The organism is Eubacterium sp. BL-380-WT-2B (assembly GCF_009696115.1).
Classification (GTDB): domain Bacteria; phylum Bacillota; class Clostridia; order Eubacteriales; family Eubacteriaceae; genus Eubacterium; species Eubacterium callanderi.
Genome location: NZ_VUMP01000002.1, coordinates 57,672 through 519,044 on the forward strand (window position 1 = coordinate 57,672; position 461,373 = coordinate 519,044).

At 46.2% G+C, this 461,373-nt stretch carries 430 protein-coding genes, 9 tRNA genes, 1 other RNA gene, 2 pseudogenes, 4 riboswitches and 2 other annotated features (2 of these 448 running past the window's edge); of the genes and pseudogenes, 343 read left to right on the forward strand and 99 right to left on the reverse strand.

All coding sequences use genetic code 11. From position 1 onward, the window contains the following. Positions 1-562, forward strand: the 3' portion of a protein-coding gene (locus FYJ53_RS03175; RefSeq protein ID WP_154556974.1) for a lysophospholipid acyltransferase family protein. 140 nt of this gene lie to the left of the window's left edge; only the last 562 of its 702 coding nucleotides appear in the window; the start codon falls outside the window, past its left edge; it ends in the stop codon at positions 560-562. A gap of 45 nt (positions 563-607) precedes the next feature. On the opposite strand, the gene FYJ53_RS03180 is transcribed toward FYJ53_RS03175, so the two are convergent. Beyond that, positions 608-994, reverse strand: coding sequence for a desulfoferrodoxin family protein (locus FYJ53_RS03180; RefSeq protein WP_058693561.1), 387 nt, complete (start codon positions 992-994; stop codon positions 608-610). A gap of 161 nt (positions 995-1,155) precedes the next feature. On the opposite strand from FYJ53_RS03180, the gene FYJ53_RS03185 reads away from it, so the two are divergent. From FYJ53_RS03185 to FYJ53_RS03195, 3 genes are all read left to right on the forward strand, one after another. Then, positions 1,156-1,773 carry an NUDIX hydrolase gene (locus tag FYJ53_RS03185; RefSeq protein WP_013382070.1) on the forward strand — a complete coding sequence of 206 codons (618 nt, stop codon included), beginning with the start codon at positions 1,156-1,158 and terminating at the stop codon, positions 1,771-1,773. Between the two features lie 117 nt (positions 1,774-1,890). Then, on the forward strand, positions 1,891-2,430 hold the full coding sequence (gene rbr, locus FYJ53_RS03190) for a rubrerythrin (protein WP_013382069.1): 540 nt from the start codon (positions 1,891-1,893) through the stop codon (positions 2,428-2,430). A 116-nt stretch (positions 2,431-2,546) separates the two neighbouring features. Continuing rightward, positions 2,547-2,849, forward strand: a complete 303-nt coding sequence (locus FYJ53_RS03195; RefSeq protein ID WP_013382068.1) for a hypothetical protein — start codon at positions 2,547-2,549, stop codon at positions 2,847-2,849. 15 nt (positions 2,850-2,864) lie between these two features. Here the strand turns inward: FYJ53_RS03195 and FYJ53_RS03200 are convergent, their stop codons facing one another. Further along, complete coding sequence (locus tag FYJ53_RS03200; protein WP_154556975.1) at positions 2,865-3,434, reverse strand: NUDIX hydrolase; 570 nt, start codon at positions 3,432-3,434, stop codon at positions 2,865-2,867. A 9-nt stretch (positions 3,435-3,443) separates the two neighbouring features. Further along, positions 3,444-3,755, reverse strand: coding sequence for an arsenic metallochaperone ArsD family protein (locus FYJ53_RS03205; protein WP_013382066.1), 312 nt, complete (start codon positions 3,753-3,755; stop codon positions 3,444-3,446). 137 nt (positions 3,756-3,892) lie between these two features. On the opposite strand from FYJ53_RS03205, the gene FYJ53_RS03210 reads away from it, so the two are divergent. Beyond that, positions 3,893-3,968 (forward strand) — tRNA-Ala (locus FYJ53_RS03210). A 46-nt stretch (positions 3,969-4,014) separates the two neighbouring features. Here the strand turns inward: FYJ53_RS03210 and FYJ53_RS03215 are convergent. Then, a complete protein-coding gene (locus FYJ53_RS03215; RefSeq protein ID WP_073382136.1) occupies positions 4,015-4,260 on the reverse strand; it encodes a hypothetical protein in 246 nt (81 codons plus the stop codon). A gap of 179 nt (positions 4,261-4,439) precedes the next feature. Here FYJ53_RS03215 and FYJ53_RS03220 point away from each other — a divergent pair, with 179 nt between their 5' ends. Beyond that, on the forward strand, positions 4,440-5,375 hold the full coding sequence (locus FYJ53_RS03220; protein WP_154556976.1) for a DUF1848 domain-containing protein: 936 nt from the start codon (positions 4,440-4,442) through the stop codon (positions 5,373-5,375). Between the two features lie 32 nt (positions 5,376-5,407). Here FYJ53_RS03220 and FYJ53_RS03225 read toward each other — a convergent pair whose 3' ends face one another. The 4 genes from FYJ53_RS03225 to murC all read right to left on the reverse strand — a co-directional run bounded on the left by FYJ53_RS03225 (position 5,408) and on the right by murC (position 9,752). Beyond that, the gene (locus FYJ53_RS03225) at positions 5,408-6,745 is read right to left on the reverse strand and encodes a patatin-like phospholipase family protein (RefSeq protein WP_154556977.1); all 1,338 of its coding nucleotides are present in this window, start codon (positions 6,743-6,745) and stop codon (positions 5,408-5,410) included. 18 nt (positions 6,746-6,763) lie between these two features. Beyond that, positions 6,764-7,636: a hypothetical protein gene (locus FYJ53_RS03230; RefSeq protein ID WP_154556978.1), complete on the reverse strand. Its 873-nt coding sequence runs from the start codon at positions 7,634-7,636 to the stop codon at positions 6,764-6,766. Positions 7,637-7,746: 110 nt separating this feature from the next. Next, positions 7,747-8,238 carry a hypothetical protein gene (locus tag FYJ53_RS03235; protein WP_073382131.1) on the reverse strand — a complete coding sequence of 164 codons (492 nt, stop codon included), beginning with the start codon at positions 8,236-8,238 and terminating at the stop codon, positions 7,747-7,749. 98 nt (positions 8,239-8,336) lie between these two features. Then, complete coding sequence (gene murC, locus FYJ53_RS03240; RefSeq protein ID WP_154556979.1) at positions 8,337-9,752, reverse strand: UDP-N-acetylmuramate--L-alanine ligase; 1,416 nt, start codon at positions 9,750-9,752, stop codon at positions 8,337-8,339. A 178-nt stretch (positions 9,753-9,930) separates the two neighbouring features. On the opposite strand from murC, the gene purR reads away from it, so the two are divergent. From purR to FYJ53_RS03420, 36 genes are all read left to right on the forward strand, one after another. After that, positions 9,931-10,734 (forward strand): pur operon repressor, encoded by an 804-nt coding sequence (gene purR / locus FYJ53_RS03245; RefSeq protein WP_013382059.1) that lies wholly within the window; start codon positions 9,931-9,933, stop codon positions 10,732-10,734. Positions 10,735-10,870: 136 nt separating this feature from the next. Beyond that, entirely contained in the window at positions 10,871-11,197 is a 327-nt protein-coding gene (gene spoVG, locus FYJ53_RS03250; RefSeq protein ID WP_013382058.1) for a septation regulator SpoVG, read from the forward strand. A 205-nt stretch (positions 11,198-11,402) separates the two neighbouring features. After that, the gene (gene glmU / locus FYJ53_RS03255; protein ID WP_154556980.1) at positions 11,403-12,785 is read left to right on the forward strand and encodes a bifunctional UDP-N-acetylglucosamine diphosphorylase/glucosamine-1-phosphate N-acetyltransferase GlmU; all 1,383 of its coding nucleotides are present in this window, start codon (positions 11,403-11,405) and stop codon (positions 12,783-12,785) included. A gap of 34 nt (positions 12,786-12,819) precedes the next feature. Continuing rightward, the gene (locus FYJ53_RS03260; protein ID WP_013382056.1) at positions 12,820-13,779 is read left to right on the forward strand and encodes a ribose-phosphate pyrophosphokinase; all 960 of its coding nucleotides are present in this window, start codon (positions 12,820-12,822) and stop codon (positions 13,777-13,779) included. 6 nt (positions 13,780-13,785) lie between these two features. Next, positions 13,786-14,397, forward strand: coding sequence for an aminoacyl-tRNA hydrolase (pth, locus tag FYJ53_RS03265; RefSeq protein WP_013382055.1), 612 nt, complete (start codon positions 13,786-13,788; stop codon positions 14,395-14,397). Between the two features lie 60 nt (positions 14,398-14,457). After that, positions 14,458-17,880 carry a transcription-repair coupling factor gene (mfd, locus tag FYJ53_RS03270; RefSeq protein ID WP_154556981.1) on the forward strand — a complete coding sequence of 1,141 codons (3,423 nt, stop codon included), beginning with the start codon at positions 14,458-14,460 and terminating at the stop codon, positions 17,878-17,880. Between the two features lie 63 nt (positions 17,881-17,943). Continuing rightward, positions 17,944-19,437, forward strand: a complete 1,494-nt coding sequence (locus FYJ53_RS03275) for a peptidyl-prolyl cis-trans isomerase (protein ID WP_154556982.1) — start codon at positions 17,944-17,946, stop codon at positions 19,435-19,437. A gap of 102 nt (positions 19,438-19,539) precedes the next feature. Then, complete coding sequence (locus tag FYJ53_RS03280; RefSeq protein ID WP_320074936.1) at positions 19,540-21,150, forward strand: polysaccharide biosynthesis protein; 1,611 nt, start codon at positions 19,540-19,542, stop codon at positions 21,148-21,150. 15 nt (positions 21,151-21,165) lie between these two features. After that, positions 21,166-22,623 (forward strand): nucleoside triphosphate pyrophosphohydrolase, encoded by a 1,458-nt coding sequence (gene mazG, locus FYJ53_RS03285; RefSeq protein WP_154556983.1) that lies wholly within the window; start codon positions 21,166-21,168, stop codon positions 22,621-22,623. 109 nt (positions 22,624-22,732) lie between these two features. After that, positions 22,733-23,008, forward strand: a complete 276-nt coding sequence (locus FYJ53_RS03290; protein WP_013382050.1) for an HU family DNA-binding protein — start codon at positions 22,733-22,735, stop codon at positions 23,006-23,008. A gap of 60 nt (positions 23,009-23,068) precedes the next feature. After that, entirely contained in the window at positions 23,069-23,308 is a 240-nt protein-coding gene (locus FYJ53_RS03295; RefSeq protein ID WP_154556984.1) for an RNA-binding S4 domain-containing protein, read from the forward strand. A gap of 89 nt (positions 23,309-23,397) precedes the next feature. Further along, on the forward strand, positions 23,398-23,820 hold the full coding sequence (locus FYJ53_RS03300) for a septum formation initiator family protein (protein WP_159435599.1): 423 nt from the start codon (positions 23,398-23,400) through the stop codon (positions 23,818-23,820). After that, positions 23,817-24,770, forward strand: a complete 954-nt coding sequence (locus FYJ53_RS03305; protein ID WP_090413075.1) for a Ppx/GppA phosphatase family protein — start codon at positions 23,817-23,819, stop codon at positions 24,768-24,770. The genes FYJ53_RS03300 and FYJ53_RS03305 overlap by 4 nt, the downstream gene beginning before the upstream one ends. A gap of 89 nt (positions 24,771-24,859) precedes the next feature. Continuing rightward, positions 24,860-24,948, forward strand: a tRNA-Leu gene (locus tag FYJ53_RS03310). A 35-nt stretch (positions 24,949-24,983) separates the two neighbouring features. After that, a tRNA-Met gene (locus FYJ53_RS03315) sits at positions 24,984-25,060 on the forward strand. Positions 25,061-25,074: 14 nt separating this feature from the next. Then, positions 25,075-25,151, forward strand: a tRNA-Met gene (locus tag FYJ53_RS03320). A gap of 33 nt (positions 25,152-25,184) precedes the next feature. After that, positions 25,185-25,259, forward strand: a tRNA-Glu gene (locus tag FYJ53_RS03325). Positions 25,260-25,296: 37 nt separating this feature from the next. Continuing rightward, a tRNA-Val gene (locus tag FYJ53_RS03330) sits at positions 25,297-25,372 on the forward strand. 48 nt (positions 25,373-25,420) lie between these two features. Then, complete coding sequence (gene tilS, locus FYJ53_RS03335; RefSeq protein ID WP_154556985.1) at positions 25,421-26,833, forward strand: tRNA lysidine(34) synthetase TilS; 1,413 nt, start codon at positions 25,421-25,423, stop codon at positions 26,831-26,833. Next, the gene (gene hpt, locus FYJ53_RS03340; RefSeq protein WP_013382045.1) at positions 26,823-27,356 is read left to right on the forward strand and encodes a hypoxanthine phosphoribosyltransferase; all 534 of its coding nucleotides are present in this window, start codon (positions 26,823-26,825) and stop codon (positions 27,354-27,356) included. The genes tilS and hpt overlap by 11 nt, the downstream gene beginning before the upstream one ends. Before the next feature lie 56 nt (positions 27,357-27,412). Beyond that, positions 27,413-29,296 carry an ATP-dependent zinc metalloprotease FtsH gene (gene ftsH / locus FYJ53_RS03345; protein ID WP_013382044.1) on the forward strand — a complete coding sequence of 628 codons (1,884 nt, stop codon included), beginning with the start codon at positions 27,413-27,415 and terminating at the stop codon, positions 29,294-29,296. 81 nt (positions 29,297-29,377) lie between these two features. Further along, on the forward strand, positions 29,378-29,776 hold the full coding sequence (locus FYJ53_RS03350; protein WP_013382043.1) for a thioesterase family protein: 399 nt from the start codon (positions 29,378-29,380) through the stop codon (positions 29,774-29,776). 18 nt (positions 29,777-29,794) lie between these two features. After that, the gene (locus FYJ53_RS03355) at positions 29,795-30,580 is read left to right on the forward strand and encodes a type III pantothenate kinase (RefSeq protein ID WP_013382042.1); all 786 of its coding nucleotides are present in this window, start codon (positions 29,795-29,797) and stop codon (positions 30,578-30,580) included. Further along, positions 30,581-31,555 carry a tRNA dihydrouridine synthase DusB gene (dusB, locus tag FYJ53_RS03360; RefSeq protein WP_073382108.1) on the forward strand — a complete coding sequence of 325 codons (975 nt, stop codon included), beginning with the start codon at positions 30,581-30,583 and terminating at the stop codon, positions 31,553-31,555. Then, complete coding sequence (locus FYJ53_RS03365; protein ID WP_154556986.1) at positions 31,548-32,282, forward strand: UPF0489 family protein; 735 nt, start codon at positions 31,548-31,550, stop codon at positions 32,280-32,282. Before dusB ends, FYJ53_RS03365 begins: the two co-directional genes overlap by 8 nt. A 103-nt stretch (positions 32,283-32,385) precedes the next feature. Then, entirely contained in the window at positions 32,386-33,207 is an 822-nt protein-coding gene (locus tag FYJ53_RS03370; protein WP_013382039.1) for a hypothetical protein, read from the forward strand. A gap of 101 nt (positions 33,208-33,308) precedes the next feature. Beyond that, a complete protein-coding gene (locus tag FYJ53_RS03375) occupies positions 33,309-33,938 on the forward strand; it encodes a stage II sporulation protein M (RefSeq protein ID WP_154556987.1) in 630 nt (209 codons plus the stop codon). Between the two features lie 694 nt (positions 33,939-34,632). After that, positions 34,633-35,409 carry an enoyl-CoA hydratase-related protein gene (locus tag FYJ53_RS03380; protein ID WP_013382036.1) on the forward strand — a complete coding sequence of 259 codons (777 nt, stop codon included), beginning with the start codon at positions 34,633-34,635 and terminating at the stop codon, positions 35,407-35,409. 9 nt (positions 35,410-35,418) lie between these two features. Further along, positions 35,419-36,975, forward strand: a complete 1,557-nt coding sequence (locus tag FYJ53_RS03385) for an acyl CoA:acetate/3-ketoacid CoA transferase (RefSeq protein WP_073382101.1) — start codon at positions 35,419-35,421, stop codon at positions 36,973-36,975. A gap of 42 nt (positions 36,976-37,017) precedes the next feature. Continuing rightward, positions 37,018-38,157, forward strand: coding sequence for an acyl-CoA dehydrogenase family protein (locus tag FYJ53_RS03390; protein WP_013382034.1), 1,140 nt, complete (start codon positions 37,018-37,020; stop codon positions 38,155-38,157). A 209-nt stretch (positions 38,158-38,366) separates the two neighbouring features. Next, complete coding sequence (locus FYJ53_RS03395; protein WP_013382032.1) at positions 38,367-38,789, forward strand: MarR family winged helix-turn-helix transcriptional regulator; 423 nt, start codon at positions 38,367-38,369, stop codon at positions 38,787-38,789. A 167-nt stretch (positions 38,790-38,956) separates the two neighbouring features. Further along, positions 38,957-40,315, forward strand: coding sequence for a sodium-dependent transporter (locus FYJ53_RS03400; RefSeq protein WP_013382030.1), 1,359 nt, complete (start codon positions 38,957-38,959; stop codon positions 40,313-40,315). 14 nt (positions 40,316-40,329) lie between these two features. Continuing rightward, complete coding sequence (locus tag FYJ53_RS03405; RefSeq protein WP_013382029.1) at positions 40,330-40,974, forward strand: nuclease-related domain-containing protein; 645 nt, start codon at positions 40,330-40,332, stop codon at positions 40,972-40,974. A 114-nt stretch (positions 40,975-41,088) separates the two neighbouring features. Continuing rightward, on the forward strand, positions 41,089-42,096 hold the full coding sequence (locus FYJ53_RS03410) for an NERD domain-containing protein (RefSeq protein ID WP_154556989.1): 1,008 nt from the start codon (positions 41,089-41,091) through the stop codon (positions 42,094-42,096). A gap of 176 nt (positions 42,097-42,272) precedes the next feature. Beyond that, on the forward strand, positions 42,273-42,974 hold the full coding sequence (locus FYJ53_RS03415) for an ABC transporter ATP-binding protein (RefSeq protein ID WP_154556990.1): 702 nt from the start codon (positions 42,273-42,275) through the stop codon (positions 42,972-42,974). Next, positions 42,974-45,250: an FtsX-like permease family protein gene (locus tag FYJ53_RS03420; RefSeq protein WP_195840229.1), complete on the forward strand. Its 2,277-nt coding sequence runs from the start codon at positions 42,974-42,976 to the stop codon at positions 45,248-45,250. Before FYJ53_RS03415 ends, FYJ53_RS03420 begins: the two co-directional genes overlap by 1 nt. Before the next feature lie 7 nt (positions 45,251-45,257). On the opposite strand, the gene FYJ53_RS03425 is transcribed toward FYJ53_RS03420, so the two are convergent. Next, positions 45,258-45,839: a TetR/AcrR family transcriptional regulator gene (locus FYJ53_RS03425; RefSeq protein WP_154556992.1), complete on the reverse strand. Its 582-nt coding sequence runs from the start codon at positions 45,837-45,839 to the stop codon at positions 45,258-45,260. Positions 45,840-46,146: 307 nt separating this feature from the next. Between FYJ53_RS03425 and FYJ53_RS03430 the strand changes: the two genes are divergently transcribed. The 5 genes from FYJ53_RS03430 (at position 46,147) to FYJ53_RS03450 (ending at position 49,131) form a co-directional block, all read left to right on the forward strand. Beyond that, positions 46,147-46,464 (forward strand): rhodanese-like domain-containing protein, encoded by a 318-nt coding sequence (locus FYJ53_RS03430; protein ID WP_238054361.1) that lies wholly within the window; start codon positions 46,147-46,149, stop codon positions 46,462-46,464. Further along, positions 46,461-46,886: an Rrf2 family transcriptional regulator gene (locus FYJ53_RS03435; protein ID WP_371720295.1), complete on the forward strand. Its 426-nt coding sequence runs from the start codon at positions 46,461-46,463 to the stop codon at positions 46,884-46,886. The genes FYJ53_RS03430 and FYJ53_RS03435 overlap by 4 nt, the downstream gene beginning before the upstream one ends. Positions 46,887-46,906: 20 nt before the next feature. Then, positions 46,907-48,271 carry an FAD-dependent oxidoreductase gene (locus FYJ53_RS03440; protein WP_154556994.1) on the forward strand — a complete coding sequence of 455 codons (1,365 nt, stop codon included), beginning with the start codon at positions 46,907-46,909 and terminating at the stop codon, positions 48,269-48,271. A 37-nt stretch (positions 48,272-48,308) separates the two neighbouring features. Then, complete coding sequence (trxA, locus tag FYJ53_RS03445) at positions 48,309-48,626, forward strand: thioredoxin (protein ID WP_013382020.1); 318 nt, start codon at positions 48,309-48,311, stop codon at positions 48,624-48,626. Between the two features lie 154 nt (positions 48,627-48,780). After that, positions 48,781-49,131, forward strand: a complete 351-nt coding sequence (locus FYJ53_RS03450; RefSeq protein WP_013382019.1) for an Hpt domain-containing protein — start codon at positions 48,781-48,783, stop codon at positions 49,129-49,131. 65 nt (positions 49,132-49,196) lie between these two features. On the opposite strand, the gene def is transcribed toward FYJ53_RS03450, so the two are convergent. Together def and FYJ53_RS03460 are read right to left on the reverse strand one after the other, a co-directional pair. Next, positions 49,197-49,652 carry a peptide deformylase gene (def, locus tag FYJ53_RS03455; protein WP_013382018.1) on the reverse strand — a complete coding sequence of 152 codons (456 nt, stop codon included), beginning with the start codon at positions 49,650-49,652 and terminating at the stop codon, positions 49,197-49,199. Positions 49,653-49,782: 130 nt separating this feature from the next. Continuing rightward, positions 49,783-50,640, reverse strand: coding sequence for an AraC family transcriptional regulator (locus FYJ53_RS03460; protein WP_154556995.1), 858 nt, complete (start codon positions 50,638-50,640; stop codon positions 49,783-49,785). Between the two features lie 204 nt (positions 50,641-50,844). On the opposite strand from FYJ53_RS03460, the gene FYJ53_RS03465 reads away from it, so the two are divergent. The 35 genes from FYJ53_RS03465 (at position 50,845) to FYJ53_RS03635 (ending at position 85,507) form a co-directional block, all read left to right on the forward strand. After that, positions 50,845-51,525, forward strand: coding sequence for a response regulator transcription factor (locus tag FYJ53_RS03465; RefSeq protein ID WP_154556996.1), 681 nt, complete (start codon positions 50,845-50,847; stop codon positions 51,523-51,525). Next, entirely contained in the window at positions 51,518-52,564 is a 1,047-nt protein-coding gene (locus FYJ53_RS03470; RefSeq protein WP_243143940.1) for a sensor histidine kinase KdpD, read from the forward strand. The genes FYJ53_RS03465 and FYJ53_RS03470 overlap by 8 nt, the downstream gene beginning before the upstream one ends. A gap of 99 nt (positions 52,565-52,663) precedes the next feature. Then, positions 52,664-53,335: an ABC transporter ATP-binding protein gene (locus tag FYJ53_RS03475; RefSeq protein ID WP_154556998.1), complete on the forward strand. Its 672-nt coding sequence runs from the start codon at positions 52,664-52,666 to the stop codon at positions 53,333-53,335. A gap of 5 nt (positions 53,336-53,340) precedes the next feature. Beyond that, positions 53,341-55,737, forward strand: coding sequence for an ABC transporter permease (locus FYJ53_RS03480; RefSeq protein ID WP_195840230.1), 2,397 nt, complete (start codon positions 53,341-53,343; stop codon positions 55,735-55,737). Positions 55,738-55,915: 178 nt separating this feature from the next. Beyond that, entirely contained in the window at positions 55,916-56,323 is a 408-nt protein-coding gene (locus FYJ53_RS03485; RefSeq protein WP_013382011.1) for an Rrf2 family transcriptional regulator, read from the forward strand. Between the two features lie 14 nt (positions 56,324-56,337). Continuing rightward, positions 56,338-57,546 carry a cysteine desulfurase NifS gene (nifS, locus tag FYJ53_RS03490; protein WP_013382010.1) on the forward strand — a complete coding sequence of 403 codons (1,209 nt, stop codon included), beginning with the start codon at positions 56,338-56,340 and terminating at the stop codon, positions 57,544-57,546. Between the two features lie 45 nt (positions 57,547-57,591). Next, the gene (nifU, locus tag FYJ53_RS03495; protein WP_041690419.1) at positions 57,592-57,969 is read left to right on the forward strand and encodes a Fe-S cluster assembly scaffold protein NifU; all 378 of its coding nucleotides are present in this window, start codon (positions 57,592-57,594) and stop codon (positions 57,967-57,969) included. Positions 57,970-58,121: 152 nt separating this feature from the next. Next, positions 58,122-59,303, forward strand: coding sequence for an AI-2E family transporter (locus tag FYJ53_RS03500; protein ID WP_154557000.1), 1,182 nt, complete (start codon positions 58,122-58,124; stop codon positions 59,301-59,303). 109 nt (positions 59,304-59,412) lie between these two features. After that, complete coding sequence (locus tag FYJ53_RS03505) at positions 59,413-59,958, forward strand: hypothetical protein (RefSeq protein ID WP_013382007.1); 546 nt, start codon at positions 59,413-59,415, stop codon at positions 59,956-59,958. Continuing rightward, complete coding sequence (locus tag FYJ53_RS03510; protein WP_013382006.1) at positions 59,939-61,006, forward strand: AI-2E family transporter; 1,068 nt, start codon at positions 59,939-59,941, stop codon at positions 61,004-61,006. The genes FYJ53_RS03505 and FYJ53_RS03510 overlap by 20 nt, the downstream gene beginning before the upstream one ends. Before the next feature lie 76 nt (positions 61,007-61,082). After that, positions 61,083-61,301: a binding site (T-box leader), on the forward strand. Positions 61,302-61,380: 79 nt separating this feature from the next. Beyond that, on the forward strand, positions 61,381-64,020 hold the full coding sequence (gene alaS, locus FYJ53_RS03515; protein WP_013382005.1) for an alanine--tRNA ligase: 2,640 nt from the start codon (positions 61,381-61,383) through the stop codon (positions 64,018-64,020). A gap of 82 nt (positions 64,021-64,102) precedes the next feature. Next, positions 64,103-64,375, forward strand: a complete 273-nt coding sequence (locus FYJ53_RS03520) for an IreB family regulatory phosphoprotein (RefSeq protein WP_013382004.1) — start codon at positions 64,103-64,105, stop codon at positions 64,373-64,375. 125 nt (positions 64,376-64,500) lie between these two features. Beyond that, entirely contained in the window at positions 64,501-65,445 is a 945-nt protein-coding gene (locus FYJ53_RS03525; RefSeq protein WP_041690417.1) for an aldo/keto reductase, read from the forward strand. 47 nt (positions 65,446-65,492) lie between these two features. After that, positions 65,493-65,921 (forward strand): Holliday junction resolvase RuvX, encoded by a 429-nt coding sequence (ruvX, locus tag FYJ53_RS03530; RefSeq protein ID WP_041689933.1) that lies wholly within the window; start codon positions 65,493-65,495, stop codon positions 65,919-65,921. A gap of 65 nt (positions 65,922-65,986) precedes the next feature. Further along, positions 65,987-66,289, forward strand: a complete 303-nt coding sequence (locus FYJ53_RS03535; protein ID WP_013382001.1) for a DUF1292 domain-containing protein — start codon at positions 65,987-65,989, stop codon at positions 66,287-66,289. Between the two features lie 2 nt (positions 66,290-66,291). Then, on the forward strand, positions 66,292-66,999 hold the full coding sequence (gene sfsA, locus FYJ53_RS03540; RefSeq protein ID WP_013382000.1) for a DNA/RNA nuclease SfsA: 708 nt from the start codon (positions 66,292-66,294) through the stop codon (positions 66,997-66,999). Between the two features lie 20 nt (positions 67,000-67,019). Beyond that, the gene (locus FYJ53_RS03545) at positions 67,020-68,765 is read left to right on the forward strand and encodes a ribonuclease J (protein WP_013381999.1); all 1,746 of its coding nucleotides are present in this window, start codon (positions 67,020-67,022) and stop codon (positions 68,763-68,765) included. A 176-nt stretch (positions 68,766-68,941) separates the two neighbouring features. After that, positions 68,942-69,307, forward strand: a complete 366-nt coding sequence (locus tag FYJ53_RS03550) for a YlbF family regulator (protein WP_013381998.1) — start codon at positions 68,942-68,944, stop codon at positions 69,305-69,307. A 79-nt stretch (positions 69,308-69,386) separates the two neighbouring features. Beyond that, a complete protein-coding gene (mltG, locus tag FYJ53_RS03555; protein WP_073381968.1) occupies positions 69,387-70,868 on the forward strand; it encodes an endolytic transglycosylase MltG in 1,482 nt (493 codons plus the stop codon). 15 nt (positions 70,869-70,883) lie between these two features. Further along, complete coding sequence (locus FYJ53_RS03560; protein ID WP_073381965.1) at positions 70,884-71,534, forward strand: O-methyltransferase; 651 nt, start codon at positions 70,884-70,886, stop codon at positions 71,532-71,534. A gap of 91 nt (positions 71,535-71,625) precedes the next feature. After that, entirely contained in the window at positions 71,626-72,861 is a 1,236-nt protein-coding gene (locus FYJ53_RS03565; RefSeq protein WP_013381995.1) for a U32 family peptidase, read from the forward strand. A 107-nt stretch (positions 72,862-72,968) separates the two neighbouring features. Further along, positions 72,969-73,883, forward strand: coding sequence for a site-specific integrase (locus FYJ53_RS03570; protein ID WP_013381994.1), 915 nt, complete (start codon positions 72,969-72,971; stop codon positions 73,881-73,883). A gap of 319 nt (positions 73,884-74,202) precedes the next feature. Continuing rightward, a complete protein-coding gene (locus tag FYJ53_RS03575; RefSeq protein ID WP_041689932.1) occupies positions 74,203-74,739 on the forward strand; it encodes an HD-GYP domain-containing protein in 537 nt (178 codons plus the stop codon). Positions 74,740-74,824: 85 nt separating this feature from the next. Then, positions 74,825-75,592: a hypothetical protein gene (locus tag FYJ53_RS03580; protein WP_013381992.1), complete on the forward strand. Its 768-nt coding sequence runs from the start codon at positions 74,825-74,827 to the stop codon at positions 75,590-75,592. A 30-nt stretch (positions 75,593-75,622) separates the two neighbouring features. Beyond that, positions 75,623-80,266, forward strand: a complete 4,644-nt coding sequence (locus FYJ53_RS03585; RefSeq protein ID WP_073381963.1) for a hypothetical protein — start codon at positions 75,623-75,625, stop codon at positions 80,264-80,266. Between the two features lie 69 nt (positions 80,267-80,335). Beyond that, entirely contained in the window at positions 80,336-80,905 is a 570-nt protein-coding gene (locus FYJ53_RS03590; protein WP_073381960.1) for a hypothetical protein, read from the forward strand. Between the two features lie 76 nt (positions 80,906-80,981). Further along, on the forward strand, positions 80,982-81,656 hold the full coding sequence (locus FYJ53_RS03595) for a hypothetical protein (protein WP_073381958.1): 675 nt from the start codon (positions 80,982-80,984) through the stop codon (positions 81,654-81,656). A gap of 107 nt (positions 81,657-81,763) precedes the next feature. After that, complete coding sequence (locus FYJ53_RS03600; protein ID WP_073381955.1) at positions 81,764-82,312, forward strand: hypothetical protein; 549 nt, start codon at positions 81,764-81,766, stop codon at positions 82,310-82,312. Between the two features lie 144 nt (positions 82,313-82,456). After that, entirely contained in the window at positions 82,457-82,834 is a 378-nt protein-coding gene (locus tag FYJ53_RS03605) for a phage antirepressor KilAC domain-containing protein (RefSeq protein WP_073381953.1), read from the forward strand. After that, positions 82,831-83,442, forward strand: coding sequence for a restriction endonuclease subunit S (locus FYJ53_RS03610; protein ID WP_073381951.1), 612 nt, complete (start codon positions 82,831-82,833; stop codon positions 83,440-83,442). The genes FYJ53_RS03605 and FYJ53_RS03610 overlap by 4 nt, the downstream gene beginning before the upstream one ends. Further along, entirely contained in the window at positions 83,439-83,639 is a 201-nt protein-coding gene (locus FYJ53_RS03615) for a hypothetical protein (protein WP_073381950.1), read from the forward strand. Before FYJ53_RS03610 ends, FYJ53_RS03615 begins: the two co-directional genes overlap by 4 nt. A gap of 9 nt (positions 83,640-83,648) precedes the next feature. Then, positions 83,649-84,278: a sigma-70 family RNA polymerase sigma factor gene (locus FYJ53_RS03620; RefSeq protein WP_073381947.1), complete on the forward strand. Its 630-nt coding sequence runs from the start codon at positions 83,649-83,651 to the stop codon at positions 84,276-84,278. Positions 84,279-84,366: 88 nt separating this feature from the next. Next, positions 84,367-84,591, forward strand: a complete 225-nt coding sequence (locus FYJ53_RS03625) for a hypothetical protein (RefSeq protein ID WP_013381983.1) — start codon at positions 84,367-84,369, stop codon at positions 84,589-84,591. Positions 84,592-84,650: 59 nt separating this feature from the next. Next, the gene (locus tag FYJ53_RS03630) at positions 84,651-84,881 is read left to right on the forward strand and encodes a DUF2922 domain-containing protein (protein ID WP_013381982.1); all 231 of its coding nucleotides are present in this window, start codon (positions 84,651-84,653) and stop codon (positions 84,879-84,881) included. Positions 84,882-84,952: 71 nt separating this feature from the next. Then, the gene (locus tag FYJ53_RS03635; protein WP_073381945.1) at positions 84,953-85,507 is read left to right on the forward strand and encodes a D-Ala-D-Ala carboxypeptidase family metallohydrolase; all 555 of its coding nucleotides are present in this window, start codon (positions 84,953-84,955) and stop codon (positions 85,505-85,507) included. A gap of 36 nt (positions 85,508-85,543) precedes the next feature. Here FYJ53_RS03635 and FYJ53_RS03640 read toward each other — a convergent pair whose 3' ends face one another. Then, entirely contained in the window at positions 85,544-86,416 is an 873-nt protein-coding gene (locus FYJ53_RS03640) for a DMT family transporter (RefSeq protein ID WP_013381980.1), read from the reverse strand. A gap of 349 nt (positions 86,417-86,765) precedes the next feature. On the opposite strand from FYJ53_RS03640, the gene FYJ53_RS03645 reads away from it, so the two are divergent. The 8 genes from FYJ53_RS03645 to FYJ53_RS03680 all read left to right on the forward strand — a co-directional run bounded on the left by FYJ53_RS03645 (position 86,766) and on the right by FYJ53_RS03680 (position 96,588). Beyond that, positions 86,766-88,028 (forward strand): PocR ligand-binding domain-containing protein, encoded by a 1,263-nt coding sequence (locus tag FYJ53_RS03645; RefSeq protein WP_073381942.1) that lies wholly within the window; start codon positions 86,766-86,768, stop codon positions 88,026-88,028. 35 nt (positions 88,029-88,063) lie between these two features. Beyond that, positions 88,064-88,711, forward strand: a complete 648-nt coding sequence (locus FYJ53_RS03650; protein ID WP_013381977.1) for a corrinoid protein — start codon at positions 88,064-88,066, stop codon at positions 88,709-88,711. 145 nt (positions 88,712-88,856) lie between these two features. Continuing rightward, on the forward strand, positions 88,857-89,654 hold the full coding sequence (locus tag FYJ53_RS03655) for a dihydropteroate synthase (protein WP_073381940.1): 798 nt from the start codon (positions 88,857-88,859) through the stop codon (positions 89,652-89,654). A 29-nt stretch (positions 89,655-89,683) separates the two neighbouring features. Then, positions 89,684-90,310: a B12-binding domain-containing protein gene (locus FYJ53_RS03660; protein WP_073381938.1), complete on the forward strand. Its 627-nt coding sequence runs from the start codon at positions 89,684-89,686 to the stop codon at positions 90,308-90,310. A gap of 11 nt (positions 90,311-90,321) precedes the next feature. Then, complete coding sequence (locus FYJ53_RS03665) at positions 90,322-91,761, forward strand: trimethylamine methyltransferase family protein (RefSeq protein WP_073381936.1); 1,440 nt, start codon at positions 90,322-90,324, stop codon at positions 91,759-91,761. Between the two features lie 6 nt (positions 91,762-91,767). Beyond that, the gene (locus FYJ53_RS03670) at positions 91,768-92,712 is read left to right on the forward strand and encodes a DMT family transporter (protein ID WP_227930052.1); all 945 of its coding nucleotides are present in this window, start codon (positions 91,768-91,770) and stop codon (positions 92,710-92,712) included. Positions 92,713-92,843: 131 nt separating this feature from the next. Next, a complete protein-coding gene (locus tag FYJ53_RS03675; RefSeq protein WP_073381933.1) occupies positions 92,844-93,233 on the forward strand; it encodes a winged helix-turn-helix domain-containing protein in 390 nt (129 codons plus the stop codon). 79 nt (positions 93,234-93,312) lie between these two features. Further along, the gene (locus tag FYJ53_RS03680) at positions 93,313-96,588 is read left to right on the forward strand and encodes a PAS domain-containing hybrid sensor histidine kinase/response regulator (protein WP_083591067.1); all 3,276 of its coding nucleotides are present in this window, start codon (positions 93,313-93,315) and stop codon (positions 96,586-96,588) included. 40 nt (positions 96,589-96,628) lie between these two features. Here the strand turns inward: FYJ53_RS03680 and FYJ53_RS03685 are convergent, their stop codons facing one another. Beyond that, positions 96,629-97,786: a glycosyltransferase gene (locus FYJ53_RS03685; RefSeq protein ID WP_154557001.1), complete on the reverse strand. Its 1,158-nt coding sequence runs from the start codon at positions 97,784-97,786 to the stop codon at positions 96,629-96,631. 132 nt (positions 97,787-97,918) lie between these two features. After that, positions 97,919-98,695 (reverse strand): PP2C family protein-serine/threonine phosphatase, encoded by a 777-nt coding sequence (locus FYJ53_RS03690; RefSeq protein WP_227930054.1) that lies wholly within the window; start codon positions 98,693-98,695, stop codon positions 97,919-97,921. Positions 98,696-99,131: 436 nt separating this feature from the next. Here FYJ53_RS03690 and FYJ53_RS03695 point away from each other — a divergent pair, with 436 nt between their 5' ends. The 9 genes from FYJ53_RS03695 to FYJ53_RS03735 all read left to right on the forward strand — a co-directional run bounded on the left by FYJ53_RS03695 (position 99,132) and on the right by FYJ53_RS03735 (position 107,701). Continuing rightward, positions 99,132-99,542: a hypothetical protein gene (locus FYJ53_RS03695; protein ID WP_013381967.1), complete on the forward strand. Its 411-nt coding sequence runs from the start codon at positions 99,132-99,134 to the stop codon at positions 99,540-99,542. Between the two features lie 80 nt (positions 99,543-99,622). Then, the gene (locus tag FYJ53_RS03700) at positions 99,623-100,591 is read left to right on the forward strand and encodes a TIGR01212 family radical SAM protein (RefSeq protein ID WP_073381925.1); all 969 of its coding nucleotides are present in this window, start codon (positions 99,623-99,625) and stop codon (positions 100,589-100,591) included. Positions 100,592-100,661: 70 nt separating this feature from the next. Beyond that, positions 100,662-101,510, forward strand: a complete 849-nt coding sequence (locus FYJ53_RS03705; protein ID WP_371720318.1) for a GTP pyrophosphokinase family protein — start codon at positions 100,662-100,664, stop codon at positions 101,508-101,510. 312 nt (positions 101,511-101,822) lie between these two features. Further along, a complete protein-coding gene (locus tag FYJ53_RS03710; RefSeq protein ID WP_013381964.1) occupies positions 101,823-102,362 on the forward strand; it encodes a Uma2 family endonuclease in 540 nt (179 codons plus the stop codon). 142 nt (positions 102,363-102,504) lie between these two features. Beyond that, positions 102,505-103,518, forward strand: coding sequence for a tetratricopeptide repeat protein (locus FYJ53_RS03715; protein WP_013381963.1), 1,014 nt, complete (start codon positions 102,505-102,507; stop codon positions 103,516-103,518). 231 nt (positions 103,519-103,749) lie between these two features. Beyond that, the gene (locus FYJ53_RS03720; RefSeq protein WP_073381922.1) at positions 103,750-104,196 is read left to right on the forward strand and encodes a hypothetical protein; all 447 of its coding nucleotides are present in this window, start codon (positions 103,750-103,752) and stop codon (positions 104,194-104,196) included. Further along, complete coding sequence (locus FYJ53_RS03725; protein WP_083591063.1) at positions 104,193-105,905, forward strand: bifunctional lysylphosphatidylglycerol flippase/synthetase MprF; 1,713 nt, start codon at positions 104,193-104,195, stop codon at positions 105,903-105,905. The genes FYJ53_RS03720 and FYJ53_RS03725 overlap by 4 nt, the downstream gene beginning before the upstream one ends. Next, on the forward strand, positions 105,895-106,617 hold the full coding sequence (locus tag FYJ53_RS03730) for an alpha/beta fold hydrolase (RefSeq protein WP_073381919.1): 723 nt from the start codon (positions 105,895-105,897) through the stop codon (positions 106,615-106,617). The genes FYJ53_RS03725 and FYJ53_RS03730 overlap by 11 nt, the downstream gene beginning before the upstream one ends. A 19-nt stretch (positions 106,618-106,636) precedes the next feature. Then, complete coding sequence (locus tag FYJ53_RS03735; RefSeq protein ID WP_227162865.1) at positions 106,637-107,701, forward strand: alpha/beta fold hydrolase; 1,065 nt, start codon at positions 106,637-106,639, stop codon at positions 107,699-107,701. Between the two features lie 58 nt (positions 107,702-107,759). On the opposite strand, the gene FYJ53_RS03740 is transcribed toward FYJ53_RS03735, so the two are convergent. From FYJ53_RS03740 to FYJ53_RS03755, 4 genes are all read right to left on the reverse strand, one after another. Then, positions 107,760-109,205 carry a sigma-54-dependent Fis family transcriptional regulator gene (locus FYJ53_RS03740; RefSeq protein WP_013381958.1) on the reverse strand — a complete coding sequence of 482 codons (1,446 nt, stop codon included), beginning with the start codon at positions 109,203-109,205 and terminating at the stop codon, positions 107,760-107,762. Positions 109,206-109,325: 120 nt separating this feature from the next. Next, the gene (locus FYJ53_RS03745; protein WP_013381957.1) at positions 109,326-110,741 is read right to left on the reverse strand and encodes a trimethylamine methyltransferase family protein; all 1,416 of its coding nucleotides are present in this window, start codon (positions 110,739-110,741) and stop codon (positions 109,326-109,328) included. Between the two features lie 27 nt (positions 110,742-110,768). Beyond that, positions 110,769-112,199 carry a trimethylamine methyltransferase family protein gene (locus FYJ53_RS03750; protein WP_041689928.1) on the reverse strand — a complete coding sequence of 477 codons (1,431 nt, stop codon included), beginning with the start codon at positions 112,197-112,199 and terminating at the stop codon, positions 110,769-110,771. Between the two features lie 134 nt (positions 112,200-112,333). Further along, the gene (locus tag FYJ53_RS03755) at positions 112,334-113,113 is read right to left on the reverse strand and encodes an aspartate/glutamate racemase family protein (protein ID WP_013381955.1); all 780 of its coding nucleotides are present in this window, start codon (positions 113,111-113,113) and stop codon (positions 112,334-112,336) included. A 609-nt stretch (positions 113,114-113,722) separates the two neighbouring features. Here FYJ53_RS03755 and FYJ53_RS03760 point away from each other — a divergent pair. Next, a complete protein-coding gene (locus FYJ53_RS03760; RefSeq protein ID WP_013381954.1) occupies positions 113,723-115,372 on the forward strand; it encodes a BCCT family transporter in 1,650 nt (549 codons plus the stop codon). A gap of 108 nt (positions 115,373-115,480) precedes the next feature. Here FYJ53_RS03760 and FYJ53_RS03765 read toward each other — a convergent pair whose 3' ends face one another. Further along, positions 115,481-116,926, reverse strand: a complete 1,446-nt coding sequence (locus tag FYJ53_RS03765; protein ID WP_154557002.1) for a sigma-54-dependent Fis family transcriptional regulator — start codon at positions 116,924-116,926, stop codon at positions 115,481-115,483. Between the two features lie 327 nt (positions 116,927-117,253). On the opposite strand from FYJ53_RS03765, the gene FYJ53_RS03770 reads away from it, so the two are divergent. Then, a complete protein-coding gene (locus FYJ53_RS03770) occupies positions 117,254-118,891 on the forward strand; it encodes a BCCT family transporter (protein WP_013381951.1) in 1,638 nt (545 codons plus the stop codon). Positions 118,892-118,924: 33 nt separating this feature from the next. Beyond that, complete coding sequence (locus tag FYJ53_RS03775; protein ID WP_013381950.1) at positions 118,925-120,328, forward strand: trimethylamine methyltransferase family protein; 1,404 nt, start codon at positions 118,925-118,927, stop codon at positions 120,326-120,328. 176 nt (positions 120,329-120,504) lie between these two features. On the opposite strand, the gene FYJ53_RS03780 is transcribed toward FYJ53_RS03775, so the two are convergent. Then, a complete protein-coding gene (locus tag FYJ53_RS03780; protein ID WP_013381949.1) occupies positions 120,505-120,900 on the reverse strand; it encodes a 4Fe-4S binding protein in 396 nt (131 codons plus the stop codon). Between the two features lie 634 nt (positions 120,901-121,534). Here FYJ53_RS03780 and FYJ53_RS03785 point away from each other — a divergent pair. The 5 genes from FYJ53_RS03785 to FYJ53_RS03805 all read left to right on the forward strand — a co-directional run bounded on the left by FYJ53_RS03785 (position 121,535) and on the right by FYJ53_RS03805 (position 126,124). Then, the gene (locus FYJ53_RS03785) at positions 121,535-122,749 is read left to right on the forward strand and encodes an NAD/NADP octopine/nopaline dehydrogenase family protein (protein ID WP_013381947.1); all 1,215 of its coding nucleotides are present in this window, start codon (positions 121,535-121,537) and stop codon (positions 122,747-122,749) included. A 170-nt stretch (positions 122,750-122,919) separates the two neighbouring features. Next, entirely contained in the window at positions 122,920-123,771 is an 852-nt protein-coding gene (gene panB, locus FYJ53_RS03790) for a 3-methyl-2-oxobutanoate hydroxymethyltransferase (protein ID WP_013381946.1), read from the forward strand. 38 nt (positions 123,772-123,809) lie between these two features. Next, positions 123,810-124,436 carry a B12-binding domain-containing protein gene (locus FYJ53_RS03795; RefSeq protein WP_073381914.1) on the forward strand — a complete coding sequence of 209 codons (627 nt, stop codon included), beginning with the start codon at positions 123,810-123,812 and terminating at the stop codon, positions 124,434-124,436. Between the two features lie 136 nt (positions 124,437-124,572). After that, positions 124,573-125,457, forward strand: coding sequence for a DMT family transporter (locus FYJ53_RS03800; RefSeq protein WP_013381944.1), 885 nt, complete (start codon positions 124,573-124,575; stop codon positions 125,455-125,457). A gap of 28 nt (positions 125,458-125,485) precedes the next feature. Next, positions 125,486-126,124, forward strand: a complete 639-nt coding sequence (locus FYJ53_RS03805) for a 5-methyltetrahydrofolate--homocysteine methyltransferase (protein ID WP_013381943.1) — start codon at positions 125,486-125,488, stop codon at positions 126,122-126,124. Positions 126,125-126,215: 91 nt separating this feature from the next. Here the strand turns inward: FYJ53_RS03805 and FYJ53_RS03810 are convergent, their stop codons facing one another. Next, positions 126,216-126,860, reverse strand: coding sequence for a VWA domain-containing protein (locus FYJ53_RS03810; RefSeq protein WP_073381911.1), 645 nt, complete (start codon positions 126,858-126,860; stop codon positions 126,216-126,218). An 85-nt stretch (positions 126,861-126,945) separates the two neighbouring features. Between FYJ53_RS03810 and FYJ53_RS03815 the strand changes: the two genes are divergently transcribed. Beyond that, a complete protein-coding gene (locus FYJ53_RS03815; RefSeq protein WP_013381940.1) occupies positions 126,946-127,527 on the forward strand; it encodes a hypothetical protein in 582 nt (193 codons plus the stop codon). Positions 127,528-127,538: 11 nt separating this feature from the next. On the opposite strand, the gene FYJ53_RS03820 is transcribed toward FYJ53_RS03815, so the two are convergent. From FYJ53_RS03820 to FYJ53_RS03835, 4 genes are all read right to left on the reverse strand, one after another. Further along, positions 127,539-128,801 (reverse strand): helix-turn-helix domain-containing protein, encoded by a 1,263-nt coding sequence (locus tag FYJ53_RS03820; RefSeq protein ID WP_013381939.1) that lies wholly within the window; start codon positions 128,799-128,801, stop codon positions 127,539-127,541. Positions 128,802-129,102: 301 nt separating this feature from the next. Continuing rightward, positions 129,103-130,560, reverse strand: a complete 1,458-nt coding sequence (locus tag FYJ53_RS03825; RefSeq protein WP_073381909.1) for a trimethylamine methyltransferase family protein — start codon at positions 130,558-130,560, stop codon at positions 129,103-129,105. Positions 130,561-130,709: 149 nt separating this feature from the next. After that, a complete protein-coding gene (locus FYJ53_RS03830) occupies positions 130,710-131,330 on the reverse strand; it encodes a corrinoid protein (protein WP_013381935.1) in 621 nt (206 codons plus the stop codon). Positions 131,331-131,371: 41 nt separating this feature from the next. Continuing rightward, positions 131,372-132,415, reverse strand: coding sequence for an ornithine cyclodeaminase family protein (locus FYJ53_RS03835; RefSeq protein WP_013381934.1), 1,044 nt, complete (start codon positions 132,413-132,415; stop codon positions 131,372-131,374). A 549-nt stretch (positions 132,416-132,964) separates the two neighbouring features. On the opposite strand from FYJ53_RS03835, the gene FYJ53_RS03840 reads away from it, so the two are divergent. The 30 genes from FYJ53_RS03840 to FYJ53_RS03985 all read left to right on the forward strand — a co-directional run bounded on the left by FYJ53_RS03840 (position 132,965) and on the right by FYJ53_RS03985 (position 166,315). After that, positions 132,965-134,467: a trimethylamine methyltransferase family protein gene (locus FYJ53_RS03840; protein ID WP_081474251.1), complete on the forward strand. Its 1,503-nt coding sequence runs from the start codon at positions 132,965-132,967 to the stop codon at positions 134,465-134,467. A gap of 98 nt (positions 134,468-134,565) precedes the next feature. Next, positions 134,566-136,227, forward strand: coding sequence for a BCCT family transporter (locus FYJ53_RS03845; RefSeq protein WP_013381932.1), 1,662 nt, complete (start codon positions 134,566-134,568; stop codon positions 136,225-136,227). Positions 136,228-136,332: 105 nt separating this feature from the next. Further along, positions 136,333-138,090, forward strand: coding sequence for a sigma-54-dependent Fis family transcriptional regulator (locus tag FYJ53_RS03850; protein ID WP_154557003.1), 1,758 nt, complete (start codon positions 136,333-136,335; stop codon positions 138,088-138,090). A 38-nt stretch (positions 138,091-138,128) separates the two neighbouring features. Continuing rightward, entirely contained in the window at positions 138,129-139,028 is a 900-nt protein-coding gene (locus FYJ53_RS03855; RefSeq protein WP_090413172.1) for a DMT family transporter, read from the forward strand. Further along, positions 139,018-139,509, forward strand: coding sequence for a prolyl-tRNA synthetase associated domain-containing protein (locus tag FYJ53_RS03860; RefSeq protein ID WP_013381929.1), 492 nt, complete (start codon positions 139,018-139,020; stop codon positions 139,507-139,509). The genes FYJ53_RS03855 and FYJ53_RS03860 overlap by 11 nt, the downstream gene beginning before the upstream one ends. A 20-nt stretch (positions 139,510-139,529) precedes the next feature. After that, positions 139,530-140,183: a hypothetical protein gene (locus tag FYJ53_RS03865; RefSeq protein WP_013381928.1), complete on the forward strand. Its 654-nt coding sequence runs from the start codon at positions 139,530-139,532 to the stop codon at positions 140,181-140,183. Positions 140,184-140,416: 233 nt separating this feature from the next. After that, entirely contained in the window at positions 140,417-141,496 is a 1,080-nt protein-coding gene (locus tag FYJ53_RS03870; protein ID WP_013381927.1) for a GTP-binding protein, read from the forward strand. A 198-nt stretch (positions 141,497-141,694) separates the two neighbouring features. Then, positions 141,695-143,044 carry a uroporphyrinogen decarboxylase family protein gene (locus FYJ53_RS03875; protein ID WP_013381926.1) on the forward strand — a complete coding sequence of 450 codons (1,350 nt, stop codon included), beginning with the start codon at positions 141,695-141,697 and terminating at the stop codon, positions 143,042-143,044. 58 nt (positions 143,045-143,102) lie between these two features. Then, positions 143,103-144,023 carry a GTP-binding protein gene (locus FYJ53_RS03880; RefSeq protein WP_154557004.1) on the forward strand — a complete coding sequence of 307 codons (921 nt, stop codon included), beginning with the start codon at positions 143,103-143,105 and terminating at the stop codon, positions 144,021-144,023. A gap of 9 nt (positions 144,024-144,032) precedes the next feature. Continuing rightward, the gene (locus tag FYJ53_RS03885; protein WP_073381897.1) at positions 144,033-144,674 is read left to right on the forward strand and encodes an acetolactate decarboxylase; all 642 of its coding nucleotides are present in this window, start codon (positions 144,033-144,035) and stop codon (positions 144,672-144,674) included. A gap of 267 nt (positions 144,675-144,941) precedes the next feature. Continuing rightward, positions 144,942-145,991: a PTS transporter subunit IIC gene (locus tag FYJ53_RS03890; protein WP_013381923.1), complete on the forward strand. Its 1,050-nt coding sequence runs from the start codon at positions 144,942-144,944 to the stop codon at positions 145,989-145,991. Between the two features lie 68 nt (positions 145,992-146,059). Beyond that, on the forward strand, positions 146,060-146,545 hold the full coding sequence (locus FYJ53_RS03895; protein ID WP_013381922.1) for a VanZ family protein: 486 nt from the start codon (positions 146,060-146,062) through the stop codon (positions 146,543-146,545). 10 nt (positions 146,546-146,555) lie between these two features. Next, positions 146,556-147,917, forward strand: coding sequence for a DNA repair protein RadA (gene radA / locus FYJ53_RS03900; protein ID WP_154557005.1), 1,362 nt, complete (start codon positions 146,556-146,558; stop codon positions 147,915-147,917). A 121-nt stretch (positions 147,918-148,038) separates the two neighbouring features. Next, a non-coding RNA gene (ssrS, locus tag FYJ53_RS03905) (6S RNA) lies at positions 148,039-148,217 on the forward strand. Between the two features lie 102 nt (positions 148,218-148,319). After that, the gene (gene ruvA, locus FYJ53_RS03910) at positions 148,320-148,931 is read left to right on the forward strand and encodes a Holliday junction branch migration protein RuvA (protein WP_013381920.1); all 612 of its coding nucleotides are present in this window, start codon (positions 148,320-148,322) and stop codon (positions 148,929-148,931) included. A gap of 11 nt (positions 148,932-148,942) precedes the next feature. Next, positions 148,943-149,971 carry a Holliday junction branch migration DNA helicase RuvB gene (gene ruvB, locus FYJ53_RS03915; RefSeq protein WP_013381919.1) on the forward strand — a complete coding sequence of 343 codons (1,029 nt, stop codon included), beginning with the start codon at positions 148,943-148,945 and terminating at the stop codon, positions 149,969-149,971. A gap of 10 nt (positions 149,972-149,981) precedes the next feature. Next, the gene (queA, locus tag FYJ53_RS03920; protein WP_090413185.1) at positions 149,982-151,016 is read left to right on the forward strand and encodes a tRNA preQ1(34) S-adenosylmethionine ribosyltransferase-isomerase QueA; all 1,035 of its coding nucleotides are present in this window, start codon (positions 149,982-149,984) and stop codon (positions 151,014-151,016) included. A gap of 12 nt (positions 151,017-151,028) precedes the next feature. Beyond that, the gene (gene tgt / locus FYJ53_RS03925) at positions 151,029-152,138 is read left to right on the forward strand and encodes a tRNA guanosine(34) transglycosylase Tgt (protein WP_013381917.1); all 1,110 of its coding nucleotides are present in this window, start codon (positions 151,029-151,031) and stop codon (positions 152,136-152,138) included. 18 nt (positions 152,139-152,156) lie between these two features. After that, complete coding sequence (gene yajC, locus FYJ53_RS03930; RefSeq protein WP_013381916.1) at positions 152,157-152,600, forward strand: preprotein translocase subunit YajC; 444 nt, start codon at positions 152,157-152,159, stop codon at positions 152,598-152,600. A gap of 25 nt (positions 152,601-152,625) precedes the next feature. Beyond that, complete coding sequence (gene scfA / locus FYJ53_RS03935) at positions 152,626-152,766, forward strand: six-cysteine ranthipeptide SCIFF (RefSeq protein ID WP_013381915.1); 141 nt, start codon at positions 152,626-152,628, stop codon at positions 152,764-152,766. 88 nt (positions 152,767-152,854) lie between these two features. Then, complete coding sequence (gene scfB / locus FYJ53_RS03940) at positions 152,855-154,204, forward strand: thioether cross-link-forming SCIFF peptide maturase (protein WP_090413187.1); 1,350 nt, start codon at positions 152,855-152,857, stop codon at positions 154,202-154,204. 228 nt (positions 154,205-154,432) lie between these two features. Further along, positions 154,433-154,600, forward strand: a complete 168-nt coding sequence (locus FYJ53_RS03945) for a hypothetical protein (RefSeq protein WP_013381913.1) — start codon at positions 154,433-154,435, stop codon at positions 154,598-154,600. Between the two features lie 462 nt (positions 154,601-155,062). Continuing rightward, complete coding sequence (gene hpf, locus FYJ53_RS03950; RefSeq protein ID WP_013381912.1) at positions 155,063-155,596, forward strand: ribosome hibernation-promoting factor, HPF/YfiA family; 534 nt, start codon at positions 155,063-155,065, stop codon at positions 155,594-155,596. A 148-nt stretch (positions 155,597-155,744) separates the two neighbouring features. Beyond that, complete coding sequence (locus FYJ53_RS03955) at positions 155,745-157,463, forward strand: DUF5317 family protein (protein ID WP_143074424.1); 1,719 nt, start codon at positions 155,745-155,747, stop codon at positions 157,461-157,463. 148 nt (positions 157,464-157,611) lie between these two features. Further along, positions 157,612-160,167: a preprotein translocase subunit SecA gene (secA, locus tag FYJ53_RS03960; RefSeq protein ID WP_090413190.1), complete on the forward strand. Its 2,556-nt coding sequence runs from the start codon at positions 157,612-157,614 to the stop codon at positions 160,165-160,167. Between the two features lie 18 nt (positions 160,168-160,185). Beyond that, a protein-coding gene (gene prfB / locus FYJ53_RS03965) for a peptide chain release factor 2 (protein ID WP_371720340.1) occupies positions 160,186-161,287 on the forward strand; the annotation gives its coding sequence in 2 pieces (ribosomal slippage) (positions 160,186-160,248 and positions 160,250-161,287; 1,101 coding nt in all). Between the two features lie 197 nt (positions 161,288-161,484). Next, positions 161,485-161,588, forward strand: a riboswitch (SAM riboswitch). A gap of 61 nt (positions 161,589-161,649) precedes the next feature. Beyond that, complete coding sequence (locus FYJ53_RS03970; protein WP_041690402.1) at positions 161,650-162,810, forward strand: homocysteine biosynthesis protein; 1,161 nt, start codon at positions 161,650-161,652, stop codon at positions 162,808-162,810. After that, on the forward strand, positions 162,810-163,211 hold the full coding sequence (locus tag FYJ53_RS03975) for an NIL domain-containing protein (RefSeq protein WP_013381906.1): 402 nt from the start codon (positions 162,810-162,812) through the stop codon (positions 163,209-163,211). The genes FYJ53_RS03970 and FYJ53_RS03975 overlap by 1 nt, the downstream gene beginning before the upstream one ends. A 4-nt stretch (positions 163,212-163,215) precedes the next feature. After that, positions 163,216-163,929 (forward strand): UPF0280 family protein, encoded by a 714-nt coding sequence (locus FYJ53_RS03980; protein ID WP_013381905.1) that lies wholly within the window; start codon positions 163,216-163,218, stop codon positions 163,927-163,929. A gap of 10 nt (positions 163,930-163,939) precedes the next feature. Continuing rightward, the gene (locus tag FYJ53_RS03985; RefSeq protein ID WP_090413192.1) at positions 163,940-166,315 is read left to right on the forward strand and encodes a homocysteine S-methyltransferase family protein; all 2,376 of its coding nucleotides are present in this window, start codon (positions 163,940-163,942) and stop codon (positions 166,313-166,315) included. Between the two features lie 330 nt (positions 166,316-166,645). On the opposite strand, the gene FYJ53_RS03990 is transcribed toward FYJ53_RS03985, so the two are convergent. From FYJ53_RS03990 to FYJ53_RS04010, 5 genes are all read right to left on the reverse strand, one after another. Beyond that, positions 166,646-167,017 carry a helix-turn-helix domain-containing protein gene (locus tag FYJ53_RS03990; protein WP_013381903.1) on the reverse strand — a complete coding sequence of 124 codons (372 nt, stop codon included), beginning with the start codon at positions 167,015-167,017 and terminating at the stop codon, positions 166,646-166,648. Between the two features lie 140 nt (positions 167,018-167,157). Beyond that, on the reverse strand, positions 167,158-167,958 hold the full coding sequence (locus FYJ53_RS03995) for an FMN-binding domain-containing protein (RefSeq protein ID WP_013381902.1): 801 nt from the start codon (positions 167,956-167,958) through the stop codon (positions 167,158-167,160). A gap of 104 nt (positions 167,959-168,062) precedes the next feature. Continuing rightward, on the reverse strand, positions 168,063-169,685 hold the full coding sequence (locus tag FYJ53_RS04000) for a putative manganese-dependent inorganic diphosphatase (RefSeq protein WP_073381861.1): 1,623 nt from the start codon (positions 169,683-169,685) through the stop codon (positions 168,063-168,065). 188 nt (positions 169,686-169,873) lie between these two features. Further along, positions 169,874-171,049: a MalY/PatB family protein gene (locus tag FYJ53_RS04005; RefSeq protein WP_090413196.1), complete on the reverse strand. Its 1,176-nt coding sequence runs from the start codon at positions 171,047-171,049 to the stop codon at positions 169,874-169,876. Positions 171,050-171,058: 9 nt separating this feature from the next. Further along, positions 171,059-172,192, reverse strand: a complete 1,134-nt coding sequence (locus FYJ53_RS04010) for a PLP-dependent aspartate aminotransferase family protein (RefSeq protein ID WP_090413198.1) — start codon at positions 172,190-172,192, stop codon at positions 171,059-171,061. 225 nt (positions 172,193-172,417) lie between these two features. Between FYJ53_RS04010 and cysK the strand changes: the two genes are divergently transcribed. Continuing rightward, entirely contained in the window at positions 172,418-173,350 is a 933-nt protein-coding gene (cysK, locus tag FYJ53_RS04015; RefSeq protein WP_013381898.1) for a cysteine synthase A, read from the forward strand. 51 nt (positions 173,351-173,401) lie between these two features. On the opposite strand, the gene nrdG is transcribed toward cysK, so the two are convergent. The 6 genes from nrdG to malQ form a co-directional block, all read right to left on the reverse strand. Beyond that, positions 173,402-173,866 (reverse strand): anaerobic ribonucleoside-triphosphate reductase activating protein, encoded by a 465-nt coding sequence (gene nrdG / locus FYJ53_RS04020; protein ID WP_013381897.1) that lies wholly within the window; start codon positions 173,864-173,866, stop codon positions 173,402-173,404. Next, the gene (locus tag FYJ53_RS04025) at positions 173,844-176,168 is read right to left on the reverse strand and encodes an anaerobic ribonucleoside triphosphate reductase (protein WP_013381896.1); all 2,325 of its coding nucleotides are present in this window, start codon (positions 176,166-176,168) and stop codon (positions 173,844-173,846) included. Before FYJ53_RS04025 ends, nrdG begins: the two co-directional genes overlap by 23 nt. A gap of 316 nt (positions 176,169-176,484) precedes the next feature. After that, positions 176,485-178,116, reverse strand: a complete 1,632-nt coding sequence (locus FYJ53_RS04030) for a fibronectin type III domain-containing protein (RefSeq protein WP_090413202.1) — start codon at positions 178,114-178,116, stop codon at positions 176,485-176,487. Between the two features lie 180 nt (positions 178,117-178,296). Then, positions 178,297-179,571, reverse strand: coding sequence for a nickel-dependent lactate racemase (larA, locus tag FYJ53_RS04035; protein WP_013381892.1), 1,275 nt, complete (start codon positions 179,569-179,571; stop codon positions 178,297-178,299). 228 nt (positions 179,572-179,799) lie between these two features. Further along, on the reverse strand, positions 179,800-181,374 hold the full coding sequence (locus tag FYJ53_RS04040; protein ID WP_090413204.1) for an ABC transporter substrate-binding protein: 1,575 nt from the start codon (positions 181,372-181,374) through the stop codon (positions 179,800-179,802). A 116-nt stretch (positions 181,375-181,490) separates the two neighbouring features. Continuing rightward, positions 181,491-183,014 carry a 4-alpha-glucanotransferase gene (gene malQ / locus FYJ53_RS04045; RefSeq protein ID WP_090413206.1) on the reverse strand — a complete coding sequence of 508 codons (1,524 nt, stop codon included), beginning with the start codon at positions 183,012-183,014 and terminating at the stop codon, positions 181,491-181,493. Positions 183,015-183,343: 329 nt separating this feature from the next. Between malQ and fsa the strand changes: the two genes are divergently transcribed. Then, positions 183,344-184,000, forward strand: a complete 657-nt coding sequence (gene fsa / locus FYJ53_RS04050; protein WP_013381888.1) for a fructose-6-phosphate aldolase — start codon at positions 183,344-183,346, stop codon at positions 183,998-184,000. An 83-nt stretch (positions 184,001-184,083) separates the two neighbouring features. Here fsa and FYJ53_RS04055 read toward each other — a convergent pair whose 3' ends face one another. The 3 genes from FYJ53_RS04055 to FYJ53_RS04065 form a co-directional block, all read right to left on the reverse strand. After that, complete coding sequence (locus FYJ53_RS04055; RefSeq protein ID WP_073381841.1) at positions 184,084-185,148, reverse strand: DUF2776 domain-containing protein; 1,065 nt, start codon at positions 185,146-185,148, stop codon at positions 184,084-184,086. A 93-nt stretch (positions 185,149-185,241) separates the two neighbouring features. Next, positions 185,242-185,898 (reverse strand): HAD hydrolase-like protein, encoded by a 657-nt coding sequence (locus FYJ53_RS04060; protein WP_090413207.1) that lies wholly within the window; start codon positions 185,896-185,898, stop codon positions 185,242-185,244. A gap of 141 nt (positions 185,899-186,039) precedes the next feature. Further along, positions 186,040-186,294 carry a hypothetical protein gene (locus FYJ53_RS04065; protein ID WP_013381885.1) on the reverse strand — a complete coding sequence of 85 codons (255 nt, stop codon included), beginning with the start codon at positions 186,292-186,294 and terminating at the stop codon, positions 186,040-186,042. A 125-nt stretch (positions 186,295-186,419) separates the two neighbouring features. Between FYJ53_RS04065 and uvrC the strand changes: the two genes are divergently transcribed. The 8 genes from uvrC (at position 186,420) to FYJ53_RS04105 (ending at position 195,742) form a co-directional block, all read left to right on the forward strand. Further along, on the forward strand, positions 186,420-188,318 hold the full coding sequence (uvrC, locus tag FYJ53_RS04070) for an excinuclease ABC subunit UvrC (protein WP_154557006.1): 1,899 nt from the start codon (positions 186,420-186,422) through the stop codon (positions 188,316-188,318). Beyond that, a complete protein-coding gene (hprK, locus tag FYJ53_RS04075; protein WP_013381883.1) occupies positions 188,315-189,310 on the forward strand; it encodes an HPr(Ser) kinase/phosphatase in 996 nt (331 codons plus the stop codon). The genes uvrC and hprK overlap by 4 nt, the downstream gene beginning before the upstream one ends. Then, a complete protein-coding gene (locus tag FYJ53_RS04080; protein WP_090413212.1) occupies positions 189,307-190,062 on the forward strand; it encodes a phosphatase in 756 nt (251 codons plus the stop codon). Before hprK ends, FYJ53_RS04080 begins: the two co-directional genes overlap by 4 nt. Positions 190,063-190,208: 146 nt before the next feature. After that, complete coding sequence (locus FYJ53_RS04085) at positions 190,209-191,069, forward strand: DegV family protein (protein WP_013381880.1); 861 nt, start codon at positions 190,209-190,211, stop codon at positions 191,067-191,069. 29 nt (positions 191,070-191,098) lie between these two features. Further along, positions 191,099-192,172, forward strand: a complete 1,074-nt coding sequence (gene prfA, locus FYJ53_RS04090) for a peptide chain release factor 1 (RefSeq protein WP_013381879.1) — start codon at positions 191,099-191,101, stop codon at positions 192,170-192,172. 64 nt (positions 192,173-192,236) lie between these two features. Continuing rightward, entirely contained in the window at positions 192,237-193,454 is a 1,218-nt protein-coding gene (pepT, locus tag FYJ53_RS04095) for a peptidase T (RefSeq protein ID WP_013381878.1), read from the forward strand. Positions 193,455-193,590: 136 nt separating this feature from the next. Continuing rightward, positions 193,591-194,457 carry a dTDP-4-dehydrorhamnose reductase gene (gene rfbD, locus FYJ53_RS04100; RefSeq protein ID WP_013381877.1) on the forward strand — a complete coding sequence of 289 codons (867 nt, stop codon included), beginning with the start codon at positions 193,591-193,593 and terminating at the stop codon, positions 194,455-194,457. Positions 194,458-194,470: 13 nt separating this feature from the next. Then, the gene (locus FYJ53_RS04105) at positions 194,471-195,742 is read left to right on the forward strand and encodes a dicarboxylate/amino acid:cation symporter (RefSeq protein WP_073381828.1); all 1,272 of its coding nucleotides are present in this window, start codon (positions 194,471-194,473) and stop codon (positions 195,740-195,742) included. 42 nt (positions 195,743-195,784) lie between these two features. On the opposite strand, the gene cls is transcribed toward FYJ53_RS04105, so the two are convergent. Then, positions 195,785-197,263 carry a cardiolipin synthase gene (gene cls / locus FYJ53_RS04110; protein ID WP_090413214.1) on the reverse strand — a complete coding sequence of 493 codons (1,479 nt, stop codon included), beginning with the start codon at positions 197,261-197,263 and terminating at the stop codon, positions 195,785-195,787. A 350-nt stretch (positions 197,264-197,613) separates the two neighbouring features. Between cls and FYJ53_RS04115 the strand changes: the two genes are divergently transcribed. The 53 genes from FYJ53_RS04115 (at position 197,614) to FYJ53_RS04375 (ending at position 236,166) form a co-directional block, all read left to right on the forward strand. Beyond that, positions 197,614-198,384 (forward strand): AAA family ATPase, encoded by a 771-nt coding sequence (locus FYJ53_RS04115; protein ID WP_013381874.1) that lies wholly within the window; start codon positions 197,614-197,616, stop codon positions 198,382-198,384. Between the two features lie 121 nt (positions 198,385-198,505). Further along, a complete protein-coding gene (gene acsV, locus FYJ53_RS04120) occupies positions 198,506-200,431 on the forward strand; it encodes a corrinoid activation/regeneration protein AcsV (RefSeq protein ID WP_090413215.1) in 1,926 nt (641 codons plus the stop codon). Positions 200,432-200,444: 13 nt separating this feature from the next. Then, complete coding sequence (locus tag FYJ53_RS04125; RefSeq protein WP_090413217.1) at positions 200,445-201,092, forward strand: DUF3786 domain-containing protein; 648 nt, start codon at positions 200,445-200,447, stop codon at positions 201,090-201,092. Between the two features lie 320 nt (positions 201,093-201,412). Further along, complete coding sequence (gene acsD, locus FYJ53_RS04130; RefSeq protein WP_013381871.1) at positions 201,413-202,348, forward strand: acetyl-CoA decarbonylase/synthase complex subunit delta; 936 nt, start codon at positions 201,413-201,415, stop codon at positions 202,346-202,348. Positions 202,349-202,367: 19 nt separating this feature from the next. Then, entirely contained in the window at positions 202,368-203,714 is a 1,347-nt protein-coding gene (gene acsC, locus FYJ53_RS04135; protein WP_038352891.1) for an acetyl-CoA decarbonylase/synthase complex subunit gamma, read from the forward strand. A 122-nt stretch (positions 203,715-203,836) separates the two neighbouring features. Next, positions 203,837-204,622, forward strand: coding sequence for a carbon monoxide dehydrogenase/acetyl-CoA synthase methytransferase subunit (acsE, locus tag FYJ53_RS04140; protein WP_013381869.1), 786 nt, complete (start codon positions 203,837-203,839; stop codon positions 204,620-204,622). 206 nt (positions 204,623-204,828) lie between these two features. Further along, positions 204,829-206,724 carry an anaerobic carbon-monoxide dehydrogenase catalytic subunit gene (cooS, locus tag FYJ53_RS04145; RefSeq protein ID WP_038352890.1) on the forward strand — a complete coding sequence of 632 codons (1,896 nt, stop codon included), beginning with the start codon at positions 204,829-204,831 and terminating at the stop codon, positions 206,722-206,724. Positions 206,725-206,764: 40 nt separating this feature from the next. Then, complete coding sequence (locus FYJ53_RS04150) at positions 206,765-207,547, forward strand: AAA family ATPase (RefSeq protein ID WP_038352889.1); 783 nt, start codon at positions 206,765-206,767, stop codon at positions 207,545-207,547. 63 nt (positions 207,548-207,610) lie between these two features. Then, a complete protein-coding gene (gene acsB / locus FYJ53_RS04155) occupies positions 207,611-209,758 on the forward strand; it encodes an acetyl-CoA decarbonylase/synthase complex subunit alpha/beta (protein WP_038352888.1) in 2,148 nt (715 codons plus the stop codon). Between the two features lie 129 nt (positions 209,759-209,887). Continuing rightward, positions 209,888-210,274, forward strand: a complete 387-nt coding sequence (locus FYJ53_RS21715) for a zinc transporter (RefSeq protein ID WP_276327244.1) — start codon at positions 209,888-209,890, stop codon at positions 210,272-210,274. 163 nt (positions 210,275-210,437) lie between these two features. Beyond that, positions 210,438-210,638, forward strand: coding sequence for a CooT family nickel-binding protein (locus FYJ53_RS04165; protein WP_013381863.1), 201 nt, complete (start codon positions 210,438-210,440; stop codon positions 210,636-210,638). Between the two features lies 1 nt (position 210,639). After that, positions 210,640-211,053: a DUF3842 family protein gene (locus FYJ53_RS04170; RefSeq protein ID WP_013381862.1), complete on the forward strand. Its 414-nt coding sequence runs from the start codon at positions 210,640-210,642 to the stop codon at positions 211,051-211,053. Positions 211,054-211,079: 26 nt separating this feature from the next. Further along, complete coding sequence (locus FYJ53_RS04175; protein ID WP_013381861.1) at positions 211,080-211,298, forward strand: hypothetical protein; 219 nt, start codon at positions 211,080-211,082, stop codon at positions 211,296-211,298. A 178-nt stretch (positions 211,299-211,476) separates the two neighbouring features. Beyond that, positions 211,477-212,265, forward strand: coding sequence for a M15 family metallopeptidase (locus FYJ53_RS04180; protein WP_090413218.1), 789 nt, complete (start codon positions 211,477-211,479; stop codon positions 212,263-212,265). A gap of 46 nt (positions 212,266-212,311) precedes the next feature. Beyond that, positions 212,312-213,067, forward strand: a complete 756-nt coding sequence (locus FYJ53_RS04185) for an AIR synthase related protein (protein WP_090413220.1) — start codon at positions 212,312-212,314, stop codon at positions 213,065-213,067. A 52-nt stretch (positions 213,068-213,119) separates the two neighbouring features. Continuing rightward, positions 213,120-213,196 (forward strand) — tRNA-Arg (locus FYJ53_RS04190). An 81-nt stretch (positions 213,197-213,277) separates the two neighbouring features. Further along, positions 213,278-214,138, forward strand: coding sequence for an NAD(P)-dependent oxidoreductase (locus FYJ53_RS04195; RefSeq protein WP_090413221.1), 861 nt, complete (start codon positions 213,278-213,280; stop codon positions 214,136-214,138). A 23-nt stretch (positions 214,139-214,161) separates the two neighbouring features. Further along, positions 214,162-214,707 carry a hypothetical protein gene (locus tag FYJ53_RS04200; protein ID WP_090413223.1) on the forward strand — a complete coding sequence of 182 codons (546 nt, stop codon included), beginning with the start codon at positions 214,162-214,164 and terminating at the stop codon, positions 214,705-214,707. A 91-nt stretch (positions 214,708-214,798) separates the two neighbouring features. Beyond that, complete coding sequence (locus FYJ53_RS04205) at positions 214,799-214,984, forward strand: hypothetical protein (RefSeq protein WP_013381856.1); 186 nt, start codon at positions 214,799-214,801, stop codon at positions 214,982-214,984. A gap of 11 nt (positions 214,985-214,995) precedes the next feature. Then, positions 214,996-215,520 (forward strand): GNAT family N-acetyltransferase, encoded by a 525-nt coding sequence (locus tag FYJ53_RS04210; RefSeq protein WP_090413224.1) that lies wholly within the window; start codon positions 214,996-214,998, stop codon positions 215,518-215,520. A gap of 203 nt (positions 215,521-215,723) precedes the next feature. Continuing rightward, the gene (gene rpmG / locus FYJ53_RS04215) at positions 215,724-215,873 is read left to right on the forward strand and encodes a 50S ribosomal protein L33 (RefSeq protein WP_013381854.1); all 150 of its coding nucleotides are present in this window, start codon (positions 215,724-215,726) and stop codon (positions 215,871-215,873) included. Positions 215,874-215,895: 22 nt separating this feature from the next. After that, positions 215,896-216,270 (forward strand): preprotein translocase subunit SecE, encoded by a 375-nt coding sequence (secE, locus tag FYJ53_RS04220; protein WP_013381853.1) that lies wholly within the window; start codon positions 215,896-215,898, stop codon positions 216,268-216,270. 15 nt (positions 216,271-216,285) lie between these two features. Continuing rightward, positions 216,286-216,825: a transcription termination/antitermination protein NusG gene (gene nusG, locus FYJ53_RS04225; RefSeq protein WP_013381852.1), complete on the forward strand. Its 540-nt coding sequence runs from the start codon at positions 216,286-216,288 to the stop codon at positions 216,823-216,825. Positions 216,826-216,870: 45 nt separating this feature from the next. Further along, positions 216,871-217,296 (forward strand): 50S ribosomal protein L11, encoded by a 426-nt coding sequence (rplK, locus tag FYJ53_RS04230; RefSeq protein WP_013381851.1) that lies wholly within the window; start codon positions 216,871-216,873, stop codon positions 217,294-217,296. A gap of 62 nt (positions 217,297-217,358) precedes the next feature. Further along, entirely contained in the window at positions 217,359-218,048 is a 690-nt protein-coding gene (gene rplA, locus FYJ53_RS04235) for a 50S ribosomal protein L1 (RefSeq protein WP_013381850.1), read from the forward strand. 46 nt (positions 218,049-218,094) lie between these two features. Then, positions 218,095-218,231, forward strand: a sequence feature (ribosomal protein L10 leader region). 32 nt (positions 218,232-218,263) lie between these two features. Then, positions 218,264-218,791: a 50S ribosomal protein L10 gene (rplJ, locus tag FYJ53_RS04240; protein ID WP_013381849.1), complete on the forward strand. Its 528-nt coding sequence runs from the start codon at positions 218,264-218,266 to the stop codon at positions 218,789-218,791. A 170-nt stretch (positions 218,792-218,961) separates the two neighbouring features. Then, positions 218,962-219,342 carry a 50S ribosomal protein L7/L12 gene (gene rplL, locus FYJ53_RS04245; protein ID WP_013381848.1) on the forward strand — a complete coding sequence of 127 codons (381 nt, stop codon included), beginning with the start codon at positions 218,962-218,964 and terminating at the stop codon, positions 219,340-219,342. Positions 219,343-219,477: 135 nt separating this feature from the next. After that, positions 219,478-220,929 carry a proline--tRNA ligase gene (proS, locus tag FYJ53_RS04250; RefSeq protein WP_013381847.1) on the forward strand — a complete coding sequence of 484 codons (1,452 nt, stop codon included), beginning with the start codon at positions 219,478-219,480 and terminating at the stop codon, positions 220,927-220,929. Between the two features lies 1 nt (position 220,930). Continuing rightward, entirely contained in the window at positions 220,931-221,515 is a 585-nt protein-coding gene (locus FYJ53_RS04255) for a hypothetical protein (protein WP_013381846.1), read from the forward strand. A gap of 2 nt (positions 221,516-221,517) precedes the next feature. After that, positions 221,518-222,825, forward strand: coding sequence for a hypothetical protein (locus tag FYJ53_RS04260; RefSeq protein WP_154557007.1), 1,308 nt, complete (start codon positions 221,518-221,520; stop codon positions 222,823-222,825). Positions 222,826-222,848: 23 nt separating this feature from the next. Next, positions 222,849-223,565: a hypothetical protein gene (locus FYJ53_RS04265; protein ID WP_090413227.1), complete on the forward strand. Its 717-nt coding sequence runs from the start codon at positions 222,849-222,851 to the stop codon at positions 223,563-223,565. Between the two features lie 12 nt (positions 223,566-223,577). Next, entirely contained in the window at positions 223,578-224,117 is a 540-nt protein-coding gene (locus FYJ53_RS04270; RefSeq protein ID WP_013381843.1) for a DUF2284 domain-containing protein, read from the forward strand. A gap of 76 nt (positions 224,118-224,193) precedes the next feature. Further along, entirely contained in the window at positions 224,194-224,727 is a 534-nt protein-coding gene (locus tag FYJ53_RS04275) for a hypothetical protein (RefSeq protein ID WP_013381842.1), read from the forward strand. Between the two features lie 274 nt (positions 224,728-225,001). Then, complete coding sequence (locus tag FYJ53_RS04280) at positions 225,002-225,265, forward strand: hypothetical protein (protein ID WP_013381841.1); 264 nt, start codon at positions 225,002-225,004, stop codon at positions 225,263-225,265. Between the two features lie 81 nt (positions 225,266-225,346). Next, entirely contained in the window at positions 225,347-225,592 is a 246-nt protein-coding gene (locus FYJ53_RS04285; protein ID WP_090413229.1) for a hypothetical protein, read from the forward strand. Positions 225,593-225,629: 37 nt separating this feature from the next. Beyond that, positions 225,630-226,034, forward strand: a complete 405-nt coding sequence (locus FYJ53_RS04290; RefSeq protein WP_090413232.1) for a hypothetical protein — start codon at positions 225,630-225,632, stop codon at positions 226,032-226,034. A gap of 1 nt (position 226,035) precedes the next feature. Continuing rightward, a complete protein-coding gene (locus FYJ53_RS04295; RefSeq protein WP_154557008.1) occupies positions 226,036-226,212 on the forward strand; it encodes a hypothetical protein in 177 nt (58 codons plus the stop codon). A gap of 10 nt (positions 226,213-226,222) precedes the next feature. Beyond that, entirely contained in the window at positions 226,223-226,726 is a 504-nt protein-coding gene (locus FYJ53_RS04300) for a hypothetical protein (protein ID WP_090413234.1), read from the forward strand. 35 nt (positions 226,727-226,761) lie between these two features. Further along, entirely contained in the window at positions 226,762-227,034 is a 273-nt protein-coding gene (locus FYJ53_RS04305; protein ID WP_090413236.1) for a hypothetical protein, read from the forward strand. A 55-nt stretch (positions 227,035-227,089) separates the two neighbouring features. Then, positions 227,090-227,611 (forward strand): hypothetical protein, encoded by a 522-nt coding sequence (locus tag FYJ53_RS04310; protein ID WP_090413238.1) that lies wholly within the window; start codon positions 227,090-227,092, stop codon positions 227,609-227,611. Positions 227,612-227,683: 72 nt separating this feature from the next. After that, the gene (locus tag FYJ53_RS04315; RefSeq protein ID WP_013381834.1) at positions 227,684-228,070 is read left to right on the forward strand and encodes a hypothetical protein; all 387 of its coding nucleotides are present in this window, start codon (positions 227,684-227,686) and stop codon (positions 228,068-228,070) included. Positions 228,071-228,329: 259 nt separating this feature from the next. Further along, a complete protein-coding gene (locus FYJ53_RS04320) occupies positions 228,330-228,833 on the forward strand; it encodes a hypothetical protein (protein ID WP_090413240.1) in 504 nt (167 codons plus the stop codon). Positions 228,834-228,992: 159 nt separating this feature from the next. After that, positions 228,993-229,709, forward strand: coding sequence for a LytTR family DNA-binding domain-containing protein (locus FYJ53_RS04325; RefSeq protein ID WP_090413243.1), 717 nt, complete (start codon positions 228,993-228,995; stop codon positions 229,707-229,709). Then, positions 229,706-231,016, forward strand: coding sequence for a sensor histidine kinase (locus FYJ53_RS04330; protein WP_154557009.1), 1,311 nt, complete (start codon positions 229,706-229,708; stop codon positions 231,014-231,016). Before FYJ53_RS04325 ends, FYJ53_RS04330 begins: the two co-directional genes overlap by 4 nt. 120 nt (positions 231,017-231,136) lie before the next feature. Next, complete coding sequence (locus FYJ53_RS04335) at positions 231,137-231,289, forward strand: cyclic lactone autoinducer peptide (protein ID WP_090413248.1); 153 nt, start codon at positions 231,137-231,139, stop codon at positions 231,287-231,289. A gap of 98 nt (positions 231,290-231,387) precedes the next feature. Continuing rightward, positions 231,388-231,717, forward strand: a complete 330-nt coding sequence (locus tag FYJ53_RS04340) for a hypothetical protein (protein WP_090413249.1) — start codon at positions 231,388-231,390, stop codon at positions 231,715-231,717. Between the two features lie 317 nt (positions 231,718-232,034). Beyond that, positions 232,035-232,619 carry an accessory gene regulator ArgB-like protein gene (locus FYJ53_RS04345; protein WP_090413251.1) on the forward strand — a complete coding sequence of 195 codons (585 nt, stop codon included), beginning with the start codon at positions 232,035-232,037 and terminating at the stop codon, positions 232,617-232,619. A 197-nt stretch (positions 232,620-232,816) separates the two neighbouring features. Beyond that, positions 232,817-233,161: a hypothetical protein gene (locus FYJ53_RS04350; RefSeq protein ID WP_154557010.1), complete on the forward strand. Its 345-nt coding sequence runs from the start codon at positions 232,817-232,819 to the stop codon at positions 233,159-233,161. Between the two features lie 327 nt (positions 233,162-233,488). Beyond that, complete coding sequence (locus tag FYJ53_RS04355; protein WP_090413259.1) at positions 233,489-233,977, forward strand: hypothetical protein; 489 nt, start codon at positions 233,489-233,491, stop codon at positions 233,975-233,977. Next, positions 233,970-234,500 (forward strand): hypothetical protein, encoded by a 531-nt coding sequence (locus tag FYJ53_RS04360; protein WP_090413262.1) that lies wholly within the window; start codon positions 233,970-233,972, stop codon positions 234,498-234,500. Before FYJ53_RS04355 ends, FYJ53_RS04360 begins: the two co-directional genes overlap by 8 nt. Then, positions 234,490-234,972 carry a hypothetical protein gene (locus tag FYJ53_RS04365; protein ID WP_013381817.1) on the forward strand — a complete coding sequence of 161 codons (483 nt, stop codon included), beginning with the start codon at positions 234,490-234,492 and terminating at the stop codon, positions 234,970-234,972. Before FYJ53_RS04360 ends, FYJ53_RS04365 begins: the two co-directional genes overlap by 11 nt. Beyond that, positions 234,969-235,541 carry a replicative helicase loader/inhibitor gene (locus tag FYJ53_RS04370; protein ID WP_154557011.1) on the forward strand — a complete coding sequence of 191 codons (573 nt, stop codon included), beginning with the start codon at positions 234,969-234,971 and terminating at the stop codon, positions 235,539-235,541. The genes FYJ53_RS04365 and FYJ53_RS04370 overlap by 4 nt, the downstream gene beginning before the upstream one ends. After that, on the forward strand, positions 235,525-236,166 hold the full coding sequence (locus tag FYJ53_RS04375; protein ID WP_177190768.1) for an RNA polymerase sigma factor: 642 nt from the start codon (positions 235,525-235,527) through the stop codon (positions 236,164-236,166). Before FYJ53_RS04370 ends, FYJ53_RS04375 begins: the two co-directional genes overlap by 17 nt. A 17-nt stretch (positions 236,167-236,183) precedes the next feature. Here FYJ53_RS04375 and FYJ53_RS04380 read toward each other — a convergent pair whose 3' ends face one another. Next, positions 236,184-237,077 carry a YafY family protein gene (locus FYJ53_RS04380; protein ID WP_013381814.1) on the reverse strand — a complete coding sequence of 298 codons (894 nt, stop codon included), beginning with the start codon at positions 237,075-237,077 and terminating at the stop codon, positions 236,184-236,186. 50 nt (positions 237,078-237,127) lie between these two features. Then, positions 237,128-238,096, reverse strand: coding sequence for a tyrosine-protein phosphatase (locus tag FYJ53_RS04385; RefSeq protein ID WP_090413267.1), 969 nt, complete (start codon positions 238,094-238,096; stop codon positions 237,128-237,130). A 119-nt stretch (positions 238,097-238,215) separates the two neighbouring features. On the opposite strand from FYJ53_RS04385, the gene hemW reads away from it, so the two are divergent. The 6 genes from hemW (at position 238,216) to dhaS (ending at position 245,036) form a co-directional block, all read left to right on the forward strand. Then, positions 238,216-239,367, forward strand: coding sequence for a radical SAM family heme chaperone HemW (hemW, locus tag FYJ53_RS04390; RefSeq protein ID WP_090413269.1), 1,152 nt, complete (start codon positions 238,216-238,218; stop codon positions 239,365-239,367). 176 nt (positions 239,368-239,543) lie between these two features. Beyond that, positions 239,544-240,578: a heat-inducible transcriptional repressor HrcA gene (gene hrcA / locus FYJ53_RS04395; RefSeq protein ID WP_090413270.1), complete on the forward strand. Its 1,035-nt coding sequence runs from the start codon at positions 239,544-239,546 to the stop codon at positions 240,576-240,578. Between the two features lie 8 nt (positions 240,579-240,586). Further along, positions 240,587-241,162, forward strand: a complete 576-nt coding sequence (gene grpE, locus FYJ53_RS04400) for a nucleotide exchange factor GrpE (protein ID WP_013381810.1) — start codon at positions 240,587-240,589, stop codon at positions 241,160-241,162. Between the two features lie 105 nt (positions 241,163-241,267). Next, positions 241,268-243,103 (forward strand): molecular chaperone DnaK, encoded by a 1,836-nt coding sequence (gene dnaK / locus FYJ53_RS04405; RefSeq protein WP_013381809.1) that lies wholly within the window; start codon positions 241,268-241,270, stop codon positions 243,101-243,103. 130 nt (positions 243,104-243,233) lie between these two features. Next, positions 243,234-244,403, forward strand: coding sequence for a molecular chaperone DnaJ (gene dnaJ / locus FYJ53_RS04410; protein ID WP_013381808.1), 1,170 nt, complete (start codon positions 243,234-243,236; stop codon positions 244,401-244,403). Positions 244,404-244,469: 66 nt separating this feature from the next. After that, positions 244,470-245,036, forward strand: a complete 567-nt coding sequence (gene dhaS, locus FYJ53_RS04415) for a dihydroxyacetone kinase transcriptional activator DhaS (RefSeq protein ID WP_013381807.1) — start codon at positions 244,470-244,472, stop codon at positions 245,034-245,036. Here the strand turns inward: dhaS and FYJ53_RS04420 are convergent. After that, positions 245,033-245,281: a hypothetical protein gene (locus FYJ53_RS04420; protein WP_013381806.1), complete on the reverse strand. Its 249-nt coding sequence runs from the start codon at positions 245,279-245,281 to the stop codon at positions 245,033-245,035. The two genes, dhaS and FYJ53_RS04420, sit on opposite strands and share 4 nt — an antisense overlap. Positions 245,282-245,528: 247 nt before the next feature. Here FYJ53_RS04420 and FYJ53_RS04425 point away from each other — a divergent pair, with 247 nt between their 5' ends. The 34 genes and pseudogenes from FYJ53_RS04425 to FYJ53_RS04590 all read left to right on the forward strand — a co-directional run bounded on the left by FYJ53_RS04425 (position 245,529) and on the right by FYJ53_RS04590 (position 281,784). Continuing rightward, complete coding sequence (locus FYJ53_RS04425) at positions 245,529-248,039, forward strand: YhgE/Pip domain-containing protein (RefSeq protein ID WP_090413272.1); 2,511 nt, start codon at positions 245,529-245,531, stop codon at positions 248,037-248,039. A gap of 108 nt (positions 248,040-248,147) precedes the next feature. Next, positions 248,148-248,618: a MarR family winged helix-turn-helix transcriptional regulator gene (locus FYJ53_RS04430; protein WP_013381804.1), complete on the forward strand. Its 471-nt coding sequence runs from the start codon at positions 248,148-248,150 to the stop codon at positions 248,616-248,618. 140 nt (positions 248,619-248,758) lie between these two features. After that, positions 248,759-249,463, forward strand: coding sequence for a DNA repair protein RadC (gene radC / locus FYJ53_RS04435; protein WP_090413274.1), 705 nt, complete (start codon positions 248,759-248,761; stop codon positions 249,461-249,463). 118 nt (positions 249,464-249,581) lie between these two features. Next, on the forward strand, positions 249,582-250,496 hold the full coding sequence (locus tag FYJ53_RS04440; protein WP_090413277.1) for an RluA family pseudouridine synthase: 915 nt from the start codon (positions 249,582-249,584) through the stop codon (positions 250,494-250,496). A gap of 15 nt (positions 250,497-250,511) precedes the next feature. Continuing rightward, complete coding sequence (locus tag FYJ53_RS04445; RefSeq protein ID WP_013381801.1) at positions 250,512-252,674, forward strand: transglycosylase domain-containing protein; 2,163 nt, start codon at positions 250,512-250,514, stop codon at positions 252,672-252,674. A gap of 13 nt (positions 252,675-252,687) precedes the next feature. Then, on the forward strand, positions 252,688-253,050 hold the full coding sequence (locus FYJ53_RS04450; RefSeq protein WP_013381800.1) for a cupin domain-containing protein: 363 nt from the start codon (positions 252,688-252,690) through the stop codon (positions 253,048-253,050). Then, positions 253,043-253,684: an endonuclease III gene (nth, locus tag FYJ53_RS04455; RefSeq protein ID WP_013381799.1), complete on the forward strand. Its 642-nt coding sequence runs from the start codon at positions 253,043-253,045 to the stop codon at positions 253,682-253,684. Before FYJ53_RS04450 ends, nth begins: the two co-directional genes overlap by 8 nt. 98 nt (positions 253,685-253,782) lie before the next feature. Continuing rightward, entirely contained in the window at positions 253,783-254,949 is a 1,167-nt protein-coding gene (locus FYJ53_RS04460) for an ABC transporter substrate-binding protein (protein ID WP_154557012.1), read from the forward strand. 109 nt (positions 254,950-255,058) lie between these two features. Further along, positions 255,059-255,934, forward strand: a complete 876-nt coding sequence (locus FYJ53_RS04465) for a branched-chain amino acid ABC transporter permease (RefSeq protein WP_013381797.1) — start codon at positions 255,059-255,061, stop codon at positions 255,932-255,934. 3 nt (positions 255,935-255,937) lie between these two features. Beyond that, positions 255,938-256,945 carry a branched-chain amino acid ABC transporter permease gene (locus FYJ53_RS04470; protein ID WP_013381796.1) on the forward strand — a complete coding sequence of 336 codons (1,008 nt, stop codon included), beginning with the start codon at positions 255,938-255,940 and terminating at the stop codon, positions 256,943-256,945. Beyond that, positions 256,945-257,703: an ABC transporter ATP-binding protein gene (locus FYJ53_RS04475; protein WP_013381795.1), complete on the forward strand. Its 759-nt coding sequence runs from the start codon at positions 256,945-256,947 to the stop codon at positions 257,701-257,703. Before FYJ53_RS04470 ends, FYJ53_RS04475 begins: the two co-directional genes overlap by 1 nt. Positions 257,704-257,713: 10 nt before the next feature. Further along, complete coding sequence (locus tag FYJ53_RS04480; protein ID WP_013381794.1) at positions 257,714-258,418, forward strand: ABC transporter ATP-binding protein; 705 nt, start codon at positions 257,714-257,716, stop codon at positions 258,416-258,418. A gap of 258 nt (positions 258,419-258,676) precedes the next feature. Continuing rightward, positions 258,677-259,963, forward strand: coding sequence for a trigger factor (gene tig, locus FYJ53_RS04485; protein WP_090413282.1), 1,287 nt, complete (start codon positions 258,677-258,679; stop codon positions 259,961-259,963). A 19-nt stretch (positions 259,964-259,982) separates the two neighbouring features. Next, complete coding sequence (gene clpP, locus FYJ53_RS04490) at positions 259,983-260,564, forward strand: ATP-dependent Clp endopeptidase proteolytic subunit ClpP (protein WP_038353137.1); 582 nt, start codon at positions 259,983-259,985, stop codon at positions 260,562-260,564. A gap of 11 nt (positions 260,565-260,575) precedes the next feature. Further along, positions 260,576-261,841 (forward strand): ATP-dependent Clp protease ATP-binding subunit ClpX, encoded by a 1,266-nt coding sequence (gene clpX / locus FYJ53_RS04495; protein WP_090413284.1) that lies wholly within the window; start codon positions 260,576-260,578, stop codon positions 261,839-261,841. A gap of 86 nt (positions 261,842-261,927) precedes the next feature. Next, positions 261,928-264,312, forward strand: a complete 2,385-nt coding sequence (gene lon / locus FYJ53_RS04500) for an endopeptidase La (RefSeq protein WP_090413285.1) — start codon at positions 261,928-261,930, stop codon at positions 264,310-264,312. Then, on the forward strand, positions 264,309-264,890 hold the full coding sequence (yihA, locus tag FYJ53_RS04505; protein ID WP_013381789.1) for a ribosome biogenesis GTP-binding protein YihA/YsxC: 582 nt from the start codon (positions 264,309-264,311) through the stop codon (positions 264,888-264,890). Before lon ends, yihA begins: the two co-directional genes overlap by 4 nt. Before the next feature lie 66 nt (positions 264,891-264,956). Next, entirely contained in the window at positions 264,957-265,904 is a 948-nt protein-coding gene (gene queG, locus FYJ53_RS04510; protein ID WP_090413287.1) for a tRNA epoxyqueuosine(34) reductase QueG, read from the forward strand. Positions 265,905-265,972: 68 nt separating this feature from the next. Next, entirely contained in the window at positions 265,973-267,457 is a 1,485-nt protein-coding gene (gene gltX, locus FYJ53_RS04515; protein ID WP_090413289.1) for a glutamate--tRNA ligase, read from the forward strand. A gap of 34 nt (positions 267,458-267,491) precedes the next feature. Then, entirely contained in the window at positions 267,492-268,751 is a 1,260-nt protein-coding gene (gene secD / locus FYJ53_RS04520; protein WP_090413290.1) for a protein translocase subunit SecD, read from the forward strand. Positions 268,752-268,766: 15 nt separating this feature from the next. Next, entirely contained in the window at positions 268,767-269,711 is a 945-nt protein-coding gene (secF, locus tag FYJ53_RS04525) for a protein translocase subunit SecF (protein ID WP_013381785.1), read from the forward strand. 63 nt (positions 269,712-269,774) lie between these two features. Further along, positions 269,775-271,847: a single-stranded-DNA-specific exonuclease RecJ gene (gene recJ / locus FYJ53_RS04530; RefSeq protein WP_090413292.1), complete on the forward strand. Its 2,073-nt coding sequence runs from the start codon at positions 269,775-269,777 to the stop codon at positions 271,845-271,847. A gap of 26 nt (positions 271,848-271,873) precedes the next feature. After that, the gene (locus FYJ53_RS04535; protein WP_013381783.1) at positions 271,874-272,392 is read left to right on the forward strand and encodes an adenine phosphoribosyltransferase; all 519 of its coding nucleotides are present in this window, start codon (positions 271,874-271,876) and stop codon (positions 272,390-272,392) included. 84 nt (positions 272,393-272,476) lie between these two features. Continuing rightward, positions 272,477-274,654: a bifunctional (p)ppGpp synthetase/guanosine-3',5'-bis(diphosphate) 3'-pyrophosphohydrolase gene (locus tag FYJ53_RS04540; RefSeq protein ID WP_013381782.1), complete on the forward strand. Its 2,178-nt coding sequence runs from the start codon at positions 272,477-272,479 to the stop codon at positions 274,652-274,654. Between the two features lie 8 nt (positions 274,655-274,662). Beyond that, on the forward strand, positions 274,663-275,115 hold the full coding sequence (gene dtd / locus FYJ53_RS04545; protein ID WP_090413297.1) for a D-aminoacyl-tRNA deacylase: 453 nt from the start codon (positions 274,663-274,665) through the stop codon (positions 275,113-275,115). Positions 275,116-275,126: 11 nt separating this feature from the next. Continuing rightward, positions 275,127-275,756 carry an MBL fold metallo-hydrolase gene (locus FYJ53_RS04550; protein ID WP_013381780.1) on the forward strand — a complete coding sequence of 210 codons (630 nt, stop codon included), beginning with the start codon at positions 275,127-275,129 and terminating at the stop codon, positions 275,754-275,756. A 3-nt stretch (positions 275,757-275,759) separates the two neighbouring features. After that, positions 275,760-277,205, forward strand: coding sequence for a coproporphyrinogen dehydrogenase HemZ (gene hemZ, locus FYJ53_RS04555; RefSeq protein ID WP_090413300.1), 1,446 nt, complete (start codon positions 275,760-275,762; stop codon positions 277,203-277,205). Between the two features lie 26 nt (positions 277,206-277,231). Beyond that, the gene (locus FYJ53_RS04560) at positions 277,232-277,672 is read left to right on the forward strand and encodes a GNAT family N-acetyltransferase (protein ID WP_090413302.1); all 441 of its coding nucleotides are present in this window, start codon (positions 277,232-277,234) and stop codon (positions 277,670-277,672) included. Positions 277,673-277,797: 125 nt separating this feature from the next. After that, positions 277,798-278,400, forward strand: coding sequence for a TetR/AcrR family transcriptional regulator (locus FYJ53_RS04565; RefSeq protein WP_013381777.1), 603 nt, complete (start codon positions 277,798-277,800; stop codon positions 278,398-278,400). Further along, positions 278,393-279,238 carry an ABC transporter ATP-binding protein gene (locus FYJ53_RS04570; protein ID WP_090413303.1) on the forward strand — a complete coding sequence of 282 codons (846 nt, stop codon included), beginning with the start codon at positions 278,393-278,395 and terminating at the stop codon, positions 279,236-279,238. The genes FYJ53_RS04565 and FYJ53_RS04570 overlap by 8 nt, the downstream gene beginning before the upstream one ends. Beyond that, positions 279,235-279,909 carry a hypothetical protein gene (locus FYJ53_RS04575; RefSeq protein WP_013381775.1) on the forward strand — a complete coding sequence of 225 codons (675 nt, stop codon included), beginning with the start codon at positions 279,235-279,237 and terminating at the stop codon, positions 279,907-279,909. Before FYJ53_RS04570 ends, FYJ53_RS04575 begins: the two co-directional genes overlap by 4 nt. Beyond that, a complete protein-coding gene (locus FYJ53_RS04580; protein WP_013381774.1) occupies positions 279,906-280,613 on the forward strand; it encodes a hypothetical protein in 708 nt (235 codons plus the stop codon). The genes FYJ53_RS04575 and FYJ53_RS04580 overlap by 4 nt, the downstream gene beginning before the upstream one ends. Positions 280,614-280,777: 164 nt before the next feature. Beyond that, positions 280,778-281,362, forward strand: a pseudogene (locus FYJ53_RS04585) (nitroreductase family protein); the annotation flags it as partial. A gap of 170 nt (positions 281,363-281,532) precedes the next feature. Further along, a complete protein-coding gene (locus tag FYJ53_RS04590; RefSeq protein WP_013381772.1) occupies positions 281,533-281,784 on the forward strand; it encodes a TfoX/Sxy family protein in 252 nt (83 codons plus the stop codon). A gap of 63 nt (positions 281,785-281,847) precedes the next feature. Here the strand turns inward: FYJ53_RS04590 and FYJ53_RS04595 are convergent, their stop codons facing one another. Both FYJ53_RS04595 and FYJ53_RS04600 read right to left on the reverse strand, forming a co-directional pair. Continuing rightward, entirely contained in the window at positions 281,848-283,227 is a 1,380-nt protein-coding gene (locus tag FYJ53_RS04595; RefSeq protein ID WP_090413305.1) for a uroporphyrinogen decarboxylase family protein, read from the reverse strand. Between the two features lie 157 nt (positions 283,228-283,384). Continuing rightward, positions 283,385-284,041, reverse strand: coding sequence for a Crp/Fnr family transcriptional regulator (locus FYJ53_RS04600; RefSeq protein ID WP_090413307.1), 657 nt, complete (start codon positions 284,039-284,041; stop codon positions 283,385-283,387). Positions 284,042-284,249: 208 nt separating this feature from the next. Here FYJ53_RS04600 and aspS point away from each other — a divergent pair, with 208 nt between their 5' ends. Both aspS and FYJ53_RS04610 read left to right on the forward strand, forming a co-directional pair. Next, on the forward strand, positions 284,250-286,025 hold the full coding sequence (gene aspS / locus FYJ53_RS04605) for an aspartate--tRNA ligase (RefSeq protein WP_090413309.1): 1,776 nt from the start codon (positions 284,250-284,252) through the stop codon (positions 286,023-286,025). Positions 286,026-286,088: 63 nt separating this feature from the next. After that, positions 286,089-286,538 (forward strand): SoxR reducing system RseC family protein, encoded by a 450-nt coding sequence (locus tag FYJ53_RS04610; RefSeq protein WP_154557013.1) that lies wholly within the window; start codon positions 286,089-286,091, stop codon positions 286,536-286,538. A gap of 47 nt (positions 286,539-286,585) precedes the next feature. Here the strand turns inward: FYJ53_RS04610 and FYJ53_RS04615 are convergent, their stop codons facing one another. From FYJ53_RS04615 to FYJ53_RS04625, 3 genes are all read right to left on the reverse strand, one after another. After that, positions 286,586-287,362 carry a class II glutamine amidotransferase gene (locus FYJ53_RS04615; RefSeq protein WP_013381767.1) on the reverse strand — a complete coding sequence of 259 codons (777 nt, stop codon included), beginning with the start codon at positions 287,360-287,362 and terminating at the stop codon, positions 286,586-286,588. Between the two features lie 127 nt (positions 287,363-287,489). Further along, positions 287,490-288,419, reverse strand: a complete 930-nt coding sequence (locus FYJ53_RS04620; protein ID WP_154557014.1) for an alpha/beta hydrolase — start codon at positions 288,417-288,419, stop codon at positions 287,490-287,492. Then, complete coding sequence (locus FYJ53_RS04625; RefSeq protein ID WP_154557015.1) at positions 288,416-289,651, reverse strand: patatin-like phospholipase family protein; 1,236 nt, start codon at positions 289,649-289,651, stop codon at positions 288,416-288,418. The genes FYJ53_RS04620 and FYJ53_RS04625 overlap by 4 nt, the downstream gene beginning before the upstream one ends. A 146-nt stretch (positions 289,652-289,797) precedes the next feature. Between FYJ53_RS04625 and FYJ53_RS04630 the strand changes: the two genes are divergently transcribed. Genes FYJ53_RS04630 through holA form a run of 3 tightly spaced genes read left to right on the forward strand, consistent with a single transcriptional unit; the run spans position 289,798 to position 293,905 of the window. Further along, entirely contained in the window at positions 289,798-290,508 is a 711-nt protein-coding gene (locus tag FYJ53_RS04630; RefSeq protein WP_090413319.1) for an MBL fold metallo-hydrolase, read from the forward strand. 46 nt (positions 290,509-290,554) lie between these two features. Then, positions 290,555-292,870: a DNA internalization-related competence protein ComEC/Rec2 gene (locus tag FYJ53_RS04635; RefSeq protein WP_154557016.1), complete on the forward strand. Its 2,316-nt coding sequence runs from the start codon at positions 290,555-290,557 to the stop codon at positions 292,868-292,870. A gap of 21 nt (positions 292,871-292,891) precedes the next feature. Then, entirely contained in the window at positions 292,892-293,905 is a 1,014-nt protein-coding gene (gene holA / locus FYJ53_RS04640; RefSeq protein WP_154557017.1) for a DNA polymerase III subunit delta, read from the forward strand. Positions 293,906-294,038: 133 nt separating this feature from the next. Here holA and rpsT read toward each other — a convergent pair whose 3' ends face one another. After that, entirely contained in the window at positions 294,039-294,305 is a 267-nt protein-coding gene (rpsT, locus tag FYJ53_RS04645) for a 30S ribosomal protein S20 (RefSeq protein WP_013381760.1), read from the reverse strand. A 169-nt stretch (positions 294,306-294,474) separates the two neighbouring features. Here rpsT and lepA point away from each other — a divergent pair, with 169 nt between their 5' ends. The 12 genes from lepA (at position 294,475) to FYJ53_RS04705 (ending at position 304,837) form a co-directional block, all read left to right on the forward strand. Then, complete coding sequence (gene lepA, locus FYJ53_RS04650; RefSeq protein ID WP_013381759.1) at positions 294,475-296,280, forward strand: translation elongation factor 4; 1,806 nt, start codon at positions 294,475-294,477, stop codon at positions 296,278-296,280. Positions 296,281-296,462: 182 nt separating this feature from the next. After that, on the forward strand, positions 296,463-298,316 hold the full coding sequence (rho, locus tag FYJ53_RS04655; protein WP_013381758.1) for a transcription termination factor Rho: 1,854 nt from the start codon (positions 296,463-296,465) through the stop codon (positions 298,314-298,316). Positions 298,317-298,420: 104 nt separating this feature from the next. Further along, on the forward strand, positions 298,421-298,627 hold the full coding sequence (gene rpmE / locus FYJ53_RS04660) for a 50S ribosomal protein L31 (RefSeq protein ID WP_013381757.1): 207 nt from the start codon (positions 298,421-298,423) through the stop codon (positions 298,625-298,627). Then, positions 298,627-299,541: a peptide chain release factor N(5)-glutamine methyltransferase gene (prmC, locus tag FYJ53_RS04665; protein WP_154557018.1), complete on the forward strand. Its 915-nt coding sequence runs from the start codon at positions 298,627-298,629 to the stop codon at positions 299,539-299,541. The genes rpmE and prmC overlap by 1 nt, the downstream gene beginning before the upstream one ends. A 105-nt stretch (positions 299,542-299,646) precedes the next feature. Continuing rightward, positions 299,647-300,204 carry an elongation factor P gene (efp, locus tag FYJ53_RS04670; RefSeq protein WP_013381755.1) on the forward strand — a complete coding sequence of 186 codons (558 nt, stop codon included), beginning with the start codon at positions 299,647-299,649 and terminating at the stop codon, positions 300,202-300,204. Next, positions 300,204-300,665: a CD1247 N-terminal domain-containing protein gene (locus tag FYJ53_RS04675; RefSeq protein ID WP_154557019.1), complete on the forward strand. Its 462-nt coding sequence runs from the start codon at positions 300,204-300,206 to the stop codon at positions 300,663-300,665. The genes efp and FYJ53_RS04675 overlap by 1 nt, the downstream gene beginning before the upstream one ends. A gap of 12 nt (positions 300,666-300,677) precedes the next feature. Next, on the forward strand, positions 300,678-301,022 hold the full coding sequence (locus FYJ53_RS04680; protein WP_013381753.1) for an Asp23/Gls24 family envelope stress response protein: 345 nt from the start codon (positions 300,678-300,680) through the stop codon (positions 301,020-301,022). 76 nt (positions 301,023-301,098) lie between these two features. Beyond that, a complete protein-coding gene (nusB, locus tag FYJ53_RS04685) occupies positions 301,099-301,545 on the forward strand; it encodes a transcription antitermination factor NusB (RefSeq protein ID WP_167495272.1) in 447 nt (148 codons plus the stop codon). 6 nt (positions 301,546-301,551) lie between these two features. After that, positions 301,552-302,511 carry a peptidase M22 gene (locus tag FYJ53_RS04690; RefSeq protein ID WP_154557020.1) on the forward strand — a complete coding sequence of 320 codons (960 nt, stop codon included), beginning with the start codon at positions 301,552-301,554 and terminating at the stop codon, positions 302,509-302,511. A gap of 12 nt (positions 302,512-302,523) precedes the next feature. Next, positions 302,524-303,744, forward strand: a complete 1,221-nt coding sequence (xseA, locus tag FYJ53_RS04695) for an exodeoxyribonuclease VII large subunit (RefSeq protein ID WP_013381750.1) — start codon at positions 302,524-302,526, stop codon at positions 303,742-303,744. Next, positions 303,726-303,947: an exodeoxyribonuclease VII small subunit gene (gene xseB, locus FYJ53_RS04700; RefSeq protein WP_013381749.1), complete on the forward strand. Its 222-nt coding sequence runs from the start codon at positions 303,726-303,728 to the stop codon at positions 303,945-303,947. Before xseA ends, xseB begins: the two co-directional genes overlap by 19 nt. Next, positions 303,944-304,837, forward strand: a complete 894-nt coding sequence (locus FYJ53_RS04705; protein WP_013381748.1) for a polyprenyl synthetase family protein — start codon at positions 303,944-303,946, stop codon at positions 304,835-304,837. The genes xseB and FYJ53_RS04705 overlap by 4 nt, the downstream gene beginning before the upstream one ends. A gap of 44 nt (positions 304,838-304,881) precedes the next feature. Here the strand turns inward: FYJ53_RS04705 and FYJ53_RS04710 are convergent, their stop codons facing one another. The 4 genes from FYJ53_RS04710 to FYJ53_RS04725 form a co-directional block, all read right to left on the reverse strand. Continuing rightward, positions 304,882-306,897: an FtsX-like permease family protein gene (locus FYJ53_RS04710; protein ID WP_195840231.1), complete on the reverse strand. Its 2,016-nt coding sequence runs from the start codon at positions 306,895-306,897 to the stop codon at positions 304,882-304,884. Then, positions 306,887-307,663: an ABC transporter ATP-binding protein gene (locus FYJ53_RS04715; RefSeq protein WP_154557022.1), complete on the reverse strand. Its 777-nt coding sequence runs from the start codon at positions 307,661-307,663 to the stop codon at positions 306,887-306,889. The genes FYJ53_RS04710 and FYJ53_RS04715 overlap by 11 nt, the downstream gene beginning before the upstream one ends. A gap of 108 nt (positions 307,664-307,771) precedes the next feature. Continuing rightward, positions 307,772-308,788 carry a HAMP domain-containing sensor histidine kinase gene (locus FYJ53_RS04720; protein ID WP_154557023.1) on the reverse strand — a complete coding sequence of 339 codons (1,017 nt, stop codon included), beginning with the start codon at positions 308,786-308,788 and terminating at the stop codon, positions 307,772-307,774. A gap of 3 nt (positions 308,789-308,791) precedes the next feature. Then, complete coding sequence (locus FYJ53_RS04725) at positions 308,792-309,454, reverse strand: response regulator transcription factor (protein ID WP_090413338.1); 663 nt, start codon at positions 309,452-309,454, stop codon at positions 308,792-308,794. A 253-nt stretch (positions 309,455-309,707) separates the two neighbouring features. On the opposite strand from FYJ53_RS04725, the gene FYJ53_RS04730 reads away from it, so the two are divergent. Then, positions 309,708-311,390 (forward strand): FAD-dependent oxidoreductase, encoded by a 1,683-nt coding sequence (locus FYJ53_RS04730; protein ID WP_154557024.1) that lies wholly within the window; start codon positions 309,708-309,710, stop codon positions 311,388-311,390. 40 nt (positions 311,391-311,430) lie between these two features. Further along, positions 311,431-311,709, forward strand: coding sequence for a TfoX/Sxy family DNA transformation protein (locus tag FYJ53_RS04735; RefSeq protein WP_013381742.1), 279 nt, complete (start codon positions 311,431-311,433; stop codon positions 311,707-311,709). Between the two features lie 40 nt (positions 311,710-311,749). On the opposite strand, the gene FYJ53_RS04740 is transcribed toward FYJ53_RS04735, so the two are convergent. Next, positions 311,750-313,135, reverse strand: a complete 1,386-nt coding sequence (locus FYJ53_RS04740; RefSeq protein WP_013381741.1) for a glycine--tRNA ligase — start codon at positions 313,133-313,135, stop codon at positions 311,750-311,752. A 187-nt stretch (positions 313,136-313,322) separates the two neighbouring features. On the opposite strand from FYJ53_RS04740, the gene FYJ53_RS04745 reads away from it, so the two are divergent. The 6 genes from FYJ53_RS04745 (at position 313,323) to FYJ53_RS04770 (ending at position 321,388) form a co-directional block, all read left to right on the forward strand. Further along, positions 313,323-315,038, forward strand: coding sequence for a Na/Pi cotransporter family protein (locus FYJ53_RS04745; RefSeq protein ID WP_013381740.1), 1,716 nt, complete (start codon positions 313,323-313,325; stop codon positions 315,036-315,038). After that, positions 315,038-315,970 (forward strand): thioredoxin-disulfide reductase, encoded by a 933-nt coding sequence (trxB, locus tag FYJ53_RS04750; protein ID WP_013381739.1) that lies wholly within the window; start codon positions 315,038-315,040, stop codon positions 315,968-315,970. Before FYJ53_RS04745 ends, trxB begins: the two co-directional genes overlap by 1 nt. Continuing rightward, positions 315,967-317,013 carry a BMP family protein gene (locus FYJ53_RS04755; RefSeq protein WP_154557025.1) on the forward strand — a complete coding sequence of 349 codons (1,047 nt, stop codon included), beginning with the start codon at positions 315,967-315,969 and terminating at the stop codon, positions 317,011-317,013. The genes trxB and FYJ53_RS04755 overlap by 4 nt, the downstream gene beginning before the upstream one ends. Before the next feature lie 119 nt (positions 317,014-317,132). Next, a complete protein-coding gene (locus FYJ53_RS04760; RefSeq protein WP_154557026.1) occupies positions 317,133-319,040 on the forward strand; it encodes a bifunctional UDP-sugar hydrolase/5'-nucleotidase in 1,908 nt (635 codons plus the stop codon). Positions 319,041-319,228: 188 nt separating this feature from the next. Then, the gene (locus FYJ53_RS04765; protein WP_013381736.1) at positions 319,229-320,323 is read left to right on the forward strand and encodes a glycerol dehydrogenase; all 1,095 of its coding nucleotides are present in this window, start codon (positions 319,229-319,231) and stop codon (positions 320,321-320,323) included. Positions 320,324-320,500: 177 nt separating this feature from the next. Beyond that, entirely contained in the window at positions 320,501-321,388 is an 888-nt protein-coding gene (locus FYJ53_RS04770; protein WP_154557027.1) for a fructose bisphosphate aldolase, read from the forward strand. A gap of 78 nt (positions 321,389-321,466) precedes the next feature. Here FYJ53_RS04770 and FYJ53_RS21095 read toward each other — a convergent pair whose 3' ends face one another. Together FYJ53_RS21095 and FYJ53_RS04775 are read right to left on the reverse strand one after the other, a co-directional pair. After that, complete coding sequence (locus FYJ53_RS21095; RefSeq protein ID WP_167495274.1) at positions 321,467-321,613, reverse strand: hypothetical protein; 147 nt, start codon at positions 321,611-321,613, stop codon at positions 321,467-321,469. Positions 321,614-321,625: 12 nt separating this feature from the next. After that, positions 321,626-322,783 carry a uroporphyrinogen decarboxylase family protein gene (locus tag FYJ53_RS04775; protein WP_154557028.1) on the reverse strand — a complete coding sequence of 386 codons (1,158 nt, stop codon included), beginning with the start codon at positions 322,781-322,783 and terminating at the stop codon, positions 321,626-321,628. A 196-nt stretch (positions 322,784-322,979) separates the two neighbouring features. Here FYJ53_RS04775 and FYJ53_RS04780 point away from each other — a divergent pair, with 196 nt between their 5' ends. From FYJ53_RS04780 to FYJ53_RS04880, 21 genes are all read left to right on the forward strand, one after another. Next, positions 322,980-323,681, forward strand: a complete 702-nt coding sequence (locus tag FYJ53_RS04780; RefSeq protein ID WP_013381732.1) for a TetR/AcrR family transcriptional regulator — start codon at positions 322,980-322,982, stop codon at positions 323,679-323,681. Between the two features lie 253 nt (positions 323,682-323,934). After that, positions 323,935-324,432: a MarR family winged helix-turn-helix transcriptional regulator gene (locus FYJ53_RS04785; RefSeq protein ID WP_013381731.1), complete on the forward strand. Its 498-nt coding sequence runs from the start codon at positions 323,935-323,937 to the stop codon at positions 324,430-324,432. 33 nt (positions 324,433-324,465) lie between these two features. Further along, complete coding sequence (locus FYJ53_RS04790; protein WP_154557030.1) at positions 324,466-326,703, forward strand: ABC transporter ATP-binding protein; 2,238 nt, start codon at positions 324,466-324,468, stop codon at positions 326,701-326,703. Beyond that, complete coding sequence (locus tag FYJ53_RS04795; RefSeq protein WP_013381729.1) at positions 326,696-328,567, forward strand: ABC transporter ATP-binding protein; 1,872 nt, start codon at positions 326,696-326,698, stop codon at positions 328,565-328,567. The genes FYJ53_RS04790 and FYJ53_RS04795 overlap by 8 nt, the downstream gene beginning before the upstream one ends. Before the next feature lie 10 nt (positions 328,568-328,577). Next, positions 328,578-329,177, forward strand: coding sequence for an AAA family ATPase (locus tag FYJ53_RS04800; RefSeq protein ID WP_041689919.1), 600 nt, complete (start codon positions 328,578-328,580; stop codon positions 329,175-329,177). Between the two features lie 234 nt (positions 329,178-329,411). Continuing rightward, positions 329,412-330,110 (forward strand): helix-turn-helix domain-containing protein, encoded by a 699-nt coding sequence (locus FYJ53_RS04805; protein ID WP_038352786.1) that lies wholly within the window; start codon positions 329,412-329,414, stop codon positions 330,108-330,110. A gap of 398 nt (positions 330,111-330,508) precedes the next feature. Continuing rightward, positions 330,509-331,843, forward strand: coding sequence for a branched-chain amino acid transport system II carrier protein (gene brnQ / locus FYJ53_RS04810; protein WP_013381726.1), 1,335 nt, complete (start codon positions 330,509-330,511; stop codon positions 331,841-331,843). 81 nt (positions 331,844-331,924) lie between these two features. Then, positions 331,925-332,968 carry a Glu/Leu/Phe/Val dehydrogenase gene (locus FYJ53_RS04815; RefSeq protein ID WP_041689918.1) on the forward strand — a complete coding sequence of 348 codons (1,044 nt, stop codon included), beginning with the start codon at positions 331,925-331,927 and terminating at the stop codon, positions 332,966-332,968. 127 nt (positions 332,969-333,095) lie between these two features. Continuing rightward, positions 333,096-333,770 carry an ATP-binding protein gene (locus FYJ53_RS04820; RefSeq protein ID WP_096920767.1) on the forward strand — a complete coding sequence of 225 codons (675 nt, stop codon included), beginning with the start codon at positions 333,096-333,098 and terminating at the stop codon, positions 333,768-333,770. 24 nt (positions 333,771-333,794) lie between these two features. Next, positions 333,795-334,019 (forward strand): 4Fe-4S dicluster domain-containing protein, encoded by a 225-nt coding sequence (locus FYJ53_RS04825; protein ID WP_013381722.1) that lies wholly within the window; start codon positions 333,795-333,797, stop codon positions 334,017-334,019. A gap of 12 nt (positions 334,020-334,031) precedes the next feature. Beyond that, positions 334,032-335,099, forward strand: a complete 1,068-nt coding sequence (locus FYJ53_RS04830) for a 3-methyl-2-oxobutanoate dehydrogenase subunit VorB (RefSeq protein WP_302822260.1) — start codon at positions 334,032-334,034, stop codon at positions 335,097-335,099. After that, a complete protein-coding gene (locus tag FYJ53_RS04835) occupies positions 335,083-335,835 on the forward strand; it encodes a thiamine pyrophosphate-dependent enzyme (protein WP_013381720.1) in 753 nt (250 codons plus the stop codon). Before FYJ53_RS04830 ends, FYJ53_RS04835 begins: the two co-directional genes overlap by 17 nt. Before the next feature lies 1 nt (position 335,836). Next, complete coding sequence (locus tag FYJ53_RS04840) at positions 335,837-336,388, forward strand: 2-oxoacid:acceptor oxidoreductase family protein (protein WP_013381719.1); 552 nt, start codon at positions 335,837-335,839, stop codon at positions 336,386-336,388. Positions 336,389-336,421: 33 nt separating this feature from the next. Then, a complete protein-coding gene (locus FYJ53_RS04845; protein ID WP_058695326.1) occupies positions 336,422-337,723 on the forward strand; it encodes an acetyl-CoA hydrolase/transferase family protein in 1,302 nt (433 codons plus the stop codon). Between the two features lie 369 nt (positions 337,724-338,092). Further along, entirely contained in the window at positions 338,093-339,319 is a 1,227-nt protein-coding gene (locus tag FYJ53_RS04850) for a site-specific integrase (RefSeq protein WP_154557031.1), read from the forward strand. Between the two features lie 278 nt (positions 339,320-339,597). Further along, positions 339,598-341,652, forward strand: a complete 2,055-nt coding sequence (locus FYJ53_RS04855; protein WP_154557032.1) for a vWA domain-containing protein — start codon at positions 339,598-339,600, stop codon at positions 341,650-341,652. Continuing rightward, entirely contained in the window at positions 341,653-342,156 is a 504-nt protein-coding gene (locus tag FYJ53_RS04860) for a signal peptidase I (RefSeq protein ID WP_096920629.1), read from the forward strand. A gap of 14 nt (positions 342,157-342,170) precedes the next feature. Beyond that, the gene (locus FYJ53_RS04865; protein ID WP_090413364.1) at positions 342,171-342,806 is read left to right on the forward strand and encodes a hypothetical protein; all 636 of its coding nucleotides are present in this window, start codon (positions 342,171-342,173) and stop codon (positions 342,804-342,806) included. A 45-nt stretch (positions 342,807-342,851) separates the two neighbouring features. Continuing rightward, the gene (locus FYJ53_RS04870) at positions 342,852-343,487 is read left to right on the forward strand and encodes a spore coat-associated protein (RefSeq protein WP_013381712.1); all 636 of its coding nucleotides are present in this window, start codon (positions 342,852-342,854) and stop codon (positions 343,485-343,487) included. 33 nt (positions 343,488-343,520) lie between these two features. Beyond that, entirely contained in the window at positions 343,521-344,081 is a 561-nt protein-coding gene (locus FYJ53_RS04875; RefSeq protein WP_154557033.1) for a SipW-dependent-type signal peptide-containing protein, read from the forward strand. 46 nt (positions 344,082-344,127) lie between these two features. After that, positions 344,128-344,844, forward strand: a complete 717-nt coding sequence (locus FYJ53_RS04880; RefSeq protein WP_096920627.1) for a hypothetical protein — start codon at positions 344,128-344,130, stop codon at positions 344,842-344,844. Between the two features lie 253 nt (positions 344,845-345,097). On the opposite strand, the gene FYJ53_RS04885 is transcribed toward FYJ53_RS04880, so the two are convergent. The 3 genes from FYJ53_RS04885 to FYJ53_RS04895 all read right to left on the reverse strand — a co-directional run bounded on the left by FYJ53_RS04885 (position 345,098) and on the right by FYJ53_RS04895 (position 348,849). Then, complete coding sequence (locus tag FYJ53_RS04885; protein ID WP_096920626.1) at positions 345,098-346,408, reverse strand: M18 family aminopeptidase; 1,311 nt, start codon at positions 346,406-346,408, stop codon at positions 345,098-345,100. 15 nt (positions 346,409-346,423) lie between these two features. After that, positions 346,424-347,854: an APC family permease gene (locus FYJ53_RS04890; RefSeq protein WP_013381707.1), complete on the reverse strand. Its 1,431-nt coding sequence runs from the start codon at positions 347,852-347,854 to the stop codon at positions 346,424-346,426. Positions 347,855-348,117: 263 nt separating this feature from the next. After that, positions 348,118-348,849 carry a LytTR family DNA-binding domain-containing protein gene (locus FYJ53_RS04895; protein WP_013381705.1) on the reverse strand — a complete coding sequence of 244 codons (732 nt, stop codon included), beginning with the start codon at positions 348,847-348,849 and terminating at the stop codon, positions 348,118-348,120. Between the two features lie 320 nt (positions 348,850-349,169). Between FYJ53_RS04895 and FYJ53_RS04900 the strand changes: the two genes are divergently transcribed. The 12 genes from FYJ53_RS04900 (at position 349,170) to FYJ53_RS04955 (ending at position 357,116) form a co-directional block, all read left to right on the forward strand. After that, a complete protein-coding gene (locus FYJ53_RS04900) occupies positions 349,170-349,523 on the forward strand; it encodes a hypothetical protein (protein WP_154557034.1) in 354 nt (117 codons plus the stop codon). Beyond that, the gene (locus FYJ53_RS04905) at positions 349,498-349,659 is read left to right on the forward strand and encodes a hypothetical protein (RefSeq protein WP_013381703.1); all 162 of its coding nucleotides are present in this window, start codon (positions 349,498-349,500) and stop codon (positions 349,657-349,659) included. Before FYJ53_RS04900 ends, FYJ53_RS04905 begins: the two co-directional genes overlap by 26 nt. A 227-nt stretch (positions 349,660-349,886) precedes the next feature. Next, positions 349,887-350,357, forward strand: a complete 471-nt coding sequence (locus tag FYJ53_RS04910; protein WP_013381701.1) for a hypothetical protein — start codon at positions 349,887-349,889, stop codon at positions 350,355-350,357. Next, positions 350,350-351,270, forward strand: coding sequence for a phage antirepressor KilAC domain-containing protein (locus FYJ53_RS04915; RefSeq protein WP_195840232.1), 921 nt, complete (start codon positions 350,350-350,352; stop codon positions 351,268-351,270). The genes FYJ53_RS04910 and FYJ53_RS04915 overlap by 8 nt, the downstream gene beginning before the upstream one ends. Continuing rightward, entirely contained in the window at positions 351,267-351,878 is a 612-nt protein-coding gene (locus FYJ53_RS04920) for a hypothetical protein (protein ID WP_013381699.1), read from the forward strand. The genes FYJ53_RS04915 and FYJ53_RS04920 overlap by 4 nt, the downstream gene beginning before the upstream one ends. Positions 351,879-351,880: 2 nt before the next feature. Continuing rightward, a complete protein-coding gene (locus tag FYJ53_RS04925; RefSeq protein WP_154557036.1) occupies positions 351,881-352,081 on the forward strand; it encodes a hypothetical protein in 201 nt (66 codons plus the stop codon). 9 nt (positions 352,082-352,090) lie between these two features. Then, the gene (locus FYJ53_RS04930; RefSeq protein WP_148427945.1) at positions 352,091-352,723 is read left to right on the forward strand and encodes a sigma-70 family RNA polymerase sigma factor; all 633 of its coding nucleotides are present in this window, start codon (positions 352,091-352,093) and stop codon (positions 352,721-352,723) included. A gap of 85 nt (positions 352,724-352,808) precedes the next feature. After that, the gene (locus FYJ53_RS04935) at positions 352,809-353,033 is read left to right on the forward strand and encodes a hypothetical protein (RefSeq protein WP_154557037.1); all 225 of its coding nucleotides are present in this window, start codon (positions 352,809-352,811) and stop codon (positions 353,031-353,033) included. Positions 353,034-353,109: 76 nt separating this feature from the next. Continuing rightward, on the forward strand, positions 353,110-353,337 hold the full coding sequence (locus tag FYJ53_RS04940) for a DUF2922 domain-containing protein (RefSeq protein ID WP_154557038.1): 228 nt from the start codon (positions 353,110-353,112) through the stop codon (positions 353,335-353,337). Between the two features lie 106 nt (positions 353,338-353,443). Continuing rightward, positions 353,444-353,989 (forward strand): D-Ala-D-Ala carboxypeptidase family metallohydrolase, encoded by a 546-nt coding sequence (locus tag FYJ53_RS04945; RefSeq protein WP_154557039.1) that lies wholly within the window; start codon positions 353,444-353,446, stop codon positions 353,987-353,989. Positions 353,990-354,261: 272 nt separating this feature from the next. Then, positions 354,262-356,748, forward strand: coding sequence for a ferrous iron transporter B (locus FYJ53_RS04950; RefSeq protein WP_154557040.1), 2,487 nt, complete (start codon positions 354,262-354,264; stop codon positions 356,746-356,748). Next, entirely contained in the window at positions 356,745-357,116 is a 372-nt protein-coding gene (locus tag FYJ53_RS04955) for a heavy-metal-associated domain-containing protein (RefSeq protein ID WP_074617175.1), read from the forward strand. Before FYJ53_RS04950 ends, FYJ53_RS04955 begins: the two co-directional genes overlap by 4 nt. Positions 357,117-357,163: 47 nt before the next feature. On the opposite strand, the gene FYJ53_RS04960 is transcribed toward FYJ53_RS04955, so the two are convergent. From FYJ53_RS04960 to FYJ53_RS04970, 3 genes are all read right to left on the reverse strand, one after another. Beyond that, on the reverse strand, positions 357,164-357,715 hold the full coding sequence (locus FYJ53_RS04960) for a flavodoxin family protein (protein WP_195840233.1): 552 nt from the start codon (positions 357,713-357,715) through the stop codon (positions 357,164-357,166). Positions 357,716-357,776: 61 nt separating this feature from the next. Beyond that, positions 357,777-358,280, reverse strand: a complete 504-nt coding sequence (locus FYJ53_RS04965; protein WP_038350633.1) for a GNAT family N-acetyltransferase — start codon at positions 358,278-358,280, stop codon at positions 357,777-357,779. 11 nt (positions 358,281-358,291) lie between these two features. Continuing rightward, complete coding sequence (locus FYJ53_RS04970) at positions 358,292-359,257, reverse strand: sugar-binding transcriptional regulator (protein WP_154557042.1); 966 nt, start codon at positions 359,255-359,257, stop codon at positions 358,292-358,294. A 271-nt stretch (positions 359,258-359,528) separates the two neighbouring features. Between FYJ53_RS04970 and FYJ53_RS04975 the strand changes: the two genes are divergently transcribed. The 3 genes from FYJ53_RS04975 to FYJ53_RS04985 all read left to right on the forward strand — a co-directional run bounded on the left by FYJ53_RS04975 (position 359,529) and on the right by FYJ53_RS04985 (position 363,766). Next, positions 359,529-360,569: an NAD(P)-binding domain-containing protein gene (locus FYJ53_RS04975; RefSeq protein ID WP_154557043.1), complete on the forward strand. Its 1,041-nt coding sequence runs from the start codon at positions 359,529-359,531 to the stop codon at positions 360,567-360,569. Positions 360,570-360,745: 176 nt separating this feature from the next. After that, complete coding sequence (gene xylB / locus FYJ53_RS04980) at positions 360,746-362,251, forward strand: xylulokinase (RefSeq protein WP_154557160.1); 1,506 nt, start codon at positions 360,746-360,748, stop codon at positions 362,249-362,251. 150 nt (positions 362,252-362,401) lie between these two features. Continuing rightward, positions 362,402-363,766 (forward strand): radical SAM protein, encoded by a 1,365-nt coding sequence (locus FYJ53_RS04985; protein WP_154557044.1) that lies wholly within the window; start codon positions 362,402-362,404, stop codon positions 363,764-363,766. A gap of 54 nt (positions 363,767-363,820) precedes the next feature. On the opposite strand, the gene FYJ53_RS04990 is transcribed toward FYJ53_RS04985, so the two are convergent. Next, entirely contained in the window at positions 363,821-364,237 is a 417-nt protein-coding gene (locus tag FYJ53_RS04990; RefSeq protein ID WP_013381688.1) for a YjdF family protein, read from the reverse strand. A 324-nt stretch (positions 364,238-364,561) separates the two neighbouring features. On the opposite strand from FYJ53_RS04990, the gene FYJ53_RS21765 reads away from it, so the two are divergent. Beyond that, positions 364,562-364,675 (forward strand): peptidoglycan-binding protein, encoded by a 114-nt coding sequence (locus FYJ53_RS21765; protein WP_013381687.1) that lies wholly within the window; start codon positions 364,562-364,564, stop codon positions 364,673-364,675. A gap of 596 nt (positions 364,676-365,271) precedes the next feature. Here FYJ53_RS21765 and FYJ53_RS04995 read toward each other — a convergent pair. From FYJ53_RS04995 to FYJ53_RS05010, 4 genes are all read right to left on the reverse strand, one after another. Then, a complete protein-coding gene (locus FYJ53_RS04995; RefSeq protein WP_154557045.1) occupies positions 365,272-365,625 on the reverse strand; it encodes an Hpt domain-containing protein in 354 nt (117 codons plus the stop codon). A 3-nt stretch (positions 365,626-365,628) separates the two neighbouring features. After that, positions 365,629-369,216, reverse strand: coding sequence for a response regulator (locus FYJ53_RS05000; protein ID WP_154557046.1), 3,588 nt, complete (start codon positions 369,214-369,216; stop codon positions 365,629-365,631). Between the two features lie 66 nt (positions 369,217-369,282). Next, the gene (locus tag FYJ53_RS05005) at positions 369,283-374,280 is read right to left on the reverse strand and encodes a diguanylate cyclase (protein ID WP_243143953.1); all 4,998 of its coding nucleotides are present in this window, start codon (positions 374,278-374,280) and stop codon (positions 369,283-369,285) included. A gap of 7 nt (positions 374,281-374,287) precedes the next feature. Next, positions 374,288-376,864, reverse strand: coding sequence for an EAL domain-containing protein (locus FYJ53_RS05010; RefSeq protein WP_154557048.1), 2,577 nt, complete (start codon positions 376,862-376,864; stop codon positions 374,288-374,290). Between the two features lie 255 nt (positions 376,865-377,119). Between FYJ53_RS05010 and FYJ53_RS05015 the strand changes: the two genes are divergently transcribed. Continuing rightward, positions 377,120-378,622, forward strand: a complete 1,503-nt coding sequence (locus FYJ53_RS05015; protein WP_270657799.1) for a hypothetical protein — start codon at positions 377,120-377,122, stop codon at positions 378,620-378,622. 319 nt (positions 378,623-378,941) lie between these two features. On the opposite strand, the gene FYJ53_RS05020 is transcribed toward FYJ53_RS05015, so the two are convergent. Continuing rightward, on the reverse strand, positions 378,942-379,211 hold the full coding sequence (locus FYJ53_RS05020) for a hypothetical protein (RefSeq protein ID WP_154557050.1): 270 nt from the start codon (positions 379,209-379,211) through the stop codon (positions 378,942-378,944). A 1,134-nt stretch (positions 379,212-380,345) separates the two neighbouring features. Between FYJ53_RS05020 and FYJ53_RS05030 the strand changes: the two are divergent. The 6 genes and pseudogenes from FYJ53_RS05030 (at position 380,346) to FYJ53_RS05055 (ending at position 392,896) form a co-directional block, all read left to right on the forward strand. After that, positions 380,346-380,522 (forward strand): annotated as a pseudogene (locus FYJ53_RS05030) (cysteine-rich KTR domain-containing protein). A gap of 501 nt (positions 380,523-381,023) precedes the next feature. Then, on the forward strand, positions 381,024-381,806 hold the full coding sequence (locus FYJ53_RS05035) for a Fic family protein (RefSeq protein ID WP_243143941.1): 783 nt from the start codon (positions 381,024-381,026) through the stop codon (positions 381,804-381,806). A 787-nt stretch (positions 381,807-382,593) separates the two neighbouring features. Further along, the gene (locus FYJ53_RS05040) at positions 382,594-383,388 is read left to right on the forward strand and encodes a hypothetical protein (protein WP_154557051.1); all 795 of its coding nucleotides are present in this window, start codon (positions 382,594-382,596) and stop codon (positions 383,386-383,388) included. A gap of 33 nt (positions 383,389-383,421) precedes the next feature. Next, the gene (locus FYJ53_RS05045) at positions 383,422-384,216 is read left to right on the forward strand and encodes a hypothetical protein (protein ID WP_154557052.1); all 795 of its coding nucleotides are present in this window, start codon (positions 383,422-383,424) and stop codon (positions 384,214-384,216) included. 140 nt (positions 384,217-384,356) lie between these two features. Continuing rightward, positions 384,357-388,283, forward strand: coding sequence for a hypothetical protein (locus FYJ53_RS05050; RefSeq protein WP_154557053.1), 3,927 nt, complete (start codon positions 384,357-384,359; stop codon positions 388,281-388,283). Between the two features lie 1,082 nt (positions 388,284-389,365). Next, positions 389,366-392,896, forward strand: a complete 3,531-nt coding sequence (locus FYJ53_RS05055) for an InlB B-repeat-containing protein (protein WP_195840235.1) — start codon at positions 389,366-389,368, stop codon at positions 392,894-392,896. 1,015 nt (positions 392,897-393,911) lie between these two features. Here FYJ53_RS05055 and FYJ53_RS05060 read toward each other — a convergent pair. Genes FYJ53_RS05060 through FYJ53_RS05085 form a run of 6 tightly spaced genes read right to left on the reverse strand, consistent with a single transcriptional unit; the run spans position 393,912 to position 404,793 of the window. After that, positions 393,912-394,538, reverse strand: coding sequence for a hypothetical protein (locus tag FYJ53_RS05060; protein WP_154557055.1), 627 nt, complete (start codon positions 394,536-394,538; stop codon positions 393,912-393,914). A 10-nt stretch (positions 394,539-394,548) separates the two neighbouring features. Beyond that, positions 394,549-396,207 carry a SpoIIE family protein phosphatase gene (locus tag FYJ53_RS05065; protein ID WP_154557056.1) on the reverse strand — a complete coding sequence of 553 codons (1,659 nt, stop codon included), beginning with the start codon at positions 396,205-396,207 and terminating at the stop codon, positions 394,549-394,551. After that, entirely contained in the window at positions 396,140-396,757 is a 618-nt protein-coding gene (locus FYJ53_RS05070) for a 4'-phosphopantetheinyl transferase superfamily protein (protein WP_154557057.1), read from the reverse strand. Before FYJ53_RS05070 ends, FYJ53_RS05065 begins: the two co-directional genes overlap by 68 nt. After that, positions 396,754-404,082, reverse strand: a complete 7,329-nt coding sequence (locus FYJ53_RS05075) for a non-ribosomal peptide synthetase (RefSeq protein ID WP_154557058.1) — start codon at positions 404,080-404,082, stop codon at positions 396,754-396,756. The genes FYJ53_RS05070 and FYJ53_RS05075 overlap by 4 nt, the downstream gene beginning before the upstream one ends. Beyond that, the gene (locus tag FYJ53_RS05080) at positions 404,079-404,489 is read right to left on the reverse strand and encodes an ATP-binding protein (RefSeq protein ID WP_154557059.1); all 411 of its coding nucleotides are present in this window, start codon (positions 404,487-404,489) and stop codon (positions 404,079-404,081) included. The genes FYJ53_RS05075 and FYJ53_RS05080 overlap by 4 nt, the downstream gene beginning before the upstream one ends. Positions 404,490-404,493: 4 nt before the next feature. Then, a complete protein-coding gene (locus tag FYJ53_RS05085) occupies positions 404,494-404,793 on the reverse strand; it encodes an STAS domain-containing protein (RefSeq protein WP_013381666.1) in 300 nt (99 codons plus the stop codon). 260 nt (positions 404,794-405,053) lie between these two features. On the opposite strand from FYJ53_RS05085, the gene FYJ53_RS05090 reads away from it, so the two are divergent. The 4 genes from FYJ53_RS05090 to FYJ53_RS05105 all read left to right on the forward strand — a co-directional run bounded on the left by FYJ53_RS05090 (position 405,054) and on the right by FYJ53_RS05105 (position 410,046). Continuing rightward, positions 405,054-405,740, forward strand: coding sequence for a response regulator transcription factor (locus FYJ53_RS05090; RefSeq protein WP_013381665.1), 687 nt, complete (start codon positions 405,054-405,056; stop codon positions 405,738-405,740). Beyond that, positions 405,727-406,716, forward strand: a complete 990-nt coding sequence (locus tag FYJ53_RS05095) for a sensor histidine kinase KdpD (protein WP_041689912.1) — start codon at positions 405,727-405,729, stop codon at positions 406,714-406,716. The genes FYJ53_RS05090 and FYJ53_RS05095 overlap by 14 nt, the downstream gene beginning before the upstream one ends. 82 nt (positions 406,717-406,798) lie before the next feature. Then, positions 406,799-407,482 (forward strand): ABC transporter ATP-binding protein, encoded by a 684-nt coding sequence (locus tag FYJ53_RS05100; protein ID WP_013381663.1) that lies wholly within the window; start codon positions 406,799-406,801, stop codon positions 407,480-407,482. Further along, positions 407,479-410,046: an ABC transporter permease gene (locus FYJ53_RS05105; RefSeq protein WP_154557060.1), complete on the forward strand. Its 2,568-nt coding sequence runs from the start codon at positions 407,479-407,481 to the stop codon at positions 410,044-410,046. The genes FYJ53_RS05100 and FYJ53_RS05105 overlap by 4 nt, the downstream gene beginning before the upstream one ends. Before the next feature lie 126 nt (positions 410,047-410,172). Here FYJ53_RS05105 and FYJ53_RS05110 read toward each other — a convergent pair whose 3' ends face one another. After that, entirely contained in the window at positions 410,173-411,396 is a 1,224-nt protein-coding gene (locus FYJ53_RS05110) for a helix-turn-helix domain-containing protein (RefSeq protein WP_143074437.1), read from the reverse strand. Positions 411,397-411,577: 181 nt separating this feature from the next. Here FYJ53_RS05110 and FYJ53_RS05115 point away from each other — a divergent pair, with 181 nt between their 5' ends. From FYJ53_RS05115 to FYJ53_RS05125, 3 genes are read left to right on the forward strand one after another with little or no spacing between them, the layout of a single operon-like run. Continuing rightward, complete coding sequence (locus FYJ53_RS05115; RefSeq protein ID WP_090414566.1) at positions 411,578-412,735, forward strand: iron-containing alcohol dehydrogenase; 1,158 nt, start codon at positions 411,578-411,580, stop codon at positions 412,733-412,735. 19 nt (positions 412,736-412,754) lie between these two features. After that, entirely contained in the window at positions 412,755-414,452 is a 1,698-nt protein-coding gene (locus FYJ53_RS05120) for an aldehyde ferredoxin oxidoreductase C-terminal domain-containing protein (protein WP_195840236.1), read from the forward strand. Then, complete coding sequence (locus FYJ53_RS05125; protein WP_013381658.1) at positions 414,452-414,664, forward strand: hypothetical protein; 213 nt, start codon at positions 414,452-414,454, stop codon at positions 414,662-414,664. The genes FYJ53_RS05120 and FYJ53_RS05125 overlap by 1 nt, the downstream gene beginning before the upstream one ends. A 102-nt stretch (positions 414,665-414,766) precedes the next feature. On the opposite strand, the gene FYJ53_RS05130 is transcribed toward FYJ53_RS05125, so the two are convergent. Together FYJ53_RS05130 and FYJ53_RS05135 are read right to left on the reverse strand one after the other, a co-directional pair. Beyond that, a complete protein-coding gene (locus FYJ53_RS05130; RefSeq protein ID WP_154557062.1) occupies positions 414,767-416,161 on the reverse strand; it encodes a sodium-dependent transporter in 1,395 nt (464 codons plus the stop codon). Between the two features lie 144 nt (positions 416,162-416,305). Continuing rightward, positions 416,306-416,497, reverse strand: a complete 192-nt coding sequence (locus FYJ53_RS05135; RefSeq protein WP_090414570.1) for a hypothetical protein — start codon at positions 416,495-416,497, stop codon at positions 416,306-416,308. A gap of 217 nt (positions 416,498-416,714) precedes the next feature. Between FYJ53_RS05135 and FYJ53_RS05140 the strand changes: the two genes are divergently transcribed. Then, the gene (locus FYJ53_RS05140; RefSeq protein WP_143074438.1) at positions 416,715-417,257 is read left to right on the forward strand and encodes a TetR/AcrR family transcriptional regulator; all 543 of its coding nucleotides are present in this window, start codon (positions 416,715-416,717) and stop codon (positions 417,255-417,257) included. Between the two features lie 61 nt (positions 417,258-417,318). Here FYJ53_RS05140 and FYJ53_RS05145 read toward each other — a convergent pair whose 3' ends face one another. Together FYJ53_RS05145 and FYJ53_RS05150 are read right to left on the reverse strand one after the other, a co-directional pair. Beyond that, positions 417,319-417,963: a class I SAM-dependent methyltransferase gene (locus tag FYJ53_RS05145; RefSeq protein WP_013381653.1), complete on the reverse strand. Its 645-nt coding sequence runs from the start codon at positions 417,961-417,963 to the stop codon at positions 417,319-417,321. A 335-nt stretch (positions 417,964-418,298) separates the two neighbouring features. Continuing rightward, positions 418,299-418,832, reverse strand: a complete 534-nt coding sequence (locus FYJ53_RS05150) for a M48 family metallopeptidase (RefSeq protein WP_154557063.1) — start codon at positions 418,830-418,832, stop codon at positions 418,299-418,301. Between the two features lie 221 nt (positions 418,833-419,053). On the opposite strand from FYJ53_RS05150, the gene thyX reads away from it, so the two are divergent. The 3 genes from thyX (at position 419,054) to FYJ53_RS05165 (ending at position 423,261) form a co-directional block, all read left to right on the forward strand. Further along, complete coding sequence (thyX, locus tag FYJ53_RS05155) at positions 419,054-419,824, forward strand: FAD-dependent thymidylate synthase (protein ID WP_154557064.1); 771 nt, start codon at positions 419,054-419,056, stop codon at positions 419,822-419,824. 40 nt (positions 419,825-419,864) lie between these two features. After that, positions 419,865-420,713: a hypothetical protein gene (locus tag FYJ53_RS05160; RefSeq protein WP_154557065.1), complete on the forward strand. Its 849-nt coding sequence runs from the start codon at positions 419,865-419,867 to the stop codon at positions 420,711-420,713. Positions 420,714-420,990: 277 nt separating this feature from the next. Next, positions 420,991-423,261, forward strand: coding sequence for an EAL domain-containing protein (locus FYJ53_RS05165; RefSeq protein WP_195840237.1), 2,271 nt, complete (start codon positions 420,991-420,993; stop codon positions 423,259-423,261). A gap of 43 nt (positions 423,262-423,304) precedes the next feature. On the opposite strand, the gene hydF is transcribed toward FYJ53_RS05165, so the two are convergent. The 15 genes from hydF to FYJ53_RS05235 form a co-directional block, all read right to left on the reverse strand. Continuing rightward, positions 423,305-424,498 (reverse strand): [FeFe] hydrogenase H-cluster maturation GTPase HydF, encoded by a 1,194-nt coding sequence (gene hydF / locus FYJ53_RS05170; RefSeq protein ID WP_013381648.1) that lies wholly within the window; start codon positions 424,496-424,498, stop codon positions 423,305-423,307. 30 nt (positions 424,499-424,528) lie between these two features. Continuing rightward, a complete protein-coding gene (gene hydG / locus FYJ53_RS05175) occupies positions 424,529-425,947 on the reverse strand; it encodes a [FeFe] hydrogenase H-cluster radical SAM maturase HydG (protein ID WP_154557067.1) in 1,419 nt (472 codons plus the stop codon). 22 nt (positions 425,948-425,969) lie between these two features. Next, entirely contained in the window at positions 425,970-427,010 is a 1,041-nt protein-coding gene (gene hydE / locus FYJ53_RS05180; RefSeq protein WP_195840238.1) for a [FeFe] hydrogenase H-cluster radical SAM maturase HydE, read from the reverse strand. Positions 427,011-427,013: 3 nt separating this feature from the next. Then, complete coding sequence (locus FYJ53_RS21100) at positions 427,014-427,268, reverse strand: TM1266 family iron-only hydrogenase system putative regulator (RefSeq protein WP_013381645.1); 255 nt, start codon at positions 427,266-427,268, stop codon at positions 427,014-427,016. Between the two features lie 346 nt (positions 427,269-427,614). Then, the gene (locus tag FYJ53_RS05185) at positions 427,615-427,818 is read right to left on the reverse strand and encodes a hypothetical protein (protein ID WP_143074439.1); all 204 of its coding nucleotides are present in this window, start codon (positions 427,816-427,818) and stop codon (positions 427,615-427,617) included. 360 nt (positions 427,819-428,178) lie between these two features. Next, positions 428,179-428,658: an S-ribosylhomocysteine lyase gene (locus FYJ53_RS05190; RefSeq protein WP_154557068.1), complete on the reverse strand. Its 480-nt coding sequence runs from the start codon at positions 428,656-428,658 to the stop codon at positions 428,179-428,181. Beyond that, positions 428,655-429,197, reverse strand: a complete 543-nt coding sequence (locus FYJ53_RS05195; protein ID WP_154557069.1) for a Holliday junction resolvase RecU — start codon at positions 429,195-429,197, stop codon at positions 428,655-428,657. Before FYJ53_RS05195 ends, FYJ53_RS05190 begins: the two co-directional genes overlap by 4 nt. Position 429,198: 1 nt before the next feature. Continuing rightward, positions 429,199-430,164 carry an RluA family pseudouridine synthase gene (locus tag FYJ53_RS05200; protein ID WP_090414588.1) on the reverse strand — a complete coding sequence of 322 codons (966 nt, stop codon included), beginning with the start codon at positions 430,162-430,164 and terminating at the stop codon, positions 429,199-429,201. Positions 430,165-430,254: 90 nt separating this feature from the next. Next, the gene (gene fba, locus FYJ53_RS05205) at positions 430,255-431,184 is read right to left on the reverse strand and encodes a class II fructose-1,6-bisphosphate aldolase (RefSeq protein WP_090414590.1); all 930 of its coding nucleotides are present in this window, start codon (positions 431,182-431,184) and stop codon (positions 430,255-430,257) included. A 202-nt stretch (positions 431,185-431,386) separates the two neighbouring features. Further along, entirely contained in the window at positions 431,387-432,211 is an 825-nt protein-coding gene (folK, locus tag FYJ53_RS05210) for a 2-amino-4-hydroxy-6-hydroxymethyldihydropteridine diphosphokinase (protein ID WP_154557070.1), read from the reverse strand. A 2-nt stretch (positions 432,212-432,213) separates the two neighbouring features. Continuing rightward, a complete protein-coding gene (gene folP, locus FYJ53_RS05215) occupies positions 432,214-433,020 on the reverse strand; it encodes a dihydropteroate synthase (protein WP_154557071.1) in 807 nt (268 codons plus the stop codon). A 15-nt stretch (positions 433,021-433,035) separates the two neighbouring features. Further along, positions 433,036-433,521 carry an HD domain-containing protein gene (locus tag FYJ53_RS05220; RefSeq protein WP_154557072.1) on the reverse strand — a complete coding sequence of 162 codons (486 nt, stop codon included), beginning with the start codon at positions 433,519-433,521 and terminating at the stop codon, positions 433,036-433,038. After that, positions 433,518-434,078, reverse strand: coding sequence for a GTP cyclohydrolase I FolE (gene folE, locus FYJ53_RS05225; RefSeq protein WP_090414595.1), 561 nt, complete (start codon positions 434,076-434,078; stop codon positions 433,518-433,520). The genes FYJ53_RS05220 and folE overlap by 4 nt, the downstream gene beginning before the upstream one ends. A 108-nt stretch (positions 434,079-434,186) precedes the next feature. After that, positions 434,187-434,279, reverse strand: a riboswitch (THF riboswitch). Positions 434,280-434,376: 97 nt separating this feature from the next. Next, a complete protein-coding gene (locus FYJ53_RS05230; RefSeq protein WP_013381635.1) occupies positions 434,377-435,132 on the reverse strand; it encodes a folate family ECF transporter S component in 756 nt (251 codons plus the stop codon). 126 nt (positions 435,133-435,258) lie between these two features. Further along, a riboswitch (THF riboswitch) is annotated at positions 435,259-435,350 on the reverse strand. A 207-nt stretch (positions 435,351-435,557) separates the two neighbouring features. Then, a tRNA-Thr gene (locus FYJ53_RS05235) sits at positions 435,558-435,633 on the reverse strand. A 155-nt stretch (positions 435,634-435,788) separates the two neighbouring features. On the opposite strand from FYJ53_RS05235, the gene FYJ53_RS05240 reads away from it, so the two are divergent. The 4 genes from FYJ53_RS05240 (at position 435,789) to FYJ53_RS05255 (ending at position 437,930) form a co-directional block, all read left to right on the forward strand. Next, a complete protein-coding gene (locus FYJ53_RS05240; protein WP_154557073.1) occupies positions 435,789-436,040 on the forward strand; it encodes a hypothetical protein in 252 nt (83 codons plus the stop codon). A 315-nt stretch (positions 436,041-436,355) separates the two neighbouring features. Further along, positions 436,356-436,622: a hypothetical protein gene (locus tag FYJ53_RS05245; protein WP_013381632.1), complete on the forward strand. Its 267-nt coding sequence runs from the start codon at positions 436,356-436,358 to the stop codon at positions 436,620-436,622. A gap of 54 nt (positions 436,623-436,676) precedes the next feature. Next, complete coding sequence (locus FYJ53_RS05250) at positions 436,677-437,084, forward strand: hypothetical protein (protein ID WP_090414600.1); 408 nt, start codon at positions 436,677-436,679, stop codon at positions 437,082-437,084. Positions 437,085-437,195: 111 nt separating this feature from the next. Next, on the forward strand, positions 437,196-437,930 hold the full coding sequence (locus tag FYJ53_RS05255; protein ID WP_041689910.1) for a gamma-glutamyl-gamma-aminobutyrate hydrolase family protein: 735 nt from the start codon (positions 437,196-437,198) through the stop codon (positions 437,928-437,930). A 37-nt stretch (positions 437,931-437,967) separates the two neighbouring features. Here FYJ53_RS05255 and FYJ53_RS05260 read toward each other — a convergent pair whose 3' ends face one another. After that, the gene (locus FYJ53_RS05260) at positions 437,968-438,537 is read right to left on the reverse strand and encodes an Ig-like domain-containing protein (protein ID WP_013381629.1); all 570 of its coding nucleotides are present in this window, start codon (positions 438,535-438,537) and stop codon (positions 437,968-437,970) included. A 132-nt stretch (positions 438,538-438,669) separates the two neighbouring features. Between FYJ53_RS05260 and FYJ53_RS05265 the strand changes: the two genes are divergently transcribed. The 9 genes from FYJ53_RS05265 to FYJ53_RS05305 all read left to right on the forward strand — a co-directional run bounded on the left by FYJ53_RS05265 (position 438,670) and on the right by FYJ53_RS05305 (position 448,367). Then, complete coding sequence (locus FYJ53_RS05265; RefSeq protein ID WP_154557074.1) at positions 438,670-439,524, forward strand: hypothetical protein; 855 nt, start codon at positions 438,670-438,672, stop codon at positions 439,522-439,524. A 370-nt stretch (positions 439,525-439,894) separates the two neighbouring features. Next, a complete protein-coding gene (locus FYJ53_RS05270; protein WP_013381627.1) occupies positions 439,895-440,509 on the forward strand; it encodes a manganese efflux pump in 615 nt (204 codons plus the stop codon). 58 nt (positions 440,510-440,567) lie between these two features. Continuing rightward, positions 440,568-440,668, forward strand: a riboswitch (TPP riboswitch). 57 nt (positions 440,669-440,725) lie between these two features. Further along, positions 440,726-442,060 carry a phosphomethylpyrimidine synthase ThiC gene (gene thiC, locus FYJ53_RS05275; protein WP_090414610.1) on the forward strand — a complete coding sequence of 445 codons (1,335 nt, stop codon included), beginning with the start codon at positions 440,726-440,728 and terminating at the stop codon, positions 442,058-442,060. Positions 442,061-442,133: 73 nt separating this feature from the next. Beyond that, a complete protein-coding gene (thiM, locus tag FYJ53_RS05280) occupies positions 442,134-442,979 on the forward strand; it encodes a hydroxyethylthiazole kinase (RefSeq protein WP_013381625.1) in 846 nt (281 codons plus the stop codon). A 98-nt stretch (positions 442,980-443,077) separates the two neighbouring features. Further along, positions 443,078-443,731, forward strand: a complete 654-nt coding sequence (thiE, locus tag FYJ53_RS05285; protein ID WP_154557075.1) for a thiamine phosphate synthase — start codon at positions 443,078-443,080, stop codon at positions 443,729-443,731. Beyond that, positions 443,724-444,509 (forward strand): bifunctional hydroxymethylpyrimidine kinase/phosphomethylpyrimidine kinase, encoded by a 786-nt coding sequence (gene thiD, locus FYJ53_RS05290; RefSeq protein ID WP_013381622.1) that lies wholly within the window; start codon positions 443,724-443,726, stop codon positions 444,507-444,509. Before thiE ends, thiD begins: the two co-directional genes overlap by 8 nt. Positions 444,510-444,609: 100 nt before the next feature. Then, positions 444,610-445,938, forward strand: a complete 1,329-nt coding sequence (locus FYJ53_RS05295) for an MATE family efflux transporter (protein WP_154557076.1) — start codon at positions 444,610-444,612, stop codon at positions 445,936-445,938. A 36-nt stretch (positions 445,939-445,974) separates the two neighbouring features. After that, positions 445,975-446,256, forward strand: coding sequence for a metal-sensing transcriptional repressor (locus FYJ53_RS05300; protein ID WP_013381620.1), 282 nt, complete (start codon positions 445,975-445,977; stop codon positions 446,254-446,256). Between the two features lie 149 nt (positions 446,257-446,405). Further along, positions 446,406-448,367: an FUSC family protein gene (locus FYJ53_RS05305; RefSeq protein WP_154557077.1), complete on the forward strand. Its 1,962-nt coding sequence runs from the start codon at positions 446,406-446,408 to the stop codon at positions 448,365-448,367. A 31-nt stretch (positions 448,368-448,398) separates the two neighbouring features. Here the strand turns inward: FYJ53_RS05305 and FYJ53_RS05310 are convergent, their stop codons facing one another. From FYJ53_RS05310 to gadC, 3 genes are all read right to left on the reverse strand, one after another. Then, positions 448,399-450,123, reverse strand: a complete 1,725-nt coding sequence (locus FYJ53_RS05310) for a SpoIIE family protein phosphatase (protein ID WP_154557078.1) — start codon at positions 450,121-450,123, stop codon at positions 448,399-448,401. 112 nt (positions 450,124-450,235) lie between these two features. After that, complete coding sequence (locus FYJ53_RS05315) at positions 450,236-451,273, reverse strand: 2-hydroxyacid dehydrogenase (RefSeq protein WP_013381617.1); 1,038 nt, start codon at positions 451,271-451,273, stop codon at positions 450,236-450,238. A 17-nt stretch (positions 451,274-451,290) separates the two neighbouring features. Further along, the gene (gene gadC / locus FYJ53_RS05320; protein WP_154557079.1) at positions 451,291-452,718 is read right to left on the reverse strand and encodes a glutamate:gamma-aminobutyrate antiporter; all 1,428 of its coding nucleotides are present in this window, start codon (positions 452,716-452,718) and stop codon (positions 451,291-451,293) included. 281 nt (positions 452,719-452,999) lie between these two features. On the opposite strand from gadC, the gene FYJ53_RS05325 reads away from it, so the two are divergent. The 9 genes from FYJ53_RS05325 (at position 453,000) to FYJ53_RS05365 (ending at position 459,479) form a co-directional block, all read left to right on the forward strand. Beyond that, a tRNA-Pro gene (locus FYJ53_RS05325) sits at positions 453,000-453,076 on the forward strand. A 180-nt stretch (positions 453,077-453,256) separates the two neighbouring features. Beyond that, positions 453,257-454,378 carry a hypothetical protein gene (locus tag FYJ53_RS05330; protein WP_013381615.1) on the forward strand — a complete coding sequence of 374 codons (1,122 nt, stop codon included), beginning with the start codon at positions 453,257-453,259 and terminating at the stop codon, positions 454,376-454,378. Between the two features lie 26 nt (positions 454,379-454,404). After that, positions 454,405-455,067 (forward strand): YggS family pyridoxal phosphate-dependent enzyme, encoded by a 663-nt coding sequence (locus FYJ53_RS05335; RefSeq protein WP_090414624.1) that lies wholly within the window; start codon positions 454,405-454,407, stop codon positions 455,065-455,067. Positions 455,068-455,077: 10 nt separating this feature from the next. After that, positions 455,078-455,569 carry a cell division protein SepF gene (locus FYJ53_RS05340; RefSeq protein ID WP_013381613.1) on the forward strand — a complete coding sequence of 164 codons (492 nt, stop codon included), beginning with the start codon at positions 455,078-455,080 and terminating at the stop codon, positions 455,567-455,569. Positions 455,570-455,571: 2 nt separating this feature from the next. Then, complete coding sequence (locus FYJ53_RS05345) at positions 455,572-455,841, forward strand: YggT family protein (RefSeq protein ID WP_013381612.1); 270 nt, start codon at positions 455,572-455,574, stop codon at positions 455,839-455,841. 103 nt (positions 455,842-455,944) lie between these two features. Continuing rightward, positions 455,945-456,310 carry a hypothetical protein gene (locus FYJ53_RS05350; RefSeq protein WP_013381611.1) on the forward strand — a complete coding sequence of 122 codons (366 nt, stop codon included), beginning with the start codon at positions 455,945-455,947 and terminating at the stop codon, positions 456,308-456,310. Positions 456,311-456,446: 136 nt separating this feature from the next. After that, positions 456,447-457,790 (forward strand): MATE family efflux transporter, encoded by a 1,344-nt coding sequence (locus tag FYJ53_RS05355; RefSeq protein WP_154557080.1) that lies wholly within the window; start codon positions 456,447-456,449, stop codon positions 457,788-457,790. 9 nt (positions 457,791-457,799) lie between these two features. Further along, complete coding sequence (locus FYJ53_RS05360) at positions 457,800-458,534, forward strand: YlmH/Sll1252 family protein (protein ID WP_154557081.1); 735 nt, start codon at positions 457,800-457,802, stop codon at positions 458,532-458,534. 21 nt (positions 458,535-458,555) lie between these two features. Continuing rightward, positions 458,556-459,479 carry an RluA family pseudouridine synthase gene (locus tag FYJ53_RS05365; protein WP_013381608.1) on the forward strand — a complete coding sequence of 308 codons (924 nt, stop codon included), beginning with the start codon at positions 458,556-458,558 and terminating at the stop codon, positions 459,477-459,479. A gap of 277 nt (positions 459,480-459,756) precedes the next feature. On the opposite strand, the gene FYJ53_RS05370 is transcribed toward FYJ53_RS05365, so the two are convergent. Beyond that, on the reverse strand, positions 459,757-461,373 hold the 3' portion of the coding sequence (locus FYJ53_RS05370; RefSeq protein ID WP_195840239.1) for an NFACT family protein. Its footprint extends 195 nt past the window's final position; 1,617 of the gene's 1,812 nt are visible here — the last part of the coding sequence; its start codon lies off the right edge, out of view; the stop codon is at positions 459,757-459,759.

Genomic DNA, 461,373 nt, shown 5'->3' on the forward strand with positions numbered 1-461,373 from the left:
GTTTGGTCTCACGGTCTCAGGAGAGGATAATTTGGCTGATGTCAGCGGCGGGATGGTAACAATCTGTAACCATGTTCATACGCTGGACTGCACGATGGTAGCAGGTGTTTGCAGGCAGCATCGGATGTATTTTCCAACCTTGGATGAAAATCTGAAAATGCCCTTTGTGGGGCATTTGGTTGATGACCTGGGTGGAATACCGATTCCAGAAAAGCTTTCCGAATTCAGGGGCTTTATGGAAGAAATAGAGGCAACTTTGAGGCAGGGGGATGCCGTCCATCTTTTTCCGGAAGGGAGTCTGGAAGTGTATTGCCCTACTTTACGGCCTTTTCAAAAGGGTGCATTTACGTTTGCGTATGACGCAGAGGTTCCACTGGTACCTATGATATTGACTTACAGATCTGTAAATGGGGTAAGAAGCCTGTTTCGGAAAAAGCCGTTCCTGCATTTAGCAATTTTAAAACCGGTTTATCCAGATGTTAACAATAAAAGAAGCCATGAAATCCAGCGTCTTTTGGAAAAATGCCGTTTAGAAATGCAAAAATCTTTTGAAAAAAAATAACCCCGGAGAAGTTCTCCGGGGTTTTGCTTTTTGCCTGAATATGGATTAAACAGTTGCCATCCATAATCCATGTAGGTTACAATATTCATATGCAGCGATCACTTCATCACCAGGTGTTAAAGCGAAAACAGCTTTTGGCTCGCCGCCGATTTCCAGACATTTACGCTGGCCGCCTTCTTTGGTTTCAAGATAAATCCAGGCGATATGATGTTCTTCGAGCATTGGATGTGGAACACTGCCGACTTCAACAGTGACGGTATTTCCATCAATTTTAATTACTGGAACGTGTTTTTCCTGAGCTGCATCGACGGTATTAGGAGTTAAAACTTCCATCGGATCACCACAGCAAACCGGTGTTACGCCGCTGTCTTCAACAACACCAAAGATGTTGCCGCAATGTCTACAGATATAAAATTTTGGTTTTTTGCACATAATAAAGACCTCCTATAGTCCAAATATAATTTTGAGCAGTCCGTGTAACCCACTTATCCGCTTAATGATATAATTAATTATACCACAATTTTTAAACTTTAAACGGAAAATGCCTATAAAATTTTGTTTGAAATTAGAATAATATCAAGAAAGGAATAACTATGGAAAAGAAATGGTTGGCGTGGGCAAAGCAGCTTCAGTCAATTGCGCAGGCTGGTTTGACTTACTCTACAAATAAATACGACAGAGAACGTTTTGAACAGATTCGAGAGATGTCTGTTGATATTTTAAATAATTATACCGATGCAGGCGAGGAAAAAATAAGAGATCTGTTTTGCTTTGAAACAGGATACCAGACGCCAAAGGTTGATGTGCGGGGTGCGATTTTTAGACAAGATACAATTCTTCTGGTAAAGGAAAGTATTGACGGCTGCTGGTCAATGCCAGGCGGCTGGGCAGATATAGGGTTGTCTGTTAAAGAAAATATCGAGAAGGAAGCCCGTGAGGAGGCTGGCCTGCATGTGGTTGCAAAAAAATTGGTCGGCGTATTCGACTGGGCAAAAAATGTTGATCTGCCCAATCCTTTTGCCATTTACAAAACCGTTATGCTGTGTGATGTCATTGATGGTGCATTCCAGAAGAATATCGAGACTGAAGATGCTCGGTATTTTGATTTGAACCATTTGCCCGAATTATCAAGAGGCCGTACGACGGAAACGTTGATTGAACTTTGCTACGAGGCGTCACAGGACAATGCTTTTATTCCAATTATTGATTAACTTTTTTCAAAATTATCCTTGACAATTTGTTTGATAATTGTTATATTATAATCGTTCCGAATTAAGGAACGTTAGGATTAAATAAAATTTATAAGATTCAAGAGAGGTATTTTGAACATGGAATTAAAAGGATCAAAAACTGAAGCGAATTTATTAACTGCCTTTGCAGGTGAATCACAGGCCCGCAATAAATATACTTATTATGCAGAAAAAGCCAGAGAAGAAGGCTACAGCCAGATTGCCGAATTATTTGAAGAAACAGCTACAAATGAAAAAGAACATGCAAAATTGTGGTTTAAAATTGTACACGGCGATGAAATCCCAGATACAGCTACAAACTTAAAAGACGCAGCAGCAGGCGAAAACTATGAATGGACCGATATGTATGCTACTTTTGCTAAAGAAGCAAAGGAAGAAGGCTTTGATAAAATTGCCTTTTTATTCGAAGCGGTTGCTAATATTGAAAACCGTCACGAACAGCGTTATTTAAAATTATTAAGCAATGTTGAAGAAGGAACTGTTTTTGAAAAATCAGATAAAGTGCTCTGGCAGTGTATGAAGTGCGGTTACGTTTATGAAGGCACAAAAGCTTTAAAAATGTGTCCGGTATGCAAGACAAGTGGAGCGGATTTCCAGATTTTATCTGAAAATTACTAAGAGGAACAATCAGACGGATTTTATACAAAATCTCCCGAAGTATTCGGGAGATTTTTATTTTTAAAAGAGTATAGTATGGTATAATAAAAACGAGAAAACCTTGGAGGAGTTATTTAATGACTGAGTCGGAAATTAAAACCTTGTTTTTAGATATTGTAGGAACTTTAAATCTTTGTCGTGATGTTAATATGGAAACACCGGCCGGAGAGGTGGTCGAATATGGTATGACAATTACGGATACCGCCTTTATCACTTACCGGGAGAGCAACCGGACCCTTCATTTCTATGTTGACGGAAATGAACTGCTTGTTTTGAATGAATCCAGTCCGCTTCTTTACATGATGCGTGAGCTTTTTGTAGAGGTAGAGGATGGAGACCCAAAGGAACTGACAAGAGCACGGTTGAGGGTTCTGGAATAAAATAAAAGGACGAGCCTAGAGAGTCTTCGTCCTTTTTATTATTTTTTGGTAAATGGGGAGCATGTGCTCTTCACGGCTGTATTTTTCGATGCTTTCAAGAGGAAGCCATGCGACAGCACTGTTTTCATCAGGCTTGTTGGTTAATGGAAGACGATCATCAGCAGTGAGTGAAAAAGCAATCGACAAATGAAGATGTGTGCTGACGTAGCTTCGATTTTTGAAGTGGCCAAAAACAGGTAAAACATCCAGGCTGATTATTTTTTCTGAAATAGGTTTTAAATTTGTGATGCCAGTTTCTTCCTCTGCTTCTCTAATCGCTACAGATAAAAGATCAGCACACCCATCAGCGTGGCCGCCGCTCCAGGACCACGACCTGTAAAGATTATGAAAGACCATCAAGCACTTGTCGCGGCCCGGATTAAGAATAAAACCTGAGCCTGTTAGATGTGCCACAGGATTTTTTCTGGTCAGAATCGTGTCCGGATATTTTTCCATTAAGCTTATAAAGATTTTTTTGTCAGCAAATTCCTGTTCAGTGTTGGGGATAAATTCCCTTATTTGTTGATAAAGATTTTTAAAATCCATCTTGTTAGATCAGTTGGTTTCGCCGGAGAACCATTTTACAAACTCAAGGGCAGAGGGATACTCCCGCATTTTAACAATTTTGCCGTTCACCAAAGTAACCGGCAGAACGCTGTTTCCCTTTTCTACCAATAAGGTTCCGATTGTACGGTTTTCCACAAATGCACTGGGGTCCATTGTGAGGTTATGTCTTACAATATCCCAGCCATCATCCGCAAAAGAAGCGACCATATCATTAATCCGTGCCAGATCAGCATTTTCTCCCATTTGGCAGACACCATCAACACAAGTTAATTCAGGTTCAAAAATTTCTATTTTAGCCATTTGATTTCTCCTGTATAATTTAGTATGGTTCTATTTTAAACCATTTTTTTAAAATTGTTAAGAGGAAATAATCGTTTTTTCTAAAAAAGTCATTGACAAAAATAATCAAGTATTGTATTATAGCATAGTCAGCTTATGGGGGCATGGCGCAGTTGGGAGCGCGTCTGACTGGCAGTCAGAAGGTCAGGGGTTCAAGTCCCCTTGTCTCCACCATTTTGTTTTTTAGAACCGTCACAGACGGTTTTTTTATTTTTTGATATTACCATTTACAAAAGCGGGTCATCTGATCGACAAAAAATTGATTGATGATGACATTGCCTTTATTTACTTTAAAATGGAAGAAGTCCTGTAATTCATCAATGTAGTTAAGTGTGTGTGAATCAGTGGCGATATTAATAATGGCCGCTTTATCATCAGGTACATTTTCTTTAATACGATCTCTATATTCAAGGTATAATTTTTTAGCATAGTCTTGGGCACTAGGTGATAATTTTCGGTATTGCATTTCCATTCTCCTTTCAAGTTTAAATCGTCTGTTTTAAGCTAATTATGGGTTTTATGCGGTAAGATAATCAAAATTGATTCGGAGAGCATAAGCGTCTTGTTATACTTTATATCCTGTTTATAACAAGATTAACCCATTTAAGCGAAATTAAGAATTAACCAAGTGTGGAGGAGGATGTTATGATTATCAGTGCCAGCCGTAGGACAGATATTCCTGCTTTTTTCTCAGAGTGGTTCCTTAAAAGACTTGAAGAAGAGTATGTTTATGTTCGAAATCCTTTTAATTCCAAATTGATTTCAAAAATCAGTCTGATGCCTGAAGTCATTGACGGAATTGTTTTCTGGACTAAAAATGCTGTTCCGATGCTTCCCAAACTAAACCGATTAGGGACATTTCCTTTTTATTTTCATTGGACGGTAAATCCTTATGGAAAAGATATTGAGGAACACATTCCTTCGAAAAACGACATTTTAATTCCGGGATTTAAAAAAATGTCAAATCGATTAGGAAATGACAGAGTAATCTGGCGTTATAACCCAATTGTTTTTACAAACAAATACACCGCGGCATATCATCTTTACTATTTTGAAAAACTGGCAAAGAGGCTGAGTGGTTATACGAGACGTTGTATTGTAAGCTTTTTGGATTATTATGAGGATACGAGACAAAACATGCGTGGTCTCGGGCTAACAGACAAAACAGATACGGAGAAAATCGATTTGATCCATAAATTTGCAGACATTGCTCAAAAATATCATATTGATTTGGAAATATGTACAGACAGACAAAAACCTGAAGGGGTCAAAATGGCTTGCTGCATCGATAAGACCATTTTTGAGCGGATACAGGGATATCCCATAACTCTGGGGAAGGATCCGGGACAGAGGCCGGAATGCCGATGTATGGAGAGCATTGATATAGGAATGTATGATACCTGCGGTAATGGTTGCCTTTATTGTTATGCTAACCACAGTAAAAGAAAGCTGTTATATCATCAAAAACACCATCATCCCGAAAGCCCCTTAATCATTGGGGATGTGGAGGCGGATGATATTATTAAGGAGCGAATCGTATCGTCTGATAAAGATTATCAGATGAGATTTTTGATCAATTAAAAAACCTCTGCGCTGGCTTGCGCAGAGGTTTTTTAGGTTGGCGTTTTTATCATTTGATGGATATAAATTAACAGCAGAATTGAGAGCACAAACTCTGGAGTGAATTTTTTTATAAGAGCATTTAAGCGAAAAAGTGGCATATCCTGTCTTGCGCCTACAAACAAAACATAGAAGGTGATAAAATCAAGAATGGTTGTTGGTTTATAGTCGATGGGGCAGTCTTTAAAAGCATCTTTGATGGTGCTTTCTTTTTTGATCAAGGACAGGTTGGCTTTGGTCAACGCATTAAGAGCATTGAGTAAGGCTGGCAGATACTGATCCATTGTGTAATATTCCAATCTTTTTACCCCCAGTGATTTACCAGCAATTTCTAACAATGTCATCAGAAGCGGTTCATCCTCAGGATAATTTGTGCTTCGAATGATGGCGTTAATGGCCGCTAAAATTGACGGTTTATCTGAATCAGCAGGGATACTAAGCAGATGGGCTACCTTTTCACGGGAAATTTCGTCTTGTAGAGGTGTTCCAATAAAGCGGTCAAGCCGGTCATAGAGCTTTCGCTGGCGGCTCATATCAAAGTAATAAAATTTTCCTTTTGCCGCTTTAAAAGTCTTTAAACAGTCGAGATGACCCATTGTAATGTTGTTAAGGATTGTTTTTTGATCAAATTCAAGCGTCATACCAAGATATTCAGAATTATTGATGACCTTGAGGTTGATATCTTTATTTCTTATTTTCTGTTTAACGCCAAGAGCTGGAAATTCAACAGAAATAATATCATTATAGCCATTTTCGGCCATAAAATTTATGGGAACATTATCATAAAAACCGCCGTCAAGATAGGTGGTGCCATCAATTTCCTGCTTCTGGAAAACCGGGAAGGCAGCACTGGCGAGCAAATAATCAAGTAGCTGCCCTTCAGGAATGTCTTCAATCATCAATTTGATGGGTGAAAGTGTATTCAAACGGACAGTTACAAGTCCAAGACGTATTGAGGATTTGCGAATCGTGTCTTCAGATATAAGATTTTGAAGATTTTCACGTAAAGGGGTAATGTCAAATCCGCCATGAAACAAATCATTTAAAAAAGATAATCTAAAAAAGTCAAAACTCGTTTTGGACCATTGCTCAACATATTTATTGGTCATGTGTGTGTTAAGGTTGAGAACTTGATTAATGGTCAGATTTGACCAGAAGTCAAGCGCCTTGTCAAAGTCGTTTTGGGCGATAACTGCAGCGTTTAATGCCCCCACAGAGGTTCCAATCACACAGGGCGTGTGAATTTTCATTTCGCGGAGAGCCTGCCAAACGCCAATTTCAAAAGCACCTTTTGTTCCGCCGCCGCTAAGGACTAAACCATATTTTTTCATGCTGATACTCCTGTTCTGCTATAAAAAAGGGTAACGGGTGCTGTTGGTATACAGGCTGTTAGTAATCCGGTTAATCAAGCTATGGCCTTGAAAAACAGCCAGGCCGATTACTGGAAGTAGAAAGATCATGATGATACCAAGCGCGCCAAAAATAATCCCAAGAATGGCGAACAAAGCAGGGGCGTTTTCCCTTTTTAATTCCTGATAAGACAGGATGCCAAAAATAACCGCACAAACACCAACCCACAAACCACTGCCGGCAAAGCTGGAAAGCATAGAAAGAATCCCGAAGCAAAAGGACAAAACAGCCCGGGGATTTTGACCACAGGGTCTTGTTATTGGAATATCAGTATAATCTGGAGCTTTATCTCTCAAGGAGAACCAGAAAAACGGAATGGTGACCGGAAAAATAATGCTCAGTACCAGATAAAGCGTTGCGTTTTTAGGGTTATAAATTCGGTAAAGCCAGTAATAAGCTGAATATTCATAGATAGCGATCAGAATACCAGCGACAAACAGAAAGATCCACCCGACAAAAGGAATCAATGTTACGGTATTGCTTAAAAGTGTGGATACACCGGATAAAAGGGGCAGTATAATGGCAGCATAGGGGATATGAAGTGAACCGATAGACACTTGATCGTTAATGAGTGCGCCCAGCAGATACCGGTTAGCCATGGGAATCCAGGAAATCCATGGATAGCGCAGATTTCTTTTTTTGGCAAGTGTATAGAGGCTTATCCCTTTAAAAATATAGGCGATAATGGCAAAAATACATGCAAATATTATAATACAAAGACAGATTACAATGATAATGCCAATAAAAGCACCGAGAGCATCATAATTGTAAAAAGAATCACCGAAATCGTAGTAATCATAATAGTAATCCATTGGTGAACCTCCTTTAAATAGGTGTTTAGTTTATTGTAATGTATTTTGAAGATGAATGCAAAAAATAATGTGAATACCCAGAGGATTTCCACTGAGATATTCACATTTTTTTAAGAAAAGCTATACTCATAGGGGTCCCTGTTACGAATGACAAAAGGAAAAATCGAAAGCATAAAAGGGAAAATGATACTGAGTACAAGAAACAGTACTGCAGAATCTGAATAATATAATTTATATAATCGGTAGTATGCTGCATAATTGTACACAGCAATTGCAATTCCAATAATCCAGCCGAAAAAAGGGATTGCAATTAAAGCGCCGCTGCAGATAGACGCAACGGGTAAAATCACTTGTGCATAAGGGATTTTAAGCGAGCTGATTGTCACTTTTTCACCGATGATTTCGCCTAATATAAAGAGCTTAATAATCGGAATCCACGCTAACCACGGATACTCGATATTTTTTTTCAAAGCCATGGTATAGAGCCCAAAGCTCGAGAAAAGGTACAGAGCGATTGGTATAAGGCAGATAAATAGGACGGTAAGGATACCGAGCCCTGCCACAAATGCCACTAAACTGGCGATGAGCGAAGTTTCAAGCATGTTCAACACCTCCTTTATTAACCGTATCATTGTATCCTAGATGAAACAAAATTACAAAGGATGAGTTGTCAATTTTTTGTATCATTTTCTCGAATTATCTATTCATATTTTTCTTTTAATGCATCAACCAGCATATAGGCAACCTTATTGATGGTTTGAGAGCCAGCGACAAGGACTAAATCATCAGATTCCAGATTGTCTGACAGATATTTTACAATGGTGTTAAATTCTGACATAACAATGGTGGGAATATGATATTTTTCCTTAATTCGTTTCGCCAGATCTTCAGAATAGATGTCCCAATCATTTCCCTCACGGTCAGAATAAATATCATTGAGAATGATAAAATCTGCTTTCGCAAAAGCATCTACAAATTCATCAAAAAGATAGAAGGTTCTTGAATAGGTATGGGGCTGGAAAATAACCCACAAATTATTATGCGCATGATTAAGACAAGCGTCAATAACAACCTTCAGCTCAGTTGGATGGTGAGCATAATCTTCATAAACATTAATGCCATTTACTTCTCCGCGAAACTCAAAGCGTCTCTTAGCGCCGTGAAAATTATCAAGCGTTTTTTGGACAGTAGCCTCGTCAATACCTAAAAATTCACTGCATGCAATGCAGGATAAGGCATTTAATACATTGTGCTCACCAGGAATCTTCATGTTAAAATGGCCATAAAATTCATTGTGATGATATGCGTCAAAGGAGGGGTTTCCCATATCATCGTATTGGATATTATGGGCAGTCCAGTCATTTTTTTTCTCAAAACCATAGGTGGTGACTGGACAGCGGAGGCTTTCTACGGTATCCAATACATCTTGAGAATCACCATAAGCGATCATAAGACCATCTGGCGGCAGAATTGCACCAAATTTGTGAAAGGATTCCTTAATTTGTGGAAGACCTTCTGTAAAATAATCAAGATGATCCTCTTCAATATTCGTAATAATACCAATATAATGGGATGTTTTTAAAAAGGAATCGACATATTCGCAGGACTCAATAACAAAGTAGTCACTGTCCCCCAGACAGGCATTACCACCAATTTCGGGCAGTTTTCCTCCGATACTGACACTCGGATCAAAGTCAGCATAGTGCAGTAAGGCGGCGATCATGGAAGAGGTCGTTGTTTTTCCATGTGTACCGGCAACGCCAATGGTTTTATCAAAAGCCAGGGACAGTAGTCCGAGATAATCCGAACGTTCGACTATTGGCAAGTCAAGATCTTTAGCGCGAACCATGTCGGGGTTATCTTCGTGAATTGCTGCTGAATAGACGACCATATCCGTATCTTCCGGGATATTGTTGTAATCATGTCCGATATGAATTTTGACATCGCGGTCTTTCAGTTTTCCGGTATAAGAGGACTCAATCATATCGGAGCCTTCCACTTTAAAGCCCTGGTCCAGGGCCATCCCCGCCAGTCCGCTCATGCTGCTGCCTCCGATACCGATAAAAAATATCTTTTCAATTGGACGATTGAATTTCTTTTTTAATATTTCTTTCAATTTGTTTGCTCCTTATAGTTCTCATGGACTACAAGAATTATATCATAGCTATTTATTAAGATAAAGTCCTATCATTAAGGAATTTTATTAAGGAAAGGCGAAAAAGACTTGCACTTTTTTTGAATATGAATAAAATTATAAATAGACTAAAAAATGTTCGGGTTTTATAGGTGAATAAATGAAAAAGAATGAACGTGTTTGTGCAATTACAAAAATATTGACAGACAACCCCAATAGGGTTTTGACCTATAATTATTTCAGCCAGCTTTTTGAAGCGTCTAAAACAAGTGTCTGTGAAGACGTAGCGATTGTGAAAAGTGCGGTGGAAGTGATGAAAATGGGGAAAATTGAAACAGTATCTGGCGCAGCGGGCGGCGTTAAATATCTTCCTGTCGTTTCAGATGAAGAGGAAAGAGCAATCCTCTTAGAGATAGCCGAAAGGCTTATGGAGCCAGAGCGTAAAATTCAGGGAGGATTTATCTATTACAGCGATATCCTTTCCAGCCCTTATTACGCACAGCGTCTTGGAAAAATTATTGCGGGAAAATACCTGGAGCAGGGCGTAGAGTATGTTGTGACGACAGAAACGAAGGGAATTCCGGTAGCTCTTGAGAGCGCCCGGTTTTTAAATGTTCCCATGACGGTTATCAGAAGGTCGAATAAAGTGACAGAGGGCACTACGACGAGTATGAACTATGTCTCTGGCTCGACGAATAAAATTAATACGATGTATCTGAGCCGGAGAATAAACCTCGAAGGAAAAAAAGTCTTAATTATTGACGACTTTATGAAAGGCGGGGGAACTGCAAAGGGAATGATGAATTTAATGGAGGAAGTTGGCGCTGTCATTATCGGGCCTTGTGTTATATTTGTGACAGAAGAACCAAATGAAAAACTCGTAGATAATTATTTACCACTGCTGCGCATGCACACCTCGTTAAATGACAAAGAAAAAATGCTTGTAGAGTTGACCGTGAAATAGTGTCCATAAAATGGTGATAGAATACAAAATAATCGGGTAAGTTTTTGTTTTAATTTTGTCCGAAATATGATACTATAATGTAAAGGTATAGTAAGATGTGATTTTATTTACTACAATCGAAGGGGAGGCTTACATTATGGTAATTACAGACGTAAGAGTAAGAAAAATTTATCCAACAGGGAAAATGAGAGGAATTGTGTCGGTTACATTTGACGATGAATTTGTCGTGCATGATATTAAGGTAATCGAAGGACAGAATGGTTATTTCATTGCAATGCCTAGTAGAAAAACACCGGACGGAGATTTTAAAGACATCTGTCACCCGATCACCTCCAGTACCCGCAAGGAAATGCAAGGAATCGTTTTGGAAGCCTATGAAAAAGCAGTTTTGGAAAAAGCTGAAGAGACTGAGCCCGAAGAAATTGATCTTGAAGTAGATTTTGAAGATGATTCAGAAGAATAAGGGGTTCTATAATCATTTTAGTACAAATAGAAAAGCATTAAATTGAGAGGAGGGAACATGGTTCCCTCTTTTGACGTTTACAAAAGTAAATTAGCTGTAGACATTTATCACGATAAAGGGTATTATTTTTCATGGTAAAGAGTCCCTTTATATGAATGTTAATATAAAATTCAGGTTTTTAACTGGAATATTGGAGAATTAAAAAATGAAATCAACCAAAACAGTGATTTTGGCTGCCGGTCATGGGACAAGAATGGTTTCTGAAAAACCAAAGGTCCTTCATGAAGTCGGCGGAAAAGCAATGCTGGATTATGTCATTTCCGCCAGTGAAGCTGCTGGCGCAGATGATATTGCCGTAATTGTTGGTTATAAAGCAGATACTGTCAAAGCTGCTCTCCCCGAAAATCTTACAGCGATTGAGCAAAAGGAACAGCTTGGCACAGGGCATGCTGTTCTTCAGGCGCTGCCGTTCTTTGAAAATTTTAATGGCAATGTGCTTGTTTTAGTTGGCGACGCACCTCTGGTCCGTAAAGAGACGCTGGAAGAGCTTGTAAAAGCGCATGAAGATGGCGGTTTTTCAGCAACGGTGTTGACCGCTGTCTTCGACGATCCAACGGGTTATGGAAGAATTGTCAAAAAAGGTGACGAGCTGATTAAAATCGTAGAGCACAAGGATGCGACCAACGAAGAACGCAGTATAAAGGAAATTAATTCTGGAATGTACTGTTTTGATGCACAGGCATTAAAGGCTGCGTTGCAGGCAATTAATTCTGATAATGTTCAGGGTGAATATTATCTCACCGACACCATTGAAATTTTAAGGGGAATGGGTAAAAAGGTAGGCTCCTATCCTACTCCGGATGTGGATGACATAGCGGCTGTAAATTCAAAGGTCCAGCTGGCTGAAATTGGAAAAATTATGCGCCGTCGAATTAATAGTTCTTTGATGGAAGCGGGTGCGATCATTATTGATCCTGAAAACACTTATCTGAGTGTAGAGACAAAGGTTGGAAAAGACACCGTTGTTTATCCTGGCGTTATCACAGAAGGCAGGGTTGTCATTGGTGAAAACTGTATTATCGGCCACAACAGCCGTATTGTAAATTCCACCATTGCAGATGGCGTGGACATCCAGATTTCTACCATATTAGACAGCTTTGTCGATGAGAATACACATGTGGGTCCTTATGCTTACTTACGTCCCAACAGCCATATTGGAAAAAATGTCAAGGTTGGCGATTTTGTCGAGGTTAAGAATTCTGTTATGAAGGATGGTGCAAAGGCATCGCATTTAACCTACATTGGTGATGCTGAGGTTGGAAAAAATGTTAATTTGGGCTGCGGCACTGTTTTTGTAAACTATGATGGTACTAATAAATATCGCACGGTCGTTGAAGATAATTGTTTTATCGGCTGCAACAGCAATCTGGTTTCACCAGTAACCGTAAAAGAAGGCTCTTATGTAGCAGCAGGCTCAACCATTACCAATGATGTGCCGAAAGATACTTTAGCGGTTGCACGTGCTCGTCAGGTAAATAAAGAAGGATATGCCCTTCAGATGAAAAAAATTAAAAAAATAAGTAAATAATTAAATTTAAATAAAATATGAGGTGCAAAAAAAGATGGATGGAAAATTCGGCGGAATTAAGATCATTGCAGGTAATTCCAACAGAAAATTAGCTGAGGATATCGCAGACTATTTAGAAGTACAGCTATGTAATGCAGATATTCTTCATTTCAGTGACGGAGAAATTGGCCTTAATGTATTTGAATCTGTTCGCGGAGCAGATGTTTACGTTATCCAGTCAACAGGGAATCCTTGTAATGATAACTTGATGGAGCTGTTGATTATCATTGATGCGATGCGCAGAGCTTCAGCAGGCCGTATCAACGCGGTTATTCCTTATTACGGTTATGCAAGACAGGATCGTAAGGCAAAATCCAGAGATCCGATCACAGCTAAGCTGGTCGCAAATTTGATTACAACAGCCGGTGCAGACCGTGTCATTACCATGGATCTTCATTCAAATCAGATTCAGGGATTCTTTGATATTCCTTTGGATCATTTATCAGGCGGCGGCTTAATCGCTGAATATTTTAAAAATCTTCGTCTGGATGACATGGTGGTTGTATCCCCAGATGCAGGAAGTGTTAAGCGTTCCAGAAAATTGGCAAGAACGCTGGAATGTCCCTTTGCAATTATAGATAAGCAGCGACCAAGACCAAATGTTACTGAAGTCATGAACGTTATTGGTAATGTTGAAGGAAAAAACTGTATCCTGATTGACGATATGATCGACACTGCTGGAACCATTACCACAGGTGCTGATGCTTTGATGAAGCTGGGAGCAAAATCAGTACGGGCGGCCTGTACCCACGGTGTTTTCTCTGGCCCAGCCATTGACAGAATCCAGAATTCAGCCATTGAAGAGCTGATTACTTTGGATACGCTTGTGGTTCCAGAAGAAAAACGGATTGATAAAATCAAAATCCTTTCTACCGGAACTTTATTTGGCCGTGCCATTGATTACGTTCATTTTGGCCGTTCTCTGAGCAAATTATTCTCAGAAAGATATGTATAAACTTTCATGTATTTGATTATAGGGCTCGGCAATCCAGGCAGAGAGTATGCCTTAACACGTCATAATATTGGCTTCGAGGCGGTGGATTATATTGCAGGCCAGAAAAATGTTCAGATTACAAAGGACGAGCACGAAGGATTGACAGGCGTTTATTTTGAGAATGGCGAAAAGGTAATGCTGGTTAAACCAATGACTTACATGAACAACAGTGGTCTCTGTGTGGAGGAACTGGTATCCTACTATGATGTACCGCTGGAAAACACACTGGTCATTTATGATGATATTGACCTTGATCCGGGTAAAATAAGAATACGGAAAAAGGGAAGTGCAGGAACACATAATGGTATGCGTTCAATTATCTATCAGCTCCAAGATCAAAATTTTCCAAGAATTCGGATAGGAATTGGGAAAAAGCCGCCTCAGTGGGATTTGGCAAACTATGTTCTCAGTAAATTTACACCGGATGAAACAGAAGTAATGCGTGAAGCAGTAAAAAAAACGGCAGAAGCGGTTGAGTTCTATATAAATGAGGATATCGATTTTGCCATGAACCGTTTAAACCGGAAAGAAAAAGCTGAAAAAACAGAAAAAAAAGATTCTGAGGTTCAGAATCAGTAAAATAAATAAGTGCAGAGCCCGGGTCATTTGATCCGGGCTAGTGCTGTATAAGGAGAGGAAATGGATCGACTGTTTAATGACTTAAAAGGAACGCCTAAAATCGAAAAAATATTTGAAGCCATTGAAGAATCCATAGGGGTTAATCTCTCAAATGTCAAGACGGGGCTAAAAGGTTTTTTAACACTTTTGACCTATGAACATTTTGATACGAATGTTTTGTTTATCACCCATTCCGACAGAGATGCTCAAAAAAAGGCTGAAATTTTGAGAAAGTTCAGAGATACCGGGGTGCTATATTATCCATTGGAGCCGGTTCATGATTATTTTTCGGATGCTCATAGTCAGGATATTGCCCATCAGCGTATGACCGTGATCGAAAAACTGTTTTCAGAAAAAAAACATATCATTGTAGCATCAATCGACAGTATTTTGAAAAAAATGGTACCCAAAGAAGCGATGGAAGCGCTGTTTTTCTCAATTAATAACGGTGATACCTTTGATCTGGAAGCATTGGTCGTAAGGCTTGTGAATTTGGGGTATGAGAGAGTTTATCAGGTAGAGTCGAAGGGGCAGTTTGCACTGCGTGGCGGAATTTTAGATATCTATAACGTAACCTCCGAAGATGCTGTCCGTATTGAGTTTTTTGATGATGAAGTGGACTCAATGCGTCTTTTTGATGTTGACAGCCAGCTTTCATATGATCAGATAGAAAATGTTCGGATAGCCCCTGCAAAAGAAATCGTTTTGTCTGAGGAAGAACGGCAGAGAATTTTTAAAATGATCCATAAAAAATATGATGGAAATGAGCTTTATATGGAGCTTGTTGAAAAGCTGGAGCAGGAAGGCGCTCAATATGACGAAACCCTGTTTACCTTTATTAAGGAAAACGACTCCTTTATGGATTATGTGGGGAAAAATATTGTTATTTGGGATGAATATACGCGGATCAAGGAAACCTATGATATTTTTATCAAAAAAACATGGCTGGATTATGAGTCGCTTATAACACAAGGATACATTCTGCCTGAGGAAAAAAACAAGTTTTTTACATTCCACCATATTGAAAAAAGCCTGGAAGGCTGTCCGGCAATTAAAGAATATCTTTTTAACAGCAGAGCAAAAAAAGGAATGAATCTGGATATGAATTCCCGAGATCTTGAAAGCTTTGCGGGCCAGTTTCCATTATTTTTAGATTTTTTAAACCGGCGGCTTACCTTAGGATACCGGATCCATATCTGTTGTAAAACTGATAAGACCCGTGAAACGGTCAAGCAATACCTGGTAGACCAGGAGGTCTTTAATTTTGTTGAGAATGAAGGGCCAGGTGTGCAGCTTTCAGTTGGCGAAATTTCCGAAGGCTTTGAAATGGAAGATGAAAAAGTTGTCTACATTAATGAGTCTGAGATATTTAAAGAAAAGCGCACCTCGCAGAGAAAGAAAAAACACAAAGGAAGAAAGATTGATTCCTTTGCCGAGTTACACGTAGGGGATTATGTTGTCCATGATGTGCATGGTATTGGGATATACCGGGGAATTGAGCAGCTGACAATTGACAATGTAACCAAAGACCTGATGGTAATCGAGTATGCCGGAGATGCCAGGCTTTATATTCCAGTAGAGCAGATGGATTCCGTCCAGGTTTATATAGGTACGGGCGGCGATAAAAAGCCAAAGGTTAACCAGATGGGAAATCCCGATTGGCAGAAGGCTAAAAATAAAGCCCAAAAAGCAGTCGAGGATATGGCCGATGAGCTCATCGCTCTGTATGCCAAAAGACGTTCGATGAAGGGATATGCCTTTAGTCCGGATACTTCCTGGCAAAAAGAGTTTGAGGATGATTTCCCTTATGTTGAAACAGAAGATCAGCTGCGCTGTGTTGAAGAGATCAAGGCGGATATGGAATCGGAAATACCAATGGATCGCCTTTTATGTGGTGATGTTGGATATGGAAAGACTGAGGTAGCCTTGCGGGCCGCTTTCAAAGCTGTCATGGAAGGAAAACAGGTGGCAATGCTGGTTCCGACAACGATTTTGGCACAGCAGCACTACAATACCGTTTTAGAGAGGTTTCGAAAATATCCTATCAGTGTAGAGGTGATCAGCCGTTTCAGAACCTCTGGACAGCAAAAGAAAATTTTGGGGGATTTAGCGCTTGGCAAGCTGGACATGATTATCGGCACACACCGCCTGTTATCCCAGGATGTTCAATTTAAAGACCTTGGGCTGCTTATTATTGATGAGGAGCAGCGCTTTGGGGTACGGTCTAAAGAAAAAATAAAACAGTTAAAGCAGAATGTCGATGTTTTAACCTTAAGCGCAACCCCGATCCCGCGTACACTGCATATGTCGATGACGGGTGTGCGTGATATGAGTGTCATTGAAGAGCCTCCAGAAGGAAGGAGGCCAGTTCAAACTTACGTTATGGCTTATAACCCGCTGATTATCCAGGACGCCATCAACCGCGAGCTTGGCCGTGGAGGACAGGTTTATTATGTTCATAACCGTGTTCACGATATCCATGAGGTTGCCATTGATGTACAGAGCCTTGTGCCAGACGCGAGAATTGTTGTGGCCCATGGACGGATGAGCGGTAGTGAGCTTGAGGATATTATGGTTGATTTTTTGAATCATGATTTTGATATTTTGGTGACAACGACCATTGTTGAGTCTGGATTGGATGTTAAAAACGCCAATACCATGATCATAGACGAGGGGGATCATTTCGGCCTTTCACAGCTTTACCAGCTGAGAGGGCGTGTCGGAAGATCGGATGTTCAGGCTTATGCTTATGTTACCCACAAAAAAGAAATTTTGACCGAAGTTGCACAAAAGCGTTTAAAAGCCATTAAGGATTTTACAGCCTTTGGATCGGGATTTAAGGTAGCCATGCGAGATCTTGAAATACGCGGAGCCGGCAATATTCTGGGAGCAGAGCAGTCGGGGCACTTATTTAAAATTGGTTATGAGCTGTATTGTCGTATTTTGGAAGAAGCTATCAGTAAACGTATGGACGGTGTAGAAGTAGAAACTGAAGAGCCAATTCGTATCAATCTGGACATAGACGGCTATATTCCCGAACGCTATATCAGCAGCGAAGAGCTGAAATATGACATCTATAAAAAACTTACATTTATTAAAACGATTGAGGATTATGATGATTTTGAAGAAGAGCTCCTCGACCGTTTTGGGGATATACCAAATGGTGTTTATAATCTGATGTCTATTGCTATGATTAAAAACATGGCTTCATCCATCGGGATCAAAGAGATTAAACAAAAGGGGCAGTTTATTTATCTCACCTTTAGTGAAAAAAAGGAAGTTTTTGTCCCGGATGCTGAAAAAATGCCGGAATTAATACGTAAATATAAAGTAAAATTTAAAGCGGGAAAAGGCAATGAAGCGTGCTGGAGTTTTAACTTGTCATCAGTCAAGGATAAAGATATTTTAAAAGAAATTATTTCATTTTTTGAGGATTTGAAATAATTAAGATGTCATTAAGATAAAATATGTTAAAATATAAAAATCACAATTTTTAAGGAGAGCAAAATGCATAAAAATAAGATCAGGGGAGTTGTATTGGCTTTAGCGGTTACGCTGGGGATTACAACACTGACAACCGGTTGTTCATTGGTTTCTGTCAATCCAGAAAAGGATAAACAGCAGGTTATAGCAGAGATTGATGGACAGTCTATGACAAAAGAGTCTTTTAACAATTATATGGCGTATTATGACCTGTATTACACGGCAAACGGAAGTACTATGCCCACAGGATCCAAACTGACTGAATTTAAGAAAGATTTGCTGGACAGTCTGGTTCAGGTTGGAGCGATGACTGCTCAGGCAAAAAAGGATAACATTACAATTGATGAGGCGGCGGCTGAAAGCCAGGCTCAAACTGCGCTGGACAGCCTAAAAACATCGGCCGGAAATAAATATGACAGCACTCTGTCTAAATATAACACCAATAATGATTCTTTCACACAATTTATGAAAACCTTCATGGTTGACAACAGCTATGCCAGCGAGTGTTACTCTAAGCATATGGATTATCTTAAAGAGCATCCGGAGGAGGAGCTGGATCAGGTTGTTGGAAAAATCAATGATGAAGAAATTAAACGTGGAATTTACAATTATTATTATATTAACGAGGAAATGACATCCTACTATTCAGGCGGACAAGGACTTCAGACAGACGATGAGAGTGTAAAAGAAACAAATAAATCGATTTTCAACTCAATTGCTCAAAATAAAGCGCTGATTAAGTACTGTGAAGAGTATAATATTGAAATAAAGCAGGAAGAGATTGACAATGCACTTCAGACAAAACAGTCCATCCAGAAAATGATGTTTCAGACAGATGACGAGCTGAATCAATACCTTGAAAACTACTTCCTTACAAAAGAAAAATACGATGAATATCAAAAAGAAGATGCCAGGGGGACCGCTGCGGGCCAAGCCATTCAGGCAAAAGTGACGGAAGATGTCAAAGTCAGTGACACGGATTTGCGGAAATATTATAAAGACCATAAGGATTCTTATGATGAAAGCACCGTTTCAGCAGAGCATATTCTGACGGAGGATGAAGCTCTGGCAAATGAAATTTATGATAAAGCAAAAGACGTAAAGACAAAAGAAGATTTTGAAAAAATTATGAATGAATACAAATCCAATGAAAAAGTAAAAGAAGCAACGGATTTGGGTGCTTTCAATAAAGAAAAGATGGTTAGCGAATTCTCAGACGCAGCTTTTGGAATGGAAAAAAACAGTGTCAGCAAACCTGTAAAAACAGAGTATGGTTACCACATTATCTATGTTTATGATAAAAATGATGCCGGAGAAGCCAGCTTTGAGGACAAAAAGGATGAAATAACCAAGGCTGTAAAAGAAGAAAAGGGTACAGAGGACTATAACAAGTTAAAAGAAGATTTGTTGAAAAAAGAGAAAATTGATATCTATGTTATTAAAACAACGCTCGAAAGCTACATGGATCAGCTGAAATCTGAATTGAATATTCAGGTTTATGAAAAGAAAGTCCAATAGTTATAATAAGTTAAAGGCTTGCTGAGAGGCAGGCCTTTTAAATTTGCGTATCCACTGCAAAAAAGTTATAATGATACTTATTTCGTTGAAAGAGGTTTTCAAGTGAGTAAAAAAGCGAGCAGTTATCTAAAAGGAGCGACAATTCTGGCAGTGGCCGGGATTCTTTCACGCCTTCTTGGGTTGTTCTACAAGGTGCCGGTATACAACCTTGTCGGGAGCTATGGTAATGGCATATACAGCAATGTCACAAATGTTTATAATTTGTTGCTGATGGTTTCAACGGTGGGACTGCCAGTGGCAATTTCGAAGATGATCTCTGAAAATATCGCGGTCAAGGATTATCTGGCGGCTCATAATGTGTTTAAGGTATCGTTCTGGACACTGCTGATTATGGGTGGGCTATCCACTGCTTTTCTTTTTCTGGGCGCAGATTGGCTGATTACCGTTGCAAACTGGCCTGGAGAAAGCTTTCCAGCCATTATGGCCATTGCGATGGCACCGCTTGTTATAGCGGTATGCTCATCCTTCAGAGGCTTTTTTCAGGGCTTTCAAATTATGAATCCCACGGCAATCTCTCAGATTATTGAGCAGATCATTCGTGTGGGATTAGGTGTTTTTTTGTGCTGGTACTTTGTTTCCAGTGGAATGGGCGTTGGAATGGGCGTTGGCGGAGCTGTTTTTGGAGCGACCGCTGGCGGCCTGTTTGCGATGTTATTTCTCTGGTTTTTATACTGGGCTTTTACTGCAGCTAATAAAAAGACTTTAAAACAAACAAGCCGTCCGGTACCTTTGACAAGCAAACAGATATTTAAGCGTCTTGTTATCATTGCAATTCCGGTCACTCTGACTTCTGCCATTGTCTCACTGTTTTCGATGATTGACTCGTTGATCTATATTCCGAGATTGGCGCTGGCAGGAGTTGATGCTCATACAGCAACAACTATGATCGGTGATTTTGCCAATGCCGATACGCTGATCAATATTCCACTCGTTATCAGCGGAACCCTCGCGGTTGCGATGATACCAGCGATTTCAGAGTCTTTTGCACTTCGGGATAAAAGAGCAATGGGACATAAAATCGATGTGGCTATCCGGTTAGTGATCATGGTGGCTTTGCCTTGTTGTATTGGTCTTTCAGTACTTTCACAGGGAATTTTTGACATTCTTTTTCAAGGTTCACCCTATGGGCCGGAAATTTTAAAATATTACGCTTACGCGACCATTTTTATGATGCTCTCCAATACCTTTCAGAGTATCCTTCAGGCCATTGACCGTTTTAGAGTGCCGTTGATTAATCTTGCCATAGCCATTGTTATCCGTTTTGTAACAGGGTGGATATGTCTGGCAGTGCCGGCCTTTAACATTTATGGGATTGTGATCAGCAGTATGATTACATTTGTATACTTAACGATATCCAATTATATCTGCGTCAAACGCTTTACAGGATTTCAGATGGATGCAAAGCAAACGCTTTTCAAACCTCTGGTTTCAGCGATTGTGATGGGGCTTGCCACCTGGGGCGTTTATGCAGTGGTCAGTATGTTCGCTGGGAATTTTATCGCAGTGGTGACGGCGGTGGTGGTCGCTGTTGCTGTGTATTTTTTCCTGATGATTTTGATTGGTGGAATTACGGAAGAAGAGATGGCTATTCTGCCAGCACAGAAAATTATCGAACCGGTTTACAGGAAAATCAGAGGAATTTTATATCGCTAGGATAGAGGAGAAATTATGTCGCAAATTAGTATTGTCGGTCTGGGACCAGGTTCCTTTGGCCAGCTGACTGTAGAAACACTGGAGTTGCTTCAGAATGAAAATAAAAATTATTTCAGAACGGCGGTCCATCCAGTGGTCAAAGAGCTGGAGAAACGTGGAATAGCATATTGCAGCTTTGATGTATTGTATGAAGACTGTGAGTGCTTTGAGGATGTTTATGAAAGCATCGCGGAACAGCTCGTTAAAAAAGCAGAGGCAGGTCAGCCGCTAATCTATGCGGTTCCTGGAAATCCATTGTTTGGAGAACAAAGTGTGATTAATTTGATGCGTAAGTGTCAGGAAAAGGACATAAGCTATCAGATTTATTCGGGAGTAAGTTTTGTTGATATTTCTATGACGGCATTGAAAGAAGATCCGGTTAATGGGCTGAAGATCATTGATGCCTTTGAAATGAATGAACAAATTCCAGATAAGACCATGGGCAATTTGGTTACTCAGGTTTTTAACCGCCATATGGCCTCAGAGGTTAAGCTTTCTCTGCTCGATTATTATCCAGACGATTATCCCGTTGTTTTACTTATAAATGCAGGTATTCCAGGACAGGAGCTCATTAAAGAGGTTCCTTTGTGCCAGATGGACTGGGTTGAGGAAATCAACCATCTGACGACGCTCTATATCCCGCCAGATAAAAATGATTTAAGAAGCTACCAAAAGTTACTTGAAATTATGGGAATTCTCAGAAGTCCAGAAGGCTGCCCATGGGACAGAAAACAAACACATGAGAGCCTCAAAGCATATTTACTGGAAGAAACCTACGAAGTAATGGATGCCATTGAAACAGAGGATACAGAGAATCTTATTGAGGAATTGGGAGATCTGCTTTTTCAGATTGTATTTCACGCACAGCTTGGCAGAGAAGAAGGACTTTTTACATTCAATGATGTTCTGGAGGGAATCAACCAAAAAATGGTGCGCCGCCATCCCCACGTTTTTATGGCGACTGAGGAGATTTCAACTGAAAAGGTCCTGTCTAATTGGGATGAGATTAAAAAAACAGAAAAGCAGACACAAACCATTTCAGATGAAATGGAACGTATTCCAAAAGCGTTTACTGCTTTGATGGAGGCCTGTAAGGTTCAGTCCAAGGCAGCTAAGGTAGGGTTTGATTGGGAAGGTCCTTTGGACGCATTGAAAAAAGTTGCTGAGGAAGAACAAGAAGTAAGAGTGGAAATTTTAAAAAAATGTCCAGATAAATTGGAAGAGGAACTGGGGGATCTGCTGTTTGCCGTTGTCAATGTTGTTCGTCTGGCGAAAATCCAGCCGGAAATTGCATTGCGCAAAGCGACTCAAAAGTTTATTATGCGTTTCAAAGAAATGGAAAAAATTACCCTAAATGAACAAAAAAGTATGCTTGATTACGATCTTGATGGCCTTGAACAACTGTGGCAACTGGTGAAATCCTTAAAAAACTAAGGTTTTTAGCTAAAAATACAGAAAATGCTTGTATTTTTTAGCGAAACGTGATTATAATAATAATCATAAAAATTAAAACATAAAGATCACACTTTACGGAGGGATAAGAATGAACAAATCAGAATTAATTGCCGCTATGGCAGAAAAATCGGGATTATCTAAAAAGGACTCAGAAAAAGCTTTAGGTGCTTTTATGGATACCGTTGTTGACGCCTTAAAGGACGGCGACAAAGTTGCTCTGGTAGGTTTCGGTACTTTTGATGTTCGTGAAAGAGCTGCTAGAACCGGTTTAAATCCAAGAACCAAAGAACCAATTGAAATTGCTGCTTCAAAAGCTCCAGCATTTAAAGCGGGAAAAGCATTTAAGGACGAATTAAACAAATAATCAAAGGGAGAGCCGGAGCAATATTGCTCCGGCTCTTTTGATTTTCAGAAAGGAAAACCAATGCGAGTTGATAAATTTTTAAAAAATGCCCGTTTAATTAAACGACGTACCATGGGAAAAGCTGCATGTGATGGAGGGCGGATCATGATCAATGGAAAAGAAGCCAAGCCTGGAAGCCGTCTGAAGGTGGGGGACATTCTCACAATAGCATACGGTGATGGAGAACAGAAAATTGAGGTTTTGGAGCTGTTAGAACATGCGCCTAAGGATAAAGCAACAGAAATGTACAGGGAGCTTTAGATTAAGAATTGACTGTGTTTTATAGGTTATAATAGCTGAATGAAATGGATTGTGTTACAATAAATAAAAAAACAGGTGGTGAAAAAACAGTGGCAGAAAAGAAAAAAAATGGCCTGCGCAGGCGCTTTAAGCCTAAAATGGGAACAATTATTGTGACACTGGTGCTTTTGATCTTTGTCGGGACCCTGTTTGGAACCAATGCCATGAAAATTCATCAGCTTAACGCTCAAAAGGCAGATATTCAATCCAAGCTGGATGAGGCGGAAAAGAAAAGCAAACAGCTGGATGAAGATATTAAGCAAATTGGAACAAAAAATTACATAGAACTCATTGCACGAAAATATTTGGGACTTTATTATCCAGATGAAAAGATTGTAGTGCCTGTAGAGGGCAAAGATAATAACGGACAGAATAATAGCGGGCAGCCAGCAGAACAGCCGACACCAACAACTGACGAAAGCAGTCAGGATAATTCCAATAGCGATGAGCAGCAAAGTGAGGAAAACGAATGAGTGAATCAAGTGTACCTAAACAACCTAAAATCAATCGAGCTGTGATTGATATCGGAACAAATTCAACGAGGATGCTGATATTTAGAAAAGATAAAAAGGGGCAGCTCTTTCGTGTCAATAAGTCAGTCCGATATACTCGGATGGGTCAGGGTGTTAATAAGACAAAACGCCTTCACCCAGATGCGATCAAGCGAAATATCGAGGCTTTGGAAGAGTACAAGAGCATCGCTGAAGATTATGAAGTTAAGGAAATGTTTATTTTTGGTACAAGTGCGCTCCGGGATGCTGAAAATTCTTCGGAATTTATTGATATGGCCCTACAAAAACTTGGAATGAAGGTAGAGATTATTTCAGGTGAAAAAGAGGCAGAATATGGCTTTATGGGCGTATCACAATGTTTTGACGAGGGTCTGCTTATTTTTGATATTGGCGGCGGAAGCACAGAGCTGATATACGGTAAAGGCCGAGATCTCATGAAAATGAAAAGTCTGAATATTGGCAGCGTCCGTTCCACAGAAGCTTTTATTGAGAATGATCCCCCCGAAGCGGAAGAACTGAATCAATTAAATCAAAATGCTGCTGAAGCGCTTGAGAAAGCGCTTGCTGATTATGAAGGCTATAAGCCTTATAAACTCATTGGTATTGGAGGAACAGCGACAACAGTATCCACAATCAAACAGAAATTGAAAATTTATGACAGCGAACAGGTGCATCAGAGCATTGTCACCAAGGCAGAGCTTGAAACAATTATCCAGAACCTTTCGTCAAAAACAATTGATGAACGCCGCCAGATCGTTGGACTGGAAGCAAAGCGGGCAGATATCATCATCGCGGGTACCAGCATCCTCGATAATATTTTGACGGTTACTAGAAAAGATTCGTTTGTTGTCTGTGACTATGATAATCTGGAAGGCGCAGCATACAGCCGTTTTTTTGCGAATGAAAAATAAACGAAAAAAAAATTAAAAAAGTGTTGACATTAAGTTTCGCAGACTGTATAATAACACTTGTCCTCAGAAATGAGGCAGCCACACTGAGTGCCGGAGTGGCGGAACTGGCAGACGCACAGGACTTAAAATCCTGCGATCCTTTTCGATCGTATCGGTTCGATTCCGATCTCCGGCACCATCATTTGTAAGACGCGAATGCGTCTATTATATTGTCGCGGGGTGGAGCAGCTTGGTAGCTCGTCGGGCTCATAACCCGGAGGTCGTAGGTTCAAATCCTGCCCCCGCAACCAAATTTTTAAATTATGGCGGCGTAGCTCAGTTGGCTAGAGCATACGGTTCATACCCGTAGTGTCAGCGGTTCGACTCCGTTCGCCGCTACCATTAATTTAATAACAAGATGTTAGAATTAGTTCCGGCCCCTTGGTCAAGCGGTTAAGACACCGCCCTTTCACGGCGGTTACGGGGGTTCGAATCCCCCAGGGGTCACCATTTTGTTTTGAAAAGTTAATATCTTAATTTTGTATGTGGTCGCTTAGCTCAGCTGGGAGAGCACCTGCCTTACAAGCAGGGGGTCATAGGTTCGAGCCCTATAGCGACCACCATTTTTTTATTCAGAATTAATTGAACTTTGAGATGAGCGTTAAATTGTCATGGAAGAAAAGCTTTTACAATACATTTCTGATAACGGACTGATAATGGCCGGCGATCGCATTCTAATCGGAGTATCCGGTGGAGCTGATTCGCTGGCCTTGTTGTATTTTTTGAAAAAGTATCAAGGGGTTTTGAATGTTGAAATTGCAGCCGCACATTTGAACCATGAGATCAGGGGGAAGGCGGCAGAAGAAGATCATGCTTTTGTAAAACAATTCTGCATTAAGCAGTCTGTTTTACTTTATGATAAATCTGTAGATGTTATTCAGTTGGCAAAAAAGAATAAAATTTCGCTTGAAGAGGCTGGAAGAGAAGCAAGATATGCTTTTTTTAAAGAACTTCAAAGCTCGGAAGCGTATAATAAACTGGCTTTAGGGCATCATCTTGATGATCAGGCAGAAACAGTTTTAATGCGTCTGATTCGAGGCACCGGTGTAAAAGGAGCGGCAGGAATGCTTTCTGAAACAAAGGGAGAAAGCAACATAATCCGCCCATTACTGTGTGTGGATAAAAAGACGGTTATTTCTTATTGCAAAAAAAATGGTCTGCACTATCGGACCGATAATACTAATTTTGAAACGGATGTTACTCGAAATAAGTTAAGATTGGAAATCGTTCCGATGCTCAGGGAGATCAATCCAAGGGTTGAAGAGCATTTATCAGAATTTGCCATGCTTGCACATGAGTATGAACAGTTTTTGCAAAATTCTATTGCTGAGTTGAGTACATATATGATTACAAAAAAAAGTAATCGGGTATATCTTAATTTAGAAATGTGGCGGTTACAGGTTCCGCTTCTTCAGAAAGAACTTCTTCGTCAGATGGTTTTCCAGTTTAAGGGTAGTTTAAAAGAAATAGAGTACAATCATATCCTATGTGTTAAAGAGCAGCTTTTATCTGAAAAGACTGTCTGGGAGCTTCATTTACCGCATGGTATGCAGGCTGTCAGGCGATATGAGCTTTTTTGGATAGAAGAAAAAAAGGCTGTTGTACCAGAAATTGGCTGCTATGAATTGCTGCCAGATAAAGCGTATTATTTTTCAAAAGAAGGTTTGTGGATCAAATTGACGGTGATTTCCGATGATTCCATAAAAAAATCAAAAGAATTAAAAAATCATAGTGAAAAATATTTTGATTATGGTAAAATAAGAGGAAAGCTTTATTTGAGAAATCGTCGTCCAGGTGATTATTTTAATCCTGTCGGCATAGCAGGTAAAAAAAAGATAAAAGATTATTTCATTGATCGAAAGGTTGAGCGTGAAAAGCGCAATGCAATTCCACTGTTAGCGGTGGGGTCAGAAGTGATCTGGATTTTGGGATATGCGATCAACCGGGAGTATCAGGTAAGCTCTGAAACCAAAAGCATTCTTAAAGTTCAATACCAAATAATAGGAGAGAAGTTTGGCGTTTGATTTTGAAAAAATCTTGATAGAAAAGCATACAATAGAAAAAAGAGTCATCGAGCTTGGAAAAAAGATTTCATCCGATTATACAGACAAAGAGCTTCTGGTAATCTGTATCTTAAAGGGAAGTATCTTATTTTTTGCTGATTTGATAAGGTCCTTGAGTATTCCTGTCAAAATTGATTTTATCAAGGCGTCCAGCTATGGAACGCGTACCAGCACTTCAGGAGAAGTGAAGGTTAATGATCTTTTATCGGAAAAGATAAAGGGCCAAAGCGTGCTTCTGGTAGAGGATATTGTAGACAGCGGCTTTACCATAAAGCGTATCTTGGATTTCTTTATGGAACAAGGTGCTGCCGATGTCAGAGTTTGTACCCTGCTTGACAAACCGGACCGCCGGGCGGCGGATATAAAACCTGATTACTCAGGCTTTACCATTCCGGATGAATTTGTTGTCGGATATGGAATGGACTTTGATCAAAAATATCGAAATTTGCCGTACATCGCTGTTTTGAAAGAAACAGAAAAATAATATTTGAAATTAGAAACTATTCAATGACTTATTTTATATGAAAGGAGTGATAGAATTTGAATAAATATCTAAAAATGATAGGGTTTTATTTAGTGATTTTGTTGATTATTATCGTCGCAGTTACTTTTTTAAATCCAATGCAGTCTGATGTTAAAACTTTAACATATAGTGAACTGTTGAGTAATTTGGACCAAAAACAGGTTTCTGAAATAGAGATTAATCAGTCTTCCGTAAAAGGGAAGCTTGCGAATGGCGACAGCTTTGAAGCCATTGTGCCACAATATCTTATTGATGAACAAATCAGCGACTACATTACAGGAAACCCGGATCAGAACATTGAAAAGAATCCGAATATGAATGTTACGGTTGCAAAACCACAGGATTCCTGGTGGATCTCTTTGATTCCTTCAGCGGTTATTATTATCCTGATGGTTGTTTTCTTTATGATGTTTGCAAACCAGTCTGGCGGAGGCGGAGGAAAGGTTATGTCCTTCGGTAAAAGCAAGGCGAGAATGCATACCGACGCAGATAAGAAGGTTACCTTTGCGAATGTAGCGGGAGCAGATGAAGAAAAAGAAGAGCTGGAGGAAATCGTTGATTTCTTAAAGTCTCCTGAGCGCTATAACAAGCTTGGAGCACGTATTCCTAAGGGAGTTCTTCTGGTGGGCCCTCCGGGAACAGGGAAGACTTTGCTCGCGCGTGCCGTTGCAGGTGAGGCGGGGGTTCCGTTCTATATCATTTCTGGTTCAGATTTTGTTGAGATGTTTGTAGGTGTTGGTGCTTCACGAGTAAGAGATCTGTTTGAAACAGCAAAAAAGAGTGCACCTTGTATTATCTTTATCGATGAAATTGACGCAGTTGGCCGTCATAGAGGCGCAGGCCTGGGTGGTGGGCACGACGAGCGTGAACAGACACTTAACCAGTTACTGGTTGAAATGGATGGTTTTGGCATTAATGAAGGAATTATTGTTATTGCCGCGACAAACCGTCCGGATATCCTTGACCCGGCTTTACTGCGTCCAGGACGTTTTGACCGCCAGGTATTGGTCGGTGTGCCGGATGTTAAAGGCCGTGAAGAAATTCTCAAGGTTCACCAGAAAGATAAACCATTGGATTCTTCTGTCGATTTAGGTGTAATTGCCAAGGGAACACCAGGGTTTACTGGCGCCGATCTTGAAAACTTAATGAATGAAGCAGCTTTGCTGACTGCCCGTAAAAAGGCTAAGGTTATTACGATGGTAGAGCTTGAAGAGGCTATTAAGCGTGTTATTGCAGGCCCTGAAAAGAAGAGCAAGGTAGTTGTTGAGTCAGACCAGAAAATCACAGCTTATCACGAAGCTGGACACGCTATCGTTATGGAATATCTTCATAATGGAGAGGAAGTTCATGAAATTTCCATCATTCCGCGCGGCATGGCTGCAGGGTACACGATTTCGCTCCCGAGTGATGACAGCCAGCATATGAGTAAAGGGAAATTGATGGACAAAATTGCAGGTCTGCTTGGCGGTCGTGCGGCTGAAAAAGTTGCCCTTGATGATATCTGCACAGGTGCCTCCAACGATATTGAACGTGCCACCAGCATTGCCAGAAAGATGGTTACAGAATGGGGTATGAGTGAACATCTTGGCCCAATGACCTTTGGTCATGACGATGGCGGCGAGGTGTTCTTAGGAAGAGATCTTGGACGTTCACGCAATTACAGTGAAGAGGTTGCAGCGGTTATTGATAAGGAAATTAGAAATATTGTCGAGACAGCCTTTGAGAGAGCCTGTTTGATTTTAACCGAGAAAAAGGATAAGCTGGTTGAGATTTCAGAGCATCTTCTGGAAGTTAACACCATTACCGGTGAAGAATTCAGAGCGATGTACAGCCGGTTGCCTTTAGATGATGGCAAACCTTTGGACGAAGGTAATATAGGTGATCCGGTTCCGGAAGTTTAAAAAGTAAATAAACAAAAAAGCCGTTAGCAATAACGGCTTTTTTCGCTAATAGACGACCAATAAAAGAAGGGAACAATTAAGATGCAAGAACTTAAAGTTGGTATGGAGCTTAAAAAAGATTATATGGTAACCCGTACTGAGACAGCTCAGGCAATGGGAAGTGGAGGACTTGAGGTCCTGGCAACTCCGATTTTAGTGGCATGGGCCGAGAATGCGGCCTATGAGATGGCTGAGCTGTGCCTGCCCGATGAGCAGACAACCGTTGGGGTCAACATTAATTTAAACCACATTGCCGCCACACCGGTAGGAATGAAGGTGCGCATAAAGGTAGTGCTTTCCAATATTGAAAGCAGACGTTTGGACTTTACAGTAGAAGCCTGGGATACCGTTCAAAAAATTGGTGAAGGAACACACCAGCGCTTTGTTGTTCAGAAGATGAAGTTTATGGGGAAGGTTCTCCAGAAAAAAAATCCTAAGTAGACAGAGGTAGAATAGCGCATGATTTTAGTCATTGATGTAGGAAACACAAATACAGAAATCGGGGTCTTTAAAGACGACGAAATCCTCTGCTCCTGGCGATTTGTTTCAAAAACGCCCAGGACCTCTGATGAATATGCAGTGATGTTTCAGGGATTTTTTGAAAATGATCATCTGGATTACCATGAAGTCGAAAGTGTGATAGCAGCTTCTGTAGTCCCGAATATTATGTATTCTTTGAATAATGGAGTAAAAAAATTATTTAATGTTGAGCCTTTGGTAGTGGGGCCAGGAATAAAAACAGGGATGCCGATCCAGACCAGTGATCCGGCAGAAGTAGGTGCGGACCGGATTATCGATGCTGTAGCGGCATATAATCTTTATGGCGGACCAGTCATTGTCTTGGATTTTGGTACAGCGACCACGTATGATTATGTTGATAAAAACGGTGCGTTTGTGGCTAAGGTCACTTCACCTGGGATACAGATTTCAGCTGAGGCACTTTTCAGGAACGCCGCCCAGCTTCCCAATATCGCGATTGAAAAGCCCGTTTCGATATTGGGAAAAGACACCGTTACCAGTATGCAGGCTGGTTTGGTTTATGGTTATATTGGCCAGGTCGAGTATATTGTCTCAAGAATGATCGAAGAAATAGGTATAAAAGGGGTTAAGGTGGTTGCAACAGGGGGCTATGGAAGAATGTTCCACGAAGAGACAAGAGCCATCGATATTTTTGATCCCCAGCTTTCACTAAAAGGCCTTAAGATCATTCATGATAAAAACATAAAGACATCCAGAGGAAGATAGATGTTTAAAATAGGAAATATAGAGATAAAAAACCGTATATTTCTAGCACCGATGGCAGGTTATACTAACCTGCCATTTCGTTTGATTGCTAAAAGATATGGAGCAGGTGCTGTTTTCAGTGAAATGATCAGCGGCAAGGGGCTTTATTACAAAGATAAAAAGACCGCTGAATTAATGCTGACCTGTGACGAGGAAGCGCCTGCAGGAATCCAGCTTTTTGGCTCAGAGCCTGAAATATTAAGTGAAGTTGTAGAAAAATATATTAATGCCACTGCGTTTGCGTTTCTAGATTTTAACGCAGGGTGTCCGGCGCCTAAAATTGTTAAAAATGGCGAAGGATCAGCGTTAATGCGAAACCCAGAACGTTTGGGAGCGGTTATCCGGGCAATAAAAAAAGTAAGTGAAAAACCTGTTATTATCAAAACGCGTATCGGCTGGGACGCCCAGAGTGTAAATGTAAGAGAAGTGGCTGAAATTCTTGAGGAAGCAGGAGCCGATGCCCATACCATTCATGGTAGAACGCGAGATGCTTTTTATTCAGGAAAAGCTGACTGGAAAATTATTGAGGAAGTCAAAAAGAACAGCAGAATCCCAATAATTTTGAATGGCGATATAGACAGTGGTGAAAAGGCTGTCCAGGCCTTTGAAACCACTGGATGTGATGCTGTGATGATTGGCCGGGCCTCAGTCGGTAATCCCTTTATTTTTCGTGAGATCAATCATCGGCTCTCTACAGGTGAAACACTGCCGGTACCATCTCCGGAAGAACGGATTCAAACTGCCATTAAGCATGTTGAACTGGTAGGTATGATGAAGCGGCCAGAGGTAGCCATCAAGGAGATGCGAAAGCATTTGGCTGCTTACACAAAGGGCCTGAAGAACGCGACTAATTTGAGAAATGAAATTTTCAAGGTATGTACAAAAGAAGATGTCCTGATACTTTTAAACCAATATATGGAAGAAAATTATGGTTGATGAGTTTTTAAAAAAAGAAAATTTGAGGATTATTCCTTTCCGTGAAAAAAAGATGTATATCGTAGATAACCATCAATATGCATTGCTGGTATGGGCCAGAGAAGTTCTAAAACGCGGAATGCCAGGAGTATTAGTCAGTATTGATTACCATCCTGACACCAATCCGCCTTTTTGGCTGCACGCTTACCAAAAAGCAATGGCCATTGATCCCGAAAGGGAAGAGAAGCTGTTTTCTTTATTTCAGAAAAAAATTTTGGAAGCAGTTAATCCTTTGGAGTTAGAGACTTTAGCTGATAAGATGCCCTTAATGCGAAATGATGAGCATATTAATACGGCCATGGAATTGGGGTATCTTATTGATTATCATATGATTAATTGCATGGAAAAGCATTGTTACGCTACGGGAAAGCATTACCTGGTGCCTGAAAAAAAGTTTGGGACACTAAACGATGAAATGTTTTGTGCAGCAGAATTTGATTTATCAATCTTCAATGGCCGTGAGTCCTTGCCTTTAATTTTGGATATTGACCTTGACTATTTTATGAAGCGGGAGAATTTTAATGCTGTCCCCAATGAAATGACGGTCTTCAGAGAACTGCTGGAAAAAGCTGTTCTTATCACCTGCGCCAGGTCGGCCACTTATTTTGAATATTTGAAAACAGAAAATTTTGCCATTGAAGAGTGTGAGAACGCGCTGATAGCACTGATAAAAGAACTCATAGAATAAAACGGAAAACGCTTAAATATTAAATTCCTTTTGTTTTTTCAGACAGATTAAATCAAGTGTGCTAAAATAGAGAAAAAGTTCTGAAGGAGCGTTTGTATATAGAATGAAAAATCTTTATGAAGAAGAATGGTTCAGCAGACTGTATGCTGTTATTTGCGTATTGATTCTGTTGGTCGGTTTTGGTATACGGAATCTTTTGGTTTTAATGCTTCCGTTTATTTTAGCTGGAGGATATTTCTTTTTTAAATTTAAAAAGGAGGATGAAAACCAATTTTTGTTTCGTATGCTGATCCTTATGGCAGTTTTTCCATTTATTTTGGCGTTCGTGTTTATTCTCTGCGGTGACATGCGAAACGCCTGGTTTAATGCATATCATATCAACCAATGGGTTATGATCTTTACTGGGCTATTAATTTATGCCGGAACATTGACTTTATCGTTCAGTGCATTTTATGTCAACAGAGGATCTGGTGCTGTAAAAAAGAAGGGAAAAGAACCGATCGATGTTGCGAAGCTGTCTTTTATTACGTTGTACCCCAAAAATGGAAAAAAGGTTGAGAGTCTTCCAATGCCAGGAGACTTGGAGCATCATAAACAACTGGTAATTCCAATTAATAAAAAAACAGATTGGGTAAAGATTCCGTGCCATCTTAAAAATGAAAGTGATTTGCCGGTTATCAGCATTGGTCTCGAAGCTTTAAACGAAGAGATAAAGGGAACAAAGAGTATGGATCATGCGTTGCTCATACCGCCGCATAATACTGTTGGAATTGACCTGTACATTCCACTGACTTCAGCGAAGAACGTTGATATTAAATGCAGCTTTAAAAATGTGCTGGGAGAAAAAACAGCGGGCTTTTTACATTTAGATAAGGCAGATGATGTCTATCATGGAATTTATAACTTGAGAATTGTAGAAGCTTAAGTGAAGCACCTCGTTTGGGGTGCTTTTATTGTTTTAAAATCATTGCGCTTTGAAGAAAATGCAAGTATAATGGAGTTAATATAGTCACAAGGAGAAAACTGATGAATTTTGTTAAAGAGCAGTATCTTCAGATAGGGAAATTTTTAAAATCAAAAATCCTTTGGATTTTTATTACTTTAGCACTTGTGTTTGTAGGATTCAGCGTCCTGCTTTATTTTGTGCTGCTGGGGCATCAAGAAGCAGTTGAAGCGCTGTTCAAGGCGTTTACAGAAGCCATTTTAAGTAAAGATATATTGAATGCGGATGGCAGCATAGCATCTGGAAGTCTGTTTTTTAATAATCTCCAGGCCACAACCATATCAATACTGCTGGGCTTTATGCCTTTCTTATTCCTACCGGTATGGGTTGTTCTTATTAACGCGGCTTCATTGTCCGTTGTCTTTGCAATGGTAAAAATGACGGGAGCTGCCTCAGTTGGAAAGATGATTGTGTTTGGAATTTTGCCCCATGGTATTTTTGAGCTGACTGCGTTATTTTTGGGAATTTCTTTGGGGTTCTACATTTGTAAAACACTGTGTCTCGTTGTCTGTAAATCTGATTCAGGTATCCGGTTAAAGGAAGAGCTTATTAATGTGCTGAGAACATATTTGCTGATCATTGTTCCGCTGCTGATTATTGCGGCGCTGATCGAGAGCTACCTTACGCCTCTGTTAATAAATTTTGCCATATAATAAAAGCAGGCCTATTTCGATAATGGACTCTGCTTTAAATTTTCCTCAGATAAAATTTGATTTATATCAGGTTTAATGTTTTAAACAGCACCTGAAAAAGCATTTGAAACACTTATTTTGCCGTATCGTGAGTGATTTTTTTCTGGTCGTTAAAGTATATCTTTTCGTGGAAATTATTATAAAATGAAAATAGTAATTAAAATGTACAAAGGAGTATGTTTTTTTATTTTAGCGATGCTTGAGAGCTATGAGTATATTTTCAGGAAAATGGTAATGTGTGAAGAAAAAAAGATAATTTTAAAAGGGTATTTTATGCATAAAATAAGAACAAGTTTATAAAAAAATGAAATTTGCACTTTTTACATATATCTTTTTTTTCGAATACGGTGTAAAATATAAAATGTATAGGATTTATTCTCTTATAAGTCCCCTCTCTCCACCATCAATGGTCTCCCAATGTATTGATGGTGGTATTTTTTTAAGAATTTTAAAAAAATTTGAAAATATCTTGACAGAAAATGTTATAGGGTGTATATTATAGCCAACGAGTAATTTGCATACAAAGTATTTTTATAAGGAAACGTCGAAAGGCGGTTTTTTATAGCTTATATAATTTGCGTGCTATCTATTTTTATACAAAATATGTACATCCAAGATTTTTACATAAAATAGATTATTTTTAGGGGGTTCTACAATGAACAATTTATTATTTAATGTGGAAAATGAAGTTGGTGTGATTACAATTAATCGTCCAAAAGCGCTCAATGCTCTGAATAGCGAAACCCTTTCAGAATTAAAGCAGCTTGTAAGTGAAATCGAGGAACGTAAAGACATTAAAGTTGTAATCGTAATCGGGTCTGGCGAGAAAGCTTTTGTTGCAGGTGCAGATATTGCAGAAATGGTGAATGGCACTCCGGTGGAAGGTCGGCAGATGTGCCTGCTGGCCCATGAAACGTTTGCTAAGCTTGAAAATATTCCGCAGGTGACCATCGCAGCGGTTAACGGCTACGCTTTAGGGGGCGGTTGTGAGTTGTCTATGGCCTGCGATATTCGTATTGCAGCTGATAATGCGAAGTTTGCCCAGCCTGAGGTAAATCTTGGAATCCTTCCTGGCTTTGGAGGCACTCAACGTTTACCGAGACTTGTAGGAAAAGGAAGAGCGAAAGAACTGATTTTTACAACCGATCAAATTGATGCACAGGAGGCATACCGGATTGGTTTAGCCAATAAAGTTGTTCCAAAAGATGAATTAATGAGCACCTGCTTGAAAATGGCAGAAAAAATCATCAGTAAAGCGAGCTATGCCGTAGCACTGGCAAAATCTGCTATCAATACCGGTATGGATGTTGACTTGGCTTCAGGTTGCAGATTTGAATCAGATCTTTTTGGTCTGGCGTTTTCTACAAATGACAAAAAAGAGGGTATGAGTGCGTTTCTGGAAAAAAGAAAAGCAGCTTTAAAGGACTTTTAGGGTGATGAGATGAAACATATACCTGTTTTAACACCCAAGCAAGCAGCAGATCTGGTTCAAAATAATCAAATTATTGTTACTGGAGGCTTTGTTGGGAGCTGCTGTCCTGAAACGCTGACAAAAGCATTGGAAAAACGCTTTCTGGAAACGGGGGAACCTAAGAACCTTACATTGATTTACGCAGCAGCTCAGGGAAACCGGGATGGCAGCGGGGCTGACCACTTTGCCCATGAGGGCATGGTAAAGCGTGTTATCGGCGGTCATTGGAATATGGTTCCTCAGCTTGGAACCATGGTAATTGATAATAAAATTGAAGGCTACAATCTGCCACAGGGAACCATTTCTCAGCTTTTCAGAGATATTGCGGGGAACCGTGTCGGAACAATTACACATGTTGGTTTAAACACCTTTGTTGACCCCAGAAATCAGGGAGGGAAACTAAATGAGATCACCAAAGATGACATTGTCGAGTTGATTGACATCAATGGGCAGGAAAAATTGCTTTACAAAGCTTTTCCAGTCCACGTTGCTTTTTTAAGGGGAAGCTATGCTGACGAATACGGCAATGTTACAGTCGAAAACGAGGTCGCTTCTCTTGAGGCAACCTCCATCGCTCAGGCAGCTAAAAACAGCGGTGGAAAAGTCGTGGTACAGGTCGAAAAAATTGTAAAGGGCGGTACCCTTGATCCCAGATTGGTGAAAATTCCCCGGATTTATGTTGACGCAGTCGTTGTCGCAGAAGAAGGAGACCATCAGCAGTGTTTTGGACATCCTTTTGATGCTTCATTGACCGGTGCAACACAGTCACCGCTTGGTGATACAAAAGCAGACTGTATGTGTACCAAAAAGATTATTGGAAGGCGGGCCGCCCTTGAGCTTATGGAGGACAGTGTCGTCAATCTTGGAATTGGTATACCCGAGTATATTTCTCGTGTCGCAAATGAAGAAGGAATTGGCGATTATATGACGTTGACTGTTGAGGCTGGTCCGATTGGCGGTGTTCCACAAGGGGGATCACAGTTTGGCGCAGCGCTCAATCCAGAGTGCATTCTGGATCAGGCTTATCAGTTTGATTTTTATGATGGTGGTGGAGTCGACCTGGCATTTCTTGGACTGGCTCAGGCAGATGAAAAAGGAAATATTAACGTTTCCAAATTTGGACCAAGAATTGCAGGGTGTGGTGGCTTTATCAATATTACACAAAACGCAAAGAAGGTTTACTTCTGTGGTACGTTTACCGCTGGAGGGCTAAAGACTGAGATTAAAGACGGAAAAATTAAAATTATCCAGGAAGGCAAATCTAAAAAATTTATAACAGAGGCAGAACAGATTACCTTTAGTGGAGATTACGCTAACAAAACCGGTCAACCGGTCATGTATATTACTGAACGCGCTGTTTTCGAACTGAGAAAAGACGGTGTATATCTCATTGAAATCGCCCCGGGGATTGATTTGCAAAAAGATGTCCTTGATCAAATGGACTTTGCACCTAAAATGGACGGAGAGCCGGCGCTCATGGACTGGCGGATTTTCCGGGACGAGTTAATGGGAATAAAAGGTAATTAAAAAGTTTTTAAATATTAAAAGATATAAAAAGGAGTTTTTTAAATGGATTTTCAGTTAGATGATAAAAGGTTGGCATTGCAGAAGGCTGTACGTGAATTTGCGGAAAAAGAATTATTGCCAGGTGTCCGGGAAAGAGACGAGACAAGTACTTTTCCGGTTGACGCTTATAAAAAAATGGGTGAAATGGGGCTGATTGGCCTTCCTTATCCAAAAGAATACGGCGGACAGGGTGGAGATTACCTTGATTATGCCATTGCCGTTGAAGAAATTGCCAAGGTTGACGGATCTGTTGCTATTTCTTACTCAGTATCAACCTCCCTCTACGGTGGAAGTGTGTCAAACGCTGCTTCGGAAGAACAGAAACGAGAATTTTTACCACCGGTATTATCTGGTCAGAGCTTTGGCGCTTTTGGTCTGACAGAACCTAACGCTGGCTCAGACGCAGGCGGATGTATTACTACAGCTACCAGAGAAGGAGACCACTATATTTTAAATGGTGCTAAGTGTTTTAATACAAACGGGCCTTTAGCAGATTATTTTGCAGTTTACGCTTTAACTCAGCCAGAAAAGAAAGCAAAAGGTTTATCTTGTTTTTTAGTCAAAAAAGGGACTCCAGGATTTTCGATCGGAAAAATTGAAGATAAAATGGGGATTCGTGCAGCCCAGGTATCTGAGCTTATCTTTGATAACTGTAAAATCCCGGCAGAAAATCTGATGGGTGAAGAAGGACAGGGCTTTAAGGTAGCTATGAAAACCCTTGACGGCGGCCGTATTGGCGTTGCAGCACAGGGGCTGGGGCTTGCCGAAGGCGCATTCGAGATTGCCCGAAAGTATTTAATGCAGCGTGAGCAGTTTGGAAAACCATTGTATAAGAACCAGTACCTTGCATTTAAAATGGTCGAACTGGAATGTCAGATTGAGCAGGCGCGATTAATGCTCTACAAAGCAGCGTTGGATAAATCTGAGGGAAGACCTTATACTTTATCAGCTGCAAAAGCAAAACTTCTTTGTACCGATGCTGCGATGCATGTTACAACAGAAGCTGTACAGATGCTTGGTGGTAATGGGTATATGAAAGACTATCATGTCGAACGTATGATGCGGGACGCTAAGATTACTCAGATTTATGAAGGAACCAATGAAATCCAGAAATTGGTTATCAGCGGACAATTGTTCAGATAATAATTCTTATGACACCTCTCTTATAAACTGCTATACGCTTGATGTAAGAATCCTTTATTGCCGATTTTTACATAGAACCCTAAAACTCCTGATGGTTTTAACGGTCAGGAGTTTTTGTGCGAATTCAATTGACAAAAAACAGAGGATAAAATATAATTGTTTAGAATGTAAATATTTCTGTAACAAAAGAATTAGAATAGAGGATTTTTATGGAATTACAAGATTGTATAAATTTTTTATTGACGACAGCCCAGCATAATGTTTTTCAGTACTTAAGCCAAAGGCTGGCGCCTTATGACATTACGCCTTCACAGTATGGCGTGCTGAACTGCTTATGGGGCAGGGAGCATAATACACCCAAGCAGATCGCGGACACCTTATGTCTTGAAACTTCTACGATTTCAGGGGTTCTGGACAGGATGCAGAAAAAAGGACTGATTGACCGTATTGTCAATGTAGAGGATCGCAGAGAAGTCCAGGTGATTGCGACAGAAAAGGGGAATCTTCTGGAAGAACCTGTTTTGAAAATTATTGAAGAGGTCAATATTGAGGCACTAAAGGATTTAGACAGCACACAGCAGGAGCAGCTTAAAGCCTATTTGCGGATTATTGCGAATGGAGATTTTAAATAAAGGTTGATTGTGGATGAAAGCACACAGAGCGATGTCCCTGTGTGCTTTTTTGCTGTACATTAAAGTGGTTTTCGTATATAATAAAAAATTGGTGCGTTCAAAGGCAATAAAACAGCCTTTGAAAATTGAGGCACGTAAATTTAAAAGTGAGGAGCGTTTTTGATTTAGTGGAGAATCGAAAGAGAAGTCAGTTTTCAGGAAAGCTCGGTTTTGTACTGGCTGCTGCGGGTTCAGCAGTTGGGCTTGGCAATATATGGCGCTTTCCATATTACGCTGCAAAGTATGGCGGCGGAGCATTTATTTTAGTTTATATTATTTTAGCATTGACCTTTGGTTATACTTTGATGACAACAGAGATTGCGATTGGGCGAAAAACCCGTCTGAGCCCCATTGGCGCCTATAAAAAATTAAACTCTAAGTCGGCCTTTATTGGTGTTTTTGCAGTTGTGGTTGCTGCGATTATTACGCCGTATTACAGCGTGATTGGCGGATGGGTTATTAAGTATCTGGCTGTTTTTGCGACTGGCGGGATGACAGAGGCCGCAACCGATACTTTCTTTTCAAATTATATCAGTACAAGTGCAGAGCCTATTATCTGGATGGGGCTTTTTATTTTAATCGGAGCCGTTATCCTGTTTGGTGGTGTTAAGGGAGGAATTGAGAGAGCCAGCAAGATACTGATGCCTGTTCTGGTTCTTCTGACGATTTTTCTGGCCGGTTATTCATTTACACTGCCAGGAGCTCTCGATGGCTTTAAATACCTTTTAATCCCTGATTTTTCGAGATTTTCAATTATGGGTGTTGTAGCCGCCATGGGACAGATGTTTTACTCAATGTCTCTGGGGATGGCAATTATGGTTACCTATGGATCATATATGAAAAAGGATGAAAACATTGAGAAGTGTGTCGGTCAAATTGAGATTTTTGACACGGGTATTGCAATACTGGCAGCAATGATGATCGTTCCAGCTGTCTTTGCATTTTCGGGTGGAGATCCAAGTGCGCTGAACGCAGGTCCTGGCCTTATGTTTATCACTTTACCTAAAGTATTTGCTTCCATGCCAATGGGCGGCGCCATCGGTGCGATTTTCTTTGCTTTAGTGCTTTTTGCTGCGCTCACCTCAGTTATTTCCTTAATGGAGGCAATTATCAGCGCTGTATGTGACCAGTTTAAGCTGCCGAGAAAGAATGCTGTTTTTATGGTGGCGCTGCTTTGTTTTGTTGTGGGTATGGCTCCAAGTCTTGGTTTTGGCCTGTGGGACAGTGTTCAGATATTTGGTCTGCAGATCCTTGACTTTATGGACTTTGCATCCAATTATATTCTGATGCCTTTAGGCTCTTGCCTGACATGTGTTTTGGTTGGATGGATTATTAAACCAGATTTTGTTCTGAGTGAGCTTAAATCTTCAGGCGAGTTTAAAAGAGAGAAGCTTTATATTTTTATGCTCAAATACATTGCGCCGGTCTTTACTATTGCCATTATGATCGCCTATATACTGGATACTTTTAAAATAATAAAGCTTTAAAAGATGGAGAAAAGATGCTGTGGCTAATTTTTCTGGTACTGCTTTTTGCTGCGGTGATAAGCTTTAATCAATATATTAAAAATAGAAAGAAATATAAAGCGGGCGAAATGGGCGAAACAGAAATTTACCAGATGCTCAATCAAGCAGCGCCCAGAAGCAGTGTGATTCTACGAAATCTCTATCTGCCTACAGCCAGGGGAACCACAGAGATTGATCTTCTTCTGCTTAGTCGAAAGGGAATATTTGTCTTTGAAATTAAAAATTACCGCGGCAATATCTATGGGGACGAACGGTATAATGAGTGGCTCAAGGTTTTGCGCAATGGGAAAAAGGTTCCTTTCTATAATCCTGTATGGCAAAATGAAGGGCATATCCGGGCATTATTGCGTTTACTTCCAGAAATTAATCCACGGGTTGTTTATTCACGTATTGTGTTCTGTGGCAGCAGTGAAATAAAAAGAGTAAAGATCAAAAATCGCAGGGTTCAGGTTTTAAAGGATACAGATTTAAAAAGGAAACTGAAATGGAAGCTCCGTTTCAGCTTTAATAAGTTTTCTGGAAAAGAGCTGGCACTCTTTGAAAGGCGGCTCCAGGAATTTACCAATATGAACGGCAAGGTAAAGCGAAAACATAAAAAACAGGTTAAGAGTTTAAAATGACAGTACCTAGATTGATAAACTCAAGAACCTGATGAAACAGGCTGCAAAAAAATCCTGTTGCAGCCTGTTTTTTATATGTGAAAGTATAGTATAATAAAAAAAGAGGGGGGATAAATGATGCTAAAGATATTGTTGGGATTTTTTTACCTGCTGGTGCTGGTTGTTTTTGCGTTTGTGATGATAAAGTTTATAAGCCGGCGCATGAAAAGTACGTTTAAGCCGCGTAAATCAGAGGTCAGCTATGCTGTCGAAATCAACCCTAAAATAGCAGCCCCTCAGCTTCTGAACCAAATACTTTTAATGCTTCCAGGTGAGAATAATGAGGTTCTGTCACGCATGTCAATCCTTGCGGAGGATGGAAATCAGGCGGAGCTTGACGTTTTGCTGATCTGCCCAACGGGATTATATTTATTTAATTCTATAAATGAGTCCGGTTATGTTACGGGCGGCGAAGGGGACAGGCAGTGGTATATTTTGAAGGAAGATGGCAATAGAAAGGCGTTTGAAAATCCTCTTAAAGAAAACAAATATACTGTGCGGGCTCTGCTCACACGCTACCCGGAAATTAAGGAAGCATGGGTTCATGACTATGTTGTTTTCAGCAACCGCTGCGGGATAAGCGATTTGCGTCTGGAAACAACAGACACAGTGCTGAACAGGAAGATGCTCTTTGAGAGGCTGCGCAGCCAGATAGCAGAGCAGTCTGTTGTTTTAACACCAGATCGGATTCAGTATCTTTATAATCGGCTGAAGCTCTATACCAGCGGAGAAAGCATAGCCCCGGTATCTGTCCAGAGGAAAACAGCGCAATCCTTTTATCTACCCGAGACAGAGATCCACGAGATTAAGGCCCCGGACCTTACGAAGTTTTCAAGGGAAGACCAATGCCTTAAAAATAAGCTGACAGCTTTCGCGAAAGAGCAAAGTCAGAGAGAGCGGATTGCCGCAGCGGAGGTTTTGGACAGGCGAAGCATTGAAAATCTGGTTAATATGAAGCCTAAAAACCGGATTGAACTGGAAACAGTTCAGGGAATGGATGAAAAACGGTGCGAAAGCTATGGAGATTTCATTATACATATTATAGCGCAGCACTATTATGAAACGATCAGCAAGTGCCAATGAAAAAGACAGTCTTTTCAGGCTGTCTTTTTTGTGGCGTCAAAAATGAACACTTGTTAACTAATGATTTTATATGCGCTGTCAGCATTTACACCAACTGTTTTTTCGCCTATAATCAAACCACCATTATCCTATCAATTACCGTGCGCACGATTGACGATAAAAACTGGAGGTAAAAGATGGGCTTTATTGAATTGGAAAAAATTACAAAAGAATACTTTATGGGTGATCAAAAAATTCTGGCGGTTAATCAAGCCAGCTTTTCGATTGAAAAAGGAGAAATGGTTGTTATCCTTGGGCCCAGCGGTGCAGGGAAAAGCACAATCCTGAATTTGTTAGGGGGAATGGATACCGCGACCAGCGGTCATCTCTTTGTTGATGGGCAGGACATTACAGCGTTTAAGGAGAGCCGGCTGACGGATTATAGAGCCTCTGAGATTGGGTTTGTGTTTCAGTTTTATAATTTAATACCAGCGTTAACGGTTTATGAAAATATTGCATTGATCAAAGAAGCCACATCAAAGGCGCTGAAGCCGGAGCCGGTTTTAAAATCGGTTGGTCTGTGGGAGCGCCGGCACTTGTTTCCCACCCAGATTTCTGGAGGAGAACAGCAGAGGACAGCCATTGCGCGTGCTCTGTGCAAAGATCCTAAGCTTTTATTGTGTGATGAGCCTACCGGAGCCCTGGATTCGGAAACGGGGGTGGTGATTTTATCGCTGCTCCAAAACATGAGCCGGGAAAAAGGGCACACTGTTGTCATTGTAACGCACAATGCGTCGCTTGCCGAGATGGCCGATAAGGTGATCCGGATTAAAAATGGCGGTATCGCAGACATTACACGTAACACTGCGCCAAAAGATGTCAGCGAGGTGAGATGGTAATGCTGTTACGAAAAATGCTGCGCGATTTAAAAAATAACGCGGCTCAGTTTTTAGCCATATTTTTAATGATTTTTTTAGGCGTATTTATTTTTTCAGGAATGACGAGTATTGGACAGGGGATGAAGCAGTCAAGTCAGGATTATTATGATGAAACACACCTTGCAGACGCTATTGTTTACAGCCGTTTTTTTACAGACCAGGATTACGAGCAGTTAAAAAGCAGTTCTGGCATTGAGACCGTAACGAAAAGACTGCAGCTGGATACAACCTATGAGTCAGACAGCGCGGTGACTTTACAGCTCAATGTTATTAACAGCGATGCCTTGTCCGGGTGCCATCTGGTGGAGGGGGAAGCCTTTGACAGTCATATGGATGGTGTTTGGCTGGACAGCGAGTTTGCAGAGGCACACCAGATAAAGACAGGCGACACGATTAATATGACCTGTCAAAACAATGTACTCACCAAAGTGGTAAAAGGCCTTGTGATGCAGCCTGAATATTTATATGCAGTCAAAAATAACAATGAAATTATCCCGGATCATGAGAGGTATGGCTATGCATTTATGCCGGAAGACGCCTGGAGCCTTGGTCCGGTATCTTACACACAGGCGCTGTTAAAAACAGAGGGCCTCTCTAAAAATGATCTGGAGAGCAGGATAACAGAAGCCCTCCCAGGCAGGACAACAATGCTTGTCATGCAGGAGGATATTCCGAGTGTTGCGATGTTCCGAAATGAGATTGATCAGTTGAGAGCCGTGGGATCGGTTTATCCAGTGGTTTTTCTGATAATTGCCATACTCACGACTCTGACGACCATGACCCGGATAACAGCGGACCAGAGAGTCCAGATTGGAACCTTGAAAGCGTTGGGAATACGAAACAGAAAAATTAGGCTGCATTATCTGTCGTTTGGATTTTTGGTGGGAGGCGCCGGCAGTATTCTTGGTGTTTTGACGGGTCCGATTTTTCTGCCGCCTCTGGTTTTTGGATTCCAGAAATCAATGTATACAATGCCATGGTGGAACAGCGCGGTGACACCAACAGTTTATGCTATGGCCTTTTTATGCTTTTTGATCTGCTGCTGCAGCTGCTATGGGGCAAGTCGCAGACAGCTAAAGGGAGCAGCAGCGGAGACCCTTCGGCCAAAAGCCCCAAAGACCAGCCGGCATACAGCGATAGAGAAGAGTCGTTTTTGGAAACGTCTGGGATTTTACAGCCAGTGGAATATCCGGGACGTCCTGAGAAATAAGCTGCGCTCACTGATCACTGTGTTTGGTATTGTGGGCTGTATGATGCTTATTTTGTGCGGCCTGGAAATGCGCGATACGGTCAGTAACCTCGCGGATACCATGTACGGAACACTTCAGACCTATGAGACCAAAGTAAGCTTATCTGAGAAGTGTAACGACGAGCAAATGAAGCAGCTTGAAAAAGAAAAAAACCATCAGTTTTTAGAGGAAGCCATAGTGGAGATTGAAAAAGAAAGCGGCAAGGGGGCTCTCGCTTTATCTGTTTTTGATGAAGGCGCTTATTTTACTTTTCAGGACGAGAAGGGAAACATGCTTTCTCTGCCGGAAGACGGCGCAGCTATTACGCGTAAGACAGCAGAAAGCGAAGGACTTTCCATTGGTGATGTGATCGAATGGCGCAGCTATGGCAGCTCGGGCTGGCATACAGCGCGGATAGAGGAAATCATACAGACCCCTTTAGAGCAGGGCGTGTACATGAGACGCAAGGCTTTTGAAAAAAGCGGTGAGAGCTTTGAGCCGACATCTTTTGTAACCGATCAGGAGGCTGGAAAATTTTCAGGAGAAGCCTATGAGACGGTTCAATCCAGAGAGGATTTGATTGCAGCGCTCAACAGCATGCTCGAAATGATGAACGCCATTATTTTTATTATGATTGGCGCAGCGATTATTTTGGGGCTTGTGGTCCTTTATAATCTTGGGGCGCTTTCATTCCAGGAAAAAATGCGGGAGATGGCAACCTTAAAGGTTTTGGGGTTTCATCATAAACGGCTGACAAAGCTGCTGAGCAGACAGACGGTTTGGCTTTCTGTTGTGGGGATCGCCGCCGGAATTCCATGTGGCTATGGGCTGGTTGCGTACATGCTGCTTTTCATGGGCGATACCCTGGACATGCAGCCTAAAATAGAACTGTGGTCCTATCTGTTCAGCAGTATCGGGATTTTCGCAATTTCGCTTTTTGTGGACTGGCTTGTATCCAGAAAGCTGAAGCGGATTGATATGGTCAGCGCTTTGAAATCTGTTGAATAGGAATCGATCAGGAATTTGTAAGGTCTGGAAGACCAAAGGCAAGAGTAACGATATAATCGTAAAGATCCTGCTTGCGTTCTTCCAGGCTTTTATTGCTTTTGGCAATTGAAAGGAAAGCGGCAATGGTTCCCGTAAGCATTGCAGCGCTGAGATTACTATCATAGGGAATCCCAAGATGCTCGGCGAGATGCTGGGAAAAAAGCCTGAGCAGGCAGTCGCGCTGGACGGTATATTTTGTTCCTTCACAGCCCTCCAATAAAATAACAATTCCCTTGCTCATCAGCAAATCTAAAGGGAAAACCTCTGGAAGAATATCGCCGATAATCGCAAGATAATTATCCTTAGTAAGGGCACCCACAGAAAATTCCCGGTGCTTTTCGATCATGGCGTTGATTTTTTCTGGTATATCGCCGATCACCGCGTCGAGAAGGGCTTCTTTATTTTCAAAATAATTATAAATATTACCCAGAGTGGTGTTGGCTTTTCTTGCAATGGTTCGCATTGAAGCATCTCGATAGCTCCGTTTGTAAAATTCGTTTTCTGCTGCTAAAAGAATTTCCTGACGTATTTCCTCTTTTTTGGTTTGCATAGGTACTCCGTTATCAATTTGAAATCCATATACCAGTACGTGTTGGGTGTTACCTTTAAGTATTAGTATAGCATATGTATTTATGGATAATAACGTATTTTTTAAAAAAAGAGCTTGACAAAACAAAGTGTAACTTTTATAATTACAATCAAGAAGTGTAACAAACGTGATTACAAAAGGAGGGTTTATGTGGAAAAAGGGTATAATTATATTAATGCTGCTGGTATTGGCAGCGACAGCATATACAGGCTGCACAGCAAAGCCAACTAAGGGCAGCAGTCAATCTAAACAAGAAGGAGATAAAAATATGGTGAAAGCAGAATATCATAAGATTTCTCAGGATGAAGCGAAAAAGAGAATGGATGAGCATGAAAATATTTTGATTGTCGATGTGAGACAGAAAAATGAATACAATGAAGGGCATATAAAAGACGCAGTTCTAGTCCCGTTAGACACCATTGGCGGTGAAAAGCCCGAGGCGCTTCCGGATTCAGACCAGGAAATTCTGGTGTACTGCCGAAGCGGCAAACGCAGTGAGCAGGCCTCGAGAAAGCTGGTAGCCTTAGGTTATACTAATATTTATGATTTTGGCGGAATTAACACCTGGCCCTACGAAACGGAGTGATTGAATTGACTGGTGAATTTAGTATTGCGGTTCACGCACTGGTTTTTCTGAATCATCATCAGAGTGACATTTTATCCAGTGAGGCACTTGCCGAAAATGTATGTACTAATCCTGCAAGAATCCGTAAAGTGATGGCAAAGCTTAAAAAGGCAGGGTTGGTTAAAACAAAGAGCGGCAGCGAAGGCGGTTATTATTTTGACCTGGACCCCTTTTCGGTGAATCTGCGTTTGATCTGTGAGGCGATCGGCGGCAGGGTAGTATCAACCTCTTGGCGCTCCGGGGACTCGGAAATGGATTGTCTGATTGCTTCCGGAATGGCAGATATAATGGATGAAATCTTTATGTCCCTTGATGCAGCTGGAAAAAAAGAGCTCGAAAAAACAACGGTTGGCGACATAGACCTTAAAATTTTCGGTTCGTAAAAAATAACAGGAGAGAAAAAATGAAACATTATGATGCAGTCATTATCGGCTTTGGAAAAGGCGGCAAGACCTTGGCGGGAAGCCTTGCAGGAATGGGAAAAAAGGTGGCTATGATTGAAAAATCAGATAAAATGTATGGCGGAACCTGTATTAATGTCGGGTGTATCCCTACAAAGTCTCTGGTGAACAGTGCAAAGGCCTCAGTCGTTCAAAAACCCGGCAGCTATGAAGAAAAGAACCGCCTGTATTGGGAAGCGGTGGAAGAAAAGCGCCGTTTGACAGGCATGCTGAGAAAGAAAAATTTTGATAAGCTGAATGATTTAGATAACGTAACTGTCTATAATGGCCTTGGCAGCTTTGTATCCGCCAACCGTGTAAAGATTGAAACCGCAGAGGAAACCCTTGAGGTTGAAGGCGACCAGATTTTTATCAATACCGGATCTGTTTCCGTTATTCCGCCCATTAAGGGCATTGAAGGAAATCCTTATGTTTATACCAGCGATTCTTTGATGGAGCTTGATGTACTGCCAAAACGTCTGGCAATTATCGGCGGGGGCTATATCGGACTGGAATACGCGTCAATGTATACTGATTTTGGCGCGGAGGTTACCGTATACCAAATTGAAGATAAATTAATCCCACGGGAAGACCGTGATATTGCAGAAGCGATTCAAAAGGCCTTTGAGGATAAAGGTGTGCATTTTGAAATGAATGTCCAGACTGAGGAAATCGAAAATGCCGGGAGCGAAGCGGTTGTTCATTATAAGAAGGATGGCACAGCGCTGACGGCTGGGGCCGATGCGGTTTTGATCGCTACGGGCAGAAAACCAAATACAGAGGGTCTTAATCTTGAAGCCGCCGGTGTTGAAAAAACGCCAAGAGGCGCCGTCAAGGTCGATGAAAAGCTTCGGACAAGCGTTCCAAATATTTGGGCGATGGGCGATGTCGCAGGAGGACTGCAGTTTACCTATGTTTCATTAGATGATTTTAGAATTGTCAAGGATCAGCTGACAGGCAGCGGCAAACGTGCCAGCAGTGACCGGACAGTACCTTACAGCGTCTTTATTGATCCGCCGTTTTCACGTGTCGGCCTTAATGAAGAAGAGGCTGCCGCTCAGGGTTATCATGTAAAGATTGCCAAGCTGCCGGCAGCGGCTATACCAAAGGCCCAGGTGCTGAGAAAGCCGGTAGGTCTGTTAAAGGCTGTTATTGACGCTGACACTAATAAAATTTTGGGAACAATGCTTTTCTGCGAGGAATCCTATGAAATGATTAACATTGTAAAGCTGGCAATGGACGCAAGTCTGGATTATACAGTGTTAAGAGATCAGATTTTCACACATCCTACGATGAGCGAAGCCCTTAACGATTTGTTTGCAGTATAAATAAAAATTTATAAATACAGATAAAGGAGTAACGATAATGGCAAGAGTAATTAATGCACAGGAATTTAATGAAGAAGTATTGAAGGGAAAAGGCGTCGTGCTGGTCGATTTTTTCGCGACATGGTGTGGGCCGTGTAAAGCGCTCTCTCCGATTCTGGATGAACTGGCTGAAAAGGTAAAGGATGTTAAAATTGTCAAGGTAGATATTGACGCCGACAGTGAGTTAGCTTCTGAATACCGTGTGATGAGCGTACCTACACTTAAGATTTTCAAGGACGGCGAAGTAAAGGAAAGCCTGGTGGGCGGGCGCCCGTTGGAAGAGCTGGAAGCTAAGCTGATGGAATACCAGTCTTAACAGAAGGCAGAGCGTTGTTTGAACAGTTGTCTTTAAGGCAATTATACTTCTTGTCTTTTTCAGCAGGCTGTACTATAATTTAATATAACACTCGTATTAGCTTGGTCTGTCAAAAGTATGTAAGATCATAAAAAATGAGAACAGGAGAGACAAGATGGATATTTTAGAGGGACTGGGATCAATTGGCATTGATCTGGAAACAGTCTTACAGCGTTTTTCTAACAATGCGGCTTTATTGGAGCGTTTTGTACTCAAATTTCCAAAAGATGAAACCTATGCTGCGTTAAGACAGGCAGTAGAGGAAAAGGATTATGAACGTATTGAACGTGAAGCCCATACATTGAAGGGAACAGCTGCAAACCTTGGGTTTGACCTGCTCAGTGAAAAAGCAGCAGAAATGGTGGAAAATGTACGAAAAAATGATTATGCAGACCTTGAGACTATTTTTGGAGCCTTAAGTGAAGAATATGGAAAGATTGTAGCAGTGATTGAAGGCAACGGCTGAGTTGTCATTGAATCGGGATGCTATTTAAAAAGAGTACCGCTTATAAAAGAGGTACTCTTTTTTTATTAGAGATCCACGTACTCGATAACTTTGTCTGTAAAAAAGATACCGTCCAAATGGTCAAGCTCATGGCAGAAGCATTTTGCCAGAAGCCCATCAGCCTCTTTTTGAAGGACTTCGCCTTCGGGCGTAGTGTACTCAACCACAACACGTTCGGGACGTTTGACCTTTCCCCACACATCGGGAGAGCTCATGCAGCCTTCTACAACAATGCGCTCGCCTTCAGCTTCAATAATTTTCGGGTTAACCAGCTGATAGAGCCCCTCACCCACATCAATGACGACTACACGCTTTAGTACCCCCACCTGGTTGGCGGCAAGACCGCCGCAGTTTGGCAGCTGGTACATGGTTTCAGTCATGTCTTTTATTAATTCCAGAGTTCGTTTGTCGATGGTTTCAACAGGACGGCATTTTTTGTGTAAAATGTCATCTGGAAATTTTCTTATTTGTCTAATGGCCATAATGATAACCTCAATATATTAAATTTAATGCTTTAAAAATTGTATCCTAATTTTGAGGTTATGTCAACGAAACTCATATGAAAACAGACGGACAGACCATTCAAAATCCGAATGGTCTGTTTTTATACCGCTATTTTTTTGAAACTGGCAGCCAGACCTCGCAGCGGTAATCCTCTGCCTGCTGGTTGCCTTCGCCGTAAACCTCGATATCCGGTGCGCTGGCGTATTCATAGCCAGAGTTTGGAAGCCATTCTGTGACAATACGGCGCTGCAGGCTCTGGATGGCCTGAGGCATGGGGCCGATACACTCAAAAACAGCCCATGTGGCGGCAGGGACAGTGAACTCAGTCATGCCCTGTGGTAAAGGTTTGTCTGTTGCGACGGCAATGTAATAATCGAATGTTTTTTCATTCATGCTGGAGCTTACTCCCAGAACGCCAAAGGGCTCTTTATCCATGAGCGATGCAAGCTGGGGGATCAGGTTTTTTTCAGTAGCCTCCTGCCAGAAAGCAGGAACCTTTTTATAGCTCTCCTCAAAGTTTACATCCAACGATTTGCATACACCCACAATTCTAAATGCTTCTTTTTCAATAATTTTGTAATTCATCTCAGTATCTCCTTTAATTGAAATAGAGAAGGTTATCCTTGGATAAGCTTTCAAAGAAATGCCTTTCGACCTGGCGGCAGAGGGCGGTACGCCATGAACGCTCTGAAAAGCGCGGGTAAAAGCAGTAGGGGACTGATACCCGTATTTCAGTGCAATGTCCAGGACTTTTGTACCAGTTGTCTGAAGCTCAAATGCAGCGGCAGTCATGCGGCGCCTGCGGATATACTCGGAAAGCGGTATATCCGCAATGTATGAAAACATCCTTTGAAAATGAAAAGTTGAGCAGCAGGCGATCTTGGCAGCCGTATTATAATCAATCGTGCTGCTCAGGTTTTCCTCAATGTAATTGACAGCCTGGTTAAGTCTTTGAATCCATTCCATATTTAACACTCTCCTTACAATAAAAGTTTACCACCAAATGAAAAAAGCTGCCTCGCAGTTTCTGCACAAAAAAGGTAGCAGTCTCTTATGATCATACCCGAAAGCAGGTGAAAAGAAAATGATTCTTAAAAAAGAAACTTCTCTTTCCCTACAAGTTAGTATAAAATATTAGAGCTGTGGCAATATGCTGGAGAGGAGTATAAAATGAAGAGTATTCTTGTAGTGGAAGATGATGAGATGCTGGGTGCAGGCCTTTGCTATAATCTGGAGCTTGAAGGCTTTAAAACCACTTTGGTACAAAGCTTTGAAGAAGCTGGAAAAAAGATTGAGGAAAAAAACTGGGAAATGGTCATTCTGGATGTGAACCTTCCGGACGGCGATGGCTTTAGTCTTGCGAAAAAAATACGCCTCAAGGACAGGACACCATTGATTTTTCTGACAGCCTGTGATCTGGACGATGATATTTTAAAAGGTTTCGAGCTGGGCGCAGATGATTATATTACCAAGCCCTTTAATATAAAGATTGTGATTAAACGGATTAATGCGGTTTTCAGAAGAACGGAGGTCAGCAGAAAAGAACTGTTTATCTGCGGAAACCTGGAGATTGATTTTGAAAAGCGGACAGCCACTAAAAATGAAAAGCCTCTGGTGCTGACACCGACAGAGTTTAAGCTCCTGCAGCTTTTCTGCAAAAATCCCGGAAAGGTACTGACCCGAAAAATGCTTTTGGAAAGCCTGTGGGACAATGAGGGAAACTTCGTCGATGAGCATACCCTTACCATCAACGTCAGCCGGCTGCGTTCAAAAATCTCAGACGATACCTTTGCCTATATTAAAACAATTTATGGGATGGGTTATGAATGGACTGGTGAGAAGGATGCGTAAAGGACGAATACCTTCTGCACTGCAGGAGTGGACCAGCATTGCAGCTATGTTTATTTTGACAGCGACCTTTGTGGTGCTGGTCTTTGAGCTGACCGATCGTGATACGGGAACCCTGCTCCGCGTGGCCGCAATCATTTTCGCGGTGGCTTTTTGGGGAATTCTCTATGTTTTCCAGCTGATTTACAGACGGCGCTTTGTTTACTTTGCGGACCAGATCTGCACAAATCTGGACAGCCTGATCCAGAACGAAGGCGTACAGGACTTCAGTCTTGAGGAAGAAACTCTTGCGTCAAAGGTACAGATGAAGCTGAACCAGCTATATGATGTTACCAATGCGGCTACCCAGGAGAGCGACGAGCAGAAGCAGGCAGTACAGCGAATTGTTTCAGACATATCACACCAGCTTAAAACCCCTATTGCCAATATTAAAATGTATGCCGATACCGTGACGAACCCTCAGGTGCCAGAGGAAAAAAGACTTTTCTTTCTGGACGGGCTTCAAAACCAGGTGGAAAAGCTCGATTTTCTGATTCAGGTCCTGACAAAAATATCACGGCTGGAAAATGGGCAGATCGTATTAAAAGCCGAGCGTCAGGCCCTTTATCCAACCCTTGCCCAGGCGCTCAGCGGTATTACCATCTCGGCAGAAAAAAAGAGGATCGCAGTAAACGTTGTGTGTGATGAGACACTGGAGCTTTGTCACGACACAAAATGGACAGCCGAGGCGCTTTTTAATCTGTTGGAAAACGCGGTTAAGTACACACCGGAAGGCGGCAGGGTATCTGTTACAGCAGAGCAGTGGGAAATGTACACCAAAATAGAAATTGCAGATACAGGAATCGGCGTTTCCGAAACGCATATCAACGATATTTTTAAACGTTTTTACAGAGAGCCCAAGGTCCATAGCACCCCAGGCATCGGTGTGGGGCTTTATCTGGCGCGCGAGATCATCGGGAAAGAGCAGGGCTATATCAAGGTAGCCTCACGGGAAGGTGAAGGCTCTGTTTTTTCAGTATTTCTGCCAAATCAGGCTGGCTGATAAGTAATCTCTCAAAACTGTAACATTCTTTTTTTAAATCGAGAGGGTTTTGAAACATTCAGGTGATAAGATTAAGTCAGCAAATAAAGGAGACAGAAAATGGAGATCTTAAAAACAACGGATTTGAAAAAGCATTATGGCAGCGGCGAGAGTATGGTAAAGGCACTGGATGGTGTGTCCTTATCAATTGAAAAAGGAAAGTTCACAGCCATTGTGGGAACCTCCGGAAGCGGAAAGTCAACACTTCTGCATATGTTGGGAGGGCTGGACAAACCGACCTCCGGCAGTGTAAAGGTAGGCGGCAAAGAGCTGTCAGATATGAACGACGAGCAGCTGACAATTTTCAGAAGACGCCAGATTGGCTTCATTTTCCAGAACTACAATCTGGTGCCCATCCTTAATGTGTACGAAAATATTGTACTGCCCATTGAACTGGATGGTAATACAGCAGATAAACGGTTTGTGGGCGGCATTGTCAAAATGCTTGGACTTAAGGAAAAGCTGACAAGCCTGCCAGGGAACCTGTCAGGCGGACAGCAGCAGCGTGTCGCCATCGCCAGAGCGCTGGCGACAAAGCCGGCGATTATTCTGGCGGACGAGCCTACCGGAAATCTGGACAGCCGGACCAGCCAGGATGTACTAAGCCTTTTAAAGGCAACCAGTGCTCGTTTTAACCAGACCATTGTCATGATTACGCACAATGAAGAGATTGCCCAGCTGGCGGATGAGGTTATCCGTATTGAGGACGGCAAGATCGTAAACGGCAGGTAATGACAATGCATTACGAGAAAAACAATAACGGAAAAGTTATCGGAAAGCTTGCCAGGGACAGTATTAAAACGAGCAAGATGCGCAATGCCTTCATTGCTGTCACCATTATTTTATCGGTAAGCCTCCTGATGGTTATGAGCCTGTTCACCGTTGAGATGAAAGAAGCAGATAAGCGTGCCATGGCCAGAGCACAGCATGTGATTTACTATAATCTGACAGATGACCAGCTGCATCGTCTGTCACAGGATTCCCGTGTTTCCTATCTGACCCTCGGCAAAAGGGGACAGGCAGTAGAGATTGACAATTATAAGCTGGCACCTGTCTATGCGGATGGCAACTCCATGGAAATTAAGACAATGAATCTGCTGGACGGAAAGCTGCCAGTACAGGAAAATGAAGTGCTGGTCTCAAGAGCGTATCTGGAACAGATCGGAAAACCGACAGAGCTTGGAACAGAATTTACCGTAACCTTTCTGGACGGAACAACGGAAAGCTTTAAGGTCAGCGGTTTTGTGGAGGGTGCGAAGGGAAGCAAGCAGTACACCATGGTTTTTTCAAAGGCCTATGCTGAAAATGGCTCACAGATGAGGGATATTCCCTATGAGGCCTATGTACGGCTTTCAGGGGCAGAGAAGATGGGCAAGGAAGAATGTAAAGCGGTGATTTATTCAGTCGGCGGTGACGCGGGAATACTGCGGGAGGACATGAATCCAAACGATCATTTTCTGGATACTCTGACAGCAGATACTCAGGAAATCGCTCTGGCTGCGTGTGTGGGAGTCGTTGTGCTGCTTGCCAGTGTTCTGGTTATCTACGGTGTTTTCTATATATCGGTGGTTGGCCGGATACGCCAGTATGGACAGCTGCGAACCATTGGTATGACCAAAAAACAGGTGCGGCGGCTGGTTACCCGCGAAGGTATCTATCTCTTTGCCGTATCGGCTCCGGTGGGGGGGATTATCGGCAGCGTTATTGCCTATTTTCTGAAGCCTGACGGATGGAGCTTTTTAAATACTCTGCTGGTAGCGCTGCTGGTGCTCGTGATTGACCTGATCACTGTTTTGATCTCCGTTCGGAAGCCTGCCTCGATTGCAGCGTCGATTTCGCCCATTGAGGCTTCGAAATATTCGGCTTACTCCGGCGGCAGGAAAAAGAAAACCAAAAAGGTACACAGGAGAATCAGCCCGCTGCATCTCGCGGCCATGAACTCGGCCAGAAACCGGAAAAAAGTTCTTATGACAGTTCTCTCGCTGGGGATTGGCGGCGTTTTATTTATGGCAGCGGCGACCTTTGTCAATTCCTTTGATAAAGAAATGTATTCACGTCAGGGCGATTTTGCAGATTCGGAATATATCGTTTCTTTTTCGGGAAACGCTCTGGAGCTCTCAGAGTACGGTATGGCAGGCCTGCAGAAGAATTCCCCCTTTACCGAAGCGCTTGAAAGCCAGATTTTGTCCATCCCCGGAGTAGATGGTATCCGCAGTAACCAGGCGACCTCTGTTGAATTTGATTATCCTAAAAAGGATCTCGTCCATGTTGAGGATAACATTTCCCCATTTACCAGAGCGCAGGCTCAGGAGCTTGAAAAATATCTGGAGGATGGGAGCCTGGATTATGACGCAATGTTGAAGGGAGAGACCATTCTGCTTCAGGCTAACTCTGTGGTGCAGGAAATTTATGGCTGGCGTTTTGAGGTTGGCGATACGTTAACCCTCTATTTTTACAATGGCGATACCGTGATACCCAAAGAGGTGAAAATAGCAGGTATGGTCAGTACAGACTATCCAAAGCCCATCAGCGGATGGTTTATGATGCCTCAGGAGGTGATCCAGTCCATTGTGCCTTTTAATCTTGATAAAGATTTTATTGTTTCGACAGAGCCTTCTATGGAACTTTCCGTTGAAGAGCCGCTGCGGGCTTTGGTAGACAGCAATCCAAATCTTGTGCTGTCAACGCTTCAGGAGCAGAGAGAACAGGATGCAGGAAGCATTGCGACCCTCTCAGCCACTGCGCTGGGTCTGGCGTTGTTTATCATCGCCTTTAGTATGATCAATCTTGTCAATACGCTGATTACCAATATCCTGTCTAAAAAGCAGGAACTGGCCATGCTGGAATCCATTGGTATGAGCCGCAGGCAGATCCGTCAGATGGTACTCGGCGAGGGGATGCTTCTGGCCGCGGGAAATCTGCTCATTACATTGACCATAGGCACCGCAGCAGGCTATCTGATCTGCTGGGCCTTCGGAAAACTCGGTGTTCACTATATGATCTACCAGTTCCCGGTTTTCTATGTGCTGGCCTACGCGGTAATCCTGCTTCTGGTACCATACCTTATCTCAAAAATTGCACTCCACAGCTTTGAAAAGGAAACACTGGTCGAACGATTGAGAGAAGCAGAATAAATAATTGAAACATCTGGATAGCAGTTTTATATCCAGATGTTTTTATTTTGGAGAAAAATAATAATTTTTCCTGAAAAAATGCCAAAGAACAAAATTTTATCTTGCATTAATGCGGAACTGTGCTATAATACTATTAAATTCCAGGTGGAATACTAGGAATTGAGAAGGAGGTGCTGAAGTGAGACTCTCCACAAAGGGCCGGTACGGTGTACTGGCCATGTATGAGCTGGCGTGCCGATATGGCAATGGGCCAGTATCAATTAAAGAGATAGCAGAAAAACAGAATTTTTCAGACTCCTATATGGAGCAGCTTTTTTCAACCCTTAAAAAGGCGGGACTAATCGTCAGTTTAAGAGGCGCGAAGGGTGGGTACATTCTTTCAAGAGAGCCCAGGGACATCAGTGTTGGTGAGATTATCCGCGCGCTGGAAGGGCCTATTGAGCTGGCCGACTGCGTCGGCGGCCCTGAGGGCTATGTCTGCCGAAAGTCGGGAGAATGTGTCACCAGAGGACTCTGGATGGAAATCAGAGACAGCATTAATAACATCATAGATAACCGGTCTTTACAAGACTTAATGGATAATTGAAAGAGAGGCTTTTTATGAAAAGAATCTATTTAGATAACGCGGCAACAACAGCCGTTGACGAAGCGGTTTTGGCAGAAATGCTGCCATATTTTACAGAAAAATACGGAAACCCATCCTCTATTTACCAGGAGGGCCGGGAAGCCAAGCGCGGTGTGGAAGCTGCCAGATTACAGCTTGCCCAGGCCATTAACGCAGACCCGAAAGAAATTTACTTTACAGCCGGTGGCTCCGAATCGGACAACTGGGCCATTAAGGGTGTGGCTTTAAAAAACAGGAAAAAGGGAAACCACATTATAACCACAGAAATCGAGCACCACGCAGTGCTCCACACCTGTGAATATCTTGAGAAGGAAGGTTTTGAGGTCACCTATCTTCCGGTTGACAAGGACGGGCTTATTTCACTGGACGATCTCAAGAATGCCATCAAGGATGAAACCATTCTGGTTTCAGTCATGTTTGCCAACAACGAGATCGGCACCATTGAACCCATTAAAGAAATAGGAGAAATCGTCAAGGCCAAGGGCATCATCTTCCATACAGATGCAGTACAGGCCTTCGGCAATGTTCCCATTGACGTAAAAGACCTGAATGTGGATTTGCTGTCCCTTTCCAGCCATAAAATCTATGGACCCAAGGGAATTGGTGCCTTATATATCCGCAAGGGTGTACCCATTGATAACCTGATCCACGGCGGCGCACAGGAAAGAAGACGCCGCGCCGGCACAGAAAATACCGCATCCATTGTTGGTTTTGGAAAGGCTGCGGAAATGGCCGCAAATGATCTGGAAGCCAACACAGCCCATTTACAGGAGCTCAGAGATGCGTTGATCAAGGGTGTAATGGAAAAAATCCCGCAGGTGCGTTTGAACGGTCATCCGACAAAGCGCCTCCCAGGGAATGCAAACTTCTGCTTTGACTATATCGAAGGGGAATCCATTCTCTTAAGCCTTGACCTTGTTGGCGTTGCGGGCTCCAGCGGATCGGCCTGTACTTCTGGATCACTGGATCCGTCGCATGTACTGCTGGCCATTGGCCTGCCTGCCGGGATTGCCCACGGCTCTCTGAGACTGACCATTGGCAAGCATACTACTATGGAAGATATTGAATACGTCGTTGACAATCTTGTCGATATTATCGAACGGCTGAGAAAAATGTCGCCCATCGACGCCAACAGCCCGATTGACGACGCTGTTTATGACCACGACCACCACCATCATCACTGAGAATGGTGAAAAATAACGGATAAAATAAAGGAGAATAAAATCATGATGGAATATACAGATAAAGTAATGGAAAACTTCCAAAACCCTAAAAACGTGGGCGAAATGGAAGACGCTAACGGAATCGGCCAGGTAGGCAGTCCCGCCTGCGGCGATATTATGAAAATGTATTTAAAAATAAGTGATGACGGCATTGTTGAGGATGCCAGTTTCAAGACTTTTGGCTGCGGTGCTGCCATTGCGACCAGCAGTATGGCCACAGAAATGATTAAGGGTAAAACCCTTGAAGAAGCCGCTGCTCTGAAAAACTCAGAAGTAGTGGAAGCTCTCGGAGGACTTCCGACTGAAAAAATCCACTGCTCTGTTTTAGCAGCCGAAGCCATTCAGGCAGCCATTGAGGATTACAAATCAAAGCACAATGCATAAACCTGTGATCAGAAACGCTTTTCAATCATGAAAGGCGTTTTTTTATTTATGAGGAATCCTTTTGTTGGCAGGACTTTAAAAAAGGGTATTAAAAAATAAGCAACTCGTAATGACACAAGATTCAGTAAAAGAAAGAGGGCGAGATAGTGGAGATGAATCGAAAAACAAAGCAGGCCATAATCGGGATGATTGTCCTGGCACTGGTTTTATGGGCAGGGCTTAAGAATATTGATGCGGTGTGGGGGATGTTTCTAGGAATTATAAGCCTGGTCTCACCTTTTATAATTGGCGCCGGCATTGCCTTTGTCCTAAATATCCCCATGAGCCTGATGGAAAGGCGGCTGTTTACAAAAAGGTGGCTAAAGGGAAAGCGGGTCCAAAGGCTGCGGAGGCCTCTGAGTATTCTGGCGGCGTTTTTAATTCTTATCGGTATTATGGCCCTGGTCGTTTTTCTTGTGCTTCCAGAGCTGGTAAACGCTGTTTTACTTTTTGCCAGAAGCTTTCCGTCGGTTCTTGAGAGCTTTCAGAGCTGGGCGTCACGTATTCTCGGCGAGCACTCGGAAGCTTCTGTCTTTATACAAAAGCTGGATACCGGAGGACTTGAAAGCCTGAACTGGGATATGCTCAGCAAAAACCTGTTTTCCTTTTTCAGGGGCGGCGCTGCGGGATTTTTAAACACAACGCTGAACGTTGCAGCCTCGGTAGCAGGCGGCGTTTTTCATACGGTGATCGGCCTTGTGGTGGCGGTTTACCTTTTGTTCCAGAAAGAAAGGCTGGGGCTTCAAACCAGAAAGCTTTTGTACGCCTACCTGCCAGAAAAGCGTGTTGACCGGCTTTTGGAAATTGCCGGCCTCACCCAGGAGACTTTCAGTCATTTTGTTTCAGGCCAGTGTATCGAGGCTTTGATTTTAACCGTTATTTATACCATCATACTGTCAATTTTGCAGATGCCCTATGCTCTGACCATTGCGGTATTGATCGGCCTGTTTTCGCTGATCCCTGTCTTTGGGGCCATTGTGGCCTGCTGTCTGGGAGCGTTTCTCATTTTGACTCTGAGCCCGGTCAAAGCATTGATTTTTGTGGTCGCCTGCTTCATCGTACAGCATGTCGAGGGGAATCTGATCTATCCGCATGTAGTGGGCAGCTCCATTGGATTGTCTCCGCTTTGGATTCTGGCCGCGGTCACCATTGGCGGAGGTGCTTTCGGCATTCTGGGCATCATTGTGATGATCCCGCTCTTTTCAGTGCTCTATACACTGACCGGCGAAACGGTCAACCGCCGTCTGAGCCAGAGACACGTAGACCCGCAAAAGCTTTTGAAGAAAGAAGAGTGACCTGCCGATTTGAAGAATTCTTGAGTATTCTTTCAAGACACTGTGTAAGCGGATGTGCTATAATAAAGCCATCAACAGAAATATTAAGTTTATGTAGAAAGGTGAAAAGATGAAAGCCAGTAATTTATTAAACACCCAGGTGTTTTTTGAAAACGACACACGGCTACGGGGGCTTGTGCGCGACATAAGAGTCCGTGACCATAAAATTGACTGCCTGGTTCTCTCGGAGGGCGGCCTGTTCAGCAAAGCCCAGATTATTTTTCCTTCGGATATCATCGAGGTGGATTATGACCACGTAACACTTGGCGGAGATAAGGCCATCACCAAGCTCTCCGCAAAGGAAATGAAAGCGCGGCTGGAGGAGAGCTACTCCCTTGTGAACACACCGGTAAAGGATGTGGATGGCAAGCGTTTTGCCAAGGTAGCGGACGCAACGGTTTCAAAGGATTTTAAGGTTCAGGAATACGATTTGTCCCGCAGTTTTTTTGACGATCTTGACTACGGCTACAGCCTTGTGGATGCCGAACGCATGGAATACCGCGATAAAAGTTTGAATTATGACAAGGATATGCTGGAGATGGAACAGACACACCGTGAGGGCGGTATCCTAGAAAAGGTTTTGGGGGAGGAACATCATGAAAATATCACCGGATAAAAAACGCATTTTGATTGTCAATACCATTGTAGTCCTGATCTGTATCCTCTTCGCAATATTTTTGTGGCCCACCTTTTCGGGGATGTTCATGCCATTTTTTATCGCCATTATTTTGGCCTATCTCCTAAACCCTCTGGTTAAAATTTTTGAACGCCGTGGCTTTGGACGCGGACTCTCTGTCCTTTTTGTCTGTGTCATCGTCCTTTTGATTTTGTTCGGTGTTTTTATGAGCTTTGTACCCAGCCTGATCAGCAACATTGCGCAGATGGTGACAAACATTCCATCAATGCTCCAGGATTTGCAGAATTACAGCGGGCAGATTTCCGAATTTATCCAAAAATACAATGATTCGGACATGTCGAAGTATTTTAATCTTGAGCAGAGCCTGTCCCAGGTGGCCGGAATGTTTGGCGGCATGCTGCAGGGACTGTCGAACGCCATTATCGCCAACAGCGGGCAGCTGATGAACATTATTATCGTGCCGCTGGTCACCATTTTCCTTTTACTGGACAAAGAGCTGTTTACCCAGTCTCTTATGTACCTGGTACCCATTGACGCCAGAAATCAGGTAAAAAAAATGTTTTATGACATCGACATGGTTATCGGCGGCTTTATCCGCGGGCAGGGGCTCATGTCCATTATCGCCGGGATTCTGACCGGAGTGGGCGCTTACTTTATGGGGCTGCCCTACGCGCCGGTTATCGGTGTGATTGCAGGCGTTACGACCATGATCCCTTATTTTGGCCCGGCAGTGGGCATGGTCGTCATCTGCATTATGGCGCTGCTGTCAAGCCCGATACAGATGGTTTATATCCTGATCTGGATGGCCATTGTCCAGGTGGTATGCGGCAATCTGCTTGCGCCGGCACTTATGTCTGGCAACGTTGGCCTGCATCCGGTCATCATTATTTTTTCCATTTTTTTCTTCGGCGCCATGTTTGGCGGCCTGGGCATGATCCTGGCAGTGCCGATCATGGGGACCGTCAAAGTCGTCATGAAGTATTTAATCGCGGGGTTTGCGTCCTCCAAGGGCGAAATGCTCAGGTAAAAGGATGTTAAAAGCAATTCGTAATAAGACTTGACAAAAGCGAAAACATTACATATAATTTGAATGTTAGGTAAATATGAATGCAATGAGAATGACAACCTTATGACAGACCATTCAGAGAGGGGACGGCTGGTGCGAGTTTCCATGGAAGTGATAAGGCCGCCCCATTTGAGCAGCGGTTCTGAAATCAGAAGAGTGTAAGAACCGACGGCTGACAGACCGTTATCTGTTTGAGTGAGCAAAGCGCTGCTTTGCTAATTTGGGTGGTACCGCGGAAAACAACTTCGTCCCTGTTTACAGGGGCGGAGTTTTATTTTTTTACTCAAAGCATCAATTATAAACTAAAACAAATTCATAAAAGGGAGAATAAAGACATGCAACCTTTAGGTTTAAACGAAATTCGTGAAAAGTTTTTAGCGTTCTTTGAGAGCAAAGGACATTTAAGATTAAAAAGCTTTCCACTGGTGCCGATCAATGACAAGAGTCTGCTTTTGATCAACTCCGGGATGGCCCCGATGAAGCCTTACTTTACAGGCGATGAGATTCCGCCGAGAAAACGGGTAACCACCTGCCAGAAGTGTATCCGTACCCCAGACATTGAAAATGTCGGCAAGACAGCCCGTCATGGTACCTTCTTTGAAATGCTCGGCAACTTTTCCTTTGGAGATTACTTTAAAAAAGAAGCCATTCCATGGGCGTGGGAATTCTGCACCGAGGTCATGGAAATGGATCCAGAAAAAATTTATGTCTCCATCTATTTAGATGATGAAGAAGCCCATGATATCTGGCATGACGAAATCGGCGTGCCGGAAGAGCGGATTGTGCGTCTCGGAAAAGAAGACAATTTCTGGGAACATGGACTGGGACCATGCGGCCCCTGCTCCGAGCTTTACTATGACCGAGGGGAAGAATACGGCTGCGGCAGCCCAGACTGCGCTCCAGGCTGTGAGTGTGACCGTTATGTTGAGTTCTGGAATCTGGTATTTACCCAGTTTGACAAGGACGAGGAAGGCAACTACAATCCGCTGGCAAACCCGAATATCGACACCGGTATGGGTCTCGAACGTCTGGCCACCATTATGCAGGGTGTTGACAATATCTTCGAGATTGATACCATCGGCCATATCCTGAATTATATCTGTAAAAAAGCCGGTGTAAAATACGGCGAAAACGCCCAGGACGATGTTTCCATCCGCGTTATTACCGATCATGTCCGCAGTGTTACCTTTATGATTGCCGACGGCGTTATGCCAGGCAACGAAGGGCGTGGTTATGTCCTGAGACGTCTTTTAAGACGTGCTGCCCGCCACGGCAAGCTGCTTGGAATGCAGGAGCTTTTCCTTTACGACGTGGCCAAGGAAGTGGTTCGTGTCTCTGCCGACGCCTATCCGGAGCTGGCAGAAAAGCAGGATTACATTCAAAAGCTGATCCGCATTGAAGAAGAACGGTTTAAAGAAACCATTGATCAGGGACTGAGCCTGCTCGAAAAAGAGCTGGACAGCCTGATTGAGCAGGAAGAAAAGGTATTCCCGGGGCAAGGTGCCTTTAAATTATACGATACCTACGGCTTCCCCTATGACCTGACCAAGGAAATCGTAGAGGAACGCGGCCTGACACTGATCGCCAGTGAATTTGAAGAAGCCATGCAGGAACAGCGCGAACGTGCCCGCAAGGCCCGTGCAGAGAGCGAGCTTGCCGTCTGGGCAGACGATCCCTTTAACCCATTGGGACCAGACGCGCTGGTTGAATTCGTGGGTTATGAAAATCTGGAAGCAAACGGGAAAATTATAGGCCTGATCTCCGGCGAAGAGCTGGTGAGTGAGGTGCACGCCGGCGAGGACGTCCTGGTTCTGCTGGATAAAACCTCCTTCTACGCTGAGAGTGGCGGACAGGTTGGCGATAAAGGCCAGATTGTCTCCGGTGACCGGGTGATCGAGGTGACAGACTGTAAAAAAGGCAGCCTGAGCCGTCATATCCACTATGGTAAGGTGGTTTCCGGAACCTTTAAAATGGGCGAAGAGGTTACGACAAAAGTCAACCGCGAGCTGCGAGCTGCTACCCAGAGAAACCACACTTCTACCCATCTGCTCCAGAAAGCATTAAAGCAGGTACTGGGCGACCATGTTGAACAGGCAGGTTCCTTTGTATCGCCAGATCGTCTGCGTTTTGACTTTAACCACTTCCAGCCAATGACCCATGAAGAAAAACGCCAGGTAGAGGAAATTGTCAATAAGGCGATTCTGGAAGCCATGGATGTCGCCATTTTTGAAACCAGTATCGACGATGCCCGCTCCATGGGCGCAATGGCCCTTTTCGGTGAAAAATACGGCGAGGTTGTCCGCGTTGTTAAGGTTGGAGATTTCAGCATAGAGCTTTGCGGTGGCTGCCATATCACAAACTCCGCCCAGGTTGGCATGTTTAAAATTTTGAGCGAAACTGGTGTCGCAGCCGGCATCCGTCGTATCGAAGCCGCCACAGGCATGAACGCCGTCCATCATGTTGAACAGATGGACGATACCCTGCTCGAAACCGCAGAAGCCTTAAAGACCAACCCGGACCATCTTCTGGAAAAAGTCACCGAGCTGGCAGAACAGAGCAAGCATAAAGAAAAAGTCATCAATGAGCTTAAGCATAAATTCGCAGGCAACATGGTTATGGATATCCACCAGAAGGTCACCGTCATCGACGGTGTACAGACCACCATCGCAGAGGTTGAGGGGGTGGATATGGAAGAACTCCGCAATATCAGCGATATGCTCAAAGACCGTATGGGGTCCGGCATTGTGCTGCTTGGTACCAGGGGCAAGGAAAAGGTAAACTTTATTGCGACAGCTACCAAGGATATTCTGAACAAGGGTTTCCACGCCGGCAAGCTTATTAAGGAAGTAGCGCAGATTGCAGGCGGCGGCGGCGGCGGACGCCCGGATATGGCGCAGGCCGGCGGCAAAAAGCCTGAAAAACTGGGTGAAGCCTTAGAAAAAGCTAAAGAAATTATCAAGAATCAGCTTGACTAAGGGTTTTCAAGAAAAAAAGCTTGTCTTTTGAAGGTTATTGCGTTAAAATAGGCGTAGACCAGTAAAGAGGAGGAATGGCAAAATGGATAGCAATACAGTATTTGATCGAGGGACCATCTTGTTTGACGTTAACAACGATAAAGCCAAAACAATTGATGAAGTCATGCAGGAAGTCAACAAGGCATTGATCGAAAAAGGATATAATCCCGTTAATCAAATCGTTGGTTATGTTATGTCAGGCGATCCGACTTATATCACAAGCCATAATGATGCCCGTAACTTAATCCAGAAAATCGAACGCGATGAACTTCTTGAAGAGCTGGTAAAACGCTATTTGAGCAGTATTCAAGAATAACGAGCTTATAGATGAACACAGGTCTTAGGCGAATTTTAACAGTTTGCCTAAGACTTTTTATTTCTATTGTAAAGGGGAGCCGTGGGGTCTTTTTTCCAATAGAAATAAACAGGAAACGACGAATGATGGAATACCGTAAACTGGGACAGACGGGGATCGAGGTTTCAAGGCTCTGCTTTGGAAGCCTGACCATTGGCCCGCTGCAGAAAAACAAAACACTTGAAGAAAGCCGCCCGATTATTGAAGCGGCTCTGGAAGCCGGAATCAATTTTTTTGATACGGCCGATCTCTATAATTGCTACCCTTATCTCAAGCAGGCCTTGGAAATTAAAAAGGATCTGGTCATCTGTACCAAATCCTATGATTATTCGGCCGAGGGCGTGGCTAAAAGCCTGGACAGAGCTTTGCGTGAGCTTGGACGGGACTACGTCGATATTTATATGCTGCATGAGCAGGAGAGCCGCCTGACCTTTGAAGGCCACTGGGAAGCCATTGAGTATCTTCTGAAAATGAAAGAGAAAGGCGTGATCCGCGCCTTTGGCATTTCGACCCACAGGGTTGAGGGCGTGCGGGACGCTGCGGACTTTAACGAGATCGAGGTGGTTTTTCCCCTCATTAACCTAACGGGTATTGGCATCGAGGATGGAAGCCGTGAGGACATGGAAGCCGCAATTCTGAAGGCCAAACAGGCTGGAAAAGGCGTTTTTGGCATGAAGCCCTTGGGTGGCGGCAATCTGCTGGCCAGCAAAGAAGCCTGTTTCGACTATATCCTCGGACTGGAAACCCTGGACGCCATTGCCTTTGGCATGCAATCCGTTGACGAGGTACGCTACAATGTGGCCAGGATAAACGGAGAGCCCATTGAAGCAGAGTTGGAAAAACGGGTGGCAGGCGCGAAGAAAAGCCTGCATATCAGTGACTGGTGCGAGGGTTGCGGCGAATGCGCTGCCCATTGCAGCCAGAACGCACTCACAATTATTAATGGAAAAGCACAGGTGGACCATTCAAAGTGTCTGACCTGCTGTTATTGCGCGGCTTATTGCCCGCTTTTTTGCATAAAAGTCATTTAGTATTGAAACGGATGACTTTGGGTATAAAACTAGAAAGAGAAAAATTTATGGCAACAGAACGCTTACTCGGCCTAGACGTCGGGGATAAATATATTGGTATCGCAGTCAGCGACCCGTTGGGCATAACCGCCCAGGGTTACAGAACCTGGAAACGCGGAACACGGGACGACGATTTGGCCTTTTTCACAGATGTTGTGGAGCAGTTTAACGTGACCACCCTGGTATCCGGACTGCCCAAGGACATGGAAGGAAATGAAACCGCCCAGGCCCGCAAGACACGCAACTTCTGTCAGTTCTTAAAAAAACGTCTAAACCTGGAGGTCGTCTATATTGACGAAAGACTGACTTCAAAAGCCTCCGAACGGGTTTTGATTGAAGGCGGGGTACGGCGTGAAAAACGAAAAGAATACATTGATACCCTGGCGGCCCAGATGATCCTGCAGGTTTATCTGGACAGCGGTGAGAACACAAACTAAGGATATTAAAGCTGAATTAAGCATAATAATATAAACTAAATTTAAAGAAAACGAGGTATTTAAACATGGAAGACAACAAAATTACATTATTAGACGAAGACGGTGTGGAACGCGTATTTGAGCTGGTTATCAGCTTTGACATTGAAGACAAAACCTATGTCCTCTTAGCAGAAAGCGAAGAAAGTGAAGATGTATTCCCATTTGTTATCCGCGAGGATGAAAATGGCGAAGAAACCCTGTATCCAGTCGAAAGCGAAGAAGAATTCGCGTTGATCGAGCAGACCTACGAACAGCTCATGGAAGAAGACGACGATGATGACGAAGAATGCGGTTGTGGCTGCGGCTGCGGCGGAGACCATCAGGAATAATAATGGAGCTGAGCAGCTTCCCCATCGTTGAGGGGGAATTCATCTCCAGACCCAACCGATTTATTGCCCGGGTTATGATCGATACGGACAGCGCCCCACGTGAAATTACGGCGCACGTAGCAAATACCGGCCGGATGCGGGAGCTTCTCGTACCCGGCGCCCGGGTTCAAATGGCCTTTAATCCGTCGCCAAAGAGAAAGACGGATTTTACTTTACTGACAGTATGGTATAAAAGTACATGGGTTTGCATACACTCGACCATGGCCAATGCACTTGCCTTTGAGTATATGGAAAAGGCCCCGGATATCTGTCAGCTTAAAAGGGAAGTGACCTACGGCAAAAGCCGCTTTGATCTGGCTTTTGAGCGGAATGGACACCCCTGTCTGTACGAAGTGAAAAGCGCTAACCTGGTGGTTGGTGCTGCGGCGATGTTTCCAGACGCCCCGACCGAACGGGGCTGTAAACACCTGGAAGAACTCATGCATGCGCATACAGAAGGTTATGAGGCCGGTGTGCTCTTCGTTGTACAAAGAGAGGACGCTGAGTTTTTTACGCCCAATATTGCCACCGACCCGCTGTTTTCAGGACTTCTTAAAAAGGGAGCTGAAGAGGGGCTGGTCGTTCGCGCTCTAAGGTGTGTCATCAGAGGAAACATAATTAAAATTGATTCAGAGATACCGGTCCGTTTTGATACGACCGGACGGATATAAAATAACGAAAGGAGATTATTTTGAACGAAACACAACAGAATAAAAACGAAAATAGAAATCAGAATCGTCAGAACCACCGGTCCAAAAGAAGGAACCACCCGCCAAAGCATAAAGATAAGCTTAAAGTGATTCCCATTGGGGGACTTGGTGAAATCGGAAAAAACATGACGGTCTTTGAATACAAGGACGAAATGATCATTGTCGACTGTGGCTTGAAATTCCCGGACGATGAAATGTACGGTATCGACATTGTGCTGCCAGATTTCAGCTATATTGTCGAAAATGCCGATAAGTTGAAGGGACTTTTTATCACTCATGGACATGAGGACCACATCGGAGGGATTGTCTATCTGGTTAAAAAGCTGGGCATTACAGTCCCAATCTACGCTACCAAATTTACCATGGGGCTCATCGACAAAAAGCTCGTTGAACACCGCCTGGTTACCAGTGTAGACCGCCAGGTTGTAAAGGCAGGCGATCGGGTGCAGAAGGGCAGCTTTGAGGTCGAGTTTATAAGAGTTAACCACAGTGTGGCCGATTCAGTAGCCTTTTATATCAAAACGCCGGCAGCTTCTGTTTTACACACCGGAGACTTTAAGATTGATTATCAGCCCATTGATGGCGAAATCATGGATTTACAGCGTATCGCCAAGCTGGGGAGCCAGGGTATCGACCTGCTCATGGCCGACAGCACCAACGTAGAGGAGCCAGGCTTCACGCCTTCAGAAAGCTCCGTTGGCGCGACCTTCTACAACCTGTTCAGAGGCTGTAAAAACCGGATCATTATCACCACCTTTGCATCAAACGTGCACCGGGTGCAGCAGATCATTGACGCGGCAGCCAGCTATAAGCGCAAGGTTATCATCAACGGCCGGAGCATGGAAAATATGGTGGAGGTCGCCTCCGATCTGGGCTATCTGAAAATCCCTAAAAATATCCTCATCGATATCAAGGATATGAAGAGCTACAAAGACAGTGAGCTGGTTGTCATCACCACCGGCAGCCAGGGTGAGCCCATGGCGGCCCTTGGCCGAATGGCCCACGGCGAGCACCGTTTCCTGAACATTAAAAAAGAAGACACGGTTATTATCTCAGCCTCTCCGGTACCGGGGAATGAAAAGATGGTTGCAGAAGTGATCAATAAGCTGGTGGACCTTGGCTCAGAGGTTGTCTATAAAAAATTTGCAGACATTCATGTTTCGGGCCATGCACGCCAGGAAGAGCTGAAGCTGGTCCAGACACTAGTTAAGCCAAAATTCTTCTTACCCGTTCACGGTGAGGCACGGATGCTCGTGCATCACGCCGCTCTTGCGGAAAGCGTGGGAACCGACAAGCGCAACATCTTTCTTGCGGAAAATGGGACGATCCTGGAACTGGATCACAGAAGCTGTAAAATTACCGGCAAGGTACAGGCAGAGCCAGTACTGGTCGACGGCCTGGGTGTCGGCGACATTGGAAATATCGTATTAAATGACCGTAAACGCCTGTCAGAGGACGGCCTGTTTATTGTGGTGGTGACCATGCACAAGGGCAAGGCCATCTCAGGGCCAGACATTATCTCCAGAGGCTTCGTCTATGTACGCGAATCTGAAGAGCTCATCAACACAGCCCGAGAGGAAGTTAAAAAAGCCCTTCTGGCCTGTGAAGAAAAAGGCGTAGTGGACTGGAGCTCCATTAAAAACGAGATCCGTGAGTCTCTTTTCCGTTACCTGTACAGCCAGACAAACCGGAAGCCAATGATCCTGCCGATTTTAATGGAAGTATAACTTCACAGTTTTTAAATTAAATAGGATTTAGAAATCTTAAGCTTCAGAATATGGGAAAATTTTCCCATTATCTGGAGCTTTTTCTAAAATAATGGCTATAATTGTAAAAATTTAGTAACAATTTGATCTAAGATGTGTTATAATGTTGATTAAACGAAAAGAAAGGAACCTAGGGAATGAACGTATATGATGAAGCCAACAATCTGGCCCAGGCTCTTAAAGAATCAAATGAATACCAGAACTTTAAAGCAGCAGAGCTTAAGCTAAAGGCTGACGAAGAACATTACGCAATGGCTCAGGATTACGCGAAAAAGCAAATGGGCCTTCAGACAAAACAAATGATGGGCCAGGAGCTGACAGAGGAAGAGGTAGAAGCCTACAACTCATTAACAGCGTCCGTGCTGGGCATTCCGATTATTGCCGAATACTTTCAGGCGCAAATGTATTTTGGCATTGTCTTCCAGGATATCATGGATATTATCAGCAAAGCCGTTGATTTAGACATGAGCGGCATGTTTGGCGGCGAGGAAGACGCAGAGTAATTAAATAAATCCAGGGGGTACTTTCCAAAAAAACAAGGTACCCTTTTTTTGAGTAAATCCCCGTAATTGAGGTGAGTAAATGAAGATTAGATTAACCCAGGGCGAAGCGAAAAAAGAGGCTTCGGAGCCAAAAACGCAGAGCCGTCAGACACAAAAGCGGACGGCTCAGTCAACCGAGGTGGAGATGCGTAAAAAACGTGCGAAAGCCAAGCGTCCCGCGAATGCAGGCACCCAGACAGCACCAAAGAAAAAAACACAGCAGCGGCAGACAGCAGAGGGAACCGCAGCACGCCGCCCTGTAGAAGGCAGGAAAGCACAGGAACGCAGAGAGGCACCCCGCCAGGCGGGCGCAGCCGCCCCAAAGCAGAGACCAGCCGGCCAGAAAAAAGGCCAGTCTGGCCAAAGAGCTGGCAGCCCGGGCACTGCTAAGAAGAAGAGACCGGTACAGAAGCAGCCTGCCGAGCCACGCCAGAGAAGAGAAGCAGAGGAAATGGGAGCACCTGTAAAAAGAAAAAAAGGTGGACTAAAATATAAGCTGCCTATTGTCATCGCAGCCGTTGTGCTGATTGTCGTTATTGGCATCTTTGCAGGCAGAAGCTTCTATAACGCTATGCTGGAGCCCACAGGGACAAGCACAGAAACCATGATCGTCGAAATTCCAGACGGCTCGACCATCAAAGACGTTGGAGAGATCCTTTACGATCAGGGCTTAATTAAGAATACCATGATATTCCAGAGCTATGCAGGACGCCACAGCCGTGGCACAAGCGGTATGCAGGCCGGCAATTATGAAATGAACCACGCAATGTCCATCCCGGACATTGTGGACAAAATGCTGAACGGCGATGTCTACAGCGGTGCGATTCCAGTGCTCCTGTCCGAGGGCAAAAACATCAATGAAATGGCCCAGATACTGGAAAAGCATAATATCTGTACCTCAGCGGCCTTTATCAGTGAAACCAAGAAGCTGGGCGAATACAAAGCCCTGTATCCGATTTTGAGCAGCATTCCGGACGATAAGAACCGGACCCTTGAAGGCTACCTGTTCCCAGATACCTACGAGATCGAGCCTGGCAGCACTGCGTCCGACGTTGTGAAAAAAATGCTGGACCGTTTTACAGAGGTTTATAATCAGGATTTTATGCAGCAGACCATAGAGAAGGGCAAGACAGTGGATGAAATTGTCATTATGGCGTCCATCGTTGAGCTTGAAACTAAGCTGCCCGAGGACAAAGCCAATGCCGCCAGTGTTTTTTATAACCGTATCGCCCAAAATATGCCTTTACAGTCCGACATTACCGTGGACTACGCGCTGGGCAAAAAACACGCGGTGCTGACCGAGGAACAGACCAAAATCGATTCTCCCTACAATACCTATCAGAATTTAGGATTACCTGTTGGCCCGATCTGCTCACCGGGGAAAAGCTCCATCGACGCAGCCATCAACCCGGCCCAGACCAAGTATCTGTTCTTTGTAGCCGATATGGATTCCGGCAAGCTCTATTTCAATGAAACGCTGGAAGGACATAACGCCGATGTTCAGAAGTACATGGGAGACTAGAAAGCGTAACAAACCGTGAGTGATATTGTACCAGATTACATAGAAGATTATATCCGCAGCCTGCTCCCCGGCGAAACACCTGCCCTTGAGCGGCTGCGGCTCATTGCAGAAACCAATCATGTACCCATTATTTTTCCAGAGGTTCGCAACTACCTGGAAATACTGATCGAAACCCATCAGATTAAAAGTATTCTGGAAATTGGAACAGCCGTCGGTTACTCTGCCGGGGTTTTTGCCCATGCCATGGGGAAAAACGGCCGTGTAACCACAGTAGAACGGGATGAGCGCATGATTGCCCAGGCCAGAGAAAACATTGCCAAAATGGGCTATGAGGACCGGATTCACCTAATCCAGGGCGACGCCCAGGAAACAGCGGCCAGCCTCACCGGAACCTTTGACATGATCTTTCTGGACGGGGGTAAAGGGCATTACATCCATCTGCTTGAGGACTGCATGCGGCTTTTAAAGCCCGGCGGCCTCATCGTTTCCGACAACGTGCTCTACAAGGGAATGATCGCGACCAATGCGCTGGTGATCCGCAGAAAGATCACCATTGTCAAGCGCATGCGAAAATACCTGGATGCTATCAGCCATGATCCCAGGCTCATGACCACCGTGCTGCCTCTGGGAGACGGACTGGCAGTGAGCTATAAAAAAATTGATTAACTAAAGCGGCCTACGGGCCGCTTTTTATTTTTGCATTTCATGGGAATTTGCTATATACTATAGAGATGAAAATCACGAAGGAGAACATAAATTGAGAAAAAAACCTGAATTGCTCGCCCCGGCGGGGAATTTTGAAAAATTGAGATATGCCCTGCACTACGGCGCCGACGCAGTTTATTGTGCAGGAAAACGCTTTGGCCTGAGGGCAGGGGCTGGTAACTTTGAAATGGAAGAGCTTGAGGAAGCTGTCCGTTATGTCCACGAAAGAGGCAAGCGCATCTACGTTACCCTGAACATGATCCCCCACAACCGCGACCTGGAGGGGCTTCCAGAATATGTTCATGCCCTGAAAGCCATGGGCGCAGATGCCGTACTGGTGGCAGACCCCGGCGTTTTTGCCATTGTGCGTGAGACCGAACCAGAGCTTAAAGTTTCCATCAGCACCCAGGCCAACAATACCAACTGGAAAACCGCAGAGTTCTGGTACCATCAGGGAGCACGCCGCATTGTGCTGGCCCGGGAGCTCGGCCTTGAGGAAATGCAGACCATTGTGGAAAAAACACCAGCCGATATGGAAATTGAAACCTTTGTGCATGGCGCCATGTGCATTTCCTACTCAGGGCGCTGCCTGCTGAGTCACTACATGACCGGCCGCAACTCCAACCAGGGCGACTGCGCCCACCCCTGCCGCTGGAAATACCACCTCATTGAGGAGACAAGACCAGACGAGGACTTTAGCATAGAGGAAGACGAAACCGGCTCCTTTATCTTTAATTCCAAGGACCTCTGCCTTATCGACCATATCCCAGAGCTCATAAACGCAGGCATCGACAGTCTGAAAATCGAGGGCCGCATGAAAAGCATCTATTACGTGGCTACCGTTGTCCAGGCTTACCGCCAGGCCATTGATTATTACTACGACCACCCCGAGGAGAAAAGCGTCGATCCCAAATACTTCGAGGAGCTTCGCAAGGTCAGCCACCGGAACTATACCACTGGCTTTTTTGAACACAAGACCACAGCCGATGACCAGAATTATGGTACCAGCAGCTATACCCGCCTGTACGATTTTGCAGGCGTGGTCCAGTCCTACGACCCCAAAACCCATATCGCCGTTATCCAGCAGCGTAATAAGATAAACGCAGGAGAAACTGTAGAGGTGATGGTGGCAGGCTCCAAGGAAGGGTTTTACACACAGCAGGTGGGTGAAATGCAGGACGAAAAGGGAAACCCCATTCAATCGACCCCGCACCCCAAAATGATCTACAGCATGAAAATGGATAAGCCAGTGAAGCCCATGGATATTATCCGGAAAAAAGAACAGTAGCATAAGGTCACATACATACGTGTATGTGGCTTTTATTTTTACCCCTTAATCTCGCAATGTGCTGGGTACAAAGGATAGAAAAGAAAGCTAAAACAAAGGAGTGCAAAATGCAATCAAGCATAACCATGGAAGCATGGCTGAGGCAACGTAAGCCAAAAGTCAAGGGGAGCAGCCTCAAGACCTATAAGAGCTATGAGCAGGCACATATCCTGCCCTTTATGGGCAGTGTGCCGCTGATCGAGATCACCGCCAAAAAGCAAAGAAAGTTTAAGAAATGGCTGAGGAAAAGCCTGGCCCGAAAAACCGTGCGCGATATTCTGGCCTATCTGCACAGTATCCTGAGAGAGGCCGAGAAAAAAGGAATAAAAGTGTGCGTCCAGACCCCAAAAATCAAGGTTTACCCAAAGGAGAAGAAAGTTCCCGGGTACGGCGAGCATAAAGCCCTGAGTGCAGCGCTGCAAAAAAGCCAGGCGCCCCAGGATATGGGGATTTTGCTGGCCATGTCGACAGGTCTGCGGCTGGGCGAGGTGCTGGGCCTGCGGCTTAAAGATATTGATTTTGAGACCAATGTGCTGCATGTGCGCCGTAACCGCCAGCGCGTCTGCAACCCCAAAACAGGAAAGCACAGCGTTGTTCTCCAAAGCCCAAAGACAAGAGCCTCAAGGCGGGATATCCCCATTCATACAGAATTGAAAGCAGCCTTGATACGCTATCTGGATACCCAGGGAAAGAACGACCCAAAGCGTCCTCTGATCGCAGCCCCCAGCGGCCGAGCCTACGACGCCCGGACACTCCAGCGGCGGTTTGATCAAATAAAGGCACACATGGGTCTGAACCCCCGGATCACCTTTCACAGCCTGCGCCACAGCTTTGTCACCCGCGCCCTGGAGCTGGGCGCCGACATGCGTGCCGTATCCGGGTTTCTGGGGCATTCCAGCATCGCCTTTACATTGAACTGCTACAGCCACTGTGTGACCGGGTACAAGCGGCAGCAGATGGCCCTTATTGCCAAAAGTTTTTAAATATGAAAAAGACGTTAAGTTGGAAACTTAACGTCAAAAGTAGAAGCTAATCTATTATAAGGTTAACATATTTCAATATAAATTACAAGTGTTAAAAAAATAACATAAAACTCAATAAAGCCTGCTCTATTCCGAACAAGTTTTTTCAAATAAACATCATTAAAAACAATAAAACAGCGTTAAGTTTCCAACTTAACGTCAGGTCAGAGCCGTAATCTTAATGTCTATGGCAATTTTTCATCATGAAAATTCATCAAAAGAAACGGTAGCTGGCCTTATTTTCGTGCCGCAAAAAAGCGCGGTCGAAGGAGAGAAAGCCATGCAGATTGATTTAGATACCTGGTTAGCCAGCTGTGGCTCAGAGGTTCAGTCCCACAACCGGCGTACCGGCCAGCTTATCCGCGCCCTGCTCACCGAGGTAGGCAGGGGAGAGCTGATAAAGCTCTGGCGTTTAAACCAGAACGGCCCCTGCGATTACCATGATATTGGCAAAAGAGCAACGGACACCGATCCCCTGCGCCACTGCAGCCGCGGCGCAGCACTGTTCTCCCAGGCCTATGAAAAAGCGCTTGACGGCAGGGAGCGCATCTTTTACAGCATCGCCTGTGATCTGTGCCGCTACCACCACGAGCGGTGGGATGGCACTGGCGGTCCCGAGCACCTATCCGGGGACGATATTCCCATTATCGCAAGAGCAGGAGCGGTGGCTGACGCTTGGGATTATCTGGACACTCAGAAGCCCCAGCTGTCCCAAAAAGAAAAGCTGCAATGCCTTAAAGCCTACGCTGGCACCTGGTATGATCCAGAGCTGGTGGCAGCACTGGAACGTTTATTCCCGGTTCAGCCGGTAGAATAAAAAATCTTTTTTACCTTTTTCCGGCAGCAGCGCAGCGCCAACCGGGCTGCTGCCACCTCATAAACCCAAAGAAAAGAGAAAAAACTTGAAACTGAACATCATAAGCGAAGATAATTACAGCGCTGTCTATACCCATGAAAAGAGCGGCTTTACCACCAAATACTATACCAAAAAACAGATGGCCGCCTTATATCCCAGCCACACCTACAAGGTGGTTGGCGCCATTGGCGCTGTCAAAGGCGAAAAAGAAGCTGGTAAGGAGCGCCTGAGCCTGGAAGACGGGAAAGGCCATAACCTGCCCGTTACCCGGCAATTTGCCATTACCCCGGCCACCGCAATCATTGGTTACGTACGCGTAAAAGACAACGTCTTTGCCGCCATTGTAAAAAACGTGGCCTTCAAACGTCTGGCCATAGCCGCGGCTGGCATTGCGCTGCTCACCTTTGGCGCCTGGTGCGCAGTCAACTGGTATGACTGGTTCCCGGCAAAAATCGAGATCGACCCCAACGCAGTGGTCACCCAGACAAAGGAGACCCCTGTGAACGAGGACATCACCATCCCAGGCTACACGGTCATCACCGCCGACAGAGACGGCCGCACAAAGTGGAGCCTGCAAAACCCAGAGGGCAACCCTTGCTATTTTCAGGTCACCCTTAAGCTGGCAGACAGCAACCGCAGGCTGTACCAGTCCGGGCTTATGCCCACCGGCAGTACCATTGAGAACCCCAAATTGGAAGCCACGCTGGACCCTGGCACCTACGATGTCCTGATCCAGTACAATACCTACGAGCTGGAGGGGGCCCACAGACCCATGAACAGCGCGTCCACCGTGAGCCAGCTCATAATACAGTAATCTGCCATGAAACAACAGAGGAGGAAAGCCATGAAACACAATAAAATGATGAAGCATATCCTGCCTGTTTTGCTGGCAGCGCTGGTGGCCTTTTCCTCACTGGGGCTTGGCAGTCTGGCGCCTCTGGTACAGGCCGAGGAAGCAAGCAGCGCTTCTGTTAATACGAATCCGGATGGAAGCCCAGCCACCGATTGGAGTCAAAAACCAAAGGATTCCTGGGATGCCAAAGACAACAATGGCCGTTATAAATATATTGACATTGCCTGGTTTGCAGAGCATACCAGTGATGCAATTTATACGCTGAATAATGAAGAACAGCTGGCAGGACTGATGGTCCTTAGCAAAGTGGGTGCAGTAACAGATAAAAACGGGAAAGCCGTGAGTGGGAGCGGCGGTAGGAACTTTTCAGGAAAAACCATACGGCTCAGTTCCAATATGGATATTGGTGCACATTGTTGGACAGGAATCAGCTGTTTTAATGGTATTTTTGATGGGAGTAGCTTCGTAGTCTCTAACGTGTGGCTTGATAATTTAAGTGTTAATATGGGATTTTTTAGTGAAGCGAATGGAACGATTAAAAATGTTATTATTGATCAAAGCCACTATCGTTTAAATCAATACTCCGCTGCTTTGGTTGGATACTCAAATGGCAGTGTACAGATTAGCAATTGCAAAGTATCTAATACAGAAATTATGATTTCTGGCAGCGGACAGGCCCGCGTAGGCGGCATTGCAGGTCAGATTAACACAGGCAATTCAAACATTAATAACTGTTCAACCGAAAATCTCTGGATCAAAAATGATGGAACAACCAATGATCTTCGCCATGTGGCTATGATTGTATCTGTTTTTTCCGCTGCGTCTATTAAAAACTGTACTGTTAGCGGGGGAGGCATTTTATTGGATGATACCAATAAAGGCCATAATTACGATACGCTTAATGTCGCTTCCATTTATGCGGCGATTGATAATAGCGGGGCGCAGGTGACCGGCTGCAGCTCCGATGCGATGATTCAGGTAAGAGGCTTTACACGAAGCAGTAGTCCAGATGCAAATAAAAATAGTATAAATATTGGAGGACTCTACGCTGGAATAGGCAGTGATGTTACATATTCCTGTTTTACAGGATCTGTTGAAGCAGTAAACTGTCAGGCAAAAAATATATTTAGTATTGGTGGCTTGGCCGGGAGTATCGCAGCTGGAAAATCGGTTGCAAACTGCTATAATGCCGGTAAGATCACGGTTGAGGACTGTACAGTAAGTGGCAGTGCTGATCTTTCTAAAAAGGCAGCTGGTGTGGTTGGCAATCTGGAAGGCAGCATGGACGGCTGTTATAATTCTGGAACCATCACGGGTATGGGAAGCAACAGCACCAATGCGTTTGGCGGCTTGACTGGAACCATCGGCGGAACAATCAGTAATTGTTTTTATATTAATGCTGTCAAGGCTTCAGGTGATGACAATAGTACAGGAACAAATGCCATTAACTTGGCCGCCATAAAAGATTCTTCGGGTACAGACATCGTTACACAGATCAGGCAAGGAGACGATACTGCACGGGTGGTACTGGCCGATGCCGAACAGCTGAAGGGGTTACAGAATGCAAGCGCTTTAGGTGAGAGCTTCGGCATTCAGGTTCCGACTGCCTCGGCCTTTGTCTCCGATAAGCCCTCAGCTGTTCAGGCCATTGTCAATACGGACAACAGCGTTGGCCTTAAAACCTCTGGCGGCACAGGCGGGGCAGCTGCCATTACAGCCAAACTCTATCTGAACCAAAATGAGCTGGCTTATGCGCCGGGAGCGGCTACCCGTACCTTTTGCGGACCGGTCAAAAGCGTTGAGGCCCCCATTACCCTGAACCTGAATGTGGTCTACGTAGGGCTGAACAACAAAAGTCCCACCAGCGCCATTGAGGATACAACCGATTTTGGACTAAGGGCAGGCGTTACTTTTGGCGGAACCGGTGTAGATAAAGACAGCTATACGCTAAAGTGGTTTAAATCCAGCAATAAACAGAGTTCTCCGCCAGACAGCAGTGCAGCCGGTGCCGAAGTCGCCGGCCTCACCGAAACCTGGGATGATGTGACAGCCGGAGAGGTAACATGGAAGAAAACCGCCGATACCAAAGCCCAATTTACAGCGGACGATGCAGGCTGGTATAAGCTGAGAGCGACACCGACCAATTCCGCAGGAGCCTTTAAGGATTATACCTTCGAGACCGCCTGGCAGTACCTGAGTGTGGACAACCTCATGGTCTTTGACGATTCCAGCACAATGCCTGATAAAATCGAGCTCAGCCGCCAGGATACCGATATAGAAAATAAAACCCGGCTGGCCGTAAAAATTGAGATTGCAGACGGGTTTACCGGCAGCATAAAATATGGCTGGTATAAGGTAGATGAGACAACAACGCCGATAGCCGGAACCGAAAAAACAGCTGCCATCACAACAGATGCCGCTGCGCATACCATCACCGATACGCTGACCGTGGGCAATGCCTACAGCGATGCGCTCAAGGGTACCTACCAGCTTATTGTCACCAGTGTTACACCCGATGGGCAAACAGCGCAGACAAAAGACATCCGCGGCCCGGCCAGTGAGATCCGCTGCTACAATGCCGAAATAAAGGACGACTACGTACAGGCAGGTCCAGGCTATGAGGGCACCCCGGGCAACACCATGACCCAGAGCATCATTACCCTGTCCGAGGATTTCGCGGCCAGTATGTACGATGCCTATTGGATTAAAGGGGGAACGCTTGATGAAAGCACAGATTTGAGCGACTACACACAAGTGCGCCATGCCACCCTGACACAGCAGGCGGATGGTACCTACAAAGCCATTGCGGCCTTTAACATGGAAAAAGGCTGCGAGGGTGACAATTACCAGCTGGTCATCTATCCGACCAACACCACAAGGCCCTGGACCGATACGGCCATGCAGTTTAAAGGCGCAGCGAACTGCGTGTTAACACTGTACAGCATTGACACCGTCACCTACAACCTGGCTGACCGCTATTCCACCACCGAGATGACAGCAGAGGGTGTACTCATTCCGTCGCCCGCTGTCGATACCATCAATCCAGATGGCAGCCTGACCTACACCAAGGTCTCCGGTCCAGAGACTTTCACCATCGATTCAGCTGGAAGGATCATCTGCCCCACAGACCTGTCCGCCATTTCCAATGGGCTCTACACCTACACCATAAAAGTGACGGAAGAAGGCTTTAAAAATGATGCGGGCGCAGTCCTCAGCGGCCCAGGCATGAGCAAAAACGTCACCATCAGCTTTCAGGTAACCGGCTCATCCGATTTCCCGTTGACCGATAAGAACCTGTATATCTACGATACGGGCTATATTTTAGCCGACAGTGAACCAGACCAGGCAACTTCCCAGATTATTCCTTATCAAGGTATTTATAACATACCGGCAGGTACAGGCGAATCAAATGTGTGGCAGCATACCATCACGGTGGTTAGCGGCGAGCACACAGGTAGCGGCCGCATTATCTTAGGCGGCAGCTTTAGCACTACCGGAGCACCCATCACCGTAAAAACCGGCGCCAGCGCCCAGGTCAGCATTGCCGATGGGACTGGGATTACACTCACAAACACCAGCAGCGGCGGCCCAAGTCTGAAAAGTGACGGCAGCCTTATTCTGGCCGGCGGCGCCGGTACCAGCACACTCAACGCGCCCGGCGGCATTGCCGGAGGCGGCAGTCTGACCATCGGTGCGGCCGATCATAAAGGCATGACGGTCGATGCCGCCAGTGCTATCACCACTGCCAATACCACCATCGAGAGCGGCCATGTAGAGGTGAGCGGCAATATTGGTGGGAACGTCACTGTCAAAGGCGGCAATGTCAAAGCCGATACCATTGGTACCAGCGGAGCCATCATCACCATCGACGGTGGCTCCATCATCGGCACCGTCAGCGGCGACGCCAAAGACAGTGCTGGGGAGCCCGTCTACCCCGTCACCCTGAGAGTCAGCGCTGCCCCGGAAGCTTATAAAGATCAGGCACTGACCGTCATGCAGTGCAAGCAGTCCGGCGCCGATACCCGCCACTGGGAAGCCACAGCCTCGGGAGACCGTTTTAAGAAAGACGGCGGCAGCAATGGCGAGTTGTACGTCTATCTGCCGTATGATACGGCCGACTATACCACGGTTACAGCCGTTACCGACACCGGTAGTTTTACCAGAAATATTCGGGCCGATAAAAACAAACAGCTGGCCACCAGCCTTCTGTCCATGACCTACAGCGTCAAAATCCCGAAATCCGTCGGGCAGAGCAATGTTTCACTGGGCAACGGCGCTGCCGCCGATATCACCATTGGTATGAATAACAATGATGGCTGGCTTTACGAGGGCCGAACCATCGACCTTGAAATCAGCCCCAATGAAGCCTACCGGGATGTCTGGGGCAATTATCTGCTGAAAAAAGAGGGCGCCAATGCCGACGCCTATAAACCAGAGTTTTGGATACAAACCCCATCGGGCAGCGCCCTGAGTAAAGCCGGGTATTTTGGCACACTAACAGAGCAAAGCCGTACCAGCGGCCAGACCGGACAACTCATCGTGCCCGCCGACAGCCGCATTACCGAGGGCACCTACAAAAGCCAGCTAAACTGGAAGATCATCCCCAACGACCCCGTGGTCGGCGGAGAAAAATAACCATCTTACTGAGAGGGACCCCCCTTTTATCATAAACACAAGAAAATCAAAGAAAAGAGGAAAGACAAAATGGCAATGAAGAAAAAAATAGCAGCTGCTATAGGAACCGTGCTCATCACAGCACTTTGTTTTGGAGGAAGCGTATTCGCAGAAAGCAAACCCGTCAACGGAACCGGTGCAGAGGAATCAAACGCAGTAGACGGCACAACCGATGCAACCGTGACTTACACTCAAGCGCAAGACCCTACATGGTCCGTCAATATTCCAAAGAGCGTGGATTTCGGTAAAATTAACGCGGCAACACAAAATGTTACCAAAATATTAGACTACTCGGCAAGCATTTCAAATAATCAAGTTACATCACTCAAAATCGCTTTGAAGAGCGCTACAGGCCCATCTTTTGCCATGAAAGATGCAACACACAACATCACAGTGGCTGATGCGTTCACCATTAGAGATAACACCGGCAACGACCTGACCGCAGGCGGCACACTTCTCACCCTCGCAAACGGCGAGACAGGAACCGCCCAGGCAATATTAGATGTCAGTAAATTTAAAACTGCTAGTATAAGTGATGGTGATCATGCCTTTACAGGGAATTTCGCGGTTACCATCACACCAGTAAAAGCAACACCGTAATAACATCTTGCTGGAAACGACGCCCACGTCGTGCCCCGCGAACAGCGACCACCATCCCAAAAGGAGGCGTACGCCCATGAAAAACCGCATATCCATCCTCACCCTTTGCCTCCTTCTGCTGTGGTCAGCCCCGGCATTGGCCGAGGAACAACCCGATACGTCCGGCGGCCAGACTGCCGTCACCCTGACCTATACGTCTGGCTATATCATACCCACCGATGTGCCCTACGATCCAGACTTTCGTTTCAGCCTGACTGCCCAGACCCGCTACACTGACAAGACACCCTTCAGCCACGGCTTCATGGAACTGCACTCAACTGTCAAAAGGGCCAAGACCGATGAAAACGGCGCCTTTTCCATGGAAAACATAGAGCAAGGCAGCCGCGTCTTTAAAGCACTGGACCAGAGTAATGCAGAGGTCGGTGCTATGTGCCTGCGGATCGACCGTACCAATAGCGTCGAAGAAACAAAAGTCATCAGTCTGCCCGACGGTACCACCGCCCTGTGCGTCAATGCCCGTATCAAAAACTTAGAGCTCATCCTTGAGCTGGACGGACAGGGTAATATGAGCATTATCGAAGCACACGGCAGCCAGAACACTACACAGCTACATGGCAGCCAGACCCCGGTAAGCCTGAATCCTTCTACTGGGTTACTCAGTGGTCCCGCTGTGCCCGCCTGTGCAGTCCTGCTTCTGGCCGTACTGACAGGAGCCGTCTGGAGTATACAAAAATCAAAGAATAAAGCATAAAACAGCAGCAAATGGGACAACGGCTGTCACCCATCAAAACACCGAAGGCCACATACCAATATGTGTATGTGGCCTTCGGTGTTTTTGTTTAAGAAAAAGAGGAAAAAATGAACCCCAAGATGCAATCTATCCTGCCCCCCAAAAGCTTTAAAAAGCAGATTGAAGCCCATCCCGACCAGTTTGAAAAAGTCGAAAACACCGGCTATGAAGACCGGGAAGGCCGGGAAGTCATGGCCCAGTACGTGTTCCACGGCCAGGCCCTCACCCAGACCTGCAAGGGCTGCGGCGGCGTCCTGAAGCCCAAGGAAATGCGCGCCGAGGGCCAGAACGGCCATACCCACATTGTCAACGGCCTTGCAAAGCCCGTGGAGGTGGCGCCCGGCCAGGTGGTCGTGGTCTATGTGTGCAGCCGGGTCTGTCTGGAATGCGCTACCCATCAGCGCGTCTTTCCCGAGGGCGTGGCCGGCTGGGTACGCCATGCCCTCATGATGGTCTGGGAGCTGCTCACCCTTTTGTTTGAAAACGATGAACTTTCCCATCCCGGCAAGATGAAGGGAAAAGTACGCCGCCCCTGGGAACGCCTGGACTTTTACGGCGAGAACGCTACCCTGTACCGCTGGCGCGCCCGGGCGGCCCAATGGTTCTTAAGAGAATAAAAGAAAAATAATCTTATTTATGATCATTAAAAATTTGTTTGCGTGTTTAAAGGGTGAAAAGTCTTGTAGGATAGAACCATCAGCAGGCGCAAGAAAAAATTGCGCGGCTGAAATCTAACCAATCTATTTTACAGGAGGTTTACCATGAAACGTAAACAGACAACCCCAAAGGATGAAACGGCCCCAAAAGCGTGCGCCATGTGCTGTGGTTTGTGCGCACAAAAACAAGAAAACTGGACCGTGGCCGAGCTGGCCGAGTCCATGCGGGTGCGGGGGCTTAACATTGGCCGCAACCGGCTGCACGCCTGGCTGAGAAGCCACGGCTATACAGACCGCGCCCAGCGGAAAGGGCAGAACCTGCCAACCCGCAAAGCCCTGGACAGGGGATGGATGGTCATCGCCTGTGTGGAGGGCTGGAACAGAGCGCGTGACCAGAAGGTCAGGTGGCCGTCCATCCGCGTTACACCGCTGGGGCAGGCGTATTTTACCGGGCTGTTTGTTCTGGAGGGGAAGGGCCAGTGAACTACCTGACCGAGCTGCTGGCCTTTTACAAATGGCTGGAGACCAACCCCATGAGCCCGCTGCTCCAGGCCTACTGGCACCTGCTCATGTACACCAACAACAAAGCCGCCGTCCGGGCAGAGGACGGCCGCTGGCACTGGCCCGTGGACTTCAAGGTACCCAACACCGTACTCATGCCCCTTTTAGGCATCAAAGACCGGCGCGTACTGCTGCGACAGAGAGGGTACCTCATAGACCACAAACGGGTGACGTACCAAAAGGACAAAGGCCAGCGTGCAGGTACCTACCGCCTGGTGCCCTTTGACAGAGGCCTGAGCATCACCGCCCTCCAGACAGAGACAGGGGACAGTGTGACACAAATCTGGACACAAGCTGTCCCGCCCCCTGTGACCGAAGTGTCCCCGTTCATAAATATAAATCATAAACACACTTCTCTATTGTATTCTAATCCGGAGGACGCGCCCTTCATCCCCCAGTTCAATCTGCTGCCCCAGATCCCCGAGGAAGAAAAAGCCGCCATCCGGGCCCAGTACCCGGGCGACGAGGTGGCTGCCTTTAACGCCATCTGGGCCGCCCGAGAGGCAAAACAGAAAGGAGAAACAACATGAACCGATATGGGATCGGCCCCAGCGTGGTAAGACGGAGAAGAAGCTACATGGTCGAGGCCGAGTGCCGGATAAAAGCCGGCTTTTACGCCCGCAGCGCCGAGGAAGCCGAGGAAGACTTTAACGAGCTCAGCGCCGCCGTCGAAGACCAGTTTCCCGGCCTTGTGCTTGAGATTACAGACGTCTATGAGGACGCATAGGAGGCTTATTTGAGCAGCTACAAAGTAATTGATGATTTGGTCAAAACCTGTAAAATCGGGCAAAAATCCCCGGAAAACAGCCCCGAAAAAGAAGGCGGCCGAGTGGCGGGCCAGATGCTCGTCATGACCTTTAAGCCCCTGATCCTGGCCACCCTCAGCCGCTCAGGCATTAAGGACGGCCAGTTTGAGGACGCCTTCCAGGACGGCGTGGTCGCCTTTATGGAAGGCCTGAAAAAGTTTGACCCCGGGCGGGGCGCGGGATTCAACGCCTTCATCCAGGTGTACCTGCGCCAGTATTACAAAAAGTGGCAGAGCGGGCAGTTTAACCATTCCATAAAGCCCGATAAAACCCTTGACGACCCAATCCCCGGAAGAGAAGGCCTGACCCTCGCAGAAGTCATACCCGACAAAGAAATCAACCTCGAGGCCGATTATATCGAGCGAGAAGAAAAAAGCAACGGCCAGAAAAGGCTCGCCAGAGGACTGAGCCGCCTGAAGCCCAGCTACCGCAGCGTGCTGGAAAAGCACTATTATGAGGGCAGAACCCAGACCGAAATTGCCGAAAAAGAAGGCGTGAGCCTGCAGGCCGTTAACCAGCGCCATGACCGAGCCCTCAAAAAATTAAAAAAAGTTTTGTGAAAAGCGTTGATATTTTCTGCAAAAAAGGAATGTATGTAGTGTAGGGCAAAACACCACACAAAATACTAACCCAAAAGGAGAAATGCACATGGCAGTCACAGAAACACTCAAAGACACAAAACTCAAAGTGAAGGTAAACTATGGCGAAAAAGAAGGTAAAATTGAGCGTGGCAGCAAAACCTATGGCGATGTCAAGCATGACGCTACCAAGGAACAGCTTGAGAGTGCCTACGGGCACATCATTTCCATGCAGGAGCCCATTGGCGAGGGCTGTGAGCGTATCACCGCCAGCGACATCACAAAAACCGAGTAAATAAGAAAAAACACCACGGCATCCAGGATTCAAGTTTTAACAGGAAAAGGAGATAAACCATGGCAGTAACCATCAAAAAAGACCTGAATTTAGTTTTTACCACCGCGAGCGGCAAAGAGCACCGAATGACCATTCCCGACTACCGGGAGGGCATTACCGATGCGGAGATAAAAACCGCTGCCGCTGGCATTGTAGCCACCGGTGTCTTTGAGCCCGACGGCTTTGCGCTGGCCCAGCTGTCCGGCGCCAAGCGTGTGGATACCACTACCACCGACGTGGCCGTAGAATAAAAAAGGGGCGAAAGCCCCCTTTTTTATATGGAATGGCAAACCCGCCGCGCAGCAGCAGAAAAGGAGATTAAATGAAAAGAGTGCATAAACGTATTTTTATTATATTAGTGGCCATAGTAGTTACTGTGGCCAGCAGCATATTTTTAAGCAGCTTTCAGGCAGGGCCGGTAAATGAGCAGATGTTCCCGAAGACTCAGCAGGAGATTGCACCAGAGACCGAAACGCCTCAGGATGGGGCAGTCATCGACCACCCGCTGCCCGAGGACCCCATCCTCACCAACGGCCCCTGGGCATCGGCGCACTTTCTTATGGACGAGTACGCCTGTGACTGCGCGGGCTACTGTGACGGCTGGCCTGCGGATATGGATCCGGAGCTTTTAGAGAAAATTGAGGCGCTGCGGTGTTATTTTAACCGGCCCATCATCATTACCTCAGGCGTTCGCTGTGAAAGGCGCAACGCGGAGGTGGGCGGCATTGAAAACTCCTGGCATCTGTCTGGTCACGCGGCCGACCTGTACTGCCCCGGGGTGCCCTGTGACGAGGTGGCCTGGGTAGCCAGAGAGCTGGGGCTTGGGGTTATTGAGTACCCGGACCAGCAGTTTGACCATTGTGAGATATGGCATTAAAAAGAAGTCTCTGGGACTTCTTTTTAAGGTTTAAAGTCAGGCTCTGGCGTTTCGCATGCCTATCAGCTCGTTTACCAGAGTCGCGCCCAATATGAGCACAGCCCCAGCAGCCTGTATCAGGGTCATAGGCTCGGCGAGGAAGAGGCTTGAAAGCAAAATAGCGGAGATGGGATCGATATAGCTGAAAGTGGCGATAGTACGGCTATCCAGCCGGGGCAGGGAGGCAAAGTACAGAAGATAGCTGAAGCCAGTATGCACCACGCCCACAAGAATCAGCAGCATAACAGTAACTGCTGAGGCCCCTGTGAGACGGATGCCGTCCGTGAGCAGAACATAGGGCAGAAGCGCCAGAGCTGCGATAAACAGCTGGGTAAAGGCGCTTTCAAAATCCGAGATATCCTTTAAAAATTTGTTGGTCAGGACAATGGCCGCGTAAAAGACAGCGCCGCCAAAGCCGTAGGCAATGCCGATCAGGTTCTGACGATCCAGTGTGCCGCCCGCGCCGGATATGCAGACCATACCAGCCATGGCAGCGAAGATACAGAGCACATTTGTACGGGTCAGGGACTCTTTAAATACCACAGGCGTCAGCAGCATGACAATGACCGGAGCGCAGTAATAACTGACAGTGGCGTTGGCGATGCTGGTGTACCGGTAGGCCTGGAAAAGCAGGATCCAGTTAAAGCCAAGCATGATGCCTAATGGGAGCAAAACTTTAAGGTTACTTTGGATACGTTTAAAGGAAAGCCCCTTTTTAAGAATGAAACTGGACGCAAAAAGAAAGGCGCTCCCGATGAGTCCCCGGGCCAGAGCGATCTGGCTTGAGGTGAAGGGCAGGGTACGGACAAAGAGGCCGATACTCCCAAAAATAAGCATGGCCAGGGCAAAGAGCAGCTTTTGTTTGTTCATGGGGCCTCCTTTGCTATTCGGCAGAAAAATAATGATTCGCTTTGACCATTGTATCGGCGACCAGGGCTTTTGTCAATCCCAAACTGTGAAAGTCGTTTTTTATGCCTCTATACTGGCGCAGTAAGTCATAGAAGGCGGTTTACAGAATGTAAAAATTTTACAGGTGGATTGGCGATCTGGCGGCCCTGGCCAAAGGGTGGGGGCTTAATGTGCTGCCCTGCCATAACAATGGCTATATATTTGGAGATGGTAGAATAAGGGGCCGGGGATGTAAAATACTGCGTCTCCGGTTTTTTTATGAAATTTCTGGTATAATGGGCGTAACGATTACAGCGCAAAGGGGAATGAAATGAAAGGGTTTGAATTTTTAGATGAAAAGTATACGCGCTATATGCTGGAATGTTTTTCAAATGCCACAGGCCTGTATTTAAAAGGGATTGATCCCGAGGGCGAGGTATTCCTGGAGCTTGAGAACCTGCAGGAATGTGAATTTTGCGGATATGTCCGATCCTGCAACGACGGCGCGTGTACAGCCTCCTACCAGCAGGCCTGCCAAGAGGCTGCAAAGTGGAAGGAGCCCTATTTTTTCAGGTGTCACGCGGGTTTAGTCATGTGGGCAGTGCCCATCATCGTGGAGGAGCAGAGCGTGGGCTGCCTGATCTGCGGTCAGGTGCTGCTGTGGGAGATTGACGCGTTTTTCATTGAGGAGCTGGAAGAGATGAACCAGGACATTGAAAACTTTGGCCTTTTGTGTGAGAAAGCCAGAAAGCTCAAGGTGCTCTCGCCTCACAAAAGCCAGTCCGTAGCCGATATGCTGCAGGCCATCCTCAATTACCTGTCCAAGGCTAATGCCGGAGGGTACGATGAACGGCTGAAAACCGAGGCCTGGCGCAATGTGATCCTGAACCATATGGACGAGCGGAAAAACAAGTTTCTGGAGGACCCCTTTGACTACGACCGCCATCTCAAAAAGGAGAAGATGCTTTTACAAGCCATCCGCACCGGCCAGCGGGACAAAGTGTCCCGGGCACTGCCTGGCTTTCTGACCGACATCTACGTGCTGTCAAATTACAGCCCGGACCGGGTCAAGGTGAGGGTGCTGGAGTTTATGGCGCTGGTGTCCCGGGCCATTGTGGAGGCAGGACTGGACAGCCATATCGCCGTCATGCAGAACGAGAAGCTCTTTATGGAGGCGGCTGGTATCCGGGAGGTGGAGGTACTCTTTGACCGGGTCAGCACTATGGTGGATGAGTTTATGGAGGATATCTTTATTTTGGGCGAGACCTCCCACCGCAGTGTCCTGAAAGCCGTGCGGGAGTATATCGGCGCCCATTACCGGGAGGCGCTGAGAATCGAGGACCTCGCCGCAGAGGTGGGCCTCAGCGATTCCTACCTCAGCCATCTGTTTAAGGAAACCTTTAACTATACAGTGAACGACTATATCACACGGGTACGCGTGGAAAATTCAGTTCGGCTCATGGAAAAGCGGGAGCTTACCCTGAGGGAGATCGCTGCGCACTGCGGCTTTAAGTCGCCGGGCTATTTTTCAAAAGTGTTTAAAAAATACCTGGGGGTTACCCCGAGGGAATACCGTAACCGCTTTATTGAATAGAGAAAAACAGAAATGAAAATAAAGGAGGGTAAGCAATGGATTATTATAAAGCGATTAACAAAGCCATAATGGAAGGCGAGACCAGGGATGTGGTGGATCTGACAAGAGAGGCGTTGGCCCAGCTTTATCCGCCGGAAAAAATCCTGAACGACGGGCTGATTCAGGGCATTGAGCTGGTGGCGGAAAAATTTCGGGAGGCCGAGCTGCTGGTGCCTGAGGTTATCCTCTCCACGCGGGCAGTGCAGGCCGGGCTCAAGACCATTAAGCCTTATCTTGAGGCCGATGTAAAAAATAAACAGGTCAGGGTCATGATTGGCACCGTCTCGGGCGACCTGCACGACATTGGAAAGAACATCATCAAGATTGTGGTGTCTACCCTGGGCGTGGAAATCATTGACCTGGGCATTGACGTGTCCGCGGAAAAATTTGTGCAGGGAGTGCTCAAGGAAAAGCCTCAGATCCTCATGATGTCCGCGCTGCTCACCACCACCATCAACCAAATGAAGGCAGTAATCCAGCGTCTGGAAAAAGAAAATTTACGAAAAAATCTAATTGTTTTTGTGGGCGGCGCGCCAGTGACTGAGGCCTTTGCCGCGGATATCGGAGCGGATTATTATACGCCGGACTCTTCTGAGCTCAAGGAGATACTGGAAAAAATACTGAAAAAGCTGAAATCTGCCTGAAATTTTCCCTTAAGAAGCAGGTAAATCGAAATAATAGCAGGATCAAGCCATAGATAGCAGGATTATGCAAAAATCAAAGCTCTGAAATGGTGATATTATAATACCAACAAATCAAATAATTTACGAAAAGGGAGGGGAACATTCGTTGATCATTGTTGGAGAAAAGATTAACACCAGTCTGAAGGGGGTCACCGAATTTGTGCGGGAGCGCAATGCGGAGGCCATTCAGGAGCTTGCGGTTTCGCAGGCAGAGCTGGGGGCAGATTACATTGACGTGAACTGCGGCACGCTGGTTGATGAGGAGGTGGCAGCGCTGCCCTGGCTGGTCGAAACGGTTCAGCAGGCCGTCGACAGGCCCTGCTGTATTGACAGCCCGGACCCGGCTGCGCTGAAGGCAGCGCTGGCACTGCACAAGGGGGTGCCGATGATTAATTCCATCACCGCGGAGGCGGGCCGGTATCAGGAAATGATCGGTCTGGTGCAGGAATACCAGGCCAGGATCGTGGCGCTGCTCATCGACGACACCAACGGTATCAGCCCTGATGCGGAGGTACGGATCGGCATTGGCTGCCGGCTCATCGAGCAGCTGGCAGAGGACGGTGTGCCCATCGGGGACATTTACATTGACCCGCTGATCCAGCCGGTGAGTACCGGCGCAGATATGGGCAATGTGGCGCTGCGGACCATCCGGGCGCTCAGGGAGCGTTATCCGGAGGTGCACTTTATGTGCGGACTCAGCAATATTTCCTTTGGCATACCGGAGCGGGGACTGCTCAACCGGACCTATCTGGCCATGTGCATGGCTGAAGGCCTGGACGGCGCGGTGCTTGACCCGAAGAACGCCAGGATGATGAGCATGATCACTGCTGGTGAGGCGCTTCTGAACCGGGATAAGGGATGCCGGAAGTATTTAAAAGCCCATCGGAAGGGCCTGCTTGTATAAAAATAAGGGAAAATAAGGGAGAGAAAAACATGGAAAACTATATTGAAAAAATCAGAGAACTGGTACTTGAAGGGGAAGATGAAGAGATTGTTGAAATGATTGACGAGGCCGTGGAAGCAGGCGTATCGCCTAAGGAGATTGTGTCGGACGCGCTCATCGAGGGCATGAACCAGGTAGGGCCGCTGATGGCAAGCGGAGAGCTCTATGTGCCTGAGGTACTGCTGTGCGCTGAGACCATGCAGCTTGGTTTAAAGCATCTGAAACCACAGCTCCAGGCCGGTGATGTGACCACGCTGGGCAAGATTGTTATCGGTACGGTGGAGGGCGACCTGCACGACATCGGCAAGGATCTGGTGGCCATGATGCTTGAGAGCTCTGGATTTGAGGTGGTGAATATTGGCATTGACCAGGCGGCGGAGAATTTCCTGGAGGCTGGAAAGGATGCGGACATCATTGCTATATCCGCCCTGTTGACCACCACTATGCCGGCCATGCGTGAAACTGTGAAGGTGCTGAAGGAAAGCAAAGCGGGGGCCAGAGTGATCGTGGGCGGCGCGCCGGTCAGTGATGAATTTGCAAAAGAAATCGGCGCGGACGGCTACGCCGAGGACGCAGGAGCCGCGGTGGTTTTCTGTAAAGAATTATTGAGTGCATAGGGGGTAAAAATATGCGACCGGAATTACGATATTTAAGCAATAAGGATCTGGAATACGTTCATAATCTGGCTCTGGAGCTTCTGGAGGACATGGGCATCGAGCTTTGCGCCGAGGAAGCCAGAGATTATTTCAGGCAGGCAGGCGCCACCGTTGAGGGTGAGATTGTCAAAATCCCAAGAAAGATTATTGAGGACGCCCTGAAAACAGTGCCCAAGCGGGACGCTTTTACCCTTTATGGCAGAGACCCGAAGAACGACGTCAAGGTTAATGAAGCACTGCCCTCACTGGCAGCCATGACCATGGCTACCTCGGTCATTGACCCCCACACCAGGGAAAAGCGCCCGGCAACTGACCAGGATTTGACCGACCTGACAAAGCTCCTCGAGATCATGGACAATGTGAGCATTGCCAGCGGCCTGATCACACCTCAGGACGTACCATTGGAGAGCTCAGACTGGTATACCTGGGCGGGTACCATTAAAAATACCACCAAGCACATTACCGGCGGGGCTGTCGGCAAGGAGGGCGTGCGCGACGCTGTGGAAATGGCGCAGCTGGCTCTGGGCGGCGACATCGCCTTTGAGGACCGCCCGTTTATTTCTTTCTGGGTGCTGACCTCGCCGCCGATGAAGCTGGATGAAAATCCTCTGAATGTTCTTATGGAGGCCAGCCGCCTGAACGCGCCGTCGGTCATCAGCTCTGGCGGTATCCTGGGGATTTCCTCGCCCATTACCATCGAGAGCGCCATCATCCACACCCACGCGGAAACCCTGGCAGGCATCGCCCTGACCCAGCTGGTGCGTCCGGGCGTATCGGTGCTCTACTCCAGCTATGTCCGCAGCATGGATATGCAGACCATGAGCGTGTCCATGTCCTCGCCAGAGACTGCCATCATGAAGAGCATCATGGCCGAGCTGGGCCGCTATCTGGACCTGCCGACCAAAATGCCCACCAACCTGCGTGACGCCAAGCTCCTCGACGCCCAGGCAGGCTTTGAAACTGGTATGGTGGGAACCGTCGGCGCTCTCACCACTGATTTTCTGGTGTCCATGCAGCTGGATATCGATCTGGTGGTCGACTACGCAGACCTGCCCTACTCCAATGAATGCATGTCTCAGCTCAGACGCCTGGTGCGCGGCCTGGATTTCAGCGACAAGCGCATCGCTCTGGACAATATCCGCAAAACCGGACACGGCGGCAGCTACTTGAACGCCAAGCACACTGCCAAAAATTTCAGAAAAGAGCTGTGGATCGGCGACCTGACTGAACGCGGCAACTGGAAATCCTGGCAGAAGGATGGCGGAAAAGACATGCTTGAAAAATGTGCCGAGCGGGCGGTTGAGCTCCTGGAACAGGTGAAAGACGTCACGCTGCTGGACGCAGCCGTATGTGACAAAATCGACGCCATTGCAGACAGCGCGTTTGAAAAAGCGAAAGCCATCAAACGATGAGGTGGCATGATGAAAAGTAAACGCAACCTTGGCTTTATTGCCATGGCCGTGGTCATCATCATCTACGGCGTATCCTACATCGCGCGGGATGTCATTGTCAAGTACATGCACCCCACAGTGATTGTGGCCTTCCAGTTTACCATCATGACGGTGCTGTTCACACTGTACAACCTGTTTAAAAAGATGGACATGCGCATTGAGAAAAAGGATATCCTCATGGTGATCCTCTCCGGCCTTGTGGGCTGTACCTTCTTCCATGTCTTTACAGTTATGAGCGTTAAGTACATCGGCGCAACGGTCTCCTCGCTGCTCTTTGGCTTTGCGGCAGTGTTCTCACTGATGATTGACTTTGTTTTCTTCAAGCGTAAAAAGACAAAGCTGAGTATCCTGGCGGTTGTAGTATCCCTGGTGGGCGTGTACATCCTCATGGGCATTAATCCCAGCGACCTGGCAGAAACCAATTTTATGGGCTATGCCATCTGCCTGCTGAGCATTATTTCCTGGGTTATCTACTGCTTTCTGGCTGATAAGGTATCGGACAAATATGAGAAAACCGTTGTTCTGAACTACCAGGCTGTGGTGGGCGCGGTGACGACGCTGCCCTTCCTGTTTCTGTATCCGGTGGCCTTAGGCGATTTGGTTCGGCCAGAGGTGATTCTTGATTTAGTGATCCTCGGCGTATTCAACTCAACCTTTGCTTACTTCCTGAACATCTACGCGATCAAAAACATTGGCGTGACCTTTTCCAATCTGTTCATGAATTTCCTGCCAATAGTGACGATCATCGTAGGTGTGGTGCTCTACGGTACCATGCCAACTCTTAACCAGATTATCGGCGGCGTAATCATTATCGCGTCAGTTCTGATTCTCAACAAGGATCAGAAAAATCTGGACCAGAGCGCTGGTGAAATGCGGGCAGAGACGGATTTGAAAGAAGTGGATGTGGAATAAAAACAAAAATTGCCTGACACACTGAAATTTTCAGTGTGTCTTTTTTATGATAAATCCCAAGCTTTTGACAAAAAGGCACAAAACCATGATATAATAAAAGAATAAATCTTTTTACCATTGGAGGGTATGGGATGAATCGGGAAGAACAATCAGTGGATCGGGAGGCGCAGGGGCATGATGCCGCGCTGCACCCGGCCCTTAAGCTGCGGTTGGCCAGAAAGCGGATTTTCTTTGGGCCGGGGCCGGCCGAGCTGCTCATGCAGATCAAGCGGACAGATTCGGTCCGGATGGCCTGTGAGCAGATGGGCATCTCCTACAGCAAGGGCTGGAAAATGATCAACACCATGGAGGAGGAGCTCGGCTACAAGGTGACAAAACGCCAGCAGGGCGGAAGGAACGGCGGCAGTGCCTGTCTGACCCCGGAGGGGGAGGCGCTTCTGGCAAAGTACCAGGAGCTCGAACGCCGGAGCCGGGAGGCTGTGGACAGCATTTTTGAGGAGCTTTTTGGACCTTTGGATTAATCGATAAAATTGATTAAGGTATCGAGAAAAAAGGGCAGTCTGCCGGTATGGGCAGTCTGTTATAAGGAGAGGAAATCCTGTGACAACAGAAGAAAAAAGAGAAATTATCGCCTTTGCCGATAAAATACTCAGGCGTTATTTCTGTGAGTGTGATGTTGAGTTTTTAATATCCACCTTTGCGCCCAATATCGTATGGCTGGGCGGCGGTGAGATGCAGAAGGCAGAGGGGGCTGAGGCGGTGGCCGCCTGCTTCAGGGAGGGGCAGGGTGACTTGATCCCCTGCATTATGACAGAAGAGGAATATGTGGTGGAGGAGATCTCAGAGGACGGTTACATCTGCGAGTGCGTCAGCCGGATCGAGACCGTGGAGGGCTCAGGGACCAGCATGCGGGAACAGCAGCGCTGTACCTTTGTGTTCAAGCGTATGGACGGCGAGCTGAAGTGTATGCATATCCACAACTCAATCCCGTTTTCGGCCATAGAGGACGATGAGCTGTTCCCGGTCAGGGCCGCCAAGGAGGCCTACGACAATTTGCAGGAGCTGCTGCAGGAAAAGAACCAGCAGATTGAGCTCATGATGTCCCAGCTGCCGGGCGGAATGGCCATTTGCCATCTGGACGAAGGTTACAGTATCAAATGGGTCAGTGACGGGCTATGCCAGCTCTATGGCTACGAAAGCGAGGCGCAGATGGTTGAAGCCATCGGCGGAGAGACAATGGCGCCAGTGGATGCAGATGCATATACGCGGGTCTATGATGATATTAAGAGCTGTGTGGATAAGAATGAGACCTATTCGGTTGAGTACCCAATCAGGCGGTCAGACGGCAGCGTCATATGGGTTCTGGATATTGGAAAGGGAGTCATTGACCGCGACGGTGAGAAGGTAATTTACTGTCTGGTGACAGACATCACACATCGAAAAAAACAGGATATGCTGATCCAGCAGGCCAGTATTGAGAATAAGCGCCAGGCTGATTTTCTGACTCAGCTTTACAACACTGTGCCTTGCGGTATCATCCAGTTTACCACCAGTCCCGAGCATAAAATCATCAATGCTAACCGCCGGGCCTGGGAAATCTACGGCTACAGTGAGGCAGAATACTGGCAGACCGTAAGCGATCCCTTTATCTCTATGATCGAAGATGAGCGGAATAAATTCAGGCAAATCATTGATGAGATTTCTCAAAACGGCGGCGGTGTTTTTTATGAACGGGAGGGGCGACGCAAAAATGGCGAGCAGTGCTTTGTGAGCGTGTCCATGGAACGCCTTGAAAACAGCAACGGCGAGGAGGTTATCCAAGCGGTTTTCAACGATATTACCGAAACACGCATGCTCCAGATGGAACGGGAGCAGGAGCAGCTCATTGAGAACCGGTCGCTGCGGGCAGCTATCTGTACGGCTTATCCGCTCATCATGAGCATCAATCTGTCTCAGAACAACTATGAATGTTTTATTCAGGAAAAGAACATTGTCAGATATGACGAAAAGGGCCGTTATGACGATATGGTGGACATTACTATGGGGAGGGTGTACCCCTCTTACCAGGAGGACTTCGGCCACCGCTTTTCCAGAGAAGCGCTGATGCGGCGGTATGAGGAGGGTGAGCGTGAGCTCTATATGGAAATGCAGATGCTGGGGGACGATGGCGAATACCACTGGATTTCACTCTATGTGATCCGGGTTGATAATCCCTACAGTGACGACATGCTGGTCATTGGCCTCATGAAGGTGCTGGATGAGCAGCGGGCTGAAAAGGCCAGGCAGGAAAGGCTGCTGAGGGACGCGCTGACTTCCGCTGAGGCGGCCAACAAGGCCAAGTCAGAGTTCTTATCCCGCATGAGCCACGATATCCGCACTCCCATGAACGCCATCATTGGCATGAGCACTATCGGCCAGCTTAAGGCTGGCGCGCCCAACCGTGTTCGGGATTGCTTTGAAAAGATCGATTCTTCATCGCGCTATCTCCTGACTCTGATCAACGACATACTGGACATGTCAAAGATCGAGAGCGGAAAGATTGTCTTAGCCAAGCGGAAGTTTGATTTCTCCGAGTTTATCAATGAGATCAATACCATCATCTATCCCCAGACCAGGGAGCGTGGGATTGACTTTGTGGTCCACCATCATGAGCCCATGGAGCGTTTTTACATCGGTGATGAGCTGCGTCTGAACCAGATCATGATGAACCTGCTCTCCAACGCTGTGAAGTTCACAACACCCGGCGGCAGGATTACTGTGGATATTCGGGAGCTGAAGCGTGAAAATGGGCTGGCGTACCTTGGGCTCAGCGTGAGCGATACAGGCATTGGAATGTCTGAGGAATTTATGAAGAAGATTTACCAGCCCTTTGAGCAGGAGAACCCTGGAACAGCCCGAAACAAGATCGGCACCGGGCTGGGGCTGTCCATTGTCTATAACATTATCCAGCTCATGGGCGGCACCATTGCGGTGACCAGCGAAAAGAACTGCGGCACCACCTTTGAGCTGAGTGTGCCTCTGGAGCCAGTCTACGACACCGAGGAAGAAAAACGGCGCCGTATGACTGAAGATGCCCTGAAGGATATCCGAGTGCTGGTAGTAGACGATGACGCCATGATCGGCGAGCAGACGGCTGCCATTATGTCGAATATTGGTATCTCGCCGGTCTGGGTCGATTCCGGCGCCCGGGCCCTCGATGAGGTACAAAAGATGATGGAGGCGGGCTGTACCTACGACGTGGCTATGATCGACTGGCTGATGCCGGATATGGACGGCGTCGAGACCACCCGCCAGATTCGGAAGATTGTTGGGCCGGACACAACCATTATCATCATTTCCGCCTATGACTGGAGCGATATTGAGGAGGAAGCACGACAGGCAGGCGCCAATAACTTTATCTCCAAGCCGCTGTTCCAGTCAGTGATCTATGACACCCTCCTGCACCTCAACATTGAGCCCCATGAGCGCAGAGAGCAGCGGCAGTCGGTCTCCAGCCTGGACGGACTCCAAGTGCTGCTGGTGGAGGATAATGAGTTGAATCTTGAAATCGCTAAAACGCTGATGGAAATGCAGGGCGTGTGCGTGGACACCGCAGAAAACGGTCAGGAGGCGGTTGACAAATTTGCAGACCGGCCTCTGGATTTTTACCACGCGGTGCTGATGGATATCCGGATGCCGGTAATGGATGGACTTAGCGCTACAAGGGCGATCCGGGAGCTGGACCGCAGTGACGCCAAAACAGTGCCCATCATTGCCATGACGGCCAACGCCTTTGAGGAGGACCGCCGTCTGGCTATAAAGGCTGGCATGAATGGCTACCTGGTCAAGCCCATTGATATCAACAAGCTTTTTGAAGAGCTTAAAAAGTTTTCATAAAAAAATGGAAGGCTGGAATGAGGATCCAGACCTTCCGTTTTTAATTTTCTTTTAAAAGGAAAAGCATGTTTTCTTCAAAGGGCAATGCCGGCTCGGAAAATGGCAGCTGTTCCAGAATATCATCGACAATGCGTTCGGCTGAGTGGCCATAATACATCTTACGCAGGGCACTCTTCATGGCGTACTGCTTGACTTCATTGTCCTTTAAGGCCTCAATGGCGACGAGGAGCTCTGTGGTGGTGTGGGTAATGATGGCCGCGCCGCATTTCTTAAACCATTCGGCGTTTTCGCCCTCCTGGCCCGGTACCGGGTTGTGCAGGATCAGCGGCATGCGGGTCGTTACCGCTTCACTCAGGGTAATACCGCCAGGCTTGGTCATCGTAAAATCACCGCAGCAGTAGAGCTCGTGAATGTCTGAGACAAAGCCGAAAATCTGTGTGTTTTTGAAGGAGGCTGCAGACAGCTCCTTATAAAGGGATTTGTTTTTTCCGCAGACCACAATGGTCTGGAGGTTATGCAGGCTGTCGGCCTTCTCGCAGATTGCTTTGAGGTTTTTGACCACGCCGTAGGTGCCGGCGCAGATGATCAGGGTGCGCTTGTCCGGGTCCAGGTGGTATTTTTCCTGGAGCCGGTGACGGTCGTAGTGGCCGTAAAAGGCTTCCCGGATCGGAATACCGGTCTTTAAAATGCGTTCTGCGGGAATACCGTAGTCCATCAGATGATCCTCCACATTCTGACAGGCAACGTAAAATTTGTCGGTGTCCTCATGCTGCCAGGCAGCCGGTATGCAGAAGTCTGTGACCACTGTGTAAACCGGGATGTCCGGATAATGAGCCTGCTTCAGTATGGAAGAAACCGTATAGGGATAAGTGTTGACAATGCAGTCGGGGTGGATATCTTCCACCATGTCCAGCAGAGTTTTTTCGGTCAGTGTCCAGAGTCTGTATATGAATTTGCTGTGAGCATCCCTTTCCATATCGTAGTACATTTTTTTGTAAAAGGTGCTGCCGATATTATAGGAAAGGAGATAGGATTTTTCGATAATGGTATTGACGAGCCGGTTGGTCTCATTGAACAGATCACGAACAACAGCGGTGCAGCCCTTCTGTTCAAAGGCGTCCTTAAGGGCTGCGGACACCATTTTGTGGCCTGATCCGTGGGAACAGGTCAGGATTAAAACTTTTTTGCTGCGATTCATCTGATTCCGCCTCCTTCTTCATAGTCTTACGTTTCGGTTAAGTCTATTCTAGCTGGCTTTTATTAGAGTTCCATTAGAAACAGCGAATCGTCATAAATTGTTAATATTTGTTCAGAATTTCGTCAGAAATACTCAGTCGTCATACTCGATACCCAGCAGGCAAACGTCGTCCATATCGTCGGTGCCCTCGGTAAACAGGTTGTACTCTTTCAGGATTTCCTGGCAGATGGTGTTGATGGGATGGGTCATATGCTTTTTTACAATCTCGGTCAGGCGCTCCATGGAAAAAAGCTCATTGCTGGTATTCTGCGCATCGATGAGCCCGTCAGTAAAGATGATAAACTTATCGCCGTTTTTAAACGGAACCGTGATGTCCTGATAGTTAATGCTGGACATGAGCTGGTGCAACCCGACAAGGGGCAGGCTTGGTTTGAGCAGTGTGATGTCATCGCCTACCAGAATTGCCGAGGGATGGCCGGCGTTTGCGTAGCGGAGTGCATTGGCACCAGGATCCAGAACCAGCGCAAAGGCACTGAAATAGGTGGATGTCAGCTGTTTTTCGATGTCGCGCTCCATGCGCTGCATGAGCATACTGGGGTGCTCACGCACCAGCTCGTTTTCCATGGCATAGGAATAAATCAGCTTGACCATGCTGGTGATCATGGCCGCGTCGATGCCATGTCCGGTAGCGTCGGCCAGAATCAGGCTGATCTTGTCTTCATCCAGATTGTGGAAATCGTAAAAATCGCCGCCGACTTTGCGGAAAGGCTTGAGCATCGCGTAAAGGTGATACGTATCCGATACAAACTCACTGGGTTGCGGAATGATTTTCTTTTGGATATTCTGGGCAAATTGCAGTTGTTTATCGAAAAGACTCACTAGCTCACTGTACTCTTTAATGGATTCCAAATTTCTGACCTCACTTTTCATACTTATAGATGGATTATAGCATACTTTATGCACCTTTAAAACATAATTAATGATAAATTTCTTTTATAAGGTGGGATTTTAGAGATGAAACGCTGTTTTTTAATAAAAAAGTAGCACCTTACCATTTTTGAAAGAAAAGGAAGATCGTTCGTTTTCTGGTTTTCTTTTTTATGGATAAAAAAGCTAGCCATAAAAAGAATTTGCGCCAAAAGGTTGACAGAAGAAAAAGTTTTCGGTATCATAAACATTTGCAAGCTCAGATTAAGATTAATGTGAGAAAATTAAAGTGGAGATGTGGTAAAATATTTTCTCTTATTTGTGAAAATAATATAATTAAAATATGGAGAAAAGGGATTGTATTTTATCGTTTTCACCTGTATAATGTTAATAACAACATAGAAAGTAGGTGTCTTAAATGATTGAATTTGTATATGGAGCAAAGGGAAGCGGAAAGACTAAAAAAATGATCGATATGGCCAATGCTGAGGTTGGTTCTGCAAAAGGCGATATCCTGTTCATCAACGACAGAGACAAATACAGAGTGACTGTTGATACCAAAATTCGTTTTATTAATTCCGAAGATTTTGAAATTAAAGGGGAAGATGAGCTTTACGGTTTTATCAGTGGAGTAATCGCCGGAAATTATGACGTCGATGTTGTTTATATCGATAATTTACTGAGAATTCTTGATGCAGATGGTCCGGAAGATATTTCCGGAATCCTTGAAAAACTGGACAAAATCCAGAAAAAACAGGATATCAAATTTGTGCTTAGCCTGAGCTGCGAAGAGAGCACAGTTCCAGATTGCGTGAAAAATTATCTGTAAGAAATGAGAAGGCGCTCCCAGGATTTGCTGGTAAAACTGCGGGCGTCTTTTTTATTTTGTCAAAAATTGGAGGAACTACCATGGAAGAGCAATCGCTTTACAGGGTTTATTCACAATGGCTCAGAGAACGTTATGGCAGCAAGGTTTATAAGCTACCTGTCAACGTGCCGGTTTCCTGCCCAAACCGCGATGGCACTGCAGGAAAGGGTGGCTGTATTTACTGCGGCGCCAAGGGCGGCGGCAATGAAACCCTGTCGGATACCCTGAGCGTGGCCGAGCAGGTGGAAAAAAACCGGGCCTACATCGCAAAGCGCTATAAGGCCAAATTATTTATTCCCTACTTTCAAAGCTTTACCAATACCTACTGCAGCGCATTCCAGCTTGAGCGCTGGGTGCGTGAGGCAGTGGGTGATGGAGAGGGTATTGCTGGTGTGGCCATCTCCACAAGACCCGACTGTCTGAGCAGCGAGCAGCTGGATTTCTTAAGCCGCTTCCAGCAGGAAAAGCAGCTGGACGTATCCATTGAGCTTGGCCTGCAGACCGCCAACTATAAAACCCTTAAAATATTGAACCGGGGTCACAGCCTGTCCGACTATATCGAGGCGGCTGTAGCTGTCAAAAACCATGGGCTTCAGCTCTGTACCCATGTGATTTTGGACCTGCCCTGGGACGACAGGGACGATGTTGTGGAAACCGCTGGCGTGGTCTCTGCCGCTGGGTCAGATTTTGTCAAATGCCACGCGCTGTATGTGGAGAAGGGCACTGTCCTCGCAGAGATGTATTTAAAGGGTGAAATCAGCCTTTTTCCCAAGGAAGAATACATTGAGCGGTGTCTTTTGTTCCTTACGCATCTGCGGCCGGATATAGTCGTTCAGCGCATAATTGGCCGGGCACCGGAGGCGGACAGCGTCATCACCAACTGGAACACCAGCTGGTGGAAGATCAAAGAGAGCCTGGAGGAACGCATGCGCTATGAGGGCCTGTGGCAGGGAAAAAATTTTCATGAAAAACAGGAAATAATACGTGCAAAATGGGGCCCGTTATTGTAAAATAGATTAGATAACAGACTGTCAGGAAATTCGTTTTCCGGCAGTCTGTTATGAAGTTGTGAAACCAGAGGTGATTGTATTGAGTACACAATACTGGCAGGAGTTTCTCATTCCATACAGACAGGCAGTGGATGAGCTGGTCCTGAAATTTAACAGCCTGAAAAACCAATCGATGACACTGGGAGAGAATTCCCCCATCGAGTCGGTTCGAGGCAGGGTGAAAACCGTTTCAAGCATTCTTGAAAAAATCAATAAATACGGCTTTGACGTCGAAGATCTCGAGACAAACATTAAAGACATTGCCGGTATCCGCATCATCTGCCAGTTTGTGGAGGATATCTACGAGGTGGTCGATATTATCCATGAGCGCGATGGAAAAGATCTGCGCATTGTGGATGTTAAAAACTATATGGAGGGGGAGGACCAGTCCAGCCTGCAATCGGGCTGTGGAACGCCCAAGGAGAGCGGCTACCAGAGCTATCATCTGATCATCCGCTACCCGGTTTTCTGTGCTCTTGGCTACAGAGAAATATATGCGGAAATCCAGATCCGCACACTGGCCATGAATTTCTGGTCTATCATCGAGCACTCCCTCAGCTATAAATACAAGGAAAAGCTGCCAGAAGCCCTTAAGGCCCGGCTTCACAATACCGCTGATTCTGTCATTGGTCTGGACCAGGAAATGTCCGCCATCCGCGACGAGATCCAGCAGGCCCAGAAGCTGTTCAAGATGAAGTCCAGCACGGTTAACAGCATTCTCGACAATATCGACAATTTATACAAGCTTGACCAGGCCGACAAGGCAGTAGCCTACGAGCGCGATTTTGAGGATCTCTCTGAGCAGGAAGACCTGATCCAGCTGATCCTCCTCAAAAAAGAACTGGAATCCGAAATCAGCCGGATTAAGGAAGAAGACTGAAAAATAGTTGACAGTTGATAGTTTATGAACGCTTTTGTTAACGTAAAAGTGATTTAGAAATCAAATCTGCCAGTGGCAGTTTGTACCATAACTCCACTATCAACTTTTAACTTAACAGGCCTCTCCTTAACGCTTTGTTTCTTCGCGATAACATTTGCCTGCCCCCTGATTGTTAAATACAATCCGATATTGGCAGCATTTAATGTTAAAACCCGCCATAATTTGGTATAATAGTTTGGTAGAAAGTGCTATAATGAATAAACCGAAATGATAATAATTCAGCAAGGTATCAATACTAAGGAGCGAATCAATATGACAAGACTATTAAGATTGGAAAAAGGTAATGAGGATGCCCTGAAGGGTGAAAACTCTGAGATTATTAACGGCGTGGCCTATGAAAAACCAGAGCTTGATGAAGCGCATAAGGATATCGTACGCTATCTGCACGCCGCTTCCAGCAGATATGTGCTGACCCACAGGCCGTTGGATAAGCTGGCCATGCCCCACGACCCGCTCGTTATCGATGCGGAAGTGTTGCCGAACACCATTTTAAGACCAGAGATTGCCATGCAAATTAAGGATGAGAGCTTTCCAGCGTGGGTGGTGGAAATTGCGTCCGAGGAAAACATGGAAGTGGCTTATCTTGAAAAAATGAACATTTATATGGCTGCCGGCGTAAAGGAATACTGGGTGATTGACCCGGTTAAACAGGTGATCCTTTCCTATAATTTTGTGAAAAACCCTTGGATTCCGGCCATCTATGACAGTCCTCAGCGAATTAAGGTGACCGTTTATAAGGATTATTTTATTTCTTATTCGGAAATTTTCAAGGACCGTTCCGAAGAAGAATAAAGAGCTTCTAAAAGGCTCTTTTTTTACTTTAAATGAATTCATTAATTTTTATTAAGTTTCCTGAAAACAGTATCCGTTTTTCAGAAAAATTGATATAATATAAAATAATGCGTATAGTATGGAAAATTTAAGGAGTTTGCAAATGGCGGCTGAAGAAAAAAAGGATGCACTGATCACTTATACGATGGATGAATGGGTCGAAATCTATAGTGAAGCAGTCATAGGATTATATAAGAGATTACTGGATTACGCCCGTGTGGTCTATGATCCGGAAAGCAAAAGCTACAGCTATTTCTGGCAGTTAGTCAATTCTGCCTACTATCTTGACGGTCAGGTCATCGGTCATAACCTGGATGAGATGATCGGATGCCAGTGGGACAATAAAAAAATTCTGGAAACGTTGGAAAATGACTACAAGACACTCTGCGTTATCTTTAAGGACCGCTATGTCGATGTGCTCAGAGCAAGCTTTCAGAATGAACTAAATGCAGAAGCCATTCACTATAATACCCTGCCGGATCCCAAAGACCGTGAGGGCTTTGAAAAGCTGCTTTTCAGCCATGGCGCAAAGGTGTTTAAAAATGTATCGGATCTGGCTGGAAGCGGCGATATCTCTGCTCAGGTGCTGCTTGGGAAAATGTATTTTCTGGGATGGGGGACCAAGGTCGGCGCAGAAGAGGGCCTGTACTGGTTCAAAAAGGCGACGGAATCCGGAAATGGCGCGGCGTTCTTCTATGCGGGTATGGCCCATGAGTATATGACCTGCTCAGAAACCGGCGTCAACCTCAACGCCGAGTCCTGCGAGCTTTACCATGAAGCCATGAACGCCGGGTTTACCGAGGCCGCCTATGCGCTTTACCGCTATTATGGCCGTTATGTCAGTGGTAAAACAGGAATGTTCCGCGCCAAAAAATGGTTAAATAAGGGCATCGAGCTGGGCAGTGTCTACTGCCAGTACGAAATCTGCCAAGCGCCCGAGGACCGCTTTGCCACCAATAATGTGAAAACGGTGGTGGACTGGGTGAAGGCAGCGGCGCATTTTGGTGTTCCGGATGCTCTGGAGCTGTTAGGGGATCTCTATCTTCAGGGGCATGCGGGCCTGAAGGTCGATTTTGAAAAGGCCGAATCCCTTATGGAGAAGGCTGGTAGTCAGTAATTACAAAATATAGAAAAAATAGAATATAATAGGATAAAAATCACAATAGAAAGAGGTGTGCGTCGTTTCAGCGTATACCTCTTTTTTATAGAAAAATGGGTATAAATATAAGATAGACTTAATTTTAAAATGCGTATTAATCTGTTGTCAATGGCGGGTGTGGATCTTTTGTGGAGTTTTGCACGGTATAATATAAGCGCAACAGAAATTTTATTTAACGGGAGTTGGAAAATGACAAAAAAGAGAAAAATCACCTTTCAGAAAGTCAGCTCAGTGCTGGTGATCCTGTTTGGTGCCGTGATGGTTCTGGCCGCTTTTCTTGAGCTCGGCGGGTTTACCATCATGCGGATGGCCGTGAATGATGTGGAGCTTGGCGCGCGCCAGATTTCAGAGCTGCTGGCAACCATGGGGGTTTTCAGCCTTGTTCTGGCTGTCGCCAGCATTGTTGCTGGTATTATGGGGTTTCGCAGTGCTGCCCTTGGAAAAGAGAAGCTCAGGCGCTGTGAGAGGATTGGCTTTGGAATCCTTGTGGTGTTAGTCATGTATTATTCCTTTTTATTTGTGGTGGATATCCTGGATGCCTCTGACTTTGCGGTGGCGGCTCTTCCGGTGCTTTATACGATCAGTGTGGTTTTAAATGCGAGAGGGACGATACAGGAAGGAGAAATGCAGGTATGAGCATGACATTTAATAACCGTAACCGGATCATCAATATCGCCGTTGGCATTACCTTTGCCCTGTCACTGGTGCTGCTGGTATTCAGCTTTATCCCAAACCCTGCCCTTGAGCAGGTTGTCAGCAATGTGATCAACAGCCGTAAACTGGTTCAGAGAGTCCTGGCTGTGGTGCTTTTGGTAACCACCTACAACCTGTACAAAAGGAAAAGAGTAGCATGGATCATGACCATTGTTCTGCTGGGTATTAACATGGCAGGCCATCTTTTTCGGGCACATCATACGGTGGGGCTGGTCATCATTATCCTTGAAGCACTGGTGCTTCTGGTGCTGCTGATTTTTACCAGGGATTTTAACCGGGCGTCGGACAAGAGGGCATTGGGGGTCGGCATTATTTTTGTTCTTATGGGGCTGTACGCTATCTTTTTAAGCGCGTCCTCCATCTATTTTGACGATACCAATATCTTTGACCCGTCAGGCGGCCTGAGCTTTGGACAGTGCCTGCTCCAGACTTTCCAGGTAATTTTTGTGGCTGGCAACGTAAAGGATGCCGGTGTGGCCACGCATCCGGAATTTAATACCTTTGTTTTCTGGTTCAGCTGGATCTGTATCATTGCCGCGCTCGGCTTTGCGGTCAAGCCCTTTCTGGAAAAAAGAAGAACCACCAGCAGTGAACTTGAGCACGCCCGCTGGCTGGTCCAGAAATATGGACAGAACCCGCTTTCCTATCTGACGCTGGAGGATGACAAGACTCTATATTTTGGAAAAAATGTGGACGGCGTCGTGGCCTACGGCGTTGTGGACGATGTGGTAGTGGTGGGAGGCGACCCCATCTGTGCCGATACCGACTTCCCGGTGCTACTTGAGGAGTTCAGAGACTTCTGTAAAAACAGCGCCTTCAGCCTCGTTTTTATGGGCATTACGGATTACTATATCGAGGAGTATAAAAGACTGGGCCTGGGCACCATCAAATGCGGTGAGGAGGCCCGGTTTGACCTGACTGAATTTACCATGCAGGGTGGGAAGATCGCCAAGGTACGCGCCAATGTGAACAAAGCCACCAAGGCGGGTGTGACCGTACATGAGTACAGGCCCCTTGAAAAAAGGGATGACGCCATTGAAGGGGCTATCAACGCTGTTTCGGATGACTGGCTTAAGGGAAAAAACAGCGGTGAGCTGTCCTTTACCCTGGGCGGTGTGGGTCTGGATAACCCTATGGACAAGCGCTACTTTTACGCCAAAAATGCGGAGGGCAAGCTGGTTGGCTTCATTGTTTTTGTCCCCTTTGCGGGCATGGACGGCTACTACGCAGATGTCACGAGAAGGACTGAGGACGCCCCCCGGGGTGTCAATGAGATCATTATGGTTGAGGCTTTTCAGAAGTTTAAGGAGGAGGGGGTCCATTGGGCGACCATGGGCATGGCGCCCCTGGCCAACTTGTCCGAGGAGGGAAAGCCAGAGAGCACTACGACCAGGCTGTTGGAATTTGTCTATGAAAACCTCAACGAGGTTTATGGGTTTAAGGAGCTTTACCGCGCAAAGGTCAAATATAATCCTTTCTGGGTGCCGGGTTATTTTGCTTTCATGCCTAGAATTATGACCCCTAAAATGGCTTATGCCATCATAAAAATCCAGAATCCCCAGGGAGTTATCGACTATGCGAGGTCTTTTGTTCAGGGAAAAATGAAAAAAGATAAGCCCAATGAAGGATAACAGAGGACAGGTATGGAATCGGGGAGCCAGCATCCATTATGAGACCGTGGGGGATGGCGCACCGCTTGTCATGCTCCATGGTAACGGCGGCGATAAAGAGGATTTCAGCGGGCTTATTGACTATTTTCTGCCCCGGTACCAGATTGTTCTGGTCGACAGCCGTGGCCACGGCCGATCCGACACAGGCTCTTTAAAACTGACTACAGGTTTGATGGCGGAGGATGTACTGGCTGTGATGGATCATTTGGGCGTCGCTGAGGCCATTATCCTCGGCTTCAGCGACGGCGCTAACATTGCTCTGGAGCTGGCCGTCCAGGCGCCGGAACGGGTACAGGCGGTCATTGCAGTCAGTGGAAATACCGATCCAAAGGGAATGCGCGCTTTGCCTTATCTGTTCATCAAGCTTCAGTACCGATTCTGGAACTTCCTTGAAAAGCTGGGCCTCCCGGTGGGAAACCGTCCGCAGCGGTACGGGCTCATGTGCTGGTCGCCCCGGCTGTCTGGGGAGGAGCTGAGCCGGATCGACAGCCCGGTGCTTTTGCTGGCGGGAACCAGGGATCTTATCCGCACAGGTCATACCCGACAGATGGCAGAATGGATTCCCGGCGCCAGCTTAGTACTTTTTAAGGGCGCGCACCACCGGTCTCTGTTTAAGGAAACAGACAGCTATATCCGTCAGATACGCGGCTTTTTAAAGGAATATGACCTGTGAGAAGGGTGTTTTGCAGAAGATGAAAAAAAAGCATGAAATTTTAAAGATCGCCAGGCGCATGGCGCTGGCGCTTGTCCTGCTGATCGCAGTGCTTTTAATAAGCCGTGCGGTGGCCATGCGGGTGGTTTATGAGCGGGCGGTTAAGAACAATGCGGTCAGCCAGCTTGAGACGCTGAAACTGGACGGTGAGGAGCAGAGTGTGCTCATCGAAGGAAAAAGCGAGGATCTGCCTGTACTCATCATGCTGCACGGTGGTCCTCAGTCTCCGATTATATACGGGAACGGTTACCGGGGCGACACGCCTGAGCTTACCGAGCATTTTCTGGTTGTGTACTGGGACTGCTGGGGTTGCGGTAAAAATTTTGCGGACAATACAGAGTCGGTGACCCTTGAGCGCCAGGTTGCCATGACCTGTGATCTGGTCAGAGACATGAAAGCCCGGTTCCCCGGCCGGAAGATTTTTCTATTCGGCTACTCCAACGGAACTATTCTGGCCACATCTGCCGCCGAGACCATGGGAGACGACCTGGCAGGAATCATCAATCTGGGGCCCATTACCAGTCTGAGAGATGCGCAGGAGATGGCTTATCAGGCGTTAAAGACAGAAGATATGTCCGAATGGGATAAAAAGGTACTTGAGGAGAGCTATGAACGGAATGACCTTGAGGGTTTTTCAAAGCTTGAGGAGATGGTGACACTCAAGACCAGCAGAATATTTTACTGGAGGGATCTGTTTTCCAACACACGGCTCATGGGCTACTTTGCACGCGTATTTTACAGCCCGGATTACAGCCTGGCAGACATCTACCACGCTTATTATGCGTCCATCTTCGGGGGCTCCCGCTTCACAACGCTTCGGCAGCAGATCTATGAGGTCGATGAAAAGGAAGCCCTGGAAAACCTGAAGGTAAAGATTCTGATCCTGCAGTCTGAAGGCGATATCTATGGATCGGCCGATTTTTTCAGCCAGCTGGCAGCTCAAAAGGATAATGTAACATTTATCCAGATACCGGAAAGTGCCCACCTGCCTACTAATGCAGGTTTTGAGGCCGTAAACCGGGCTGTGATTGATTTTGCAAAATAATAATAAGAGGTATACGTTAAAGCAGCGTATACCTCTTATTTTAGGTTAAAGGCTATTTTCAGCCGTTTTGTTTGATCTGGTAGACTTTTAGCTTATACTGAAGGTTCTGCCTTGAAATGCCCAGTTCCTTGGCGCTCTTGCTGATATTAAAGTCGTTGTTTATCAGCACTTCATTTAGAATCTGCTTTTCGATGCGGTTGAGGGTTGACTTCAGGTCAGAGTCATTTTCTCGGTCAGCCAGAAACTTGTCATGGAGTTTCTTTTCTGTATGGTTTTTTTTAATGTATGACGGCAGCAAATCTGTTGTCAGCACTGTGTCCTGATACTGGGCCATGTAGATGGCATGAGTGACTGTGTGCTTGAGCTCGCGGATGTTTCCGGGCCAGTCATGGCCGAGAAGTATATCTGCGGCCTCGTCAGAGACCTGGTAAAGGCTTTTGCCCATGGCCACTGCTTCGGAGGAGAGGAAGGACTGCACCAGCTCCATAATGTCTGAGCGACGTTCACTGAGGCTGGGAAGCGTAATGGAAAAGACAGCAAGCCGGTAGTAGAGGTCAGAGCGGAGGCGCCCCTCATCCACGGCCTCCAACGGGTCCTGGTTTAAGGCGCTGAGAACCCGGACATCCATGTCCAGCTCTTTGTTGCCGCCAACCTTTCTGTAGCGTTTGGTTTCGAGCACGCGAAGCAGCTTGGACTGAAGGGTCATGTTCATGGAGTTGATTTCATCCAGAAACAGCGTGCCGCCCCGGGCGGTTTCCAGAAGACCCTTAGCGTCCACCGCGCCGGTAAAGGAGCCCTTGACAGTGCCGAAAAGGGTACTTTCCAGAAGGTTTTCAGGAATGGCAGAGCAGTTGATGGCCACAAATGGATTGTGGGCGCGGCTGCTGTCATTGTGGATACTCTGGGCAAAGACTTCCTTCCCGGTACCGGTGGGGCCAGCGAGAAGGATGGGGGCATTGGTCTGGGCAGCAATTTTGCCCTGACGCACACATTCCAGTGTCGCTACACTGGAGCCGACCACGTCCTTAAAGGTAAACTGCGTACCATTGTCCTTAAGCTGCTGGTTTTTCAGGTCGTTTTGCAGCTTGTCAATGGTTTTTGCCATGTGCATATAGTCTGAGATATCCCGGTAAATGCAGATGGCAGCCTCCACGTTTTTCTGGCCGTCGGCTGAAAAGATTGGATAGGTGCTGCTGATGACATCGGCCAGCTTGCCAGAGGGGGATTCATACTTGACATGGACATCCTGAACTTTTTTTCCGGTTTTTAAGACATAATCCTGCATGGATTCGTTTTCAACATAATTATAGAGCGTGTGGGAATCTTTACCGATAACATCCTCATGCTTCATGTTTTCGATCTTTTCGCAGCCCTTGGAATAGCAGACGATTTTGCCTGTATTGTCAACGACGTGTATACAGACATCCTCAATGCGTTCGATGGCCTTTACGGGAAGACTCTCTCGTTCCAATGCTTCTTCAATCGTGTCTTTCTTGATTTTCAAACGCTCGTACCTCCAACGATTAACTGTTCTATATTAAGAATAGCACATATTACAAAAAATGGGTAGAGGGCAGCCCAAAATGAGACTGCCCAAAATTCAAACATGTTATTAATAAGGGGATTAGATGTATTTCTTTTCGATTTCTTCGATTTGTTTTAAGACATCTGGTTCCAGAGCGGGTACTTCGTGTGTTGCCAGAATGTTGTCGATCTTTTCAGTAACCTGGCTCATGATTTCAGATTCATCCGGGTTAACCATCTTGCGGTCATAGAATTCCGGATACCATACGCTTCTGAAGTTCGAGAGGGTGTGCATTTCGTTGAGGTAATGTCCGCCGTGGCCGACCTGTTTGATAACGTCCATGGCCAGTGTTTCGTCGTTGACTTCAACCCCCTTAGAGTAAGCGCTGAGCTGATTGATCATTTCATTGGCCAGAACAACCATGGCAGGGGCGACGCTGTTGCAGTGATCCAGAACACCGATATCGTGAACAATATTGGCTTTACTCAGGATGGTAGAGAAGAGTTCCATCTGGATTTCAGATACAGACTGCGGATCAACGGTTTTGGCGTCAGAACAGCCGGCTGTACCGAAGAATGGCAGCTGGTAGTAGTCTGCCAGTTCGGAGGCGGCAGCCACAGACAGGTGAAATTCCGGTGCGCCGTAGGAGCCAACCGTTGTTTTCATGTCAAAGACAGTTGGCATAGAGCCGTAAATCAGCGGAGCGCCCTCGTTAACAGCCTGCGTGATGACAACACCAGCGAGGATTTCAGCATTGTTCTGTGTCAGGGCGCCGGCGATGGTGATTGGGGCTGTACCGCCCATCATGCAGTAAGGCATGTAAACAACCGGAATCTTATTGGACGCGCTGATAAAGAGTTTTTCAGTACTTTCGACGGGATGGGTCATCGGTGGGATGGGCTCGCAATAGTTAAAAATGAATGGTTTTTCAGCCAGTTCCTTGTGGCCGCCGGCTACAACAGCCGCGATGTCAATGATTTCCTGTAAGGACTCGATATCATTGGTTGAGAAGTTGATGGTTTTGTCAAAGTTTTTAACAGTCTCGATGAAGGTTACCTGAGACTGAACAGCGGGATCAACGTCGCCGCTCATACCAACGGATAAGACAAAGCTGATGTTTTCCAGTGCGCTGGCAAGGGTACACATGGTTTTGGTATCAGCCTTCATGAAAGTGCGGGCCTTGTTTGTCTTGTAGTCCAGATATTCAAGCTGATCGGAGTGCGTGCCGAAATAAACGTTGTTTTTGCTGTTGATGACCATGCTCGGGCTTCCGTCACGGTTGTATAAGGTTAATTCTTTCGGAATGGTATTCAGTGCTTTTTCAACAACTGCTTTTGGGAATTTAACCATGTTGCCGTCTACTTCGCAGCCGTATGCTTTTAAGGCTTCCAGTGTGCGGTCACCAGCGACGCGCATGCCAAAATCTGCGAGAAGCTCTAAGCTCTTTTCATGAATGGTCTCAATTTTTTCTTTATTTAAAACGCCAAAATCAATATTTCTTTTTGTGGTTTCCATTTTATTCTCCTCCTGTAAAACGAAAGTTTAGATGTGGTCTCTGTATTTTTCAGGGATATACGGGTTGAGCATATCTTCCTGTTCTTTGGTAATTTCCGGTGGGCAGTAAGATTCAAGACGTTCATTAACAGCCTGTGTAAGGGTGTCGACAACCGGCTTGTTGCCATTCTGCTGCCACTGGTTCGGGTCTTCTTTATTGAAGTATTTGGGTGCAAAAAATTCTTTGCGGAACATCTTCGGTGTACGGCCCTGGAGATAGTTGCCTCTTGGACCGACCTTTTTGATGGTATCGAAGCAGAGCGTGTCCTCAGTGACTTCAATGCCGGACAGCAGGCGTCTGTTCATGCGGTAGACATCTTCGTCCATTAAGAATTTTTCAAAGCTGGTGATGTTGAAGCTGCCCAGGATACCGCAGGAATGCAGTACGAGGTCAGGGCCAGCATCTAAGGTAGAGCGGATCATCATGTCGGATTCGTAGCCAGTCTGGGCGTCGAAATCCTTGGCGTCACTCAGGCCGCCGCCAGTACGGAAAGGTACATTGTAGAAATCAGCCAGGCCAGCAGTCGCATAGGAAATCAGAGCGGTTTCCGGCGCGCCGATGGAGAGCTGAATTTCCCTTAAATTGGTAGACGCAGAGGTCTGTCCATATACGACAGGAATGCCTGGTCGGGCCAGCTGTGCCATGACCATACCAGCAACAACTTCAGCGTTGGACATTGCCAGAAGACCAGCAACGGACGGCGGTCCTGTGAGAACCGGCATGGCACATGGTGAGAACCACAGCGGCTGGTTCATTTCAGCCCCAACCAGGAATTTTACAAGTGGATCGTGGTCAAAACAAAGGGGGGACAAAGAATTGACATGTACGATATTATTGTAAACATCTGCGCGGCCTTCAAACTGGTTGATCAGTTCAAGTCCTTTTTTGAAAGGTTCGCGGATATCGCCCTGGATTGGAAAGGTATTTGGCATAAGGTGAAGCCCTGTTTTATGGGAATATTTTAAAACCATGGCAACGGGGCTGTAGATCCGTTCTTCCATGGACAGCTGTTTATCTTCCAGGAAAACATTGAAGTAGTTACAGTCAATGACATCACTGGTATCGGAAATTTTAAAAAGATCAACAGTTTCGTCGTTGGTCATCTTATGGATTTTGCCGGATTCCAGACGGTAGATGCTGCCCACAGCCGGCATAAGCACGCGGGCGCCACCGCCAAAGGTATGATTGCCTTTGGAATTTTCGACCGTAAAGGATGCAGGTGCGGTGGACAGGGCGTCCATCACCAGCTTTTCATCCATATAAACGGTGTTGCCGTCCACGCGGGCGCCGTGACTTTTAAACAGTTCAATAATTTCCGGATGCTCAAAGATCACGCCAACTTCAGCCAGTACTTTTAAAGAAGTCTCGTGTATTTTCTGAACATCCTCTTTTGAAATATATTTTTCATAAGATTTCATATGTTTTCCTCTTTTCATAGCAATTAATGGTTTTAATCCGTTTAACAGAAGGCATTAAATACAGCAATTAATCAGATTGTGGGGAGCCCGTAGAGAACTCCCGCACAAACCATTAATTGCTGACATATATTGAATTAAATATGTCCGTAGTAATCGCGGTGGGCAACGCAGGACCATGCATAGTCAAGCAGCGTTCCCCAGGAGAATACCGGCAGGTCCACTTCACGCTGGATGGCTCTCGCGAAGGGCTGCATACCAGTACATTCTAACATAATGGCCTTGATGTCAGGGTGTTTTGCGATGAATTCCTTGGCGATGCGGATCATGTCCTTTTCAGATTCATCATAGTAGCTTTCTGGAATTTCAGGACGTTTTTCATGATCCCAGAGAGTATCGAACTGCGGGCAGCCATATTCGTCCTGAGCCCCTGCGATGTGGAAATTGCTGTTCAGGTCAATGCCAACCTTTTCGAGGTGAGTATCGGTTAAGAAACGTTTCTGGGCACAGATGATGCCAACCGCGTTTTTCGGTCCGATCAGCTGTTGGATGAAAGGTACCTGGAGCAGGCTTGACATAAAGACCGGAATATCTACTGCAGCAGCAACGTCCTGCTGGAAATACGCGAAGTATCCGCATTCAGCTGCGACAGCGCGGCAGCCCATTCTTTCAAGGTTTTTAGCAGCCTGTACAATGGGTTCGCGGCAAGGCGTCTTATCCTGTTCCCAGACGAGTGTGTAGTTGTCAACACCCTTGGCAATTTCATACTGGATTGGAAAACCCCAGGCGCTTGCGTTGCGGACGTCTCCCGGGAATCCTGGATAAGCGTCGTCCAGTACCATAATACCAATACCCATACCATAGCAGGTATGATTTTTCCGTGTGGTCATGTAATTGATGGCTAAATCTCTTTGCATTTTTTATTCCTCCCTGAATTTAAATGTTGATGTTTGCCTGTTTACTTGTTGCTGTTATTTAATGCAAGCTTTGTGCCAAATTCGTCTATATGCATCGGGAATTTAGAAAAGATTTTTAAGCATGCCTTTGCAAAAGAACTTGCTTATTAAAAGGAAGAAATAAAAAAAATTAAAAATTCCTAAAAAAATTCAAAGTTTTTGAAGAAAGAAACGGTTACAAAAACGCAAAAAAAGATTACATGCAAAAAATGATGACAATATCGTTTGAAACTTGGTTAAATAAAGGGTTTGAAAAGCATTGCAAAAAAGGAGTGTATAAAAATTTGCACCACAGAAAGAAGCCGTTTTCACGAAATACCCTTTAATTTAGCTTAAATAGGATAAAAAATAGGATTTACGAATTGGCACGAACCTTGCAATATATAATTGCATAGTCATTCGCTAAATGATAGGCTTTTCCCAAAACCAGCCTGTTCCCATAGTATAGGGTGCAAAACACTCGATTGTCAATGGAAGTTTAAAAGGTTACCATCAATATAGTATGGGTAATAGGCTGGCCTGCGGCAAGGCTTATCGTATTCGAAAATCTAAAAAAGAGGGAGAAGTATTATGTTTAAGAAAGTCCGACTGATAACTGTAGGTATTCCTATTGTTTTAATGGGCGCTGTTTTGATCCTGGGTGCTACGGATCCGAACTTTGCGGACACAATGACCGCTTTTTTCTTGGAACTCATGCACAGCGGTGGTTGGCTAGTAGCCCTTGGTATCCTGTTGTTCTTGGGATTCCTTGTTTTCTTATATGTGCATCCAATTGGCAGCACGAAGTTTGGGGGACCGAATGCCAAGCCAAAATACAGCACATGGAACTGGTGGGCGATCTCGCTGTGTGCCGGTATCGGTACTGGAATCGTATTCTGGGGGGCTGTTGAACCTCTGACCATTTCCTTTACACCGCCTGCATCCGCGGGTGTTGAACCGGGAAGCTATGCGGCCATTATCTGGTCCATGGCAAAATGCTTCCAGCACTGGGCATTCCAGCCATATTCCATCTATGCGGTAGCAGCAATCTGCTGTGGCTACGCTTACTGGAATATGGGAAAAAGCTATGCTTCCAGTTCTGGTCTCGTTTACTGGAAAAATGGGAACAATCTGAGTGACAGAGCTAACGATATCTTAGATGGTGTGGTATTATTCGCCATCGTCGGCGGTGTTGCGGGTTCTTTAGGCTATGGTCTCTTACAGATCGGAGCAGGCCTTGATTTCGTATTTGGCATTACACCTGGACCAATGGTTTGGACTGCGATTGCGGTTGTTATTATTGTTTCTTATACGATTTCAAGCGCTACAGGACTTGACAAAGGAATCCAGTGGCTGTCTGACAAAAATGCATGGATTTTTATCGCATTGATGATCTTTATGTTCGTCTGTGGGCCGATACAGTATATATGCAATCTTACTGTAGAATCATTTGGATATTATATTAATAATATTATTGCTTTAACATCTTATACAGAACCAGTGACAACCGCTGTTGCTGATTCAGCAATGTGGCCGCAGTGGTGGGATTTATACTGGATGGTTGACTGGCTGTCCTTTGGGCCAATCACAGGTTTGTTCCTGGTAAAAATGTCCTATGGCCGTACGATCCGCCAGTTCATCACTGTCAATGTTATCTTACCATCTATCTTTGGTGTTATCTGGTTTGGTATTTTTGGTGGATTCGCCATCAATATTCAGTTAACTGGCATCTATGACTTAATGGAATTCTATAATGCCAGCGGTGCAGAAGCTTTCATGATGCAGCTCTTTGAATTTGTGCCAGGCACAATGATTATTCGAGTGATTATGCTTGTTCTGGTGGCACTCTCCTTTATTACATTGGCCGATTCCATGACATCGACCATTTCTCAAATGTCGTTGAGGAATCAAACCTCTGATATTAAAGAAGCGCCGCTTCCGATCAAGGTTTTCTGGGGTGTTTTAATCGGTGCCGTATCTATTCTGTTCGTCGTTACTGGCGGCATCAATGGGATCAAAATTGTAAAAACAATCGCGGGTTATCCAATGTTGTTTGTTGAGGCCTTAATGGTCATTGGTTTCCTGAGGTACTTCCTTTCCGGCAAATATAAACAGGATGAAGTTACCTATGCGGCCGATCTTGATCGCCAGATTAAAGCTGCCGAGGCTGAAGCCGCGGCAGATGCAGAAGCTGCAAAAAATAAAAAGAAGTGGTTTGGTAAAAAGCCTGCTTCAGAATAATCCTTCAGGTAATAACCGGTGACATGACCACGCCGGAAATTACATACATCGAAAACTTCCAAAGCAAAAATAAAACAGCCGAAAGGCTGTTTTATTTTTGTGTTCTTTTTAATCTTCAAAATGATAGCGGCTGTTTTTTATGCCAAGAGTCCGCATTTTGTACTGGAGGCTCTGTCTTACCATACCCAGGGACTCGGCGCTTTTGGTAATGTTATAATTGTGAGTGCTTAGCGCCTGGAGGATCACCTTTCGCTCAAACGCCTCTGTCAGGCTTTTAAGGGAATGAGAGCTGGCTGGACTCCAGGCTTCATTATCCAAAAGAGTGCGGCCAGCAGTGCTTTTTTTCAGATCCATTGGCAGCAGATCTGAGGTGATGACATTACTGTTGTAAGGTGAAAGTAAAATAGCACGGACGATGACGTGCTTGAGCTCGCGGACATTGCCTGGCCAGTCATAGTTAAAAAGAAAAGTCCGGCTGTCTTTTGAAAAGTCATAGAGTTTTTTACCCATGGCGGCTGACTCAGAATTTAAAAAGGAAAGGGCCAGCGGGATGATATCCTCCCGACGTTCTCTGAGCGGCGGCAGGGCAATGGTCAGGGTGGCCAACCGGTAGTACAGGTCGGAACGGACGCGTCCCCTTTCAATGGCGGCCTGCGGGTGCTCATTCATGGCGCTGATAATCTGGGCGTTGGTGGTGAGCTCCTTTGTGCTGCCCACCCGCCTGTAGGTACCGGTTTCCAGGATACGCAGAATTTTGGACTGGAGCATCAGATCCATGGAATTAATCTCATCCAGAAAAACAGTTCCGTTCTCCGCCGCTTCAAAAAGACCTTTGGTGTCGCTGGCGCCTGTGTAGGCGCCTTTTACTGTGCCAAAGAGTGTACTTTCAAGCAAAGCTTCCGGGATGGCAGAGCAGTTGATGGCCACAAAGGGCGCGCTGCTTCTGCTGCTGGCATTGTGAATGCTCTGGGCAAAGACCTCTTTCCCGGTTCCTGTTTCGCCATAAATCAGCACTGGGGCAGAGAGGCTGGCGGCCAGCTCAGCCTGCTGTGTGCAGTCACGGATGCTTTCCGATACACCAGAAATATCTGAGATCTGATAGCGGGTCCCGTTACTCTTTTTTTCCTGTTTACGAAGCTTTTCCTCTAATTGCTCCAGTTTTTTAGACAGATAGATAAAATCTGATTTGTCTCTGTAAATACACATGGAGCCAACAATTTCTTTTCCTGTTTTGTCAAAAATCGGATAGACGCAGCTGACAGCGTCAATGTGCTTTCCGTTGGCGTTCATGTAGTGGATATTAAAATCTTTTAAAGGTTCGCCATTTTTCAGTACTCTTAATGCAGGCGATACTTCGCCATCGTAAAATTTATAAACCTCCAATACGTGCTTGCCGATAACGTCTTCCCGCTTCATTGCGTCCAGAATCTCACTGCCTTTAGAAAAGCCCACAAAGCGTCCGCCACTGTCAAGAATATTGATCGAAATATCCTCTACCTTTTCAAAAATCTTAATGGTATCAAGATCCAGATAAAATTTTTTGTTTTTTTTCATAAAATCACTCCAATCTCACTGCTATAACTAACGCAATATTTATACCAAATATGAATAAACTGCAAAATAATATTGCCAGCAAAAATATTTTGCAGTTGTGGATTCTTTACAGATTAAGGGACCTTTAAGATATTAAGAACAAAAGGAGTGCATAAAAAATATGCGGTGTATTTATGGAAAGTCTTGAAAATGGCGGTTTTAAGCCATTTTTACTTTGGCATTGATCTTGCATTATATAAAATTGCGATTCATTTTGCTGAAGCATACTGCTGAAGGGGGGACATGAAGCAGTAGCGCAGATGAAAATTTTGTAAGAGGAGAGAAAAAATGAACGAAAAGAAAAAAGTGAGTTGGTTGAAGCAGATTGACTGGTGGGTAGCCCTTCCGGCGCTTTCTATTCTGGCAGCTCTGATGGCCTGGGCATTGATTGATCCAACCGGAATGGGGAATTCAATTACTGTTATTTTCAATTTTCTGACCGATGGATTCGGCTGGGTTTACCTGATGCTTGGGCTTCTGTTTCTCGGCTTCTGCCTTTGGCTGGCCTTTGGCCCTTATCGGAATGTAAAACTTGGGAAAGATGATGAAAAGCCCCAGCATTCCTTTTTCTCATGGTTTGCCATGATCATTGCCTGTGGTTACGGTGTTGGCCTGGTATTCTGGGGAGCGGCAGAGCCGCTGAGCTTTTTACAGACGCCGCCGATGGGCATGGAGCCTTATACGGCAGAATCTGCTGTAAGGGCGCTGGCACAGGCGTTCTTCCACTGGGGGTGGATTCCATGGGCCATCTATATGGTTGTTGGGGTGACCATGGGTTACTTTATTTTCAGAAAGGGAATGCCGCCGTTTTTCAGCCGAGTGCTTGAGCCTATCTTTGGCGATAAGGTAAAAACTAAAGGCTTTCGTATTCTTGATGGTTTTCTGGTGTTTGGTGTTGTCGGTGGTGTCACCACAGCTACAGGGCTTGGGATTCTTCAGCTGGCGTCGGGCCTGTTCTCGCTTTTCGGTATACCGGAAAACAATCTAACCTATATCATCATTGCCATTGCGTGGGCCGCCCTGTTTACTACAAGCGCTGTCAGCGGAATTGACAAGGGGATCAAGATTCTCAGCAATCTGAATATTCCGCTGTGTATCCTGGTCTGTGTGGTTGTCTTTATTGTCGGACCGACCGCCTTTATTTTAAACACTATGAGCAGCTCGCTGGGCGACATGCTTGGAAACTTCTTCCCAATGGCTTTATGGACAGACAGCATTGATAAGACAGGCTTTGCCCAGGGATGGACGATTTTCTACTGGGCGTGGTGGATCGCTTCCGCGCCGTCAACCGGGCTCTTTGTAGCGGACATCTCACGTGGCCGTACCCTGAAGGAAATTGTGCTGGTTCATCTGGGCGCAGCCCCAATCGCTACCTGGCTGTGGTTCGCAACTTTTGGCGGAACTGCTATTTTCCAGGAAATGTTCCAGAATTTAGGATTGGTTGCTTCCATGAATGACATGGGAACACAGTCCGTTGTCTTTACCATGCTGTCGCATCTGCCCCTCGGTCAGATTCTGGCAGTGCTGTTCCTGATTTTAATCTTCCTGTTCCTGGCAACAACCGTCGACTCTTTTTCATATGTTTGCGCCCAGGTATCAACAAAGGAAGATCAAAATCCAAAAATGCCTTCAAAACCATTGAGAGCTGTTTGGGCCATCGCTATCGCGGCATTAGCCATTACAATGATTTTGGTTGGTAAAGGCCAGATCCAGAGCTTGCAGTTGTCTTCGGTTGTGGCCTCTATTGTCATTATGGTGGTAATGGTTCTGATGATTATCTCGATGTTTAAATCACTTAAGCAGGAAGAACTGGAAGGAACCATTGACCTTGGCCGTTTAAACAGCAGACAACATATTTTAGAAGAAAAACAAAAAGCAAATGAGTTGAAAAAAATTCAGCGTGCTGCCAAAAAAGACAAAGCATAAAAATTTAATTAATTAGCTAGGTGAAATGAGAAAATGAGATTAAGATTTAATTTTGCAGAAAAGGAAGAGCTTGACCAAATTCATGAAGCCACATTGGATGTTTTAAAAAATGTTGGCGTGAACTTTCATGAAAAAGAAGCTCTTGATATTTTTAAAGCACATGGTGCCAGAGTAGACGGCAATACTGTGTTTATTGAAGCGGATATGGTCACGAAAGCCCTGTCGACCGCTCCTTCAAAGTTTGAATGGAAGGGCCGTGAAAAAAGTGTCGTCATTGGTGATGGCGGCAGCATATCGGTTCCATGTTATGGCCCGATTTACCGTCTGAAAGATGGAGAGATTAAAGATATTGTTCCGCAGGATTATGTGGATGTCACAAAGCTGCACGAAAGCAGTAACGTGCTGGATGCCGGGAACCCCAATGTTATGGAGCCGGTGGCGATCCCAAGAGATATTCGCCGAAATTACCAGATGGCAACAGCCCTAAAATACCACACCAAGCCGGTCATGGGCATGGTTGATGGTAAGGAGGCGGCTGAAATGAGTATTCAGATGGCCCAGGATTTCTACGATGTACACGACCAGACACCAGTTGTCGCTGGACTCATCAATGTCATGTCACCTCTGGGCATCAGTACCGCCATGTGTGAAGCGCTGATTACCTATGCCAGAGCCGGACAGCCTGTTGTCGTAGCTGAGGGCGGCTTTCCGGGTGTTACCCTGCCGCCGAGCATCGCCGGAACACTGGTGTCCAACAATGCCGGTATACTGGCCGGTATCACGCTGGCGCAGCTGGTAAATCCTGGAACACCGGTTGTTTACGGCCTCCCTGCTGTGAGCGGTGATTTGAAGGTGATCTCCATGGCAATCGGCGGCGCCGAAACCCCTTTGTTTGTTTACTATGCCAAAGAAATTGCCAATTACTATCATCTGCCGGTGCGGGCCGGCGGCGGCCTCACAGACGCCAAAGCTGTCGATTACCAGGCCGGCAAGGAAACTGCACTAAACCTCTTTGCAACCTATGGTGCAGGCATTGACTTTATCATTCATGCCTGCGGCATCCTGGATACCTATAATACCATCAGCTTTGAAAAGCTGGTGCTGGACGAAGAGGCAGCCTTAAGTATCAAGCGTCAGTTTAAGGGCTTTGTGGTGGATGACAGGCATATGATGATTGAAGAAATTGCCAAGGCCGGCCCGGGCGGAAGCTATATTAACAAAAGGACACCAAAGATTTACCGGGAAGAGTTTATGCTTCCTAAGCTGGCGAACCGTGAAACGACACAAAACTGGCTGAAAGACGGCGCAAAAAGCGTTGAGGCTCTGGCCGCCGATATGGTAGAAGAACGAATCGGTAATTATAAACTCCCTGAATTAGCCGATTTCCAGGAAAAAATATTAGAAAAATACATTCCGCAGGAGTGGAATGCAGACTAAAAACTTGTTTGCCTAAACGATGCTAGAAATGATTGACTCCCTCAATTGACTAGTGTAAAGAAGACCGCGCACCCACGGTCTTCTTTTTTGGTATGAGCCAATATTAAAAACGCCGCCTTCCCTAAAAGAAGGCAGCGCTTTTAATGGATCGAATTTGAATTTTTTAAATGAAGCTTCTAGCTTTCGACAATTTCAAGGATATCCATCGGGCACGCTTTGGCGCAGATGCCGCAGGCAATACATTTGGACGGGCTGTCCTTGTCTTCAGCTTTAACGATAAGGCCGAAAGGACAAACTTCAACACATTTACCACAGTTTGTACAAAGCTTTTTGTTGATCATGTAGACACCCTTAGGATTCTGAGAGATTGCGCCGGCTTCGCAGTTTTTAGCGCATTTGCCGCACTGTACACAGACTTTGGTTTTTAAGTCGCCGTTGTCTTTTACGTCAACTTTAATACAGGATAAATCATGACCATAGGCTCTGTCTTTATAGAAAGCAGTTGAACAAGCCCATTCACAGGCCAGACAATTCATACAGAGGGACTGATCGGTTACTTTAAGTTTTTTCATAATGATAATACTCCTTCTCTCGGATCTTTGAGATTGAAGCCTACAAAGAATCCGTTCCCCAATATTTATTCTACCTTAATTCTAACGAGAATGATTTCAATTGTCAATAACAAATCATTCCATATTTTGGAGTATTTTTTGGATGAATCGGGCAGACTTGTCCCCAAAAGAGGGCTAAATTTTACTCTATCGAATAAAACGGAATGGAAGCATACAAGCGCTTTGGGATTTTCAATAAAAACAGCACCGATTTTGGCACCTCATATCGAAAAAATGCCGGCTTTTTTTGGTCAATTTCCAAAAGATGATAAGTGGTGCAAAAAAATATGCATGTGCAAAAACCGATTACACATTTTTGAAAAGGGCTTAAAATCGCCATAAAAAAAAGGTTTTTTTTAAAAACGGGCCTGATTCCCCCAAAAAGAGCAAAAAAATTTGCAGTTTTAATTTTTGGTAAAAATCCTTCTGGATGATAATAAACTCCAGAAAATGGCTTGAATAGGCTTTTTACCAAAAAAAGTAATTATTATTTCATGGGAATTAAATTTGGCACGCATATTGCGTTATATAATGGCATCACACAAATTAAAAAGTAAAAGAAAATCCAAAGGAACAAAAAAGGAGAATGAAAACAATGGCAGATATGAGTTATTTAAAAGACAAGCCAATTGCGGTATTGGGCGCAGGCGGTGTTGGTAAGGCAATCGCAGGGGACTGTGCTTTAGGTGGCGCAAAAGTGAGAATTTGTGACATGGAACCCTTCGCACAGAAAACATTAATGAATGTTGACAAAGTTGGGATCAAATTCTACGGCGAACAGTGTAACCTCTACGGTTTCGAACGTGAAGGCTTTGCTAAAATGGACAAGGTAACAACAGACGTAGCTGAAGCTGTTAAAGGTGCAGGTATCATCGTTGTTGCAACACCGACCTTCGGCCACAAACCTTTCTTTGAAAAATTAATCCCATGTCTGGAAGACGGACAGGTTATCCACATCTTCCCAGATAACTATGGTTCTTTAATCTTACGCAAAATGATGCGTGAAGCTGGCTGTACAGCAAAAGTTATCATCGGCGGCTGGTCTTCTTCTACATACGGAAGCCGTGTTGATATGCCTGGTGGTGTTATCACTCACAAAATCAGAGTATACTACCGTGCGATCACCCTGCGTGGTGCTGCAATGCCGGCAACCGATACAGAAGCTTTCATCGAAAGCTCCAAATACTTACCGTCTATGGACGCTGTAACCAACGGCGACGGCGCGGTAGCAGGTGATACGGTGTTAGATACTGGTTTCTCTAACGTTAACCCAGTTCTTCACTGCCCAGGCGCAATCCTCGGTGTATCCACAATGGAAAACTTCGGAACCATCTTCGGTGAAGACAAATATAAATTCTCGATCTACTCCCACGCATACTGCCCATCCATTTCTCAGGTACAGTACACCTTTTATGAAGAAGAATGCACTTTAGCTGAAAAACTGGGCGTCGGCATCCAGCCATATGAAAAAGAACACTTCTTCTCACGTGAAAATGTTCTTGGCCAGGAATACATGGGACTGGATTACTTAATTCCATTCGACAAACAGGATCCAATCCAGTACGGCACCGGCCCCTTCGACATGAACAACCGCTATATCACTGAAGATATCCCAGTTGGCTGCTATGTATACCAGCAGTTGGGTGATGTTTTAGGCGTAGAAACACCCGTTGTGGACTCTATGATTAACCTGGCTAACGCGATCCACGGCAGAGACTTGACCGAAAACGGCTATACCTTAGAATACCTGGGGATTGACGGCATGTCGGTTGAAGAATTAAATACCTACTTAAGAACAGGCGAAAAATAAATTTCCTCATTAACTTTACATCATAAATAAACCTTACTTAAAATACCGGACAGCTCCGGCTGTCCGGCCCCCTCTTGTATTTAAAAATAAATAAAAAGAAATGTTATATACCGGAAAATTTTGAGAGCTTTGGGAAATATGTGAGACTCAAAAAATAAAAGGAGACTATCGTGAAAAAAAGTATTATCGATTTTAGAAGAATGGCCGCTGAAGGCGAAAAAATCGTTTATTTGACAGGCTATGATTATCTGACCGCTAAATATGAAGAACGTGCAGGCGTCGACATGATTTTGGTAGGGGACTCTCTGGGGATGGTTACCCTGGGACATGAAACCACCTACCCTGTAACCATGGATGATATGATCGCACACTGCTCTGCGGTAAGACGCGGTGCACCGAATACCTTTATTGTTGGGGACATGCCTTACATGTCTTACCAGATTTCGGATGAAGAAGCTGTTTTCAATGCTGGCCGCTTCACCAAGGAATCTCTGGTGGACGCCATCAAATTAGAAGGCGGCACAGACTCTGTATGTGAAAGAATCAAAGCCATCGCGGATGTTGGTATTTTAGTCATGGGCCACATTGGCCTGACACCTCAATTTGCAGCTCAGATGGGCGGCTATAAAGCCCAGGGCAAGAGCGCAGACGCTGCCATCGAACTGGTTAAGCAGGCCATGAAGATTGAAGAAGCCGGCGCGGCCTTTATCTTGGTTGAAGGTGTTCCGGCAGTTGTTGGAAAAGCCATTACTGAAAAATTAAGCATTCCTGTACTGGGGATCGGCGCTGGATCCTACACAGATGGCCAGCTGTTGATTTACGCAGATATGGTAGGCTACTATGATGACTTCACACCGAAATTCGTTAAGAAATATGCCGATGTTGGCGGCGAACTGTTAAAAGGCTTTACAGCTTACTGCGAAGAAGTCAGAAGCGGCGCTTTCCCGGATGACTCTAAACACGCCTATGTTATCGCTGATGAAGAAGCAGCCGAACTCGAAAAGTTATTAAAAGAAATCTAAATCATTGGGAAATTGATTAAGAAAAACAGGAGAAAATTATGAGTACTTTAGCAAATCTTGGGGAACTGGTTGTAGCCGGTAACGAGAGCGGCGTTGTAGAAGCAGTCAACGCCATGGTTGCTGACAAAGCAGATCCAGTTGCGATTATCAACGAAGGATTATTAAGCGGCATGAACGTTGTCGGCGAAAAATTTAAAAACGGCGAAATGTTTGTCCCTGAAGTATTAATGGCAGCCCGCGCCATGAACGCTGGTATGGCCATTGTTAAACCATTGATCGCGGATACCGATCTTCCGACACTTGGAACCATTGTTATCGGAACCGTTAAGGGCGACCTCCATGACATTGGTAAAAACCTGGTTGTGATGATGTTAGAAAGCGCTGGCTTCAAAATCGTTGATCTTGGTGTCGATGCTAAACCAGACGACTTTATCAATGCTGCAAAAGAAAACAATGCGGATATCGTGGCAATGTCAGCCATGCTGACAACCACCATGACCGTGATGGAAGAGGTTATCAACGGCTGCAAGGATGCCGGCGTAGACGCCTGCTACCTGGTGGGCGGCGCTCCGTTAACCCCTGTTTTCAGCGAAAAAATCGGTGCAACCTATGCTGCCGAAGCCTCTCAGGCTGTGGAAACCGCTAAACAGATGGTTATCGCTTAAGATAGATTTGATTCGTTATAAACCCTTCTAAAAATATAAATACCGATAGCTCTTTGGATTGTTGGTCACAGTCTGAAGAGCTATTTTTTAAAAATAAACAGGGAAGGCACTTTGAGAAGAGTGAAAGGGCATATCAATGTCAAAAGGGGTAGTAGCGGCCATTTGTGCCGCTTTCAGCGCCGGGATGATTCCGATCTTTACAAAGCTGATGATGAATGCTGGGTTAACCTCAGCTCAGGTTCTTTTTTTCAGGTATATGTGGGTGTTCATTATGGCTGGCGGCTGGATGATGATTCGTAAAAAAAGCTTTCACATCACCAGAAAACAGCTGTGCGCGCTTTTTTTCTTTACCGTAGCAGGATACGGCGGCGCGACCTTTCTGCTGGCCTCCTCCTTTAATTTTTTGCCGGTGGGTCTGGCCACAATGCTGTACTTCACCTATCCCATGTTCGTCATGCTGATAATGACCCTGCTTTTTAAGGAAAAGCCCACCAAAATAAAAACAGCCTCGCTGCTTCTGGCGGTCTTTGGCATTTTATGGCTAATGAATTTTGATTTTTCCATCGTGAATATCGGCAGCGTTCTGGCAGTGGGGGCAGGGCTGGCCTATGGCGTTTACCTTGTGGGGATACGAAAAAGCAGCATGAAGAATATGGACAATATGGCCATTGTTTTTTATCTGGCAGGGATCAGCTGTGTGCTGTTTTTTGGCCAGGGATGCCTTACAGGCACGCCGGATTTTTTAACCATCGGACCGCTTGAGCTTTTCTATGGTCTGATTCTTGGATTTATCACGGTTTTTGTACTGGGAGTCGTGGCTTTTGCCATCAAAGCCATCGGCCCGACAAAAACCTCGCTGATCATTTCCTTTGAGGCCGTGGTTTCTCTGGTGATGGGCATTCTGGTTTTTAGTGAGCCCTATGGTGTTAATACCTGGGTGGGCTCCATATTGATGACCCTGTCTGTGATTTTCATTACCAGAGAAAACACAGAGGAGGCATTGGTCGCGGCTGAAAAATGAGTTATAATAGAGAGCAGGAGGTGTGAAAATGGAAAAGGTTTATCATATTCCGATTCGGATGGAGCGGGATATTGTGTTCAAACGGATGCATATTTATGAAACGCAGCCGAATTACAATGAGTTTTTGGCAGCCTACAACGAGCTGGCAGAGGAGATTCCAAAACTAGTGGACGCCAGAGGAATTTATGTCCTGAAAAAAGCCGATGGCCGTGTGCCAATGCACAAGGGGCTTTGCGAGGTCAGCCATTTTGTATACGTGATGGTCACTCTGGGCGCTGGAATCAGTGACCGATGCACCGCTTACTTTGCCGAAAAGAATTATCTGAAGGGATTGATGATTGACTCCATTGCCGACCAGCTGCTCTTCAATCTGTCGGATGATTTTTATCCGGTTATCCGAGAGGATGTTTTCGAGAAGCAGGGCTATGCGCTGACGGTTCGTTACCAGCCGGACGACTACATTATTCCCATTCAGAATCAGAAGGTTATTCTGGAGGAAGCAGACGGCAGTGACCTGTTAAACGTTTCTGTGACAGAAGGCTTTATGTACAATCCCTTGAAAACCATGGGCTATGTATACGGCGCCGATAAAAATATGCAGATCGCGGAAAAGGATCATGACTGCGGCCTGTGCTCAAATTATGGATGTGAATTCCGGTCTGTATAAGGTTGAGCCATGGTCAGCAGAGCAAAAAAGATATATGCTGTTTCAACATATAGCGCTAAAACGAATGAAAAGCCCGAAAGCTGGGCTTTTTTCAATTTGGCCTATTTTTTTCGGAAAACGACTGATCGCTTTTAGTGTCATTTTGACAGGAGGGAGCAGCGCGGAGAGATGAAACCATATCGCAGGCGCTGGCCATCATCTTGTGGATTCCCGCGCTGTCCGCTTTATAACCAAAAGCCCGAAAAGGCTGTATGCCGATGGTCTCTGCAACACTTGCCACATCAATGTTTGCGCCGAAAAATAAAAATTCCCAGCTGTATTTTTCCTGCTGATGCCGGATCATATTCTGAACTTGCTGATGTGTGTATTTTTTACTGGCGTTTTCGTAGCCGTCGGTGGTAATGACGACAATCACCTTTTTGGGGCGATCGGACTCGGGCGTTTCGGCAAGACGCAAGCCTGTGTCGGTCACTGCCTGTCCAACAGCGTCATAGAGGGCTGTACAGCCCCGGACAAAATACTGTCGGTCTGTGAGTACGGCGTTTTTAGGGCAGACGCTCTGGTACAGACACGCGTATTCGTGATCAAAAAGAACGGTGGTGACGCGAAGCTCGCCGGCTTTTTTGGCCTGCGCTTTTAAAAATTGATTATAACCGCCAATGGTGTCGGCCTCCAGCCCTGCCATTGAGCCGCTCCGGTCCAGTATAAAAATGATCTCTGTTAAATTTAGATTCATGATGAGGTCTCCTTTCTTTTTATGATATGATAATAACATCTTTGAAAGAAAAATGGTCGCCTGAAGGGCGACATCGGAGGTTATGATGCTGTCACAGAAATTTTTATCCGAACTCAGAAAATTTGTTGAAAAAGAACAGAGGCAGGCCGTCGATGAATCTGCCAGAAAAAAGCAAAGAGATTCCGCGGCAGTGTGCGCGCGCAATGTAGAGGCAAAAGCATTGAAGGTTTTTGGAAAAAGCCATCAAGAGGACGTGTGCCTGAGCCAGGGGACTTTGGTCGCTTCAGAGGAAAGCCTGGACAGCTACATTGTGCTGAATCGCGGACCGGGTTTTACAGGTCTTCTCTTTAAAATGATTGATGCGCGGGGCCTTCCAGACAAGGCAGTCTACCATAAAGCCGGCATTGACCGCCGTTTGTTTTCAAAAATAAGAAGCGACCCGAAATACCATCCGTCAAAGGCCACGGTCATCGCTCTGGGCATTGCGCTGGAAGCCGATCTGGACGAGATGGAAGCCCTTTTGTGCGAAGCCGGCTATGCTCTTTCCGGCAGTGAAACCTTTGACTTAATCATCCGCTACTGTGTGGAGCATCGCGTTTTTGATTTGGACGAAATCAATGAGGCGCTGGACAGCTTTCAATTAAAGCCACTCGGAGGAGTGGCTTAAAAATTTCGTTTTTATTTTTTTCCTGACCGGTATTTCTTTGGGGTAATACCGGTAATTTTTTTAAAAACCTTTGTAAAATAACTCTGATCCTCATAGCCGACGAAAAGAGCAACCTCGACAATGCTCATTTTGGTGTTCTGCAAGAGCTCCTTGCTTCGGTTAATCCGGATTTCGTTGAGATACTGCGTGAAACTGATGCCTGTTTCTTCTTTAAACAGCTTAGATAGATAGGAATCTGAAACATGCAGATAGTCTGCCAGCTTCTGGAGAGTGATTTTGTTCATGTAATTGGCTCTTGTGTGCTCAATGGCCTGGTTGATCAGATAGGAGTCTCCTGAGTAAATATTGTTAAAAATATTTTTTGTGAAATGGTCGATAATTTTAACAGTCCATGAGCTCAGAACCTGGATGCTGTCAATTTTATTGAGCTCAGTGATCAGGTCAAGATTCAGGCCGAAGATCTTTTCAAGCGAAGCCCCGCCCTCTACCGAAGCCCGGGAGAGAATAGTGACAAGCTCCAGAATTCTGGCCTTGATGACCTCAAGGTTGCCGCCCTCAATCAGCAGAATTTCATTTACTAAAAATTTGAGAGTTACCTGGGCGCCCTCGTGATCACCTTCCTTCACCTGCCGCACAAGCTCCTGTTCCTTTTCATAGGGGTAAACCAATGGGATATTGTTCTTTTTATGCTCGTGGATACGCTCTCCAATTTCAGATTGATCATGGTATTCAGAGCTTAGCTTTTCATAGGCTTCTGTATTGGGGTACAGGCTCAGGATCGCCGCGTTTAGGAGTTTAGCTAAATGGTTTACCTGGGAAGGGGTGAAAATTTTCATATTTCGGATAAAGAGTGTAGTATTATAGAGCACCTCAGGTGAGGCCTGGTGGATGGTGAACATATCCCGGATAGTGCTCTCCTCAATGGTTCCCATGGCAATGGGGCCGGCAATGACAGAACCGGCAAATTGCTGGCCGTCGAGGATGGCGATGGCGATATTGACAAAGCCTGAGGGACAGACAAATATATAGGGCTCTCCAAGACGGTGTGCCCAGGTTGCAGCAAAGTGCAGTGCGTTTGGACAGAGGCTGGATTCTGTCTCGGACTGATTAAAGTACCGGCAGATTTTTTTATCCTCAAAGTAGGTGCCCAACGGATGGGTGTTCTGGTCATATAAGGTTACCGGAACATCTGTCGCATAATAAAATGAGGTAAGAATGTCCTCGATGGCTTCGAGGTTTAACTGGTGGTCTTCTTTAAAAATAGTTTCTTTCATAGAATTATCTGCCTTTCTGTCCTTTCTGCATTTGTTATTGATTATTATATCATATTTTGAAAATATCTACAAAAGTTTTGTTGAAAAATACCATTAAATCCTTTAAAATCATGAAATATATCAAAAAATTTATAAAAGCAGAAAACAGTTTTATATTTATTACAAAATTATAAGAAAATTAATAACAGGATGATTATGAAAATTCAGTAAAAACATTTCTTTAAATTCAATTTAAAAAATAAAACCGGTATGCTTGCTGGGGCTGCATACCGGTTTAGAAAAGAGGGATTTTTCTGAGGCTTTAAAATTTTTCAGATTTAGGTAAAAATTTGTTTAAAATTTGTTTTTGAGTTTGTGTTAAATCAGGCAGAGTGTAATTTTCAACTCTTTCTTCAATTTCCTTTGCCACCCGTTCGCGGATATCACCGATTTTGTCGGCGATAGGCTGGGGATCTCCGGCGGCGCGGTTAAAGAGCTTGGTCAGGTAGTGCTCCTGCCGGTAGTCTTTTGGTGTCCTGCCGGACAGATAATTACCAAGCGGTCCGGCTTTTTTGATTTCAGCAAAAACCTTTTCTGCTTTTGTATCGCTGATATCAATACCGCGGTTCAGTCTCAGAAGAATTCGGTTAACTTCTTCGTCCATCACGAATTTTTCATAGCTTCCGAGGGCATAGGACTGGAGGATACCCGCGTGGTGCAGGATAAAGTCTGCTTTGCCCAGATAGGTTGTCATAAGGTTCATAAAGGTTTCCACCCCGGCCTGGTAATCGGGCTTCATGGAGTCTGTTCCAGCAACGCCGGTGCGCACTGGGATCTGATAATAGCGGGCCAGTGACAGTGAAGACATCTGGATCAGCTGAGCCTCCGGTGCGCCGATGGCGAGAGCTACCTCACGCATATCTGTGGCGCTCGAGACGGAGCCATAAATAACAGGCACACCTGGGTTGATGAGTTGGGTCAGCACGATACCGGCCAGAATAGTCGCATTGTTCTGGATTACAGTTCCAAGCAGCGCTGCCGGGGCAGTCATGTTTGTCATGGAACAGGTGATAATGGTTACAGGCTGTCCTTCTTCGCATAAGCCGATAATATTATCCAGTACCTCATAGGAGTAACCAAGGGGTGAGAGAGCGCACGCATTGGTCAGGAGAACTGGTTTATCCCAGATATCGTAGAACTCTTTGTAAAGATTTGCAATACCGCGGGCGGCTTCCTTGAGACTTTTGCCGCGGGTGTTCAGGCTGTTGGCCACATTGCCGTAGGTTGGCTTTTTAGAATATTTCAGGCACATGGCCACCTGAGGCAGGTAAAAGTCATCCTGATCTTTGTCAAGGTCAGGCGTATCGAAAGCAGCGTTGTTGACAAAATCAGTCACGTCGCTGGTATCCATAAGTTTCAGGAATTTAATCATGTCCGCCATTTGGGCCACACGGTAGGTATCATCCTCAAACAGGAACTTGGAAGGACCGTAGCAGCCAACTGTTTTTGGACGGAAGGGTTCACCAATTGATGTTTCACCGCTGCTTGTATGAACAGTGAAGGTTTTGGGAACCGTCTCCAGTGCTGCGTTCAATAAGGATTCATCGATTTTAACAATACTTCCTTCAACCGTTGCTCCGTGTTTTTTGAAAATATCCAATGCTTCTTCGCAATTGAAGGAGACACCCACTTCTTTTAAAACTTTCAGGGTGTATTCATGCAGAAGTTCAACATCGCGGGTAGAGACATAATTTTCATAAAATTTTCGATTAATATACATTATTGGATTCCTCCGATATTTTTTGAATTTTGGATGCAACGGTATCCAAAGGCAGTCGCATCAATGGCCCACTCTTTTTTGAAAGAGGAAGAAAGAGTGGGCAGGTTCTTTATTTTAAAAATTTGTCAAAATAGTTTGTTTTTAAGTTTTTAAACCAATGCTTTGGCTTTTTCGGCTGCAGTTGACGCATCAGCGGTGTAGATGGCGCTGATCTTTTCAGCGTAGGCTGGTGTTACTGGCGCGCCGCCGATCATATACTTGGCATCAATGCCTGCGTCTTTACAGGTTTTGATAATTTCATCCATGTAAGTCATGGTGGTTGTCAACATGGCGGACATGGCCACAATATCCGCATTGTTTTCTTTAGCGGCTTCAACGAAGGCTTCCTTTTTAGCGTCAACACCAAGATTAACCACTTTGAATCCAGCACTTTCAAGCATCATAACCACCAGGTTTTTCCCAATGTCATGGAGATCGCCTTTGACAGTGCCGATGACAACTGTACCAAGGGAGGTAACATCACCTTCGGCCAGAAGCGGCTTAACAATGTCCATGCCAGCGTTCATGGCGCGGGCAGCCATTAAAACCTCAGGAACAAACATTTCGCCGTTTGCAAACTTTTCACCGACAACATTCATACCGGTCAACAGACCATCATTGATAATTTCAAGAGGTGCTGCATTGCCAGATAAAGCGGCGTTAACTTCATTGACAACGCCGTTTTCGTTTCCGCTTACAACATAATCGCTGATCATTGCATAGTTACTCATAATTTTATCCTCACTTTTTTTAATTTTATATAAGAATGCTTTTACAGGTCAAGCTTTTGGCCAATGCCCTTTTCAAGGGCGATATCGAATATTGCGCGGGCAACCGTCATATCACAGACAGACATCCCAATATTGCTGCAGACAATCAGTTCATCCTTGGAAGTTCGGCCTTCAGCTAAGCCAGCGAGAATCTCGCCGGTCTGGCAGTAAACCTCCGGGAGCCCCTTATCTGCCGGGAAGTAGCCCATCTCTGCAAACAGCTCGTGCTCCTCTTTGCTGTCGACAATGTATTTATCGGCACGGTACTGTGTCTTAAGGTCAAAGAAGGTGTTCATGTCACAGGGCACAATGGTCTGCCCGGCTGAGATCCATTCGTCCTTAACAACGCACAAAGGATCTTTTAGGATGATGGTGGCAGAACTCATGACCTCACATTTTTCAGCGATTTCCTGAGGCGAAGCAGCCTTGATGATTTCAACATCAATTTCGGGCTGGACAATTTTAATCAGGTTATCAGCAGCAGCTTCCACGACATCATATACATAAATTTTTTTCAGATTTTTGAGTGTTCTCGTGACATAACGCACATGTTCAATCCCCTGTACACCACAACCAAACATACCAAAGTTTTCAGCATCTGGATGAAGGGCAGCAGCAGCTAAGACTGTAACAGCTGGTGTGCGCATGGCGGTAATCCAGGCACAGTCCATCACTGCGACAGGGACACCGGAAAGCACATCGTTTAATACCAAAAGGCCAGTTGTCTGTGGAAGATTGTACTTCTTTGGATTGTTTGGGTAGCATTCGATCCACTTACACCCAATGGCTCTCTGCTCTGGAACATAGGCTGGCATTGCATGGAAAAAGACTTCTGTCCATGGATGAACGCCAATTTTTGCGGGCATCTCAAATTCTTTTTTTCCGTGGGAGATCAACGTTTTCTTGGTGATTTCCAGAATATCGTCGCGTGTGAGGCCGATATTCTCACATTCTGGTTTTGTCAGATAAATAATTTCTTTGCCAATATCCAGTTTCTTCGAAATGTTTTCTCTGTCTTGTTCAAAATAAGCGTGATCAAAATTCATATATATTCCCTCCAAAAGTTGATAGATTAAAAAAGTTTATGTTTGCTGGATAAGAGATGCAATACTCGTGCCAAAATTTCTGGTTTTCGTAAAAATAAAGTGTCTTAAACTTTGATTACATATATATATAACAAAGAAAAAGTACTTTCGGAAAAGCATTAAGAAAAAAAACGGAGGGTGCGTAGGTCAAAAAAAGCGTCTTAAAAGTGGACGTTTTTTTGACAAATAATAACAATTTTTACATTTTTTGACAAAATTAAAGAGCTTACCAAAAAGTTTTCGTTATTTTTTTAACATTTTTGGCAGGTGTAAAAAATGTCAAAATAATTTTTACATTTTTTGACAAATTTGACGTTTTTTATTCAAACGGATTAATACGTTTTCAATAGAAATTCTTTCTTAATAAAATGGAATAAAATTTTATGACAGGAAGGAGACTTTTGTATATATAAGGTTGGAAAACCACAAATCCCAGTTGAAACTACCACTTTTTTAAAATGTTTTACGAATATGGCACAGGTCTTGCATTAATATCACCCCAAAAGGTTTATGTTAAAAACGATCGCATTTGTTGATCAAGAGAAAAAGGAGAAAACGATGGATAACTTATGCAACTACACAAGTAGACAACAATTAGGTATTGAAGTTTTTAACGATGATCAATGCGCAATGATTCATCAGGCAATTTTAGAGGTATTAAAAGAGGTCGGTGTTGATGTCTATAATGACAAGGCACTGGAAATTCTTAAAAAAGCAGGAGCCTTCGTCGATGGCAGACGCGTTCGTTTCCCTGCTGCGATGGTTGAAAGCGCTATTCAGTCCGCACCTTCCCAGGTAACACTCTACTCTCAGGATATGGAATCCAAGATGATCCTTGGCGGCAAGCGTTTTTATTACGGACCTGGCCCCACCGTTATCAATACACTGGATCCATACACCGGTGAGCGGAAAATTCCTCATTATGAAGATACCTGCAAGGCCGTGAAGGTAATGGATGCGCTTCCAAACATTGACTATCTGATGGACTTTGGGACCATTGATGGTGTCGAAACCAGCGTTTTAGATGTCTACTGCTTTAAGGCAATGTTTGAAAACTCTCCGAAGCCGATTTTACACTGGGCTTATAACCGTGACAATGTTCAGGCAATGATCGATATGGGTGCAAAAGTGCGCGGCAGCTATGAAGAACTTGAAAAATATCCATTTTTCGCAGTTTATTCTGAGCCGATCACCCCGCTGATCCACGAAAACGAAGGATTGGATGTTATGATGACCATGGCAGAGCATGGACTGCCGGCTGTCTACACCTCTGCTGCTCAGGCAGGTATGACTGCCCCGGTTACACTGGCAGGTACTATGGTTGTCGAACTGGCCGAATCCCTGTCCGGTCTGGTAATCAACCAGTTGATTAAAGAGGGTGCGCCTTATATTATGGGCGGCGTCTGTACCTGCGTGGACATGTCCTCAATGCAGATTACCTACAGTTCACCAGAATTCAATCTGCTGCAGGGCGGACTGAGCAAAATGTCTCAGTTTTATAACCTTCCTGTATTCACAACAGCTGGCTGCTCAGACTCCAAGTGTCTTGACCAGCAGCACGGCATTGATCAGGCAACAAGTATCCTGATGTCCGCACTCTATGGCGGTAATTTAATCCATGATGTCGGATACATGGAATCGGGTCTGCTAACCTCCATGGAAGCCCTTGTCATCGCAAACGAAATTATTGGACAGACCAAGCAGATTATCCGCGGTATTGAAGTAACAGACGAGTCTTTGGCTGTCAACATTATCAAAAATGTAGGACCTGGCGGAAACTTCTTGGCCGAACGCCAGACATTTGAAAAGTTCAAAACCGAATGGTGGCTTCCACAGTTATTTAACCGTAAAGTATACACCAACTGGGAAGCAGACGGAAAACCAGAGCTTAAAGACCTGGCCAATGCAAAAGTCAGAGATATTCTTGAAAACCATCAGCCTAAAACCATCCCGGCAGACGTCAGCAAGGACTGTGACGATATCTTGAAAGCTTTAATTGCTAAATACAATTAAGAATGTGTGTATCTTGAATTAAGGCAGATGACAGTCTGCCTTAATTCCTCTATAATGTTCCTTGTGGCATAAAATGAATTATGAAAGTGAGGGGAAAAATGGATAAGCAGCAAACAACAGAAAAGAAGGGATTCTTTGATATTGTGAATAAGTGGGTATTCTTTTCATCGGGAATCGCCCTTGTTATTTTCGTAGCTTTTGGCTGCATTGCACCGCAGACCTTTGCCAACGGCGCCAACGCGGCATTAAATTTTGTTCTGAAATATTTCTCATGGTTTATTACGCCTGTAGCCTTTTTTATGGTTATCTTCTGCCTGTGGGCCGGGTTCAGTAAGTTCGGAAAGATTAAACTGGGCGGGCCTGACGCAAAGCCAAAAATGAGCAAACCGGTTTGGTTTGCCATTGCGCTAACATCGGGGATTGCCGTCGGCATCAATTATTATGGCGTTTATGAACCCATCAGCTTCGTGTACAATCCTCCGGCGTTCTTGGGTGTAGAACCCCTGTCCTCCGGCGCGATTCTGAACTCTTTAAAATATACATTCCTGCATTGGTGCCTGCATCCCTATGCCATCTACACGACTGCAGGCCTTTGTGTGGTATTCTTAATTTACAATGCGAAAAAACGTTACCGTGTCTGTACCTCTCTGTATCCGCTTTTGGGCAAAAAAACCTATGGCGGCATTGGTAATTTTATCGATGCTGTTGCTATTTTTGCAATTATCGGCGGGATCGCCACATCTCTTGGTTTTGCGACACTTCAGATTGCCCGCGGTCTGGACACGATTGTCGGCTTTGAAAGCAATATGGTCAACTGGCTGATTATCATCGCCATTATGACAGTGTTCTATACAGCCTCCAGCATTTCGGGTCTGCACAAAGGGATTACCTATATCAGTAATTTGAACACAGTTTTATACTTCTTCGTATTAATCTTTTCGTTTATTGTTGTTGATCCCATTGGTGTTACAGAGTTGACCATTACGGCCATCGGACAGTATTTTAATGAATTTATTAACCTTTCACTGTTCTTAGACCCCATTGCCAGGACAGGCTGGGTAGGAGCAAACAATGTATTCTTTAATACCTGGTGGATGGTCTTTGCGCCGTTGATTGGTTTATTCCTAGTCAAACTGGCTTATGGCCGGACAATTCGGGAATTTGTTACAGTTAACCTGATCGCACCGGTTGTGTTCTCCTTTGTCTGGTTTGGCGTATTTGGCGGCGGCAGCATTATCCTTGAAAAATTCTTTGGAACAAATATTGGACAGATCGTTGAGCAGGTAGGCTCAGATATGGCGCTGTACGCATTCTTCAACCAGCTGCCGTGGAGCCAGTTTATGAACGTAATCGCCCTTCTTATTGTTATCTTATCCTTTGTTACCTTGGCTGAGTCAATGACTATGTCTATTTCAGCCATGACACTCAAGGAATTTCAAGATGAAACTGGTGAGGCAAGTCCTCCAAGAATTGTCAGTATTTTCTGGGGCGCTATCATGGCTTTAGCAGCATATACTTTGTTGATTTCCGGCGGAACCGACGCCCTGCAGACTTCGGTCATTGTCTGTGGCCTGCCCCTCTGTGTGATTATGGTCTTTATGATGGCATCTTACTTCAAATCCATGAAACGGCTTGATGAATATGATATCTATAGTAAAGGGGACTTGTCAGTTTATGACACGTCTGAGAAAGAGCGTCTAGAGAGGGTTGCAGCAGCTGAAGCAGAGGCCAGTGGAAGTAGTGTTGAAAAAAATGAGTGATGGAATAAAGGGGTGGATGCGTTCGCCCCTTTTATCCAATTTTTAAAATGTTATAATAATTACAGCAACTTAGTTTATAAACGGTTTCTAAAGGAGGTATTGATAATGGCAGAAATAGACAAAAAAGTGAATGATACGATGCAGGAATTCATTGATTTTATTGATTTAAGATACAAGGGACTGGTCATAACAGACCAGTTTAAAAAAATTGTCAAAGTCAATGACCGTTTTTTAGAAATTTTTCATTTGAACACCAGTGATGGTCTGGAGTTTCATCTTGAGGAGCTGTTTTTAAAATATGGAATTGATGAGGATTCTGAATACTTCTATGATCTTGATAAAAACCAGGTAAATGTCCGATTGAAAACAATGACCTTTGGAGAAGAAACCGTACTTAATATCTGGATTTTTGAGGTGGTTGGGATGAAGAATGCGCGAATCAGTCTTTTGGAAACTATTGTACAGTTCAGCAAGGATGGGATTCACGCTGTTAACCAGGATGGCAAGATAATCATTTATAATGAGGCTCAGGGGAAGATCGACCACTATGAGCCTTCAGAGGTCATTGGCAGGCATGCCATGGATATTTACGCGCTGGATTATGAATCCAGTCTGCTGCTCAGAGTGCTGAAAACACAGAAGCCAATTGAAAATGTCCGGCAGGGCTATTATACCAAGGCAGGAACCTTTGTGGACTGTGTCACATCGGTTATCCCGCTTTTTTATCATGGAAAGATTTTCGGATCAGCCGCGATTGTGAGGGATTATAATGGTATTCTGCAAACCCTTGGAAAAGAAAAGGAGCAAGTGAACTCTGAAAAAATCAAGAGTATTACCACACAGCCAAACTATGAATCCAAGCAGACGCGTTATACCTTTGACAGTATTATTACAGTGAACCCTGAGCTCGCAAAGAGCATACAGTCTGCCAAACAGGCAGCTCAAACCGATTCGAACATTCTCATTATCGGTGAGACGGGAACAGGGAAAGAGATGTTTGCGCAGAGCATCCACGCCTACAGCCCGAGGAGGAACAAGCCCTTTCTGGCCATTAACTGTGCAGCCATACCCGAATCCCTGTTGGAGGGCCTGCTGTTCGGGACGACAAAGGGCTCTTTTACTGGCGCTACCGACAAGCCTGGGCTCTTTGAAGAAGCTGACGGAGGGACTATTTTTCTGGATGAGATCAACTCCATGTCCCTGTTTCTTCAGTCAAAGCTTTTAAGAGTTTTGGAGGAACGAACCGTTACGCGTCTGGGATCAAATAAAATGATCCATGTGAGTGCGCGAATCATCTCAAGCTGCAATGAAAATCCTGCACAGGCGATTCAGGATAATAATTTCAGAAGTGACCTTTTTTATCGTCTGGCAGTTGTCTATATTGTGATCCCGTCATTGCGGATGCGCCTGGATGATGTAAGTCTGCTGACTAAATATTTTATCGAAATGTATAATAAGCAGTTTGATAAAAAAATCGTTGGAGTCGATTCAGAGGTTAGTCAGCTTTTTGAAAACTACAGCTGGCCAGGAAATGTCCGGCAGCTCCGGCACCTCCTGGAGTCTGCCATGAACGTCATTGATCCGGATGAGACCTATATCGGCATACGGCATCTGCCCAAATATATTTTAGGTGAGGATAAAATCGGAAATTATGAAGGGCAGCCAGAACAGCACCGTGAGATACGGACTTCGGTTTCGATTGACAAGGGACAGAATATTTTTGAGGAATTAAAGGAAAAAGAGAAAGAGTTTATCATCGAAAGCCTGACCAAAAATGGCGGAAATATCGCAAAAACAGCCAAACAGATGGGCATGAGCCGACAGAAGCTATACTATAAGCTGAAAAAATACAATTTAAAATAAAACGGCAGAGGTATTTTCAGAAAAGTAAAGGGAGTAAAATGTTTAAGGGAATCGTTATTTCTGTGATCGGTGCCGCGGCCTACGGTTTTATCTCACTTTTTACCAAAAATCTGGTCAATCTGTCTGTAACCAGCGATACCATACTGGTCAGCCGGTTTTTGATTATTTTTCTGGTGATCGGCCTTTATCTGGCAGCCAGAAAAAAGCTGGTAAAGCCCACAAAAAAACAGATTAGGGATTTACTGATATACGGCGTTATCGGCTACGGCGGAGCGATTTTTCTGCTGGCCGAATCCTATATTTTTATGCCCATGAGCCAAGCAACCATGATCCACTTTTCATATCCGCTGTTTGTCGCGTTTTTTATGGTTGTCTTTTATAAGGAAAAAATAACATGGGTAAAGGCTTCCGCCCTTGTCCTGACTTGTCTGGGAATTGCATTCCTTATGGAATTTAATTGTACAGTAAACCTTGTGGGACTGCTCATCGCCCTTCTATCTGGCGCGGCTTTTGGCCTCTATATGGTCAGTGTCAGTGAGAGCAGTATCAAAGATCTGGATCCGTTAAACCTGCTTTTTTATCTGGCCTTGGTGGTGGTGCTTGTGTTTGGCACATGGGGCATAATAAAAGGTGAACTCCATCTTGTCGGTCTCGGGTCTGCTGTTTACGTGTCAATGCTGGGGGTGGCGGCTTTGTCCATTATTGGTATTGGTTTTTCAACGGTTGCCATCCGTACCATCGGTCCGACCTATGCAGCGATGATCTGTGTGCTTGAGCCGGTAGTGGCGCTTTTATGCGGCGTTGGCATTTTTAGGGAGCCCCTGACAGCCTACGGTTTTCTGGGGAGCCTGATGATGTTTGCGGTTATTCTGCTTATCGCCTTTGAAGGTTATTTAAGAAAGAAAAAATCAGAAAGAGGGAATAATAATGGAAACTGAAGCGAAAAAGGTATATGATTTTTTAAACGCGCTTGGTGTAGAATATCAGGTGATTGAGCATCCGCCGGTTTACACCTGCGATGAACTGGAGCAATATATGGACGGCGTCAAAGGGGCGCACTGTAAAAATCTTTTACTACGAAATAAAAAAGGGAACCGTCATATTCTGGTGATTCTGGAAGAATCCAAGCAGATGAATATCAAGGAATTTGGCAAACAGATCGGGATCAGCAACTTGAGCTTCGCTTCCGAGGAACGTCTCCTCAGATATCTGGGGGTTACCACCGGGGCGGTCTCTGTTTTTGGCATCATTAATGATCAGAAGCATGAAGTAGAAGTTTATATTGACCAGGATGTTTTGGATCAGGAGTTTGTGAACTTCCACCCTAATGTCAATACATCTACGGTTCACTTTAGTGCAGACGGTCTGAAAAAGTTTCTGGCGGCCTGCGGCAATCCTGTGGAGATCGTCCGAGTTTAAAAAGAAATCGAGGAAACGAGATGGGATGTTATAGAGGAATACCTGTCCGCCTGGATAGGGAAAAGCTATTTGAACAAATGCATATCCGTAAAGAGCTCTGGAATTTTAATGAGTATGAGAAAGCTTATGATGAGCTGGCAGAAGAACTCCCAAGACTCGTCGAGACTCGGGGAATTTACAAGCTCATTCCCAATGAAATAGGGCCGCTGATCCACAAAGATCTTACAGGCCTCAGCCATCTTGTATGCAGTATGGTTACGCTCGGTCCAGGGATTAGCGAACGCTGTACAGCCTATTTTATGGAAAAAGAGTATTTGAAGGGCCTGATGATTGACAGTATTGCCGATCAGGTTCTATTTGATCTGTCAAATGATTTTTACCAAATTATTCGAGAGGATATCTGTAAACGGAGAGGATTTGGACTGACCGTCCGCTTTGCTCCAGATGACCAGTTGATCCCAATCCATTTTCAAAAGGAGATTTTAGAGATTGTAGATGGCCGGAGCCAGATGGCGGTAAATATTACAGAAGGCTATATGTACAATCCCATAAAGACATTGGGGTACGTATATGGGGCAGACCGTGAAATCTGTACTGCTGAGATTGATCATGACTGCCGCCTCTGTTCGAATATTGACTGTGAGTTTCGAAAAACAGAAAGACGCTCGGCATAATTTAGTATACGCTGAAACAACGTATGCCTCTAAAAAGTTTAAAAAGCCCATAATCCGGGCTTTTTTATTTTTAGCAAAATCTTAAGAATACAGAAATTAATTTGTCAAAAATCTACCTAAATAAAATAATAATTTACAATTCAATTTTTGAAAAAGGATATATAATTGAATAAAACATTTATTGTACTTAATCTAATAAATGTTCTTTTCTAACGGAGGAGTAGGTAATCAATATGACAAAGCTAATGGTAATTGGTGGATTTCTAGGCGCCGGAAAGACAACGGCAATGATTGAAGCGGCGAAAACACTTAAAAAAATTGGAAATACAGTAGGTCTCATTACCAATGACCAGACGGATTATCTGGTGGATACCCAGTATGTTGAGTATCATGATCTGGAGGTCACAGAGCTGACAGGGAGCTGCTTTTGCTGTAATTATCCAGGCTTCGCAGAACGCGTGAATACAATGCGCCAGGAGGACTTTATCCTGGCAGAGCCAGTCGGCAGCTGTACAGATTTGGTTTCGACGATTATGAAACCTTCTAAAGAGGGAAAAGCTGGTGAACTGGATGTGCTGCCGCTTTCCGTTTTGGTTGAGCCCGGACGTCTGAAGGATTTTATGGAAGATAATACCAATGCTTTCTCAGAAGGTGTGTATTATATTATGGACAAGCAAATGGAGGAGGCCGATTTTATTGTTTTAAATAAAGTCGACACACTCGATACTGGAGAGAAAGAAAAACTGGTCAGCTTTTTAAATGAAAAATATCCGGCGGGAAGAGTAATGGAAATTTCTGCAAAAGAGGGAAAAGGTGTTGAAACTTGGCTTTTGGCAGTCCTTTCAGCAGATATTGCCGCTTCAAACGCGAAAAAAATGGAGGTTGTTTATGAAACCTACGGCAATGCCGAGGCTGAAATGGGCTGGTTGAATGCCAAGGCTGAAATAAATGCCAGAGACACCGTGAACGGCGATGCGCTGATGAGTGCTCTCGGTGAAGCCCTGAAGGAAGCCGTAGCAGAGGAAGGAGGCGAAATCGGCCATCTGAAGCTCTATTTAGATACAGGTAAGGGGGCCTCAAAGCTCAGCTGTGTGGGGGTTCGGCGGCCGGTTGAATTAGATCATACTTTAGGCCAGGAAGTGAAAAAAGGACACATGACCATTAATCTGAGAGCGGCTGTCGATCCTGCACTGCTTGAAAAACACACCAATGAAAAAATTGAAGCGCTGGGCGAAAGCCTTGGGTTCAATGTTGAAAATCTGGTTATAGAGGCTTTCCGGCCGGGATTCCCGAATCCAACTTACCGGATGTAAAGCCTTTACAAAAAAATAAGGAAAATTTACCAAAAAAGAAGGCTGATTTCGTATACATGTGCGGCTTCGGTCTCTTTTTCGTGGAGATTTTCCCAAAAATACTAGGGCACCTACAATCATTTTTTTCTTTAAAACGATATACTTAACACAAGATAAAACAAATGAACCACTGTGAGTAAAACAATTTTGGAGGAAAAAATGGGTAAAGAACTTTTATTAAAAACATTGAGACATGAACAGACAGACAATGTGCCGTTCGTGCCGTTCAGCGGTGTGCACGCAGGATCCTTAAAAGGCTATACAGCCAGAGAAGTGCTGACAGACGGTGATAAGTTATATGAATCATTGATGGAGGTTCATAAACTGTATACGCCGGATGGTATGCCGATTATTTTTGATTTACAGATTGAGGCCGAAATTTTAGGCTGCGAGCTGCTGTGGGCAGAGGATAATCCGCCTTCTGTTATGAGCCATCCATTTGCCGGCGATCCTAAGGTGCCGTGCAAATGCAAAATTCCCAAGAAAACTGATGGACGTATCCCGATGGTGCTGGATGTTATGCGCCGCGTAAAAGAATCTGTAGGTGATGATACCGCTTTATATGGCCTGATCTGTGGTCCGGTTACCCTGGCCTCACACATCCGCGGCAGCGAATTCTTTATGGATATTATCATGTATCCAGATTATGTTAAAGAACTGGTTGCTTTCTGCACAGAGGTCTGCAATGCGATGACTGACTATTATGTAGAAGCAGGAATGGATGTCATTGCTCTCGTCGACCCGATTATCAGTCAGATTTCACCAAAGTCCATTGAAGATCTGTTTATGGATCAGTTCAAAGCTGCGTTTGATTATATCCGCAGTAAAGGCGCTCTTGGCTGTTTCTTTGTCTGTGGCGACGCAACCATTCAGATGGATGTTATGTGCCGGACAAATCCAGACGGCATTTCCATCGACGAAAATGTTAATATCAATGAAGCCAAAAAGATTACAGACCAGTACAATATTGCAATCGGCGGAAACATCCCACTGACAACAACCATGCTGTTCGGGACACAACAGGATAATATGAAATATGTTGTCGATATGTTAGACAACATTGACCATCACAACCTGATCGTGAGCCCGGGCTGCGATATGCCATACAATGTGCCTATGGAAAACACCATCGCATGTGTGCAGGCTGTCAAGCACACCGATGAAGTCCGCGAAATGGTTAAAAACTACGAAGCGGTCGATACGCTCGGTGATGTAGAGCTGCCAGACTATGAAAATCTGGACAAACCTTTCATCGAAGTTTTTACCCTCGACCCGGTTCAGTGCGCTGCCTGCACATACATGGAAAAAGCAGCGATGCTGGCCAGAGAAGAGTTTGGCGACGCAGTTGATATTGCCGTTTACAAATATTGTATTAAAGAAGATATTGCGCGTACACAGAAGATGGGAGTACAGCATCTGCCTTCCATCTACATCAACGGACAGCTGGTATGGTCTTCCATTATTCCAAGCCGTCAGGAAATTGTAGATGAAGTGAAAAAATATTTATAGAAAATAACACCAGGGTGGGTGCCTCAGGTTACCCACCCTGTTTTCAATGGAGGGAAAAATGAAGCTAGTACTTTTAACTGGTTTTTTAGGATCTGGCAAAACAACTTTTTTAACTAATCTGTTAAAAAGCTTTAAGGACGTCAAAATTGGGATTTTAATGAATGAGTTTGGAGAAAAAAGTATTGATGGTGAACTCATTAAAGGTGATGGTTTTGATCTTCTTGAACTGACAGGCGGTTCAGTTTTCTGCGCTTGTTTAAAGGAAAATTATATTAAAGGGCTGGCAAGCTTTCTGGATTATGATTTAGAATATGTTTTTGTGGAGTCATCCGGTGTAGCCGATCCCTCAAACATGGGTACCATATTGGAGACTGTTACCTTAATCAGTGGAAAAGCTTATGATTACCTTGGAGCCATCTGTATTGTGGATGGCCTGTATTTTCTGGAGCAGTATGATCTGATTCCCGCGCTGCATAAGCAGCTGGTCTATAGCAACGCAGTGATTATCAATAAAACAGATTTGCAGAGCGAAGACCGCTTAAGCCAAATTGAGGAAAAGATAAAGGAAGTAAACAGCGGGACGCAGATATACAGAGCGGCTTTCTGTGAGGTTTTCATGGAAGAAATACTTGCGGAAATGAACGGAGAGCAGCCAGCTCCAGTTGAGACAACCAACACCTGGGAATCTCGGCCTAAAACAAGTGTCCTGCGTTCAGATGAGCCTTTGGATTATCAGAAATTTGGCGCTTTTCTACACGACATCAAAAAATATGCTTACCGGATTAAGGGTTTTGTAAAAACCAACGCCGGCGATTTTGAGGTCAGCTGCGTCAATGAATTTGCAGTCATGAATCCATGGAAAAAAGAGCTTGACCAGACAGAAATCGTCATTATTTCTTCGGTGGGCATTAAAATCATCAGTGAGGTACTGGCAGCCTGGAAAAAGTTTTTAGGCGATGTGCCGATGGAATTCAGATAGGAATAAAAAATGAGTACGATTTATCAGGTTTCAACTTTTGAGGCTTTTAAAAATCGTGGTTTTGACGGCTGCGGAAGTGTTAAGGAACTCCTTAAGCATGGCGATATCGGCTTTGGGACCTACCATGCCCTGGATGGAGAGATGATTGTCCTGGAGGGAGTGCCCTACAAAGCAGACGGCGACTGCCGCGTTAAGATAGCGGATGAGAATGACCGGACACCCTTTGCCACAATTTCAGATTTTAAACCAGATACTTATATTGAAATGGGCGAATTTACCAGTATAAGTGACCTGTGCAGACAGCTGGACGAGCAGCAGAGATATCAAATTCATGAGCGCTGCTTTATCGGGCGTCTCGATGGATGCTTTAAGGAAATTGAAGTCCACAGTGTCTGGCCGGTGGAAAGCCCCTATGAGGCGCTTGATGAGATTGTCGGGCGGCAGAAATGTGTGACACTTCAAGGAATTACTGGAACTCTTGTCGGAGTCCGTTGCCCAGAGTGGGCAGAAGGAAAAAACTTCGTCGGATGGCATTTTCATTTTTTATCAAAGGATCACAAATGGGGCGGCCATGTGAACCAGATAAGCGGAGGTCAGCTCACTGGACGCTTTAAAAGCTGTAATCAAATCGAGTGCGTAGAACATCAATGAGCGGCTTGAAATTCCCCTTCAAATATGATATAATAATAAAATATAAAAGTTTTAAATGATAAGGATACAATAATGTATTTTAGTTTATTGCTTAAAAAATAAAAATATCGGGTTTTGCTCGGTATTTTTATTTTTTGCGGCCGAATATGGTGTGTACAAAAAGTGCATGCCGCTCAATTTTTTGCCACAGCATAAAGAATACAGATTGTATCCTTTTGTTTTGCCTGTGTGAATATAGATAAAACATAAAAATAAGTTGGAGGAAAAATGAAAAAAGAACCTAAGTATGAAAACGTGCGGGATTTTTTTAAGAAAAAAGACATTGAGTTTTCCGCTCAGCGCTATTTGATCGATGCGCTGAAATACATGGCTTTTGGTTTGTTCGGCACACTGCTGATGGGCAGTATCCTGAACCAGGTCGGAATATTATTTCACATTCCCTTTTTAAATGAGACCTTGTGGCCCGCGGCCCAGGCCATGACAGGGCCAGCCATTGCGGTCGCTGTCGCTTTTGGTCTCAATGCGCCACCGCTTGTCTTATTTTCCATTACTGTGGCAGGTTTTCTTGGCAACGCCCAGGGCGGGCCGGCGGGTGCTCTGATCGCGGCGGTTATCGGCGCGGAGTTTGGCAAGGCTGTATCAGGGGAGACAAAGGTGGATATTTTAGTAACTCCCTTTGTGACCATGCTCATTGGCTCACTTGTCGCTGTAGTGGTTGGCCCGCCCATCGGTGCTTTTATGACAGCCCTTGGAAATGTGATCATGTGGGCGACAGAGCAGCAGCCAATCATCATGGGCATTGTTATCTCAGTGGTCGTTGGGGTGGTACTCACACTGCCGATTTCCAGCGCAGCGCTGTGTATTATGCTGAACCTCTCTGGGATAGCAGCTGGAGCGGCGACTGTGGGCTGCTGCTGCCAGATGGTCGGTTTCGCGGTTCAGAGCTATAAGGAAAACGGGATCGGTGGATTAGCGGCTCAGGGACTGGGGACTTCCATGATCCAAGTGCCCAATATTATAAAAAACTGGAGAATATGGATACCGCCCACTGCGGCGTCAGCGGTATTAGGGCCGCTGGCAACCACTGTGTTCCAGATGCAGAATACGCCGGTGGCTGCGGGAATGGGAACCTGCGGCCTTGTCGGACAGATTGGCACGGTTATGGCCATGACAGAGGCTGGCCAGCCGATGATACAGATTGTGCTGGGAATTGGCCTGCTTCAGATTATTCTGCCGGCAGCTGTGACGATGATTTTTTATAAGCTTTGCGCCAGAGCGGGCTGGATTAAAGCCGGCGATATGAAACTGGACTTATAAACCACTGGCATCATTAAGGTTTTAGGGTTATAATGAGTTTCGTTAAAGTTTAAGAATGGAGCGGCAATATGACAAAAGATGCGCGGAGGCGTTTTTTACTGAGGGTTGTGTTTATATTTTATATTGGTTTTCTGGCAATGGTCACGCTCCTGCCGACATCAAACATTGTGTATGAATCCAGCTATAACCTGCTTCCGCTTACCAATATTGATAATTATATTTATGATATTGCGCACAGCGGGATCATAAATTGGGAGTTTTTAGCCACTAAGCCGACAGATGCGGTGAGTATTTTGTACAATACCTTTACCTACTCCTTTCGGAATCTGGCAGGAAATATTGCACTTTTTATTCCTTTGGGGTTATTATACCCGCTCTGTAAAAAAAGACGGGTGAGCTTTCCCCATATATTGATTGTGACAGCCGGAGCCACAGCCTTGATCGAATTGCTCCAATTTGCTTTTCTGTCAAGCCGCAGTGCGGATGTGGATGATCTGATACTGAATTTTATCGGTGGTATGATCGGCTATCTGATCTATAAATGGATTGAATGACGGAGGGTATATGGCGAAAATAAAAAAGAAATTTGTGTGCCAGAACTGCGGGTACAGCACGCCTAAATGGATGGGGCGCTGTACAGAATGTGGCGAATGGAACTCCTTTGTTGAGGAGCTGGATATGCCCACTGAGCAGGGAAAGAAGAATACCCTTGAACGGGTGGTGTACACAAAACCCAAGCGTATTGAAGAAATTATTCCTCAGAAAGAGGATCGTTTTAAAACGAAGAATAAGGAGCTCGACCGCGTCCTCGGCGGCGGCATTGTGCCTGGAGGCGTTATCCTTCTAGGAGGTGACCCGGGAATTGGAAAGTCAACCATTTTGCTGCAGACGACGGAAAATCTTGGAAGCCAGGGGCTTAAAATCCTGTATATTTCAGGTGAGGAGTCCGAGCAGCAGCTCAAAATGCGCGCAGTCCGGATGAAGGTGAAATCCCAGAATATTTTTTTTCTGTCTGAGATTAACGTGCCCTATATCGTAGATACTATTTTGCATGAAAAGCCCGATCTGGTCATTATTGACTCGATTCAGACAATGTACAGTCCTACAATTACCTCAGCGCCCGGAAGCGTCAGCCAGATAAGGGAGAACGCTAACGCGTTGATGCAGATTGCCAAAAAAGACAATATTTCGATGATTCTGGTCGGACATGTGACCAAGGAAGGCAATATTGCCGGTCCCCGTGTGTTAGAACATATGGTTGATACGGTTTTGTATTTTGAGGGTGAAAAGTACCATACCTACCGGATACTCAGAGGGGTCAAAAACCGTTTTGGCTCAACCAATGAGATCGGTATTTTCGAAATGGCGCAGGATGGCCTGCACGAGGTGGCAAATCCCTCTGAAATGATGCTGTCGAGCCGGCCGAAAAATACCTGTGGCTCTGTGGTAGTGCCCTGCATGGAGGGGACACGTCCGCTTTTAATCGAGCTTCAGGGGCTCGTATCACAGACAAGCTTCGGTAACCCAAGGCGTATGGCCACCGGAATGGACTATAACCGTATGGTGCTGCTCCTGGCCATTATGGAAAAAAGGCTGGGATTACAGCTTCAAAATCTTGATGCGTATATCAATGTGGTCGGGGGTATGAAGATAGATGAGCCGGCTCTTGATCTGGCCGTTGTGTCTGTGCTATACTCAAGCTTCAGGAATTTTGAAATTCCAGAGGATATGATGATTATCGGCGAGGTAGGCCTGACTGGTGAGGTCAGAAATATACAGCATATTGAAAAGCGCCTTAAAGAAGGCGCGAAGCTTGGCTTTAAGCGCTGTATCATGCCAAAGGGCAATGCCCGGGGCCTGGAAAATACAGGGCTGGAGCTTCTGCCAGTCGATAATATATCTAAGGCCTTAAATATATTGAAATAGAAATGGAATAAAATGGAATGCTGAAATTCGGATAATGTCAATTAGTTTTTGTAGTCTTTTTTAGCAATCCCTCAACAAAAATTTATCCTTTTCAATTCTAATAATTACAGATATAATGAAATTAATCCTGAGATGTACGTTACAACCTTATTTTTGAACCTACACTTATTTATAGGGAGTCCGGATGTTCTCTATGCAATGTTAAGCCTCCTTTGAGTGGAAAACAGACCCTTAGAGACAGGGCACCCACCTAGCATCCGCTAGGCGTCAAAAATGGTGGACGGCATATTCGGGATTTAGCACCTTCGGGTGCTTTTTTCATGTTACGACCGAATAAAGGTTCTTGAATTAACAGGAGTGAATTGATACAATAAACAAATACGAAAAAACAGGAGGCTTGACGTGTTTGAGTATATAAAAGGCAATTATGAGGAACAGGCGTCAGACTACATCGTTGTGGACCATCAGGGTATGGGATATCGGATCAATGTTTCCGCAAACACGATGTCTGAGCTTCCAAAATTACACAAGGAAGTAAAGGTCTATATCCATCCGGCGTTTAAGGAAGATGATGTAACGCTCTATGGCTTCTCGTCAAAAGAAGAACGTGAGATTTTCAGAACAATTATCACTATTTCCGGCATCGGGCCAAAGGCAGCGATGGGGCTGTTATCACAGTTTACCAGAGATGAGCTGATTCGCTATATTGTCAACGAGGATGCCAAGGCGATCTCTCGCGCGCCGGGAATCGGACAGAAGACTGCGAATCGGATTATTCTGGAGCTTAAGGATAAGTACAAGAATTTTGCATTTACGGATTCAGCAGAACCGGGCGCCATCGAAAATCTCAGAGAGACGGACAACCTCTTTAATGAGGCGGTTAACGGGCTGCTGGGATTGGGCTATGGCTATGCCGAGGCATCAGAGCTGGTCGAAAAAATTATTCAGCCGGGAATGAGCATTGAGGATATTCTGAAAAATGCGCTGATGTCTGCAAATCCCCTTGGACGGTAGGTGAATAAAAAATGAAGGATCGTATAGTGACAAGCGGTTTTACAGAAACCGACATTGATATTGAGAGAAGTTTAAGGCCCCAGCGGCTGGAGGATTATATAGGGCAGGACCGTGTTAAGCGCCAGATGGCGATCTTTATACAGGCAGCCCAGAAGCGGAACGAACCGCTGGACCATGTTCTCCTTTACGGGCCACCAGGGCTTGGAAAGACGACTTTGGCCAATATTATTGCCCAGGAAATGGGAACGAATATAAAGACCACCTCCGGGCCAGCCATTGAAAAGCCGGGAGATCTGGCCGCCATTTTGACCAGCCTTAAAGAAGGTGATGTCCTGTTTATTGATGAAATCCACAGGTTGCAGCGAAGTGTGGAGGAGGTACTCTACCCGGCGATGGAGGACTTTGTTCTGGATATTATTATCGGAAAGGGACCCAGCGCGAAATCCATTCGTCTTGACCTGCCCAAGTTTACGCTGGTCGGAGCCACGACACGGGCCGGCCTGCTGACGGCTCCGCTGCGGGACCGCTTTGGTGTGGTTCAGCGGCTGGAGCTTTACAACCAGGTTGAGCTGGCAACTATTATCAGCCGTTCAGCGGAGATATTGTCTGTCAATTTGGATGAAAAGGGTGCAGAGGAGCTGTCAGTGCGTTCACGTGGAACGCCGCGTATTGCCAACCGTCTGTTGAAGAGGGTGCGCGACTTTGCCGAAATTGAGGGAAAAGGCGTTATCGATCTGGAGACAGCCAGAACAGCTTTGGAACTCTTTGAAGTGGACGCCAAGGGTTTAGATGAAATTGACCGGATCATGCTGACGACCATCGTTGAGAAATTTGACGGAGGCCCTGTAGGGATCGACACACTGGCGGCGGCCATTGGCGAGGAGCGCAATACCATCGAAGAGGTTTACGAACCTTATCTGATTCAGCTCGGTTATCTGGCCAGAACCCCAAGGGGACGCGTGATCACCTCAGGCGGCTACAGGCATCTGGGACTTGAGCCGGCAGTGCTGCAGGAACAGGTGAAATTGGATTTAGAATAGAGGAATCAATTTGGAAACACTAACGACAAAGGATTTTTATTATGACCTTCCTGAAGAGCTTATTGCTCAGACGCCGGAAAAGAAAAGGGACGCGTCGAGACTGATGGTGCTCAACCGTATGAAGGGAAGTATTCAGGACCGTCATTTTCACGATATTATCGATTATTTAAATGAGGATGACTTGCTGGTTATGAATAATACAAAAGTGCTGCCAGCGCGGATTTTCGGTAAAAAAGAAGAAACCGGAGGCAAGGTTGAGCTGCTGCTTCTTAAACGGCTGGATGATAAAACATGGGAAACCATGGTAAAGCCAGGGAAAAAGGCAATGCCCGGCACGCGCCTGGTCTTTGGGGACAAGCTTAAGGGTGAGATTAAAGATAAGATAGAGAGCGGCCTCAGAATCATTGAATTTGAATATGATGGCATCTTTGAGGAGATTATCGGGGAACTAGGAACCATGCCTCTTCCGCCGTATATCCATGAGGTTTTAGAGGATCAGGACCGCTATCAGACAGTTTACGCCAAGTACACAGGTTCCGCCGCCGCACCAACTGCTGGTCTGCATTTTACAGAGGAGCTGCTGGATGCGCTCCGCAGAAAAGGCATCAGGACTGCTGAGGTTACACTGCATGTGGGGATCGGGACCTTTCGTCCTGTAAAATGTGATAATATACTGGATCACCATATGCATGAGGAAACCTACCAGGTGCCCAAAGAAACGGAAAAACTCATCGAGGAAACCCGAAAAAAGGGCGGTCGAGTCATTGCTGTCGGCACGACGTCTGTCAGAACGCTGGAGAGCGCCGCAGCCCGATTTGGCGGCAAGGTTCAGGCGTGCGAGGGATCAACGGATATTTTTATCTATCCAGGTTACAAGTGGCAGGTGATTGATGCGTTGATTACGAATTTTCATCTGCCGGAATCCACACTGCTGATGCTGGTATCCTCTTTTTACAACCGTGAAGCGGTCTTGAAGGCCTATCAGCACGCTATTGACGCGCGTTACCGTTTTTTTAGCTTTGGTGACGCCATGTTTATTTATTAGGAGAAAAACTGAATGTTCAGATACGAATTAATCAAAGAAGATAAACACACCGGGGCCCGGCTTGGTAAAATCCATACCAGCCACGGTGTCATCAATACACCGATTTTTATGCCGGTTGGAACACAGGCGACGGTTAAGTCTATGACCAGTGAGGATCTGGAGGAGATGGATGCCAATATCATTCTTGGCAATACCTACCACCTTTACCTGCGGCCTGGACAAGAAATTATGGAGAAGGCAGGGGGGCTGCATAAATTTATGCACTGGGACCGCCCGATCCTCACAGACAGCGGCGGATTCCAAGTTTTTTCCTTAAATGATTTAAGAAAAATTACAGAAGAAGGTGTGGAGTTTTGTTCACATTTAGACGGTTCCCGGCACTTTATGTCTCCGGAAAAATCCATTGATATGCAGAACACGATCGGTGCGGATATCATTATGTGCTTTGATGAGTGTGCCCCGGCAGATGCGGATTATGAGTACACCAAAAAATCCATGGAAATGACCACCCGCTGGGCAAAGCGCTGTAAGGATGCCCACAGGCGTCCGGATGATCAGGCGCTTTTTGGTATCGTGCAGGGCGGTATGTATGAGGACCTCCGGGCAGAAAGCGTGAGAGGGCTGACTGAAATTGATTTTCCGGGCTATTCCATCGGCGGTTTGAGCGTTGGGGAGTCCAAAGATACCATGTACCGGATTCTTGATGCGACAGTTCCGCTTTTACCAAAAGACAAGCCGCGTTACCTTATGGGAGTCGGCTCAGTGGATGCACTTTTGGAAGGTGTAATCCGCGGTGTCGATATGTTTGACTGTGTGCTCCAGACCCGTATCGCAAGAAACGGAACGGCCATGACCAGTCAGGGAAAAGTGGTCGTGCGCAACGCGACCTACAAGGAAGATTTTACGCCATTAGACCCGGAATGTGATTGTTTCGTTTGTCGAAATTATACAAGGGCTTACTTACGCCATTTGGTAAAATGCAATGAAATTTTGGGCGCAAGGTTATTGACATATCACAATTTATACTTTACACTTAAGCTTATGGAAAAGGTACGGAATGCTATTATGGAAGACAATCTTTTAGCGTTCAAGGAAAGTTTTTTTCAAAAATACGGAATATAACATTAAGGAGAATTTAGAATGCAGAATGGTTTAGTGACTTTTCTTCCGCTGATCCTGCTCGTTGTTTTCTTTTATTTCTTTATTATGCGTCCACAGAATAAGCAGAAAAAAGAAATACAGGCAATGCGGGACAACATGAAGCCAGGGGATGAAATTTTGACAATTGGTGGTTTTTATGGGATAATTTATGCAATCGATGATGAAAATATCGTCCTCGAAATGCTTCCGGATTTCCATAAGGCAATGATCGTTAAAAGTGCTGTTTCAAAGGTAATCAAACGTGAAGAGACGGAAGATGATACCGAGGAAGAAACAACCGAATCTGTTTCAGAACCTGAAACCATTGAAGAAGTACAGGAAACTCAGGATTACAATGACAGCCCTGTAGAGGACGCTGAATTTGAAGATGTGACCGATGAAAATGTTGAAGTTGGCGAAGAAGTCGATGAAGACAAAAAATAAAACTGCATAAAGGAGCGTGAATGAGATGAAACACATCACAATCGTTAAAAAAGGTACTTTAGCTGATGTTAAAAACAAAGGCTGCGGTGAATGCCAGACTTCCTGCCAGTCTGCCTGCAAAACTTCCTGCACAGTGGGAAACCAGCAGTGTAAACAATCTAAATAATTATGAGTTTGCGAAAAAGCAGTAACAGTGTTTACTGCTTTTTCTTTGCATAAAATTTTGGAAAAGAAAGTTAAGAAAGAAGATAATCATGATACATAAGTTTTATTTAAATGGTCTCTACATCGTTTTGGATGTCAACAGCGGCACCGTGCTGACAGTGGACGAGATGACCTATGAAGTTCTGGACGATTATAAAGAAATGTGCCGGGACCAGATCGTTGAAAAGCTGAAGCGTAAGTATCCGGAGGAGGAGCTTCTGGAGGTTATTCTGGAGCTTGAAATGCTTGAAGAACAGAAAATGATTTTTACGAAAAACGACTATGACCCGGATGTCTACAAAAATCACGATCTGGTCAAAGCCCTCTGCCTCCATGTCGCCCATGACTGCAATCTGAAATGCAACTACTGCTTTGCTTCCCAGGGGGATTTTAACGGCGAAAAGCTGCTGATGCCTCTGGAAGTCGGAAAGAAAGCCATTGACTTCATCATTGAACAGTCAAAAGACCGCCAGAACCTGGAAGTTGATTTCTTTGGCGGTGAGCCGCTCATGAATTTTGATGTGGTTAAAGAGCTGGTGGACTATGCCAGAAGTAAGGAAGAAAGTTATCACAAGAAATTTAAATTTACAATCACCACCAACGGTGTGCTTTTAGACGATGAAAATATGGCTTATATCGACGAAAATATGGACAATGTGGTTTTGAGCCTTGATGGAAGAAAATGCGTGAATGACAATATGCGAAGAACAGTCAATGACAAGGGCTCCTTCGACATCATCATTGACAAAATCAAGAAGATGGCGGCCATGCGCGAGGGTAAAAAGGATTACTATGTCCGCGGCACCTATACCAAGCATAATCTGGACTTCGGCGAGGATGTGAATTTCCTGGCGGAGGAAGGCTTTAGAAGCATTTCTGTGGAGCCTGTCGTTGCAGAGGAAGAGCACGATTACGCAATTTTGAGAGAAGACGTCGACCAGATTCTGGCAGAATATGATAAACTGGCTCTGGATTATCTCAACCGCCATGAAAAAGGCCTGGATTATAATTTTTTCCATTTTAATATTGACTTGAGCAATGGTCCATGTGTCTATAAACGCCTGTCGGGCTGCGGAGCCGGCCGTGACTACGTCGCGGTGACACCTGAAGGGGATATCTATCCCTGCCACCAGTTTGTCGGCAATGAGGAATTTAAGATGGGAACAGTGGATGAAGGCATTCAGCACCCCGAAATCAAGGACGAATTCGGTAAGGCAAATCTCCTGCAAAAAGAAAAATGCCAGAGCTGCTGGTGTAAATATTTCTGCGGTGGAGGCTGTCACGCAAACGCCTATAACTTCAACCATACTGTGATGGAACCCTACGATGTCGCCTGTGAGATTGAACGCCGCCGGGTGGAAAACGCCATTATGATCAACATTCTTGAAGGAAATGTCTGACAATAAAATAGTTGAGTAACAAAAAACCTCCATTCCATTTGATGGAGGTTTTTTTATGAAACAAGACAATAGTGGTGGAGAAAACTTAAGAATTCTATTTTTGAAAGCGTTAAACACTTGAAAAAAAATCGGTGATGGATATAATGTGTTTCGTAAATAGGAATTGCAAATCTAATCGCTGTGGAAAAGCAGACGAAATACGAGCGAAAGCTGAAAGGAGATAATCAGATGTTGTATCGAACTGTAGTTGACCACACCGTGCCTGGTATGGGAAATGATAGCGAAGCAGATGTTCGCTTGAAAATTGCGAGCACCATGATTGATCGTGATTATCCGGTTGCAGAGATAGCGAAGATCACAGGTCTGTCCATCGATGACGTTGAAGAATTAAAGTGAAAATTTAAATAGGTTATTAAAACAGGTGCAGCTTAAACGTACCTGTTTCTTTATTTTTTGGACGCTTGACAGTCCTTAAAGGTTTCTTTATAATGAAGTGGTCCTGTGTTTGTGGTTGAAAGTCGATGCCAGTCGCAGGCGAAGCGATCCACGTAAGGCTTTCTAAAAGCGGAAAGCTGATCATAGTGCGGCCTAGATGTAAGACCAGCCGGCGTAAAGCCGAGAGGAGGAGTTGTGATATAAACCTTGAGCTAAACTCCCAGCTGGCGAGTGTGGGGGAAAAAACCAGGTCAAGCGGGACATAAGGAGGCCTTTGGCCTCCTTGTTACATTATTGTAACAATTTGTATGTGCATTTTCGTGTGAGTTATGGTATAATATTGCCATCACCAGTACAGGATGACGATTTTTGTTAATCGTTTTAATGTGCTGGTACAGTGACCTTTTGAAAGGAGTTATCATTATGAAATTCACAATTTACGGAAAAAACATGCATGTATCAGAAGGTTTAAAAGAAGCACTCAGGAAAAAGTTCGAAAAATTTGACCGCTACTTTGGGCAGGAGACAGAAGTGTATGCCACGTTCAGCAAGGAAAAAAACTTCCAGATGCTGGAAATAACCATACCGATGGGTAAAACAATTTTACGAGCTGAAGAAAAAAGTGAAGACATGGCCGGCTCCATTGAAGCTGTTGTTGACAAGCTGGAAGGCCAGTTAAGAAAACATAAAACAAAACTGCAAAAACGTTACGCTGAAGAAGCATTGAAATATAACCTGGACGGTCTTGAACCAATGGAAGATTACGAAGAACATCCGCCAAAGGTCGTGCGCACAAAGAAATTTGCTGTCAAACCAATGTCAGTCGACGAAGCAACCATGCAGATGGAGCTTTTAGGACATGATTTCTTTGTATTTTTAAATGCGGAAACCGAGGATGTTAACGTTGTTTACATGAGAAAAGACGGAAACTACGGCCTGATCGAGCCGATTTTCTAGTAAAATAACCCCTAACACCCGTTAAGAAGTAGTATTTAACGGGTGTTTTTGTTTGACATAATAAATCTTTTGATTTAAAATAGATGTAATATAATGTCATTAGAATACGTGTTTACTTTTCAGAATAAATACAGAGGGTAGGGAAGTTATGTTTGTACTAATAGCAATTATACTAGGACTAATCATTGGCTTTATCAGAGGCGGGAGCTTTAAAGGCTTCAAAGCGAAGAAAATCTCCTTGCTGCCTTTGGGAATTATCGGAATTATTTTGCAGTTTGGACTCCATCTGTATTATTATACTGGCGGTATCGAAGCGGTTGATGCATTTTTACCAGTGGTCAATTTTATCAGCTACATTTTGATTTTAGTTATGCTGGTCTTTAATCTGGATGATTTCTGGACCATTATGATGGCGGTGGGTATTACAGCAAATTTTATTGTCACCTTTATCAACGGCGGCAAGATGCCTGTGGCATCAAAAATTGTTGAATCGCTTCCGGCGACCTCGGCTTTTGCCACAAGTATTAACGAAGGAACAAATGCCGTATATGCGGTTATGCAGCAGAGCGGACTCTGGGTGCTGGGAGTTAATGTTCCCATTCCGTTTGTCGGCGGATTTATGCAGTATATCGGCAGTATCGGCGGTTTCAGTATTGGCAGTGCCGTTGTTTTTATAGGCCTTATCGGCTGGGTTCAGTACGCGATGAACCGTGTTCCTGCAGATTCTGTCTTTAACAAAGACGAACCGATTGGCGAGGAAGACTATATTCTGCCACCGGATGAGGATGAAGAGGACGACTTCTTTGATGATTACGATGATGAAAACGACGATTACTACCCGGAAGAAGAGTTTGAGGAAGACCCAATTGAAAACCTTGAAGGCTCTTTTGAGAGTATGACCGATGTTATTCCGAAGCTTACACCAGAAGCCATTGCTGAAATTCAGAATAATGGTGGTGACAGCAGCATGGGTAAGTCAATTCTGGATGAATATGATCCGAGTCAGGATACAAAGGTATTTACGGCGATCAAGGATATCGGAACCTACGAGCCTTCAGAAGTAAAAGAAGATTTTTCAGATGAAGATACAGGACCGGTTTCCGGTTTCTTTACCCAATCATTCTATGCTGAAAAGGAAAAGGGCAAGCTAGCCTTTGAAAAGGAACAGGAAGAAATTAAAACTGAAGAAAAACCGGAGGAAAAAGTCCCGGAACAACGTGTTGTTATTCAGGAGCCAGTGATCAATATCGAGCCGGTTCCCCAGCCGCAGCCAGTGGTTGTTGAGGAAAAGACGCCGTTTGTTGTTGAGGATGATAAAATTGTCAGTAATCCGGAATATGGAGCAACTATGATTAATACAGAAAAAGAAGAACGCACAGAAGATGATATGCTCAGTATCTGGCAGCAGGTTAATCAGGAACAGGAACGTATCCGTGCCCGCAAACGCCGCCGTACCAGATATGTCGATGTTAAGGAGCCCTTTAAAGCAGAACGCGAAAAGGTTGCAGCAGAAAAGGCTGTGGCCCGCGCTGCGGCTGTCGCTAAGGCTCAGGCAGTAACAGAAGCCCAGCCCGTCCACCGCCAGATTACACCGGAAGAGCTTCAGGCCCAGACCATTGCAGCCCAACAGGCTGCTGCGGCTGTTCAAAAGCCGGCGGAACCGGTCATTACACCTCCGATTGAAGAACCGGCAGCACCTGTTAACACAGTAACCGTTTCGCAGCAGCCATCCGTCCAAAATAGCAGTGCTGACGTGAAAGCGAGTTCGGCAGATCCGGATGAAGAACGCGAAAGAGCCGGATACGAACGTGTTAAGCTGAATGTTGACGGCAAGGATGTCGTGTTCTGGCGTAAGAAAAAAGATTAAAAATAATTAAGATGTGGGGATTGAAGTTAAAAAACTTCAATCCCTTTTAAGTTTTTTTGGTATAATGGACAAAATATGTTATACTGTTCTGTAAGTGTGCTTAATATCGAATTAAATAATTTTTATATAACTGTAAGGAGTGAATACTTTGGGGTTTTTAGATGGAATATTTGATGTCAATAAAAAAGAGATCAAAAGACTGCAAAAAAAAGTAGATAAAATCCTGGCATTGGAAGATCAATACAGCGCCATGTCAGATGAAGAATTGAAGAATCAGACCGCATTGTTAAAGGAGCGTCTGGCAAATGGCGAGACCTTAGACGACATTCTGGTTGAGGCCTTTGCCACTGTCCGTGAAGCGGCCTACCGTTCAATTGGAATGAAGCATTTCCCGGTCCAGCTGCTTGGCGGCATGGTCCTTCATGAGGGGAATATCGCGGAAATGAAAACCGGTGAAGGGAAAACGCTTGTGTCTACTCTGCCGGCCTATTTGAACGCCCTTGAGGGAAAAGGCGTTTATATCGTAACCGTCAATGATTACCTGGCTAAACGTGACAGCGAGTGGATGGGAAAAGTGCATGCGTTTTTAGGCTTGAAAGTTGGTCTGGTGGTTCACGGCCTGAGCTTCGACGAAAAGATTGAGGCTTACAATGCAGACATCACCTACGGAACCAACAATGAATTTGGCTTTGATTATCTGCGTGACAATATGGCCTCCCAGAAAGCGCAGCAGGTACAGCGTGTGCTTAATTACGCCATTATCGATGAAGTGGACTCCGTCCTTATTGATGAAGCCAGAACCCCATTGATTATTTCAGGCAGCGGTGACAAAAGTACCAAGCTGTATGAACAGGCGGATATGTTTGTCAAGCGCCTCAAGGAAGACACCTGGGATGGAGACGAAAAGGATGATGACCGACCCATTGAAGAAAAGGGCGACTATACCAAGGATGAAAAGGCAAAATCCGTTATGCTGACGGAAAAGGGTGTGGAAAAGGCTGAAAAATATTTTGGACTGGATAATCTGGCCGATGTGGATAATATGGAAATTTCCCATAATATCAATCAGGCTCTGCACGCCAATGCTCTGATGTTTAAGGACCGCGACTATGTCGTCAAGGACGGCGAAATCATTATTGTTGATGAGTTTACAGGCCGTTTGATGCCAGGCCGCCGTTATTCCAATGGTCTGCATCAGGCCATTGAAGCCAAGGAACATGTAAAGGTCAATCGTGAGTCTAAAACACTGGCGACCATTACCTTCCAGAACTATTTCCGGATGTTCAACAAGCTTTCCGGTATGACCGGTACAGCAAAGACTGAGGAAGAAGAATTCAACACCATTTATAATTTGAACGTTGTAACGATCCCGACCAATAAACCGATGGTTCGTAATGATATGAACGACCTTGTCTACAAAAGTGAAGAGGGGAAATTCAAGGCGGTGGCCGAAGAGGTTAAGCAGCGCCATGCCACCGGACAGCCGATTCTGATCGGGACGATTTCCATTGAGAAGTCAGAACTTTTAAGTAAATACCTTAAGAGAGAAGGTATTAAGCATAATGTTCTGAACGCAAAATATCTGGAACGTGAAGCGGAGATTGTCTCAAATGCCGGTCAGATGGATGCCGTTACCATTTCCACCAATATGGCGGGCCGTGGTACGGATATCGTCCTCGGAGAAGGTGTCCAGGAGCTGGGCGGGCTTCATATTATTGGGACAGAGCGCCATGAGAGCCGCCGTATCGACAACCAGCTGCGAGGCCGTTCCGGACGTCAGGGTGACCCGGGCTCCTCACAGTTTTTTGTCTCCCTGGAAGATGACCTGATGCGTATTTTTGGTTCGGAAAAAATTCAGAGCATGGTTGAGAGCATTGGCCTCGATGAGGATACGCCCATCGAAAATAAAATGCTGACCAGGGGGATTGAAAGTGCGCAGAAGCGCGTGGAAGCAAGAAACTTTGATATCCGTAAAAACGTCCTTCAGTATGATAATGTCATGAACCGCCAGAGAGAAATTATCTATGAGCAGCGTCAGCAAGTTATCGACGGGCAGAATATGCATGAACAGATCTGGAAAATGACCGAAGATATGGTTGACAGCTATGTGGAAATGTACACCAATGGCGGAGACTATTACGATGACTGGGATCTTGAAGGTCTGAACAACTACTTTGAAAAGACACTGGTGGCTGAAGGGGCAACACTGAACCTGCCCAAAGAGCCTGAAAGCCGTGATGTCCTCAAAAATGCGATTCTTCAGTACTGCCGGAATAACTATGAAGAAAAAGAAAAAACACTGGGCGATGCTAATATGCAGGAGCTTGAGCGCGCGATTCTTTTGAGAAGCGTTGACGCTGCCTGGATGGAACATATTGACAATATGGAACAGCTGAAACAAGGGATTGGCCTGCGTGCTTACGGACAGAATGACCCTGTTAAGGAATACACAAAAGAGGGTTTTGCCATGTTCGAGGATATGATTTTGAGAATCCAGGAAGACACGGTCAAGTACCTTTATAATATTAAAATCCAGAAGGCGCCCCAGCAGCAGCGGAACGTCAATATGGAGGATGTTAAAACCAATGAAAGTGAAATTGAAGGCCGGCCCGCAGCCGCCAGAAATAAGAAGGTTGGCCGCAATGATCCCTGCCCCTGCGGCAGCGGTAAAAAGTATAAGAAGTGCTGCGGCGCAAATTTATAAAAGTAAGGATGTGATGTCGTGATTGATCTCTATGAATGCAGACAGAGTGTCAATGAAAAGGAAAAAGAACTGACGGATTTGAGGGATTCACTTTGACTTACCAGCCGTCAGTGAAAGAATAGAAGTACTGAACGCCCAGACCGAATCACCAGAGTTTTGGAGCGATCAGCAAAAAGCCCAGAAGGTTTTGAAGGAGCTGAAAATCCTGCGCCAGAAAAAAGGTGAGTACGATAAGCTGAAGGATAATCTTGATGATATCCTCGTCATGTTTGAACTGATCGATGAGGGAGAAGAAATGGACGAGCTCCCAGATACCATTGAGGCTTTTGGAAAAGAGCTTGAGAAATTCAAGCTGGAAACCCTCCTGTCCGGTGAGTATGACAGCAATAACGCCATTATCTCACTGCACCCAGGCGCCGGTGGTACCGAATCCCAGGATTGGGCGGAAATGCTGCTCAGAATGTATACCCGTTGGGCAGAGCGTAAAGGCTTTAAGGTTAAATCGCTCGATTTACAGCCCGGGGATGTTGCCGGTATCAAAAGCGCCACTTTACTTATCGAAGGCATTAACGCCTATGGCTATCTGAAAACAGAGAGAGGTGTCCACCGTCTGGTACGCATCTCACCCTTTGACTCTTCAGGCCGCCGGCATACTTCCTTCGCATCTCTGGATGTTACACCAGAGGTTGATGACAGTGTGGAAATTGAAATCAACCCGGATGATATCCGTGTGGATACCTACCGCGCAAGCGGTGCAGGCGGCCAGCATGTCAATAAAACCTCATCGGCTATCCGAATTACCCATATTCCGACTGGTGTTGTTGTGCAGTGCCAGAACGAGCGCTCCCAGCATCAGAATAAAGAGGTGGCGATGAACATGCTCAAGGGTAAGCTGGTTGAGATCATGGAGCAGGAACAGAAAGAAAAGCTGGATGACGTTGTGGGCGATTATAGCCAGATTGCCTGGGGATCGCAGATTCGTTCTTATGTGTTCCACCCATATAATATGGTTAAAGATCACCGTACCAATGTGGAAGTCGGCAATATCCAGTCGGTCATGGATGGTGACTTAGACCAGTTTATGAATGCCTATCTCCAGCAGACAGCTGCACAGCAGTAAAACGAGATATGGACGAAATAGAATTAAAAAAGAAATAAAACACTATATATTGCGGTACACGCCGTTTTGGCGTGTGCCTGCATTTATTTAAGAGGTTGTTTATTGAAAAAACAAATGTCAGAAAATGAATTGTAAATCGTGATTGCATTTAAATTTGTTTTTTGCTATACTAGTATACAGCGTACAATTGAATAATCGAATTATCAAGAGTGGTAGAGGGAACTGGCCCAATGAAACCCGGCAACCTGCGTAAGCGTGGTGCCAAATCCAGCATTTCTTTTCATGAAATGAAAGATAATCTAAAGCAGACTCATTTTCATTTGGTGAAAATGAGTTTTTTTATAGAAAGAGAAGGAGTAAATATGCCAAAGACTTATCAGGAAATTAATGAGAAAATTGCCAGAGGCGAGGCCGTCATTGTCACAGCCGAAGAAGTTATTGATATTGTTAAGGAACGCGGAACAAAAGAAGCGGCAGAGTATGTGGATGTTGTTACAACAGCTACTTTTGGGCCCATGTGCTCATCCGGCGCCTTTTTAAATTTTGGACACGCCGATCCGCCGATCCGTATGGCAGAGATTGAGCTGAACAATGTTGAAGCCTACGGTGGACTGGCGGCTGTCGATACCTACATTGGAGCAACACAGCCATCTTCAGATAAAGGCGCAGAATATGGCGGTGCACACGTCATCTGCGATTTGATTGACGGTAAGGAAGTACATCTCCACGCCACCTCGCCAGGGACAGACTGCTATCCGAGAAAGGAAATCGATACCTGGGTAGGGCTGAAGGACATGAACGAAGCTTACCTTTACAATCCGAGAAACTGCTATCAGAACTATAATGCGGCCATCAATACCTCAAAAAAACGTATCTACACTTATATGGGAATTTTACACCCCAATATGGGAAACATCACCTATAGTACTGCCGGGGCCCTCAGTCCATTACTGAATGATCCGCTGTATAAAACCATCGGTATGGGTACGCGCATTTTCTTAGCCGGTGCTCAAGGCTATGTCTCATGGATGGGGACTCAGTTTAATTCAGGAGGCGCCCGGGATGACAAAGGATATCCGCTGGGCGGAGCAGGGACACTGGCCGTCATGGGCGAAATGCGTGAGATGAACACAAAATACATTCAGCCAGCTGTTTTTGAACGCTATGGAGTATCCATGTTTGTGGGGATTGGGATACCAATTCCTATTTTAGATGAAGAAATGATGCAGTTTGTCTCAGTAACAGACGCAGAGCTCCATACAAATATCATGGACTACAGCGATAAAGACCGGCCAGTCATTAAAAAGGTCAGCTATGCAGAGCTGCGCAGCGGGTCTGTCGAAATCGATGGGAAAAAGATCCGGACCTCGCCGCTCTCCAGCCTTACAAAGGCAAGAACTATTGCAGATGAGCTGACAGGATGGATAAAAAAAGGTGAGTTTTTCCTCCAGGAACCTGTAATGAAATTCCCGGTCAACAATACGCTTAACAGCCTGAAAATAAAAGAAGGGGGTAACAAATAATGGTAAAAAAAATTGTTTTGAACTTCCCAAAAGAAGCAACCGGCAAACCCATTGCAAGCCAGCTGATCCGGGATTATGATTTGCAGCTGAATATTTTAAAGGCTTTTGTCGATGATGACGTGAACGGCACCCTGCTTTTTGAAGTTTCTGGCTCAGAGGATAACATTGAGAAAGGGATCGCCTTTATTAAAAAGAGCGGCGTTGACGTTAAGGAGGTCGTCTCTGTCATTGAGGTGGATAAGGACCGCTGTGTGGATTGCGGCGCCTGTACTGCCGCCTGTGTTGTGGGAGCTCTGGATATGGATGAGAATTGGCTCCTGACCTATCATCCCGAAAAATGTCTGGAATGCGCACTTTGTATTAAAGCCTGCCCGGTCCGCGCCATCCATACCCTTATTTAGGACAATGTACGAAAAACGTGTTTATCGAGATAAAATGCAGGCTGACGGCCTGGTTTATTACCGCGTTGTGGAATATGAGACAGATCTTCTGATCGCGTCGGAGACAGACCAGACTGATTTGATGCAGCGTCAGGTTCACGAAACCCGAAAAATACTGGGAAATTATGGAAGGGCAGTGCCTGAGTTCTTTACATCGCTTGAGCCGATACCGGTTTTGCAGCGTGATCCGGCAATGATCAAACGCATGAAAACTGCCGCCGCCGCTGTGGGCGTCGGTCCGATGGCGGCTGTGGCGGGAGCTGTCTCAGCCAGCGTCGGAGGAGTGCTTTTAAAACAGAACAAAGAAGTCATCGTTGAAAACGGTGGTGACTTGTTTATAAAGACGGATAAAACCCGCCGGGTTGCCATTGATGCAGGCCGCTCTGCTTTTAAGGATCTGGCATTAAAAATAAAGCCAGCCTCCCATCCCATAGGAATCTGTACCTCATCAGGTACCGTTGGGCATTCGCTCAGCTTTGGAAAGGCAGATGCTGCCACTGTTGTCAGCGAGGATGTCTATCTCTCTGACGCTGCGGCCACAGCTCTTGGAAACCGGGTCAGAACTCACGAGGATATCAGCAGTGCCATCGAGTGGATAAAAGGTATCGCTGGCATCAAGGGTGCCCTGATCATCGTTGACAACCGGATGGGCGCGTGGGGAGAAATTGAATTGGACTAAAGTGAGGACTATGAAATTTACAGAAGCATTAAAAACAAAACGACTTTATCTTGACGGCGCCATGGGAAGCCTGCTTCAGGCAAAGCTTGAAAATATCGGTCCTGTGCCAGAGGCACTGACGTTAACACATCCTGAGATTATTCAGGACATTCACAGAGCCTATATTGAAGCCGGGGCAGATATTATCACGACCTGTACCTTCGGAGCAAACGGCTATAAGCTAAACGATACGGAATACGACCAGGGAGCGATCATTACAGCGGCTGTGAAGCTGGCAAAGGAACTGAAGCCTGGCTATGTCGCCCTGGATATCGGCCCTTTGGGCGCTCTGATCGGTTCCCTTGGGGAGATCAGCTTTGACGAAGCGTATCATTATTTTGCGCAGATGGTCGAAATTGGGGCTGCGGCGGGGGCGGATGTGCTGCTGATTGAAACCGTGACCGATATCTATGAAATGAAGGCAGCTGTTCTGGCGGCAAAAGAGCACAGCAATTTGCCGGTAATCGCCTCAATGACCTTTGAGGAAAATGGGCGCACATTGACAGGCTCCGATCCCCAGACCGTTGTGACGGTACTTGAAGCCTTGGGAGTAGATGCTATCGGGATCAACTGCTCTACCGGTCCAGATAAAATGATGCCGGTTATTGATACGCTGCTTAAGTATGCTTCGGTCCCAGTGGTTGTTCAGCCAAATGCGGGCCTTCCGCGGGTGGTGGATGGAAAAACCTTCTATGATATAACGTCGGACGAATTTGCCGCTTATATGGCGGAAATCGCACAAAATGGGGCATCTGTGCTGGGCGGGTGCTGTGGGACAACCCCGGAATATATCCAAAAGACCATTGATGCCACAAAAGTTTCTCCGCTTCCAGATCTCGGGAATTTAAGGCCTGAGAAACAGCAGACACTTGTGGCAACAGGAACCAGAACCGTTGCGCTGGGGCAGGATATCCGCATCATCGGAGAGTGTATTAACCCAACGACAAACGTGGCGTTAAAGGAAGAGCTGCGCCGCGGAGAGCTTTCCCTTGTTAAAAAGCTGGCCATAGAACAGAAAAAGGAAGGGGCTCACATTCTTGACATCAATCTTGGGCTACCGGATATTGATGAAAAGGAAATGATGCTGAAGGCTGTCGAGGCTGTCAGCAATCTGGTTGATTTGCCGCTGCAGATTGACTCCTCAGACCCTGAGGTCATTGAGGCGGTACTGCGGCAGTATAATGGAAAGCCGATTATTAACTCTGTCAATGGGGAACAGAGCTCTATGGAGCGGATACTACCCATTGCCAGAAAATATGGCGCCTGCGTTCTCGGACTGACCATGGATGAAAAGGGTATTCCTGAAAAGGCTAAGGACCGTCTCGCCATTGGGAAGAGGATCATTCATAAAGCAGCGTCCATGGGAATTCCCAAAAAGAATATGCTGCTCGACTGTCTGGTTCTGACCGCATCGGCCCAGCAGGAAATGGTGAAAGAAACCATCAAAGCCCTTGAACTGATTCATTCAGAACTGCAGGTTCCAACAGTGCTTGGCATCAGCAATATTTCCTTTGGGCTGCCAAACCGAGAGCTGATGAACCGCACCTTTCTCACCATGGCCTTTACAGCAGGTTTAAACACGCCGATTATGAATCCTTCTGACCAGGGAATGATGGATGTTGTCACCTCCTTCAGGGGGCTTTGGGGTTATGATGAAAGCTGTATCCAATATGTCACAAAATATAACAGTAAATCGGCAGCCCCGGTAGCCAAGGATAAAGGGGAAGCACTGCCTGATCTTAAAAAAATGGTCGTTAAGGGAATGAAGGAAGAGGCCGCTGCTGCAACGGAAGAACTCCTGAAGACACTGGACCCGATGGCCCTTGTCAATGACTATCTGATACCCGGTCTTGATATTGTGGGCGAGGAATTTGAGACAGGGGAAGCATTTTTGCCAAACCTTATTTTTGCAGCCGAAGCTGTTCAGAAATCTTTTGAGATTATCAAGAGCCACCTCAGCGCTGAGGAACAGATCATAAAGGGACGGATTGTACTGGCTACTGTCTCAGGAGATGTCCACGATATTGGAAAAAACATACTGAAGGTTATCCTGGAAAATTACGGCTATGAAATATTGGATCTTGGCAAGGACGTTGAGACAGAAAGGATTGTTGCGACTGTCAAAAAGGAGAATATCCGGCTGGTCGGCCTGAGCGCGCTGATGACAACAACTGTCAAAAATATGGCGGAAACCGTGAGTCAGCTTCATGAACGCTGTCCGGAAACAGCTGTGATGGTCGGCGGTGCAGTGCTCAACGCTGAGTACGCGGCTGATATCGGAGCAGATTATTACGGTAAAGATGCAAAAGCCGGTGTTAACATTGCCCAGAGCATTTTTGAAAAATAGATTTGTAAAGATTGTAACAATTCGGAATTAAAATGATACAAGCGATTTCATTATGTTTACTTAATTCATAAAATTTTTAACTTCATGGTTGTAGGCTTGATACATGTGTCGGGTATAATATCAGTAAGTTAAAAATCAGAGAAAGACAGGTGACCGTAATGAAATATGACAAATTGTTGGGTATCGGAATGATTAGCTTCTTAGGCATATTTATTTCGCTACTGGTATAAAAGAATAATGATATAAATAAAAACCCGCTGAGAAGACAGCGGGTTTTTTAATTAACCTTTTACTGATGACCTGGAAAGTGAGAGGTTCCCAAGCTTTGAATTATTGTTGTTTAAAACGAATATAGTCTAAAACTTCCTTTTTCAAGTCGTCGGGGAAAGAAAAATAAGCTGCAAAAGCTTCCGTTTCTTCCTCAGAGAAAACATAAGAGCTTAAGAATTCTTCACCGCTCATTGGTTTTGGATTGCTTGGCAATAATTTTTGCTGGGATGTTCTACATAACAAATAATCAACAGATACATCAAAAAAGTCAGCGATTTTAATTAATAATTGATTTTCAGGCAAATTTTTATCTTTTTCATATTTAGAAATTGAACTTTTATTAAGATAAAAAATATTTGCGAATTTCTCCTGAGTTAGATTTTTAGACAGTCTTAAAGCTTTAAGACGTGAACCAAATGTATTATTCTCCATTTTTCCACCTTCTCTAATAAATATGTTAGTTTTTGACGCAGCGATCATAACCAGTTTATTCAAGTATATATGTTTGTTGCATTTTTGTCAAGTCAAAAAGGAATAACGCCAAACCATTGGGATTTTCCGCTTATTCTTTTTTATACTGAACCAAAGGGCGTCCTCTGATTGGCAATAACCTGAAGCAATTCATTGTATTTAGTGGCTTCCAGCGGGTTGTTGACCGGGTCGACAGTTACTGGAGTCAGGGTCTGCTTTTGTATGGTTTCCTTTGACAGCGATGCAAAATACTGTTTCATCAACACATTCGAGGATTTAAGATTATTGTCTTTGTATTCATCATAAACTACCTGAGTGATGGTGTCATTATCAAAGGTTATCGAAAGTTTGCCTTTATATCCCAACGCATCCTCAGTTGGACTTTCAGCCGTATAGGTCCAGATAAAATCATTGATAACCTTGGGTGTTGTGTCACCGGTTTTACAGTCGTTAAAGACAGAAGAAGCGAGGGTTTTAAAATTTTCAGTGGTCTGCGTAGCACCGGTCACCGTGTCGATTGAAGGGTTCTGCCTTTCAATAAAACTCGTATAAAGCTTTGAATAAACAGTGCCCAGACTCAGATCTGTTTCAGTCCAGCCTTCTTTGGGAGAGGGAACGGACAGACGGTTGGTTCCTTGAGCGTTGGTTTCCTCGTAGGTGACCTTTGTGATAATGCCTTTGTGCACGGAGGCCGTTATTTTCTGGCCGTAGCCTCTGGGATCATAATACTTGGACATGGCGGTATAGGTACCGTCAATCAGTGCTTCGGATTTCTCCGAATCCAGGATTTCTCCGGTAATACTGTTATTGACAAGTTCCTTTTTACTGCATCCTGAAAGCAGAAGCAGACATGCAAAAATGAGAATCAAGATACAAACCATATTTTGTTTAATTCGTTGCATGCAGGTCTCCTTTCATATTAATTCTTTATACCATTATAGAGTAAATATAAACAAAAGAAAAGAGAAAGAATGAAACTCCTTCTCTTTTGTTAAGATTTATTAAATTATAACGCCGAAGCATTCATAAGCGGCGGCACAACCTGTTTTTTTCTGGAGTAAACACCAGGAAAAAATTTACTGATGTCATTCTCTCCGATACCAAAAGCAGCTTCGGCAAGTTTTCTGGATTTTCCGGCCACCAGTATTTCACTGCCGCCCATAATAATATCAGTTACCATCAGGACAGCAAGGTCAAATCCCTCCTCAGCGCACGCTTTTTCCATTTCGGATAATACTGGTCTGAGCTGTTTAAACATACCTTTAAAGTCGCCAGTATTGATTTGAGAAACCATAACTTTATAGTTCCCCATGGTAAAGCGTTTGCGGTCCGCTGATAAGATTTCTTTCGGAGACATGTCTGCCAGATTACTGCCGGCTACCAGCATGTTTTCGCCGTAGGCTTTCAGATCAACCCCAGCAATATCGGCCAGTTCTTCTGCAATTTTTCGGTCGGTTTCAGTACAGGTAGGAGAGTGGAAAAGCAGGGTGTCTGAAATAATAGCCGAAAGCATTAAACCAGCGATAGGGCGCGGTATTGGGATATTCCGCTCATGGTACATCCTAGCTACGATGGTACAGGTGCAACCTACAGGCTCAATCCGGAGATAAAGCGGTGTGGCCGTCTGAATCTCAGCGACACGGTGGTGGTCGATAACCTCGATAATTTCAGCCTCCTCCACGCCTCGGATAGACTGCCCGCGTTCGTTGTGGTCAACGAGAATAACCTGTTTACGGTTATAGTCCAGCAAATTACTTTTGGTAATGGAGGCAAGAACCATACCGTCTTCAGAGACAACTGGAAACCTTGTATGATTAGAGGTCAGCATATTTTCTTTGACATCATCGATTGTTTCGTATGTGACAAAGTACTCCAGATTTTCGCGCTTTACAAAGTTGGTAATTGGGATTACCTGGGTTAAAAGTCGGATAACCTCAAAAGGAGAATGGTTAGAAAGGAATACGAGTCCTTTATAATTTTCAGGAATCAGAGGCATTGTTCCAATCGGTGTGTTGGAGATAATGATGTTTTCTGCACCGACATTAAAAGCCTTTTCAAGTGAGCCATCATTGAGGGCTGTGACGACAAAATCCTCTGCGTTGAGTTTTTGACCGGCGACCAGCTCGGTATTGGTGTAGACATTGCCGGTAACATAGTCATGTGGAATCTCTCCGATAATACGGGCATCCAGAATTTCAATGATATTTTTATAAGGGGTTTCGGTGTCCTTGAGAATAGACTCAACATAAGGGTCTGTGTAGGCCTGGATGATATCTGGAAGTGAGATGATACCAAGAAGCTTCTTATCGGTATCGACAACGGGCAGAGAACGGCCGGGATTTGAAATGATCTGATTCATGGTTTTTAATACCGAATCCTGTTCTGTCGCCATTGAAAAATTATTGAAATGAAGGTCGGAAACCTGAGGCTTAACGCTTTTGATCAGCTTAGGCGGCTCCACATTAAAATAATCCAGTACATATTTTGTTTCTTTATTAATATTACCAAGACGGCATGCCACGACGTTTTCATTTCCGAGAGCCTGTTTCAGGTAGGCATAGGAAAGAGAGGCGCAAATGGAATCCGTGTCGGGATTTTGATGTCCAAAAACATAAATAGCTTGAGCCATGTTTCGAATTCTCTCCTTTTTTTGTAATACTATCATAATGAGAAGAAAAAATCCATCAATAATCGCTGTAAAGGGTATCAGGTTATAAGACGCAGGAAATTAAGCTTCTGCTACAAGGGTTGGAATAAAAGGAATATTTAAGCTTGGCAATAAAAAAGCGGCAGAGGCTTCTGCTTCTGCCGTCAGGATTAAAGGGCGTCAATTGCCGCCTTAAGCTGAGAAAAGGCTCTTTCCAGCGTTGCTTTTGGGCAGGCGATGTTAAAACGTTCAAAGCCCTCGCCCTCAGGACCAAACATGGCGCCGCGGTCCAGCCACAGTTTGGCATTATTAACGATCAGGTTTTCCAGAGCATCTTCCGACAAGCCCAGTTCCCTGAAATCCAGCCATACAAGATAGGTTCCCTCTGGTTCAATAAGTTTTACCTCTGGTAAGTTTTCTTTCAGAAAAACACGGATAAAGGATAAATTGGAGGCAAGATATTGCTTTAGTGTCTCCAGCCATTCAGCGCCGTGTGCGTAGGCAGCCTGACAGGCAACGAGCCCCATGAGGCCTACCTGGCTGAAGCCGGAACGTTCCATTTCCGCCTTAAAGGCGTGGCGGAGTGTCCGATTGGGGATAAAAATATTAGAGGCCTGAAGTCCGGCGAGATTAAAGGTTTTGCTGGGGGCTGTGCAGGTAAGACTGATGTCGGCAAAGGCTGGTTTTATGCTGGCAAAAATGGTGTGCGTCTGCCCTTCATATACAAAATCTGCATGGATTTCATCTGAGACAACAGTGACATTGTGAGCGAGACAGATATCGCCCATCCGTGTCAGTTCCGCCCTTGTCCAGACGCGGCCGACAGGGTTATGTGGACTGCAGAGAATAAACAGTTTGACGTTATGATCAATAATCTTCTGCTCAAAATCCTCAAAATCAATGGTATACCGACCGTTTTGACAGATCAATGGATTGTTTACCAGCTGGCGGTCGCTAACCTCAATGCAGCGCGTAAAAGGGTAATAAACTGGTCGCTGGATCAGTACAGCGTCACCCTTCTCTGTCAGACCACGCACGGCTGTGGCGATGGCGTAGACAACACCAGGTGTCTTGACGAGCCAGGAGGCCTCCGTTTCCCAGTTAAAACGCCTGCTGTACCAGGTGCGCAGTGTGTCAAAATAATCATATTTCACATCAGAGTAACCATAAATACCATGTTCGCTGGTTTTTACGAGAGCGTCGATAACGGCCTGCGGTGTCTTGAAGTCCATATCAGCTACCCAGAGAGGCAGGATATCCTCGGGCATCCCCCGCTCTGCGGCAAAATCATACTTAATGGAACCGGTGTTTTTTCGGTCTACTATTTCATCAAAATTGTAAGACATAAATTCCTCCTATTTCAGTGCCTGATCCAGGTCGGCAATGAGATCATTAATATCCTCCAGTCCTACAGACAAACGCAGCAGACAGTTGTCAATTCCGAGGGATTCCCTTATATTCTCCGGCACATCGGCATGGGTCTGGAGCATTGGATAGGTGATGAGAGACTCAACACCCCCAAGGCTCTCGGCATACAGAATGAGGGAAACGCGCTCTAGTACTTTTACGGCTGCCTGAGGGCAATCGACCTTAAATGAAACCATTGCGCCAAAGCCTCTGGCCTGTTTTTTTGAAAGTGCGTAGTCAGGATGGTCTGGAAGACCAACATAAAAAACCTTTTTAATTCGAGTGTGGTGTGATAGCCACTTAGATAATTCTAACGCATTTTGCTGCTGTCTGTCCATACGTACAGCTAAAGTTTTTATGCCACGAAGGACAAGCCAGCTGTCAAAAGGAGAGAGACAGGCGCCGGTGGTTCCATAAATGAAGCGGAGACGTTCGGATAAAGCCTTATTTTTAGTAACAAGAAAACCGGCAAGCGTGTCGTTATGGCCGGACAAATATTTTGTGCCGCTGTGGATAACCACATCTGCCCCGAGTTCCAGCGGGTTTAAATAGTAAGGTGTTAAAAAAGTATTGTCCACCAGCAGCAAAAGATCACAGGCCTTTGCGATTTTGGATATTGCTTTTATATCTGTCACTTTCATCATGGGGTTGGTCGGCGTTTCGATAAAAATAGCTTTGGTGAGAGGTGTGACAGCGCCCTTGACCGCTGCTGTATCCGAGGTGTTGACCGCCGTGAACTGCAGCCCATGATTGGAAGAAATACTGTTAAACAGCCGGTGTGAGCCACCGTAAAGATCGTCGGAGGTGATAATGTGGTCACCGCTTTTAAACAGTTCAAAAAGAGCGGTAACAGCCGCCATGCCAGAGGAAAATGCAATCGCTTCGTTCCCGTGTTCCAGCTGGGCGATGGTCTCCTCAAGGTGCTCCCGAGTTGGATTCTGAATGCGCGAATAATCATAGCCTGTACTCTGCCCAACCCCAGGGTGGGCAAAGGTGGCATTTTGAAAAATAGGAACAGAAATGGCTCCGGTATCGTTGTGATAAACGTTAGAACCGTGAATACAGAGGGTATTAATGTTCATGGGAAAGTCTCCTTTATAAATAGTACAAAACATAGTTAATAAATATGTTTTTATAATCATAGTATGAAAAATCTGGAAAGTCAACGTTTTTTTAAAACATATATGAAAAATATGAATTATTTTTTAAAAGTGCTTGACAGAATCGATTCTGCACCATATAATAAAATCATAGTAATCATATATGAAAACATAAAATTAAATATATTTTAAACGGAGGAAAACAAAATGGCAAAAATTTATAAGAGTTTAACAGAATTGATTGGAAAAACACCGCTTTTGGAACTCAGCAATTATGAAAAGGAAAATGCACTGGGTGCTGCGGTGCTGGCAAAGCTTGAATATTTTAATCCCGCAGGAAGCGTAAAAGATCGTATTGCCAAGGCCATGATTGATGATGCGGAAGAAAAGGGGCTGCTGAAGAAAGGCTCAGTTATTATTGAACCGACGAGCGGTAATACCGGTATCGGTCTGGCAAGCGTCGCTGCCGCCAGAGGCTACCGTGTGATTCTGATAATGCCTGAAACCATGAGTGTGGAACGAAGAAAGCTCTTAAAGGCCTATGGGGCTGAGCTGATTCTGACTGATGGTGCAGCTGGTATGAAGGGTGCTATCGCAAAAGCAGAGGAGCTGGCAAAGGAAACGCCTGACTCATTTATTCCCGGACAGTTTATCAATCCTGCGAACCCGGCTGTGCACAGAGCGACGACTGGCCCGGAAATCTGGGAAGACACAGACGGAAAGGTGGATTACTTTGTTGCAGGTATCGGTACAGGCGGTACAATTACTGGTGTAGGTGAGTACCTGAAATCTAAAAATCCAGAAATAAAGGTGATCGCCGTTGAACCGACGGGTTCTCCAGTGCTGTCTGAAGGAAAGGCAGGTCCGCATAAGATTCAGGGAATCGGGGCTGGTTTTGTACCGGATACCCTGAACACAGGCGTCTACGATGAAATCATTAAAGTCGATAATGAAGACGCTTTTGTGACAGGCCGTGAGGTAGCAGAAGAGGAAGGACTGCTAGTCGGTATTTCATCCGGCGCGGCTCTTTGGGCGGCAACACAACTTGCAAAACGTCCTGAAAATAAAGGGAAAAATATTGTAGTTCTGTTACCCGACACTGGAGAACGTTACTTATCAACCGCTTTATTTGAGGAATAAATAAAAATAAAAAGCGGGTGTGTACATTCTATTTCGTACACACCCGCTTTTTTAATGGTGTAATTCTATAATACGCTGATTACTGCTTCCACGAAAGGGGAGGGTTAGATCGCGATTTTCAGATTGAAATGGCCCATCGATGAGAAGATCGCTTTCCCGAAGCAGGGCATTGATGCTTTCATCCTTCATGGCTTTCAGCTTTTCCAGTGTGTAACCGGTGTAAGTGACTACATCCAGACTGTTTACATGAAGCTTCTGGGCTAAGTCGGCCAGGGCTGCGGATTGCAGAAAGGGCTCGCCGCCGCTGAATGTAACACCCTGAAGTAGAGGGTTTTCCACTATTCTGGCGAGAAGTATTTCTGTCTCCACAAAAGTTCCTCCAGTTATCTGGTGTGTCTGAGGGTTGTGGCATCCAGGACAATGGTGGGGGCAGCCCTGTGTAAAAATGACAAAGCGGAGCCCAGGTCCGTCAACAATGGATTCTTCGATACAGTTATTGATTAGCAGAAACGCCATGCTTTACCCTCGCTTTCTCCTCTGCGCGCTTTGCGTTATTCCAGCGGTCAATGGTGCCCACCAGATAGCCCGTGATTCGGCGGATGCGCTCAAAATCAGGGTTTCCATCGCCCTCGTGTCTGTGACAGTTTGGACATTCTTCGCCGATTATACCATTGTAGCCGCAGACGGGATCTCGGTCAACTGGATGGTTGATGGAACCATATCCAATGCCGGCTTCTTTCATGCAGCGGACAATTTTTTCAAAAGCCGCGAGGTTGGCGCTGGCATTCCCATCCAGCTCGACGTAGCTGATGTGCCCTGCGTTGGTGTATTCGTGGTATGGCGCCTCCAACTGAATTTTTTTATAGGCCTGTATGGGATAGTAGACCGGAACATGGAAAGAATTTGTGTAAAATTCACGGTCTGTAATGCCGGGAACAGTCCCGAACTTTTCACGGTCTATGGCGACAAAGCGTCCGCTGAGCCCTTCTGCCGGGGTAGCGAGCAGGGTGAAGTTCAAACCAGTTCTTTCAGATTCAGCGTCCATCAGGCACCTCAGATGCGAGATGATCTGAAGCCCCAGAGCCTGGCTTTCTGTACTTTCACCATGATGCCTGCCGGTAAGCGCCTTGAGCGTTTCAGCAAGTCCGATAAAGCCGACGCTCAGGGTTCCGTGCTTTAAAACGTCCTCAACACGGTCGTCCCGGCCAAGGCTTTCCGAATCGATCCAGACACCCTGTCCCATCAGGAAAGGATAATTTCTGCCTCTTTTGGCGGCTTGGATTTTAAAGCGGTGAAGCAGCTGTTTCACAACCAGAGAAACACGTTCGTCCAGAAGCCTATAAAAGGTGTCAAGGCTTCCGTTGGATTCAAGGGCAATCCTTGGTAGATTGATGGAAGTAAAACTTAAATTGCCGCGACCGCAGGTCGTTTCATTCTGAGGGTCATAATGGTTTCCCATAACCCGGGTTCGGCATCCCATGTAGGCTACCTCAGTATTATAATCACCCTCTTCATAATATTGTAAATTAAAGGGGGCATCCAGAAAGCTGAAGTTCGGGAAAAGGCGCATAGAAGACGTCTTGATGGCCAGCTTAAAAAGATCGTAGTTAGGGTCGGTTTCGTTATAGTTAATGCCTTCCTTTACCTTGAAAATCTGAACCGGAAAAATGGGGGTCTCACCGTTACCAAGTCCGGCTGCTGTGGCTTTCAGCAGATTTTTGACGACCATACGTCCTTCGGATGAGGTATCCGTGCCATAGTTTACGGAGGAAAAGGGAACCTGTGCGCCGGCCCGTGAGTTCATGGTATTCAGGTTGTGGATGAAGGCCTCCATCGCCTGATAGGTGGCTTCCTCTGATTCACGCAGAGCGGTCTTGCAGGCATGATCATGCGTTTTATTAATCATCTGGGCATCAAAAGAAGACCCATTAAAAAATATGGAAAGCTCCCGGCCAAAAGCTTCCAGCGTATCCAAGGTGATCGGAGCCTCAATTTTTTCGCAGGCGAAGGCAACCATCTCTGTGACTGTTTCACGGTCCTGGCCGGAACAGACACTGAGATCGTTGATCAGCGCTTTGCGGTACAGCTTGCTGAAGGTTTTGACAATGCCGGGCGCCATGGCGTAGTCAAAGTTTGGAATACTCTGGCCTCCGTGCATTTCATTTTGATTTGCCTGAATGGCGATACAGGCAAGGGCAGAGTAGCTGCGGATGTCATTAGGCTCGCGTAGATAGCCGTGCCCTGTTGAGAAGCCACCTTTAAAAAGCTTGAGTAAATCAATCTGGCAGCAGGTTTCAGTCAGCATATAAAAATCTTTATCATGAATATGTATATCACCGGAGATATGCGCATCAGCAATTTCGCGCGGAAGGATGTAATTATCAATGAAATATTTTGACCCTTCAGAACCGTATTTCAGCATAGTTCCCATGGCTGTATCGGAGTCGATATTAGCGTTTTCACGTTTAAGATCTGCGTCCTCAGCGTAGCGGAAGGTGAGATCTTTATATATTTCCATCAAATCGCTTTCGGCCTGACGTGTTTTGGCGTGCTCGGCGCGGTACAGGATATAGGCCTTGGCCGTTTTTGCGTAATCAGCTTTGATCAGTGTTTCCTCCACAATATCCTGTATCTGCTCTACTGTCGGGCAGACCAAAGGCTCTGCCGCTGAGGTAACCACATTCGTCAGAAACTCAATGTGCTTTTCTGTCATAGACTCGCCGTTCACAGAGATATTTGCTTTGTAGATGGCGCTGCTGATTTTACGGGTATCAAAAGGCGCTACAGTCCCGTTTCGTTTTATAATATTGTCGATCATTACATCATTCCTCCGGATGCTTAGTTATTGTTGTTTATATCGAGAATCATACTATATATTGTGCTGGCTGTCAATTTGTGGACAATATTTTGTGAAAATGATTAAAATGAGAGAATGAGAGGGCTGAGGCCTGTGGATAAAAAATGTGCACAAAAATTTTTAATAAATAAGCTCGAAAGAGGGCAAATTTTTACAGTTAAAAACGGCTGCGCATATGAAAAAACGGTATACGCTATTTCAACGTATACCGCTACATTTAGATAAAAATAATTTTAATAAGTATAGCATACAATATATGGATTTGATGTACTTGCTTTTACTCATCTTTTACGTCCGTTGTTTCTTTCCGTACAAGCAGCATGGTAACTGCACAGAGGAATGTCAGACTGAGTGCTGCCACCGCAGGTAATCCGCCTTTTATATTATTCTTTAGGGCACCGTTAATTCCAGTGTTCACATTATCGGAGACGGGGGTAGTACCATTCAGGTAGTTGGATACGGTTTTTAAGGCATTACCCATTTCCTGGAGATAAAGGGTCGATTCGGATTTAAGGCTTTCTCTGCTACCCGTTCTAACATTTTTACTGGGGTTTGAAACAGAAGGAGCAACGGATTCTGTTTCAACATAGGCTTTGGGGGCTGTCGTCGGCACTGATTTTATTTCACTGCTACCGTGGTCCATATCACTCTGAGTAACAGTAGGGTTTCCGTCCTGATCAAGTGTAATGCGGATAGCATTGGAATCGCCGTTAATACTGCCGTTTTTGGCTTCAAGCTGGAAAACATAGCTGTGGCCGGCCTCCAGACCGGTCAGACTATATTGGTTTGAGGCGGCCGGGGTGATTTTTTCAGACGGCCAGGTCTGCCATGTACTGCTGTCGTCCTTTTCCACCCAAAGTGTTGGAGTGCCAAAGCTTTGGATTGGCTGGTGGAATCGGAGAAGCAAACTGTAGCTGCCAGTGTTTTCAGTCACAGGTGCATCGTAATAAATAAAAGGCTTTTTAGGATCAATGACGACAAGCTGCTGCGTTTGATTTTTTAGTAAAGAGGCAGCGCCGGCAGGAGTAAATGTATCAGGACAGAGCTCGTAGTCCAGCGGATAAATTCCGGCCTTTGTAATGTCTGCTGTGTCAGTATCCCAACAGACAGGCATTGACGGGGTGTAGCGGATATCGCCTGTCTTCTTGTCGGTAATTTCAAACATCATACTATCAGGCAGACCGCCCAGAGTGTTCAATTCTGTGTAGTGGTAGCCTGTGTTCGTGGGGGCCGCGGTGGTATCTGCAATAACAGCGTTTGAGGCCTCCGGAGAAACAGCGCTTGTATTTAGAAGCACTTCGCCTGCTTTAATAGCCGTGGCTCCAGTTCCTTCAGCAGTAATTTCACTGAAATAGGCATCAACAATGCCTTTTGTCTGAATAGAGGTGCTGCTGCTGCCAATGGTACTGACAAGGGTAGAGTTAAAGGACAAGTCAGCGGTGCTGACAGCGATGATACCAAAGGTGTTGGTCCCGATTGCCTCAATTTTTGAAGCCTCAGCTGACAGGCGGCTGTCTCCTGTAATTTTAATGGCTGTGCTGTTTTCAGCGGTAGCTGCCAGGGTGGTGTGATCGAGATGAAGGTCTGCATTGTTCTCCAGCATGATCAAAGTCCTCTGACCGGTAATGGTTATGTTTTTAAGGGACCAGCTGTTTTGGATGTACAGGGTATTTCCTCCAAGATCCAAGGTAATGTTGCTGTCGGGTTCAAAGCCACCAATACTGCTGTCTGTTCCTAAAATAATATCTTTTGTAATGCGGATAGTTCCTCCGGTTTCGTTAAGTGCACTGACTGCGGAAGTTAAGGTTTCGGCACTGTCGGCCGTATTTTCGGGTGTCTGGGCACATACCGGCATAACGGTAAGGAAGAGACACAATAATATCATTAATAAGGTTCTCTGGGTCTTCATAAGCCCTCCTTGAGCATTCGAATATTGTCAAATTGCCAATCGCACCTATTATACCACAAAATTGCCCGGGAGTGAACAGTTTATCAATGAAAAGCACCTTGTTTATTGTGAAATACATGAAAAAAGCATCCTTTCGGATGCCCTTTTCATATATTTATTTAGAGGAGTAGATAATGAACTTTATTGCTCGACGATAACGGCAATTCCGTTTGGAATAACTGTAAAGCTGGCGTTTTCACCTTTGATTTCTCTGGCCATTTTGACGGCTGTGTCAAGATCTGGCGCATAGGTCATTTTCATTTCAGTTACAATATCTTTCATTTCCGGCCGTGTAACATATAAAACCGTGTGTTTTGAGAGAATGCGTGCGAGAATCTGATATTCCCACTGGTCAGGCCTTGTCTGGTTCTGTGGAATCGTCATAATGTTTTCAAAAAGTGCTCTGGCGGATTCGCAGTCCCGCATGGCGTGGTAAAAGCCATCTCCGCCGGTACCATCCAGACATTCGGCGCAGAGAATAATAACACCATCGTCTCCGGCGGATGCTTCGGCAGCAGTCATGCTTTTAACGCACTGATACATGTTCTGATCGAGAGGCGCCCCGCCGTTGCCTGTGATGACGATGTCGGCCGGTACGGCCTTAACACGGCAGTATTGCTTTAAAAATTCGCATCCGGCCTCATGCGCGATGAAAGGATCGCCCGCAAAGGCCATGACAACACGTTTATCCTCATCGATAATCACATTGACAATGTACTGGAGACCAGCCTGTTCAGCGGCAGATTTCATATCGGTATGGATAGGGTTGTTTTCTAAAATACCGGTGCGCGCGTAAGGGCTTGCAATGAATTTGCTGCAGTGATTGCCTAAGACGGTCACGCGGTCAGAGACACCTGGCAGCACACTTTTTCGGCCGCCTGAAAAGCCGGCGAAAAAATGTGGCTCAATAAACCCCTCAGAGACAAGAAGGTCGGCCTCGGCCGCAAGGCGGTTGATGATCAAATCGGCGCCAGAGGGAAGTACCCCGATTTTAACATTTTCGTCGGCATTGGAAGAATCGTGTACAGCGATTTTTTCTTCATCGACAATTTTCTGCCCCAGCTTTGATACCAGCTCTTCTTTTGTGGTACCGCGGTGAAAGCCTGTGGCGACAAGCAGTGTGATATCGATATCCGGGTTTCCCGCGCGCATTTCCTCAAGCATAAATGGAATAATGTGCTTGCTTGGCACCGGGCGCGTATGGTCGCTGATAATGATGACTGCTGTTTTTTTATCTTTTGCCAGATCTTTTAGGGAAGTGCTGCCTAAGTGTTTTGCCATCGCAGACTTGACGATATCATCCTCGGTCTGGTCGCTCTGCAGATTACCGATATTGGAATTTAAGACGCCGGCGACCTGTTCATCAGGAAGCTCCAGGGTCAGTTCTGTGTTACCGTAGGGAATTCTTGAAATCATAATGATCCTCCAATTTAAATGATTTAGCACGATGCGAGTATAAATTCGGTCAAAAATATTGGTAAGTGGTCTTACCAGTTATGTTCTTATTGTAGTACGCTTTTTGGAGAAAGTCAAGGATAAAAAAACCGTTTTCAAAAATAATTTTAGAAATTGGTCGCTTGGAATGCAAAAACAGAATATTCCAGAATAAAAAAGCTCCGCGGCCGCGGAGCTTTCTGAGCATTATTATTGAAGTTCAGCATCATAGAAATGGTAACGGTAGATGCTGGTAACTTCGAAGTTTTTAACATTATCGCCTAACAGGTAGAACATGGTGTCATTATACAGCGGAATCGCACCATAATCTTTGTGTGTCAGGATTTCATCGGCCTTTTCATATAATTCCTGGCGTTTGCTTTCGTCTTTTGTCTGACGTGCCCGGTTGATGAGGTCGTTGAATTCTGGATTGTTGTATTTGTTGGATACCTGCTGGGTAGTTGTGGCAGACATACGCTGATAAATCATACCGTCTGGGTCAACGTAATCGGTATACCAGTTGCTGACGGACAGATTAACGGAACCGCTCTTGTTCATGTCGTTGTAGCCTGCGTGGTCAACCTGAGAAAGTTCAATGTTGATACCGGCTTTTTTGGCCTGATCCTGAATCGCGGTGGCCACCTTGATCAGTGTTTGATAATTGGTTGATCCGACGACAGGAATGGTAATGCCATCCGGATAGCCGGCTTCTGCCAGTAATTGTTTTGCTTTTTCCGGATTGTATTCATATTCAGGAAGGGAATCGTTGTATCCGAGCAGTCCCTTGGGAATAAAGCTCTTGGCTGGTGTGGCGGCGCCGGATAACAGTTCGTCGCACAGGGCTTTGCGGTCTACGGCGTAGGACAGGGCTTCCTTAACCTTGGGATCGGTATAGATTTCGTTGTTCGGGCTTAAGTAGACAAGGCCGATTGGATTAAAGCTGTGCATTTTGTCTTTGACAGCGTCATTGTTTGTCACAGTTTCGTATTGTCCGGTATCCAGCATGACGAAATCGCAGTTGCCTTTCTGGAATTCCATAACCTGAGTGTTCAGGTCATTTACGAACTTAAAGCTGATGCCATCAAGCTTGGTTTTATCGCCATGGTAATCGTCAAAACGTGCCATTTCGATGCCCTGGCCTGCTGTGTAGGAGGTCATTTTAAATGGGCCGGTTCCATACAGAACAGTACGTCCCCAGTCTCCACCGGCTTCTTCACAGGCTTTTTCCGGGAAGATTACAGCATATGGAGCAGATAAAGCTGCTTCAAAAGGTGCGTAGGGCTGCTGAAGAACGATATCGAAGTGTGTGTCATCTTTGATTTTAAAGCCTTCAAGTGAATTGGCTGCGCCGTCTTCAAGGGCTTTAAAGCCAACGACCTGGTCAAACAGTGAGCCCATGAGACCTTTTGTGATTAAGCGTTCATAGGAATACTTAACATCAGAAGACTTCAGGGTTTCGCCGTTATGGAATTTAACACCATCTTTAAGCTCAAAGCTGTAAGTCAGTCCATCTTCTGAAACGGTTGGCATCTGCTTAAGCAACTGTGGGTCCAGGGTGGTATCATTGTTCAGACCGATAAGTGTTTCACAGGCCTGGTCTGATACCATAATCAGGTATGCCTGAGTACCCATGTTGGTGTCGATGGGAACATTGGGGTCCTGCATGACAACTCGCAGGGTATTGCCGCTACTGCTGCTTGAAGCGCCTTTGTCGCCGCACCCCGCTACGGTTAAGACAAGCGCTAAAACCAACAGTAAAGCAGTCAGTTTTTTCATACTTTTCATATTCTCTCTCCTCTATAAAATATTGAAAACTGTTTACAGGAAGGTGAAAATGCTCAATTCACACCCTGTATGATAACGATTTTACCATAAAAACTGCTATTTGTCGAGAGAGTGAATCAGGGGATGCGCTTGTATATTTCGTTCATAGAGCGTATCCAGGAGATATCAATGGTGTCCAGAGCATCGTGGGTAATCCGAAAGCTCCAGTTGCCATCGGCACAGCCAGGACAGTTCATTTTTGTGTCGCCGCCAAAACCGCAGAGATCCTGAATGGGCAGAATGGTGAGGCTGGCGCAGCTTTGCCACAGGCAGCGGATGAAATGGTGGCAGGATGGGCTTTGGGGGCCTCCTTCCTGCCATTCGTTGCCGCTACAGGAATAGTTGATATATTTTAAAGCATAATCCCGTTTGTAAGGTGGAAGCTCCCACAAAAAACCGAGCAGGGTGTTGTTATCGTGAGTTCCTGTGTAGGCAATACTGTTTTCTACATAATTATGAGGCAGATGCTGGTTATTGCCTTCCTCAATAAAGCCAAACTGCAGTATACGCATACCGGGGAAGCCGGTTTCCTGGAGAAGATTAGTGACCCCCTCATCCATTACGCCCAAGTCTTCGGCGATGATGCGCGGCTCCTTAAAATCAAAAGCATTGAAGACGGCGTTGAAAAAATCCATGCCCGGACCTTCCAGCCATTTGCCGTTTCGTGCGGTTTTAGCAGTGCCGGCCACAGCCCAATAGGCAGAAAAGCCTCTGAAGTGGTCAATCCTAACCGCGTCGTAAATCTCAAGAGAACGGCCAATCCGGTCGATCCACCATTTATAGGCAGAGGTCTTCATGGCTGTCCAATTGTAGAGGGGATTACCCCACAGCTGCCCATCGCAGCAGAAATAATCCGGCGGCACCCCGGCAATATGATTTGGCTGGCTTTCCGGGTCAAGATCAAAGAGATCACGGTGTGCCCATACATCGGCGCTTTCCAGAGAGACGTAGATGGGCATGTCACCGATGATCTGGATACCGTTGTCGTTGGCGCAGCATTTTACAGCATTCCACTGTTTAGTAAATTCGTACTGCAGGAACTCGTGGAACAGGATTTCCTCGGCATAGGCTTCCCTGGCTTCCTTCAGTGCCTCGGTGTGGTGATCCCGAAGACCTATGTCTTCCCAAAGGTACCAGTCCTTCCCATGGAATTGGTTTTTTAAGGTCATGTAGAGGGCATAGTCTGGAAGCCAATGGCGCTGCTCGTCCTCAAAAATTTTAATGTCCGATCTTATCTGATCGTCAATGCGGCTGAAAGCCTTTCGAAAGAGAGTGGGCCGGGTTTCATCAAGCCATTCGTAGGCAGCACTGTAAGGGTCGCTGTATTCGCTGGATTTCACCTCGTCCTGAGTAAGGAGGCCTTCCTCAGCCAGTAGCTCAGGATCGATAAAAAAAGGGTTGCCCGCAAAGGCAGAAGGGCTTTTATAAGGCGAGTGGCACTGGTCTACGGGTCCAAGGGGCAGAGTCTGCCAGTAGGTAAAGCCCATTTTATTTAAAAGATTGATAAAAGAGCAGGCTTCTTTGCCAAAAGTTCCGATACCGTATTTACCGGGAAGTGATGAAATGTGCATTAAGATACCGCTTGATCGTTTAAAGCTCATGATAAATCCTCTCGTTATTTAAGTAATGTATATAAGTCTTTAATAGTTTATCATACAGGTCAACGCTTGTAAATGTTTGCATCTTTGGCGGTTTTATAGAAGGAAAGAATTTTTGGTTTAATATTATTACAAAAGTAAAAGTTATTTAAAAACCATACAAAAAGGCTTAAATACCTTGACAATGGCTTTATATCGTTATATACTGTATTCATAGACAAAGATAGTTTCTTTTGAAATGTTAATTATTTTTAAAAATGTAAAAATAATTATGTTTTTTAGAAATTATGTATTTATTATTCAGAAATTCAAGTAAAAAATGGAGGCTTAAAATGAAATTTTTCCTGGACACTGCTAATGTAGAAGATATTAAAAATGCAAATGACATGGGTGTTATCTGCGGTGTTACAACCAATCCTTCCTTAATCGCAAAAGAAGGCCGTGATTTTAATGAAGTTATCGCAGAGATTGCTTCAATTGTTGATGGACCGATCAGCGGCGAGGTGAAGGCAACCACTACCGATGCTGAGGGAATGATCGCAGAGGGCCGAGAAATTGCTAAAATTCATAAAAATATGGTTGTCAAAATTCCAATGACAGCAGAAGGCTTGAAGGCAACCAAAGTTTTATCTGCCGAAGGTATCAAGGTTAATGTCACACTGATCTTTACCGCAGCCCAAGCGTTGCTGGCCGCGAGAGCTGGCGCCGCTTATGTTTCACCATTCCTTGGCCGTCTGGATGATATCTCCACCCCTGGTGTAGAGCTGATTGAAACCATTGCGGAAATTTTTGAGGTCCAGGGGATTGAAACAGAAATTATTTCTGCCAGTGTCCGCAACCCGATCCATGTGATCGACTGTGCGAGAGCCGGTGCAGATATTGCGACAGTGCCGTTTGGCGTTATTATGCAGATGACCAAACATCCTCTAACCGATCAGGGAATTGAAAAATTCCAGGCAGACTATAAAGCTGTCTTCGGAGAACAATAAACTACGACCCCATTTTAAATTTTAATATTAAACCTCATAATAAGAAAAACCCAGCTGAACCTTCAGCTGGGTTTTTCTTATCACTACTCGCTGGAGCCGGAAGTGCCGGATTCCAAAATAGAAACAATGGAGTAAAGCGTAAAGCATACAGCGCCGAGGCCGACCATTACACGAGCCGGCACAAAAAAGGCAGAATTGAAAAGCTCTGCTTCAAACAGGAAGGCTGCGGTAAAAAGGCAGAAAAGCGTGGTCATTATCGGTATCAGTGGAATACGCTTGGCGAGGGAGAAGGTCTGACGCCAGACGGAGGCGAGGAGAATGACCTTGCTCGAGATGCTGTAGCAGATAAAGCCAAGGCCAACCAATACCCATCCCGGAGCGATCCACGCTGGTGTTTTTTGAACCAACAGTATGCCAATACCCAGAACAACGTTGATGGAGCCTAAAATTAAAACGAAAATCGTCCATTTCCAGCGCTCTTTGTCTGTAAAAGTGTTTTGTATCTGACGGATTACTGAGGCTACTAGTGCGATCAGGCTGGCACAGACAAGGGAAGTGCCAAAAAGGACGTGGCCGGCTACAAAATATTCCGAGCTCAGGCCTGCTGATATCAGTACGATGCTGCGGATCAGTCCCACAAGAGCGCAGAAAGCCGGAATGGCAATAAGGATTTTGGCTGTGTTTTCGCTGAAAGCGCCCTGCGGCTTGTCGCCGGGCTGTAGTTTATTGGAGTTGGCCGGGATAAAAAGGAAACGGGTAGATGAGGTGGCCACAGTGGTGACACAGCACGCGATCAGGCCAACGCCGAAGATAATGTTGCCGGAGACAAAGTAAGCGGTGTTGATGGTATGAAGATTCCAGTAATAGATGCCCATGCCAACAGTAAAGAGACTGACAGCATAGCCGAGAACAGGCAGAAACCATTTGAAAAAGCTACTGTACCGGTTGATGAGCTGACGGATAATGGTAGCGGCTGTACAATACAGCGCGATACAGATGGCAGTCAGTGAGATAAGCACGTGCCCGGCTACCAGATAGCCAGATCCCAGGGCGGTTCCGAGGGTAGTGACATAGATGCCGTAGCTAAAACAGATTGCCCCCATTAAAAGGGGGATGAGCCTGAAAAAGATACTCATAAAATAATTCATAATAAAAAACCTCCAAAGGATAAAGTTGAATGACGGTAATTTATATACCCTTTAGAGGAGCTGAGTATCTTTTTTTATAAAAACCTTAAAGTTCTAACAATGGTCAAAGAACTGGATAAGATCATCGACAAAATAGGCGATAAAAACAGGGTGGTAGGCCTCGATTTCCTGGAGGTTTTTAAAACCAAAACCATACTCAACGCCGATAAAATCCACACCACTTTGTCTGGCACCGATGGCGTCATATGCGCTGTCGCCAATGAGAACAGCGTTTTCCGGTTCGACACTGAGATCCTCAAGAACCAGGTTGATGATATCGGATTTTGTCAGGGACTCGGCCATGTCGATGCCCCTGATGGAGTCAAAGCAGTCCAGCATACCGGCGGCGGCCAGCGTTGCCTCGGTAATATCCTGGCGTTTGAGGGTGGCAACCCCCAGTTTATGGCCGGATTCCCTTAGCATTGCGAGTAAATCCGGCATGCCGTCATATGGGCGCGCTTCCTTTACGCCCTGCTCGCTCTGGTATTTGCGGTGGTGGACGACAGCTTTTTGGGCGGTATCGTCATCGATGTCGTAATGCTTTTTATAGGAAAAAAGAGTGGGCGGCCCTACATATTCTGGAAGGGTTGTGTCATCGACGGGGGTAAAATGCATTATTTTTTCAGTAGAACGGACAGCGTTGTAGATACCCTCGGAAGTATCGAGCAGAGTGCCGTCCAGATCGAAAATAATTGCAGTGTAATCTTTCATAAATGAACTCCTTATCTTATGGGATGCTTAATTATACCATAGTAAAAAGAACAGGCGCAATGATAATAAAAGACCGATACACCTGAGTGCAGCGGCCTGTGACGTTTTCAGATTTTAAAATTTAACCCTGTCGGGTATTGTTTAAATGGTTTGTATGTTATAATTGTTAAAGTCTACGGAATCATAGCTCTGCTTTAAAAGGGCCTTGGCTTCCCGGATAATCTCTTTTTCAGAGAGCGGCAGACGGATATCCCGGATTTCAATGATATCAAGCGGATCATCCTTGACTGTTTTGGTTAAGGTGTAGCCGCCGTATATTTTAGGAATGATCTTAACTTCGAAGCTGCCGTTTGACAAAATGGTGTTTTGACCATCAATTATAACTGTTTCAAACATAGGAACACATCCTTTCGTGTATAAGTAACTGCATTATTTATAGATAGATTATACCAAATGGAATGAAAAATAAAAGTATTTCTTGGCAAAAAGTAGAAAAATCTTAAAAAATTTCAGGAATAGACATGTACGATCGCAATAAACTAAAAGATATACCTCAAAACCCCGGCGTTTACCTGATGAAAAACGCTGCGGGAGATATAATATATGTCGGGAAGGCCATCAATCTGAGGAACCGGCTCCGGCAGTATTTTCAAAACTCCAAAAACCTGACGCCCAAGACGGTCACGCTGGTATCTCATATCTGCGATATAGAGACCATCGTGGTGGACAGTGAGCTGGAAGCTCTGATTCTGGAGTGTAACCTGATCAAGGAGCACCGGCCAAAATACAATATCCTGTTAAAGGATGATAAAAGCTATCCTTACGTCAAGGTTACGCTGGAGGACGAGTACCCCAAGGTCATTATGACCAGAGAACACAAAAAGGATGGCGGCAAGTATTTCGGCCCTTTTACCAGCAGCTTTGCGGTAAAGAAAACCATCGAGGCCATTGGAAAGCTGTACCCGCTGCGGCGCTGTAACCGTAAGGTGGCCTTTGGGGAAAAGAACGGACGTCCCTGTCTCAATTATTATATCGGCCAGTGCTGCGCCCCCTGTCAGGGGAATGTGCCAAAGGAAGAATATATGGCCTATATAAGCGATATCCTGTCCATCCTCAACGGAAAGGATAAGGAGCTGGTTTTAACTCTTGAGGAAAAAATGAGCGAGGCTGCCCAAAAAATGGATTACGAGCTGGCCGCTAAGTTGAGAGACCAGATTTACGGCATCCAGCATATTGTGGAAAAACAGAAAATTATCGTGAGCAACCAGCAGGATCAGGACATTATCGCCTTTGCAAAGGACGAGGATCTGGCCTGTGTTCAGGTTTTTAACGTCCGTGACGGAAAAATGCTGGGCAGGGACCATACCTTTCTCGAGGGGGTGGAGGAATCCACGCCAGAGGATATTATGACAACCTTTGTCAAGCAGTATTATTCCTCAAAACCTTTTATTCCCAGGGAAATTATTCTGGGCGCGCCGCTGCTTAAGGATGAAGAAAACACCATTGCCCAGTGGCTGGCGGAGCTGCGCGGTGCGAAGGTGGTTCTTACCCGGCCGCAGAAAGGCCAGAAGTCAAAGATGACGCGGATGGTAGAGGAAAACGCAGAGCTAACCCTCAAGCAGTATGAGCTTGAAAAACGCCAGAAGGAAGAAAAGAAAAAAAGCCGCCTGGACGCTTTCAAGGATCTGCTCAGAATGGACCATACACCAGAGAAAATCGAGGCTTATGACATCTCAAACATCAGCGGCACCGACAATGTAGGAGGGATGGTTGTTTTTCAAGGAGGCAAGCCGGACAAAAAAGCCTACCGCCGGTTTAAGATAAAATCAGTGGATGGGCAGAACGACTATGCCAGCATGCAGGAAATGATTTTCCGGCGTATCGAGCGGGGCATAAAGGAGCAGAATGAGGGGAAGGACCCTGAAAAAAGCAGCTTTCTGCCCTTCCCGGATGTGTTCTGTATTGACGGCGGAAAGACCCATGTCGACGCGGTTCGGAGCATTTTACAGATGTACCCTAACGTTCATATTGAGGTCTGCGGCATGGTAAAAGATGATCACCACAGGATTCGCGGGATTATCTATAAGGATGAGGAGTATCCTCTGAAAAAATCCACACCGCTGTGCACGTTTCTGAGCGATATCTCAGAGGAAGTCCACCGCTACGCTCTGGGCTACCATCAGACATTGCGAAAAAAAGGAATGCTGGAATCCCGTTTAGAAGAAATTCCGGGAATTGGAAAGAAGCGCCGTGAGTTGCTCATGCGGCATTACGGCAGCCTGAACAATCTGAAGAAAACAACATTGGAGGAGCTTAAAACCCTGCCGGGAATGAGCGACAAGACCGCTCAGGCAGTTTTCGACTATTTCAATGATGATGAGCATAAAACAAAATCTGAAGAAAAGAGAGAGAATAAATGAACGAAGAATCTTTAGGATGTATGAATCTTGCGGAATTTTGTAAGGACCTGAATCTTGAGGAGATTTACAGTCCGGTTGATGAGTTTGATCTTTACGACAGCGGTTTGAACCGCCCGGGACTTCAGCTTCATGGTTATTATGAATATTTTGACGCCAAGCGTATCCAGATTATCGGAAAGGTTGAGACCTCCTATCTGCTGAGCCTTGACCCCAAGCTGCGGGAAAAACGTATTGACGACTTTTTCTCCTATGATTTTCCGTGTGTGATTATCTGCTGGGATCTGCCAGAGGCAGAGATTTTTGAGGCAGCGGCTAAAAAACATGCACGTATTCTGCTGAGAAGCAAAGAAAAGACCTCCATTTTCTTTTACCATTTAATTGACTATATCGACCGTAAAACCGCGCCTATGATTAGTATGCACGGTGTACTGGTGGAGGTTCACGGCGTGGGCGTACTGATTACAGGCCCCAGCGGCATTGGCAAGAGTGAGACAGCCCTTGAGCTCGTCAAGCGGGGCAACACTCTGATTGCCGATGACGTGGTGGAGGTCAGCAATCATCAGGACCGTGTGCTGAGTGGTACAGCGCCTGAAATGCTGCGGTATTACATGGAAGTCCGGGGCATTGGTATTATTGATGTGAGAACCCTGTACGGCGCAAAGGCTGTTAAGCAGTCTGTAGAGGTGGATATGGTCATAAAACTTGAAAACTGGGATGAGACCTCTCCCTATGACCGGCTGGGGCTGGACGAGGAAATCCAGGATATTCTGGGAATCGAGGTGCCGCTGGTGACCATTCCGGTTTCCGGAGGCAGAAATCTGGCTGTGATTATTGAAACCGCTGCGATCAATAACCGTATGAAGGCACTGGGATTCCGATCGGCCCAGATTTTCTGCGACAAGGTCGCAAAGCATAATGAAGAGGTTGCGGAAGCGCGTAAAAGACAGGAAGAAAAAGAAAAACAGAAAGCGCTTAAGGAGGAACAGAAGTGAGAAATTACGTACTTGACGGACATACGCATACACTGGCCTGCGGACATGCCTACTGCACACTGATGGAATTGGTGGAAGCAGCGTCCAGAAGAGGTCTTGAGATGTTCTGCCTGACTGAGCACGGACCTGAAATGCCGGGCTCAGCCACAGCCATGTTTTTTGCGAACTATCGGATTATTCCGCCGGTTATCAACAATGTGAAGGTTCTTAAGGGGATGGAATCCAACATTATGGATAAGGATGGGACTATCGACGTGCCAGAAGCATTTGCGGACAGGCTGGAGATTGTTTCTGCCTCTCTCCATACCCCCTGTATCGAGCCGGGCTCAAAGGCAGATAATACTTCTGCAGTCCTGGGCGCCATCAACAACCGGCTGGTGGATTTTATCTGTCACTTGGGCAACCCGACCTATGAGCTTGACTATGAGGCTGTTTTACAGGAAGCTAAGCGGAAGGATACCCTCATTGAGATCAATAACGGGTCCTTTTTTATCAGACATGGCTCCAAAACGAACTGTGTCGCCATTGCCAAGCGTTGTAAAGAGCTGGATATTCCAGTTATTTTAGGAACAGATACGCATTTCTGCACCGATATCGGTTATTTTCCATATGCCGACAAGGCGCTGGATGAGGTGGGATTTCCCGATGAGCTGATCATTAATCTGGACACCAGACGTCTGACTGATTATCTGGAGGCCAAGGGGCGAAAGCTTTTTGCGGACCCGAGAAAAGAAGCTGAAGAATTGTTTTAACAAAATACTGTTTTTGTGTTACAATAATAAATTGAGAAAATAATGAAACCTGCCGCTGCCCGCAAAGCAGATACGCTGTATCTTAAAAATGCGGGCAGCGTTGACCGTTACAGTGGTAAAATTAAAATAATGCAGAGAGGAAAGCGATGAGTATAAAAATATTAACCGATTCTGCCTGCGATATGCCGGCGGAAGAGCTGGAAAAGTATGATATTGAGCTGATGCCTCTATACGTCATTGAAGGTGAAAAGACCTATCTAGATGGGATTGAGATCACGCCTGGGGTGCTCTACAGCAAAATGCGGCGCGGCGTTCATTACAAGACGTCCCAGATTCCCTATGCGGATTTTGTAAAGCGGTTCACCGAGCTGGCAGAGGCGTCGATGCCTTTCATGTATCTCAGCTTTTCGAGCGGTCTGTCTGGAACCTATCAGGCGGCAATGCTGGCGAAGCGGGATGTGCTGGAAAAATACCCCGACGCGGATATTGAGGTGCTCGACACCAAGGCTGTAACGGGCGGTCTTGGTCTGATTGTACGGGAGGTCGCTGAGGCGGCCCAGAATGGCGCCAGCATGGAAGAACTGGTAAAGCTGAGCGGCTATTATGCTGCCCATATCCGCCACGTGTTTACCGTAACGGACCTGGAGTACCTGTACCGGGGCGGACGCCTGAACAAGGGGACTGCTATTGTCGGAAATATGCTTAAGATCAGTCCTTTGCTGGATGTTGACGAAAATGGTGAGCTCAGACAGCTCGATAAGGCGCGCGGTGAGAAAAAAATACTGAAAAAAATGGTGGAATACATTGAGGAAAAGGGCGATAAGCTTAGCGAACAGACCATTTATATCACCCATGCGGACAATATGCCCCTGGTTGAAAGCTTTGTAAAGATTGCCAGCAAGCATTTTAAGACCGATAACTTTAAAATTATGCCGTTGGCCCCTATTATCGGGACCCATTCGGGACCGGGGACACTGGCGGTATTTTTCTTCGATGAAGTGAAATAAGCGTAATAGAGGAGAAACAGAAAAACAGAATGTTAGAAAAGTTAGATTTTTTATCAAGTAAATATCAGGAGCTCAATGAAAAAATAGCAGATCCCGATATTATTGCCGATCAGGCACAGTGGCAGAAGCTTATGAAGGAGCATGCCCATATCGAACCGATCATCAACCGTTATAACGAATATAAGAAGACCCTTGAGGGGATTGAGGAAAGCAAGGAAATGCTTTCTGACAAAAGCATTGACAAAGATTTTGAAGAAATGTGCAAGGCTGAGCTGGACGAGCTGACAGAGAGAAAAGCAGCCCTTGAAGATGAACTGAAGGTCCTGCTTCTGCCAAAGGACCCCAATGATGACAAAAATGTTATTGTCGAAATCCGTGCAGGCGCAGGAGGAAGTGAAGCTGCTCTTTTTGCCGGTGATCTTTTCAGAATGTTCACCCGCTATGCAGAACGCCAGGGCTGGAAATCGGAGATTATGAACTCTAATATTCCAGATATCGGCGGGATTAAGGAAATTACCTTCTCCATCGAAGGGCGGGGAGCTTACAGCCGTCTGAAATATGAAAGCGGGGTTCACCGCGTTCAGCGTATTCCAAGTACAGAATCCGGCGGCCGTATCCATACATCTACCGCGACGGTTGCAGTGCTGCCGGAAGCCGAGGATGTGGAAATTGATATCAATCCGAATGATCTGAGAATTGATGTTTACCGTTCCTCTGGAAATGGCGGCCAGTGCGTAAACACCACCGACTCCGCGGTTCGTATCACACACGAACCCACCGGAATGGTTGTAACCTGTCAGGATGAAAAATCCCAGCTGAAAAACAAAGAAAAGGCCATGAAAGTTCTGAAGGCCCGCCTTTTTGAAATTGAAATGCAGAAGCAGCAGAGCGAAATTGCTGAAAACCGTAAAAGCCAGGTGGGCACCGGTGACCGAAGTGAGCGTATCCGTACCTATAACTTCCCGCAGGGCCGTGTAACAGACCATCGTATTGGCATGACCGTTTATCAGCTTGAGGCTTTTCTGGACGGTGAAATTGACGAAATGGTCGACGCACTGATTACCAGTGATCAGGCGGAAAAGCTTAAGCAGCAAGGTGAGTAAAGACAGCGGAACACAGGCATCTCTTATGTGATGCCTTTTTTATTTTATAATAGCAGGAGGAAAAATGAAAACAGTAGTAGACCGATTTTTAAGATACGTTCAAGTGGACACAGAGTCTGTGCCGGAAGCTGACTGTTTCCCAAGCAGCGAAAAACAGAAAAATCTGGCGGCTATACTGGTTGAGGAACTTAAGGAAATGGGCGTGGAGGATGCACGCATGGACAGCTATGGTTATGTCTATGCAACCATTCCGCCAACAACGGATAAGGAGCTGCCTGTCATTGGACTGATCGCCCATATGGATACCTCCAGCGCAGTGAGCGGAAAGGATGTTAAACCCAGAATTGTCGAAAATTATGACGGAGGCGATATTTTACTGAACGAAGCGCAAAATATTGTTCTTAAGACAGAGGATTACCCGGAAATTTTGGATTACAAAGGCCAGGATATCATTGTGACAGATGGTACCACCCTTTTAGGCGCGGACGATAAAGCCGGCGTGTCTGAGATCATGACCCTGTGTGATTTCCTGATGAACAACCCTGTAACTCACGGAACCATAAAAATAGCCTTTACGCCAGACGAGGAGGTCGGACGGGGTGTTAACTATTTTGATGTGGAAGGCTTTGGTGCAGAATTTGCCTACACTGTGGACGGCGGTGAGCTGGGTGAGCTGGAATATGAGAACTTTAATGCAGCCAGTTTAAAATTAACCGTCAACGGCGTCAGCACTCATCCCGGAACGGCTAAAAACAAGATGAAAAATGCCCTTCTCATGGGAATGGAGTTCCAGAACATGCTGCCAGCATGTGAAACGCCTGAACACACAGAAGGCTACGAGGGTTTTTATCACCTGGACCAGTTTGAGGGAACAGTAGAAAAGGCGGAAATGACCTATATTATCCGTGACCACGACCGGGTGAAATTTGAAAAACGTAAGGAACGGGCAGTAAAAATCTGTGATTATCTTAATGAACTGTACGGTGTGGGAAGCTTTGAGTACCTTCTCTCAGATTCATACTATAATATGAAAGAAAAAATTGAGCCGCATATCCATCTTGTCCGCAATGTCGAAAAAGCCATGAAGGATGTTGGTATAGAGCCTAAGGTGACGGCGATAAGAGGCGGTACCGACGGTGCGCGACTGTCCTATATGGGGCTGCCGTGCCCGAATATCTGTACCGGCGGGCACAATTTTCATGGACGTTTTGAGTATATTCCGGTTCAGTCTATGGAAAAGGTTGTTGCGCTCTTAAAACGCCTGGTGGAAATTTACAGCTAAGCAGAAAGATATACGCAATCAATGTGAATATTGTAATCCGGAGGGCCTTACTCTTCGGGTTCTCTTGTTTTTTGAGCAATTGATGTGTTATAGTTAAGAAACGAAAAATACAAAAATTTGATAAGGAGCTGTGGCGATGTTGGAAAATGATCGTATATGGATAACCGGAGCAGAAGGGCAGTTGGGCCATACGCTCTACAAAACGCTGGAGGATGCGGCGAGAGATATATTGACAACCGATAAAGATGTGGATGTTACAGATTTGGATGGTATTATGCAGTACGCAGATATAAACCGGCCAGACGTGATCATTAACTGTGCGGCGATGGCGGATGTCAAAGACTGTGAAGAGGAACCGATTCAGGCGTATAAGGTTAATGCGCTCGGCGCGCGAAATCTGAGTATCGCCTCAAGGAAAATAGGTGCTAAAATTATCCAGATATCCACCGATGATGTCTTTGGAGGAATGAGCCAAAAGACCTATACCGAGTTTGATACGCCTGAACCAGTGACCGTATATGGCAAATCCAAGCTGGCAGGCGAAGGCTTTGTACGGGAACTGAACCCGCGCCATCTGGTGATCAGGAGTTCGTGGATCTATGGGCAGTCCGGCAGTAATTTTGTGTTCTGGGTGTTGGAAATGGCGCGAAAGGGAGAGCCTTTCGAGGTTCCCAATGATCAGGTAGGCTCTCCGACAAGTGCTGTTGAACTGGCAAAATTTATTGTGCGCCTGCTTTCAACCAGAGAGTACGGGGTCTTTCACGCTGCCTGTGAAGGCGTGTGCAGCCGCTTTTATTTTGCCAAGGAGATTCTGCGGCTGGCAGGTCTGGAGAATGTACCTATCGATGCAGCCGTTTCTAAAAATACCAGCCGGTTTTTCCCATATCCCAGTCACACAGTGCTGGAAAACATGATGATGTATATGACTGAGGTATACCAGATGCCCCGTTGGGAAGACGCTATCCGTGAGTTTATGGAAACGCTGAAGCGGGATACAATATGAGAGGAGGGCGTTTATGAAAAAGAATAAAGGAAAAAAGCTTGGTCTGACAACCTGGATTTTTATCGCGTTGCTGGCAGGGGCTGTTACCGGGATTGTTCTCCACTATCTTATTCCAAGCGGTTACATTAAGGATACAGTTGTTATCAACGGCGTTTTTTATGTGCTTGGAAATGGATTTCTCCGGCTTATGCAGATGCTGGTCGTTCCCTTGGTGTTCTGCTCTCTAATCTGTGGAAGTGCTGCTATTGGAGATACACAGACACTGGGAAAGGTAGGGGTTAAAACCATTGGCTTCTATATCTTTACTACCGCTGTGGCGGTTACTCTGGCTATCGCTGTTGCCAGCCTGATTAATCCCGGAATCGGCCTGGATATTTCTTCGATCCAGCAGGTGGAGACTACAATCGCGGAAAAGACGAGCCTTGTGGACACGCTGCTGAATATTATCCCCAAAAACCCTATCCAGGGTCTGGCCGAAGGAAATATGCTCCAGGTCATTGTCTTTGCACTGCTTATTGGTATTATTCTGGCTAAGCTTGGAGAAAAGGCAGATATTGTTTCCAACTTCTTTTCCCAGTTTAACGATATAATGATGGAAATGACCACGATGGTTATGAAGGCTGCACCGATTGGTGTTTTCTGCCTGATTGCCAAAACCTTTGCGGGAATCGGTTTTAACGCGTTTCTGCCAATGCTTAAATATATGGCCGCTGTTTTTTTGGCCCTTGGCATCCAGTGCTTTGTGGTTTATCAGGGAATGCTCAAGGGTTTTACAGGTCTCAGCCCCATCACTTTTATCAAAAAGTTTTTGCCGGTTATGGGCTTTGCTTTTTCAACAGCAACATCCAATGCGACTATTCCACTGTCAATTGAGACATTGGAACGGGAAATGGGGGTATCGCGCAAAATTTCTTCCTTCACTATTCCGCTGGGAGCGACCATAAACATGGACGGTACGGCTATTATGCAGGGTGTGGCAGTTGTTTTTGCAGCCCAGGCCTTTGGAATTCCTCTGGGGATACCCGATTATGTGACCGTTATTGCGACTGCTACGCTGGCTTCCATCGGTACAGCAGGGGTGCCGGGGGTGGGTCTGATAACCCTGTCCATGGTTTTTAATTCGGTCGGGCTTCCCATTGAGGGTATCGCCCTGATTATGGGTATCGACCGCATTCTGGATATGGCCAGAACAGCTGTTAATATCACAGGCGACGCGGTTTGTACGACGATTGTCGCTTCACAGGACAAGGCAGTAAACCGGCAGGTGTTTTACCGCAAAAAATAAAAAGACAGGATGTACTGGTTGGGTCGGTACATCCTGTCTTTTTTACAACAGCGGCGCAAAGAGGCGGGAGATAGACTCCTTAACCTTGATGACACGGCTGCGTTTTTCGTAAGCCATGGTGTCATAGTAAATGGATTTTTCAATATCTCTGTAAAAAATATCGCGCAGTTTTACAGCAATTTCGGGGTCGTAGATAAAGGCGTTGGTCTCAAAATTGAGACTGAAGCTCCGGATGTCAAAATTACAGGAACCGACAGCGGCGATCTGGTCATCCACGACCAGCACTTTGGCGTGGAGAAAGCCATTGTCATAAATGTAGACTCTGGCCCCGTATTTTATGAGCTCTCCAACATAGGAGAGAGTGGCCCAGTAAATAAAGATATGGTCAGGTTTGTTAGGGATCATTATCCGCACGTCGATACCGGACAGCAGGGCGATTTTAAGAGCCTCCATGATACTCTCGTCTGTAACAAAATAAGGGCTTTGGATTAAAATGTATTTCTCGGCATTGGTAATCATCCGGATAAAGCCCTGTTTGATGACCTGGTTGGGATCATCGGGGCCGCTTGAGACGATCTGGATGCCTGAACCTTCACAGTTTTCCATATAAGGAAAATAGCGGTGGATATTTTCAGAATTGATATTGAGCTTAGCCTTGTTGCCGCTGGTACGCCAGTCGAGGAAAAATCGCATCTGGAGCTCGTAGGCAGCATACCCTTCAATCTTCAGGTGGGTATCCCGCCAGTAGCCCATTTTTTTCTTAAGGCCCAGATACTCGTCACCAACGTTAAACCCTCCAATAAAGCCGGTTTTGCCATCAATAATGACAATTTTGCGGTGGTCACGGTAGTTCAGGCGGAGATTGATAAAACGAAGCCTGGAGGGAAAGAAAATACCATACTGGCCGCCGGAGGATTCCAGCTCTTTTAGAGCGCTCTTTGGAATATAGCGGCCACCCATTTCATCAAAGAGAAGCCGGACTTCGACACCCTCCCGGGCTTTTTTGGTAAGGAGCTCCATAAATTTCTGGCCAAGGCCATCATATTTAATGATATAATACTCAATGTGAACAGTGGAACGGGCGTTTTCAATGGCCTCGAACAGGGCATTGAATTTTTCGTGTCCATCGGTATAAATATCGATGCTGTTGTTGTCGGTGTAGAGGGCATGGCTGACATTGAGGTGATACTCGATGTTGTAACGGTATTTTTTTGCAATAGTTTTATTTTTTGCGATCCGCTGGCGGTCTACCAGCGCTTTTTTCTGCCGTCGCAGCAGAAGCTGGTACTGCTCGTTTTCCGGCGTGTTGTAGCGGTAGATTTTTCGCTTGGTCAGATTCTGGGAAAAGAAGAGATAAAAGACGAATCCCAGAACCGGAATGATCCACAGAAACAACAGCCAGGCATAGGTGCTCTGCGGTGTTTTGCGCTCCAGAAAAATAATCGTGAAGCTGAACAGAATGTTAACAATAAACACAAAAACTGAGAAAGGGCTGGCAAGGGTAAAAAAAGAAAAAGTCATATGGTTCTCCCGATGGCTGTAATGATACTGAAAGTATACCATATACAGCGGTTTTTACAAGATGTTAAAAGCGGATAATAAAAGTATTTTAAATCAGGTGCTTTCGTTTAAAAAAGCAGGTGTTTATTTGTTCTTTTTGGTGAATACTGCAGCCTTAAGCCCGGCTTTACAGGACAAAATATTACATTGTGTTATGGTTCTCAATATGTTATGATAGGCATGTTAATACCTATATATACAAGTCAAGGATTTTTACTTGTTAAAAAAATAACAATCCATCAGTTCACGCTTTAAAAAGCCTGCGAAGCAGGCTGAGTGAAATTGAAATTTCAACAAAGGAGGAGCGTATTATGGCTTTTAATATTGCAGTTGCCGGTAAGGGCGGTGTTGGAAAAACAACCTTTACAGGTATGCTGGTTTCATACTTGGCAGAACAGGGCAAGGGACCAATCCTGGCAGTGGATGCTGATTCAAATGCAAACCTGAACGAGGTTTTGGGTGAAGAGGTTGAACTGACCATCGGACACATCAAGGAAGAGGTCAACCATGCGGAAATGGACGGTAATCAGCTGCCGCCGGGAATGACCAAGGGGGATTTTCTGACCCTTCGTTTAAATCAGGCTGTTTCTGAAGGAAAGGGCTACGACCTGCTGGTCATGGGCCGCAGTCAGGGCGAAGGCTGCTACTGTTTCGTCAACGGCCTTTTAAAGACTCAGGTGGGGCGTTTATCTGAAAACTATAATTATGTCATTATGGATAACGAGGCAGGAATGGAGCATATCAGCCGCGGAACCATGGGGAGAATGGACATTTTACTGCTGGTCAGCGACTGCTCACGCCGCGGTATTCAGGCGGTTGCACGAATCCGTGATCTGGCAGAGGAACTCAATCTGAGAATCCCGGTCATTAAGCTGATTGTAAACCGCGCGCCAAACGGAGAACTCAATGAAGGCACAGCGGAAGAAATTGAAAAACAGGGACTGGATCTTTTGGGCGTTATCCCGATGGATCAGCAGGTGTTTGAATACGACGCATACGGCAAGCCGCTTGTTACCCTTCCAGAGGATTCAGCAGCGCGTAAGGCTGTTCGTGAAATTATTGATAAGCTTGAAATCAAGTAGTTCTGGTTTCTTAAGTAAGTGCGATAGCAGAAGCCGTCAAAGAGGAGTGGCGGTTTCTGTTTTAAAAATAAGATCATGCATATGACTATTTTGCAAAGGTTAACAGAACAAGGAGGCGTGTATGCATAAAGTAGTGTTTGTCGTTAAGGGGAAACGGCAGGTAGAGTTTTTAGCAGGACAAAGAGAAAATCTCCTGGAAGCAGCGCGGAAAGCCGGAATTATGATCGACACACCGTGTAATGGCAATGGAACCTGTGGAAAATGCAAGGTTCAGATTATAAAAGGCAGAGTGGACGCCCTGTCACTGACCCGGCTGACGGAAGAAGAAATTGCCGACGGATGGGTGCTGGCCTGCAGCTCAGAAATCATTGAGGATATTGAGGTAAATGTGCCTGATCTGGCTTCTGCGTTCCAGAATGAAATGCAGATTACCGACCTGTCTGAAAATGAAAACAAAAATATCCGCTATGTGCGGAAAAAGATGCTGAAAATGGGGATGACCGATTCCAACCGCCTGTGCTGTGAGATCATTCAGCTGCCAGAGCCTACCAATGACGATAATCTCGCAGATGAGGATCGGTTAAAGCGTTATTTCCGCCAGACATTGGGCTACTCAGATATTCAGGTGAGCCTGGATGTTCTCAGGAAGTTCCCGGACGCTTTCAGGGAAAATAATTTTAAAATAAAGGTTGTCTATCTGAAGCGCGGCGATATCGCCGAAATCATGGATGTACGTTCCTGTCTGGAATGTGCCTGCGCCCTTTACGGGGTAGCCTTAGATATCGGCACAACTTCTGTCTCTGCCTGCCTGGTCAATATGGATACTAATGAGATTGTTTCCAAAGCATCTATGGGGAATGCCCAGGTTAAATACGGCGGCGATGTTATCAACCGTATCGTTTATACAGAAAAGCCGGGAGGCCTCAAAAAGCTGCGGGACGCTATTATCGAGGAGACCATCAATCCGCTGATCGGACAGATGGTACAGTCGGCAGGTATTACCACCGACGACATTTATGAGATGTGTGCGGCGGGGAATACGACCATGACCCACCTTCTGCTTGGGATCAACCCGGATCATCTGAGACGGGAGCCTTTTATACCGGGTGTCAATACGATTCCAGAAATGAAGAGCACCGAGATTGGTATCCGCATTAATCCCGAGGGGCGTGTCTATCTGGCACCTTCGGTGGCCAGCTATGTTGGCGGTGATATTACCGCTGGTGTATTCGCTGTTCCAGTTTGGCTGCAGGAAGAATTTACCATGCTGGTAGACCTGGGAACAAACGGCGAGATTGTTTTCGGAAACAAGGATTTTATGATGACCTGCGCCTGCTCGGCAGGACCGGCATTTGAGGGCGGAGAAATAAGCTGCGGAACCCGGGCGGTTCCAGGAGCCATTGAAGAGGTCAAGATTGACGATGCCACCTTAAAGGCAAGTTTTTCGACCATCGGCGGGGAAATACCAGTAGGGGTCTGCGGTTCAGGGATCATTGACCTGATCTGCGAGATGAAGCGAACCGGTATTATTGACGGCAAAGGCCGTATCAGCAAAGACATCGACAATCCCAGGATTGCCTTTGACGAATACGATATCGGGCGTTACTTTGTCTGCTCAAAAGAACTGGACGGTACCGCCAAGGATATCTATATTACAGAGATTGACATCGACAGCTTTATTAAGGCAAAGGGAGCGGTGTTCTCAGCTATTCACACCTTGATGGAAAGCATGGATATGCCGATTGAGATCCTGGAAAATGTGTATGTGGCCGGAGGAATCGGCAGCAACCTTGGCATTGAAAACGCCATTGCCCTCGGTATGCTCCCAGATATACCGGTCGAAAAATATTATTATATTGGAAACAGCTCGATGCAGGGGTGCTATCTAGCCCTTACACTGGCTGAAGGAAAAGAAAAAATTGCAGAAATCGGACAGAATATGACTTATATGGAGCTTAGTGTCCACCCTTCTTATATGGACGCCTTCATATCTGCCTGCTTTATTCCACACACGGATATGAGCCTGTTCCCGAGCCTGCAAAAATAGACAGAGGTAACCAATGCTAAATTCTGAAATAGAAGCAGCCATTGAAGAGAAGAGAAAAGACAAGCTGCCCTATGATCATTATAAAAATCTGATAAAGGATAAGGATCCCTTGGAGATGGCGGAGAAATCCACCTGTCCCTATGACCCTGAAAAACAGCTGTTTACAGTGACGCTGATGGGTGAGGAATACAAGGTAAAATATCCCGAAGGCGACGTGCTTTTAAAGGACGAAACCGCCTTTGACGATTATAAGCCGATGACCATGATCCTGCGTTATCTGCTTAACGCTCAGGGTGTGCCGCCGATGGGCACCACCATTGCATACCGGGATATCTCGGGAGGAAACCACTATTTTAAGAGCTTTGAGGGCCGCTGCCTGAAGCGCTTTGCCTTCACCTTTAACTACGATGTTGAGGGACTGAAGCGCGCTATGGAGAAGCTGGGGGCGGAACCCAAAGAGCATGGTGATCTGTCCTACCGGTTTGAGTTTATCAACAATATGTATCTGACCGCGATCCTCTGGCTGGGGGATGATGAGTTCCCGCCGGAATCACAGATTCTTTTTGACAGTAATATTACCTCAGGCTTTGACGCGGAGGATCTCGCTGTAATGGGAGATATTTTCATCCCTGCGTTGAAGCGGCTGGCAAAAGCAGACTGACACTTGTATACTATAGTAATATTTTGCTTATTTACGGGGTCGTTTTCATGGGTTTCATGAAATCATTTAAACCTACTGAATAACTGTGAATTAAAAGCTTTAGAAAGACGGGTAAATTTTTGTTTTTGGTCGAAAAATGTTTGACAAACTTATAACAAGATAGTAGTATATGTGTATACTTATATATACAAGTCTGTGTACACCGGTTTTTTTACAATTGAAATTTTAAAGCAACCGGAATTTGTCATGTTCATAAAACGATTCCGGGCTTTGAAATATAAAAAAATACTAACAAGAACGAGTTAGGAGGTAACGAGGAAATGCCATTCAAAAAAGCAGAACAAAAGTTTAGTGGCAAGATCAATGAGTGTGTAATTGGTGTTGGAGATGCAGCAGTTACTCTCGGAGGAGAAAAAGGATTACCATTTTTAAGTGGTGAAGGAAACGCACCGGTTGTTGGTGTGGAAATTTTAGACAGTTACCCAGAAGACTGGGAAAAATGTCTGGTTGACGCTTATGGTGACGTCGTAAAGGATCCTGCAGCATGGGCAAAATATGTACAGGACAATACAGACGCACAGTTTATCGCATTAAAATTAATTAGTGCTGATCCTAACGGTGCTAACAAATCATCTGAAGAATGTGTTGAAATTGCTAAAGCTGTCGAAGCAGCAATCGATCTTCCGCTGGTTGTTGCAGGCTGCAACAACGCTGAAAAAGACGGTGATTTACTGGTTAAAGTTTCTCAGGCATTGTCTGGCAAAAACGCTGTTTTATTCTCAGCTGTTGAAGATAACTACAAATCTGTTGGCGTAGCAGGTAATGCTGACGGTCACAAAGTATCCGGCCAGTCTGCTGTTGATATCAACCTTGCAAAACAGTTAAATATCCTGTTGACACAGTTAGGTGTTGACGGTGGAAACATCATCATGGATGTTGGAACCGCTGCTGTTGGCTATGGTTTCGAATATGTTGCTTCCACAATGGACCGTATCCGTTTAGCCGCTTTAGGCCAGAACGATACAGACCTTCAGATGCCAATCATGACCAATGTTGGCGACGAAGCATGGGGCGTAAAAGAAGCTGTGTTCACAGAAGAAGAAGCTCCTGAATGGGGAAATCAGGAAGAACGTGGTATCGCTATGGAAGTTTCCACTGCAGCTTCTTGCTTAATCGGCGGCTCAAACGCTGTTATTGTTAAACATCCGGAATCAGCTAAAGTGATTAAAAACTTTATCAAAGAGTTAGTAGGTTAGGAAAGGTAGGCGCAAAAAAATGGCAGTAAAAGGTTTAGATATTTTTAAACTGACTCCTAAGAAAAACTGTAAGGAATGTGGATTCCCTACATGTATGGCATTCTCAATGAAAGTAGCCGCTGGCGCTGCAGAAATTGATAAATGCCCGTATATTACAGACGAAGCTAAAGCTCAGTTATCTGAAGCTACCGCTCCTCCGATGAAAACAATCAAGATCGGAACTGGCGATACAGAATGTGCTTTGGGCGGCGAAACTGTATTATTCAGACATGAAAAAACTTATGTTAACAAAGCTTTATTCGCAGTTGAATTCTCAGACGCAGACTCTGACGATGAAATTGCTAAGAAGGTAGCTCATTTAGAAGCTGTTAAATATGACCGTATCGGCGAATTAATGTGCGTAGAAGTTGCTTCTGTACGTTATGCTGCTGACAAAGCTAAATTCTTAGACCTGATCGCTAAAGTGATCGAACTGGGCCGTGTGCCAATGGCTGTTGTTGAAGATGTTGAAGTAGCTAAGGAAGCTGCTGAAGCGATCAAAGCTGCTAAGGGTATCTTAATGGGTGCTACACCTGCAAATGCAGACGCTATGGTAGAAGTTGCCAAAGCTGCCGACGTTGTACTGGGTGTTTCCGCTGGTTCTATCGAAGAATTACACGACACTGTTGAAAAAATCGAAGCTGCTGGTTACAAGAACCTGGTTCTGAACGTTGGCGACAGCTCTGTTAAGGAAGCTTATAACAACGCTGTAACCATCCGTACAAACACCCTGAAGGGCGATGACAGAACTTTCGGTTATCCTTCAGTTGTATTTGTTAATAAAATTGCTTGCTGCGAACAGATGGAAGTTGCCTTAGCTTCTGCTTTTGTTCTGCGCTATGGCTCCATCATCGTAATGAGCGATATGGACTTCAAACAGGCACTGCCACTGTTCGGTTTAAGACAGAACATCTTCACCGATCCTCAGAAACCAATGCGTGTTGAACCGACTATCTACGAATTCAACAAAGCTGATGACAACGCACCTGTACTGGTTACCGTTGACTTCGCTCTGTCTTACTTCGTGGTTTCCGGCGAAATCGAACGTTCTAAAGTTCCTGCTTACCTGGCTATTCCTGACGCTGGCGGTTACTCCGTTCTTACAGCATGGGCTGCCGGTAAATTCGGTGCTTCCGTTATCTCTGATTTCATTAAGGAAAGCGGCATTGCTGACAAAACTAAATGCAGAAAACTTATCTTACCAGGTAAAGTTGCTGTATTACAGGGTGACGTTGCTGAAGCGCTTCCAGATTGGGAAGTTATTGTCGGACCGACAGAAGCTATGCAGATCCCGAAATTCTTACGTGACTTAATGGGAATTGCTTAAGCTCTGCGTTTCGCGGCGTACATCTGTAATTCATACAAATTAAAACTTTTTCGCAGCTGGAGGCGGGGGCTTCCGGCTGCGGTTTATCCAAAAATATTTTATAATCCGAAAGGGGAAACATTATGGCAAAATTTATGGTTATCGGTGAAAGAATTCACTGTATTTCTCCAGCAATGCGTGAAGCATTTGAAACTCGTAATCCTGAACCAATCCTGCAGAGAGCAAAAGAACAGTTAGACGCTGGTGCAGATTATTTGGATTTGAATATCGGACCTGCTGAAAAAGACGGTGAAGAATTAATGCAATGGGGCGTTAAATTGTTACAGGAAAACTTTGACAATGTTCCACTGGCACTTGACACCGCTAACATGAAAGCGATCGAAGCTGGTATTCAGGTTTACAACCGTGAAAAAGGCAAGCCGCTCGTTAACTCCGCTGATGCCGGCGACCGTATCGGTTACCTGGACTTAGCTGCTGCCAACGATGCTGCCTGCATCTGCTTATGTTCTAAAGAAGGTGTACCTTCTGATAATGACGAACGTATCGCTTACTGTTCTGAACTCCTTGAAAGAGGGATGGAACATGGCATGGAACCAACCGATATGCTGTTTGACCCATTAGCGCTTGTTATCAAGGGGATGCAGGACAAACAGGAAGAAATGCTTGAAGCCGTTAAGATGATCACAGACATGGGTCTGTTGACAACTTGTGGTTTAAGTAATGTTTCCAACGGTGCTCCAAAACATATCAGACCATTACTTGACAGCGCAATGATGGCAATGGCAATGTGCTGCGGTTTATCCAGCGCAATCATTAATCCTTGCGACAAACGCTTAATGGAAACTGTAGTTGCCTGCGATATTATCAAAAATAATATCTTATACGCAGACTCCGTTCTGGAATTCTAAAAGAAGTTAATAAAAAAATAAGCCCCTAAAGTAACGCTCATTTCGAGACCCGGAAGGGAACGTTGCTTTAGGAGCCCATATTGAATAAATGACTGATTTGCGTTGCCGCTTTTATTATTCTACAATAATAAAGTGTTTTTGTAAAGTGGAAATTTTTACAAAGTTGCTGCAATGTGAGTAAATTACTAGGAGAGGTAAATTAAATTATGAGCAATGAATTGTTAGAATTTGATGTTATAGCTGAAGCTTTAATCGAAAAAGCTCAAAAAGATGGCGCTGAAACCATGTGGGACAGAAAAGCTGCTTTAAAAACCCAGTGTGGTTTTGGTGAAGGCGGTATTTGCTGTCGTATCTGTGTTATGGGACCTTGCCGTGTAAGCCCATCGCCAGATAAAGGCGCTCAGAGAGGTATCTGTGGTGCTGACAGAGACACCATCGTTGCCAGAAACTTTGCAAGAATGTGCTGTGGTGGTACATCCGCTCACTCTGACCATGCGCGCGATATCGTACATGCAATGTATCATTCTTCTGAAGATGGTCCTTTCAAAATCAGAGAAGAAGGCAAATTAAGAAAAATCGCTGCAGAATGGGGAATTGAAGAAGCAGATACCAAAGAAACCTACGCTCTGGCCCATGAACTTGCAGAAATGGCTTTAATGGAATTCGGTAAACCTTTTGGAACACAGAATTTCTTAAAGAGAGCGCCTAAATCCCGTCAGGAAATCTGGGAAAGAGAAAACATCGCACCTAGAGCGATTGACCAGGAAGTTGTTACCTTAATGCACTCCACACATATGGGTTGTGCAAGTGATCCTGAATCCATCTTAAGACGTTCTTTAAGAACAAGTATGTCTGATGGCTGGGGCGGTTCCATGATCGGTACAGAATTCTCTGACATCATGTACGGTGTACCAAAGGAAAGAGCTTCTGAATCAAACTTAGGTGTTATTGATCCTGAACAGGTAAATATCATGCTCCACGGACATGATCCGAACTTGGCTGAAATGATCGCAGTTGCATCCAAAAATCCTGAGCTGATTGAAATGGCAAAAGAACAGGGCGCTAAGGGTATCAACGTTGTCGGTATGTGCTGTACTGGTAATGAAATGACCATGCGTCACGGTATTAAGATCGCCGGTAACTTCTACCAGCAGGAAATGGCCATTATCACCGGTGCCGTTGAAGTTGCGGTTGTAGACGTTCAGTGTATCTTCCCTGCACTGCCAAAATTAGCCAAGAGCTACCATACACGCTTTATCAGTACATCTCCAAAAGCAAAAATTGCAGGGGACATGTACATTGAATTTAATGAAGAAGATCCATTGAGCTGCGCTGAAGAAGTAATCAAAACAGCTGTTATGAACTTTAAAAACAGAGACGCTTCCAAGGTTGATGTACCAGAACTGAAAGCTGAAACAATTGTTGGTTACTCTGTAGAAACCACAATCGGCGCTTTAGACCGCGTTGTTAACTCTCAGACTGACGTAACAGGTACAGTTAAGCCTTTAGGTGACTTAGTTTGGGCGGGTGTTTTAAGAGGCGCTGCCGGTATTGTTGGTTGTAACAATCCAAAGGTCGAACATGACTATGCCCACATCACATTGATGAAAGAGTTAATTAAAAACGACGTTATCTGCGTTGTTACTGGTTGTGCAGCTCAGGCTGCTGCTAAAGCTGGTCTCTTAAAACTGGAAGCAAAAGAACTTTGCGGCCGTGGTTTGAAAGAAGCCTGCGAAAGAGCGAATATTCCTCCAGTATTACATATGGGTTCCTGTGTTGATATCAGCCGTATCCTCCATCTGGTTACTTTAGTAGCTAACGAAAGAGGCGTTGATATTGCAGAACTTCCAGTTGTAGGTGCCGCACCTGAATATATGTCCGAAAAGGCTGTTGCTATCGCATCTTACGTAGTATCAAGCGGTTTAAATACTTATCTTGGTGTTATGCCTTATGTTTCCGGAAGTGAAAACTTCATGAAGCTGATGACCGAAGGTGTTAAAGAATGGACTGGCGCTGCTTATGTCTTTGAATCAGATCCAATCAAGGCTGCTGAATTAATCATGGCAGATATTGAAGACAAGAGAACAAAACTGGGAATTTAATTATACTGAATAATTACTTTAAGAATGGACAGGTGATAAAATGAAAATAGCATTAACTGGAAAAGGTGGCGTTGGGAAAACGACAATTACAGCCTGCCTCAGCCGTTATTACGCCGATAAAGGTTTTAACGTATTGGCCGTTGATGCTGACCCCGATGCAAATCTAGGCCTGGCACTGGGTATGAGCGAAGAAATGATTGACAGCATCACACCTATTTCTGAAATGAAGGACTTGGCCGAAGAGAGAACAAATGCAAAAAAAGGAACCTATGGCGCCTTTTTCACAATGAATCCGGAAGTTGCGGATATTCCTGAAAAATTTTGCCGCGAGTTTAACGGTGTTAAGCTCTTAACAATGGGAACAGTCGATACTGGCGGAGGCGGATGCGTTTGTCCGGAACATGTACTGTTAAAAATGCTGACGACACATTTGGTTTTATACCAAAAGGACATTGTCATCATGGATATGGAGGCAGGGATTGAGCATCTTGGACGTGGAACCGCATCAGCGGTCGACGCGTTTATCGTTGTCGTCGAACCTGGTATCCGAAGCATCCAGACCTTTAAACGAATCAGCAAACTGGCTGGTGACATCGGTGTTAAACACGTTTATGCCATTGGCAACAAAATCCGAAAACCGGAAGACATTGACTTCTTAAATGAACGGATCGGAGCAGAAAACATTTTTGGTTTCTTAGATTACAGCGATCAGATTTCCGGTTCAGACAGAAATAACAAGTCACCATACGATATTCCTGAAACCAGAGAAAAAATTGCAGCTCTCGGGGAAAAAATTGAAGCGACTGTAAAAAGTAACAAATAGTCCAATTCACCTAAAACATTCATAACTTTATATTGAAATATAAATACGGAGGAAGAAAATCACATGGAACGTAAGACTTATAATCTTTTTGATATAATTTACAGTGGTACTGCTAAATATCTTGAACGTGCTGAAAAAGATGTAGCAAAGGCCATTGAAGAAAAAGGCAGAGATGCAGAAGCTAAACTGCCGGATACCGCTTATGGCTTAGCCACAATTTACGCAATCACAGGCGAAAAATTATTAACAGTAGGCGATCTGGAACGCGGTATTGAAATGGCAAAAGAACACATCAACCGCACAAACATGCTGGCTGACGCTTTAGAAGCCGGTGTTGCTGCTGCAATGTTATGTGAAATTATCCAGGCCTGCAAATACTTAGACGGCAACCCACATCCGGAATGGGTAGACGGCGCATTGACCGATGCGGTTGTCCGTTCTTTCGGTGTTGCTCTGGTTACCCAGGATATCCCAGGTGTTGCTGTTATCATCGGGGAACACAAGGATCCTGAACAGTTAGCAAAAACAATCAAATCTTATCAGAATAAAGGTCTTCAGACCTATCTGGTTGGTAAATGTATTGACCAGGCAAGAGACCAGAAAATCAAAATGGGTGTTGACCTTCGTGTTATCCCATGCGGTTACGAAATCGAAGATGTTATCAACGTTGTATCTGTTGCTGTACGTGCTTCTATCATGTTCGGTAACACACCAGCCGGCGAATGGGAAAAACACAGAATCTACACAAGAGACCGTGTATTCGCATTTGTTAATGTATTTGGCGACTGGGATGACAAGATCATCGCTGCTGGCGCCTGCGCAATTGATATGGGCTTCCCGGCAATCACAGAAACCTACATTAATGAAGTTCCTACCCTGTTATTAAACCAGCCAGACCTGACAAAAACAGACGCTACCTCTCTTGAAGCCCGTGGCATCAAGATCAAGGTTACCGAAATTGACTGTCCGGTATCTGTATCCTCCGCTTTCGAAGGCGAACGTGTCCGTAAAGACAACATGAAAGCTGAATTCGGTGGAAACAGAACAAAAGCCTGGGAATTAGTTCATACTGTAGAATTAGGCGATATCGAAGATCATAAGATCACTGTTGTCGGCCCGGATATTGACGATCCACAGTTTGACGGCGTTGACGTTGTCCGTATCCCATTTGGTCTGGAAATTAAAGTTGCTGGTAAAGCAATGCAGTCCGACTTTGAATCTGTACTTGAAAGAAGATTACACTACTTCTTAAACTACATTGAAGGTTCAATGCACGTTGGACAGAGAAATATCTGCTGGGTTCGTTTAACCAAAGAAGCATTTGATGCTGGCTTCAGACTGCGCCACTTCGGTGAAGTAGTTTACGCTAAGATGTTAGACGAATTTGGTAAAGTAGTTGATAAAGTTGAAGTTACCATCTACACCAAAGAAGAAGATGTTGTACGTCTTGAAGAAGAACTGGTTAGACCAATCTACAACGTACGTGACGACAGACTGAACTCACTGACAGATGAAAGTGTCGATGTATTCTACACCTGTACACTGTGCCAGTCCTTTGCTCCTTCTCACGTTTGTGTTGTAACACCTGAACGTTTAGGTCTCTGCGGTGCTGTTTCCTGGTTAGACTCCAAAGCAACCAAAGAGCTTGACCCAACCGGTCCTGCACAGCCAATCGAAAAGAACGGTGTTATCGACGAACGCTTAGGCGCATGGGAAGAAGTCAATGATGTTGTTGCCAAGTGCTCTCAGGGTGCAGTTGAAAAAGTTACCTTATACTCTATCCTTGAAGATCCAATGACCTCCTGTGGTTGCTTCGAATGTATCTGTGGTATTATGCCAGAAGCCAACGGTGTTGTTATTGTTAACCGTGAATTCGGCGGCATGACACCTACTGGTATGACCTTCGGTGAATTAGCTTCCATGACAGGCGGTGGGGTTCAGACTCCTGGCTTCATGGGCCACGGACGCCACTTCATCAGCTCCAAGAAATTTATGGCTGCTGAAGGCGGTATCGAAAGAATCGTATGGATGCCTAAGGAATTGAAAGACGACGTTGCAGAAAGATTAAACAAATCTGTACAGGAATTATACGGAATTGAAAACTTCACAGACATGGTTTGTGATGAAACAATTGCTGTTGACTCCGAAGCAGTATTAGAATTCTTAACAGAAAAAGGCCATCCAGCACTGGAAATGGATCCAATTATGTAATAAATACTTGCTTGAAAGCAGGACGTTGCCGTCCTGCTTTCTTTTTCTAAATAAGAATATTTCTAAAAGAGCAAGACAAATTTAAGGAAAAAGGTTATAATTAAATTATAAAAGTTTGGAGGAATTATTATGAGCGAACATAGCCACGAACATACACATACACACAGCCATCCGCACGATGGAAGCCACGATCACGAACATGGACACAACCATGACGCAATGCACGATCATGAGCATACACATACCCATACGCATCCTCATGACCACGAACATGAACATGACCACGGTCACGCGCATTCCCATGAGGGCGAAGGCAAGGATATTGAAATTTTAGGCCTTTTGCTGGACCATTGGGCAGACCATAACCAGGAACACGCCAAGGAATATAAAAACTGGGTGGATAAAATGAACGCAGTGGGCAAGACAGAAGTGTCAAAGGCTATTGAAGAAGCCATCGCCCTGATCGGCCAGGCCGATGAGCATTTAATGGAAGCCAAAAAGGCTTTGATTAAATAGAAAAGTTTCTGCCCTTTATTGCCACAAAATGGGTTGATAAATTGGGCTGAACATTATATACTAAGATTGTAAAAGATGATTAACTCCGGTATCCGGGGCTCTTACTATCCATCCGGGTACCAGAACGAAAATCTAATTTTCAAATTGAAAGGAGATGTTTGTTATGTGCGAATCTTCAGCATATTTAGTGAATAAAAAAGGCGAAGAAGAAAAAATTATGGACTATGTCATCGACATTGTGCCTAATAATGACGGCAGCCTGACACTTTCAGACCTTTTAGGAGGCACTAAGATTGTCAACGGACGTTTAAAAGAAGTAAAATTATTAAACCACAAGATTTTGATCGAGGACGCAGCGGTATAAGATGAATATTGTTGTGTTGGACGGAATGGGCGGCGGTATCGGTTCCCGGATTGTTGGTATCCTGAAAGAAGAAATCCCACCTTATATTGAAGTGTACGGTTTGGGAACAAATGCCCTGGCGACAGCGGCGATGCTCAAAAAAGGTGCCAACAAGGGGGCGACCGGTGAAAACGCCATTGTGGTAAATGCGGGAAAAGCAGATGTGATTATCGGTTCCATTGCCATGACAATGCCTAATGAAATGATGGGTGAGGTAACAATGCGGATGGTGGAGGCAATAAACGCCAGTGAAGCCATTAAAATTTATATTCCGATTTTGCCGGAAAATAACTATATTGTTTCCCTTGAGGAAAAACCACTGTTATTGCAGATCCGTGAAGCTGTTGCGTTGATTAAAAAAGAGCTGAATCTTTAATACAGATACTTATGAAGGTGACTGAAATGGAAAAATTATCCGAAAAGGACGCTGAAGTTTTTCAGGTATTACTGGTACATTGGATTAATCACAACGGTGAGCATGTGGAGGGCTATCGTGAATGGTCCGAAAAAATGGCGGATGTCAGACCTGAGGTGGCTGGTGAGATCGACAAGGCGATTGACGATATGCAGCAGGCTGGCAGAAAACTGATGGAAGCCAAAATCAAATTTCAGGAAAGCTGAGAGCAGACAATAAAATAAATTGAAAATATTTGCTTGAAGGCAAGGTTTATTAACCATGTCTTTTTTTATTTGTTTGCCGGATAAGACCGCTTTATTTTAAGTGGTCTTATTTTTTTCTTTTGATAATTAAAGAGTAATCGGTTATAATAGAGATATCTTGACATAGGAGGCTGAAGGAATGTCGCTAAAAATTAAAAATCCAAAACGATTTTTAATCTCATTGATTGTTACCCTGCTTTTATTGCTTTTTGTCATCGTTGGCTTTTTTACAGTGATGGGAAAAATCATCGGTCTGTTTACCAAAAAAGATGAACCGCAGGCTGCGCCTGAGCCGACCGCAACCGCTCAGGCGGCGACGCCGACCCCTTCAGTATCCCCGACACCGGCAGCGCCAACGGTTGATCCCTCCAATCTGGGAGATATCCAGATCCTGGTCAATAAGACCCATGAGCTTCCCTCTGATTACGAGCCTTCGGATTTAGTGACTGTCCCACTGAGAGGAAGCCGCGAGACACAGCTCCGCCAGCAGGCATCAGATGCGCTGGTCAAGCTTTTTGAAGCGGCGGACAGCGACGGTGTGACCCTTTACTGCGCTTCAGGCTACCGTTCATACAGTACGCAGGAAGATCTGTTTGCAGAAAACGTTGCCGCTTACGGCGAGGAACAGGCCAATCTTGTCAGCGCGAAACCAGGACAGAGCGAGCACCAGACCGGTCTCTGCATGGATGTGACCTGTGAGGCTATGGGCATGGATCTTCAGGAAAGCTTTGCCGATACCACTGAAGGCCAGTGGATTGCCGATAATGCCCAGAATTATGGCTTTATTATCCGTTTTCCAGAAGGAAAGACGGATATTACAGGTTACTCCTATGAGCCCTGGCATATCCGTTATGTGGGTGTAGACGCGGCAAAAGAGATACACCGTAAGAATGAAACCTTTGAAGAATATTTAGGACAAACAAACTGAGGATGTGCTGAAACGCACATCCTTGTTTCGATTTCAGGAGGAAAGAATGCGCGTAGAAAAAATCAGAGACTGCACCCTGATCTACAGAGACACAGAGGAAGCCATTGTCATCACCTGTGATTCCATCGGTGCCATCGGTGATAAGGAGATGGATGTGGTCAAGGTAACGCCAGAGCTGACAGCCTATGAAACCGTCAAAGTGGCTCTGGGCGAGCTTCTGGCCCTAGGGGCAGCGCCCATCGCGGTTTCAGATGGGCTGGCAGTAGAGACAGACCCAACGGGAAAACGGATGATTAACGGTATCAGAAAAGCCATTTCAGAGCTGCCAGATTATGAAATCGCCCTGACCGGAAGCTGTGAGGACAATATGCCCACAGTCCAGACCGGAGCAGGCATTACCGTAATCGGTATTATACAGGAGGCACAGGTAAAATACCGGATCACAAAGCCGGGCGATAGGGCTGTTCTTTTTGGAACACCGCTGTACGGGGACAATTTTTCAAAAAAACTGCACCTGGCATTGCAGCTGCCAGATTTTACAGCCATCCGAAAAGTCCCTGGCCTTCTGGAAATGGTGCCGGTGGGTTCAAAGGGCATCGCCTATGAGGTTTTAAAAATTGCAGAGGACAATGGTCTGGGGTTTGAATGGGAGAACAGCCTTCCCTTTGACGTGAGACAGTCCGGCGGCCCGGCCTCCTGCTGTGTTGCTACTCTGCCCCAAGCCGGGGTCGCTCAGCTCAAAAAATATACAGGAAAGCAGGTCACAGAGCTGGGAAGTTTTATAAAAACAAATCTTCGTTAAATTAAATCTTGCTTTTTTCATAGAAGATTATTATAATGGTATAGAAAAATGCGTCCCTATAGCTCAGTAGGATAGAGCAGCGGTTTCCTAAACCGCGTGCCGGAGGTTCGAATCCTCTTAGGGACGCCAGCTTATTTAGTTAAAACAGCCCCGAAAGCAGAGCTTGTCGGGGTTTTTATATCGGTAATCGCTTTATAAGGAGAAATAAAAATGAAGATTGGATTTATCGGAATCGGCGTAATGGGACAATCCATGGTCAGAAACCTGATGAAAAAGGGTTATGACGTTTCAGTTTATAACCGTACAAAGGCCAAGGCAGAAGCTGTGGTGCAGGAAGGGGCCCACTGGTGCGACAGCCCAGGTGCGTGCGCGGCAGACAAGGATGTGGTCATAACCATTGTCGGCTATCCAAAGGATGTGGAGGAAGTCTATTTCGGCAGCGCGGGTATTATTGAAAACGCCAGGGAAGGTTCAGTGCTGATTGACATGACCACAACCAGCCCCAAGCTGTCCAAACGTATTTATGAAGCGGCTGCCAGGCGCGGCATGGCAGCGCTGGACGCCCCGGTGTCCGGCGGCGACGTGGGCGCAGAAAAAGGAACCCTGTCCATTATGGTCGGCGGCGACGGGGACGTGTTTAAAACCTGCCTGCCAGTCTTTGAGGCCATGGGGACAAATATTATTTACGAGGGCGGCCCGGGAGCAGGCCAGCATACCAAAATGGCCAACCAGATCGCCATTGCAGGCGCTGTATCCGGTGTTTGTGAAGCCCTGGCCTATGCAAAGGCCGTGGGATTGGACGAACAGACCATGCTTGACAGCATCAGCGCAGGGGCCGCCGGAAGCTTCCAGATGAGCAACACCGCGCCGAGAATCCTGAAAAACGACTTCGCTCCGGGTTTTTTTGTGAAGCATTATATCAAGGATATGAAAATTGCCAGAGAGGAAGCCGAGGAGGCCTCCGCCCATTTAGAAGTACTGGACAAAGTATTAGAAATGTATGAGAGCCTTGAAAAAGAAGGCTATGGCGATCTGGGGACTCAGGCGCTCATTAAATATTACGAGCAGTAAAATCATTGAATTTGAGGTAAAACATGAGAATCAGGGATGAAAAGCTGAAGCGCGAAACAAAGCAGCTGGAGCGGACCTATAAGATCTGCAAACAGGAAATCGAAAAGATCAACCAGGCCATGTCCGGGAATCCAGACGCGGTAGAGCTGGCAGATCTGAATTATCAGAGAGGCTTTCTGGAAGGGAGGCTTCAAAGCGCTGGCGCCATGCTGAACTTTTTTCAGGATTACAATGCCCAGCCTCTGGAGCTTGCGTATGAGCTGAGCCGGGAAGCCAAAATGGACCAGGCCCAGGCCGACCGCATTTTACAGCTTTTGAACCATCACCTGTCAGCCTATACCTTTGAGCTGGCTCAGGAGCAAAAGGGAGCCGCGGTCCACGGCGAGAATATCCGGAGCGCTGTGCAGGTTATCAATGTCCTGGTCAGTGTGCTGGAGATACTGAACCCAGGCTATGTGTATAAATTTTTTGACGGCCGCAGCGGCAGCTGGGCAGGGATTTACTGCTTTGAAAAGGGAAGAGAGCACGAAGACTTTCAAATCGTGCTTAAGCAGGACATACCGCGCTGAAAGTCTGCAAAAATGTTAACAGATTCTGCATTGCAGGCACAGGTGGATTGTGCTAAAATAAGTCGACTTACAGGTAAAGGAGTGAAACGCTGTGGATGAATTTAAAAAATATATCATCATTGCCATACTGGCACTGGTAGCTGTTTTGGTGGCGCCGGTGATTATCGCTCTGCTGGGTATTGTTTTGTCCCCTGTAATTACGACAATCGGATTTATATTGATCCTGTTTGCCGTGACGGTTTTTATTGCCTATAAAAATAAAATCGGAAGAAAATAGGAGAGTTGTGATTGACAAGAACGTTGGAAACGGCCGGAAAACGCATTGCGGTGCGTCTGGCAAAGGAAAAGGATTATCAGAGAATACTGGATATTCTGAATGCGGCCATTCTGGAAAGGCGTGTCACTGCGCTTTTGACCCCGGTTACCATGGAAAGCCGCAGGGGCTGGTTCAAGGAGCACAGCGATGGTGTACACCCCATTTACGTAGCTGAAAAGGACGGTATTGTGGCTGGCTGGATGGCAGTGACCGCTTACCGCTGCGGCAGAGAGGGTTTTAAGCACACCTGCGAGATCAGCTATTATATCGCGCCGGAGTTCCGGGGCAGCGGTATAGGCTCAAGCCTTATGGAGCATGTGATCCGCGAGAGCAGGAAACGGGGACTCAAGAACCTCATGGCGGTTATTTTTGCCGATAACCTGAGTTCACAGCGGCTGGCCTATAAGTACGGCTTTAAGATCTGGGGGACCTTTCCAGAGATTGTTGAGATCGACGGCAGGACCACGGACTGCTACCAGATGGGCCTGAAACTTTGAGAATTACCGCTTGATTATTTTGGACAACTCTGCTATAATAGCTTGTAGTGTTTTGATGTGAAAGGCGTTACGCCTTTTTTTATTGTTTTATTGACATGGGGTACCGTTTTATGCTATTCTATACTGGTGACCATGAAAATAGGAAACGTGTGTCTATATGATGTTATTCGTGTATATAATAAAGGATGTAGGAGGTGCTGTAATTGAGAGTTAAAGTAACTTTGGCATGTACGGAATGTAAACAAAGAAACTACGATACAATGAAAAATAAAAAGAACAATCCGGATCGTTTAGAAGAAAAAAAATATTGCAAGTTCTGTAAAAAGCATACACTGCATAAAGAAACGAAATAGGATTGGCTAAGAGGAATTAATCATGGCAGCTAAGACGAAAAAAAAGTCTAAAAATGCAAAAAACACAAACACTAAAAATGATAATATCCAAAAGACACAGGTAGCTGAATCAAAAAAGACGAGTGTTGCCAAGGATGACAAAAAGAGCACTGACAGTAAAGATAAAAAGAATACCAAGAAATCTGACAAAAAGAAAAAGCCAAATATCTTTGTCCGTATGCTTGACTTTGTTAAGGGAGTTTTCTCTGAGCTTAAAAAGGTCAACTGGCTGACAAAAGAAGAATTGGCAAAGAGCTCTGGCTTTGTAGCCGGCTTTGTCGCAATCTTCACATTTTTGATTTGGATTATTGATTCAGGTCTTGGTGCATTGGCCGCTCTACTAATTGGACTTAAATAGTACTGAGGGATAATCATGGAATATGAAAACAGTGGCCAGGCAGAATGGTACGTTGCCCATACCTACTCAGGATATGAGAACAAGGTAAAGGCGAGTATTGAAGCAACGGTCGAAAACAGACATATGGAGGATCAGATCCTCGAAGTACAGGTTCCTGTACAGGAAGTTGTCGAAACAAAGGACGGCAAGCGCGTCGTAAGAGAGAAAAAACTCTTCCCGGGATATGTAATGGTCAAGATGTTTATGACCGATGATTCCTGGTACGTTGTACGTAATACGCGTGGTGTAACCGGCTTTGTCGGCCCGGCCTCCAAGCCCGTTCCATTAACCAAAGCCGAACTCAAAAATATGGGCATCAAGCAGCAGGCTATTCAGATCGACCTTGAGGTTGGTGATGAAGTCAATGTTGTGGATGGACCATTTGAAGGTTTTGCCGGAATTATCGAGGAGATAAATCTGGAAAAATCAAAAGTTAAGGTCAATATTTCCATGTTTGGACGGGAAACCCCAACCGAACTGGAATTTGAACAAATACAAAAAATTAAGAACACTTAAGGGAAAACTATTCTTCAATTATGAAAAAATGAAGGAGGTGTTAGCATGGCAAAAAAAGTAATTGGTCTCATCAAGTTACAGATTCCTGCAGGTAAAGCTACTCCAGCTCCACCGGTTGGTCCGGCTCTGGGTCAGCATGGTGTAAATATCATGGGATTCTGTAAAGAATTTAACGCTAAAACAGCAAATGAAGCAGGTATGATTATCCCGGTAGTAATTACCGTATATCAGGATCATTCCTTCACATTTATCACAAAAACTCCACCGGCAGCCGTTTTACTCAAAAAGGCAGCAGGGATTGATAAAGCTTCCGGCGTACCAAACAAAACAAAAGTTGCAAAAATTTCTCAGGACCAGGTCCGCGAAATCGCAACCTTAAAAATGCCTGACCTTAATGCAGCCGATGTTGAATCAGCTATGAGAATGATCGCTGGTACAGCACGCAGCATGGGTATCACTGTAGAAGAATAAGAATTCAGAAGGTAGAAACACCTTAAGTGGGAGGGAAACCGCTAAAACCACAAGGAGGAAATATGAAACGAGGAAAGAAATATCAGGACAATTTAAAAAGTTTTGATAAAGCTGAATTATTTGACCTTGATGCCGCAGTGGCACAGGTTAAAAAAATGGCTACCGCTAACTTTGATGAAAGTATTGAAATGCACATCAAACTCGGCGTTGACTCCCGTCATGCGGACCAGCAGGTTCGTGGCGCCATTGTACTGCCGAATGGTACTGGTAATACCGTGAAAGTTTTAGTTGTTGCCAAAGGCGACAAACTGAAGGAAGCGGAAGAAGCCGGTGCAGATTTCTTTGGCGAAGATGAAATTATTGATAAAATCCAAAAAGAAAATTGGTTTGATTTTGATGTTATGATTGCTACACCAGATATGATGGGCAAGGTTGGTCGTTTGGGTCGTGTTTTAGGACCAAAAGGCTTAATGCCAAACCCAAAATCCGGTACAGTAACCATGGATATCGCAAAAGCTGTCCAGGATACCAAAGCTGGTAAAGTTGAATACCGTCTGGATAAGACCAATATTATCCACGTCATCATCGGTAAGGCTTCCTTTACAGAAGAACAGCTCATGCAGAACATGACCACTCTTCTGGAAACCATCAAAAAAGCAAAACCAGCAGCTGCAAAAGGTCAGTACTTCAGAAGTGTTACCGTTGCAAGCACAATGAGCCCTGGTGTAAAAATTAATACAGCAAAAATCTGACTTGACATAAAAACAGACTAATGATACAATATTCGATGTTGTAAAAAAGTTATAAAACGTTCATCCATAGACAGCAGGGACTGCAGTTTAAATATCCTGCCGAGGCTGAAGAGACACGAGCATTATATACATGATGATATAGGCTCTCTTCACCTGCGTGGAGAGAGCTTTTTATATGACTAAAATTCACATCGTAAGGAGGTGCAGAAAAGAATATGCCAAATATTGAAGCAAAACAAGCTATCGTGCAGGAAATTGCCGATAAAATGAAAAATGCACAGGGTACAGTCGTTGTTGACTATCGTGGCTTAAACGTAGAAGAAGTGACCGAATTAAGAAAAAAAGCCAGAGAAAACAACATCGATTATAAAGTTTATAAAAACTCTATGATGCGTTTTGCAGCGAAAGAAGCAGGCGTAGAAGGCTTACTGGATGTTCTGGTTGGACCAACAGCCATCGCATTCTGCGAAGACGATCCGGTTGCTCCGGCTAAACTGATCAACGACTTTGCAGGAGAACACAAGGCTTTAGAAATTAAAGCAGGTGTTGTCGAAGGTAAGGTTTTAGATGTAGCTGGTGTTAAAGAATTAGCCGAATTACCGCCACGCGAAGTATTGGTTGCAAAAGTCCTTGGCGGCTTAAACGCACCAATCTCTGGTTTCGCAAATGTACTGAACGCAAACCTGAAGGGTTTAGTTGTCGCTTTAAATGCGATCGCAGAACAAAAAGGCGCAGAGGCTTGACGTTTTTGTCCAAATTTTATTTAAAATTTGGCAGAGAGTACTGAACGTTAGTGAACGAGCGGTACAAAAACTAACGTATTTTTCTTTGAAATAATCCTTTCTGGATAAAGATTTTAAAGAAAAAATACGATCATTAAAAAAATAATTACACAATTTTGGAGGATATTACAATGAGTGAAAAAGTAACACAGTTAATTGAAGACGTAAAAGGTTTAACCGTATTAGAATTATCTGAATTAGTAAAAGCTTTAGAAGAAGAATTTGGCGTTAGCGCTGCTGCTCCTGTAGCTGTAGCTGCTGCTCCTGCTGCTGGTGGCGCTGCTCCTGCTGCTGAAGAAAAAACTGAATTCGACGTTGTTTTAGCTGCTGCTGGCGACCAGAAAATCAAAGTTATCAAAGTTGTTCGTGAATTAACAGGCTTAGGCTTAAAAGAAGCTAAAGCAGTTGTTGACGAAGCTCCAAAGCCGCTTAAAGAAGGCGTTACTAAAGAAGAAGCTGACGAAATCAAAGCTAAAATTGAAGAAGTTGGCGGTAGCGTAGAAGTTAAATAATTTAACTTTTATAAAACACAAAAACAAAGTGCTATGGGCCTGTTCCATGGCACTTTTTTTAATTTCTGCATTTTTAAGCCACGCCACTTGTGTTATAATAGTTTCATGCGAGTTTGAATACGAAAGGATTTTACAATGGGTAAAAAACAAAATAATCAGGTTAAAGAAATCACACCAATGGAAGTTGACTTTCCACAATGGTATACAGACGTTATCTCTAAAACAGAACTGGTCGATTACTCCCCAGTCAAGGGCTTTATGGTCATCCGCCCTTATGGCTACGCCATCTGGGAAAACATTCAGAAAGCCTATGACGAGCGCTTTAAAGCCACCGGGCATCAAAACATGTACTTCCCGCTGCTGATTCCGGAAAGCCTGCTGAAAAAAGAAGCAGAGCACGTTGAGGGCTTTGCGCCCGAGGTTGCCTGGGTCACCAAGGGCGGCGACAAGGAGCTGGCAGAGCCCCTCTGTGTGCGCCCGACCTCCGAAACCATTATCTGCAGCATGTACGCAAAATGGCTGCATTCCTACAGACAGCTGCCATTTTTATACAACCAGTGGTGCTCCGTAGTGCGCTGGGAAAAAACCACAAGACCTTTCCTGAGAACCTCTGAATTCCTATGGCAGGAAGGCCATACTCTGCATGAAACCCCAGAGGAAGCACAGGAAGAAACCATGCAGATGTTAAACATCTACCGTGAAGTGGCAGAAGATATTATGGCGATTCCGGTTGTCGTTGGACAGAAAAGCGAAAAGGAAAAATTCGCAGGTGCCGCCGCAACCTATACCATGGAAGCGCTGATGCATGACGGACAGGCTCTGCAGTCCGGTACCTCCCATAACCTCGGACAGCATTTTACCAAAGCCTTTGATATTACCTACCTGGACCGTAATAATGAACAGGCTTACCCATACCACACCTCCTGGGGCGTATCCACCCGTCTGATCGGCGGTATCATTATGGTACACGGCGACGACAACGGACTGGTTCTGCCGCCGCGCATCGCGCCGACCCAGCTGGTCATTATCCCTGTTGCCCAGCACAAGGAAGGCGTTCTGGACAAGGCCTACGAGCTCAAGGACATTTTAGGCGCAGAATTCCGCGTTGAGCTGGACGATAACGACAGCAACTCCCCAGGCTGGAAATTTAACCAATGGGAAATGAAAGGTGTGCCGATCCGTCTGGAAATCGGACCGCGCGATATTGAAAACGGACAGTGCGTTCTGGCCCGCCGTGATACCGGTGAAAAAGTACAGGTAGCTCTGGATGATATCACAGAAGCAGTACGCAACCTGCTTGCCGAAATTCAGCAGAACCTGTTCGACCGTGCCCTCAAGATGCGCGAGGAAAAAACCTCGACCGCAGTGGATATGGACGAATTCAAGAAAAATCTCAAGGAAAACCCAGGCTTCATCAAAGCCATGTGGTGTGAAGACCGCGCCTGCGAGGACAAGATTAAAGACGAAACCGGGGCCAGTGTCCGCTGTATTCCATTCGACGATGAGCAGGAAGTGATCGGCGAGGGCAAATGCGTCTGCTGTGGCAAGCCAGCGAAAAAAATGGCATACTTCGCCCGCGCATACTAAAATGAACAAAGCAAGAGTATTAAAGGATATTCCCTTTGAACTCGACGTCGACGCCTTTTTCACGCATATCCGCATGGAAAAGGAGTCGAAGCGTTCAAAGCGGATATTCGAGATCATCGAAACCGCCAGCCCCTATATAAGACCTGTGGCCATGTACAAACGGGCTGAGATACAGATGGTGGACAGTGACGTGTTCACCATTGACGGCCTGGCCTTTAAAAGCAGGGAGATTTTGGAAATACTGAAGCGCGAAAGCTTTGTTTTTCCCAACATTGTGTCCTGCGGGCCAGAGATCGAAGCCTTCTGTGTTGACCGCAAAAAGGTACTGGAACAGTACATTACCATGGAGCTCTGTAATTTCAGCTGCGCCGTGGCCCGGGAGGCTATGCTTAACGCCATCAGAGACGAGTTTAAAATGGAAGAGAGCACCGAGCTGTTTCCAGGCGAAAAGGGCTGGGATCTGCAGCAGGGAATCCAGATCTTTAAAATATTCTCAAAGGAAACCGAAGGGACAGGGCTCAGCATATCCGAGGCGGGTGTTCCAAAGCCCAGCCGCAGTGCCTACGGCCTGATCGTCGGCAGCTGACAATGGCAGACAGACAACCCAGAAAGGGATGGTACAAGCTGGACAATGCGGGAACCCTTTATTCTTCCATTGCGTCCTCCAGAGTATCAACCGTGTTTCGGATGACACTGGGTCTCACAGAAGAGGTAGACCCCGAGGCCCTGCAAAAAGCTCTGGACAACGTGATGGTGCGCTTTCCGTACTTTAATGTCACGCTGCGCCGGGGCTTTTTCTGGTATTACTATGACCATTCCGAAAACCGCCCCCTGGTCGAAAAAGAATCACACTATCCCTGTAAAACCATCCGGCAGCGAAAGGGCGTGTTTCCTTTCCGGATTCTGTACTATGGCCGTTATATCCATTTGGAAATGAGCCATTCCATCTGTGACGGCTACGGTGGTTTAGCTTTTTTAAAGCCGCTTGTATTAGAATATTTTAAAGTAAAGAACGGCATTGTCTGCAAGGAGCTGGGCGATATCATCGATATTAACAGCCCGGTCGACCCCGAGGAATACGAGGACGCCTTTAAAAAATATTATGAAAAAAGGGTTCCGCCGCCGGAAAAGGGGGAGAAGGCCTACCATTTTCCCTTTGGCCTGCTGGATAAGGGGCAGTACCTGCTGCTGACCGGCATTGTACCAGTGAAAGAAATGCTGGTACAGTCAAGAGCCCACAAATGCACCCTGACGCAGTTTATCACAGCCCTTTACTTTGAGAGTATTCAGGAGTATATCCTGGGCCTCGAGAAAAAGAAACGCGCCCGGTCCGGCCATACCAAGGCCAATATCGCCATCAATGTGCCAGTGGACCTGAGAGCCTTTTTTCCGTCCAAAACCCTGCGGAACTTCTTTATCAGCCTGAACCCGGCCATTGATATGCAGCTGGGGGTTTACAGCCTGGAAGAGATTATCGACCAGATCAAGGGCTATATGGGCCTGTACATCAACCAGAAAAATATCAACCGCTATGTTTCCAGAAACGTGCGGAACGAAGAGCTCATGGTGCTGCGCATGATCCCGCTGTGGGTAAAGCGTGTGATTATGCCCATTGTATACAAGCGCTACGGCGAAAGAAGCTACACCAGCTCCGTCAGCAACCTGGGGAGCATCTGGATGCCCGAGGAGGTCCGGGACAGGATTACCGGGTTCGAGATATTCCCGCCGCCCAGCGCCGGAAACAAGCTAAAAATTGTGATGGCCAGCTATGGCGATAAGCTGTATATCTCCTTTGGAAAGACCACTGGGGAAAAGGACATCGAGCGGATTTTTTTCAGAAAGCTGCGAAGGCTGGGAATCCCGGTACGAATCGAAGGGAACCAGATCAATTATTAAGAAGTCGAAAAGGAGGATGCCTAATGGCCTATTGTCCAAAATGCGGTGTTGAGGTCGATAATAACGTCAAAAACTGCCCGCTGTGCGATTTTCCAATACCTGATATCGGCGAGGAGCCAAAGGGCGAAAAGCGCTATCCCCTGGCAGTCAATACCTATCCGCAGGAACATCAGGAGAAGAAGAACCGGATTTTTTACGCCCTGGAAATTATTGTGGCGGCAGTATTTTTAATTAATATGGTGTTATACTGGTTTATCCCTTTTAACCCGACCATTGCTCAGATTATTATGATATCATCCGTTTCTCTGGCGCTGTATCTGATGTTTTGCTTTAATTATCTGCCGGCGCTGGTGAACCTTTTGGGCTGTTATTTTACAACGCTGCTTCTTGGCTCTATTATTTATGTGATTGTGGGTGGTTCGGGAGACTGGTTTGTAAATTACGCCATGCCGATTGTGACAATTCTTTTTATTGATATTCTCGTTTTTGGTATCATCTACAAAAAGAACCGTCACCGAAATCAATTCATCTACGCGCCAGTGTTTTTGATTGCTTTCAGCGCTACGCTGTGCCTGGGGATTGACGGTGTGATTTCCTATAACCTTCTGGGGTATCTGCGCTTTACCTGGTCCCTGATCGTGGCGATCTCCGGCATCTGCATTATCGCCCTGCTCATGGGGATTTACCACGGCGTGCCCGACCGCACCAAGGCATACCTGAAGAAAAAACTGCATGTATAGAGGAGGCGGAAAGTGAAAAGACAAGAAAAAATCGAGGCGCGCCTCCTGGAAATGCCCCTTTACGACTATGCCTTTTTCCCGGTAAAGGATATTATTTTCACACAGGATGTGCGCACCATCTGCGCCATGAATGACTGCGGCATGTACGGCAGGCGCTGGGTCTGCCCGCCGGTCATCGGCAGCATTGAGGACTGCATTGCCGAATGCCAGGCCTATGCGCACGCCTTTCTCTTCTCGACCGTGACCGAGGTGGCAGATTCCTTCGACCTCAAGGCCTGCGTTGAGGCCAGAGGCGACCATGAGGCCATTACCTACGATGTCGCCCAGATCTTCAGGCAGGAGACCGAAAATCCGCTTATTCTGTCAACAGGCTGCATTCCCTGTGAGCACTGCGCTTACCCAGACGCGCCCTGCCGCCACCCCGAAAGAGCCTTTAAGACCATTGAGAGCCACGGCATTATGATTATGCAGATGGCAGCCCAACAGGGCCTGGATTACGACTGCGGACAGAACATCGTGACCTACTTTTCACTGGTTTTGTACAATCTTTAGCCAAGAGCGTTGAGCGGCTTGAGAAATGGGTAAACCATTGTATAATAGAAATAGTTCTAAACAAGGAGGAATCGATATGCAGCCACAGGAAAAAGCAGTCTATCAGGACATACTGCAATGCATTTTTGCCAGATATCTGGAAGATTACTCGGAAAACACGTATTCAGAATTATTAAAAAAATACACAGGCCTCTCAGTCATCGAAACCGGCGAAGCCAGAGAAGCCTCCTATGAGATGGTCCTTCAGCTTCTGAAGCGGAGAACCAGGCGTTATACCGGCCTTGGGCGCATGGCTGAGGGCAACGCCCGGGAAGAAAACATCCTGTATCCCGCCGCCTTCGAGACCCAGGGCGCCGATCCAGAGCTCGCCCGTGAGACCGACTACGGTACAGCCTGGGACGGCTTTGACAATATGCTTTTGGAGCTGCCAGAGGAAAAGCAGGTCGAATGTAAAATGGCGTTAAACAGCCTGGAAAGCATTATCCACGATCCATCCATGACCAAACCCCAGAAGGAGCTGCTGTCAAGTATTCTGCTGGACTGGATCGCCCATGAGCCCGGGGACGTGGGGATTTTGTTTGTCCCCATGCTGCTGCAAATTTATGAATAACAGACAAAGCCCAATCCGCCGTCCGGTTTTGACAGAACCGGCGGTGTTTTTTTGTACAAAAAATTGCATTTTTTATGTATATCTTTTCAGAGATAAAGGTGATATAATGGAGATAAATTAAATATCGGTTGCGCTATTGTTGATTTTAAACGTGTTCATTCAAATTTACCAGTATTCTAATTTTAATTGCCCGCTATTTTTATCAGATTTCTTTTCTGCTCTTTGGTTACTATGTGTATTTGCTCGTTATAAGTTTGAGAAAGGGTGAGAATCCATGAAAAAGTATGTGCGAAACGGGATGATCATCTGCGCGCTGTCGCCGCTGATCGCCTATTATTTACATTTTATGGTTGGTACGGCCTCAAACCTTGTTTTTATGACACTGTCCAGCGCCACAGGCAATAGCGCGGTGGCGTATCTGGGATACATGGGAGGAATAGAAATGGTACCAGCCTGGACCATAGCTGTCAATGTGACTGTGCTCATCTATCTGGCTTACCGGTGGGAGACGGATAAAAAGAAGGGAGAGGAGCCATGAGGGCAGTACAGGATGTGTGCCTCCCCTGAGGGATGAAAAGCGGCCAATGTCATTTCTATTGTTAAAAAAGGAGGACATAAAATGCAATATCAAAAATTATCATACCCTGCAAGAAATTACGCCAGTGAGCTGTTTGAAGAATACCGGAACCGTATAAAAGAGAATGTACCTGACGAAAAAGCATCGGTTATCAACTTTAAACCAGATATGAACAGCACGCGCTATATCTGCGAGCTTCAAAAATTCTTTCATTTCCAGGTAGAGGAAAATCAGGTGATCATTAACCGGTTCTTTGTGGACCAGATGACATGTTTTTATAAGTGGTAAAGAAGTAAACGAAAAGTTTCAGCCTGAGAGGAAAACAATGAAAAATAAGATATGTTTAGTCTATCTGGCGGTAGTTCCGTACCTTATTCTGGCGATAATCACTGTGCACTGGTATGAGTATTACAGGCCAAGCCCGACCACGCTGGCTTTCGAACCCTTTTTGTTAGTTTTCACCATTTTGATGTACCCTGTCATCGGGGTTCTCCTGGCCCTCCTGCACATTATTTCCAAAAGTGTGTATGGTACAAAATGGGCAAGAAGCATTATGGCTGTCAATTTTATGGTACCAATTGCATTTTGGGCCATCTATTATTCTGGCTTCGGCGGACTGGGCGTGAATATGCTGTTCTTTATCAAGGTGCCGTCATTTACGACCTTGTCCCTTTTATTGATGGGCTATTACCTGGTTTTGTTAATGATGAGTTTTAAAAAAGGACAGTGAAATGAAAGAAAAAGTAATATTAATTATTTTTAGTTTGGCTGTTTTAACAGGCCTGTACTATGTTGTGGGAGATGATCTGTGGAGCAGTCTGACAGCCTCCTTTTTCTTCACAGCTATTTCCGTTTCAGTATGCGTACAGGTCATTGAGATCATAAAAAAGCTGGAAATTAAGAGATGAGAGGTCAAAAGTGAAGAAGAAATTATTGACAGTGCTTGCGCTGCTGGCAGTCTGCTGCCTGATGTTTTTTGGCTGCTCAGCAAAGGAAGAGGCGAGTGAGGAAATCCCTCTGTCCGAAAGGAGTATTGAGGAGCAGGTTCAAAATGGACGAAGCGACATATTTAAAGAATACGATAATATCAAGGCCTTTAGAGCCGTGTATCAAAATGATCTGAGAACCATGAACGGGCTGGTAGACCCGCAGAAATATGATATTGTTTTGAAAAATCTTGAGTATGAGTACCCACAGATTCAGGAGTCTTCAAAGGTAACGGCAGCCTATAAAAAGATTGACAAGGATAAGTATGTGCTGAAGTATTACGATTCATTTGAAGAATACGGCGAATTAAAAGAAAGCGACCTGGCAGCCCTGAACGAATCCGGTAAGTCGCAGGGGATCACCTACAAGCCGACCATTGCGGAACTTGTACCAGAGCAGGAAAATATCCGGGCTTATTATGAGAAGATTGTCTGAAAAATTAGAAGAATTGAGGACAGGAGGTGCGCAGAATGAGAGATACCATCAAAAACGGCGTGAGCTGGGTGGTTTACAGCGTCATCATTATGGTGGATATCGTGCTTAACTATCAGCTTTTCCACTGGCTGAGCAAGCCTCTTTACAAAATTAATGAAACACTTTTCGGCTCTGCGGAGCTGGGCCTGAAGGGCCAGCCACCCTTTGTGGTCTTTTTCCAATTCCTTATTCCAGTTATTCTGTTTTTGGTCATTGTGATGGCCGGGTATTTTCTGTGCAAGAAAATTGAGGAAAAGAAAAACCAATAAAATGACCTTTATCTTTACAAAAAAGAGCGTTTGCAGAATAAGAGGAGGAAAGTCCATGAAACTAAAAGCGTATCTAAACAGGCTGCTGCGGGAAGAATCCAAAAGTATGCGGGGAGTTCGTCTTGTCATTAAAATCATTTTGGTGCTCCTGGTTCTGTCGGTATACGCGCTTCTGAACACACTGGTGCTCGAAAGCATACCCGATAGGGCCTATGCTCTGATCAATCCTGAATTAGAAAACAATATGGTGCTTTATCATTATGTTTTTTCCCCGGCGGTTATCCTGGCACTGGTGCTCTCAATGGTATGGATCAGTAAGGACTTTAACTTAAAAAGAAGAAGCAAAATAAAAAAGGACAGCCTTATTATCGGGCTAATTCTGTTTGCGTTATATATGATTCTTTATCTCCCATACATTTTTTATAGTTTTCAATCCTCAGCGTTTTTTGTCAGGATGGTACTTTTCTTTCTGTCCAAAGGAGCGAATCGGGCATTTTTGCAGGTGTTGTTACTGCTGTCGGGGTACTTTATCATAAATGGGGTTGTTAGGGCTCCAGTTGCGGGAGATAAAAATTGATTGTGTAAGAATTAGTTGGAGTTTCCTGTTTCGAGTGAAGAAAACTTCGATATTGATAATGAGGTGACAGAAATGAGCGAAAACAAGTTTTTGATTAAAATTGCGGTGACACCATATATTATTTTGGGGTTATTAACAATAAGTAATTTTATAGCTAAATGGCGGGCAGTCAATATTGATGCGATGATGAGTACAGGTCTCTACTATGCCGCGTTCATATTTTTACTGCTTATTTACATCATTTCAGGCATATTGATCGCAGGTTTGTATAAGGACTGTAAAAAGGTAAGTTCAAACAAGGCGTTGAAAATTATTTTAATCAGCAATTTAATTATCCTGCTCGGTTTTTTTGCAGCAGGTTATATTGGGATAAGCATCTTTGTTAGTATTAAGGATTTTTTAACCTTTGACATAGTATTAATGGGCAGTTACCTTTATCTTTTGGTCCAAAAATATTGAACTGCGCACTTTGTCTATCCTCACAGCGTTCTTCTGAATTTGGCAAAAAGACAAAACGACAAGATAATCATATTTTGTGATTATACCAGTTAAATTTGCGAGATAGCCGGTTAGTTTTGCGAAAGATCTTTTATGGCAGGCATAAACATGCTATATTTGTTTTTAACAAGATTAAAGATAGATATCTAGTGCTAAAAAGGTACCATTTGCTTTGAATGTGATTTTTTTAAGGGATAAAAACCACGAGAAAGGAGAAAAAATGAAAAAGAAATTGTTTGTAATGATGCTGGCATTGCTGGTTTTCTCTTTGCCATTGTCAGGATGCACGCCAGATAAAGAAGACGTACAGAAAGAAAACAAAGCGGAAAAAACCATGGAAGAACAAGTAGAGAACAATCAGAACGCGATTTTTAAACAGTACGACAACATCAAGGCATTCCGGTCGGAATACCAAAAGGATCTGGAGACAATGAACGCGCTTGTGGACCCGGATAAAGCGGAATTTGTTCTGAGTGATATCAGCTATACAGCAGGCGCGCCCAGCTCCGATTCAAAAGTCGATGCCACCTACAGGCGAATTAATAAGGAGACCTATGTTCTAAAATACTATGAATCCTGGGATGTGTATAATGAACAGGTAAAAAACGATTTGTCAGCACTCAATGAATCGGTTAAGGACCAGGGAATCGAATACCGTATAGACCGCGCGGAGCTCGTACCAGAGGATAACAGAGTGCGGGCTTATTTTGAGAAAGTGACATAAACGCTTTTATAAACAACGGGTAAATTATAGAAAAGACAGAAACTACAGGCTTTCTGTCTTTTTTATATGTCTAAAAAATATATAGATATCTTTTATAAGTTGAAAATGTTATAATAAAATAAAGCGTAAATCCATGGATGGAGAGAGGGGGTCTTGAAAATGTTCCGCATTGGTGTGTGTGATGATGAAGCCTATTTCCGACAGGATATTGAAAAGAGGCTGGAAGCTTATTTTAAAGAGAAGCCCTTTAAGCCGGAAATACATATTTTTGAAAAAGGGCAGGAGCTTCTTGAGGAGGCAGAAAAAAGTCACTTTGATCTGGTGTTTTTGGACATTGAAATGCCAGATGTGAGCGGGGTGACTGTTGGAAAAAGGTTGCGGGAAATAAAACCGGATATATTTTTGATTTTTGTGACTTCTCATCATCAGTATGTCAGGCAGGCCTTTCGTTTAGACGCTTTCCAGTATTTTGAAAAGCCCCTAAACGATGTGGATTTTAAGCAGGAAATGGATCGGATGATAACGGAATCCATTTTAAGGAAACAGGACTATGTGTTAGAATACAAGGGTGTAAAAACAAAAATCCCAATTTTAAAAATTATATATCTTGAATCGACGGGATGGAACGTGATTGTCCATACAAAGGATGAAAACTATAAAATAGTGGGAAAACTTGGGGAAGAAGAAAAACGGCTGGCAGCCTACTCCTTTATCCGCGTGCACCAGAGTTATCTAGTCAATATGCAGTATATTACAAGATTTTTCAGCGACAAGGTATTTTTACAGGGACTGGACGAGCCCCTGCCTGTGAGCAGAAAATATAAGGAAACCGCCAAAAAAGCGCATTTAATCTACCAAAGTGGAACTGGTATATGATCATGGAAATATGGATACAGATTTTTGCTGCTGTGTTTGAGGCGGTTTTGATCTATTACTGGGTGCGGGCTTTTTCAAAGGATAAGGAAAGTAAAAGGCGCTGGAGTGTGCTGGAGTTGACCCTGCTGAGCGGGTGGATTTTAATTTCACTTGTTTTTGTGAAGAACCCGTTGTTGTTAATTTCATTCACTGCGGTGGGCTGTCTGATAATGTTCCGGATTTACCACGTTTTGTGGAAAACTAATTTAGTGGCAACACTTGTTTTTTGTGCGGTAATGGCTTTATGTGATGTGTTGGCTACCTATTTAGTAATACTTTTTAGCGGAGAAGATGTTGAAGCCGCCCGTTTCACTGCGAACCTAATGCTGATCACTAACTTAATTGCCAAGTTTTTGATTTTAGCTTTTGTCAGTTTTGTTTATGTGCGCAACAAAACAGACTTCAGCAGACTTTTCTTTAAAAAGAGTATCTATCTTTTAATTATGCCAGTTGCCAGTATTATTGTTTTATATCAGATACTCAGCTTTAGCGATATGGAAGAGGAATTTAGTGTTGTGATGTGCTTACTTGGAGTGACAGGGCTTTTTATTGGAAACATCTATTCTTTCACTTTTTTTGAAAAAGAAGAAGCCCTTGAAGAACAGCGGATCAAACAGGTTTTTCTCGAACAGCAGATTGAAGGACAGCGAATTTATTACCAGAATCTTGAAGCTTCTAGCGAGGAGGTTCGGAAAATGCGGCACGACTTAAAAAACGCCTTTGCTGCCCTTTCTGGCTATTTGAATGAAGGAGACATCGAAAATGCCAGGCGGTTTGTGGAACAGAAAACTGAAAAGCTGGGAGAACTCGTCTACAACACAGGGCATCCTGCGGTAGACGCGGTGGTCAATGCCAAAAGGACAAGAGCTGTTAAAGAGAAGATACAATTTGATGCTAAAATCACTTTGCCAGAGAAGCTGTATGTGGACGAAATGGATTTGTGCATTATTATAGGCAATGCCCTTGATAATGCATTAGAGGCCTGCGAGAAAATGCCGCCGGGTCAGGGAAAGATTATTTTATTCCTTCGAAGGTCGGGAGATATGCTCTTTATAGAGGTCAAGAATACGTTTCTGGAAGAACCTGTCAGGGGGACAGAAGGATTTGTAACCACTAAAAAAGATAAGAAGAATCATGGTTTTGGTTTAAAAACAATGGACCGGCTCGTTCAAAAATACGACGGCACCATAGATTACAAGGCAGAAGAAGGTCGGTTCTGCCTGTCAGTCAATTTAAACCTTAAAGCCCCTGTCAATTCTGCGAGATAAACCGTCAATTCCGCAAGCCCCCTTTAAAAGAAAACGAAATCATGCTATCTTTAGATTATCCAAAAGGATGATTTAAAGATAGCTTTTTTAATTCGGAAAGCTGGAAATGAGGAAAAGAAAATGAAAGAAAAAATGAAAAAAGCGTTGATTCGGTTTGGCCCGATTCTTACATTTATCGCTTTACAGATGGGTATTTTCACGGCGAACGCTTCATCTTGTTTTAGTGTTTATCAGCCAAAAGAACCGGAAGGAATGGCGAAATATAAAAAATGAGTTCCAAATGTATAACTTGATAGAGGGGTGATTCCAATGGGAAATAAACGATATACATAATAAAGAACAAAAAAATATAATAAGAAAGGAAAAAAACAATGAAACTAAGTAAGAAACTGTCTGTTTCTTTTGCGGTTATTTTGTTGATTATGACGACACTGATGATGCCGGCATTTGCAAATGAAAAAATAACCAATGAAGAAACAACAACAATACAAACTGGAGAGATACAACCAAGAATCGCTGTTACTGTATATCATGAAGAATGGGTTAACTATTCTGTAGGAGACAGTATTCCTTCTGATATTTATAGACAAGGATGGTATGGTGGAGCTTATGTTTCAGGATGGCTTAAATTAATCAGAACTGTGACTACTGGCAATAATATTGCGGTGTTGTATGGCGGAAATCTTGTGGGAAGCGCTTGAGTTAAAGAATTTTTGTAAGATGAAATAAATAAGTGTTTTGTTTATAGCAGATAGCATTATAACTATGCTATCTGCTCTTGTTTACACGATGAAATAAAAAATAGAAAGATTTTTTATATTAGATGAGTAAAGTTTACAACAACCATGCCACTTGGAAAATCATTCAGTTTATCAAAAAACGAAACCCGGCTCACAGACTGAAAATCCTTTCTGGATGAGGAAGAATATCAGAATTAGCCAGACTGCTTGACACTCCTTAGAAAAGCTAAAGCAGAATCTCTGGCACTAAATTACAGTAAAAAAGTAGGAGGCCCCCCATGATCCACAACCTATCCCAAAAACTAACCACCACCTTCATCCACCACCACATCATTGACGCTGAGGACCGGGAGGTTTATATTTACAGCTTTGAGCTCCTGCTGTCCGCGGTCATCAATCTGGCGGTGGTGGTGCTTTTAATATGCCTCACCGGGCAGGTGTGGGGCGGCGTGGGCTTTGTCCTCTCTTTTATCATCCTGCGGCAGTCCGCTGGAGGGTACCACGCCTCCTCGCATTTTTTCTGTATCCTGAGCTTTACGGTCATTTTTTCGGTGTTTCTGGCAGTGATCATTTTTCTGCCGACGCTTTACTACCTGCCGGTTATTCTGGGAGCCTTAACCATTGGCATCCCGGTCATTGTGCGCACCGCGCCGGTGGCCCATGAGAACAAGCCCCTGACCGGGGCGGAGTGTGCGCGCTTGAGCCATCTGGCAAAGCTGACCGTGGTTGTCTTAACAGCCCTGATCATGACGGGCTGGTACTTGGTGCCCTGGAACGCGGCGTCTGTCGGTGCGGCCCTGGGGCTTCTGACGGTTGCGCTGTCGTCCCTGGCGGCGCTATATCAAAAGAGAAAGCGGGCTTAAGCCTGCCCTGGACTGTCGACAAAGTCAAAAAGTGGTTATAAAGCTAAAGTAAGAGGCGACTTCAATTCTATATTCTTCATTAAATAATCTTTTCTTTAACGCTTTATCTCTTGGAAATAAAATTTGTCGACACTTTAAGCAGAGAGCTTATGCTTTCTGTTATTTTTTTGCTCTAAATAAAGAGAGAAGGAGTTATTATGAATAAAAAAGATTTGTACGCAGTGCTTAAAGACAAAACCCGTATTGCCTGGGTGGAGGTTTTTACAGACCCGGAAGCAGGGGATGGCCTTCGGGTCTGGTTTGAGGACTGGCAGGGGCTGGAGTTCTACCGGAGTAAGGCAACCTTTGCCAAATGGCTGGAGGAATGGGATATTGTGAGCACTGCGGCGGCGGAAAAGGCGGCCAGGGCGCTTCTGCCGGGCAGCCAGCTTCTGCCCATGTACCGCGGCCCAAAATGTACCTTTGTCCAGATTAAGACCAAATCGACCAAAGCCGGGGAGAAGTATGCCTACAGCTGGGTAAATTTGGATTTAATTAATTAACGGCCCCGGGCCTGTAAAGGAGGCGAAATGCCTGGAGCTTAAAAACGGCATGATCGTGCGCCATCTGCACCGGGACGCCACCATAAGGCGCAAGCTGGAGGAGGCAAGGCAGGTGGCGGCTGCGCTGGAAAAAAGATGAAAAAGGTATGTGTTTGTCCCATAAGTGCAAAATAATACCCGATATACAGATGAAAACAGCCATATTTTACCCTTTTTTGCCGGTTTACGCCGCCAACCCGCGGTTTGCGGCATTGGCCAGCACCCGGTATAATACACCTACAAGCTTGAAAAAACAAAGAACACCGGTGTTCCGAAAGGAACGATCAAATGAATAATCAAATAAACAGAATGGTTGTCACACCCGAGGAGCTGAAGGATCAGCCGGTTATCACCACATTGGACCAGCTGTTCTGCATGGAGCTCATGGATTTGCAGATGAACCGGGAGGAATTATTAAGGGCATATTATAATCGCACGCTGTTTCTGGGCAGGTCGCCGGAGCAGCCCGTGACGGTGGTGTACGGTACGGGCGCCACCCCCTGCTACAATATCCGCGAAGCAGCGGCGCTCATGGGAAAGCGAGAAGGTATTGACGCTTTTATCGCAGAGCACAGCGATGCGCTGGGTGTGACCATGCGCATTGCGGCGGCGCCGGACAGCCTGGGGCTGCTCGAATTTCTGCCCACGGCAGACATCGAGGGAATTCATCGCCTGGCAGAGCTGCTGGGCAAAGAAGCGGACCCGGAGGGCGTGGCCATCATGTTTGAGCTGTTGGAGGAAAAGGCTGTGGCCTGGGGGAGACAGTGCTATGCATAAGTTTACCATTACAGACACAACCTGCTATGATACGCTCTGGCTGCCGGGCCTTGAGACAATACCGGCGGTCATTGACCCGCCTATGTATTACGGCGGAGAGCCGGAGGTATGGCTGGCGCTGAGCCCGATCCTGCCCCTGCTCGGCCAGACCTCAGCCAGCAAGCTGGCCGGGCTCATCGTTTTGGGAAGCAAGTGCAAGCGCCGGGTGTATTTTGGGGGAAGGCACCGCCACATGTGGATGGTGAACATACAGGGGCTGCGCGGGCTGCTGCTGTTTATAAAGGACGATGTAAAAATGGAATGGGCGAAGGAGCAGTTTGAACGAAAGGTACACGCCCTGGAAATGCTGCATAAGGGGGACGCAAAGACCTCCATCCTTTACCACTATGAGGAGGGGAGTGAACCGGTTTCCGCCGAGGAATACGGCTGTGAGGCCGGGACACTGGCTCGTGTGCTGATCGGCACGCACCGCCGCTGCCAAAAGCTGGAGGAGATGCTGGAGCAGGTGGAGAATGGGGCTTAACTACCTGGCGGAGCTCAACGCCATGCGGGATTATCTGCTGCTGAGGCCTCTGGCCTCCGGGCAGATATCCTTGTGGCACGGGCTCATGATGATCAATAACCTCTGTGGCTGGAAGAGCTGGTTTACAGCGCCGAATATGACGCTGCAGGCTTTTTCGGGGCTTTCGGACAGTGGAATCCATAAGGCGCGGAAGGTGCTTAAAGAGAGGGAGCTCATTGACTACCTGCCCGGATCGTCTGGGGTGATACCGGCAAAATATCACATTTATCCGGTATCCCTGCGGGTCCGGGAGGCGCGCGGCAGTAAGGGCAGTAGTACAGGCAGCAGTACAGGCAGTGGTGCGGGCAGTGAGACAGGGAGCCGTACAGGCGGCAGTACCACATTCTATAAACAAAACAAACCAGACAAAAAGAGACAAAAGGAAACCACCAATCCTTTTTTAAAAATGTTAAGCGATGAGGAGGAAATGTGAACCGAAACGAAACGTTAAAAATTCTGGCGGTCATCAGGGCGGCCTATCCCTATTATTACAATAACCAGTCGGAGGAGGACCTGAAAACTGTGGTCAGCCTCTGGCAGGGGATGTTTGAGGAGTATGAGTACAGGCTGGTATCCGGTGCGGTGCGGGCCTTTATCGCCAGTGACACTAAGGGTTTTCCGCCCTCTGTGGGCATGGTTCTGGACAAGCTGAGGCTGCTCACCGCGCCGCCGGAGCTCTCGGAAATGGAGGCCTGGAACCAGCTTTCCAGGGCGGTTAAAAATTCGGCCTGGTACGCCGAGGAGGAATTCGACAAGCTGCCGGAGGATATCCGCGGCATTGTGGGCTCTCCGGCCAGCCTCCGGGAGTGGGCATTGATGGAGGCGGGCACCTTTCACTCGGTCATTCAGTCCAATTTTATGCGCAGCTACCGGGCCAGCCGGGGGCGTAAACGCGCCCTTGAGGAGCTTCCGGAAAGTGTGCGCGGCATGATCGGGGAGCTGGCCGCTCAGAAAACCCTGCCGCCTGAGCAGAGGAGGGATGAAAATGCAAGCGGTGAATGAGCAGGACAACCAGGCTGAGATCCTCCGCTTTATCGAGATGGCTAAGCGGGGCGACAAGGACATGAAGCTGGCAGTGGTCAATCTTTTCAAGCTCATGGCTTACAGCATGGTTTACCGGTCTTTTTATGATAAAGAGGAGCGGGAGGAAATGTACCAGGAGGCCTGCTTGCAGATATTGGAGGCCATTGAGGATTTTGATACGGAAATGTACCGGCATGTGTATTTCCGGTATTACCTTAAAAACCGTCTGCGGTTTATGATTTCAAACCGGATTTGGCGCATTGGACTTGAGAAAAGGCGGTTTATCTACTCGATGGATGAAAAAACAGCCGGAGTCCAGAGAGGGGAGCGCGAGAAAAAGAACCAGCTTCCGGCTGAGGAGAATACGGAGGAGCTGGCCATCAGAGGCTGTATGGCGCAGAAGGTGCTGGAGGTGATGCAAGAAAAGATGGAGCAGAAAACCTATGAGGCGGTCTGCCGGCATTTCATGGAAGGTATCAGCTACGCCGAGATCGCCAGGGAAAGGGGGAAGAGCCGCTCCACTGTCCATAAACAGTGCAGCCGTGCGCTGGACAGGGTGAAGCGGGAACTGCTCGGGGATGAGGAGTATCTGAGACGTCTGTAAAGCCGGGTGTGCTGGTATCAGGTATAATGGGCCAGAGCTTTTTCAAGCTCCTCTTTCAGGGACGCGCAGAGGGGTTTGGGGGAATGGAGGATCAGGTCGCCGCCAAAGGAAAGAAGGTAGCCTATGAGCCAGTTGTCCACAGGCAGACAGGTGCGCACGTCAAAGTCGCCCCCGGGCAGCGGGGTAACCTGGGCACCGGCGAACTCGTCGTAAACCCGGTAGGCCCGGTTTTTAAGGATGGTAAAGTGGAGCGGGGTCATGACGGTTTTAGCTGTTTCGGTAAAGGGGACGGCGGGATAGGGCTCAAAGGTGTCCCCCAGCACCTGCAGGTCCTGGATGCGGAATAGCTTGAACACGCGGTAGTCCTGTCTCGTATGGCAGTAGGCCTGAAGATACCAGTTGTGGCCTTTGAACAGCAGCTTGATGGGATCAGCGGTGCGCTCGCTTTTCTTCCCGTCGGCGCTCCAGTAGGAAAAGTGGATGGTGCGCCGGTTGAGAATGGCGTTTTTGAGCTCGTCTGAGCGCTTCCGGTCCTGTATGGAGCCGCCCCAGCCCGTAAAATCCACCTCGATCCAGCTTTGCTGGTTCTTTTTAAAAAAAGTTCCCAGCTTGGTGAGCAGGCCGTCAGGGTCCGGGTACTCGACGGCTTTAAGGCTTTGAAGGGCCATGAGGATTTCATTCTGCTCAGCGTCGCTCAGGATGGACTTATCCAGGGTGTACCCGTCCATGAGGGCGATGCCGCCGTTTTTTCCCACGTTGGTGTAAATGGGGACGCCGCTAACGCTCAGGCGGTCAATGTCCCGGTAAATGGTGCGGACAGAGACTTCAAAATGGTTTGCCAGCTCGCTGGCGGTCATCTGCCCCTTGTCCAGAAGCAGGTAGATAATTTCGAACAGGCGATGGGTCTGCATGATGTTTCTCCAATTAAAATGGACGGCAGATCTGCCGTCCGTTTTGTTTTTTATACGCTTGGCGCTTCCAGCATGTTTTCGCGGATTTTGTCCAGATCTTCTTTTGTCAGATCGGTTTTATCAAGCAGGTAAGCGTCGACATTTTCGTAGTTTTCCTTGATGTAGTTCAGCTGGATCTTCAGCCATTCAGGTTTGACGCCAAAGAAATCCTTGAGCTGGTCTTTGGAAATACCCTTGGCCTCGTTCATTTCATCGGCCATGATGGTGCCGAGAACCTCGAAGGCTTCATCGAAGGTCAGGTTGGTCAGAGAGTAATCCGAGATGATGGTTTCCTCCGGTACACCGCAGATCAGCAGAATGAGGGCAGTCATGAAGCCGGTGCGGTCCTTTCCGTTGGTGCAGTGGTACAGGATGGGGTATTGGTTGGGGTCGGTCATGACCTTGAGGATTTCTGCGTAAAGCGGAGCGGCGTTTTCGACCTGGTAGCGGTAGATTTTGCGCATGAACGCATCAATGCCGTCAGGGGCTGTAAAGTCGATCTCGTTGTGGCTGAAGGGAATATTTTTGAGCACCGGAATGTTTTTGTAATCTGCGGTGGAGGGCAGCTTGTCCGGCATGGCCTTGGCTTTAGGCGCGTCCCTGAAGTCAAAGACATGCTTGAGGCCGAGTTCCTCAAAGTATTCCACATCCTTATCGGAAAGGTGGGCCAGCTCCTCGCTGCGGATCACCTTGCGCCATTTTGTCCTGCGTCCGTCCAGGCCGGTATAGCCGCCGATATCGCGGATATTGATGGAATTTTCCAGCTGGATCAGCCGCTTGCCCAGGTTGGACTCGTCACAGAAGATCAGGTGGTCTTCGTCCTTAAAATCGGTTTCCCAGGGGTTTTTCTCTGGAAGCGGGAGGCTGTCGTTCTGGCTAAAATCTTCTGCATGAAGCTTTTTCTGGCGTTTTTTATGAATCAGATATGGGACTGCGGCAGCCGCGGCAATAAGCGCCCCAATGCCTACAAATTTTTTCATATGTTCACTCCTTTGACTCTTTCTACTTTATTATATAGAATATATTGTAACATAAAGACTTAAATTTGTCCCGGTGACAATTTGTTTTTTCATCATATTTTATAAAAAGGAGCGTTTTAATGGAAAATGTCGGAATTTATGTGCATGTCCCCTTCTGCCGGCAGAAGTGCCGTTACTGTGACTTTCCCTCATGGGCAGGTCTTGGCGAGGCTGAGGCCGGGCGCTATTTTGACGCGGTCTGCCTTGAGATAAAGGCCTTCGCGGCTGAGCATGGCAGGCTGCCCGCGGGAACGGTTTATTTTGGCGGGGGCACGCCCTCCTATGTGGCGGCCGGTTATATCGGAAAGGTCATGGACTGTATCCGTGAGTGCTTTAAGCTGCCAGAGGCGGCCATTGAGGCGGCCATTGAGGCGACCATTGAGGCGAACCCTGGAACCCTGACCGATGCGAAATGCCGGGCTTACCGCAGCATGGGCCTCAACCGTGTGAGCATGGGTCTCCAGACCACAAGCGACAGGGGGCTGAAGGCTCTGGGGCGTATCCACACCTACGCGGATTTCGTGGCGTCTCTTGATTTGCTGGTAGGCGCGGGATTTGAGAATATCTCAGCGGATTTGATGTTCGGCCTGCCGGGGCAGACCCTGGAGGATGTGCGGCAGGATATTGACCGGCTTACCGCCTTTGCGCCCATAAAGCATATTTCCTGCTACAGCCTGAAAATCGAGGAGGGAACAGCCTTTGACACGCTGTACCGCCAGGGAAAGCTGCCGCTGCCGGACGAGGGGCTTGAACGGCAGATGCAGCACGCCATCATTGATGGTCTGGCTGAGAACGGCTTTGAGCAGTATGAGCTGTCAAACTTTGCGAGAAATGGCTGGGAAAGCCGTCACAACAGCCTGTACTGGGTGATGAAGCCCTATGTGGGCTTTGGACTGGGGGCAGCCTCCTATTACAAGGAAGAGCGCCGAACCAATGTGATGGATATGGAAGACTACTGCGCTCTGGTCACGCAGGGAAAAGCCCCGGTGCTCGAGGCGCATACTCTGGACGCCCAGGAGAAAAAGGGCGACTTTATGTTTCTGGGCCTGCGGCGCATGTGCGGTGTGGATGATGCGGATTACCGGGAACTGTTTGGCAGTAGTTTTTTTGAGGATTTTGAGGAAATCGGAAGCCTTGTAGAGCGGGGCCTTCTCACGCGTGAGGATCAGGTGATCCGGCTTACCCCAAAGGGGCAGGACCTGGCGAATCAGGTGTTTGTAGCCTTTGTTTAGAGTGGGTCTGCTGTGGTGGAATACGTCGTGGACGGCCTTGCTTAAATAATGTTTAAATCTTAAAAACTTGACATTTATCTTATAGAAATCTATTGACAAAGTAAGACCCTGGTGGTATATTATAGTCAAGATATTAGCACTCACATGTAACGAGTGCTAATAAAGAGGTGAACAAAATGGACTTGAAAGAGAGAAAGAAGAAGATATTGGAGGTAATCATTAAGGATTACATCAATACCGCCGAACCGGTAGGGTCCCGGACCTTGTCAAAGCGTTATAACCTTGGCATCAGCCCTGCGACCATCCGGAACGAAATGGCTGATCTCGAAGACCTGGGCTTTTTAATGCAGCCGCACACCTCATCTGGAAGAATTCCGACTCAGCTGGCATACCGCTATTATGTCGATGAGATCATGCAAATTCAAAAATTAGCTAAGGTTGTGAGAAATGACATCCATAATGGGTATCTTAAAATAACAAGGGAGCTGGATAACACCATGAACCACACGGCAAAGGTGCTGTCCCAGCTGACAAACTACACCTCTGTTGTGCTGTCGCCGCGGGTTTCCTGCTTTAACTGCAAGCACGTACAGATTGTTCCTTTAATTAAGGAACGGGTTTTACTCATTGTGGTCACCTATGAAGGGATGGCAAAGAACATTGAAATGACCCTTTCGCAGGAAATTGACACCGCTTTGGCTCTGAAACTGAGTAATGTCTTAAACAGCTTCCTCAAAAATATTTCCTTCCAGGAAATTAATATGGAGCTGGTTGATCAGATTCAGGAATTGTCTCCGGACGAAAGCAATTTGCTCCGGGAAATTCTTCCGGTATTAAGGGATACTTTGATGGAAGAGGCTTCAGACATCCACTCCATGGGTCTGACAAATCTTTTCAATTATCCTGAATTCAGTGATGTGGAAAAAATCCGTCACCTGGTCAATGTGATTGAGGAGAAACCGCTGCTGGCGGGTATCCTTTCAAATGATGACACCAGTCAGGTGATTAACATCAGCATCGGGGATGAAAATGATAATGAGAATCTGAAGGAATTCAGTATTATTACAACAACCTACGAGCTGGAAGGAAAGACCGTAGGTGCTTTTGGGGTCATAGGACCAACGAGGATGAATTATGACAATGTCTCCTCGGTTCTTGATTATATAAGAAATGAACTGAACACAAACTTAACAAAATTATTAATGAAATAGGTGGTTAAATGGCTAAGGAAGAAAAGATGGAACAAAACGTAGACGAAACCGTTAAGGAAAAAGCTACGGAGAAGCAGGCAGCAGAGGAACAGACAACAGAAGAACAGGCAGCAGAGGAAGCTGTTGAGGATGTTGAAAAATCGGTAAATGAAGCGGCCAAAGCTGAGGAAGCAGCGATGGAGCGTCTTATGCGCCTTCAGGCGGATTTTGAAAACTATAAAAAAAGAACGCAGAAGGAAAAGACCGACATTTACCAGTTTGCTCTTGAAGGCTTTGTCACAAAGCTTTTACCAGTGCTTGACAACCTGGACCGCGCCGAAGCGGCAGCCGATGATGACAATGCGGATAAATACCGCGAGGGTGTCCAGATGGTTTTCAAGCAGTTAATCGGTGTTCTGAATGAGGAAGGCCTGCAGGAAATTGACTGCGTGGGCACTGCCTTTGATCCGAACTTCCACCACGGCGTTGCTGTTGGAGAAGATCCTGAAAAAGATGATCAGGTTGTTCTGGAGGTTTTCCAGAAGGGCTACACTTTTAAGGACAAGGTCATAAGACCCGCAATGGTTAAGGTTAATCAGAAGTAAAAAAACGCATGGCGTCGGCGTTTTGGAAACGACGCAAAGTCCGGCCATCCGGTCGGCAATTAAATCTGGAAAACAAACTTTCGAATCAATAGGAGGACATATATTATGGGTAAAGAAAAAATTATTGGTATTGACTTAGGTACTACAAACTCTTGCGTAGCTGTTTTGGAAGGTGGCGAACCGGTTGTTATCCCAAATGCAGAAGGGAACCGTACAACGCCGTCCGTTGTCGCATTCACCAAAGACGGTGAAAGACTGGTCGGCCAGGTAGCTAAACGTCAGGCTGTCACCAATCCGGACCGTACAGTCGCTTCCATCAAGAGACACATGGGGACTGACTATAAGGTAACCATCGACGATAAGAGCTATACACCGCAGGAAATCTCTGCAATGATCCTGCAGAAATTAAAATCAGACGCAGAAGCCTACCTTGGCGAAACAGTTACCAAGGCTGTTATCACGGTACCTGCTTACTTCAGCGATGCTCAGAGACAGGCAACCAAGGATGCTGGTAAAATTGCCGGCTTAGATGTACTGCGTATCATCAACGAACCAACCGCTGCTTCACTGGCTTATGGTCTTGACAAGGCAGACAACCAGAAAATTATGGTTTATGACCTTGGCGGCGGTACCTTCGACGTATCCATCCTGGAATTAGGCGACGGCGTTTTCGAAGTTAAGGCGACCAACGGGAACAACAACCTTGGCGGCGACGACTTTGACAACAAGGTCATTGACTGGATGGCGGATGAATTCAAAAAATCCCACGGTATCGACCTGAAATCTGATAAAATGGCGTTACAGCGTTTGAAAGAAGCTGCTGAAAAAGCTAAAATCGAACTCTCCAGCGTTATGAAATCCGACATTAACCTGCCGTTTATCACTGCAACCGCAGAAGGACCGCAGCATCTGGAACTCTCCCTGACAAGAGCGAAATTCGACGAGTTAACCTCTGGTCTTGTAAGAGAAACCGAAGGACCTGTCTCAAAAGCGATGAGCGACGCAGGCCTTGGCAAAAACGAACTGAACAAGGTGATCCTGGTTGGTGGTTCCACAAGAATCCCGGCAGTACAGGATGCGGTTAAGAACTTAACCGGTGAAGATGCTTACAAAGGCATTAACCCTGACGAATGTGTTGCCATCGGCGCCGCTATCCAGGGTGGTGTACTGGCCGGCGAAGTCAACGATGTACTGTTACTCGATGTTACCCCGCTTTCCTTAGGGATTGAAACCCTGGGCGGCGTATTCACAAAACTGATCGAACGCAACACCACCATCCCGACCAAGAAGAGCCAGGTATTCTCTACCGCTGCTGACAACCAGACCGCTGTAGATATCCATGTATTACAGGGTGAACGTGAAATGGCTTCTGGCAACAAGACTCTGGGCCGTTTCCAGTTAACCGGTATCCCGGCTGCAAGACGTGGTATTCCACAGATCGAAGTTACCTTTGATATTGACGCCAACGGTATTGTCAACGTATCTGCCAAGGACTTAGGCACCGGCAAATCTCAGAATGTTGTGATCAAATCGACCACCAACATGAGTGAAGATGATATCGACAAGGCTGTAAAAGAAGCTGAACAGCACGCAGCTGAAGATAAAAAAGCAAAAGACCTGATCGAAGCCAAGAACAACGCAGACTCCACTGCTTACCAGGCAGAACAGTCTCTGAAGGACATGGAAGGCAAGATTACCGACGATGAAAAGAGCAAGGTAACCGCCGCCATTGATAAGGTTAAGACCGCAGGTGAAGGCGAAGACGTTGAGGCAATCAATAAAGCCATCGAAGAATTAAACGAAGCTTTATATCCGATCGCTCAGAAAATGTACGAACAGACCGCTCAGGAACAGACTGCGGAACAGCAGTCTGCTGACCAGAAGGGCGACGATGACGTCGTAGAAGCTGAATACGAAGAAGTCAGCGACGACGACAAGTAAGACGTCCGCTGTGAGCCCGACAATAAGATAGACTTTAGGAGATGGCAGCTGTAATGGCTGCCATCTTTAATAATGATTCTTTACAGGCTGGGCCTTTTAGGTTACAATATGAGGCGAGGTGAATAGAAGCATGAGTGAAAAAAGAGATTACTACGAGGTGCTGGGCGTTGAAAAAAGCGCCAGCGCAGATGAAATAAAAAAGGCCTATCGCAAGATGGCCATGAAATATCACCCGGATAAGAACCCGGGCGATAAGGAGGCTGAAGAAAAATTCAAGGAAGCCAATGAAGCCTACGAGGTCTTAAGTGACGAAACCAAGCGTGCGACCTATGACCAGTACGGTCACGCGGGTATGGAAGGCGGCTTTGGCGGCGCTGGCGGCGGCTCCTACGGCGGTTTCGGCGGAGGTGGCTTTGAGGATATTTTCAGCGATATTTTCAGTTCTTTCGGCGGAGGCGGCGGTTTTGGCGGCTTCGGCGGTTTTGGCGGAGGCGGCGGAGGACGACGTGGTCCAAGCCGTGGCTCAGATATGAAGATTAACATCAATCTTTCATTTAAAGAAGCCGTTTTTGGAACTGAAAAAAAGATTAAAATCAAGCGTCAGGAAGAATGTCCGACCTGTCATGGCTCCGGCGCGGAACCGGGCAGTGAAGCACATACCTGTGATAAGTGCGGCGGCTCCGGGCAGATCTATATCCGTCAGCAGACCCCTTTTGGCACTATCCAGCAGACCACCGTCTGTGACAAGTGCCACGGCGAGGGCGAAATCATCGATGACCCCTGTCATACCTGCCATGGCTCCGGTATCCAGGAAAAGGAACGGACCATCAACATCAAGATTCCGGCAGGCGTGGATAATGGTTCCATCCTTCCGCTTCGCGGAGAGGGCAACACCGGCGCGCGCGGCGGCGGAAAGGGCGACCTTTTCGTTTATATCAGCGTGAAGGAAGACCCGATCTTCAAGCGTGAGGAGGACGATGTTTACCTGGAAATCCCTGTGACCTTTGCGCAGGCAGCCCTGGGCGCTGAGCTGGTGGTACCGACTGTGGATGGCAAGGTTAAGCTGAAGGTTCCAGAAGGCACCCAGACCGGCAAGGTCTTCAGACTAAAGGGTAAGGGTGTGCCGAACGTCAACGGACGCGGACGCGGTGACCAGTACATTACGGTCAGAGTTGAGGTGCCGCGCAAACTGAATAAGAAACAAAAAGAATTATTGAGAGCTTTTGACAAAGAAACAGGCAATGACAATCACCAGGAAGGTAAAAAATTCTGGTCCAAGGTAAAAAATGCCTTTCAATAGAATTTTTAATTAACCGGTGTATGCTTTTGCAGCACCGGTTTTTTCAGCATAACGGAGGAAAAAACCATGTCGGAATCATTGATAACAAAACAGGCCATCGCGGATGGCTTTAAGGGATTGATGCGCATTAAGAGCTTTGATAAAATCACTATTTCAGATATCGCCAAAAGCTGCGGGCTGAACAGGCAGACCTTTTACTACCACTTTCAGGACAAATATGAGCTGCTGGACTGGATTTATTATAATGAGGCCATTTCTGTCATGACAGAGGGCCTGACTTTTGAGAACTGGAGCTCCCGTATTTACAGGATGCTGACGCAGATGAAGAAAGAGGATTATTTTTACATCAACGCCTTTAAAGCCTCAGGACAGAAGGAGTTTGAGGCCTACCTCTTTTCGGTGGCAAAGGAGCTGTTTAAGGAGATCATCGCAAATCTCAGCGGCGAAAAGGAAATTAAACTTGAGGACATGGACTTTATCGCTTCGTTTTTTTCCTACGGAACAGTGGGGATCATTGTTGCCTGGGCGCAGGAGGGCATGCGTGAAAGCCCGGAATTTTTAAAGGAGCGTTTTGAAAATCTGGTGGTGGACAGTAAGAATCTGGCGGTAAAGCGGTTTTTAAGCGCGCTTTAGTCAGGGGTGAAATGCCTGAAAAAGTTCCTTTTGGTTCCCTCGATATCCGAGGAGATGCACAGCCTTAAAAACTCGTCGTAGAGCAGCCTGTATTCGATGCGGGTCAGCTCTTTTGGGGAGACGCTTTTACCAAGGTCGACCAGATTGCGGGCGCAGCGCTCCGGCGATCTGGCAATGCCTCTCAGGATATTGTCAAGCTTTACATCCAACACAGCGTTTTTCAATCGAATCTCTAAGGATTTCATGGCCTGTTCCTTTCGTTATTTCTACTGATTTTATATTTAATTAAAGCATATCAGCCATGGGGCTGATTGAATATAGACAAAAGACCAGATCTGTCAGACTACCTGACAGATTTTTTGTTTTGTATGAAAACAGGACAATGGCTGGGGTTTGTCGGGTTACAGCGGGGATATCTTTTGGTATACTTTCACATTATGTCAATAATCTTCTCTATTAAACTATAAACGCAGCAGAAAGGAAGCAATAAAAATGGAAAAACAAAGGTCAGAAAAATCGCTTTTAAAAAAATGGCTGCCCTGGATCGTGATCCTCGGCGTGATCATTATTCCCCTTATGTACAGTTTTTTCTATCTGGACGCCTTCTGGGACCCGTACTCAAGGCTGGATACCCTGCCGGTGGCAGTGGTCAATGAGGACAGGGGCGCGACCATTGACGGTAAATCGCGTAACCTCGGAAAGGAAATGTGGGATGAGCTGGAAAAGGACGGTACCCTGAAATTCGTGTTAACCGATGAGGCTGACGCTGTTAAGGGAACTGAGGGCAGCCAGTATTACGCCCTGATTCGTATACCCGAGGACTTCTCCTCTGATATTGCTTCGGCCAGCACCAAAAACAAACGCGAGGCAGAAATTTATTACTCGCCCAATGAAAAGCGGAACTACCTGGCCAGCCAGATTCTCAGCAAGGCAGTGCTTGAGGTTGAAAAGTCAACGAGGGCCAGTGTGGATAAGGAGCTGGTGGCTCAGCTCAGCGGGAAGCTTTACGAGGTTCCCGGACAGCTGGAAACCCTGCAGGATGGTCTTGGACAGCTTGGGGATGGCGCAGACGCGCTGAGTGACGGCACAGGAACCCTGGCCGATGGCACCGGCACCCTTTTAAGTGGCGCGTCAGCCCTGAGCGGCGGCGCGGACGCCCTGGCAAACGGTGCCTCTGCCCTGGCAGACGGTACCCGCAGCCTGGCTCAGGGCGCCCAGAGCCTGCAGGACGGCGCCAATACTCTGGCCGATGGCACAGCAGCGCTGAAAAACGGTACCTCTGACCTGGCAGACGGCGCGTCAGCACTGGCGGGAGGTACAGGTACCCTGAACCAGGGGGCAGAAGACCTTGCTGCCGGAACTGGCGAATTCAGTACAAAAGTCAGGGAGTATCAACAGGGTGAGCAGAAAGCTAAATCTGGCGCAGATCAGGTTGCAGCAGGCGCTGCTTCACTGAGCGACGGGATTGCCCAGCTTTCAGACGGACTGAATTTGCTGAGCCAGAAGGTCAATGCCAGCATGACGGACCTGGACAGCGGTGTGGGGCAGCTTCAGACCGGATTCGGAGGCTATCAGGCCGGCGTGGATCAGCTGATCTCAAGCTCCAGCCAGATGGTGGATGGCATTGTGGGGGCTGGTACAAATAACCCGGATCTGTTAAATGATCCATATTTTAAAGCGCTTTACGATCAGGCAGCAGCAACAGACCCAAGCCAGATCACTGCCTTACAGGCGGGCGGTAAGGCGGTGGGCGACGGTCTCGATACCCTCTCTGCCGGGATCAAAGAAGGGCAGGAGGCCCTTAACGACCCACAGCAGGGGATTCCAGCCCTCATTGACGGAGCCCGGAAAACTCAGACGGGCTCACAGGAGCTGGCGGAAGGAAGCAGCAGCCTGAAGCAGGGGATGGATGGCCTTGACACTGCGACCGGACAACTGGTTGGCGGTGCGGATACGCTGAAAAACGGAGCAAATAAGGTAGCCGCCGGGGCCAGCCAGGCCGACAAAGGTGCCAAAAGCCTTGATGCTGGCGCGGGAAAATTAAACGCGGCAGCCGGACAGGTCAAGGATGGCGCAGGAGCCCTGGCGGACGGCACTGCCCAGGCCAGCCAAGGTGTCAATCAGGTGAATGCGGGTGCCCAGTCCCTGGATTCAGGCGCGTCTGCGCTGAGTGACGGCACCACTACCCTCGTGGGCGGCGCCCGGGAATTTGGGACGGGTGTTGTCAAGCTGAGGGATGGCGCTGTTCAGCTCAGGGAGGGTCTCCAAACCGCGAAGACAGGCGTAGACGACAACCTGACCGATGCCCGGGATCAGCTGGGCGCTTTAAGCGGTTTGGACAGCTATGCGGCAGACCCGGTCAATGTCAGTACCGACGCCATCGACCCGGTGCCGAATTACGGAACAGCTTTTGCGCCCTACTTCCTCTCCTTATCCTTATGGGTCGGCGCACTGATTATTTTCTTTGGCATTTATCTGGACGCGGACGAGAAATTCCAGCTCTTGTCCAGACGCTCAGACAAGCGTATTATCCGGAGCTTTTCCTATCTTGTGATCGGGCTCATGCAGGCAGTACTTTTGGCCCTTGTGCTTCAGTTCGGGCTGGGGCTTCAGATTAACCATCCGCTGGCCTTCTATCTGGCCTGCTGTCTGGTATCCATGGTCTTTATTGCCATTGTCCAGTTCCTGATTGTCTTTTTAAAGGACATTGGAAAATTTCTGGCCATTGCGCTGCTGATTCTTCAGCTGACCTCCTGCGGCGGGACTTTTCCAATGGAGACGGTGCCGAAGTTTTTTAACCTTCTGTACCCGTTTATGCCCATGACCTATTCGGTCGGGCTGTTTAAGGACACCATCAGCGGAACCGGCGCTATGGGACTTGATAAGAACAGTCTGGTGCTTATGGGCATTCTGGTTGTAATCATGCTGTTTACCGTTTTATTCACTTATTTTCAGAACAGGGGACGGGCGCGCAGCACCGCAGAGATAACGGATCAACCATAAAATTAAGGCCACAGCTGAAATTTGCTGTGGCCTTTGTATTTTCATTGACATTTGGATACTTTTAACATAAAATGAATTTAAAAAGATACAATATTTAAGAGGTAAATCATGAATGATGAACAAAGAGATACTTTGAACACCTTTTTTGTCGATACCTTCAATAAGATCCTATCGTTGGAAGAACAGACCCTTTTAAAAAGCAGCATTGAAAATCTTTCTGTCAAGGAATTACATATTATAGAAGCAGTCAGTATTTTGCAGAGAGACAAAAAGAACACGATGACGGAAATAGCCGCGCAGGTCGGGATTACAGTCGGCGCACTGACCACAGCGGTGAATGTGTTGGTCAAAAAAGAGTACCTGTCCCGCAGGCGTTCCGAAAAGGACCGCAGGGTAGTACGAATCTATTTAACGGAAAAAGGCATGCGTGCCGAGATGCACCACCGGATATTCCACGAGAATATGGTCTCAAATGTCGGTGAGGTCCTGACAGAGGAGGGACTGGAAAACTTAATAATTGCTTTAAAACAGCTCACTTCCTTTTTTAACGGACAGCTGGAGGATTTGAAAGAAAAATAAGCGGAAAAGCCCCTTTTGGGGCTTTTCTTAATGTTTTGTTCATTATTCAGTTACAAAACATTACATAATGTTAGGAATTTATTTAGGAAAGGAAATTTGAAATCTGTTAGAATAAAGAGAACCGTGCGAGGAGGTGACCTATGGCCGAAAATAGTGACCATATGGCAATCCGGGAGATGCCCAGAGATGAGCGTCCCCGTGAAAAGCTGATAAAACACGGTGTCCACAGTCTCAGTAATGCAGAGCTGATCGGCATTATCATTCAGACAGGATGCCAGGACGCGACTGCGGTGGAGCTTGGACAGCGAATTCTGAGGGCCTTTGACAACGACCTCTCAGCCTTTTTTGGCATGAGTATCGAGGAGCTCGACCGCAACGCGCTGCTCAAGGGCATTGGCCCGGCAAAGGCCTGCCAGATTAAGGCTGCCATAGAGCTTGGACGGCGTGTGAATACCCGTCCGCCCGAACAGCCGAAAATCGGTTCGCCAAAGGATGTGGCCGCGCTGCTGACAGATGAGCTGCGTTACCTGAAGCAGGAGCACTTTATGATTCTGCTGCTGGATAACAAGAACAAAGTCATTAAGACAGAAACCATTTCCATCGGGACCATCAATGCGTCCCTGGTGCATCCGAGAGAGGTGTTTGTAAAAGCTATCCGGCAGCATGCCGCTGCGGTTATTCTGGCCCATAATCATCCATCGGGTGATCCGAAACCAAGTGCGGAGGACAGGGCCATTACCAAACGTCTGCTGGAATCAGGCGAACTGCTGGGGATTCCAGTTCTCGACCATGTGGTGATCGGCGGGGCAGGCTATGTCAGCTTTAAAGAATCCGGTTATATCTAAGGTTCTTTTATGTTTTTTGGCATTATTTATGAATTTGTGTTAAAATTAGATTGATTATTTTCTTATTTTACAATAAAATAAATAGTTGAGATTGTGAATGCTTGGAAGAGGTGATGTAATGATTATGCCCGAAGAGGGACAGTTTGTATATCATTATATAGTAGGAGATGTAAAAAGTGGTTCTTTGAAGGACATGCTGACCAATCATTATGATTACTCCAGCCGGCTGCTCAGGCAGCTCAAGCGGGACGGCAGTATTACTTTAAACGGCAGAGACTGTTGGCTGACCGATCCGGTGCAGAGAGGAGACCAGGTGGTCATTACCTTCCCGGAGGAGCGGTTCGACATTGAAGCTGTTGAGGGACCCTTAGATATTGTTTATGAGGACGACGAGGTGCTTGTGGTCAATAAGGATGCCGATTGTGTGACGCATCCAACCAAAAGCCACCAGCTGGATACCCTGGCCAATCATGTGGCCTGGTACTGGGAGGAGAGAGGTACCCCCGGAAAAATCCGTTTTGTGAATCGTCTGGACCGGGACACTACCGGACTTGTCGTCATCGCGAAAAATAAATATGTGCATCATTATATCCAATCCAGAATGAAGACTGATGCGGTTGAAAAGACTTATATCGCCTTTGTGAACAATGTTCCGGAGGAGAAGGAAGGCTGTATCCGTGTTCCCATTGGCCGTCCGTCTGAGGACAGTCTGGAAAGAATTGTCATGGAAGACGGTAAGGAATCTGTCACACACTTCAGAGTACTGGAAAGCTACAGGAATGCTGCGATGGTGGAGCTGGTACTGGAAACCGGACGCACCCACCAGATCAGAGTTCATTTAAAATATATTGGCTGCCCCATCATTGGCGACAGCCTGTACAATCATGATGGGAATCCGAGCTATGGCATGGCCAGGCAGGCCCTGCACGCTGCAAAGTTGAACTTAACCTTACCCAAAAGCGGTGAGTTGGAACTTTCCGCAGGATTAACTGAAGATTTAGTAACACTTCAAGAAACATTGAGGAAAGAATAAAAAGAAGGTGGAATTATGAGTAAAGAAGAAGCAAAGAAAGTTGCTCCCAAGGCGCCTAGAAAAGGGCTGCCCAAAAAGAAAAAGAAAAGAATGGCAACCTGGAAAATCGTTCTGATTGTACTGGCGGTTTTGATCGTTGCTGGTGTCGTGACAGGCTTTTCGGTCTACGCGGCCAATAGACAGGATATTTCAGATTTTACTTATCAGCAAAAGGAAAAGACGCAGATTTTCTCATCAGATAACCAGGTTATTGCCGAGATGGCAGCTGAGAACAGGACCTACGTCTCTTTGGATCAGATTCCAAAGGATCTTCAGAACGGCCTGATTGCAACAGAGGACTCCCGTTTCTATTCGCACCACGGTGTCGACTACTACGGGATTATGCGTTCACTGGTTTCAAATCTGTTCAGCGGAAACAGTACAGGCCAGGGGGCCAGTACCATTACCCAGCAGCTCGCCAGAGTGCTCTTTGACCTGGACGTTGCTGAACCTGGCTTTATGGATTCTGTCAACCGTAAGATGAAGGAAATCTCCATTTCAAGGCAGCTGGAAGAAAAATATACCAAGGACCAGATCCTTGAAATGTACCTGAATGAATACTACTTTGGTTCTGCCTCCTATGGTGTGCAGGCAGCTGCCCAGACCTATTTTGGCAAAAATGTCTCCGACCTGAATCTGGCCGAGTCTGCCATGCTGGCAGGTCTGCCCCAGGCGCCGTCGGCCTATGCGCCCAACGCCAACTTTGAGGCGGCTAAGAACCGACAGGCCCAGGTACTTGCCCGTATGGTAAAAGAAGGCTACATTACCCAGGAACAGGCGGATCAGGCCGCAGCCACTGAAATCACTATAATGCCATGGTCCGAAGAACAGACCAACGATGATATTAAAGATGGCTACGGGGCATTCATTAATGCGGCGCTTCAGGAATACGCCGAGGCTCTCGCGCCAAGTGTGATGAAGCAGAAGGGTGTGGACGAGGAAGAAGCCGTTAAACAGATCCGCGAAAATATCGCAAACGGCGGTTACCGTGTTTATACAACCATTAACACCGGATATCAGGATGCAGCCATTTCCGCTATGGAAAACGGACTGGACAATGCCGGCTTTAGCCAGGAAAATGGCGACACTGGCGCCATCGTCACGGTGGATAAGGATGGCGCTGTACTGGGCTACTACGCTGGAAACACGGATATCGACATGGCGGATTCACCGAGACAGCCTGGCTCTAACATCAAACCGCTCTATTACAGCGGCGCCATCGAAAAGGGTGTGTTCTCACCGTCTTCAATTATCAAGGATGAGCCGATTAATATTGGCGGCTACTCACCGAAGAATTACGGCGGCGGCTACAGCGGCAATGTCACCATTACCCAGGCCCTTGTCAATTCTTTGAATATCCCGGCGGTTAAGGTCTTTAATACCTTTGGCATTGAAAATGCCATCGACTGGATGAAAACACTGGGTATTACAACTTTTGTTAATCCAGGAGATCTGGACACTGGCGCAGACGACTATAATCTGGCCACAGCGTTGGGCGGGATGACGAATGGGATCAAGCCAATCGAAATGGCAGCTGCCTTCAACTGCTTTAACGATGGCGGTGTTTATAATGAGCCTTACAAAATTGTTAAGGTTGAGCAGACCAACGGCAAGCAGGTCTTTGATAAGAGCCAGCTTGGCCTGACCTCCAGAAAGGTTATGTCTGAAGATACAGCCAGCTCCATGTGGGGTATCCTGCAGCAGGTTGTCACCAGCGGTACCGGCGGACGTGCGGCCCAGGCTTATCCGACAGCAGGTAAGACAGGAACAACGGACAACGAGGAAGATTTATGGTTCACCGGTATGACCGGGAACATTACGACCTCGGTGTGGGTCGGTAACCTTGAACATGACCCAGTCGGCACAGGGAGTTATATCCCGGCAGGTATCTACGGCTCCTATGTCCGGTCACTGATCAACAATGATCTGGTCACTGAGTTTGCAGCGCCTTCAGAGTCTACACAGACAACGCCCATAACCACACCGACGCCGGCTGCAACACCGACGCCGACACCGGAAGCGACAGCAGCACCGACACCAGAACCAACAGTAGAGCCAGAACCGACACCGCGACCAACGTCTACACCGACACCAACAACACCAGATGATGATGAGAAACCTTCCACTGAGGAAGAATAATTGAGGTGTCAAAATGCTGATCAAAAATGAAGAACATACCATTGATGATAAGTTTGAAATGCGCGGAGGAAATGGAACGATCCACATCAAGCATGTTGTGGATCAGGACGTTCTCTGTGACAAGGGAAGATTATATGCCCAGATTACCGTGGAGCCAGGGTGCTCCATCGGTAGTCATGAGCATGTGAACGAAAAGGAAATTTTTTACATCCTGAGCGGTCAGGCCCAGGTAACGGACAACGGTGTAAAGCGGACATTAAATCCCGGGGACGTTCTGGTAACAGGACACGAGAGCGCCCACGCGGTTGAAAACACCGGGGCTGTGAATCTTGAAATGATGGCGCTGATCCTCTACGGAGATGAGAAGTATGAATAAAGAAAATCGAAAAAAAGTGCTGGATGAGCTTGAAAAGCTCTACGGCGGAGAAAAATGCGGGCTGGATTTTACCAGCCCTTTTGAATTGCTGATTGCAACCATGCTGTCGGCCCAGTGCACGGATGTGCGGGTGAATATTGTAACCGGCGAGCTGTTCAAGGAGTACAATACCCCGGAAAAGCTGCTGACCTTAAATGAAGGAGAGCTCAGGGAAAAAATCAAATCCTGCGGTCTCTCCAACACAAAGGCGAAGAATATTCTTTTGACCTGCCATATGCTGCTCTCAGAATACAACGGTGTTGTGCCCGAGACCATGGAGGAGCTCATAAAGCTTCCGGGCGTTGGCCGGAAAACCGCCAATGTGGTTATGAGCAACGCTTTTGACGTGCCGGCCATCGCGGTGGATACGCACGTGTTCCGGGTATCCCGGCGTATTGGCCTGGCAAAAGGGAACAACGTTCTCCAGGTCGAGAAAGAGCTGATGAAAAATATTCCCAGAGACTACTGGTCCAGGGCGCACCACTGGCTGATCTGGCATGGAAGGCGGCTGTGTACGGCCAGAAACCCCAAGTGTGAGAGCTGCGCGATCAATCCTTACTGTGACGATTATAAAAAGCGAAACAAGAAAAAATAAAAAATTGTATACAAAACCCAGATATTCCTTGATATTTTCTCTGGGATATATTAAAATGAGTAAAAGTTTAAATTTATTTTTCACAGGAGGAAGAGAAAATGAAGAAAAAAATCATTAGTGCTCTAATGGTTGGTGTTATGTGTGTATCCGTTTTCGCCTTTGCTGGCTGCAGCTCATCCGGAAGCGGAAGCAGCGGAGATACCATTAAAATCGGCGCTTTAGGTCCTTACACTGGCGACACCGCAATGTACGGTGTGGCAGCTAAAAACGGGATCGAGCTGGCCGCAGAACAGATCAATGCAAACGGCGGCATCAACGGAAAGAATGTTGAAGTCGTTTCTTACGATACCAAAGGTGACTCAACCGAAGCAGTCAACGCGTACAATCGTCTGCGTGACCAGGACGGCGTCGTCGCAATTGTCGGCTCTGTACTGACAGGCGAAAGTATGGCTATTAAAGAAATGGCACATGATGATAATATGCCGATCTTAACTCCGACCTCTACCGCAGCGGACGTTACCGAAGGCGCTCCAAACAGCTTCCGTGTATGCTATCTGGATGAATACCAGGGCAACGCCGGTGCGAACTTTGCAGTGAGCACTGAAAACGGCGGATTAGGCGCTAAAACAGCTGCAATGCTGGTGAATTCAGGCAGCGCTTACTCTCAGGGGCTGGCAGACGCTTTCAAAGCCACCTTTGAAGCAAAGGGCGGCAAGGTTGTCGGCAGTGAATCCTACGCAGATAAAGATAAAGACTTCAGCGCTCAGCTGACCAAAATCAAAGAGCTGAACCCAGAAGTTGTCTATATTCCAGATTACTACAATGTAGCAGGTCCGATCATGCAGAAGGCTAAGGAAATGGGGATTACTTCCAAATTCGTCGGCGGCGACGGCTGGGACAGTGTTCAGGTAGACTACGCTGACGCTGCACAGGGCCAGTATTTTGCAAACCACTATGCAGCAGATTCCCCGAAGGAAGCTGTGCAGAACTTTATCAAATCCTACAAAGACAAATATAGTGAAGCAGCCAACTCTTTCGCAGCCTTAGGCTACGATGGCATGAACGTTATGGCTGAAGCAATCAAAAATGCGGGCAGCACAGACTCACAGGCAATTGTCGATGCACTGCAGAAGATTGATTTTGACGGTGTAACCGGTCATTTCACATTTGACGAAGAAGGTAATCCAAAGGGTAAAGACATTACAATCATTCAGGTTGATAATGGCGAATTGAAATTTGTGACCACTGTACAGGGTGACAACTAAATCAAAAGCACAAATGGATTAAAATAACAGATATAGAAGAGCCTCGGCTCTTCTATATCTGTTTATACAATATGGTGAATTAAAATATTTGAAAGGGAGGTAACTGTTTGTGGTCTTTTTGCAGCAGTTCATTAACGGACTGAATTCAGGCAGTATTTACGCATTGATCGCCATCGGTTATACGCTGGTATACGGTATCCTCAAACTCATCAACTTCGCCCACGGCGAGATCATGATGTTTGGAGCCTATTTCGCATTTATTGCCGCAACGACATTGAACTGGCCCTTCTGGGCGGTTATTGCATTTTCAATGATTTTAACCGCAGTGATGGGCGTAGTCATCGAATTTATCGCCTACCGGCCATTGAGAAACGCGCCGAGGTTATCCGCGCTCATCACAGCCATTGGTGTGAGTATGTTTTTACAAAACCTGGCACTTATGATCTTTGGGGCTGATCCAAAGGTTATGCCGAAGATTTTCCCTCAGGTAGTATTCCACGTGGGAGGTCTGGAAATTAATTCTATTACATTAATTACTATTGGTCTTTCTGTGCTTTTTATGATCTTATTGGAATTATTTATACAGAAGACGAAACAGGGCCGTGCCATGCGCGCCGTTTCAGAAAATCAGAATGCCGCTATTTTAATGGGAATTAATGTGAATAGAACTATTTCACTGACATTTTTGATCGGCTCTGCCCTGGGCGCATTAGGGGGAATTTTATACAGTACCGCCTATCTGAACATTGCGCCGACCATGGGGACAATGCCGGGTCTTAAAGCCTTTGTCGCCGCAGTGCTTGGCGGTATCGGCAGTGTGCCGGGCGCTATGCTGGGCGGTTTTATTATCGGTATGATTGAAACCATGACCAAGGCGTACATTTCCTCAACCTGGGCAGACGCCATTGTGTTTTTAGTGCTGATCATTGTGCTTCTGTTTAAGCCGACAGGTATCCTCGGCAAGAATACGAGAGAGAAGGTGTAGGACATGACAAAGGAACTCAAAAAATCATACATTGTCAACGCAATCTCAATGATCGTAATTTTTGCAGTGATCTACTCACTGGTGACCTTTAAGATTGTTACCAACTATTTTGGCGGTATTGTCATTCTGACCTGTATCATGATCATTATGGCGACAAGCTTAAATATTGTAGCGGGCTTTCTGGGTGAAATGGCCCTCGGCCACGCAGGCTTTATGGCCATTGGGGCTTATACAGCGGCCAGTGTATCCATCGCTATCACCAACGGAAATGACTCGCTGCCTGCGCTTTTGGTCTTGATCATCGCATCTCTGGCCGGCGGGGTTGCCGCAGGGATTGTCGGGATTGTGATCGGGACACCGAGCTTGCGTCTCCGGGGGGACTACCTCGGGATTGTTACCATCGGCTTTGCTGAAATTATCCGTATTTTCTTTGTGAACTTTCAGCCTACCGGTGGTGCGCAGGGCCTTAAAGGAATTCCGCGTATTGCGACTCTGGGCTATGTTTACTGGATTATGATTGTTGTTATTTTACTGATCTTTACGCTGGGGCGCTCTAAATTCGGACGGGCCATTATGTCGATCCGTGAGGATGAGATCGCCTCTGAGGCAGCCGGGATTCCAACTACCAAATACAAGGTTATGGCCTTTACCATCTCCTCGTTCTTTGCAGGAGTTGGCGGTTCTCTGTACGCCCACTATCAGGGCTATCTGGATCCGAACAAATTCCAGTTCATGTTTTCAATAGAAATATTTGTCATCGTTGTACTCGGCGGTCTGGGCAGCGTGACAGGCTCTATTCTTTCAGCTATTGTACTGACGGTTCTGCCGGAACTTTTGCGGCAGTTCTCAGAATACCGTCTGCTGGTGTACTCTCTGGCTCTGGTAATTATGATGATTTTCAGACCTCAGGGCATGCTGGGACGCTATGAGTTCTCACTCACGCGTTTCTTTGAAAATCTGAAAAACCGTAAGGATACAACAAAGAATTCAGTGGACGGAGGTGACGCATAATGCCAATTCTTGAAGCAAAGGATGTAACCATGCGTTTTGGCGGCCTGACTGCTGTCGATAAATTCAATCTCACCCTGGGTTCCAATGAGCTGGTAGGGCTGATCGGCCCGAACGGCGCTGGTAAGACCACGATTTTTAATACCCTGACCGGTGTCTATGTCCCAACCGAGGGGGATATAAAAATTGAAGGTAAAAGCATTGTGGGCAAATCCCCACATGAGGTGGTTAAAATGGGCGCTGCCCGTACCTTTCAGAATATCCGTCTGTTTAAGGATTTAACCGCCATTGAAAATGTTGAAATCGCCTACCATAATTTTGTGAATTACAATCTGGCCCAGGGCCTCTTCCGCACCAGGAAATTCTGGAAGGAAGAGCAGAAGGCCTATGAAGAATGTAAAAAGCTTCTTGAAATTTTTGATATGGGCGAATACGAGCAGACCAAGGCAAAAAACCTGCCCTACGGCCAGCAGCGTAAACTTGAGATCGCAAGAGCCCTCGCATCAGACCCCAAGGTCCTGATGCTGGATGAACCGGCGGCAGGGATGAACCCCAACGAGACCGAAGAGTTGATGGAGACTATCCATTTTATCCGGAATAAGTTTAATATCACCGTTTTACTGATCGAGCATGATATGAAACTGGTTATGGGGATCTGCGAACGGATTGTGGTTGTTGACTACGGCCGTACCATTGCAGAGGGAACACCGGACGAAATTAAGAACAATCCTGATGTAATCCGGGCTTATCTCGGAGATTAGGAGGGGTTTGATGTTAAAAGTAAAAGATCTTAATGTATATTATGGAAAAATCCATGCCATCAAGGGGATTACCTTTGAGGTAAATGACGGTGAAATTGTCACCTTGATCGGCGCCAACGGAGCCGGTAAAACCACAACCCTCCAGACCGTTTCAGGACTTCTGAGGGCGGAAAAAGGCATTATCTCCTTTCAGGGAGAAGATATCAGTAAAGTAAAACCATACCAGATTCCGGATCTCGGGATTGCCCATGTACCAGAAGGCCGTCAGGTCTTTGCTGAGATGACCGTTTACGAGAATCTTGTGATGGGTGCTTTTATCAGAAAGGACAAGCGGGAGATCGCTCAGGATATGGAAATGGTCTTTAACTATTTTCCGCGCCTGAAGGAACGGTCTAAGCAGATTGCCGGTACCCTGAGCGGCGGCGAGCAGCAGATGCTGGCCATTGGGCGAGCGCTGATGACCAGACCGAAGCTTTTGCTCCTGGATGAACCGTCCATGGGGCTTGCGCCGATTCTGGTCGATGAAATTTTCAGTATGATTCAGACCATAAACAGCGCAGGGACTACCATTCTGCTGGTCGAACAGAACGCTAATAAAGCCCTGCGTATCGCGAATCGAGGATATGTACTGGAAACAGGCAAGATCAAGCTGCATGGTACGTCAGAGGAACTGCTTACCAATGACGAGGTACGCACAGCTTATCTGGGCGGCTGATACAGCCTGAATAAAATAGTGATTCACCATAGAATCCCGGGATTACGTGATCCCGGGTTTTTATATGACAGGCAAAAACAGCAACTTGGACCTTATTTTTTGCAATTCGGGCCGAAATTTTTGAAGTTTACCTTAAAAATGAGCTGTAAAAGCCGAAATTTTTTTTAACAAAGCATTTCTACGCTTGATATGGCATAATTCCTGTGTTATACTTAGGAAATTGAGAATGTTTATAATTAGAGCTATGTGGAGGATAATATGAGCGCAAAAGAACTAAGTAATGAAAAAAATATAGTATCAGTTGAGATTACAGTATCAGCTGAAGACTTTCAAAAAGCAATTAAACAGTCTTACAACAAAAATAAAAAACATTTCACGATTCAGGGGTTCAGAAAGGGCAAAGCGCCCAGAAAACTGATCGAAGCTCACTACGGTAAGGGTGTATTCTATGAAGACGCCATTGATTTCGCGTTTCCAGGTGCCTACAAAGACGCGCTGGAGGAACTGAAAATTGAACCTGTAACCCGTCCGGAATTACAGGAAGTAAAAGAAGCCAGTGAAGACGGCGCAGTATTTATTGTAAATATTGGTCTGAAACCTGCCACAACACTCGGAGAATACAAGGGCGCAGAAATTGAATCCCTTGAAGCTGTTGTTTCCGATGAAGATATTGACGAAGAAATCACACGTATGGCTGGCATGAATGCACGCATGATCACTGATGAAAATGCTGAAGCTAAAAAGGGCGACACCGTTATTATTGATTTTGTAGGATACGTTGACGATGTACCGTTCGAAGGCGGCGAAGGCCATGACTATCCTCTGGAACTGGGCAGCAATACCTTTATTCCAGGATATGAAGATCAGCTCATAGGCGCAAAAACCGGTGAAGAAGTTGAAGTAAAGGTTACCTTCCCGGAAGATTACAAGCAGGATGATGTTGCCGGTAAAGAAGCAGTGTTTAAAACAATCGTTAATGAAGTACAGGTTAAGGAACTTCCGGAAATCGATGACGAGTTTGCAAAAGATGTCAGTGAATTTGATACCTTAGACGAGCTGAAAGCCAGTGTTGCTGAAAAGTTAAAAGAAAAGAAAACAACAGAACTGCGCAGAAACGCTGAAAACAAAGTCATCGACTTTGCTGTTCAGAATGCAGAAATTGAAATTCCTTACCTGATGGTTGAAGAAGAGCTGGATCGTACCCTGGATACCTATGACCGCCAGTTAAAGAGCCAGGGACTGGGTCTCAACGATTATCTTGGCTATATGGGTTCAAATGTTGAACAGTTCAGAGAAGGTATGAAAGAAGATGTTGAACGCAATCTTAAGGCGGATTTTGTTTTAACTGAAATTGCAGAAGCTGAAAAGCTGGAACCAACAGAAGAAGAACTGGAAGAAGAAATCAAAAGATATGCCGCTTCCATGCAGCAGGATTTTGAAGAATTTAAAAAGACAGTGAACGAGACGATGGAAGGTTATATGAAGACCGATATCAAACGAAGAAAAGCCATCGATTTCTTAGTCGACGCCGCTCAGGTTAAATAATAGGGGTATAACAATGAATATGAATCTTGTCCCTATGGTTATTGAACAGACGGGACGGGGGGAACGTTCTTTTGACATTTATTCACGTTTGCTGAAAGAGCGGATTATTTTCCTTGACGGGGAAATAAATGATACAACATCCAGTCTGATCGTAGCACAGTTAATCTTTTTGGAAGCGGATAATCCAGACAAAGATATTGAGATGTATATCAACAGCCCGGGCGGCTCCATAACCTCCGGGTTTGCCATTTACGATACCATGAATTTTATTAAATGCGATGTCTCCACCATGTGTGTAGGCATGGCGGCGTCTATGGGCGCGTTTTTGCTGGCGGCGGGTGCCAAGGGCAAGCGCAAGGCGCTTCCGAACAGTGAGATCATGATTCACCAGCCTCTGGGCGGCGCCCAGGGTCAGAGTGTCGATGTGGAAATATATGCCAAACGTTTGATTAAAACGCGTGAAAAGCTCAATGAAATCCTCAGTGAAAAAACGGGTCAGCCCATTGACGTTATCGCAAGGGATACAGACCGCGACAATTTTATGTCTGCTGAGGAAGCGTTAGAATATGGTCTGATTGATCAAATCGTCAGTTCCAGATAAGAGGAATTAATATGTCAAACGAAAAAGATGGAATCAAACAGGTTTGCTGTTCTTTCTGCGGAAAGAGCCAGTCTCAGGTAAAGCGGATGGTTGCAGGACCAGGCGTCTACATTTGTGATGAATGTGTGGCCCTGTGTGAAGAAATCATTGCCAACGACTATGTGCCAAAGGAAATTGATTTTGAAAATGTGCCGACACCCCGTGAGATTAAAGCAAAGCTTGACGAATATGTTATTTCCCAGCACCGCGCAAAACGCGCGCTGGCAGTAGCGGTATACAATCACTACAAGCGTATTAACGCGATGCTGGATACCGACGATGATGTCGAGTTACAGAAAAGTAATATTATTTTAATCGGGCCTACAGGCTCTGGCAAGACCCTTCTGGCTCAGACGCTGGCGCGGGTATTGGATGTACCCTTTGCCATTGCGGACGCCACCTCTTTGACAGAAGCCGGTTATGTAGGCGAAGATGTTGAAAATATTCTGCTGAAGCTGCTGCAGGCAGCAGATATGGACGTTGAGCGCGCTCAAAAGGGGATTATCTATATAGATGAAATTGACAAGATCTCCCGAAAAAGTGACAATCCGTCCATTACCCGGGACGTCAGCGGTGAAGGCGTACAGCAGGCCCTGTTGAAAATTCTTGAGGGAACCGTTGCTAATGTTCCGCCGCAGGGAGGCAGAAAGCATCCGCATCAGGAGTTTATTCAGCTGGATACCTCCAATATTCTCTTTATCTGCGGCGGTGCCTTTGACGGCATGGATGGGGTAATTGAGCGTAGAATGGAAAAGGGCTCCATGGGCTTCAGTGCGACCATTAAAACCTCTGATGAAAAAGCCAAAGAAGAGCTTCTCGATAATATTGAGCCTCAGGATCTGCTGAAATACGGCCTTATTCCAGAATTTATCGGCCGTATTCCGGTCATTGCGACCCTTCAGAATTTAGATGAAGAGGCATTGATCAATATTCTGACCGAGCCTAAAAACGCCCTGGTTAAACAGTATAAAAAAATGTTTGAAATCGAAGGTGTAGCGCTGGAATTTGAAAAAGACGCTTTAAAGGCCATTGCCGAGAAGGCGCTGCAGAATGGCACTGGCGCCAGAGGTCTCCGCGGAATTATTGAAAATATCATGACGGACATTATGTTTGATATACCTTCGGAGGAAGGCGTATCAAAGGTTATTATCACTAAAGATGTGGTCGAACAGCTGGAAGCGCCCGTAGTGGAATCACAGCCAAAAGCCAGTGAAGAAAAGACGACCAGTGTATCTTAGAATACCTGTAAAAAAGCAATCTTATGGGATTGCTTTTTTTATAACTGAAAGACATCCCCTTTTATCTCTTAGAAAGGAGCAATAAAATGAATATTGAGAATGATGAAATGACTTTAAATAATCATATCCAGAATCCTGCGGGTCTTTCCGAAGATATCAAGGATGAGCAGAAAGGCCTGCCCATGATTCCCATGCGCGGTATGAGCGTGTTTCCGGGAATGGTAGTTCATTTCGACATCGGCAGGGATAAATCCATTCAGGCTCTTGAAACAGCCATGACAAGGGATCAGATTGTGTTTCTGACCGAACAGAAGGATATAAAAATAGAAGACCCGGAACCGGAAGACATCTACAGTGTTGGCTGTGTGGCCAAGGTTAAGCAAATGCTTAAAATGCCAGATAACCTGACCAGAATTCTCGTAGAAGTCCAGGAGAGGGCGAAAATTATTGAGTACATTCAGTATGAGCCCTTTTTTGAAGTGCTCTATGAGCCGGTCCAGAGTATTTATTATGACACCAAGGAAAATCAGGCACTGATCCGCATGATCCGCTCTGCCTTTGCGACCTATATGACTATGACCCGGAAAATGGCGACAGACCTGCTGGCCTCGCTGGACCTTGTGGACAATCCGGATAATCTTATTGACCTGATCTGCGCCAACCTGGTTTTGGAAAGCAAGGATGCCCAGCGCATTCTTCAGGAAACCGATGTGGAAAAACGCCTGATGATCACCTATGAGGTGCTGGTCAGCGAGCTGGAAATGCTTCGCATTGAACAGAATATTGACGCCAAGGTGAAATCGGAACTGGATAAAAACCAGCGCGAATATGTTCTCAGAGAACAGATCAAGGTCATTCAGGAAGAGCTTGGCGAAGGCGACGTCATCGACGAGATTGAGGATTACCGTGAGCGTCTTGATTCACTTGAAGTCAGCGACGAGGTCCGGGAGAAGGTTACCAATGAGATTAACCGTCTGAACAAAATCCCGGCAGGATCCTCAGAGGCTGGTGTGATTGAGAGCTATATTGAGTGGGTTCTCGATCTGCCCTGGAATATTATGACAGAAGAAACCCTTAATGTGGTGGAAGCGAGAAAGATACTCGATCACGATCATTACGCATTGGAGAAGGTTAAGGAGCGTATCTTGGAATACATTTCTGTTCTCCAACTGTCAAAATCTCTGAAATCACCGATTTTATGTCTGGTGGGACCTCCGGGGGTTGGTAAAACTTCCATTGCCAAGTCCATTGCCCGGGCATTGAACCGTCCATATGTGCGTATGTCCTTAGGCGGGATGCGGGACGAGGCAGAGATTCGTGGGCACCGCAGAACCTATGTGGGGGCGATTCCGGGACGGATTATCTACCACTTGAAGCAGGCGGAAGCCATGAACCCGCTGTTCCTGTTGGATGAAATTGACAAGCTTAGCCAGGATTTCCGGGGCGATCCGGCGTCAGCCCTCCTGGAGGTTTTGGACCCGGAACAGAACAGTACTTTTACGGACAACTATCTGGAGCTTCCCTTCGATCTGTCCCATGTCATGTTCCTGACCACAGCCAACTCTCTTTCCACTATTCCGAGACCGCTGCTTGACCGTATGGAGATCATTGAGGTCAACGGCTATGTGGAAACAGAAAAACTGGAAATCGCTAAACGCTACCTAATTCCAAAGCAGCTGGAAATCCACGGTTTAAAGGCCAGCAGCTGTAAGATCAGCCAGAAGGCGCTGCAGAATATTATCAGTTACTATACCCGCGAATCCGGTGTCCGTGAGCTGGAGCGCCAGATTGCCCGTGTGTGCCGTGTGGCCGCGAAGGAAATTGTGGAAAACGGTAAGCAGAGTGTTTCCGTTACTCAGAAGAATCTTGACAAATTCCTGGGCATGGAACGCTATTCCTTTGACACTATGAACAATGTCAAGGAGATAGGCCTTGTCAATGGGCTTGCCTGGACTTCTGTTGGCGGCGAAACGCTTCAGATTGAAGTGGTTGTTGTAAAGGGAACCGGCAAGATCGTAATTACCGGTCAGCTTGGCGACGTCATGCAGGAATCTGCCAAGGCAGCCATCAGCTATATTCGTTCCAAAATATCGGAGCTGGGTATTGCCGAGGATTTCTATGAAAAGAACGATATCCATCTGCATGTACCTGAGGGCGCAGTGCCAAAAGATGGCCCTTCAGCGGGTATTACCATGACCACAGCACTGATTTCGGCTCTTACAGGTAAGCCAGTGCCTCAGAATCTGGCCATGACAGGTGAAATCACTTTGAGAGGCCGCGTGCTGCCAATCGGGGGACTACGCGAAAAGCTGACAGCTGCACACCGTGCAGGCATTAGGGAAATTATCCTGCCGAAGGAAAACCAGAAGGATCTTGAGGAAGTGCCGGATATGGTACTGGAGGCTCTCAATATCCACCCGGTCAGCAAAATGGAAGAAGTTACAAAAATTGTATTTGAGGAGCTCAAATGAAAGTAACCCAAGCCGAGATCGTCATCAGCGCGGTCCAGCAATCTCAATATCCTGAGGATAATCTGCCGGAAATCGTCCTGTTGGGGCGCTCCAATGTCGGTAAATCCTCCTTTATCAACACACTGATCCAGAGAAAGGGCCTGGCCCGCACCAGCTCCCAGCCTGGAAAAACACAGACCATGAACTTTTACAAGATTAATGACGCTTTCTATTTTGTGGATATGCCAGGCTATGGCTATGCCAAGGTTTCTAAAAAAGAGCGTGAAAAATGGGGAGTTATGATTGAGGAATATCTCCAGAAACGTGAGAACATGGTGCTGGTCCTGCTGTTGGTAGACAGCCGCCACGAGCCCACTGAGGACGATCGGCTCATGTACGACTGGCTGACTTATTATGGTCTTGATCCGGTTATCATCGCGACAAAAGCCGACAAGATTTCAAAGGTACGGCAGAAAAAGGCAGTCGACAACATTTTCAATACATTGCGGCCAAGAAAGCGGAGTGATGTCATTCTGTTTTCAGCAGCCACTAAGATGGGAAAAGATGAAGCCTGGGAAGTAATTGAAGGACGGCTGTAAATTTTCAAAGAAAGCAGGCTTGCAGATAATAAGCCTGCTTTTTATTTTAACAGCCAGAGGAAAAATATGCTGAAGGAAGAAAAAATCAGAGAGGCCGCCAGAGCGGCTGGAATAGAAATGATTGGCTTTGCAGAGCCGCACCCTCTGACAGAGTGGCTGGAGATACTGGAAAAACGCAGAGAGCAGGGAAGGATCACAAGCTTTGAGCGCACACCGCCGTCCAGGCGCGTTGACTACAGCCAGGCCTTTCCAAAAGTAAAGGGGATCATCGTTATTGGCGTGCCTTACTGTACGGAGCTGCCAGAGCCGGAAGATAATACTGCACACGGAAGTATGGCCTCAGTGGCCTGGGGACAGGATTACCATGAGGTGGTTACAGAAAAAATGAATGGCCTCATGGCGCTGTTAAAGGAGACAGCCCCTTCACTTGAATACAGAAGCTATGTGGACAACAGCCGCCTTCTGGACCGGGCCACAGCCTGGCGGGCAGGCCTGGGTTTTTTCGGCAAAAACAATACCCTCATCAATCCAGAATATGGCAGTTTCTTTTTTATTGGGCAGATACTGGTAAGCAGTTTCATCGACTTTAAACATGCTGTGCCGCTTAAAAGCCAATGCGGCACCTGCCAGCGCTGTCTCATGGCATGTCCAAACCAGGCCCTGGGAGAGGGATATACACTGGAGCCTGAACGGTGCGTTTCCTATCTGACCCAGAAGAAAAAACTGACCCCAGAGGAAGAAAGACTGCTGGGCGTCACTTACCTGTACGGCTGTGATGACTGCCAGCGGGCCTGTCCCTGGAATATAAAGAGCTCAGACGGCGGACAGGCCTGGCCGGACATAGTGCCAGAAAGCATTTATCCTGGGCTTGATGAAACTGAAGCGATCAGCGAAGCGGATTTTGAAGAAAAGTTTGGAAAAACAGCTGCTGCCTGGCGTGGAAAAGATGTCCTTGCCCGAAATGCAAGAATTATTAAAAATAACCTAAAAAATCATGCTAAAGATAAGAATTAATGCTATAATAGTTAGCGTGTAATAATTATAGAACCATGATTATCGATATCAATTAGAAGGAGAATTGAATGATTAGAGATCGTTTTGCTCCAAGCCCCACTGGCAACGTGCATGTGGGCAGCTTGCGAACCGCCTTATACAATTATTTGTTTGCCAAAAAGAATAACGGTCAGTTTTTGCTGCGCCTTGAAGATACAGACCGCACCCGCTACGAAGAAGGTGCGGTTGAAAATCTGCTGGGTGCTTTGATGGTAACCGGCGTTGTGCCGGACGAAGGCCTTTTTGAGGAGGACGGTAAAATTGTCCAGAAGGGTGACTACGGCCCTTATATCCAGTCAGAACGTCTGGAAATTTACAAAAAGTACATTGACCAGCTGCTGGAAAACGGGCAGGCTTACTATTGCTTTTGCACGAAGGAGCGTCTGGACGAAGTACGTGAAAAGCAGAAGAGGGCCGCTGAAACACCGCGCTATGACGGGCATTGCCGCAACCTGCCCAGAGAAGAAGTGGAGGCTCGTGTCGCAGCTGGCGAACCCTACGTTATCCGTCTGAAACTGCCGGAAGACCACGTTGTCACCTTTGATGACGCAGTCCGCGGCAGGATTGAGATAAACACCAATGATCTGGATGATCAGGTGTTAATTAAAACCGACGGTTTTCCAACCTACCATTTTGCCGTTGTCGTCGACGACCATCTCATGGGCATTACCCATGTTATCCGGGGCGAGGAATGGCTGCCCTCCACACCCAAGCATGTGTACTTGTACGAATGCTTTGGCTGGGAGCAGCCTCAGTACGTTCACTTATCCAACATCCTGAATGATGACCATAAAAAACTCAGCAAACGCCAGGGCGATGTGTCTGTCGGTGATTTTCTTAAAAAAGGCTATCTTCCGGAAGCTTTGATCAATTTTCTGGCCCTTTTAGGCTGGAGCCCTGAGGATGAGCAGGAAATCTTTTCAATGGACGAGCTGGTCGAAGCCTTTGACCTGTCCAGAATCAATAAATCCGGCGCAGTATTTGACCGGGCAAAACTGGATTGGATGAACGCCCACTATATCAAGGAGCTTCCCATTGAGGAACTGACAGCACGCATGATTCCGTATCTGGTGGACGCTGGCTATATCACGGAGGCGGATATTGAAAAACGTATGCCATGGCTTGAAAAGGTTGGCGAGCTTATGCGTGAGCGGCTCAACTATTTTGCGCAGGTGCCGGAAGAAACAAAAGTGCTCTTTGACCGCAATTTTGAGATTACAGACCAGGAAAGCCTTGATCTTCTGAAAGAAGAAACCGTTCCGGTACTCTTTAATGCTTTGGTCGAAAAGATTACAGAGAGTGACGTGGTGGATACCGAACGCGCCAAAGCGATCCTGAAGGAAATACAGAAAGAACACAAAGCAGAAAAAATAAAAGGGAAAATGCTCTACATGCCTACCCGTATCATGTTGACCGGCGAAATGCACGGCCCCGATTTAACACTGATTATGGATGTACTCGGCAAAGAAGAGCTGTTACTGCGTCTTGACAGAATGCGCAGCATGATCCATTAGAAGTATCTAATGGTTAAGTAGAGGAGGAAAGTGTGTGAAAGAAAAGGTTAATACCAAAAAGACCATCACACTGGTTATTTTTATTGCGATTCTTGCGTTTTGCGGCTATACTCTGTTTCATGGCCTTAGCGTGGGAATTTATGATATTGGAAACATAGGAGACCATGTGCACTATGGTCTGGACCTGACCGGTGGAGTGAATGTTGTGCTTCAGGCTGAAGCGACAGACGACAGCGGTATTACGTCTGAAAAAATGGACAGTACTGTCGCCGCCATAAAAAAACGTGTAGACTCCATGGGTGTCAGCGAAGCCCAGGTTTCAAAACAGGGTGAAGACCGTATCCGCGTGTCCATTCCCTCTGTACAGGACCAGCAACAGGCTCTGGATATGATTGGTAAAACCGCTCAGCTGGAATTTGTGGGCCCGGACGGTGAGGTTATTCTGACCGGTAAAGACGTTGTGGACTCCAAAGCAGTCCAGCAGAAATCAAGCAGCGGACTGGAAGAAGCCGTTGTTACCTTGAAATTTAATGACGAAGGTACTCAGCTTTTTGCCGACGCGACACAAAAGTACCTGAATCAGCAGATATCCATCAAGCTGGATGATGAGGTTATCAGCAGCCCGAAGGTTAACGTGGCCATCACCAATGGTGAGGCCGTGATCGAGGGGATGGCCGATATGGAAGAGGCCGGAAATCTGGCTGAGCTTATCCGCGGCGGCGCGCTGCCGGTCAAGCTGAGCCCAATCGAAGTGACAACCATCGGTCCGACTCTTGGCCAGGATTCCCTGAATCAGAGTTTGATCGCCGGTGCCATCGGTATCGCGGCTGTTCTGCTGTTTATGCTTGTTATGTACAGAGGTCTTGGCTTTATTGCCGATCTGGCTCTGATCATCTATATTATGCTTGATTTGATTTTGATGGTTTTTGCCAATGTTACACTCACCCTGCCAGGGATTGCCGGGATTATTCTTTCCGTGGGTATGGCTGTCGATGCCAATGTTATTATCTTTGAACGTATTAAAGACGAGTCACGCTCCGGAAAATCCATCAATGCCGCCATCGACGTGGGCTTTAAACGGGCCATGGGTACCATTATCGACTCCAATGTCACAACACTGATTGCGGGCTTTGTGCTGTTCTTTATGGGAAGCGGCAGCGTTCAGGGCTTTGCTGTAACACTGATTCTCGGTATTATTGTGAGCTTGCTGACAGCTGTTATTATAACCAAGCATCTGACCAAGCTGGTCATCGGTACGCATCTGTTCGGCAGCGGCAAGTTCTATGGGATCTAAGGAAGGAGCAGAAAGATGAAGACATTAAAACTAGTTGAAAAAAGTAAAATCTGGTTCAGTATCGCAATCGTTCTGGTTCTTATCAGTGTAGGTTCCCTGCTTATAAGAGGCTTGAATTTTGGGATCGACTTTGTAGGCGGTACCATTGTTACCATTGATCTGCATACGCAGTTCAACACCGACGACGCACGTCAGATTACAGATCAATACGACAAAAGTGCGGAGATAACATATGCCGGCGACGGTCAGGACCGCATTGTAATCAGTACCAAAGAAAGTCTTGACACTGACCAGCGCAAGGAGCTGTTTAATCAGTTCAAGGATAAATACAGTCTCCAGGACAGCGATTTGGTCTCTGTCGATACTGTTACAGCCACAGTCGGCTCTGAAACAGCGCGCAACGCAGTGGTCGCATCGGCCATAGCGGTTCTGCTTATGCTGATCTATATTACTTTCCGGTTCGAGTTCTATTTTGGACTCTCAGCCATCATTGCGCTGCTTTACGACATTACCATTGTCATTGGGGTTTACGCTCTGTTCCAGATCCAGGTCAATGCGCCTTTTATTGCGGCTATTCTGACTATTTTGGGGTATTCCATCAATGATACCATTGTTGTGTTTGACCGTATCCGTGAAAATGAAACCCGGATTGGCATGCGCGACATTAACGAGCTGGTCAATGTGAGTGTCTCACAGACCCTGAAACGAAGCATCAACACAGTTGTGACAACACTTCTGGCCATTTTGGCTCTGTATATCTTTGGCGTAGAAGCGATCAGAAGCTTTGCCCTGCCATTGATCGTCGGGATTGTCAGTGGCTGCTACTCATCAATATTTGTAGCCAGCCCGTTGTGGGTACAGTTTCAGAAGCGGTTCCCAAATTCCAAGAGCAATAAAAAGAATAAAAAAAGAGCGGTTTCAAATACCAATAAGGGTAGAAATAAACAGCCGCAGGTATAAAAGTAAGAAACCAGGAGCCGGCTGCACGGTTGAGCAGCCGGTTTCTTTGTATAGAGGAAACATATGGTAAACACAATTTGGAAAGAACGAAAAAGCAAAACAGAAGCCAACATTGCGGCAGTGGAGGAACTGACAGAGGAATGTGGCCTGACGCCTTTGTCGGCCAGACTGCTGGTCAAGCGTGGCTATGACACTGCTGATAAGGCAATGGCCTATTTGGAGCCGGACTTCTCGGATTTTTATGACCCCTTTGGACTGCCGGACATGCAGAAAGCTGTCGACAGATTGTTGAAGGCCAGGGAGCAGGGGGAAAAGGTCTGTATCTACGGCGATTATGACGCAGACGGCACCACTGCAGTATCTATTCTGATGCGCTATTTTAAGGGCATTGGAATCGAAGCCTTTTACCGGATACCCAACCGTCTGGAGGAGGGCTACGGTATGAATATCCCAGCCCTTGAGGCAGTTATTAAGATGGGAGCCACTTTGATTGTAAGTGTGGACAACGGTATTGCCGCCCATGAACAGGTGGACTACTGTAACGAACAGGGTGTTGATGTAATTGTAACAGACCATCATGAGTGCCAGGGAGAAGTCCCCCGGGCACTGGCGGTTGTGGACGCAAAGCGGGAGGATTCGGACTATCCCTTTTCAGAGCTCTGTGGTGCAGGAATTGCGCTGAAAATGGTGATGGCCCTGGACAGGGTTCTGGAACTGGACTCAGATTTACAGGAGTACATAGAATGTGCGGCCATCGCTACTGTAGCCGATATTGTGCCGTTGAAGAGCGAGAACCGTATCATTGCCTCCCTGGGCATTGATTATCTGAATACCAGTCCAGTCAATCTTGGAATTCGGGCGTTGATTGAGGTCAGTGAGCTTAAGCGGGTAAATGCTGGAAACATCGGCTTTGTCATAGCGCCGAAGATCAATGCGGCAGGCCGTTTAGGTGAGGCCGGTAAGGTAGTTGAGCTTTACATGACACAGGATGAAGCACAGGCGGCAGAAATCGCAGCATATCTGAGCATGGAAAACCGAAAACGGCAGGATATTGAGCAGGAGATTTTAGAGCTGGCTAAGGCGCAGGTAGAGCAGCAGCACCTTGATGAGCAGGGCATTATGGTAGTGGCCGGGGACGGCTGGCACCCTGGAGTCATTGGCATTGTAGCCAGTAAGCTTCAGGAAACCTGGTATCATCCTGTCGTTGTCATCGGCATAGACGAAAAGGGAATGGGCAAGGGATCGTGCAGGAGTGTGGAGGGCTTTAATATTTTCGAGGCGCTCCAGAGCTGTTCGGAGCTTTTTACGACCTTTGGAGGGCATGAGCAGGCGGCGGGCCTGAGCATTTCTGCGGAAGATATTCCCCAATTTGCCGAAAAGGTCAATGACTATGCGTCAGAAAAGGGGATTGACCGTCTTTTGACCAAGACAATGTACTATGACAGTGTTATGGGGATAGGCGATGTGAGTGAGGCTCTGGCCGAAGAGCTGGACCAGTTTGAGCCCTACGGTGTAGGAAATCCCGGACCGGTATTTTTAATGGAGGGACTAAAGCCGCAGGACGCCCGGAAAATGGGGAGTGATAAAACACATCTCATGTTTTCGCTACCGCCCTACCGTTGTGTGGGCTTTGGAATGGGGGCAACTCTGGATGATGGAACCGACGGTCAATTTTCTATCCTATGTAAACCAGAAATTAATTGCTTTCGAGACAAAAAAAGCGTACAATTATTATTAAAAGATATTAAACGGTCGCCTTTTTACCACAATCAGTCCGCCTATAATCTGGTGGAGCGGATCAAAAACGCGCCGGTGGCAGAACTTCCGGAGCTTGGATTGACAGACCTTGATCGTGAAGCCATGAACCTGACAAGGGAGGATCTGAAGCTGATCTATACCCTGATGCGCCAGGTGCAATTAAGGGGAGCGGCAGTCGATCAGATCGTTCGGAAATTTGAGACGCTCAATGTCTTTAAGTTGCTGGTCGGCCTGAATATTCTTCAGGAGTCTGAGCTTATCCGGTTCCGGCTTAAAAAGGGAGTGGTCTTTTGTGAAATTCTTGCGTCAAATGGAAAAAAAGATATTCAAAAGGCACCGTTAATGGTAAAATTAAGAACATATCTTGATTATGAATGATTAATAAGAAAAGAGAAGGATACGAAATGGATATTAAGAGCAAAATCGATATTTTTGAAGGTTTCCCAAAGGAAGGAATCAGTTTTAAGGATATTAACAGTCTGATCCGCGACCCGGAGGCGTTTAAGTTTGTCATTGACGAATTTCATAAAATTGCCAAGGCGCTTGATGTTAATCTGGTGTGTATTCCAGAGGCGAGAGGCTACATTTTTGGCACGCCACTGGCCTACCTCCTGAACGTGGGGCTGGTTCCGGTGCGTAAGCCAGGCAAACTGCCTGGCGAGGTTGTGGCAGAGGAATACGACCTTGAATACGGCACGAACACTGTCGAAATTCAGAAAAGCGCCATCAAACCCGGGGACCGTGTGGTTATCATTGACGACCTGCTGGCAACCGGCGGAACCATGAAGGCGGCAATCGACCTGGTAGAAAAGCTCGGCGGCGAAGTCTGCGGCGCATTGTTTTTAATAGAATTGACTGAGCTGAAGGGGCGGGAAAATCTCAAGGATTATTTTGTATCCAGCTTAGTACAGTATCCGGTATAAAACACTGAAAATGACCGGGGCTTTTTAGCTTCGGTCATTCTTTATCCAGTGTAGGCACTTATAGAAATAAAGGTGGGCAGAACCATGGCAAACGAAGCAATAGAACATAAAATTGATAGTTTAATCGAACTTGTGAAAAAGAACAATCCGGACGCGGATACTGAGTTGATTCTAAAGGCGTACCACCTGGCAGACGGGGCCCATAAGGACCAGAAGCGTCTGTCAGGAGAGGCCTATATCATCCATCCTGTTTCGGTTGCGTATATTTTAGCAGAGTATAAGATGGATACGGAAACCATAGTTGCTGCCATTCTGCACGATGTGATTGAGGACACTTCGTATACTTACGATGATATTAAGGAAATGTTCAACGAACAGGTGGCCGACCTGGTCGAGGGTGTTACCAAAATCGGCAAAATTGAGTATCAGTCAAAGGAAGAAAGCCAGGCCGAGAACCTTCGGAAAATGGTTCTTGCAATGTCAAAGGACATCCGCGTTATCCTAATCAAGCTCGTGGACCGTCTGCACAATATGCGGACTCTGGAGTACATGAAGGAGTCCAAGCAGATTGAAAAATCCAGAGAAACGCTGGATATATACGCGCCTATTGCGAACCGTCTGGGGATACAGACCATCAAGGCAGAGCTTGAAGACCTTGCGTTAAAATATCTGGACCCTGACGGCTATTACGACCTTGTAAAAAAGGTCAAAATGAAAAAGCAGTCCCGTGAGGAATATATCAATAAGGTCATTAAGATTTTAGAGAAAAAGATTGATGAAGTGGGGATTGAAGCAAAAATCTATGGCCGCTCCAAGCATTTTTATTCCATCTACAGAAAAATGAAGGCCCAGAACCGCAACTTTGACGAGATCTATGACCTCATTGCAGTGCGTGTGATTGTGGACAGCGTAAAGGACTGTTACGGCGTGTTGGGGATTGTCCATACGCAGTGGAAACCTATTCCCGGACGCTTCAAGGATTATATCGCAATGCCGAAGCCCAATATGTACCAGTCCATTCACACCACGGTCATCGGGCCAAACGGCGACCCTTTTGAGATTCAGATCCGGACCAAGGAAATGCATGAGACAGCAGAGTACGGGATTGCCGCGCACTGGAAATACAAAGAAGGCATTACTGACAGCAACAACAAGGAGCTTCGGTATGAAAATAAAATGTCCTGGCTCCGCCAGATTCTTGAGTGGCAGAAGGAGCTGGATAATGCTAACGATTTGGTGGAAACCATCAAGGTTGACCTGCTCAACGAGGAGGTTTATGTATTTACTCCACAGGGCAAGGTGGTCGAGCTGCCAATGGGCTCCTGCCCGCTGGATTTTGCTTACCGCATCCACAGCGATGTAGGGAACTCCTGCGTGGGCGCCAAGGTTAATGGTAAAATCGTACCCCTTAACTATACACTGAATAATGGGGACATTGTGGAGATTATGACTTCCAAAAACTCCAACGGTCCAAGCCGTGACTGGCTCAATTTTACCAAAAGTGCTCATGCCCGCAACAAAATACGGCAGTATTTCAAAAAAGAAGAAAAAGAAGAAAATATTGCCAAGGGCAAGACCATGCTGGAGCGTGAGATTAAGCGAGAAGGCCTCCAGGATACCAAGCTTCTGAGCACGAGTGAACTGGAAGTGGTCAGTGACAAAATGGGTTATAAGACCCTCAGTGATTTCTATGCCGCCATTGGCTACAGCGGCGTGAAGATAGGTACCGTTCTGCAGAAAATGCGGCTGCTCTTCCCCAAGGAGTTCCCAGAACCCGAAGAGGAAGTGGTTATTAAAAAAACCGCTAAGCTCAAGAAATCCAACAGCAGTGTTATTGTGGCAGGGCACAACGAAATCGACGTGCGCTTTTCCAAGTGCTGTAACCCTGTACCCGGAGACAAAATTGTGGGTTATATCACGGTTGGCAGAGGAATCTCTGTTCACCGGACCGACTGCCCCAATGTGCTGGGAATGACAGACCCCAGCCGCATTGTCGATGTTGAATGGAACAAGTTTGGCATAGGCGGCAGTTTTACGGCTGAAATTCAAATTAAAGCCCGTGAAAAACAGGGACTGCTCATTGAAATCTCTAAGATTTTCCTTGAGATGAATATCCCCCTTACTGCCTTAACGGCCAGAAATGAAAAGGGAGAGTTTGATTATTTCTCCGCAACCTTTGAGGTCAAGACCAGGAGAGAACTCAACCTCCTCATTAAAAATTTAAATAAAATACCGGAAATCATCAGTATTCACCGTGTATAGGAGCGAACATGAGAGCAGTTATTCAGCGTGTAAAAGTATCAGAAGTCAAGGTGGGAGACCGGGTAATCGGCTCCATTGGCCGTGGCTTTAACCTCTTGTTGGGTATAAAGGAAGACGATACAGAAAAGGATATGGACTATATCATCCAGAAGACCGTAAACCTGCGTGTATTTGAGGATGAAGAGGGAAAAATGAACCTCTCTCTTATGGATGTGGGCGGCGAGCTGCTGGTTGTCTCACAGTTTACTCTTTACGGCGACTGCCGAAAAGGGCGCAGACCGAGCTTTTCGAAAAGCGGCCCTGTGGACGCGGCAAAGGCCAAGTATGAGCTCTTTCTGGAAAAACTGAAGAAGGAACCCATTGCCAAAATAGAGACTGGAGAGTTTCAGGCAGAAATGGAGGTATCCATCGTCAATGACGGTCCGGTAACCCTTCTGTTGGACAGTGAAAAACAGTTTTAGGAGAAATAATAATGATGAAAATAGTAAAATTAATAGTGGGCCCGATGGCTTCCAACTGTTATATCGCCTGGGATGAGGATACAAAGGATGCGGTTATTATCGACCCGGGCTTCGAGGATGACCGTATTATGGAAACTGTGGAAAAACATGGTTTAAAGGTTGGTAAAATTCTGCTGACTCACGGCCATTTTGACCACATAGGCGGTCTGGAAAAGACAAAAGCCCAGACTGGGGCAAAGGTTTATATTTACGCAGATGATGCGGATACCCTGACTTCGGCGGGTAAAAACCTGTCGACTATGGTGGGACAGCCTATGAATCCCGGACCGGCGGACGTACTGCTTCGCGATGGGGATGAAGTGGAAATCAGCCCGAATATTAAGCTGACCACCATCCATACACCAGGGCATACTGTAGGCAGCTGCTGCTTTGTGGGAGAGGACGTGATTTTTTCAGGAGATACTCTGTTTGAAGGCTCCATCGGACGAACCGATTTTCCAGGCGGAAGCTATGAAAATATGATGAAGTCTCTGAGCCGCCTCATGACCTATGACGACGATATGACCGTATTGCCAGGCCATGGTGAAAATACAGATATTGCCTATGAGAGGGCACGGAATCCTTTTATTGCCAGAGGTTAACCCTTGGAAAAACTAAGTTTTATGCTGGCAGACCGCTTTTATGAATATCCCTGCTTTGAGATGTACCAGCAATTCAGGCCTGAGGTTCCCGTTGTTTTTAACGAGGAGCTTGAGGACCGTATTGACGTCGATTTAAGCGGCGGGGTACTGGTGCTTACGGCATTGGAGAAAGGCGAAGTGATTCTGCAAAAAGAATATGACTATGAAAAGAAACCCCTGGATAAACAATCCTTCAAAGGGTTTCTTTATCTATTTTTATGTGAATTAATTGGTTATACTCTGGACTGGGGAACGATGACTGGTATTAAGCCGGTCAAAATGGCTCATAACCTGTTAAAAGAAGGGCGGACACCTTTACAGGTAAAACAGTGTCTGATAGAAAAATATCAGGCCTCAGAAAGTAAAATTGAGCTGATAACCGGCATCGCACAGAGAGAAATGGGGATTATCTATCCCCTGAGCCAGAAAAAAGTGAGTGTATATGTAGGGATTCCGCTCTGTATTGCCAAATGCTCTTACTGCTCCTTTATTTCAACTGTAGCGGATAAAAAACAAACCATTGTATCAGAATATCTGGAAAACCTGTTGTACGAAGTACGCCTGACAGGACGTTACCTCAAAGAAAAAGGTATTGCGACCGATACCCTTTACATTGGCGGAGGCACCCCTTCCATTTTGGATGAGGGGCAGCTGGAGACACTGTTAACTACCCTTGATGAAGAACTGGATCTGCAGGGCCTCAGAGAATACACCTTTGAAGCCGGCCGGCCCGAGACCACAAATCTCCGAAAGCTGGAAATACTCAAGGCTCACGGTGTAGACCGTGTCTGTCTTAACCCCCAGACCATGAACGCAGACACACTGGCGGCTGTAAACCGGAATTATCCTCCGCAGGCTATTTTAGATACCTATGAAGCGATCCGCGAGGTGGGTTTTGAGAGTGTGAACATGGATTTGATTTTAGGTCTGAACCGCGAAAGTGAGAAGGCCTTTATGCGCTCGTTAGGCCAGGTTATCGCTTTGGGGCCTGAAAATATTACCATACACTGCCTGGCTGTTAAAAAAGGTTCTGCCATTAAAACAGCCACCGGACGACAGGTAGAAAACCCTTATTCAAAGGACTTCTGCGCCGGTATTCAAGAGGAACTGGGACGCAGGGGGTATCGGCCCTATTATCTGTACCGTCAAAAATACACGCAGGGAAACGGTGAAAATATCGGGTACTGCCTGGAGAACAGGGAAGGCATTTACAATATTCTTATGATGGCCGAGAAACAGTCCATTATCGGTATTGGAGCGGGCTCATCCGGTAAACTTTACGTACCGGAGATTGATCGTTTCGATCGAATTTTTACTGTAAAAGACGTTAAAACTTACAACGAGCGCACCGAAGAGATTGTGGAAAAAAAGATAGCTCAGTATGAAGCTTTTTTCGGTGAGAGGGTATAAAACAAATAAAATTGGAAGTGGTAGATATGATTTTTATTGAAATGACGGAAAAACACTTAAAAGAAGCCTCCAAGCTTTTTGCCAGGGCTTTTAATACACCCCCCTGGAAGGACAGCTGGACACCTGAGCGTGCAGAGAAGCGTCTGGAGCTTATGCTTTCCAATAACAGTGCCAGTGCCATGGTAGCCCTTGATGACCATGAGTATATAGTTGGAATGATTCTGGGTGACTATGAGTACGAGGATACTAAGATGGCCTTTCAAATTAAGGAGTTCTGTGTAGATGTTGATCATAAGGGCGAGGGCATAGGTACCCGGCTTTTAGATGAAATGACCAAGCATGTAAAAAAGAACGGTGTGGAGGAAATTATTCTAATGACTCTGAGAGCGCCGGAAACCCATGAGTTTTATAAAAGTCTTGGCTATTCTGGTGTAGACGAATGGCTGATGATGCATAAAGAGCTTTAATGATTATACGGCCTGCCCTTGGTAAAGAGGCAGGTCTTTTTTATTCTCTTGACTCAATCTATAATGAATGATATTATTTGACTAATGTAATAAAAATAGTCAAATGTGAGAAAAGAGGATTGGAAATGCCAAGGGCTTATTCGGATCAGGAGCGGGCTTATATCCGCCAGAGGCTTCATGAGGAAGCCATCTTATGTATTAAACAGTATGGAATGCGCAAGACGTCAGTCGATGAGCTGGTACGCCGGGTCAATATTCCCAAGGGGACCTTTTACCTGTTTTATCCCTCCAAGGAAATGCTCTTCTTTGAGGTGATGATGGACTTCCATGATAATGTACAGGAAGAGGTTTTGAAAGCCGTCGGAGCCTTAAAAGACAATGTGACCCCGGATACATTGACGGATTTGCTTTTCCGTTTTTGTAAAATGGCGGACGACAGTATTCTTATGCCAATGATTGTGAGCGGTGATCTGGAGCTGCTCATGCGCAGGCTGCCCGACGAAGTGGTAGCAGCGCACCAGGCCCAGGATGATTTCAGTGTCGAGCATCTGGCAGCTATGCTGCCGGGAGTGGAGGGAAAAAATCTGGAGCTGTTCAGCGCTGCTCTGAGAGCAGTATTTTTACTGCTCCTGCATAAAAGAGAGATCGGTGCCCCGATATTTGACGATGTGCTGAAAATGCTGCTGCACGGTGTGGTTATTCAGCTTTTTGAGGTGAAAGATGATTAGAGCAGAAAATTTGAGTTTCAGCTATACTCATAAGCCTTTCATAAAGTCGATCAGTTTTGAGGTGAAGCGAGGTGAGATCTTTGGCTTTTTAGGGCCTTCCGGCGCAGGGAAAAGTACCCTTCAGAAAATCCTGACGGGTATACTGCCTGGCTATGGCGGCAGCGCTGTGGTCAACGGGAAGGAGGTCCGGAATCACAGCAACAGCTTTTATGAGCAGATTGGTGTGGATTTTGAGTTTCCGAGCTTCTATGAAAAAATGACTGCACGTGAGAACCTTGATTTTTTTGGTTCACTTTATAAAGGTCCTCTGCAGCCGATTGAGGGACTTTTAGAAAGTGTTGGTCTGGAAAAGGACGGAGATAAAAAGGTATCGGCTTATTCAAAAGGAATGAAATCTCGCCTCAATTTTGTCAAAGCCATTCGACACAATCCGGATATTCTCTTTCTGGATGAGCCCACAAGCGGCCTTGACCCTGTGAGCAGCAGTCATATGAAGGCCTTAATCAGAGAGCAGCGCAGTCAGGGAAAGGCGATTATTCTGACAACTCATAATATGCAGGATGCCACAGAGCTCTGCGATCGTGTTGCTTTTATCGTCGATGGCGAGATGAAAGCAGTGGATACGCCACACCACCTGATAATGTCAAAGGGAGCCGCCAGGGTTACCTATTCTTATTTAGATGGCGTTGAGAAAAGTGCATCCTGCCCTCTTGGTGCCCTGTCTGATGATTCTTTGCTTGCCGGGCTGATCAAGAGCAATCGCCTGTTATCCATACACAGCAGCGAACCAACCCTTAACGATATTTTTATCGAAATGACAGGGAGGGCGCTGCAATGAGAATTGTGTGTCTTTTAAAGGGCGATATTCGTCAGCAGTGGAAGTACGGTTTTTATGGTTTATACCTGATTTTGACTTTGATCTATGCGGGCGTACTGTCCATACTGCCGTCGAACTGGAAGGTGACTGGTACTGCGTTAATTATCTTTTCCGATCCGGCAGCTCTGGGGCTGTTCTTCATGGGAGCCGTCATTCTTCTGGAGCGGAGCCAGCGTGTGCTGGAATCCCTTGCTGTTTCACCGGTGCGCCCGGAAGAATATATTGTTTCCAAAGCCTTGTCTCTGGCCTTGATCAGCACCCTGGCCGCAGCGGTGCTGGGTGTGGTAGGCGGCAGCCCGAGCCTGCCCCTTTTATGTGCCGGCACATTTACTGGCGCGATGCTTTTCAGCATGGTAGGTCTGGCAGCAGGTACCAGTATTTCTACGATTAACCAGTTTATATTGGTAACTGTGCCTATTGAGCTGGTGATCTTTGGCCCCGCGATTTTGTGGGTAGCGGGTTATCGGCCTTGGATGCTCGGTCTGCACCCCGGTGTGGCGGTTTATCAGCTCATAAGCGGAAATATTAATTGGACAGCGCTCAGCCTTCTTCTGTGGCTGGCAGCAGCATTTTTTACGGCGCGGGCTGCTTATATAAAAATGACCCGTTATCTTGGAAGTGTGACATTATGAGGGCACTGAATCGTTCGTTTTGTTACTTTATTCGTCAGATTGCAGCAGACAGGATGCTGGTTATGGTATGTGCAGCCCCACCGCTTTGCGGTGCGTTTTTCCGATTCGGTATTCCGGTACTGGAGCCGTTGTTTGTTAGATGGTTTGGCTTTGGGCTTGAGTCTTACTATTTATTGCTGGACCTGCTCCTTTCCGGTATCACTCCTTACATGTTGTGCTTTGTTTCGGCCATGGTTATTTTGGACGAGACTGACAGTCATATGAGCGCCTATCTCTGTGTCACTCCAATTGGTAAAAATGGATATCTGGTGTCACGGCTGGCTTTCCCCGCTGCGGTTTCAGGGCTGGTATCCTTTTGTGTTCTGGCAGTTTTCAGGCTGTCAGTTGATTCAATCTTTATCATGGCCAGTCTGTCCCTGCAGTCTGCGGTTCTGGGGATGCTGGCAGCCATGCTTATTGTCAGTCTGTCCTCCAATAAAGTAGAAGGGATGGCAATCAGCAAGCTTTCAGGTCTTATTCTGTTTGGTATGGTGATTCCCTTTGTATTCAAGGGAGGTGGAAAGTATGTGTTCGGCTTAATGCCCTCTTTCTGGATTGCCCAGTGGGCCATAACGCCGGGCTTCTTTGCCATCCTCTTATTTTCAGGGACATCGGTTCTCTGGTTTTTTGTGCTATGGCGCCGTTTTTCATTAAAGCTGACCTAGCACAGGAGACTGAAACTTGAAATTTTTCCTGGTTGGTGGTATCCTAAGAGCAACACTTGGTATCACATAAAAAAAGATGCCAGGGAGAGGTGGTAAGGATGAAAAAATCGGTAATCGAGGCAATGAAAGCCCGCCGTTCGATACGCAGCTATAGCAAGCGTCCCATGCACCACGCAGCAGAAGGGCAGCTTAAAGACTATCTGCGGCATATAGAGCATCCCTTTGATGCACGAATAAGAGTTGAGTTAATTAAAACAGGTGAATACCCTGGCAACCATCGACTGGGTACTTATGGGGTCATTAAAAATGCACAGGCGTTTTTTGCTGTGTGCTGTGACCGGAGCAGTTTTGCGGAGGAGGCTTTGGGTTATGCCTTTGAAAAAGTCGTGCTTAAGAGCACCCAGCTGGGATTGGGTACCTGTTGGATTGGCGGAACCTTTAACAAGGGGGCTTTTGCCGATGCAGTTCAGCTGAAGGCAGACGAAATGCTGCCCATTGTTTCGCCGGTCGGCCAGGCGTCCGCCAAACCGTCCATGGTGTCTAAAACTATGAGCAGGGTAACCAAGCAGCGCTCCAGGAAACCCTTTGAGACCATCTTTTTCTCAGATAACTGGAATATCCCGCTCACCCAAAAAAGTGCAGGGGATTTTGGGATACCTCTCGAGATGGTGCGTTTGGCCCCATCCTCAAGAAACTGCCAGCCGTGGCAGGTGCTCATTGCGCCAGAGGGCGCGCACTTTTACCGTATGGCACCGCGCAGCCTGAACCGTATTGATCTGGGCATTGCCCTCTGCCATTTTGATCTGGCCTGCCAGGAACTTGGCATTGATGGAGGGCTGAAAATAATGCCGGATGCCATTGCGCATACACCGGAAAATGGGTTCTACACCATGTCTTGGATAAGAAAGGAAGCGTAAACATGTCACAGATGGAAAAGCTGCCGAATATTGGAAAGGTGGTTGCCAGGGAACTCGAGGCAGTCGGAATTGACACTCCGGAAAAGCTTCGTGCAGCCGGAACGAAGGAGGCTTTTTTAAAATTAAAGCAGAATGACCCCAGCTCTTGCCTGCATAAGCTTATGGGCTTGGAGGGCGCGATTCAGGGCGTCCGAAAATACGATTTGCCTGATGAGGTGAAACAGGAGCTTAAGGATTGGTTTAACAGCCTTTAGGGTATCTGGTTAAAACGCAAGAATAAGAGCCGCGGAATGGAATCCCGCGGCTCTTTTCTGTGTTTAGACAAGAAGGTACATAAAGAAATTGATGAGCTCGTTATTGAGCTGGGCCAGGTTTCCCTTGGCAATTTCAGGAACCAGTGGGTTTTCAGCTTTTAAAGCTTCCCAAGTGGTCAGATATTTAGATTCAATGGGTCTGAATTTGGATGGGTCAAAGACAAATCCTTCTGCATTCAGCGGCGTACCGCAGGCTTCTCCTGCATTTTTATAGACGCCATATTTCGCAACCGTTTCGGATAAGGCGGCCCAGTTGTCAATGTTAACTTCGTTCAGAAGGAATGGGTTTTTATCAAAGTGGAAATAATAGCCGCCGCCTGGCATCATAATGTCGAGCAGCTCCCTGGCTTTGCTTACGACTTCCTCTTTGGTGCCGCGAAGGGCAGAAACAGGGAAAAGTCCCTGGATAATCATCTTGTCGCCCAGTTTATCCTTAATCAGCTGAGGATCGCCGAATTCAAACCACATCTGTGTTCCGGCAGGGAAATCCTGCAAAACGTCCAGGTAGCGTGTCCAGTCATCCTCACAGAAAATATTGCAGCGTACGCCAAGAGCTGCGTACTGCTCGATCATGGTTTTAAAGGTTGGCAGCCACAGATCAAGAAAATCCTTTTCGCGCATGAAGGTTGGCATATGCAGTGGAATAAAGACAGAGCCTTCTGCGTTTGGAACCGGAGGACGTCCCCATTCAAACAGTACAGGCAACAGGGCTTCGCAGGCTTCCTTAAGCTCGCTGCGGTGGCGGCGTATGTCCATACTCACACCGCTGAAGCTTCTGAGCTGGTCGGCAATAAAATCAAAGGGGGCTTCTGTCATGCCGGAAGAGCCGGCGGGAGCGCCGGGATAGTGTCCGCCCTGTTCTGTGATTTCCATGAACCAGGGCAGTGAAGCGTTGATTGATTTATCCAGGCTGGACTGAGCCTTCATAATCGTTGTGGCGGTTTTAAATCCGTCACAGGGATCAAGATTTTTATACTGGCGTGGGATAACAGTCTCCATTAAAAAGGTAAAGGGATCGTCAATCAAGGCACGGTACTCGTCAGACTGCATACCGACAACCTCAGGGTGCTGGACGACTCCGTTCTTTCCCATTACAAAAGACTGAGAGCCCAGGATCTGGTAAAATTCTGCCGGACGGTTAAGCACCTGGCTGCACGGAAGAATAGGAGTCACATCTGAGATAATTCGTTTATCCAGTGCCAGCGCAGGCTCGCGCAGACGTCCGTAATCGTACTGATAGTCAAAAAGATTCTGTCCGCCGTATTCTGCTACCAGATAATGAGAGATCATATAGCCGGTAGGCACATGATCTGGAATCCGGTTGTTATAAAAATCATGGAAATTTTTGATCCTATTTTCCTGTAGTTTCTTGTTATCACTCATTGAAAAACACCTCACTTATATTCGTTTGAAAAACAGGCCTGTAACGTTTTCAAATATGTACCAATTATAGCACAATAAAAAAGACTGTATATCTTTTAAAAGACATAACAGCCAAAAAAACATTAAAATAATATATTTTTAAGGAAAAATAAAAGGTTTAGCCGATGTATTGGCTGTAGTCCTGTAGCTTTTTGGCGTTTTTTACGATGATCCGGTTTCTGGCTGTTTCAATAATTTCCTCCTCGCGCAGCTGCTTCAGATATTTAGCCACATTGGCCCGGTTCATGCCCACAAAGTTGGCCAGATCGTCCTGAGATATCAGGACCACAGGATTGCCGCTGTTGGTGACAGCGCTGTACAGGAAATGCGAAATTTTTTCAAGTCCTGTTGAAAAAAGCTGATTGATGTTATCCTCAATAAGCAGCACCACCAGCCGCATATAGGCATCGTACATGGCCTGATTAAGCTCGGGATTTTCATTGAGATAGCGCCCCAGAAGTTTTCGGTCAAAGGCCAAAGCCTTAAGATCTGTGGCGGCGGTAAAGATAAGAGAGCTTTCGATCTTATAGTCACCGGGATAGTAGAGAGGCGCGAATGTATAAGGTCCGTAAAAAGCAAAAGCCTTGATATGGCCGCTTTCATGTATAAAGGAGGTTCGGATCATGCCCTCCAGAACATAATACTCTTTGTCCAGTGGCGCGCCCACACCGCTGAGCGGCGTGTCCTTTGTACATTCAAAAACCGTGTGCTCTATGGACAAAAGATAGTCTTCAAATTGTTTGAAGTCATCGCCAAAATAATATTGCAGATGCATTGAAAGTTCCTCTCGAATCTTGATTTAAATTAGTATAGCATGCCTTTATTCATAATTGCTTAATATCACCCTTTTATCCCGCTGTGTAAAGATATTGGATAAAGCCCAGAAAAACTCCACAGACACTTGACATAAAGGGGACGCCTTTTATATAATAATAAGATATGAAAAAGTTAAAATACGCATAGATAACATAACAGGAGGAAAGATGAAAACCACCTATAGAAACGCCCTCTGCGGCGAACTGAATACGGAATTTGTAGGACAGACCGTCAAATTATGCGGCTGGACAGACACCAGAAGAAATCTTGGAGGGGTTCTTTTCATTGATTTAAGAGACCGCAGCGGCAAGGTACAGCTGGTCGTCAATGAAGAAGTCAGCGCAAATGCCTTTGCAGAAGCCGAAAAGGTACGTAATGAATATGTGCTTTGTATTGAAGGGGAAGTTGTTAACCGCGACGCAGAAAACGTCAACCCCAAAATGGCAACTGGTGAAATTGAGGTTATGGTTAAAAGCCTGACCATTCTCGATACTGCCGATACTCCGCCAATTTATGTGGAGGACGATGATAAGAGCAACGAGGCGGTCCGGCTGAAATACCGCTATTTAGACCTTCGTAAGCCTAAAAACCAGAAAATGTTGAAAACCAGAGCCCAGGTGGCCAGTATTGCCCGTAACTTTTTAAACGACGAAGGTTTTCTGGAAATTGAAACACCAATTTTAGGTAAGCCGACTCCAGAAGGCGCCCGTGACTTTCTGGTACCCTCCCGCGTTCAGAAGGGGAAATTTTTCGGACTGCCCCAGAGTCCGCAGCTCTTTAAGCAGATCCTGATGATTTCGGGTGTAGACCGTTACTATCAGGTTGCAAAATGCTTCCGTGACGAGGACCTCCGTCAGGACCGTCAGCCAGAGTTCACCCAGATCGACATGGAAATGTCCTTTATCACAAAAAACGATATTCTCCCCATCATGGAAAACATGATTGCTAAAATTTTCAGAGAAGTCCGAGGTATTGAACTGGAAACTCCGTTTATCCGAATGACTTATCAGGAAGCAATGGACCGTTTCGGTTCAGACAAGCCGGATACGCGCTTTGGCATGGAGCTCACAAATATTTCCGATATTGTTGAAAACAGCGAATTCAAAGTATTTTCAGGCGCCGTTAAAAAGGGTGGCTCTGTCCGTGCCATTAACGCGAAGGATGCCCAGGGCAGACTCAGCAAAAAAACCATTAAAAACCTTGAAAAATTTGCAGCTATTTATAAGGCAAAGGGGCTGGCCTGGATCGACGTATCCGATGGAGAAATGAAATCGCCGATTCTCAAGTTTATTTCTGAAGAAGAAAAAAATGCGATCTTTGAACGTATGGACGCAGAGCCTGGCGATATGATCTTCATTGTGGCTGATACGGATGAGATTGTCTGTACTGCCCTTGGCCAGCTGCGTTTGGAACTGGCTAAGAAGCTTGAGTTTGACCTGAGCGGTAAGTTCAATTTCCTCTGGGTTATTGATTTCCCGCTGCTCGAGTACGATGCGGAGGCAGGGCGTTATGTAGCCAAGCACCATCCGTTTACCGCGCCGCTGGATAAAGATCTGCCGCTTCTGGAAACCGATCCGTCGCAGGTACACGCTGATGCATACGATATGGTCGTAAACGGCGTTGAACTGGGAGGTGGTTCTATCCGTATCCATAATCAGGATGTACAGGAAAAAATGTTCAAGGCCCTTGGGTTTACCATGGAGGACGCCTGGAAGCAGTTCGGGTTCCTGCTGGAAGCACTGAAGTATGGCACACCACCGCACGGAGGACTGGCTTTTGGTCTAGACCGCCTCATCATGATGCTCATGGATATCGATAATATCCGTGACGTTATTGCGTTCCCGAAAACACAAAACCACAGCTGCCTGATGACCGATGCGCCGGCCGAAGCGCAGCTTGACCAGCTCATCGATCTGGGCATCAGCATTGACGAAATACTGTAAGTTTTAAGAATGCCGGACAGGGTATAAAAGGGAAAAAGCAACCATATAAGGAAGTGATATACGATGAAAGAAATTGGAATCGTTGAAGAACTAAAGGGAAAGAATGCAAAGGTACTGATTAAGCGCCATGCCGCATGCGGCGATTGCGGAGCCTGCCAGGTCGGTAAAGAAAAAATGACCATGGAAGCTACGGCCAGAAATGCAGCTGGCGCTCAGGTGGGCGACACTGTATCTGTGGAAATGGAGTTTGCCAATGTTATCAAGGCGACCTCAATTATGTACGGTATCCCTCTTATCGCCTTTGTTGTGGGCTGTGCGGCCGGCTATTTTACCGCTGTTGCCCTGACTTTGGATTTGGTACTCGTTCCCTTTTTTACCGGTATACTGCTGACGGTTATCTCTTATCTGGTCATCCGTGTTTTCGATAAAAAAGGAAAGTTTAACTCCAAATATGAGCCGGTGATCACAGAGATCGAAGCCGAAGCACAGGAATTGCCGCCGGAAAGTAAATAGACGATAAAAATACAAAAGCCTGCCGAATTTTAAGTTCGGCAGGCTTTTTAAATTACAAAGCTTCCCCGATCATTTTCTGGAAGTTTTGCAGGCTTAAACACGTGGCCGTGGCTTTGTCCGGAGTAGATAAGCTGATTTCCCTTATAGGCAAAGAGGCGGGCCATGGGTACCTTTTTCCAGCAGTAACCCTCTTGAGAAAGAGGGTGGGTGGAAAAACAGATATGACTGGATTTTTTAGCGGAGTACAGAGTGTCAATAATATTTGTATGTATGTAATAAACCTCACCGTCGTAGACGAGCAGGTTAAGCTTGTTGCGTTTAGCGATGGCGGTAATCTTCTCATCGAGCAGAGCTGCCCGCTGAACCGCGTCCAGAGGACAGCCCGCGTCGTTGAAGGCTTTGCTCATGGCGTCGGTCAGGTAGAGCAGCACACGTTCACTGTCGGTTTCACCGGCCTGAGTATCCAGATAAGGAAGCAGTTCCATGCCAGAGTAAATATTGCCATTGTGAGCCAGCGTCCACTCCCGTCCGCTGCTGTCCCGGGCGGTAAAAGGGTGACTGTTGCTTTTGGCAATGGACCCGATGGTTGCAAATCGAATATGGGCAATGAGCACAGAGGTTCTGATATCATGATTGAGCAGTCCTGGAAGCAGCAGACTGTCGTGCGCGCCAACGGCTTCTTTACACATGGAAACAGCGCCGTCTTTGTTAAAATAACGCATACCCCATCCATGGGGATGTTTATAACTGTGGGTGTAAAATTCTTTAAGCATGTCGTTGGCACGTACTGGGATGTCCCCGGTAATTCCATAAAGTTCGCACATGATGTTATCCTTTCTGAATCTACATTAAATTTACAAAACAAGTATGATTAATATGTATTTTAGTATGAATGAATGAAAATGTCAAGCTGGTTTGCCTGAAGACCAATAAGAAAGAGGCCGAAGCCTCTTAAAAATGCTTTTGTATAAAGCTCAGGATATCCTGATAAACCTCACGCCGATTGGTCTCGTTCAGGACTTCGTGCCGTTTGCCAGGATACAGCGTTATGGAAACATCTTTCATATCCGCTTTTTTAAAACGCTGGTATAGTGCACGGACCTCCTTACCCATATTGCTGACAGGGTCGCTGCCGCCAGAAATCAGATAAATAGGAAGATCGGCGGGCATTCTGAAAATATTGCGAGGATCATTGGCGTAGTCCAGACCGGTAAAAAGGTCATAGAAAAAAGCTGAGGTGCAGGTAAAGCCGCACAGCGGATCTTTTAAGTAAGTGTCTACATTCAGCGCATTGACGGAAAGCCAGTCGTACTCGGTACGGTTAGGGGCAAATTTTTTATTATAACTGCCAAAGGACATTTGTGTCAGCCGCTCAGAGGGATGAGTAGGGCCGTATTTGGCGATTTCTGCCTTGGCGATAGCCTTGCCCAACGACCGAACAGCCTTGCTCACCCCCATGGTGGTTCCGACAATAACACCACCCTGAAACAGGCCGCCAAAATCAATCAGGCAGGTGCGTGTAACGACAGAGCCCATACTGTGACCAAGAATGAACAAGGGCAAATCCGGGTTTTCCTCACGGACACGGTCGGTAAGCTCGTGGATATCTTCGACAATGCGCTGCCAGCCGTCTACATCGTCAAAATAGCCCAGGGTGCCGTCGAAGGTTCCAGTCATACCATGTCCACGTTGGTCGATGGCGTAGACGATAACGCCTCGCCGGTAAAGAAAATCAGCGAATTCGGTATAGCGGATGGCATGCTCTGCCATTCCGTGGACAATTATAAGGACGGCTTTGGTATCTAAATTGCGTGGAGTGCTGTAATAGTATATCCGGGCGCCGTCGGAGGCTTCAAAATTTTGGGGATCGAGTCTTATCATTGGTTTCTCCTTCTGTTTTTGATGACTTTTAGGAACATGGCTGCAATGACCACATCGGGTACTGCCAGAATAAGCGCTGGCAGCAGCGCTGTAATTGCCGGATGATTTTCGGCCAGAGCCACCGCTGCGTATTCCCTGCGGATGAACTCTGTCTGCCCTGTGAAAATGACCTCTCCCAGGGAGGCATGGTCATGCTTCTGGAAGCTGTCAGAGGCTTTTATAAAATCCGTACTGTCGAGTATTTGCTTGATGAGCTCATACAGTGTAAGGGCGTTGTACCTTGGAATGGCTAAAAGCTCACCTGTAAGCTCGGCACAGGCTGTAAAAAGCTCATTCCAGGTCATTGTGTAATTAGATTTCCAGTACCGGGTCAGGGTGAGGTGGATAAGCAGCCGTCTTAAGGTCATACTGCCATTTAAAATGGAACGGGCTGTTCTGTCCTGTACCAGTGGACGGATATCCCTTTTATTAAAAGCCCGGGCCAGGGGGACGGAACGGTAGTTTTTAGGAATAAGGTAATAATAACCACCCTCATACTGGCTCAGGGCCCGCAGAGCATCGTAGTAGCCCATGTCGTAGTTTTGCCTGATGACAACCGGGTCCACGCTCAAAAAATGGCCGAGGTCGGCAGAGTGGGTAATACGAAGCTCCTCGAGATTTTCGTATTTTATACGGTCCGATGCACTTATGGGATTGATATCAATCATGATTGTGATCATGTCATGGCAGCCTGCGTCGTAAAGCATTTTGCGCGGCAGCGGGTCGTAGACACCGCCGTCGAGGTAACGCTTATTGTCGATAACCACTCTCTTAAAAATGGGGACATTGGAGCTGGCCATAATAAAGTCAACCAGCTTGCCCTGTGGAATATCCTCGATAAAAAGGTATTCCATTTTCATATCACTTAAATTGTAGGTAGTGAGCCCATAACGGATGGGGGAGTGTCTTACGGCGTCTTCGTCGATGGTTTCGTTTAGAAGTGTGCGCAGGGGTTCCACATCCATCAGCAACCCTTTGGTTTCGGCGAAAACGGTGTGGTAGTCAATATGCTCCCAGACATCGCAGGCGAGATCAAGATCGCCCTGGGCAATATAGGCTCCGTTTATGGCTCCGATGGAGGTACCTACAACGGCACAGATTTCGATGCCGTTATCTCTCAATGCCCGATAAGCCCCTATCTGATAGGAGCCGCGGCTTCCGCCGCCGGACAAAACCAAGCCCGGTTTATTCATGACGAACCTCCTTTTGATGTCAATGTATTTAAAAAGATTGGATTACCGTGGGATAATCTGTAAATATGGTGTATAATAACTATATTACTATATCATTTAACCATTAAAATGAACTTTAATCAACGAAAAAATGGAGGTTTTTTGAAATGAAATTAACCGTATTAGGCAATACAGGACCCTACCCAAAGGCAGGAGGTGCCTGTTCGGGCTATCTGCTTGAAAATGGAGATTCCAAGGTAGTGCTTGACATGGGCAACGGTACATTGGCCAACCTTCGGACAATCTGTGACATTGAGGATATTACTGCGGTAATCTGTTCCCATCTTCACCCCGACCACATTTCGGATTTGTTTGTGCTGCGCTATGCCCTTGAGATGCGGGGAATGACGATTCCCCTTTATGCCCCCGACAGCCCCGATAAGGAATTTGACCGGCTGTCCTATAAAAATGTATTTGATCTTACGCCGATCACTGAGGATTTGAAGTTCGAAATTGGCGGCATGACCTTCAGCTTCATGGAAATGCGCCATCCGCTTAAGGATTTTGCGATTAAGGCCTATGACGGGAAGTCTACTTTTATGTATACTGGCGATACGGCGATGTGCCAGGCGCTGGAAGAATTTACAAAGGGGGTGGATGTGCTGCTGTGCGATTCCGCTTTTCTGGATGATGTGGATTCTGCGATTCACCTGTCTATGGAAAAAGCCATTCAAAACGCGAACAATGCCGGAGTCCGACGGCTTATCCTCACGCATTTCAGCCCAGAGATTTCACCGCAGCGTTACTATGAGATTGGAAATGGACGCTTTAACGGACGTTTATCCAAGGCTGAAATCATGGCGAACTTTACGATTTGATCACTTGCTGAGAGCGGCAAAATAAATAAATGGATAAGGGGGCCCAATGAAACGACCGCTGATTTATGCATTCGCAGCACTGTGCTGCGCAATCCTGCTGGCCGGATTTGGGGCGCCCTTTTTTCTTTACGTCCTTTTACCGGTCGCTTTGCTGCCTTTACCGCTGATCTTCAAAAAAGTAAGACCTGTAAGTGTAGTACTGGTGTTGGCCATTTACATGCTGGGGTGTGCCGCTGCTATCCCTGTGTTTGGAAACGAAAATCCTTTTGAGGATTTTTGGGATCAACCGGTATTGCTTTCGGGCATAGTGGATAGTGTCCCCTCACAGGAAGGGGAAAAGACCCGGTTTGTACTAAAACTTCAGGAAATTAATGACATGCCTGTTTCAGGAAAGGTGATGGTTACAGTAGCGGAGAACAGTGTAAACTACACGCCGGGAGCTGCTTTAAGCTTTGATGGTGAAATCAGTGAGCCAGCCGGAAGGCGGAATCCGGGCGGTTTTGACTATGCACTTTATTTAAAGGCAAAGGGGATCGACGGACAGGTTTATCTGAAAAACGGAGAGGCTGTCACAGTGAAACCGGGTTTATTCAGTCCCATATACGCTGTTTATGGCATTAAACAGTATTTGTCAAAAGTTTGCGACAAGTTCTTCACGCCGTCCCAGAGCGGCTTAATCAAGGGAATCCTACTAGGCGACAATACTATGGATGACGAGGTAAAGGCATCCTTTCGGGAGGCAGGCGTTTCCCATGTGCTGGCTATATCCGGTCTGCATGTGGGCTATGTGTACGCTCTGGTGCTTTGGATGCTGGCTCTGCTCGGTGTGCGGCGCCGTTACCACTTACCGGTTCTGGCGGTCTGCCTGCTGTTTTATATTACACTGACAGGCTTCAGCCCGTCGGTCATCCGGGCTGCGCTGATGTGCCTGGCACTGGTTGGCGGCAGGGGAATGGCTGAGACCTATGACGCGCTAAACGGACTGTGTATGGCCGGTATCATTATATTATTATTCCAGCCAGCCCAGCTCTTTATGGCAGGCTTTCAGCTTTCTTTTTCCGCGGTGCTGGCAATTGTTTTGTTTTACAGGCCATTGCTGTACGAATATGGACGGCACATTAAAGCACCGGGAGCGATGGTATCCAGCCTGCTTTTGACCTTTTGTGCCACCCTGGGTACCATGCCAGCCAGCCTTTACCATTTTCATACCCTGAATCTGGTAGCGCTGTTTTCTAATTTGCTGGTCGTCCCTCTGGTGGGTGTTTTGCTGGTTTTTGCTTTGATTACAGTGCCACTTACGGCTTTTATTCCGGCAGCAGGCGGGCTTTTTTGCCTGCCGACAGCCTTTATAGCGGATTGTGTTCTATTCTTAACCAATCTTTTTTCAAAATTTAGCTGGCTGGTTCTGCATCGAGGCGCCATGACTCTGGCAGAACTTCTGATACTGGTTCTTGCTGCCCATCTGCTCGCCGGGTATTTTAATTTGAACAAAAAATCTGCCCGGTATTTTGTTGGGATATCTTTTCCACTGCTGCTTCTGGTCATTTTTGGCACATCGCTGGTTCGTCAGCCTTTGAAGGTAACATTTTTAGATGTGGGACAGGGCGACAGTGCACTCGTTGAGACACCATCTGGAGGTGTGTACCTTATTGATGGCGGGGGATACGAAAACTATGGCAATGCCCCCCGGAAGGAGCGTGTACCTATCTCTGAAAGTGTTCTGCTGCCTGCGCTGTACGCCAAAAGCATCCAGCGGATTGACGGGGTTTTTATCTCACATAATCATGCGGACCATGCACAGGGGATTGAGGAGCTTCTCACCGAAATTCCTGTGGGGCGGATTTATGTTTCCAGTAAATATAATAATGAAGCGCTATTAAGCCAGAATAAAATACCCGTAGAGGTTCTCGCAAAAGGCAGTACACTGGAAAGCGGCGATGGCTTATCTTTTGAGGTGTTGTGGCCGGAAAGTAAAAGAGAAGCGCTGGCAGACGAGGAGCAAAATGACGTGTCCATGCTGTTGCGTTTATGCTATGGAAGCCGATCCTTCCTCTTTACAGGTGACGCCGGTTTTCAGGCTGAGGAAGCCATTGTTCGCGGCCTGCATGAAACGGACGTCCTGAAAGTAGGCCATCACGGCAGCCGGTTTTCCACGTCGCCGGAGTTTTTAAAAAAGCTTAATCCATCCCTTGCTGTAATCTCGGTTGGCCGTTATAATAGTTTTGGACATCCGACCAACGAGGTGCTTGAAAATATTGAGGTATCCGGCGCGGTTTGTAAAAGAACGGATAAAAACGGCGCAGTGGAAGTATGGACAGATGGAAAAAATTTAAGCGTACGAAGCTATATCGATAAAGATTAAAATAACGGATAAGAGGTTAACATGAAATATCAGGAACTAATGAAGGCCATCAAGCAGAAAGAGGTGCGACCAGTGTATCTTTTTGCGGGGCCGGAGCAGTACATCGGGAATATGGTTGAGCACACTCTTGTAGAAACGGTGATCGCGCCTGGCTTGGAGCAGTTGAATCTGGCGGTGTTTGAGGACAAAAATCCAGATATATCAGAGATATTGTCTGTGTGCGAGACGCTGCCGCTTATGAGTGAAAAAAGGGTGGTTATTGTGCGCGAAAGCGCAGGCCTGACGAAGACAAGCGATAAGAAAACCGTGGAAGCTCTGAACAAATACATTGAAAGACCATCTGGCAGTACGGTGCTTATTCTCTGTGACAGCAGTCCGGACAAGCGTAAGAAGGTATATAAAACCCTTAAGGAACAGGGAGCCATTGTGGATTATGACAAGCTGAATAAAATTGATCTGGAAAAATGGATTGGCCGCCGGCTTAAGCTGGCAGGCAAACGGACAAGCCAGAGGGTAGTGGAGCAGTTTGTCATGGATACTCTGTATCTTGAAAATGATAATAAAAATATGGAAATGGTTGATAACGAGCTGAATAAAATCATTGACTATGTAGGGGAACGTGACGCCATTACACTGGAGGATATAGAGACGGTCATGCCCAAATCGGTTGAGGATAATGTGTTTAAGATGGTCGATTATGCCATGGGCGGCAATAAGGGCGCGGCGCTTAAAATGCTTAATCAGTTTTATCTTGAGGGAGAAGGCCCCTTTGGCGTTTTTGGACTCCTGCTGAGGCAAATTCGTATTATGCTGATGGTCAAGCTGCTCTCTGAGAAACGCATGTCTTCGGACACCATTGCCAAGGAGGCAAAGCTGGCGCCTTTCGTGGTTAAAAAGGTATTGCAGAATGGCCGGCGCTACCGGGTGGCAGGCCTTAAGCGTACCATGATCGAGGCGGCAGAGCTGGATCTTAAAATGAAAACAGGACAGATTGACCCTGAGTTTGGTCTGGAATGGTTTGTACTCAAGCTTTAATGCGCTGGGGAGAAGATACGGCGTTCTGCCGCATCTTCCACTTTAGCTTTCAAAAAATAGAAAAAGCGCACTAACAACTGTGCGCCCACCCTTGAGACACGGGTTTTAATTTGGGAATATATAAACAATGAGGTTATTCGGTCATTCCGTTTAAGGCTCTTGCTAAAGTACTTTTCTTTCTGGAAGCAGCATTTTTGTGGATGACATGTTTAGTAACGGCCATATCCAGTTTTTTAACTGCTAAGCGGAAAGCTTCTTCTGCTTTGGCCTGATCGCCTTCTGCAACTGCAGCATCAAATTTTTTGATGGTTGTCTTTAAATTTGTTTTTACCGCTTTGTTGCGCAATCTTGCCTTTTCGTTTGTTTTAGCTCTCTTAATAGCTGATTTAATGTTAGCCATGGAGTACCTCCTCATTTATTTATAACGTATTGATTGTAACACATTGAAAATAAATTTACAACAAAAAACGTGACAAAAAAATTTTTTCTTGATAGAATAATCTGTAGCATAAAAATAATGGACACATAGCGTGTTTTATCGAATAGACTTACACATTGGAGGAATTACTTTGTTAACAAAACAGGAAAGAACCCGAAACTTTTCGATTATTGCCCATATCGATCATGGCAAATCGACACTGGCTGACCGTTTGATTGAAGAAACGGGACTTTTGAGCAAAAGAGATATGGAAGACCAGATTCTCGATAACATGGATATTGAGAGAGAACGCGGGATCACCATCAAGCTGCAGGCAGTACGGCTTATTTACAATGCCAAGGATGGCGAGGAGTATATCTTAAATCTCATTGACACACCGGGTCATGTGGATTTCAACTATGAGGTATCCCGAAGCCTGGCAGCCTGTGAGGGGGCTATTCTGGTGGTGGACGCATCCCAGGGGATTGAAGCCCAGACGATTGCGAATGTGTACCTGGCACTGGATAACGATTTAGAAGTGGTGCCTGTTATCAATAAAATTGACCTGGCAAGTGCCCGTCCTGATGAGGTGAAGGCAGAAATTGAAAATGTAATTGGACTGGACGCAGAGAATGCGCCGCTTATTTCTGCAAAGGCGGGAATCAATATTCAGGATGTGCTAGAGGCCATTGTCAGCGATGTTCCAGCGCCAGGCGGGGATTCGGACGCACCGCTCCAGGCATTGATTTTTGACTCTTACTATGACCAGTACCGCGGGGTTATCGCTTCAGTGCGCGTGGTTCAGGGAAAGATCAAGGCTGGCATGAAGATCCGAATGATGGCCATTGGCAAGGATTTTGAGGTGGATGAGGTCGGAATCTTTGCCAAGGGACTGCTGCCAGTGGACGAGCTGTCCGCGGGTGATGTCGGGTATGTGAACGCCGGGATTAAAAATGTGCGTGATACCCGCGTCGGGGATACTATTACCGCAGCAGACCGCCCTGCGGCTGAGCCACTTCCAGGCTATAAAAAAGTAACGTCAATGGTATTCTGCGGGATATATCCTGCGGATGGTGCCCGTTACGAGGACTTGAAGGAAGCTTTAGCCAAGCTGCAGCTCAATGACGCATCGCTGCTCTATGAGCCGGAAACCTCCATTGCCCTTGGTTTTGGATTCCGGTGCGGCTTCCTGGGGCTTTTGCACATGGAGATTATTCAGGAGCGGCTGGAGCGTGAATTTAACCTGGATCTGGTTACCACTGCGCCAAGTGTTATCTACAAGGTTATCAAAACAGACGGTACAGAGCTTTGGGTGGACAATCCCACCAATCTTCCGGACCCAGTTGAAATTGACACCATGGAAGAGCCAATTGTGGACGCGACAATCATGGTCCCGTCTGAGTATCTGGGAGCTGTGATGGAGCTTTGCCAGGAACGGCGGGGCACCTATATCAATATGGATTATATCGAGGAAACACGTGTGTCCCTGCATTATGAGCTGCCGCTCAATGAAATTATCTATGATTTTTTCGACGCCCTTAAATCAAGAACCCGCGGCTATGCTTCTCTGGATTATGAGATCAAGGAATACCGCCCGGCGAAGCTGGTGAAACTGGATATTCTGTTAAACGGCGAGCTGGTGGACGCCTTATCCTTTATCGTCCATGAAGAAAAGGCCGTGGGCCGTGGACGGGCTATTACCAAAAAACTTAAGGAATCCATCCCAAGACAGATGTTTGAAATTCCAATTCAGGCCGCCATCGGTAATAAAATTATTGCCCGGGAAACTCTAAGCGCGCTGCGCAAGGACGTTTTAGCCAAATGTTATGGTGGGGATATCAGCCGTAAGCGCAAGCTTCTGGAAAAGCAGAAGGAAGGGAAAAAACGTATGCGTCAGGTGGGCAGCGTAGAGGTACCGCAGGAGGCCTTTATGGCAGTACTGAAACTGGATTCATAGGCGAAAAAGCAATGATTATACCGCTGTGGCAAAGCCGATTTTTACGGCTTTTCCGGCGGTTTTTATTTTTATTGTATTTTTATGACAGATATGCTAAAATTAGTAATCATAACTATCTATCTTTACTTTTAAATCTACATTTATAAGTTTTGCAATCAAATTTCACATTCTGGAGGAATCTATTGGATACGACAAATCTTGAAAAGCTGACTGTGGCCGATCTGCGCAAAGAGGCGGAGCGTTTAGGCTTTACCGGACTGAGCAAAAAGAAAAAGCAGGAGCTTATCGATATGATTACAGCAGCCAGTCAAAAATCAGAAACGGTTAAAAGGACAGAGGAGCCATCCCCAAAAGAAGCGGCTCAAAAGAAGAATGAAACGGAAAAGGCCGAAAAACAAGCGCCTAAAAACAGCGATAAAAAGGCGGATGAACGGAAATCTGCCGATAAAAAAAATGAAGGAAAAACGGCTGTTAAGGAAAAGAATGAGACAAAAGCGAATGACCGGGCTCTGGTAGATAAGTCTAAACAGGAGCGCAGTGCGCTGCCCCAGCCGATGGAAAAACAGCATCATAACAACCATAACAATTACAATAATCACCGCTATGCAAAAATCAAAGACAATATTGAAGACAGTATTGAAATGGCCGGCCCTCTGGAAGTACTGCCGGAGGGGTTTGGTTTTATAAAGACTCCGGAAATGAAATCCCAGCAGGAATGGGTCTATGTTTCAGGCTCGCAGATCCAGAAGTTTAAGCTGGAAACGGGCGATATTGTCGGGGGAAAGGTGCGGAAGGCAAAACCGGGCGAGAAATACGCGGCCATGCTCTTTTTAGAGATGGTTAACGGAACACAGACCTCAGACATCATCAATAAAATCAACAGTATGCTCTATGCTGATGATAAAAAAAATCTTGACCGTTTTAAGAACTCGCAGGAAGGGATTTTAGACTTAAATTCCGATGGTTTTGGTTTTTTGAGAATGAACAACTACACCTCCGGTGACAATGATATCTATGTCGCGCCTAACCAGATCCGCCGTTTTAATCTGCGGACCGGCGATAAAATCGTGGGTAAAATCCGTATGCCCAACGAAGGGGAAAAGTTTGATGCGCTGCTGTATGTCGAAACAGTCAACGGTGATATTCCTGAAAAGATCGCAAGCCGTCCCCGGTTTGAACGCCTGACGCCAGTATTTCCCGAGGAACGCATTACCCTTGAAACAGACAGAGACATTGTATCAACGCGTATCATCGATATCTTTTCACCTATGGGAAAAGGGCAGAGGGGGATGATCGTGGCGCCGCCGAAGGCTGGTAAAACAACGCTGCTTAAAGAAATTGCCCAGGGAATCCGTTCCAACCACCCGGAAATTGAGCTGATTATTTTACTGGTGGATGAACGCCCTGAGGAAGTAACCGACATGAAGCGTTCCATCGACGCAGATATTGCCTACTCTACCTTTGACCAGCCGCCCGAAAATCATATCCGTGTGGCGGAAATTGTGCTGGAGCGTGGAAAAAGGCTTGTTGAACAGGGAAAGGACGTTGTTGTGCTGGTGGACAGTCTGACGCGCTTGACCCGCGGCAATAATCTGGTTGTCGAGCCGTCAGGGAGGACCCTGACCGGTGGACTTGACCCGGAATCGCTGTACTTTCCTAAAAAGTTTTTTGGCTCTGCCAGAAATATTGAAGGCGGCGGCAGCCTGACCATACTGGCAACTGCGCTGGTGGATACAGGGAGCCGGATGGATGACATTATTTTTGAAGAGTTCAAGGGCACAGGCAATATGGAACTGCACCTTGAACGTGAGCTGGCTGAACGCCGGATATTCCCGGCTATCAACCTGAACAAATCCGGTACGCGCCGTGAAGAAAAGCTGCTGACACCCGATGAGCTGAAAGTCAGTTACCAGATCCGTAAACTGTACGCAGGCAACAGCCCTGTGCAGCTGACAGACAAAATTATCAATACCCTTGAACGCACAACCGATAATGAGGATTTTCTTAAAAAGATCCTTCAGAAATCTAAATCCTGAGAAAATAAACTTGCATTTTTACAGAGAATCTGTTATACTAACTTAGTTGAAAAAAATATATGTATCAATATATATAAATACGAGAACGAAATGAGGTGAATTCGATGAAAAAAGGTATCCACCCAGAATACGGTAAATCCGTTGTTAAATGCGCATGTGGTAATACATTTGAAACAGGTTCTGTTAAACCGGAACTGAAGGTTGAAATCTGTTCAGCTTGCCATCCTTTCTTTACTGGCAAACAGAAATTAGTAGATACAGGTGGTCGTGTAGAACGATTCAACAGAAAATACGGCAAAAAAGGCGAATAATGAATGAAAGTCGGTTCCTGGTAACCGGCTTTTTTATTGTGAAAAACAGGATGAATACTATTAAAGAACTCATAGAAGTGGGGAGTACAAGGCTTGCGCAGTGCGGGTCTGTAAGCCCAAGGCTGGATGCCGAGGTGCTTTTGGCATCAGTGCTGAACTGTGCGCGTATCACTTTTTACAGTGACCCTCAAAAGGCGGTAAGTTTTGAAGACGCCGAGGAGTACCGCAGCCGCATTGACCGTCGGGCGCTCCTTGAACCAGTGGCTTACATCACCGGTGAAAAAGAATTTATGGGATTGGTTTTTCATGTTTCGCCAGATGTGCTTATTCCGAGGCCGGATACGGAATCACTGGTAGAGGCGATTCTCGAAAGGGTAATTCCACAGATCAAGCAGGATACCGGAAAGCCGCGTGTGCTTGATTTGTGTACGGGAAGCGGTGCGATCGGCCTCTCACTGAAATTTTTTGACCCAAGTGCGGTGGTTACCCTCACGGATATTTCGGGCAGAGCGCTGAAGGTGGCAGCAGAAAACGCCCGGAATTTAGGCTTTTCAAACATTACGATGGTAGAGAGCGATCTTTTTAAAGGCCTTTCGAAAACAGAGCCTTTTGACCTGATTGTATCCAATCCGCCTTATATTCCTGATGGCATTATCCCAACGCTGCAAAGAGATATTGTGGATTATGAGCCAATGCTGGCGCTTTCAGGCGGTGTGACAGGATATGATCTCTATGAGCGTATTGCGGGGGAAGCGGGCCCTTACTTAAGAAAAGGCGGCGCGATTGTTCTTGAGGTTGGCAATGCCCAGGAGGTAAGAGTCGCGGAGCTTCTTGAAGCACAGGGCTTTGGCGCCATAACGATGGTCCCTGACCTGACAGGAGCGGTGCGCGGAGTTGTCGCTTGGAAAGAATAAAAACAAAAAATTGAAGTTGAATTTGAAGTTCAAAAACTTTTATGATAGAATAAAAGAAGCTATATGACTAAGAAACAGGATTTAATATTTGGAGGTATTTTATAGATGATATCAGCAGGTGAATTTAAAAAAGGCGTGACCTTTGAAATGGACGGAAGTGTTTTCATGATTGTGGAATTCCAGCATGTAAAACCAGGAAAGGGTGCCGCTTTCGTTCGTACTAAAATCAGAAATGTTCTGACTGGAGCAGTTGTAGAAAAAACATTCAGCCCAACTGAAAAATTCCCGAAAGCCCATATTGACACAAAAGAAATGCAGTATCTGTACGCAGATGGCGATCTGTACTATTTTATGGATCTTGAAACCTATGAACAGATTCCGCTGAACTACGATCAGGTTGAAGATGCGCTGAAGTTCTTAAAAGAAAACGACAACGCAACCATCCGTTTCTTCAAAGGAGAAGCTTTCTCAGTAGCGGCTCCAAACTTTGTTGAACTGCTCATTACCAAAACCGAACCGGGCTTCAAGGGCGATACCGCTACTGGCGCCAATAAACCGGCAACTTTGGAAACGGGTGCGGTTATTACCGTTCCTTTATTTGTAGAAGAAGGAGATACGATTCGTGTAGACACCAGAACGGGTGAATACATGGAACGTGTATAATGCATATGAAATATATCCGTGAAAAGGTAGCCTTTATTGAAGGCCTGGTAGAAGGCCTTGAGTTAGACCTTACGACAAAGGAAGGTAAGGTGCTTGACCGGATTATCGACGTATTGGGCGATATGACCGATGCGCTGGAGGGTCTGGCAGAGGCTCAGGATGAGCTGGAAGATTACGCGGAAATGATTGATGACGACCTGACCGAGCTTGAGGAATTCATTCTGGATGAAGACTGGGACGAGGAATACGATAATTTTGATGATGTAGATTTTGACGATGACGACGATTATTATGAAGTTGTATGTCCAAAATGCGGAACAGTCTATATTACCGATTTCGAAGCCTTTGACGATGATGAAGTGTTTTGCCCTGAATGTGGCGAACAGTTTCATCTGGAAGAAAAAGTCGTTGAAGAATTAACCCATGGCGAAGGGTGTCAGTGCGGACATCATCACGAATAGGTGGTGTATAAAATGGATGAAAACCAAAAATTAAACCCTCAGGAAATCTCTAACGAAATGGTCTGTTCGATTGCGAATCTGGCTGCGCTGGGGGTGGACGGCATCGACAAAATGTTTATGCGTATGTCTGATGAAATATTGGATATGATTTATCCTTCTGCTGTTTCTAAGGGCGTAAAGGTTGTGCGCCAGGAAGATGGCTATCATATCGACGTGCATGTGATTACAGAGCTGGGAATTGACATTCCCCAGATTGCCAGAAAAACCCAGATTAAGGTCAAAGAATCTGTTGAGATTATGACCGGCAATCAGGTGGCGCAGGTTAATGTTCACGTGGAAGGCAGCGGAAAATATTAAAAAAGCATTCAAAAGGCTGTGAGAGTATTCTTGCGGCCTTTTATACTGTGAGATAGAGGTAACTATGAGTCGAAAAATGAATCGAAAAGAAGAGAGAGAACTGGCTCTGCGCGGGATTTTCCAGATTGATTTTCACGCGGAGGATGCAGAGCTGGATACCAGCCTCAAAAATTTTTTTGAGCTGGCGGGACAGGGTGACCCTGAAGATGAAGTGTCAGGTATGACAGGCGGCTATGCGAAGAAGGTCATCGATGCTGCTCTTGAAAATCAAGGGGCTATTGATGCGTTGATCGCCAGCCATTTAAAGGAAACCTGGGATTTCAGCCGTGTGCCGAAAATGGAAAAGGCCATCCTGCGTCTGGGCGTTACCGAGCTTTTATACACCAAGGTGCCAAAAGAGGTAGCGATTAACGAGGCAGTAGAGCTGGCCAAAAAATACGCCTCAGAAGAAAGCAAAACCTATATCAATGGTATTCTCAATAGAGTGGCGGTCGAGCACGCAGACGAGCTTTCAAAGGATTGATGGAACATGGATGGTCTATCTCTGGGAATTGACACCAGTAATTACACAACCTCCATTGCCGTCGCTGATGCTGATGGCGAAGTGGTTTATGAAAAAGGGTTTCTGCTTCAGGTGAAGCCCGGCGAACGCGGGCTGCGCCAGTCAGAAGCCCTGTATCAGCATGTTAAAAACCTGCCGGTGCTTTTTGAGAGCATTCCTGAAAATTTGAAAATGCGGGAGCGGTTGCAGGTGGTGTGTTACTCGGACCGGCCGCGTCCTCTGGAGGATTCGTACATGCCGGTTTTTCGCGCAGGCATTGGATGGGGAAAAACCATTGGCAGTCTGTTTGGGATTCCTGCCTTTGCGGTGAGCCATCAGGAGAATCATATCCGCAGCGCCATTTACGGCAGCGGAATGAAACCGGAAGAACTCCATTTTCCACTTTTGGCAACGCATTTTTCTGGAGGCACCTCTGAGATACTGTTGGTAAACTCAAGGAAAAGCGGGTATGATTGTAAAATAGCGGGGGCGACCCTGGACCTGAATGCCGGACAGCTCATCGACCGAGTGGGTGTACGCCTGGGTTACGCTTTTCCTGCCGGCAAGGCGCTGGAGCAGCTGGCGCTGCAAGCAGTAGAGCGCAGCTGTGTGATATCGTCAAACGTTGATAAAATGAACTTTCACTTTTCGGGGCAGGAAAACAAAGCGGCAGCACTTCTGGACTCGGGGACAGCGCCGGAGGAGGTAGCCTATGGGCTCCACCGCTGTATCGCCAAGACATTATCGAAGGCCATAGCGCTGGCGGCTGCCACTTATGGTGTACGGGATGTTCTGTTTTCAGGCGGTGTTATGTCAAATCAGATCATCCGGGGACTTATCGAGAAAGAGCTGAGCCGCAGGCATCTGCGCCTGCACTTTACGAAACCCTGCTACGCGACCGACAATGCCACCGGAAACGCGTTGCTGGGGATTGAAACCATGACATAAAAGGGGGTTCCTATGATTACCCGGGCGCTTAGCGTTACAGAAGTCAATCATTTTATTAAAACCATGCTGGATGGAAACAGCGTGTTGAAAAACCTTATGGTAGAGGGAGAAATTTCCAATCTGAAGTTTCATTCCTCAGGCCATGTATATTTTTCTTTAAAAGACAGTCAAAGCCGTATTGCCTGCGTTATGTTCCGCAATCATGTGCAGAATCTGAAATTCCGGCCAGAGGAAGGGATGAAGATCACAATCAAGGGTGGCATTTCGGTTTTTGAACGCAACGGCCAGTACCAGATTTACGTGCGCTCTATGGAGCCCCAGGGAGTTGGCGCGCTTTACAAGGCCTTTGAGCAGCTGAAGGAAAAATATCAGGCATTAGGGTGGCTGGATACAGAGCAGAAAAAGCCCCTGCCAGAGTATATCCGCAGAGTGGGGATTGTTACCTCGCCTACTGGGGCGGCGATCCGCGATATGATCTCAGTCATCCGGCGGAGAAACCCTCAGATTCATATTGTCATCTACGGGGCCCTTGTGCAGGGAGACGGCGCGGCAGAAGAGATTGCGAGAGGGATCGAAACCTTTAACCGTCTTGGCAACGCAGATGTGATTATTATCGGACGCGGCGGCGGGTCCATGGAAGACCTGTGGGCCTTTAATGAGGAAATTGTGGGCGAAGCGATCCATGCCTCGCAGCTCCCCGTTATTTCAGCAGTAGGGCACGAAACGGATTTTACCATTGCGGATTTTGTGGCGGACATGCGTGCGCCAACACCGTCTGTAGCCGGTGAACTGGTAGCTGAGAACCTGTTAGAATGGGCAGGGACGTTAACCCAGCTGAAATCCCGCCTGCTCAAAGCGATGAACCGCCATATTGAAAAAAACCGTATGGCACTGACACAGGCTGCTGCCCGGCTTTTGAGAAGCGGGCCGGAAAATCAGGTGGCGGATATGCGCTTATACCTGGACGCGCTCCAGGACCGTATGCTGAGAGGCATGCGGTTTGAAATTGAGCGGCAGCGCAGCAGGGTGGAGTCAGTATCCAGGAGGCTGGATGCTCTGAATCCGCTGGGAGTGCTGAAACGTGGTTATGTTCTGGCTGAGGATAAATCCGGCGGTCTTGTACGCTCAGCTGCTGAGGCTGAGGCCGCGGGAACCATGAAATTAAAATTCCACGATGGCGAGGTCATCGTTTCTGTGATAAAGGAGGGGGCTGAATGGCAACCAAAAAATTAAAAACAAAAATTACCCGGCTCGAGACCATTGCAGAGGCTTTAGAGCAGAATGATCTGGATCTTGAGAAGTCACTGGCCCTTTTTGAAGAGGGCATGAAGCTGGTAAAGGAGTGCGGCAGTGATTTGGACGGCGTTGAAGAAAAGGTCACGATCTTGACAGCCGATAATCAGGAAATGCCTTATGAAGGAGAAACAGAGGAATGAAACCATTTAAAGAAACCCTATTGGAAAAAGTAAAGGAAACAGATCATGAGCTGCTGGCGTGCTTCGACCGGAAGTTTGATACGCCGGATATTATTGTCAGTGCCATGAAGTACAGTCTTTTTGCGGGCGGGAAGCGTTTGAGACCGATTTTGATGAAAGAAACCTGCCGCTGTCTGGGGGGCGATTCTGCAGATGTCAAACCGCTGGCCTGTGCCATTGAGATGATTCATACCTACTCGTTGATACATGACGACCTGCCAGCCATGGATAACGATGATCTGCGCCGCGGGAAGCCGACTAACCATAAGGTATACGGTGAAAATATGGCTATTCTGGCAGGAGACGCGCTTTTGAACTATGCGATGGAAACAGCCATTGCCGGCATCCCGGTAGATCCGTCAAAGACTTTCCATTATACCCGGGCGCTCAGCTACCTGGCACATTCGTCTGGCGTAAATGGTATGATCGGAGGCCAGACAGGCGACATTCTCAGTGAGAACGAGGCAATCAATGAGGAAAAAATGTATTACATTCACGCTCATAAGACAGGTGCTCTGCTGAAAGCAGCAGTGCTGTGCGGCGGGTTCGTGGCAAAGGTGACAGGTGAGGAACGCGACGCCCTGGAGACCTACAGCGAAAAAATTGGCCTGGCTTTCCAGATTGTCGATGATATTTTGGATGTAACCGGAGATGAAAAAACTCTGGGTAAGCCGGTCGGCAGCGATGAAAAGAACCACAAATCAACCTTTGTTTCCCTTTACGGGATGGCTTCCTCACAGGAAAAAATCCGAGAGCTGGAAAACGGTGCGCTGGACGCATTGGCAACCATTGACCATGACACTTCGTTTTTAGAGGATATGGCAAAATATATTTGCCAGAGAGAAAACTAAGAAAAAGAGATGATGCGGCGTTATGCCGTATCATCTCTTTTTGGTTATGCCTTGATCATATTTTTGCTGCCAAAATAGGTAGCGAGGAAGTAGCCGCCGTAAATGAGTACAAGAATCAGCGCGGTGACACCCGTGTTTCCCGCGACATTCACATGACCAAAGAAAGCAATAAAATCATTGGCGACTTTGAGCCCTACAATGGAGTGAATGACAGCGAGCGCCAGGGGCATCAGGAAATAGATGGCAATCTGAACAAAAAGAGCGTGGCGGATCATTTTGTCCTCTGCGCCGATCTTACGGAGCAAGGCGTAGCGTTCAGTGTTGTCCGACGCCTCGGAGAGCTGCTGGAGCGCCAGTATGGCAGCGCTGGCAATGAGGAAGATAATACCCACGTAAATCCCTACATAGGAGGTGGTGATTTTCATGGCGGTACCCTGCGCATACATTTCTTCCCGGGTGATAGTTAAGAAGCCGTTTTGTGGTGTCAGAAGGCCGGCATACTGGTTTAAAATTTCGCTTGAAGCCTCTGCAGGCGCTTTGTAATTGATATTGAGTTGCGCGCTGTCAAAAGGGAGATTTTGTGCCAGGGCATCGGACACAATGAGTGTACCGCTGTTGCTGAATGAAAAGTTTGTGCCAATGGTACAGTTAATGGCCGGTCCTGCGCTTTCAAGCGTGGCTCCGTTTAAGGTAACCTTTCCGTTGTTTTCGAGGAAGGTATCCACAGATGGGGTGATCTGGGGCATATCATAAAAGATACGGAATTGTCCCTCGCTTAGTGTAATGGTGTCTTTTCCGAGCGCTCTCATTTGGGCGTTAAAATCAGAAAGAGAAACAACCTGCATTGGGTTTTTTTTGAAACGCTCGAAGGCTTCACCGGTCAGCATGTTTTTTACGCCCTCTGTAGAATACTCAAATAAAACCGCGTTTGGCACATCGCTGAGATGGTAGGTGATCTGGCTTGTTTCTCCGGCAAAACGGTTCAAGTCGACCCCCTGAGCAGCCAGTTCGGCGGCGATATCCGCATAAATCGGCTGGTCATCCAGGTAAGGGTTTTCCGGGCCGCTGGTAATGGTCGCGTCAAAGGGAGTGGTCTTCTCGGCTGAGCTTGTAAGCACATCGGCCAGGCTGATTCCGCTTGACAGGGTGCCGATGGTGAACAGCAGCATGATGCAGATAACCGTCATTGAAATAAAGGTGGTATTGATCTTGCTATTGAGCTGGCGGAGAACGAACATATTAAGCCCTTTAAGGTACAGCTTTTTATTGGACTGGACAAGGCGGAGCAGGAAACCAGATAAGGACATGAAGAACAGCAGTGTCCCCACAGAGCCACAGGCCAGGGCGGCTGCAAACTGGGGGCCTATGTCCATAAGGCCATTGTCAATGATCAGGTAGTAGGCGACACTGATAAAAATGACAGCGGCGGTAAAAATAACGACAGAATGCCAGAGCTTTTTTATTTTAAAGGTTTCATTTTTCTTATCTGCGCTCAGCAGGTCGATGAGCTTGTATTTTGAAATGGACAGTGTATTAAACAGCATGACCATGATAAAAATCAGACTGAAATAAAGAATGGTCTTTCCGCAGGCAGCGGGTGAAAAGACAAATTTAAACTCCGTAAAGGCCGCTTCAAACATTTTGGCCGTTACGACGGCCAGAACTTCGGAAAGGAAGAATCCCAGAATCAGCCCGACTGTCAGTGAGACAATGCCGATCAGAAGGGTCTCAAGCATTAAAATCCAGGACATTTTACTTTTGTCCATGCCTAGGGTCATGTATATGCCAAGCTCTTTTTTACGCCGTTTGATCAGGAATTTATTGGCGTAGAGGATCAGAAATCCGAGAATAATCGAGATGAACACCGAGACATAGCCCATGATCATTGTCAGGCTCTGGAGAGCCTGCTCATCGCTTGAGCTGATGCTCATCATGGCCTGCTGGGACTCGATGGAGTTAAAGACATAAAAGACACAGACGCCAAAGGTCAGAGTCAGAAAATAGATGGTATAATCCCGGACGCTGCGCCGTACATCGCGGAAGGCAAGCTTAGAGTACATCGCTGTTCCCTCCTCCCAAAAGGCTGACAACATCAATAATGCGTTTAAAGAAAACCTTGCGGCTGTCATCGCCCCGAATCAGTTCGTTAAAGATTTTGCCGTCCTTTATAAAGAGGATGCGTTTGCAGTAGCTGGCAGTGAAGGCATCATGGGTAACCATAAGGATTGTAGCGTGAAGCTGTTCGTTGAGGGTGTCAAAGGCCTCGAGCAGCATCCGGGCAGATTTGGAATCCAGCGCCCCGGTGGGCTCATCGGCCAAAATGAGCGCAGGCTTGGTGATGATAGCTCTTGCGCTGGCAACACGCTGCTTCTGGCCGCCGGAGATCTGATAGGGGTACTTTTCCAGAATATCGGTAATCTGCAGGCGCTTGGACACACTGCGCACCCGCTTGTCGATGGTCGCTGCCGGTACCTTGAGAATTGTCAGCGCAAGGGCAATATTTTCGTAGGCGGTCAGGGTGTCTAAAAGATTGAAATCCTGGAAAATAAAGCCAAGCTGTTCCCGCCGAAACTGTGAAAGCTGACGCGAGCGCAGCTCGGTGATGTCCCGGTCCTGGATCAGAATATGGCCTGCGGTCACGGAGTCGATGGTAGACACGCAGTTCAGCAGTGTGGTTTTTCCGCTTCCTGAGGCGCCCATGATACCAATGTATTCGCCCTTGTTTACATTAAAGCTGATGTCGTCAACAGCTTTTGTGATATTTCCGTTATTTCCATAATATTTTTCGATATGCTGTACAGACAGTATCGGTGTTGTTTTTTCCATAAGGAACCTCCTTAAAGCACTTTGGTTGTATTATCTTTTATGGTCATAGTATACCGCTGTGCCGCCTGACAAACCATCGAAGTTGCTTACGGAAAGCTTACATTTTTGTCACATTTGCTCCAGGACAGGGAAATGAATGGTGGCGGTTGTTCCGCGTCCGGACACGGATTCGACACTCAGGCCAAGTCCCAGTTTCTGGCAGAGCTTTTTGCAGAGATAGAGGCCAATGCCCGTGGCCTTGGCGCTGCCCCGGCGGCCGTTGCTGCCTGTAAAGCCCTTATCAAAGATCCGGTCAATGTCCTCCGGCGGGATGCCGATCCCGTTGTCAGCAATGGAGAGAAGAATCTCAGCGCCGTTACAGGCGCCGGAAACAGTGATCTCGGCCGGGGTGGACGAGCTGTAGTCCAGGTATTTCAGCGAATTGTCCAACAGTTGGCCAAGGATAAAATCCGTCCATTTGGGATCGGTAAATACTTCATGTTCCAGCCCATTGGTGGAAAGTTTGATTTTTTGACGGATGAAAGTTTTAGCGGTTTTTCGTATGACAGGGTTTACCAGGTTCTGAAGACACGTTTTTTTGATAACATAGTCCTTTTCGACGCCGCTGCTGCGCGAATAAAAAAGAGCCTGATTCACATAGCGCTCAATCTGGTCGATTTCTTCACCGAGTGAGAGTGTTACAGGTGTCTGATGATTTTCGATGATAAGCTCGGCTGAAGCAATGGGGGTCTTGACCTCGTGAACCCAGGTTTCAATGTACTCCCGGTATTCATTGGAGCTGCGCCGGTAGACGGCAATTTCATCGTTCATGCTCTTGCTGGCGGCTTTCAGCACCTCGTACAGAATGCGGCATTCATTGAGCGAGGGCCGGTTGATGAGCTCAGATAGAAGATATTTTTTGTCAAGCCGGCTGAGTTTTTTACAGACGTCATTATAAAAGTGGGCTTTCATAAAAAACTCAATCCAGAAGACAAGAGACAAAGCAAAGAAAAGCACGAGCAGGAGGTAAAGGCGGGAGCCTTTATCGACGTGCAGGAGCTCCAGGCTAAAGCCCATAAAAACCAGCAGAACTGTTGAAACCGACAAGAACAGAAGCTTATCTTTTACGTAATCCAGAAACCGCATGCGTTACACCATATAGCCCTGGCCACGTTTGGTGACGAGGTAATCCTTCAGGCCGATTTCGCTGATTTTGCGGCGCAGGCGGTTGATATTGACGGTGAGGGTATTGTCGTCCACAAATGCATCGGACTGCCAGAGGGCATTCATGATGGCCTCGCGGGAGACGATTTCGTTTTTATGGGACAGCAGAAGGCGGAGAATACCAACTTCATTTTTGGTCAGTTCGGTCTCCCCTCTGGCGGACTGAATTACGCTTCGGGATAAGTCAAGGGTCAGTCCGTTATGAGACATGGTAGTGGAACCGGAAGAGGGATTGGCCCGTTTGAGCACAGAAGCGATCCGCGCCAGAAGGATCTGAGTATTGTAGGGTTTCGTAATATAATCATCTGCGCCAAGGTTCATGCTCATCAGTTCGTCAAATTCACTGTCCCGGCTGGTGACAATAATAATGGGAACATCCGATTGTTTTCGGATTTCCCGGCAGATATAATACCCGTCATAAACCGGCAGGTTAATATCCAGAAGAATGAGGTCCGGCGGATTGGCCAGAATGGATGTGGTAATGTGTTTAAAGCTGTCTGGGAAAACGGGATCATAGCCGTAGCGGTTCAGAAATTCACTGAGCTCCTGACGGATTTTGGGATCATCTTCGATGATCATTATTCTCATGGAGAGCCTCCTTATAATCATTGATACTTTTATATTAACATGAACACCAAAGGGTTTTCATTAACTTTTTTAAATTACTTTGGAAAAGCGACTGCTCACATTGACAGATGTTTCTTTTAAACGTATAATGGGCATATTATGAAAAAATAGCAACTTGTTTTTATTTGCAGTAAAGTTGGGTATAAAAGTGTCATAAGTTCAATAACCATGTCAAAATCTCGACATGGGAGCGCACTTCTGAGGAGGAAGTTAAATGAAGAAAATACTGATCGTCGGTGGTGTAACCGGCGGTGCGTCGGCTGCGGCAAGGCTGAGGCGTTTGAACGAGGAAGATGAGATCATTTTGTTTGAACGCGGTGAGCATACCGGCTGCGCCGGCTGTGGTCTTCCGTATTATATTGGAGGCGTCATAGAGGAACGCCGGAAGCTGCTTCAAACGGTTTCTGGACTGGCAAAGCGCTATCGTCTGGATATCCGCTGCGGCAGTGAGGTGCTGTCCATCAACCGCGACGACAAAAGCATTACGGTCAGAGAAAAAGAGACGGGCGAAACCTACGAAGAAAGCTATGACAAGCTGGTTCTCTCGCCAGGGTCCAGACCTACTGTGCCGGATTTGCCGGGAATGGATGAAGCTGAAAATGCCTTTACACTAAAAGACGTTCAGGATGCTGATGTTCTTAAAAAAGCGCTCATGACCCTTACTCCAAAGCATGCTGTCGTGGTCGGTGGTGGTTTTGGCGGCCTTGCGATGGCTGAAAATCTGCAGAGGCTGGGGCTGACGGTTACCATTGTCGAAAAAAAGCGGCAGGTTGTGGGAGCCTTTGATTTTGAAATGGCCCAGATTCTTCATCGTGAGCTCAATGTGCATGGCGTAGGCCTTGTCCTGGATGACGGTGTCAGCCGTTTTGAGAATAAAGGAAAAACGCTGGTTTTAGAGTCGGGACGTACGCTGGACTGTGATCTGTCGATCCTGACAATAGGCGTGAAGCCAGAAAGTGGGCTGGCACAAAGGGCAGGACTGCGGGTAAGCGAAGCGGGGTATGTTGTTACAACCCAGACCTACGCTGCGCTGGATGCGGATCTGCTGACACCGGTGGACGGTATATATGCCATTGGAGACGTGGTTCAGGTACAAAATTTTGTTGACAAGCAGCCGGATGCGGCAGGGCTTGCGGGACCGGCCACAAGGCAGGGGCGTGTGCTCGCAGATCATCTGGCGGGTTTACCGACTGTTAACAACGGTCTCCAGAGAACTTCTATCCTCAAAATATTCGGTAAAACAGCTGCGACGACTGGAAATAATGTTGCCCGTCTTAAAAAAATGGGTATTTCCTATCAGGAGGTACACGCACACCGGCTGTGCCACGCAGACAATTATCCCGGAGCTTCGCTTATTGATCTGAAGCTTATCTATGATCCCAAAACCCTTAAAATTCTTGGTGCACAGGCAGTGGGGAATGAAGGGGTAGACAAACGGATCGATGTAATCTCAACGGCTATGCGCCTGGGGGCTACTATAAGGAATCTTGCCTGTCTGGAGCTCTGTTACGCACCACCTTATTCTACGGTCAAGGACCCTGTTAATATTCTCGGCACCATTGCGGGGAATATTAGTGAAGGGGTTTATAAAACCATTCCCTGGGATGAGATAGAGGGGGTTGTAACAGATGGCGGATTTCTGCTTGATGTCATGCCACCGGAAGAATTTGATAAAGGTCATATCAGCGGTGCGGTTAATATTGAGTTAGACTGTCTTCGCGAGCGGCTGGATGAGCTGCCTCAGGAGAGAGGGCTGCCGCTTTATATCTGCAGCGGTACCGGCCAGAGGGCCTATACGGCGGTCCGCCTTTTGCGGGGATGCGGATATAATAACCTTTATCTTTTATCAGGCGGATACGCCACCTATTGCGATGGCACCTATCAGCCGAACGCATAATGAAATTTGAATAATCGATGATATAAATGGAGGAACAAAAATGAACGAACTGGATCAGATTAAAGAATTGCACGACATGTTAAACATAGGTCTTGGGTTTGAAAAGGACCTGAAAAAGGTTGGGATCAACACCCCGGACGAACTGCGCAAGGTTGGCAGCAAAGAGGCCTTTCTCCGGCTTAAACGAGGCGGTGTCCAGAATCTGAATCTTAACAAGCTGGCCGCCCTCGAGGGTGCAATACGGAACGTTAAAAAATATGCTCTGGACGAATCGACCAGAGAGGACATGGAAGAGTTTTACATGACTTACGAGCTTTAAAAAAGAAGATACGGCGTTTTGCCGTATCTTCTTTTTTGTTCTAGAAGTCCATTTTCTTTTCAATATAGCCGACCACTTCATCAATGGGCAGGCGGACCTGTTCCATGGTATCACGGTCACGCAGGGTGACGGCATTGTCTTCCTGCGTATCGAAATCTACCGTTATACAAATTGGTGTGCCAATTTCATCCTGACGGCGGTAACGCTTGCCAATGCTGCCAGCTTCATCATAATCGACCATGAAGTGCTTAGCGAGCTGGGCATATACTTCCGTTGCTTTTTCGCTGAGCTTTTTAGACAGCGGGAGAACAGCGGCTTTATAGGCAGAAAGTGCGGGGTGTATCTTCATTACATTTCGTTCTTCGCCGTTTTCAAGAGTTTCCTTTTCCATGGCGTTACACAGGAATGCCAAAAACATACGGTCAGCCCCAAGAGATGGTTCAATGACATAGGGAAGGTATTTTTCGTTGGTTACCGGATCCTGGTACTGCATATCCTTGCCCGAAACATTCTGATGCTGTGTGAGGTCAAAGTCGGTACGGTCCGCGATGCCCCAGAGCTCACCCCAGCCAAAGGGAAACAGGAACTCAACATCGGTAGTGGCATTGGAGTAGTGGGACAGTTCCTCTTTTTCGTGATCTCTGAAACGGACATTTTCCTCTTTCATGCCAAGGGAGAACAGCCAGTTGCGGCAGAAGTCCTTCCAGTAGGTAAACCATTCGAGATCAGTACCGGGCTCGCAGAAAAATTCAAGCTCCATCTGTTCAAATTCACGTGTTCTGAAAATAAAGTTACCCGGCGTGATTTCGTTACGGAAGGATTTACCAATCTGTCCAATACCAAAAGGAATTTTTTTACGGGTCGTGCGCTGTACGTTTTTAAAATTGACGAAAATCCCCTGGGCGGTTTCAGGTCTCAGATAAATTTCGGATGAGCTGTCCTCTGTGACACCCTGGAAGGTTTTAAACATCAGGTTAAACTGGCGGATATCGGTGAAGTCTTCAGCGCCGCATTCGGGGCACTTGATGTGGTTTTCGCGGATAAAATCCATCATTTTTTCATTGGACCAGCCGTCAACAACCGCTTCCTCACCCTTTGCGTGAAAATAGTCTTCGATCAGCTTATCGGCGCGAAAACGTGTTTTACAGGACTTGCAGTCCATGAGCGGATCATTAAAGCCGCCGACATGGCCGGAAGCAACCCAGGTTTTCGGATTCATCAGAATCGCAGCGTCAAGGCCGACATTATAAGGTGATTCCTGGACGAATTTCTTCCACCAGGCTCTTTTTACATTATTCTTCATTTCGACCCCGATCGGGCCGTAGTCCCAGCTGTTGGCGAGACCATCATAAATTTCAGATCCTGGAAAAACGATTCCTCTCATTTTTGCCAGGCTGACAATTTCATTCATCGTGAATGCAGACATAGTATCCTCCTACAAATTTCGTTTATCCTACTATTTTACCACAGTTTCTATCAAAAAACAGTGCCTAAAAATAATTTATAAAAAAGTAAATTTGTTGTTAAAAAACAGAGCGATTAGTGTTAAAATACCTATAAGTGTGTTTAAGAAAAAGTACAGAAAACGAGATTATGCTTATGTGGAGGAAAGTATGACATTATCGATGTTTATTGGTCTTTTTGGGGGCCTGGGGATGTTTATCTATGGGATGCATCTGATGAGTGAGGGCTTAAAGATTGTTGCCGGTAATAAGATGAAGCATCTTTTGGAGATTTTGACAAACAATCGCTTTAAAGCTGTGCTGTGTGGGATCATTGTCACCATTATGGTTCAGAGCTCCAGCACCACGACGGTTATGGTGGTTGGTTTTGTTAATGCATCACTGATGACGCTTACCCAGGCGGCTGGGATTATTCTGGGAGCCAATATTGGGACCACCGTAATGGCACAGCTCATTGCCTTCAACGTCACAGCGGTCGCACCCTTTTTTATCGGTGTGGGTACCTTTATGGCTCTTTTTGCCAAAAAGAAAAGCGCGCGGGATCTGGGGAGTATTCTGCTGGGCTTTGGGATTTTGTTTTTCGGCGTCAATCTGATGTCTTCAACCATGGAGCCATTAAATGACAGCCCGGAGTTTATACATCTGCTAACGACCTATGGCAAAAACCCGATTTTCGGTCTGCTGCTGGGCACAATCATCACGGGCATTATGCAGAGCTCCGGCGCGACACTCGGTCTGCTTCAGGCTCTGGCTATTTCCGGCGTTTTCGCTGGCGTCGGCGGAACAGACGCGATCCAGATCTGTATTCCGATTATGATCGGTACAAACATCGGGACCTGTGTCACCGCGCTCTTATCCAGCATCGGAACATCCACCGCGGCCAGAAACGCGGCCTTCATCCACCTTTTTGTGAATATTTTCGGAGCGGTATGGGTAATGATAGTACTGGGTATTATTGATGCAGTTGCGGTTGTCAATCCGATTTATGAGTTGATTGTCAATATTTCAGGAACGACGATCACAGAGACGGGTCAGGTACTGCCCAATGTCGCGCGCCAGATCGCCATGTCACATACCTTCTTTAATGTGGCCAATACCATTGTGCTGCTGCCGATTATTGACCGGTTTGTAACGCTGCTGGAAAAAATGTTTCCCACAGCCGAAGAGGAAAAGGGGCTGCAGCTGGACGAACGTCTTCTCAATAACCCGTCGGTTGCCCTTGGCCAGGTTGGCAAGGAGGTCATCCGCCTGAGCAAAATGGCAAAGAAAAACTTTAAAACTGCCTGTGACGCAGTCATGACAGGTGATGAAAAACTGATTGAAAAGATTATTGAGCGTGAAGAACGCATTGACGAATTTGAGCATGGTATTATGGACTTTACGGTCAGGCTTTCAAATATGAATGTATCGGAACAGGAAAATGACCGTCTGGCCTTTTATCTGAAGGGAAGCCATGACCTGGAACGTATCGGAGATCATGCTGAAAATATCAGTGAGCTGGCTGAAATGAAAAATCGTGAAAAAATCGCCCTGAGTGATGTTGCGACAACCGATCTGGAAAATCTCATTGAGTTTACAAACAGAACATTGAACGATGTGAGCCAGATGATTGAGACAGAGGACAGAAGCCTCTGCGAACGTGTCTTAAACGAAGAAGACCAGATTGACGCGCTGACCGATAAGCTCAAAAATGAACATATCCGCCGCCTGAATAAAGGACAGTGTAACGCCTACGCGGGTGTTGTATATCTTGATCTGCTGGCGAACATTGAGCGTGTCGGCGACCATGCGTCCAATATTGCCAATGACATATTGGAGCTTAAGGAGCAGCGCGGCGTCAACAAAATTGAGGAGGTAATTTACTAATGCATTATGATATTATCATTATCGGGAGTGGCCCTGCCGGGCTGGCGGCGGGTTTATATGCCGCCAGAGGGCAGATGCGCACACTCATTCTTGAAAAGGGCGGCTTTGGCGGTCAGATCGCTACCAGCTGGGAGGTCGAAAATTATCCCGGAGCGCCGGCAGATACCACTGGCCCTTCTCTTACTGAGAGAATGAGGGAACAGTGTGTGGATTTTGGCGTTGAATTTCAAACGGAAGAGTTTAAATATTTTGAAAAAACCGGACAGACCTTTGAGGTAACCACAAGCAGTACGGTATATCAGACAAAGGCGATTATCGTAGCAACGGGCGCCCAGCCAAAACTGCTTGGCTGCCCGGGAGAGCTTGAGTTTCGTGGACTGGGCGTCTCCTACTGCGCTACCTGCGACGCCAATTTTTTCAGGAACCTTGAAATTGCGGTTGTCGGCGGCGGCGACACCGCCATTGAGGAAGCCATTTATCTGACCAAATTTGCGTCTAAAGTAACGGTTATCCACCGCAGAGACAAGCTGCGTGCCGCTAAGGTTCTTCAGGAGCGCGCCATGGAAAATGAAAAAATCCGCTTTGTATGGGACAGCGTGGTTGAGGAGATTAAAGGCGATGGCCTGGTTCAGAGCATTGTGGTTAAAAATGTTAAGGACGGCGCTCTGACAGAGATCCCGGTACAGGGGGTATTTGTCTATGTCGGCCAGATCCCGCACACTCAGTACTTTGTTGGCACTTTAGAAAAGGATGCACGCGACTACCTGATCACCGATGAAGATATGTGCACCAACATTCCAGGCGTCTTTGCGGCTGGCGATGTGCGCCGTAAATCTCTGCGGCAGGTGGTGACAGCGGCGGGAGACGGAGCGATTGCGGCTGTCAGCGCCATCAAATACATTGAGGATTACTCGGAAGTGGCAGAATCATGAAACGGCTGGCAGCGGTTATCCTCGTTCTGCTGACTGCCCTCAGCTTTGGTGGATGTCAGACAAAAGGCGGTGAAAAGGCTTATGAGGAACCCGTTATCATGTTCGCAGCCGGTGTCGGAGGTGTTGAGGATGGTTCTTTTAACAGCAGTATCATCAACGGCCTGCGAAAGGGCGCCCGTGAGCTGAAGTACGACCTGAAAATTCTTCAGAGTGAGACGGATGATCAATACAATGAGAATCTTAAGGCTGCGATTCAGGCAAAACCGGCGATGATCATTAGTGTGACAGGCCACAGTGATCAGCTGCTGGCAGCGGCGGCTCAAAATCCAGATATCCATTTTGCGTTGATTGACGGAACCACCCCAAAAAACGCGGGAGCTGATTTGCCGGCAAATTTTGTTTCGATGAATTTTGACAATGCCCAGGGTGCTTTTCTGATGGGCGTTCTGGCGGCATCGGCCAATGACACTTCAGGGGTTCAGGGGTTCATCGGTGGTATGGATATTCCTGTGGTAAAGAGCGCGGAGATAGGCTACCGCGCCGGCATTAAAGCCGTTTCTCCGGAAAATGTTGTGGTGAGCAGCAATATCGGCAGCTTTAATGATGCCGAAAAGGCGGGGCAGGTGGCCGGAGAACAGCACAATCAGGGAGCCAGCGTTATTTTCGGCTTTGCGGGCGGCTCGAATATCGGCGTCATAGAGAACGCCGCGTCTGGCGGTTACTGGTTTATCGGCGTTGATCAGGACCAGGCGGTTGTCTATCCGCAGTTTGCGCCGACGATCCTGTGCTCAATGGTCAAAAATGTTGACAACGCAGCTTACGACGCTGTAAAAATGCAGATGGACGGCAGTTTTAAGGGCGGCATTTACGAGTATGGTGTGGGAAACGGGGGCATTACCCTTGGCAGCGCCGGCGGCAATATTACACCGGAGCTTCAGTCCATATATGATACATGGCAGAAGGCGATTTCCGACGGAAGCGTCAGGGTACCTGAAACCCAGGCTGAGCTGGACGCCTTCAATGCCCATACCGAAGAAGAATAATACGGAAAGATGATGCGGCAGAACGCCGTATCATCTTTTTTAAATTTATTTTAATGGGAAAACATGATATAATACCTTGATAGATTAGAATAAAGCACCCGAATGATGAGGAGATTATAATGTATAAAAAAATATTAGCCATTACTTTGGCGGCCCTACTGTTTCTGGCCGGCGTGAACCCCGCCTTTGCCCAGGATGGTAACGATAATCCGCCAGATGGAACCATTGCGCTGACCATTGTGCACACCAACGATACGCATGGACAATATAAAAACAGCGCCAGTACGGTTGGCTTTGAAAAGGTCAAGGCCATTGCCGATAAGGAGAATGCAGATTTGATACTGGATGCGGGGGATGCATTCCACGGCTTGCCTTTTGCGACGATTGAACAGGGGAAAAGCACTGCGGAGCTGCTCCGTGCAGTTGGATATGATGCGGTATGTCCTGGGAATCATGATTTTAATTACGGCGCAGCAGCGTTGAAGGCGCTGGGAACGGAAGAACCAGCTGTTAAAACGGAGGATTCAGAGGGCAGGGCCGATAAGGCGCAAAAGAATTTTAAGCTGCTTAACGCCAATGTCGTTAATGCCTCCGATGGTCAGAATTATTTTCAGCCTTACATGACAAAAACCGTAACGCGTGGTGAGGAAGTCTCGGTAAAGGTTGGTGTTTTCGGACTGATCAGCCCGGATATTTACAGCTCAACCGCGCCGGAAAATGTAAAGGATGTCCGATTTGACGATGCTGTGGAAGCGGCGAAAAAGACCGTTAGTAAACTGAAAAACGATGAAAAATGTGATGTTATTATCGCACTTACCCATATTGGAATGACTGAAAAGGAAGGCATGCTGAGCAGCCGGGACATTGCGAAGGCAGTGCCGGAAATCAATGTCATCATTGACGGACATACGCATGCGCAGTATGACGAAGTGGTGGGAAACACATTGATTGCCCAGACTGGCGCCTATTTCAGCAATGCCGGTATTGTGAAAATTTTTTACGAGCCTGATAGCAGGAAAATCGTCAACACAGTCGGCCGCGTTATTTCGCCGGCGGATGCTGAGGCGTATGAATCAAACTGGGAAGTCTCAAAAATCATTGAAGACATTGAAGCGCGGCAGAAGCCTGTTTTAAACCAGGTTGTTGGGAAAACCGACGTACCGCTGGAGGGCAGCGCGATTAAAACCTATACTGAAGAAACAAACCTGGGGAGGGTGATTACCTCAGCTTATCTGGAGACGACGGGAGCTGATATTGCCTTTGAGAACTGCGGAGGGATTCGAGCGTCCATTGCAGCAGGGGATATTACTAAGGGCAGCGTTATTGGCGTTTCCCCCTTTGGCAATTATCTGGTGACCAAAAAAATTACCGGGGCCGATCTGAAAAGCATTCTGGAAAAGTCTCTTGAAATGGGGGCGAATAACCTAAAGGCTTATCAGGAAGGAAAACACGAATGGCCTGCAAACGGCGGCGGTTCCTATCTGCAGATTGGCGGTATGAAGGTGGCCTATGACCCAGCCAGGTCTTTGGACAACCGGCTGGTATCCGTAGATATCGGCGGCGCTCCCCTTGATCTTGACAGTACCTATACCGTGGTGACCAACCAGTTTGTGGCTTCAAACGCCTCCAAATACCCTGAGCTGGCGGTCAAGCCAGAGCTTAACCAATACGGTGCTTCTGAGGAGGCGGTGATGCGCTATATCACAAACCATTCGGGCAAGGAGGAGTGGGCAGCCTTGATGAGTGAAAAAAATCTGAAAGCCGTGGGGGGCAGCGGGGATACCGGAACACAGCCCGGAAATGAAGCGGTTGAGAATCAGAATCCCATGACGGATCCCTCTGAGGAGGACCCAAAACAAACGTCAGGTACCCAGAATATAACCGGAACAGGTGAGAATGCCCCAACCGGAGTCTTTGACAACAAGGCTGGAGCGGCTATTTTTGCCGCGGCAGCCCTGGCTGTGCTGATACTGGGAGCGGCGGTGTTTAAACATGAGAGTGACTACCGTCAGCAGAAGGAAAAATAGAACAATGACCTTTTTTACAGGTTGTACTTTTATTTACCTGTAAAAATTAGAGGATAAATAGTAAAAAAAGGTTATTGAGAGAAACAGCATGGAAGTATTAAGAAAAATCTTTTATAATATTAAGTAAAGAATGGCTGGTGCTAATAAGACAGCTCGTTCTCTAATTTTACAAACATGAGGAGGTAATTATGGCTCAGATTTTAATTTCACCAAGCAAATATGTTCAGGGGTCCGGTGAATTGTACCGTTTAGGAGAGTATGTTTCTGCATTGGGGAAAAAGGCACTCTGCCTGATTACAGACAGCGGCCTGAAACGAAATCAGGCTGTGCTCGACAAAAGCTTTGAGGGAAGCGGCGTATCCGTTGATTATGAAGCTTTTAACCGGGAATGCTGTAAGAAAGAAATCGACCGGATCGGCGCGGTCTGTAAGGAAAAAGGGATTGATGTTGTGATTGGTGTAGGGGGCGGAAAGACCTTTGATACCATCAAGGCCGTAGGCTATTATCACGACCTGCCGGTTGTGATTGTCCCGACCATTGCCTCCACCGATGCGCCGTGCAGCGCCCTGTCGGTTATTTACACCGAAGACGGCGTGTTTGAAAGCTATTTGTTCTTAAAACAAAACCCAAATCTTGTTCTGGTTGATACCGACATTATCGCGAAATCACCGTCGCGTCTGGTTGTTGCCGGAATGGGCGACGCACTGGCGACCTATTTTGAAGCGCGCGCCTGCGAAGCCAGCAACGCCTCTACCTGCGCGGCTGGCACCACGACAATGGCGGCACAGAATCTGGCAGAGCTTTGCTATGACACGCTGATTGAAGAGGGCTTTATGGCCAAGCTGGCAGCTGATAATAACTGCTGTACCAAGTCGCTTGAAAAAATTATCGAAGCCAACACACTGCTCAGCGGTATCGGGTTTGAAAGCGGCGGCCTGGCAGGCGCCCACGCGATCCACAACGGCTTTACCGTATTGCCGGAATGCCACCATATGTATCATGGCGAAAAAGTAGCCTTTGGCACACTGGTTCAGCTTGTTCTGGAAGACGCGCCAGTAGAAGAAATCGAGGAAGTATTGGAATTCTGCCTGTCAGTAGGACTGCCGGTAACGCTCAAGGAACTTGGCGTTGAAGAAGTCACAGAAGAAAAGATCCGTGCAGTGGCTGAAGCTTCTACTGTCCCGGACGAATCCATTCACAATATGCCATTTGAAGTAACCGCTGATTCTGTTTACGCGGCGATTATGGTCGCGGACAGCCTCGGTAAGGAATACTTGGGATAAAAACAGGAATGACAAAAAGCTCCAGTGTAATGCTGGAGCTTTTTTGACCCATAGGGATTAAAAACAACACTTGATATTTAATGAGAAAAGGTATACACTAAAGAGAGTGGGAGCGCATCGCTCCCGATCTTAAACTTAAACAGGACCGGCAAAACGATCCGATCAGGAGGTTATACAATGAAGAAAGAGCAACTGGAAAGAATGGCGAATGGCAAAGGCTTTATTGCAGCCCTGGACCAGAGCGGCGGCAGCACGCCAAAGGCACTGAGATTGTACGGCATCGCTGAGGACAGCTATCAGGGCGATGATGAGATGTTTGATTTGGTTCACGCCATGCGGGTGCGGATCATCAAAAGCCCAGCCTTTACATCAGAATATATTCTGGGGGCGATTCTTTTTGAAAAGACCATGGACCGTACCATTGACGATGTTTACACAGCCGATTACCTCTGGGAGAAAAAGGGAATACTGCCGATTTTAAAGGTCGATAAGGGTTTGGCCGAGGAAAAGGACGGCGTTCAGCTCATGAAGCCGATCCCGGATCTGGACGGCTTGCTCAAGCGGGCGGCAGACCGCCATATCTTTGGTACAAAAATGCGCTCAGTCATCCAATCTGCCAATGCGGCTGGCATTAAACAGATTGTTGACCAGCAGTTTGAAGTGGGCCTGCAAATTGCGGCAGCCGGCTTTGTGCCAATACTGGAACCGGAAGTCAATATCAAAAGCGCTGATAAAGCAGAATGCGAAAAAATACTGAAAACGGAAATTTTAGACCGCCTGAATACCCTGGACGACAATGTCCGCCTGATGTTTAAGCTCAGCCTTCCATCTGAAAACGGATTCTACAGCGACATTATCGCCGATAAGCATGTGGTGCGCGTGGTCGCGCTGTCCGGCGGCTATACCCGTGAGGAATCAAACGCCCTGCTGGCACAGAATCCGGGCCTTATCGCCAGCTTTTCCAGAGCGCTGTCCGAAGGGCTGAACGCGAGCCAGAGCGACGCGGAATTTAACGCCATGCTGGCAGAGTCGATCAAGAGCATCTATGATGCCTCAATTAAATAGCATTCAACGCAAAAGACCGTATCTGTACGATTCAGATACGGTCTTTTTTTATTTCAGATATTGTTTACTGCTCATCACTCAGGAGATCAGGTAGATCATAAACCCAAAGAGAAGTTCCTCGACCGATTGCAGGCTTTCGGCCGCAAAAGGAGCGGCTTCCTCGGGAATATCATATTTATTCATGGTTTCTTCAAAATCAGTGTAATATTCGGATTTTACAGTCATTGGTGCCTCCTGTTAATAGATTCCGTATTCATGTACGAAATTGAATACTGCTTTTAAGTTCGCTGGATTAATGTCATTGAGGCGGAGAATGGCTTTGTCAAAGCCAAAAATGTATCCGCCGTCCGGGGCGAAGATGTCGATTAATTCTTTTGCCTTGTCGATACATGCCTGCTCAGTGCCCGATTTTAAGAGACCGATGGGGTAAAGGCCGCTGACGATATGCCGGCTGCCTACCTTTGCTTTTATTTCCTTAGGGTCGCCATATTCAAAAACCATTAAAGTATTTTCAGGCAGCTCATTTAAATAGTCCAGGTAGCGGGACCAGTCTTCTTCCACAAAAAGATTGGCGCCGGCTCCCGCGGCGTTCAGCCCTTCGACATAAGCTTTAAAGGTTGGCCAGTAGAATTTCAGGAAGTCCTTTTCGCGCATGTACGGCGCCATGTGGAGCGGGATAAAGGTTCGGTTATAGCGGCTTGAAGCAGGATTTATACCAGCCTTCAGGCAGACCGGCAGTAATGCCTCACAGGCGGCAATGACTTTGTCCGGACAGCGGCGGATATCCTTGCTGATGCCTGAGAAAGAGCGCAGCTGGTCGGAAAGCGTATCCAGCGGCTCGGCTGAAGCGGCTGAGGCCATGGTATAGGTGCTCCGTCCATATTTTTCGGCAATTTTCTGATAGCCCTCACCCAGTGCGGCCATACTGCTCGCAAAGGTAAAGAAGGCCTTGGCCAGAACCTTCTGCCCCTCAAATCCGGGGCGGTTGAGTTCTTCATAAATTCTTGGAAGAATGGTTTGCCAGAGTGTTTTTACCGGATCGGCAATAAAGGCGTCGTAATCCTCAACCTCCATACCGCGGACCTCCGGATGCTGTAAAAATCCATCGGCGCCCATTTTAAAGTTTTTTGCGCCTAGAATTTTATAAAGCTGTGGAAGACGGATGGTAATGCCGAGAACCGTGTCCCCGTCAAAATCGCGGGTGGTGACGTCAATGGCTTCCAGGGTTTTTTCGATACTGTACTGTTCTTTTTTGAGGCTATAGCCGGCATACTCAAGACAGAAAGCATTATCAATGTTTGTGAGAATTGGAACGCGCGAGGGCATTTTTCCATCAAAAACAGCCTCAAAAACTTTATTTACCGCGTGGGTTTTTTCATTTAAAGATGTATTCATACTACCTCCCAGTAATAACTGATCGCGAACAGGTTTTAACGTTGACTTAAGAATAACAGGTTTCAAATTCAAAGTCAAGTAAAAACTATTCGCGAACAGGAAAAAACTGTTCGCGAATAGTTTTTCTTAAGGATTGCTTGAAATATCTTTTTTTTTGTGGTTAAATAGTACAAAAGACAGCGATGGGAGAAAAAACGTGAAAGAGAAATTGGATAAAAAAAAGGCGAAGCAGATTATTTATGAAACAGCAAAGCGTTTATTCTTTGAAAAAGGGTATGAGGTCGGAAGCCGCCAGATCGCAAAGGAGGCAGGTGTCAGCCAGGCGCTCATTACCTATCATTTTGGCAGTAAGCGAAACATAGGTATTCAGGTCCTTAAGGAGGATTATCAGGTGCAGGCCTCATACCTGAAATATTTTGTCGATCCGAAGGAGGAACCCCTGTTTTTTATTATCAATTTCCAAAATATGACCATGCGCATCCGTGAGCACGACCCGCGAATGGCTTCTTTTATTACAGGTGTGATGAAGGAGGACTTACTGGAGGAATCCATTTACGAAGGCAATCAGGCTGAAATTTTTGAAGCTCTTGTCCGTGAGATGCCGGCCAATGGTTATAGCTTTGAAAAAAATTATAAGCTTGCTCTGGGGACAATTTTCGGCATACAGCGTTCGCTGCAATGGAAAATTAATCAGGGCTTTGATCTGACCTACGCAGAATGCTTTGATTATGTTGTGCGCAGTTTTAATTTTGCTCTCAACCTGAATTTTACCGAGGCGGAGATTCAGGACATGATTGAGCGGTCAAATCGGATGGTCGATCAGCTTTTCGAGCGTTATCCGCAGCTGTTAGATACCGACCAGTATCTTGTGGTACAAAATATGGGATCAGATTCCTGAATCTGGTCTTTTTTTATTTTAAGAAAGGCTACAGGTTTTTAAAGCCGCTTAAAAAGCCTGTTTTGAACAAAAAGATCATGAAAATCGTTTGCGGATTTTACTTTTCTCTTGAAGTCTTTCAAAAAAGGTCTATAATAATATTTAAGTTACTTAACTATTATGTTGGGTAATAATTAAGATAGCAAAAGAAAAATGGAGACCGCGATTCCGTTGGCTTCGGAAGGTCTGGTTCCCAAAAGGGAAGGAGTTTATCATGGATCATGAGAAAAGCCTTGGGGAAACGTTTCTGGCCAGTTTAAACAAGGTAAAAAAGAATCTGTTTCACACCATGAGCAAGCAGCGCATTGACGGCCTGCGCCAAAGTGAATTTTTTATGCTGATGCGTATTGCCAATCACTGTAAGGAGCAGGAAAATGAGCATTTGAAAAATGGAACAGCACCACTACCCGGGGTGCGTATCTCAACGCTGAGCAAGGCGACAAACAGCTCGATGCCCGGTGTTTCTCAGATGATTAACGTCCTCGAGAACGCTGGATACGTGGAGCGTATCACCACCAAGAAAGACCGCCGTGTTGTTTATGTCAATTTGACCGAGGCCGGAAGGGTCATGCTGAAAACAGCACCAAGACCCATGCTCAACCTGCTGACTCGCACAACTGAGGAAATGGGAGAAGAAAAAACCAGGCAGTTTATCGCTTTGATGGATGAGTTTTCCGAGACCATCGAGCGGCTGAACCGCGAAAGCAACTAAAACGGAGTAAGACATTAAAGAAAGGAAGCAAATATGACAAAATTAGCAAAGTATCTCAAACCCTATATCGGTTCGATTTTGCTGGCTTTTATTCTGCTGTTTGTCCAGGCAATGTCGGATTTGAATCTGCCAAATTTCATGTCCGATATTGTCAATGTGGGGATTCAGCAGAATGGGATCGAGCATGCCGCGCCAGACGCCATCAGCGAGCAGGGATATGATTTTATCACCAGCTTTATGACCGATGAGCAGAAAAAAACCGTATCAGAGGCCTATGAGGAAGTAACGCCCTCGGCAGCGACCGATAAACAGATTAAAAAATATCCTGAAATGAAGAATGAGCGTGCTTATGTGCTCAGGAACACAGATGAGGATACCTACACGAAGCTGGATGCCATCTTTGGTGAGGCCGACTGGACTTTTATTAATTTCGTAGAGGATATGGCCGAACAGAAGGGAAGCACAGCCAGCCAGGAGGACATGACAGCCAACGTTGACGACATGGATTTATCCAAGCTGTACGAAATGACACCTATGCTGAAAATGATGCCGAAGGAACAGTTCGACAGCGCCAGAGAAAAGGCCGTGCAGACGCCAGAGTCCACCCAGCAGCAGACAGGCGCCATTTTTGTCAGGGAATTCTATAAAGAATTAGGCGCCGACACCAGCTATATACAGACCATGTATATCCTTAAGATTGGCGGCATCATGCTGGGATTATCGCTGATTGGTGTTATCGCAGCCATTTGTGTTGGCCTGCTGGCCGCCAAGGTAGCCGCTGGTTTTTCACAGGTGGTGCGCAGAGATATTTTTAAGAAGGTTGAGTCCTTCTCAAACACCGAATTTAACCGGTTTTCAACCGCCTCGCTCATCACGAGGAGCACCAACGATATCACCCAGATGCAGACGCTGCTGATCATGGGGATACGAATGATCTGCTACGCGCCCATCTTAGGGGTTGGCGGGGTGATTATGGCATTGCGGGAAAGCACGTCCATGAGCTGGATTATCGCTGTGTCGGTCATTGTGCTGGTCGGAGTGATTGTAGTGACTTTCTCACTGGTGCTGCCGCGTTTTAAAATTGTTCAGAAGCTGGTGGACCGCCTGAACCTGGTCATGCGTGAAAACCTTAATGGGATGTCGGTGATCCGCGCCTTTGGGAACCAGGATTTTGAACGTGAACGTTTTAAAAAAGAAAACATACGAGTGACAAACAATAACCTTTTTATCAACCGTACAATGGTCTTTCTGATGCCGTTGATGATGCTTATTATGAATGGCACCACTTTGCTGGTTATCTGGCTTGGCGCACATCAGATCGCGGACTCAACCATGCAGGTTGGTAATATGATGGCCTTTATGCAGTACGCCATGCAGATCATCATGTCTTTCCTGATGATTTCCATGATGTTTATCTTGGTGCCCAGAGCCGCTGTTTCCGGCGAACGTATCGCAGAAGTGCTGGCAGTGGACCCGGTGATCAAAAGTCCTAAAAATCCAAAGCCCTTCCCTCAGAATGTGCCGGGACGCCTGGTGTTTGACCATGTTTCCTTCCACTACGAGGGCGCAGACGAGGACGTGCTCCATGATATTAGTTTTGAGGCTGATCCAGGACAGACAACAGCCTTTATCGGCTCTACCGGCTCAGGTAAATCAACATTGATTAACCTCATTCCCCGTTTTTATGATGTGACCGACGGCGCTATTACGCTGGATGGCGTGGATTTAAGAGATGCCTCTCTCCACGACCTGCGCGACAAGGTTGGTTATGTCCCTCAAAAGGGGGTTCTGTTCTCAGGAACCATTGATTCCAATCTTCGCTATGGCCGCAAAGAGGCCACCGAGGAGGAAGTGCGCCAGGGGGCGGAAATCGCCCAGGCTATGGAATTTATTAACGCGAATTCTGATGGTTTTGAGCGAGAAATCGCCCAGGGCGGCGACAATGTCTCTGGTGGGCAGAAGCAGCGTTTATCCATTGCCAGAGCCCTTGTTAAAAAACCGGATGTCTATATTTTTGACGACAGCTTTTCGGCCCTTGACTTTAAAACAGATGCATCCCTGCGTTCGGCCCTCAAGAATTATACCGAGGAGGCTACCGTGCTGATTGTTGCCCAGCGTATTAATACCATTATGAATGCTGAACAGATTATCGTTCTTGACGAAGGCCGCGTGGTCGGAAAGGGAACCCATGAAGAATTATTGAGAAGCTGCGGTACCTATCAGGAAATCGCAAGCTCACAGCTGTCAAAGGAGGAATTAGGAAATGTCTGATAAAGTAACGAAAGCAACGACTCCAACGCCTCCAAAACGCCGTGGCCCCATGGGCCGTGGGCCGGTGATGGCGAGCGGTGAAAAGGCAAAAGACTTTAAGGGTACCCTTAAAAAACTTTTAGCTTATCTGAAACCCCATCGGGTTGCCGTGACCTTTGTCGTGATCTTTGCTATCGCTTCAACTGTTTTTAACATTGTCGGACCTAAAATTCTGGGACAGGCAACCACGAAAATTTTTGAAGGCGTGATGAATATGATCGCCAATACCGGCAGTGGCATTGATTTTGAAGGTATCGCAAAGATTTTACTGTTTTTGGTAGGACTGTATATTATCTCGGCTGTTTTCTCAGCGCTCCAGGGATTTTTGATGACAGGCGTGTCGATGAAAGTCACCTACAAGCTGCGTGAAAATACCTTTGCGAAAATAAACCGTCTCCCTTTTAAGTATTTTGATAAAACAAGTTACGGCGAAGTTTTGTCGTTTTTAACCAATGATATTGAAACGGTCAACCAGACCCTTAACCAGAGTTTGACCCAGATTATTACCTCTGTGGCAACCGTTATTGGTATTCTGGTCATGATGTTCTCCATCAGCTGGCAGATGACCCTGGTAACGCTGTGTATTATTCCACTGTCCTTTGTGTTCATCGTACTGGTGGTCAAGCGGTCCCAGAAATATTTCAGCAGCCAGCAGGAATATCTTGGACATATCAATGGACATATTGAGGAAATTTATGGCGGCCATTCAGTGGTTCAGGCCTTTAACAACGAAGAGGAAGCATACAAAACCTTTGAGGGACTCAACAACAACTTATATGGGTCGGCCTGGAAATCGCAGTTCCTCTCGAGCCTGATGCAGCCTATTATGGCCTTTATTGGAAACCTGGGCTATGTGGCTGTGTGTATTTTGGGCGGTTATCTGGCCGTTAACGGCCGCATCTCCGTCGGGGATATTCAGGCGTTCATCCAGTATGTCCGCCAGTTCAACCAGCCGATCTCACAGATTGCCAATATGTCCAATATCATGCAGATGACTATGGCTGCGGCTGAGCGTGTCTTTACATTCCTGGCTGAGGAAGAAGAGGTGCCGGACCCGCAGAATCCGGTGTCACCTGCAGATGTCCAGGGGAATGTCACCTTTGATCACGTTCATTTTGGCTACAACCCGAACAAAATCATTATCAATGATTTCTCCGCACAGGTAAAGGAAGGCCAGAAGATCGCCATTGTAGGGCCTACCGGCGCGGGCAAAACCACGATTATCAAGCTGCTCATGCGTTTCTACGATGTAGACTCCGGCGCGATTCTGGTGGATGGCCACAACATTAAGGACTTTAGAAGAAACGATCTGAGAAGCCTGTTTGGGATGGTTCTCCAGGACACCTGGCTGTATAACGGCACCATTGCCGACAATATCCGCTATGGGCGTCTGGACGCTACCGATGAGGAGGTTCAGCAGGCCGCTGTGGCCGCCCAGGTGGACCACTTTGTAAGAACACTGCCCGATGGCTACAGTATGGTGCTGAACGAGGAAGCCAACAATGTGTCCCAGGGGCAGAAACAGCTTCTGACCATTGCGCGTGCGATCCTCGCAGATCCTAAAATTTTGATTCTTGACGAAGCGACCAGCTCTGTCGATACCCGTACCGAAATCCTCATTCAGAAGGCCATGGATAACCTGATGCATGGGCGGACCAGCTTTGTCATTGCCCACCGCCTGTCCACCATCAAGAACGCAGACTGTATCTTCGTGATGAAGGACGGCGATATCATTGAACAGGGAACCCATGAAGAACTGCTTGCCCGAAATGGCTTCTACGCAGACCTGTATAACAGCCAGTTTGAAGTGGAAGAGGAGGCGTAAAAAAACAATTATGAAATACAATATTGTCACCATTGAACGGGAATATGCCAGCGGCGGTCGGGAAATCGGCTACCGGACAGCAGAAAAGCTGGGGATTCCTTACTACGGGAAAGAAATACTGGAGATGGCTGCGAAAAAGAAAGGCGTTTCCCCCGAATATCTTGAAGAGCTGGAAGAAACACCAACCAACAGCTTCTTCTACTCTGTCTACATGCTGTCTAAAAACCTGATAGGCGATACGCCCAGCCTGCCGGAGAACGATGCGCTGCGGCTGGCAGAAGCTGAAATTATCAATGATCTGGCAGCGGAAGGCCCCTGTGTCATCATTGGCCGGTGCGCCTGCCACGCCCTGAGAAGACGAAAGGATGTCCTGAATGTTTTTATCCACAGCAGCTGGGAGGCCCGTGTAAAACGGGCGGTGGAGACCTACGGCGTGGACGCGGCCAACGCAGAAGTTGTGCTGAAAAAGTTTGATAAACGCCGCGCCTGTTACTATAATGCGAATACGGGCAAAAAGTGGAGTGCCCCCGAAGGCTACCACATGATTCTGGATTCGGGCAGGCTTGGAATTGGAAAATGTGTGGATATTTTAGAAAAAGCTGTGGAGTGAAATAACCGGAAAATGACAATGCAGAGAGGATACGGCAAAACGCCATATCCTCTTATTTTAATTTATTTTTCGCAAAATATGTGAATGCTTAAAGTTTTGTTAAAATTACTGAAATTTTTTGTTTTTCTAAATAAAGGTTGACAGTCCTTCTTTTAATCGTGTAGAATTCAACTAGAAATAAACATCTTATTTGTTTTGTTTTTTTTATTTTTAGAAATAGGGGGCGAGCAGATTATGACAGGGGATTCATTGAATGCGCAAATTGGGGCTCAGGTTCGGATGTATCGAAAAATGGCAAAGATCAGCATTGATGAAATGGCTCGAACCATTGGTAAGAGCCGGGCGACAATCTCAAAATATGAGACAGGAGCGATTGGTATGGATGTTTCAACTTTGTTTGAAATTGCCTCGACATTAAACATTGGGGTCTCTCATCTTCTGGATATACCGAAAGAAGACAAGACGACGGAAGTAACTCAAAGCCAGCTGGGAAATATTGACCACTTTTATCTTTACCAGCAGTCGCGCCATAAAAATTTTTGTTCTTACATCCGTCTTGGGGAAGAGCGGGCAAACGGTCAGATTTACGCGACCTTTTATTATCAGCCGGAAGATATTAAAAACTATAAAAAGTGCGAGGGGATTTATCACGGTTCCATGAACATCCGGGATAATTTTATTATTTTCATCATGCAGAACCTTTACTGTGAGGCGGAAATTGCGTATTTATCTTTTTTCATCCCCATGAAAAAGCTTTCCGCGATTCCGGGAATTCTGACGGGAATGGACAATTACAGCATGCGTCCAACCGCCATTAAAGTGATTCTTTCAAAGGAGCTGATGACCAGCAAGGAATTGGAGGAATTTTTTGTCGTGTCGAAAGAGGAGATAAAACGTTTGAAAGAAGATCATTGTTTTGTGATTGACCCTTAAAAGGGAAAAGTGTAAAAATTAGTAAAATGTTTAATATTTAACAAACCCGGTAAAAGTGTTATTTTAACTGGGTTTTTTCATTTTTTTGGATGATTTTTAAAAAGGTCAGGGAAATAATACGTTTTCATATAAATCTGTTTTTTTGTGAAAATGATTTCTTGAGAAAGCAAAAAATACAAAAAACAGATTAAAACAGGTTAAAAGTTTCGTATAAAGAAGTTTTTGAGGTAAAAATTGAGATTCTAAAGAATATTAAGCAACTTTGCAGAAAAAACATACTGAGAATATAATAAAACCATCATCAGAAAAGAGGAGCGGACGTACACAGTGCTGCAATGAGGCAGCCTTAATCACCTGAGATTCGGACCTGTAACGCTGATTAAAGAGGAGAGTGTAAAATGAGTCAAAGAAAAGACAAGTGGATTGTTGGTCTTGCGTTGTTTTCGATGTTTTTCGGTGCCGGGAATGTGATCTTTCCGCCTTATCTTGGAATGACGGCAGCGTCTATGTGGGTGCCGGCCTTTATCTGCTACTACATCGCAGATATTGGACTGGCGATGCTGGCCATCCTGGCCATGCTGAAATGTGACAGCGATATCGAAGGAATTACCTGCCGCATTGGGAGGATACCCGCTGTGCTGCTGTCGACGCTGGTGGTGCTGTGCGTTGGCCCGATGCTGGCCATTCCCAGGACTGCGGCGACAACCTTTGAAATGGGCGTTTCGCCCATCTTTCCGGGGGTAAATCCACTGGTTGCTTCGATCGCATTTTTCGTGCTTATCTGGGTGCTGTGCGTGAAGGAGGCATCGGTGGTGGACATTGTCGGTAAATTCCTGACACCGGCTCTGTTTATCGGGCTGATGATTGTCATCATAAAGGGGATCATTGATCCACTGGGGCCAATTGCGGCTGAGCCAAAGGTCTCAAATATTATCAGCAGCGGCATCATCTCGGGATACCAGACAATGGATGTGCTGGCAGCGCTGATTTTTGGGGTTATTATTGTAAAAACGGTCAAGGAAAAGGGCTATACGGAGATCAAAGCCAAAAACGCTGTAATCGGAGGCGCTGGGCTGGTTGCTGGGGCAGGGCTCCTGATTGTTTATTTTGGTCTGGCCCACCTTGGAGCGACAGCCTCGACCATGTATGGGGTGGATGTTTCCAGGTCTACACTGATTCTTGAGATCATTAAAAACCTTCTTGGAAATGTCGGCATGGTTATCTTTGGAATTGTGGTAGCGCTGGCCTGTATCACCACAGCAGTGGCGCTGGTCAGCTCCAGTGGGGCTTATTTCTCCCGGTTAAGCAAAGGGCGTGTCAGTTATAAAGTCATTGTCACCATTGTGTGCGTGATTTCACCGGTCATCGCCAATATCGGCCTGGATGAGATCATCGCCATTTCAGAGCCGGTCCTGTCCATTGTCTACGCGCCGGCCCTTACACTGATCATTTTAACCATTGTAGGTGACAAGATCAAAAATGACAATGTCTTTAAAGCGGCCGCGCTGGGCGCGTTTTTGATCAGCGTTTTGGAGACAGCCGCCAATCATGGTCTGGGCTTTCAGTTCGTCAACTATTTACCGCTTCACCACTTTGGGTTCGGATGGCTGCTGCCAACCGTGATCTGCGGCGTGGCCGGGTATTTTATCAAGGGCGACAAGAAAAAAGTAAGCCCAGAAGTATCTGTCCCGGAGCCCGATCCCGCAGAGACAGTGCGAAAGGGAAAAATCTAAGGGATATCTATGCCGGCCGGATTAAGAGCCGCTGGTATCTATATATTATTATTAAAAATTATGTTTTGGAGGTATGAAAAAATGAGTATTTTTGAAAAGATGGATTTCTATGGACACGAAGAACTGGTATTCGCACGGGATGAGGAAACAGGTTTAAAGGCCATTATCGCCATTCACGACACGACCCTGGGCCCGGCGCTCGGCGGCACCCGGATGTGGAACTACGAGAGCGAGGAGGATGCTCTCTATGATGTTCTGCGGCTGTCCAGAGGCATGAGCCTTAAAAATGCGGGCTGTGGATTAAAGAACGGCGGCGGAAAAGCCGTAATCATCGGCGATCCGAGAAAGCTTAAAAATGAAGCGTTTTTTAAGGCCTATGGCCGCTTTATTGAATCCCTTGCCGGGAGATATTATACTGCTGAGGACGTCAATATCAATACGCAGGATATTGCCTACATGCAGGAGACAACCAAGTATGTTACCGGCACCCGGGAAATTGGCGGCAACCCGTCACCCTATACAGCCAGAGGAACCTTTATGGGAATTAAAGCCGGAATCAAGGAAAAGTTTGGCGCGGACACGGCCGAGGGATTAACCGTTGTGGTTCAGGGGCTTGGCAGTGTTGGTTATATGGTCGCAAAGCTGCTGCACGATGAGGGCGCAATCTTGAAGGTTTATGACATTAATCCGGACGCTGTAAAGCGGGCTGTTGAAGAATTTGGCGCCACCCCGCTGAACGCTGACGAGGTACTGACAGCAGAGTGTGATATTTTTGCCCCATGCGCTCTGGGCGCGGTGATCAACAGCGGCAACGCCAAGGCTTTGAAGTGTAAAATTGTAGGCGGATGCGCCAACAATGTGCTGGTTGACCCACAGACCGGCGAGGAGCTGGAAGAAAGAGGCATCCTCTATTTACCGGATTATATCATTAATGCCGGCGGTGTTATCAACTGTGGTGAAGAAATTGTGACAAAGCCCTACGACGCCAGCAAGGTAACAGAAAAGGTTGATAAAATTTATGACACCACCCTCAACATCATCCATTATGCCAAAGACAAGGGCATTACAACCTATGAGGCCGCAGACCACTACGCAATGGATATCATCAAGGCGGGACGCGCCTGATTCTTATTAAAAAGCCTTGACGGCAGGCCTGTGAAGCAGTTAATTTTACTGGCCTGCCGGATAAAAATCATTAGTTTTGCAAAAGGGCAGCCGGTCATTGTGCTGAAGCCGCTGCGGAGGTGAAAAAATGTTGGAAAAAGACAAAAGAGTACGAATCATTGCCGGCCATTACGGAAGCGGAAAAACAGAGTTTGCGGTCAATTACGCAGTTGCCCTGAGCAAAAACGCACCAAGGGTTGTACTGGCAGATCTGGACATTGTCAATGTTTTTTTCAGGTCCAGGGAAAGGCGTAAGGAGCTGGAGGAATACGGCGTGAGGGTAATCGGGTCCTCCATTAAGCAGGATAACTGTGATCTTCCGGCCGTTTCAGCGGAGATTGGGACACCGGCAAAGGATAGAGCGTGTGACTATATCATCGACCTCGGTGGAAACAGTGTGGGCACCACCACGCTGGCCCGCCTGAGGCCGCTTCTGAGCCGGGACGAGATTGATTTTTTCATGGTCGTTAATGTAAACCGGCCGGATACCGCGAGTGTGGAGGGAATCCTCTTTCAGAAAGAATGTCTTGAGTACGCTTCAGGCTTTCAGGTAACGGGGTTCATTAACAATACAAACCTTGTGAGAGAGAGTACCCTTGAAAATCTGGTCGCTGGCGACGCGGTGTTGAGGGAAGCCTCGAAGCGGACGGGGATTCCCATCCGGTATACGTCTTATATGGAAGAAATCATTGGCAGGGTATCAGGGAGGCTGTCTGGCGAGCGGCTGCCGCTGAAGTTTTTCATGCGGGAAGAATGGATGTAATAAACCAAATATGGAGGAGTAGACATGGCAAGAGCCAAAGGAAACGTCATCATTGATGAATTTTATTGTAAAGGGTGTGAACTATGTGTGTCCGTCTGCCCAAAGGATATCTTGGCGCTGGATGAAACACGCCTGAACATCAGCGGGTATAACCCCTGTATGGTCACCGATATGGGCGAATGTATCGCCTGTGCGAACTGCGCTAAGATGTGTCCGGAAGCGGCCATCACAGTAGAAAAATGCGATTAGGGAGGGATAGCAGTGACAAAGGTTTTAATGAAGGGGAATGAAGCAGTTGGCAAGGCGGCGATGGAGGCGGGATGCCGGTTCTTTTTTGGCTACCCGATCACGCCGCAGAGCGAGGTTCCAGAGTATCTGTCCAGAGAGCTGCCTAAAATCGGGGGGACGTTTGTGCAGTCCGAATCCGAGGTGGCAGCTATCAATATGGTCTACGGTGCGGCAGGAGCAGGCGCACGGGTTATGACCAGCTCATCCTCACCTGGAATCGCCTTGAAGCAGGAGGGGATCGGTTATATTACCCGGGCGGAGCTGCCGGCAGTGATTGTTAATATGATGCGCGGCGGCCCTGGCCTGGGCGGCATACAGCCAAGCCAGGCCGATTACCACATGTGTGTAAAGGGCGGCAGCAATGGGGATTACCATAATATTGTCCTGGCGCCGTCGACGGTACAGGAGGTTGCGGATATGGTCATGGAGGGGTTTGACCTTGCGGACTATTACCGTACACCGGTGATCATTCTGTCCGACGGAATGATCGGCCAGATGATGGAGCCTGTGGAGTTCAATTACAGGCCATCCAAAGAACTGAAGCCCAAGGACTGGGCTATGACCGGAAAAGGGAAGGGCGAGCGCCACCTCGTCATTAACCTGGACCTAGAAGCCGAGGGGCTGGAAACCGCCAATTTTGAATTGCAGAAAAAATATGAGCAGATCCAGGAAAGTGAGCAGCAGGCGGAAAGCTTTATGATGGAAGACGCCGAGTACGCCTTTGCCGCATACGGCACCGCTGCCCGGATTGTCAAGACAGCCATTAAGCGCCTGCGTGAGGAAGGTTACCGCGTGGGGCTGATAAGGCCAAAGACTCTGTGGCCCTTCCCAGAAAAGGTATTTAAAAACCTTTCGGTCAAGAAGATCATGGATGTTGAGATGAGCCTTGGCCAAATGGTGGACGACGTTAAACTGGCCTGCGGGGATATCCATAAAGTCGAGTTTTACGGCCGCACCGGCGGTGTGATCCTGACGCCAGAGGAAATTGTTGAATTTGCGAAATCTGTGATGGAGGTGGAAAAAAATGACCACTGTATTTAAACGCACCCAGGGGCTGACCGAGGCAAAGACCCACTACTGCCCAGGATGTACCCACGGTATTGTCCACCGGCTTGTCGGTGAGGTTCTTGAGGAGATGGGGCTGCTGGAGGAAGCCATTGCGGTGGTCCCGGTTGGCTGTGCGGTCATGGCGACCAGCTATTTCAATACTGATGGCATCCAGGCGGCCCATGGCCGCGCGCCGGCTACGGCCACCGGGGTTAAACGGGTACACCCGGATAATACGGTTTTTACCTACCAGGGGGACGGAGATCTGGCCTCCATTGGCACCGCGGAAATCATCCACGCGGCTGCCCGGGGTGAGAAGATCACGACCATTTTTATCAACAATGGCATCTATGGGATGACGGGTGGCCAGATGGCGCCGACGACCCTGCCAGGCATGAAGGCAACCACCTGCCAGAGTGGGCGTGATCCCAAAATCGACGGGAACCCCATACGCGTGTCAGAGATGCTGAGCACCCTTGAGGGAGCCGCTTACATTCAGCGCGTTGCAGTCAATTCGCCCTTTAATGTGATGAAGGCCAGAAAGGCGATTCAAAAGGCCTTTGAGGTTCAGAAAAAAGGGCTTGGCTTTTCACTCATTGAGGTAGTTTCAAGCTGCCCGACCAACTGGGGGCTAACGCCGGTCAAAGCCATGCAGTTTATCGAAAAAGAAATGATCCCTTACTACCCGCTGGGGGTTTATAAAGACATTACCAAGGAGGCAGAGTCGTAAAATGGAAACGAAGAAAATTTGTTTTGCAGGCTTTGGAGGTCAGGGGGTTCTGAGTGTTGGCAAGCTGCTTGCCTATGCGGCGATGATAAAGGACAAGGAGGTTTCCTGGTGTCCCTCTTACGGCCCTGAGATGCGGGGAGGAACAGCCAACTGTACGGTGATCATTTCGGATGAACCCATTGGATCTCCGGTCGTCACGAAAAACGCCTCGTCCGCAGTCGTCATGAATGAGCCGTCCTTCCGTAAGTTTGAGAATGTGGTCGCTCCGGGCGGCGCCATGATCATCAATGCGAACCTTATCTCTTTAAAACCGGAGCGGACGGATATCCGGACGATCTATGTTCCAGCCAGCGATATTGCCAAGGAGCTGGGTAACCCGAAGCTCATGAATATGGTGTTGCTTGGGGCCCTGTTGGAAGTGGATCATACCATCTCGGAGGAGGCGGTTTTGGAAGCCTTTACTAAGGTGTTCGGCGAAGGTAAAGCGAAGTTTATCCCCGTTAACCGGCAGGCGCTTGAAAAGGGAAAGAATTATGCCAGAGCCCTGGCGTAGCCGAAGGCATAAGGGTAAGAGGAATGTGTGTGAATGAAAACAGTGATCAGTCAATATAAGCAAAAGCTTAAGCGGCCAGAGGAAATCGCAGCCCTCATGGAATGCGGCTGGGTGTGCTGCTCCGACATCGCGCTGGGCTACCCGCCGGCCATTTACAGCGCGGTGATGAATCGAATTCAGCAGGAAGCGGATTTTACCGTCCAGCTGCACACCATCCTGGATGTGCAGCCCATGCCCTGTTACGACGAAAGGCTTATGGGTAAGATGGGCGTTTCCTGGTTTTCGGGAAAATACGCGCGCCAGGGCGTGGCAGCTGGGGTGGGGGATGTGATGCCCTGCTACTACCGGGATATGCCCGAGCTGTTTGAAAACTATATTGATATGGACGCCTTTTGCGCGACGGTATCGCCAATGGACCGGCACGGCTACTTCTCTACCGGCTGTACCGCTTCCAATAGCCTTGCCATGCTTAAAAAGGCAGAACATATCTTTCTGGAAGTCAATGAAAATATGCCGAGATCGCTCAGCGGTCCCGTAATCCATATATCCCAAGTTACCGCGCTGTGCGAGAACAATGTCCCCCTGCCCGCAACAGAGCCCTCAGAGCCTGACGCTGTCAGCCAGATCATTGGCAAATTGATCGCGGCGGAGATCCCTGACGGGGCCACCATTCAGCTGGGGATTGGCGGGATCCCCGAGGCAGTGGGCCAGGCCCTGAAGAAAAAGCATCACCTGGGTATCCACACTGAGCTTTTTACAGACAGCATGATGGAGCTGATTGCCTCTGGAGCAGTGGACAACAGCCGGAAAGCCATCCACCCCGGACGCTCTGTGGCTACATTTGCCTATGGCAGCCAGAATATGTATGATTTTGTCAATGACAATCCTGCCATCGAAATCCTGCCAGTGGACTATGTGAATAACCCCCTGGTGATCGCAGAGCATTCGGATTTTATATCGGTTAATTCGGCTCTGGAGGTTGATTTCTGGGGCCAGGTGTGCGCGGAATCTGTGGGGAACAGGCATATCTCGGGGACTGGCGGCCAGAGCGATTACGTGAGAGGCGCCCGGCTGTCCCCCGGCGGCAAAAGCTTTATCGCTTTCCCCTCCACTGCCATCAACGGCAAGGTCAGCCGGATCAAACCCACGCTTACACAGGGCGCAGTGGTCACAACCAGCAAGAACGATGTGGACCGCATCGTGACGGAATACGGTATCGCGGAGATGAGGGGAAAAACCCTGTCCGAAAGAACCAGAGCGCTGATCGCCATCGCCCATCCTGATTTCAGGGAGGCGTTAAAAGCAGAAGCGCGGAAAATGAAAATACTGTCCTAAAATAAAGATCCTTCTCTAAAAGATAATGCGGCGTTTTGCCGTATTATCTTTTTTTTTGGGTGGCGCGCGCCATGGCACAGTACCGGCCTTCAAAAGGTTTACAGAAAAACAGAAAAGAAACAAAAGCATTAAAAAAGCTCGTGAAATATTTAAATTTCACGAGCTTTTGTCAGCCATCAAATATTAAAATACGGATACTATCTATTTCATGTAAACATTATAACACAATAATTGAATAAATCCAGACTTTTTTTAAGATAATTAAAGAGGGAAATGGATAATGATAGTAAATAGAGCTTTATTCATCTGTTTAATTATAAAAAAAATGGTCAGAATATGGTCAGAAATCAGAAAGGGAGTAGAATCATCATGAAACGTTATCGAAAAAATGTCTATAAACGCAAGGATGGCCGTTACGAGGGCCGCTATATAATAAGATATGAAAATGTCTATGGAAAGGCTGTCTACCATTCCGTTTATGCTAAAACCTACAAGGAAATAATTTTAAAGCTTGAGGAGGCAGAAAATAAAGTTTTTGAGGAGGTCCAGCTTCAGCGTCTGTTGCGGGAAGAAAAGGAAAAAAGCAATCAAAGGGGTATTATTGAAAATGTTTTGAACCTTCAGTTTGACGAAAACCAGAAAGACAAGGCCAAAACGCTGCTGGCGGAGTGGCTGAGGAAGTGGCTTGAGTCATACAAAAAATATACGATCAAACAGTCCTCCTATACAAGGTACAGCAATGTCGTCAACCGGCACCTCGTGCCACGGCTGGGGCACTGCGAACTGGAAAATCTGAAGCCAGATGCCATACAGGATTATATAAAAGCAATCTTAGAAGAAAATAAAATAGCGGTCTCAACGGTTCGCGGGCACATTGTCATTCTCTCGGCCGCCCTCAAGCAGGCACAAAAAGAGGGATTAATCCATAAAAACCCTTGTGACGATATTATTTTACCTAAAAGGCCCATAAAAAAGCCAGTTTTTCTTGATGTGAAAGAGGCCCAAAAGCTCGAAGCTGTGTTGAAAAATTCTCGGGATCATAAAAAATCAACAGCTGTGCTTTTCGCCCTTAAGACAGGCATTCGTCTAGGGGAGTTGGCTGCTTTAAGGTGGAAGGATGTTGATTTTGATGAGCAGGTCATCCAAATCAGGGATTCGGTTCAGCGTGTGAAAAACAGTGAGAAGAGTGGCATGAAAACCAAGATGGTGTTTGAAGGGACAAAGTCCTACAGCTCTAACCGGACAATCCCCATGAATCCAGAAATCCATGAGCTGCTGTATCAGTATTATGAAACCATGAAACACAGGGAAAATTTTTCAGAAACATTCGTCTTTACAAATCGAAAAAATTCTTTCATCGACCCCAGGGTTTATCAGCTTTACTTTAGGCGTATTCTAAAAAAAGCCGGAATTCGCCACGTCAATTTTCATGCACTGCGCCATACTTTCGCGACACATGCAGCAAGTAAAAATATGCAGATTTCTGTCCTGAGCAGGATTTTGGGACATTCAAACGTCGGTTTGACGCTGCAGCTTTATGTTCATGTACTGAGCGGCCAGGATCAGCAGGAAATGCTGAAGCTGTCTGCAAGCTGACCATTTTGGTCAAAAACATGGTCATAAATACGCCAAGCGCCTGAAATAGAGGGTTTAGGACAAAAGCTCGTGAAATTTAAATATTTCACGAATGCTTTATGTTAGCTGACCTATATTTTATAACCAAATTGTATTTTTTAAAAGAGGATATCGAACATTTTAAGAAATACTCAAGATAACGGTGCTGTCAAAAAAATTTAAAAATCCAGAATAAAAAAACGAAATCCGTCAAACGACGACAATAAACGTTTTCAAAAATATTCTGGAGGAAAGGATGTATGCTGAATATGAAAAAAACAGGAAAACAAATTATTGCAGTCATCGCTCTGCTGGGCATGCTGTGGAGCAGCGGCTTTTCTGTTTTGGCAGCGCCGGAGCCGTCATTCCCCAATATCGAGGTCACCAAGACGGCCGCGCTGAAGGACTGGGAAAGCAGAACCTACCAGATCAACCTTGGCGCAAAGGCCAGTTCTTCAGCGGTGGGCGCCGCGGATGTGGTGCTGGTTATCGACCGGTCCGGGAGCATGGGCGAGCGCTACGATGGAAGCCGGCAGACTAAAATGGAGGTGCTGAAGGATACCGCTAAGGATTTCATTACCCAGCTGAGCGCGCAGTCCCCGGCCAGCCAGGTTTCTGTCGTGAGCTACGCAAGCGACTCCAAAACCAATATAGGCCTGACGTCTCTAGACACACAGGAAAATATCCAGAGCCTTAACCGGGCCATTGATAAGCTTTGGGCCAGTGGCGCCACACGGTCAGATTTAGGACTGGAGGATGCGTACAGCGTGCTGGGCGCAGCGGATTCAGGAAACAAGCAGTTTGTCATCTTTTTGACCGATGGGGAACCAAACAGCTACTCGGGATTTGACAGAGAGATCGCGGCGAGAGCGGAGAGCACCGCCTCGATTATTAAAGGGGAGGACTTAATTAAAAGAGACGGAAGAATATTTGGAGATTATGACGGCAGCCTTGATGATGGCTCCAGCCATAACCCAGACTGGGAATTTGAAGGAGACCCCTTAAGCGCTGAAATCTTCTCGATTGGGATCTTAAAAAGCTGGTCGTCTCAAAGAGTTCACGATTACCTGAACTATATTGACTCACAGCACAGCGCGGCTCTCGCGGATACTGCGCAGGCTCTGCAGGATATTTTTGAAGCCATCACACACCAGATCGCGGTGACAGCAACGGTAAGTGACGTGCTGGACAGCCGGTTTGAGCTGACCGCTGAGCAGAAAGCCGCCTTTGACACCGCAGGCGTCGCATATACCGAAAACGGTGACGGCACCACCACCATCGTATGGCCGGATAAAGATTTATCCGGAAACGGCTGGCAGGCCTCTGTTGAGGTGAAGGCAAAAGACAGCTTTATCGGGGATAACAATGTGCCCACCAACGCTGCCGGCTCAGGGGTAAGTGTCGACGGGGTGCTGGTGGCGCCCTTTGCTTCGCCGACGGTGAATGTGCGACGGCTGAAGCTGAAGAGCCAGGATGTTGACAAAACCATTTTTTATGGTGATTCGCTCAGGCAGACCGGCGTCACAGACGAAGCCGGCCTGGAAGCCATGATGCTGGGCTGGGACGACGCTGAGAACATCCGTCCATCTATCGGCGATGTTTTTGATGCGCCCTACAATCAGGAGCTCATTAAAAAGGCCTGGCAGCCTGAACCCTGCACACCAGAAGAGCTGGACAGAATACCGGACAGCGGCACCGTCTATAAGCTGAGTGTCACGCAGTCCGTCAACCCTCCGACAGAGGCGTCAACCAACAGCTCGTCTGGAAACGTCAGTGTGGCGGGAGATAGCCTGTCCGGGCAGTACACAGTGCATGTGGTAAAAGGGCAGCTTGATATTACTAAAGAGATCGACGCCCAATATACATCTGATACGCGGCCGAACACCAACCAGAGCTTTGTTTTTAAAATTGAGCGGCGGGACGAGCTGTCCGGGCCGGTTCAGGATACCTTCTATGAGGTGATCAGCTTCGCGGCCAATGAGGATACAAAGGTGAAAACAAACACCGTTCGGGGCCTTAGAAAAGGCTACTACACCGTAAAGGAAGAGAGCGGCTGGTCGTGGAAATACAATTTAACGGATTTAACCCAGGGCTTTGAGCATGTTCCAGCCCCGGTGTATAAGCCCTCAGAAGGATTTTATTTGGGCGGTTCAGGGGATAACGGCACTGCGACAGAGGCCCAGCTTAACGGCAAAGCGCCTTACCAGGGACAGGAAGGCAAGGCCCCCTCAGTGATAAGGGCCAGCAATGCCTTAAAGCAGAACACTGGTATTCTGGGGGATGCTGCCAACGCCCTGAACCGGTTTGTGAATTAAATGAAGTCCATGGTTATCCGAAAAATGTTATCCACCATCCTGACAGTACTGCTCTGTCTGATGATCCTGCTGCTTTCAGGCCTTCGCCTGCTGGGGTGGATCCCTTTAGCAGTGCTGAGCGGCAGCATGGAGCCGCAATACCCAGTGGGCAGCCTGATCTTTGTCAGGCCGGTCGCCGCGGAAGATGTAAAGTTGGGAGATCCCATTACTTTTTATATGGCAGACGGCAGAACCCTGGCCACACACCGGGTGACCCAGGTGGACGAGGCCAGCCAGAGTTTTAAAACAAAGGGGGACGCCAACGCCGTTGAGGATCAGGGAACTGTGTCCTTTGACCGGCTGGTGGGCAGCCCGCAGTTCTGTGTTCCTCTTGCCGGCTACGTCAGTATTTTGGCAGGGTCGGCCCAGGGAAAAATGATTCTGGGGGCAGCCCTTCTGGTCCTGGTGCTCCTGGCCTTTTTGCCCGGACGCCTGATGAAAACAAATGCATCCAAACGAAAATGAGGAGGTGAGAATGCGTGAAACGAAAAAAAGTCCGTGTCATTACAGCCGGTATCATTGGTATTATGCTGCTGGCGGCGGTAGCTGGAACCTATGCGTTTTTAAACGCGACCACAAATGTGAAGGAAAATCTTTTCAGCCCTAAAAAAATTGTGAATATCACAGTCTTAGAACAAGACCCGGCCAGCGGCAGGGACCGGCAGGAGACTGGTGAAAAAACGCCGCAAAATTATGCAGCGATCCAGGGTGGCGCCACCGTCCCTAAAAAGGTATGGATTGAGAACTATGATAACCCGGAGGGAAAGGTCACAGACGCTTATATCCGCGTCCGGCTGGTGCCCAGAATTGTCTTTGACAGCGATAACGCGGGAACCGGCATCAGCCTGGAGGGGCAGATAAGCTATAATTTTGCGGCGTCTGGCCCGGGAACGGCTGACAGCGGCTGGCAGCAGCAGGGCGACTATTTTTACTACAAAACGCCGGTAGCGCCAGGAGATACCACCACACAGCTGTTGGAGAGTGTTTTACTGGCTCCGGGATTTGTAATGCCCGAGGGATGTCATCTGGAAATACAGGTGCTGGCCGACGCGCTGGACGCGGCGGATCTGGGCGCTGTAAAAGATACATGGGGTGCAGATATCCCCATTCAGTAATGGCCAGTCATTGGGAATGGCCTTAAAGTGAAAGAGAGGTTTAAAATGAACAAAAAGAAATGGACAATTGGATTAAGTGCGATTGCACTGGCAGGGATTCTTGCCGTTGGCGGCGTGCTGGCCTGGCTGACCGCGCAGACAGCCACAAAGAAAAACACCTTTGTGGCGACGGCCGGCCTTTCAGGCGCCATACAGGAGGTTAACTGGGATGGGCTTGACTATGGCAACAACCCTGTAACCCCGCAGCCATCCCCCCTTGGCAGAGATATGGCAAAGGATATGCTGCCAGGCATGGTCATTCCCAAAAATCCACAGGTGAAAAACACCTCGCAAAAGGAGCCGGCCTATATCGCTGTCCGTCTGGATATAAGCTGTGACGGCGCGGAGGGCCAGGCAGCGCTGGACGCCGTCAGTGCGTTTGCAGACATCCGCTTTAACACCGGAGAATGGACAGCGCTGGGTACCTCAAAGGATGGGAAGGCAGTGGTCTATGTGTATAATACCGCAGTCGAAGCTGGAAGCGAAACCAGCGATGTCTTTAAATCGGTAAACGTGCACGATAACGCGAACGCGGCGGACATTAAGGATTTCCAAATCGACGCGGCCGGTTACCTGGCACAGGTTCAGAGCGGCAAAACAGCGGCGGACTGCATTAAGGCAGCTTTTCCGGATTTAGTTTAGCCATGAGCGCGAGTAACCTGAAAGGAGCGAAACATGAATAAAAAAAGAGCCATCGGAATCACTGCTGTTCTGTGCACTGCGCTGTTAATCGCAGCTGGGACACTGGCGTGGTTCACAGATGCCAAGAAAACTGAAAATATTATCACCATGGGAAACGTGCGGATTGATCTGACCGAGCCGGAATGGAAAGCGCCAACAGGCGTTGTGCCCGGCGGCGTTTACCCCAAGGATCCAACAGTGACCAATACCGGTAAAAACAGTGCCTATGTACGCATCCGCCTGACCCACGACGAGGGGCTGAGCGACGCCCAGATGGCTGACATTGAGCAGGCGCTGGAAATTCAGAAAGACTGGGTAAAATCAGAAGACGGCTGCTACTACTATCAGGCGGTTCTGCCAGTTGGGCAGAGCACGCCAGCACTGTTTACAGAGCTGAGCATCCCGGAAACCTGGGGAAATGAAATTGTGGACAAAACCTTTACAGTGAATGTGCAGGCAGAAGCGGTCCAGTCCGACCATTTTACACCCCACAGGACAGAGAGCGTCATTGACGGCTGGGGAGACACGCATGTGGAGCCCTATCCGGGAGAATAAATGAACCTTAAAATAAGCCTGATTACCAGAGGAAAGGGGTGATTGAATGAGTGTGATGACATTTTCCAGAAAAGCAGCCGTTTTGCTTTTGGCGGTCCTGACCCTGCTGGCAATAAGCGGCGTGGGCGTCAGGGCTGAGAATGAGCGCAACGTCATTTATGACGGTGAGGCTAAAAAAATTGTGAGCCTGCCAGACGACGATCTGTTCTTTAATTATAAGGAGCTGGTGCCCGGCGAGGTTCAGGAGCAGAGAATCTGGCTCAACAATAAGGACTTTAACAATGTGAAGATGTACCTGCACGCCGAGGCAGCGGAGGCGGAAGGTTTTGACACACCAGAAGAAAAAGCGCTTTCCGACGAACTGTTAAACCGCCTGAGACTGCATCTGGACCTGACAACCGCTGACGGAAACGTCCGGACCATCTATAACGGGCCGGCCTCCGGGCTGCCGGAAACCAGCGGCCAGGGGACCTTAAAGGATGATATTTTCATTGGCGAGTACACCAAAAATGACCAGGGAATTATCGACGCGACACTGACGGTTCCGGGGGATCTTGAGAATAAATACCAGGAAGCCCTGGGACGGGTGCACTGGGTCTTTATCTGTGATGTTGCGCAGAGTGGTTCAAAAACCGAGGGGTCTGGCGGCGCGCCGTCTACAGGGCTGTTTGGACAGCTTGACAGTATGGGTGCTGCCTATCTGTTGGTTTTGCTGGCATTATTAAGCGTTTCGGGCGTTATGGTTAAACGAAAAAAACGTTAAAAAAGCGCGCGAGAGATGGCCGGAATGCTTCAGTGGAGCGGAGCAGGCTGGCCGTCTGAAGAGATTGGAGAAAGACTGGTGGAAAGGGCCAGTGGAAATAAAAGGTTTTGTAGATGTGTGAACAGCTCACGGGAGAGTGAAGTGAGCATTTAAAAAAGGAATGACCCAGGGAAAGCGCCATTTCCCGGCTGTCACAGGGCAGCAGGAGAGGATGCGGCAAGACGCCGCATCCTCTCTTTTGGCATAGGGGTGTCTATTCAACCACATACCGCCCGTCGCCCTCGCACCGGATTGGGGTTTCATAAAAATATTTTAACGCTTTTACAAGGTGTTCAGTGTCTCTTGCGCCGCCGGTTTCGTAGGGGGAGTGCATGGCCAGCTGGGCCAGGCCAATGTCTACAGTGTTCATGGGGGTGTGGGTGCTTGCGATATTGCCAAGGGTGGAGCCGCCGGCCATATCGGACCGGTTGACATAGTTCTGGACTGGGACGCCGGCCTTTTGACAGATGGCCCTGAAAATGCCGGCGGAGACCGCGTCGGTGGTATATTTCTGGTTGGCGCTGTGCTTGATGACAATGCCCTCGTTCATGTAAGGGCGGTTGGTGTCGTCCGTTTTTTCCGGGAAATTGGGGTGGACAGCGTGGGCGTTGTCGGCGGAGACCATAAAGCTGCCGGCCATGGCGCGGAAGGTATCCTCCCGGGTGCCTCCGGTGGCTTCTACGATGCGGGCCAGGGTGTCCTTCAGGAAGGTGGAGCCAGCGCCCTGCTTGGTGCCGCTGCCCACCTCCTCGTTGTCAAAGACGCAGTGCACCGCCACGTTTCGCGGGTGGACCGCGGCCAGAAAGCCTTTCAGCGATGCAAAGGCGCACTGGAGGTCATCCAGCCGCGGGGTGGAGATAAAATCATGGTTCGCGCCCCAGATGCGGCCAGGGTCCCGGTTATAAAGGAACAGCTCCGCGCCGGTGATGTCCGCTCCGGCCACACCGGCAGCCTCTGCCACAAGCTCCATAAGCCGCCCCCTGGAAGCGCCGTCGCCCACAAGGGGCAGCATATCCTTCTGGATGTTATATTCATGACTGCTGCCAGACTTGCGGTCCATGTGAATGGCGAGGTTTGGAATGAGGAACAGGTCCTGGTCCAGGTTCACCAGGCGGGTAAAGATCTGGCTGCTGTGCTTAACGACCACCCGTCCGGCCGCGGACAGGGGCCGGTCCAGCCAGGGCGCGCGGAGCATGCCGCCATAGCCCTCCACGTTCAGCTTGGTGTAGTGGTCCTCCACGGTAATCTCGGGGTTGTCCTTGATTTTAAAGGACGGGGAGTCGCCGTGGCTGGCGACAATCTGAAAGCCGGTATAGGCCCCCTCCGGAATTCTGAAGGCAATGAGAGCCGAGGCGTTGCGGGTGACGTAGTAGCCTCGGCCAGGCGCCAGCTGCCAGGCGCTGCTCTCTTCCAGCGGGATAAAGCCTGCTTCTGCAAGCTGGGCTTTCATGGTGTCCACCGCGTGAAAGACGGTGGGGCTTTTTCCAATAAAGGATAACAGTTCGTGATTTAATGGTTCGTTCATGGTGACCTCCTTGTTTTACGACAGATCCCTGGCGTTCTGATGTTTTGCGATGTAGGGCATGATAAAGCCCAGCAGAACCAGCACAACCGGGGTCAGAATGTTTAAGATCAGCTCAAAGGGCTCGTCGGAATAGATGCCGCCAATGCAGGCAATGGCGGTGACGATAAAGCACCAGGCGCCAAAAATGATGCCGACGGTTTTATTCTTGACAAAGTGATAGGCTGACGGGAACGCATTGCCGGCTTTTTTCAGGGCGATATAGGCCACAAACACCCACAGGTACCGCAGCGGCATACAGACCGAGTTCACTTTGACCAGCCATCGGACCAGCTCGTCTACGCTGCCAATGCCAAAGGCCGGCACCACAATGAGAATCCCTACAATGACTAAGACCATTTTATGGCCCTTAGTGTAGGCGCCGTACTTGTTCTGGACAAACAGCGATTTGGGGATGTACTCCTTATCCGCGCTGCCCAGTAAAATGCACAGCGGTGCATCAATGGAGAGGATCATGACCGTAAACTGACTGATGGCGTTGGTGAGGGCAAAGGCGATGACAAAAACGTTGCCCACGTGGTAGTATTCGCCAAGAGTGGCAAAGGCATAGTAAGCGCCGTTGGTCATCAGGTCTTTGGGGATATTGTTCGAGTCAAACATCATGCCCATAGCAATCGTACCCAAAACGGCGCAGACGCAAACCATGACCGCCAGGGCGATCATCCCGGTCGAGAAATCCTTTGACGGGTTTTTCATCCGGTTGACATAGGGGGACAGCTTTTCGCAGCCGCCCACGGCAAAAATGAGGATGGACAGGCCGGTGAAAAATTTCAAATCAAAGGTGGGCATAAAGGTCTGGAGCGACCAGTCGATCTGAAGGGTTTTGGCGCCGGTGATGGCCGGAGCGGCCATCATGAGCAGAATGTAGAGGATGGACATGACAAAGGAGGCCATACCAGCCACAGAGGCCAGCTTCTTGAGGATGCTGAGCCCTCTGGAGGCCAGCGCCAGAGCGACCAGGAAAATGGCCAGCCCGGCAAACTGCATGACAAGGGGGTTCATGTCACTGATGCGCGCGTCCTGGAAGATGGCCCAGCTGCTCGCGATCATCACCGAGTTTGGCTTCTGGGAAATGTAGGGCATGTGCACTACCCAGTAAGTCCAGCCTGCGTAGTAGGCCATGCGCGGCCCAATGGTCTGCATGATCCAAGAGCTCACGCCGCCCTCAGCGTCTTTGAAGGCAGACCCCAGCTCCCCAACCATGAGGGCGTAAGGCACAAAATACAGGGCGAAAATGATGATCCAGGCCACAATGGCCTTTAAACCATTGTATTCCGAAAAGCCGTTGATGACATTCCCGAAGCCCCAGACAGCTGTGAAAGCCATGAGCGCCAGGGTATACCAGCTCATTTTCTTTTCAACAGGTTGCGTGTCGAGTTGATTTTTCATAAAGAATACTCCTTTTTATGCAATTATATAACTTGGATTCCTTGTCTATTATGCAAGACCTGAAGGAAAAGGTCAAGAAAAAAGTAAAAAAATAACAGGGAGTCCCTTTTAATGAAAAAAAAATCGTGTTTAAAATCCAATGCTTTCATCTGCTTACGAAAAGATAAATAAAGAGAGGCTGCGGCATTACGCCGCAGCCTCTCTTTATTTAATGGAGCATCAACCAGCGCCCGGAGCAGAATCTGAAATGACATGCGCATGGGTTAACGCATTTCCAGCAGGTAAGCAAGATAGGCGTTCCGGGCGTCCGCGTAAGCCCTGGTGATGGGGACCGTGGTGCCGTCCGCCATTCGGCAGCCCTCGCCGTTGACGGTCCGGATATGCTGCATATTGACCACGTAGGATACCGAGGTCTGCACAAAGCGCCCATCCTTGAGCAGGGGCTTGATAAAGTGGCTGAAAGACACCCGCTGCGTTTTGCTCTCAAGGACCCGGCCGTCTGTCAGACCGCAGAAAAAGCGGTGTTCGTAGGATTCCACATAGGCGATCTGATAAAAGGGGATGGTCTGCGCGCCCTCCTTTGTCCGCATGACCAGGCGGCGCGCGTCCTCGGCGTCAATGGTTTTGATGGCCTCGTCCAGCGTGGCGAAAAGGGCCTCCTGGGTCACAGGCTTGAGCAGATAGTCCTGAGCCCGGACACGGTAGGATTCCACCGCGTAGTCCGATGAAAAGGAAAGATAAATGATGGTCGCCGAGCTGTCGCTTTCGCGGATCACCCGGCCCACACTCAGCCCGTCCAGCTCCGGCATGAGGATATCGAGCAGATAGATGTCAAAATGTCGGTTTTTTTCCAGCATTTCCAGTAAATTGCAGGGCGAAAGAAACTGGGAACAGGCAATATTGAGCTCCGGATGCGCTTCGGCATAAGCCGCCGCCAGATGGCTGATGCGTTTGAGATCCTCGGCCTCATCGTCGCAGATTGCGATTTGCAGCATATCTTCTCACCTCCCTGGGGTTTTGATCTGATTTTATCAAAAAACAGGCAGGGTTGTCAAATAGCCAAAAACGCCTTAATCAGGAGATAAAAGTTAAAAATGTGCAATATCATGTCAAAAGCGTGTAAACTCCCCTAAAGGGCTGAAAAAAGTATATAATTAAACGGTAACAATCCATAAAAAGAGGTGGCGGCCCAAATATCCAGCCAGACCATCGGGGCATTCCTGTGACCCGTTAAAAAACCGAGGACGATTTTTTCGTTCCCGGTTTTTTTATGGTCCGCCGCTGGCCGGGTAAAAACGCCAAAAAAGGAGTCGAAATGCAGTGTGTTTACAGTAAAAAAGAAATGAAAACGATAATCAATCAAAAGATTGTGGCCTTTGAGGAGATTTATAAAAAAGGCCGGCACCGGGTGCGCGTCTACTACAGCGACAGCACAAGCCGGCTGCTCAGTGAAAATATAAAGGGCTTTTACGAGCTGATCCTCCGCAGCACCGGCGTCTCGGTGCCGCACCGCCAGGCGCTGGCAGCCGAGATCGTGCGAGAAAAGCACAGGCGGGCCAAAAAGAAAAAGGTCCGACTTCCCCCGATTTACATAGGGCCGGGCCTGGCGTTTATGGGTTTTAAACGCAAAGAAGGACCCCTTTATGTGTGTCGGTCTAAAATTAATTAAGGACAATTTGCAGGCCTGCTACAGCGGCGTCCTTGAGACCCGCACCGGCCAGCGCTTTGAGCTGGACGTCTCCAACGCGGCCATCGACGCCCGCATGCGGGAGTGCCGGAGCGTGGAGCTTGAGCTCTGGCCCTGAAGCTTAAGAAAAACTTAACGCAAAAAACATGAACCGCTGCCTTTAGGTTTTAAGGACAGCGGTTTTTGAGCAGCGTTGGATATTTTTTAGCCTGAAAGTGCGTAAAAAATTCTCTTTTTGGGCGAAGGACAGGGGGTTAAGCCCATTTGAAGGGGACAGGTCATCCGGGTATAATGCACCCATAAGCTTAAATCAAACGAACACCGGTGTTCCCAGAGGAACAAACAATGAACAGAGAAAAACGTATTCCCGAACTCAATCAGATCCTGGCCTTTGAACAATTTTTAAACAGCGCACGCGGCGTGCGTGCCCTGGAGGACCGCACCCTTGATAAAAAGATCATCCCGGGCGGCCTGTCCCTTTATGGCGACACAGTGGCCATACTCCTCGGCAGCGGCATGAAGCCCTGGTACAACGCCTATGAGCTTTTAGACCTCCTCGGCTATGAGGACGGCGAAGGATGGTTCTTTGAGCACGCCTGCGATTTTGAGTGGCGCTTCATGGTGCGCCCCCTGCCGGTAAACCCCTATATCATCGACATCGCCCCCTTTGTGGATGAAGCCACAGCCCGCAGGCTGATGGAGAACGCCCCTGGCGGCGAAGATAAAACACTGGCCAGCGAGCTTTTCGAGGCGTTGCCGTGGGTGCTTAAAAAGGATGTCAAGGAAAATTACCGGGGAGGTGGACGCTGTGAATAAAAACCCCATGAAGGCCCTGAGTATTGAGGAAGTCTTTGAGCACGAAACCTTTAAACGCATCCGCACCCTCACCGAGCTGTCCGGAAACGGCGGCGAGCCCCAGATCTGGTTTGTGGCCCGGGATGTGTGCGCCGCCCTGGGTTTTAAGGACGCGGGTCACGCAATCAAACGCCATGTGGAGAGGGAGGATACGGCAAAACGCCGTATCCTCGACCCCAGAGGCTGCCATATGCCCACCACGGTCATCAACGAGAGTGGCCTGTACGCGCTGAGCATGGGCAGCAGGCTGCCCGCGGCCCGGCGGTTCAAGCACTATGTGACCAGTGTGATCCTGCCCTCTGTCTGCCGTCATGGGGCCCACATCGAGGACGAACTGCTCGGCAGGGTACAGGTGGACAAGGCCGCCTTCGACACCCTCATCGCCGCCCTGGCCCTGGCAGCTGATGGACGCCGGAGCGCAGTGGAAGCTCTTGAAAAAAGCACCGCTGAGGCGCATAAGTGGCAGGAGGCATGGAGGCGCCAGCAGCCCGAGGCCGCCTTCGCCAGGGACATCAAGACCTCCGCGGACAGCATTACCATCGGGGCCATGGCCAAGCTCATCCACCACCAGGTAAAGGATATGGGGCAGAACCGCCTCTTTGCCTGGATGCGGGCCAACGGGTATCTTTGCCGCCGCAAAGCATTTTGGAACGACCCCACACAGCGGGCCCTGGAGCAGGGCGTTCTGGAGCTGTACGAGAGCCGCACAGCAGATAAGAAGGGCCGGATGCGTCTGTACCGCAAGCCCATGGTCACCGCCCGGGGGCAGCAGTATTTTATGGAGGTGATCACCCGGCAGTTTGGCCGCGATGTTTTTGCCGAGGCCCCTATCGCCGGGCCGGGCAGCGCCCCTTGCGGTGAGGCTGCCTCATGAACTACCTGACCGAGCTTCTGAGCTTCTACCGGTTTATGGAGGCCCACCCCCTGTCGCCGCTGCTGCAGGCCTACTGGCACCTGCTCATGTATTACAACAACAAGGCCGCCGTACAGGCGGTCGACGGCCTCTGGTACTGGCCCGTCAGCTTTAACGTGCCTAACACGATCCTTATGGCCAGGCTGGGGCTTAAAAACCGCCAGGCCCTCTGGACACAGCGCCAGACACTCATTCGGGCAGAACGCCTGACCTACGTTCCAGGTATCGGCTCCCGGGCCGGCGTCTATAGCCTGATCCCATTTGATCAAGGCCTGGCAGCCGTTTCGGTTGTGTCCGAGAACCGCCAAAGCCCGACCCGGGTCTGGACACAAACCAGAACCCCAGCCCGACCAGGCGCTCAACCATACCTAAATACTATAAACCAAAAACATGCTTCTCTATTGTATTCTAATCAGGAGAACGCGCCATTCATCCCCCAGTTCAACCTGCTCCCCCAGATCAGCGAGGAAGAGAAAGCCGTCATCCGGGCGCAGTACCCCGATGATGACGTCGCCGCCTTTAACGCCATCTGGGCCGCCAGGGAAGAAAAACAGAGAAAGGAGAAATGAACATGAATCGATATGGAAAAGGACCGGGAATCATTGGCCGGAGAAGAACCTACCGGGTGGAGGCCGAGTGCCGGATAGAGGCAGGCTTTTACGCCCGCAGCACCGAGGAGGCCGAGGATCTGTTCAATGACCTCAGCGCCGATATCGAGGACCAGTTCCCGGGAATTGTGCTGAGCATTACGGATCTTTATGAGGATGAATAGGAGGGGTGAATGAATCAATACAAAGAGATCGACGCGTTGGTCGGAACCTACAAAAATGGACAGAAATACCCCCCAAACAGCCCAGAGCGGGAAAACGCAAAGGTGGCAGGAGAAATGCTCATCATAACCTTTAAGCCCCTGGTGCTGTCCGTGATGAGCAGGTTTCAGGTGCCGGATGAGCAGTTTGAGGATGGCTTTCAGGACGGTCTCCTGGCCTTCATGAAGGGATTGGAGCGCTTTGATCCTGAGCGCGGCGCAGCTTTTAATGCTTTTATACGCACCCATCTGTGTCAGTATTACAGAAAATGGAAAAGTGGGCGCTTTAATCAGTCGGTGACGGCCAAAAAACAGCTTGACGACAAAGCACCAGGAACACAGGGGCTCACCTTTGCAGACACGCTGGCAGATGAAGCCCCCGGCCCCGAGAACGGTTTTATCTGGAAGAAAGAAAACGAGCGCCATCAAAGGAAACTGGCAGAGGGCCTTTCACGGCTGACAACCAAGCAAAAGGAAGTGATCAACGACCATTACACATTGGGATTAAGTCTTCGGGAGATCGCGGATAAACAGGGAAAAGCACATCAGTCGGTATGCGAAACACATACGGCCGCCCTGAAAAAATTAAAAAAGTTTTTTGAATAATACCCTGCCGTTTTTCAAAAATCCGGTATGTATAGAGTGTAGGGCAAAACGCCGCACAAAATACAAACTGAAAAGGAGAAAACACATGGCAATTGAAAAAACAGTGGAATCGGTGGGGATGAAGATCACCGTCAATCATGGCGAAGTGGGTGGAAAGATCGTCAAGTCCTCCAAGACCTACGGCGACGTCAAGGAGGGCGTGACCGACGCCGCCTTTGTGGCCACCGCCAAAGCCATCACCGACATGCAGGAGCCCATCCGGGAAAAACAGGTAAAGGTGACCGCCGAAGAGATGGTTGAAATCGCATAGCGATTTCAACAATGGAGAATGAAGAATACAGGTAAACCAGACCCCCAAAATTAAAAATAAGAAGGAGACTACAAAAATGCCAACAACCAACAAAGATCTAACCATCACCTTCCAGCGCGCAGACGGGAAGGATCATAAAATCACCATCCCGGATTACAAGGAGGGCATCACCGACGCCGAAATCAAGGCCGGGGCCCAGGCCATCGTGGACCAGGGCGCCTTTGAGCCCGAGGGCTTCGCCCTCGCCAAGGTCGTGGCCGCCGTGCGGGTGGACACCACCAAGACCGACGTGGCCGTGGAGTAAAAAAAGGGGCGAAAGCCCCCTTTTTTAAGTGGAAGGTGGAAGGTGGAAAGTGTTGGTACAAATCTGCAACCTTCCACCTTCCACCTGATCAAGAAGGGAGAACCCAATGAAAAACATCTACAAAACCATCAGTCGAAGATTAATCCTCTCAATCATGCTCCTCGTGTCCTGCGTCTTTTTCATCGGTATGAGTTTTGGACCGGAGGAGGCAGCGGATAAAGCGCCACCGCCCACAGTATCGGAAACAGCGACACAGGCGTCCGAACCAACCGTATCAGCGCCGGAGACGGAACCCCCGCCCGACGGCCCCTGGGCCTCGGCGCATTTCCTTATGGACGAGTATGCCTGTGACTGCGCGGGCTACTGTGACGGCTGGCCCACAGAAATGAACCCCGAGCTTCTCGAACGCGTTGAGGCCCTGCGCATGGCTTGTGGGCGGCCGGTGATCATTACTTCTGGAGTGCGCTGCGCAGCGCGCAACGCCGAGGTGGGCGGAGTAGCCTGGTCCTTCCACAAAAAGGGGCTGGCCGCCGATCTGTATTGCCCGGGCATGGGGGTGGGCGATCTGGCGGAACGGGCACAGGAAACCGGGTTAAACATTTTACCCTATTACAGCTCAGGTTATATTCATGTAGAATTACCTCTGAGCTGAAAGATGAAATGGATTTAAATTAGAATGAATATAAATTGAGAAGCGATAAAGATTATCTTACGGGTATTTTTAAAAAAACTATTGACAATAAAGTTAGGGAATGCTAATCTATTACTGTGATTAGCGGAACCTAACTTTTTTAGGTTGTATGAAATAAGTTACTCAAAACTTATCATGGAACAGAACCAAGGAATTACCGGCTTAACAGCCTTTGCGGTGTTGACGGTTAAAGTAAGGCTTAGCTAAGAATATAAAATTAAGGAGGAGATATCATGTCAACAAAGATAGCACTTGCAGGAAATCCCAATTGCGGCAAGACGACACTTTTTAACGCGCTCACAGGCTCTAACCAGTATGTCGGCAACTGGCCTGGTGTTACGGTTGAGAAAAAAGAAGGTAAGCTGAAAGGAAACAAAGACGTCATTATCATGGATTTACCGGGTATTTACTCGCTTTCACCTTACACGCTTGAAGAGGTGGTTGCCAGAAATTACCTGATTAATGAACGGCCCGACGCCATCATTAATATTATCGACGGGACCAATATTGAGCGTAACCTTTACTTGACCACACAGATCACAGAGCTGGGCATTCCGGTAGTCATCGCTGTGAATATGATGGACCTCGTGGAAAAGAACGGGGATAAGATTGATGTCAAGCGTCTGTCAAAGGATCTTGGCTGTGAGGTTGTGGAAATTTCAGCGCTTAAGGGCAAGGGCCTGAAGGAAGCCGTTGAAAAAGCCGTTAAAATTGCGGGCAAAAATACCATCAGCGCGCCGGTACACCGGTTTGATCCGGAAGTAGAGGAAGCGCTTGATAAGATAGAAGCCAGACTGGGGGACGATATCCCGCAGGAACAGAAGCGGTTCTTTGCCATTAAGCTCTTTGAACGGGATGATAAGATTTCCGGACTGATGAAGAGTGTGCCGAATGTGGAAGCTATTATCACAGCGGTTGAGGACTCCATGGACGACGATTCTGAAAGCATTATCACCAACGAACGCTATAATTATATTTCTAATATTATCGGTGACTGCTATAAGAAGAAAAACAAGGGACAGCTTTCCATCTCAGATAAAATTGATAAAGTTGTCACCAACCGTTTCCTGGCACTTCCGATTTTTGCGCTGGTCATGATTCTGGTTTACTATGTTTCCGTCACCACTGTGGGCTCCTGGGCCACAGACTGGGCCAATGACGGCGTTTTTGGCGACGGCTGGCATCTGTTCGGCATCGGCACTTCCCAGTATGAAGAAGCCGCCGGTGAGTATGACGTTCAGGCGCAGAAGATGGACGCCTTTTTAGAAGCCGCCCAGGCCGAGGGAATCAGCACTGACGCAGTGACAGAAGCCCTGGAAGCAGAGGAAGGCGAAGCGGATGAAAGCGCTGTTACTGCCTTTGAACAGGCCGCAGCAGGTGTGACCACCGACGCTGAAATCACCGATGAGGAAGGCGAAGCGGTGGAAACCGTTCCTGTAACAGTCAATGACTTTAAGGAAGCGGCAGCTGCAGAAGAGCCGGACCCGGCAAACTACGGAGTCTGGGTACCAGGCATTCCGGTGATTATCGGAGACGGTCTGGAAGCGGTAGGCTGTGCCGACTGGCTCCAGAGCCTGATCTTAGACGGGGTTGTCGCTGGTGTTGGCGCGGTTCTTGGCTTTGTACCCCAGATTTTAGTGCTGTTTATCTTCCTGGCGATTTTGGAAGGCTGCGGTTATATGGCGCGTGTTGCCTTTATTATGGACCGTATCTTCCGCCGCTTTGGTTTATCCGGTAAATCCTTTATCCCGATGCTTATCGGCAGCGGCTGCGGTGTACCGGGGATCATGGCATCGCGTACCATTGAAAATGAGCGCGACCGCCGTATGACGATTATGACGACCACCTTTGTGCCCTGCAGCGCGAAGATGCCAATCATCGCCATGTTCGCCGGCGCGATTTTCGGCGGCGCGTGGTGGGTAGCGCCAAGCGCTTACTTTATCGGAATCGCAGCCATTGTCGTTTCCGGTATTATGCTTAAAAAGACCAAGATGTTTGCCGGTGACCCGGCGCCCTTTGTCATTGAACTTCCAGCATATCATATGCCCACCGTCGTCAATGTACTGCGCAGCATGTGGGAACGCGGCTGGTCCTTCATTAAAAAAGCCGGTACCATTATTCTGCTGTCCACAGTCTTTATCTGGTTTACCTCCAGCTTTGGCATGGCAGACGGCAGCTTTGGCATGGTAGATGATATGAGCGACAGTATTCTGGCCGCCATCGGATCTGGTCTGGCCTGGATCTTTATCCCCAATGGCTTTGGTGACTGGCAGTCAACCGTTGCGACGGTTACCGGCCTCGTGGCCAAGGAAAATGTGGTGGGTACTTTTGGTATCCTGTTCAAGGTGGGCAGCGAGGTTGCAGAAACCGACGCGACGCTGTGGACAGCTGTGGCCGCCCATTATACCGCGCTTTCCGCTTTCTCCTTCATGGTATTCAACCTACTGTGCGCACCGTGTTTCGCAGCCATGGGTGCCATCAAGCGTGAAATGAACAACGCGAAATGGTTCTGGTTTGCTGTTGGCTACCAGACAGGCTTTGCCTATGTGATCTCACTGATTATCTACCGTCTGGGCCTGCTCTTTACAGGCGGCGGCTTCTCCGTCTGGACCGTTATTGCCATCGCGCTCCTGGCGGGTATCATTTACCTGATGGCACGTCCCTATAAAGAATCCGATACACTGAACATTAACATGCCGGCTGCCAAGACAAAACCATGACAGCCACCATCCTGATCTGCATCGCCATTGCCGTTATTGTAATCCTGGGTGTGCGCAGCTATATGAAACGAGTTTCATCTGGCTGCTGCGGCTCAGGCGGCGGCGGAACTGTCAAAAAGATCCGCGTGCCGGACAAGGACAAAAGCCATTACCCCTATCGTAAGGTTTTATGGATCGACGGAATGGTCTGCGGCAACTGCGCAGCCAATGTAGAGAATGCCCTGAACAGCCTGGATGGCGTTTGGGCAAAGGTGAATCTGACAGAAAAGAAGGCAGAGGTTTTGATGAAAAAGCCCTTTGACGATGAGATACTTAAGCTCAGCGTAAAGGACAGCGGATATACAGTGTTCCGGATTGATGAATCCTGACAAAAAAGCTTATCCACCATACGGTGGATAAGCTTTTTTTATGTGTGTTATTCAGCGAGTTTTTTACCGGCCTCCCGTGCATCAGCGATGAGTTCGTCGGTGTAGGCGTTGGCGCAGACAATGCGGCTTTCCACCTTGCCCTGGAGCATCATGCCAAAGGAAGCGTCGGACATGTCAAAATAGGGAACATAGTGGCCGGCCATTGGCGCCCCCTGGGAATAAACCGTGACCACGCGCTTGGGCCCGATTTTAAAATGGGATTTTCCATCCTGGGTGGTATACATAAAAGCGTAGAGGCGGTTTAAGAACAGCATGGTCTGGGCGCTCATCTGTGCCATGTAGATGGGTGAGCCGATGACCACCGCGTCAGCGTCGGCAATGGCTTCATAGATGCGCTCCATGTCATCCTTTTGAACACAGAAGATATCCTTGTTTTTGTGGCAGGCGCCGCAGGCCTGACAGCCTTTGATGTTAAGCGCGTTCAGGTTAAAGGACTGAACCTCTGTGCCCTTTTCTTTTGCGCCTTCAAGCACCGCGTCCACCAGCACGGTGCTGTTGCCCTGCGGGCGGGGACTGCCGTGGATTCCTACAATTTTCACAATCATCACTCCTTTGATTTTATACTTTTATTATACGCCTGTTAAAAGGCATATGGCAAGATCAGCGTGTAAAAGCGTAGAGGCAGCTGTCAAAAATTTCAGTATTTTTAAAGACGCGGTTTTTAAGGGTCCCCTCCAGGGTGTAGCCAGCCTTCTCCAGCGCTCTGCGGGACCCCTGGTTGTGGGCAAAAGGCTCGGCGTGGATACGCGCCAGGTCATAGTGCTCAAAGGCAGCCTCTGTGAGCTGGCGGATGGCGGCAGACATGATGCCGCGGCCCCAGAAGGGTTCTGCCAGCCAGTAGCCGATTTCGGCGTTTTTACAGTAGACATCCTCTTCCAGAAAGATGCCAATGCTGCCAACAGCCTCGCCGTCCACGTCAATGGCCCGGGTACACTGGCGCGTTTCACCAGCCTCAATGCAGCTCGTCACATAGCCGCGGGCGTCCTCATAGGTGTAGGGCCAGGGAAAAGCGTTGCGCAGATTATCCGCGATTTTTTTATTGTTGGCGTACTTTGCCACACTGTCGATGTCGGTTTTCCGCCAGGGGCGTAAAATAAAATTCATCAAAACCTCCCTCAGTCAATTTCAGTATTTTCATAGCTTTTTTTCAAAACCTCCGCCGCGGTGGGGGCGTCGATATACAGCACGTCGGCCAGACCGCCCATCAGGGTAGCGCAGATAATGTCTGCCTTTTCAATGCCGCTGGCCACCAGAAGCTTGTTCCGGATAGCTTTGATCACCGGCAGTGAGGCGGCGATGACCCGGCGGTCAAGGGTTTCGTCGAAGATTTCACCCCTGGCGTTTATAAAATGAGAGCACATATCGCCGATACAGCCCTTGGATTCCATTTCCCAGTACTGGGCGTCGGACAGCAGGCCCATCTCATAGATGATGGACGGCCGCGCCAGGTTGCCCACAGAAAAGACTGCGGTCTGGCACCGCTCCGCCATGGAGAGAATCTGCGCTACCTGAGAGTCCTGTTTGATGGCGTCGGCGATAAAGGGCGCGTCCACCACGGCTGGCGCCGGAATCTGGTAGCCCGCGCCGTCCACACAGGTCACGAAATTTTTGAGGATATTCAGGGCGCTGGATTCATAGACCGCGCGGGAGTAGCCGCCGTTAAGCTGGATTACCGACACGCCGCGCCGCTTGATGGGCTGCAGCAGGTTTGACAAAACCTCCAGGGTGCTGCCCCAGGCAATGCCCAGGATGGAGTCGTCATCCACATAGCGCGGGAGCTCCTGGGCCAGCGCCAGACAGACGTCGTGGACCAGAATCCGTTTGTCGCCCACCAGGTCGGGAACAATGACCGCCCGTTTCAGCGGGAAATGGGCGATGAGCTGTGTTTCCAGCTCACCGAAGGAAAGCACCGGCTCTTTGATGCGCACCTCAATCAGGCCCATTTCCTTGCCGCTTTTTAACAGCCGGCTGACACTGGATTTACTGATCCCTTCCTTTTCAGCAATTTCAATTTGTCCCATATCCATTTCGTAATACATTTTTGATATACGAAGAATCTGATTTATTTTTTTGAGATCCATAGTGCCTCCAATGATTTGAAATTTTTCCCATAAAAACGAAAAATTTAATGATATTTATGATTTCATTATAAAAAGAATGAAAAGGAATGTCAAGGAAAAAAGCGTGAATTATTCAAATGTATGAAAATATAATGAAAAAAGATGCTGAAATTTTTCCCAAAGAAGAAAAAATTATTTTCTTAAATTTGGAATTATACCCATTTTTCTATTGACAAATTTGCACCACAGGGTATAGAATACACCTATAAAACATTTACAAGGAGTGAAATCAATGAGCACTGTAACTTTGATTGGCTCTGGCCAGATGGCTTCAGCCCTAACCTTTCCCCTTTACGAAAACGGTCACGAGGTCCGTTTAGTCGGTTCTCCCCTCGATAACGAAATTATCGACCGTCTGAGAGAAGACAACTACCATTTTAATTTATTGCGCACCCTGCATGATGGTATTCATTATTATAAAGTAGATCAGGTCAAGGAAGCTCTGGAAGGCGCGGACGTTGTTGTCTGCGGTGTGTCCAGCTTTGGCGTTGACTGGTTCCTGAACGAAATTATCCCAATGATTCCCGAAGGTGTGCCGATGCTCTCAGTCACCAAGGGGATGCTGAATTTTGAGGATGGCCGCCTTCAGGTTTATCCCGAATACTGGGAAGAACATTTGCCGGAAGGCTCCAAGCTTAAAATTTACGCCATCGGCGGCCCATGTACAGCCCGCGACTTGGCTGACCACGACCATTCCTTTGTAGGCTTCTGCGGACGCGACATCGAAACCCAGGAAATGCTGCGGGATATCTTCTCAACCAGCTACTATCACATCAGCCTCACCACCGATGTGGTCGGCCTGGAAGCGGCCGTTGCGTTGAAAAATGGCTATGCACTCGGTACAGCACTGGCCATCGGCCTTAAAAATATCTGTGGGGATGACGGCGTTGCGCATGTAAACTCCAAGGCCGCCCTGTTCCAGCAGAGTGTAAAGGAAATGGACGATTTACTCGAGCTGGTCGGCGGCAGCCACCGCATGATCATGTTTGCGGCCGGAGACCTGGACGTTACCGTAGCCGGCGGCAGAAGCCGCAGCGTGGGCCAGTACCTGGGTGAAGGCCTGTCCATGGAAGAAATCAATGAAAAGCTGGCAGGCCAGACGCTGGAAGCGGTTGTCATCGCCACACGTACGGCAAAGGCGGTCAAAGCCCTGGCAAAGGCCGGCAAGATTGATATCGCACAGTTCCCACTGTTAATGCATGTGGACAAGCTGCTCAACGAAGGGGAAAAAGTCAATATTCCGTGGAAGGAATTTGAGACAATCGAAGCATAGCGGCACCATTTAAAATAAAAAGCGATTCAGGACATCTGGGGGACAGACAAAATAAAATTTTAAATAATGGAGAATTTTAAGATTCTCCATTTATTATAGAGGCCTTGTAATCGTTAATCTTTTGACGATCGTATTCAAAATATCATGTATATCATTACACTGAGGGAGGTAATATGATGGAATATTTAATTGGATTGGATTTGGGGACCGGCAGTGTCAAAACCGTATTGTTTGATCAGAACGGGAAGGAAATTGCGCAGATGGCGCAGGAATACCCGGTTTACCAGCCGAATAACGGCTGGTCCGAACAGGACCCGGAGGACTGGTACACAGCTGCCATCGCCACCATGCGCTATGTCATTGACGAATCCGGTGTCCCGAGAGACGCCATCAAGGGAATCGGGATGTCTGGCCAGATGATGGGCGCGGTCATGCTGGACGCGGCAGGAAAGCCGCTGCGCCGCGCGATTCTTTGGAACGATGCCCGTACCACAGAATCCTGCGAGTCTGTCCGCAGAATTGTTACCGATGAAAAGATGATGGAAATCAACTGCAATCCTGTTCGTCCAGGCCTGACAGCCGCCAAGATCCAGTGGGTTAAGGAAAACGAGCCGGAAATCTATGCCAAAACCGCCCATATCCTTTTGCCGAAGGATTATCTGCGCTACCGTCTGACCGGCGAGTACGCCACCGAGGTTTCAGACGCTTCCGCCATGCAGCTTCTGGATGTGCGCAACCGCTGCTGGTCACAGTATATTCTGGATGCCCTCGAAATTAAGGAATCCGTTCTGGGTAAGGTTTACGAGTCACCGGATGTTACCGGCACCCTGACCAAAGAAGTCGCCGGACTTCTGGGACTTTCAGAAAAAACCGTTGTGGTCGGCGGCGCAGGGGATAACGCAGCCGGCGCTGTCGGGACAGGCGTTGTGGCTACCGGCCGCGCCATGACCACCATCGGGACCTCCGGAACGGTTTTTGCTTACGCCGATGAACCCATGATGGATAAAAAAGCCCGTGTTTACACCTTCTGTATGGCTGTTCCAGACGCCTGGCATTTCATGGGCTCGGTCAACTCTGCCGGTAACTCTTTAAAATGGTACCGCAACCTGTTTTATTCTGACGATCTGGAATATGATAAAATCAACCGGGATGCCATGTCCTCCAAGCCAGGGGCCAATAATCTCATCTATATGCCTTACCTCACAGGCGAACAGTCACCGCATTTTGACCTGCAGTGCCGCGCCGGCTTTGTGGGGCTGTCAGCAACCCACACCAAAGCGGACATTACCCGTGCCGTCATGGAAGGCATCACCTATGCTCTGCGTGACGTTCTTACCGCCATCCGAGAATCTGGCATTGAACCAGACATCATGCGTATGTGCGGCGGCGGTTCCAAGAGCCCGTTCTGGCGCCAGCTCATGGCCGACATTTACGGTATGCCTGTCTGCCTGCCGGATATGAACTCTGAAAACGCAGCTGCCCTCGGCGCCGCCATTCTGGCCGCTGTTGGAACCGGTATGTACCCAACCGTTCAGGATGCCTGTGATAAAATCATCGCCATGCGCGCAGAAAACTATGCGCCAAATCCGGCCCTGAGTGATAAATATGACACGGTCTACACAGCCTTTGACAAGCTTTACCCACAGTTAAAAGACAATTTTGCAGAGATTTTAAACTTCTAAAAACATATGCTTATATTTTAAAAGGAAAGGTGACGGATGATTTTCGTCACCTTTTTTCGATTATTTTGGTTTGTTCTGATGTGTATGCTGAGCGGTGGTGGGTACAAAGAAAGAGAACGTTGCTATCCATACAACAGGAGGTAAAACAAAATGAACATTGTCAGTAAAATTAAGAACAAGACCTTCACCACTGCCGCCGGGGCGGCGCTTCATTATCTGGAAAAGGATCCCGAAACCAATATTCCAAGAGTGATGGAGCTGATGGACCGGTTTACGCCAGAGGGCTGGTATGAGGGCCAGCGGTCAGCCTTTCGGACCGCCATTGATGAAAAGAACAACTGGTATCAGCTGATCTTGCGGTTTTATGAGCTGGACCCAGGCGTCAGAAAAGCCTTTTTCAACAATTTTGTTGTAAACGCCAGCTTGAAGGGAAGCGCCCTCCAGGATGAGACAAAGGAAAAGGAAGACTGCAATGTCCCCTGGGCCATTCTGCTTGACCCCACCTCAGCCTGCAATCTTCACTGCACAGGCTGCTGGGCCGCGGAGTACGGGCACAAGCAGAGCCTGGACCTTGAGACCATTGACCGCATTGTCCGTGAGGGGAAGGCGCTGGGAACCTACATGTACATATATACAGGCGGCGAGCCCCTGGTGCGTAAAAAGGATCTGATCACCCTTTGTGAACGTCACCCGGATTGTGAATTTTTATCCTTTACCAATGGCACCCTCATCGACGAGGCGTTTTGTCAGGATATGCTGCGGGTCAGGAACTTTGTCCCGGCCATCAGCCTTGAGGGCTTCGAGAAGGCCAATGACAGCCGAAGAGGTGAGGGAGTTTATGAAAAAGTCAGGACAGCCATGAGACTGTTGAAGGAGCATCATCTGCCCTTTGGCATTTCCACCTGTTATACCAGCGCCAATTTTGAGGATATCAGCAGTGAGGAATTTTACGATATGATCATTGAGGCCGGCGCACTCTTTATCTGGTTTTTCCACTATATGCCCGTCGGCAACGGCGCTGTGCCAGAGCTTCTGCCAAATCCCGGGCAGCGGGAGGAAATGTACCGCCGCATCCGTCATTTCAGAGAAACAAAGCCTATTTTTGGCATGGATTTTCAAAATGACGGCGAGTTTGTGGGCGGGTGTATCGCAGGGGGAAGGAACTACCTGCACATCAACGCAGCGGGCGATGTGGAGCCATGTGTATTCATTCATTATTCCAATGCCAATATCCACGACACGTCTCTGCTCGACGCCCTCAAGAGCCCTATTTTCATGGCCTATCATGATGAACAACCCTTCAATGAAAATATGCTGAGGCCCTGTCCCATGCTCGAAAATCCCGAAAAACTGCGGGCGATGGTCAAACAGACCGGCGCTAAATCGACCGATTTGCAGTCGCCTGAAGCCGTTGACCATTTATGTGATAAATGCGGCCCATATGCCGACAACTGGAGAGAAACAGCCCAGACCCTCTGGGAAGGAAGCCAGAGAGAAAAACAGAAAAGCCTTTAAAGATAAAAAAACCCGGCGCGGAAAAGCTTTCCGGCCGGGGCCAAACACCGGAAGCTAGTGCCCCCGGTGTTTTTCTTTTTTCTTCAGCTGCTTTTGCTCAAAACGCTCAAGCTTCTGGCGTTCTTTTTCTTCGCGGCTTCGGCTTTTGTGCAGGACCTTTTGCTGTTCATGCTGGGCTTTGAGAGCCTGCTGGGCCTTGGTGCCCACCCCTTGGCTTTGAAGCTGCTTTTTAATGGCGCGCTGCATCCGCTTCGGGTTCTGCTTCCGGCTCTGCGCCGTCTGAGCGACAGGAGGGCTGAACCGCAGCCGGTGGTCATTCCTGAGCAAAAAGTCATAGACCTCATAGTCCTTCGGCTCCGCGCCAAAGGTGATTTTGCAAACCTCCAGCCGGTTTCCAGACTGGCGCTCATACACACCCACCCAAAAGGGTTCCTCAAAAAATACCGTTAAGCTGCTTGAAATAGTGACCATACTGATGTCCTCCTTTAAGTGAAATCACCAAAGAACGGACAACCAAGGAGGCAGGTTACTGACGGCGTCGCCGCGCCCGGACTACCAACCGGACTGTGTTTTTATCTTTGTGATTTAATGATAACGGAGATAGGATAAATCGTCAAATTGTTTTTATTGATTTTTAAATCAGTAAAAGTTATAGGTTATTATTATGATTGTTGTAGAATGGTGTCAAATTGTGTTTTATAAGATATTTTTTATTTGATAATATTTTGCGCAAATGGTTTTAAAAATACTATTTGCGCTTTTTTTATTTAGAAAGTAAGAGGAGGGTGAAAAATAATGGAGATGACCTTAACGCAGGTTCTAGAAGTCCTTAAGCTCTGCAACTATGTGCCGGGGACGGTCGACGGCTTCGACGGTCCCGAAACCCAGGATGCTGTGAGGCGGGCCTAATAAGGAAGGCTATGGCATTGAGGCTGACGGCATTGCCGGTTCGGTGACAAAAGACCACCTGTCCGAGCAGATACGCGACATACAGGCACAGTTAAACGCAAAAAGACTACCCCTTTTTCTTAATTATGGAGCCTTGATTCAAAAATCGCCTCTCGAGTATCCCGTTTTACAATTCATGGACAAAAAATTAACGAAGGGAAAGCGCTACTATGTTTACGTGACCACTGGTACTAATAAGTTTCTACGCATTTATTATGGAAAGGTTTGGGAGCAACTGATGACTTTTGATGCTTGGAATTAACCATTTCGCTTTTAATTTCTTTTTTTGACTGGTTTTCTCAGGCCTTTTTAGCATACCATTTTTTCAGTTTATTTGTTGGCTGTAACATAGTGGCCGGTATCTACATTGGAAAGTTGGACAAAAAAGCTCTTTACATGCTTGGTCTGGCCTTGTGCAAAAGGGGCCATCTCAATGGTCGTCGAAAAACCGAAAGATGCTCCAGAACATCCTTAATTGCATTGGTTATCACTATTTTCATCAAGCCTCCTCAGCAGAAGCAGCAAATTCACGCTCTGTTCAGACTTCCTTCCTGCATTTATTTCAGCAGCTCCAACAAAGCTGCGGCCTGTTCATATTCTTTCTGAACAAACAGATAAAGAGGAGAGTAATCCAACTTTTCTCCGGCGCGCAGAGGCTCTACGATGGCGCAAACCGCCTGATAAAGCGGCGTCAGACCGAGGTTGCCGGCTATACCTTTTAATGTATGAGCCGCGTCAAAAGCGGCGGGGTAGTCGCCGGCCTGTAGTGCCTGATCCAGTCTATGTAGATTTTTATCCCGTGGCAGCATGGAGAGTATCTTCAAATACATCTGTTCGTTGCCTGTGAATCGGGCCATTGTGGTTTCATAGTCCGCTCCGTATTGCTGAAAGACTTCTTTTAAATCTGCCATTTTCTATTCCTCCTCCTGGCTTAAAATAAAGTCTTGGAGAACCTGATACAGCCTCTCCGGTTCAATGGGTTTGGCCAAATGCGCGTTCATGCCGGCCGCTTTACTCTTTTCAATGTCGTCGTCAAACGCGTTGGCGGTCATGGCGATGATGGGGATGGTTTTGGCGTCGGCGTTGCTCATGTGGCGTATATTATTGGCGGCAGTCAGCCCATCCATCTGCGGCATCCGGATGTCCATCAAAATGGCGTCATAAAAGCCAGCCTCAGTTTTGCTGAACAGCTCGATTGCTCGGAGTCCGTTTTCCGCCGTATCCACGGTAATACCCTTGCTTTCAAGTAGAGCCACAGCCACTTCGGTGTTGATGGCGTTATCCTCTACCAAAAGAACCCGGTGTCCGGTAAAAACATAGACTGCGGGCTTATTCTTTGCACTGATTTCCTCTTTTTCGCCCAGTGCCTTGGAAAAGGCAGAGATTAGGGAAGACTTGAACATGGGCTTGCTCATCAGCAGATTGACGCCCGCCAACGTTGCTTCGTGCTCGATTGAAGCCCAATCATAGGCCGTCATAATAATGATGGTGACCTCCGGTCCAACGATGGTCCTGATGCGCCGGGCAGTTTCGATGCCGTCGATATCCGGCATCTTCCAGTCGATGAGGATCATATCGTAATGCTTTCCTGTGTCCCACATTGATTGTACCCCTTCGATGGCCTTACGTCCGCTGTCTACCCATTTGGCAGTGATTCCCATTTCCTTGAGGGTGGCCACAGCGCTTTCGCATACCGCCACATCATCGTCCACCACCAGAGTCTTCAGAGCGGAAAAATTGGGGAGCGCCTTTTTCCTGTTGTGGCGAAGCAGTTCCTCCTCCGTGATGCCCAACTGTACGTCTACCGTAAACTCAGAACCAATGCCCTTGATGGAGCGTACTGTGATTTTGCCGCCCATCATATCGATAATGTTTTTCGAGATGGACAGGCCAAGACCGCTGCCGCCGTACTGGGCAGTGGTACCGATGGATTCCTGGGAGAAGGGCTCAAACAGGTGAATGAGGAAGCTGTCACTGATGCCCACGCCGGTATCGTTGACAATAAAGCGCAGCGTTGCGCCGTTCTTGCTTTTCCTGTGCAGCGCTGCCGAGAAGGTGACCTTGCCGCCCTCACCGGTAAATTTAATGGCGTTGGACAGAATATTGAGCAGCACCTGCTGCAGCTTCATGGCGTCCCCGATATAAAAATCGTCTAGAGTTGGGTCCACGATACACTCGTATTCCACGCCCTTTGTCGCCGCTTGACTGTAACAAATGGCGTTGAGACCGTTTATAAAATCTTCGGTCGGGATTTTTTCGTTTTTGAGCAGCATTTTTCCGCTCTCGATCCGGCTCATGTCCAGGATATCGTTGATGAGGGAGAGAAGAAATCGGGAAGAGATACCGATCTTTGAGATGCACTCGGCCACCCGCTCATCGTCTCCGAGGGCTTGGGCGGCAATGGCGCTCATTCCGATGATAGCGTTCATGGGAGTTCGGATCTCATGGCTCATGCGGGAAAGGAAGTCCGTTTTCGCGGCATTGGCCTGCTCCGCTGCGGCGAGGGCGGCAGCCAGAGCCTCCTTTTGCTGCTGTTCCTGCCGGACGATGTTCGTTACATCGGCCCGGGTCATGCACACCCGTCCCAGCTCCTCGCCGATGTAGAATATCTGGAATCGTTTGACCCGTCTTCCGCCGTTCTGCTGCAGCTCCAGCACGAAGGTGTAGGAGCTTTGCCGGGCAAGCTCCCGTCGCATGTACGCAGGATCCAGCTTCTCCAAAAACTCCCGCTGCTCCGCCTCATCCATACAGCGTTCAGCCACCCGGCGGATTTCCTCCTGAAAATTCCCCTCCAGAGGAATGGTGGGGTGCCACTCTCTGCCACAGACCGCCAGACGGTAGGTGCCGCTTGTCAGATCAATCTCCGTAATGACGTCGTAATCCAGACTGGAAACCCGCTCCAGCATCCGTTCCAGCATCCTCTGTTCCGTCACATCGAGGGTGTAGAAAAAGGCGATGACGTCGCCGCTTTCCGGGTTGGTGTGCAGACGAAAGCTGGTGCTGCATAAAAAGACCGAGCCGTTCTTCTTTTTACGGAGAAAATCAAAGCGGTAATCGGCTTTTCCATTTGAAAAATCGTTTAATACACAAGTTCGGTTAAGCACTGTGCGAATGTAATGGCCATATTCGGGGTCCACAGCGGATTCAGCCAGCTGTTCCACAGCCGCTCCATAGGATTCCCCCCGTCGGAACAGTGCCAGGCCTGCGGTGGACTGGTAGCTCTCCACATAGTCCAGGGTGATGTTGAGCCGTCCTTGGTTACTCCCCTCCGCCGAGGCAGACTGGACAAAATAGGCCATCTCCTTCTCGTAAAGCTCCCTGACCCGCGTCTGTACTTGCTTTTCCTCAGTAATATCCACAAAGACGCCATAGAAATACTGATTTCCGTCGTCTTCTGTGAGCCGTTGGGCCTTCAGAGACACCCATTTGACGCTTCCGTCCCTGCAGACCAGCCGGTGCTCGTCCTGAATTGTGCCGCCGAGGTCCCGATCCTGCTCCAGCTTAGCCTGCACAGACCCACGGTCCTCCGGATGGACTACCTTTGACATTTGGTTTCCCAGAGCGGCGAATTCCTCCCTGGTATAGCCCAGGAACTTGTAAAGGCCGTCGTTGGCGTTGACAACGGAAAAACCTTCGTCATACCGGCAGCGGAACACCGCGCCAGGGACGTTGTTGTACAGATGCATGACCTCTGCCTGGGCCATTTTCTGTGCAGTGATGTCAATGCACACCGAAATAATGGCGGGCATGCCGTTTTCCGCCGTTACCTTGCGCCCTATGTCATGGACCCAGATGTAGGAGCCGTCCCGCTTTTTCATGCGGTATTCGACCACGTATTGGCCGCCATCGGACATCTGGCTGTCTACCTCAGCGTCCACCATGGCCCGGTCGTCTGGATGCATGCAGTTGGAGACCATCCCCCTGATGTCGGCAACAAAATCCGCTTCGTCCGCGTACCCCAGATGCTCCAGCATCCGATTGTTGACGAAATAAAAGGGGAAACCCTCTTCAATATACCCGCCCATCATGCCTCCGGGTAGGGAGTCATTTAACAGGTCCTGTCGCTGTTTGGCTATGTTTTCCATTACCAGAGTTCCGGGATAGTGTTCTTCGCCCCGTTGGCTGCTGCTGGGCTCGGAAAACCACAAGGTGCGCAGCCGCCAGGACGTTTGCCGCCGGACCAGCGTAAAGAATCCCCGTAGCCGCCAGCGGTACTGACTGTTCTTGAGGACCATTCCCACGGACAGGTTTCGGATGTCCGCATCGATCTCCTGCTCCTGAAAGAGCGTAAGCTCCACCGTGAATGGCTCGGGGATCTCCTGAATGTCCCGGATCAGGTAGTCTTTCATTTCCTGGGGGCTATGGGCAAATTCATCCTCCCCGGTGCCCACAAAGCAGAACTCATCGCTTAAAAAGGTATAGACCTCCTCAGCGTTTCGCCGCTCGAACCAGGAACTGCAAAAAGCCTGAAACGTCTCCCAGGCTGTCATTAATTTTTCCATTATTTTTTATCCTTTCTTTGACCAGCAACGGTCTTGCTCGTGCCGGCCGCTGCTGGATACGGTTTTTTAAGGGATCTCCTGTGCTTCAGAAAGTGGCTCTGTAAACGAGTAATAGTTTTTGTCACTTTTTTTGATTCTGTACATGGCCTGGTCAGCGCAGGAGAGAAGCTCCTTCTCGTCCTGAGCATCTTTTGGATAGACGCTGACTCCAATACTTGCGGTCAATTCAACAACCAGGTTCTCTGAGATCTGGAAAGGCTGCCTGATCTCAGAGAGAATCCGTTCGCAGACGTGCCGGATTTCCTCGTCCGTTGCGATTCGATCCAGCAGAAGAACGAATTCGTCGCCACCTATGCGGGACACGATGTCGCTGCCGCGCACGGCACGGATCAGCCGCCTGGCTGTCTCCTCCAATACCAGATCACCTTTATCGTGGCCAAAGGTATCGTTGATCTCTTTAAATCCATCTAAATCCATATAAAGAACAGCAAGCAGATATCCGCTTGTATCCGCCTCCAGAAGCAGTCGGGACAAGATTTTATGAAACAGTCTGCGGTTGGGAAGTCCGGTGAGTGCGTCGTAGTTTGCCATACGGGCCAGCTTTTCCTCAGCCCGCTTGCGCACCTTGATCTCCTCCTGCAATGCCTTCGTCCGTTCGTCTACCAGAAAGCGCAGATGCTCATATAAATAGGCGTTTTCGAGAGAGATGGCAAGCTGTGCCGCAATGGGTATCAGGTTTTCCTTTCTCCGCTGGTCAAAGACGCCTGTAGCCAGATTGTTTTCCAGGTAGAGGATGCCCTTCAGCTCTCCTTTACTGAGGATGGGCATGCACAGGACCGACTTGCACCGGTTCTCTTTGATATGGATGTCCTTCCCGAAGACTCTGGAGTTCTCTCCGTCATCCAGAATCACGGCTTCCAGTGTTCTCTCCACATACGATACGATGCTCAGCGGAATATCATTGTCCTTTGCCGGCCGCTTTGATACAATGCATACGTCCTTGGCTCCGGAATGGCCTTCCGACTGAATCTCATACCCGGAATCCGTCTGGCTTAGATAGTAGATATGCTGCGCTCCCGCACATTCCAGGAGACTGTGTATCAGTTTTTCCAGGATGCCTTCTAGCTCTAATTCCTCCGAAATGGCTTGGGACGCCTTCAGCACAGAACTCATATCCAGCGAAGCGGTAGTGCGGATGGAATCTTCAGACAGGGTACCCTGCCGACTATCGTTTTTCCATAGGCCCCCCAGCTCTGGATAGTCTTGGCGCATCCGGGCGCACTTGCCCTCTGCCCCCCAATGGCCGTACAGCCGGTAGGTATCCGTCAGATAATGACTGGACGATGACTTGATCCCCAGCCTCTCATAACGCAGCGCGGCAACATCGCAGAGGATGGCATGATGAAGGCTGCGGTCATGCTTTTTCGCAGCTCCCAAGGCCTCTTCGTAAAGCCGCAGGGCCTCTCCGGTACGGCCCTCCGCCGCTTTCCGCTCCGCCTCGATCAAAAGATAAAGGTGACCGTAATTGCAGAGTGCGTCGCTGCTGCGTTCTTTCAGCCAATCCTGATTTTCCTTCAGGACACGCAGAAGCATTGGCCTTGTCTCCGGATCATAATCCCTGGTCTCCAGAATCTGGCAGATGGACAAGGAATACAGGAAATTGTGAAGCGCCACGTTGTAAAAGCTGGAGACATAGGGGAGCAGAGGCACAGCGTCTCTGCACAGCCGGAAGGCCGTAGAATAATCCCGGTAGATGACTGCCGACAGGGCCCGAATGACATGGTAATAGCTGATTGCCTGCAGGTTATGGGAAAACCGCTCCAGATGGGTCTGTTCGGAAAATCCGTCCCCATCAAAGCTTCCGGTGAGGGAGAGTTCCCCGCGGATACTCCTGCACAACTGTTGAAAGCTCAAAAAGCTGCCCAAAGCATGGTCGCTGCCAGTCTTCTCCGCAAATTTTACTCCGGCCTGTACCTCGTTCCACAGTTCATCTACATGGGTCGCGCTTTCCATGACCGCCATCATGAGTCCATAATAGCCATAGCAGGCGTACTCAAAGTCTCCCATCTGGGCGTTGCCCTTGATGGACTCCTTTGCATAAGGGATCTCATTGACCACATCTTCGAACCAATGGCCAGTATGGAGGGCAAACATACAGTAGATGGAGTAGATTACCTCCCTATACTGGTGCTTTTCGGCCAGACGCATAGCCGACCTGCCGGCCACGTAAGACGTCTGGTAATCCCTGCGTAGTTCTCCCAGAGGCATCATCAGATTGGAATACATCTGCAGGGTATGGGGAGTATAGCCATGCCTGAACATGCGTCGCACAGCTGTAAAAACTGTCCAGTAGGAATAATCGGGATTAAAGAAAAAGGTCGGGCCGCACAGGCGACAGAGCAATTTACTGATCCCTGCCTCCACCGGGTCTTCGGCTTCTTTAAGATTCAGGATATCTTCTGCTCCAAGGGCATCCCGCTCCTGATAAAAAGATATAATCTCCCGTTCCAGAGTCAGCTTAATATTTTCGCCGGGGAAGGTGACTTTCAGTTGCCCAAGCAGAGCGAGTCCGATCTCAAAAGCGTCCTCATACCGGCCCCGGTTGGAGAAGCTTGAAATCTGCAGGCAGCAGTTATCTACCAGCTCGGTAGCCTCCACCACCAGATTGCAGAGCATCTCGTAGATCCGGTCGCATTCTTCCTCTTTAACCAGATTACACAGCGCCGCATGATATTCCATGTAGATTTTGGTGAGAAATGGGCGGTTTTCCAGGAGCTTCAACTCCGGCTGGGAGAGCAGGAGGTTAAGGTACCTCTCCGCCGTATCGAAGGCGGATACCAGCCCGCACCGGTGCGCCGTACTCAGCAGGAACTCCTGAATCCGGCGCCGTTCTTCCTGATCTTCCGCCTCCACAAGCCCCATTGCGTAGTGGTCCGCGATTTCGAACACCCATTCGTCAAGATCGCCCGCGGCGAGAGAGCGTTCTTCATATCGCTTTCCAAGCAAGTAATGGACACTTGCCCGCGTCTTCTCAGACAGGACTGTATAAAACACTTGCTGGAACCGGTCGTGGGTGAACTGATACATGGTCTGTAGGCCGGTTTTCCCATGCTTCTCCATGGGATACACCGCCTCCTGCTCCACCGCCGTAATCAGCCTACGGTTGATTTCACGCTCCGACAGGCCACAGACAGCGGAGAGATCTTCCACAGAAAAGCTCTGTCCAATGCAGGCGCCAAAGGACAGCAGGGATATTGTTTCCTCCGAAAACTGGTTCAGATTTTCCGTCAGGAATTCCACTACATTCTCCTGGGCGGGACAGGCCCGAATCTCAGCCTCCTTCCAGCTCCAGCTTCCGGTGTCCATATCCAGCTTCAGATAGCCTTTTGAATGGCACAGCCGCAGAAACTGCTTGATGTAAAATGGATTTCCCTTGGTCTTTCTATAAAGGATATCCGCCAGCGCGGAAGTCGTGTCCGCTTCCGTTTTGAATATGTCTCCCAGCATCTGTACGGTGCTCTCCGGGTCCAGTCCTTTCAGGTTGAGTTGTGTGACCCGGCCGCCCCGCTGTATGATTTTATTCAGGCTCAGGGTGAGCGGATGTTCTCTGCTTACCTCATTGTCGCGATAGCACACGATGATCATTAAATCGTGGATATCCTCATTTTTGAACAGCTCTTCCAGCATTTCCAGGGAGCCCATGTCCGCACGGTGTACGTCGTCCAAAAACAAAACCAGTGGATGTTCCGGCGCAGCCAGTAGGGACAGGAGCTTTTCCAGCACGGATTTGAATCGGGTCCGCTCCTCCAGCGGCCCCATGTCCTCAGAGATTGGATGATTGCCGGTCAGCAGGGACAGCTCCGCCACCTTACCAGTCAGCAGAGCCGCGTCGTTTCCCAAATGTTTCGACAGTATCTCCTTCCACTTATGGATGACCTCCTCTGGTTCCAAAAAGACCATGTTACAAAATTGTTTGATAGCCTCGAAAAAGGCAAAATACGGTACGTTGGCGTGATACTGGTCGAATTTCCCCTGCAGAAACATGCCGTTTGTCCGCAGAGCCTCTCCCTGAAGCTGATTGACCAGCGAGGTCTTTCCAATTCCAGAATAGCCGCTGATAGAGACAAGAATCCTGGAACCGGCCGCCACCTCCTTAAAGTCACTTTTCAGCTGGGCGATTTCTTCTTCTCGCCCATACAGTCGGCTGGTGAATTCAAAACGCCGACTGAAATCCTTTTTGCCAAGGACAAACGCCTTTTCCTTTTGACAGCGCGTCAGATCATAAAGAAGACCCTCGCTACTTAAATAGCGGTCTTTTGCCATCTTGGACAGGAGCTTGTCTACGACGGCCGCAAGCATAGGTGGCACATTTGGCAAAAGTACGCGAAGATCAGGCGGCGTCTTTGCAATATGAGAAAAAACCAGCTCTGTGGGGGTCTCCGCGTCAAATGGATAACGTCCCGTCAGCATCTGATACAGTGTTATGCCCAGGGAATAAAAATCCGCGCGATAATCCAGCTCCGTGTTCATTCGACCGGTCTGTTCAGGGGCGATGTAGCGGAGGGTTCCCTCAATATTTTCAAGTCTGATTCCTGACATCTGTTCATGCATAAACATGGAGGAGATACCAAAGTCCAGCAGTACCACCCGGCCGGACTCTGCATCATACATGATATTGGCGGGGTTCACATCTTTGTGGACGACACCTGCCTTGTGGATATCCCGCAGTCCCATCACCAGCTGTTCTGCGATCCTGTAGAAATCCGACATCTCCAGGGCGCCCTGTTTCAGAAGCCTGCTCAGCGTGATCCCCGGACAGAATTCCTCCACCAGATAGCAGCGCCCGTCCAGCGTGACCTCGCCAAGGGGCTTTACCACATGGGGACTGTCTATCCGCTGCATGATCTGATATTCTCGTCGCAGCCGTGCTATGGCCTCCTGAGTCATATGTTCCTGACCTCCGGTCTTAAGGACCACCCGGTTGCCAGTGTTGCTGTCCTTACCGCGCAGCAGCTTGCTAGACGGAGAGATATATATTACTTCTAAATTCGTATATTGACACATCACACATTCACCCCTTCTGTAAAAAGTACTCTTCCTTACCGCTGGCCTTTGCGGCATACAGGATCTCGCGAGCCCGGCCTATTATTTCATCCAAAGGTTCCTCTGCATTCCAGAGCACTGTGCCGGCAAAGCAGGACACCGAATCTGGATCTACGTAACGGCTCTCACTATAAGCCCGGAGAATAGCCATTTCTTTCATATGGGCAACTTCCATGGATCTTATGTTGTACATCACAGCTAGAAATTCATCCCCGCCCAGTCGGACCAGCACATCGTCCACCTGAGTGTGGGCACGCAGAAGGGAGGCGAAGTGGAGGATTAAATGATCGCCCTCCACATAGCCATACTTCTCGTTAAACTTTTTCAAATCGTCCAGTTCAAATAGACAAACAACAGAGGAAGACTCATGCCACAGTGATTCGGTTATGGTGTACAGCCCCCGGCAATTGAGCAGGCCGGTCATGGTGTCTCTGCAGGCCTCATCCTGCAGAGACCGCATCCGGACCTGAAGAGTGTGGGTGCTCATCGCTCGCAGGACCCGCCTGCGTAGCGACTCCTGATCATGGGGTTTAGTCGCATAGTCAGTGGCGCCCAGCTCCATCGCGTTGCGCTCCAGTTCCATGTCCAGCGGTCCCGTGGCGACGCACGGCGTCTTCCAAGCGCTCCGTTCCTTTTGAATCGCAGTCAGGATATCAGCGCCGCCTTGGAGTGTCAAGCTAAGAATCACGGCCGATATCTGATACGGATGTCTTCCCAGGATTCCAACTGCCTCCTCACAGCTGGCCGCCTCCAGTACCTTGAAGCAGTCGGTAAAGGTCCTATGCACCTGGGCACGGTATTCCTCGTCCTCATCGGCCACCAGTAGAGCTCTGTCCAGGCGGCCCGCAGAAAAGGCAGACCTGCTGTTTTCTATGTTTGCGGCAAGGGCTTGTGCTGTCAAGATCGAAACAAAATTCTCCACAGGCATAGGCTTGGCAAAGTAATAGCCTTGGGCGTAGTCACACCCAGCGTTTTGAAGCCTCTCCAGCTGTTCCTGGGTCTCGACGCCCTCCGCCACTACGCTCAATTTCATCCAACGGGCCAAGTCCAAGATAAAGCGCAGGATGCCCTGGCCCGTTGGCCTCGTAATCTCAGTCTGGATAAACTTCATATCCAACTTCAGCACGTCGATGGGCATTTCCGTGAGCATATTCAGCGAAAAGTAGCCGCTGCCAAAATCATCCATCTCAATCATGAAACCCTGCCTGCGCAGAGCCCCCATGGTCTCGATGAGTTGTCTCGAGGTATCCGTGTACGCACTCTCCGTGATCTCCAGATGCAGACGGGAGGGAGAGAGTCCGTATCGCTGCATGAGCCCCGTGAGAAAATCCACCAGGTTTGTATTGTAGATATCTATTCGGGAGACGTTGACGGAAATGTTAATGCTGGGATAGCCACTTTTATCCCACTCCTGCATTAGGGAGCAGACCCGCTCCCAGACATATTGGTCCAGCTTGGTGATAAAACCGTTGCGCTCAAAGATAGGGATGAACTCCGCAGGCGGCTGCAGACCCCATTTCGGGTGATTCCAGCGCACCAGCGCCTCGGCCCCTGTCAGTCTGCCGTCCCGGATCTGGTACTTGGGCTGCAGGTAGACCTCGAATTGCCCCGTGGCCAGGGCTGTCTCCATGCCGTCCGTGATGGCCTGCCGGCGCAGTAGCGCCCCCCGTAGCTTATCGTCGTAGAGGGCAAAGTGCTTGCCATATTTTCCCTTGATGTTGTTCGCTGCCAGCAGCGCTCGGTCACACATCTGCTCAACGGAAACCTCCCGATCTTCCACCGTGTAGATGCCGTATTTTATTATCACGTTCAGATCGCCGAAGCCGCTATTGATCCTGCTATCAGACTGTGTGAACATCTCGTCTGCATAGTCCTCACGGTGCTCCAGAAGACAGGCGAACTGGTCCGCGTTCAGGCGGCCGCAAATGCCATGATCCCCTAGCCGCTGGGTGCAGAGCTCCGCCACCTGCCTTAGCAAGCGGTCACCTGCGTCCATACCGAAGGTGTCGTTGATCAGTTTGAAGTCCTCAATGTCGGAACAGAGGATATCATATTTCACATCCGGATTCCGAAATAGGATATCCCTGACTTGTTGACAGAAATATTCCTTGCTGTACACCCCGGTGACCCGATCATACTGGATCTGATGGATGAGGACAGAGGTCTCCCGCAGGTGGATGATGCCGGCTGCCCGTTGTAAAATGACCTGTGCGCGGTAGGGCTTTGTGATGAAGTCTGTGGCCCCGTTGGAAAGCGCGGCCACCTCATCCAACTCACTGTTGTTAGATGTTGTGACAATGACCGGGATCGAATTCAGCCTGTGATCTGCTTTCAGATGTTTCAGAAAGGTGTAGCCATCCATGACCGGCATAACAATATCCAACAGGATCAGAGAAATTCCCTCTCTGTATTTCTCCAGCAGCGACAGGGCCTGCGCCCCGTTTTCCGCCTCCAGAACCGTATATTGAGAAGACAAGATGACGCACAGTGCCGCCCGGTTGATTTCATTGTCTTCAACCACTAAAATTTTTCTCTCAAATAGCATTGCTCACACTCAATTCTTCAGATTATTCATGGATATAATTCCTATTGCAAATGACACATATTTGTCATTTTAAATGACAAATAACAAATTTTAATACTGTTAAATTATAGAATACATCTTTTTTCGGTAAAAATCAAGGGTATATCCATAATTGACAATGACGTTTAAGTGTCATTTTAAATGACAAACGGTGTGAATTTTGTTGCAAACTTAATCAATTTAGGGTATACTGGTATAAAAAAGGGGGATGAGACTGTGCAGTTCTATGAAAAGCTAATTTTTGTCATGAATTTGACTCAAACGACGAACCGGGAGCTGGCTCTGGCAGCGCAGGTAGACCCTTCCATCATCAGCCGTTTCCGCAGTGGAAAGAGAGGGATCCCACGCAATCTGGAGCCGCTGCGCAGCATGGCGGATTTCCTTGCAGAACGCTGTACCGGCGAATATCAGAGAAGAGCTCTGTCGGAGATGGCGGGAGTTAGACGGATCATCATGGACAAGAAGGATCAGCTGGCGGAATTTTTATTTTGTTGGCTGTGCGGTGACACGGACGGTGTGGAGCGCTTCATGCGCAGCTTTGAATCGCTGACCATTAAGGAGGGGGCGTCCAACTCCACCTTGGAGACCGCAACGATCAGCCGTAAAGGGAATTCTATTCATTTTGGAAATGAGGGAAAGCGTGCCGCGGTGCGGTCTATGTACCAACACCTGCTGGCCCGGCAAGAGCCGGGCACAATTTGCATTCTTGCCGATGAGACCGACGATTGGCTGATGGAAGATTATGATTTTACCTCCCAAATGCAGGCATGGCTGCTGGACTGTATCCGGCGGGGCTTTCAAATCTGTCATATCATACCGCCGATCTACTCGGGTGATCAGATTCTGGAATCTCTGGCCCGCTGGATCCCGCTCTACATGACCGGCAAGGTAAAAGCCTATTTTTATCCTCATATTCGCGATCGCCTTTACCGGCACACCATCATTATGCAGCCCGGACAAATCGCGATTGCCTCCCACTCCATGGCGGGCGAGCCCACCAGCTACGCCACAATGCTGACCACAGACCCTGGGGTGCTCCGAGCGACGGAATCGGAGTTTCAGGCCTACCTCGCCCTGTGCCGGCCTATGCTGAATACTTACTCGGAACCCCAAAAGCTGTTCCAGTGTTTTATGAAATTCCTATCGCCCCAAGGCTTCCGCATTCAAAAGCTGATCTCTTTGTCAGCAGTGACCGCGCCTTTTGAACTTGTCGCAGACTCCATCGGAAAAAGAGAAGACCCTGAGCAGAAACGCCTGGGCGAACTTTATCTCCAGGAGATGAAGCGGCTGGAACAGGAGCAGGACCAATACAATCTGATTGATATTGTTCACTTAGCCAGCGCTGACCAGGTCCGTGCCGGCACAGTGCCTATCACCGCCACCTGTTGGTCGGTCGGCGCCCTTTACTACACCCCGGAGACCTATACTCTGCACCTGAAGAAGATTTTGCACATTTTGGACACTCATGAAAATTATCACTTCATCCCTCTGGAGGGGCCTGTTGAACAGGAGAGCTCCCTTATGGTCAAGGAAAATCATAGAGCTCTTCTAGTGCATGCCTCGGAGCCCTTTACTGTCTTTGAGATCTCTCAACCCGAGATCGTGGCCATATACCGGGAGTACCTGCTTCGTCTGGCGGAGAAAGTGGGATACAAGGGTACTCACCGAACGAAGATTAAGTCTAGGCTCCGGGAACTGATCCGAGAGCTGGAAAAGTGATACATCAAAACGTGGTACTCGTGGCACTATAGATATCTTTTGGGGTGAGATCCAGACATACTTGGAGGTCAGCTCTCAGAAAAAGATTCTTTCCACAGAAATAAGCCCTTCACATTGCGGCACCGCTACTTTAAGGACGATTACCTGTGAATGAAGTAGATTCTCATAAAACTTAGCACGAATGCGGTCAAGTACACGCAGTCAAGAGACCGGATTTAGCTGGAAATTCTCGAATTTGTAGATGAATTAAGCCCGCAGGTTCTTTCCCGTGTAGAGGGCAACAGCGAAGGCATAGCATTGGAACAGAGAGAAAAGATATTTAAACCATTTGAACAGGCAGACAGCTGACATAAAGGCGGTGTGGGATTGGAGTTGAAAGCGAGTTAGATAAAGGCAGTACATTTGCGGTCATCTTACCGCTGCCTGTGACGGACCCGCCAGGGAATTCTTCTAAGGATGAGAGAGCTAATTTAAAGGATATCCCTACATTTCTGGCAGAGAACAATGAGATCAATGCAGAGATTGCGATTGCGCTTCTGGAGAACTGACCCTTGTCAATGATGGCGACGAGGCGGTAAAAGTATTTCAAGAGGTTGCTCTGGGAATCTATCAGATGATTGTGGTGGATATCCAGATGCTCAAAATGAACGGTATCGAAGCAACAAAAGCCGTATGTATAAACCCATCGACATTGAAAAAGTGTGCGCCTGTATTAGAAGGTAGATACATGAAGAGTAGTACAAAGCGATTTTGATATTGGCGGTCTTGCTTGCGGCTGGTACACGGCTGCCAGAAAGTATGATGCAACTACGGTGAACGACTTTTCGCAGCAGAAAAATTAAGAAAAAGTCTTATTGGTGCAGGAGCGGATACAGGAAACCGTTTCCCTGTTTGAAAATCTAAGCGCGGATCCATATATATTCTCAAGAGAACAGTTATCAAGAAAAAGCGGCCTTCCTGACCGAAAAAACTAGAATGAGAATTATGGATATATGATACTGTGTATTCTTGATTTGGAAGTCAGCAGCACTATATGAGAGCTATCCCTGAAAATCAATTTGGCCTGGCTGTGGCACGTGTACTGAAGAATGAGCGGAAAACGACCCGCCCGGTGAAAAATCTTCTCGTAGTTTTCAACAGACAGAGAAGCGACTGCTTTTGGAGTTTAGGAGTCATATACATTACGTTGACTATTCTCCGGCAGAGGGGACAAACTGGTGTGTTATGACTGAGGTTAGTACACTCTCAGTTATTCAGAATATACTAATTATTTATGGATGTGGTGCAGCGGTTCTTTTGATTTTTAGATTTTTTTGTTATGCTCTAAGAAACACAGACTGGAAAAAGATAAGACCTTGCAAGCATGAGCCAAGCAATCAATGAAGGAGAGTACTCTCATAATTGGTATTTCTCTAGTCCTGCGCATAATATTGAGCACAATTCGTTTCACAGTGATTGTGTGTCAATCAATTAAAGCACAGGAGCAGTGGCCGTCATTATGGTATTGATGATGATGAAAAAGAGAAAAGTAGATGACAATACAGATACATTTATGACAGAGGAAGCAGGCCTTTGGTGGTCTATTCATTCCTGCGTATCTCTTTCATTTTATTAGCTTTAGAGCTTTAGGACATTGATTGGATTACTAGTCGGAATGCAGATCAAGAAGTGAATCCCATACAGCAGAATTTTACAAGTGGGGTGATTAGTATGGAAGCCTCCCATTGCAGCGACTTGGCTCCTATACCCCGTGTATAAAAGTAAAGCGCGAATTATGGTCAGAGAGGATACGGCGCTGAAAAAATTCGCGCTTTTCTGAACAAAATGTAAGCGGAAAAGCACAGTAAACGTACAAAAGCTGAATATGACGGTTATCAAAGAGCCAGACGCTGAAACGTAGAGCCAATAATTTGTGAGATGTAAACTCACAGTTATCGGCTCATTTTGTTTTTATAACAATTTAATGAATAATCGGCACGACGGCAGCCAGATTGGAAGAAATAAGACTTTGCTGTCGCCGAGTGTGCCATCTCGCATAATGTGAGATGGAGTGATAAACTATGGCTAAGACACACGACCAGCGGTTCTGCGAACTAATATTATCGTTTTGATGTAAAGCTGGCTAATAATGGAGGAGTGAATGATAATATATCATTTAAATTGGTTTCAAGCTTTGCGTTTTTTGCAAACTGTGGAATGAAGCTGTTCAAACTCGAGGAATAGAAAGAAGCTAACACTCCATGGTTATTATGCCATCTGAAGGGATTTGGTGAAAATGATATTATATGAAACAACTTAAGGGCTGGTAGTCTAGCCTTGAACATTTAACAAAGATATTTCTTAAGAGAGTATGGTATATGTTATAATAAGATATAAGAACATAAGAATTATGAGGTGAGTCATGTTGGATAAATACGAAGAAATCGTGCAGGCATGGAAAGACAATCCAATCATATCAATAGTTGAATTAAATCAAAAACTAGATAATTTTCGAATTCTTTTCGCATATAATTCTGGAAAAATAGAAAACTCAGAGGTTTCATACCACGATACTTATGAAATTTTTAAGAACGGAAAGGTAATCAATTATACCGGGGATACCCGAGCAATATTCGAGCAACAAAACCAGAAGCTGTGCTACGAGTTTCTGGCCCCCAAAATTGTTGAACAAGATAAAATTGATCTGGATCTAATTAAGGAAGTACATTTTTTATTAACTCAGGGTACCTTTGATACTCATCGCTATTTAGATAACGACGAAAGACCCGGTCAGTTTAAAAAGCATGATTACGTAGTAGGTATGAATGAGGTTGGCGCTGAACCTGAGGAAGTGCCAGAATTGCTTACAGAACTCATTGAAGAGATATATGAGGTTGGTGGTAATTTTGATGTTCTTAAAGCTGCTGCTTACTTTCACGCTAAATTTGAGTATCTTCATCCCTTTTCAGATGGTAATGGACGCGTAGGAAGAACCTTGCTGAATTACTATTTATTGACCAACGATTATCCACCATTGATTGTGTATGAAGAGGATAAAATTGATTACTACAATGCCTTGCAGCAGTATGATGAGTTGGAAGAACTGGACGACCTATACCAATTTCTCAGGTTCGAAACAGTAAAGACCTGGCCAAAAAAGCAAAAAAAAGAACGGCCTAAAAAAATAAATGATTTTCTGAACTAGACACGAAAAAATCGCAAGAGATATTAAAAAAGGCTCAAACGCAAACCGAAAAAACAGCTTGAAGAAAAAAATTTTTAAGCTGTTTTTTTTTATTGCGATGGATATTTTTAATATAGATAGACTTTTTAGTAATAATTTTATACGCTAATAGTAAAAACCTGTCGTAATCAGTAATAATGAAGTATCTTTCTTTTTTTTCACTACTAAATATCTTTTTGGTGATAATTTTTACCCTTGCAAGGATAATGAAAACGTGTTCTAATAATATTAGAAGTGATAGGCAATATAAAATATATATAATTCTTAGCATAAATTAAAATGATTGATTCAGCTATCTAAACAGCAGGGCGAATACCTTTCGCTCGTACAGTATTTTGAGCGTGTCAGGAGATGTCTGATAACAATGACTACAAATACTGGCAGTATCATAAAAAGTTTATAATACTCTGAACAAAGCTGATAAGCCTGCTGATCATTTTAAATATTAAAGCACGGTTAATCGATCCTTTTTTAATCTGTGAGTGAAAGGATTGAATCCAGGCATTACCCTGCGAATAACCCATATGCGTATACCTGAGTTGGGCTAGTTAGATCAGGAAACTCCTTTCAAAAATTTACCACCTTCAGCACTCAGTTTTAATGATGAGGTTTTTCTTTGTCATCCTACCGTAGCCGTCCGATTTAATCTATTATTTTTTGGAATTATCGCATTTTGCTTTATATAATTCAGATGTAGATATTATTTGACAAACGATTAAGAGCAAAGTAAAAACAGGGGGAATGGGCCATGAAAAAACAAATAAAAAAAGGAAGCTGGCTTTTAATCTGTATTCTAATCAGTCTGGCAATGGTGCTCTCATCCGGATGCAAAAAACAAAAGCAAGTAGAGCCTGCCAACGTCGAGGGCGCCTTAGCCCATCTGAAGAGCAACTACGGTGAAGATTATTATGAAATAAAATTTTTAAAAGAGAACCATGTTGAACCTTATGAAGAGGCGCTGTTCTGCATTGATGGGGCCTGTATCTATGGGGACGTTCCGGCAAGGACCGAAACCTGTTATCTGGGCTATTCGCCTAAGTTTGACCTGAACTTTTATGTGTTTCACAGTAGCGACAGCGAGGCCCCCAGCACCTATAACATAACCTTAGGAGAAGAAGTAGAAGAAATTGGAAAATTTGAAAAAGCCAAGTCATACGCAAAAAAGGTTTTTGGAGAGCGCTATAAGGGAACCAGTGTCCATCTTTATTTAGGAGAAAATTTACCACTTTATGGTGTAAAAGAACTTATGCCTGTTTATAGTAACCCCGATATTGATGCCAGAAGTGCCTACAATCGGTTGTTTTTGGATATAGAAGATCCTTTTTCATCCAACATTATGTATATTAGTAGAAAGTCTTTTAGATTTGCTACTTTTCCATATTTAAATATTTCCGTTGATTGCTCTTTGAAGGAGTTGAATGCGCTGATGAAAGAGGAAAGGACTAATTTTGAAAATATTAGTACACATATACTCTTCATCGCGAATGATGGCATCTACAATAGGCCTTATCTTACACTCGAGATGTTTAACGCTTTAAAGTAAGACCTGAAGTAGAAAGGATGAAGGGAATGAGCCATGAAAAAACAAATAAAAAAAGGAAACTGGCTTTTAATCTGTATTCTAGTCAGCCTGGCAATGGTGTTTTCATCCGGATGCAAAAAACAAAAGCAAGCAGAGCCTGCAAGCGTCGAGGGCGCCTTAGCCTATCTGGAGAGTAACTACGGTGAAGATTACTATGAGATAGAATTTTTAAAAGAGAACGCCGTTGAACCCTATAAGGAAAAGACTGACGGCATTGATGGATCCTATTTCCATGTAAACGTTCCGGCACGAACCGAGACCTGCTATCTGGGCTATTCGCCCAAATTTGACCTGAACTTTTATGTGTTTCACAGTACCGACAGCAAGGCCTCAAGCACCTATAGCTCAACATTAGAAAAAGAAATAGAGGTCATTGGAAAATTTGAAGAGGCCAAGACAAAAGCAAAAGAAGTTTTTGGAGAACGTTATAAGGGAACCGACGTCCATATTTATGTAGAGAAGAAGTTTCCACGCCAATACGACTTAGAATTTAAGCCGATTTACAGTAAAGCCGACATTGATGCCAGAAGTGTTTATAATCGATTGTTCTTAGATACCAAAGATCCTTTTTCGTCGGACATCATGAAAATCAGTAGAAAATCTTTTAGGTTTGATGCTTATCCTTGCCTGAATGTGTATGTTGATTGTCCTTTAAAAGAGTTGAACACCCAAATGAAGGAAAATAAAGATGTTTTTAATAGTATTAGTTTTGATATACTCTTCATCGCGAATGATGGCATCTACAACAGACCTTATCTCACACGCGAGATGTTTAATGCATTAAAGTAAGACCAGAAGTAGGAAGGAGATAATGAACAGGGGGGTGGAAAATCAGAGTAATTGTGACGGTTATTGGCGCGTAAGGGAGTGTATCAGCCAAGGAATGTCAGAAATTTAACACTGCCTCAAAGTATTAGGAGGAGTAAGTAATGAAAAAGTTAGTTTCTTTGTTAATGATTTTTGTTTTGGTAGCAATGCAGTTTCCGGCGGTGCCGGTCAATGCAGAGGGCAGCAGCATAGCATGGGATGAATCCATCGCGAGTGCTTATAATGGGGGAAGCGGTTCCCCGGAAGATCCCTATTTAATTGCCAACGGAGCACAGCTGGCGCGGATGGCTCAAGAGGTGAACAATGGTAATGAAGTTAACCGTAGTTATCAGCTCACAGAAAATATTGATTTAGCTGCACAGAGCTGGGTGCCGATCGGCAATAAGGATTGTCCATTTTCAGGAAACTTTAATGGGAATGGCCACAGCATTTTCAATATGAAGGTTGGATATATTCCAAATGAGAGCAGAAACGCCCGTAGCGAGACTAATTCGTTGGATGACACAAGCCGTTCCCAAGGCGTTGAAGTGCTGTATGATCCAGTGACGGAAGCATTGGAGCAGGAGGCTGCCGCCATTAAGGCGGAATTAGAAAGCGTAATCGCTGAAGAGGCCGCGGCTCAGGAAGAAACAGCCGCCACAGAGGAAACGCAGGTCGTGGAAGAAACAGATCCCGCAGAAGTCGCGGAGGCGTCCGAGGAAGATACGAGCACCGATAGTGTCGTTACTGAAGACAGCACCGCTATCAGAGCAGCGATGGAAGAAACGGTAAATTTAGTGGAATCAAATGTGGCAAAACCAAGGGAAGCGCCAGGCAATTTCTCCCTTTTCTCAACACAGGATCCCGGATATGAAGGCGATGCCGGACTATTTGGATACTTTGATTCCGGAAAGATCGAAAAGGTAACCGTCAAAGAATCCGAGGTAACCGGTCGAGGATACACTGGAGGCATTGTCGGATACAGTGGTGTGAATGCAGTCATTGAACAGTGCTATTTTGACGGCGTTGTAAATAATAGCACAGTCGGTTACATCGGCGGTATTGTCGGTTATGCAGAAGGGCGTGTATCCAATTGCACCAATATCGGAACCATTGGCAGCGAAACTCCTGACAGCGCCTTTATTGGCGGTATTGCCGGTCTTACTAAAAATAATATTGCCAGCTGCAAAAATTCAGGAAACATTTTGGGCGACCAATCATTCCTTGGCGGTATTGCCGGTAAGATTGATGGTAAATTGATAATGGACAGCTTTAACCTTGGAAAAATTGGCTCTGCGGATACAGTAAACAGTAACGCAGGCGGGATTGTTGGCCAGGCGCCGAATGGCACGCTTAGCAGATGTGCGAATCATGGGAGCGTCACGTTAAACCCAACGGATGAAAATAGCTTTATCAGTGGATTGGCTGGAGATATATACATTATAACGAATTCCTATAATACCGGTGATGTCTCAGGCTATTGGGCCAGCGGTTTAGGGGGAGTGATAAACGGAGGCTCACTGAAGAACTATAACGCCGGCCAAATTACAGGAGGCAGAAACGCAGGTATAACCTGCCTGCTCGAATCCATGGGAACAGTGGGTAGAAATTCAACTTACTGCCGGAACAATTCCTGTTCGGTCGCCATTCGTGCAGACGCAGCGTATCCATATGGTGGCACACCAGTCCTGGTAAGTAAGGGCTATATGCAGGACCCTAATTTTATAGGAATCATCGGCAGCCCGTTTATATACGATGATTATCAGAGAAATAACGGTTATCCAGTCATCGAGGGTGTAGAGTACTTCATCAACGCGCCACAAGGACCGGCGGATTTTCAGACAGGAACCTTTAATTATGCAGGGGCAAGAGACGAAGATTCTCCAGACATAAAGAAAGATTATCCACAGACATACCACTACAGTGATGTCTACTTTGAACAAAAGGCGAGTCTTTATAATCCGAGCCTGGCAACCATGTCAATGTGTATGGTGATGTCCGGATTCAACAGCAATGCCGACGCGTCAACCTCTATTACCGATGATAATTCAAAGTATGCAGAAAAATATAAAAACGCTGAAAAGTTGTTAACCGATATTGGCTTTACTGACATTGAAGCCAATACCGATTACAAGATAAAACCAACCGAGAATTCCTTTGGTGTCATCACCGGCCATAAGGAGATCACCATCAACGGTAAGAAAAAGACATTAATCGCCCAAATCGGCAGAGGCGGCAACTATGGCGTCGAGTGGAGTGGGAACTTCATGGTCGGGGCAGCTGGCGAGCATCAGGGATTTGCAGAAGCCCGGGATAAAGCCCATGGCTGGCTCACTAATTATATTAACGCGCACCGCAGTGACCCAAGCTTCCATGAAGAGGATGTCGTGTTCTGGCTCTCCGGATACAGCCGGGCCGCAGCGGTTACCAATTTGCTGGCCGGTAAAATGAGCACAGACCTGTCCATTGCAGGGATCAACTACAGTAACGAGGATCTATATGCCTACTGTTTAGCACCGCCAATGGGCGCGCTCGCGAATGAGAGTGAAGCAGAAAACCGATCTTACACCAATATCCATAACGTCGTTAACCCCAATGATTTTGTGCCAAAGGTTGCCCCGTCCGCATGGGACTTTACCCGATATGGCGTTGACGAAAAGGTGATCCCGGATCGACTGACAACAAGTAACGGCGCGATTTTTACAGCGATGTATGGAAAGCTTGTAGGCTTACACACCGATTGGGGAACGGAATTATTAGATTCAAAAACGGGTGGTTATGTACTGAATGATTTCCAGGGTAAAAAGCTATCGATTGGTACGGCTGAAAACCCGGATACAGGCGAGAATTATTTGATCAAAAATTCGGATATTGCGATGTCAAAATTTTTAGATCAATTGATGGATCTGGTTGCTGACAGCATCGGAAACCGGGGAATCTATGTTCAAAAATATCAGGCAACGGTAAGCGACCTTGGGGGAAGAGCCTTGGGAGATCCGGAAGAGCGTGAATTATGGCAAACAACGATTCCTGCGTGCCTTAATACAGTCCTTGAAGAAAACATTCAAGAAGTTATAAATATCCTTCTGAATACGCCAGGTACTTCTACGACAGATAAAATAAATCAAGCAGTTGATTTGCTCCTTGATTCCAGTCTGGATGCTCTTGAGAAAGAAGGAATTACTATTAGTCGAGAAGTACTCTCAGATACTTTTGGTCTTATCTTAAGAGCAGGATTCGATAGTCTGCTTACATCCGGGGGAAGTGACATAATGACATTCTTCGCGAATATGAATCTATTGGCAAAACCCCATTATCCAGAGTTGTACTTTGCATGGCTGCAATTACATGATCCAAATTATGACGGCACACCGGAAACCTATATCAATACTTATAGAATTGCGAGTATCAGCGGCGATGCGGATGTCAGTGTCTACGATGCAGGCGGCGCTTTGGTGGCTCAGATTACGGACAATGAACCTGCGGAAATTGCGGACAGTACGATTATGGCTTCAGTTGATGCGGGGACAGAAAAAAGTATCTATCTGCCAGCAGACGCGACTTATGACGTAAAGGTAGATGCAAAGGGAGAAGGGACAGTAAACTATGCTGTCAGGGAGTATAACGGCGATACCGCTTCCTATGCAAAGCTGGTCAACTATTATGATATCCCTGTTGCCTCCGGAGATCGCTTAGAAGGCACCGTTCCTGAATTTTCCAACGAAGACGTGGCAAATACAAAGGATGGCTCAAGTGTTCTGTATGCGTTAGAAAAGGCTGAGAATATGCTGACACCGTCATTGGAAGTAACAGGCGCCGCCGCTCGTGAAGCTCTCTATAAGGTTACCGTCACAAGTAATATGGAGAACAAGGGGCTTGCCTTTGGAACTGGAACGTACTGTGAAGGAGCAACAGTTCAAATGGTAGCACTGCCTTTTGAAGGGAAACGTTTTATCGGTTGGTATCAAGGTGATGAGCCTATATCTACAGATGCACGTTATGAGTTTACGGTTACTAAGGAAGTAAGTATTACAGCGGTATTTGAGTAAAAATGTTTTTTTAAAGTTACTGATAGAGAATTTTTACGATAAGTACCATCCGTTCAGTTTATAATAAATTTAGGGGCAAGAAATCATTGCCCCTTTTTTAGCTAATATAGGAGTCAAAAGTTCTCTGACTAACAATAGAAATCTTTATGACATATTAAAGAGATTATAGAAGATCTCTATTGTGGTTTATGGAATGACTTTGTCAGGAATAAATTCAATTTTCATATAAAAATTTTGTTGTCTTCGCTGTTTTAAACGGAATAGCTGGATACAGTTTAATTTTAGGGCAGATAAAAATTTTAATGGGGCAATTTATGACGAACAATTATGTAATTTGATGGTTCATAGAAATAATACAACTTATTTTTGGGAGTAAAAAAATAGAAAAACGCATAATACCAATGTTTTGTGCTTATCAAAAACAGCAGGAAAAATTTCTGCTGTTTTTTTGAAATAAATCAGGCTAAAAAATGAGATTTTTTCCCTTATATAGATAGAGGGAGATTTAAGATATTCTTTTTCCTAACTCCCTGACTTGAAAGCAATTGCTTTCTTGGTCTTTGAAAACTAAATGAAAATTATCTGGGTAAAACATTGAATTGAGAGGGAACATAAACGTAAAAAGGCATAAGGACATGAAAAAGAATAAAACTGTTGTAGTACTTAAGAGGAATCAGAGCTATGAGTTAACAGCGTCAAGAAAGAAACAGAAGTAAAACTTTAGACTCATGAGTCTGAAATGGGCAACTGCTAAAAAAATATCTACGATTTAAGAAAGAGGTATGGAAAATCTGTAGCTATTTGAGAATAGGGTAATCCGCATCGCATGGGATAAAGAAAATCGGTATTTTCAATTACTGATGTTGTGGAGATTCTATCCGAAAGTAAAGATGCCGGAGCTTATCGGCAAAAATTAAACAACAACTAAAGGGCAGAGGGAACCATACCGTGACAATTTGTCATCGTGTCACGTTTGTGTCACATTGTCAGCGTGAATAATCATAGCGCTTCTATTTTTAGAATTCCTAAATCATTATAATTATGACATAAGAATACTTTTATAGATGGTGAAGGAGAAAGAAATGAGAAGCAAATCCATGAAAGCAAAGGCAATGCTGTCAGCATTGGCTGCCATAGGCCTGTTATTTATAAGTATAATAGCGCCTGTAACTGTTTTGGCAGAAGACAATATTTCAGTATCTACAGTGGGTGCTCTGCAGCAGGCTGTAGGGCAAGCGGAGGATAACCAAACGATTGTACTTTCGGATGACTTTGTGTTTGCGGATACTGTCATTAATATGCCTGATAAAAATGTGGTTATTGATGGCAGAGGGTTAATCTGGAATATGGGTACTTTTACTGTTTCCGGGAACGGGAGTGGAAGTTTGACGATAAAGGATTTTAAATTTGATGGAAGTAATATTACAGGCACCTGTTTAACGAACAAAGCAGGAGATGGAACCCTGTTAATCAATCATACAGAAATTTTTAATGCGTCAACAGGAGCTATAGGCATCGCTGCAACAGGAAATGCAAAAACGGTTATTTCGTATACTAAAATTTATAATAATGAATCAAATAATATTGGTACAGCGATTAATGTAAGTGGAAATAACACTACGCCGATTGAAATAAACAATGCAACAATCGAAAATAATATTGGCAATGGAGCTGGGTATGAATGTGGTGCAATCGCCGGAAAATTTTACAGTGGTGATCTTCGAATAAGCAATACGGTTTTTAGGAATAATGTTAATAACTGTGCGAATTCAGGCGTTACAGGCGGAGGCGGCGGAGCCATTTCTTTTCACTATCTTCGTGGAAACATATCGATCGATGAATCCTATTTCCAAGGGAATAAAACCAATGGTACTGAAGCGTCAGCAGCAAGTACTTATGACGGCGGCGCCATTTATATTTTTGATGGGCGGGACGGCGCAACCTTTACAATCGATCAATCTACTTTTGATAGCAATTTAGCTTATGATGACGGTGGTGCTTTGCTTATCCAGGGGACAGGCAATCCTGGTTTGACGACGGCAATTACGAATTCTACATTTTACAATAATAGAGCCTATGGTTTAAACGGGGGTAATCGAAGCGGCGGAGCGATTCAGTTTTTTAAAAATGGCGGTTCCAGTAAAATGACTAATACGGTTACTGGCTGTACTTTTGTGGGAAATCAGTCAGGAAACGAAAAGACTACAGTAGAACAAAGAGGTGGAGCAATTGGCCTTTCAGGTGCAGGATTATTTGCAACAGCTGCTGTAACGAACAAGGACTGTTTGTTTTTTGAAAACAAAGTATATGACGGTACAGGGAAAATAAACAGTGCCAGTAATTATAAAGATGTTTCAAGCACCAGCACGCTTCAAGAAGGCGCATCCAATGTATTGAATGCGGATAAAGGTGCGGAGCCAAAGTATACAACAAAAATGATTCTTGGTGTTGATACACCTCTCTTGACAGATAATTTATCTCAAATAGTGGCAGGTGTAGATGGAGAAGTCATAAAAACCATACCAATTAAGCCAGAAGGGATTGCGGATAATACCAATACGAGTTCAGATTTACCGATTGAAGATCAACGAAACTTTGATCGGTATAAGGATAACGGCGCTGTGGAAATGTCCTGGGCAAAATATAACGCAAATAGCGGAGAATGGAAAAATTTGCCGGATATGGTCTATCAGGGAGCTGAATATTATGAAAAGGATAGTAAAGGTGCCGTCGAAAATTATTTTATGATACGCTATAAAGCTGGAACCGTCACACCACCTGAAAATCCGGTTAGAGATAATTATATTTTTGAAGGATGGAAAAATAAAGAGACTGGAATGATGCAGAAGGAGTGGCCTTTTGTATTAGATGACAATATAACCTTTGAAGCGCAATGGACGCCTGTTGAATATACGGTGACCTTTGACTCGCAGGGCGGCTCAGCGGTGGCCCCGCTTACCAATGTCGCTTCCGGCGCGCGGATAACTGAACCGGAAGAGCCAACCTGGGAAGGCCAGATTTTTGGCGGCTGGTATAAAGAGGCTGAAACGATAACGCCGTGGGATTTTGCGGCCGACACGGTGACCGGGAATGTGACGCTGTACGCCAAATGGACTCCGGTACCCCGCTATACGGTGACCTTTGACTCGCAGGGCGGCTCAGCAGTGGCCCCACTTACCAATGTCGCTTCCGGCGCGCGGATAACCGAACCGGAAGAGCCAACCTGGGAAGGGCAGATTTTTGGCGGCTGGTATAAAGAGGCTGAAACGATAACGCCGTGGGATTTTGCGGCCGATACGGTGACCGGGAATGTGACGCTGTACGCCAAATGGACTCCGGTACCCCGTTACACGGTGACCTTTGACTCGCAGGGCGGCTCAGCGGTGGCCCCGCTTACCAATGTCGCTTCCGGCGCGCGGATAACCGAACCGGAAGAGCCAACCTGGGAAGGCCAGATTTTTGGCGGCTGGTATAAAGAGGCTGAAACGATAACGCCGTGGGGTTTTGCGGCCGACACGGTGACCGGGAATGTGACGCTGTACGCCAAATGGACTCCGGTACCCCGTTACACGGTGACCTTTGACTCGCAGGGCGGCTCAGCAGTGGCCCCGCTTACCAATGTCGCTTCCGGCACGCGGATAAGTGAACCAGAAGAGCCGAATTACGAGGGATGGTTTTTTGAAGGCTGGTATAAAGAGGCTGAAACGACAACGCCGTGGAATTTTGCGGCCGATACGGTGACCGGGAATGTGACGCTGTACGCCAAATGGTCAAAGATTTTGAGTTATACAGTGACCTTTGATTCCCAGGGAGGTTCACCAGTGCCTCCAATTACTGGTATTGGGCCGGGTAGTGCTATTACTGAGCCAGAAAATCCAACTTATGAAAACTTTATATTTAAAGGTTGGTATAAGGAGGCGGAATGTTTGACTCCGTGGGATTTTAACCAAGATACAATCAATAATAATATCACCCTATATGCAAATTGGCAGCCCGTTGTTCTAAACCTATATACAGTAACTTTTGATTCGCAGGGGGGGTCCTCCGTTGACCCTATTCAAAATGTTAATGCTGGATCGACCATTCTTGAACCTGAAGCACCAAAGATGGAAGGATTCGTGTTTAATGGATGGCACAAAGAGCCCGAATGCATAAATCCCTGGGATTTTGATAGTCATACCGTAAATGAAAACACCACTCTGTATGCAAAATGGTATGCAATTTCGATTCCAGAAACTTATACAGTAATCTTCGATTCGCAGGGGGGATCGAATGTCGAAGCAATTAAAGGTATTCCAGCTGGTGCGACAATTAACATGCCGGCAGAACCTGTACGAACCGGGTATAAATTTGGCGGATGGTTTCTTGAGGCAGAAGCATTGGTAGCCTGGAATTTTGATGCAGACCGAGTCAATGGAAATATGACCCTATATGCGAAATGGATTGCTGATTCAACGAATAATTCAAATGAAGATGTAAATGAAAAGATGGAAATGGACAACAAGCTTACCGGCTCACCTGCTACAGGTATTTTTTCAGAAACTTCTATGTGGGTTATTGTTCTTGTTATCATAGCTTCTGGGGTGGTTCTTGCTATCAAAGTCAGAAAATAACAATAATTTGTAAACTAACAGCAGGATCCTTATTTAAGCAAACTATGTGGATAGGAGAAAAACATTTACCGAAAACGAAGTAAGCTTAAAAACAAGAGGAGAAAATCTTACAGCCCTTGGAGACTTCCAATGGGCTGTTCATTTTTAATATTTCGGCGGTGAAAATTTTGTCTTTGATATAGATTATATGCTTGGTTTGTATCTTATTTAGAATAGTGGCAAACTGCCATTTACCTCGTTATTCCAATGAAATTCCATAAACATACTTGATAAACACAGTTGGAATGATGCGTTAAAAGCGTATAGTGAAATCATAAACTCTAAAATATTTTTATAACATAATTTTTACGAGTATTTCTGCTTTGTTCAAAAATTTGCGATAATCAGCAGAGGTTTATTCACCACTTATTTACGTTAAATTTTTTTGCTATGTTGACAGCTTTTATTGCCATTGTTGGCAGTAGTATTATTATGCCTTTCTATCTTCAGAATGTGAGAGACTTTAACCCTGGTATGGCTGGACTTTTGCTGGTGGACTTACTTGTATGGCAATGCTTGGGGTCGCCACACCGATCGTGATAATTGTTATGTATCTCGCTATACTTGCGTTCGGCAGTGGACTTTTCAGTCGCCAAACAATTTGTTGGTAATGGGGAGCGTTTTAAGAGAAGAACTGGGATTAGTTGGTAGTTTGGCTGGGTTGATAAAAAATATGAAGAAAGTAGATGAAGACTACCTTATACAGTATTCGTTTTGTCGGCGGCGCAATTATGTTTGCCAAAAATCAGAGAAATGAAGTATACATTGTCTTTGTATTATTTAAATGATGAAATGGTTTTGAAATTGGAAAATAATGACAAAAGCCCTGAAACATCTTGTTCCAAGGCTTTTATCATTAAGTCTGACACTGATCAGACAGTGTTTTATCTTTGTAGTTTAATGGTAATAAAAAATCATAAAAAGGTCAAAACATAGAGAGTATTCCTCATATTGTAGTAAAAACAGATTTTAAAGTTCAAAGAACTTTAAAACAAAGGGTCAGAGCGCCAGGAACATCCTTAAAGGTATCAATACCAAAATCTTTGTAAGCTACCGCATTGATTTCCTTGAAACCGAGTCGCAAAATCTGTTTGAGGGAGCGGCTGCTGGTACATTCGGAAATAGCAGTTTCAAAACCAATGGCAACAGCACGATTCAGAAGGTTTTGGGTCAAAGAGATGGACAGACTGTGCCCTGTATAATTAGAATGAACACCAGCGTACATGACGGTAAAACATTTTTGAGGATTATAGCCTTCAAAGTTTTCCAGTGGTTTTAAAAGAATATCAAATACATGACTGGTATCGGCCATAGCGTCGAGAAGACGTGGGTTCAGCCTGGACACCACCGATGGGTCATTTGTGATATCTTCCCGGAAAGAACTGGCAAAACCGGCAATTTTGTTTGTGTTTGTATCAACCGCCAGACAGGTAAGCGCGTCCTTGATGGATTCAGGAAAAATAACCCGGCAGTAATCCATGGCTTCATTTTCCGTTAACTGTAGATGAGCGGTCATAGGATCGCGGTGAATAAAGGTCTCAATAAACAGATGGCCCAGTTCCTCCAGATCCTTCATTTGTGCGGGGCGGTATATAAAATTCATGTGTTTCTCCTTAAAGTTTAATGCTTAACATTGTAATATCATCCGCCTGAGGAGCGGATGCGGCAAAGGCGTCAATATCGGCCTTGATAGCAGCCAGCAGGGATTTTGAAGTAAGGCTTTTGGCTGCATTGATCGTTTGGGTTAGGCGGGCCTCGCCGTAAAAGTTGCCTTCAGAATTTTGGGCTTCGGTAACACCGTCTGTGTACAAAAATAAACTGGCTCCAGGTGCTAACTGGCAGGAATATTCGCTATAGCTTTGATTTCCCATAACAGCTAGCACTAAATCTGGAGGTGTGTCGAGCCAGATGTAATCAGAATCAGCGGCAGGGCGTATAAGCGGTGGGTTATGGCCTGCGTTTACATAGCATAGTTTATGGGTGTTCAGATCCAAAATACCGGTGAAAACAGTTACGAACATACCGCCGTAGTCATTTTGACAGAAGTAGTCATTAGACATTTCCAAAGCCTTTGCGAGGGAAACGCCGCTGGTAATGATGAACTTGAGCACAGTTTTAGATAAAGCCATAAAGAGCGCCGCGGGAATACCTTTTCCAGAAACATCGGCGATGGTCATCGCCAGGTGGTGGTCGTCAAGGTAGTAAAAATCGTAATAATCACCACCAATTTGAATGGCTGGATTCATGGTGGCAAAAAGATCCAGATCTTTTGGAAAATCTGTTGGCAGCATACTACGCTGGACATTTTCTGCAGTTTGCATTTCGCTTAAAAGCCACTGTTTTTGTTTTTCGGTCTCTACTTGTTGTTGAATCGTGGCGATCAAGCTGCTCCCCATTTTGTCCAGCTGTTTGGACAAGCCTTCAATTTCATCACCGGTATGAATATTTAGATTAGACAGCGCGTGTTTTTGGGGCGAGGCGGAAAATAAATCCGTTTTTTTAAATTGTTCGGCAGCATTAGTCATCTTTAAAAGGGGACGAGTAACGCTTTTTCGCATATAGAAAAAGAAAAGCAAAGTAGTTACAAGCATCAGTGGCAAGGCAACAATGAGGATAGAGCCCACGAAAGCAAGCCGCTGGTAGCGGTAGCCGCTTCCTTGGATCACCAAGCCTACAAGGCCCACAGCGTTACCTGTGTGGTCGGTAAGAGGAATGCAAAGGCTGGGGTATTTTGCGCCAGATTCGAGGGTGGCTTCTGGTCCAAGAGATAGTGATTCGGCTTCGTCTGCGATATAAGTCTCGCTTTCAAAATTGGCCTTGGGTATGGCAGTCAGGTAGTCAGCTAAAGCTTCTTTTGAGACTGAGAAATCAGAGTCCTGAAGCCAGTGCAGCTGTCCCTCGACAAAAGTAAAAACAGCGCTGTCAGGCACACCGATGACATGAGTTAGATTAGTTAGCTTTTGAATTTCATTTTGGTAATCGGGGTTGCTTTCTGGCAGAGCCAGTGAGGCAGCGTCAACATCGTCCAGGGCTTTTAATGAAATGCTCTGGACAATGGTGAGGTAATTCGATTCCACTTGTTTTTTATATGTTCTAAAGGCAATCCATACGATCAGGGTACACAAGAGAGCAGATAAAGCCAGCATGATCGCGAGGATACGCATTTCCAATTTTTTCTTCAAAATTTTGATCCTTTCGATATTTTTAAAGCTGTTCGCAGCTGCTGATACAGTAATCTGGAAGGGCTTGGTATTCGGTAAAGGTGTAATCATGGCGATCAACCTGCTGTTTTATCTGAATGGGTACGGTCAGCGTTATTTCAAAATGATTAAGAGGAAGCTGAAATCCCAGCCCCACAGCCTTCATAAAGCTTTCTTTTAAGGTCCAGAGCCGGTAAAAGCCCAGTGTACGCTGGGCTTCGGGCAAAGCCATAAGGTAGGCGTATTCACTCTTGAAAAAGTATTGCCGGGCGATGTCAAGCGGAACGGGGCTGATTTTTTCAATGTCTACACCAAGCGGTGTGTCACCCACGCCCAGGATTGCGAAAGCCTCAGAGTGGGCGATGTTAAAATGAAAGTCAGGATGTTCTATGAGCCTGGGCTTCTTACATTCAGAGGTATCAAATTCCACAGTGACAGGGTTAATCCCACTTTCCCGAAGCGCCTGATTGAGCAGAAGCCCTGCTCCAAGACTCAAAGCTCTGTCTTTGACGAGGCGGTAGCTTTGCGCTTTTTTTGCCCGTGACTCCGGCAGTTCCTTAATGCGTGTTTCAAAAATATCCAAATTTCTTAAAGGTTCGGTATTTATGGTATAAAGCTTCATACTTCAAAGAAGCCCAGGGCTTCAAGCTCCTGAATCGCCCGTTTGATATAATCATTGTCGGTGATAGGCCATTTTTGGTAAAGACGGCACAGCACCTCAGAGGTAAAGCAATTGTTACAGTCAATGGGAATCTGGACATTTTCTGTGTCACTGCTCAGATAGGCAATGAGACCAGCCACCTTATCGGCTTTATCAGGATCGGCCATGGCCTGGCGAAGAGCAGCTTCATAGGTAGCGGCATCTGTGACTTTAATGTCAAAGCCGCACTGGTTCATGACCTCCACCACATCGGACATAAAGACTGTGTGGTTGTTGTAAGGGTGAAAAACCGTAAAAACATCACCGGTTTCGGCAAGAGCCAAAATGGTTTGGGCGGTGATATCAATGGGTGAAAATTCCACCGGCAGATTCATACTCTCAACCGGGTATTGGTGCAGGGTGGCGTAGCCCTTAAGCTGGCGCATGAAGCCATTTGTAATAAAATTTATCTGGAACTCGCCATCAGCTGCGCGACTCATGAGATTGCCTACCCTCATTATTTTGGCTCGAAGACCTTTCGTTGAAGCCTCAAGAACAGCCTGTTCAGCTAAAAACTTGCTTTCGATGTATTGATTGGTGATGGTCTGACCAAAATAAAGATCATTTTCCATGATTTTTCGATCACTGGGAATACTGTTGTTCAGGCTGTCGCCGGCAATACTGACCGTTGAAATTTGGATGAGCTTGCGCCTTGTTTTTTCACAGAGATTGATGAGGTGTTTGACACCTTCAGTGTTAATGCGTTTTAAGCTGTCGTCTGCAGCGAAATGCTTAACGCTGGCCGCGCAGTTAATCAGGACAGAAAAGGGAACGTTGCTAAGAGTATTAACTTGGTCAGCGTCGGTGATGTCTCCTTCAATAAGGAATAGTCGTGTACCGAATACTTCATCAAAGGTATCATCAAAGTAGTACATAAGCATGGTACGCATGCGTTCTTCTAAACTGTCAGCTTCTCCCTTGCGAATGAGGCACCATACTTTGCCGGTATATTCTGTCAGAAAAGCTTGGAGTACATGGATGCCCAAAAAGCCTGTTGCACCAGTAATGAGAATATCACCTAAAGGTTCTCTGTTAAGCAACGAAAGATTGGCAATGGTATTCTTTTCTAAAAGATTGCCGATAGCGTGATAGTCATAATCTGTAATAGGGTCAGTTTCGACAACGGCAGTGGCTGCATTATTTCCGTTTTCTGAGAAGGCAGCCAGAGTCCGAGGGGTGGAATGTTTAAATATATCCTGATAAACAAAGTCAATCCCTCGATTGGCGGCCAGCATGGCAAGACGGGAGGCGCTGAGAGAGGTGCCGCCAATTTCGAAAAAATCATCTGTGGCGCCAACCTTGTCACATTTAAGGATTTCGGCCATCATACTGCAGATGATCGCCTCAGTTTCATTTTTCGGTGCAATGTATTCATGCTCAGCGGCGCTATAAGTAATCTCAGGCAAAGCCTTCTTGTTGATTTTACCGTTAGAAGTCAAAGGCATTTCATCCAGCTGTACAAGAACGCCAGGCACCATGTAATGGGTCAGGGTACTCTTTAAATGGGTAGTAAGATTATTAATGTTAACGGCGTGATCTGCAGTAAAAAACCCGCAGAGAAATTGGCTGTCATCCTTTCCGCGAACCTGAACAATACTGGATTTAATCCCTTCGTAGCTGTTGATGGCAGCCTCAACCTCATCCAGTTCAACCCGGAGCCCCCTCAGCTTGACTTGATTGTCGAGACGCCCAAAGAAGGGAAGTTTGCCATCGGTATCCCATGCGGCTAAATCGCCGGAGTGATAGGCCTTCAGGCTGTCAATGCGGAAAAAGCTTTTTTCTGTGAGATCTGGGCGCCCTACGTAACCGCGACCAACACCATCACCGGCAATAATCAGTTCGCCGGGAACACCTATGGGCATTTCCTGACCATAACGATTATAAATATAGCATTTGATATTGCTCATAGGGCGGCCGATCGTCACATTTTCACCAGTCATTTCAATAAAAGTACAGCCGATTGTGGTTTCAGACGGGCCGTAACCGTTATAAATGTGGGCTTCCGGACTGGCAGTCCTCAGTTTGTCGTAAAGAGACAATGGGAAGTTTTCCGCACCTACGTTAAAGCTACGGATCTGGGACAACGCTTCCGCCATTGCTGGAATATCTACAATGTTGCTAAGGTAGGATGGCGTTGCTGTGAAGGTATCTACTTTGTTTTCAATAAGCAAATCACGCATGGCCAGCGGATTATGAATTTCATTTTCATTGGCCATGCACACCGTGATCCCCTGGGTTAGTGGAACATACTCCTCAAGAATTGATACATCAAAAGTCAGAGCAGCAAAAGACAGAGAAACTGTGCTATGATTAATGTAGGACATAATCTCTGGATTTTTAGGATTAGCGTGACAGTAGTGGCGCAGATTGCGGTGCTCAATCATGACGCCTTTGGGCGTGCCTGTGGAACCAGAGGTATAAATGCAGTAGCATAAATTTGAGGGCTTAATGTCAACCTGTGGAAAACGGGTGTCATCTTCCTCAAGCAATTCCTCAATACATAGTAAGGTACAGGCGGTATTTTCACAGACTGCCTGTCGTTTTTCGGCAAGAGCTTTTGTGGTAATGAGGAATTTAGCATGGCTGTCCTCAAGGGTAAAACGGATACGGTCATCAGGATATTCAGGATCTGTACACAGAAAAGCTCCGCCAGATTTTAAGATACCCTGTCGCGCCATGTAAGCATATTTGGTGCGGGTGAGAAGAATAGCTACAATGTCTTCTGGCTGGATGCCTAGCTTAATAAGGGCGTTGGCAATGCGGTTGGTGGCATCATTCAGTTCTTTGAAAGTTAAGTGTTCACCACAGCTGATGAGGGCTGTTTTATCTGGATTGGCATCGGCCACAGCTTGCAGCTGTTCTGGAATAAGAGGGGTATCGATGGGTATTTTAGTGTCATTAAACACCGCGATTTTTTTTCTATCCTCATCGCTGATCAGACAAATATCATTGAAGGTTTCGGCAGTCAGCAAGCTTTTACAAACTTCTTCATAGGTCTTCAAAAAGCGGGATATTGTTATACCGTCATACAGATCATGGCGGTACTCTGCTTTTACAGTATATCCTGTATCGGTGTCATAGATATCCACTGAAAGAGGCGCTTTGGTTTCAGAAAGAGCCAATGGAACAATGGGAACACTTTCGGAATCCAGAGTAAAGATGTTGAAGTCACTACCCTGATAGGCAAAAAGAATATCTGCTGAAACACCAAGCTCCCGACTGATTTCTCCAAAGGAATAAATATCATGCTCCATGAGTTCGAACAGATGTTTCTTAACAGTGTTGAGGTAACCGTCAACAGTATTGGACGCTTCCAGATTACAATAAACCGGCATAGTTTTGACCAGCATACCGACTAGTTCTGTGGTGCGGGAGTCACTGCGGCCATTGTAGATGGTGCAAAAGGCAGACTCTGTCTGGTTTTTAAATTGAGCTAGGATGAAGCCAAAGGCACCGGTAAAAAAGACATTTGGAGTAATTTGATGTTTAGCGCAGTAAGCTTGAACTTCTGTCCTTAAAAGGGTGCTCATATCAATATCGAAGGCAGCGGTCTCCGGTGTACTGTTTTCCGGTTTGTCATAATCCAAGCGCGCGTTTGTTTCCATGGCGCCGAAAATGCTGTGATAAAAGTCCCGGGCCTCGGTATAGGAAGAACTTTCCCGTTCCTGTTTTTCATCCAGAGCTAAATCAAAGGAGCTGTACGATTCGCCAGTTGGGTTTTGTCCAGTGTAAACCCGATTGATTTCCTGAAGCAGCACCATGGCGGAGGTTCCGTCAAAGATCAGATGGTGTACATCAATGAAAAGGCTGATATTTTCTTCGGTTTCGATAATCTCCGAACGGTAGAGACCGCGTTCAAAATTAAAGGGTTTTACCAGATGCCTGCTGTAATCATCAAGTTCTGAAGCCTTCATCCGAGTACGTTTTACCAAGGCAGGGTCGCGGTCCCGGCGCTTCAGTAAAATATCTTCACCCGTAATCTGAAGACGGGTTTTAAGATAAGGATGCGCGTTGATGGCATGGGTTAGCGCCTCACCTAACCGATCTGCGTCAATTGCCCTTGAGAAGGTGCAGAACAGCGGGATGTTGTAGACACAGGAATCTGGATTTTTCAAGCATTCCAGATAAATACCCATCTGCGTTTGGGTGAGAGGATAGGCTTCAAGCTCTTTATGAGCCTTTTGACTGGACTGTATGTTTTTGGCGATGTCAATATAGGTTTCCAGTTTTGTGACTGTATTGTATTTTTTAAAATCCTGGGTGTTCATTTTAAGACCAAAGGTATTGGAGAACAAAACGCCAAGCTTGACTGCGCCGATGGAGGTGAGGCCTGCATCGTAAATATCTGTGTTAATCCCAAATCCAGAATCGCCGATGACCTCTGCCAAAATGGAGTGAATTTTTTCCTGCATGGGGGTCTGAGGCTGGACGATATCGTCAAAGGTACGAACTGGCTTGGGCAAGGCTTTTTTATCAACCTTTAAATTCGGGTTCAAAGGGATAGCGTCAATCTGCATGGTTACTGCGGGGATCATATAGGCTGGCTTTTCAGCTGAGATAAAGGCGTTGAGATCCTCAATGTCGATGGATTCGTCAGAGACGATGTAGGCAACCACATATTTTCCGCCATTTTCTTCGTCACAGGTAGTGAGTGTGGCATCTTTGATACCCGGGTATTCCCTTATTCTCTGTTCGATTTCAGTCAGCTCAATTCGAAAACCACGGATTTTAACCTGACCATCCTCCCGGCCAACAAAGAGAATACGGCCATCCTCGAGCCATTTGACCACATCTCCGGTACGATACATACGACTGTAAGCGGGGTCATCATCAAAGGGATTTTGAATAAACTTTTCCTCTGACAGTTCTTTGCGGCCCAGATAACCTCTGGAGACAGGTGCTCCGGCGATGCATAGCTCACCCGGCACACCAATGGGCACCCTGCGGAGTTCAGCGTCCACAACATAAAGCTTGGTGTTGTCTATAGGACCACCAATGGGAACAGACTTTTCATAAAGGTGGTCAACAAGGCTTGCGGTTGACAGAATGGTGCACTCGGTGGGACCATAGACATTGTGGAGAGAATAGGCCTCTGGTGGCTTACAAGGAACCAGAGCTTCACCGCCAACACTTAGATTGCGCAGGCTGGTTTCTTCAATACAGGTGACAAACTGGCGGCCGACCTGTGTAGTTATGAACACATTGGTAATGCTATTCTCTACAAAATAGTCATTAAGGGCCAGCAAGTCGAGTCGAATTTCTTCAGGGATGATATACATGGAGGCACCACGTGTAAGGGCTGGCCAGGTGTCCATCATAGATGCGTCAAAGCCAAAGCTGGCATAGGCGGCTACCCGATCCTTTTCTGTGAGATTATAATAACGGTGGTACCAGTGACAGAAATTGACAATGTTTTTTTGGGTGAGCATACACCCTTTGGGAGTGCCGGTGGAGCCAGAGGTATATAGGAGTATGAACAGATCCTCAGGCGTTGGTCCTTTGGGCAGGGGGGAATCCGCGGACAGTTTAGGAATATCCTGGATAAACAGCGTATCTCCTTGGTAATTCGGTACCTTTTTGAGAAGATTGACATCTGCAATAAGAAGCTTTACGCTGGCGTCAGCCATCATAAATGAAAGTCTTTCCTCAGGATAGTCAGGATCAAGGGGCTGGTAGGCACAGCCAGCCTTTAATACTCCCAATGAAGCGATGGACATATACTCACACCGGGGGATGAGGATGGACACTATGTCTCCGGCACCAAGGTTTTTGGCCGCGATGACACGGGCAAGGTTGTCAGAAAGACGGTCGACCTCGCCATAGGTGTAATATCGGTCTTTAAAGACGACGCACGTGGATTCGGGAGTCTTCTGAGCTTGCGCTCTAAAAAGATCTACCAGGGTTTTTGTGATGTCATATGTGACTTCAGTGTTGTTAAAGCTGTCGAGGCGGGCAATTTCATCGGCATCGGCAATAATGGAGCTATCTTCTATCGGTAAAAGAGCGTTGGTGTCGATGGCAATATCCTTAAATGGCCAGTCGGTATGATCTGCCAGGTTTTCGATTAAAGACGTCAGGGCTTCGCCCATTTTTGTGATGTCTTCTTCAGTATAGCAAGCGGTTTGATACTCTAAGGCAAAACACTTAAAGGTATCGTGTCCCAAGACATCTGGGTTGATACGGATGGTAAGGGCGCGGTCACAGTATTCTGCGGCAATGGTTTTTGTGAGGTGACTGTCTGGATTATTGGAGTTTGCCACAATCGAGACAGAGGAAACGCTTTCTAAATCAATACCTGAAGCTGTCATATCCTGTACTAGAAGATCATATGGGTATTTGCTGTGGGACAACGCTTCTTTAAAGGTATTTTTGGTCTTTTTAAGCAAAGATGTAAAGGTATCCTCTGCTTCAAAGGTTAGCTTCAAGGGTACAAGGCTCACAAACATACCCGTGGTTTCAGAGAAACTTTCAAGATGTCGGCGGCCGCTTTCGCCGAGGTTTATCAGAATGCCGTTCTTATGGTTTCGTTTAGCGAGAAAAAGGCTTGCGGCGGTCAGGGCAAAAAGAAATGGTGAGATATGCTCGTCTTGAGACGCGGAAAAGGCCTGTATTTTATTTTTAAGGATCTCGGGAAGATTGAAGCGTTTGTAACCTAGCGTAAAGTCAGAGCTGCTTTGTGGCTCACAGTCAAAATCAGCAGTATTTTTGAGCGTGGATAACCAATAGTTTTTATCTGCTTCAAAGGCTTTGGATTTCAGGTAATCCGCTTCGCAGACCGCATATTCCTCATAAGGACGGTCATTTAGTCCCTTACTGCTGCCGCTGTGATACTGGCTCCAGACCTTTTGAGCGAACAGATCCAGACCGGTACCGTCGCATAACGCGTGATGAAAGGACATACGCAAGAAGATGCCTGCCTGTGTATGTGCAATAAGAAAATGATAAAGCGCAGTATTCTCCAGACTGCTAAAATGATGAATAGAAATATCGCAGTCTCCGCATTCTTCGATTTCAACGTCAGTGATCTCCCGGTAAAAGCTCAGTTCGCCGTTATCCTCCATATGGAATCGGAGGAAAAAATTAGGTGTTTCAGCCATGGCAGACTGTACAGCAGCTTTAATGCGCTCTGTATCACCCTCTGGAAAGAGCATGGTTCCTACAAAGTTGTAGCTGCCTGGGACATTATTGATTAGCTCGGTATATAAAATACGTTTTTGTGGGTGTGTGATGGTGTATTGTTTTGTCATGTTAGCCTCTTTTCTATGATAATCTGGTTTTGTTTATTGTTATATTCATATTTCAATTTGTCTGCCAGGGATTTGATTATAAAAATGCCAAGCCCACCAACAGGCCGTTCTTCAATGGATTCCGAAAGTTTAGGGTCATCGCAGTCAAGAGGGTTAAATGGCCTGCCGGTATCCGAAAGGTTAAGCCTCAGAATAGCGCCGTCATCAAGTAATTCGAGGGACAGAGTAATCTTCCCCGGTATCTCATCATAAGCGTAATTGACAATATTAACCGTAAGCTCCTCCACAATAATCAAAATATCATATTGTTTTTCTGGACTGATGCCGGTCTTTGAAAGCCAAGTTTCAGTAAAAGATAAAAGCGTTTGCAGTCCCGAAGATGTAGCAGTGACATTACAGCGGTCCATTGTTTTAATCCACACAAAAAATGCTGTCGAGTTTTGTCATTTTTAGTACAGACAGGACGCTATTGTTTAAATTTTGAAGTTTCATGCTTCCCTTTTTTGCAGCCATTTTTTTGTGAAGGCTCAGCATAGCCCGGATACCTGCACTGGAAACATAGTCAATTTTTTCTAAATTTAAAATTAAAGTATCTATATTGTCAATAGCTCCTGAAAGTTCCCGTTCCAGTTGTGGGCCGCTGATGGTGTCAATTCTCCCTTCAAGGGCTACGTATAAGGTGTTTTCTTTTGCAGTGGTTGTTATGGTCATTATAAAGCCTCCGTTTCAAATGTAGATATTCTTAAAGACATTTTATCATCATCAGTTATTGATGGGCAAGGAAATATTAAAAGTTTGATAAAATCTTGATAAGTTCACAAACTTTCTGACAGTTAATGACTTCAATATGACATCCGAAAGACAGCCCTCTTGCATGTTTCATTCAAAAGAAATACAATAGGGCTACAGACAGATGTTGTACAATAAAATAATCTTATGACAAAAGAAGCAGCAAAGGAGAATGAAAACAGATGAAACGAATTTTTTTGATTGAGGACGATCAGGCCATCGCGAAAAATCTGATGCTTTTACTCCAATCGGAGGGGTTTATTGTCACTCATGCCGCCACCCGGAAGGAAGCCACCGATACGCTCGTCGACAATAAATTTGATTTGGCGCTCATTGACATATCCCTGCCGGATGGGAACGGCTTTACCGTTTGTACAGAGGTCAAAGAAGTTCAGAACATTCCTGTGATTTTTCTGACAGCCTCCGGTGATGAGGCGAGTGTTGTTACCGGGCTGAATATGGGTGCGGACGACTATATTACAAAGCCCTTCCGCCCCCGTGAGCTGATTGCGCGGATCGGGACTGCTCTGCGAAAAAGCGGGCGTTCTGCAGCGACCTTTGAAGTGTGTGGACTCCAGGTCGATACAGCGAGTGGTGTGGTGAAGAAAGATGGCAGCGAAGTTTTTCTTTCAGCTTTAGAGTATCGGCTGCTGTTGATGTTTGTGAACAATCCTAAAAGCATTATTACAAGAGACCGGTTGCTGGATGAACTGTGGGATGCGGCGGGTGAGTTTGTCAATGACAATACTTTAACTGTATATATCAAACGTCTGCGGGAAAAGATAGAGGATGATCCTGGGAAACCGAAAATTATCCGGACTGTCCGTGGGACAGGCTATCGTCTGGGGGACGGCCATGCTCCGGAATAAAGAATTTAAGCAGTTTGCGGTTTTGTTTTTGCTGATGGCCGCTGTTTTTACCGTCCTGGGATTTGCCATCGACCGTGCGGCTGGAGTACTGGCATTTGTGTCTGCCGCCGTTTTTGGCACTGCCTTTTACACGCACACCAGAGCCCGATATAGAAGCATTGCGAAAATTTCCGATCAAATTGATCTTGTGCTTCACAATTATGATCGTCTGGATATTGACGAATTGGATGAGGGTGAGCTCTCTATTCTGTACAGTGAAGTAAAAAAAATGACACTGCGTATTCGTGAGCAAAACGATGCGCTGAAAAGGGAAAAAACACATTTGGCCGACTCGCTGGCAGATATTGCCCATCAGCTCCGCACGCCGCTCACATCCGTGAACCTTCTTTTGTCACTGCTTTCAAACACTTCGGATGAAAATGAACGGAAAGTCTATGTGCGGGAGGCTGAGGAACTGCTCATGCGCATGGACTGGCTGATCACATCCCTTTTAAAATTATCCCGTCTGGATGCGGGCGTCGTGGTATTCCAGAGCGAGCCGATTGACGCAGAAAGTCTGGTATACACTGCGCTGCGCCCACTTCAAATTCCAATGGAACTGCACGCTGTCGCAGTACAGCTTGATGTGCCAAAGGGCGTGAGGATTCGAGGCGATGCCGGCTGGCTTTCAGAGGCCATTCAAAACATTCTCAAAAACTGTATGGAAAGCGTGGGTGAAAATGGGAGTATTGAGATTGTATGCACCGATAATCCGCTGTTTACCGAGATCGCCGTCCATGACAGCGGTCCAGGATTTAAAAAAGAGGATATACCGTGCCTGTTTGACCGGTTTTACCGGGGAAAAAGCACAAAAGCGTCGGGCTATGGCATTGGTCTGGCACTCTGTAAGATGATTATAACAGGGCAGGGAGGATCCATCACAGCCAGAAATCACCCTGCGGGCGGTGCGGTCTTTACCCTTCGTTTTCCAAAGTGACAGATCTCTCACCTGAAAGTCACGGGGATGTCAGAGAGAAGCTTTATTATATGGGTATACCAAGAGAAAGGAGGCTCACATAATGGAGCTACTAAGAATTGAAAATCTATGCAAGGTCTACGGTACAGCAGAAAACCAGGTTACAGCCCTCGACCATGTTTCACTTACAATCGAAAAGGGAGACTTTACCGCAATTATCGGGTCATCCGGTTCAGGTAAATCCACCTTGCTTCATATGATTGGCGGTGTGGACGTGCCCACCAGCGGAAAGGTATTCCTGGACGGGCAGGATGTATACGCCCAAAGCAATGATAAGCTGGCAATCTTTAGAAGACGACAGGTCGGGCTCATCTATCAGTTCCACAACCTTATTCCCACACTCAATGTGGTGGAAAACATCACCCTGCCGGTTTTGATGGACAAGCGGAAGGTTAACCAGAAAAGATTGAACAACCTGCTGTCACTGCTTGGTCTGAAAGACCGCCAGACACATTTGCCCAATCAGCTTTCAGGCGGCCAGCAGCAGCGTGTTTCCATTGGCCGCGCTCTGATGAACGCCCCGGCGGTCATGCTGGCCGATGAGCCTACAGGCAGTCTGGACAGCCGGAATGGCCATGAAATTGTCAATTTGTTAAAGCTGAGCAATAAAAAATATGGGCAGACCCTTATCCTCGTCACCCATGATGAAAATATCGCCCTTCAAGCAGACCGCATTATCGGCATATCTGATGGCAGGGTTGTGCGGGATGAAAGGGTGCGGCCATGAACATTTTTAACAAAGTCACACTGCAGAGCCTGAAAAAGAGCCGCACGCGGACAATTGTAACGATTATCGGAGTGGTTTTATCTGCTGCCATGATCACGGCAGTCGCGACCTTTGCTGTTTCTCTGCAAAATTATCTGGTAAACAGCTCAGCAGTGAAATACGGCAGCTGGCATGTCGAATTTCTGGATGTGGACTCCGCATTTGTTCAGGAGCGAAGCCAGGATAAGGGGGTTAAAAACACCGCGGCCATTGAAAACATTGGCTACGCAGTGTTAAGTGATGGTGAAAATCCAGATAAGCCTTATCTCTTTGTAACAGGCTTTGATGAAAAAGCCTTTGAAGATCTGCCCATCAACATGATTTCCGGTAGGCTGCCGCAAAACAGCAGCGAGGTTCTTATCCCAGCACATCTCTCGGCCAATGGCGGTATCAACTACGCTGTGGGAGATACGATTTCCCTTTCAATCGGAGACCGTGTGGACGGAAACGGAAAGCTCACGCAGCACATTCCGTACAATGCAGAAGCCGAAGAAACACTGGTGCCAAAGGCAGAGAAAACCTACACAGTTGTTGGAATCTGTGAAAGGCTCAGCTTTGAGGAAGCCACGTCGCCAGGCTATACCCTGATCACGGCGGCGGACCCTGCCGATCAGGCGGACAGCTTTAACGTCTTTGTCACCCTTGATAACCCGCGGGAGGTTCAGCGCTACGCAAAGGATAAAGCCGGCGGCTACAGCACCATTTTTAACGATTATGTGCTGCGTTTTATGGGGCTATCGGATGATACGCTGTTTAACACATTATTGTATTCCGTTGGCAGTATTCTGGTTGTTCTGATTATGTTGGGCTCGGTTTTTCTGATCTACAACGCCTTTAACATCTCGCTGAATGAGCGTACACGCCAGTTTGGCATACTCGCATCTGTGGGAGCCACATCAAAGCAGCTGCGGGATTCTGTGCTGTTCGAGGGGGTCTGTATCGGTGCGGTTGGAATACCCATCGGCCTGGCTGTAGGCATTGGAAGCATCACCCTTGTGATTTCCCTCATCGCCGGCAATTTCAAAAATATTCTCTCAACCGATGTGCCTCTGCTCCTGACAATATCAGTACCGGCCCTTATCGCCTCAGCGGTGATCAGCATGATCACGATTTTAATTTCGGCTTATATTCCAGCGCGGAAGGCCGCAAGAAGACCTGTGCTGGAGAGCATACGCCAAACAAACGAGGTCAGAATTGAATCTAAGGCTGTGAAAACCTCCGGCTTTGCGCAGCGTGCTTACGGTCTGGAGGGAATGCTTGCCCTGAAAAATTTCAAGAGAAATAAAAAGCGCTATCGCAGTATTGTGCTGTCTCTTACCCTGAGTGTGGTGCTGTTTGTGTCAGCAAATGCCTTTGGAGAAACCCTCAAGCAGGCCGCCAGGCAGTCTGTTGTCGATTCGGATTATGACATCTGTTTTACCACGCAGAATATGGATGAAAGCGACCTGTTCCGGCTCTATGACAAATTGAAAGCGGTGGACGGGGTCTATGAAAGCTCATATCAGGCAGTATCAACCTATTCCTGCGCCGCCAGAGCCAGTGATTTTTCGGAACGCCACCGCGAAGCCCTTGGTCTGACTTCCCCAGACGAAACAGTCGATTTGCCACTGGATATCCAGTTTGTTGAGGATCGCGTTTATCTGGAATTTATCAAAGACCTGGGATTGCCTGCAGACGAATATACTGGACAGAACGCAAAAATGACCGCTGTTGCCAAGGCAAAGGGTGAGAGCGAACAAGCGGGTAAGAGCTCGCTGTACAATCTATTTGACCACTCATCCATGAATTTCACTGTCATGCCCGGATCAGGTGATGGAACACCGGAAGGGTCAGGCAAGGCTGTGAGCCTGACCTTTGTCGATACCATACCGGTTGACACACTCCCAAGACAATCCTCCAGTGTAAAAGATGCTACCTTTATGATTGTCGCGCCTTATCAGCTGAAAAGTAGTTTTGAGCCAGGGGGTGACGCCGTAACAGGCCTGACTTTCCGGTCAGAAAACTCTGCGCAGTCGGTGGCTGAGATGAAAAAAATGATCCAGAGTGAGGGGATTACCTCAAATTATAACCTCTACAATGCGAACGAAATATTTGAGCAAAACCGCAATATCGTATTTGTTGTGGATGTGTTCACCTATGTTTTTGTCTTTATGATTTCGCTGATCGCCACAGCCAATGTGTTCAACACGATCTCTACAAATATTAAGCTTCGCAAACGGGAATTTGCCATGCTGCGTTCTGTGGGAATGTCTGATCGAGATTTCAATAAAATGATGAATTTCGAGTGTGCCTTTTTTGGCATGAAGACACTGCTGTTTGGTGTACCGATAGCGGTACTGTTCTCGTGGCTGATCGATAAGGGCATGGTCGCAGGCGGCGCAGAGATTGGCTTTATATTCCCATGGGCCAGTCTCATTATCAGTGTACTCGGCGTGTTTTTTCTGGTGTTCATCACAATGCTGTATGCGACACGAAGTATAAAAAAAGAAAATATCATCGACGCCCTTCGGGACGATATGACCTGATAAAAAGAAAAAAAGAAAAATGATAAAATAAGCAGCTTTGAGAGCCGGAAGTTCCTGTTTGAACTTCCGGCTCTTTGTGTGTTGTGTTTATTGCCAATGAAGTTTTATTTTCAGAAAGAAAAAGCCTTAGTCTTTACATTTTTCAATGGCAAAAGACATGAGTAAAACCCAATTGGTCATGCTTTCGGATAAATCCAGACCGGTGAGCGCAGTAATCCGGGTCAGTCGGTATTGAAGCGTGTTGCGGTGGATAAAGAGCTGTTCAGCCGACTGCTTCTGATTACACCTTGTGACAATAAAGGTACGCAGTGTTTCATAATATTCGGTATGATGATTTTGATCGTGAAGCTTTAGCTGTTTTAGGGCAGGATGGCAGTACCAGTCCAGTGGATATTTACCCGTATAGTTTTCAAGAAGAGCATAAAAGGCATAGCTTGTAAAATTCACCACTCGATTTTTATCCTTATGCTTTTCCGCAAGCTTAATTACGCTGACAGATTGGTTAAAATAGTGATGAAAATCCATAATGTCTGAAAAACGCCAGCTGATTCCAACACGGGCGTTGTCCTGCAGCGCCAGCCTTTCCAGGGCTTCACGCTGGAGGGAATCAACGCCTGAGGTGAGTGTACAGATATAGCCCTTTTTCTGCACGAGATGACCCTCTGGAAAAATGCTGTGCATTTCCTGTGAAAAGGCCCGTTTAATATACCGGTTATCATACCGGTCAACCAGGCGCGCGGTTACAGCCTGCATTTCTGAGGGAAAAACAAGGCCCTTCAGGCTGGCAGGACTGTTGTCTGCGTCGCCGTCAAGCAGGGAAAAAAGCGCGGTGGCGTAAGGCATATCCTGTAGAGATACCGGCGCCTGTGGATGATTACGAATGTAGGCGGTGTAGATAAGCTTGGCCAGTATGGGAAGCGTCTGCTGATGCATGGCGCAGATAGGCGTGTGATGGGCAACCATCACCAGGGCAGCCATTACATGCCGGTCCTCTTCAATTCGCGCGACGAGCTTGGGCTGTATGTCGCCCTCCAGGGTAATCTCCTGCACAGGCAGACCAGCGCGGCTCCAGTCCTGCATGGCGTCATTGGCACAGACCTTTCGAGAAAAGTCGCCGGTGTACGAGCCTTGACGGATATTTTCGGACCACAGGGGATCCATGATTTCAAAGTTGCTGGAATGGCACAGCACAGCGCCAAAAATATCAATAAGAATGAGCGCGTTTCCGACATAACGCGCTGCCGTGTTTAGAATGCGTTCCATATCCGAAGCGTTACTGGACAAATCGATAAGTTTAAGTAAATCCTCCTGGATAAAAGGAGCCGCGGGTGCACAGAGTTCATTTGCCAACAAGAAAAATCCTCCTTATAGAAAAATACAGATTTGACACCTGGGTTTTAATGATTTGTGCATTATGCATAAATTATCAACGTTTTTTCGGGTTTGTAACCGATATACATTATTCAGTCATGATGATATCATAAATATATAAGAAAAACAATCGGATAAAACAGGAAAAGGAGTGAAGAGAATGATTACATCATATGAGATTTTTGTACCGGTTATTATGGGAAGCGGTTCATCAATGCGCACTGGCATGAAGGTGCGGGAAATGGGATGTTTAAAAACTTTGGTCATTTATGACAAAGGAATGAAGGATACTGGCATCGCGGACCGCATTCTTGACAGCTTGCATGAAGCGGGGCTGGAAACCGTGATTTTTGACGGCGTGGTGCCGGATCCACCGGATACAATGGTGGAGGCGGCAGCGGAAGAAGCAAGGAAAGCCGGGGTCGACAGTATTGTGGCAGTTGGCGGAGGAAGTGCCATTGATACGGCTAAAGGCGTCAATGTGCTTATCAATAATCCGCCTCCACTCAGCAATTATTGCGGCGGTGTGCAGAATGGGTTGAAGCCTGGTCTGAAAATGGTATTTATCCCAACAACCAGCGGTACCGGCAGCGAAGTGACAAACATGTGTGTCATCTCTCTTGTGGCACAGAAGAAAAAGGACAGTGTCGTTTCACCAGTATGTCTGGCTGATTTAGCGATTGTGGACCCGGACCTCACGCTGGGGCTTCCCCCTAAGATGACTGCCGCAACAGGAGTCGATGCCTTTGCTCACGCGGTGGAATCACTGACCGGCGGACAGGCCAACCCGATGGCAGACGCGCTTGCGCGGGAAGCGATCCGGATGATCGTTAAATGGCTCCCAATCGCCATTGAGGATGGAAAAAACCTGGAAGCGCGTGAGCATATGATTTTAGCTTCCACCTTTGCCGGGATGGCCTTTACCAATGCGCTGGTACACATGGGGCATTCCATTGGACATACGTTTGGCGCCCTTTTTCACCTTCCGCATGGCATCGCCTGTTCTCTGGCGCTGCCGGAGGTCATTTGCTATACAGCAAAAACGGAGGCACATAAGGTCCGTGAAATCTGCGACTGTATGGGTGTAGAGGTGCCCGCGGATACGGATAATATGGCTGTGGGAGAAATAGCCCGCGAAGCGATTCGAGGATTTTTGAAAAAAACTGGAATGCCGAATATGAAAGCGCTGGATATTCCCAAAGAACCCCTGGGCGATATCGCAAAAGCAGTGACTCAGGATATTGGGTATGCCATTATCCCTTATCGTATCAGCGCTTCAAAAGTACACGAGCTGCTTCTGCATGCTTATGACGCATAAGAGAGAGGAGAATGAAGCAATGTGGAATAAAATAACATTGGAAATGGATACACTTTCAGTTAACAAACTGCCCCTGGACGAAGAATACCGTCTGCTGGGAGCGCGGTCGCTGGTAGCAGAGTATTTAATCCGAAATGTTCAGCCAACCTGCGATGCCTTAGGGTCGGAAAACAGAATTATTTTTTGTACGACCTTGTTTGCCGGCACACCAATGACGACTGCCGGACGGCTTTCGGTAGGGACAAAAAGTCCGTTGACTGGAGGAATCAAAGAAAGTAGCGTTGGTGGCTTGGCAGCAACGCTGATGGCAGGACAGGGAATAAAGCTGATCGAGGTTCTGGGTCAGTCTGATGGTCTGTATTATTTATATATTGACCCCGAAGGGCAGGTGTCATTGGAGGATGCCTCTGATTATCAATTAATGGGTAATTATGCTTTTAGTGCAGCGATGCGTCAAAAATATGGTGAGAAAACCGCGGTCATGTCTATCGGACAGGCTGGAGAACGCCAGTACAAGGCTGCATCTATTCAGGTGACTGAATTTGGCGAGGGTTACCCGTCACGTGCTGCAGGGCGCGGAGGCGTTGGTGCAGTTATGGGGAGTAAAGGATTGAAGGGGATTGTTATTGCAAAGGCCACAGAGACCTACAAACCAGAATACGCTGATGAAGCACTTTTTAAAAAAGCCTGTGGGAAAATTAATAAAATGATTGCTTCTGGCGCATCGAAGGATCCTTTTCATAATATTGGAACCATCTCAACCATTGAGGCAACCAGTAAAACAGGAATATTGCCAGTTCAAAATTTTTCAGGCCGTCTGATGGCTGACTGCAGCGGCGTTAGCGCGCAGACTTTTTTGACGAATCTGGCAAAGCGGGGCGGCTGCAATAAAAAGCCCTGCCAGCCTGGCTGTGTGGTACAGTGCTCCAATGTTTATAATGATGAAAAAGGCGATTACCTGACCTCTGGATTTGAGTATGAAACAGTGGCCCTCTTTGGACCAAACTGCATGATTACTGACCTGGATGTAATTGCGCGCATGGATCATCTTTGTGATGATATGGGAATTGACACCATCGAAATGGGAACAGGGATCGCGGTTTGTATGGAGGCGGATAAACTGGAATGGGGCGATACGGCAGCTGCCTACGCACTGCTTGAGGAAGTACGTGATGGCACAGAATTCGGTAGGGTGCTGGGGAACGGTTGCGAAAGTGCCGGAAAACACCTTGGCTGTGAGCGCATACCGGTTGTTAAACATCAAGCATTGGCAGGATATGATCCGAGAAATACAAAGGGAACAGGCGTTACCTATTCCACAAGCCCACAGGGGGCCGACCATACTGCTGGTCTGACCATGGGCCGGGCCTTTGATGACGCTGGACGCGCAGGGCAGGCCTATGCCTCAAATAAGCTGCAGTCTGTACTGTGCTTTGCGGACAGTATGATGTGTCTCTTTGCTTTTTCCAATTGTATTCCAGGGGTGCCTCATCTTGCAGAAATGATGGAAGGGCTTTATGGAGGAAGCTGGAAGCCCGCAGATCTTCTGGGACTGGGCATCAAATGCCTGATGACAGAAAAGAAATTCAATATGCTGGCTGGAATGACTACTGCGGATGACAGACTGCCTTCATTTTTTTATGAAGAGCGCTCCAGAGCCACCGGTTCTCAGTTTGACTTAATTGATGAAGAGCTGGACGCAATCTTTGAATTCTAATGGTAACCGTTATTGATCCTTTTGGAAATCAGATTCAAATTGATTTTCAGTCTGGCATGACCATCAATCAGGTGTTGGAGAAAGCACAGGTGGTTTTGAACAGACTGGATATTGTCTTAATGGATCAGAAAAAGATTATCCTCCCGCCTTTTGAAACAGAAGTGCAGGATAAAAGTATAATTCGTGTCCTCAGAATTGTCAGCGGTGGTTAATAACAATGACTCTGCCAGAAGTGTTGGAAAGATGGACGGATCAAAAATTTGAATAAGTAAATAAAAGGCCACTCTTTCGTGATAAAGAGTGGCCTTGTTTTTTTACAGCCCGATGCCAAATTTATTTAAGTAGCCCATAATAAAGATAAAGAGAATCACAAAAGGTAAAATCCAGGTTACATAAAAACGGATACCTTTTGGAAATTTTAAGCCGTTGCCAGTATTGGCCTCTTTAATAAAAGCATCCCAGCCCCAGCCTTTTTTAGATACACAGAACAGCAGATAAATAAGAGAGCCGAGCGGCAGCAGGTTATTGCTGACGATAAAATCTTCAAGGTCGAGAATACCAGTGCCTGAGCCCAGTGGCTGAAAGTCTGAAAGCACATTAAAACCGAGAATACAAGGCATGGATAAAAGAATTATAGCAGCCAGATTAATCAGGACAGATTTTTTTCGGCTGAAGCCCCAGCGGTCAATGGCAAATGAAATAATGTTTTCAAACACAGCAATAACCGTTGACAGCGCAGCAAAGCTCATGAACACAAAGAAAAGAGCGCCCCAGACCTGTCCCATGGGCATTTCGTTAAAAATGTTGGGAAGTGTCACAAAAATAAGGGCAGGCCCTTCGTTAGGCGCGACGTTGAAAGCAAAACAGGCTGGAAAAATAATTAACCCAGACATAATAGCAACAGCAGTATCAAGCAGTGTGACACGAAGAGCTTCGCCGCCAAGTGTGTGGTCTTTTCCGATATAGCTTCCAAATATCGCTAGTGCGCCGATTCCAAGCGACAGGGTAAAAAACGCCTGGCCCATGGCCGCGAAGATCGCCTCGCCTAAAATCATGTTTCCCTGAGGATCATACATCAGGTTATTGAAATCCGGCATTAAATAAAATTTCAGACCTTCCGCAGCACCTTCCAGTGTGATCGCGCGTCCGACCAGAATAATCATGACTGCCAGCAGACAAATCATCATAACCTTTGTGATCTTCTCGACTCCGTTTTGAAGCCCGCGGGAACAAACCCCCATACAGATCAATACTACGATGACCATAAAAACAGTCATCAGGACAGGCTGTCCCATCAGGTTCCCGAATTCTGCGGAAACACCATCGGCATTTAAGCCGACAAAATCCCCCTTGGCCATTTTAAAGAAGTAAAGCAGCAGCCAGCCGGCGATGGTGGTATAAAACATCATCAGCAGGTAATTTCCTGCGATGCCGAAAAAGCTGTATAGATGCCATTTTGTCCCTTTAGGTTCTAATTCGTCAAAGGAACGGGCAATACTTTTCTGACTGGCACGACCGACAGAAAACTCCATGACCATGATCGGCAGGCCCATGATAATTAAAAACAATAAATACAGTAAAACAAAAGCAGCGCCGCCGTATTTTCCAACAATATATGGAAAGCGCCAGACATTTCCCAAACCGATGGCACAACCTGCCGAAATCAGCAGAAAGCCCAGGCGGGATGAGAAGGTTTCTCTTTTTTGCATATTACATACCTCCTTTGCAAAAGTTTTCTTTTTAAATAAGTCCAACTTTTAAATTATATCAGAAAACCTTAATAGGGTCAATGGATGGAAAAAAGTACATAAAAAGGACAGGAATCTTCCTCCTGTCCTAAGAAATAAAGTGTTCTATTTTTTTGTGGGATGTTTGACTTCAACTTCTTCGCTTTCAGAATCATAAAGATTTTTGAAAATTTCCGCTGCTTTTATTCCAGCCTTTGCATAGCTTTCACCAACAGCGATCCCGGTTTCCTTATAGGCATTACCGATGTTTTTTCCAGATTGAATAATATTCTTAATTTCTTTTTTTAAACTTGACATTATTTTATCCGCCTTTCATAATATTTTGGTCAGTTTTTCTTGAATTTTTATGACAATAATATTATACTTTTATTTAAATCTATACACAATGTATAAAGTTTGGATGCTTTGTATGAAGTTAAATAAAATTTAAAAAAATGTATGAATTTGAATTAATTATCCTAGAATTATTTACATTATTTAGAAAGGGAAAAGTATGGTCGGGGAAAGACGAGATGTGCGAAAATCTAAAGAGGCAATTAAGAATGCTTTTATTCAGCTCATTATCAACCAGGATATTCGAAAAATAACAGTTAAGGATATTCTGACACTTGCAGATGTGAGTCGGGGAACCTTTTATGCGCACTTTCTGGATATTTACGATGTCCAGGAGCAGGTTGAAAATGACTTGATGGACCACTGCATACAGGTTATTGGAGAAAATAGCATTGACAATATTATCGATGATCCTTATCCACAGGTTTTGAGATGTATACAGTTTTTGGTGGAACATGCTGAAACCATTCGGAGTCTGTCCCAGGGAAATCAGAATGGAGCGTTCATTACCAAATACAAGGTTATTTTAAAAGAAGGACTTTTCAGAAGTTCCCATTCAATTACAAATAATGTCACCTTATCCGTTGTAGATGCCTGTATCGTCGGTGCGGTCGTGGAAGGGGGGCTGGAAAAGATTATACGTGGTATCCCTTTGAATGCCGAGGAGACGGCTCGGATAATCAGCCGTTTTATTTCACGTGGGATAAAGGGAATGATCGAATAAAAAAGCCCCTTCGGAAAAACCGAAGGGGGGATATGTTAACTCAGGATTAAATAAAATCTGTTTAAGCAATGAGTGGAATTCCGGAAGCAACAGCTTTAGCCAGGTAAGCGTGTTTATTGAGACGGCGCCAGGTGATGCCATTAAATCCAGCTCCGCCAAGCATTTGCCAGATTTCTTTTTCAGAATACATGCGGATTTCTGTAACCTCATTGATTGGCTTACAGAAATTGTTGAGATAGCGCAGTGTAGCGCCAAGATAGGTGTCGCAGATAACCAGAATTCCCTTTGGCTTAAGTACGCGGTGTACTTCCTTCAAAACATTATCTGGGTAGGGATAGTGATGAAAGGTTGAAGTGCTGACCACAACGTCGAACTGATTATCTTCATAAGGGAGACACTGTGCGTTCCCAAATTTGAAAGATACGTTTTTGCCTTCCAAGCGTTCTTTAGCGCCATTCAGACGATCCAGAGAATAGTCAAAACCGCAGGCTTCCATGTCTGGAAATGTTTCAAAAAGCTGTTCAAGCATTTTTCCGCCTCCGCAGTCAAGGTCGAGCAACGTTTTAAATTCGTGCCCTTCGAGGGACTCCACAACTTCCTGACGACAGTCATGGGAATATTGTTTAAACTCACTGGTGTTAAACATTGCCGCTAAAACATCTCTACTGATAACAGATTTTTTTTCTGATTTTTCCTTGATACTCATAATAATACTTCCTTTCGGCTTCCTGTGCCTACAGTGTAGCACTTTTCAAATCAAAAATAAACCTTAAAATTCACTTTGATTTAAAAATACTGTATACATAAAGTGAATGAAACGAAAGATAAAAAACTTGCAAAAATGCCTTTATTAGAGGTCTTTTGAGCATTTAAAATGGAATTTAATTTAAAAATAATTCTTTCAAAACGAATGCCAAAAATTGCATTTATTGGAATAATTTGAAATCATATGATAAAGTGCCAAAGCGGTCAAAATGAAGTGAGTTTTAATAAATCTTAAAAAAATCTTAAGCAATAAAGAAGACCGCCTTCGCGGTCTTCTTAAATTGGATAATAGGTATTCAAAAAATCTTCACGCTGCTTCCAATCCGGCATCAGGTTGCCGAGGGCAGAGTTAAAACCAAAGTCATGGCTGGGATATTTAAAATGAATCATCTCATGCAGTGCAATATACTCAATACAGGGAACAGGAACTTTGATGAGCTCCAGATTCAAGATCAAAATTTTGCTTTTAGGAGAACAGGAACCCCAGCGGTCCAACATACGGTAGATTCTGAGCTGCGGCATCTGGAGGCAGTATTTTGCCGCCTTTACGATGGCTTCGGCCAGAATGGGAACAAAAACATCTCGGGCCTGTTCACGGTACCACATATCCAAGGCCAGCTCTTTTTGCTTGCGGTTACCCGGATCGTTGACCTCCATGATCATATTTTCGCCCTGTATACGTACACTGGGTTCTGCAGTTGTCTGCATGACAGAGAGGGTGTAGAAATGCCCCAGGTATTTATGTCGTTCGCCGGTTTCGTAGCGGTATACTTTATTGTGTTCCGGCGTAATTTTTTGTCCTTTAAACATGATGCTACCTCCAAATCTTTTTTAATTATACACGTTTTCAGCAGCCTGGGGTTAATAAATAGTTGGCGGGAAAAGGGAATAATTTGTGGATATAAAAATTTATCTTAACTTATGAAATTTATATTCATATTTCGATTTGCGGGAACTCTTATAAATGGTATAATAATAACATTGTCTGTTTAGGACAAAATCATTACGCTCATAACAAAGGAGAGAAAACAATGGAAACCAAACTCAGTGTTACGTTAATCGAGCATACCCCCGAACCAGAAAAGCTTGTGGCTGCTGCTGCTAAACTCTGTTATTCCCACGCTGGTGCTGCGGAAATTATGGAGGATCTGACCCCGGAAAATGTAGATAAATTTTTAAACCGCCTGATGGATATGGGGCACGCTTCTCCTATTGAACATGCCAGTTTTACTTTTGCGATTGAAGGTGTAAGCCGTGCTCTGACTCACCAACTGGTACGACACCGGATGGCGAGCTTTAGCCAGAAATCTCAGCGTTATGTTACGGAGGGTCAGTTTAATTACATTGTACCTTATGAAATCGCCAATATTCCAGAGGCGAAGGAGGAGTATATCCGCGCCATGGAAAACGCCCAGCATTCCTATGACGTGATTGCTGAAAAGCTCATCGAAAAGCATAAGCACAAATTAATGGCAGAAGGAAAATCTGAAAAGCAGGCTGCAAATATGGCAGAAAAGCAGGGGATCGAGGATGCCCGTTTTGTACTGCCAAATGCCTGTGAAACAAAAATTGTGGTCACTATGAATGTCCGTGAGCTGCTGCATTTTTTTAATCAGCGTTGCTGCATGCGCGCCCAGTGGGAAATCCGCGCATGTGCCATTGCCATGCTGGTAGAATGCCGCAAGGTTGCACCGATCTTATTTAAAAACGCCGGTCCACGCTGTGTGGAAGGCCCTTGTCCTGAAGGCGTAATGAGCTGTGGCAAGATCAATGAAGTTCGAGAAACCTTTAAAGCTTTATAAGGACAGGTGTGCATAAAAATTAAAAAAGGTTGGAAAAAGTATGAATGACATTCAAAATCCATTAAAGCTGAACATTATTTTATCACTGGTCGCATCCATTTTGGGCATCCTGGTGGTCTTTGTACCTGGCATGGTGGCGGATATCGGCCCATACCAGTTCTATTGCAATTATTTTGGAATTATCCTGATCGCCGGCGGTATTCTCTTCGCTCTGTTTTATTTCAAGCGCTACAAAGCGTTTGAAAGCTTTATGAAAAGCGACGAAGAAAAAATCTGTTGGGAATATGATGATGCTTTATATGAAAGCTTTATTGGCGAGCTCAATGCAATCCAGAAAAAGGCCAGTAAAAAGAAATTTTTTATTCTGCTGGCGATTATAGTTGTTTTATCTGTTATCCTGTTTTTTATGTTGGGTGAAGAAAGTAAAATGCTGGCTGTAGCCTTCGGAATGTTCTTTGCGGTCACAGCGGTAGTATTTGTGCTAATTGCGCCAAACTCTTTCCGCTTGAGAGCGACCAATAAGCCCTATTGTTCCATTATCGGTGTGGATCAGGCCTACATGATGGGCCGTTACCATTCCTGGAACCGTGCCAGAGCGAAGGTAAAGGAACATGACAATGGACAACATGTTTACCGAGTGCTGGCCATCAACTATGAAGCCATGACGGTCAATGGTAAACTTTTTAGAGAATGGAACGCTTTGATGCCCAATGAAAATTCTGAAACAATTCAGATTGCTAAGGGGATGGCCAATAAAATAAATCGACGTACCAAGGAATTTGAAGGTAAAGGCAAAAAGAAAGATATCCTGGAACGTCTTTTTGATAAAATGCTTGGCCGTTCTGATGACGCCAAGGATGATAAAAAAAGCAAGAAAAAAGACATCTGACAAAAAATCTTAAACATTCCGGTAATTTTTCCGGAATGTTTTTTTGTGTTTGAGAAGCCTTTAATATGCAAATTTTGTTGAATGAAAATATTTTATACCGTTCTCTATGGTAGACAGAGATATATCCGTATGGTATAATAAACCATACCCCCAAAGTAGAAGGTTTTAAGGATATAAAATGAAGCGTCAAATTTTACAGAAAAGCTCCCCAAAAGAGGAGAAAAACAACCTTTTTTATTATACACTTCTGCGAATCTTAATTTTGGTGTTTGCAGCGATGCTGGTTGGATCCATGGTTTTAACGTATTTTTTCAACTTGGATACCTATCAAAATAACCTCAGGCACCAAACAGAAACCGCAGAAGCGATGCTTGCAGACACTATTGATCATCTGGGTGATGAAACCCTTTATCTCAGCACCAGCACCAGTATTATTACACTGCTGGAAGGTGGGGATGGTATCGCTGATGGTGATGGTAACGAAAAAGAAGCAATCTATGTGGTCGAAGAGGCTGTAAAGCTGATGCCGAATTATGTTGGTATGCGTATTTTGGGAAAAGATAATCAGATTTATCTTAAAAATACTGCGCTTCAGATCATTGATGAGCTGGACAACAGTGCAATGAATAATTCGCCGGATTATTTTAAATACACTCCATATCGGGTAGACTTTACCACGTATAAAGATGAAGCGGTGGTAGAGGTATGCGCTCCGGTCTGGTCTGCAGGCAGCGAGTATCTTGGCTGTATTAGCTTGTATTATGATAATGATTTTATCAGTCTGCCCGATAACGAAAATGGGCGGAGCACGATCCTGTTTGACAGCAACAGCTGGATGCCAGTGGCAACAAAAGGGGATCTCAGTCTCAGTGATGCTAATGAAGAGGTGGTCAATTGCTCTGGACTTCTGGAAGGAATGATTGAAACCGAAAACACGTATGAATCTTTCACCTATGTTAATTCGGATGGGCAAAAGATGATGGGCTTTGTGGCAAGGGACGCACAGTACCCTATGGCACTTATGACCTCTGTAAGCAGTCGGGTGATCTTTCAGACGATTTTGAAATATTCGGCCTATCAAATTATTTTGACCATTATCTTGATGAGTATTTTTGGTTTCGTTCTTTATTATTTTTACAGCCGGATGAAGCGCCCGGTTCTTGAAATGAAGGAACGATGTCAGCGCAGGTCTGAGGGTGAGGAAGAGATTGACTTTGGCCATTATAACGATGATGACTTAAACGCCTTGTCCGATACTCTGTTAAGCTATTGTAAAAAACTTGAAAAGTCTGCTTTCATAGACTTTCATTTGAACTTAGCAAATTTTTCAAAGGGTTACCAGGATATTCTTCGTTTTATTCGAAAAGGCGAACCTTTTACAGTCTATATGCTCGATGTGGCAAATTTTGGAAAGTACAACCGTATTTTCTCAAATGAAACTGGAAATAAGATTCTTTTAAGCATCAGCAGTGGACTTCAAAAGATTTTTGGTGAGCAGATATATCACGTCTACGGTGACCGGTTTATGGGAATAAATGCTATGCAGGATTGCGATGATGGAATTCAGCTGGAACTGCAAAAGTTGATGGACTCAGAGATAACCGTTGGTGCGGCAAGCTTTCAGCTTAAATATAAGGTTGGTGTCTGCCGTTATCCTGAACATGGTGACAATGCCAGTGAATTGGTGAGGAAGCTCTGGCAGACACTGAGATTTGCAAAAAAATACAGCGAGGAAGGGGTCGTCATTTATAATCAGACAGTGCTTAACGATGTGGAACGTGAAAGTAAAATTCTTGAACTGTTAAACAGACAAATCGAGCTTCAGGATTTTGATGTCTGGTATCAGCCGGTTTATGACTACAAGAAGAAATGCTATACAACGGCTGAAGCCCTGATGCGGCTTCAGGATGAAAATGGACAGTACATTCCACCTTATGAGGCTATACGGGTGGCCGAAAAGAATAATCTTGTAACAGAGGTCGGAGAACTGGTATTGACAAAAGCCTGCCAAACCATGAAGTTTTTGTCTGACCAGAAAACGAGTATTGAAAATATTACGGTGAATCTGTCGGTGCAGCAGCTGGTAGATCAGAATTATGGGAAGAAAACGTTGAATATTATCCGTGAATCTGGTATTACGCCAGACCGGATTTGTGTGGAAATCACAGAAGCCCTGCTCTTGCAGTCTTTCCCGGCGGCCATTGATGTCCTGAACCAGATGCACGCAGCCGGAATTCGCATTGTTTTGGACAACTTTGGATCAGGTGAAGTCAGTATTTCATATTTTTCTCAGGTTCCTTTTGCTTTTGTTAAGCTGGACCATCGTCTAGTGCAGCAGGTACAGCAGAATCAGGAACAGTTTGAGTTTGTTCAAAAAATGGTCGAGATGATCAAGATTAAAGAGGTAAAGGTCGTTGCAGAGAGGGTTGAAACAAAAGAAGACCTGAACTGGATGATTCGCTGTGGGGCAGATTATGTACAGGGATATTACTATTCCAAGCCTCTTGAAGAAAATGATTTTTGGGAACTGGTTAAAAAGAAAAGCTAAGCAAAATAAAGGGGGCATCGCATTTCGCGGTGCCTCCTTTATTTTATGCTAAATCGATTTTATCCAGAATGCCGGACAGATGCGCAATGGTAACGCCGTAGTTACACATTGGCACGCCCTGGCTCCGGGCTTGTTCGACTCTGGAGAGCACATGCTTGCGGTTAAACATGCAGCCGCCGCAGTGAATCACCAGGTTATAAGGCGTCAGGTCCTGAGGAAAATCATTACCGGCTACGATGTCTACGCCCAGCCCCTTTCCGACACGCTTTCTGAGCATACTCGGGATTTTTTCGCGGCCGATGTCCTCCTCGAGAGGCGCATGGGTACAGGCCTCTGCAATGAGAATCCGGGAGCTTTCTGTCAAACAGTCAAGAGCTCTGGCACCTGCAACAAAGTAATCCAGGTCTCCCTTATAGGCAGCAAACAATACCGAAAAGGAAGTGAGCTTGCTTTCAGGAGGTTTTTTATCATAGATGGTTTTAAAGACCTGGGAATCGGTGATGATGAGCCTTGGTGGGGAAGCCAGGCAAGCAAGGGCTTCGTCAAAACGATCAGCAGTAGCGCTGTGGACAATACACTTTTTATCCAAAAGTTCGCGGATAGTCTGTACCTGCGGCAGGATAAGCCGTCCCTTAGGCGCCTGAGTATCCTGTGGCATGACCAGCATGACCAGATCGCCGTCTGCGCAAAGGTTACCGGTAATACTCTCAGCCTCGTGGTCTTTGGGTAGGGATCGGATTAATGCTTCTCGTATACGGTCCATGCCCTCTTTTGTTTTTGCGCTGACAATCAAAGGAGGCACTCCAAGCCGGGCTTTGATTTCAGAGGCCAACAGCTCAATATCTGTCAGAATATCGGATTTATTGATGATGGGGATAACGGGTGTATTTCGTTTTTTAAAGGCATCAATCCAGTTGTATTCTTCTTCAGTATGGGTATCGCCCCAGACTATAAGGGCAATATCGGTTTTATCCATGGCCTTGCGGGTCTGTCCAACACGCATTTCGCCAAGCTCACCGATGTCATCAAATCCGGCAGTGTCGATAAACATACAGGGCCCGATGCCATGGATTTCCATATATTTGTAAACAGGGTCGGCGGTGGTGCCGGCCACGTCTGATACCAGTGCGATTTTCTGACCGGTCAAAGCATTGATCAATGAGGATTTGCCGCTGTTGCGTTTTCCGTAAATCCCAATATGGAGCCGGTTCGAACGAGGGGTAGATGTTAAACTCATAAATACTCCTTTTTAATGTCTGCCAAATAATCAGAAGCGGAAATCCCGCTGGCCCTGGGAGATAGCCTTGAGGTTTTCAATGGCGATATTTCGCACTTTATCCTTTGGAATGTCCTTTAATTCCTCGTTAATGACAAAGTCCCCTTTGGCTTTGGTATCGGGGCTGGCGTAGTCCTCAAGGTATTCTTTCAGTGTGATCAGTGCGTTGGGCTGACAGCAGTTGGCAATCTGTCCAGCCTTTACCAGACTCATAAACCGGTCGCCAGTACGTCCCTCGCGGTAACAGGCCGTGCAGAAGCTTGGAATATATCCAAGCTGTAACAGCCAGTTGACTACTTCATCAAGGGTGCGAGTATCACTGACATCAAACTGGGCAGAGTTATCCTCTTTCTTTTCGGGCTCGACATAGCCGCCGACAGAGGTGCTGGAGCCTCCGCTGATTTGGGAAATACCCAGATCCAGAACCTTTTCACGGGTTTTCTGGGATTCCCGGGTTGAGATGATCATCCCTGTGTAAGGCACAGCAATGCGGAGAACCGCGACGATTTTCTGGAAGATTTCATCAGAGATGGCATCGGAGAAGGAATCGGGGTTAATATCGTCCGCAGAGCGGATACGCGGTACAGAGATGGTGTGCGGCCCGACGCCCTTTGCGGCTTCCAGGTGTTCGGCGTGCATTAAAAGCCCTATGAAGTCGTAACGGTACATATTGAGCCCGAATAGAACGCCGATGCCCACATCATCAATACCGCCATCCATGGCGCGGTCCATGGCTTCAGTATGGTAAGCGTAGTCATGCTTAGGCCCTGTAGGATGCAGTTTTTCATAGTTTTCTTTATGGTAGGTTTCCTGGAATAAAATATAAGTGCCAATACCGGCATCTTTAAGCTTTTTATAGTTTTCTACTGTGGTGGCAGCAATGTTGACATTGACACGGCGGATGGCGCCGTTTTTATGTTTGATGCCGTAAATAGTCTTGATGCTCTCCAGCACATACTCAATGGGATTGTTGGCTGGATCTTCGCCGGTTTCCAGAGCCAGACGCTTATGTCCCATATCCTGGAGGGCAATTACCTCATCGCGTATTTCTTCCTGGGTCAGTTTTTTTCGCCGGATATGCTTGTTCTGACGGTGATAAGGGCAATAGACACAGCCATTGATACAGTAGTTTGACAGGTAGAGCGGGGCAAACATGACGATCCGGTTGCCATAAAATTTCTGTTTAATTTTCTTGGCGAGGGAATACATTTTTTCATTTTCATCCTCAAGCTCACATTCCAGCAGCACAGCAGCTTCCCGATGGGTCAGGCCTTTGCAGTCTTTTGCGCGCTCAATAAGGCTGTCGATGAGCTCTCTGTTATTTTTGTTGGCCTCTGCGTATTCAAGAGTTTCTAAAATTTCTTTGTGGTTGATGAATTCAGTTGCGGTTGATGATTCCTTATTGTACATTTTGATACTTCCTTAGCTAAACTTATTTTTTGACCGCGTCACCGCGGTCTACAGCCAGATTATAGCCGATCCGGCGCATACGCTTCTGAAGGCAGGAACGGCACTCGGCCGCCTCGTCTCCGGTACAGATTTTGTTGTCATACAGGGCATATTTTTTTCGTACTGTAAGGGGTGACAGATTTGGCATGACCACATTGGCACCTGCCAGCACACCTTTTTCACGGCCGCTGGGGTCAATGGTTCCCAGGGCAGTAGTTGCCGGTATCAGGGCATTTGGCAGCATGAGGCGGATCAGACCAATTAAGAAAAGGGTTTGCTCCAGAGTACCTGCCCTTTTTTTGCCAAAAGGGGTATCCTTTTGGGGAATAAAAGGCCCTATGCCCACCATGAATGGTTCCAGTGCTTTCATGAATAAAAGATCCTCGGCCAGATGCTCAGCCGTCTGTCCGGGTGAACCGACCATCATGCCTGTGCCTACCTGATAGCCGATGGATTTAAGATTATACAGACATCTCTGGCGTCTTTCGGGAGAAAGCGCTTTGGGATGCAGAGTATGATAATGTGAAAAATTTGCTGTTTCATGCCTTAAAAGATAACGGTTCGCACCGGCAGCGTAAAGGCGTTTATAGGATTCGGCGCTGCGTTCGCCCAATGACAGGGTAATGGCGCAGTCAGGATAGGTGTGGCGGATACGTCCGACGACGCGGCACATCCGATCATCGTTAAACCAGGGGTCCTCACCGCCCTGGAGAACGAAAGTTCTGAAACCCAGTTTGTAGCCAGTGGCACAGCAGTCCATGATGTCATCCTCGGAAAGCCGGTAGCGTTTTACACAGCCATTACCTCTGCGGATACCGCAGTAGTAACAGTCGTTTTTACAGTAGTTAGAGAATTCAATGAGTCCTCGGGTGTAAATCCGGTTGCCATAATATTTTTGAGCCTGGCTACGGGCCTTCTCAAAGAGAAAGGCCGAGAGCTCCGGTGTCTGTTCGGTAATCAGTTGAATCCATTCGTCCTTTTCCAGCGACTCATTTTGTTCCAGCTTACAGATTAGTTCTTTCATTGTTTACTGTGATGGCAATTTTGAATAAACGGTTTTGGCATTAACATTTGGCAGCATGCCCAGCTTCCCGGATAATGCGCTGATCACATCCGTGGGGGCATCGACAATGACACTGATGACGGACACATTACGTTGTTTGTAGGGAATGCCCATTCTGCCGATTATAAATTCGGAGTAGTCATGTAAAATGGCGTTGAGGCTTTCTACCGAATCGGGGGTTTCAACAATAATTCCAATTAATGCGATTCGTGTTTCCATAGCATCTTCCTTTCTTAGTAATGTAAAAGTATCAAAATGCAAAAAGCTCCCTGTGCCGAAAAAGGCTCAGGGAGCGATCATAACAAAATAAGGCTTGCCCAATTTCATTAAAAATGAACACATTGGCAACCCGTGGTTATTTGCCCGCCTTCGCGGTTTGGGAAATCCCTTACCTTCAGCACGATACTTTTGTAAAACTGGCAGCCTTGCTTAGGATTGGCACGAAGCCTCTCGGACAGCCGATCTGCTAGTATGAATTTACTATAGCACAGTTTTTAGTTGGTCGCAATATTTTTTAATTTAAGAACAAAATTTTACTTTTTTTGGCACACTTTAATGAAAATTTTCATTTATCTATGCCACTGAAAAACAGTTTGAAGATATAACGCATAATAGTGAAACGCCACACGACGCATGCCAATACTCCTTTGGCGGTGACAACCGGCACTTTTTTGATTTTTTTGCTCGCGAGCACCTTGGCCACCTCACCGATGAGCTGAAAAATCTGGCCGATGATCAACGCTCCAAAGTTTGGCGCGCCGCCAGTCAAGCTGTACCCATAATAAAAGCGCCGGCGATGACGATTGCCAGAACAAGAATTTTTCTGTGGGTTACCTTGGTTGTTACCATAAAATTTTTGCGTCTCAAAAAGAAAAAGAATTACCATAGACTGGGTATAGGTTACACAATATTCAGAGGTTTCAAGGTTCAGCAGAACCTTTTGCCTGTTGGGGATTAAAAAATTCTGTATAATAAAAATTATCTTCCTGCATTTGCCTAATACATCCCGAAATATAACTTTAAACAATATATTTAGCTTACTAAGTATATTAATCCAAAGATTCTTTTTGTCAAGGAACAACTAAAAAACGGGCTGCCGATGTAGTCGGAAGCCCGCAGAAGCATAAGTTTATTCGGGGTAAATCAGATTGTCGTCAGTCAGATTCATTAAAACTTCATCAAGAAATTTTTTAGATTCATACTTTGCCATACCCAGATTCATATCAAGATAATTACCGCAGTCTCTCGGGGCAGCGCCGGGGACATCCCCCTCAAAATCAGCCATAAACTTAAAGAGGTCTGTTACCAGAGGCACCACGTCATTTGAGGTCAGGTCACCTTTCATCAGCAGGTAATAGCCGGTGCGGCAGCCCATGGGCCCAAAATAGACGATTTTTTCACTGAGTTCAGGGTCATTGCGCAGATAAGTAGCGCCGAGATGTTCGATGGTGTGAAGCTCAGCGGTATTGATAACCGGCTCGCGGTTTGGCTCCTTCATGCGGATGTCAAAAGTGGTGATGCAACCATCGCCACAATAATCTTTACGTGAAACATAGATTCCACGCAATAAATCAATATGGTTAACGGTAAAGCTTGCGATTTTTTTCATGATGTTTCTCCTTTATCATTTAAATAGACGTTAAGCGTCTCAAGATAATGCACCAACATATTGCCGCAGGGATGAATCTGATATTTTTTATCGAAGGCGGCATAGGGAATGGACTTGCGGCCATCCTTTTTGGATGCGTCCCAGTAAGCCTTTAAAGTCTCATAGGGCAATAAGTAGTGTTCATCAAATAGTTTAAACCAAACGATGAGAAAAGACAAGCCCTCCTGCCGGTTAAAGGCGTCCATGAACTCGATCTGATGCTCGTGAATATTGGCGATAGGGAGCCGTTTCTGGTTGGTTTCCTTGGCGTCAAAACAGATGGGAATACCCTGGACATTGCCCATATAGTCGACGGTGCTCTTTTCTTCAAAATAAGCCAGCTTAATAGTTCCTTTGCCCGGGTCCAGCTCTATGGGCTTAATGGCGGTTGGAAGTTTTTGGACAACGGCCAGCCCCTGCTCAAGATAAATTTTGTTAGTCTGGTTAATGCATTCCTCAAGATAACTGCCGCGCAGGCCGCGGCTGTGCCAGTATCCCATATTAAAGTGCCTCCCTATCCAGATTTAATTCCTTTAAAAGCTGCTTAAAGAGCAATGGATAAGGGGCTGTGAAGTCATATTCCAGGTCTTTTATGGCATAGTGGCGGCTGTGCAGCAGATGGTGCTTTAAGCCGTATTTCTGGCTAAAATGCCGGTTGATGGAAGCGTCGCCATACTTGTAGTCGCCGATGATGGGAAAGCCGTAGTCGGCAAGCTGTGAGCGAATCTGGTGTGAACGCCCGGTGTGAAGGGTTATTTCCAGAAGTGTGAACTTGCCATTATCCATAAGAGGACAGTAGTCCAGACGAACCTCCTTGGCTCCTTTCTCAGACTGACTCTGGATTGCTGATTTGTTTTCAATGGTGTCCTTGGTTAAAAAGCCGGTAAGAGTACCGGGCTTTTTTAGTACACCCAACACAATAGTATGATATTCTTTTAAAGCCTGACGCTCCCGGATAGCAGCATTCACGGTCTGTAGGGTTGGGTAGTCCTTTGGCATGAGGATAATACCGCTGGTATTTCGGTCCAGCCGGTTGGAAATGACGACTTCAAAAGCTTTAGTATCAGTCGCATTTTTTTTCAGGTAGGTCCGCGCCGCGTCGATCAATGAAATATCGCCGGAGGAATCTGCCTGGCTTAAAAGGCCGGCGGGCTTGTTGACGACCAGCAGATGGTCATCCTCATAGACTGGAGGTTCAAATATTTTTTTGATTTCCGGTGTCAGGTCAAAATGCCGCTGTACTTTTTTTTCCTGAAAGCCTGCGATGGTTTCTTCGGAAAAATAGACCTGGACGGTGTCACCGCTATGGATCATGTCTTTGGGCTCGGCCCGGACGCCGTTAAGCTTGATTCTTTTTTTGCGCAGCATCTTTTGCAAAAAATTTCTGTCCGCCAGGGGCATGAGCTTGGACAGGTATCGGTCAAGACGCTGGTTTCCTGAGTTTTCATCAATGGTATATTGTTTCATTAAACTTCCTTATTTTTTATAGATTATAGAATGATTATACCATAAAAAAATCCGGAATGCCGCGCATTCCGGATGGATATTCAGTTTTGTTTAAAGCTTGCCTGCGCAGCCCAGGACATCCTTCAGCTTATGGGCAACCATGGCTTTAATGGCGGTGCGGCCTGGTCCAAGGTACTCTCTTGGGTCAAAGACCTGCGGCTGTTCTACAAAGACTTTACGGATAGAGGCAGTCATGGCCAGTCTTAGGTCTGTGTCGATATTGATCTTGCAGACGCCCCATTTGGCAGCTTCACGCAGCATATCTTCTGGGACACCCTGTGCGCCTGGAATGGCGCCGCCGTACTGGTTACACAAATCGACAAATTCTTTGGGAACACTGGAAGATCCGTGGAGTACCAACGGATAGCCTGGCAGCAGGCCGGAGATTTTTTCCAGTCTTGGAAAATCCAGCTTTGGAGTGCCTTTGAATTTAAAAGCACCATGGCTGGTGCCAATGGTAATGGCTAAGGAATCACATCCTGTTCTTTCGACAAACTCGACAGCTTCATCCGGATCAGTAAAGGAGGCTTCATGGTCACCTACATTTACGGCATCTTCAATGCCTGCCAGTTTTCCAAGCTCGGCTTCCACGACTACACCGTGATCATGGGCATAGGCGGCTACTTTTTTAGTCAATGCGATATTTTCTTCAAAGGGATATTTAGAGCCGTCGATCATGACAGAGGTAAAGCCTCCATCAACACAGGATTTACAGATTTCAAAATCTGCGCCGTGGTCCAGATGCAGGCAGATGTCCAGATCTGTGGTTTCAACCGCTGCTTCAACCAGCTTTTTTAGATAAACTGGATTGGCGTATTTTCGGGCACCGGCGGATACCTGTAAAATCAAAGGGGCCTGCTCTTCCTGCGCTGCTTCAACGATCCCCTGGATGATCTCCATATCGTTTACATTAAAAGCGCCTACCGCGTACTTGCCTTCATATGCTTTCTTAAACATTTCAGTAGAAGTTACTAATCCCATTTCAAACCTCCTGAGTCGTAGCTCGTTTAAATTTGTTTGATTTATTTCACTTACTAGTATACTCTTGTTGGGTCATTTTAACAATACAAAACTTTTGAATTAATGAAATTTTAATAAAAATCCCGGTAAAAACAGGAAAAAAGGACTGTTTTTACCGGGAACATTTTTGTCCGCAGCGGGATTGAAAAAGCGCATAAGATTCCTATACTTCAGACTTTTTTAATTGCTCCACAAGCTCAGTCATGCTTTTACCAAGCACAGGATGAATGTACCAGGGAGCGATTTCCACCATGGGCTCCAGGACAAAAAGCCGGTCCTGCACTCTGGGGTGTGGAAGGGTAATGTGCGGGTGGTCATATACCAGTCTGTCATAAAACAGGATGTCGAGATCCAGTGTGCGCGGTCCCCAATGAATCACGCGTTCGCGTTTCAGAAGTTTTTCAGTGTCCAGCAGCAGGGTCATCAGATCAGCGGGGGACAGGGTGGTTTCTATTTCCATCACGCCATTTAAAAAGGTGTCCTGTTCGGCATATCCCCATGGCTCAGTTTCGATGATGCTGGATTGATTAAGCAGGCGGATATCGCTTCGGGCGGATAGCGAATCAATGGCGGTTTGAATATTCTTTTCACGGTCACCGAGGTTTGAGCCAAAGGCAATGAAAGCACGGTGCCAGCTTCGGTTGATTTCGATGGCAGCGTAGTCAAGGGGTTTATGAATCGGCGCCCATGGCTTTTTTACCAGAACGCTTACGCCCTTTATCTGATTATAGCGGCTTAAAATATAATCTGTCAGTTTTTCACCAGCAGTTTCGATGAGGTCGTAGCTTTCCCGTTGAAATTCCGTTTCGATTTCCGCGCAGAGCTCACCATAGTTTACAGATTTGGACAGATCGCCGGTTACTGCGGCGGCATGCATATCCAGATCCAGAGCGACAGAGATAACGAATTTTTGCCCCAGTCTTTTTTCTTCTTCAAAGACACCATGGTTGGCAAAAACCTCCAGGTCTTTAATATAAAGCTTGTCCATGATTACCCTCTCATGATGGCTGCGGTCATCAAAGCAGCGCGTCTGTTTTCAAGGACGTCGTGCACACGAATAATGGAGCATCCCTTCATCACTCCAACAACAGTGGTGGCCATGGTTCCTTCCAGACGTTCATCCACCGGCAGATTAAGGGTATTGCCGATAAAGCTCTTTCGTGAAGTGCCGAGAAGTACAGGATAGCCCAGCTTTTGAAGCGTTTCCAGATGGTGCATGACGGTCAGATTGTCGTCGCTGGTTTTGGCAAAACCAATTCCGGGATCCAGTATGATGGCATCTTTTGAGACACCGGCATCCAGGGCAATGGCGATGGATTCCTGAAGATCACTGAGTATATCAGCCATCAGATCTGTGTAGTCCATATTTGTACGGTTGTGCATCAGACAGCAGGGAACCTGGTGCTTTGCCGCTACTTCAGCCAGACGTGGTTCCCGTTTAAAGCCCCAGACGTCATTGATGAGGTCTGCGCCAGCTTCAATAGCGGCTTCACCGACTTTTGCTTTGTAAGTGTCGATTGATATGGGAATGTCAAAGTGTTTCCTGATGACTTCGATCATAGGAATGACGCGTTTTAATTCATTTTCTTCGCCAAGGGGGGTGTGGGAAGGTCTTGTGGATTCACCGCCAATGTCGATTATATCGGCACCGGCTTCAATCATTTCCTCGGCATGGCGCAGAGCCTCATCCTGAGAATCAAAACGTCCGCCGTCTGAAAAAGAATCAGGTGTAATGTTTAAAATCCCCATTATATATACTTGGTTCTCTAAATCAAAATCTTTATTGCCAATTTTCATTTTGTCTCCTTGAGATTAATAAGTGATTTCTGAATTTTTCTTTTCATTGTTCCAGTTACACTCTGCCTGGGCAGCACAGCCATAACAGGCCCGCGATTTCTTATCAGCCTGATAAAAAACAGCGTTAAAGCCCCGGCTGCCGGCAGTGCGGTGGGAAAGGATCGCGTCCAGAATAACAGACTGATCTTCTGGTGAAAAATCCAGATGTCTGAGAAGTCCGATGGCCAGATCGTGAGAAGCCTGCTCATGGGGTGTGCCGTTTTCATATTGGATAAAACGTCCGATATCATGTAGCAGTGCGGTAGTATAAATGAGATCACGGTTCAGACTCAGCCCTTCTTCATCTGCAAGGATGGCCGCGATTCTGGCAACGTCCAAAAAGTGGGCCAGGTTATGGCGGCAGAGACGGCGATCTCTTTCATGGGTCTCGATTCGGTGTAAATAATCCTGGTATTCCGGAAGATTTAACAGCCGGTTGGTCTGGGTGAGTTTTGAGCTCATGCTCTTATTCCTAAAAGATTATAGACGTCATTTTTAAGGCTGGCATCTGTCTTTAAGATACCATCGCTCATAGCAGTGATGGTTTTTGTGCCGGGTCGCTTGACACCGCGCATGTTCATGCAGAGGTGCTCGGCCTCAATGATGACCATTACGCCTTGGGCGTCCAGATATTCCATGATGGCGCTGCCGATTTCTGAGGTCAGCTTTTCCTGAAGCTGGGGTTTCCTTGCGTAAACATCCACAGTCCTTACCAGTTTAGAGAGGCCGGCAACCTTTCCGTTTGGTACATAGGCAATATGTGCTTTTCCGTAGAAGGGCAGAAAATGATGTTCACACATGGAATAAAACGGGATGTCCCGCTCAATGACAAGATCATTGGACTCAATGGTAAAGGATTTTGACAGGTGTTCTTCGGCCGTCTGCCCGATACCGGCAAAGATTTCTTCATACATTCTCGCAATGCGGTCGGGTGTGTCTACAAGGCCCTCACGCTGGGGATCTTCGCCGATGGCTTCAATCAGCATGGTAACAGCTTCCATAATTTTTTCTTTGTTCATTTGTATTCCTCCAATATTGAACGCTATAAGATTATTAAAAATAAACACAAAAAGCACTGCCCGGTAAAAAGAGCAGTGCTTCCGCAACCTACAATCCCCATCGTAGGGCACAGCGGAAGCGATAAGACACCGCAATGACCTATTTTCGTTTAAAGGCAACTTCCCATCCTTTAACACTTCACGCGTCTTATCTACTCTGTTTATCATTAATTGTGTCTATCTTACCACTATTGCAATAGGTTTTCAATGATAAGATTTAGAAATATAAAAAGAGCTGTTTTTACACAGCTCCTGAAACCTATTTTTTTACAAATTTTGGCAATACCTTCAGTAATCCCACCAAAGCGATTGTGTAAAGTGGTATTAGGAAAATATTGGTAATAATCCGTGCGGGTAAAAGCACAGATACTGCCTGACCATACAGAATGGTTAAAAACCAGGTGTTCAAAATAATGGAAGTTATCAGTTGGGTCACACTGACGATGAACAGAATATAGTCGCTTCGATATTCGCCGAGCACCTCGGAACGCCTGACCGTGATGATGGGGAAGATCACAAAGCCGACCATTAGAGCAATAAATAACACTAAAACAAATGGATTTAGCGGTTCACCGGCATAGTAGATTGTGCCATTTTCAAAGCTGAACAATCCGGTTAATACTAAAACACCAACAGACAACACGATAAAACCAAGATTAAACCATTCCAGATGCTTAATTTCCTTTTTTCTTAACAGCATCCACAAAAGACCAGGAATCAGCCCTGTCAGGCCGCTGGCAACCGTGAAACCGAGAAAAAATGGACCGCCGGGCTTAATGAAAAAGCACAGCAAATCGGAAATAAAGCCAACGATAAAACCGGCGAGTGGCCCCAATAAAATGCCAGAAAGCATAATTGGGAGAGATGTCAGATTGATTCTGAGGGATGGAAAACCACCCAGCGGAATATACATCTCGAATAAAATTTTCAGCACAATACTGATGGCAATGAGCAAACCACAATTGACGACCAGTTTCGTACGGGTGGTGCCACGGGATAAAGCATTACTTTTCATGAGAACCTCCTTCAATTTCTGAAAGTAATGCTTCCGCACGCCTACAACTATTGTATCCCGGAGGATAAGACTTGCCTGCATCTGTAGGACAGCCAGGCTCCCTGCGGACAGGGTTGTTGATTTGTACAAGCGGAAGCGACAAGGTACCGCAATGACCTATTTTCGTTTAAAGGCAACTTCCCATCCTTTAACACTTTACGCACCTTGTCTACTCTTTGTATTGATTAGCCCCATCATAGCACAGGTTTATATATTGTGCAATGATTTTTAAGGATATTATTTAAACATTTACGATGGAGAGAAGACGGCTGTTTATAAGGCTTTCAGACAGGCAGTAAAAAGATTGTAGACCTGTCGGGATAATAAACAGCACAACCACTAAAAAAGCGGATCTACCAGTCTGGTAAACCCGCCCTGTTTTTTAATGGAGCTGAAGAGGGGAATCGAACCCCTGACCTATTGATTACGAATCAATTGCGCTACCATCTGTGCCACTTCAGCTTAAGATTTCAGCTCTCATATAATAACACAATGAAGATGTTTTGGCAATCCTTTATTTTTAATCTCTGCGATGCTTTTTAAAAAAGTGAATCTGGCGGTAATGCATGGGTATATGCTTAAGAAATAAAGTGAAAAAATGGAAAAGGAGTTTAAAAATGAATTATTTACAGTCGCTTGAACACTCGGAAAAGGAAAGAAACACTGCGCTTCTGTCTTTGGATATGAACCAGATTAAGGTTTATTGTATAAAATTTGGGTTGTTTATTTCAGATAATGATGACGCTTTTTTAGAAAGCATTCATAAAGCTGTTTTACAGATAAGAGATGCCAGTTTTGAGCAAAAAGAAAAATCCAGAAGCTGGCTGAAAGAAAACGGCGCTTCACTTGAATGTAGTTTTATGCCCTGAACAAAAGCTATATCAAGTGAAGGTCGGTCAGACCTCTCCGTTATTGAACATCAAGATCCGTTGAACTAGAATCGAATCATAGTATAGCGAAATGGACCGGGCAAGTCAAGGGATAAATCAAAAATTTATTTGTTATAAAACCAATAAAGGCAAAAAGGATAAAAATCAATAATTTTATTTATCTGAAACGTATTTGAGGTGCTTGTAGATAAATATTTTTGGAGAGATGCCAGTCTTTTTATTGATAAAGAACGGCTAAAGTGGTAAAATAAGTCTATAAATGTATTGAATGATATAGAATGAGGTGGAAAAAGGATGGATGCTTACGCAGCAGAGAAAATTGCGACAAGAAAGTTTATAGAGCATATAGGACAGGAGTTTCTTCGTCAGAACACGAAGAACATGACTTCCAGCTCTGAAACGATAGGAAATATTTTTAAAATTACCTGGAAAATGGATGATGTGAACGCCGATGAGATTTTGACAGCCGGTGACGAAAAGAATGAAACGCAGTTTGTCAGTATAACCGTTGACATGGAAAACGGTGAGGTCCAGGTAGTAGAGGATACAACAACCGAATAAAAAAGGTCCCGGTTCGCCGGGATTTTTTCAGGTATAAACAGACAGGAGAAAACCATGCTGAAAAATGACTATTTGATGGAAATGATCGGAGCAATGTGCCGGGCAGTCAGCGAAATAATTTTCAAGCGGTCAAAAAAGGAATATGCAGAGTGTCACTCACTGGCCAATGATCAGTATCAAAGCCTTCTGGGCATGTCGCTTGATATGATTCTCAGCCTGCCATCAGAAACTGTCTTTGATCTTTTGGGAAATTTTGGGGAGGTCGAACCTAAAAAGGTGCTGACACTTGTGGACCTGTTAAAAGAGGACAGCAAGGTTTTCAAGGAAGAGGGCGATGAAGCCACCGCAGGAGCTATCCGTGAAAAATGCGAGGATCTTTTGAACCTGCTGGATCGTTATGATCTGGATGACGATGCCATGGCCGAACTGGACAAGCGCATGGCCGATTTTGGGATTGACTGATAAAGAAAAGGCTTGTTATTTCAAAGAATTTGGGGTAATATTATTTTAAAGTATTTCAATGGCAAAAGCTTGAGGAAATACTTTTTTTATATTTTGTTGGAGGAAAACAGAATGGAAAGAAAACCTAAAATAGGGGTACTGCCCCTTTATGATACAAAACAGGCAAGTAAATGGAACAGCATCTGGATTTTTCCGGGATATTTAAATGGTATTCTGGAGGTCTCCGGCATGCCTTTTCTTTTGCCGCTCTTAAAAAATGAAGCGGATATACGTGCGTTGGTAAATGAGTTTGACGGCTTTTTATTTACTGGCGGACAGGATGTGGACCCGGCGCTCTACAATCAGGAAATGACCGAATATTGCAATGAGGTTTCGCCGGAACGGGATTATATGGAAGTGATTTTGTTTGATGAAGTCCGGAAACAGGACAAAGCCCTTTTTGGTGTCTGCCGCGGCCTTCAGTTTTTTAATGTGGCTCTGGGCGGTACGCTTTATCAGGATCTGATCGCACAAAAAAAGGATCCAGATCCTGTACAGCATTCCCAGAAAACAGAGTTTGTTTTTCCGGTGCACGATATTGAGATTAAAGAAGGCAGTAAGCTGTTTGAAATTATCGGTGAAAAAACAATTCGTGTCAACAGTATGCACCACCAGGGAATCGCGGAGCTTTCCCCAGAACTGGAGGCGACAGCGCGCGCAAAGGATGGACTGGTGGAAGCTGTTGAGATACCAGATATGACTTATGGTCTGGCAATCCAGTGGCATCCTGAGTTTCTGTGGCCTAAGCGTTCATACGAATATGATTTATTTAAAGCCTTTGTGGAGGCAGCGAAAAATAAGGCATAATAAAAGACGCATCCATTATCGGATGCGTCTTTTTAAATTAACGTTTGCGCCTTTTGTAGAGAATACCAATAATAATAGCGGCGATGATGACAATGGCAGCAACCACTGCAATTGAAGTTCCGGTAATGGAAGAAGCGGATTTTACAGTGGTAAAATGAATTTCCACAGGGGCCTGCAAGTGTTCTCCTGTTGTTGAAGTCAAGATTTTATCCACTTTTATGATGTATTCTTGATTGCTTTTCAAATTATTCTTTGGATTAATGCGGATGGTCCCCCAGTCTTCAGGATCAATCAGATCATCGGATAAGACAATGTCGGCATCCACCTGTTTGCCCTTACTCCAAAGGCTTACAGCCTTCTCGTTTGTCGCCCTTACGGCTGTGTTGACCACATTCTGGTTAAAGGATACGGAAATTTCCGTGAAGGGCTGTACATTTGTGGCGCCGTCCTGTGGGACGCTGGAGGTTAAGGTGAGAGGACTGCCAACCGCCCCCTCGTTGAGAGCAGGGTCTCCGGCTGGTGTTTCAGCCAAAATTGGGCTGAAGCTGCTCAACAGCAGAATGGAGAGAATCACAGTAAAGCTTATTTTTAAACATTTATTTTTCATTTTAGCTACTCCTTCATTTTACATAAGATGTAATAACAATTACCCAAAATTCTTAAATAAAAAACGATTTTTCTGCATGTGTGTTATAATGGTTCAGAAAAGCAGTGAAAATTTTTAGAAGGGAGATAGTTTTTGAAAAAGGAAAAGAGAGAAAAGAATACAGGTGAATCAGCAGGAAAAAGCCGTGGCAAGGTTTTTTTGTATATACTGCTTCGTGTCTTAGTTGTTGCAGTTATGATCGCACAGATCTGGAATCAAAACTGGAACAACGTTTTTCTATGTGTGCTGACATTGATTTTATTTATGATTCCAAGCTTTGTGGACAAGCAGCTTCACATTGAAATGCCAACAACTCTTGAAATTATTATTATATTATTTATTTTTTCAGCAGAAATTTTAGGTGAGATTCAGGAATATTATCTGATTTTTGACCATTGGGATGCGATGCTGCACACCATAAACGGTTTTTTAATGGCGGCCATTGGCTTTTCATTGATTGATATTTTAAATCAAAATGAAAATTTCAGCATGAGCCTTTCACCGGTTTTTGTAGCTGTTTTTGCATTTTGTTTTTCAATGACCATTGGTGTGCTTTGGGAGTTTTTTGAGTTTGGAGCTGATTGGTTTTTCCAAACCGATATGCAAAAAGATACGATCATTCACAGTATCAGCTCGGTTATATTTAACCCTGAAGGCAAAAATGTTGCGGTAACCATCCCAATCGAGAGTATTGTGGTTAATGGGCAGACCTGGAACTATGGCGGTTATATTGATATTGGACTGGTGGATACAATGTCCGATTTATTCGTTAATTTTATCGGCGCAGTGGTCTTCTCGGTTTTTGGTTTGTTTTACATTAAGGGCCGTGGAAAAGGGACCTTTGTCAAACGTTTTATGCCAAAGCTCAAGAAGAAACAGTTGGAAGAAAATGCGGAAACGGATACTTTTGAAAATTCGAGAAATTCTGGGATAAACACCAAAGAGTAAAACAGGGAGGTGCTGCGAAAATGTGGCGCCTCTCTCTGCATTTAATTGGGTTTAGGGTTTCTGTAGCCGATTTGTTAATAAAATAACTTGACAATTACTGATGGAAATGTTATCATTATTGACAGTTAATGAAAACGTTTTTGAAACGTAAGATATAAGGTGGAATCAAGGGGGATACCATCTTCGAAAATGATATCTGGATGAACGTTTTCTTAATGGGGAAAATGAAGGGGAGTTAGATACCTGGTGCAAGGGGGTGCCAGGTATCTTTGTTTTTTGATAAAATTTACCAGAGGACAGCGATAATTCACATGGATAAAAAGGTATAATATAAAAAAGAACGTATAAAATAAACAGGGAGCATGGTAAAATGCTTATTTTCATTGTATCCGCTTTGCTATTCAGCCTTTCGTCCAATCTTGATAACATTGTGGTTGGTCTGGCCTTCGGAATTAAAAAAATTCATCTTAACGCGGTTTCGAACCTGACTGTGGCTGTTATTACAACAACAGGAACGGTCATCGCCATGCTCTTTGGCAAGTGGCTGTCTGGTTATATTCCAGACAGGATAGGAAATGATCTTGGCGCTGGGATTATTATACTGCTGGGTGTTTATTTTGCCATACAGGGAATCATCAAGCTTTTAAAGGAGAAAAAATCAGGCAGCTACGCTATGAAAAATACAGGTGAAATGGCAGATGTGATGGATGCATCGGTTCAGGATAAGGACCATATTCGCTACCGTGAAATTGTAACAGTTGCCCTTGGTCTGACCTTTAATAATCTGGGAACAGGGATAGCCGCCAGTATCACAGGCGTCAGTATTGGCCTGACTGCTGTGTGTACGTTTATTATAAGCCTTGTTGCTTTATGGTCTGGCTTCCGGCTTGGAGGACAGGTGGTCGGCCCTCTTTTGGGGGATTATGCGCCGGCCGTTTCTGGTGTATTATTGGTTATCTTAGGTTTAATTGAAATGTTTTGGTAAATATGAAGAAACTTCTTGTTATTTTGGTGCACTTAGGATAGAATTAGAAAGACAAATGAGTTGATGCCCGGGGAGCTTTTGCTGAGATTGGATTGAATCCTAAACCCGTTTTACCTGATGCGGTGTAACGCCGTCGTAGGGAGGACAAGTTGAGCTAAGCGCGTACCCGTGGGTGCGCTTTTTTTGTTGAAAAACTGAAAAAGTTAAGGAGAAAATATGGAGCTGTTCACAACTCAAATGGATGCCGCGCGCCGTGGCATTGAAACGGAAGCGATGAAGCGCGTCGCGGAATATGAAAATATGCCTTTAAGTAATTTAATGGGCCTGGTGGCAAAAGGGCAGGTTGCTATACCTGCCAACAAGAATCACCGTTGCCTGACACCCTATGGGGTCGGCAGTGCGTTGAAGACAAAGATCAACGTCAATCTTGGAACATCCAGAGACTGTTTGAACCTGGATGTAGAAATGGAAAAGGTGAAGCGTGCTGTTGACATGGGCGCAGAAGCCATCATGGACCTGAGCTCTTTTGGAGATACACGCAAATTCAGACGCAAACTGACAGAGAGCTGCCCGGCCATGCTCGGCACTGTACCAATCTACGATGCTGTGGTTTATTACAATAAGCCGCTTCAGGAGATTACTTCTCAGGAGTGGATCGATGTTGTGCGCATGCATGCAGAGGATGGTGTTGATTTTCTGACGCTGCATTGTGGGATCAACCGTTCAACTGCAGACCGCTTCAAGAATAACGGACGTTTGATGAATATTGTATCCCGCGGAGGTTCGCTTATTTTTGCATGGATGGAAATGACCGGCAATGAAAACCCATTCTTTGAGTTTTATGATGAGATTCTGGAAATCTGTCAGGAGTATGATGTTACCATTAGCCTTGGTGACGCCTGCAGACCTGGATGTATTGCGGATGCCGGTGATATTTCACAGATTTCTGAGCTGGTGGTTCTTGGAGAACTGACACAGCGTGCATGGGATAAGAATGTCCAGATCATTGTTGAAGGGCCTGGTCATATGCCGCTTAACCAGATTCAGGCTAATATGGAAATTCAGCAGACAATCTGCAAAGGCGCCCCCTTCTATGTGCTTGGCCCACTCGTAACGGACATCGCGCCAGGCTATGACCATATTACTTCGGCCATTGGCGGTGCTATCGCGGCGACCTACGGGGCGTCCTTCCTGTGCTATGTCACACCAGCTGAGCATTTGAGACTACCGGATGTCGATGACGTTAAGGAGGGTATTATCGCGTCAAAAATTGCAGCCCACGCAGCGGATATTGCCAAAGGACTGCCAGGGGCGGCTGATTGGGATTATCAGATGGGAGTTGCCAGACGCGAGCTGGACTGGGAAAAAATGTTTGGCCTTGCCATTGATCCCGAAAAAGCAAAGCGTTACCGCGCGGAGTCGACCCCAGAGAACCAGGATACCTGTACCATGTGCGGAAAGATGTGCTCAGTTAGAAACATGAACAAGGTTTTAAACGGAGAGCATGTGGACATTATGGAAGACACAAAGGAGTGTCCTTCTGATAAATAAACCAGGTGCGCAGGTGAATGGTGCGGCTTAAAAGGCCGGCAGTCACCTGCGCTTTCACTTTAAAGGAGAAAAGATGATCCAATTAAACAAAAATTTTGTCGATATTTTTGAAAACACCCAGATAAAGCCACAACTGGTTCATAATATTACCAATTATGTCACAGTCAATGACTGTGCAAATATACTTTTGGCCATGGGGTCATCCCCGATCATGGCAGATGATATTGAAGAGGTAGAGGAGATTACCACCATTTGCAGTGCTTTGGTACTCAATATCGGGACACTGAACAGCCGGACTGTAGAATCTATGATTGCCGCGGGGAAAAAAGCCAATGAACTGGGGCATCCTGTGATACTGGACCCTGTGGGGGCCGGCGCTTCAAAGTTCAGAACAGAAACAACTTATCAGCTATTGAAAGAAGTGAAGTTTGCTGTTATCCGTGGTAATATCTCTGAAATTAAGACGGTTTATGCTGGAGCAGGTACCACAAAGGGGGTAGATGCCGATGTTAATGATGAAGTGACTGATGAGACACTGGACACTACCGTCACTTTAGCTAAAGAGCTGGCTGAAAGAGCAGGTGCGGTCATTGCGGTCACAGGAGCAATGGACCTTATTGCAGATGCTGGGAAAGCTTATGTGGTCAAAAACGGACATCACGATATGTCTAAGATTACTGGTACGGGCTGCATGCTCAGTGCCATGACGGCAGCCTATGTGGCAGCCAATCCTGAGAAGGCTTTGGAAGCGGTGGTATGCGCGGTGGCCAGCATGGGAATTGCCGGTGAGCTGGCTTCACGTCAGGTTACAAATAATCAGCTGGGGACAGGAAGTCTAAGGACTTTTATCATTGATAATATCAGTACGATGACAGGAAAAACCATTGAAACTTATGCAAAAATTACCTTGATTCCATGAGGTGAAAAAGCTAAAATAATGTTATAAAATATTTCAATCGGGTATAAAATAAACAGGAAAAGTGAAAGTTGAAATTTGACTGTCAAATTAGGAGAATTATGAAAAACAATGTGAAAAAAGAAGATATGCTGCTCTATATCGTTACAGACCGTTCCTGGCTTGGCGAAAGTACCCTTGAGGAAGAGGTTTGTGCTGCGATAGATGGCGGTGCTACCTTTCTTCAGATCAGGGAAAAGGACATGGCGCATCAGGATTTTCTACACGAAGCACGAAGCCTGAAGGAACTGGCAAGGGCCGCAGGGATCCCCTATGTCATCAATGATGAGATAGAAATTGCTTTAGAGGTGGACGCAGACGGAGTACACATTGGGCAAAGCGATGGCGCTGTTGCGGAAACCCGTAAGAAGATCGGCCCAAATAAAATTCTGGGTGTATCTGCGCAGACACTGGAACAGGCTTTGGCAGCAGAGAAGGAAGGCGCGGATTATCTCGGTGTGGGGGCAGTTTTCTCAACTTCTACGAAGACGGATGCCAAAGCGGTTTCTTTTGAGACACTTAAGAGCATCTGCAGCAGTGTGAAAATCCCTGTGGTTGCCATTGGTGGTATCAGTGAAGAAAATCTTTTAGAGCTCTCTGGCTCAAAGGTTGACGGCGTCGCGGTTATCTCTGCGGTGTTTGCTCAGCCAGATACACGGGCGGCGGCACAGAAAATTCGAAAATTATCTGAAAAGATGGTGAAATCAAATGATTAAGGCATTGACAATTGCAGGCTCCGATTGCAGCGGAGGTGCAGGTATACAGGCAGATCTCAAAACTTTTACGGTTTACGGTGTTTATGGTATGAGCGTCATTACGGCCATAACAGCACAGAATACAACTGGTGTATTCACTGTAGAAAATATTTCTGAAAAGATGGTGGAAGCCCAGATGGATGCAGTCTTTACAGACATTGTGCCAGATGCGGTGAAAATAGGTATGGTTTCTTCAGAAGCGATTATCCATGCCATTGCGAAAAAGTTAAAGGAATATGCCCCCAAGAATATTGTGCTGGACCCGGTCATGGTTGCCACAAGTGGTGACGCACTTTTTGACAGGACAGCCCAGTCAGTTTTAATTAACGAACTCATGCCATTGGCGGATTTGATCACTCCGAACATTTCGGAGGCTGAGATTTTGTCAGGTATTCCCATTAAATCTAAAAATGATATGATCCGCGCTGCCCGTGATATTGCTGGCTATTATAAAGGTGCAATATTGGTAAAAGGTGGACATTTAGAGGACCGGGCAGATGACTTGTTTTATTATGAGGGTTTTGGCTACTGGCTCCCCGAAGAAAAGGTCGACAATCCCAACACGCATGGTACCGGCTGTACGTTGTCCTCTGCGATTGCCGCAAATCTGGCACAGGGCGTTGCTATGATGGATGCTGTTAAAAATGCGAAAGCCTATGTGTATGGCGCAATATTGGATGGCCTTGATCTTGGAAAGGGAAACGGACCGTTGAATCATTTGTATCAATTGAAAAAATAATTTTACTTAACCCCCTAAGGGGGTTTTTAATTTGCTTGTAAAACCGCATAAAGGATGCTATACTGAACATAACCTCCCGTAGGGGTTATGGAGGTACATCATGTTTCATTTGAAAATGAATAGAAACGATCTGAAGGTCATTGGTTTGTTAGCGTTGCCGGTAATGGTGGAGACTGTTCTACAGACACTTTTGGGGACGGTTGATACCTTTTTTGCAGGACAGATCTCAGATGATGCCATTGCAGCAGTTGGCGTAACGAACCTGATTGTCAATATCTTTATTGCTTTTTTTACAGCCGTCAGTGTTGGCACATTGGCAGTTATTGGTAGATATGTTGGCCGTAGTGATGCTGAAAGGGGGAACAGGGCACTCCAGCAATCTTTTTTGCTCAGCCTTTTTATCGGTATTAGTGTCGGGGCGCTGAACTTATTGTTTTACAGGCCAATTCTTGAAATTTCTGGTGCCGGTGAGGACATTTTGGTTTATGCCATACCATATTATATGGTCGTGGTCGTTCCCATTGTGTTCTTATGTCTTTCGTTGGTTTTATCCAGCTGTCTGAGAGCTACTAAGGACAATGTTACGCCAATGGCCGCCACAGGGATCGCCAATGTACTGAACATTTTATTTAATATTTTTTTTATAAAGCTTGGACTTGGTATTATGGGACTGGCTCTTGCGACAACGTTGTCCCGTGCTTTTGGCGTCGGTATTCTGTTTATCTGGCTGACAAAGGGAACCGGATTTTTGAGACTGCCGCTCAGGGGCTGGGGTGTTGATGTGGAAATGATCCGGTCAATTTTGCGTATTGGCGTCCCTGCTGGCGGAGAAAAGCTTATTATGCGTGCAGGCCAGCTGGTATACGGTGCCATGATTTTATCCATCGGGTCATACGCCTATGTGGCCCATAACATTGCAGGAACCATTGAAAACTATACCTATATCCCTTCCATGGGGTTTGGTGTGGCAGCTGCAACACTGGTGGGCATTGGCCTGGGAGAGAACAATCCGGAGAAGGCACACCGGATGGCGCTGGCTGCGAACGCGCTTTCAACAATCTTTATGGTATCAATGGGGATCATAATTTTCATTTTTGCGCCGTTCTTTGCAGCTGCCTTCAGCTCAACACCGGAGGTGCAGATGCTTACAGTGGGAGTTCTGCGGATGATTGCCTTTTTTCAGCCTTGCAGCGCGATCACACAAGTCATCGAGAGTGCTCTGCAGGGAGCTGGCGATACGCGGTATCCCATGTTTTTAACGCTGTTTGGTATCTGGGGGATAAGGGTCTGCATTGGTTATTTTCTTGGCATTATCTGCGGCTTTGGTCTGATAGGGGTATGGACAGCCTATATTATTGATATCTCAGTGCGGGGCTTTTTACTGCTTCGGCGTTTTAATGGTGGCAAATGGCAGATGGTTGCTATATAATACAGATAAAAGAATAAGGTGAACAGGAGAAATAAAATGGCAGCTAAGCATGAACATGAGCATGAAAACCGCAGGGCGGTTATCAACCGGATGTCACGGGCCATCGGCCATATGGAGTCTGTAAAAAGGATGGTGGAGGAAGGAAGAGATTGCAGTGAAATTCTAATACAGGTATCTGCAGTGAAATCTGCTATCAATAATATTGGTAAGTTGATTTTAAAAGATCATATCAGCCATTGTGTTGTTGATGCTGTGGAGGAAAATGATCTGGAGGTTTTAGCGGAATTAAATGATGCCATCGACAAGTTTATAAAATAATAATATTTAAAGGATTTTATGATATTCTAAAATTTGAAGACCTTCTGTTATGTTCTTTTGGTTTACGGACACAGGCGTTTAGCCAGGAAGTGGGTCTTCATTTTTCGTGTCAAAGTTTTAAAAACAGGGGATAAAGAGGTGAGAGCAGTATGCGAGAGTCTATAAAAGCCCTGAAAATTAAAGAGCATTTCATCAAGGCATTTCCGCCTGCGCTGATCCTTTTATCTATTTTCTTTTCAAATCAGTTTTTTTTCGGTGTGGCTAACGCTATGCTGGCGTCACCGGTAACCGTTCTTTTTCTCAGAACACGTGATGAGAATGGGGTGGAGTGGCATATCCTGAGAGCCCTGAGCATTAACATACTTCTCGCCTTTTGCGCCTTTGCGGCAGGGCTTAACCTTGCGATGACGCTTATCGTTAATTTAGCGGTTCCGTTTTTACTCGTTTATTTTATGACGGATGAGTATACACCTGGCAGCTACTTTCCTTTTGGAATGAGTTTTGTTTTTATGCAGCTGATCCCCATTCAGCTGACCGATATTCCCATGCGTCTTTTGGCGCTGGTCTACTCTTTTCTTCTGGTCTATATTGGCTTGAGGATATGGAAGCATTTTAGGCCAGTACCAGCTATTCATGATATTTCAAAAAATGCTTTTATCAAGATCACAGAGTCTTTTTCGGCTCTGATTCAGGGCAACCATAAAGCGGCCCAGGAGGCGCAGCGCGCCCTTTTAAATATCAACCAGAACCTGTGCGGCCGGATTTATAAAACAAGGCGGTTTCGATATTTTACAACCATTGAGGGCGCCTGCTATTTTCGGCTGGTGATGATTTTCCAGCGAATGGAAAATTTAATACTGACATTTTTCAGAAAGCCAGAACTGATGACTGATGCCAACAGGCTTTATCTTGAGAAACTTATAAAGGTTCTGGAACACCTGAACGGGGTTTTTGACAGCCGTGAATACAACGAAGTTATCCACGAGTTAATTGATTTTTCTGACCACTGTTTTATGGATCAGGCGGATATTAATGACAGTATGCTGCTGGATATTAATCTTTTGATCAACGCTTTGGAGGGCATTTCGGAAACAGCCGGAAAGGGTATTTACAGGGAATGGGTGGTGCCAAGAAAATCGAGAATGTTGTGGCGTCTCTATGCCCATCTTTCAAGATCGTCTTTTAAATTTCGTTTTGGCGTCAGGCTATCGTTGGTTTTGACGTTTACATTTTTAGTATCCAGGCTTTTACCAGTAACACATGGATACTGGCTGCCATTGGCCGCTTATTTACTCACACGTCCTTTTTATGATGAGAGTGTGAGTAAAAGCCTGGACCGAATAAAAGGAACCGTTATTGGGCTGATAGCCGCTTTTTTTCTTTTTTCGATTTTCACCACATATCCTGAACATATGGTTTTGGCGGTCATTGCCGCTTTCTGCATTTACGCGGCGGATGATTATTCAACCCTTGTGGTTTTTGCCACCTGCTTTGCGCTTTCACAGACAACATTGTCCATGCAGTCCACCTACGCTTTGGAACTGCGGCTGCTTTTTACCACAGGTGCGGTCCTTGTGTCCATACTCGCCAGTAAATTTATATTGCCTATGCGGTATTATGATCAGTTCAAAATAGATATGGATCGTCTGGTCCTGCTGGACCAGGCGATGGTTAGATGTATAGAGGAGCTGCTGGATGGAGAGACGCACCGAGACATTGTTCGAGAAATTATCCTTAAATCCTATCTTATCAGCGACCAGATTGAGATGAATTATCAGGCGTCGGCCTTTGGTTCTTGTGGCCGGCTTGTGGAAGGCTTTTTAGAGGAGAACCGTCAGCTTATGACGGCTTTGATTGATGTCTATTATCTGATTGCGCTGCAAGGAGTTGAAATAAAGGAAGAATGGTTTGTCAGGGAAGCCGTTGAACGGTTGGGAGTCTGGTTTAAAAAGATACAGCAGTGTCTGAAAAGAGAGGATACGTCCGGTCAGGAACCGGAAGATATAATTGTAAAAACAGATGGAAGCTACATCATGCGCCGGCTGAGCGCTGGTCAGGCAGAGGCCAAGGTGTTTCTGGCCTTTGTCGAAAAAAACATCAGTAGTTTTTAAAAAACCGGCCCCCTGTACAGAGTCCGGTTTTTTAATTTGTACAGACCATTGGATGACGGAATTTGAGGCAGAGCATGGTAATGTCATCGTGCTGCTCGGCATCCTGTGTGAATTCGGACAGAAAATCGCGAATTTGATGAAGAATATACTCTGAAGAGTGATCATCGTAATGGGGGAGCTCATTCAACGCTTTTTTTAGGCGGTATTCCTGAAAAAAGACACCGCTTTTATCCACTGCTTCGGTGACACCGTCCATATATAAAAAGAGTGTGTCGCCAGGATTAAGCTTAAGCGTTTGGCGCTTGTAGTGCACATCGGGAAGAATGGACATGACAAAACCCGAATCCATATTAAGAGACTCAAACTTTTCATTTTGACGTCTTAAAAGCGGGGGATTGTGCCCTGCGTTGACAAAGGACAGGATACCGGTTTTCAGGTTTAGTATACCAAGGAAGGTGGTCAGGAAAACACCTTCGGCTGTGTTTTTATATAAATGATGGTTGGCTCTTGTGAAGATTTCATCAACATCCAGACCGGTTAGCACCTGGTCGATAATATGTTCCTTTGAGCTCATCATGAAAAGAGCGGCAGGAACGCCCTTGCCCGATACATCTGCGATGATAAAAACGAGCTTGTCATCATCCATTAAAAAGAAATCATAAAAGTCGCCGCCGATTTCCTTGGCTGGAGCCATGCGGCCACTGATGCTGAATTCTGTCCGGTCCGGGAAGGTTGGAAAAGGATCGGGCAGCATAGCCGTTTGAATCTGCTGAGCAATGTTCAATTCGGTAGAGGTTCTTTCCTTTTCGGCCGCCAGACGTTCTTTTTCTGCAATATTATCCCAGAGCTTGTGCATAGTGTCATTGATTTTATCAATCATTTCATTAAAAGCAGTGGCGAGAACCTCCAGCTCATCACCTGTATGGATATCCAGTTTTTTATCCCAGCTTTTCCCATCCATCTGTTTTATGTCTTCTGTCATGATCAGCAAAGGGTTTAAAAGCTTTTGACTGATGGCATTTGAAATGCCGAAACCGATCAGGTTGATGGCGACCAGCGGTATAATGGATAAGTCATAAATAATCAGAGCAAAGGTTTGGTTATCGGTGTTGAGCAGGTTCATGCTGTACAGGATACCAATGGTCGCTGCAAAAACCGCCATTACAGAGATCAGGGAAAAATAATACACTAAAAGAGTGATTTTGATCTCAAAATTCAGCTCAATCTTTTTCAAAAACATCAGTACTATCGGGAAAAGCAGCGTACAGACAAGCGTATTTGAGACAACAATGGGTAGCCCCAGGCCAATAAATTTTTGCAGGGCATCGACTCCAGGTTCCACGACCCGCGTCAGCAAGGCATAGGCTGCGGGGACAATGTTGACCAGCAGAATATATAAAAAAAAGATGGTAAAGGACCGGTTGGTCCGGATTTTGTCCTCGTTTTTAGGGAAAAATCCCATGATTAAGCCGTACAGGCCATTGGCGATGCTCCAGTTCAGCAAAAACTCAATGCCGTAACCGGTAACCATGTCACTCATGGCGTTGCCGAGAAAGCCGACAGTAAAGCCATAAAAAGGCCCCAGAAGATACCCTGAAAGCAAGGGAAGAATGAGCTGGGGCCGGATGGATACATAAGGCACTTCGACCAGGCTGAAATCTGCCAGAAGAATGTTAAGAGCCGCGTAGACAAAGGCCATGATCAGGGCAATCATTATTTTAAAAGGGATGGATAGCTCCCTGTTTGTGTTGTCCATATAAAATCTCCTTGATGAAGGTTGCACCCATTATAACACAGATTATCTAAAACGCAACAAGCCGAAGGACGATAGGGTCATCTGTCCTTCGGAGCTTGTGTAATTAACAGGTTTAGAAACATTTTTGATGGTTTTCCCGGCGGTGGCAGTCCCCTTTTTCTTCACACTGATAACAGATTTCATTGGGGGTGAATACATCGTCTTCATACGCTTTTATGTTTTCAAGGGTAGTAGCTGCAATCTGATGCAGCGCTTCTGTTGTTAAAAAGGCCTGATGGCTGGTCAGTAAGACATTGGGGAAGGTGATGATCCTTGCGAGATCGCGGTCATCCATGATTTTATCAGACCAATCTTCAAAGAAATAGCTGTCCTCTTCCTCATAGACATCCATGCCGACTCCGCCAATTTTATGGGCGTTAATCCCTTTAATCAAGGCCTGAGTATCAATCAGCGCCCCGCGTGAGGTGTTGATTAAAATGACGCCATCCTTCATCATGCCAATGGTCTGGTCATTGATGATATGCCGTGTCTCTTCTGTCAGAGGGCAGTGGAGTGAGATGATATCGGATTTTTCCATCAGTTCTTCCAGTGGTACGTACTGGATGTCCAGTTTGGAATTCGGGAAAACATCGTAAGCGATGATGTTCATATGGAAGCCCTTTAAAATATCAATCATCATTTGACCGATACGCCCAGTGCCAATGACACCGGCAGTTTTGCCGTAGAGATCCATGCCGGTCAGACCGTCAATATTAAAATTGAAGTCACGGGTTCGGGCATAGGCTTTATGGGTTTTACGGTTAACCGCCAGCAGCAGTGAGGCAGCGTATTCTGCAACGGCAGCCGGGGAGTAGGCCGGCACCCTGAGAATCCGAATATGTTTTTCATAGGCTTCCTTCATGTCAACGTTATTATAGCCGGCGCTTCGCAAAAGAATGAGGTGTATGTTCATTTCTGACAGCCGGTCTACGATTTCCTTTGTGACCTTGTCGTTGACAAAGACACAGATAGCGTCAGCGCCCTGGGCATACTCTAGAGTATGGATATCCAAGCGGTTTTCAATATAGCGCGGTTCGTGGCCTGCGTCCTTCAGAAGAGGGTCAAACCAGAGTTTATCGTAGGGTCTTGTATCATAAAAAGCAATTTTCATTTAAGTGCCTTCTTTCTTTAGTTTTTATGTTTTTTCCGTTCAATATGATAGAGCAGAAAGGGGAGGGCCAGTACGATTAAAAAGCTGATAATCAGGATCATATCGTACCGGATATAATTGACAGGCGCCAGCTGGTCTGGCGGGAAAAAAGTCACCACAAAGGTGAAAATGGACATCAATAGCCCAACACCGGCTATAATGGTTTTGACAAGGCGCCCGCCGGGTATCTGATAGGCGCGTTTATATTCTGGATGTTTGTAGAGTAGAATAAAATAAGCACCGAAGAATAAAAAGTAGGTGATTAGATAAATCACAACAGACAGTGAAATGGCGGTTAAAAATGAAAGGTTGTTTCCACCGCCGCCAAAGGTCAGGACAGCAGCCCAGATCGTTACGATGATCCCCTGACCTAAAATCAGGTTTGTGGGAATGCCGCGGCTGTTGGTCTTTTTAAAAATTTTTGGCAGCAGGTTATCCTTGGCTGCAACATAAAGACCACGCGATGGGCCGACCACCCACGAGCTGACCTCGGCCATAACGCCAATGGCAATCATAGCGCCGAGAATACGGACCATCCAGAGCATATTTGGATTAAAGTAGCGGAACAGATTTTCAAAGGTCTGTACGACCCCCGAGCTGTAGCTCAGGTTCTGGGCAGGAACAACCATTGCGACGGAAATGCCGCCTACGGTGTTTAAAATAATAGCCAGTATGACCAAAATAATCATGGTCAGAGGGTAATTCCGGCTGGGGTTTTTTAACTGGTTAACGTGAGTGGCTGAAACCTCAATGCCCATAAAGGACAGAATAAACGAAGCGAAAATCACCAGATCATCCACATCCTTAAAATCGGGGATCAGGGTATGTACATTCATTTCCAAATGTATGGGCCCGCCAGAGGAAACATAAGCACCGGTTAATCCAAAAAGCAGCAGCACTGGAAAAAGGATACCAGCGATAAAGCCGACTTTTGAGATCATGGCAGTGTATTTTGTGCCGCCAAGCTGTGATAAGCTCAGGGCCCAGAAAACCACCAGAACACCAATGAATTTAATGAAAGGATTTTGTTCCAAAGCAGGTATGTTAAAGACATAGGAGAATGAGCCAAGGATAAAGTAAATCATTGATATGAATCCGATGGTAATCTGGAACCACTGAAAAAATATGGCTGCAAAGCCAAAGCGTTCACCAATGGTCTTTCCGACCCAGGTAAACACGCCGCCTTCCTCCCATCCTTCAACGGTAGCCATTTCTGCAGCGCAGAGCGAGACGGGTATGAACCATAAAAAGCCGCCTGCAACCAGAAAAAAAGCCAGTGAGAAGCCCGAGGAGGCAAAGGTCGCGTATTTATCCGCTGTCATAACCATTGACGCTGTCATTGCGAAAAAACTGAAAAGCGTCAGCTTTGAAGTTTTTGATGTATTGTTAAGTAGTTGATTTTTCATTTTAAACAGGTACCATTCCTTATCTTTTGGAGTGCTAATAGTTAAATACCCAGATGGAAAGCGAGTTAACGGACAAAGAAAATAAGTCAATTGATAAAAATGGAAGTTTTGCTCTAAATAAGTAGCGCTTTATTTTGTTCGATAAAAAGTGGGGCAAAGGCTCAGAAGCAGCTCGAAGCCACATTATCCATCTTTTTTTGATACTTTTCTTATTTTTTTATTAAATATTGAGATTTCCTCTTGAAATTTTTCATAAAAACCGCTATAATAATCTTCGATGTCTGGGTGTAGCACAGTTTGGTAGCGCGCGTGAATGGGGTTCACGAGGCCGGAGGTTCGAATCCTCTCACTCAGACCATTTTTTTTATTCAAAATCAGAGATTTATATAAAATAAGTAAACTAACAGGTGAATAAGATGAGTCAAGCTACACGGGAATGGAAGAGACGGGTCAATAAACGGAGAAAATTGATTATTGGCGTCGTTTTTTTTTAATTGCCGTCATAATCGTTGCAGGTATTTACCGGAATAACCAGCGGATGCTGTTGGAAACCTCTGAATATACCAATGCCTATAAAACCAATTTTTTCTTTTTTAAAGACATTGATTATATTGAATTGGATAATTTTTCCGCGGCAGATTTAACACTGCCCGAAGGAGAAAAAACCAATGGTTACAAAACGCTGACACAGTCTCCAAAGGTAGTTAATCAGAATTTTCTGAAGTACCAGACAGATACCATTGATCAGATTATGGCGGATAAGTACTATAATGACTGGCCTTCAGTCATTAATGAAATTACAGCAAACTATGTGGGAATGGCAAAGATTACCACACAATTTGGTCAGGCCGACCGGCAGCGAAAGGAATTTCTGGTGGATTCTGTCCAGTTTATGGGAGAAAACCAGGATGAACTTAACCAGCAAAAGGCTGTATACGAGAGTTTAAATGATGGTCAGCCAAGAGATATTACATTAAGTGGTTTACAGATGATGGGCTCAGGGTATGTTTATACTACTCTTAACGCCATGGAAAAAGTTGTCAGTGAAAGCGCACTGCCCTATATCAATACGAATTTTCTGAAGACGGCCAGCAAAATTGATAAAGAGAATCAGACGGCCCTGAAAATTATTAATAACGACCATATCTTCACTGCTTTTTCGATTCCCAAAAGTGAAGCGGTGGAAGGCGAAGAGGAAGCGCTGGACAATAAGGAAGAATATATGGGGACCCGTGGCTCAGAAAAAAACACAGAATATTATAAATTTCTGGTCAAGCGGGTTGATCAGCTCCGTTACTATCCTACCCTTTCCTTTGAAAATGGACAGAATACCTACAAGGGCTATCTGGTCGATGTTATTGATGACGGTGATAATAAAATAATCGTCATGCTTGTCAAGGATTATGTCAATGTTTTTGCCAATGAAATCATGATAAATACCGACGTTAATATCGAGCGGTTTAGCTGTTTTCAGGTGCCGCAGAGTGCTATTATCAAAAAAGACGGCGCTACCTATGTAAAAACGCTTGAAAAGGGCTATTTTGAGGAGCTGACACCCGTAACAGTATATAAATATGATAAGGGTATGGCTATTTTAAAGCTGGACGATGAAAATAATAAGAAACTGTCCTCCGGCACGACCATTAAGGTTTATCCATAAATTTTCAGAGAAAGAAGTGAAACAGAATGACAGAGAATGTCATTGCAGAAAACATTGCAGCAATTAAAAAAGATATTCCGGAAAATGTAACGCTGGTGGGGGTGACCAAGCACCGCAGTGTGGAAGAAACACAAGCGGTTGTCGACGCCGGTGTTTATGATCTCGGCGAAAATAAGGTTCAGGAATTTCTGGCCAAGGTTGATGAGGTCAAAGGACCGGTGCGCTGGCATTTTATTGGTCATCTGCAGCGCAATAAGGTTAAATACCTGATGGGGAAGGTCAGTCTGATCCATTCAGTTCACTCTGTCCCTTTGTTAAAAACCATTGAAAAAGAAAGCGCCAAGCACGGTGTTAAAACAAATGTTTTAATCCAGTTTAACCTTGCGAAAGAGGACAGCAAATCGGGTTTTATGGCTGAGGAATACGAAATGGTTATGGAAGAAGTCGGGAACTGCCCGCATCTTGAGGTCCAGGGGCTTATGTGTATAGGGCCTATGACAAAAAAATCTGATGAAATTCATAAAGTTTTTAAGCATTTAAAAGAATTATATGATACAATAGAAAAAGAATACCATGGAGAGAATATTAAAATGCAATATCTGTCTATGGGAATGACGGATGATTACCCCATCGCTATAGAAGAAGGGGCTACGATTGTAAGGATCGGAAGAAAAATATTTAATCGTTAGGAGAAACAGCATGGCAAACGAAAAATTCAAAGATAAAATCATAAAGGTTTTCGGTATGGAAATGGATGACGACGATCAATATTACGATGATGAATACTATGATGATGAAGTAGAAGAAGTTGTCGAAGAACCGAGAAACACCTACGCACCTCAGCCAAAGAAAACAACACCTGCCCCGAAACGTACAGGTCTTGTCGGTATTGGCGATGGTCCGGAGGTTTTGGTTTTAGACCCCGAACGTTTTGAAGACGCGCCAGGGATCGTCAATAAAATCAAGGCAGATAAGACGGTTGTTGTCAATCTCAAAAATACAGAATACGAAGATGGACAGAAAATTTTTGATTTCCTTAACGGAGCGGTTTTTGCTCTGGAAGGTTCTATCAACCGTATAGCCGATAATGTTTTTATCCTTGCGCCAAAACAGGTTTCTGTTTCCACAAGCATGGAAAAAGACGAGAGTGATACAATTACCCCTATTTTAAACTGGGATGATGATAAATAGGAATGATCGAAAGTATTTTAATTGTTGCCGGTCGTTATCTTGTTGAGTTGATCACGCTCCTGATTGTAGCGAATATTCTGATGAGCTGGTTTAATCCCAGCCCGGATAATCCGATCGTGAAACTGATTTATGGCTTAACCGAGCCAATCTTGTCACCGCTGCGCCGTTTTGCAGTCATTGGTCCCATTGATTTTTCTGGGATTGCGGCCGTGGTGTTGCTTCAGTTTATCATTTATCCTTTATATCAAATGCTGATTAAAGCGATTTTTTAGCATATAACCGTCTGCCGCCATGGACAGACGGTTTCATTTAAAGCTTGAAAGAAAACGAATACATAAAAATCTTCTATTATACATGAAAGGAGGTGAACAAAATATGCGCTCAGGGCAATATGCTTTGTATCATGGTGAAACCTTTAAGTGTCAGGAGATTATGCCGGATACATTTAAATTAATCGTAGATGGTAATAAGGCGCCGCCGGGTTTCAGGCAAAGCAGCTATGGTAATTTTACCAAAATGGTCCGTTATGAAGATTTGGAAAAGGTCATGCAGATTAAGACAATGGTCGTCTATCGGAATGAAAATCTGACGCTGCTGGATGAAGATGAGGAAAAGCTTATCGTCACAACGGCAGATAAACGCATTGGTTTTCGTTTGGGGATGACAGAGAACGGAAGGGGAGAGTTCGTTCTTGAGTTGTCAAAGTCAGAATCCTATGAGATCCTCGAATATATGGAGTGAGCTAAAGGAAAAAGGTTTAATGTGAAAAGCCGGTGATGGAACACCGGTTTTTTTGTCGTATGTTTTAGCTTGAGAACATTTGCGTTTTTAGCTATAATAGAAAAGATTGTTTATGAATCGTTTGGGGGACAGGCATTTGGAACAGCGAGTACAAAATCTGACAAAAGGCAATATCTATAAAACACTGGCAGTGTTTGCGCTGCCCTACCTCATGGCCAATTTTATCCAGGCCCTCTATGGCGCGGTGGATATGATGGTCGTTGGCTGGTTTAATGACGCAGCTGTGGTCGCGGCAGTTTCCATCGGAACACAGATGATGCAGATTGTCATAAGCTTTGTAGCCGGGCTGACCATGGGCGGCACCATCATTATTGCCCAGTATTATGGCGGTGGCAGAGAAAAAGATACCGTTGAGACCATCAGTACCATGCTGACGCTTTTTGCCATCGCTGCGCTTCTAATGACATTGGCATTGTTTCTGCTGGCCGCGCCGTTTTTGGGTTTGCTGAAGACACCGGCGGAATCCTTTGCCTCGGCCATGGATTATGTTCGGATTTGTGCCTGCGGAATCTTTTTTATCTTTGGTTATAATGCTTTGGCGGCAATGCTTAGAGGTCTGGGCGACTCTAAAAGCCCATTGTATTTTATTGCGGCAGCCTGTGTGTTTAACATCGTTTTTGACTTACTGCTGGTAGGCGGCCTGAAAATGGGCGCGGCGGGAGCTGCCCTGGCAACAGCCGGTTCACAGGGAGTCAGTATGATCCTGGCCATTGTTTATCTGAACCGGAAAAGCTTTATTTTTAAATTCAAAAGAGGAAACTTCAGGATTTACAGAGACAAGGCTGAACGGCTTCTGAAGGTAGGGATTCCGGTATCTTTGCAGGAGACTTTACTGCAGATTTCCTTTTTGTTTATTACAGCTATCATCAATACGATGGGAGTTGTTGCAGCCGCCGCGGTTGGTATTGCGGGAAAATTTGACGCTTTTGCCATGCTTCCGGCCAGCGCCTTTTCGGGGGCTATCGCGGCCATTGCAGCTCAGAATATTGGAGCAGGGCAGCCTGACCGCGCGAAGAAATCTCTTTTCGCCAGTATTGTGATGTCACTGCTCTGTTCAATCCCTTTTTTTATCTGGGCCCAGGTTTTTCCAGCGTCTGTTTTACAGATTTTTAGAGCGGAACCGGCAGTTATTTCGGCCGGAACAGCCTATCTGAGAACCTTCAGTATTGATTTTATGCTTGTTGCCTTTGGTTTCTGCTTTCTTGGTTTTTTTAACGGCTGTGGACGAACAGCTTTTTCAATGGTTAACGGTGTGGCGGCGTCCCTGCTTGTCCGCCTGCCGCTGGCATGGATTTTAAGTGTGACACTGTCTGGCAGTCTAATGGCCATTGGTCTGGCGGCGCCGGCAGCCACTCTGGTTTCTGTTGTGGCAGAGATCATTTATTTAAGACTGGGGCGTTGGAAAACCCCCGTGGTATGAGGTATGGAAATGGATAAAAAAGATGAATTTTTGCTGGCCAGAGTAGAGGAAGCCTGCCAGAATAATTATGCCCCCCAGTTTTTCGATTTTCAGGATGAGGCCATGCAGATGAAAATGGAAAAGATTTTAAAACATTCTGGAGAGCCCTATCTTTTCTGGGGAGGAACGGAAAATGCCGGAAGGCGAATGCTGTGTATCTACCCGGATTATTTAGAAGCCGATACACTCGAATGGCCGATGCTGGCAGTCGCTTTCCCCAAGGAATTTCCAATGGATCACCGCAATGTGCTCGGAGAGCTGATGCATCTGGGCATCACGCGGGAATGTGTAGGCGATATTAATATGAACGATGAAGAAGTCCAGGTGGTTTTTGCAGAACGCCTGAGAGATTTTATCACCTTGAATTTTACAAAGGTGAAGGGCAGGACCATTAAGCCTGAAATACTGGAGCCTGACCAGATCAAAACCTTTGAGCTGCGGTTTAAGCGGCTGGAGCTGGTAGCTGCATCGGACCGTCTGGATGGTGTAATCAATAAAATATGGGGCTTTTCAAGACAGGACAGCATTACTTATATTAAACAGCGCCGTGTCCGTGTCAACTATGAAGCGGTCACTAAAAATGATTATCGGATCAAGAATGGCGATGTTATTTCGTTCAGAGGCAAGGGAAAAGCAGTGATCACAGAGCTTGGCGGTGTCACCAAAAAGGGAAACCTTCGTCTGATTGTTGATAAATATATTTAGAAGAAATTGAGGAATGAATCAATGGAAATAAAAGAATACCATGTCTCGGAAGAAAAAGCTGGTGTGCGTCTTGACGCTTACTGCGCTGAGCAGGAGCCGGATTTTTCCAGAGGCTATATTAAGAATTTACTGAACGAAGGCGCCGTGAAGGTGGATGGCGGCCAGAAAAAAGCCAGCTATAAGCTGAAGGGCAAAGAGATCATTACTATGGAGATTCCTGAGCCGGCGGAGAGCACGATTGAGCCAGAGAATATCCCCTTAGAGATCATCTATGAGGATGAGGATGTGATTGTGGTCAATAAGCCAAAGGGAATGGTGGTGCACCCGGCCCCGGGCAGCCCGTCCGGCACGCTGGTCAATGCCCTGATGCACCATACCGGCGCACTGTCAAACATCAACGGTGTTTACAGGCCGGGGATCATTCACCGGATCGATAAGGATACCTCTGGGCTTTTGATGGTGGCGAAAAATAATGCCGCCCATCAGAATTTGACGGAGCAGCTGAAGGCGCACACCATCACCCGCCAGTATAAGGCGCTGGTGAAGGGCATCATGGAGAATAACCGCGGCACCATCGATATGCCCATCGGCAGGCATCCAAAGGATCGTGTCCGTATGGCGGTGGTTAAGGAAAATTCAAAAGAGGCAGTTACGCATTTCGAGACCCTTAAGCGCTATGCAGAGGGCTATACGCTGATGCAGTTTCGGCTTGAAACCGGCAGAACGCATCAGATCAGGGTGCACATGCAGGCCATTGGCTACCCCATCGCGGGCGATCCCTTATATAAAGGAGATAAAAAAAATCCCTTTAAGACGGAGGGGCAGTGCCTTCACGCTGAGCTGCTGGGCTTCAAGCACCCCCGCACCGGCGAGTACATGGAGTTCTCTGCGCCCCTGCCCGAAGCCTTTCAGGCGATTCTGGACGGGCTGAAGGAAATTGAGTAAAAACTTTGGATTTTAATCAAACGTAGCATTTAAAAAAATAAAGCTGCGCGTTTTCATACGACACATATGACAAGGCGCAGGCAGTATAAGCGGTCTGTTTTATTTTTAAGCAGACCGCTTTTGTTTATTATAATACAATTAAATAGTAAAATAAATAAACTGAGTTAAAAAATGCTTACCAGACCCCTTGTTTTTTTATGTCACATGACGCTGCGCTTTGCCATATGTGTCATATGAAAGCCGGAAGATTTAAGATGCTTCTAACGCTATGTTTAGACTACATTTGCTCGTCGCTGTCGAAAACCTGCCGGATCGCGGTGATTTTATCTTTGCTGGGTGTCACGTACATGGTGTTTTGGTTGGTGAAAATAACCATGCCTGGTTTGGATTTTTTAGGCTTCTTTAAATACTTGAACTCAACGTAGTCCACCGGGACATTTTCGGAGTTTTTGGCCTTGCTGTGCCAGGCTGCCAGCATTCCCGCCTCCAGAAGGGTATCCTCTGTGATGAAACGCCCCTTTGCCACCACCAGGACGTGTGAGCCGGGAATATCCTTGACGTGAAGCCAGCAGTCCTCGTCTACGCCCAGGCGTGTGGAAATATAATCGTTCTGGTAATTGTTTTTCCCAACAAAAATGTCAAAGCCCTCGGATGAGATGAAGTGCAGAGGTTTGGAAGCTGCAACCTTTTTCTTGGCTTCCTTAGGGGTCAGGCCCTTTTTGTTAAATTCAGAATGCATGAATTCGTGGCGGATTTCGTCCAGCTCGTTGAGCTCTGTGGATTGGTCCAGACCGCCTGTGAGGCTCTCCAGGTAGTAGACCTGTTCCTCGGTGGTTTTGATCTGTTCGGCCAGCTGTATCTGGGCCCGTTTGCCCTTGTTGTATTTTTTATAAAAGCGCTGGGCATTTTGGGAGGGCGTTTCATTGACCTTGAGATGAACCTTGACGGTTTTCATTTCCGGGTCGGTATAGTCCACCAGCTCAATGGTCTCCATACCCTTTTCAATCCTGTAGATATTGGCGGTAATCAGGTCGCCGTAGAGCTTGTTTTTTTCGTTTTTTTTGGAGTTGTCCATATCCTGATGCAGGTTCTGGAGCTTTTTGTAGTTTTTTTTCAACAGAGTGTCCAGCTGATGCCGCAGATTGGCGCTCTTTGCCTTGAAACGGATTTTTTTATCCTTGATATAGTAAAATGCTTCCAGCATTTTTGAGACGCTTGTGTAGGCACTGCGTTCGTTATCGGTCATATGGTGGAGGCTGACCGTTGAAAAATCAATGATTTCACGCCGAAAGTAATAAATGCCGCAGTCGGGCCCCTTTTCAATTTCATCCATAACCTCTCTGAAAGCCTGATATAAATAGCCAAGCTGCTTTTTTGAAAATTCTCTGAGCTTGAGCTCAGGGTTAAGACCGGCTCTGAAACAGAATTCCCGGGCGATAATGGGGCTTAAGCCCAGAAAGCACTGCACCCAGAAGCGTTCGGTAACGGTTTCGGCGTTTTCCGCCACCATTTCATGATACCGGGCCTCTGTCAGAGATAAAAAATTCTGCCGGCCGCTTTCAGGCGGGTAAATATAGGCCTTGCCAGGCAGAATCTGGCGGTAGCGGTTGGAGCCGGAGCCCACTTTTTTCATGGCGTCCAGAATGATGTCCTCACTATCCTGGGTTTCGCCGGAGGCGTTTGTCTTATCATCGATTAAAATAACATTGCTGTTTCGGCCCATGATCTCGACCATCAGCTTTTTGATCACCACATCGTTGAATTCATTTTTACCGGAGATGCTGAACTCGATCACCCGGTCTGTTTCGTGCTGCACAATGTCCACAATGATGCCGTTGAGAAGGTGTTTTCTCAGCACCATGCAGAAGCTGGGGGGCGTGTTGGGGTTTTCCTT

Excerpts from the sequence above, each read along its gene's own strand:
- FYJ53_RS03605 (WP_073381953.1), top strand. The coding sequence starts at position 82,457 with ATGAAACGTAAACAGACAACCCCAAAGGATGAAACGGCCCCAAAAGCG.
- FYJ53_RS03505 (WP_013382007.1), top strand. The coding sequence starts at position 59,413 with ATGAAAGCCAGTAATTTATTAAACACCCAGGTGTTTTTTGAAAACGAC.
- FYJ53_RS04595 (WP_090413305.1), bottom strand. The coding sequence starts at position 283,227 with ATGAGTGATAACAAGAAACTACAGGAAAATAGGATCAAAAATTTCCAT.
- FYJ53_RS05260 (WP_013381629.1), bottom strand. The coding sequence starts at position 438,537 with ATGAAAAATAAATGTTTAAAAATAAGCTTTACTGTGATTCTCTCCATT.
- FYJ53_RS03590 (WP_073381960.1), top strand. The coding sequence starts at position 80,336 with ATGGCAATGAAGAAAAAAATAGCAGCTGCTATAGGAACCGTGCTCATC.
- secE (WP_013381853.1), top strand. The coding sequence starts at position 215,896 with ATGGCAGCTAAGACGAAAAAAAAGTCTAAAAATGCAAAAAACACAAAC.
- FYJ53_RS04105 (WP_073381828.1), top strand. The coding sequence starts at position 194,471 with ATGAAAAAGAATAAAGGAAAAAAGCTTGGTCTGACAACCTGGATTTTT.
- FYJ53_RS03720 (WP_073381922.1), top strand. The coding sequence starts at position 103,750 with ATGACAAAAAAGAGAAAAATCACCTTTCAGAAAGTCAGCTCAGTGCTG.
- FYJ53_RS03180 (WP_058693561.1), bottom strand. The coding sequence starts at position 994 with ATGTGCAAAAAACCAAAATTTTATATCTGTAGACATTGCGGCAACATC.
- FYJ53_RS04935 (WP_154557037.1), top strand. The coding sequence starts at position 352,809 with ATGGCAATTGAAAAAACAGTGGAATCGGTGGGGATGAAGATCACCGTC.
- FYJ53_RS04625 (WP_154557015.1), bottom strand. The coding sequence starts at position 289,651 with ATGAATAAACCGGGCTTGGTTTTGTCCGGCGGCGGAAGCCGCGGCTCC.
- rbr (WP_013382069.1), top strand. The coding sequence starts at position 1,891 with ATGGAATTAAAAGGATCAAAAACTGAAGCGAATTTATTAACTGCCTTT.
- yihA (WP_013381789.1), top strand. The coding sequence starts at position 264,309 with ATGAAAGTAACCCAAGCCGAGATCGTCATCAGCGCGGTCCAGCAATCT.
- FYJ53_RS03745 (WP_013381957.1), bottom strand. The coding sequence starts at position 110,741 with ATGGAAACCACAAAAAGAAATATTGATTTTGGCGTTTTAAATAAAGAA.
- FYJ53_RS04570 (WP_090413303.1), top strand. The coding sequence starts at position 278,393 with ATGATTAGAGCAGAAAATTTGAGTTTCAGCTATACTCATAAGCCTTTC.
- FYJ53_RS05310 (WP_154557078.1), bottom strand. The coding sequence starts at position 450,123 with ATGGACAACACAAACAGGGAGCTATCCATCCCTTTTAAAATAATGATT.
- FYJ53_RS03295 (WP_154556984.1), top strand. The coding sequence starts at position 23,069 with ATGCGAGTTGATAAATTTTTAAAAAATGCCCGTTTAATTAAACGACGT.
- FYJ53_RS03970 (WP_041690402.1), top strand. The coding sequence starts at position 161,650 with ATGCCAAAGACTTATCAGGAAATTAATGAGAAAATTGCCAGAGGCGAG.
- FYJ53_RS03765 (WP_154557002.1), bottom strand. The coding sequence starts at position 116,926 with ATGAAAAAAAACAAAAAATTTTATCTGGATCTTGATACCATTAAGATT.
- FYJ53_RS04560 (WP_090413302.1), top strand. The coding sequence starts at position 277,232 with ATGATTTTTATTGAAATGACGGAAAAACACTTAAAAGAAGCCTCCAAG.
- FYJ53_RS04170 (WP_013381862.1), top strand. The coding sequence starts at position 210,640 with ATGAATATTGTTGTGTTGGACGGAATGGGCGGCGGTATCGGTTCCCGG.
- FYJ53_RS05120 (WP_195840236.1), top strand. The coding sequence starts at position 412,755 with ATGTGGAATAAAATAACATTGGAAATGGATACACTTTCAGTTAACAAA.
- spoVG (WP_013382058.1), top strand. The coding sequence starts at position 10,871 with ATGGTAATTACAGACGTAAGAGTAAGAAAAATTTATCCAACAGGGAAA.
- FYJ53_RS04290 (WP_090413232.1), top strand. The coding sequence starts at position 225,630 with ATGAAAAATAAGATATGTTTAGTCTATCTGGCGGTAGTTCCGTACCTT.
- scfB (WP_090413187.1), top strand. The coding sequence starts at position 152,855 with ATGATACATAAGTTTTATTTAAATGGTCTCTACATCGTTTTGGATGTC.
- FYJ53_RS03760 (WP_013381954.1), top strand. The coding sequence starts at position 113,723 with ATGTTTAAGAAAGTCCGACTGATAACTGTAGGTATTCCTATTGTTTTA.
- nusG (WP_013381852.1), top strand. The coding sequence starts at position 216,286 with ATGGAATATGAAAACAGTGGCCAGGCAGAATGGTACGTTGCCCATACC.
- acsB (WP_038352888.1), top strand. The coding sequence starts at position 207,611 with ATGGAACGTAAGACTTATAATCTTTTTGATATAATTTACAGTGGTACT.
- FYJ53_RS03595 (WP_073381958.1), top strand. The coding sequence starts at position 80,982 with ATGAAAAACCGCATATCCATCCTCACCCTTTGCCTCCTTCTGCTGTGG.
- yajC (WP_013381916.1), top strand. The coding sequence starts at position 152,157 with ATGCAGAATGGTTTAGTGACTTTTCTTCCGCTGATCCTGCTCGTTGTT.
- FYJ53_RS03955 (WP_143074424.1), top strand. The coding sequence starts at position 155,745 with ATGTTTGTACTAATAGCAATTATACTAGGACTAATCATTGGCTTTATC.
- FYJ53_RS04550 (WP_013381780.1), top strand. The coding sequence starts at position 275,127 with ATGATGAAAATAGTAAAATTAATAGTGGGCCCGATGGCTTCCAACTGT.
- FYJ53_RS04065 (WP_013381885.1), bottom strand. The coding sequence starts at position 186,294 with ATGTTTGAAACAGTTATAATTGATGGTCAAAACACCATTTTGTCAAAC.
- FYJ53_RS04950 (WP_154557040.1), top strand. The coding sequence starts at position 354,262 with ATGTCAACAAAGATAGCACTTGCAGGAAATCCCAATTGCGGCAAGACG.
- FYJ53_RS03750 (WP_041689928.1), bottom strand. The coding sequence starts at position 112,199 with ATGAAATCTTATGAAAAATATATTTCAAAAGAGGATGTTCAGAAAATA.
- FYJ53_RS04610 (WP_154557013.1), top strand. The coding sequence starts at position 286,089 with ATGAAAGAAATTGGAATCGTTGAAGAACTAAAGGGAAAGAATGCAAAG.
- FYJ53_RS04715 (WP_154557022.1), bottom strand. The coding sequence starts at position 307,663 with ATGGAAAAAACAACACCGATACTGTCTGTACAGCATATCGAAAAATAT.
- FYJ53_RS03775 (WP_013381950.1), top strand. The coding sequence starts at position 118,925 with ATGAGATTAAGATTTAATTTTGCAGAAAAGGAAGAGCTTGACCAAATT.
- FYJ53_RS03630 (WP_013381982.1), top strand. The coding sequence starts at position 84,651 with ATGGCAGTAACCATCAAAAAAGACCTGAATTTAGTTTTTACCACCGCG.
- FYJ53_RS03990 (WP_013381903.1), bottom strand. The coding sequence starts at position 167,017 with ATGGAGAATAATACATTTGGTTCACGTCTTAAAGCTTTAAGACTGTCT.
- larA (WP_013381892.1), bottom strand. The coding sequence starts at position 179,571 with ATGATTTCAAGAATTCCCTACGGTAACACAGAACTGACCCTGGAGCTT.
- FYJ53_RS05000 (WP_154557046.1), bottom strand. The coding sequence starts at position 369,216 with ATGGAAAAATTAATGACAGCCTGGGAGACGTTTCAGGCTTTTTGCAGT.
- FYJ53_RS03205 (WP_013382066.1), bottom strand. The coding sequence starts at position 3,755 with ATGGCTAAAATAGAAATTTTTGAACCTGAATTAACTTGTGTTGATGGT.
- FYJ53_RS03875 (WP_013381926.1), top strand. The coding sequence starts at position 141,695 with ATGGGTAAAGAACTTTTATTAAAAACATTGAGACATGAACAGACAGAC.
- FYJ53_RS05055 (WP_195840235.1), top strand. The coding sequence starts at position 389,366 with ATGAGAAGCAAATCCATGAAAGCAAAGGCAATGCTGTCAGCATTGGCT.
- FYJ53_RS03785 (WP_013381947.1), top strand. The coding sequence starts at position 121,535 with ATGGCAGATATGAGTTATTTAAAAGACAAGCCAATTGCGGTATTGGGC.
- FYJ53_RS03995 (WP_013381902.1), bottom strand. The coding sequence starts at position 167,958 with ATGCAACGAATTAAACAAAATATGGTTTGTATCTTGATTCTCATTTTT.
- FYJ53_RS04795 (WP_013381729.1), top strand. The coding sequence starts at position 326,696 with ATGTCTGATAAAGTAACGAAAGCAACGACTCCAACGCCTCCAAAACGC.
- trxA (WP_013382020.1), top strand. The coding sequence starts at position 48,309 with ATGGCAAGAGTAATTAATGCACAGGAATTTAATGAAGAAGTATTGAAG.
- FYJ53_RS03520 (WP_013382004.1), top strand. The coding sequence starts at position 64,103 with ATGGATAGCAATACAGTATTTGATCGAGGGACCATCTTGTTTGACGTT.
- radC (WP_090413274.1), top strand. The coding sequence starts at position 248,759 with ATGGCCGAAAATAGTGACCATATGGCAATCCGGGAGATGCCCAGAGAT.
- FYJ53_RS04880 (WP_096920627.1), top strand. The coding sequence starts at position 344,128 with ATGAGTGTGATGACATTTTCCAGAAAAGCAGCCGTTTTGCTTTTGGCG.
- FYJ53_RS05190 (WP_154557068.1), bottom strand. The coding sequence starts at position 428,658 with ATGAAAAAAATCGCAAGCTTTACCGTTAACCATATTGATTTATTGCGT.
- FYJ53_RS03825 (WP_073381909.1), bottom strand. The coding sequence starts at position 130,560 with ATGTATATTAATCGAAAATTTTATGAAAATTATGTCTCTACCCGCGAT.
- FYJ53_RS04925 (WP_154557036.1), top strand. The coding sequence starts at position 351,881 with ATGAATCGATATGGAAAAGGACCGGGAATCATTGGCCGGAGAAGAACC.
- FYJ53_RS04480 (WP_013381794.1), top strand. The coding sequence starts at position 257,714 with ATGTTAAAAGTAAAAGATCTTAATGTATATTATGGAAAAATCCATGCC.
- hemW (WP_090413269.1), top strand. The coding sequence starts at position 238,216 with ATGGAAAATGTCGGAATTTATGTGCATGTCCCCTTCTGCCGGCAGAAG.
- FYJ53_RS03700 (WP_073381925.1), top strand. The coding sequence starts at position 99,623 with ATGGAAGAGCAATCGCTTTACAGGGTTTATTCACAATGGCTCAGAGAA.
- FYJ53_RS04150 (WP_038352889.1), top strand. The coding sequence starts at position 206,765 with ATGAAAATAGCATTAACTGGAAAAGGTGGCGTTGGGAAAACGACAATT.
- FYJ53_RS04325 (WP_090413243.1), top strand. The coding sequence starts at position 228,993 with ATGTTCCGCATTGGTGTGTGTGATGATGAAGCCTATTTCCGACAGGAT.
- sfsA (WP_013382000.1), top strand. The coding sequence starts at position 66,292 with ATGGAGCTGAGCAGCTTCCCCATCGTTGAGGGGGAATTCATCTCCAGA.
- nth (WP_013381799.1), top strand. The coding sequence starts at position 253,043 with ATGAATAAAGAAAATCGAAAAAAAGTGCTGGATGAGCTTGAAAAGCTC.
- FYJ53_RS04945 (WP_154557039.1), top strand. The coding sequence starts at position 353,444 with ATGAAAAACATCTACAAAACCATCAGTCGAAGATTAATCCTCTCAATC.
- FYJ53_RS03380 (WP_013382036.1), top strand. The coding sequence starts at position 34,633 with ATGAACAATTTATTATTTAATGTGGAAAATGAAGTTGGTGTGATTACA.
- FYJ53_RS05090 (WP_013381665.1), top strand. The coding sequence starts at position 405,054 with ATGAAACGAATTTTTTTGATTGAGGACGATCAGGCCATCGCGAAAAAT.
- FYJ53_RS05060 (WP_154557055.1), bottom strand. The coding sequence starts at position 394,538 with ATGAATTTTATATACCGCCCCGCACAAATGAAGGATCTGGAGGAACTG.
- FYJ53_RS04375 (WP_177190768.1), top strand. The coding sequence starts at position 235,525 with ATGCAAGCGGTGAATGAGCAGGACAACCAGGCTGAGATCCTCCGCTTT.
- ruvB (WP_013381919.1), top strand. The coding sequence starts at position 148,943 with ATGAAGGATCGTATAGTGACAAGCGGTTTTACAGAAACCGACATTGAT.
- FYJ53_RS03850 (WP_154557003.1), top strand. The coding sequence starts at position 136,333 with ATGGCAGAAATAGACAAAAAAGTGAATGATACGATGCAGGAATTCATT.
- dnaK (WP_013381809.1), top strand. The coding sequence starts at position 241,268 with ATGGGTAAAGAAAAAATTATTGGTATTGACTTAGGTACTACAAACTCT.
- radA (WP_154557005.1), top strand. The coding sequence starts at position 146,556 with ATGGCGAAAATAAAAAAGAAATTTGTGTGCCAGAACTGCGGGTACAGC.
- FYJ53_RS03535 (WP_013382001.1), top strand. The coding sequence starts at position 65,987 with ATGGAAGACAACAAAATTACATTATTAGACGAAGACGGTGTGGAACGC.
- FYJ53_RS04430 (WP_013381804.1), top strand. The coding sequence starts at position 248,148 with ATGAATGATGAACAAAGAGATACTTTGAACACCTTTTTTGTCGATACC.
- FYJ53_RS03840 (WP_081474251.1), top strand. The coding sequence starts at position 132,965 with ATGTTAAAAACGATCGCATTTGTTGATCAAGAGAAAAAGGAGAAAACG.
- ruvX (WP_041689933.1), top strand. The coding sequence starts at position 65,493 with ATGGCAACAGAACGCTTACTCGGCCTAGACGTCGGGGATAAATATATT.
- FYJ53_RS04185 (WP_090413220.1), top strand. The coding sequence starts at position 212,312 with ATGCGCGTAGAAAAAATCAGAGACTGCACCCTGATCTACAGAGACACA.
- FYJ53_RS03975 (WP_013381906.1), top strand. The coding sequence starts at position 162,810 with ATGGTAAAAAAAATTGTTTTGAACTTCCCAAAAGAAGCAACCGGCAAA.
- FYJ53_RS03695 (WP_013381967.1), top strand. The coding sequence starts at position 99,132 with ATGATTGAATTTGTATATGGAGCAAAGGGAAGCGGAAAGACTAAAAAA.
- FYJ53_RS03550 (WP_013381998.1), top strand. The coding sequence starts at position 68,942 with ATGAACGTATATGATGAAGCCAACAATCTGGCCCAGGCTCTTAAAGAA.
- FYJ53_RS03660 (WP_073381938.1), top strand. The coding sequence starts at position 89,684 with ATGGAAAACTATATTGAAAAAATCAGAGAACTGGTACTTGAAGGGGAA.
- FYJ53_RS04840 (WP_013381719.1), top strand. The coding sequence starts at position 335,837 with ATGGAAACGAAGAAAATTTGTTTTGCAGGCTTTGGAGGTCAGGGGGTT.
- FYJ53_RS04440 (WP_090413277.1), top strand. The coding sequence starts at position 249,582 with ATGATTATGCCCGAAGAGGGACAGTTTGTATATCATTATATAGTAGGA.
- FYJ53_RS05335 (WP_090414624.1), top strand. The coding sequence starts at position 454,405 with ATGACAGAGAATGTCATTGCAGAAAACATTGCAGCAATTAAAAAAGAT.
- FYJ53_RS03980 (WP_013381905.1), top strand. The coding sequence starts at position 163,216 with ATGTACGAAAAACGTGTTTATCGAGATAAAATGCAGGCTGACGGCCTG.
- FYJ53_RS04745 (WP_013381740.1), top strand. The coding sequence starts at position 313,323 with ATGACATTATCGATGTTTATTGGTCTTTTTGGGGGCCTGGGGATGTTT.
- FYJ53_RS04195 (WP_090413221.1), top strand. The coding sequence starts at position 213,278 with ATGAAGATTGGATTTATCGGAATCGGCGTAATGGGACAATCCATGGTC.
- FYJ53_RS21095 (WP_167495274.1), bottom strand. The coding sequence starts at position 321,613 with ATGACTGTAAAATCCGAATATTACACTGATTTTGAAGAAACCATGAAT.
- rpsT (WP_013381760.1), bottom strand. The coding sequence starts at position 294,305 with ATGGCTAACATTAAATCAGCTATTAAGAGAGCTAAAACAAACGAAAAG.
- FYJ53_RS03845 (WP_013381932.1), top strand. The coding sequence starts at position 134,566 with ATGGATAAGCAGCAAACAACAGAAAAGAAGGGATTCTTTGATATTGTG.
- FYJ53_RS03355 (WP_013382042.1), top strand. The coding sequence starts at position 29,795 with ATGATTTTAGTCATTGATGTAGGAAACACAAATACAGAAATCGGGGTC.
- rplJ (WP_013381849.1), top strand. The coding sequence starts at position 218,264 with ATGCCAAATATTGAAGCAAAACAAGCTATCGTGCAGGAAATTGCCGAT.
- FYJ53_RS04730 (WP_154557024.1), top strand. The coding sequence starts at position 309,708 with ATGAAGAAAATACTGATCGTCGGTGGTGTAACCGGCGGTGCGTCGGCT.
- FYJ53_RS05115 (WP_090414566.1), top strand. The coding sequence starts at position 411,578 with ATGATTACATCATATGAGATTTTTGTACCGGTTATTATGGGAAGCGGT.
- FYJ53_RS04995 (WP_154557045.1), bottom strand. The coding sequence starts at position 365,625 with ATGGCAGATTTAAAAGAAGTCTTTCAGCAATACGGAGCGGACTATGAA.
- FYJ53_RS04970 (WP_154557042.1), bottom strand. The coding sequence starts at position 359,257 with ATGGATCTCAAAAAAATAAATCAGATTCTTCGTATATCAAAAATGTAT.
- FYJ53_RS04720 (WP_154557023.1), bottom strand. The coding sequence starts at position 308,788 with ATGCGGTTTCTGGATTACGTAAAAGATAAGCTTCTGTTCTTGTCGGTT.
- FYJ53_RS04165 (WP_013381863.1), top strand. The coding sequence starts at position 210,438 with ATGTGCGAATCTTCAGCATATTTAGTGAATAAAAAAGGCGAAGAAGAA.
- FYJ53_RS05245 (WP_013381632.1), top strand. The coding sequence starts at position 436,356 with ATGGATGCTTACGCAGCAGAGAAAATTGCGACAAGAAAGTTTATAGAG.
- FYJ53_RS04115 (WP_013381874.1), top strand. The coding sequence starts at position 197,614 with ATGGCTTTTAATATTGCAGTTGCCGGTAAGGGCGGTGTTGGAAAAACA.
- FYJ53_RS03460 (WP_154556995.1), bottom strand. The coding sequence starts at position 50,640 with ATGGAATGGATTCAAAGACTTAACCAGGCTGTCAATTACATTGAGGAA.
- FYJ53_RS03195 (WP_013382068.1), top strand. The coding sequence starts at position 2,547 with ATGACTGAGTCGGAAATTAAAACCTTGTTTTTAGATATTGTAGGAACT.
- FYJ53_RS03465 (WP_154556996.1), top strand. The coding sequence starts at position 50,845 with ATGAAGAGTATTCTTGTAGTGGAAGATGATGAGATGCTGGGTGCAGGC.
- dhaS (WP_013381807.1), top strand. The coding sequence starts at position 244,470 with ATGTCGGAATCATTGATAACAAAACAGGCCATCGCGGATGGCTTTAAG.
- FYJ53_RS04315 (WP_013381834.1), top strand. The coding sequence starts at position 227,684 with ATGAGCGAAAACAAGTTTTTGATTAAAATTGCGGTGACACCATATATT.
- FYJ53_RS05065 (WP_154557056.1), bottom strand. The coding sequence starts at position 396,207 with ATGATTACACCTTTACCGAATACCAAGCCCTTCCAGATTACTGTATCA.
- FYJ53_RS04675 (WP_154557019.1), top strand. The coding sequence starts at position 300,204 with ATGCATATGAAATATATCCGTGAAAAGGTAGCCTTTATTGAAGGCCTG.
- FYJ53_RS03200 (WP_154556975.1), bottom strand. The coding sequence starts at position 3,434 with ATGGATTTTAAAAATCTTTATCAACAAATAAGGGAATTTATCCCCAAC.
- thiC (WP_090414610.1), top strand. The coding sequence starts at position 440,726 with ATGGAGCTGTTCACAACTCAAATGGATGCCGCGCGCCGTGGCATTGAA.
- nifU (WP_041690419.1), top strand. The coding sequence starts at position 57,592 with ATGGAATATACAGATAAAGTAATGGAAAACTTCCAAAACCCTAAAAAC.
- FYJ53_RS03500 (WP_154557000.1), top strand. The coding sequence starts at position 58,122 with ATGAATCGAAAAACAAAGCAGGCCATAATCGGGATGATTGTCCTGGCA.
- FYJ53_RS03880 (WP_154557004.1), top strand. The coding sequence starts at position 143,103 with ATGAAGCTAGTACTTTTAACTGGTTTTTTAGGATCTGGCAAAACAACT.
- FYJ53_RS04385 (WP_090413267.1), bottom strand. The coding sequence starts at position 238,096 with ATGAAAAAATTTGTAGGCATTGGGGCGCTTATTGCCGCGGCTGCCGCA.
- FYJ53_RS04580 (WP_013381774.1), top strand. The coding sequence starts at position 279,906 with ATGAGGGCACTGAATCGTTCGTTTTGTTACTTTATTCGTCAGATTGCA.
- FYJ53_RS04930 (WP_148427945.1), top strand. The coding sequence starts at position 352,091 with ATGAATCAATACAAAGAGATCGACGCGTTGGTCGGAACCTACAAAAAT.
- FYJ53_RS05005 (WP_243143953.1), bottom strand. The coding sequence starts at position 374,280 with ATGTGTCAATATACGAATTTAGAAGTAATATATATCTCTCCGTCTAGC.
- FYJ53_RS04940 (WP_154557038.1), top strand. The coding sequence starts at position 353,110 with ATGCCAACAACCAACAAAGATCTAACCATCACCTTCCAGCGCGCAGAC.
- FYJ53_RS05200 (WP_090414588.1), bottom strand. The coding sequence starts at position 430,164 with ATGAAACAATATACCATTGATGAAAACTCAGGAAACCAGCGTCTTGAC.
- FYJ53_RS04380 (WP_013381814.1), bottom strand. The coding sequence starts at position 237,077 with ATGCAGACCCATCGCCTGTTCGAAATTATCTACCTGCTTCTGGACAAG.
- FYJ53_RS04575 (WP_013381775.1), top strand. The coding sequence starts at position 279,235 with ATGAGAATTGTGTGTCTTTTAAAGGGCGATATTCGTCAGCAGTGGAAG.
- hpf (WP_013381912.1), top strand. The coding sequence starts at position 155,063 with ATGAAATTCACAATTTACGGAAAAAACATGCATGTATCAGAAGGTTTA.
- FYJ53_RS05305 (WP_154557077.1), top strand. The coding sequence starts at position 446,406 with ATGCGAGAGTCTATAAAAGCCCTGAAAATTAAAGAGCATTTCATCAAG.
- FYJ53_RS21100 (WP_013381645.1), bottom strand. The coding sequence starts at position 427,268 with ATGGAAACACGAATCGCATTAATTGGAATTATTGTTGAAACCCCCGAT.
- FYJ53_RS04985 (WP_154557044.1), top strand. The coding sequence starts at position 362,402 with ATGAACATTGTCAGTAAAATTAAGAACAAGACCTTCACCACTGCCGCC.
- FYJ53_RS03370 (WP_013382039.1), top strand. The coding sequence starts at position 32,386 with ATGAAAAATCTTTATGAAGAAGAATGGTTCAGCAGACTGTATGCTGTT.
- FYJ53_RS05360 (WP_154557081.1), top strand. The coding sequence starts at position 457,800 with ATGGATAAAAAAGATGAATTTTTGCTGGCCAGAGTAGAGGAAGCCTGC.
- FYJ53_RS03440 (WP_154556994.1), top strand. The coding sequence starts at position 46,907 with ATGAAACATTATGATGCAGTCATTATCGGCTTTGGAAAAGGCGGCAAG.
- FYJ53_RS03585 (WP_073381963.1), top strand. The coding sequence starts at position 75,623 with ATGAAACACAATAAAATGATGAAGCATATCCTGCCTGTTTTGCTGGCA.
- FYJ53_RS03375 (WP_154556987.1), top strand. The coding sequence starts at position 33,309 with ATGAATTTTGTTAAAGAGCAGTATCTTCAGATAGGGAAATTTTTAAAA.
- rplL (WP_013381848.1), top strand. The coding sequence starts at position 218,962 with ATGAGTGAAAAAGTAACACAGTTAATTGAAGACGTAAAAGGTTTAACC.
- pth (WP_013382055.1), top strand. The coding sequence starts at position 13,786 with ATGTATTTGATTATAGGGCTCGGCAATCCAGGCAGAGAGTATGCCTTA.
- dusB (WP_073382108.1), top strand. The coding sequence starts at position 30,581 with ATGTTTAAAATAGGAAATATAGAGATAAAAAACCGTATATTTCTAGCA.
- FYJ53_RS04600 (WP_090413307.1), bottom strand. The coding sequence starts at position 284,041 with ATGCATCTGCAATATTATTTTGGCGATGACTTCAAACAATTTGAAGAC.
- FYJ53_RS04905 (WP_013381703.1), top strand. The coding sequence starts at position 349,498 with ATGTGTGTCGGTCTAAAATTAATTAAGGACAATTTGCAGGCCTGCTAC.
- thiE (WP_154557075.1), top strand. The coding sequence starts at position 443,078 with ATGAAAAACAATGTGAAAAAAGAAGATATGCTGCTCTATATCGTTACA.
- FYJ53_RS05035 (WP_243143941.1), top strand. The coding sequence starts at position 381,024 with ATGTTGGATAAATACGAAGAAATCGTGCAGGCATGGAAAGACAATCCA.
- FYJ53_RS04060 (WP_090413207.1), bottom strand. The coding sequence starts at position 185,898 with ATGAAAGATTACACTGCAATTATTTTCGATCTGGACGGCACTCTGCTC.
- rplK (WP_013381851.1), top strand. The coding sequence starts at position 216,871 with ATGGCAAAAAAAGTAATTGGTCTCATCAAGTTACAGATTCCTGCAGGT.
- FYJ53_RS03830 (WP_013381935.1), bottom strand. The coding sequence starts at position 131,330 with ATGAGTAACTATGCAATGATCAGCGATTATGTTGTAAGCGGAAACGAA.
- FYJ53_RS03625 (WP_013381983.1), top strand. The coding sequence starts at position 84,367 with ATGGCAGTCACAGAAACACTCAAAGACACAAAACTCAAAGTGAAGGTA.
- FYJ53_RS03475 (WP_154556998.1), top strand. The coding sequence starts at position 52,664 with ATGGAGATCTTAAAAACAACGGATTTGAAAAAGCATTATGGCAGCGGC.
- FYJ53_RS04710 (WP_195840231.1), bottom strand. The coding sequence starts at position 306,897 with ATGTACTCTAAGCTTGCCTTCCGCGATGTACGGCGCAGCGTCCGGGAT.
- FYJ53_RS04445 (WP_013381801.1), top strand. The coding sequence starts at position 250,512 with ATGAGTAAAGAAGAAGCAAAGAAAGTTGCTCCCAAGGCGCCTAGAAAA.
- FYJ53_RS03710 (WP_013381964.1), top strand. The coding sequence starts at position 101,823 with ATGACAAGACTATTAAGATTGGAAAAAGGTAATGAGGATGCCCTGAAG.
- acsV (WP_090413215.1), top strand. The coding sequence starts at position 198,506 with ATGCATAAAGTAGTGTTTGTCGTTAAGGGGAAACGGCAGGTAGAGTTT.
- FYJ53_RS03855 (WP_090413172.1), top strand. The coding sequence starts at position 138,129 with ATGTTTAAGGGAATCGTTATTTCTGTGATCGGTGCCGCGGCCTACGGT.
- FYJ53_RS04770 (WP_154557027.1), top strand. The coding sequence starts at position 320,501 with ATGAAGAAAGAGCAACTGGAAAGAATGGCGAATGGCAAAGGCTTTATT.
- FYJ53_RS05050 (WP_154557053.1), top strand. The coding sequence starts at position 384,357 with ATGAAAAAGTTAGTTTCTTTGTTAATGATTTTTGTTTTGGTAGCAATG.
- FYJ53_RS04470 (WP_013381796.1), top strand. The coding sequence starts at position 255,938 with ATGACAAAGGAACTCAAAAAATCATACATTGTCAACGCAATCTCAATG.
- FYJ53_RS03780 (WP_013381949.1), bottom strand. The coding sequence starts at position 120,900 with ATGAAAAAACTTAAAGTAACCGATCAGTCCCTCTGTATGAATTGTCTG.
- efp (WP_013381755.1), top strand. The coding sequence starts at position 299,647 with ATGATATCAGCAGGTGAATTTAAAAAAGGCGTGACCTTTGAAATGGAC.
- uvrC (WP_154557006.1), top strand. The coding sequence starts at position 186,420 with ATGTACGATCGCAATAAACTAAAAGATATACCTCAAAACCCCGGCGTT.
- FYJ53_RS04725 (WP_090413338.1), bottom strand. The coding sequence starts at position 309,454 with ATGAGAATAATGATCATCGAAGATGATCCCAAAATCCGTCAGGAGCTC.
- FYJ53_RS03220 (WP_154556976.1), top strand. The coding sequence starts at position 4,440 with ATGATTATCAGTGCCAGCCGTAGGACAGATATTCCTGCTTTTTTCTCA.
- xseA (WP_013381750.1), top strand. The coding sequence starts at position 302,524 with ATGATTACCCGGGCGCTTAGCGTTACAGAAGTCAATCATTTTATTAAA.
- FYJ53_RS04535 (WP_013381783.1), top strand. The coding sequence starts at position 271,874 with ATGGATATTAAGAGCAAAATCGATATTTTTGAAGGTTTCCCAAAGGAA.
- hydF (WP_013381648.1), bottom strand. The coding sequence starts at position 424,498 with ATGAGTTTAACATCTACCCCTCGTTCGAACCGGCTCCATATTGGGATT.
- FYJ53_RS04680 (WP_013381753.1), top strand. The coding sequence starts at position 300,678 with ATGGATGAAAACCAAAAATTAAACCCTCAGGAAATCTCTAACGAAATG.
- FYJ53_RS04425 (WP_090413272.1), top strand. The coding sequence starts at position 245,529 with ATGGAAAAACAAAGGTCAGAAAAATCGCTTTTAAAAAAATGGCTGCCC.
- FYJ53_RS03945 (WP_013381913.1), top strand. The coding sequence starts at position 154,433 with ATGTTGTATCGAACTGTAGTTGACCACACCGTGCCTGGTATGGGAAAT.
- FYJ53_RS04345 (WP_090413251.1), top strand. The coding sequence starts at position 232,035 with ATGATCCACAACCTATCCCAAAAACTAACCACCACCTTCATCCACCAC.
- queG (WP_090413287.1), top strand. The coding sequence starts at position 264,957 with ATGCTGAAGGAAGAAAAAATCAGAGAGGCCGCCAGAGCGGCTGGAATA.
- FYJ53_RS05270 (WP_013381627.1), top strand. The coding sequence starts at position 439,895 with ATGCTTATTTTCATTGTATCCGCTTTGCTATTCAGCCTTTCGTCCAAT.
- FYJ53_RS03805 (WP_013381943.1), top strand. The coding sequence starts at position 125,486 with ATGGAAAAGGTTTATCATATTCCGATTCGGATGGAGCGGGATATTGTG.
- mfd (WP_154556981.1), top strand. The coding sequence starts at position 14,458 with ATGGATCGACTGTTTAATGACTTAAAAGGAACGCCTAAAATCGAAAAA.
- FYJ53_RS04265 (WP_090413227.1), top strand. The coding sequence starts at position 222,849 with ATGGCCTATTGTCCAAAATGCGGTGTTGAGGTCGATAATAACGTCAAA.
- pepT (WP_013381878.1), top strand. The coding sequence starts at position 192,237 with ATGAAAACAGTAGTAGACCGATTTTTAAGATACGTTCAAGTGGACACA.
- FYJ53_RS04340 (WP_090413249.1), top strand. The coding sequence starts at position 231,388 with ATGAAACTAAGTAAGAAACTGTCTGTTTCTTTTGCGGTTATTTTGTTG.
- FYJ53_RS05145 (WP_013381653.1), bottom strand. The coding sequence starts at position 417,963 with ATGAGTATCAAGGAAAAATCAGAAAAAAAATCTGTTATCAGTAGAGAT.
- FYJ53_RS05165 (WP_195840237.1), top strand. The coding sequence starts at position 420,991 with ATGCTGGTTGGATCCATGGTTTTAACGTATTTTTTCAACTTGGATACC.
- FYJ53_RS03405 (WP_013382029.1), top strand. The coding sequence starts at position 40,330 with ATGCTGTGGCTAATTTTTCTGGTACTGCTTTTTGCTGCGGTGATAAGC.
- FYJ53_RS04860 (WP_096920629.1), top strand. The coding sequence starts at position 341,653 with ATGAAGTCCATGGTTATCCGAAAAATGTTATCCACCATCCTGACAGTA.
- gadC (WP_154557079.1), bottom strand. The coding sequence starts at position 452,718 with ATGAAAAATCAACTACTTAACAATACATCAAAAACTTCAAAGCTGACG.
- FYJ53_RS04010 (WP_090413198.1), bottom strand. The coding sequence starts at position 172,192 with ATGAACATTAATACCCTCTGTATTCACGGTTCTAACGTTTATCACAAC.
- FYJ53_RS04540 (WP_013381782.1), top strand. The coding sequence starts at position 272,477 with ATGGCAAACGAAGCAATAGAACATAAAATTGATAGTTTAATCGAACTT.
- FYJ53_RS05340 (WP_013381613.1), top strand. The coding sequence starts at position 455,078 with ATGGCAAACGAAAAATTCAAAGATAAAATCATAAAGGTTTTCGGTATG.
- prmC (WP_154557018.1), top strand. The coding sequence starts at position 298,627 with ATGAATGAAAGTCGGTTCCTGGTAACCGGCTTTTTTATTGTGAAAAAC.
- FYJ53_RS03350 (WP_013382043.1), top strand. The coding sequence starts at position 29,378 with ATGCAAGAACTTAAAGTTGGTATGGAGCTTAAAAAAGATTATATGGTA.
- FYJ53_RS04590 (WP_013381772.1), top strand. The coding sequence starts at position 281,533 with ATGTCACAGATGGAAAAGCTGCCGAATATTGGAAAGGTGGTTGCCAGG.
- FYJ53_RS03800 (WP_013381944.1), top strand. The coding sequence starts at position 124,573 with ATGTCAAAAGGGGTAGTAGCGGCCATTTGTGCCGCTTTCAGCGCCGGG.
- FYJ53_RS04565 (WP_013381777.1), top strand. The coding sequence starts at position 277,798 with ATGCCAAGGGCTTATTCGGATCAGGAGCGGGCTTATATCCGCCAGAGG.
- FYJ53_RS04835 (WP_013381720.1), top strand. The coding sequence starts at position 335,083 with ATGACCACTGTATTTAAACGCACCCAGGGGCTGACCGAGGCAAAGACC.
- FYJ53_RS04790 (WP_154557030.1), top strand. The coding sequence starts at position 324,466 with ATGACAAAATTAGCAAAGTATCTCAAACCCTATATCGGTTCGATTTTG.
- FYJ53_RS03420 (WP_195840229.1), top strand. The coding sequence starts at position 42,974 with ATGCTGTTACGAAAAATGCTGCGCGATTTAAAAAATAACGCGGCTCAG.
- cls (WP_090413214.1), bottom strand. The coding sequence starts at position 197,263 with ATGACTTTTTCTTTTTTTACCCTTGCCAGCCCTTTCTCAGTTTTTGTG.
- FYJ53_RS04740 (WP_013381741.1), bottom strand. The coding sequence starts at position 313,135 with ATGTCTGCATTCACGATGAATGAAATTGTCAGCCTGGCAAAAATGAGA.
- FYJ53_RS03755 (WP_013381955.1), bottom strand. The coding sequence starts at position 113,113 with ATGCAAAGAGATTTAGCCATCAATTACATGACCACACGGAAAAATCAT.
- FYJ53_RS04310 (WP_090413238.1), top strand. The coding sequence starts at position 227,090 with ATGAAACTAAAAGCGTATCTAAACAGGCTGCTGCGGGAAGAATCCAAA.
- FYJ53_RS03225 (WP_154556977.1), bottom strand. The coding sequence starts at position 6,745 with ATGAAAAAATATGGTTTAGTCCTTAGCGGCGGCGGAACAAAAGGTGCT.
- FYJ53_RS04890 (WP_013381707.1), bottom strand. The coding sequence starts at position 347,854 with ATGAAAAATCAACTCGACACGCAACCTGTTGAAAAGAAAATGAGCTGG.
- FYJ53_RS04085 (WP_013381880.1), top strand. The coding sequence starts at position 190,209 with ATGAGTATAAAAATATTAACCGATTCTGCCTGCGATATGCCGGCGGAA.
- thiM (WP_013381625.1), top strand. The coding sequence starts at position 442,134 with ATGATCCAATTAAACAAAAATTTTGTCGATATTTTTGAAAACACCCAG.
- FYJ53_RS04875 (WP_154557033.1), top strand. The coding sequence starts at position 343,521 with ATGAATAAAAAAAGAGCCATCGGAATCACTGCTGTTCTGTGCACTGCG.
- proS (WP_013381847.1), top strand. The coding sequence starts at position 219,478 with ATGGGTAAAAAACAAAATAATCAGGTTAAAGAAATCACACCAATGGAA.
- FYJ53_RS04320 (WP_090413240.1), top strand. The coding sequence starts at position 228,330 with ATGAAAAAGAAATTGTTTGTAATGATGCTGGCATTGCTGGTTTTCTCT.
- gltX (WP_090413289.1), top strand. The coding sequence starts at position 265,973 with ATGATTAGAGATCGTTTTGCTCCAAGCCCCACTGGCAACGTGCATGTG.
- FYJ53_RS03305 (WP_090413075.1), top strand. The coding sequence starts at position 23,817 with ATGAGTGAATCAAGTGTACCTAAACAACCTAAAATCAATCGAGCTGTG.
- glmU (WP_154556980.1), top strand. The coding sequence starts at position 11,403 with ATGAAATCAACCAAAACAGTGATTTTGGCTGCCGGTCATGGGACAAGA.
- FYJ53_RS04910 (WP_013381701.1), top strand. The coding sequence starts at position 349,887 with ATGAACAGAGAAAAACGTATTCCCGAACTCAATCAGATCCTGGCCTTT.
- FYJ53_RS04825 (WP_013381722.1), top strand. The coding sequence starts at position 333,795 with ATGGCAAGAGCCAAAGGAAACGTCATCATTGATGAATTTTATTGTAAA.
- prfA (WP_013381879.1), top strand. The coding sequence starts at position 191,099 with ATGTTAGAAAAGTTAGATTTTTTATCAAGTAAATATCAGGAGCTCAAT.
- FYJ53_RS03860 (WP_013381929.1), top strand. The coding sequence starts at position 139,018 with ATGGAAACTGAAGCGAAAAAGGTATATGATTTTTTAAACGCGCTTGGT.
- FYJ53_RS03685 (WP_154557001.1), bottom strand. The coding sequence starts at position 97,786 with ATGAATCGCAGCAAAAAAGTTTTAATCCTGACCTGTTCCCACGGATCA.
- FYJ53_RS05195 (WP_154557069.1), bottom strand. The coding sequence starts at position 429,197 with ATGGGATACTGGCACAGCCGCGGCCTGCGCGGCAGTTATCTTGAGGAA.
- FYJ53_RS05350 (WP_013381611.1), top strand. The coding sequence starts at position 455,945 with ATGCGCTCAGGGCAATATGCTTTGTATCATGGTGAAACCTTTAAGTGT.
- FYJ53_RS04775 (WP_154557028.1), bottom strand. The coding sequence starts at position 322,783 with ATGAATACATCTTTAAATGAAAAAACCCACGCGGTAAATAAAGTTTTT.
- FYJ53_RS04030 (WP_090413202.1), bottom strand. The coding sequence starts at position 178,116 with ATGAAGACCCAGAGAACCTTATTAATGATATTATTGTGTCTCTTCCTT.
- FYJ53_RS04200 (WP_090413223.1), top strand. The coding sequence starts at position 214,162 with ATGAGAATCAGGGATGAAAAGCTGAAGCGCGAAACAAAGCAGCTGGAG.
- FYJ53_RS03390 (WP_013382034.1), top strand. The coding sequence starts at position 37,018 with ATGGATTTTCAGTTAGATGATAAAAGGTTGGCATTGCAGAAGGCTGTA.
- FYJ53_RS05150 (WP_154557063.1), bottom strand. The coding sequence starts at position 418,832 with ATGTTTAAAGGACAAAAAATTACGCCGGAACACAATAAAGTATACCGC.
- FYJ53_RS03985 (WP_090413192.1), top strand. The coding sequence starts at position 163,940 with ATGAAATTTACAGAAGCATTAAAAACAAAACGACTTTATCTTGACGGC.
- FYJ53_RS04365 (WP_013381817.1), top strand. The coding sequence starts at position 234,490 with ATGGGGCTTAACTACCTGGCGGAGCTCAACGCCATGCGGGATTATCTG.
- FYJ53_RS03635 (WP_073381945.1), top strand. The coding sequence starts at position 84,953 with ATGAAAAGAGTGCATAAACGTATTTTTATTATATTAGTGGCCATAGTA.
- FYJ53_RS03385 (WP_073382101.1), top strand. The coding sequence starts at position 35,419 with ATGAAACATATACCTGTTTTAACACCCAAGCAAGCAGCAGATCTGGTT.
- FYJ53_RS04690 (WP_154557020.1), top strand. The coding sequence starts at position 301,552 with ATGGATGGTCTATCTCTGGGAATTGACACCAGTAATTACACAACCTCC.
- FYJ53_RS04025 (WP_013381896.1), bottom strand. The coding sequence starts at position 176,168 with ATGATCGACAATATTATAAAACGAAACGGGACTGTAGCGCCTTTTGAT.
- lon (WP_090413285.1), top strand. The coding sequence starts at position 261,928 with ATGAATATTGAGAATGATGAAATGACTTTAAATAATCATATCCAGAAT.
- cooS (WP_038352890.1), top strand. The coding sequence starts at position 204,829 with ATGAGCAATGAATTGTTAGAATTTGATGTTATAGCTGAAGCTTTAATC.
- FYJ53_RS03185 (WP_013382070.1), top strand. The coding sequence starts at position 1,156 with ATGGAAAAGAAATGGTTGGCGTGGGCAAAGCAGCTTCAGTCAATTGCG.
- FYJ53_RS03640 (WP_013381980.1), bottom strand. The coding sequence starts at position 86,416 with ATGAACAAACAAAAGCTGCTCTTTGCCCTGGCCATGCTTATTTTTGGG.
- folE (WP_090414595.1), bottom strand. The coding sequence starts at position 434,078 with ATGAACAAAGAAAAAATTATGGAAGCTGTTACCATGCTGATTGAAGCC.
- FYJ53_RS03395 (WP_013382032.1), top strand. The coding sequence starts at position 38,367 with ATGGAATTACAAGATTGTATAAATTTTTTATTGACGACAGCCCAGCAT.
- recJ (WP_090413292.1), top strand. The coding sequence starts at position 269,775 with ATGGTAAACACAATTTGGAAAGAACGAAAAAGCAAAACAGAAGCCAAC.
- FYJ53_RS04125 (WP_090413217.1), top strand. The coding sequence starts at position 200,445 with ATGCTAAATTCTGAAATAGAAGCAGCCATTGAAGAGAAGAGAAAAGAC.
- FYJ53_RS05045 (WP_154557052.1), top strand. The coding sequence starts at position 383,422 with ATGAAAAAACAAATAAAAAAAGGAAACTGGCTTTTAATCTGTATTCTA.
- acsC (WP_038352891.1), top strand. The coding sequence starts at position 202,368 with ATGGCAGTAAAAGGTTTAGATATTTTTAAACTGACTCCTAAGAAAAAC.
- thyX (WP_154557064.1), top strand. The coding sequence starts at position 419,054 with ATGGAAACCAAACTCAGTGTTACGTTAATCGAGCATACCCCCGAACCA.
- tilS (WP_154556985.1), top strand. The coding sequence starts at position 25,421 with ATGGAAGAAAAGCTTTTACAATACATTTCTGATAACGGACTGATAATG.
- FYJ53_RS05080 (WP_154557059.1), bottom strand. The coding sequence starts at position 404,489 with ATGGACCGCTGTAATGTCACTGCTACATCTTCGGGACTGCAAACGCTT.
- dnaJ (WP_013381808.1), top strand. The coding sequence starts at position 243,234 with ATGAGTGAAAAAAGAGATTACTACGAGGTGCTGGGCGTTGAAAAAAGC.
- trxB (WP_013381739.1), top strand. The coding sequence starts at position 315,038 with ATGCATTATGATATTATCATTATCGGGAGTGGCCCTGCCGGGCTGGCG.
- FYJ53_RS05075 (WP_154557058.1), bottom strand. The coding sequence starts at position 404,082 with ATGACAAAACAATACACCATCACACACCCACAAAAACGTATTTTATAT.
- FYJ53_RS04000 (WP_073381861.1), bottom strand. The coding sequence starts at position 169,685 with ATGGCTCAAGCTATTTATGTTTTTGGACATCAAAATCCCGACACGGAT.
- FYJ53_RS04630 (WP_090413319.1), top strand. The coding sequence starts at position 289,798 with ATGAAATTAACCGTATTAGGCAATACAGGACCCTACCCAAAGGCAGGA.
- FYJ53_RS04765 (WP_013381736.1), top strand. The coding sequence starts at position 319,229 with ATGGCTCAGATTTTAATTTCACCAAGCAAATATGTTCAGGGGTCCGGT.
- FYJ53_RS05300 (WP_013381620.1), top strand. The coding sequence starts at position 445,975 with ATGGCAGCTAAGCATGAACATGAGCATGAAAACCGCAGGGCGGTTATC.
- rpmE (WP_013381757.1), top strand. The coding sequence starts at position 298,421 with ATGAAAAAAGGTATCCACCCAGAATACGGTAAATCCGTTGTTAAATGC.
- FYJ53_RS21715 (WP_276327244.1), top strand. The coding sequence starts at position 209,888 with ATGAGCGAACATAGCCACGAACATACACATACACACAGCCATCCGCAC.
- FYJ53_RS03770 (WP_013381951.1), top strand. The coding sequence starts at position 117,254 with ATGAACGAAAAGAAAAAAGTGAGTTGGTTGAAGCAGATTGACTGGTGG.
- FYJ53_RS03615 (WP_073381950.1), top strand. The coding sequence starts at position 83,439 with ATGAACCGATATGGGATCGGCCCCAGCGTGGTAAGACGGAGAAGAAGC.
- def (WP_013382018.1), bottom strand. The coding sequence starts at position 49,652 with ATGGCCATTAGACAAATAAGAAAATTTCCAGATGACATTTTACACAAA.
- FYJ53_RS04005 (WP_090413196.1), bottom strand. The coding sequence starts at position 171,049 with ATGTCTTACAATTTTGATGAAATAGTAGACCGAAAAAACACCGGTTCC.
- acsE (WP_013381869.1), top strand. The coding sequence starts at position 203,837 with ATGGCAAAATTTATGGTTATCGGTGAAAGAATTCACTGTATTTCTCCA.
- FYJ53_RS03870 (WP_013381927.1), top strand. The coding sequence starts at position 140,417 with ATGACAAAGCTAATGGTAATTGGTGGATTTCTAGGCGCCGGAAAGACA.
- xylB (WP_154557160.1), top strand. The coding sequence starts at position 360,746 with ATGGAATATTTAATTGGATTGGATTTGGGGACCGGCAGTGTCAAAACC.
- FYJ53_RS04850 (WP_154557031.1), top strand. The coding sequence starts at position 338,093 with ATGAAACGTTATCGAAAAAATGTCTATAAACGCAAGGATGGCCGTTAC.
- FYJ53_RS03575 (WP_041689932.1), top strand. The coding sequence starts at position 74,203 with ATGCAGATTGATTTAGATACCTGGTTAGCCAGCTGTGGCTCAGAGGTT.
- FYJ53_RS03215 (WP_073382136.1), bottom strand. The coding sequence starts at position 4,260 with ATGCAATACCGAAAATTATCACCTAGTGCCCAAGACTATGCTAAAAAA.
- nrdG (WP_013381897.1), bottom strand. The coding sequence starts at position 173,866 with ATGGCGTTTCTGCTAATCAATAACTGTATCGAAGAATCCATTGTTGAC.
- FYJ53_RS04355 (WP_090413259.1), top strand. The coding sequence starts at position 233,489 with ATGAATAATCAAATAAACAGAATGGTTGTCACACCCGAGGAGCTGAAG.
- FYJ53_RS03885 (WP_073381897.1), top strand. The coding sequence starts at position 144,033 with ATGAGTACGATTTATCAGGTTTCAACTTTTGAGGCTTTTAAAAATCGT.
- FYJ53_RS05130 (WP_154557062.1), bottom strand. The coding sequence starts at position 416,161 with ATGCAAAAAAGAGAAACCTTCTCATCCCGCCTGGGCTTTCTGCTGATT.
- hydG (WP_154557067.1), bottom strand. The coding sequence starts at position 425,947 with ATGTACAATAAGGAATCATCAACCGCAACTGAATTCATCAACCACAAA.
- thiD (WP_013381622.1), top strand. The coding sequence starts at position 443,724 with ATGATTAAGGCATTGACAATTGCAGGCTCCGATTGCAGCGGAGGTGCA.
- FYJ53_RS03815 (WP_013381940.1), top strand. The coding sequence starts at position 126,946 with ATGCTGTCACAGAAATTTTTATCCGAACTCAGAAAATTTGTTGAAAAA.
- FYJ53_RS05095 (WP_041689912.1), top strand. The coding sequence starts at position 405,727 with ATGCTCCGGAATAAAGAATTTAAGCAGTTTGCGGTTTTGTTTTTGCTG.
- FYJ53_RS04350 (WP_154557010.1), top strand. The coding sequence starts at position 232,817 with ATGAATAAAAAAGATTTGTACGCAGTGCTTAAAGACAAAACCCGTATT.
- scfA (WP_013381915.1), top strand. The coding sequence starts at position 152,626 with ATGAAACACATCACAATCGTTAAAAAAGGTACTTTAGCTGATGTTAAA.
- nusB (WP_167495272.1), top strand. The coding sequence starts at position 301,099 with ATGAATCGAAAAGAAGAGAGAGAACTGGCTCTGCGCGGGATTTTCCAG.
- FYJ53_RS04755 (WP_154557025.1), top strand. The coding sequence starts at position 315,967 with ATGAAACGGCTGGCAGCGGTTATCCTCGTTCTGCTGACTGCCCTCAGC.
- FYJ53_RS05010 (WP_154557048.1), bottom strand. The coding sequence starts at position 376,864 with ATGCTATTTGAGAGAAAAATTTTAGTGGTTGAAGACAATGAAATCAAC.
- FYJ53_RS03480 (WP_195840230.1), top strand. The coding sequence starts at position 53,341 with ATGCATTACGAGAAAAACAATAACGGAAAAGTTATCGGAAAGCTTGCC.
- FYJ53_RS03425 (WP_154556992.1), bottom strand. The coding sequence starts at position 45,839 with ATGCAAACCAAAAAAGAGGAAATACGTCAGGAAATTCTTTTAGCAGCA.
- cysK (WP_013381898.1), top strand. The coding sequence starts at position 172,418 with ATGGCAAAAATTTATAAGAGTTTAACAGAATTGATTGGAAAAACACCG.
- FYJ53_RS04305 (WP_090413236.1), top strand. The coding sequence starts at position 226,762 with ATGAGAGATACCATCAAAAACGGCGTGAGCTGGGTGGTTTACAGCGTC.
- FYJ53_RS03715 (WP_013381963.1), top strand. The coding sequence starts at position 102,505 with ATGGCGGCTGAAGAAAAAAAGGATGCACTGATCACTTATACGATGGAT.
- FYJ53_RS03650 (WP_013381977.1), top strand. The coding sequence starts at position 88,064 with ATGGATTATTATAAAGCGATTAACAAAGCCATAATGGAAGGCGAGACC.
- FYJ53_RS03430 (WP_238054361.1), top strand. The coding sequence starts at position 46,147 with ATGGTGAAAGCAGAATATCATAAGATTTCTCAGGATGAAGCGAAAAAG.
- FYJ53_RS04820 (WP_096920767.1), top strand. The coding sequence starts at position 333,096 with ATGTTGGAAAAAGACAAAAGAGTACGAATCATTGCCGGCCATTACGGA.
- brnQ (WP_013381726.1), top strand. The coding sequence starts at position 330,509 with ATGAGTCAAAGAAAAGACAAGTGGATTGTTGGTCTTGCGTTGTTTTCG.
- FYJ53_RS04815 (WP_041689918.1), top strand. The coding sequence starts at position 331,925 with ATGAGTATTTTTGAAAAGATGGATTTCTATGGACACGAAGAACTGGTA.
- FYJ53_RS03725 (WP_083591063.1), top strand. The coding sequence starts at position 104,193 with ATGAGCATGACATTTAATAACCGTAACCGGATCATCAATATCGCCGTT.
- alaS (WP_013382005.1), top strand. The coding sequence starts at position 61,381 with ATGCAACCTTTAGGTTTAAACGAAATTCGTGAAAAGTTTTTAGCGTTC.
- FYJ53_RS03795 (WP_073381914.1), top strand. The coding sequence starts at position 123,810 with ATGAGTACTTTAGCAAATCTTGGGGAACTGGTTGTAGCCGGTAACGAG.
- FYJ53_RS03290 (WP_013382050.1), top strand. The coding sequence starts at position 22,733 with ATGAACAAATCAGAATTAATTGCCGCTATGGCAGAAAAATCGGGATTA.
- FYJ53_RS04955 (WP_074617175.1), top strand. The coding sequence starts at position 356,745 with ATGACAGCCACCATCCTGATCTGCATCGCCATTGCCGTTATTGTAATC.
- FYJ53_RS04055 (WP_073381841.1), bottom strand. The coding sequence starts at position 185,148 with ATGAATTATTTTATGAGTATCTTTTTCAGGCTCATCCCCCTTTTAATG.
- FYJ53_RS03865 (WP_013381928.1), top strand. The coding sequence starts at position 139,530 with ATGGGATGTTATAGAGGAATACCTGTCCGCCTGGATAGGGAAAAGCTA.
- FYJ53_RS03730 (WP_073381919.1), top strand. The coding sequence starts at position 105,895 with ATGAAGGATAACAGAGGACAGGTATGGAATCGGGGAGCCAGCATCCAT.
- folP (WP_154557071.1), bottom strand. The coding sequence starts at position 433,020 with ATGAAAATTGGCAATAAAGATTTTGATTTAGAGAACCAAGTATATATA.
- FYJ53_RS04705 (WP_013381748.1), top strand. The coding sequence starts at position 303,944 with ATGAAACCATTTAAAGAAACCCTATTGGAAAAAGTAAAGGAAACAGAT.
- dtd (WP_090413297.1), top strand. The coding sequence starts at position 274,663 with ATGAGAGCAGTTATTCAGCGTGTAAAAGTATCAGAAGTCAAGGTGGGA.
- FYJ53_RS05255 (WP_041689910.1), top strand. The coding sequence starts at position 437,196 with ATGGAAAGAAAACCTAAAATAGGGGTACTGCCCCTTTATGATACAAAA.
- FYJ53_RS04360 (WP_090413262.1), top strand. The coding sequence starts at position 233,970 with ATGCATAAGTTTACCATTACAGACACAACCTGCTATGATACGCTCTGG.
- FYJ53_RS03450 (WP_013382019.1), top strand. The coding sequence starts at position 48,781 with ATGGATATTTTAGAGGGACTGGGATCAATTGGCATTGATCTGGAAACA.
- FYJ53_RS04040 (WP_090413204.1), bottom strand. The coding sequence starts at position 181,374 with ATGAAAAGTATGAAAAAACTGACTGCTTTACTGTTGGTTTTAGCGCTT.
- FYJ53_RS04330 (WP_154557009.1), top strand. The coding sequence starts at position 229,706 with ATGATCATGGAAATATGGATACAGATTTTTGCTGCTGTGTTTGAGGCG.
- FYJ53_RS05105 (WP_154557060.1), top strand. The coding sequence starts at position 407,479 with ATGAACATTTTTAACAAAGTCACACTGCAGAGCCTGAAAAAGAGCCGC.
- FYJ53_RS04620 (WP_154557014.1), bottom strand. The coding sequence starts at position 288,419 with ATGATAAGACTCGATCCCCAAAATTTTGAAGCCTCCGACGGCGCCCGG.
- FYJ53_RS03645 (WP_073381942.1), top strand. The coding sequence starts at position 86,766 with ATGAAAGGGTTTGAATTTTTAGATGAAAAGTATACGCGCTATATGCTG.
- FYJ53_RS04475 (WP_013381795.1), top strand. The coding sequence starts at position 256,945 with ATGCCAATTCTTGAAGCAAAGGATGTAACCATGCGTTTTGGCGGCCTG.
- hprK (WP_013381883.1), top strand. The coding sequence starts at position 188,315 with ATGAACGAAGAATCTTTAGGATGTATGAATCTTGCGGAATTTTGTAAG.
- FYJ53_RS04800 (WP_041689919.1), top strand. The coding sequence starts at position 328,578 with ATGAAATACAATATTGTCACCATTGAACGGGAATATGCCAGCGGCGGT.
- FYJ53_RS04805 (WP_038352786.1), top strand. The coding sequence starts at position 329,412 with ATGACAGGGGATTCATTGAATGCGCAAATTGGGGCTCAGGTTCGGATG.
- FYJ53_RS04870 (WP_013381712.1), top strand. The coding sequence starts at position 342,852 with ATGAACAAAAAGAAATGGACAATTGGATTAAGTGCGATTGCACTGGCA.
- FYJ53_RS05160 (WP_154557065.1), top strand. The coding sequence starts at position 419,865 with ATGAATGACATTCAAAATCCATTAAAGCTGAACATTATTTTATCACTG.
- fba (WP_090414590.1), bottom strand. The coding sequence starts at position 431,184 with ATGGGATTAGTAACTTCTACTGAAATGTTTAAGAAAGCATATGAAGGC.
- FYJ53_RS04975 (WP_154557043.1), top strand. The coding sequence starts at position 359,529 with ATGAGCACTGTAACTTTGATTGGCTCTGGCCAGATGGCTTCAGCCCTA.
- FYJ53_RS03235 (WP_073382131.1), bottom strand. The coding sequence starts at position 8,238 with ATGCTTGAAACTTCGCTCATCGCCAGTTTAGTGGCATTTGTGGCAGGG.
- FYJ53_RS03415 (WP_154556990.1), top strand. The coding sequence starts at position 42,273 with ATGGGCTTTATTGAATTGGAAAAAATTACAAAAGAATACTTTATGGGT.
- FYJ53_RS04845 (WP_058695326.1), top strand. The coding sequence starts at position 336,422 with ATGAAAACAGTGATCAGTCAATATAAGCAAAAGCTTAAGCGGCCAGAG.
- FYJ53_RS04785 (WP_013381731.1), top strand. The coding sequence starts at position 323,935 with ATGGATCATGAGAAAAGCCTTGGGGAAACGTTTCTGGCCAGTTTAAAC.
- aspS (WP_090413309.1), top strand. The coding sequence starts at position 284,250 with ATGAAAACCACCTATAGAAACGCCCTCTGCGGCGAACTGAATACGGAA.
- FYJ53_RS05070 (WP_154557057.1), bottom strand. The coding sequence starts at position 396,757 with ATGAAGCTTTATACCATAAATACCGAACCTTTAAGAAATTTGGATATT.
- FYJ53_RS03675 (WP_073381933.1), top strand. The coding sequence starts at position 92,844 with ATGAATCGGGAAGAACAATCAGTGGATCGGGAGGCGCAGGGGCATGAT.
- holA (WP_154557017.1), top strand. The coding sequence starts at position 292,892 with ATGAAATATCAGGAACTAATGAAGGCCATCAAGCAGAAAGAGGTGCGA.
- FYJ53_RS05365 (WP_013381608.1), top strand. The coding sequence starts at position 458,556 with ATGGAAATAAAAGAATACCATGTCTCGGAAGAAAAAGCTGGTGTGCGT.
- FYJ53_RS03895 (WP_013381922.1), top strand. The coding sequence starts at position 146,060 with ATGACAAAAGATGCGCGGAGGCGTTTTTTACTGAGGGTTGTGTTTATA.
- fsa (WP_013381888.1), top strand. The coding sequence starts at position 183,344 with ATGAAATTTTTCCTGGACACTGCTAATGTAGAAGATATTAAAAATGCA.
- FYJ53_RS04965 (WP_038350633.1), bottom strand. The coding sequence starts at position 358,280 with ATGAATTTTATTTTACGCCCCTGGCGGAAAACCGACATCGACAGTGTG.
- FYJ53_RS04280 (WP_013381841.1), top strand. The coding sequence starts at position 225,002 with ATGAAAAAGTATGTGCGAAACGGGATGATCATCTGCGCGCTGTCGCCG.
- FYJ53_RS03670 (WP_227930052.1), top strand. The coding sequence starts at position 91,768 with ATGATGAAAAGTAAACGCAACCTTGGCTTTATTGCCATGGCCGTGGTC.
- mltG (WP_073381968.1), top strand. The coding sequence starts at position 69,387 with ATGAAGATTAGATTAACCCAGGGCGAAGCGAAAAAAGAGGCTTCGGAG.
- FYJ53_RS03525 (WP_041690417.1), top strand. The coding sequence starts at position 64,501 with ATGGAATACCGTAAACTGGGACAGACGGGGATCGAGGTTTCAAGGCTC.
- nifS (WP_013382010.1), top strand. The coding sequence starts at position 56,338 with ATGAAAAGAATCTATTTAGATAACGCGGCAACAACAGCCGTTGACGAA.
- FYJ53_RS05295 (WP_154557076.1), top strand. The coding sequence starts at position 444,610 with ATGTTTCATTTGAAAATGAATAGAAACGATCTGAAGGTCATTGGTTTG.
- FYJ53_RS04285 (WP_090413229.1), top strand. The coding sequence starts at position 225,347 with ATGCAATATCAAAAATTATCATACCCTGCAAGAAATTACGCCAGTGAG.
- FYJ53_RS04260 (WP_154557007.1), top strand. The coding sequence starts at position 221,518 with ATGGCAGACAGACAACCCAGAAAGGGATGGTACAAGCTGGACAATGCG.
- acsD (WP_013381871.1), top strand. The coding sequence starts at position 201,413 with ATGCCATTCAAAAAAGCAGAACAAAAGTTTAGTGGCAAGATCAATGAG.
- tgt (WP_013381917.1), top strand. The coding sequence starts at position 151,029 with ATGTTCAGATACGAATTAATCAAAGAAGATAAACACACCGGGGCCCGG.
- FYJ53_RS04335 (WP_090413248.1), top strand. The coding sequence starts at position 231,137 with ATGAAAGAAAAAATGAAAAAAGCGTTGATTCGGTTTGGCCCGATTCTT.
- FYJ53_RS03570 (WP_013381994.1), top strand. The coding sequence starts at position 72,969 with ATGCAATCAAGCATAACCATGGAAGCATGGCTGAGGCAACGTAAGCCA.
- FYJ53_RS03510 (WP_013382006.1), top strand. The coding sequence starts at position 59,939 with ATGAAAATATCACCGGATAAAAAACGCATTTTGATTGTCAATACCATT.
- FYJ53_RS05040 (WP_154557051.1), top strand. The coding sequence starts at position 382,594 with ATGAAAAAACAAATAAAAAAAGGAAGCTGGCTTTTAATCTGTATTCTA.
- mazG (WP_154556983.1), top strand. The coding sequence starts at position 21,166 with ATGTCGCAAATTAGTATTGTCGGTCTGGGACCAGGTTCCTTTGGCCAG.
- FYJ53_RS05315 (WP_013381617.1), bottom strand. The coding sequence starts at position 451,273 with ATGAAAATTGCTTTTTATGATACAAGACCCTACGATAAACTCTGGTTT.
- FYJ53_RS21765 (WP_013381687.1), top strand. The coding sequence starts at position 364,562 with ATGGAGATGACCTTAACGCAGGTTCTAGAAGTCCTTAAGCTCTGCAAC.
- FYJ53_RS03230 (WP_154556978.1), bottom strand. The coding sequence starts at position 7,636 with ATGGATTACTATTATGATTACTACGATTTCGGTGATTCTTTTTACAAT.
- FYJ53_RS04885 (WP_096920626.1), bottom strand. The coding sequence starts at position 346,408 with ATGAACGAACCATTAAATCACGAACTGTTATCCTTTATTGGAAAAAGC.
- FYJ53_RS03835 (WP_013381934.1), bottom strand. The coding sequence starts at position 132,415 with ATGAATTTTGATCACGCTTATTTTGAACAAGACAGAGAAAACATTTCG.
- clpP (WP_038353137.1), top strand. The coding sequence starts at position 259,983 with ATGAATCTTGTCCCTATGGTTATTGAACAGACGGGACGGGGGGAACGT.
- FYJ53_RS05240 (WP_154557073.1), top strand. The coding sequence starts at position 435,789 with ATGAATTATTTACAGTCGCTTGAACACTCGGAAAAGGAAAGAAACACT.
- grpE (WP_013381810.1), top strand. The coding sequence starts at position 240,587 with ATGGCTAAGGAAGAAAAGATGGAACAAAACGTAGACGAAACCGTTAAG.
- FYJ53_RS04990 (WP_013381688.1), bottom strand. The coding sequence starts at position 364,237 with ATGGTCACTATTTCAAGCAGCTTAACGGTATTTTTTGAGGAACCCTTT.
- tig (WP_090413282.1), top strand. The coding sequence starts at position 258,677 with ATGAGCGCAAAAGAACTAAGTAATGAAAAAAATATAGTATCAGTTGAG.
- FYJ53_RS05135 (WP_090414570.1), bottom strand. The coding sequence starts at position 416,497 with ATGTCAAGTTTAAAAAAAGAAATTAAGAATATTATTCAATCTGGAAAA.
- rfbD (WP_013381877.1), top strand. The coding sequence starts at position 193,591 with ATGTTGGAAAATGATCGTATATGGATAACCGGAGCAGAAGGGCAGTTG.
- FYJ53_RS04635 (WP_154557016.1), top strand. The coding sequence starts at position 290,555 with ATGAAACGACCGCTGATTTATGCATTCGCAGCACTGTGCTGCGCAATC.
- FYJ53_RS04450 (WP_013381800.1), top strand. The coding sequence starts at position 252,688 with ATGCTGATCAAAAATGAAGAACATACCATTGATGATAAGTTTGAAATG.
- FYJ53_RS05230 (WP_013381635.1), bottom strand. The coding sequence starts at position 435,132 with ATGAAAAGTAATGCTTTATCCCGTGGCACCACCCGTACGAAACTGGTC.
- FYJ53_RS05330 (WP_013381615.1), top strand. The coding sequence starts at position 453,257 with ATGCTGTTGGAAACCTCTGAATATACCAATGCCTATAAAACCAATTTT.
- hydE (WP_195840238.1), bottom strand. The coding sequence starts at position 427,010 with ATGAAAGAACTAATCTGTAAGCTGGAACAAAATGAGTCGCTGGAAAAG.
- FYJ53_RS03470 (WP_243143940.1), top strand. The coding sequence starts at position 51,518 with ATGCGTAAAGGACGAATACCTTCTGCACTGCAGGAGTGGACCAGCATT.
- FYJ53_RS04760 (WP_154557026.1), top strand. The coding sequence starts at position 317,133 with ATGTATAAAAAAATATTAGCCATTACTTTGGCGGCCCTACTGTTTCTG.
- FYJ53_RS05125 (WP_013381658.1), top strand. The coding sequence starts at position 414,452 with ATGGTAACCGTTATTGATCCTTTTGGAAATCAGATTCAAATTGATTTT.
- FYJ53_RS04855 (WP_154557032.1), top strand. The coding sequence starts at position 339,598 with ATGCTGAATATGAAAAAAACAGGAAAACAAATTATTGCAGTCATCGCT.
- rplA (WP_013381850.1), top strand. The coding sequence starts at position 217,359 with ATGAAACGAGGAAAGAAATATCAGGACAATTTAAAAAGTTTTGATAAA.
- FYJ53_RS04175 (WP_013381861.1), top strand. The coding sequence starts at position 211,080 with ATGGAAAAATTATCCGAAAAGGACGCTGAAGTTTTTCAGGTATTACTG.
- FYJ53_RS03665 (WP_073381936.1), top strand. The coding sequence starts at position 90,322 with ATGCGACCGGAATTACGATATTTAAGCAATAAGGATCTGGAATACGTT.
- FYJ53_RS04615 (WP_013381767.1), bottom strand. The coding sequence starts at position 287,362 with ATGTGCGAACTTTATGGAATTACCGGGGACATCCCAGTACGTGCCAAC.
- malQ (WP_090413206.1), bottom strand. The coding sequence starts at position 183,014 with ATGAGCTTTAAACGATCAAGCGGTATCTTAATGCACATTTCATCACTT.
- FYJ53_RS03365 (WP_154556986.1), top strand. The coding sequence starts at position 31,548 with ATGGTTGATGAGTTTTTAAAAAAAGAAAATTTGAGGATTATTCCTTTC.
- FYJ53_RS03275 (WP_154556982.1), top strand. The coding sequence starts at position 17,944 with ATGCATAAAAATAAGATCAGGGGAGTTGTATTGGCTTTAGCGGTTACG.
- FYJ53_RS03890 (WP_013381923.1), top strand. The coding sequence starts at position 144,942 with ATGAAAAAAGAACCTAAGTATGAAAACGTGCGGGATTTTTTTAAGAAA.
- FYJ53_RS03410 (WP_154556989.1), top strand. The coding sequence starts at position 41,089 with ATGATGCTAAAGATATTGTTGGGATTTTTTTACCTGCTGGTGCTGGTT.
- FYJ53_RS04900 (WP_154557034.1), top strand. The coding sequence starts at position 349,170 with ATGCAGTGTGTTTACAGTAAAAAAGAAATGAAAACGATAATCAATCAA.
- purR (WP_013382059.1), top strand. The coding sequence starts at position 9,931 with ATGAAAAAGAATGAACGTGTTTGTGCAATTACAAAAATATTGACAGAC.
- FYJ53_RS05220 (WP_154557072.1), bottom strand. The coding sequence starts at position 433,521 with ATGAGCTCAAAACTCACCCAGACCAACCGGCTGTTAAATCTTCCGGAA.
- FYJ53_RS05345 (WP_013381612.1), top strand. The coding sequence starts at position 455,572 with ATGATCGAAAGTATTTTAATTGTTGCCGGTCGTTATCTTGTTGAGTTG.
- FYJ53_RS04420 (WP_013381806.1), bottom strand. The coding sequence starts at position 245,281 with ATGAAATCCTTAGAGATTCGATTGAAAAACGCTGTGTTGGATGTAAAG.
- FYJ53_RS05100 (WP_013381663.1), top strand. The coding sequence starts at position 406,799 with ATGGAGCTACTAAGAATTGAAAATCTATGCAAGGTCTACGGTACAGCA.
- FYJ53_RS03600 (WP_073381955.1), top strand. The coding sequence starts at position 81,764 with ATGAACCCCAAGATGCAATCTATCCTGCCCCCCAAAAGCTTTAAAAAG.
- FYJ53_RS04255 (WP_013381846.1), top strand. The coding sequence starts at position 220,931 with ATGAACAAAGCAAGAGTATTAAAGGATATTCCCTTTGAACTCGACGTC.
- folK (WP_154557070.1), bottom strand. The coding sequence starts at position 432,211 with ATGGACAAGCTTTATATTAAAGACCTGGAGGTTTTTGCCAACCATGGT.
- FYJ53_RS04295 (WP_154557008.1), top strand. The coding sequence starts at position 226,036 with ATGAAAGAAAAAGTAATATTAATTATTTTTAGTTTGGCTGTTTTAACA.
- FYJ53_RS03820 (WP_013381939.1), bottom strand. The coding sequence starts at position 128,801 with ATGAAAGAAACTATTTTTAAAGAAGACCACCAGTTAAACCTCGAAGCC.
- FYJ53_RS03810 (WP_073381911.1), bottom strand. The coding sequence starts at position 126,860 with ATGAATCTAAATTTAACAGAGATCATTTTTATACTGGACCGGAGCGGC.
- FYJ53_RS04920 (WP_013381699.1), top strand. The coding sequence starts at position 351,267 with ATGAACTACCTGACCGAGCTTCTGAGCTTCTACCGGTTTATGGAGGCC.
- FYJ53_RS04460 (WP_154557012.1), top strand. The coding sequence starts at position 253,783 with ATGAAGAAAAAAATCATTAGTGCTCTAATGGTTGGTGTTATGTGTGTA.
- FYJ53_RS05250 (WP_090414600.1), top strand. The coding sequence starts at position 436,677 with ATGCTGAAAAATGACTATTTGATGGAAATGATCGGAGCAATGTGCCGG.
- xseB (WP_013381749.1), top strand. The coding sequence starts at position 303,726 with ATGGCAACCAAAAAATTAAAAACAAAAATTACCCGGCTCGAGACCATT.
- FYJ53_RS03260 (WP_013382056.1), top strand. The coding sequence starts at position 12,820 with ATGGATGGAAAATTCGGCGGAATTAAGATCATTGCAGGTAATTCCAAC.
- hrcA (WP_090413270.1), top strand. The coding sequence starts at position 239,544 with ATGGACTTGAAAGAGAGAAAGAAGAAGATATTGGAGGTAATCATTAAG.
- FYJ53_RS03735 (WP_227162865.1), top strand. The coding sequence starts at position 106,637 with ATGAAAAAAAAGCATGAAATTTTAAAGATCGCCAGGCGCATGGCGCTG.
- FYJ53_RS05085 (WP_013381666.1), bottom strand. The coding sequence starts at position 404,793 with ATGACCATAACAACCACTGCAAAAGAAAACACCTTATACGTAGCCCTT.
- FYJ53_RS04180 (WP_090413218.1), top strand. The coding sequence starts at position 211,477 with ATGTCGCTAAAAATTAAAAATCCAAAACGATTTTTAATCTCATTGATT.
- secF (WP_013381785.1), top strand. The coding sequence starts at position 268,767 with ATGAAGACATTAAAACTAGTTGAAAAAAGTAAAATCTGGTTCAGTATC.
- FYJ53_RS04895 (WP_013381705.1), bottom strand. The coding sequence starts at position 348,849 with ATGCTGCAAATCGCAATCTGCGACGATGAGGCCGAGGATCTCAAACGC.
- FYJ53_RS04275 (WP_013381842.1), top strand. The coding sequence starts at position 224,194 with ATGCAGCCACAGGAAAAAGCAGTCTATCAGGACATACTGCAATGCATT.
- clpX (WP_090413284.1), top strand. The coding sequence starts at position 260,576 with ATGTCAAACGAAAAAGATGGAATCAAACAGGTTTGCTGTTCTTTCTGC.
- FYJ53_RS04735 (WP_013381742.1), top strand. The coding sequence starts at position 311,431 with ATGAACGAACTGGATCAGATTAAAGAATTGCACGACATGTTAAACATA.